The organism is Shinella yambaruensis (assembly GCF_022899355.1).
Classification (GTDB): Bacteria; Pseudomonadota; Alphaproteobacteria; order Rhizobiales; family Rhizobiaceae; genus Shinella; species Shinella yambaruensis.
This window is the reverse complement of sequence record NZ_JALJCK010000004.1, coordinates 111,153-535,171: the sequence shown is the minus strand read 5'-3', so window position 1 is coordinate 535,171 and position 424,019 is coordinate 111,153. Positions and strand designations below refer to the sequence as shown.

At 65.2% G+C, this 424,019-nt stretch carries 396 protein-coding genes, 7 tRNA genes, 1 other RNA gene, 3 pseudogenes and 1 riboswitch (1 of these 408 only partly in view); of the genes and pseudogenes, 159 read left to right on the top strand and 248 right to left on the bottom strand.

Features of this window, described 5'->3' with window-relative positions; translation table 11 throughout:
* Positions 1 to 545: 545 nt before the first annotated feature.
* The 4 genes from MUU56_RS12525 to MUU56_RS12510 all read right to left on the bottom strand — a co-directional run bounded on the left by MUU56_RS12525 (position 546) and on the right by MUU56_RS12510 (position 2,205).
* A complete protein-coding gene (locus tag MUU56_RS12525; protein ID WP_244767611.1) occupies positions 546 to 1,046 on the bottom strand; it encodes a TIGR00645 family protein in 501 nt (166 codons plus the stop codon).
* A 130-nt stretch (positions 1,047 to 1,176) separates the two neighbouring features.
* The gene (locus MUU56_RS12520; protein WP_023514833.1) at positions 1,177 to 1,341 is read right to left on the bottom strand and encodes a DUF1328 domain-containing protein; all 165 of its coding nucleotides are present in this window, start codon (positions 1,339 to 1,341) and stop codon (positions 1,177 to 1,179) included.
* A gap of 249 nt (positions 1,342 to 1,590) precedes the next feature.
* On the bottom strand, positions 1,591 to 1,788 hold the full coding sequence (locus MUU56_RS12515; protein ID WP_064332396.1) for a CsbD family protein: 198 nt from the start codon (positions 1,786 to 1,788) through the stop codon (positions 1,591 to 1,593).
* 81 nt (positions 1,789 to 1,869) lie between these two features.
* A complete protein-coding gene (locus MUU56_RS12510) occupies positions 1,870 to 2,205 on the bottom strand; it encodes a hypothetical protein (RefSeq protein WP_244767610.1) in 336 nt (111 codons plus the stop codon).
* 177 nt (positions 2,206 to 2,382) lie between these two features.
* Here MUU56_RS12510 and MUU56_RS12505 point away from each other — a divergent pair, with 177 nt between their 5' ends.
* Together MUU56_RS12505 and MUU56_RS12500 are read left to right on the top strand one after the other, a co-directional pair.
* Positions 2,383 to 2,538 (top strand): DUF3309 family protein, encoded by a 156-nt coding sequence (locus MUU56_RS12505; protein WP_023514830.1) that lies wholly within the window; start codon positions 2,383 to 2,385, stop codon positions 2,536 to 2,538.
* A gap of 28 nt (positions 2,539 to 2,566) precedes the next feature.
* Positions 2,567 to 2,827: a YMGG-like glycine zipper-containing protein gene (locus MUU56_RS12500; RefSeq protein WP_023514829.1), complete on the top strand. Its 261-nt coding sequence runs from the start codon at positions 2,567 to 2,569 to the stop codon at positions 2,825 to 2,827.
* Between the two features lie 79 nt (positions 2,828 to 2,906).
* Here the strand turns inward: MUU56_RS12500 and MUU56_RS12495 are convergent, their stop codons facing one another.
* Positions 2,907 to 3,104 (bottom strand): NepR family anti-sigma factor, encoded by a 198-nt coding sequence (locus MUU56_RS12495; protein WP_244767609.1) that lies wholly within the window; start codon positions 3,102 to 3,104, stop codon positions 2,907 to 2,909.
* 149 nt (positions 3,105 to 3,253) lie between these two features.
* On the opposite strand from MUU56_RS12495, the gene MUU56_RS12490 reads away from it, so the two are divergent.
* Positions 3,254 to 4,054 (top strand): response regulator, encoded by an 801-nt coding sequence (locus MUU56_RS12490; protein WP_244767608.1) that lies wholly within the window; start codon positions 3,254 to 3,256, stop codon positions 4,052 to 4,054.
* Between the two features lie 230 nt (positions 4,055 to 4,284).
* Here MUU56_RS12490 and MUU56_RS12485 read toward each other — a convergent pair whose 3' ends face one another.
* The 7 genes from MUU56_RS12485 to MUU56_RS12455 form a co-directional block, all read right to left on the bottom strand.
* Complete coding sequence (locus MUU56_RS12485) at positions 4,285 to 4,629, bottom strand: RidA family protein (protein ID WP_134649753.1); 345 nt, start codon at positions 4,627 to 4,629, stop codon at positions 4,285 to 4,287.
* 131 nt (positions 4,630 to 4,760) lie between these two features.
* Complete coding sequence (locus MUU56_RS12480) at positions 4,761 to 5,249, bottom strand: gluconokinase (protein ID WP_244767635.1); 489 nt, start codon at positions 5,247 to 5,249, stop codon at positions 4,761 to 4,763.
* Positions 5,250 to 5,289: 40 nt separating this feature from the next.
* Complete coding sequence (locus MUU56_RS12475; RefSeq protein ID WP_244767607.1) at positions 5,290 to 6,120, bottom strand: dipeptide ABC transporter ATP-binding protein; 831 nt, start codon at positions 6,118 to 6,120, stop codon at positions 5,290 to 5,292.
* Positions 6,117 to 6,971, bottom strand: coding sequence for an ABC transporter ATP-binding protein (locus MUU56_RS12470; RefSeq protein ID WP_133035997.1), 855 nt, complete (start codon positions 6,969 to 6,971; stop codon positions 6,117 to 6,119). The genes MUU56_RS12475 and MUU56_RS12470 overlap by 4 nt, the downstream gene beginning before the upstream one ends.
* Positions 6,971 to 7,879: an ABC transporter permease subunit gene (locus MUU56_RS12465; protein WP_064328948.1), complete on the bottom strand. Its 909-nt coding sequence runs from the start codon at positions 7,877 to 7,879 to the stop codon at positions 6,971 to 6,973. Before MUU56_RS12465 ends, MUU56_RS12470 begins: the two co-directional genes overlap by 1 nt.
* A 10-nt stretch (positions 7,880 to 7,889) precedes the next feature.
* The gene (locus tag MUU56_RS12460; RefSeq protein WP_244767606.1) at positions 7,890 to 8,894 is read right to left on the bottom strand and encodes an ABC transporter permease subunit; all 1,005 of its coding nucleotides are present in this window, start codon (positions 8,892 to 8,894) and stop codon (positions 7,890 to 7,892) included.
* 102 nt (positions 8,895 to 8,996) lie between these two features.
* Positions 8,997 to 10,592 carry an ABC transporter substrate-binding protein gene (locus tag MUU56_RS12455; protein ID WP_244767605.1) on the bottom strand — a complete coding sequence of 532 codons (1,596 nt, stop codon included), beginning with the start codon at positions 10,590 to 10,592 and terminating at the stop codon, positions 8,997 to 8,999.
* Positions 10,593 to 11,080: 488 nt separating this feature from the next.
* Here MUU56_RS12455 and MUU56_RS12450 point away from each other — a divergent pair, with 488 nt between their 5' ends.
* Entirely contained in the window at positions 11,081 to 11,800 is a 720-nt protein-coding gene (locus MUU56_RS12450; protein ID WP_244767604.1) for a helix-turn-helix transcriptional regulator, read from the top strand.
* Positions 11,801 to 11,925: 125 nt separating this feature from the next.
* Positions 11,926 to 12,333 (top strand): response regulator, encoded by a 408-nt coding sequence (locus MUU56_RS12445; RefSeq protein WP_244767603.1) that lies wholly within the window; start codon positions 11,926 to 11,928, stop codon positions 12,331 to 12,333.
* 18 nt (positions 12,334 to 12,351) lie between these two features.
* Here MUU56_RS12445 and rirA read toward each other — a convergent pair whose 3' ends face one another.
* Entirely contained in the window at positions 12,352 to 12,813 is a 462-nt protein-coding gene (gene rirA / locus MUU56_RS12440; protein WP_244767602.1) for an iron-responsive transcriptional regulator RirA, read from the bottom strand.
* Between the two features lie 179 nt (positions 12,814 to 12,992).
* On the opposite strand from rirA, the gene MUU56_RS12435 reads away from it, so the two are divergent.
* Positions 12,993 to 14,036, top strand: coding sequence for a Fe(3+) ABC transporter substrate-binding protein (locus MUU56_RS12435; RefSeq protein ID WP_244767601.1), 1,044 nt, complete (start codon positions 12,993 to 12,995; stop codon positions 14,034 to 14,036).
* A gap of 57 nt (positions 14,037 to 14,093) precedes the next feature.
* Here MUU56_RS12435 and MUU56_RS12430 read toward each other — a convergent pair whose 3' ends face one another.
* The 3 genes from MUU56_RS12430 to MUU56_RS12420 form a co-directional block, all read right to left on the bottom strand.
* Entirely contained in the window at positions 14,094 to 15,170 is a 1,077-nt protein-coding gene (locus MUU56_RS12430; RefSeq protein ID WP_244767600.1) for a M48 family metallopeptidase, read from the bottom strand.
* Positions 15,160 to 16,251: a YjgN family protein gene (locus tag MUU56_RS12425; protein ID WP_244767599.1), complete on the bottom strand. Its 1,092-nt coding sequence runs from the start codon at positions 16,249 to 16,251 to the stop codon at positions 15,160 to 15,162. Before MUU56_RS12425 ends, MUU56_RS12430 begins: the two co-directional genes overlap by 11 nt.
* Positions 16,252 to 16,394: 143 nt before the next feature.
* Positions 16,395 to 17,891, bottom strand: coding sequence for a CoA-acylating methylmalonate-semialdehyde dehydrogenase (locus MUU56_RS12420; protein ID WP_244767598.1), 1,497 nt, complete (start codon positions 17,889 to 17,891; stop codon positions 16,395 to 16,397).
* Between the two features lie 105 nt (positions 17,892 to 17,996).
* Here MUU56_RS12420 and MUU56_RS12415 point away from each other — a divergent pair, with 105 nt between their 5' ends.
* On the top strand, positions 17,997 to 18,878 hold the full coding sequence (locus MUU56_RS12415) for a LysR family transcriptional regulator (protein WP_244767597.1): 882 nt from the start codon (positions 17,997 to 17,999) through the stop codon (positions 18,876 to 18,878).
* A gap of 3 nt (positions 18,879 to 18,881) precedes the next feature.
* Here MUU56_RS12415 and bcsN read toward each other — a convergent pair whose 3' ends face one another.
* From bcsN to MUU56_RS12375, 8 genes are all read right to left on the bottom strand, one after another.
* Positions 18,882 to 19,832, bottom strand: coding sequence for a cellulose biosynthesis protein BcsN (gene bcsN, locus MUU56_RS12410; RefSeq protein WP_244767596.1), 951 nt, complete (start codon positions 19,830 to 19,832; stop codon positions 18,882 to 18,884).
* Between the two features lie 7 nt (positions 19,833 to 19,839).
* Positions 19,840 to 21,792, bottom strand: coding sequence for a hypothetical protein (locus MUU56_RS12405; protein ID WP_244767595.1), 1,953 nt, complete (start codon positions 21,790 to 21,792; stop codon positions 19,840 to 19,842).
* Entirely contained in the window at positions 21,789 to 24,134 is a 2,346-nt protein-coding gene (locus MUU56_RS12400; RefSeq protein ID WP_244767594.1) for a cellulose biosynthesis cyclic di-GMP-binding regulatory protein BcsB, read from the bottom strand. The genes MUU56_RS12405 and MUU56_RS12400 overlap by 4 nt, the downstream gene beginning before the upstream one ends.
* Complete coding sequence (gene bcsA, locus MUU56_RS12395; protein WP_244767593.1) at positions 24,127 to 26,388, bottom strand: UDP-forming cellulose synthase catalytic subunit; 2,262 nt, start codon at positions 26,386 to 26,388, stop codon at positions 24,127 to 24,129. The genes MUU56_RS12400 and bcsA overlap by 8 nt, the downstream gene beginning before the upstream one ends.
* Positions 26,389 to 26,544: 156 nt before the next feature.
* Positions 26,545 to 27,474: a DMT family transporter gene (locus MUU56_RS12390; RefSeq protein WP_244767592.1), complete on the bottom strand. Its 930-nt coding sequence runs from the start codon at positions 27,472 to 27,474 to the stop codon at positions 26,545 to 26,547.
* A complete protein-coding gene (locus tag MUU56_RS12385) occupies positions 27,471 to 28,046 on the bottom strand; it encodes a TetR/AcrR family transcriptional regulator (protein WP_244767591.1) in 576 nt (191 codons plus the stop codon). Before MUU56_RS12385 ends, MUU56_RS12390 begins: the two co-directional genes overlap by 4 nt.
* Before the next feature lie 133 nt (positions 28,047 to 28,179).
* Positions 28,180 to 28,256: transfer RNA gene (locus MUU56_RS12380), tRNA-His, on the bottom strand.
* Between the two features lie 144 nt (positions 28,257 to 28,400).
* Positions 28,401 to 28,850 carry a phasin gene (locus tag MUU56_RS12375; protein WP_244767590.1) on the bottom strand — a complete coding sequence of 150 codons (450 nt, stop codon included), beginning with the start codon at positions 28,848 to 28,850 and terminating at the stop codon, positions 28,401 to 28,403.
* Positions 28,851 to 29,091: 241 nt separating this feature from the next.
* On the opposite strand from MUU56_RS12375, the gene MUU56_RS12370 reads away from it, so the two are divergent.
* Together MUU56_RS12370 and MUU56_RS12365 are read left to right on the top strand one after the other, a co-directional pair.
* Positions 29,092 to 32,772, top strand: a complete 3,681-nt coding sequence (locus MUU56_RS12370) for an ATP-binding protein (RefSeq protein WP_244767589.1) — start codon at positions 29,092 to 29,094, stop codon at positions 32,770 to 32,772.
* A 190-nt stretch (positions 32,773 to 32,962) separates the two neighbouring features.
* The gene (locus MUU56_RS12365) at positions 32,963 to 34,618 is read left to right on the top strand and encodes an ABC transporter permease (protein ID WP_244767634.1); all 1,656 of its coding nucleotides are present in this window, start codon (positions 32,963 to 32,965) and stop codon (positions 34,616 to 34,618) included.
* A gap of 261 nt (positions 34,619 to 34,879) precedes the next feature.
* Here MUU56_RS12365 and MUU56_RS12360 read toward each other — a convergent pair whose 3' ends face one another.
* Complete coding sequence (locus tag MUU56_RS12360; RefSeq protein ID WP_244767588.1) at positions 34,880 to 36,832, bottom strand: acetoacetate--CoA ligase; 1,953 nt, start codon at positions 36,830 to 36,832, stop codon at positions 34,880 to 34,882.
* Between the two features lie 181 nt (positions 36,833 to 37,013).
* Here MUU56_RS12360 and MUU56_RS12355 point away from each other — a divergent pair, with 181 nt between their 5' ends.
* Positions 37,014 to 38,852 carry an AsmA family protein gene (locus MUU56_RS12355; RefSeq protein ID WP_244767587.1) on the top strand — a complete coding sequence of 613 codons (1,839 nt, stop codon included), beginning with the start codon at positions 37,014 to 37,016 and terminating at the stop codon, positions 38,850 to 38,852.
* A gap of 15 nt (positions 38,853 to 38,867) precedes the next feature.
* Here MUU56_RS12355 and MUU56_RS12350 read toward each other — a convergent pair whose 3' ends face one another.
* The 5 genes from MUU56_RS12350 to MUU56_RS12330 form a co-directional block, all read right to left on the bottom strand.
* Positions 38,868 to 39,686, bottom strand: coding sequence for an ABC transporter permease subunit (locus MUU56_RS12350; RefSeq protein ID WP_244767586.1), 819 nt, complete (start codon positions 39,684 to 39,686; stop codon positions 38,868 to 38,870).
* A 4-nt stretch (positions 39,687 to 39,690) separates the two neighbouring features.
* A complete protein-coding gene (locus MUU56_RS12345; protein ID WP_244767585.1) occupies positions 39,691 to 40,602 on the bottom strand; it encodes an ABC transporter permease subunit in 912 nt (303 codons plus the stop codon).
* 4 nt (positions 40,603 to 40,606) lie between these two features.
* Positions 40,607 to 41,749: an ABC transporter ATP-binding protein gene (locus tag MUU56_RS12340; RefSeq protein WP_244767584.1), complete on the bottom strand. Its 1,143-nt coding sequence runs from the start codon at positions 41,747 to 41,749 to the stop codon at positions 40,607 to 40,609.
* Between the two features lie 79 nt (positions 41,750 to 41,828).
* Complete coding sequence (locus MUU56_RS12335) at positions 41,829 to 42,923, bottom strand: polyamine ABC transporter substrate-binding protein (protein WP_244767583.1); 1,095 nt, start codon at positions 42,921 to 42,923, stop codon at positions 41,829 to 41,831.
* 184 nt (positions 42,924 to 43,107) lie between these two features.
* Positions 43,108 to 44,523 carry a helix-turn-helix domain-containing protein gene (locus MUU56_RS12330; protein ID WP_244767582.1) on the bottom strand — a complete coding sequence of 472 codons (1,416 nt, stop codon included), beginning with the start codon at positions 44,521 to 44,523 and terminating at the stop codon, positions 43,108 to 43,110.
* Between the two features lie 219 nt (positions 44,524 to 44,742).
* Here MUU56_RS12330 and aceA point away from each other — a divergent pair, with 219 nt between their 5' ends.
* Positions 44,743 to 46,032: an isocitrate lyase gene (gene aceA / locus MUU56_RS12325; RefSeq protein WP_244767581.1), complete on the top strand. Its 1,290-nt coding sequence runs from the start codon at positions 44,743 to 44,745 to the stop codon at positions 46,030 to 46,032.
* A gap of 102 nt (positions 46,033 to 46,134) precedes the next feature.
* Complete coding sequence (locus MUU56_RS12320; protein WP_023516665.1) at positions 46,135 to 46,374, top strand: SMc00767 family acetate metabolism repressor; 240 nt, start codon at positions 46,135 to 46,137, stop codon at positions 46,372 to 46,374.
* Positions 46,375 to 46,447: 73 nt separating this feature from the next.
* Here MUU56_RS12320 and MUU56_RS12315 read toward each other — a convergent pair whose 3' ends face one another.
* The 5 genes from MUU56_RS12315 to MUU56_RS12295 all read right to left on the bottom strand — a co-directional run bounded on the left by MUU56_RS12315 (position 46,448) and on the right by MUU56_RS12295 (position 51,795).
* Positions 46,448 to 46,834: a VOC family protein gene (locus MUU56_RS12315; protein WP_244767580.1), complete on the bottom strand. Its 387-nt coding sequence runs from the start codon at positions 46,832 to 46,834 to the stop codon at positions 46,448 to 46,450.
* A 24-nt stretch (positions 46,835 to 46,858) separates the two neighbouring features.
* Positions 46,859 to 47,464, bottom strand: coding sequence for an RNA polymerase sigma factor (locus MUU56_RS12310; RefSeq protein ID WP_244767579.1), 606 nt, complete (start codon positions 47,462 to 47,464; stop codon positions 46,859 to 46,861).
* 91 nt (positions 47,465 to 47,555) lie between these two features.
* Positions 47,556 to 50,078 (bottom strand): methyl-accepting chemotaxis protein, encoded by a 2,523-nt coding sequence (locus tag MUU56_RS12305; RefSeq protein WP_244767578.1) that lies wholly within the window; start codon positions 50,076 to 50,078, stop codon positions 47,556 to 47,558.
* A 237-nt stretch (positions 50,079 to 50,315) separates the two neighbouring features.
* Complete coding sequence (locus MUU56_RS12300; protein WP_244767577.1) at positions 50,316 to 50,453, bottom strand: hypothetical protein; 138 nt, start codon at positions 50,451 to 50,453, stop codon at positions 50,316 to 50,318.
* 160 nt (positions 50,454 to 50,613) lie between these two features.
* Positions 50,614 to 51,795, bottom strand: coding sequence for a BaiN/RdsA family NAD(P)/FAD-dependent oxidoreductase (locus MUU56_RS12295; RefSeq protein WP_244767576.1), 1,182 nt, complete (start codon positions 51,793 to 51,795; stop codon positions 50,614 to 50,616).
* Between the two features lie 169 nt (positions 51,796 to 51,964).
* Between MUU56_RS12295 and MUU56_RS12290 the strand changes: the two genes are divergently transcribed.
* The 5 genes from MUU56_RS12290 (at position 51,965) to edd (ending at position 59,006) form a co-directional block, all read left to right on the top strand.
* Positions 51,965 to 53,404, top strand: a complete 1,440-nt coding sequence (locus MUU56_RS12290) for a glutamine synthetase family protein (protein ID WP_244767575.1) — start codon at positions 51,965 to 51,967, stop codon at positions 53,402 to 53,404.
* Positions 53,405 to 53,501: 97 nt separating this feature from the next.
* Positions 53,502 to 54,785: an NAD(P)/FAD-dependent oxidoreductase gene (locus MUU56_RS12285; protein ID WP_244767574.1), complete on the top strand. Its 1,284-nt coding sequence runs from the start codon at positions 53,502 to 53,504 to the stop codon at positions 54,783 to 54,785.
* Between the two features lie 96 nt (positions 54,786 to 54,881).
* Positions 54,882 to 56,354 (top strand): glucose-6-phosphate dehydrogenase, encoded by a 1,473-nt coding sequence (gene zwf, locus MUU56_RS12280; protein ID WP_244767573.1) that lies wholly within the window; start codon positions 54,882 to 54,884, stop codon positions 56,352 to 56,354.
* Positions 56,355 to 56,363: 9 nt separating this feature from the next.
* Complete coding sequence (gene pgl / locus MUU56_RS12275; RefSeq protein ID WP_244767572.1) at positions 56,364 to 57,062, top strand: 6-phosphogluconolactonase; 699 nt, start codon at positions 56,364 to 56,366, stop codon at positions 57,060 to 57,062.
* 123 nt (positions 57,063 to 57,185) lie between these two features.
* Positions 57,186 to 59,006 (top strand): phosphogluconate dehydratase, encoded by a 1,821-nt coding sequence (gene edd, locus MUU56_RS12270; RefSeq protein WP_244767571.1) that lies wholly within the window; start codon positions 57,186 to 57,188, stop codon positions 59,004 to 59,006.
* A gap of 191 nt (positions 59,007 to 59,197) precedes the next feature.
* On the opposite strand, the gene MUU56_RS12265 is transcribed toward edd, so the two are convergent.
* The 7 genes from MUU56_RS12265 to MUU56_RS12235 form a co-directional block, all read right to left on the bottom strand.
* Complete coding sequence (locus tag MUU56_RS12265; RefSeq protein WP_244767570.1) at positions 59,198 to 59,611, bottom strand: hypothetical protein; 414 nt, start codon at positions 59,609 to 59,611, stop codon at positions 59,198 to 59,200.
* 106 nt (positions 59,612 to 59,717) lie between these two features.
* Positions 59,718 to 60,809, bottom strand: coding sequence for an ABC transporter ATP-binding protein (locus MUU56_RS12260; protein ID WP_244767569.1), 1,092 nt, complete (start codon positions 60,807 to 60,809; stop codon positions 59,718 to 59,720).
* Positions 60,810 to 60,830: 21 nt separating this feature from the next.
* Positions 60,831 to 62,483: a beta-galactosidase BglA gene (gene bglA / locus MUU56_RS12255; RefSeq protein WP_244767568.1), complete on the bottom strand. Its 1,653-nt coding sequence runs from the start codon at positions 62,481 to 62,483 to the stop codon at positions 60,831 to 60,833.
* A 26-nt stretch (positions 62,484 to 62,509) separates the two neighbouring features.
* Complete coding sequence (locus MUU56_RS12250) at positions 62,510 to 63,655, bottom strand: carbohydrate ABC transporter permease (protein WP_244767567.1); 1,146 nt, start codon at positions 63,653 to 63,655, stop codon at positions 62,510 to 62,512.
* 1 nt (position 63,656) lies between these two features.
* Entirely contained in the window at positions 63,657 to 64,667 is a 1,011-nt protein-coding gene (locus MUU56_RS12245; protein ID WP_244767566.1) for a carbohydrate ABC transporter permease, read from the bottom strand.
* 187 nt (positions 64,668 to 64,854) lie between these two features.
* Positions 64,855 to 66,195 (bottom strand): ABC transporter substrate-binding protein, encoded by a 1,341-nt coding sequence (locus MUU56_RS12240; protein WP_280531040.1) that lies wholly within the window; start codon positions 66,193 to 66,195, stop codon positions 64,855 to 64,857.
* 106 nt (positions 66,196 to 66,301) lie between these two features.
* Entirely contained in the window at positions 66,302 to 66,523 is a 222-nt protein-coding gene (locus MUU56_RS12235) for a hypothetical protein (protein ID WP_244767564.1), read from the bottom strand.
* Here MUU56_RS12235 and MUU56_RS12230 point away from each other — a divergent pair, their 5' ends adjacent.
* A complete protein-coding gene (locus MUU56_RS12230) occupies positions 66,524 to 67,552 on the top strand; it encodes a substrate-binding domain-containing protein (RefSeq protein WP_244767563.1) in 1,029 nt (342 codons plus the stop codon). It begins immediately after the preceding gene.
* Positions 67,553 to 67,765: 213 nt separating this feature from the next.
* Here MUU56_RS12230 and folD read toward each other — a convergent pair whose 3' ends face one another.
* A complete protein-coding gene (gene folD, locus MUU56_RS12225) occupies positions 67,766 to 68,665 on the bottom strand; it encodes a bifunctional methylenetetrahydrofolate dehydrogenase/methenyltetrahydrofolate cyclohydrolase FolD (RefSeq protein ID WP_244767562.1) in 900 nt (299 codons plus the stop codon).
* A 526-nt stretch (positions 68,666 to 69,191) separates the two neighbouring features.
* Between folD and MUU56_RS12220 the strand changes: the two genes are divergently transcribed.
* Positions 69,192 to 69,995, top strand: coding sequence for a WecB/TagA/CpsF family glycosyltransferase (locus MUU56_RS12220; protein ID WP_244767561.1), 804 nt, complete (start codon positions 69,192 to 69,194; stop codon positions 69,993 to 69,995).
* Between the two features lie 133 nt (positions 69,996 to 70,128).
* Here the strand turns inward: MUU56_RS12220 and MUU56_RS12215 are convergent, their stop codons facing one another.
* From MUU56_RS12215 to MUU56_RS12120, 20 genes are all read right to left on the bottom strand, one after another.
* The gene (locus tag MUU56_RS12215; protein ID WP_244767560.1) at positions 70,129 to 70,659 is read right to left on the bottom strand and encodes a hypothetical protein; all 531 of its coding nucleotides are present in this window, start codon (positions 70,657 to 70,659) and stop codon (positions 70,129 to 70,131) included.
* On the bottom strand, positions 70,656 to 71,024 hold the full coding sequence (locus MUU56_RS12210; RefSeq protein WP_244767559.1) for a hypothetical protein: 369 nt from the start codon (positions 71,022 to 71,024) through the stop codon (positions 70,656 to 70,658). Before MUU56_RS12210 ends, MUU56_RS12215 begins: the two co-directional genes overlap by 4 nt.
* Positions 71,025 to 71,039: 15 nt before the next feature.
* On the bottom strand, positions 71,040 to 71,597 hold the full coding sequence (locus MUU56_RS12205; protein ID WP_244767558.1) for a rod-binding protein: 558 nt from the start codon (positions 71,595 to 71,597) through the stop codon (positions 71,040 to 71,042).
* Positions 71,598 to 71,876: 279 nt separating this feature from the next.
* Positions 71,877 to 72,275, bottom strand: coding sequence for a hypothetical protein (locus tag MUU56_RS12200; protein WP_244767557.1), 399 nt, complete (start codon positions 72,273 to 72,275; stop codon positions 71,877 to 71,879).
* Between the two features lie 2 nt (positions 72,276 to 72,277).
* Positions 72,278 to 73,030, bottom strand: coding sequence for a flagellar biosynthetic protein FliR (gene fliR / locus MUU56_RS12195; RefSeq protein ID WP_244767556.1), 753 nt, complete (start codon positions 73,028 to 73,030; stop codon positions 72,278 to 72,280).
* Positions 73,027 to 75,114, bottom strand: a complete 2,088-nt coding sequence (flhA, locus tag MUU56_RS12190; protein ID WP_244767555.1) for a flagellar biosynthesis protein FlhA — start codon at positions 75,112 to 75,114, stop codon at positions 73,027 to 73,029. The genes fliR and flhA overlap by 4 nt, the downstream gene beginning before the upstream one ends.
* A 285-nt stretch (positions 75,115 to 75,399) precedes the next feature.
* Complete coding sequence (gene fliQ, locus MUU56_RS12185; RefSeq protein WP_244767554.1) at positions 75,400 to 75,666, bottom strand: flagellar biosynthesis protein FliQ; 267 nt, start codon at positions 75,664 to 75,666, stop codon at positions 75,400 to 75,402.
* A complete protein-coding gene (gene flgD, locus MUU56_RS12180) occupies positions 75,663 to 76,109 on the bottom strand; it encodes a flagellar hook assembly protein FlgD (protein WP_244767553.1) in 447 nt (148 codons plus the stop codon). Before flgD ends, fliQ begins: the two co-directional genes overlap by 4 nt.
* Positions 76,103 to 76,549, bottom strand: a complete 447-nt coding sequence (gene flbT / locus MUU56_RS12175) for a flagellar biosynthesis repressor FlbT (RefSeq protein WP_244767552.1) — start codon at positions 76,547 to 76,549, stop codon at positions 76,103 to 76,105. The genes flgD and flbT overlap by 7 nt, the downstream gene beginning before the upstream one ends.
* Positions 76,546 to 76,899, bottom strand: a complete 354-nt coding sequence (flaF, locus tag MUU56_RS12170; protein ID WP_244767551.1) for a flagellar biosynthesis regulator FlaF — start codon at positions 76,897 to 76,899, stop codon at positions 76,546 to 76,548. The genes flbT and flaF overlap by 4 nt, the downstream gene beginning before the upstream one ends.
* 38 nt (positions 76,900 to 76,937) lie before the next feature.
* The gene (locus MUU56_RS12165; RefSeq protein WP_244767550.1) at positions 76,938 to 78,005 is read right to left on the bottom strand and encodes a flagellar hook-associated family protein; all 1,068 of its coding nucleotides are present in this window, start codon (positions 78,003 to 78,005) and stop codon (positions 76,938 to 76,940) included.
* A gap of 3 nt (positions 78,006 to 78,008) precedes the next feature.
* Complete coding sequence (gene flgK / locus MUU56_RS12160) at positions 78,009 to 79,421, bottom strand: flagellar hook-associated protein FlgK (protein WP_244767549.1); 1,413 nt, start codon at positions 79,419 to 79,421, stop codon at positions 78,009 to 78,011.
* Positions 79,422 to 79,465: 44 nt separating this feature from the next.
* Complete coding sequence (locus MUU56_RS12155) at positions 79,466 to 80,665, bottom strand: flagellar hook protein FlgE (RefSeq protein ID WP_244767548.1); 1,200 nt, start codon at positions 80,663 to 80,665, stop codon at positions 79,466 to 79,468.
* A 111-nt stretch (positions 80,666 to 80,776) separates the two neighbouring features.
* Positions 80,777 to 81,451 carry a transcriptional activator Rem gene (rem, locus tag MUU56_RS12150; RefSeq protein ID WP_244767547.1) on the bottom strand — a complete coding sequence of 225 codons (675 nt, stop codon included), beginning with the start codon at positions 81,449 to 81,451 and terminating at the stop codon, positions 80,777 to 80,779.
* Between the two features lie 281 nt (positions 81,452 to 81,732).
* Positions 81,733 to 82,311 (bottom strand): transglycosylase SLT domain-containing protein, encoded by a 579-nt coding sequence (locus tag MUU56_RS12145; RefSeq protein WP_244767546.1) that lies wholly within the window; start codon positions 82,309 to 82,311, stop codon positions 81,733 to 81,735.
* The gene (fliK, locus tag MUU56_RS12140; RefSeq protein ID WP_244767545.1) at positions 82,235 to 83,656 is read right to left on the bottom strand and encodes a flagellar hook-length control protein FliK; all 1,422 of its coding nucleotides are present in this window, start codon (positions 83,654 to 83,656) and stop codon (positions 82,235 to 82,237) included. The genes MUU56_RS12145 and fliK overlap by 77 nt, the downstream gene beginning before the upstream one ends.
* The gene (gene motC / locus MUU56_RS12135; protein WP_244767544.1) at positions 83,653 to 84,966 is read right to left on the bottom strand and encodes a chemotaxis protein MotC; all 1,314 of its coding nucleotides are present in this window, start codon (positions 84,964 to 84,966) and stop codon (positions 83,653 to 83,655) included. Before motC ends, fliK begins: the two co-directional genes overlap by 4 nt.
* A gap of 4 nt (positions 84,967 to 84,970) precedes the next feature.
* The gene (locus tag MUU56_RS12130; RefSeq protein WP_244767543.1) at positions 84,971 to 86,194 is read right to left on the bottom strand and encodes a MotB family protein; all 1,224 of its coding nucleotides are present in this window, start codon (positions 86,192 to 86,194) and stop codon (positions 84,971 to 84,973) included.
* Positions 86,191 to 86,844, bottom strand: a complete 654-nt coding sequence (locus MUU56_RS12125; RefSeq protein ID WP_244767542.1) for a hypothetical protein — start codon at positions 86,842 to 86,844, stop codon at positions 86,191 to 86,193. The genes MUU56_RS12130 and MUU56_RS12125 overlap by 4 nt, the downstream gene beginning before the upstream one ends.
* Before the next feature lie 312 nt (positions 86,845 to 87,156).
* Complete coding sequence (locus MUU56_RS12120) at positions 87,157 to 88,341, bottom strand: flagellin N-terminal helical domain-containing protein (RefSeq protein ID WP_244767541.1); 1,185 nt, start codon at positions 88,339 to 88,341, stop codon at positions 87,157 to 87,159.
* Positions 88,342 to 89,113: 772 nt separating this feature from the next.
* On the opposite strand from MUU56_RS12120, the gene MUU56_RS12115 reads away from it, so the two are divergent.
* From MUU56_RS12115 to glf, 4 genes are all read left to right on the top strand, one after another.
* Positions 89,114 to 93,193 carry a beta strand repeat-containing protein gene (locus MUU56_RS12115; RefSeq protein ID WP_244767540.1) on the top strand — a complete coding sequence of 1,360 codons (4,080 nt, stop codon included), beginning with the start codon at positions 89,114 to 89,116 and terminating at the stop codon, positions 93,191 to 93,193.
* Between the two features lie 199 nt (positions 93,194 to 93,392).
* Positions 93,393 to 95,441, top strand: coding sequence for an O-linked N-acetylglucosamine transferase, SPINDLY family protein (locus MUU56_RS12110; protein WP_244767539.1), 2,049 nt, complete (start codon positions 93,393 to 93,395; stop codon positions 95,439 to 95,441).
* Positions 95,442 to 95,488: 47 nt separating this feature from the next.
* On the top strand, positions 95,489 to 96,781 hold the full coding sequence (locus tag MUU56_RS12105) for a DUF6250 domain-containing protein (protein WP_244767538.1): 1,293 nt from the start codon (positions 95,489 to 95,491) through the stop codon (positions 96,779 to 96,781).
* Between the two features lie 12 nt (positions 96,782 to 96,793).
* Entirely contained in the window at positions 96,794 to 97,951 is a 1,158-nt protein-coding gene (glf, locus tag MUU56_RS12100; RefSeq protein WP_244767537.1) for a UDP-galactopyranose mutase, read from the top strand.
* 78 nt (positions 97,952 to 98,029) lie between these two features.
* On the opposite strand, the gene MUU56_RS12095 is transcribed toward glf, so the two are convergent.
* The 16 genes from MUU56_RS12095 to MUU56_RS12020 all read right to left on the bottom strand — a co-directional run bounded on the left by MUU56_RS12095 (position 98,030) and on the right by MUU56_RS12020 (position 111,036).
* Positions 98,030 to 99,226: a flagellin N-terminal helical domain-containing protein gene (locus MUU56_RS12095; RefSeq protein WP_244767536.1), complete on the bottom strand. Its 1,197-nt coding sequence runs from the start codon at positions 99,224 to 99,226 to the stop codon at positions 98,030 to 98,032.
* 329 nt (positions 99,227 to 99,555) lie between these two features.
* Entirely contained in the window at positions 99,556 to 100,743 is a 1,188-nt protein-coding gene (locus MUU56_RS12090) for a flagellin N-terminal helical domain-containing protein (RefSeq protein WP_244767535.1), read from the bottom strand.
* A 392-nt stretch (positions 100,744 to 101,135) separates the two neighbouring features.
* Positions 101,136 to 101,882 carry a flagellar type III secretion system pore protein FliP gene (gene fliP / locus MUU56_RS12085; RefSeq protein WP_244767534.1) on the bottom strand — a complete coding sequence of 249 codons (747 nt, stop codon included), beginning with the start codon at positions 101,880 to 101,882 and terminating at the stop codon, positions 101,136 to 101,138.
* Positions 101,879 to 102,382 carry a flagellar basal body-associated FliL family protein gene (locus MUU56_RS12080; protein ID WP_244767533.1) on the bottom strand — a complete coding sequence of 168 codons (504 nt, stop codon included), beginning with the start codon at positions 102,380 to 102,382 and terminating at the stop codon, positions 101,879 to 101,881. The genes fliP and MUU56_RS12080 overlap by 4 nt, the downstream gene beginning before the upstream one ends.
* Positions 102,383 to 102,411: 29 nt before the next feature.
* Positions 102,412 to 103,122 (bottom strand): flagellar basal body L-ring protein FlgH, encoded by a 711-nt coding sequence (gene flgH, locus MUU56_RS12075; RefSeq protein ID WP_244767532.1) that lies wholly within the window; start codon positions 103,120 to 103,122, stop codon positions 102,412 to 102,414.
* The gene (locus MUU56_RS12070) at positions 103,119 to 103,667 is read right to left on the bottom strand and encodes a MotE family protein (protein ID WP_244767531.1); all 549 of its coding nucleotides are present in this window, start codon (positions 103,665 to 103,667) and stop codon (positions 103,119 to 103,121) included. Before MUU56_RS12070 ends, flgH begins: the two co-directional genes overlap by 4 nt.
* On the bottom strand, positions 103,664 to 104,776 hold the full coding sequence (locus tag MUU56_RS12065; RefSeq protein WP_244767633.1) for a flagellar basal body P-ring protein FlgI: 1,113 nt from the start codon (positions 104,774 to 104,776) through the stop codon (positions 103,664 to 103,666). Before MUU56_RS12065 ends, MUU56_RS12070 begins: the two co-directional genes overlap by 4 nt.
* Entirely contained in the window at positions 104,776 to 105,285 is a 510-nt protein-coding gene (gene flgA, locus MUU56_RS12060) for a flagellar basal body P-ring formation chaperone FlgA (protein ID WP_244767530.1), read from the bottom strand. Before flgA ends, MUU56_RS12065 begins: the two co-directional genes overlap by 1 nt.
* 19 nt (positions 105,286 to 105,304) lie before the next feature.
* Positions 105,305 to 106,087 (bottom strand): flagellar basal-body rod protein FlgG, encoded by a 783-nt coding sequence (gene flgG / locus MUU56_RS12055; RefSeq protein ID WP_244767529.1) that lies wholly within the window; start codon positions 106,085 to 106,087, stop codon positions 105,305 to 105,307.
* 9 nt (positions 106,088 to 106,096) lie between these two features.
* A complete protein-coding gene (gene fliE / locus MUU56_RS12050) occupies positions 106,097 to 106,435 on the bottom strand; it encodes a flagellar hook-basal body complex protein FliE (RefSeq protein WP_244767528.1) in 339 nt (112 codons plus the stop codon).
* Entirely contained in the window at positions 106,432 to 106,851 is a 420-nt protein-coding gene (flgC, locus tag MUU56_RS12045; RefSeq protein ID WP_244767527.1) for a flagellar basal body rod protein FlgC, read from the bottom strand. Before flgC ends, fliE begins: the two co-directional genes overlap by 4 nt.
* Positions 106,852 to 106,854: 3 nt before the next feature.
* The gene (flgB, locus tag MUU56_RS12040; RefSeq protein ID WP_244767526.1) at positions 106,855 to 107,238 is read right to left on the bottom strand and encodes a flagellar basal body rod protein FlgB; all 384 of its coding nucleotides are present in this window, start codon (positions 107,236 to 107,238) and stop codon (positions 106,855 to 106,857) included.
* A gap of 315 nt (positions 107,239 to 107,553) precedes the next feature.
* Positions 107,554 to 108,120: a flagellar protein gene (locus tag MUU56_RS12035; RefSeq protein WP_244767525.1), complete on the bottom strand. Its 567-nt coding sequence runs from the start codon at positions 108,118 to 108,120 to the stop codon at positions 107,554 to 107,556.
* Positions 108,117 to 109,460, bottom strand: a complete 1,344-nt coding sequence (gene fliI, locus MUU56_RS12030; RefSeq protein ID WP_398430410.1) for a flagellar protein export ATPase FliI — start codon at positions 109,458 to 109,460, stop codon at positions 108,117 to 108,119. Before fliI ends, MUU56_RS12035 begins: the two co-directional genes overlap by 4 nt.
* 69 nt (positions 109,461 to 109,529) lie before the next feature.
* Entirely contained in the window at positions 109,530 to 110,255 is a 726-nt protein-coding gene (gene flgF / locus MUU56_RS12025; protein ID WP_244767523.1) for a flagellar basal-body rod protein FlgF, read from the bottom strand.
* Between the two features lies 1 nt (position 110,256).
* Positions 110,257 to 111,036, bottom strand: a complete 780-nt coding sequence (locus tag MUU56_RS12020; RefSeq protein WP_244767522.1) for a DUF1217 domain-containing protein — start codon at positions 111,034 to 111,036, stop codon at positions 110,257 to 110,259.
* A gap of 172 nt (positions 111,037 to 111,208) precedes the next feature.
* Here MUU56_RS12020 and motA point away from each other — a divergent pair, with 172 nt between their 5' ends.
* The 6 genes from motA to MUU56_RS11990 all read left to right on the top strand — a co-directional run bounded on the left by motA (position 111,209) and on the right by MUU56_RS11990 (position 116,383).
* Complete coding sequence (gene motA, locus MUU56_RS12015) at positions 111,209 to 112,081, top strand: flagellar motor stator protein MotA (RefSeq protein ID WP_244767521.1); 873 nt, start codon at positions 111,209 to 111,211, stop codon at positions 112,079 to 112,081.
* A 3-nt stretch (positions 112,082 to 112,084) separates the two neighbouring features.
* Positions 112,085 to 113,032 carry a FliM/FliN family flagellar motor switch protein gene (locus tag MUU56_RS12010; RefSeq protein ID WP_398430150.1) on the top strand — a complete coding sequence of 316 codons (948 nt, stop codon included), beginning with the start codon at positions 112,085 to 112,087 and terminating at the stop codon, positions 113,030 to 113,032.
* Between the two features lie 62 nt (positions 113,033 to 113,094).
* Positions 113,095 to 113,673 carry a flagellar motor switch protein FliN gene (gene fliN / locus MUU56_RS12005; protein WP_244767520.1) on the top strand — a complete coding sequence of 193 codons (579 nt, stop codon included), beginning with the start codon at positions 113,095 to 113,097 and terminating at the stop codon, positions 113,671 to 113,673.
* A gap of 29 nt (positions 113,674 to 113,702) precedes the next feature.
* Positions 113,703 to 114,743, top strand: a complete 1,041-nt coding sequence (fliG, locus tag MUU56_RS12000) for a flagellar motor switch protein FliG (RefSeq protein WP_244767519.1) — start codon at positions 113,703 to 113,705, stop codon at positions 114,741 to 114,743.
* A gap of 57 nt (positions 114,744 to 114,800) precedes the next feature.
* Positions 114,801 to 115,934: a flagellar biosynthesis protein FlhB gene (gene flhB / locus MUU56_RS11995; protein WP_244767518.1), complete on the top strand. Its 1,134-nt coding sequence runs from the start codon at positions 114,801 to 114,803 to the stop codon at positions 115,932 to 115,934.
* Between the two features lie 5 nt (positions 115,935 to 115,939).
* Positions 115,940 to 116,383, top strand: a complete 444-nt coding sequence (locus tag MUU56_RS11990; RefSeq protein WP_244767517.1) for a hypothetical protein — start codon at positions 115,940 to 115,942, stop codon at positions 116,381 to 116,383.
* 149 nt (positions 116,384 to 116,532) lie between these two features.
* On the opposite strand, the gene visR is transcribed toward MUU56_RS11990, so the two are convergent.
* A complete protein-coding gene (gene visR / locus MUU56_RS11985) occupies positions 116,533 to 117,276 on the bottom strand; it encodes a transcriptional regulator VisR (RefSeq protein WP_244767516.1) in 744 nt (247 codons plus the stop codon).
* On the opposite strand from visR, the gene MUU56_RS11980 reads away from it, so the two are divergent.
* Complete coding sequence (locus MUU56_RS11980) at positions 117,275 to 117,466, top strand: hypothetical protein (protein ID WP_244767515.1); 192 nt, start codon at positions 117,275 to 117,277, stop codon at positions 117,464 to 117,466. The two genes, visR and MUU56_RS11980, sit on opposite strands and share 2 nt — an antisense overlap.
* On the opposite strand, the gene visN is transcribed toward MUU56_RS11980, so the two are convergent.
* The 20 genes from visN to MUU56_RS11880 form a co-directional block, all read right to left on the bottom strand.
* Complete coding sequence (gene visN / locus MUU56_RS11975; protein ID WP_244767514.1) at positions 117,463 to 118,206, bottom strand: transcriptional regulator VisN; 744 nt, start codon at positions 118,204 to 118,206, stop codon at positions 117,463 to 117,465. The genes MUU56_RS11980 and visN overlap by 4 nt on opposite strands.
* 307 nt (positions 118,207 to 118,513) lie before the next feature.
* Positions 118,514 to 118,699 (bottom strand): hypothetical protein, encoded by a 186-nt coding sequence (locus MUU56_RS11970; RefSeq protein ID WP_244767513.1) that lies wholly within the window; start codon positions 118,697 to 118,699, stop codon positions 118,514 to 118,516.
* A gap of 73 nt (positions 118,700 to 118,772) precedes the next feature.
* Positions 118,773 to 120,467, bottom strand: a complete 1,695-nt coding sequence (gene fliF / locus MUU56_RS11965; protein WP_244767512.1) for a flagellar basal-body MS-ring/collar protein FliF — start codon at positions 120,465 to 120,467, stop codon at positions 118,773 to 118,775.
* Positions 120,468 to 120,731: 264 nt separating this feature from the next.
* A complete protein-coding gene (gene cheT / locus MUU56_RS11960) occupies positions 120,732 to 121,121 on the bottom strand; it encodes a chemotaxis protein CheT (protein ID WP_244767511.1) in 390 nt (129 codons plus the stop codon).
* A gap of 98 nt (positions 121,122 to 121,219) precedes the next feature.
* Positions 121,220 to 121,774 carry a chemoreceptor glutamine deamidase CheD gene (cheD, locus tag MUU56_RS11955; RefSeq protein ID WP_244767510.1) on the bottom strand — a complete coding sequence of 185 codons (555 nt, stop codon included), beginning with the start codon at positions 121,772 to 121,774 and terminating at the stop codon, positions 121,220 to 121,222.
* On the bottom strand, positions 121,771 to 122,160 hold the full coding sequence (locus MUU56_RS11950) for a response regulator (RefSeq protein ID WP_023514236.1): 390 nt from the start codon (positions 122,158 to 122,160) through the stop codon (positions 121,771 to 121,773). The genes cheD and MUU56_RS11950 overlap by 4 nt, the downstream gene beginning before the upstream one ends.
* Entirely contained in the window at positions 122,160 to 123,218 is a 1,059-nt protein-coding gene (gene cheB / locus MUU56_RS11945; RefSeq protein WP_244767509.1) for a protein-glutamate O-methylesterase CheB, read from the bottom strand. Before cheB ends, MUU56_RS11950 begins: the two co-directional genes overlap by 1 nt.
* Complete coding sequence (cheR, locus tag MUU56_RS11940) at positions 123,215 to 124,120, bottom strand: protein-glutamate O-methyltransferase (RefSeq protein WP_244767508.1); 906 nt, start codon at positions 124,118 to 124,120, stop codon at positions 123,215 to 123,217. Before cheR ends, cheB begins: the two co-directional genes overlap by 4 nt.
* A complete protein-coding gene (locus MUU56_RS11935) occupies positions 124,117 to 124,584 on the bottom strand; it encodes a chemotaxis protein CheW (protein ID WP_244767507.1) in 468 nt (155 codons plus the stop codon). The genes cheR and MUU56_RS11935 overlap by 4 nt, the downstream gene beginning before the upstream one ends.
* 6 nt (positions 124,585 to 124,590) lie before the next feature.
* Entirely contained in the window at positions 124,591 to 126,861 is a 2,271-nt protein-coding gene (locus MUU56_RS11930; protein WP_244767506.1) for a chemotaxis protein CheA, read from the bottom strand.
* A gap of 25 nt (positions 126,862 to 126,886) precedes the next feature.
* On the bottom strand, positions 126,887 to 127,252 hold the full coding sequence (gene cheY1, locus MUU56_RS11925) for a chemotaxis response regulator CheY1 (RefSeq protein ID WP_024270516.1): 366 nt from the start codon (positions 127,250 to 127,252) through the stop codon (positions 126,887 to 126,889).
* Complete coding sequence (locus MUU56_RS11920; protein WP_244767505.1) at positions 127,249 to 127,548, bottom strand: STAS domain-containing protein; 300 nt, start codon at positions 127,546 to 127,548, stop codon at positions 127,249 to 127,251. The genes cheY1 and MUU56_RS11920 overlap by 4 nt, the downstream gene beginning before the upstream one ends.
* 141 nt (positions 127,549 to 127,689) lie before the next feature.
* Complete coding sequence (locus MUU56_RS11915; RefSeq protein ID WP_244767504.1) at positions 127,690 to 129,291, bottom strand: globin-coupled sensor protein; 1,602 nt, start codon at positions 129,289 to 129,291, stop codon at positions 127,690 to 127,692.
* A gap of 514 nt (positions 129,292 to 129,805) precedes the next feature.
* Complete coding sequence (locus tag MUU56_RS11910) at positions 129,806 to 131,167, bottom strand: FGGY-family carbohydrate kinase (RefSeq protein ID WP_244767503.1); 1,362 nt, start codon at positions 131,165 to 131,167, stop codon at positions 129,806 to 129,808.
* Between the two features lie 4 nt (positions 131,168 to 131,171).
* Positions 131,172 to 131,486 carry an L-rhamnose mutarotase gene (rhaM, locus tag MUU56_RS11905; protein ID WP_244767502.1) on the bottom strand — a complete coding sequence of 105 codons (315 nt, stop codon included), beginning with the start codon at positions 131,484 to 131,486 and terminating at the stop codon, positions 131,172 to 131,174.
* Positions 131,487 to 131,489: 3 nt separating this feature from the next.
* Positions 131,490 to 132,488: an ABC transporter permease gene (locus MUU56_RS11900; protein WP_244767501.1), complete on the bottom strand. Its 999-nt coding sequence runs from the start codon at positions 132,486 to 132,488 to the stop codon at positions 131,490 to 131,492.
* The gene (locus MUU56_RS11895) at positions 132,481 to 133,467 is read right to left on the bottom strand and encodes an ABC transporter permease (RefSeq protein WP_244767631.1); all 987 of its coding nucleotides are present in this window, start codon (positions 133,465 to 133,467) and stop codon (positions 132,481 to 132,483) included. The genes MUU56_RS11900 and MUU56_RS11895 overlap by 8 nt, the downstream gene beginning before the upstream one ends.
* Complete coding sequence (locus MUU56_RS11890) at positions 133,464 to 134,960, bottom strand: sugar ABC transporter ATP-binding protein (protein WP_244767630.1); 1,497 nt, start codon at positions 134,958 to 134,960, stop codon at positions 133,464 to 133,466. The genes MUU56_RS11895 and MUU56_RS11890 overlap by 4 nt, the downstream gene beginning before the upstream one ends.
* A gap of 219 nt (positions 134,961 to 135,179) precedes the next feature.
* Positions 135,180 to 136,169, bottom strand: a complete 990-nt coding sequence (gene rhaS, locus MUU56_RS11885) for a rhamnose ABC transporter substrate-binding protein (protein ID WP_244767500.1) — start codon at positions 136,167 to 136,169, stop codon at positions 135,180 to 135,182.
* A gap of 30 nt (positions 136,170 to 136,199) precedes the next feature.
* Positions 136,200 to 137,012: a DeoR/GlpR family DNA-binding transcription regulator gene (locus MUU56_RS11880; protein WP_244767499.1), complete on the bottom strand. Its 813-nt coding sequence runs from the start codon at positions 137,010 to 137,012 to the stop codon at positions 136,200 to 136,202.
* A 200-nt stretch (positions 137,013 to 137,212) separates the two neighbouring features.
* Between MUU56_RS11880 and MUU56_RS11875 the strand changes: the two genes are divergently transcribed.
* The 3 genes from MUU56_RS11875 to MUU56_RS11865 all read left to right on the top strand — a co-directional run bounded on the left by MUU56_RS11875 (position 137,213) and on the right by MUU56_RS11865 (position 140,956).
* Positions 137,213 to 139,306: a bifunctional rhamnulose-1-phosphate aldolase/short-chain dehydrogenase gene (locus MUU56_RS11875; RefSeq protein WP_244767498.1), complete on the top strand. Its 2,094-nt coding sequence runs from the start codon at positions 137,213 to 137,215 to the stop codon at positions 139,304 to 139,306.
* Positions 139,307 to 139,316: 10 nt separating this feature from the next.
* Positions 139,317 to 140,606, top strand: coding sequence for an L-rhamnose catabolism isomerase (rhaI, locus tag MUU56_RS11870; RefSeq protein ID WP_244767497.1), 1,290 nt, complete (start codon positions 139,317 to 139,319; stop codon positions 140,604 to 140,606).
* Positions 140,607 to 140,701: 95 nt separating this feature from the next.
* Positions 140,702 to 140,956, top strand: coding sequence for a GlsB/YeaQ/YmgE family stress response membrane protein (locus MUU56_RS11865; protein ID WP_064328845.1), 255 nt, complete (start codon positions 140,702 to 140,704; stop codon positions 140,954 to 140,956).
* Between the two features lie 55 nt (positions 140,957 to 141,011).
* Here the strand turns inward: MUU56_RS11865 and MUU56_RS11860 are convergent, their stop codons facing one another.
* Positions 141,012 to 142,043, bottom strand: coding sequence for a hydroxyacid dehydrogenase (locus tag MUU56_RS11860; RefSeq protein ID WP_244767496.1), 1,032 nt, complete (start codon positions 142,041 to 142,043; stop codon positions 141,012 to 141,014).
* Between the two features lie 53 nt (positions 142,044 to 142,096).
* Positions 142,097 to 142,375 (bottom strand): hypothetical protein, encoded by a 279-nt coding sequence (locus MUU56_RS11855; RefSeq protein ID WP_244767495.1) that lies wholly within the window; start codon positions 142,373 to 142,375, stop codon positions 142,097 to 142,099.
* A 110-nt stretch (positions 142,376 to 142,485) separates the two neighbouring features.
* Between MUU56_RS11855 and MUU56_RS11850 the strand changes: the two genes are divergently transcribed.
* The 3 genes and pseudogenes from MUU56_RS11850 (at position 142,486) to MUU56_RS11840 (ending at position 145,294) form a co-directional block, all read left to right on the top strand.
* Positions 142,486 to 143,112: a ribonuclease D gene (locus MUU56_RS11850; RefSeq protein ID WP_244767494.1), complete on the top strand. Its 627-nt coding sequence runs from the start codon at positions 142,486 to 142,488 to the stop codon at positions 143,110 to 143,112.
* Positions 143,024 to 143,992 (top strand): annotated as a pseudogene (locus MUU56_RS11845) (DUF817 domain-containing protein). Before MUU56_RS11850 ends, MUU56_RS11845 begins: the two are co-directional and overlap by 89 nt.
* Positions 143,993 to 144,043: 51 nt before the next feature.
* Complete coding sequence (locus MUU56_RS11840; RefSeq protein WP_244767493.1) at positions 144,044 to 145,294, top strand: hypothetical protein; 1,251 nt, start codon at positions 144,044 to 144,046, stop codon at positions 145,292 to 145,294.
* A 2-nt stretch (positions 145,295 to 145,296) separates the two neighbouring features.
* Here MUU56_RS11840 and MUU56_RS11835 read toward each other — a convergent pair whose 3' ends face one another.
* Together MUU56_RS11835 and MUU56_RS11830 are read right to left on the bottom strand one after the other, a co-directional pair.
* The gene (locus tag MUU56_RS11835) at positions 145,297 to 145,632 is read right to left on the bottom strand and encodes a DUF6665 family protein (RefSeq protein ID WP_244767492.1); all 336 of its coding nucleotides are present in this window, start codon (positions 145,630 to 145,632) and stop codon (positions 145,297 to 145,299) included.
* Positions 145,633 to 145,690: 58 nt separating this feature from the next.
* Complete coding sequence (locus tag MUU56_RS11830) at positions 145,691 to 147,073, bottom strand: nicotinate phosphoribosyltransferase (protein WP_244767491.1); 1,383 nt, start codon at positions 147,071 to 147,073, stop codon at positions 145,691 to 145,693.
* Between the two features lie 407 nt (positions 147,074 to 147,480).
* Between MUU56_RS11830 and MUU56_RS11825 the strand changes: the two genes are divergently transcribed.
* Positions 147,481 to 149,037, top strand: a complete 1,557-nt coding sequence (locus tag MUU56_RS11825) for a hypothetical protein (protein WP_244767490.1) — start codon at positions 147,481 to 147,483, stop codon at positions 149,035 to 149,037.
* A gap of 68 nt (positions 149,038 to 149,105) precedes the next feature.
* Here MUU56_RS11825 and rpsA read toward each other — a convergent pair whose 3' ends face one another.
* The 4 genes from rpsA to aroA form a co-directional block, all read right to left on the bottom strand.
* Complete coding sequence (rpsA, locus tag MUU56_RS11820; protein WP_244767489.1) at positions 149,106 to 150,812, bottom strand: 30S ribosomal protein S1; 1,707 nt, start codon at positions 150,810 to 150,812, stop codon at positions 149,106 to 149,108.
* A 141-nt stretch (positions 150,813 to 150,953) separates the two neighbouring features.
* On the bottom strand, positions 150,954 to 151,586 hold the full coding sequence (gene cmk, locus MUU56_RS11815) for a (d)CMP kinase (RefSeq protein WP_244767488.1): 633 nt from the start codon (positions 151,584 to 151,586) through the stop codon (positions 150,954 to 150,956).
* Positions 151,583 to 152,377 (bottom strand): hypothetical protein, encoded by a 795-nt coding sequence (locus MUU56_RS11810; protein WP_244767487.1) that lies wholly within the window; start codon positions 152,375 to 152,377, stop codon positions 151,583 to 151,585. Before MUU56_RS11810 ends, cmk begins: the two co-directional genes overlap by 4 nt.
* A gap of 37 nt (positions 152,378 to 152,414) precedes the next feature.
* Positions 152,415 to 153,761: a 3-phosphoshikimate 1-carboxyvinyltransferase gene (gene aroA / locus MUU56_RS11805; RefSeq protein WP_244767629.1), complete on the bottom strand. Its 1,347-nt coding sequence runs from the start codon at positions 153,759 to 153,761 to the stop codon at positions 152,415 to 152,417.
* Positions 153,762 to 154,022: 261 nt separating this feature from the next.
* Here aroA and MUU56_RS11800 point away from each other — a divergent pair, with 261 nt between their 5' ends.
* Together MUU56_RS11800 and MUU56_RS11795 are read left to right on the top strand one after the other, a co-directional pair.
* Complete coding sequence (locus MUU56_RS11800; RefSeq protein ID WP_244767486.1) at positions 154,023 to 154,412, top strand: TIGR02300 family protein; 390 nt, start codon at positions 154,023 to 154,025, stop codon at positions 154,410 to 154,412.
* A 146-nt stretch (positions 154,413 to 154,558) separates the two neighbouring features.
* Positions 154,559 to 154,634, top strand: a tRNA-Ala gene (locus tag MUU56_RS11795).
* A 66-nt stretch (positions 154,635 to 154,700) separates the two neighbouring features.
* Here MUU56_RS11795 and MUU56_RS11790 read toward each other — a convergent pair.
* Positions 154,701 to 155,303 carry a TetR/AcrR family transcriptional regulator gene (locus MUU56_RS11790; protein ID WP_244767485.1) on the bottom strand — a complete coding sequence of 201 codons (603 nt, stop codon included), beginning with the start codon at positions 155,301 to 155,303 and terminating at the stop codon, positions 154,701 to 154,703.
* 152 nt (positions 155,304 to 155,455) lie between these two features.
* On the opposite strand from MUU56_RS11790, the gene MUU56_RS11785 reads away from it, so the two are divergent.
* The 4 genes from MUU56_RS11785 to MUU56_RS11770 are packed head-to-tail and all read left to right on the top strand — an operon-like array spanning position 155,456 to position 160,493.
* On the top strand, positions 155,456 to 156,397 hold the full coding sequence (locus tag MUU56_RS11785; RefSeq protein WP_244767484.1) for an ABC transporter substrate-binding protein: 942 nt from the start codon (positions 155,456 to 155,458) through the stop codon (positions 156,395 to 156,397).
* Between the two features lie 25 nt (positions 156,398 to 156,422).
* On the top strand, positions 156,423 to 157,490 hold the full coding sequence (locus MUU56_RS11780; protein WP_244767483.1) for a quaternary amine ABC transporter ATP-binding protein: 1,068 nt from the start codon (positions 156,423 to 156,425) through the stop codon (positions 157,488 to 157,490).
* Positions 157,487 to 159,559: an ABC transporter permease subunit gene (locus MUU56_RS11775; RefSeq protein WP_244767482.1), complete on the top strand. Its 2,073-nt coding sequence runs from the start codon at positions 157,487 to 157,489 to the stop codon at positions 159,557 to 159,559. Before MUU56_RS11780 ends, MUU56_RS11775 begins: the two co-directional genes overlap by 4 nt.
* 16 nt (positions 159,560 to 159,575) lie before the next feature.
* A complete protein-coding gene (locus tag MUU56_RS11770) occupies positions 159,576 to 160,493 on the top strand; it encodes a nucleoside hydrolase (protein WP_244767481.1) in 918 nt (305 codons plus the stop codon).
* 140 nt (positions 160,494 to 160,633) lie between these two features.
* On the opposite strand, the gene MUU56_RS11765 is transcribed toward MUU56_RS11770, so the two are convergent.
* Positions 160,634 to 161,836, bottom strand: a complete 1,203-nt coding sequence (locus tag MUU56_RS11765) for an NAD(P)/FAD-dependent oxidoreductase (RefSeq protein ID WP_244767480.1) — start codon at positions 161,834 to 161,836, stop codon at positions 160,634 to 160,636.
* Between the two features lie 61 nt (positions 161,837 to 161,897).
* Entirely contained in the window at positions 161,898 to 162,860 is a 963-nt protein-coding gene (locus tag MUU56_RS11760; protein ID WP_244767479.1) for a 2-hydroxyacid dehydrogenase, read from the bottom strand.
* A 217-nt stretch (positions 162,861 to 163,077) separates the two neighbouring features.
* Between MUU56_RS11760 and MUU56_RS11755 the strand changes: the two genes are divergently transcribed.
* The 9 genes from MUU56_RS11755 (at position 163,078) to MUU56_RS11715 (ending at position 170,578) form a co-directional block, all read left to right on the top strand.
* Positions 163,078 to 163,878: a creatininase family protein gene (locus MUU56_RS11755; RefSeq protein ID WP_244767478.1), complete on the top strand. Its 801-nt coding sequence runs from the start codon at positions 163,078 to 163,080 to the stop codon at positions 163,876 to 163,878.
* Position 163,879: 1 nt separating this feature from the next.
* Positions 163,880 to 164,704 carry an ABC transporter ATP-binding protein gene (locus tag MUU56_RS11750; RefSeq protein WP_244767477.1) on the top strand — a complete coding sequence of 275 codons (825 nt, stop codon included), beginning with the start codon at positions 163,880 to 163,882 and terminating at the stop codon, positions 164,702 to 164,704.
* Positions 164,685 to 165,539, top strand: a complete 855-nt coding sequence (locus MUU56_RS11745; RefSeq protein ID WP_244767476.1) for an ABC transporter permease — start codon at positions 164,685 to 164,687, stop codon at positions 165,537 to 165,539. Before MUU56_RS11750 ends, MUU56_RS11745 begins: the two co-directional genes overlap by 20 nt.
* Positions 165,540 to 165,544: 5 nt before the next feature.
* Positions 165,545 to 166,759 (top strand): amidohydrolase family protein, encoded by a 1,215-nt coding sequence (locus tag MUU56_RS11740; protein ID WP_244767475.1) that lies wholly within the window; start codon positions 165,545 to 165,547, stop codon positions 166,757 to 166,759.
* The gene (locus MUU56_RS11735) at positions 166,756 to 168,123 is read left to right on the top strand and encodes an FAD-binding oxidoreductase (protein ID WP_244767474.1); all 1,368 of its coding nucleotides are present in this window, start codon (positions 166,756 to 166,758) and stop codon (positions 168,121 to 168,123) included. Before MUU56_RS11740 ends, MUU56_RS11735 begins: the two co-directional genes overlap by 4 nt.
* Positions 168,124 to 168,145: 22 nt before the next feature.
* Complete coding sequence (locus MUU56_RS11730) at positions 168,146 to 169,156, top strand: ABC transporter substrate-binding protein (RefSeq protein ID WP_244767473.1); 1,011 nt, start codon at positions 168,146 to 168,148, stop codon at positions 169,154 to 169,156.
* A gap of 69 nt (positions 169,157 to 169,225) precedes the next feature.
* A complete protein-coding gene (locus tag MUU56_RS11725) occupies positions 169,226 to 169,858 on the top strand; it encodes a TetR family transcriptional regulator C-terminal domain-containing protein (RefSeq protein WP_244767472.1) in 633 nt (210 codons plus the stop codon).
* Positions 169,855 to 170,235, top strand: coding sequence for a RidA family protein (locus MUU56_RS11720; protein ID WP_244767471.1), 381 nt, complete (start codon positions 169,855 to 169,857; stop codon positions 170,233 to 170,235). The genes MUU56_RS11725 and MUU56_RS11720 overlap by 4 nt, the downstream gene beginning before the upstream one ends.
* A gap of 19 nt (positions 170,236 to 170,254) precedes the next feature.
* A complete protein-coding gene (locus MUU56_RS11715) occupies positions 170,255 to 170,578 on the top strand; it encodes a 2Fe-2S iron-sulfur cluster-binding protein (protein WP_244767470.1) in 324 nt (107 codons plus the stop codon).
* Positions 170,579 to 170,590: 12 nt separating this feature from the next.
* Here MUU56_RS11715 and MUU56_RS11710 read toward each other — a convergent pair whose 3' ends face one another.
* Positions 170,591 to 171,004, bottom strand: a complete 414-nt coding sequence (locus MUU56_RS11710; RefSeq protein ID WP_398430170.1) for a DUF2934 domain-containing protein — start codon at positions 171,002 to 171,004, stop codon at positions 170,591 to 170,593.
* Positions 171,005 to 171,030: 26 nt separating this feature from the next.
* Between MUU56_RS11710 and MUU56_RS11705 the strand changes: the two genes are divergently transcribed.
* Positions 171,031 to 172,200, top strand: coding sequence for a TMEM43 family protein (locus MUU56_RS11705; protein ID WP_244767468.1), 1,170 nt, complete (start codon positions 171,031 to 171,033; stop codon positions 172,198 to 172,200).
* 37 nt (positions 172,201 to 172,237) lie between these two features.
* On the top strand, positions 172,238 to 173,029 hold the full coding sequence (locus tag MUU56_RS11700; protein WP_244767467.1) for a YdcF family protein: 792 nt from the start codon (positions 172,238 to 172,240) through the stop codon (positions 173,027 to 173,029).
* Between the two features lie 3 nt (positions 173,030 to 173,032).
* Here MUU56_RS11700 and MUU56_RS11695 read toward each other — a convergent pair whose 3' ends face one another.
* Positions 173,033 to 173,506 carry a hypothetical protein gene (locus MUU56_RS11695; RefSeq protein WP_244767466.1) on the bottom strand — a complete coding sequence of 158 codons (474 nt, stop codon included), beginning with the start codon at positions 173,504 to 173,506 and terminating at the stop codon, positions 173,033 to 173,035.
* A gap of 138 nt (positions 173,507 to 173,644) precedes the next feature.
* Here MUU56_RS11695 and MUU56_RS11690 point away from each other — a divergent pair, with 138 nt between their 5' ends.
* On the top strand, positions 173,645 to 174,280 hold the full coding sequence (locus MUU56_RS11690) for a trimeric intracellular cation channel family protein (RefSeq protein WP_244767465.1): 636 nt from the start codon (positions 173,645 to 173,647) through the stop codon (positions 174,278 to 174,280).
* 14 nt (positions 174,281 to 174,294) lie between these two features.
* Here MUU56_RS11690 and irrA read toward each other — a convergent pair whose 3' ends face one another.
* Positions 174,295 to 174,714, bottom strand: a complete 420-nt coding sequence (irrA, locus tag MUU56_RS11685; protein WP_244767464.1) for an iron response transcriptional regulator IrrA — start codon at positions 174,712 to 174,714, stop codon at positions 174,295 to 174,297.
* Between the two features lie 314 nt (positions 174,715 to 175,028).
* On the opposite strand from irrA, the gene fabA reads away from it, so the two are divergent.
* From fabA to fabI, 3 genes are all read left to right on the top strand, one after another.
* Complete coding sequence (gene fabA, locus MUU56_RS11680) at positions 175,029 to 175,544, top strand: 3-hydroxyacyl-[acyl-carrier-protein] dehydratase FabA (RefSeq protein WP_064328827.1); 516 nt, start codon at positions 175,029 to 175,031, stop codon at positions 175,542 to 175,544.
* A 78-nt stretch (positions 175,545 to 175,622) separates the two neighbouring features.
* Positions 175,623 to 176,846: a beta-ketoacyl-ACP synthase I gene (gene fabB, locus MUU56_RS11675; protein ID WP_244767463.1), complete on the top strand. Its 1,224-nt coding sequence runs from the start codon at positions 175,623 to 175,625 to the stop codon at positions 176,844 to 176,846.
* Positions 176,847 to 176,851: 5 nt separating this feature from the next.
* The gene (gene fabI / locus MUU56_RS11670) at positions 176,852 to 177,658 is read left to right on the top strand and encodes an enoyl-ACP reductase FabI (RefSeq protein ID WP_244767462.1); all 807 of its coding nucleotides are present in this window, start codon (positions 176,852 to 176,854) and stop codon (positions 177,656 to 177,658) included.
* A gap of 155 nt (positions 177,659 to 177,813) precedes the next feature.
* Here the strand turns inward: fabI and MUU56_RS11665 are convergent, their stop codons facing one another.
* The gene (locus MUU56_RS11665) at positions 177,814 to 178,041 is read right to left on the bottom strand and encodes a hypothetical protein (protein ID WP_244767461.1); all 228 of its coding nucleotides are present in this window, start codon (positions 178,039 to 178,041) and stop codon (positions 177,814 to 177,816) included.
* Positions 178,042 to 178,128: 87 nt separating this feature from the next.
* Complete coding sequence (locus MUU56_RS11660) at positions 178,129 to 178,731, bottom strand: LysE family translocator (RefSeq protein WP_244767460.1); 603 nt, start codon at positions 178,729 to 178,731, stop codon at positions 178,129 to 178,131.
* 124 nt (positions 178,732 to 178,855) lie between these two features.
* Between MUU56_RS11660 and MUU56_RS11655 the strand changes: the two genes are divergently transcribed.
* A complete protein-coding gene (locus MUU56_RS11655; RefSeq protein ID WP_244767628.1) occupies positions 178,856 to 179,320 on the top strand; it encodes an Lrp/AsnC family transcriptional regulator in 465 nt (154 codons plus the stop codon).
* Positions 179,321 to 179,323: 3 nt separating this feature from the next.
* Here the strand turns inward: MUU56_RS11655 and MUU56_RS11650 are convergent, their stop codons facing one another.
* The 11 genes from MUU56_RS11650 to rimP form a co-directional block, all read right to left on the bottom strand.
* The gene (locus MUU56_RS11650) at positions 179,324 to 180,340 is read right to left on the bottom strand and encodes a class I SAM-dependent methyltransferase (protein WP_244767459.1); all 1,017 of its coding nucleotides are present in this window, start codon (positions 180,338 to 180,340) and stop codon (positions 179,324 to 179,326) included.
* Between the two features lie 85 nt (positions 180,341 to 180,425).
* Positions 180,426 to 182,570: a polyribonucleotide nucleotidyltransferase gene (gene pnp, locus MUU56_RS11645; RefSeq protein ID WP_244767458.1), complete on the bottom strand. Its 2,145-nt coding sequence runs from the start codon at positions 182,568 to 182,570 to the stop codon at positions 180,426 to 180,428.
* A gap of 409 nt (positions 182,571 to 182,979) precedes the next feature.
* Positions 182,980 to 183,249, bottom strand: coding sequence for a 30S ribosomal protein S15 (gene rpsO, locus MUU56_RS11640; RefSeq protein ID WP_064328820.1), 270 nt, complete (start codon positions 183,247 to 183,249; stop codon positions 182,980 to 182,982).
* Positions 183,250 to 183,391: 142 nt separating this feature from the next.
* A complete protein-coding gene (locus MUU56_RS11635) occupies positions 183,392 to 183,721 on the bottom strand; it encodes an SH3 domain-containing protein (RefSeq protein WP_244767457.1) in 330 nt (109 codons plus the stop codon).
* 43 nt (positions 183,722 to 183,764) lie between these two features.
* The gene (locus MUU56_RS11630; RefSeq protein WP_244767456.1) at positions 183,765 to 185,417 is read right to left on the bottom strand and encodes a sensor histidine kinase; all 1,653 of its coding nucleotides are present in this window, start codon (positions 185,415 to 185,417) and stop codon (positions 183,765 to 183,767) included.
* A 225-nt stretch (positions 185,418 to 185,642) separates the two neighbouring features.
* A complete protein-coding gene (gene truB / locus MUU56_RS11625) occupies positions 185,643 to 186,578 on the bottom strand; it encodes a tRNA pseudouridine(55) synthase TruB (protein WP_244767455.1) in 936 nt (311 codons plus the stop codon).
* A 12-nt stretch (positions 186,579 to 186,590) separates the two neighbouring features.
* Complete coding sequence (gene rbfA, locus MUU56_RS11620; protein WP_244767454.1) at positions 186,591 to 187,001, bottom strand: 30S ribosome-binding factor RbfA; 411 nt, start codon at positions 186,999 to 187,001, stop codon at positions 186,591 to 186,593.
* Positions 187,002 to 187,073: 72 nt separating this feature from the next.
* Positions 187,074 to 189,722 carry a translation initiation factor IF-2 gene (infB, locus tag MUU56_RS11615; RefSeq protein WP_244767453.1) on the bottom strand — a complete coding sequence of 883 codons (2,649 nt, stop codon included), beginning with the start codon at positions 189,720 to 189,722 and terminating at the stop codon, positions 187,074 to 187,076.
* Between the two features lie 101 nt (positions 189,723 to 189,823).
* Positions 189,824 to 190,477 (bottom strand): RNA-binding protein, encoded by a 654-nt coding sequence (locus tag MUU56_RS11610; RefSeq protein WP_244767452.1) that lies wholly within the window; start codon positions 190,475 to 190,477, stop codon positions 189,824 to 189,826.
* 29 nt (positions 190,478 to 190,506) lie between these two features.
* Positions 190,507 to 192,105, bottom strand: coding sequence for a transcription termination factor NusA (nusA, locus tag MUU56_RS11605; protein ID WP_064328814.1), 1,599 nt, complete (start codon positions 192,103 to 192,105; stop codon positions 190,507 to 190,509).
* A 132-nt stretch (positions 192,106 to 192,237) separates the two neighbouring features.
* Entirely contained in the window at positions 192,238 to 192,849 is a 612-nt protein-coding gene (gene rimP / locus MUU56_RS11600; RefSeq protein ID WP_244767451.1) for a ribosome maturation factor RimP, read from the bottom strand.
* 257 nt (positions 192,850 to 193,106) lie between these two features.
* On the opposite strand from rimP, the gene MUU56_RS11595 reads away from it, so the two are divergent.
* Positions 193,107 to 194,735, top strand: a complete 1,629-nt coding sequence (locus tag MUU56_RS11595; RefSeq protein WP_244767450.1) for an MFS transporter — start codon at positions 193,107 to 193,109, stop codon at positions 194,733 to 194,735.
* Positions 194,736 to 194,782: 47 nt separating this feature from the next.
* Here MUU56_RS11595 and MUU56_RS11590 read toward each other — a convergent pair whose 3' ends face one another.
* Positions 194,783 to 196,048, bottom strand: a complete 1,266-nt coding sequence (locus MUU56_RS11590; protein WP_398430184.1) for a lytic murein transglycosylase — start codon at positions 196,046 to 196,048, stop codon at positions 194,783 to 194,785.
* A gap of 169 nt (positions 196,049 to 196,217) precedes the next feature.
* The gene (gene recR, locus MUU56_RS11585; protein WP_244767449.1) at positions 196,218 to 196,823 is read right to left on the bottom strand and encodes a recombination mediator RecR; all 606 of its coding nucleotides are present in this window, start codon (positions 196,821 to 196,823) and stop codon (positions 196,218 to 196,220) included.
* A 60-nt stretch (positions 196,824 to 196,883) separates the two neighbouring features.
* Between recR and MUU56_RS11580 the strand changes: the two genes are divergently transcribed.
* Entirely contained in the window at positions 196,884 to 197,495 is a 612-nt protein-coding gene (locus MUU56_RS11580) for an MOSC domain-containing protein (protein WP_244767626.1), read from the top strand.
* On the opposite strand, the gene MUU56_RS11575 is transcribed toward MUU56_RS11580, so the two are convergent.
* The 4 genes from MUU56_RS11575 to ffs form a co-directional block, all read right to left on the bottom strand.
* Positions 197,496 to 198,107 carry a LysE family translocator gene (locus MUU56_RS11575; RefSeq protein ID WP_244767448.1) on the bottom strand — a complete coding sequence of 204 codons (612 nt, stop codon included), beginning with the start codon at positions 198,105 to 198,107 and terminating at the stop codon, positions 197,496 to 197,498.
* Positions 198,108 to 198,142: 35 nt separating this feature from the next.
* Positions 198,143 to 198,466: a YbaB/EbfC family nucleoid-associated protein gene (locus MUU56_RS11570; RefSeq protein ID WP_064328809.1), complete on the bottom strand. Its 324-nt coding sequence runs from the start codon at positions 198,464 to 198,466 to the stop codon at positions 198,143 to 198,145.
* Between the two features lie 76 nt (positions 198,467 to 198,542).
* Positions 198,543 to 200,426, bottom strand: coding sequence for a DNA polymerase III subunit gamma/tau (locus tag MUU56_RS11565; RefSeq protein ID WP_244767447.1), 1,884 nt, complete (start codon positions 200,424 to 200,426; stop codon positions 198,543 to 198,545).
* 60 nt (positions 200,427 to 200,486) lie between these two features.
* An RNA gene (gene ffs / locus MUU56_RS11560) (signal recognition particle sRNA small type) lies at positions 200,487 to 200,584 on the bottom strand.
* 71 nt (positions 200,585 to 200,655) lie between these two features.
* Here ffs and MUU56_RS11555 point away from each other — a divergent pair.
* The gene (locus tag MUU56_RS11555; RefSeq protein WP_398430187.1) at positions 200,656 to 201,111 is read left to right on the top strand and encodes an HIT domain-containing protein; all 456 of its coding nucleotides are present in this window, start codon (positions 200,656 to 200,658) and stop codon (positions 201,109 to 201,111) included.
* Entirely contained in the window at positions 201,108 to 202,082 is a 975-nt protein-coding gene (gene nudC / locus MUU56_RS11550; RefSeq protein WP_244767445.1) for an NAD(+) diphosphatase, read from the top strand. Before MUU56_RS11555 ends, nudC begins: the two co-directional genes overlap by 4 nt.
* A 5-nt stretch (positions 202,083 to 202,087) precedes the next feature.
* On the opposite strand, the gene MUU56_RS11545 is transcribed toward nudC, so the two are convergent.
* The 3 genes from MUU56_RS11545 to MUU56_RS11535 form a co-directional block, all read right to left on the bottom strand.
* Positions 202,088 to 202,324 carry a hypothetical protein gene (locus MUU56_RS11545; RefSeq protein WP_244767444.1) on the bottom strand — a complete coding sequence of 79 codons (237 nt, stop codon included), beginning with the start codon at positions 202,322 to 202,324 and terminating at the stop codon, positions 202,088 to 202,090.
* 101 nt (positions 202,325 to 202,425) lie between these two features.
* Entirely contained in the window at positions 202,426 to 203,277 is an 852-nt protein-coding gene (locus MUU56_RS11540; protein ID WP_244767443.1) for a prephenate dehydratase, read from the bottom strand.
* A gap of 13 nt (positions 203,278 to 203,290) precedes the next feature.
* Positions 203,291 to 204,046: a 3-deoxy-manno-octulosonate cytidylyltransferase gene (locus MUU56_RS11535; protein WP_244767442.1), complete on the bottom strand. Its 756-nt coding sequence runs from the start codon at positions 204,044 to 204,046 to the stop codon at positions 203,291 to 203,293.
* A gap of 151 nt (positions 204,047 to 204,197) precedes the next feature.
* Here MUU56_RS11535 and MUU56_RS11530 point away from each other — a divergent pair, with 151 nt between their 5' ends.
* A complete protein-coding gene (locus tag MUU56_RS11530; protein ID WP_244767441.1) occupies positions 204,198 to 204,989 on the top strand; it encodes a c-type cytochrome in 792 nt (263 codons plus the stop codon).
* Positions 204,990 to 205,062: 73 nt separating this feature from the next.
* Here MUU56_RS11530 and MUU56_RS11525 read toward each other — a convergent pair whose 3' ends face one another.
* Positions 205,063 to 206,007, bottom strand: a complete 945-nt coding sequence (locus tag MUU56_RS11525) for an AEC family transporter (RefSeq protein WP_244767440.1) — start codon at positions 206,005 to 206,007, stop codon at positions 205,063 to 205,065.
* A 509-nt stretch (positions 206,008 to 206,516) separates the two neighbouring features.
* Here MUU56_RS11525 and MUU56_RS11520 point away from each other — a divergent pair.
* On the top strand, positions 206,517 to 211,967 hold the full coding sequence (locus MUU56_RS11520; protein ID WP_244767625.1) for an alpha-2-macroglobulin family protein: 5,451 nt from the start codon (positions 206,517 to 206,519) through the stop codon (positions 211,965 to 211,967).
* A gap of 12 nt (positions 211,968 to 211,979) precedes the next feature.
* Complete coding sequence (gene pbpC, locus MUU56_RS11515; protein ID WP_244767439.1) at positions 211,980 to 214,064, top strand: penicillin-binding protein 1C; 2,085 nt, start codon at positions 211,980 to 211,982, stop codon at positions 214,062 to 214,064.
* Between the two features lie 174 nt (positions 214,065 to 214,238).
* Here pbpC and MUU56_RS11510 read toward each other — a convergent pair whose 3' ends face one another.
* From MUU56_RS11510 to MUU56_RS11465, 10 genes are all read right to left on the bottom strand, one after another.
* Positions 214,239 to 215,039: a crotonase/enoyl-CoA hydratase family protein gene (locus MUU56_RS11510; protein ID WP_244767438.1), complete on the bottom strand. Its 801-nt coding sequence runs from the start codon at positions 215,037 to 215,039 to the stop codon at positions 214,239 to 214,241.
* A 111-nt stretch (positions 215,040 to 215,150) separates the two neighbouring features.
* Positions 215,151 to 216,026, bottom strand: coding sequence for a hydroxymethylglutaryl-CoA lyase (locus MUU56_RS11505; RefSeq protein ID WP_244767437.1), 876 nt, complete (start codon positions 216,024 to 216,026; stop codon positions 215,151 to 215,153).
* Positions 216,023 to 218,008: an acetyl-CoA carboxylase biotin carboxylase subunit gene (locus MUU56_RS11500; RefSeq protein WP_244767436.1), complete on the bottom strand. Its 1,986-nt coding sequence runs from the start codon at positions 218,006 to 218,008 to the stop codon at positions 216,023 to 216,025. Before MUU56_RS11500 ends, MUU56_RS11505 begins: the two co-directional genes overlap by 4 nt.
* 48 nt (positions 218,009 to 218,056) lie before the next feature.
* Positions 218,057 to 218,440, bottom strand: a complete 384-nt coding sequence (locus tag MUU56_RS11495) for a RidA family protein (protein WP_244767435.1) — start codon at positions 218,438 to 218,440, stop codon at positions 218,057 to 218,059.
* Between the two features lie 13 nt (positions 218,441 to 218,453).
* Positions 218,454 to 220,061 carry a carboxyl transferase domain-containing protein gene (locus MUU56_RS11490; RefSeq protein WP_244767434.1) on the bottom strand — a complete coding sequence of 536 codons (1,608 nt, stop codon included), beginning with the start codon at positions 220,059 to 220,061 and terminating at the stop codon, positions 218,454 to 218,456.
* Positions 220,061 to 221,209: an isovaleryl-CoA dehydrogenase gene (locus tag MUU56_RS11485; RefSeq protein ID WP_280531031.1), complete on the bottom strand. Its 1,149-nt coding sequence runs from the start codon at positions 221,207 to 221,209 to the stop codon at positions 220,061 to 220,063. Before MUU56_RS11485 ends, MUU56_RS11490 begins: the two co-directional genes overlap by 1 nt.
* 95 nt (positions 221,210 to 221,304) lie before the next feature.
* On the bottom strand, positions 221,305 to 224,766 hold the full coding sequence (locus MUU56_RS11480) for an indolepyruvate ferredoxin oxidoreductase family protein (protein WP_244767432.1): 3,462 nt from the start codon (positions 224,764 to 224,766) through the stop codon (positions 221,305 to 221,307).
* 164 nt (positions 224,767 to 224,930) lie between these two features.
* Positions 224,931 to 225,383 carry an Lrp/AsnC family transcriptional regulator gene (locus tag MUU56_RS11475; protein WP_024270192.1) on the bottom strand — a complete coding sequence of 151 codons (453 nt, stop codon included), beginning with the start codon at positions 225,381 to 225,383 and terminating at the stop codon, positions 224,931 to 224,933.
* A gap of 15 nt (positions 225,384 to 225,398) precedes the next feature.
* Positions 225,399 to 226,550, bottom strand: coding sequence for a fumarylacetoacetate hydrolase family protein (locus MUU56_RS11470; RefSeq protein WP_244767624.1), 1,152 nt, complete (start codon positions 226,548 to 226,550; stop codon positions 225,399 to 225,401).
* 134 nt (positions 226,551 to 226,684) lie between these two features.
* Positions 226,685 to 227,875: an MFS transporter gene (locus tag MUU56_RS11465; protein ID WP_244767431.1), complete on the bottom strand. Its 1,191-nt coding sequence runs from the start codon at positions 227,873 to 227,875 to the stop codon at positions 226,685 to 226,687.
* Between the two features lie 79 nt (positions 227,876 to 227,954).
* On the opposite strand from MUU56_RS11465, the gene MUU56_RS11460 reads away from it, so the two are divergent.
* Positions 227,955 to 228,974: an AraC family transcriptional regulator gene (locus tag MUU56_RS11460; RefSeq protein WP_263193561.1), complete on the top strand. Its 1,020-nt coding sequence runs from the start codon at positions 227,955 to 227,957 to the stop codon at positions 228,972 to 228,974.
* On the opposite strand, the gene MUU56_RS11455 is transcribed toward MUU56_RS11460, so the two are convergent.
* Positions 228,953 to 229,027 (bottom strand) — tRNA-Thr (locus tag MUU56_RS11455). The genes MUU56_RS11460 and MUU56_RS11455 overlap by 22 nt on opposite strands.
* Positions 229,028 to 229,176: 149 nt before the next feature.
* On the opposite strand from MUU56_RS11455, the gene MUU56_RS11450 reads away from it, so the two are divergent.
* The 10 genes from MUU56_RS11450 to MUU56_RS11405 all read left to right on the top strand — a co-directional run bounded on the left by MUU56_RS11450 (position 229,177) and on the right by MUU56_RS11405 (position 235,251).
* Positions 229,177 to 229,377 (top strand): hypothetical protein, encoded by a 201-nt coding sequence (locus MUU56_RS11450; RefSeq protein ID WP_244767429.1) that lies wholly within the window; start codon positions 229,177 to 229,179, stop codon positions 229,375 to 229,377.
* 168 nt (positions 229,378 to 229,545) lie between these two features.
* On the top strand, positions 229,546 to 230,838 hold the full coding sequence (gene murA / locus MUU56_RS11445) for a UDP-N-acetylglucosamine 1-carboxyvinyltransferase (protein WP_244767428.1): 1,293 nt from the start codon (positions 229,546 to 229,548) through the stop codon (positions 230,836 to 230,838).
* 159 nt (positions 230,839 to 230,997) lie between these two features.
* Positions 230,998 to 231,435 carry a DUF2948 family protein gene (locus MUU56_RS11440; RefSeq protein WP_244767427.1) on the top strand — a complete coding sequence of 146 codons (438 nt, stop codon included), beginning with the start codon at positions 230,998 to 231,000 and terminating at the stop codon, positions 231,433 to 231,435.
* A gap of 44 nt (positions 231,436 to 231,479) precedes the next feature.
* Positions 231,480 to 232,778 carry a histidinol dehydrogenase gene (gene hisD, locus MUU56_RS11435; protein ID WP_244767426.1) on the top strand — a complete coding sequence of 433 codons (1,299 nt, stop codon included), beginning with the start codon at positions 231,480 to 231,482 and terminating at the stop codon, positions 232,776 to 232,778.
* Between the two features lie 3 nt (positions 232,779 to 232,781).
* Positions 232,782 to 233,258 (top strand): UPF0262 family protein, encoded by a 477-nt coding sequence (locus tag MUU56_RS11430; protein WP_133036693.1) that lies wholly within the window; start codon positions 232,782 to 232,784, stop codon positions 233,256 to 233,258.
* Positions 233,259 to 233,262: 4 nt separating this feature from the next.
* A complete protein-coding gene (locus MUU56_RS11425; protein WP_037405840.1) occupies positions 233,263 to 233,724 on the top strand; it encodes an arsenate-mycothiol transferase ArsC in 462 nt (153 codons plus the stop codon).
* Positions 233,725 to 233,869: 145 nt separating this feature from the next.
* Positions 233,870 to 234,088 (top strand): translation initiation factor IF-1, encoded by a 219-nt coding sequence (gene infA / locus MUU56_RS11420; protein ID WP_004435948.1) that lies wholly within the window; start codon positions 233,870 to 233,872, stop codon positions 234,086 to 234,088.
* 81 nt (positions 234,089 to 234,169) lie between these two features.
* Positions 234,170 to 234,790 (top strand): Maf-like protein, encoded by a 621-nt coding sequence (locus tag MUU56_RS11415; RefSeq protein ID WP_244767425.1) that lies wholly within the window; start codon positions 234,170 to 234,172, stop codon positions 234,788 to 234,790.
* Between the two features lies 1 nt (position 234,791).
* Positions 234,792 to 235,001 carry a DNA gyrase inhibitor YacG gene (gene yacG, locus MUU56_RS11410; RefSeq protein WP_244767424.1) on the top strand — a complete coding sequence of 70 codons (210 nt, stop codon included), beginning with the start codon at positions 234,792 to 234,794 and terminating at the stop codon, positions 234,999 to 235,001.
* Between the two features lie 174 nt (positions 235,002 to 235,175).
* Positions 235,176 to 235,251 (top strand) — tRNA-Phe (locus MUU56_RS11405).
* 66 nt (positions 235,252 to 235,317) lie between these two features.
* On the opposite strand, the gene MUU56_RS11400 is transcribed toward MUU56_RS11405, so the two are convergent.
* Positions 235,318 to 235,881 carry a dual specificity protein phosphatase family protein gene (locus tag MUU56_RS11400; RefSeq protein WP_244767423.1) on the bottom strand — a complete coding sequence of 188 codons (564 nt, stop codon included), beginning with the start codon at positions 235,879 to 235,881 and terminating at the stop codon, positions 235,318 to 235,320.
* Between the two features lie 209 nt (positions 235,882 to 236,090).
* Here MUU56_RS11400 and MUU56_RS11395 point away from each other — a divergent pair, with 209 nt between their 5' ends.
* Positions 236,091 to 237,257 carry a pyridoxal phosphate-dependent aminotransferase gene (locus MUU56_RS11395; RefSeq protein WP_244767422.1) on the top strand — a complete coding sequence of 389 codons (1,167 nt, stop codon included), beginning with the start codon at positions 236,091 to 236,093 and terminating at the stop codon, positions 237,255 to 237,257.
* Positions 237,258 to 237,263: 6 nt separating this feature from the next.
* Here the strand turns inward: MUU56_RS11395 and MUU56_RS11390 are convergent, their stop codons facing one another.
* Positions 237,264 to 237,791 carry an AAA family ATPase gene (locus MUU56_RS11390; RefSeq protein WP_244767421.1) on the bottom strand — a complete coding sequence of 176 codons (528 nt, stop codon included), beginning with the start codon at positions 237,789 to 237,791 and terminating at the stop codon, positions 237,264 to 237,266.
* Positions 237,792 to 237,904: 113 nt separating this feature from the next.
* On the opposite strand from MUU56_RS11390, the gene galE reads away from it, so the two are divergent.
* Positions 237,905 to 238,897 carry a UDP-glucose 4-epimerase GalE gene (galE, locus tag MUU56_RS11385; RefSeq protein ID WP_244767420.1) on the top strand — a complete coding sequence of 331 codons (993 nt, stop codon included), beginning with the start codon at positions 237,905 to 237,907 and terminating at the stop codon, positions 238,895 to 238,897.
* 3 nt (positions 238,898 to 238,900) lie between these two features.
* On the opposite strand, the gene MUU56_RS11380 is transcribed toward galE, so the two are convergent.
* From MUU56_RS11380 to MUU56_RS11360, 5 genes are all read right to left on the bottom strand, one after another.
* A complete protein-coding gene (locus MUU56_RS11380; protein WP_244767419.1) occupies positions 238,901 to 239,200 on the bottom strand; it encodes a chorismate mutase family protein in 300 nt (99 codons plus the stop codon).
* A 344-nt stretch (positions 239,201 to 239,544) separates the two neighbouring features.
* Positions 239,545 to 240,549 (bottom strand): cytochrome d ubiquinol oxidase subunit II, encoded by a 1,005-nt coding sequence (cydB, locus tag MUU56_RS11375; RefSeq protein ID WP_244767418.1) that lies wholly within the window; start codon positions 240,547 to 240,549, stop codon positions 239,545 to 239,547.
* Positions 240,539 to 241,951, bottom strand: coding sequence for a cytochrome ubiquinol oxidase subunit I (locus MUU56_RS11370; protein ID WP_244767417.1), 1,413 nt, complete (start codon positions 241,949 to 241,951; stop codon positions 240,539 to 240,541). Before MUU56_RS11370 ends, cydB begins: the two co-directional genes overlap by 11 nt.
* 229 nt (positions 241,952 to 242,180) lie before the next feature.
* Entirely contained in the window at positions 242,181 to 242,444 is a 264-nt protein-coding gene (locus tag MUU56_RS11365) for a hypothetical protein (protein WP_244767416.1), read from the bottom strand.
* Positions 242,445 to 242,494: 50 nt separating this feature from the next.
* On the bottom strand, positions 242,495 to 242,749 hold the full coding sequence (locus MUU56_RS11360) for a hypothetical protein (RefSeq protein WP_244767415.1): 255 nt from the start codon (positions 242,747 to 242,749) through the stop codon (positions 242,495 to 242,497).
* A 759-nt stretch (positions 242,750 to 243,508) separates the two neighbouring features.
* Between MUU56_RS11360 and MUU56_RS11355 the strand changes: the two genes are divergently transcribed.
* Together MUU56_RS11355 and MUU56_RS11350 are read left to right on the top strand one after the other, a co-directional pair.
* Entirely contained in the window at positions 243,509 to 243,931 is a 423-nt protein-coding gene (locus tag MUU56_RS11355; RefSeq protein WP_244767414.1) for a TadE/TadG family type IV pilus assembly protein, read from the top strand.
* Positions 243,932 to 243,933: 2 nt separating this feature from the next.
* Positions 243,934 to 245,655: a pilus assembly protein TadG-related protein gene (locus tag MUU56_RS11350; protein WP_244767413.1), complete on the top strand. Its 1,722-nt coding sequence runs from the start codon at positions 243,934 to 243,936 to the stop codon at positions 245,653 to 245,655.
* Between the two features lie 14 nt (positions 245,656 to 245,669).
* Here MUU56_RS11350 and MUU56_RS11345 read toward each other — a convergent pair whose 3' ends face one another.
* From MUU56_RS11345 to MUU56_RS11335, 3 genes are all read right to left on the bottom strand, one after another.
* On the bottom strand, positions 245,670 to 246,065 hold the full coding sequence (locus MUU56_RS11345; protein ID WP_244767412.1) for a GFA family protein: 396 nt from the start codon (positions 246,063 to 246,065) through the stop codon (positions 245,670 to 245,672).
* Positions 246,066 to 246,187: 122 nt separating this feature from the next.
* Positions 246,188 to 247,561, bottom strand: a complete 1,374-nt coding sequence (locus tag MUU56_RS11340) for a class II 3-deoxy-7-phosphoheptulonate synthase (RefSeq protein ID WP_244767411.1) — start codon at positions 247,559 to 247,561, stop codon at positions 246,188 to 246,190.
* Positions 247,562 to 247,744: 183 nt separating this feature from the next.
* Positions 247,745 to 247,975, bottom strand: coding sequence for a hypothetical protein (locus MUU56_RS11335; RefSeq protein WP_244767410.1), 231 nt, complete (start codon positions 247,973 to 247,975; stop codon positions 247,745 to 247,747).
* Between the two features lie 146 nt (positions 247,976 to 248,121).
* On the opposite strand from MUU56_RS11335, the gene MUU56_RS11330 reads away from it, so the two are divergent.
* Positions 248,122 to 249,024, top strand: coding sequence for a LysR family transcriptional regulator (locus MUU56_RS11330; protein ID WP_244767409.1), 903 nt, complete (start codon positions 248,122 to 248,124; stop codon positions 249,022 to 249,024).
* Here MUU56_RS11330 and gor read toward each other — a convergent pair.
* From gor to rpiA, 3 genes are all read right to left on the bottom strand, one after another.
* Positions 249,002 to 250,390, bottom strand: a complete 1,389-nt coding sequence (gene gor / locus MUU56_RS11325; protein ID WP_244767408.1) for a glutathione-disulfide reductase — start codon at positions 250,388 to 250,390, stop codon at positions 249,002 to 249,004. The genes MUU56_RS11330 and gor overlap by 23 nt on opposite strands.
* Before the next feature lie 201 nt (positions 250,391 to 250,591).
* Positions 250,592 to 251,131: a DUF2059 domain-containing protein gene (locus tag MUU56_RS11320; RefSeq protein ID WP_244767407.1), complete on the bottom strand. Its 540-nt coding sequence runs from the start codon at positions 251,129 to 251,131 to the stop codon at positions 250,592 to 250,594.
* 18 nt (positions 251,132 to 251,149) lie between these two features.
* Positions 251,150 to 251,848, bottom strand: coding sequence for a ribose-5-phosphate isomerase RpiA (gene rpiA, locus MUU56_RS11315; RefSeq protein ID WP_244767406.1), 699 nt, complete (start codon positions 251,846 to 251,848; stop codon positions 251,150 to 251,152).
* A gap of 213 nt (positions 251,849 to 252,061) precedes the next feature.
* On the opposite strand from rpiA, the gene MUU56_RS11310 reads away from it, so the two are divergent.
* Entirely contained in the window at positions 252,062 to 252,736 is a 675-nt protein-coding gene (locus tag MUU56_RS11310; protein ID WP_244767405.1) for an HAD family hydrolase, read from the top strand.
* 73 nt (positions 252,737 to 252,809) lie between these two features.
* Here MUU56_RS11310 and MUU56_RS11305 read toward each other — a convergent pair whose 3' ends face one another.
* The 5 genes from MUU56_RS11305 to MUU56_RS11285 form a co-directional block, all read right to left on the bottom strand.
* Complete coding sequence (locus MUU56_RS11305; protein ID WP_244767404.1) at positions 252,810 to 253,979, bottom strand: M20 aminoacylase family protein; 1,170 nt, start codon at positions 253,977 to 253,979, stop codon at positions 252,810 to 252,812.
* A gap of 13 nt (positions 253,980 to 253,992) precedes the next feature.
* Positions 253,993 to 254,811: an ABC transporter permease gene (locus tag MUU56_RS11300; RefSeq protein ID WP_244767403.1), complete on the bottom strand. Its 819-nt coding sequence runs from the start codon at positions 254,809 to 254,811 to the stop codon at positions 253,993 to 253,995.
* A complete protein-coding gene (locus MUU56_RS11295) occupies positions 254,811 to 255,539 on the bottom strand; it encodes an ABC transporter permease (RefSeq protein WP_244767402.1) in 729 nt (242 codons plus the stop codon). The genes MUU56_RS11300 and MUU56_RS11295 overlap by 1 nt, the downstream gene beginning before the upstream one ends.
* A 69-nt stretch (positions 255,540 to 255,608) precedes the next feature.
* Positions 255,609 to 256,391 carry a transporter substrate-binding domain-containing protein gene (locus MUU56_RS11290; protein ID WP_244767401.1) on the bottom strand — a complete coding sequence of 261 codons (783 nt, stop codon included), beginning with the start codon at positions 256,389 to 256,391 and terminating at the stop codon, positions 255,609 to 255,611.
* Between the two features lie 27 nt (positions 256,392 to 256,418).
* Entirely contained in the window at positions 256,419 to 257,192 is a 774-nt protein-coding gene (locus MUU56_RS11285; protein ID WP_244767400.1) for an ABC transporter ATP-binding protein, read from the bottom strand.
* Positions 257,193 to 257,404: 212 nt separating this feature from the next.
* Between MUU56_RS11285 and MUU56_RS11280 the strand changes: the two genes are divergently transcribed.
* The 5 genes from MUU56_RS11280 to MUU56_RS11260 all read left to right on the top strand — a co-directional run bounded on the left by MUU56_RS11280 (position 257,405) and on the right by MUU56_RS11260 (position 262,907).
* Positions 257,405 to 258,283: a dimethylarginine dimethylaminohydrolase family protein gene (locus tag MUU56_RS11280; RefSeq protein ID WP_244767399.1), complete on the top strand. Its 879-nt coding sequence runs from the start codon at positions 257,405 to 257,407 to the stop codon at positions 258,281 to 258,283.
* A gap of 62 nt (positions 258,284 to 258,345) precedes the next feature.
* Positions 258,346 to 258,984: a TetR family transcriptional regulator C-terminal domain-containing protein gene (locus MUU56_RS11275; protein WP_244767398.1), complete on the top strand. Its 639-nt coding sequence runs from the start codon at positions 258,346 to 258,348 to the stop codon at positions 258,982 to 258,984.
* Positions 258,985 to 259,015: 31 nt separating this feature from the next.
* Complete coding sequence (locus MUU56_RS11270; protein ID WP_244767397.1) at positions 259,016 to 260,206, top strand: pyridoxal phosphate-dependent aminotransferase; 1,191 nt, start codon at positions 259,016 to 259,018, stop codon at positions 260,204 to 260,206.
* A complete protein-coding gene (locus tag MUU56_RS11265; protein ID WP_244767396.1) occupies positions 260,203 to 261,810 on the top strand; it encodes a 5-guanidino-2-oxopentanoate decarboxylase in 1,608 nt (535 codons plus the stop codon). Before MUU56_RS11270 ends, MUU56_RS11265 begins: the two co-directional genes overlap by 4 nt.
* A 275-nt stretch (positions 261,811 to 262,085) precedes the next feature.
* Positions 262,086 to 262,907 carry a hypothetical protein gene (locus MUU56_RS11260; RefSeq protein WP_244767395.1) on the top strand — a complete coding sequence of 274 codons (822 nt, stop codon included), beginning with the start codon at positions 262,086 to 262,088 and terminating at the stop codon, positions 262,905 to 262,907.
* A 48-nt stretch (positions 262,908 to 262,955) separates the two neighbouring features.
* On the opposite strand, the gene mscL is transcribed toward MUU56_RS11260, so the two are convergent.
* Positions 262,956 to 263,396 carry a large conductance mechanosensitive channel protein MscL gene (gene mscL / locus MUU56_RS11255; RefSeq protein ID WP_064332380.1) on the bottom strand — a complete coding sequence of 147 codons (441 nt, stop codon included), beginning with the start codon at positions 263,394 to 263,396 and terminating at the stop codon, positions 262,956 to 262,958.
* A 185-nt stretch (positions 263,397 to 263,581) separates the two neighbouring features.
* On the opposite strand from mscL, the gene MUU56_RS11250 reads away from it, so the two are divergent.
* Complete coding sequence (locus MUU56_RS11250; protein ID WP_244767394.1) at positions 263,582 to 267,082, top strand: PAS domain-containing hybrid sensor histidine kinase/response regulator; 3,501 nt, start codon at positions 263,582 to 263,584, stop codon at positions 267,080 to 267,082.
* Positions 267,083 to 267,085: 3 nt separating this feature from the next.
* Here the strand turns inward: MUU56_RS11250 and MUU56_RS11245 are convergent, their stop codons facing one another.
* Positions 267,086 to 267,739 carry a response regulator gene (locus tag MUU56_RS11245; protein WP_244767393.1) on the bottom strand — a complete coding sequence of 218 codons (654 nt, stop codon included), beginning with the start codon at positions 267,737 to 267,739 and terminating at the stop codon, positions 267,086 to 267,088.
* A 69-nt stretch (positions 267,740 to 267,808) separates the two neighbouring features.
* Positions 267,809 to 268,237: a hypothetical protein gene (locus tag MUU56_RS11240; RefSeq protein ID WP_244767392.1), complete on the bottom strand. Its 429-nt coding sequence runs from the start codon at positions 268,235 to 268,237 to the stop codon at positions 267,809 to 267,811.
* A gap of 109 nt (positions 268,238 to 268,346) precedes the next feature.
* Between MUU56_RS11240 and MUU56_RS11235 the strand changes: the two genes are divergently transcribed.
* From MUU56_RS11235 to MUU56_RS11225, 3 genes are all read left to right on the top strand, one after another.
* On the top strand, positions 268,347 to 268,694 hold the full coding sequence (locus MUU56_RS11235; protein WP_244767391.1) for a DUF952 domain-containing protein: 348 nt from the start codon (positions 268,347 to 268,349) through the stop codon (positions 268,692 to 268,694).
* A complete protein-coding gene (locus tag MUU56_RS11230; protein ID WP_398430418.1) occupies positions 268,691 to 269,779 on the top strand; it encodes a quinone-dependent dihydroorotate dehydrogenase in 1,089 nt (362 codons plus the stop codon). Before MUU56_RS11235 ends, MUU56_RS11230 begins: the two co-directional genes overlap by 4 nt.
* A gap of 138 nt (positions 269,780 to 269,917) precedes the next feature.
* Positions 269,918 to 270,277 carry a DUF2934 domain-containing protein gene (locus MUU56_RS11225; protein ID WP_244767389.1) on the top strand — a complete coding sequence of 120 codons (360 nt, stop codon included), beginning with the start codon at positions 269,918 to 269,920 and terminating at the stop codon, positions 270,275 to 270,277.
* A 99-nt stretch (positions 270,278 to 270,376) separates the two neighbouring features.
* Here the strand turns inward: MUU56_RS11225 and MUU56_RS11220 are convergent, their stop codons facing one another.
* A complete protein-coding gene (locus tag MUU56_RS11220) occupies positions 270,377 to 270,865 on the bottom strand; it encodes a CAP domain-containing protein (protein WP_284218428.1) in 489 nt (162 codons plus the stop codon).
* Positions 270,866 to 270,867: 2 nt separating this feature from the next.
* Positions 270,868 to 271,134 (bottom strand): DUF6460 domain-containing protein, encoded by a 267-nt coding sequence (locus tag MUU56_RS11215; RefSeq protein WP_023512405.1) that lies wholly within the window; start codon positions 271,132 to 271,134, stop codon positions 270,868 to 270,870.
* A 143-nt stretch (positions 271,135 to 271,277) separates the two neighbouring features.
* Between MUU56_RS11215 and MUU56_RS11210 the strand changes: the two genes are divergently transcribed.
* The 4 genes from MUU56_RS11210 to pdeM all read left to right on the top strand — a co-directional run bounded on the left by MUU56_RS11210 (position 271,278) and on the right by pdeM (position 276,245).
* Complete coding sequence (locus tag MUU56_RS11210; protein ID WP_244767387.1) at positions 271,278 to 272,219, top strand: class I SAM-dependent methyltransferase; 942 nt, start codon at positions 271,278 to 271,280, stop codon at positions 272,217 to 272,219.
* Positions 272,220 to 272,284: 65 nt separating this feature from the next.
* Positions 272,285 to 272,920 (top strand): YitT family protein, encoded by a 636-nt coding sequence (locus tag MUU56_RS11205; protein WP_244767386.1) that lies wholly within the window; start codon positions 272,285 to 272,287, stop codon positions 272,918 to 272,920.
* Between the two features lie 55 nt (positions 272,921 to 272,975).
* A complete protein-coding gene (locus tag MUU56_RS11200; protein ID WP_244767385.1) occupies positions 272,976 to 275,501 on the top strand; it encodes a ligase-associated DNA damage response DEXH box helicase in 2,526 nt (841 codons plus the stop codon).
* A gap of 18 nt (positions 275,502 to 275,519) precedes the next feature.
* Positions 275,520 to 276,245: a ligase-associated DNA damage response endonuclease PdeM gene (pdeM, locus tag MUU56_RS11195; RefSeq protein ID WP_244767384.1), complete on the top strand. Its 726-nt coding sequence runs from the start codon at positions 275,520 to 275,522 to the stop codon at positions 276,243 to 276,245.
* Here pdeM and MUU56_RS11190 read toward each other — a convergent pair.
* The gene (locus MUU56_RS11190; RefSeq protein ID WP_317633291.1) at positions 276,235 to 276,636 is read right to left on the bottom strand and encodes a dihydrofolate reductase family protein; all 402 of its coding nucleotides are present in this window, start codon (positions 276,634 to 276,636) and stop codon (positions 276,235 to 276,237) included. The two genes, pdeM and MUU56_RS11190, sit on opposite strands and share 11 nt — an antisense overlap.
* A gap of 269 nt (positions 276,637 to 276,905) precedes the next feature.
* On the opposite strand from MUU56_RS11190, the gene MUU56_RS11185 reads away from it, so the two are divergent.
* Both MUU56_RS11185 and MUU56_RS11180 read left to right on the top strand, forming a co-directional pair.
* Entirely contained in the window at positions 276,906 to 277,412 is a 507-nt protein-coding gene (locus MUU56_RS11185; protein ID WP_244767383.1) for a winged helix-turn-helix transcriptional regulator, read from the top strand.
* A 76-nt stretch (positions 277,413 to 277,488) separates the two neighbouring features.
* Positions 277,489 to 277,929, top strand: a complete 441-nt coding sequence (locus MUU56_RS11180; protein ID WP_244767382.1) for a universal stress protein — start codon at positions 277,489 to 277,491, stop codon at positions 277,927 to 277,929.
* Positions 277,930 to 277,932: 3 nt separating this feature from the next.
* Here MUU56_RS11180 and MUU56_RS11175 read toward each other — a convergent pair whose 3' ends face one another.
* From MUU56_RS11175 to MUU56_RS11165, 3 genes are all read right to left on the bottom strand, one after another.
* Positions 277,933 to 278,727, bottom strand: a complete 795-nt coding sequence (locus tag MUU56_RS11175) for a TIGR02186 family protein (RefSeq protein WP_244767381.1) — start codon at positions 278,725 to 278,727, stop codon at positions 277,933 to 277,935.
* Positions 278,724 to 279,650, bottom strand: coding sequence for a sulfite exporter TauE/SafE family protein (locus MUU56_RS11170; protein ID WP_244767380.1), 927 nt, complete (start codon positions 279,648 to 279,650; stop codon positions 278,724 to 278,726). The genes MUU56_RS11175 and MUU56_RS11170 overlap by 4 nt, the downstream gene beginning before the upstream one ends.
* 512 nt (positions 279,651 to 280,162) lie before the next feature.
* Complete coding sequence (locus tag MUU56_RS11165; protein WP_244767379.1) at positions 280,163 to 284,071, bottom strand: peptidoglycan-binding protein; 3,909 nt, start codon at positions 284,069 to 284,071, stop codon at positions 280,163 to 280,165.
* 495 nt (positions 284,072 to 284,566) lie between these two features.
* Here MUU56_RS11165 and MUU56_RS11160 point away from each other — a divergent pair, with 495 nt between their 5' ends.
* The 9 genes from MUU56_RS11160 to MUU56_RS11120 all read left to right on the top strand — a co-directional run bounded on the left by MUU56_RS11160 (position 284,567) and on the right by MUU56_RS11120 (position 292,268).
* Positions 284,567 to 286,363 carry an acyl-CoA dehydrogenase C-terminal domain-containing protein gene (locus MUU56_RS11160; protein WP_244767378.1) on the top strand — a complete coding sequence of 599 codons (1,797 nt, stop codon included), beginning with the start codon at positions 284,567 to 284,569 and terminating at the stop codon, positions 286,361 to 286,363.
* A 33-nt stretch (positions 286,364 to 286,396) separates the two neighbouring features.
* Positions 286,397 to 286,636 (top strand): hypothetical protein, encoded by a 240-nt coding sequence (locus tag MUU56_RS11155; protein WP_244767377.1) that lies wholly within the window; start codon positions 286,397 to 286,399, stop codon positions 286,634 to 286,636.
* A 56-nt stretch (positions 286,637 to 286,692) separates the two neighbouring features.
* Positions 286,693 to 287,901, top strand: coding sequence for an acetyl-CoA C-acetyltransferase (locus MUU56_RS11150; protein WP_244767376.1), 1,209 nt, complete (start codon positions 286,693 to 286,695; stop codon positions 287,899 to 287,901).
* Between the two features lie 190 nt (positions 287,902 to 288,091).
* Positions 288,092 to 290,302, top strand: coding sequence for an FAD-dependent oxidoreductase (locus MUU56_RS11145; RefSeq protein WP_244767623.1), 2,211 nt, complete (start codon positions 288,092 to 288,094; stop codon positions 290,300 to 290,302).
* Positions 290,303 to 290,644: 342 nt separating this feature from the next.
* Complete coding sequence (locus MUU56_RS11140) at positions 290,645 to 290,854, top strand: cold-shock protein (protein ID WP_244767375.1); 210 nt, start codon at positions 290,645 to 290,647, stop codon at positions 290,852 to 290,854.
* Positions 290,855 to 290,969: 115 nt separating this feature from the next.
* Positions 290,970 to 291,257: a cold-shock protein gene (locus MUU56_RS11135; protein ID WP_244767374.1), complete on the top strand. Its 288-nt coding sequence runs from the start codon at positions 290,970 to 290,972 to the stop codon at positions 291,255 to 291,257.
* Positions 291,258 to 291,406: 149 nt separating this feature from the next.
* A complete protein-coding gene (gene rpsU / locus MUU56_RS11130) occupies positions 291,407 to 291,646 on the top strand; it encodes a 30S ribosomal protein S21 (protein ID WP_244767373.1) in 240 nt (79 codons plus the stop codon).
* A gap of 82 nt (positions 291,647 to 291,728) precedes the next feature.
* Positions 291,729 to 291,953: a hypothetical protein gene (locus MUU56_RS11125; protein WP_244767372.1), complete on the top strand. Its 225-nt coding sequence runs from the start codon at positions 291,729 to 291,731 to the stop codon at positions 291,951 to 291,953.
* Positions 291,954 to 292,091: 138 nt separating this feature from the next.
* Positions 292,092 to 292,268: a hypothetical protein gene (locus MUU56_RS11120; RefSeq protein WP_244767371.1), complete on the top strand. Its 177-nt coding sequence runs from the start codon at positions 292,092 to 292,094 to the stop codon at positions 292,266 to 292,268.
* Positions 292,269 to 292,343: 75 nt separating this feature from the next.
* On the opposite strand, the gene MUU56_RS11115 is transcribed toward MUU56_RS11120, so the two are convergent.
* The 4 genes from MUU56_RS11115 to MUU56_RS11100 all read right to left on the bottom strand — a co-directional run bounded on the left by MUU56_RS11115 (position 292,344) and on the right by MUU56_RS11100 (position 296,337).
* A complete protein-coding gene (locus tag MUU56_RS11115; RefSeq protein ID WP_244767370.1) occupies positions 292,344 to 293,399 on the bottom strand; it encodes a sensor histidine kinase in 1,056 nt (351 codons plus the stop codon).
* Positions 293,400 to 293,846: a response regulator gene (locus MUU56_RS11110; RefSeq protein WP_272804299.1), complete on the bottom strand. Its 447-nt coding sequence runs from the start codon at positions 293,844 to 293,846 to the stop codon at positions 293,400 to 293,402.
* Positions 293,843 to 295,339: a sensor histidine kinase gene (locus MUU56_RS11105; RefSeq protein ID WP_244767369.1), complete on the bottom strand. Its 1,497-nt coding sequence runs from the start codon at positions 295,337 to 295,339 to the stop codon at positions 293,843 to 293,845. The genes MUU56_RS11110 and MUU56_RS11105 overlap by 4 nt, the downstream gene beginning before the upstream one ends.
* A 116-nt stretch (positions 295,340 to 295,455) precedes the next feature.
* Complete coding sequence (locus tag MUU56_RS11100; protein WP_244767368.1) at positions 295,456 to 296,337, bottom strand: DMT family transporter; 882 nt, start codon at positions 296,335 to 296,337, stop codon at positions 295,456 to 295,458.
* Positions 296,338 to 296,525: 188 nt separating this feature from the next.
* Here MUU56_RS11100 and MUU56_RS11095 point away from each other — a divergent pair, with 188 nt between their 5' ends.
* Both MUU56_RS11095 and MUU56_RS11090 read left to right on the top strand, forming a co-directional pair.
* The gene (locus MUU56_RS11095; protein WP_244767367.1) at positions 296,526 to 297,431 is read left to right on the top strand and encodes a DMT family transporter; all 906 of its coding nucleotides are present in this window, start codon (positions 296,526 to 296,528) and stop codon (positions 297,429 to 297,431) included.
* Positions 297,432 to 297,525: 94 nt separating this feature from the next.
* A complete protein-coding gene (locus MUU56_RS11090) occupies positions 297,526 to 298,188 on the top strand; it encodes a S24 family peptidase (RefSeq protein WP_244767366.1) in 663 nt (220 codons plus the stop codon).
* 6 nt (positions 298,189 to 298,194) lie between these two features.
* Here the strand turns inward: MUU56_RS11090 and MUU56_RS11085 are convergent, their stop codons facing one another.
* On the bottom strand, positions 298,195 to 299,076 hold the full coding sequence (locus MUU56_RS11085; protein WP_398430234.1) for a transporter substrate-binding domain-containing protein: 882 nt from the start codon (positions 299,074 to 299,076) through the stop codon (positions 298,195 to 298,197).
* A 57-nt stretch (positions 299,077 to 299,133) separates the two neighbouring features.
* On the opposite strand from MUU56_RS11085, the gene MUU56_RS11080 reads away from it, so the two are divergent.
* A complete protein-coding gene (locus tag MUU56_RS11080) occupies positions 299,134 to 301,068 on the top strand; it encodes a glycosyltransferase family 2 protein (RefSeq protein ID WP_244767364.1) in 1,935 nt (644 codons plus the stop codon).
* Between the two features lie 164 nt (positions 301,069 to 301,232).
* On the opposite strand, the gene MUU56_RS11075 is transcribed toward MUU56_RS11080, so the two are convergent.
* From MUU56_RS11075 to MUU56_RS11025, 11 genes are all read right to left on the bottom strand, one after another.
* Positions 301,233 to 303,254, bottom strand: a complete 2,022-nt coding sequence (locus MUU56_RS11075; protein ID WP_244767363.1) for a beta-galactosidase — start codon at positions 303,252 to 303,254, stop codon at positions 301,233 to 301,235.
* Positions 303,255 to 303,361: 107 nt separating this feature from the next.
* Complete coding sequence (locus MUU56_RS11070; protein WP_317633293.1) at positions 303,362 to 304,009, bottom strand: SDR family oxidoreductase; 648 nt, start codon at positions 304,007 to 304,009, stop codon at positions 303,362 to 303,364.
* A gap of 10 nt (positions 304,010 to 304,019) precedes the next feature.
* Positions 304,020 to 305,675 carry an amino acid ABC transporter permease gene (locus MUU56_RS11065; protein ID WP_244767361.1) on the bottom strand — a complete coding sequence of 552 codons (1,656 nt, stop codon included), beginning with the start codon at positions 305,673 to 305,675 and terminating at the stop codon, positions 304,020 to 304,022.
* Positions 305,676 to 305,735: 60 nt separating this feature from the next.
* Positions 305,736 to 306,482: a transporter substrate-binding domain-containing protein gene (locus tag MUU56_RS11060; RefSeq protein WP_244767360.1), complete on the bottom strand. Its 747-nt coding sequence runs from the start codon at positions 306,480 to 306,482 to the stop codon at positions 305,736 to 305,738.
* Between the two features lie 214 nt (positions 306,483 to 306,696).
* Positions 306,697 to 307,329, bottom strand: a complete 633-nt coding sequence (locus tag MUU56_RS11055) for an RraA family protein (protein ID WP_244767359.1) — start codon at positions 307,327 to 307,329, stop codon at positions 306,697 to 306,699.
* The gene (locus MUU56_RS11050) at positions 307,326 to 307,943 is read right to left on the bottom strand and encodes a glutathione S-transferase N-terminal domain-containing protein (RefSeq protein ID WP_244767358.1); all 618 of its coding nucleotides are present in this window, start codon (positions 307,941 to 307,943) and stop codon (positions 307,326 to 307,328) included. Before MUU56_RS11050 ends, MUU56_RS11055 begins: the two co-directional genes overlap by 4 nt.
* 13 nt (positions 307,944 to 307,956) lie before the next feature.
* Positions 307,957 to 308,832: an SMP-30/gluconolactonase/LRE family protein gene (locus MUU56_RS11045; RefSeq protein ID WP_244767357.1), complete on the bottom strand. Its 876-nt coding sequence runs from the start codon at positions 308,830 to 308,832 to the stop codon at positions 307,957 to 307,959.
* 163 nt (positions 308,833 to 308,995) lie between these two features.
* Positions 308,996 to 310,501, bottom strand: coding sequence for a tripartite tricarboxylate transporter permease (locus MUU56_RS11040; protein WP_244767356.1), 1,506 nt, complete (start codon positions 310,499 to 310,501; stop codon positions 308,996 to 308,998).
* 3 nt (positions 310,502 to 310,504) lie between these two features.
* The gene (locus MUU56_RS11035; protein ID WP_244767355.1) at positions 310,505 to 310,954 is read right to left on the bottom strand and encodes a tripartite tricarboxylate transporter TctB family protein; all 450 of its coding nucleotides are present in this window, start codon (positions 310,952 to 310,954) and stop codon (positions 310,505 to 310,507) included.
* A 45-nt stretch (positions 310,955 to 310,999) separates the two neighbouring features.
* Positions 311,000 to 312,418: an MmgE/PrpD family protein gene (locus MUU56_RS11030; protein WP_244767354.1), complete on the bottom strand. Its 1,419-nt coding sequence runs from the start codon at positions 312,416 to 312,418 to the stop codon at positions 311,000 to 311,002.
* 106 nt (positions 312,419 to 312,524) lie between these two features.
* Positions 312,525 to 313,526: a Bug family tripartite tricarboxylate transporter substrate binding protein gene (locus MUU56_RS11025; RefSeq protein ID WP_244767353.1), complete on the bottom strand. Its 1,002-nt coding sequence runs from the start codon at positions 313,524 to 313,526 to the stop codon at positions 312,525 to 312,527.
* Positions 313,527 to 313,675: 149 nt separating this feature from the next.
* On the opposite strand from MUU56_RS11025, the gene MUU56_RS11020 reads away from it, so the two are divergent.
* Positions 313,676 to 314,524 (top strand): IclR family transcriptional regulator, encoded by an 849-nt coding sequence (locus MUU56_RS11020; protein WP_244767352.1) that lies wholly within the window; start codon positions 313,676 to 313,678, stop codon positions 314,522 to 314,524.
* A 113-nt stretch (positions 314,525 to 314,637) separates the two neighbouring features.
* Here the strand turns inward: MUU56_RS11020 and MUU56_RS11015 are convergent, their stop codons facing one another.
* Positions 314,638 to 315,945 carry an NtaA/DmoA family FMN-dependent monooxygenase gene (locus MUU56_RS11015; protein ID WP_244767351.1) on the bottom strand — a complete coding sequence of 436 codons (1,308 nt, stop codon included), beginning with the start codon at positions 315,943 to 315,945 and terminating at the stop codon, positions 314,638 to 314,640.
* A gap of 107 nt (positions 315,946 to 316,052) precedes the next feature.
* Here MUU56_RS11015 and MUU56_RS11010 point away from each other — a divergent pair, with 107 nt between their 5' ends.
* Genes MUU56_RS11010 through MUU56_RS10995 form a run of 4 tightly spaced genes read left to right on the top strand, consistent with a single transcriptional unit; the run spans position 316,053 to position 319,882 of the window.
* Positions 316,053 to 316,847, top strand: coding sequence for an ABC transporter ATP-binding protein (locus MUU56_RS11010; RefSeq protein WP_244767350.1), 795 nt, complete (start codon positions 316,053 to 316,055; stop codon positions 316,845 to 316,847).
* The gene (locus MUU56_RS11005) at positions 316,844 to 317,857 is read left to right on the top strand and encodes a FecCD family ABC transporter permease (protein WP_244767349.1); all 1,014 of its coding nucleotides are present in this window, start codon (positions 316,844 to 316,846) and stop codon (positions 317,855 to 317,857) included. The genes MUU56_RS11010 and MUU56_RS11005 overlap by 4 nt, the downstream gene beginning before the upstream one ends.
* Positions 317,854 to 318,918: a FecCD family ABC transporter permease gene (locus MUU56_RS11000; protein WP_244767348.1), complete on the top strand. Its 1,065-nt coding sequence runs from the start codon at positions 317,854 to 317,856 to the stop codon at positions 318,916 to 318,918. The genes MUU56_RS11005 and MUU56_RS11000 overlap by 4 nt, the downstream gene beginning before the upstream one ends.
* 10 nt (positions 318,919 to 318,928) lie before the next feature.
* Positions 318,929 to 319,882, top strand: a complete 954-nt coding sequence (locus MUU56_RS10995; RefSeq protein ID WP_244767347.1) for an ABC transporter substrate-binding protein — start codon at positions 318,929 to 318,931, stop codon at positions 319,880 to 319,882.
* Positions 319,883 to 319,942: 60 nt separating this feature from the next.
* Here the strand turns inward: MUU56_RS10995 and MUU56_RS10990 are convergent, their stop codons facing one another.
* Positions 319,943 to 322,027 (bottom strand): TonB-dependent receptor, encoded by a 2,085-nt coding sequence (locus tag MUU56_RS10990; RefSeq protein ID WP_244767346.1) that lies wholly within the window; start codon positions 322,025 to 322,027, stop codon positions 319,943 to 319,945.
* A gap of 251 nt (positions 322,028 to 322,278) precedes the next feature.
* Between MUU56_RS10990 and MUU56_RS10985 the strand changes: the two genes are divergently transcribed.
* A complete protein-coding gene (locus MUU56_RS10985; protein ID WP_244767345.1) occupies positions 322,279 to 323,061 on the top strand; it encodes an IclR family transcriptional regulator in 783 nt (260 codons plus the stop codon).
* A 211-nt stretch (positions 323,062 to 323,272) separates the two neighbouring features.
* On the opposite strand, the gene MUU56_RS10980 is transcribed toward MUU56_RS10985, so the two are convergent.
* The 8 genes from MUU56_RS10980 to MUU56_RS10945 all read right to left on the bottom strand — a co-directional run bounded on the left by MUU56_RS10980 (position 323,273) and on the right by MUU56_RS10945 (position 331,832).
* Positions 323,273 to 323,346, bottom strand: a tRNA-Gly gene (locus tag MUU56_RS10980).
* 204 nt (positions 323,347 to 323,550) lie between these two features.
* The gene (locus tag MUU56_RS10975; RefSeq protein WP_244767344.1) at positions 323,551 to 324,582 is read right to left on the bottom strand and encodes a LacI family DNA-binding transcriptional regulator; all 1,032 of its coding nucleotides are present in this window, start codon (positions 324,580 to 324,582) and stop codon (positions 323,551 to 323,553) included.
* 14 nt (positions 324,583 to 324,596) lie between these two features.
* Positions 324,597 to 326,297 (bottom strand): amylo-alpha-1,6-glucosidase, encoded by a 1,701-nt coding sequence (locus MUU56_RS10970; RefSeq protein ID WP_244767343.1) that lies wholly within the window; start codon positions 326,295 to 326,297, stop codon positions 324,597 to 324,599.
* Between the two features lie 2 nt (positions 326,298 to 326,299).
* The gene (locus tag MUU56_RS10965; RefSeq protein WP_244767342.1) at positions 326,300 to 327,112 is read right to left on the bottom strand and encodes a carbohydrate ABC transporter permease; all 813 of its coding nucleotides are present in this window, start codon (positions 327,110 to 327,112) and stop codon (positions 326,300 to 326,302) included.
* The gene (locus MUU56_RS10960; RefSeq protein WP_244767341.1) at positions 327,105 to 328,049 is read right to left on the bottom strand and encodes a carbohydrate ABC transporter permease; all 945 of its coding nucleotides are present in this window, start codon (positions 328,047 to 328,049) and stop codon (positions 327,105 to 327,107) included. Before MUU56_RS10960 ends, MUU56_RS10965 begins: the two co-directional genes overlap by 8 nt.
* A gap of 89 nt (positions 328,050 to 328,138) precedes the next feature.
* Positions 328,139 to 329,371 (bottom strand): ABC transporter substrate-binding protein, encoded by a 1,233-nt coding sequence (locus tag MUU56_RS10955; protein WP_244767340.1) that lies wholly within the window; start codon positions 329,369 to 329,371, stop codon positions 328,139 to 328,141.
* Between the two features lie 22 nt (positions 329,372 to 329,393).
* Positions 329,394 to 330,536, bottom strand: coding sequence for an ABC transporter ATP-binding protein (locus MUU56_RS10950; protein WP_244767339.1), 1,143 nt, complete (start codon positions 330,534 to 330,536; stop codon positions 329,394 to 329,396).
* Positions 330,537 to 330,722: 186 nt separating this feature from the next.
* Complete coding sequence (locus MUU56_RS10945; protein WP_244767338.1) at positions 330,723 to 331,832, bottom strand: 2'-deoxycytidine 5'-triphosphate deaminase; 1,110 nt, start codon at positions 331,830 to 331,832, stop codon at positions 330,723 to 330,725.
* Between the two features lie 162 nt (positions 331,833 to 331,994).
* Positions 331,995 to 332,073: riboswitch (SAM riboswitch) on the top strand.
* Between the two features lie 43 nt (positions 332,074 to 332,116).
* On the opposite strand from MUU56_RS10945, the gene MUU56_RS10940 reads away from it, so the two are divergent.
* Together MUU56_RS10940 and apaG are read left to right on the top strand one after the other, a co-directional pair.
* The gene (locus MUU56_RS10940; protein WP_244767337.1) at positions 332,117 to 333,301 is read left to right on the top strand and encodes an O-succinylhomoserine sulfhydrylase; all 1,185 of its coding nucleotides are present in this window, start codon (positions 332,117 to 332,119) and stop codon (positions 333,299 to 333,301) included.
* Positions 333,302 to 333,427: 126 nt separating this feature from the next.
* A complete protein-coding gene (gene apaG / locus MUU56_RS10935) occupies positions 333,428 to 333,820 on the top strand; it encodes a Co2+/Mg2+ efflux protein ApaG (protein ID WP_244767336.1) in 393 nt (130 codons plus the stop codon).
* A gap of 184 nt (positions 333,821 to 334,004) precedes the next feature.
* On the opposite strand, the gene MUU56_RS10930 is transcribed toward apaG, so the two are convergent.
* The 3 genes from MUU56_RS10930 to MUU56_RS10920 form a co-directional block, all read right to left on the bottom strand.
* On the bottom strand, positions 334,005 to 334,997 hold the full coding sequence (locus MUU56_RS10930; RefSeq protein ID WP_244767621.1) for an Hsp33 family molecular chaperone: 993 nt from the start codon (positions 334,995 to 334,997) through the stop codon (positions 334,005 to 334,007).
* Positions 334,998 to 335,357: 360 nt separating this feature from the next.
* On the bottom strand, positions 335,358 to 336,269 hold the full coding sequence (gene argF / locus MUU56_RS10925) for an ornithine carbamoyltransferase (protein ID WP_244767335.1): 912 nt from the start codon (positions 336,267 to 336,269) through the stop codon (positions 335,358 to 335,360).
* Between the two features lie 27 nt (positions 336,270 to 336,296).
* Positions 336,297 to 337,487: an aspartate aminotransferase family protein gene (locus MUU56_RS10920; protein WP_244767334.1), complete on the bottom strand. Its 1,191-nt coding sequence runs from the start codon at positions 337,485 to 337,487 to the stop codon at positions 336,297 to 336,299.
* 423 nt (positions 337,488 to 337,910) lie between these two features.
* Here MUU56_RS10920 and MUU56_RS10915 point away from each other — a divergent pair, with 423 nt between their 5' ends.
* Positions 337,911 to 338,441: a GcrA family cell cycle regulator gene (locus tag MUU56_RS10915; RefSeq protein ID WP_244767333.1), complete on the top strand. Its 531-nt coding sequence runs from the start codon at positions 337,911 to 337,913 to the stop codon at positions 338,439 to 338,441.
* 146 nt (positions 338,442 to 338,587) lie between these two features.
* Here MUU56_RS10915 and phoB read toward each other — a convergent pair whose 3' ends face one another.
* The 7 genes from phoB to phoR form a co-directional block, all read right to left on the bottom strand.
* Positions 338,588 to 339,271 carry a phosphate regulon transcriptional regulator PhoB gene (phoB, locus tag MUU56_RS10910; RefSeq protein ID WP_244767332.1) on the bottom strand — a complete coding sequence of 228 codons (684 nt, stop codon included), beginning with the start codon at positions 339,269 to 339,271 and terminating at the stop codon, positions 338,588 to 338,590.
* 19 nt (positions 339,272 to 339,290) lie between these two features.
* The gene (gene phoU, locus MUU56_RS10905; protein ID WP_244767331.1) at positions 339,291 to 340,019 is read right to left on the bottom strand and encodes a phosphate signaling complex protein PhoU; all 729 of its coding nucleotides are present in this window, start codon (positions 340,017 to 340,019) and stop codon (positions 339,291 to 339,293) included.
* 47 nt (positions 340,020 to 340,066) lie between these two features.
* Positions 340,067 to 340,882 carry a phosphate ABC transporter ATP-binding protein PstB gene (pstB, locus tag MUU56_RS10900; RefSeq protein WP_244767330.1) on the bottom strand — a complete coding sequence of 272 codons (816 nt, stop codon included), beginning with the start codon at positions 340,880 to 340,882 and terminating at the stop codon, positions 340,067 to 340,069.
* A 13-nt stretch (positions 340,883 to 340,895) separates the two neighbouring features.
* Positions 340,896 to 342,224: a phosphate ABC transporter permease PstA gene (gene pstA, locus MUU56_RS10895; protein ID WP_244767329.1), complete on the bottom strand. Its 1,329-nt coding sequence runs from the start codon at positions 342,222 to 342,224 to the stop codon at positions 340,896 to 340,898.
* Positions 342,221 to 343,705 carry a phosphate ABC transporter permease subunit PstC gene (gene pstC / locus MUU56_RS10890; RefSeq protein ID WP_244767328.1) on the bottom strand — a complete coding sequence of 495 codons (1,485 nt, stop codon included), beginning with the start codon at positions 343,703 to 343,705 and terminating at the stop codon, positions 342,221 to 342,223. Before pstC ends, pstA begins: the two co-directional genes overlap by 4 nt.
* Positions 343,706 to 343,873: 168 nt before the next feature.
* A complete protein-coding gene (locus MUU56_RS10885; RefSeq protein WP_244767327.1) occupies positions 343,874 to 344,908 on the bottom strand; it encodes a substrate-binding domain-containing protein in 1,035 nt (344 codons plus the stop codon).
* A gap of 186 nt (positions 344,909 to 345,094) precedes the next feature.
* The gene (phoR, locus tag MUU56_RS10880; protein WP_244767326.1) at positions 345,095 to 346,390 is read right to left on the bottom strand and encodes a phosphate regulon sensor histidine kinase PhoR; all 1,296 of its coding nucleotides are present in this window, start codon (positions 346,388 to 346,390) and stop codon (positions 345,095 to 345,097) included.
* A 146-nt stretch (positions 346,391 to 346,536) separates the two neighbouring features.
* On the opposite strand from phoR, the gene ppk2 reads away from it, so the two are divergent.
* The gene (ppk2, locus tag MUU56_RS10875; RefSeq protein WP_244767325.1) at positions 346,537 to 347,418 is read left to right on the top strand and encodes a polyphosphate kinase 2; all 882 of its coding nucleotides are present in this window, start codon (positions 346,537 to 346,539) and stop codon (positions 347,416 to 347,418) included.
* Between the two features lie 12 nt (positions 347,419 to 347,430).
* On the opposite strand, the gene MUU56_RS10870 is transcribed toward ppk2, so the two are convergent.
* Positions 347,431 to 348,555: a biotin transporter BioY gene (locus MUU56_RS10870; protein WP_244767324.1), complete on the bottom strand. Its 1,125-nt coding sequence runs from the start codon at positions 348,553 to 348,555 to the stop codon at positions 347,431 to 347,433.
* A 671-nt stretch (positions 348,556 to 349,226) separates the two neighbouring features.
* On the opposite strand from MUU56_RS10870, the gene MUU56_RS10865 reads away from it, so the two are divergent.
* The 4 genes from MUU56_RS10865 to socB all read left to right on the top strand — a co-directional run bounded on the left by MUU56_RS10865 (position 349,227) and on the right by socB (position 351,810).
* Complete coding sequence (locus tag MUU56_RS10865) at positions 349,227 to 350,189, top strand: NAD(P)H-dependent flavin oxidoreductase (RefSeq protein WP_244767323.1); 963 nt, start codon at positions 349,227 to 349,229, stop codon at positions 350,187 to 350,189.
* Between the two features lie 262 nt (positions 350,190 to 350,451).
* Positions 350,452 to 350,527 (top strand) — tRNA-Thr (locus tag MUU56_RS10860).
* A 31-nt stretch (positions 350,528 to 350,558) separates the two neighbouring features.
* Entirely contained in the window at positions 350,559 to 351,110 is a 552-nt protein-coding gene (gene socA / locus MUU56_RS10855) for a type VI toxin-antitoxin system SocA family antitoxin (protein ID WP_046108562.1), read from the top strand.
* Positions 351,088 to 351,810 (top strand): type VI toxin-antitoxin system SocB family DNA replication inhibitor toxin, encoded by a 723-nt coding sequence (gene socB / locus MUU56_RS10850; RefSeq protein ID WP_244767322.1) that lies wholly within the window; start codon positions 351,088 to 351,090, stop codon positions 351,808 to 351,810. Before socA ends, socB begins: the two co-directional genes overlap by 23 nt.
* Positions 351,811 to 351,816: 6 nt before the next feature.
* Here the strand turns inward: socB and MUU56_RS10845 are convergent, their stop codons facing one another.
* Positions 351,817 to 352,146, bottom strand: coding sequence for a hypothetical protein (locus MUU56_RS10845; RefSeq protein ID WP_244767321.1), 330 nt, complete (start codon positions 352,144 to 352,146; stop codon positions 351,817 to 351,819).
* A gap of 99 nt (positions 352,147 to 352,245) precedes the next feature.
* On the opposite strand from MUU56_RS10845, the pseudogene MUU56_RS10840 reads away from it, so the two are divergent.
* Positions 352,246 to 352,371 (top strand): annotated as a pseudogene (locus tag MUU56_RS10840) (helix-turn-helix domain-containing protein); the annotation flags it as partial.
* 479 nt (positions 352,372 to 352,850) lie between these two features.
* On the opposite strand, the gene MUU56_RS32825 reads toward MUU56_RS10840, so the two are convergent.
* The 5 genes and pseudogenes from MUU56_RS32825 to MUU56_RS10820 all read right to left on the bottom strand — a co-directional run bounded on the left by MUU56_RS32825 (position 352,851) and on the right by MUU56_RS10820 (position 357,288).
* On the bottom strand, positions 352,851 to 353,081 hold the full coding sequence (locus MUU56_RS32825; RefSeq protein ID WP_317633294.1) for a hypothetical protein: 231 nt from the start codon (positions 353,079 to 353,081) through the stop codon (positions 352,851 to 352,853).
* 117 nt (positions 353,082 to 353,198) lie between these two features.
* Positions 353,199 to 354,017 (bottom strand): annotated as a pseudogene (locus tag MUU56_RS32820) (virulence-associated E family protein); the annotation flags it as partial.
* 1,117 nt (positions 354,018 to 355,134) lie between these two features.
* Entirely contained in the window at positions 355,135 to 355,416 is a 282-nt protein-coding gene (locus MUU56_RS10830; RefSeq protein WP_244767319.1) for a helix-turn-helix transcriptional regulator, read from the bottom strand.
* Positions 355,417 to 355,709: 293 nt separating this feature from the next.
* On the bottom strand, positions 355,710 to 356,216 hold the full coding sequence (locus tag MUU56_RS10825; protein WP_244767318.1) for a hypothetical protein: 507 nt from the start codon (positions 356,214 to 356,216) through the stop codon (positions 355,710 to 355,712).
* Positions 356,203 to 357,288: a tyrosine-type recombinase/integrase gene (locus MUU56_RS10820; protein WP_342346180.1), complete on the bottom strand. Its 1,086-nt coding sequence runs from the start codon at positions 357,286 to 357,288 to the stop codon at positions 356,203 to 356,205. Before MUU56_RS10820 ends, MUU56_RS10825 begins: the two co-directional genes overlap by 14 nt.
* Before the next feature lie 423 nt (positions 357,289 to 357,711).
* Between MUU56_RS10820 and MUU56_RS10815 the strand changes: the two genes are divergently transcribed.
* The 6 genes from MUU56_RS10815 to MUU56_RS10790 all read left to right on the top strand — a co-directional run bounded on the left by MUU56_RS10815 (position 357,712) and on the right by MUU56_RS10790 (position 366,606).
* Complete coding sequence (locus MUU56_RS10815; RefSeq protein WP_244767316.1) at positions 357,712 to 359,898, top strand: type I restriction-modification system subunit M; 2,187 nt, start codon at positions 357,712 to 357,714, stop codon at positions 359,896 to 359,898.
* Entirely contained in the window at positions 359,895 to 361,172 is a 1,278-nt protein-coding gene (locus MUU56_RS10810) for a restriction endonuclease subunit S (protein ID WP_244767315.1), read from the top strand. The genes MUU56_RS10815 and MUU56_RS10810 overlap by 4 nt, the downstream gene beginning before the upstream one ends.
* Entirely contained in the window at positions 361,169 to 361,756 is a 588-nt protein-coding gene (locus MUU56_RS10805; protein ID WP_244767314.1) for a hypothetical protein, read from the top strand. Before MUU56_RS10810 ends, MUU56_RS10805 begins: the two co-directional genes overlap by 4 nt.
* Before the next feature lie 72 nt (positions 361,757 to 361,828).
* On the top strand, positions 361,829 to 362,554 hold the full coding sequence (locus tag MUU56_RS10800) for a TIR domain-containing protein (RefSeq protein WP_244767313.1): 726 nt from the start codon (positions 361,829 to 361,831) through the stop codon (positions 362,552 to 362,554).
* A 6-nt stretch (positions 362,555 to 362,560) separates the two neighbouring features.
* Entirely contained in the window at positions 362,561 to 365,632 is a 3,072-nt protein-coding gene (locus MUU56_RS10795; RefSeq protein ID WP_244767312.1) for a type I restriction endonuclease subunit R, read from the top strand.
* A gap of 44 nt (positions 365,633 to 365,676) precedes the next feature.
* The gene (locus tag MUU56_RS10790) at positions 365,677 to 366,606 is read left to right on the top strand and encodes a DUF5655 domain-containing protein (RefSeq protein WP_244767311.1); all 930 of its coding nucleotides are present in this window, start codon (positions 365,677 to 365,679) and stop codon (positions 366,604 to 366,606) included.
* 19 nt (positions 366,607 to 366,625) lie between these two features.
* Here MUU56_RS10790 and MUU56_RS10785 read toward each other — a convergent pair whose 3' ends face one another.
* Positions 366,626 to 367,204 carry an ImmA/IrrE family metallo-endopeptidase gene (locus tag MUU56_RS10785; protein WP_244767310.1) on the bottom strand — a complete coding sequence of 193 codons (579 nt, stop codon included), beginning with the start codon at positions 367,202 to 367,204 and terminating at the stop codon, positions 366,626 to 366,628.
* Entirely contained in the window at positions 367,205 to 367,522 is a 318-nt protein-coding gene (locus tag MUU56_RS10780) for a helix-turn-helix domain-containing protein (RefSeq protein ID WP_244767309.1), read from the bottom strand. It abuts the gene before it with no gap.
* A gap of 165 nt (positions 367,523 to 367,687) precedes the next feature.
* On the opposite strand from MUU56_RS10780, the gene MUU56_RS10775 reads away from it, so the two are divergent.
* The 3 genes from MUU56_RS10775 (at position 367,688) to MUU56_RS10765 (ending at position 368,723) form a co-directional block, all read left to right on the top strand.
* Positions 367,688 to 367,933 carry a hypothetical protein gene (locus MUU56_RS10775; protein WP_244767308.1) on the top strand — a complete coding sequence of 82 codons (246 nt, stop codon included), beginning with the start codon at positions 367,688 to 367,690 and terminating at the stop codon, positions 367,931 to 367,933.
* A 242-nt stretch (positions 367,934 to 368,175) separates the two neighbouring features.
* On the top strand, positions 368,176 to 368,454 hold the full coding sequence (locus tag MUU56_RS10770) for a hypothetical protein (RefSeq protein ID WP_244767307.1): 279 nt from the start codon (positions 368,176 to 368,178) through the stop codon (positions 368,452 to 368,454).
* 11 nt (positions 368,455 to 368,465) lie between these two features.
* Complete coding sequence (locus MUU56_RS10765; RefSeq protein ID WP_244767306.1) at positions 368,466 to 368,723, top strand: hypothetical protein; 258 nt, start codon at positions 368,466 to 368,468, stop codon at positions 368,721 to 368,723.
* A gap of 634 nt (positions 368,724 to 369,357) precedes the next feature.
* Here MUU56_RS10765 and MUU56_RS10760 read toward each other — a convergent pair.
* A complete protein-coding gene (locus tag MUU56_RS10760; RefSeq protein ID WP_244767305.1) occupies positions 369,358 to 370,527 on the bottom strand; it encodes a DUF3095 domain-containing protein in 1,170 nt (389 codons plus the stop codon).
* 228 nt (positions 370,528 to 370,755) lie between these two features.
* Positions 370,756 to 371,874: an AI-2E family transporter gene (locus MUU56_RS10755; RefSeq protein ID WP_244767620.1), complete on the bottom strand. Its 1,119-nt coding sequence runs from the start codon at positions 371,872 to 371,874 to the stop codon at positions 370,756 to 370,758.
* A 367-nt stretch (positions 371,875 to 372,241) separates the two neighbouring features.
* On the opposite strand from MUU56_RS10755, the gene MUU56_RS10750 reads away from it, so the two are divergent.
* Together MUU56_RS10750 and pgi are read left to right on the top strand one after the other, a co-directional pair.
* Complete coding sequence (locus tag MUU56_RS10750) at positions 372,242 to 373,942, top strand: long-chain fatty acid--CoA ligase (RefSeq protein ID WP_244767304.1); 1,701 nt, start codon at positions 372,242 to 372,244, stop codon at positions 373,940 to 373,942.
* Between the two features lie 115 nt (positions 373,943 to 374,057).
* Positions 374,058 to 375,683 carry a glucose-6-phosphate isomerase gene (gene pgi, locus MUU56_RS10745; RefSeq protein ID WP_244767303.1) on the top strand — a complete coding sequence of 542 codons (1,626 nt, stop codon included), beginning with the start codon at positions 374,058 to 374,060 and terminating at the stop codon, positions 375,681 to 375,683.
* A gap of 2 nt (positions 375,684 to 375,685) precedes the next feature.
* Here the strand turns inward: pgi and MUU56_RS10740 are convergent, their stop codons facing one another.
* The 4 genes from MUU56_RS10740 to MUU56_RS10725 form a co-directional block, all read right to left on the bottom strand.
* The gene (locus tag MUU56_RS10740) at positions 375,686 to 376,771 is read right to left on the bottom strand and encodes a glycosyltransferase family 4 protein (RefSeq protein ID WP_244767302.1); all 1,086 of its coding nucleotides are present in this window, start codon (positions 376,769 to 376,771) and stop codon (positions 375,686 to 375,688) included.
* An 84-nt stretch (positions 376,772 to 376,855) separates the two neighbouring features.
* Positions 376,856 to 377,785 (bottom strand): carbohydrate kinase family protein, encoded by a 930-nt coding sequence (locus tag MUU56_RS10735; RefSeq protein ID WP_244767301.1) that lies wholly within the window; start codon positions 377,783 to 377,785, stop codon positions 376,856 to 376,858.
* A gap of 79 nt (positions 377,786 to 377,864) precedes the next feature.
* Positions 377,865 to 378,563: an orotate phosphoribosyltransferase gene (locus tag MUU56_RS10730; RefSeq protein WP_244767300.1), complete on the bottom strand. Its 699-nt coding sequence runs from the start codon at positions 378,561 to 378,563 to the stop codon at positions 377,865 to 377,867.
* Positions 378,564 to 378,712: 149 nt separating this feature from the next.
* A complete protein-coding gene (locus tag MUU56_RS10725; protein ID WP_263193576.1) occupies positions 378,713 to 379,183 on the bottom strand; it encodes a DoxX family protein in 471 nt (156 codons plus the stop codon).
* Positions 379,184 to 379,337: 154 nt separating this feature from the next.
* Between MUU56_RS10725 and MUU56_RS10720 the strand changes: the two genes are divergently transcribed.
* From MUU56_RS10720 to MUU56_RS10710, 3 genes are all read left to right on the top strand, one after another.
* On the top strand, positions 379,338 to 379,526 hold the full coding sequence (locus MUU56_RS10720) for a hypothetical protein (protein WP_244767298.1): 189 nt from the start codon (positions 379,338 to 379,340) through the stop codon (positions 379,524 to 379,526).
* A 120-nt stretch (positions 379,527 to 379,646) separates the two neighbouring features.
* Positions 379,647 to 380,351, top strand: coding sequence for a Crp/Fnr family transcriptional regulator (locus tag MUU56_RS10715; RefSeq protein ID WP_244767297.1), 705 nt, complete (start codon positions 379,647 to 379,649; stop codon positions 380,349 to 380,351).
* Positions 380,352 to 380,432: 81 nt separating this feature from the next.
* A complete protein-coding gene (locus MUU56_RS10710) occupies positions 380,433 to 382,274 on the top strand; it encodes a CHASE2 domain-containing protein (RefSeq protein WP_398430425.1) in 1,842 nt (613 codons plus the stop codon).
* 53 nt (positions 382,275 to 382,327) lie between these two features.
* Here MUU56_RS10710 and MUU56_RS10705 read toward each other — a convergent pair whose 3' ends face one another.
* Positions 382,328 to 382,966, bottom strand: a complete 639-nt coding sequence (locus MUU56_RS10705) for a FecR family protein (RefSeq protein ID WP_244767295.1) — start codon at positions 382,964 to 382,966, stop codon at positions 382,328 to 382,330.
* A 188-nt stretch (positions 382,967 to 383,154) separates the two neighbouring features.
* On the opposite strand from MUU56_RS10705, the gene MUU56_RS10700 reads away from it, so the two are divergent.
* Entirely contained in the window at positions 383,155 to 384,189 is a 1,035-nt protein-coding gene (locus tag MUU56_RS10700; RefSeq protein ID WP_244767294.1) for a tetratricopeptide repeat protein, read from the top strand.
* A gap of 19 nt (positions 384,190 to 384,208) precedes the next feature.
* Here the strand turns inward: MUU56_RS10700 and MUU56_RS10695 are convergent, their stop codons facing one another.
* The gene (locus MUU56_RS10695; protein WP_244767293.1) at positions 384,209 to 385,243 is read right to left on the bottom strand and encodes a proline racemase family protein; all 1,035 of its coding nucleotides are present in this window, start codon (positions 385,241 to 385,243) and stop codon (positions 384,209 to 384,211) included.
* Between the two features lie 198 nt (positions 385,244 to 385,441).
* Between MUU56_RS10695 and spdA the strand changes: the two genes are divergently transcribed.
* Positions 385,442 to 386,248, top strand: coding sequence for a 2', 3'cyclic nucleotide phosphodiesterase SpdA (gene spdA, locus MUU56_RS10690; protein ID WP_244767292.1), 807 nt, complete (start codon positions 385,442 to 385,444; stop codon positions 386,246 to 386,248).
* Positions 386,249 to 386,371: 123 nt separating this feature from the next.
* Positions 386,372 to 387,007 carry a DUF1236 domain-containing protein gene (locus tag MUU56_RS10685; protein ID WP_244767291.1) on the top strand — a complete coding sequence of 212 codons (636 nt, stop codon included), beginning with the start codon at positions 386,372 to 386,374 and terminating at the stop codon, positions 387,005 to 387,007.
* A 47-nt stretch (positions 387,008 to 387,054) separates the two neighbouring features.
* On the opposite strand, the gene MUU56_RS10680 is transcribed toward MUU56_RS10685, so the two are convergent.
* The 4 genes from MUU56_RS10680 to MUU56_RS10665 form a co-directional block, all read right to left on the bottom strand.
* Entirely contained in the window at positions 387,055 to 388,302 is a 1,248-nt protein-coding gene (locus MUU56_RS10680; protein ID WP_244767290.1) for an alpha/beta hydrolase, read from the bottom strand.
* Between the two features lie 226 nt (positions 388,303 to 388,528).
* Positions 388,529 to 388,605 (bottom strand) — tRNA-Arg (locus tag MUU56_RS10675).
* A gap of 136 nt (positions 388,606 to 388,741) precedes the next feature.
* Positions 388,742 to 390,214: a sensor histidine kinase gene (locus MUU56_RS10670; RefSeq protein WP_244767289.1), complete on the bottom strand. Its 1,473-nt coding sequence runs from the start codon at positions 390,212 to 390,214 to the stop codon at positions 388,742 to 388,744.
* A 204-nt stretch (positions 390,215 to 390,418) separates the two neighbouring features.
* On the bottom strand, positions 390,419 to 392,425 hold the full coding sequence (locus MUU56_RS10665; protein WP_244767288.1) for a methyl-accepting chemotaxis protein: 2,007 nt from the start codon (positions 392,423 to 392,425) through the stop codon (positions 390,419 to 390,421).
* Between the two features lie 417 nt (positions 392,426 to 392,842).
* On the opposite strand from MUU56_RS10665, the gene rpmH reads away from it, so the two are divergent.
* The 5 genes from rpmH (at position 392,843) to yihA (ending at position 397,038) form a co-directional block, all read left to right on the top strand.
* Positions 392,843 to 392,980 (top strand): 50S ribosomal protein L34, encoded by a 138-nt coding sequence (gene rpmH / locus MUU56_RS10660; RefSeq protein ID WP_037405882.1) that lies wholly within the window; start codon positions 392,843 to 392,845, stop codon positions 392,978 to 392,980.
* A 33-nt stretch (positions 392,981 to 393,013) separates the two neighbouring features.
* The gene (gene rnpA, locus MUU56_RS10655) at positions 393,014 to 393,406 is read left to right on the top strand and encodes a ribonuclease P protein component (RefSeq protein WP_244767287.1); all 393 of its coding nucleotides are present in this window, start codon (positions 393,014 to 393,016) and stop codon (positions 393,404 to 393,406) included.
* Positions 393,406 to 395,202: a membrane protein insertase YidC gene (gene yidC, locus MUU56_RS10650; RefSeq protein ID WP_244767286.1), complete on the top strand. Its 1,797-nt coding sequence runs from the start codon at positions 393,406 to 393,408 to the stop codon at positions 395,200 to 395,202. Before rnpA ends, yidC begins: the two co-directional genes overlap by 1 nt.
* A 218-nt stretch (positions 395,203 to 395,420) precedes the next feature.
* Positions 395,421 to 396,332, top strand: a complete 912-nt coding sequence (locus tag MUU56_RS10645) for a DMT family transporter (RefSeq protein ID WP_244767285.1) — start codon at positions 395,421 to 395,423, stop codon at positions 396,330 to 396,332.
* Between the two features lie 52 nt (positions 396,333 to 396,384).
* Positions 396,385 to 397,038, top strand: a complete 654-nt coding sequence (gene yihA, locus MUU56_RS10640) for a ribosome biogenesis GTP-binding protein YihA/YsxC (protein ID WP_244767284.1) — start codon at positions 396,385 to 396,387, stop codon at positions 397,036 to 397,038.
* A gap of 3 nt (positions 397,039 to 397,041) precedes the next feature.
* Here the strand turns inward: yihA and MUU56_RS10635 are convergent, their stop codons facing one another.
* Positions 397,042 to 397,752, bottom strand: a complete 711-nt coding sequence (locus tag MUU56_RS10635) for an anti-sigma factor (RefSeq protein ID WP_317633292.1) — start codon at positions 397,750 to 397,752, stop codon at positions 397,042 to 397,044.
* A gap of 287 nt (positions 397,753 to 398,039) precedes the next feature.
* Here MUU56_RS10635 and argB point away from each other — a divergent pair, with 287 nt between their 5' ends.
* Positions 398,040 to 398,927, top strand: coding sequence for an acetylglutamate kinase (gene argB / locus MUU56_RS10630; protein ID WP_244767282.1), 888 nt, complete (start codon positions 398,040 to 398,042; stop codon positions 398,925 to 398,927).
* A gap of 33 nt (positions 398,928 to 398,960) precedes the next feature.
* On the opposite strand, the gene MUU56_RS10625 is transcribed toward argB, so the two are convergent.
* On the bottom strand, positions 398,961 to 399,863 hold the full coding sequence (locus tag MUU56_RS10625) for a DMT family transporter (RefSeq protein WP_244767281.1): 903 nt from the start codon (positions 399,861 to 399,863) through the stop codon (positions 398,961 to 398,963).
* 103 nt (positions 399,864 to 399,966) lie between these two features.
* Here MUU56_RS10625 and MUU56_RS10620 point away from each other — a divergent pair, with 103 nt between their 5' ends.
* Positions 399,967 to 400,662: a pyrimidine 5'-nucleotidase gene (locus MUU56_RS10620; protein ID WP_244767280.1), complete on the top strand. Its 696-nt coding sequence runs from the start codon at positions 399,967 to 399,969 to the stop codon at positions 400,660 to 400,662.
* A 131-nt stretch (positions 400,663 to 400,793) separates the two neighbouring features.
* Positions 400,794 to 401,750, top strand: coding sequence for an EF-hand domain-containing protein (locus tag MUU56_RS10615; protein ID WP_244767279.1), 957 nt, complete (start codon positions 400,794 to 400,796; stop codon positions 401,748 to 401,750).
* Positions 401,751 to 401,846: 96 nt separating this feature from the next.
* On the opposite strand, the gene MUU56_RS10610 is transcribed toward MUU56_RS10615, so the two are convergent.
* Positions 401,847 to 402,740: an LOG family protein gene (locus tag MUU56_RS10610; RefSeq protein ID WP_244767278.1), complete on the bottom strand. Its 894-nt coding sequence runs from the start codon at positions 402,738 to 402,740 to the stop codon at positions 401,847 to 401,849.
* Positions 402,741 to 402,927: 187 nt separating this feature from the next.
* On the opposite strand from MUU56_RS10610, the gene dapD reads away from it, so the two are divergent.
* From dapD to MUU56_RS10590, 4 genes are all read left to right on the top strand, one after another.
* Positions 402,928 to 403,785 (top strand): 2,3,4,5-tetrahydropyridine-2,6-dicarboxylate N-succinyltransferase, encoded by an 858-nt coding sequence (dapD, locus tag MUU56_RS10605; RefSeq protein WP_244767277.1) that lies wholly within the window; start codon positions 402,928 to 402,930, stop codon positions 403,783 to 403,785.
* A 3-nt stretch (positions 403,786 to 403,788) separates the two neighbouring features.
* Positions 403,789 to 404,175 (top strand): DUF805 domain-containing protein, encoded by a 387-nt coding sequence (locus MUU56_RS10600; RefSeq protein ID WP_244767276.1) that lies wholly within the window; start codon positions 403,789 to 403,791, stop codon positions 404,173 to 404,175.
* Positions 404,176 to 404,265: 90 nt separating this feature from the next.
* Complete coding sequence (gene dapE / locus MUU56_RS10595) at positions 404,266 to 405,459, top strand: succinyl-diaminopimelate desuccinylase (protein ID WP_244767619.1); 1,194 nt, start codon at positions 404,266 to 404,268, stop codon at positions 405,457 to 405,459.
* A complete protein-coding gene (locus MUU56_RS10590; protein ID WP_244767275.1) occupies positions 405,446 to 406,042 on the top strand; it encodes a hypothetical protein in 597 nt (198 codons plus the stop codon). Before dapE ends, MUU56_RS10590 begins: the two co-directional genes overlap by 14 nt.
* A 24-nt stretch (positions 406,043 to 406,066) precedes the next feature.
* Here MUU56_RS10590 and truA read toward each other — a convergent pair whose 3' ends face one another.
* The 3 genes from truA to def form a co-directional block, all read right to left on the bottom strand.
* Positions 406,067 to 406,810 carry a tRNA pseudouridine(38-40) synthase TruA gene (truA, locus tag MUU56_RS10585; RefSeq protein ID WP_244767274.1) on the bottom strand — a complete coding sequence of 248 codons (744 nt, stop codon included), beginning with the start codon at positions 406,808 to 406,810 and terminating at the stop codon, positions 406,067 to 406,069.
* On the bottom strand, positions 406,810 to 407,754 hold the full coding sequence (gene fmt / locus MUU56_RS10580) for a methionyl-tRNA formyltransferase (RefSeq protein ID WP_244767273.1): 945 nt from the start codon (positions 407,752 to 407,754) through the stop codon (positions 406,810 to 406,812). Before fmt ends, truA begins: the two co-directional genes overlap by 1 nt.
* Before the next feature lie 101 nt (positions 407,755 to 407,855).
* Positions 407,856 to 408,380, bottom strand: coding sequence for a peptide deformylase (def, locus tag MUU56_RS10575; protein ID WP_244767272.1), 525 nt, complete (start codon positions 408,378 to 408,380; stop codon positions 407,856 to 407,858).
* A gap of 146 nt (positions 408,381 to 408,526) precedes the next feature.
* Between def and MUU56_RS10570 the strand changes: the two genes are divergently transcribed.
* The 3 genes from MUU56_RS10570 to MUU56_RS10560 all read left to right on the top strand — a co-directional run bounded on the left by MUU56_RS10570 (position 408,527) and on the right by MUU56_RS10560 (position 413,261).
* Positions 408,527 to 409,699, top strand: a complete 1,173-nt coding sequence (locus tag MUU56_RS10570; RefSeq protein WP_244767618.1) for a DNA recombination protein RmuC — start codon at positions 408,527 to 408,529, stop codon at positions 409,697 to 409,699.
* Positions 409,700 to 409,743: 44 nt separating this feature from the next.
* A complete protein-coding gene (locus MUU56_RS10565; protein ID WP_244767271.1) occupies positions 409,744 to 410,643 on the top strand; it encodes a ribokinase in 900 nt (299 codons plus the stop codon).
* A 281-nt stretch (positions 410,644 to 410,924) separates the two neighbouring features.
* Positions 410,925 to 413,261, top strand: a complete 2,337-nt coding sequence (locus MUU56_RS10560) for a methyl-accepting chemotaxis protein (RefSeq protein WP_244767270.1) — start codon at positions 410,925 to 410,927, stop codon at positions 413,259 to 413,261.
* Positions 413,262 to 413,364: 103 nt separating this feature from the next.
* Here MUU56_RS10560 and MUU56_RS10555 read toward each other — a convergent pair whose 3' ends face one another.
* Both MUU56_RS10555 and MUU56_RS10550 read right to left on the bottom strand, forming a co-directional pair.
* Positions 413,365 to 413,724: a hypothetical protein gene (locus MUU56_RS10555; protein ID WP_244767269.1), complete on the bottom strand. Its 360-nt coding sequence runs from the start codon at positions 413,722 to 413,724 to the stop codon at positions 413,365 to 413,367.
* Positions 413,724 to 414,665: a nucleoside hydrolase gene (locus MUU56_RS10550; protein ID WP_244767268.1), complete on the bottom strand. Its 942-nt coding sequence runs from the start codon at positions 414,663 to 414,665 to the stop codon at positions 413,724 to 413,726. The genes MUU56_RS10555 and MUU56_RS10550 overlap by 1 nt, the downstream gene beginning before the upstream one ends.
* Positions 414,666 to 414,849: 184 nt before the next feature.
* On the opposite strand from MUU56_RS10550, the gene MUU56_RS10545 reads away from it, so the two are divergent.
* Both MUU56_RS10545 and MUU56_RS10540 read left to right on the top strand, forming a co-directional pair.
* Positions 414,850 to 415,281, top strand: coding sequence for an Hsp20 family protein (locus MUU56_RS10545; RefSeq protein ID WP_244767267.1), 432 nt, complete (start codon positions 414,850 to 414,852; stop codon positions 415,279 to 415,281).
* Between the two features lie 132 nt (positions 415,282 to 415,413).
* The gene (locus MUU56_RS10540; RefSeq protein ID WP_064332367.1) at positions 415,414 to 415,671 is read left to right on the top strand and encodes a BQ00720 family protein; all 258 of its coding nucleotides are present in this window, start codon (positions 415,414 to 415,416) and stop codon (positions 415,669 to 415,671) included.
* 18 nt (positions 415,672 to 415,689) lie between these two features.
* On the opposite strand, the gene trmB is transcribed toward MUU56_RS10540, so the two are convergent.
* The 8 genes from trmB to miaB form a co-directional block, all read right to left on the bottom strand.
* Entirely contained in the window at positions 415,690 to 416,391 is a 702-nt protein-coding gene (gene trmB / locus MUU56_RS10535) for a tRNA (guanosine(46)-N7)-methyltransferase TrmB (protein WP_244767266.1), read from the bottom strand.
* A gap of 7 nt (positions 416,392 to 416,398) precedes the next feature.
* Complete coding sequence (metK, locus tag MUU56_RS10530) at positions 416,399 to 417,637, bottom strand: methionine adenosyltransferase (protein ID WP_244767265.1); 1,239 nt, start codon at positions 417,635 to 417,637, stop codon at positions 416,399 to 416,401.
* Between the two features lie 202 nt (positions 417,638 to 417,839).
* Positions 417,840 to 418,259, bottom strand: coding sequence for a helix-turn-helix domain-containing protein (locus MUU56_RS10525; protein WP_064328645.1), 420 nt, complete (start codon positions 418,257 to 418,259; stop codon positions 417,840 to 417,842).
* A gap of 148 nt (positions 418,260 to 418,407) precedes the next feature.
* Positions 418,408 to 419,991: an apolipoprotein N-acyltransferase gene (gene lnt / locus MUU56_RS10520; RefSeq protein WP_244767264.1), complete on the bottom strand. Its 1,584-nt coding sequence runs from the start codon at positions 419,989 to 419,991 to the stop codon at positions 418,408 to 418,410.
* Between the two features lie 112 nt (positions 419,992 to 420,103).
* Complete coding sequence (locus MUU56_RS10515) at positions 420,104 to 421,255, bottom strand: hemolysin family protein (RefSeq protein WP_244767263.1); 1,152 nt, start codon at positions 421,253 to 421,255, stop codon at positions 420,104 to 420,106.
* Between the two features lie 9 nt (positions 421,256 to 421,264).
* A complete protein-coding gene (gene ybeY, locus MUU56_RS10510; protein ID WP_244767262.1) occupies positions 421,265 to 421,774 on the bottom strand; it encodes an rRNA maturation RNase YbeY in 510 nt (169 codons plus the stop codon).
* 17 nt (positions 421,775 to 421,791) lie between these two features.
* Positions 421,792 to 422,844 carry a PhoH family protein gene (locus MUU56_RS10505; protein ID WP_244767261.1) on the bottom strand — a complete coding sequence of 351 codons (1,053 nt, stop codon included), beginning with the start codon at positions 422,842 to 422,844 and terminating at the stop codon, positions 421,792 to 421,794.
* A gap of 27 nt (positions 422,845 to 422,871) precedes the next feature.
* A protein-coding gene (gene miaB, locus MUU56_RS10500) for a tRNA (N6-isopentenyl adenosine(37)-C2)-methylthiotransferase MiaB (RefSeq protein ID WP_244767260.1) crosses the window boundary here: on the bottom strand, positions 422,872 to 424,019 show its 3' portion. It continues 253 nt past the right edge of the window; only the last 1,148 of its 1,401 coding nucleotides appear in the window; the start codon falls outside the window, past its right edge; the stop codon is at positions 422,872 to 422,874.

Genomic DNA, 424,019 nt, shown 5'->3' with positions numbered 1-424,019 from the left:
CAAGCCCAAAGGCTCGTCCGCGACCCCGCCGACCACGTTTCTCTTTCTTCAATATTCAATTGTCAAATAACCGACGGTCAATACCGTCCCAGTCTCGTCAGAACCGCAAAAATCACCCGAACCAAATCAGGCCCAATTCTCACCAGCTCCGTCAGGAAACCCTAGAGCGAGTTCGTCGGCCGCCAGAAGCGCCGCCGCTCTCGTTCGATGGCCGGGTTATAGGCCCACTCATCCCATAACGTCAACACTCAATCGAAAGAAAAATACAGAAATCGACAACTAACTGTTATCATTGAGGTTTGTCGGCGGACAGAGCCCCGAAAGGTAGAAACACCCCTCCAGAACCACGGATCGCCTGCCAAAATCTTGTCCAAATGATCAAAAACCAGAATTCCCCCTGCCATCTGCTCGACGGCAGCACAAATCGACCGGTGCATAGGTGGAATGTCGGGGAAAGGCCGGAATTTTCGCTTGACTTTCCAACAAAGAAAAAAGGCGCCGGCGAATGTCCGCGGCGCCCCTCCCCTGCCGGTTCCGGCAAGACATCAGCCCTTCAGCTTGCCCATGATCTGCTCGAGGAAGCCGAGCAGCACGGCAGAGACGACGAAGGCGAGGTGCATGAGTGTCAGCCACATCAGCTTGGCATCGGTATATTGCTGCACGTTGAGAAAGACCTGCAGCAGGTGGATCGAGGAGATCGCGACGATCGAGGAGGCGACCTTGATCTTCAGGCTGCCGGAATCGAGCTTCCCGAGGAAAGAGACATCGGCCTCGGCATCGTCGAAGCGGCTGACGAAATTCTCGTAGCCGGCGATCATGACCATCAGGATGAGGCTGGCGACCAGCGCGGCGTCGATCAGGCCGAGCATGGCGAGGATCATCTCCGCATCGTCGAAGACGAAGACGTTCATCGCCACCTTGCCGAACTTGTAGAGGAACGACACCGCATAGACGGCAAGCGCCGCGACGAGGCCGAGATAGAAGACCACCAGGATCCAGCGGCTCGACAGGATGATGCGTTCGACCAGGAGTTCGAGGGATTTCATCGATCAGGCTCCAAGGGATTCGGCAAATTCACCCGTTGTTAACCAATGGCTCGAAGCCCCGCAAGGGTCGTTCGCAGATGCAAAAAGGGCGGCGTCCGCGAACGCCGCCCTTTTCCGGTACGCTTCATCCTTATGCCCTTCGAAACAGGCCCGCAATCAGCGAAAGGACCAGAAGGGCCAGGAAGACGAAGAACAGGATCTGTGCGATGCCGGCCGAAGCACCGGCAATGCCGCCAAAACCGAGCAGGCCGGCGACAAGAGCAATCACGAGAAAGACCACAGCATAATAGAGCATTTTCGAACTCCTTCCTTGTATCGTTGTAGAAACGATGACGTTTGAAAAAGGTTCCCGGTACCCGAACTGAATAGAATGACGTTTTCTTCTTCCAAAAAGCGATGCCGCCGCGGCCCCTCGGCTGCGACGGCATGGCGGTCGTCTATGTGATCGGCACTGTCCCCGGGGAAATTCCGGCAAACCGGACGTGCCCGGGGTTTTCACCGCATTGTCCGGCGCCGGAGCGAAGCCGCTTCGGCTGGACATGTGTTAGTGACGGCGCGTCCAGTCGTCGATCTGCCGCTCCGCCTCTTCCTTGGCGAGGCCGTACCGCTGCTGGATCTTGCCCGAGAGCTCGACACGGCGGCCGTTGATGACATCGAGATCGTCGTCGGTGAGCTTGCCCCACTGGGCCTGGGCCTTGCCCTTATACTCGTTCCATTTGCCTTCGATGATGTCCCAGTTCATGTCGCTGTCCTTTCTGTTCCGTTGAACGCATGGCGTTGACCGGAGGGAAACCGGTGGGCGCCGGAAAGGTTCCCCGGCAGGTCAGTGCATCCGCGCCGCACCGCCCGGATAGGCGCTGTCGGCGACGATGACGTCCTTTGCCGGCGGATCGACCTGCCGGACATGGACTTCGAGGCCGTTCTGCCGGCTGAGGCGCCAACTGATCTCGACATCCTCCTCGACCCACGCTGGATCGACCGCTGCGCAGCGGCCGTGCACGATGCGCTTGCCGGCGCCCGCTCCGCCGAGCGCCGCCGGCAGGGCGCCGACGCACTCTTCCATGGTCTCGAACGCCACCTGGGGCGCTTGCAGTTCTTCACAGGTGAGGCCGCCATGGCTGCAGCCGACCAGAAGCATGATTGCGGCTATGTGTTCCATTTCACTCTCCATCACCCGCGGGTCACCACCCATCGGTCGGGACGGGAAACGGAGCGGCGCGATGAAAGTTCCGGGCGTGGCCAATGACGGCGTTGTCACATTTTCGGGAACAAAATCCGTCGCGGCCCGTTGTCGGCCCATCGCTCGAAAGCGAACCGGACGCGAAAGGAAGCACCGATGCTCAGCACCATTCTCCTCGTCATCCTCATCCTGCTTCTGATCGGCGCGCTGCCGAACTGGGGATACAGCCGAAGCTGGGGTTACGGCCCCTCCGGCGGCCTCGGGCTGATCGTGCTCATCCTTCTCATCCTCGTCCTCATGGGACGTATCTGATCCCCAAACCAAGCCAGGAGCCGGAACCATGAAGAACACCATCATCGCGCTTGCCCTTGTCGCCTCCACGGTGACGCTCACCGCCTGCACCCAGACCGAGCGCGGCACCGCGATCGGCGCGGGCACGGGCGCCATTATCGGCGGCGTCGTCACCGGCCGCGCCGGCGGCGCGCTTGCGGGGGCGGCGATCGGCGGCGCGGCGGGCTATCTCATCGCCCGCTCCGACCGCAGCGGCTACTGCATCTACCGCGACCGCTACGGCCGCCGCTACGAAGCACGCTGCCGCTGACACGGCGCCGGATCACCAAAAAGGAAACGGGCCCTCGGGCCCGTTTCTTGATGTCTGGAACTGGAAGGAATGGATGTTTTCAGGAACCGCTCTTGGCCCGGCGCTCGGCCTCGTCGAGCTTTTCCAGAAGATCGAGAAGGCGATCAGGCACGGGTTCCGTCTCGATCACATCGTAGAAGGATTTGAGCTTGCGGCCGACCGGGCCGTTCGGGTCGAACGCAGCCTTGACGGGTGCCTCCCGCCGCGCGCGCTTCTTCTCTTTACCTGGCTCGATCATGGCCTTGTTTCCATCCGATGCCACCCGCTATCTTCCTTTTGCCCAAGATTCCCAATAGCAAGTCAGACTTAGAATGCTAGTAATAGGTTTCCGCATGGTGAATTCTAGCGGAAACGGTTCCGATGCGGAACATATTCAGGGAGAACTAAATGTCACTTTCCACCCGTATCGCACCGCATCTCGCCTATCTCAGGCGGTTTTCCCGTGCCGTGACGGGCTCCCAGACCTCGGGCGACGCCTATGTCGCGGCCATGCTCGAAGCGCTCGTTGCCGATATCACGCTCTATCCGGAGGGGCGAAGCGACCGGATTGCGCTCTACCGGCTCTATTGCACGCTCTTCGAAAATCTCGACGTGACGCTGCCGGACAACACATCCCCCTTCGGCTGGGAGCGCCAGGCGGCCGCCAACCTTGCCAACCTGCCGCCGGCGGAACGCAAGGCCTTCCTGCTGGTCGCCGTCGAGGGCTTCGACCTTGCCGAAGGCGCGGACATCCTCGACATATCGGAAGAACGCTTCGCCGCCCTGCTCGACGAGGCCTCGCGCGACATCTCGCGGCAGGTGGCGACCGACATCATGATCATCGAGGACGAGCCGCTGATCGCCATGGACATCGAGGACATGGTGAAAGGCCTCGGCCACAATGTGACGGGTATCGCGCGCACCCATTCGGAGGCGGTGGAGCTCTACCACCGCACCTCGCCGCGCATGGTGCTGGCCGATATCCAGCTGGCCGACGGCAGCTCGGGTATCGATGCGGTGAACGACATCCTGAAGAACAGCACGATCCCGGTAATCTTCATCACCGCCTTCCCGGAAAGGCTGCTCACCGGCGAGAAGCCCGAGCCGGCCTTCCTCGTCACCAAGCCGTTCAATCCGGACATGGTGAAGGCGCTGATCAGCCAGGCCCTGTTCTTCGACGAGCAGGCGCGGCTGGCGAAATCGGCCTGAAGGCGAAGTCCAGAATGAGAAAAGCCCGCGCAAGCGGGCCTTCAGTTTGATGACAAACATCGCTCCAAGCACTTCGTCATCCTCGGGCTTGACCCGAGGATCCATTTTTTCAACGGGTTGTGGATGGTCGGGTCAAGCCCGACCATGACGCAGGAAAGGTGCGCGGACTGTGTAAAAAGCCTGAAGGCCCGCGCAAGCGGGCCTTTTCCGTTTCAGCCGAAACGCGGGATTTAAAGCGCGGCGACGACGATGACTTCGACGAGGTAGTCCGGCGTTGCCAGCTTGGATTCGCCGGTGGCGCGGGCCGGGGTGTGGCCCTGCGGCGCCCAGGCGTCCCAGACGGCGTTCATCTTGGAAAAGTCGGCCATGTCGGCGAGCCAGATCTGGGCGGAGAGGATGCGGGTCTTGTCCGTGCCGGCGAGCGCCAGCAGGCGATCGACTTCGGCAAGCGCCTGCTTCGTCTGCTCGGTGACGTCCGAACCCGCCTCGCCGACCTGGCCGGCCAGATAGACGGTGCCGTTGTGCACGACGGCCTGGCTCATGCGCGGGCCGGTTTCAAAGCGTTTGATATCCATGTCTCGTTCCTGTCAGGTCTTGAAATTCTTGGCGGGAGGCCGCCGGCACGCAAAGGCCTGCGGCCAGCCGTCTATACGAGGCCGCGCGCGCGGGCGCCAGTGGCGGAGCGGGAAATTCCCCGCACCGCAGGTCAGCCCAATGCCTTCAACCCATCGAGCGCCGCAGCGACGATCGCTGCGACGGAGGCGTCGATCCCGACGGTCACGACACCCGGTTCGCCGGACGGATCCTCCAGCGTGGCAAGCTGGCTGTCGAGCAGGCTCGCGGGCATGAAATGACCGTGCCGTGCCGCCATGCGGGTCATGAGCAGATCGCGGCTGCCCTTGAGGAAGACGAAGGCGAGCGGCCCGCCGGCAGCCCGGCGCAGGCGGTCGCGATAGGCCCCTTTCAGGGCCGAGCAGGAGACGACGACGGTTTTTCCGGCGCCAAGGCTTTCGGCAAGCGCCCGGCCGATCGTGTCGAGCCAGGGCCAGCGGTCCTCGTCCGTCAACGGGATGCCGCGGGACATCTTCTCGACATTGCCGGCGGGGTGCAGGCTGTCGCCTTCGATGAAGGCGACACCGAGGGCGGCGGCAAGGCCCTGGGCGACGGAGGTCTTGCCGGAGCCGGAAACGCCCATGACGACGATCGCGCTGGCCGCCGTCACGGGCTGTCCGTCCTTACGCCACGCGCTTGCGGCGTTCGATGCGGGCGCGGATGGCGTCCACATCGACGCGGGGCGTCGCGGCGAAGAGGGTCTTCGTGTAGCTGTGCTGCGGGTTTCCGAACACCTGGTCGCGGCTGCCATATTCCACCGCCTCGCCAAAGTACATCACCATCACGTCGTCCGCGATGTGGCGCACGACCGAAAGGTCGTGGCTGATGAAGACATAGGTGAGCTTGAACTCGTCCTGCAGGTCGGCGAGCAGGTTCAGCACCTGGGCCTGGACCGAAAGGTCGAGCGCCGAGACCGGCTCGTCGAGCACGAGCAGGCGCGGATTGAGCATCAGCGCGCGGGCGATCGCCACGCGCTGGCGCTGGCCGCCGGAGAACATGTGCGGGTAGCGCCCGTAATGCTTCTCCTCCAGGCCCACCTTCTTCAGCATGGCCATAGCGCGGTCGCGTCGCTCGCCCGCCGGCACCTTGGTGTTGATGACCAGCGGCTCCGTCAGGATGTCGCCGATCTTCTTGCGCGGGTTGAGCGAACCATAGGGGTTCTGGAAGACGATCTGCACCTTGCTGCGCATTTCGGCCGTCAGCGGCTCATGTGCGATATCGACCTTGCGGCCGTCGATCAGCATGTCGCCCTCGGTGATCGGGTCGATCATCGTGACCATGCGGGCAAGGGTGGACTTGCCGCAGCCGCTTTCGCCGACGATGGCAAGCGTCTTGCCCTGCTCGACCGTAAAGCTCACGCCCTTGACGGCGTGAACGGTCTTGGCCGGTTTGAACAGGCTTCCCGGGATATGATAGTCGCGCTTCAGGTTCCTTGCTTCGAGAACAGGGGTCATCGGACTGCTCCTGCGAAAATCTCGGCGTCGGTCAGCTTTTCCGTGATCGTTGGCAGGCGCTCGCCGGTGGCATTTTCCGGCAGGGCCGAAAGCAGCGCCTTGGTATAGACGCTCTTCGGGGCCGAGAAGAGCGACAGCACGTCGGCCTCCTCGATCTGGCGGCCCTTGTACTGCACGATGACGCGGTCGGCGGTTTCGGCGACGACGCCCATGTCATGGGTGATGATGATGAGGCCCATGCCGTGTTCGGCCTGCAGCTTCATCAGGAGGTCGAGGATCTGCTTCTGGATCGTCACGTCGAGCGCGGTGGTCGGCTCGTCGGCGATGAGCAGCTTCGGATTGCAGGCAAGGGCGGTCGCGATCATCACGCGCTGGCACTGGCCGCCCGACATCTGGTGCGGGAAGTGGCCGAGGCGTTCTTCCGGGTTCGGAATACCGACCGACTGGAAGAGTTCGATCGCCCGGTCGCGGCGCGCCTTGCGAGAAAGATCCGTGTGGATGCGCAGCACTTCCTCGATCTGGTAGCCGACCGTAAAGCACGGGTTGAGGCTGGCGATCGGCTCCTGGAAGATCATGGCGATGTCCTTGCCGATGATCTTGCGCCGGTCGCTGTCCGACATGGCCTGCATGTCGCGGCCGTTGAAGGTGAGGACATCGGCGGTCACCTTCGCCGTCCACGGGAGAAGCCCCATGGCGGCGAGCATGGAGACCGACTTGCCCGAGCCGGACTCGCCGACGATGGCGAGCACTTCGCCCTCGTCGACCTTGAGCGAGACGCCGTCCACGGCGCGGAAGGGACCGGAAGCCGTCTGGAATTCGACGGTGAGGTTTTTGACTTCGAGAAGCGACATCACGACCTCTTCAGCTTGGGATCGAGGGCGTCGCGCAGGCCGTCACCCATGAGGTTGATGGCAAGCACGGTGATGAGGATGGCAAGGCCGGGGAAGGTGACGACCCACCAGGCGCGCTGGATGAATTCGCGCGCCTCGGCGAGCATCGTGCCCCATTCCGGCGTCGGCGGCTGGGCACCCATGCCGAGGAAGCCGAGGGCGGCCGCATCGAGGATCGCCGCCGAGAAGGCGAGCGTCGCCTGGACGATGAGCGGCGCAAGGCAGTTCGGCAGGATCGTCAGGAACATCAAACGCAAGGTGCCGGCGCCGGCCACCTTCGAGCCGACGACGTAATCCTTCGACTTCTCCGTCATGACAGCCGCACGCGTCAGGCGCACGAAATGCGGCTGGTTGACGAGCGAGATGGCGATCATGGCGTTGAGCAGACCGGGGCCGAGAACCGCCACCAGCACGAGGGCGAGCAGCAGCGAGGGGAACGCCAGGATGATGTCCATGATGCGCATGATGAACGTATCGACCTTGCCGCGGAAATAGCCGGCGACGAGACCGATCAGCACGCCCGAGACCACCGACAGCGTCACGACGACGAGACCGATGAAGAGCGAGAAGCGTGCGCCGTAGATGAGGCGCGAGAGGATATCGCGGCCGACGGCGTCGGTGCCGAGAATGTGCCCCCACATGCCGCCCTGCTGGAAGACCGGCGGCAGGAGAAGCAGCTCGCGGTTCTGGCTGCTCGGGCTGTGCGGCGCGACGAAGGGCGCGAAGACCGCCACGAACAGGATGACCAGGAAGACGAAGAGGCCGATGACGGCGCCCTTGTTGCGCGAGAAATAGAACCAGAATTCGGAAAGGCCCGAGGGCGGCGTGCCACCCGTCTTGGTGTCGGCCGTGTTTTGAACCGTGCTCATGGATCGCCTCCTAGTGCCGGATACGCGGGTTGACCCAGCCGTAAAGCAGGTCGACCACGAGGTTGACGATCATGATGACGGCGGCGATCAGCATCAGGCCACCCTGCACCACGGCATAGTCGCGCTTGAAGACGCTGTCGACCATCCACTTGCCGATGCCCGGCCAGGAGAAGATCGTCTCGGTGAGGATGGCGCCCGCGAGCAGCACGCCGACCTGAAGGCCGATCGTGGTGATCACGGGGATCATCGCATTGCGCAGCGCATGCACGCCGATGACCCGGAAGGGCGACAGGCCCTTGGCGCGGGCGGTGCGGACATAGTCCTCGCCGAGCACTTCGAGCATGGCCGAGCGGGTCTGGCGCGCGATGACGGCGAGCGGGATCGTCGCAAGCACGATCGTCGGCAGGATCAGGTAGGTGACCGCCGACTTGAACGCCCCCGCCTGGCCCGAGATCAGGCTGTCGATCAGCATGAAGCCGGTGACCTGCGGGAAGAAGTACATCAGCGAGATGCGTCCCGAGACCGGCGTCCAGCCGAGATAGCCGGAGAAGAAGATGATGAGCAGCAGGCCCCACCAGAAGATCGGCATCGAATAGCCGACGAGCGCGACGCCCATGATCGACTGGTCGAGCCAGGTCCCCCGCTTCACCGCGGCCAGCACGCCGGCCGGAATGCCGAGCACGACGGCGAGGATGATCGCGCAGAGCGAGAGCTCGATCGTCGCCGGGAAGAGCTGAAGGAAGTCATCGAGAACCGGGCGCTTGGTGACGATGGACGAACCGAAGTCGCCCGTCAGCAGGCCTGCGAGATAATCGAAGTACTGGATGTACATGGGCCGGTCGAGGCCGAGCTGGTGCATAAGCTCGGCGTGTCGTTCCGGCGACATCACGCGTTCGCCCGACATCAGCATGACCGGGTCGCCCGGCAGAAGGCGGATGAAGGAGAACGCGATGAGCGATACCCCGAGGAACGTGGGTATCAGGACGGCGAGCCGTCCGAAGATAAAGCGAAACATGGGAGCCAATCCCTTCTTATTTTGAAAAACCGGCGGCCCGAATCTCTTCGAGCCGCCGGCCACTGCACGCTCTTTGCGGCGTGCCCTTTCTCGTAGCCGATCTTACTCGGCGATGTCCACGCCTTCGAAGACGAAGTCGCCGAGCGGGGACTGGACGAAGCCCGAAACCTTCTTGCTCATCGGAACGACGGCAAGCGAATGGTCGATGGTGTTCCACGGCGCTTCGCGCTTGAAGATCACCTGGGCTTCCTCATAGAGCTTCGTGCGCTCTGCGACGTCGGCGGTTTCCTTCGCCTTCGTCATCAGGTCGTCGAATTCCTTGTCGCACCACTGCGCGCGGTTATTGCCGCCGACGGCATCGCAGCCGAGCAGGGTGTCGAGGAAGTTGTCCGGGTCGCCGTTGTCGCCCGTCCAGCCGAGCATGACCGCACCGTCGCGGTCCTTGTCGGAGGAGAGCTTCAGGTATTCGGCCCACTCATAGGAGACGATCTCGACCTCGACGCCGATCTTGGCAAGGTCGGCCTGCATCAGTTCCGCCGCGCGGCGGGCGTTCAGCATGTAGGGACGGGCGACCGGCATGGCCCAGATCTTCATCTTGAGGCCGGAGACACCGGCATCCTCGAGCATCTTCTTGGCGGCTTCCGGATCGTACTTGTCGTCTTCGACGGCATCGTTGTACGACCACATGGTCGGCGGGATCGGGTTCTTGGCGACGGTCGCGGCGCCCTGGAAGACGGCGTCGACGATGGCCTGCTTGTTGACCGCCATGTTGAGGGCCTTGCGGACCTCGACCTTGTCGAACGGCGCGACGAGCGTGTTATAGGCGAGGTAGGCGACGTTGAGGCCGGCCTGCTCGGAGATGTTGAGGTTCGGATCGGCCTTCAGCTCGGCGACGTCGGCAGCGTTCGGATAGGACATCAGGTGGCATTCGCCGGCCTTCAGCTTCTGCGCGCGAACGGCGGCATCCGTGGTGATCGCGAAGACGAGGTCGTCGATCGCCTGCTTGCCGCCCCAGTAATCCGGGTTGGCCTTGTAGCGGATGGCAGCATCCGGCTGATAGGCGACGAAGGTGAACGGACCGGTGCCGAGCGGCTGCTGGTTCATCAGCTCCATCTTGCCGTCAGCCTGCAGCTTGTCGGCATATTCCTTCGAGACGATCGAGATGAAGGGCATGCCGAGGTTGGCGAGCAGCGGCGCTTCCGGGCGCTTCAGCGTGATCTTGACGGTCAGGTCGTCGATCTTCTCGATCTTGTCGATGACATCGGGCAGGCCCATGCCGGAGAAGTATTCCCAGGACGCACCCGGCACATACTTGTTCCAGGCGTTGTCTTCCTTGTACTGGCGCTCGAAGGAGAAGATCACGTCGTCTGCGTTCAGCTCACGCGACGGGGTGAAGTATTCGGTCGTCTGGAATTTCACGCCCTTGCGGAGCTTGAAGGTATATTCCTTGCCGTCAGCCGAAATATCCCAGCTCTCGGCCAGCGCAGGCTCGATTTCCGTCGTGCCGCGCTTGAATTCCACCAAGCGGTTGTAAACCGTGTGCGCGGCCGCGTCGAAGGTCTGGCCGCCCGTGTAGAGACCGGGGTCGAAGCCTTCCGGCGAGGCTTCCGAGCAGTAGACGAAGGTCTTCGACCAGGCGGCCGTACCCATCAACGAGGCAAGCGCCGTCGCTGCGAGGAGAGTAGTCAGCTTTTTCATAGTGAGCTTCCCAGGTTTGCTTTTTTGTTCTCTTGTGCGGGCTCGGGTGCGGTTCCAGCCCCGGCCTTGCGCGGATGGAACGACATTTGCCGCAGGATTGCAATAAGTCCGCGAACAAATTTGTCCAAACGGAAAAATCCTCGGAACATTATTCTCCACAGCATTAGAAACGGCTTCAAAAGCAACGCGAATCACCCGCCGCTTTCCTGTCAATCCCGACCTGAACGGATGGCGCCGTCGCGCCCGCCGCGTCATAACGGGACAACGAGGCAAGAGGGGCGGCCCTTCGCGGCCCGGCGCTGTGGCGGCAGGGCGGGGCAAAAAAGCGAAGGGCCACCCCTCTTACATTTTCTCTTTTCTTTTCAATATCTTGCCAGAAGCGCGGGAAAAAAGTGCCCTGCGCGCGTGAAATTGTCCCGTAAAACCCTTTGCCGCCAGAGATTGCGGCGTTAGATTTGGACGCGTGGAATCCCAGGGATAGAGACCACGTGCCCGTCTTGAACAAACACTACCGGCGCTACGATTTCGAAAGCGATCTTGAGAAGGCTCTCAATCGCGTCGATTTCTTTCGCATCTTCCATACCCTGGCGCTGCGTTACGGCTTCGAACACTTCGGGATACTCCAGCTGGCCAACGAGCACGAGACCAGCCACCTTGCCGGCCGCCTCGTGCTGCACGACCTGCCGGCCGGCCTTGCCGAAACCTATGACAAACGCCACCGCCTCAACGATTCCGCCATCTTCAAGAGCTTCTACAAGTCGACGATCCCGACCGTCTGGCGAAGCGACGACCCGCCCGAAAACGGCACGGTCGGCAGCAGCGACTTCCTCGACCAGATCGGTTTCGACATGGCGCTCGCCATTCCGGTCCATTCGATCGCCGGCACGCGCTATGTGGTGCTTTTCCTCGGCGACGGCGAGGATATCGGTCGCAGCGCCCATTACGAGATCTGCTACGAGGCGAACTGCGCCTTCGACTATTTCTACCGCAAGGTGCTCGCCAACAAGGCCGGCATGGGCCTGACGCCGCGCGAGACGGAAATCCTGCGCTGGATCTCCTACGGCAAGACGGCGAGCGAGATCGCCCTCATCGTCTCGGTCTCCGAACACACGGTGAATTCGCACACGGCGACGATCCTGAAAAAACTCGACGTGGTGAACCGCACGCAAATGGTTGCGAAGGCGATCCGCGAGCAGATCATCCAGTAGCGTCACAAAACAGAACCGTGACGCCGGAGATAGCAGAGTTAGGGACTTGTTAATGGTCGCGGCCTGGATGAGAGTAGCCGCGGCCTCCGGCCAACCATTCGATGCAATCAGGTTCACCCACCGCCATGACCGCACCCGTGCAAATCCTGCTTGTCGATGACGACCCTGCGGAAAACGTCATCCTCAGCGCGCTGATGCGCAAGGTCTCGAGCTATGCGATCACGCTCAACTATGTGGAGACGGTGGAGGCGGCGCTCGATTTCATCCGCGCGTCCGGCGTGCAGCTGGACATGATCCTGATGGACAACCGGCTCCAGCCCCAGGCGGATTTTCGCGAGACGGTGCCGGAGCTCAGGCGCAACGGCTATATCGGCCCGGTCGGCGTCATCTCGTCGTCGATCAGCGATGCCTATTTCCAGAAGATAGACGACTACGGGGTCGACTTCCGCATCGACAAGGCCGAACTCGATCCGACGGCCATCGAATTCATCCTGCAGGAATATGTGAAGCGCGACGTCGGCGCCGGGGAATAACCGCCGGCACCAGGCGCGTCAGGCGGCCGGCTGGCGCGCGGCCGCGGTGTCCAGGCCGAGCAGCATGCCGATCTGCGGGCGGGCCTTGACGAGATCGTCGATCGTGTATTGCTGCAGCACTTCGAAGAAGGCGTTCAGCGCCTTGCGCAGCGCCGAATTGAGACCGCAGCTGTCGACCAGCGGGCATTCGATCTCGCCGGCCTCGAAGCATTCGGCCATGGCGAAGGAATCCTCCGTCACGCGCACGACGTCGAACAACGTGATCTCCGTCGCGGGCTTCGGCAGGCGCACGCCGCCGTTGCGGCCACGCACCGTCTCGATGATGCCCGCGCGCGTCAGCGGCTGGAGAATCTTGAACAGAAACAGCTCGGAGACGCCATAAGCCCTGGCGATTTCCGGGATGCGGCTGAGTTTGTCACCATTCGCCGCGCAGTACATCAACATGCGCACCGCATAGTTGGTTTGTTTCGTCAGACGCATCGGGAACTCCGGATCCGGTTTTCAAGTCCGAACACATATAGGACACTTCACTGTTTAGAACAATTCCAAAAAGCGGAAAATCACATTCATGTTATGGCAGGGATCGCACGGTTGACTGCAAGGGGCAAGCCGTTAAACACGACTTTAGCAGTTAAGAATAAATGCACCAGGAGGACCAGATGCAACTGCTTAAGACGTCCCTCGCCGCCCTTGCCCTCTCGACAGCCGGTCTGGCGCTTGCCGCACCTGCCCTCGCGGATGGTGAAGTCAACATCTACTCCTACCGCCAGCCGGACCTGATCAAGCCGCTGCTCGACGAATTCACCAAGGAAACCGGCATCACCACCAACGTGCTCTTCCTCGACAAGGGCCTGGTGGAGCGCATCCAGGCGGAAGGCGCGAACTCGCCGGCCGACGTCATCCTGACGGTCGACATCGCGCGCCTGACGGAAGCCAAGGAAGGCGGCGTCACGCAGCCTGTCCAGAACGACATCATCAACAAGGACATCCCCGCGCAGTATCGGGATCCGGATGGCGACTGGTTCGGCCTGACCACGCGCTCGCGCGTCGTCTACGCCTCCAAGGATCGCGTCGCGCAGAACGAGATCACCTACGAGGAGCTTGCCGACCCGAAGTGGAAGGGCAAGATTTGCACCCGCGACGGCCAGCACTCCTACAATATCGGCCTGCTCGCCTCGATGATCGCCCACCACGGCGAGGCCGAAGCCGAAAAGTGGCTGACGGGCCTGAAGAACAACCTCGCCAAGAAGCCTGACGGCGGCGACCGCGACCAGGCCAAGGCGATCCTCGCCGGCGAATGCGACATCGCGCTTGGCAACTCCTACTATGTCGGTCTGATGATGACCAACGAGAAGGAGCCGGAGCAGAAGGACTGGGCAGCCGCCATCAAGGTGCTGTTCCCGAATGCGGGCGACCGCGGTTCGCATGTCAACGTCTCCGGCATGGCACTCGCCAAGAACGCCCCGAACAAGGACAACGCGCTGAAGCTGATGGAATTCCTGTCGGCCGGCACCGCGCAACAGATCTATGCCGAGCAGGTCTACGAATACCCGGTCCTGCCGGGCGCGGAGCCCTCCGACGTCGTCAAGTCCTTCGGCACGCTGAAGCCGGACGCCCTGCCGCTCGTCGATATCGCGGCAAACCGCAAGAAGGCATCGGAGCTGGTGGACAAGGTCGGCTACAACGACGGTCCGTCGCAGTAACGGGATGCCTCCCAAGGCCAAACCAGGAAACGGCGGCTCTCGGGCCGCCGTTTTCGTTCATTGCAGGTCCGGATCCGACTGGCCGGTGATGATCCGGCTGTAGTCGATAATGTCCTTCTTGCGCTGCGGCGTGCCCGGATGAGTGGAGAGGATGTTGGTGTCCCCCCTGTCGCCGAGCTTTTCCTCCAGCAGGCCGAAGAAGCGGGCGATCGCGGCGGGATCGAACCCGGCCTTCGCCATCAGCTCGACCGAGCGCCGGTCGGCTTCGGCCTCCGCGCTGCGCGAATAGGAGAGCGCCAGCAGGCCGCCGCCCTGCACCAGCACGTCCTCGACCGCCGAGCCGACGTCGCCGGCGATCAGCATGATGAGGCCGGTCATGCCGGCGGCGCGGTAGAACTGGCGCAGGCTGTGCTCCAGCTCGACATGGCCGATCTCGTGCGCAAGCACGCCCACGATCATTTCCGTATCGCTGCCCGCCAGCTCGACGAGCTGGTCGGTGACGACGAGCGTGCCGTCCGGTAGCGCGAAGGCGTTCGGCCCGATCAGGCCGCCGTCGCGAAAGTTGAGATTGTAGGCCCCTGCCCCGCGCGGCGACTGGGCGGCGATGCGGGCAAAACCGTCGGCGATCTCCTTGCGGCGGCCGTCCGGCAGTTTCGTCGGCGAGAAGGTCGTCTGGTCGAGCGCCTCCAGCGTGCCCTGCGCCATCAGCTGCGGCACGATCGGCGGCGTGGTGAGGATGGCGAGCTCGACGAGCGCCGGTACGCCCCAGCGATAGACTGCGCCGCCGAGCACGAAGGCGGCGAGCACGATGACGATGAGGCGGAGCCGGAACTGTTCCAGCCAGTGCACGAGGCCGGCACCGCCCTTGCCGCGCGCCGCAAGATAACGGTCGATGCCGTCATTGTCCCAGGTCTCGAAGACCGAGCCGTCCGGGAAGGTCACCCGGCGCGGGATGGCCCCGACGCGGCCGGAAATCTCGACCCAGGAGAGGCCCGCGCCGGCAAGCGGCTTCTCGCCGCCGACCGGCACCGCCGCGATTTCCCCGGCCCGCTCGACGAGGCGGGCCTCGACCGAGCGGCTGGAGCCGGCGGGATGCCAATCCCCGCCGGCAATGGTGGCATTGTCAGAAGCCAAAGTCGAAACCTTCAAAATCCATGAATTCGGAGCCGACGGCCGAGCCTTGCGCCTCGATGCGGCTGAACAGCTCGCCGATGTCGCCGGCAAAGGTAACGCCGGTATGCTCCCACGTATAGCGCGCCATGCGCACCGCCGCCCAGGGTCGCATCAGGCCGAGGGTCAGCAGCGTGACGATGACGTTGGAAATGGCGATCCAGGTGTAGCGGGTGCGCGAGACGTCGCTCAGCAAGCGGTGCTGGCCGTCGAAGGTGGTTGCCGACCAGGCAATGTTGCGCACGCCCGCGCGATAGAAGAGGCCCGCAATGCCGAAGGTGGCGAAGAGCACGATGTAGCCGATGACCGCGCTGATGACGAGCGGGATCTGCTGTTCCGGTGTCAGCGCGCCGGGCGTCTCGATCATCGGCAGGATCAGCGAGAGGTTCATGAAGACGATGAGCGCGATGACGCCGAGGCCGACCAGCGCGATGAGGAACGACAGGAGCCAGGACTTGTAGAGCGGACCGAGCTTCGGATCCGTATCGAAGGCCTTGCCGCCGTAGCGCAGGTTCGAGCCGACATAGCGCGAGACCCAGCGGCTGGCGAGCGGTGTCAGGATGCCGACGGTGATGACGGCGAGCAGGCTGCCGAGGATGAAGGCCTTGAAGGCCCCGCCCGCCCCGCCGACGAAATCGAAGCGCACATTGCGATAGCTCGTGACCCGCGCGGAGAAGCGCAGGCCCTTGGCGACGAGCCAGGGCAGCGCGATCAGCACGACCAGCGTCGGCAGCAGCACGAGGATCGGTACCAGCGTCGCGATGACGTTGAGCGCGACGAAGGCGCCGAGAACGATGAGGCGGCCGATGAGGATCTGCAGCCCCTTGGCGTGGTATTCGAACGACCGGCCAAGCAGCACGGTGTTGCCATAGAAGTAACGGTTACGCCGAACCTTCGCCCAGGCCGAATAGATGCCGAGCGTCAGGATCGTCAGCAGCACATTGACGATCCAGATGCCGAAATACTCCGACGCCTTGCCGGTAAACGTGATGCGGTGGAAACCGCCCGCCTGTCCCGCGGGCGCAGCGGATGCTGCAAATGCCATATCGTTTGCCCCTTCCAAATGCATAGAACACGAGGGCTTAACGGCCCGGGCGGTATGGCTATTCTTCGCAGAGCACAAAAAACCCGTAACGCAAAAGGGGCCCCCATCCGGGAGCCCCCTTCAATCCTATCCGGTCGAACGGATCACTTCATCGTCGGAATGGAGAATTCCGCGCCGCCCTTGATGCCGGACGGCCAGCGGCTCGTCACGGTCTTGGTGCGGGTCCAGAACTTGATCGAGTCCGTGCCGTGCTGGTTGAGGTCGCCGAAGGCCGAGGACTTCCAGCCGCCGAAGGAATGGTAGGCGAGCGGAACCGGGATCGGAACGTTGACGCCGACCATGCCGATGTTGATGCGGCTGGCGAAGTCGCGGGCGGCGTCGCCGTCGCGGGTGTAGATCGCGACGCCGTTGCCGTATTCGTGCTTCATCGGCAGGTCGAGGGCTTCCTCGTAGTTCTTGGCGCGGACGACGGAGAGAACCGGGCCGAAGATCTCGGTCTTGTAGATCTCCATGTCCGGCGTGACGTTGTCGAACAGGCAGCCGCCGACGAAGTAGCCGTCCTCATAACCCTGCAGCTTGAAGCCGCGGCCGTCGACGACGAGGTTTGCACCTTCTTCCACGCCCTTGTCGATGAGGCCGAGGATACGCGCCTGGGCCTCCTTGGTGACGACCGGGCCCATGTCGGCCTTCTCGTCGGTATAGGGGCCGATGCGCAGGCTCTCGATCATCGGCGTCAGCTTTTCGATGAGGCGGTTGGCGGTTTCCTCGCCGACCGGCACGGCGACCGAGATCGCCATGCAGCGCTCGCCGGCCGAGCCGTAGCCGGCGCCCATCAGGGCGTTGGCGGCCTGGTCGAGGTCGGCGTCGGGCATGATGATCATGTGGTTCTTCGCGCCGCCGAAGCACTGGGCGCGCTTGCCGTTGGCGGCGGCCGTGCCGTAGACGTAGCGGGCGATCGGCGTGGAGCCGACGAAGGAGACGGCGGCGATGTCCGGATGCGCCAGGACGCCGTCGACCGCGCTCTTGTCGCCGTTGACGACGTTGAGGATGCCTGCCGGCAGGCCGGCTTCGATCATCAGTTCGGCAAGGCGGATCGGCAGCGACGGATCGCGCTCGGACGGCTTGAGGATGAAGGCGTTGCCGCAGGCGATGGCCGGGGCGAACATCCACATCGGGATCATGCCCGGGAAGTTGAACGGCGTGATGCCCGCGCCGATACCGACCGGCTGGCGGATCGAGTACATGTCGATGTTCGGGCCGGCGCCTTCGGTGAACTCGCTCTTGGACAGGTGTGGAATGCCGATGACGAATTCGCAGACTTCGAGGCCGCGGATGACGTCACCCTTCGAATCCTCGATGGTCTTGCCGTGTTCGCGCGAGATCAGCACGGCGAGCTCATCCATGTTCTGGTTGAGAAGCTCGACGAACTTCATGAAGACGCGCGCGCGGCGCTGCGGATTGGTGGCGGCCCATTTCGGCTGCGCGGCCTTGGCGCTGTCGATGGCGGCCTGGAGATCCGCGTCGTTGGCGAGCGCGACCGTCGCCTGAACCTCGCCCGTCGCCGGGTTGTAGACGTTTGCGGTGCGACCGCTGGTGCCGGCGACCTTCTCGCCGTTGATGAAATGGCCGATCTCGTACATGGGGAGTCCTCCGTTTGTTGTGAAAGGATCATCGCACTTCAATTTGCACAACTCAATCACCTTAGATAAGGAACCGTTGTGCAGAAATTAAAGTCGGAGGCAAAGATGAACTGGGATGACGCCCGCATGTTCCTGGCGGTGGCCCGCACCGGGCAGATCCTCGCCGCCTCCCGCCGCCTCGGCGTGAACCATGCCACGCTCAGCCGCCGCGTCAGCGCGCTGGAGGAGGCGTTGAAGACGCGGCTCCTCATCCGCCGGACCAATGGCTGCGAGCTCACCGCCGAGGGCGAGGCCTTCTTGCGCGCAGCCGAGCGGATGGAGACGGAGATGCTGGCGGTGCAGGCGAGCATCGGCCGCATCGATACCGCCGTCGCCGGCACGGTGCGCGTCGGCGCGCCGGACGGGTTCGGCGTCTCCTTCCTCGCGCCGCGCCTCGGCCGGCTGACGGCGCGCCATCCGGAGTTGAAGATCCAGCTCGTGCCGGTGCCGCGCTCCTTCTCGCTCTCCCAGCGCGAGGCCGACATCGCCATCACGCTGGAACGGCCGGAGCAGGGGCGCCTCGTCTCCGCCAAGCTGACGGACTATACGCTCGGCCTCTATGCCTCCCGCGCCTATCTTACAGAAAACGGCACGCCGCAAACCGTCGAGGACCTCAAGGCCCATCGGCGGGTCGGCTATGTGGAGGACCTGATCTTCACCGCCTCGCTCAATTTCACCGGCGAGATCATGCGCAGCTGGGATGCGGGCTTCGAGATTTCCAGCGCCACCGGCCAGACGGAGGCCGTGCGTTCCGGCGCCGGCATCGGCATCCTGCACGATTACATCGCCCGGCAACATGACGAGCTCGTCCGCCTGCTGCCCGGCACCGCCATCCGCCGTGCCTACTGGACGACCTGGCACGAAAGCGCGCGGGACCTGACGCGCGTGCGCACCGTCACCGAATTCCTGCAGGAACTCGTGCAGAAGGAGCACCACATCTTCCTGTGAGCGTCAGTCGCCCGCGGGCAGCGCGGCCGTTTCGGGCATCGGCACCAGCACGCTTTTGGCCCGCGGCGTCCGCTTCTCCCCGGCCTCCTCTGCCGGCTTTTCGGCAACAGTGACCGTCACCTTGTGCTGGCCGGCCTCGTCAGGCAGCGGCACGCGAACCGCATTGCGGATGACGGCCGGCTCTTCCGCCCGCGCCTCCTCCACGATCCGGCGTTTTGGCGTGCGGCGCGGCTCTGCGCCCTCGTCGATCACCGCCACGGGCTCGGCGCGCACCGATACGGGCTGGCTGCGCAGGCCGCCGCTGCCGCCGGCATAACGCAGCATGTCGAAGGTCTGGCTCGTCACCGGCTTCAGCCGCATGCCGCCCATCAGCGCGGCGATGCGCTCTTCCGGCATGGAGGGATGGCAGAAGCGCAGGCGCACCTGCGCGGAATAGTTGCCGTCCCCGATGCGGCCCATCGCCGTTTCGCTGAGCGGCGCCGTTCGTTTGGCGAACTGCCAGGCATAAAGGCAGCTCCCGGAGGTGCCGAGCGGCCCCGTCGCATAGCCGTAGACGCCGTGCGTGTTCTGGCCGGCAGCCGCGTTGATCCTCATGGCGACGCCCGGCAAGGCCTGCCGCATCTCGGCAAGGATCGCCCGCCGCGTCGGCGCGCGCAGGAAGGCGGTGCCTTCGGCGGGCGTGCCGACCCGCACCGTCAGCACGTTCTCGCCGGCGGAGGCCGTCGCGTTGGAATAGACGATCGCCTGCTCGAAGAAATCGCCGCGCACCGTCTGGCGCACGCTTTCGATGCGCCCGGAGATCGACGGCAGGTAGGCGGCGGCGAATTCCGGCGAAACCTCCGTCGAGATCGGCGGCGCATCCGGCCGGATGGAACCGGTTTCGAGGAACGGATCGTGCACGGCGGTGCAGCCCGTGGCAAGGAGCGGAAGTGCAGCGAGAAGCAGCCAGCGCATGAAGAACCTATCGGATGGGGGCCGTGGAGACGGCAAGGCCGCGGGCGGCCGCCGGGTCGTAGAGATGCATGTTGAGCCGCGCGAAGACCGCCTGCGCCTGGCCGCGATTGCCGAGATGGTAGTAGGCCCAGCCGCGCAGCTGGCTGAGATCGGCCGGCTCGGCGACGAGGCTGGCGCGCGCGTTCAGCGCATCGAGCACGCGCTGGTACTGCTTGTGGTCGAAGGCCGAGCGGGCACGCTGCCAGTAGATCTCGGCCCGCACCTCGCGGTCGCGCCTTTCCGCAAGCGGATAGAGGCTGACCATCGCCTCGGCATCGTCCGTCAGCCGGCCGCGCAGCAGGGTGAGCGCCGCGCCATAGGCGGCATCCGCCTGCGTGCGGCTGTTGCCGAGCGCCGCCTGGAAGGCGTTGCGGGCTTCGGCCAGCCGGTTCAGTTCGAGGTGGCACCAGCCCTTGATCAGCATGGCATCGGCGGAGATCGCGCCGCGCGCTTCCAGCGCGGAAATGTCCTTGATGCAGGCACTGAAGCGCTTCGCCTTGAAATGCGCGAGATAACCGCTGCCACCGCCCGTGGCGGAAGCGACGGGCATTTCCACGGAGACGCTGCGGCGGCCCTTGGGCGGGGTGGCGACCTTTATCTCGGCCCAGATCTCCGGGTAGATGTCGCGGTATTCCTGCTCCAGCGCCGCATAGTCCTTCTTCTGGCCGAGGCGCAGCAGGCTGAGTGCGAGCCCCTTGACGCGCACCGGCGCGCTTTCCCAGTCGAGCGACTTTGCGAACCAGGCCCTTGAGGCCTCATACTGGCGCGAATTATAGGCATACCAGGCGAGGATTTCCGCATGGTCGGCGTTGGACGTCACGAGGATCGCGTTGCTGTAGGCGGTGACGGTCTTCCCGTCCGCGTCCGGCTGGTCTGGCTTGGAGAAGCGCAGCGACAGCGCATTCATCAGGAAGGCCGGGTCTGCGGAAAGGTCCTCGATATAGGCTTGCGCGACCGCATAGGCCTCTTCCTGCCTGTTCCCTGCCGCCAGCGACAGGTAGAGACCCTTGGCGTTCTCCGCGTCCCGGCGCTTGGCAAGCGCCGCCTTGAACCAGCGCGCGGCACTTTCCGGCGCCTTGAGCTTCAGGTCGTACCAGCCGAGCAGCGACAGGTCCTCGAGACGTTCGCCTTTTTCCGCGGCGGCGCGAAGCTTGCCGACCTCGCCCTCCGCAATCGGCGTCTGGCGCTTTTCGTCCGCATTGAAATCCGCGATGTCCTTGCGCGTCAGATCGAGTTCGACCGGCGCCAGGCCAGCCTGCAGCAGCGGCGATGTCGCCAGCAGGCCCATCGCCTTGCGCACGTCCTCCGACGGGAAATCCCGCGTCGATTTCTGCAAGGTCGTGAGAATCTGCTGGTCCGGCAGACGCTTGTCGCCCTCGCGGAAGAGCAGGCCGCGATACACCGAAGTCAGCGCGTCCTTCGCGCCGGTTCCCGCATAGGCATCGAGCAGCATCCAGGCGAGGTCGACCTCCGTTTCCGTCGACGGATCGAGACCCTTCGCCGCCTCGATGACGCCCATCCAGTCCTTGCGGGCGGTGGCGGCCATCATCTCGACGCGCTGCCTGCGCCGGGAGAGCTTGCCGGAAAAATCCTCGCTCGGCATCCATTCGGGATTTTCCGAACGGCGCCTGCCGATCTCGGCCTCTATGCCGGTGAAGTCGTTCTTCTCGTAGAGCGCCCAGAGCGCGCTCTCGTCCACTTGCCGCGCAGCAGGCGAATAGACATCCGCCGGCACCACGAAATCCGGATATTTCAGCCGCAGGCGGTTCGTTTCGGCCTCCAGCCGGGCGGCCTGCTTCTGCTCGGCGTAATAATAGAGGGCAGCCATCTCGACCGCGTCGGGACCGGCCTCGCCCGCCAGCGCGATCGGCGACAAAGCCGTGCAACCGGCAAGAAGGGCGGACAGGAAAAGCGCTCTCATCGATCGGACCTCACGCCCCTCTTCGGCACCGTCACACCGAGCCAGACGGCGAAGGTGCCGAGGCAGGCGAGAACGAGCAGCACGTAGATCTGGAAATTGTCGGAGAACCAGGCGGCCGCGACCCGGCGCAGATTGCCCGGGCTGCGATCGGCGAAGTCGGCGATGTAGCGCTCCGCCGCCGGCAGGCTGGAAAGCGCAAGGCTTGCCATCTCGATGGTTGCCGTGCCGCCCTGGAGATCACGCCAGACGGCAGGTGCCACGAGCCGCTGCACGCCGGCATCCACATCGCGCGGCGAACCGGCCTTGACCACCGTCCAGGTGGAAAGGCCGTCGGGCGAGCGCATCTGTGAAAGCGTCACCAGCGCACCTTCGCCATGGGGGGCCCGCCCGGCATCCTCGCCTTCATAGCTCAGCCAGCGCCCGAAACCGTTCGATGCGGCGGTGAGCCAGAGCTGCGCCCGCGCGCCGAAGGAAAGGTCTTCCTGCTGCGCGGCCGTCGAATTGTGGAAGGCCTGCAGGAGGTCGGCGGTCTCGTCGCCGGTGCCGGCGGAAACCGAGGCGGTGAGCACCGGGTCGGGCTTCAGCAGGTCGGCGACGGAAGCGCCGATATCGGCTTCGGCGGGGAAAGCCGATTTGCCCGCGGCGCCGAGCTCGGCAAAGTCGTTCTGCGAGGAGATCACCAGCGCGTCGCGGCCGGTGCCCTGCGCGGGCAGGCCGATGGCGATCCTGGCATTCAGCGGCGCACGGGCGGAGCGCGCCAGGCGGGACAGAAGCGTGAGGCCGGCACCGACCGACTGGCTGTCCGCCCGGTCGATGACGAGGTCGAAGGCCTTGCCGCCGCCATAGGGATAGGCCTTGCCGGCCAGCGCCGAAAGATCGGGCAGCCGGCCGACGCGGGCGAGCGCCGGAACCTCGATGGCGGTCGTGTCGAGCAGGATGAAGCGCGGCTTGCGGTCATCGCGCTCTTCCGGGCGGCAGGCGGCGTCCGCCGCCATCGGCAGCTCCGCCAGCAGTTCGATCCGGTTGACGCCCGGCCGAAAGGCGCGCAGCGGCAGCTCGATCCGCTTGCCGTCGAACTGCTCGCCGGTGCGGTTGCGGAAGGGATAGCTCTTCACCACCCGGTCGTTGACGCGCACGAGAAGCTGCGCCGTCTGGTCGAGGCCCGGCGAGGTGGCGGCGGAAAGGCGAAGGTCGAGCGTCGCATATTCCGCCGGATAAAAGTCCGCCGGCATCTCGACCGAAAAATCGGTGCGCGACAGGCGACCGGAGAAGACGCGGGTCTCGTAGCCGGCATCCTTCAGCGTGCGACGATCGCCGGCATCGACGGCGAGCACGTCCCTGCCCGTTCCGAAGATGCCGGTCTTCAGGCCATCGGCCATCGATCCCTTCACGGCAGCGAGCACGGCCGCGCGGATATCGCCGGCATTGGCGGCGCGCATGACGACACGCGCCCGCTCGGCCGAGGCGCCGGCCTGCACGGAAAGCCCGCGCGGGGCGCCGGCGAGGCCGAGTTTCGCAAGCGTGGCCGAACTGTTTCGGTCCATGGCCATGACGAGATCGATGCCCGGCCCCGTGCCCGGCCTGTCGGCGACCGAGACCGTCACGTCATCCCGGTTCAGGAACAGGACGAGCGCCTGAAGGACGGGCGCGGCCTCGTTCAGCGCCTCGGCATCGGGCAAGGCGGGAAGGACGACACGGATATCCGTGCGCTGCTCCGCCGTACGGCGAACGGCGAGCAGGCTGTCGAAATCGGCAAAGTCGGTGGAAACGGGAGAAGCGAAGCCGCTTGCCGCTGGATCGAGCTTCGTCCAGAGCTCATAGGTGGCGTCGAGCGAGCAATCGACACGATGGTGCTGCCGGGCGCGCAGGCGCACGACATTGCGGCCGGCCCGCAGGAATTCGGAGACGACCGCGACCTTCTCCGTCTTGACACCATTCGGCGAGGCGATGGGAAAGCCGCCGAGGTCGCGGCCGTTGACCTCGATATCCACCTTCGCCGTGTCGGGCAGCACCGAGACCGCGTTGACATAGGCAAGGTTCAGCGTGCCGCCGGCGGCAACCTGCGGACCGTTAAGCTGGAAGGTGAAGGTCGCGACGTCGTCCTCGCCGGAAAGCGTGTAGGCCTCCGCCGACTGCTCGAAGGGTACGAGGTTTTCGGCCGCGGCGCCTTCGGACGCGATCTTCTTCGTCTCGACGGAGTGCGGCAGGAGGCCGCTGGTCAGCACCGTGCCATCGAGGAGCGGCTTGACGGCATCGGCCACCAGCCCCTCGGCCCGGCCGGCGCTGGCCGAGGCAACGAGGAAGACGAGCGCCAGGGTCTTGAGAAGCGTGGGGTTAGCCATAGGCCTGGGCTCCTGTCAGGACCGGCGGCAGCTCGGTGGCGCGGCCGGAGATCTGGGCATTGTTGTCCTTCACGACGATCGGCGCGTCGGCAAAGGATTTGACGTTGCTTTCGCGGATGAGGCCGGCGGAGTAGCGGAGCGCGCGGAGCGTCTCGCGGATGCTCCAGAGGGCGAAGCGCGAGGTGCCCCAGAAGAAGCTGCGGCGCACCTGGCGGCGGGTGATGCGCTCCTGCAGGACGGCCTGGTCGGAATACATCAGTTCGGCAATCGCCAGGAAGGTTTCCGGCGTGCGCTCCTTGTAGGCAAAGCCGTGCACCGCGCCCGCACCGGCATCGCGGCTGGAACGATAGACGACGTCGAAGGTGATGACCTGGCCGGCGCGGCGGAGCTGGATGGACGCTTCGAGCGGGTTTTCAAGGTCGATCTCCGGTGCCGTCTCGACGAATTCCACCGAGACGCCGCCGAAGGAGGCATCCTGGATGATAATGTTGGAGAGCTTGCCCTCGGCCTTCATCAGCGCATGGCGCTTGACGGGCAGGCGCTGGTTGCGGCGCAGCTCCCGCCGCTCGGCGACGACGCCGAGCGCAGCCCCAGCAAGGCCGAGATTGATGAGGTTCCAGCCGGCGACGATGGTCAGGAGTTCGGTCGCGACCGGCTCGGTCAGGAAGCGGTAGCCGGAATAGAGCGCGGCCGCGAGCAGCACGAAGAAGATGAGGAAGTAGGGCCGGGCGAGCGGCGACAGCATGCTGCGGTCGAGCGTCTGGCCCTTTGCCGTGACGTTGAAGGTCGGCTTCCTCGGGCTGCGGATGACGCTGACGATCGAGCCGAAGAGCAGCACCGACTGCACATATTCATAGAGCTCGGAGACCCAGGGCCAGCGCACGCGGCCATAGAGATAGCTCTGCATGGCGAAGGAGCCGATGAGGTAGGTCACCGCGTAGGAGGCGAATTCCAGGATGTTCGCCTGGTAGATCTCCAACGAGAAGAAGATGTAGAGCAGCGGCGAGAAGACGAAGGCGAGCCGCGACAGCGGGAACAGCCAGAACAGGTTGATGCCGGCATAGCAGATGCGCTGGGCGAGCGTCAGGCCCTTGGCGAGGAACGGCCGGTTGAGGATGAGGATCTGCAGCATGCCCTGGCACCAGCGGGCGCGCTGGCCGATGAAGGACACGAAGGTTTCCGGCTGGAGGCCGGCGATCAGCGGCTTGTCGACATAGAGGCTGTGCCAGCCCTTGGAATGCAGCGCCAGCGCCGTCTCGCAGTCCTCGGTGATCGACTGGCCGGAAAAGCCGTTCGCCGCGACAAGCGCCGCGCGGCGCAGCACCGCCGCCGAGCCGCAGAAGAAGGAGGCGTTCCACTTGTCCAGCCCGCGCTGCAGGATCGAATAGAACATCTCGTTTTCCGAGGGCATGCGCGCGAAGGTCTGGAGGTTCTTTTCCAGCGGATCCGGATTGAGGAAATAGTGCGGCGTCTGGACGAGGAAGAGCTTCTTGTCCTTCCGGAAGAAACCGACCGTCTCGCGCAGGAACTCGCGCACCGGCGCATGGTCGGCGTCGAAGACGACGACGAGCTCGCCCTTCGAGACCTTCAGGCCCTCGTTGAGATTGCCGGCCTTGGCGTGGTCGTTCTGCTTGCGGGCATGATAATGCACGCCGAGCGAGGCGCAGAGCGCCTTCAGCTGCTCGTGGCGGCGGATCGCCGCGATCGAGATGCGCGGGTCCTTATGGTTGCGCTTTGCCTCCGTGCCGCCGTCGTCGAGCAGATAGACGTTCAGCTTGTCCTTCGGATAGAGCATCGACTTCGCCGCGGCGAGCGTGCCGGCAAGCAGCTCCGGCTCCTCGTTGTAGGACGGGATGAAGACGTCGACGGTCGGCAGGCTCGCCGCATCGCCCATCTCCGGGCTTTCGCGCTTTACCGGATCGGCCAGCATGAAGAAGCTGATCGCCAGCATGGCAAGGCAGTACATTTCCGCGAGATAGAGGACCAGGCCGGGAATGAAGTTCAGCGGTTCATAGATGCTCGGCAGCGTCTCGGTGGTACGCCAGAAGGCGTAGCGCATGGCGAGGATGCCGGCAAAAACGAAGGTGACGAGCCGGAATGTGGCGCTCTTCGGGCGGGTCATCGCCAGGAACATCACGCCGAGCACGGCAAAACTCAAGATAAGCTGGGCCTGAAGGCTGATCGGCAGCCAGAGAAGGAACAGCCCGAACATGCCGGCGGGAACCGCCAGCCATTTGACGCACGTCATGTGCATTTGAAGAACCCCATTTGCATCGCGGCAGCGCGTCATGCGGACCGGTCCCACACAGGAACGGGAGGACATTAGGGATTCATTGGTCAACGGTTTCCTAATGGAGTGCCAAAACGGGAATGGCGTCAAAAGCGTGGTAAAGGAAGGGTTTACGCCGCGTCAGCGGTGGGCGGGCGCCTGCGATTTCGCCACGATGAGGATACCGGCGAGGGACACGGCGAGCCCCCCGGCCATGGCCCAGGACAGGGGCTCGCCGAACATCAGCCAGGCCCACACCATGGTCACCGGCGGGCTGAGATAGAGGACGGCGGTCACCCGGGCGGGCGAGGATTTGCGCAGCGCGAGATAGTAGAGGCTCCAGGCACCGAAGGTCGCGACGAAGACGAGCCAGAGGATGCCGCCGATGAAGCCCCGATCGAGAACCGGAAGCACGCCGCCCTCGTGCCAGGCCGGCACGGCGAAGATCGCGGCTGCCGACAGGCACTGGATGCAGAGGCTCTGATAGACCGGCATGGCATTGACCGGGCTGCGCTTCTGCAAGAGCGTCGCCAGCGCCAGGGACAGGGTGCCGAGAACGGGAAGGCCATAGGCCCAGAGCGGCACGTGGCCGATCTCCAGCGACCAGCCGGAGGCGATGAGCACGCCGGCAAGGCCGATGAACGAACCGATCCATTGGCGCCCCGTCAGCGCCTGACCGAGAATGGGCCAGGACAGGAAGGCGACGGCAAGCGGCAGCATGTCGGTGATGAGCGCGACGAGACCGGTGGGCACGCCGAGACCGATCGCCAGCGCGAAGCCGGAGAGATAACCGGCCATGGCCAGCGCGCCGAGCAGCATCTGGAAGGCGACGTCCCTGCCGCGCATCCTCGGTCCCAGGGCAAGCGCGAAGGGCAACAGCACCAGCCCGGACACGAGGCTTCGCCAGAAGAGGATGAGGAAGATCGGCGCATGGTCGCTGGCAAAGCGCACGCCGATGAAGCCGGCGCTCCAGCACACGACCAATGCCGCCTCGAGAAGGACGAGGACGCCGAGCGACCAGAGCCGGTTCGCACGGACGGAAGGCAGTGCCGCAAGATCGCTGGCGCTCATAGCTGGTCCATGATCGAGACGGCGATCCTGCGGGCCGCCTTCAGCCGACCGTCATGCCCGTCGAGGCCGGCGCGGGCCATGGCGCCCTCCAGCACGAAGGACAGGTGTTCCGCCATCGCGTCGATCGCAGCGCCGCCATCGGGCTTTATTTCGCGCAGGCAGGCCCTGAAGAGCTGCTCGACCTCTTCCTTCTGCAGGGCCACCGTCGCCCGGCCGACATCGCCGACGGGAAGCTCGGCGGCGGCATTGAGCAGGCCGCAGCCGCGAAATCCCCAGCCATAGGCGCGTTCGGCATGGTCGACATAGGAATCGAAGACCGCCAGCAGCCGCTCGCGCGGCGTCGCGGCCTTGGCCAGCCGCTCGCCGTAGAGCGCATGCCATTCCGCAAGGCGCGCCTCCAGGTAGGCGTTCACGAGATCGGACTTGGAGGAGAAGTTGTTGTAGAGGCTCATCTTGGCGACGCCCGCATGCGCGGTGATCGTATCGATCCCCGTCGCCCCGACCCCATCCCGGTAAAACAGCTCGGCCGCCGCCTTCAGCAGGCGCTCCCGCGCAGGCACCCGTTCACCCATTGCGCCCTCCAATAAATATGTAGACCGATCTACCTATTTTCTACGCAAGTCAAGAGGGCATAGGCAAGGCATCGCCAAAACGGCGCCGTCCCGCGGGAAAGCTACAACCATCCGGATTTCAGGGGAGAAGAAGTGGTACGGTTGAGTGGAGTTGAACCACTGACCTCAGGTGCCACAAACCTGCGCTCTAACCAACTGAGCTACAACCGCACACGGCGCGTCCTGCGCGCTTGGTGCGTCACATAAGGGGAGCCGCACCATTTTTCAAGCGTTTTTTGCAAGCGCTCAAATGAAAATGGCCGAGCGATTACCCGGCCATTTTATCATGGGGTCCAGCCCCGCACCAGACGGTGCTCAGACGGTCTTGAAGGACTTCATGGCCTTCTCGGCGGCCGACTTGCCGGGAGCGGCGACCTTCTCGGCAACCTTCTTGGAGGTTTCCTGCAGGGTCTTGGCCTGCTCGACGGCGACTTCGGCCTGCTTGCGCAGGAAGGCGGCCTGCAGTTCGAAGAGTTCGGAAACGGACTTCACGCCGAGCAGGGCTTCCATATGTGAAAGCGAGTTCTCGGCATTGGTGCGGAGCGCTTCGATGGCCTTGAGGCCGAGTTCGACGGAGCCGGCCTGCGCGCTTTCAAGCGTCGCTTCGACGGTCTTGGTGGCGTCTTCGGCAGCTTCCTTCATCTTGGCATAGGCCTCCTTGGTCTGCGCGGCGCCCTTTTCGGCGAATTCGCGGAAGCTCTCGGAGAACTTGCTCGGGTCGATGGATGCGATGGAGAATACGTCGTCGGTCTTCTTGGTAGCCATTGTCTGCGCTCCTTGGTTTGGCCCTCTCTAGAGGCGCCGTGTTCTTGGATGGCCTCTATATAGGCGATCTTATTTCGCATTGCAACAAAATTGTGCATCGCACAATAAATCATGAGGCCGTTAACCCTTCTGCCCGAAAGCCCGGGGCTTTGCGGGCCGGGCGCTGGACCCTCCGCCGGTGCGCCGCTATTAATAAAGTGTTAATGGAAAGCCGGGACGCCGGATTGAGACAGGCCTGAACATGTCCGCAAAGCAGTATCCCTTTATCGACGTCGCCGTCCATGAACGGGTGCGCCTGCCCTTCGCCAGGGGCGAGGCGGTCGTGCTGTTTTCGAGGGACATGGCGCGCGTGCTCTGGTCGAACGGCCGCGGCGCGGCCCTCTTCGGCCATGACAATATCTACGATTTCCTCGATGCCGGGCCGGACCGCGCCGACGTCGCCTTCCGCCAGCTGGCGGCAACCGCCCGCCAGGTGCAGGCGCCGGGCGATCGCCGCACCTTTCTCATGCGCGTCGGCAGCGGCTTTCGCAGCGTACCGGTGACGGCCGCCGTCGAGGACGTCACCATCCGCCCCGGCGACGAGGCGATCCTGTTCAGCGCGCCGGTCGGCGCCGGCCGGCAGAGCCCGCAGGAGGCCGCCGCTGCCATGCTGACCGGCTTCGACGATCCGGACACGCACATGGCCGTGCTCGACGGCGCCGGCACGATCATCGCCGCCTCGGACGGTTTCGAAGGCCTTTCCATCAGCCCGGAGACGCGCCGCGCCCTCGTCGAGGCCGCCGGGCGCAGCACCGAGCGCCTCGTCAAGCGTCCGATCGCCACCGGCCGCGGCCATCTGCCCGCCGCCATCGGCCGCATCGCCGCCGACCCGCCGCTCCACCTGCTCTTCGCCGTCGAAACGATCCTGGGCCATCTCGACCCGGATGAAACCGCGGCGGAACCCGTTGCCGAGACGCTGGCTGAAACCGTCCTGGACGCCGAGCGCCCCGCGCCGGCGGTGGAGGAGACGCAGGAGCAGGCTGAACGGATCGCCGGCGTGGTGGAACCGGTCTGCGAGCCCGTTGCCCTCAAGGCGGAGCCCACGGTCGATGACGGCGCCGCACCGGAGGACGGCATGGAGGCCGCGGTTTCCGCCGAAGAGATCGTCGAGACGGCTTCCGACATCCTGCCGGCAGCGGACGAACCGGCCGCGAACCTGCCGGATGCCGCCACGGAGGAGACCGTCGGAACCGAAGCCGAAAGGGCCGAGGCCGTTCTGGTCGCGGCCGAAAATGACGGGGCGGATCGCAACACGGACGGCTTTACCTTCAATCCGCAGGGCCGGCCGATCCGGTTCGTCTGGAAGATCGATGCGGAGGGCCGGTTCAGCGAGATTTCGGAGGAGTTCGCCGCCGCCGTCGGCCCGCATGCCGCCGCGATTGCCGGCGAGCGCTTCTCCGACGTCGCCACCCGCTTCGACCTCGACCCCGAGGGCAAGATCGGCGACCTCCTGCGCCGCCGCGACACCTGGTCCGGCAAGACGATCCTGTGGCCGGCCGAGGGCACCAACCTCGTCGTGCCCGTCGACCTCGCGGCCCTGCCGACCTATTCGCGCAACCGGGAATTCGACGGCTTCCGCGGCTTCGGCATCGTGCGCATCGCCGATGCAGCCCCGGATCCGCACGCCCGCGGCCTGATGCTTGCCAGCGCCGCGGATGACCAGGCGGCCGAGATGGAGGAAGTCTTCGCCGAGGAAGCCGGCACGCTCCTGGAGAGCGCGGCCGGGGAGCTGGACGACACCACCGAAGCGACGACGCAACCTGTCGCGGACGCCACGGACACGGCAGACGACGTCTCCGTCATGCCGGACGAGGCCGATCATATAGAGGGGGGGAACCCGGTAGCGCAGGACGCCGTCGAAACGGAGGCGGCAGCGGAAGCCCCTGCGGAAGATGGCGAGGACATGCAGGCCACGCCCGCCGAGGACGAAGAGGATGCCTTCCGCGGCGAGCGCCCGGCGCTGCGCCTCGTCGAGACCCCGGCCCGCCGGCAATCCGACAAGATCGTGCAGCTCGAGACCCGGCGCAATCGCGGCGGTCTCTTCGACGGCCTTTCGACCGGCGAGCAGGCCGCCTTCCGCGAGATCGCCCGCCAGCTTGGCGAGACCTTCGGCAAGCGCAAGCCGGAGGACCGTCCGTCGGCCGAGCCCGTGGAAACGGCGGCCGGCGGCGAACAAACGGACGAGACGACCGGTGACGCCCGCCCGGAAATTCCGGAGAGCGCCGAGGCAACCGCCATGGCGCCTGCCGCCGATGAAACCGACGCGGAAGTGCCCGGCCTCGAAATCGGCCCGCATGCCGACGACCTCCTGAACGAGGCGCATGCCGAAGCGCGCACGGCCATCGCGCCGCCGCGCCGGCAGATGGACTATGGCCTTACCGCCGCCGTGGTCGACGTTCTGCCCGTCGCGCTGCTCGTTCATGTCGGCGACCGGCTCATCCATGCCAATCCGGAATTCTTTCGCCTGACGGGCTATGGCGGCCTTGAGGACCTCGAAGCCTCGGGCGGGCTCGACATCCTCCTGGCCGGCCCCGACGAGGACGCGGAAGACGGCGACGGCACCATGACCCTGCGCCATGCCGACGGCGAGAGCACGAGCGCCGTGCACGCCCGCCTCCAGTCGATCCGCTGGGAGGACGGCACGGCGCTGATGCTGGCGCTGACGCCGCTGCACGCGAAGCCCGCGCTTTCGCTGGTCGAGACTGCGCCGGCTCCAGTGGCGGAAGCCGAGGATCGCAATGCCGACCAGGCCGCGGCCGCGGCACTGCGCATCGAGGTCAGCGAATTGCGCTCGATCCTCGAAACGGCGACCGACGGCGTCGTGGTCGTCGGGCAGGACGGCGACATCCGCTCGATGAACCGCTCGGCCAGCGCCCTCTTCAACTATGACGAGGACGAGACGCGCGGCCGGCCCTTCGCCATGCTCTTTGCCCATGAAAGCCAGAAGGCGGTGCTCGACTATCTCGCCGGGCTTGCCGGCCACGGCGTCGCCAGCGTGCTCAACGACGGGCGCGAGGTCATCGGCCGCGAGGCGGCCGGCGGGTTCATCCCACTCTTCATGACCATGGGCCGCCTCTCCTCCTCCGCCGGCTATTGCGCGGTCATCCGCGACATCACTCAGTGGAAGCGCACGGAAGAGGAGCTGCGCAACGCCAAGCGGGCCGCCGAGACGGCGAATGCCCACAAGAGCGACTTCCTCGCCCGCGTCAGCCACGAGATCCGCACGCCGCTCAATGCCATCATCGGCTTTTCCGACATGATGGCGACGGAGCGCTTCGGGCCGATCGGCCATCCGCGCTATATCGAATATGCCAACGACATCGGCCGCTCCGGCCGCCATGTGCTCGACATCGTCAACGACCTGCTCGACATTTCGAAGATCGAGGCGGGCGAGATGGAGCTGGAATTCACCGCCGTCGGCCTCAACGAGACGCTCGCCGAGGCGGTCTCGCTGGTGCAGCCGCAGGCGAACGCCCAGCGCGTCATCATCCGCACCTCGCTTTCGGCCAACGTGCCGCAGATCGTCGCCGACCTGCGATCGATCAAGCAGATCGCGCTCAACATCCTGTCGAACGCCATCCGCTTCACCCCGTCGGGCGGGCAGATCGTCGTGTCGACGGCCTATGAGGCGAACGGCAGCGTCGTGCTGCGCATCCGCGACACCGGCGTCGGCATGACGCGCAGCGAACTGGAACAGGCGATGAAACCCTTCCGGCAGGTGACGACAGGCGCGCGCAAGCGCGGCGACGGCACCGGCCTCGGCCTGCCGCTGACCAAGGCGATGGTCGATGCCAACCGGGCGAACTTCGCCATCAGTTCCACGCCGAACGAGGGCACGCTGGTCGAAGTGATCTTTCCCTCGCCGCGCGTGTTGGCAGATTGAGCCGATTGGATTAGAGCGGAGGGACGAGGGCAAGGCGCATCGACGGCCCCTCATCCGGCTCCCGCACCTCCCCGGCGAGGTTCCCGCGTGAAGCGGGATGAGGGAAACCGCTCGGGCGCCTGCCTGCCGAAGGACCCCCTTTCCCGAGGTGAACGCCTTGCAGGTATCTTCCGAAAGTCTACCGGCACAGATGCTCGGCCGCAGGACGGGCATGCGGCGCCATCCGCTCCTGTCGGCCTCCGCCGTGCTCGCGGCCGTCATCGTGCTGATACCGGCCATCGCCATCGTCGTCATCGCCGTGACGGGCGGCACCGACAATTGGCCGCATCTCATTAGCAACGTCATTCCGCGCGCGACGCTGCGCACGCTGATCCTGCTTGCCGGCGTCGGCGCGATCACGGCGATCGTCGGCGTCGTCACCGCCTGGCTGGTGGCGAGCTGCGAGTTCCCCGGGCGCCGCCTGCTCTCCGGCCTGCTGGTGCTGCCGCTCGCCATTCCCGCCTATCTCGGCGCCTATGCCTTTGCGGAGTTCTTCTCCTTCACCGGCCCGGTGCAGACCGCCTATCGCGCGCTCTTCGGCTTTCAGACGAGCCGCGACTACTGGTTTCCGGAAGTGCGCACCACGGGCGGGGCGATGCTGGTCCTGTCCAGCGTGCTCTATCCCTACATCTACCTCTCCGCCCGCTCGATGTTCCTGATGCAGGGCCGGGCGGCGGCCGACGTGGCGCGCACGCTCGGCGCGGGCCCGCTCAAGGTCTTCGCCAAGATCCAGATCCCCATGGCGCGGCCGGCGATCATGGTGGGGCTGACGCTGGTCGCCATGGAGACGCTGAACGATATCGGCGCGGTGGAATATCTCGGCGTGCAGACCCTCACCTTCTCGATCTTCGACACCTGGCTCAACCGCGGCAGCCTTGCCGGCGCGGCGCAGATCGCCTGCATCATGCTGGTCTTCGTCATCTGCCTGATGATGGTGGAGCGCGCCGCACGCCGCCGGCAGCGGTTTTCCAGCCAGAAGACGACGGCGGCCGTGCACGATTCCGTGCGCCTCAAGCTTTCAGGCTGGAAGAAATGGGCCGCAACGCTTGCCTGCCTTCTGCCGCCGGTCATCGGTTTTGCCATTCCCGTCGTCGTGCTCGGCGGTTATGCCGCGCGCCGGCTGGAGCAGTTCGCCTCCACGCGCCTTCTCTCCGCGCTCTGGAACAGTGTCCTCGTCTCGGGCTCGACCGCGCTCGTCGCGGTGCTACTCGCCTTCCTGCTCGCCTATGCCGCGCGCACCACGCGCTCGCGGCTGAATGCCGCCGCGGGCCGCCTCGCGTCCTTCGGCTATGGCGTGCCGGGCACTGTGCTGGCCATGGGCGTGCTCATCCCGCTCGCCAATTTCGACAATGCGGTCGATGCCTTCCTGCGGGCGCAGTTCGGCATCTCGACCGGGCTGCTGCTCTCCGGCACCGGCTTTGCCATCATCTATGCCTGCACGGTGCGCTTCCTCACCATGGCGGAAGGCACGATCGATGCCGGCTTCCACAAGCTCTCGCCCCATCTCGACATGGCCGCGCGCACGCTCGGGCGCACCAGCAGCCAGACGCTCTGGAGCGTGCTCCTGCCCATGATGCGGCCGGCGACGCTGACGGCGGCGCTGCTGGTCTTCATCGAAAGCATGAAGGAACTGTCGGCGACGATCATGCTGCGCCCGTTCAACTTCAACACGCTGGCGACACTGGTCTACGAGGACGCCTCGCGGGCGAAGGTGGAGGATGCCGGCGTGCCGGCCGTCATCATCGTCGCCGTCGGGCTCATTCCCGTCTTCCTCGTCTCGCGGTCGCTGGACCGCAAGGACGGCTAAACCGCGTTCGGGGCAAAAAAGGGGGCGGCATAAGCCGCCCCGATAGTTGAATGCTGTCCAACAAAAGCGTGGTGAACGGCCTCATGCCATCGGGTCGGGTGCGACCGGAACGCCCATCATCGGGCGCGCTCAAGTTGGCACGACCTTGCGTCATTCCGGCTTAACAAAACCTTACCTGACCGGTTCCGGCACAAACCTTTCGTTCACAACTTCGAAAACTTGGTTAATGCGGCAGTCGGAAATCATTAACGTCGAAGGCGCTCACGATTTCAGCGCCTCCAGGCCCGCGAAGAGCTCCAGTGCCTCCGGATTGGCGAGCGCTTCCTTGTTCTTGACCGGCCGGCCGTGAACGACCTCGCGCACGGCAAGCTCGACGATCTTGCCCGACTTGGTGCGCGGGATATCGGCGACCTCGATGATCTTCGCCGGCACATGGCGCGGCGAGGCGCCGGTGCGGATCTTCGTGCGGATCGTCTTTTCCAGTGCCTCGCCCAGCACCTTGCCGGGAGCAAGGCGCACGAACAGCACGACGCGCACGTCGTCATCCCAGTCCTGGCCGATGCAGAGGGCTTCGACGACCTCCTCCAGCTGCTCGACCTGATTGTAGATCTCCGCCGTGCCGATGCGCACGCCGCCGGGGTTCAGCGTCGCATCCGAGCGGCCGTGGATGATGATGCCGTCATGGCTGGTCCATTCGGCAAAGTCGCCATGGCACCAGATGTTGTCGAACCGCTCGAAATAGGCCGCGCGATATTTCGCACCGTCCGGGTCGTTCCAGAACATGACCGGCATGGAAGGGAAGGCCCTGGTGCAGACCAGCTCGCCCTTCTCGCCGCGCACCGGATGGCCGTCCTCGTCCCAGACGTCCATGGCAAGGCCGAGGCCCGGGCCCTGGATCTCGCCGCGCCAGACGGCGCGCAGCGGAATGCCGAGCACGAAGCAGGAGACGATATCCGTGCCGCCGGAAATGGAGGCGAGCTGCACGTCGGGCTTGATGCCCTCGTAGACGAACGAGAAACCTTCCGGCGAAAGCGGCGAGCCGGTGGAGGTCAGCAGGCGAAGGCTGGAAAGGTCATGCGTCGTCAGCGGCGTGAAGCCACCCTTTCGCACGGCATCGATATATTTGGCGGAGGTGCCGAACACGGCGAACTTTTCGTCTCGCGCATAGTCGAACAGCACATTGCCGTCGGGATGGAAGGGCGAGCCGTCGAACAGGCAGAGCGTGGCGCCGACGGCAAGGCCGGAGACCAGCCAGTTCCACATCATCCAGCCGCAGGTGGTGAAGTAGAACAGCCGTTCGCCCGCAACGAGGCCGCAATGCAGGCGGTGTTCCTTGAGATGCTGCAGCAGCGTGCCGCCGGCCGAATGCACGATGCATTTCGGCACGCCCGTCGTGCCCGACGAGAAGAGGATATAGAGCGGATGGCGGAACGGCAGCGGCACGAAGGTGAGCGGCTCGGCCTCATGGGGCGCCATCAGCGCATCGAGCGTGCGGCCATCCGGCAGCGCGCCGGCAAGCGCCTCGGCATCGCCGGCATAATGCACCACCACGACGGGGACACCCAGCTTGCCGGCAACGGCCTTCACCTTGGCGGAGACGTCCTGCAGCTTGCCGGCATACCAGTAGGCATCGCAGGCGATGAAGAGTTTCGGCTCGATCTGGCCGAAGCGGTCGAGCACGCCCTGCTCGCCGAAATCGGGCGAACAGGAGGACCAGATGGCGCCAAGCGAGGCGGCGGCGAGCATGCAGGCGATGGTTTCCGGCATGTTCGGCATCATGGCGGCGACGCGGTCTCCCTCGCGTATGCCCATCGCCGCGAAGGCCTGCTGGAGTTTCGAGACCCGGTCGCGAAGCGCGTCCCAAGACCAGCGGCAGGATACCTTGTCCTCGCCGCGGAAGACGATGGCATCGTCCGGGCCGGTCGTCTTCAGGAGGTTTTCCGCAAAGTTCAGCCGGCCCTCGGGGAAGAAGCGGGCCTCCAGCATGCGCTCGCCGTTTTCGAGCGCCACGCCGCCCTTTTCGCCGATGACCTCGCCGTCATCCCAGACCGCGGTCCAGAACGCCGCGCGGTCCTCCACCGACCAGGCGTGCAGGTCGTCGTAGGATTTCAGGTCGCGTCCGGCGATGCGGCTGCCGGCCTTCATGAACAGGGCCATCGGGCTCCTTGCCAGGATGTCCGCCGAAGGTTTCCACAAGGGCATTTCTGACGTCATGCTTTCCTCCACTCCATGGCCTTCGTATAGCATGTTGCGCCGCAGTATAAAGTGGCGAACGCCGGTTCGCGCCGCTGCCGAACGCAATTCCGCCATGGCCCATTTGATTTCTTCTGCCCAAGCGCCTATCCCCGTTCGCTTGAAGTGATGTGAACGCTGCCGGTAGAGGACCCGCACCCGAATGACCCTTTCCCGTTTCATCCAGTCACGGCATCTCGTGCGGGGAACTCTTGTCGTTCTGGTGCTCTTCGCCGCCGTGCGCATCGGTTTTCCCTTCCTCATCCAGACCGACACGGTCGGCAAGGAGATCGAAAGGACGCTCGAAGCCTGGACGGGCGCCGACGTCGAGATCGGCCAGGAGGCGGCGTTCTCCTTCTGGCCCTATCCGCGGGTGACGCTCGGCAATGTGCGGATGGTCGACGCGGCCGACAGGAGCGAGCTTGCGCATGTCGACGCCATATCGGCGAGCTTCGACCTCTTCGGTGCGGTGCGCGGCAAGCCGGTGTTCAGCGATTTCGACCTCATGCGGCCGACGATCCGCGTGGGCTGGGATGCCGATGGCGTCTTCAACTGGCGCCACAGCGGCTGGCTGATGCAGGCGATCGACGCGACCAAATCGGCGCCCGAGGGCCAGGCGATACCGGAACTTCCAGATGAGCGCATCGGCACGATCAACGTGCTCGACGGGGTCATCGAGGTCACGCAGGGCGACGGGACCGCGCCCTACCGCATTTCCGACATCAACGGAAATATCGGCTGGCCGGCCCTGCGGCGGCCGCTCGATCTCGCGCTTTCGGGCGTCGTCAACGGCGAAATGACGCGCTGGACCTTCGACAGCGACCATCCGCTTGCCCTGCTCGCCGGGCACAACGCCAATGTGCGCACCAATCTTTCCGCCGATCCGACGACGATGAACTTCGAGGGGATTGCCAATCTTTCGTCAAACGCCTTCATCGCCGGCAACATGACGCTGTCGACCCCGTCGCTCGGCCACCTGCTCGCCTGGCAGGGCAAGGACATCCCCTCCGTCGGCAATCTCGGCCATATCACCGCCGAGGCGAAGGTGACGACGGCGGGCTACACGGCCAAGCTGGAAGACCTGAAGCTGACCCTCGACAATGCGCGGGCGACCGGCGTGCTCGACGTCAACATGCCGCCGGACGGCCTGCCGCAGGTGGGCGGCACGCTGGCCTTCGACCGGATCGACCTTCACGCCTTCCTGACCGCCTTCTCGCCGCTTCCCGGCGCCGACCAGGCGACCACCGGCATCGACACCGCCTTCATCCATCAATTCGGCATGGACCTGCGGCTTTCCGCCAAGAGCGCGGATTTCTCGCCCTTCTCCCTGCAGGACCTTGCCGCCGGCATGCGCATCGAGAACGGCCGCGCCTCGTTCGACATCGGCGACAGCCAGTTCATGGACGGCCGCTTGACCGGGCGCATCGCGCTGACCGAGCAGGGGTTCCGCGGCGGCGGGCGCCTGCAGATGTCGCTGAGCAATGTCGATATCGGCGCGATCGTCAACACGCTCGCCCTGCCCGGACCGCTGCCGGCAGGGCGCGGCTCGGCCGATTTCGAGCTGTCGACGGACCGGCCGCTCTGGGCGACGACGGCGTCCGACATGTCCGGCCACTTCCGGCTGGCCATGGGACCCGGCACGCTCACCCATTTCAACCGCCAGGCCTTCGAGGAGCGGGCGGCGAAGAACGCCTTCTTCAACTTCTCCGAGGCGTCGAACGGATCCTTCGATTTCGTCCGGGCCGACGTGGAGGCCCGGCTCGACCGGGGCCTGGCGGAGCTGACCAAGGCGCAGATCGAAGGCAACGAGAAGCTGCTGACGCTCTCCGGCATGATCCCCTATCGCAGCGGCAGCGTCGCGCTGGCCGGCACGCTCGCCGACCGGCAGCAGGCGGAAACTCCCGTCGTCACGCCGGCGATCAGCTTCTTCGTCGGCGGTTCCTGGCCGGAGCCGGTGATCTCGCCGATCTCCATCCTGACGGGGCAGCAGCCCCGCCAGTAGGGCTCCCGTCCAGGCTTAACGGCCGGCGAAGGCCGCCTGCTCGTCGCGCTGGCGCTGGACCTCGCGGCGCTTCGTCATGAGCGAGGCGATGAGGACGCCGATGGCGACGAGGCCGATAAGCAGCGTGCAGGCCGCGTTGATCTCCGGCGTCACGCCGAGACGCACCTGGCTGTAGATCTTCATCGGCAGGGTCGTGGCGCCGGGTCCCGAGGTGAAGCTCGCGATGACGAGGTCGTCGAGCGAGAGCGTGAGGGCCAGCATCCAGCCGGACAGCACGGCCGGCGCGATGACCGGCAGCGTTACCTCGAAGAAGGTCTTCACCGGCGTCGCCCCGAGATCCATTGCGGCCTCCTCGATCGAGCGGTCGAAGGAGAGCAGGCGCGACTGCACCACGACCGTGACGAAGCACATCGAGAAGGTGATGTGCGCCAGCATGACCGTCACGAAGCCGCGGTCGAAACCGATGGCGACGAAGAGCAGGAGCAGCGAAAGGCCGGTGATGACCTCCGGCATGACGAGCGGCGCGTAGACCATGCCGGAAAACAGCAGCCGGCCGCGGAAACGCGTGTAGCGCGTCAGCGCCAGCGCCGCCATGGTGCCGAGGACGGTGGCGACGGTGGCCGACAGCAGCGCCACGCGGATCGTCACCCAGGCGGCATCCATCAGGCCCTGGTTGTTGAAGAGCGAGACGTACCACCGGGTCGAGAACCCGGCCCAGACCGTGACCAGCTTCGACTCGTTGAAGGAGAAGATGACCAGCAGAACGATCGGCAGGTAGAGGAAGGCGAAGCCGAGAACGACCGAGACGATGTTGAAACGCGACCAGGTGTTCATGGGCTTACCTCCCCTGCTCTTCGGCTTTCGCCTGCGCGTTCTGGAAGAACACGATGGGCACGACCAGGATGAGGAGCAGGATGGTGGCGACGGCGGCCGAGACGGGCCAGTCGCGGTTCGCGTTGAACTCGTTCCACAGCGTCTTGCCGATCATCAGCGTCTGCGACCCGCCGAGCAGGTCCGGAATGACGAATTCGCCGACGGCCGGGATGAAGACGAGCATGCAGCCCGCGACGATGCCGGGGATGGAGAGCGGGAAGGTCACCTTCCAGAAGGCGGAGATCTGCGGGCAGCCGAGATCCTGCGCCGCCTCGATCAGCGTGTTGTCCATCTTCTCCAGCGCCGAATAGAGCGGCAGCACCATGAAGGGCAGGTACGAATAGACGATGCCGATATAGATCGCCCAGTTGGTGTTCATGATGATCAGCGGCGTATCGATGATGCCGATGCCGATGAGGAACTGGTTGAGCAGGCCCTCCGGCTTAAGGATGGCGATCCAGGCATAGACGCGGATCAGGAAGCTCGTCCAGAACGGCAGGATGACGAGCATCAGCAGCGTCGGGCGCAGCGTGCGCGGCGCCTGCGCCATGCCGTAGGCGATCGGATAGCCGATCAGGAGCGTGATCAGGGTCGAGACGCCGGCGATCCAGAGGCTCGACAGATAGGCGTTCAGATAGAGCGCGTCCTCGGTGAGCCAGACGTAATTGTCGAAGCTGAACTGGCCGATCTTCGCCAAGAGGCCGGAAAGGCCGTCCGCCAGCGCGAAGACAGGCTCGTAGGGCGGCTGGGCGATCGCGGTCGTCGAGAGCGATATGCGGAAGACGATGAAGAAGGGAATGAGAAAGAAGAACAGCAGCCAGGCATAGGGAATGATGATGACGAGGCGGCTGAAGATGGCGGAGCCGAGCTTTGTCATCGGGTCAATCCTTCAGCACGACGCCGGCCGTCTCGCCGAAGGAGACCCAGACCTTCTCGTCATAGGCGATCGGATCCTCCACCTCGCGCTGGGCATTCAGCATCGATGCCTTCACGACCTTGCCGCTGCCGAGCTTGACGTAGAAGACCGTCATGTCGCCGAGATAGCCGATATCCCAGATCTCGCCCTCGGCCGCGTTGACGGAGGCATCCACGGGCGCGGCGCGCGTCACCTTCAGCTTTTCCGGGCGGATGGCAAAGCCGGCTGCACTGCCCGCCGCGGGCGCATGGCCAGCCGCGGTGCGGACCGTGAAGCCGTCGCTGGTGGCAAGCTCGATCTTGCCGTTGCCGCTCGCCGAGACCTTGCCGTCGAGGATGTTCACATCGCCGATGAAGTCGGCGACGAAGCGGGAATTCGGCGCTTCGTAGATTTCCGCCGGGGTGGCGACCTGGATGACCTTGCCATGGCTCATGACGGCGATGCGGTCGGCCATGGTCATCGCCTCTTCCTGGTCGTGCGTGACGACAACGAAGGTGAGGCCGAGTTCCTGCTGCAGGTCCATCAGCTCGAACTGGGTTTCCTCGCGCAGCTTCTTGTCGAGCGCGCCGAGCGGTTCGTCGAGCAGCAGCACCTTCGGGCGCTTGGCGAGCGAGCGGGCGAGCGCCACGCGCTGGCGCTGGCCGCCGGAGAGCTGGTGCGGCTTGCGTTTCGCGAATTTCTCGAGCTTCACCAGCTTCAGCATCTGGGCGACGCGCTCGGCGATCTGGTTCTTCGGCATGCCGTCCTGCCTGAGGCCGAAGCCGATATTGCTCTCCACCGTCATGTGCGGGAAAAGCGCGTAGGACTGGAACATCATGTTGACCGGCCGCTTGTAGGGCGGGATGCCGGCGATGTCCTGGCCGTCGAGGATGATTTCGCCCGAGGTCGGCCGCTCGAAGCCGGCGAGCATGCGCAGGAGCGTGGACTTGCCGCAGCCGGACGCTCCGAGCAGAGCGAAGAATTCGCGGTGGTAGATGTTGAGGGTGAGATCATCGACGGCAGTGAAATCGCCGAACCTCTTCGTGACATTGCGGAACGTGATGAATGGCTTTGCGTCCGGATCCGTCCACGGTGCGAAGGAACGACGGATATTGCCGAGAGATTTCATTGCCTGTCCCCATCTCTTTTCTTGGCAGCACAAATGAAATTGCCCGGAAGAGGCTTCCGGGCAATTCGTTGCGGACCGGTTATTGACCGGTCACGATCTTGGTCCAGGTCCGTGTGAACAGGCGCTGCGTCTTCGCATCCAGCGTCGTGTTGGTGAAGAGCTTCGCCAGCGTCGCCTCATCCGGATAGATCGTGGTGTCTTCCAGGATCTCCTTCGGCATGACGGCCTGTGCCGCCTTGTTGCCGTTGGCATAGTGGATGTAGGTCGAGGCTTTCGCGATCACTTCCGGGCGCATGATATAGTCGAGGAAGGCGTGGGCCTCTTCGACATGCGGCGCATCGGCGGGGATCGCCATCTGGTCGAACCACATCTGCGTGCCTTCCTTCGGGATCACGTAGCCGACCTCGACGCCGTTGCCGGCCTCTTCCGCGCGGTCGCGGCCCTGGAAGATATCGCCCGACCAGCCGATCGCGATGCAGATGTCACCGTTGGCAAGGCCGTTGATGAACTCGGAGGAGTGGAACTTGCGCACGAAGGGGCGCACCTTCATGAGGGCTTCCTCGGCCTTCGCAATGTCGGCCGGATCATGGCTGTCGGGATTGAGGCCGAGATAGGCGAGCACGACCGGAATGATATCGGTCGGGGAATCCAGCATGTTGATGCCGCAATCCTTCAGTTTCTCGGCATTGGCCGGGTCGAGGATCGCGCTCCAGCTGTCGATCGCGTCCGTGCCGAGCGCTTCCATGATCTTGGCCTTGTTGTAGCCGATGCCGATCGTGCCCCACATGTAGTTGATCGAATATTCGTTGCCCGGATCGAAGGGCTCCATGCGGGCAGCGACCATGTCCCACATGTTCTTGAGGTTCGGCAGCTTCGACTTGTCGAGCTTCTGGTAGACGCCCGCCGAAATCTGGCGCTGCAGGAAGGTGTTGGTGGGCACAACCACGTCATAGCCCGTGCCGCCGGCCAGGAGCTTGGTTTCCAGGATCTCGTTCGAATCGTAGACGTCGTAGACGACCTTGATGCCGGTTTCCTTGGTGAAATCGTCGATGATCGAGCTATCGATATAGTCGGACCAGTTGTAGACGTTAACGACTTTTTCCTGCGCGAGCGCGCCGCCGGCACCAAACAGCGCAAGCGTGGCAGCGGTCGCCAAAAGAGTACGCCTTATCATTGATTTATCTCCCAGTTTTTCTTTCGGGCCTATGAGTTCGTATGAAGAACAGTCGCCGATTATGGATGTTTTTCAAGAGGCGACAAGCGGCATTCTACGCAAACACAGGGCGAATTTTGATATCACATTTTTCTCATTCCTATCAGATTTGAAGCCCTAACAGCGGCGGAAATCAAGCAAAAAGTCACTGGAAGTCGAAAAGGCTCAAGCCGGCCACCATTTCGTCGAGCCCGAGGGGGCGCGTTACCGGCGGCTCGGCGCGGGCAAGACAGCCCTGCCGCTCGCAGAGCCGACAGGCCGCGCCGACCGCAACCGCCCCGTCCCGCCGCACCGCCTCGCCGTAAACCGTCTCCTCCGCATGGGCCGCGTCGCAGCCGACAAGCAATGCCGTGCGGCGCACCCGCTCGGCAAAGACGCCCTGCGGCCCCTCCAGCGTGCGCGAGATCGCCAGGAACGCGGCACCGTCCGGCATTTCCACGCGGTCGACGAGGATCTGCCCCGGCTGCGAGAAGGCCGAATGCACGCCGAGCTTCGGACAGCCGCCGCCGAAGCGCGCCTGCGGAAAGCCCTGCGCGCCCGCCCGGCGGAAGCGATTGCCGGCATTGTCGATCTCCAGCATGAAGAAGGGCACGCCCGCCCTGCCCGGCCGCTGCAGCATGGTCAGCCGGTTCGCCGCCTGCTCGTAGGAGACGCCGAAGCGGGAGCGCAGCACGTCGATATCGTAGCGCACGCGCTGGGCCGTCGAATGGAAGGCCTCATAGGGCATCATCAGCGCGTGCGCGGCATAGCGCGCCAGCTCGAAACGGGCGATGCGCTTTGCCTCCGCCGTCGAGAAGGCGAGCTGGTCGAGCTCGGCGAAGATCTCGTCCTGGAGGGCAAGCTGCACCGTCTCCATGGCGATCTCGCGCAATTGATCGAAGGGCGACAGGCGCTCCGACAGGAAGAGCCGCATCGAGTGTCGGTCGAAGCGGCGGCGCAGGTTCGGCATGGTGTGGACGGGCAGCAGGCGCACGACGACGCCATGCTCCTTGCGCAGCCAGCCCTTCAGCGCGGCGGCAAGCTCGTCGCCCGGCGCCAGCGCCGCGTGAAACCGCTCCGCCGCCTCGTCGATGGCGCCGAAATAGTTGGGGCGCCCCTCCAGCCTGTCGCGCACCTCGTCCATCGGCAGCAGCGTGCCCGACAGCGTCGTCGCATGGCCCTCGCGGGCGAGAAGGTCGGCCAGGTCGGTGAGCCGCGCGGCCTGCTCGCGATAGGCGCGGTAGAGCTTCAGGATGCCGCTCGCCACGTTCGGCGCGGCGTCGGCGATTTCCACCAGTTCGTGATCGCCGGGCAACTCTCCCGAAAGCAGCGGATCGGCGAAGACCTCGCGCAGCTGGCGCGCATTGCCGGCGCTTTCGCCCTGCAGCTCGTCGAGGTCCACCTTGTAGACGGAGGCGAGGCGCAGGAGGAGCTGCACCGTCAGCGGCCGCTGGTTGCGCTCGATGAGGTTGAGATAGGAGGGCGAGATCGACAGGCCCTCGGCCATCGCCGTCTGGGTGAGGCCGAGCGTGTTGCGGATGCGCCGGACCTTCGGGCCGGCAAAGATCTTGTTCTCCGCCATATGTCAAATCCTTTACACGCGCGACGCAATAGAAAGATTTACAAGGTTTACTTTTTTACAGAGCGCGCCTGTCAAAGACAAGACATCATTACCCGATTATCCTGCTGATTTTCCGGTTTTCTCTCGCCCTATTGTGCGCTGCGATGTAAATAATGTCACATGAAATCGGGCAATGAAGAAAGCCAAGCCCGATCCCGAGACATCGCACCGGAGGATATTATGACCGATTTTTACAACCTTGTCCCGAGCGCGCCGGAGGGCCGGTTCGACGGCATCGAGCGCCCCTATACGGCCGAGACGGTCGAGAAGCTGCGCGGCTCGGTCCAGATCCGCCACACGCTCGCCGAAAACGGTGCGAACCGGCTGTGGAAGCTCATCCACGAGGAGGACTTCGTCAACGCGCTCGGCGCGCTCTCGGGCAACCAGGCCATGCAGATGGTCCGCGCCGGCCTGAAGGCGATCTATCTCTCGGGCTGGCAGGTCGCCGCCGACGCCAACACGGCGTCCGCCATGTATCCCGACCAGTCGCTCTATCCGGCAAACGCCGCGCCGGAACTGGCAAAACGCATCAACCGCACGCTGCAGCGCGCCGACCAGATCGAGACGGCGGAAGGCAACGGCCTCTCGGTCGACACCTGGTTCGCCCCGATCGTCGCCGATGCGGAAGCCGGCTTCGGCGGCCCGCTCAACGCCTTCGAGATCATGAAGGCCTTCATCGAGGCAGGCGCGGCCGGCGTTCACTTCGAGGACCAGCTGGCGTCTGAAAAGAAGTGCGGCCATCTCGGCGGCAAGGTCCTGATCCCGACCGCCGCCCATATCCGCAACCTCGACGCCGCGCGCCTTGCCGCCGACGTCATGGGCGTGCCGACGCTGATCGTCGCCCGCACCGACGCCGAGGCGGCCAAGCTGCTGACCTCCGACATCGACGAGCGCGACCAGCCCTTCGTCGACAAGGACAAGGGCCGCACGGTTGAAGGTTTCTATCAGGTCAAGAACGGCATCGAGCCGTGCATCGCCCGCGCGATCTCCTATGCGCCGCATTGCGACCTGATCTGGATGGAAACCGGCAAGCCGGACCTTGAACAGGCCCGCAAGTTTGCCGAAGCCGTGCACAAGGCACATCCGGGCAAGCTGCTCGCCTACAATTGCTCGCCCTCGTTCAACTGGAAGAAGAACCTGGACGACGCGACGATCGCCAAGTTCCAGCGCGAGTTGGGTGCGATGGGCTACAAGTTCCAGTTCATCACGCTCGCCGGTTTCCACCAGCTGAACTACGGCATGTTCGAGCTCGCCCGCGGCTACAAGGAGCGCCAGATGGCCGCCTATTCCGAGCTGCAGGAAGCGGAATTCGCCGCCGAGGTCAACGGCTACACCGCCACCAAGCACCAGCGCGAAGTCGGCACCGGCTACTTCGACGCCGTGTCCATGGCCATCACCGGCGGCCAGTCCTCCACGACCGCCATGCATGAATCGACCGAGCACGAGCAGTTCCGCCCGGCCGCCGAATAACCCGACCCGTCAACCTTTCAAGAACCCCCAACAGAGCCGCATTTCCTGCGACGGCAGGCCTACCGCCTGCCTGCAAAATGCTCAAATAAGAGGAGAAATGCCATGACAGTCCAGACCCGAGTCAAGGAACGCGCGGAAGAACAGGCTTCCGCCATGACCCCCGACCAGCAGGCCATGATCCGCATGGTCGCCAACGACCTGCACCGCCTCAACCAGTCCGTCATGAAGGCGGTCGAGGCCGGGGTCTCGGTGGAGCTCGTCCGCTCCGCCCGCCACCACGGAGGAGAGGGCAACTGGGGCGACCTCCTGATCCCCGTGATCGTCACGCAGGGTCGCGGCTGACAGGCAAATCCAGTCGAAGCAAGGCTCCCCGGCGCTCCCTGCGCGCCGGGGATTTTCGTTCGGCGGCGGCGGCCTAGGTCAGGGCGCGCGGCACCTCCGCCGACTGGTAGAACGACACGATCTGGCCGTCCGGATCGCGAAAGTCGGCGAACCAGCCGTCCGGCGCATGCGAGACCGGCGTGACGATCTCGACGCCGGCCGCCGCCAGCCGCGCGATCACCGTGTCGATGCCGCCATCGGCAAGGCCGAAGACCACATTGGGCGTGTTGCCGGGTTTCGGATCGCCCTTGAAGACCATGAGATCGACCTCCTTGCCGATCTTCGTCATCAGGAAGGCGCCGGCATCCTCGTCCTCGTAGCGTTCGAACTCGATGCCGAGAAATTCGCCGTAGAATTTTCGCGTGCGCTCGATGTCGGCGACGTTGAAGATAATGGTGACGCCGTTGAAGTTCATCGTCATGCAAGCCTCCTGTTGTTGCGCCGGTCAGTTGCCGCCGCCGGGCGAAACGTGATCGCGCCGCGAAAAGAAAAGCGGAATGCCATCGGGATCACGAATGGCGAAGGCGCGCGCGGCATGCGGCTTGAGGCTCTGTCTCAGGGAACGCCGTGCAGGACCATCGGCCGAAGACGGAACGAACCCGTCGAAGGAGGCAGCCTCGCCGCCGAATGCGGAAAAGGCCTTGCGCAACCCGGCAAGTCGCTGACGGAACGCCATGTCGCTCACCCCGAGCAGGTGCGTGATTTCCGCGCGGCCGAGGCCAAGGTTCACGAGGAGCGCCACGACGCGCTGGGCGGGCGGCAGCGACGAGGTGAAGGCCGCAGAGAAACGGGGCGACGCATCAGGCATATCCCTCGGCATCTCCCAGGCGGCCTCGCGCACCCGCCGCCGCACCGCCGTCCGTGCGGTGAAGCGGGCGTGATTGCGGATCGCGCCTTTCGCCCAGGCCACGAATCCCGGATCGGTGATCCGGCGTCCGCCCGCGAGTGCCGACAACAGGACGTCCTGCATCAGGTCGTCCGCCTCGTGATCGACGCGGCTGTGCCGCCTCGCACATTGCCGCAGCGTGGCCAGTATCGTGCTCTGGGTCATGCCGGCCATCGGATCACAGGGAACGCGGCTCGGCAACTCCGCCGCGATCCAGCCGGGCGCGAGCGGCGCGCGCGACCGCGACGCGCCGGCCTCAGGCGGCGCGATACGTCCCCTGCTCGTCCGCCTCAAGGCGGAACTGCTCGACGAGCATCATCAGCGTATCGGCCTCGTTGGCCAGCTTGCGGCTCGCCGCCGTCGTGAGGTCCACCATCGAGGCGTTCTGCTGAGTCATCTGGTCCATCTGGTTGACGGAGCCGTTGACCTCCTGGAGCGCTGCCGCCTGGTCGCGGCTCGCCGTCGCCATCATGTCCACATGCTGGCTGACGGTGACGATCTGCTGGCTGATCGCGGCGAGCACCGCACCCGTTTCCTGCACGAGGTGGGCGCCGGCGCTGACCTCGCTCGTCGATTTCTCGATGAGGCCCTTGATCTCGCGGGCGGCGCTGGCCGAGCGCTGGGCAAGCTCGCGCACTTCCTGCGCGACGACGGCAAAGCCCTTGCCGGCCTCGCCCGCACGGGCGGCTTCGATGCCGGCATTGAGGGCGAGCAGGTTGGTCTGGAAGGCGATGTCGTCGATCACCTCGATGATCTGCTCGATCTGGCGCGAGGCGCCCTCGATGCGCCCCATGGCGGCGATCGCATTGCTGACGACGGCGGCGGAGCTGTCGGCGCTGCGCTTGGTCGTGCCGACGACGATGTTCGCCTCGTGCGCCCGCTCGGCGGAGGAGCGCACGGTCGCCGTGATCTGTTCGACGGCGGCGGCCGTCTCCTCCAGCGAGGAGGCCTGGGATTCGGTGCGCTTGGCCAGCGCGTCGCCCGACTGCAGCATCTCCGCGCCGCTGCGCTGGATGGACAGCGCATTGTTGCGGATCTGGCCGAGCGTATCCTGGAGGCGCGTCAGCGAGACGTTGAAGTCCTGGCGAAGCTGTTCCAGGCGGCCGGAGAACGGCGTGTCGATCTGGCGCGACAGGTCGCCCTGCGCCAGACGTTCGAGACCGGCGGCCAGCGCGTTGACGGCAAAGTCGATCTCGCGGTCGAAGGCCTGCTTTTCCGCATCGTTGCGGGCGCGTTCGGCTTCCGCCGCGTTGCGCTGCTCTTCGCTTTCGGCCTCCACGCGGATCTTCGACAGGGCGTTCTCCTTGAAGACGCCGAGCGCGCGGGCCATGTCGCCAATCTCGTCGGCGCGGCCTTCTCCGGTAATGCCGGTGTCGAGGAAACCATCCGCCAGGCGCCGCATGGCGCCGGTGATCTGGCTGATCGGCCCCTTCAGCGTCAGCACCAGCGCGATGCCGGCAAGGATGGCGATCGCAGCGCCCGCGACGGTCGCGAGGATCGAGACCTGGTTGGCCTTTTCACGCTCGGTGCCGGCGCTGGTCTTCTGTTCTTCGGCGAACTGGCTGAGAAGATTCCAGATCGTGTCGATGGACTGGCCGGCGGCCTCGAAATCGGCCGCCCGTTCGGTGCTGATCTTCACCAGCGCGGCGCTGTCCGCGTCGATCCGATCGAGCACCGGCCGCAGCGCGTCGTCGACCGCGTCGAAGAAGGCGAGACCGCTGGCGCTGCCGCCGAGCGCCTTCATGTCGATGCGCAGGATGGACAGGTTGCCGAGCAGCTTGACGCGATTCTGCTCCGACGTCTGGCCGAGGAACCGGGCGGCGGCGATCTCGATGTCGTCGATCGAGGACACCAGCTTGCGCGTGGCGGAAAGCACCGCCTCGGACTTGATGATCGGCTCGTCGAGCTCGCTGAAGATGCGGGTCGCCTCGCGCATCTTTTCCGCCGCTGCGCCCTGCAGCTGGATGGTGACCTGGCGGAAACGGTTCACCCGGCGGGCGATTTCCGGCACCGTGACGCTCGCCGGCTCCGAGGAGGAGAGGAAGCCGCCGAGTTCGTCGATCGTGTTGCGGATGGTGACCGAGACGACCTTCTGGTTCTTCGGCAGGATCATAGCGATCGAGCGCTCGGTCTTGGAAATGAACGGATAGCGCTCCTTGACGAGCTTCAGCTGATCCTCCGGCGTTGCCCCGCGGCTGAACTCGGAGAGGAGGTCGCCGAAGAACTTGCTGGCATTGGTCAGGCGCTCGGCCTCGCGCAGCATGCTCTTCGCGGCGTTCTCGTTCTGCCGCACCGTGCGCTGGAGCTTCGTCGCCTCGTCGAGGATCTTCACCTGCTCGCTGGAGAGATAGTTGAGGTTCTTCCCCATCGTCTCGTGCAGGCCGGTCTCGCTGACATAGAGCGACCAGAGCCCGTCCATGCGGGCCTCGATGTCCTTGGTCTGCGCCTGCGCATCCACCAGCTTGGATTTGTCCGCGTCCGGCGCAAGGCCGTCGATCGTCGCCTGGAGCACGGCATCCTGCGCCTTCAGGCGCTCGTGCACGGCATCGCGGTTCTCCTCGCTGGTGTTCTGCAGGAACCGGTTCATGCCGGCATAGACATCCTTGAAGCCGCTCAGCGACTGGAGGACGCTGTTGGAAATCTCCATGCGGCCCTGCAGCAGGCCGGACGCGTAGAGCCCGGTGAAGCCCACGGCGCAGATGCTGAGCACGAAGGGCAGGATGAAGACGAGGACCTTGGTCTGGATCTTGAAACGGGCGAGGATCTTGTCAATGAACATGGCGGAACATCCGTTGTCGGCGTGCTCCACCCCTGCCCTTTCGGGACCTCCCCAGGATTCGGACGCCGGATTACCGACTTCATGCGGCAGCAATGCCGCGCATCCGGGGGAGCAGTCATTGCCAGCCGTGTCGACATCCGTCATGGGGACGCGGCATCCGGAACCCTATGCGGCGGATGATCGGCGGCAATCTTTAAAATTCCATCACTATCTAAACCGATTTATGACAGTCGATCGTCAGAGCGCGGCGGCAGCGAGGGCGACGACGAGACCTGCGGCAAGCGAACAATGGATGCCGATGACAAAGAGGCGGCGGCGGCTTTCCAGAGCGGCGGCGATGGCGATGGCACGGGCGGGGCGGCGTCTTGAAGGCATGCGGCGATACTCCGTTACGCGGAAACAGACACCCGGATGATCCGGCCAGCCGGCCCACATCATGTTGCCTCCACCCCCCTCGGCGGGAGGCCGGAAACGCCGACATTGCGAGAGCATCCGCCCCGAGGTCTTAAAAGACGGTAAAGACCGCCGCGCGATCTCAGGCGTACCCGCCCGCGGCATGGCCCGACGCCCAGGCCCATTGGAAATTGTAGCCGCCGAGCCAGCCCGTGACGTCCACCGCCTCGCCGATGAAATAAAGCCCCGGCACCGCCTTGGCCGCCATGCTGCGGGAATCGAGCGCGGCGGTGTCGACACCGCCGAGCGTGACCTCCGCGGTCCGGTAGCCCTCGGAGCCCGGCGGGCGCAGGCGCCAATCCCTGAGGCGCTGGAGAAGCGCGTCGATGCGGCGGCCCGGCTGTTCGGCGAGCGGCCCGTCGATGCCGAGCTCGGCGACGAGAAGCTGGGCGAGCTTCTTCGGCATGTGCTCGGCAAGGACCGTCTGCATCGCCTGCCGGCCGTTTTCCCGTCGCGCCGCCGCGACGACGGCGGCGAAGTCCACGTCGGGACAGAGGGTGAGCGCGATCTCCTCCCCCTCCCGCCAGTAGGAGGAGATCTGCAGGATGGCCGGGCCGCTGAGACCCCGGTGGGTGAAGAGCGCCGCCTCCCGGAACTCCGTCTTGCCATGGCGGGCGATGACATCGACTGCCACGCCCGGCAGGCCCTCATGGGCGGCGAGCGTCGCGGGATCGAGCGTCAGGGGCACGAGGCCGGCGCGGGTTTCGGTGACGGCAAGGCCGAATTGCTCGGCGATGCGATAGGCAAAGGCGGTCGCCCCCATCTTCGGAATCGACTTGCCGCCCGTGGCGATGACCAGCGAGGAGGCCTCGACCGTGCCGGCGTCCGTCACCACGCGGAAGGCCCGGCCGTCGTGCTCGATGGCACCGATCGGCGTGGACAGCCTGAGCTCCGCGTCCGCCGCATTCATCTCGGCGAGCAGCATGGCGATGATGTCCTTCGCCGAGTTGTCGCAGAAAAGCTGGCCCAGCGTCTTCTCATGCCAGGGGATGCGGTGACGCTCGACGAGATCGAGGAAATCGCGCGGCGTGTAGCGGGCGAGCGCCGACTTGCAGAAATGCGGATTGGCCGAGAGGAAATTCTTCGGCCCGGCATGGATATTGGTGAAGTTGCAGCGCCCGCCGCCGGAGATGCGGATCTTCTCGCCGGGTGCGCGCGCATGGTCGACGACGAGCACGCGGCGCCCGCGCCGGCCCGCCTCGATGGCGCACATCATGCCCGCCGCACCTGCCCCGATGATGACGACGTCCCGCCGCTCTGCCACGTATGCAATCCTCGTTTGCCCCTCCTTTCCGCCAACGCGGCCGAAAGTCAATCGGGACGGGAAAAACAGATCTTCTTGAAAAATTCGCGTTTTCTACCCCCCGGGGGGAGCTAGCCAAGGAATAAACTCCGTCTATGATGGCTTCATCGTCAACCAAACCCGGTGTCTCATGCCGTCCAAAAAGAAAGTCGTTACCCCCACAATCGAAAAAGCCGCACGCTCTACCAAAATCCCTCCCGCCATCAGCGTGCCGCGCGGGGTAAAGACCTGGAAGGACGCCGCAGACTGGCTTCGCGCCCGCGGCATCGAAGACATCGAATGCATCACGCCGGACCTCGCGGGGGTTCCGCGCGGGAAAATGATGCCGTCGTCGAAGTTTACCTCCAACACGTCGCTCGCATTGCCCTCCGCCCTCTATCGCCACACGATTTCCGGCGATTATCCGGAGGAGACCGGCAATTTCCGCTATGAGCCGCGCGACAGCGACCTGAAGCTGCTGCCCGACCTTTCGACGCTGTCCGTCGTGCCGTGGGAGACAGACCCGACCGCGCAGGTCATCTGCGACATCGTCGGCTCGACCGGCGAGAACGTGCCCTATACGCCGCGCAACGTCCTGAAGAACGTGGTGCAGATGTATCGCGACCGCGGCTGGAAACCGGTCGTGGCGCCCGAGATCGAGTTCTATCTCGTCGCCGTCAACGACGACCCGGACTATCCGCTGCACCCGCCGAAAGGGCGGTCCGGCCGTTCCATCCAGGGCGGCCAGGGCTATTCCATCGCGGGCATCAACGAGTTCGACGAGCTGATCGACGACATCTACCACTTCTCCGAAAAGCAGGGGCTGGAGATCGATACCCTGATCCACGAGGAGGGGCCGGCGCAGCTTGAGATCAACCTGCGCCACGGCGATCCGATCGAGTTGGCGGACCAGGTTTTCCTGTTCAAGCGCACGATCCGCGAGGCGGCGCTGAAGCACGGCATCTATGCCACCTTCATGGCAAAGCCGATGCAGGGCCAGGCGGGGTCCGCGATGCACATCCACCAGTCGGTGGTGGAGATCGAGACGGGGAAGAACGTCTTCTCCAATCCGGACGGTTCGGCCTCGAAGGAGTTCTTCCACTTCATCGGCGGCATGCAGGCCTATGTGCCGAAGACGCTGGTCATGATGGCGCCCTATGTGAACTCCTACCGGCGCCTCACACCCGAAATGTCGGCGCCGGTCAACAATGCCTGGGGCTATGACAACCGCACGACGGCCTTCCGGGTGCCGGTGTCGGACGCCAACGCCCGGCGCATCGAAAACCGCCTGCCCGGCTCGGACGCCAATCCCTATCTCGCGCTGGCCGCCTCGCTCGGCTGCGGCCTGCTCGGCATCATGAACGAGGTGGAGCCGAGCGAGCCGACGGAAGACACCGCCAACGAGGGGTCGATCGACCTGCCGCGCGGGCTGCTCGAAGCCGTGTCGCTGCTCGAATCCGATCCCGCATTGGCCGAGGTGCTGAGCGCCGAGTTCATCGGTCTCTATGCCGGCGTCAAGCGCGGTGAGTTCGAGACCTTCATGCAGGTGATCAGCCCCTGGGAACGCGAGTTCCTGCTGCTCAACGTCTGAGCGGCCCGGCGGTCCGGGCCGCCTGAAGAGATCATCTCCCGAGAGCGGCCGGCGCCCCGGCGCGCCGCCGCACCCTCTTGATTCACGAGTGTGTTGAATGCCCTGGCAAAGCCCGATTTCCCCCGGCATCTCCTGGTATGAAGCGACCGTCGGAGAGCGCCCCGAATATGCCCCCCTCGACGGCTCCGTCGAGGCCGACGTCGCCATTGTCGGCGGCGGTTTCACCGGCCTGCAGGCTGCCTACAACCTTGCGAAGAAAGGCGTCAATGTCGTGCTCATCGAGGCGCACCGCTTCGGCGACGGCGCGTCGGGCCGCAATGGCGGCCAGCTCGGCACCGGCCAGCGCGCCGAGGCGGAAAGCCTGGAAGCCGAGCTCGGCTTCGAGCGCGCCAAGGCGCTGTTCGACCTTGCGGAGAACGCCAAGCGCTACATCCACGATTTCGCCGAAAGCCAGGCCCTCGACATCGATTATGTTTCGGGCCAGCTCAATGTCAGCCACAAGGCAAGCTACGAGAAGGAATTCCGCGACCATATCGAGATCGCCGCGACCCGCTTCGGCTACAAGCACCTGAGCTACATGGACCGGGCGGAGACCGAGGAGCGCGTCGGCTCGAAGCGTTTCTTCTTCGGCATGCGCGATACCGGCACCGGCCATATCCACCCGCTGAAACTCCTCGTCGGCGTCACCCGCGCAGCCAGGGCCGCCGGCGCCGGCCTGCACGAGAAGACCCCTGCCCTGAAGATCGAACGGACGGGCGGCAAGGCCGTCATCACCACCGCGAAGGGCACGATCCGCGCCGACAGGGCGCTGATCTGCTGCAACGCCCACATCGGCAACCTGGAGCCGAAGACGGCCGCGCATGTCATGCCGATCCGCTCCTTCATCGGCGCGACCGTGCCGCTCGACAAGTTCCCGTCTATCATTCCCGGCGGCGAGGCGATCGCCGACACGCGCTTCGTCGTGCGCTATTTCCGCAAGACCCGCGACGGCCGCCTGCTTTTCGGCGGCCGGGAGGCCTATTCGGAAAATCTCGACGACATGACGCCGCCCATCCGCCGGCAGATCGAGGAGGTCTATCCGGAGCTGAAGGGCATCGAGCTCACCCATGCCTGGGGCGGCTCCGTCGGCATCACCATGCCGCGCAAGCCCTATGTGCGCGAGGTCATGCCCGGCATCACCTCGATCGGCGGCTATTCCGGCCACGGCGTCATGCTGTCGAACTATTGCGGCAAGCTCTATGCGGAGGAGGCAATCGGCGGCAGCGCGGAACTCGACCAGCTGAAGGCCCTGAAAATCCCGGCCTTTCCCGGCGGAGCCCGGTTCCGCTCGCCGCTTCTGTTCCTCGCCATGACGTGGTACGCGCTACGCGACAAGCTCTGATCGAGTCGGAAGCACCGATTTTGTTGCGTTGCACTCTGGTGTTTTTAAATCGATTAGATTATAACACCCGGCAACAGAACGAGATCGAGACATCCGATGAGCAGCCAGATCATTCCCGTTGAACCCTTCGACTATGTCGTCTTCGGCGGAACCGGCGACCTTGCGGAACGCAAGCTCCTTCCGGCCCTCTACCACCGGCAGCTCGCCGGCCAGCTTTCCGACCCGACACGCATCATCGGCGCGTCGCGCACCGCCTATACGGACGCCGAATACCGCAAGTTCGCCATCGATGCGCTGAAGGAGCACCTGAAGCCCGGCGAATTCGACGACGAGCAGGTTAAAACCTTCTGCGACCGGCTGTTCTACGTCGCCGTCGACGCCAAGTCCGACCAGGGCTGGGACAAGCTGAAGGAACTTCTCGACGAGGGCAAGGAGCGCGTGCGCGCCTTCTACCTCGCCGTCGCGCCCGCCATCTTCGGCGACATCTCGGAAAAGATCCGCGACCACAAGCTCATCACCAAGCAGACCCGCATCGTCGTCGAAAAGCCCATCGGCCGCGACCTTGCCTCCGCCAACGAATTGAACAACACGATCGGCAAGGTGTTCCGCGAAGAGCAGATTTTCCGCATCGACCACTATCTCGGCAAGGAGACGGTGCAGAACCTGATGGCGCTGCGCTTCGCCAACGCGCTCTACGAGCCGCTGTGGAACTCCGCCCATATCGACCATGTGCAGATCACGGTGGCCGAATCGGTCGGCCTCGAAAGCCGCGCGGGCTATTACGACAAGGCCGGCGCGCTGCGCGACATGGTGCAGAACCACATTCTGCAGCTGCTCTGCCTTGTCGCCATGGAGGTGCCCTCCTCCATGGACGCGGAGGCCGTGCGCGACGAGAAGCTGAAGGTGCTGCGCGCCCTGAAGCCGATCGACCAGTACAATGTCGAGCGCCTCACCGTGCGCGGCCAGTACCGCGCGGGCGCCTCGGCCGGCGGCCCGGTCAAGGGCTATCTCGAGGAGCTGGAAGGCGGCGTCTCCAACACGGAGACCTTCGTCGGCATCAAGGCCGAGATCGGCAATTGGCGCTGGGCGGGCGTGCCCTTCTACATCCGCACGGGCAAGCGCCTTGCCGCGCGCATGTCGGAGATCGTCATCACCTTCAAGCCGATCCCGCATTCGATCTTCGACCCCTCGGCCGGCCGCATCGAGGCGAACCAGCTGATCATCCGCCTGCAGCCGGACGAAGGCGTCAAGCAGTCGCTGATGATCAAGGACCCCGGTCCGGGCGGCATGCGCCTGCGCAACGTCTCGCTCGACATGAGCTTTGCCGAGGCCTTCGACGCCCGCAATGCGGACGCCTACGAGCGCCTGCTGCTCGACGTCATCCGGAACAACCAGACGCTCTTCATGCGCCGCGACGAAGTGGAAGCCGCATGGCGCTGGATCGACCCGATCCTGAAGGCGTGGGAAGCGACCGGCCAGCAGGCGCAGGGCTACACCGCCGGCACCTGGGGTCCCAGCCAGGCCATCGCCCTCATCGAGCGCGACGGCCGCACCTGGCATGAAACGTAAGGAAGCCCGATGAGCGCGAGACTGCATGAATTCAAGGACGGCGCAGCCTTGGCCGAAGGGCTGGCGGAGCGGGTTTCCGGCGCGCTGGCCGACGCCGTTGCCAGCCGGGGCCGCGCCAGCATCGCGGTCTCCGGCGGCTCGACGCCGAAAGCCTTCTTCAAGGCGCTGTCGCGCCGCGACATCGACTGGGGCAAGGTGACGATCACCCTCGTAGACGAGCGGTTCGTGCCGGCAGACAATCCGCGCTCGAACCACCTGCTCGTCGCCGACAACCTGCTGCAGGACAGGGCGAAGGCCGCGAACATCCTGCCGCTCTATCGCGACGCCGGCAGCGCGGAAGAGGCAGCGAAGATCGTTTCGGCGGACGCCGAAGCGCTCGGCCATCCCTTCGACGTCGTGATCCTCGGCATGGGAACGGACGGCCATACGGCCTCGTTCTTCCCCGGCGGCAGCCGGCTGGCCGAGGCGATTTCGGCGGAAACGCCGCGCGGCGTGATCACCATGGAGGCGGAAGGTGCGGGCGAGCCCCGCCTCACCTTCACCTTCGCCAGCCTCCAGGATGCGCGCCTCCTGGTGCTGCATATCGAAGGCCAGGGCAAGAAGGACGTGCTGGCCGCAGCCGAAGCGGACGGGCCGGAAACCGACATGCCGATCCGCGCCATTCTGCGCCGCGCGGCGACGCCGGTCGATATCTACTGGGCGCCCTGAAGCACCCTGCCGGGTAGCACCGGATTCACCCGGCGCACGACGCCGACGACTGAAGCGGACAGCGCAGCTTTCCCGCGCGCCGTTTCCTGCGAAAATGCCATCGAGAGAGGTAAGGATACTCCCATGTCCGCCGACAAACGCATCGAAGCCATTACAGCCCGCATCGTCGAGCGCTCGAAGCCGCATCGCCTGCCCTATCTCGAGCGCGTGCGCGCCGCCATCTCCAAGGGCGTGCATCGTTCGGTGCTCTCCTGCGGCAACCTCGCGCACGGCTTTTCCGTCTGTTCCCCCGCCGAGAAGGACGCGCTCGCCGGCGACCGTGTCGCGAACCTCGGCATCATCACCTCCTATAACGACATGCTCTCCGCCCATCAGCCATTCGAGACCTACCCGGCGCTGATCCGCGAGGCCGCGCGGGAGGCGGGCGGCGTGGCGCAGGTCGCCGGCGGCGTGCCCGCCATGTGCGACGGCGTCACCCAGGGCCAGCCGGGCATGGAGCTGTCGCTCTTCTCGCGCGACCTCATCGCCATGGCCGCCGGCATCGGCCTGTCGCACAACATGTTCGATTCGGTCGTCTATCTCGGCGTCTGCGACAAGATCGTGCCGGGCCTGACCATCGCGGCACTGACCTTCGGCCACCTGCCCGCCGTCTTCATTCCCGCAGGTCCCATGACCTCGGGCCTGCCGAACGACGAGAAGGCCCACGTGCGCCAGCTCTATGCGGAAGGCAAGGCCGGCCGGGCGGAGCTGCTGGAGGCCGAATCCAAGTCCTATCATGGCCCCGGCACCTGTACCTTCTACGGCACCGCCAATTCCAACCAGATGCTGATGGAGATCATGGGCTTCCACATGCCCGGCGCCTCCTTCATCAATCCCGGCACGCCGCTGCGCGACGCTCTCACCAAGGAGGCGGCGAAGCGCGCGCTCGCCATCACCGCGCAGGGCAACGAGTTCACCCCGGCCGGCGAGATGATCGACGAACGCTCGATCGTCAACGGTGTCGTCGGCCTGCACGCCACGGGCGGCTCGACCAACCACACGCTGCATCTCATCGCCATGGCGCGCGCCGCCGGCATCGTCCTGACATGGAAGGATATTTCGGACCTCTCCGACGTCGTGCCGCTGCTCGCCCGCGTCTATCCGAACGGCCTTGCCGACGTGAACCATTTCCACGCCGCCGGCGGCATGGGCTTCCTCATCCAGGAACTGCTGAAGACCGGCATGCTGCACGATGACGTGCGCACCGTCTACGGCCAAGGCCTGCAGGCCTATACGATCGATCCGAAGCTCGGCGCGGATGGCGCGGTGGTGCGGGACAAGGCCCCGAAAGTCAGCCACGACCCGAAGGTGCTCGCCAGCATCGAGACGCCCTTCCAGCCGACCGGCGGCCTGAAAATGCTGACCGGCAATATCGGCAGCGCCGTGATCAAAATCTCGGCGGTGAAGCCCGAGCGCCATGTCATCGAGGCGCCGGCAAAAGTGTTCCACGACCAGCTCGAGCTCAACGCCGCCTTCAAGGCCGGCGAGCTCACGGGCGATTTCATCGCCGTCGTGCGCTTCCAGGGCCCGAAGGCGAACGGCATGCCGGAGCTGCACAAGCTGACCACCGTGCTCGGCATCCTGCAGGACCGCGGCCAGCGCGTGGCGCTTCTCACGGACGGGCGCATGTCCGGCGCGTCGGGCAAGGTGCCGGCCGCCATCCATGTCACGCCCGAGGCAGTCGACAACGGCCCGATCGGCCGCATCCGCAACGGCGACATCATCCGCCTCGACGCCACCCACGGTACGATCGAGGTTCTGGTGAACGCCGCCGAGTTCGCCGCGCGCCCGCAGGCGACGGCCGATCTCTCCGGCAACGAATTCGGCATGGGCCGAGAGCTCTTCGCGCCCTTCCGGGCCATCGCGGGGCCGGCCGATCATGGGGCGAGCGTCTTGTTTGCTTGAGGTGGCGGGGGCTGCCGCCCCTCATCCGGCCTGCCGGCCACCTTCTCCCCGCAAGCGGGGAGAAGGAAACAAGAGGCCAAGCCTCGCTATTTCTCCCGGCTCACTGTTTGGGAAAAGCAGCGCCACCCTCCCCTTCTCCCCGTTTACGGGGAGAAGGTCGCGGCAGCGGGATGAGGGGCAGCCCTAACCCGTCAGCTATAGATATCCAGCGTCCGGCCCTGGTGGTTGCGGTGCGTCGAATAGACGAAGATGCGCTGCAGGTCCTTGTCGGACAGCAGGCGCAGGAAGCGGGCTTCGACGACGTCGTTGGTATAGACGCGCTGTGTCAGGCAGCCGATCATCGGCAGGCGGGCGCTGACGATGTCGAGGTAGAAGTTGCGCGGCAGCTGGAACTTCGTCGTCATCGTGATGATGGCGCCGCTGCGCGAGAGCTTGGTGATCAGGCATCGCCGGGAGACGAGGTTGACGAGGCCGCCATTCTCGGTGAACTCGATGCGGGCCTCGTTGCACGTGTCCTCCATCGGGAAGCTCTTCTCCCGATCGTACATGAAGGACTCTTCCTTGTTCAGGTAGTTGTTACGCGGTACGGATCCCTGAATACCCATCGGCCTGTTGCCCCCCGGCACTGTCTGCTTTCGGCAGAAGCCTAGGGGAACAACGCTTAACATCAGGTTGAGCGGCAGGGCGAAATCCTGCCGCCACCCCTTTCGCTCAGGGCGCGCGATAGCTCTTGCCGGCGGCATCGAAGAGATGCAGCTTCGCCTTGTCCGCGGTGAACCGCACACGGTCGCCGCGCTTGACGTCGAGGATGCCGGGGATTTTGGCGATGATCGGCTCGCCCTGCACGAGGCCGTCGATATAGAGTAGCGTCACCTCGCCCAGCGCCTCGACGATCGACACCGTGCCCTCGAAGAGGAAATCATCGCCCGTCGTGATCTGGAGGTCCTCCGGCCGTACACCGAAGCTCGCCGTCTTGCCGACCTCGGAGGCCGCCGTCGGGATATCGACACTGGAACTGCGTCCGCCCGTCAGTTCCAGCGCCGTCGAGGCGCCGGCCGAGGTGATCTTCGCGGGGATGATGTTCATGGCCGGCGAGCCGATGAAGCGGGCGACGAAGAGGTTCGCCGGGCGCTCATAGAGCTCCAGCGGCGGGCCGACCTGCTCGATATGGCCCGCCGAGAGCACGACGATGCGGTCGGCGAGCGTCATCGCCTCCACCTGGTCGTGCGTCACGTAGATCATCGTCGTGTCGGCCATCTGCTCGTTGAGCTTGGCGATCTCGATGCGGGTGGCGACGCGCAGCGCCGCATCGAGGTTGGACAGCGGCTCGTCGAACAGGAAGACCTTCGGGTTGCGGCAGATGGCGCGGCCGATGGCGACGCGCTGGCGCTGGCCGCCGGAGAGCGCCTTGGGCAGGCGGTCGAGATATTTGGTGAGCTGGAGGATATCGGCAGCCGAACGCACGCGCCGGTCGATCTCCTCCTTGCTTTCGCCGGCGATGCGCATGCCGAAGGCCATGTTGTCGAAGACGGTCATGTGGGGATAGAGCGCATAGGACTGGAACACCATGGCGATGCCGCGCTTGGAAGGCGGCACGTCGTTGACGCGCTCGCCGTCGATGGTCATGTCGCCGCCGGTGATCTCCTCGAGCCCGGCGATCATGCGCAGCAGGGTCGACTTGCCGCAGCCGGACGGGCCGACGAAGACGATGAACTCGCCCTGCTTGATATCGAGATCGATGCCGTGGATCACGTCCACCGCGCCGTAGGACTTGCGGATATCCTTGAGTACCAGCCCTGTCATGTCTCTCTCCCCTCTAATTCTTCAGACGAAACGGGCGAAGAACCCGCTCCATGCCGGAAGTTCGATATTTTCCGCGTGCATCATGCTTTCAAACCCGTGGCCCTCCAGCGCCTCCAGCGTGCCGGCCGGCAGGTCCGCAAGACGCGCGATCGGGCTCATGTTGAAGGCGCAGAAGACCTTTTCGTTGCCGTGCGTGCGCACGAAGGACAGGATCGCCCCCTCGGCCGACTGAAACGCGATCTCGCCCTTCACCAATGCCACGTGCTGCTTGCGGAAGGCAAGGAAGCGCCGGTAATGCGCAAGCACCGAGGCCGCGTCGCCCTCCTGCACGTCGACGGCGCGCTCCAGATGGGCGGGCGAGACCGGAAGCCAGGGCCGTCCTTCACTGAAGCCGCCCGACGGCAGGCCGCTGTCCCAGACCATCGGCGTGCGGCAACCGTCGCGACCCTTGAAATCCGGCCAGAACTGGATGCCGTAGGGGTCCTGCAAGTCCTCATAGGCAAGCTCGGCCTCCGGCAGCGCCAGTTCCTCGCCCTGGTAGATGCAGACCGAGCCGCGCAGCGACATGAGGAGGCTCGCCAGCAGCTTGGCATGGGCCTCGTGGTCGGTGACGGCGCCGCCCCAGCGGCTGATATGGCGCATGACGTCATGGTTGGAGAAGGCCCAGCAGACCCAGCCCTCGGGTGCCGCCTTCTCCAGCGCAAGCTGGGTCTCCGCGACGAAGGCCGGCGTCAGCGGATCGGGCGCCAGGAACTCGAAGGCGTAGCACATGTGCATCTTGTCGCCGCCGGACGTGTATTCGCCGGCGATTTCGAGGCCGCGCTGGCTGTCGCCCACCTCGCCGACGGCGGCAATCGCCGGGAACTCCTCCATCAGCGCGCGGAAGCGCTTCAGGAATTCCAGGTTCTCCGGCTGGTTCTTGTCGTAGAGATGTTCCTGGTAGTTGTAGGGGTTCACGGCCGGCGCTGTCTGGGCGTTGCGGCGCTCGGGGGCGAGCGACGGGTTGTCGCGCAATTCCTTGTCATGGAAGTAGAAGTTGATCGTGTCGAGGCGGAAGCCATCGACGCCGCGCTCCAGCCAGAAGCGGGCGACCGAGAGCAGCGCGTCCTGCACTTCCGGATTGTGCAGGTTGAGGTCCGGCTGCGACGTCAGGAAGTTGTGCATGTAATATTGCAGGCGGGTCGGGTCCCATTGCCAGGCCGAGCCGCCGAAGATCGACAGCCAGTTGTTGGGCGGCGTGCCGTCCGGCTTGGAATCGGCCCAGACATACCAGTCGGCCCGCGGATTGGTGCGCCGGGAGCGGCTTTCGACGAACCAGGGGTGCTTGTCGGACGTATGCGACAGCACGAGATCGATCATCACGCGGATGTTGAGGCGATGGGCCTCGGCGATCAGCGCGTCGAAATCGGCGAGCACGCCGAAGATCGGGTCGACGTCCTGGTAGTCCGAGACATCGTAGCCGAAGTCTTTCATCGGCGAGGTGAAGAAGGGCGAGATCCAGATCGCATCCACGCCGAGGGAGGCGACATGGGCAAGGCGCTCGGTGATGCCCCGCAAATCGCCGATCCCGTCGCCGTTGGTGTCCTGGTAGGAGCGCGGATAGATCTGGTAGATCACCGCCCCGCGCCACCAGTCCTTGTCCGGTACGAGGAGGGTGGAATCCGACATCGTCATGCTGTTTGTCCTGTTTTCGAAAGCCGTCACCCGCCCTTGACCGAGCCCGCCAGCAGGCCGCGCACGAGATAGCGTTGCAGGCTGAAGAAGACAATGAGGGGAACGACGATGGTGATGAAGGCGGAGGCCGTGAGGATTTCCCAGTTGCCGCCGCGCGAACCCAGGAGGTTCACGAGGCGCCCGGTCAGCACCAGTTCCTCGTTGCCCGCACCGAGGAAGACCATGGCGACGAGCAGGTCGTTCCAGGTCCACAGGAACTGGAAGATGGCGAAGGAGGCGAGCGCCGGGAAGGACAGCGGCAGGATGATCTTGACGAAGATATCGAAATCGGATGCACCGTCGACACGGGCCGATTCCATGATCTCGCGTGGCAGGCCGGCCATGTAGTTGCGCAGGAGATAGACCGCGAGCGGCAGGCCGAAGCCCATATGGGCGAGCCAGATTCCGACATAGGTTTTCGCCGGCACGCCGAAGAAGGCGCCGACGCCGTTGTAGAGCCGCAGCAGCGGGATCAGCGACATCTGCAAGGGCACGACGAGCAGGCCGACGATGACGGCGATCAGGATCGCCCGGCCCGGAAAGGGCATCCAGGCCAGCGCATAGGCGCAGAAGGCGGCGACGAGGATCGGGATGATGGTGGCGGGGATCGCCACCGTCAGCGAATTGATGAAGGAGGCGCCGATGCCCTCGGCATTCAGCACTTCTCGATAATTGTCGAGCGTGAAGCGCGGCGGCACGGAGGCGGTGTAGAAGATGCGCTGGCCGCGGGTGCCTTCCATCTTCGTCGGCGAGACGATCTCGTAGCTGCCGTCCTCCCTGACGGTCAGCGTCTGGCCCTCGCCGAGATCGGCGACGGCGCCCGCCTCGAAGGCGGCCGGCTGCAAGGGGCGGAAGCCGAAGGCGGAGACCTTCGCATCACCCCCTTCGATCAACTTTCCGGAAATGACGAACTTGCCGTCGCGCTCGATCTGTGCCTCCGGCGCGGCGGCGCGGCCGGTGAGGTTCTGCGAGGAGGTGGAAAGCGCGGTCCACCAGCCGGAGACGGCGAGCTGGTCCTTGTCGCGCAGCGAGGAGATGAGGAGGCCGGCCGTCGGCAGCGTCCAGAGCGCGACGAGCAGGAGGACGGAAAGGTGGACGACGACGAGAAGCGGCGAACGGGACGTGGCGATCATCTCAGTGGCCCTCCATTTCCTTGGTGGCGTTGCGGATGTTCCAGATCATGATCGGGATGACGAGGATCATGATGACGACCGCGATGGACGCGCCGCGCCCGAAATCGCCGCCGCCGCGGAACATCCAGTCGAACATCAGGTTCGCCAGGACCTGCGTCTGCCATTGCCCGTTCGTCATCGCGAGCACGATGTCGAAGACCTTCAGCACCAGGATGGTGATCGTCGTCCAGACGACGGCGATCGTGCCCCAGATCTGCGGCACCATGATCTTGAAGAAGATCTGGAGGCCGTTGGCGCCGTCGATGACGGCCGCCTCGATCGTCTCCTCCGGAATGCCGCGCAGCGCGGCCGAGAGGATGACCATGGCAAAACCCGTCTGGATCCAGATCAGGATGACCATCAGGAAAAAGTTGTTCCAGAAGGGAATGGTCATCCAGGCCTCGGGCGTGCCGCCGAAGGCGACGACGACGGCATTGAGGATGCCGATCTGCTCGGACCCTTCGGCGCGGTAGTCGTAGACGAACTTCCAGATGACGGAGGCGCCGACGAAGGAGATGGCCATCGGCATGAAGATCAGCGTCTTTGCGATATTGCCCCACCAGATGCGGTCGGTGAGTGCGGCGACGATCAGCCCGAAGAAGGTGGAGAGCGCCGGCACCACCAGCAGCCAGAGGAAATTGTTGAAGATCGACTGGCGGAACTCGCCGTCATTGATCATCCAAGCGAAGTTGCTGAAGCCGATGAACTGCTGGCCGGAACGGTCATGGAAGGCGAGCCGGACGGATTCGAAGACGGGATAGACGAGATAGACCGTCAGCGCGAAGAGCGCGGGCGCCATGAACAGCCAAGGCCGGATGGCATTGGTGATGCGCAGGTTCTTCGAGGCCTGCGCGCCCGTCAGCCCCTTGGAGGGGAACATTTTGTCGAGCAGGAAATTCGTTCCGAAGAAATAGGCAACGCAGGCGAGAACGCCCCCGACCATCGTGAAGATAGCGAATAACAATTGCTGCATGGCAGTCCCTCCCCCTGGGAAACATCCCCTACGGCTTTTCTCGCGCAGCACTGCGGCTTCAGTCGCTTGCCTGACGTCCTCTGACGCGGCGTCGACCGCTCACGCGGCTTGGCCACCGCATGGTCCGGCTGCACTTTCGCATGCTCGGGAAAACCGGCCGGCGGCTGCCGGCCGGTTCGCCAGGATGTTACTTGATGGCGTCCCAGGCCTTCTGGACGCCGCCGGCGACATCGGCCGCGGACTTGCCGCCGACGAAATCGACCATGCCGGTCCAGAACGCGCCCGCGCCGATCTTGCCCGGCATCAGGTCAGAGCCGTCGAAGCGGAAGGTCGTCGAATCGAGCAGGATCTCGCCCTGCTTCTTCATCGGCGCATTGGCATAGGCTTCCTTGTTGGCGCTCTTATAGGGCGTCAGGAAGCTGGTCTGCGCCATCCAGACCTCATGGGCGATCGGCGTCTTCAGGAACTCGATGAAGGCGCGCGCGGCCGGCGTGTCCCGGGTGATCATGGCAAGCGTGCCGGCACCGAGAACGGGATTGCCGAGCTCCGGCTTGCTGGCATAGGGCGGCATGTAGAAGAAGTCCGCATCCTCGCCGACCACCGTGCCTTCCGGGAAGAAGGACGGGATGAACGAGGCCTGGTGATGCAGGTAGCACTTCGGCGGCGAGGCGAAGAGGCCCTTGGGGCTGTCGCGGAAGTCGGTGGAGGCGACCGCCGCCGCGCCGCCGTCGACGAACTTGTCGTTCTTGGCGAACCAGCCGAATTCATCGAGCGCGCCGACCACCGAGGCATCGGTGAAGGGAATCTCGTTCGTCACCCACTTGTCGTAGGTTTCGGGCGAAGCCGTGCGCAGCATCAGGTCTTCCACCCAGTCGGTCGCCGGCCAGCCGGTGGCGCCGCCAGAGCCGAGGCCGATGCACCAGGGCGTGCCGCCGTCGGCGACGATCTGCTCGGTCAGCGCCTTCAGGTCCTCCATGGTCTTCGGCACTTCGTAGCCGGCATCCTCGAAGTTCTCCGGCACGTACCAGACGAGGGACTTCACGTCGATCTTGTAGGGGAAGGCGAAAAGCGCGGCATTGCCGTCCTTGTCCTTGTAGGTCGAAAGGTCGACCCAGGACTGGCCGGCGGCATAGTTGTCGAGCAGCCACTGCTTGGTCTCGTCGCCGAGCGGGGTCAGGTAACCCTTGGAGGCAAGGTCGGCGATCAGGCCCGGCTGCGGCAGGATGGCGACGTCAGGCGGGCTGCCGGCCTGGGTGTCGATGACGATCTGCTGCTCGTAGTTCTCGGAGGAGGAATATTTGATCTCGACGCCCGTCGCCTCGGTGAAATAGGCATAGACGACCTTGAACAGCGCCTCGTCCTCACCGCGCCAGGGACCGAAGATGGTCAGCGTCTGGCCCTTGAGGTCGTGGCCCTTCTTGAAATCCTCGAAGCTCTGCCAGTTGAACTTGGAATCCTCGCCCGGCTTGAATTTCAAGTCGGCCGCAGCAGCGCCGCCCGCCATCAAAAGAGCGAGCGCGGCCGTCATCAGCAATGTCTTTTTCACGAGATTTGCCTCCCATAGCAAACCCGCCCTCTCCCGGGGCAGGCATCCTCTAAAATACCCCAAAATTCAAAGCGCTTTGGATTTCCTTTCATCCCATTTCCCCCCGAGCCTCGTCAAGTACCCTCCTGGGCTTGCCGACAAAATCGCTGCGTTTAACGCAGTGCAGCGTAGTTTTGCGGCGCAAAAAGGCCAAATCCGCTTTTCCTAAATGATTTGCTGATGTTAGATGCCAAAACGCTTTGGGACGGATCCGGGGAACGAAGAGAAAGGACATCCAAAGCGCTTCGAATGTTTCAAGAAAGCCAAGCATGTGAATCTCAAGCAATTATCGCAGTTGCTGGGCCTCTCCCAGACAACCGTGAGCAGAGCGCTGAACGGCTATCCGGAGGTCAATGCCGAGACGCGCCAGCGCGTGCTCGATGCCGTCCGGGAGACCGGATACCGGCCGAACCGGGCGGCGCAGCGGCTGGCGACTGGCCGGGCGGGCTCGATCGGCCTTGTCATGCCGACGGCCGACGGCATCGAATCCGACGTGCATTTCGGCGAATTCCTCGCCGGCCTCGGCGACGAGGCGGTCAAGCACGACTTTCATTTCGTCATCAATCCGAGCCATCCGGAAGAGGAGGTCGCGACCTGCCGGCGGCTGGTGGCGAGCGGCAATGTGGATGCGCTGTTCCTCGCCTATATGCGCGAGAAGGACCCGCGCATCGCCATGCTGAAGACGCTGAAGACGCCCTTCGTCGTGCACGGCCGGTCGATCGGCGTGCCGACGGACTATCCCTATCTCGACATCGACAATACCGGCGCCTTCTACGATGCCGCGCGGCTGCTCGCGCAGCTCGGCCACCGGCATTTCGCGCTGATCAACGGGCCGGACTACCTCGCCTTCTCGATCCGCCGCAAGAAGGGCACGGTGCGGGCACTGGCAGAACACGGCCTCACGCTGCGCGAGGAGTGCGTGCAGCATTCCCAGATGACGGACGAACACGGGTTTCGCGCCATGGAGCGCTTCCTCCAGCTCGAAACGCCGCCGACCGCGGTCCTGTGCTCCAGCACGGTCCTGGCGCTCGGCGCCGTCCGGGCAATCAACCAGGCGGGGCTGAAACTCGGCACGGACATCTCGCTCATCGCCCATGACGACGTGCTGCCCATGCTGAAGCCGGAGAATTTCATGGTGCCGCTGACGACGACCCGCTCGTCGCTGCGCGCCGCCGGCCAGCGCATCGCCCGCCGCCTCATCGCCGACATCCTGACGCTCGAGACCCTGCCGCAGCAGGAGCTCTGGAAGACGGACCTCATCGTGCGCGCCTCGACCGGGCCGGCGCCGGCGGGGAAATGAGAACACCCTGAGCCCATCTTACCGCGACGAGCCGTCTCGGTGGACGGGGACCATTCGCTCCAATCTCCGTCATCCTCGGGCTCGACCCGAGGATCCATGCGCCGGGTGGAGCGTGGATGGTCGGGTCAAGCCCGACCATGACCGAGGAGAGGTGAGCGGATTTGATGTCGGACGTCGCGGGTTACGGTGCAGCCGCGAAACGCCGCTGGACGTTCAGAACTTCGGCGGGGTCCTGCCGGCCTTGCGATAGGCGGCGATGACGGTGTTGGCCATCAGCATGGCGATGGTCATCGGGCCGACGCCGCCGGGAACCGGGGTGATGACGCCGGCTACCTTGGCCGCCTCGTCGAAGGCGACGTCGCCGACGAGGCGGGACTTGCCCTCGCCCTTTTCCGGCGCGGCGATGCGGTTGATGCCGACGTCGATGACGGTCGCGCCCGGCTTCACCCAGTCGGCCTTCACCATTTCCGGGCGGCCGACGGCGGCGACGAGGATATCGGCATTGCGGCACACGCCGGCGAGGTCCTTGGTACGCGAATGGGCGGTCGTCACCGTCGCGTTCGCGGCCAGCAGCAGGGCGGACATCGGCTTGCCGAAGAGGTTCGAGCGGCCGATCACCACCGCGTTGAGGCCGGACAGGTCATCACCATGCGTGCGGCGCACGAAGACCATGGCGCCGGCCGGCGTGCAGGAGACGAGGCCGCCGTCGAGGTCGCCCGTCGCCACCTTGCCGGCATTGACGACGTGCAGGCCGTCGACGTCCTTTTCCGGCTTGATCGACTGGATGATCGGCTCGGACTTCAGGTGCTTGGGGAGCGGAAGCTGGACGAGGATGCCATGGATGGTCTCGTCGGCATTCAGCGTCTCGACGAGGCGGGCCAGTTCCTCCTGCGTGGTTTCCTCCGGCAGCGTGTGCTGGATCGAGGTGAAGCCGCATTCCTTGGCCATGCGGCTCTTGGAAGAGACATAGGCGTGGCTCGCCGGATCGTCGCCGACGATGATGACAGCCAGGCCGGGCCTTACGCCGGCATCCTTCTCCAGGGCGGCAGTGGCGGACTTCACGGTGTCAATCACGGAAGCGGCAACCTGCTTCCCATCGATAATGGTGGTCACATTTCTCTCCCTGAATGAAGTGCGCCCACTCTAGTGGGACGCTCGCGCGGCGGGATGGCCTCTTAACGCCCTATGCTGTCCAAAACGCATAATTTCAAGCGCATCCTGTGGGAAAGCGCAGGTCCAGCCCGGGAATATGCCTTTTCCTGTCAGCGGTGAAAGACACGATGGCGGCATGACGGCGTCGCTCATCACCCGGCAAGAAGTCCTTTTTTGACGCAGGCTGCGGGATTGCCCTGACCCGGGAGGCTCGGAAAATTGACAGCAAGCTATTGTTTTTCAAAATTTTTCCCGAAAGGACGACGCCATGGTTAGCGAGCTGTAAACAGGGTCCGCCGCCTTTTCGGGAAATCCTTAAACGGCCTTTCAGGGGAACTTGCTAAACCGGCAGGCAGCAATAGCAGCCTTGCGGGAGCAGCATGACGCCCTTTCCCCCGGATCCTGTCGAACACGCCACCCGAAAGGCCATGAGGGCCTTTAGGGCCGGCCATTGCCCGCTTTCGGGCGCTTCGAAAGGACCCCTGCCATGAACCTCGTGTCCGGCAACATCACCGCTTCGCAGCGGGACATACTGGGCCTGCCGGTCTGCGATCTCGGCTGGGCGGACGCCTTTGCCTTCGCCGAGGAGGTGGCGACCATGCCGTTCGGCCAGAGCGTCATCGCCTTCATCAATGCCGGCAATGCCAACCTGATGATGCGCGATCCCGAATACCGCGCCGTGCTGGAACGCCAGGTCGTTCTGCCGGATGGCGACGGCGTCGATCTCGCCTCTATGGTGTTCCACGGCCGCAGGTTTCCCGCGAACCTCACGAGCATCGCCTTCGTTCCGGCCCTCCTGACCTATATCGCAAAGCCGATGCGCGTCGCGCTGATCGGCGCCCGGACGGCGACGCTGATGCGGGCCGCCGACACGCTTCGCCGGCATACGCCCTGGCACGCGTTCCTGCCGATTTCCGACGGCCATTTCGACCAGGACCAGTCGGACGCGATCATGGAGCGGGTGCACGCGGCGGATGCCGACATCCTGCTCGTTTCGATGGGCAGCCCGGCCCAGGAGAAATGGATCGACAGGCATGTCGGGCCCGGCCATGCCCGGCTGGTGCTCAGCCTCGGCCCGCTGTTCGACACACTCGCCGGCAACACGCCGCCGATGCCCGAGGCCGTTCGCCGGCTCCGGCTCGGCTGGCTCTACCGGCTGATGGCGGAGCCGTCACGGCTGCCCCAGCGCAAGGCCCAGATCGCCTTCGCCTACCATGTGCTGCGCTACAAGCTATCCGGCCCGATGATGCCGCGGGGCAGCGGCAACACGGCAAAAGCCGGCTCGCTCTGAGCCGGCCAACCCGTTGCCACCGGGCATTTTCACGGGACAAGCCTAGAGCATTTCCAGCCGAAGCAAGATCGCTTCGGCGTCGGACAATGCGGTAAAAGCGAGACTCCAGCGCATTTCCGGCTCCGGAAATGCTCTAGTGACCGCCGCTCTTCTCCGCCGGCTTCACGGCCGGAACCTCACCCTTGACGAGGGTCTGGCCGCGCTTGGGCGCGGGGTCCTGTACCGATGCGGTGGTGATGTAGTCGATCTGCTCGACATAGACCTCGGCGATGACCTCTGCCCCGAAGCGGCGGTTCAGCCCTTCCTTGACGATGCCGCGGAAGGCATCGACATCGAAACTGCCCACCGTCGCCACGTCGATCATCTTCTTGCCGACCAGCAGCGTATAGAGCTCGTCGGTGATCATCTGCGGCAGGGGAACGATCTGTTTGGCCGCCAGATCCTTGTTCGCCTTGTAGGCGAGCCTGGTGAGCAGGTAGCCGTTGACGCCGCCCTCCCCGATGACGGGCACCGTCGTCGTGTATCCGCTGACGAATTCCAGCGCCGCCTCGCGCTCGGCGGCGGCGGTATCGACCTCGGGCGCCGAGGCCATCGTCAGCGAGACATAGACCGAGGCAAGCGTGATGGCGAGGATCCAGACGCCGGTGCCGATGAGCTTGATCATGTGCCGTAACCCAGCCGGAACTGCTCCTGCGAATAGGTGCCATCGGCCTCGAGGTCCTGGACGGCATTCTTCAGGATGGTGACGACTTCACGCACGGCCTCCAGATGGGCGGAGACGCGCTGGGCGTTGGTGGCGAGCTTCTCGCGCACGCGGCCGAGCTGGCTGGAGAAGGTCTGCGGCATCTCGTCCGGGCGTACGTCGCGCGTCAGCATCGCCAGTTCATAGAGGCAGCGGCTCTTGTGGGCGTTCGAGGTCGGCAGGTCGAAATCGGGGTCATTGCCGATATTGTCGTTCTCGTTGTCGATGATCGTTTCGAGCCGGCCGAGGACGGTGCGGATCCGCAATTCGTTGGTCGCCTGTTCCATTTTGTTGTTCTCCGCTTAGATCTTCGTCTCGTGTTCCTTGATGCCCGGCGTCAGGTCGGCAAAGGCTTGCCGCTGCAGGGCGTGCACCATGCCGGTTGCGACACGGTCGGTGTTCTTGTCCTTCTCCGGCGAGGCCGCGCCGATGCCGCTGCTCTTGGCGAGGCTCTCGGCAAGGCCGATGCCGCCGCCTTTGGCGAGCGCTTCGCCGAGCTGGTCGGCCATCATGCCGCGCCACATCTCGCCGGCCGTGCCCTTGCCGTAGATCTCTTCGCTCTCGGTCGGCATCATCGACTTCACGAAGTTCTGCAGCACCATCGATTCGAACTTGCGCAGATGTTCCGGCACGGCCTTGCCGCCGGCGGCGGAAACGCCCTGCGCCGCTTGGGCGCCGGCCGAATCGCGGTTGAGAATGCTGCCGACGGTGGCCTGGAAGCCGGCGCCGGCCTCGGCAAGGCTCGTCGCCTCGAAGGCGGCCCTGTTCGATTTCAGCCTGGCCTGCGCTTCCTGAACCTGGGCTGGGTCGGCAGCGCGCACGACATCGAGCACCAGGTCGCTGGGGGGAGAAATTGCCACGTCCTTGAGCCTTTCAGGTGATCCTCGTGGCCGAACCCGTCTTCATGGCGGTTCGCCGGCCTCTGACCTTTCAGGACATCGGATCCATCCGCGCCGCGCTTGCGGCTGCTTCGACAAACCTCGTCATCGTCCTGACGCGACTATCGCTGCTCAACCTTACGGGAGGCTGGTGGCGGATGACGAGGGCGCGAGGCGGGCACATAGGCACTCCACTTTGACGCAAGCTTGATAAGGCCGCGGTAAATCGCCTTTCGTTACAGCGGCTTATTCCATCAGCGCCTATTCTTCAGTACCCCTGTAGGCAATGTGCTGGTCGATCAGGTCGTAGATCGAATTGTCGGCCGCCTCGCGCTCCTCGGCACTGCGGGCTTCCTTGCGGTGCTCCTCCATGCGGTCGCCCTTGGTGCGCTCGCGCACCACGCGCATCTCGTGCATCTGCTGCACGTTGGCCAGCATCTGGTCCTGCTGCTGCAACTTGCTGTACTGGCCGGAATAGTGCCGCGAAAAACTGCGATGGATCGGATCGAGCGAGTTGATCGCGCCGGCGACGACCTCCATCGTCTCGGCGATCTCCTCCCGCTGGCGCGTGGTGTTGGCAAGGTCGAGCTCCGCCATCTTCTCCAGATGGCGCTGCACGCTGACGAGGCGCTTCAGCTTGTCGGAACGGTTTTGCGCCATCGCTACTCCCCCCGGAAGACCGGAGTGAAGCCGGCCGCAAAGATCTCAAGCAGCGAGGAGACGCCGAAATAGAGCAGGAGCAGCCCGCCCATGATGATGAAAGGCAGCGAAACGAAGTAGATGGGGATCTGCGGCGCCAGCTTGTTGATAAGGCCGACGGAGACGTTGAAGACCAGGCCGTAGAGGATGAAGGGGCTCGCGAGCCTCAGCATGATCATGAAGGTCTGGCTCAGCGTGTCGGTGAGCGTGATCAGCGCACCCTGCGGGTTGAAGCCCGCGCCGATCGGCATGACATTGTAGGATTCGACCAGCGCCCGCATCACGACATGGTGGAAATCCAGCATGAAGAGCACCAGCAGGCCGGCGAAGGAGAGAAGGTTCGTCAGCTGGTTTTCCGCCGTGTCTTCCAGCACGTCGGGCGTCGGCGGCGCGTTGAAGCCCATCATCATCGTCAGCACCGTGCCGGCGAATTGCAGGCCGAGCACGTAGTAGCGGGCGATGAGGCCGATGACGGCGCCGGTCAGCGTCTCGAAGACGATGAGCGTGAGATAGCTGTCGAGCGTGCCGGAGGTGCGCGGGTAGATCGTATCCCACAGGATCGGCAGCACCGCCATGGAGATCGCCACCGCCAGGAACAGACGGATCTGGATCGTCAGGCGCGCGGACGAAAAGCCCGGCAGCAGCATGAAGCACCCGCCGACACGGCAGAAGGCGGCGAACAGCGCCAGCACCGTGCCCTGCGGGTCCGCGATCATGAAATGGAGCCAAGGATCTTGATCTCGATGCCCTTGGCGAGCTCGACATGCGAGAGAACCGGCAATGTGGCGAAGAGGCGCTCGATGATCATGCGCACATAAGAGCGGGATTCGGGCGAGGTGACCAGCACAAAGGGCGTGCCGCGATCGAGAAACTCGCGGATAACCCGGGTCGCCTGTTCGGAAAACTCCTCGAGCTGGCGCGGATCGATGTCGAATTCGACGATTTCGCCCTTGCTGTCGCGCTTGAGAGCCTGATGGAAGACCATGTCCCACTTGTTGCCGAGGCGCAGCACGGGCAGCACGCCGTTCTCCGCCAAGTCGCCGCAGATCTGCTGCGACATGCGGATGCGCACATGCTCGACGATCTGCTCGGTCTTGCGCACATGCGGGGCGAGTTCGGCGACCGCTTCGAGGATGAGGTGCAGGTTGCGGATGGAGACGCGCTCGGCAAGCAGCAGCTTCAGCACGGCCTGGAGGCCGGAATAGGACATGTGCGAGGAGCAGATCTCGTCGGCCAGCTTGCGGTATTCCGGATCAAGCCGCTCGATGAGCGCCTTCACGTCCTTGTAGGACAGAAGCTGCGGCAGGTTGTTGCGGATGACCTCGGACAGGTGCGTGAGAACCACCGAGACGTTGTCGATGGGGTGGAAGCCCTCGCGGCGCAGGTCGTCCGCGAAGGTTTCGAGGATCGAGACCGCCGGCATGCCGAAGGCCGGTTCGCGGATGTCGTCGCCCGGCACGCTCGGCTTGCGCCCGCCGCCGGTGACGACCAGAACCTCGCCGACACGCACGATGTTGGAGGCGATCGTCGTGCCGTGGATGCGGATCTGGTAGGACTTGTCCGGAATGGAGATGTCGTCCGAAACCTTGATTTCCGGCACGACGAAACCGTATTGCCCGGCGAACTTCTTGCGCATCTTGCCGACACGGAAGGCAAGCTCCTGATGCGCGCCGAGAAGGCGGGTGGAAACCTGCTTGCCGAGGAGAAGTTCGATCTCGGCGGTCTTGAGCACCGACTTGACCGAATCCTTCTCCTGGTCGCGGCTCTGCTGGACCTGCTGGGCCTCCTGCTCGCGCTTGACGCGGTTTTCCTCCGCGATGCGCCGCGGGATGATCCAGGCGCTGAAGGCCATGACGCTGCCGAGCACCATGAACGGAAGGAAAGGCAGGCCCGGCATGATGGCGAGCAGGATCATCAGGCCGGCGGCGACGAAGAGCGCACGCGGATAGCCGGAGAGCTGGTTGATGACCGCTTGGTCGGTGGAACCGGCTGTTCCGCCGCGCGAGACGATGAGGCCGGCGGCGAGCGAGACGATGAGGGCCGGGATCTGCGAGACGAGACCGTCGCCGACCGACAGTTTCACGAAGACGTCGGCAGCTTCGCCCAGTTCCATGCCGTGACGGAAGTAGCCGATGATGATGCCGCCGAAGACATTGATGGCGGTGATGATGAGACCCGCAATGGCGTCGCCGCGCACGAACTTCGAGGCACCGTCCATCGAACCGAAGAACGAGCTCTCCTCCTCCAGCTCGCGGCGGCGCAGCTGCGCCTGCTTCTCGTCGATGAGGCCGGCGGAAAGGTCGGCGTCGATCGACATCTGCTTGCCGGGAATGGCGTCGAGGGTGAAGCGCGCGCCGACTTCGGCGATACGCGTCGCACCCTTGGTGATGACGATGAAGTTCACCACGATGAGGATCATGAAGACGATGATACCGATGACGAAGTCGCCGGACATGACGAGGCTGGCAAAGCCGGCGATCACGCCGCCCGCCGCGTCGTGCCCCTCATTGCCGTGCGAGAGGATGACGCGCGTCGTCGCGATGTTGAGCGCGAGGCGCACCATGGTCGCGATGAGGAGGACCGTCGGGAAGGACGAGAAGTCGAGCGGGCGCTGGATCCACAGCGCCACCATCAGGATCAGCACCGAGAAGGCGATAGAGAACGCCAGCCCGATGTCGATCATGAAGGCCGGGATCGGCAGGAAGAGGATCGACAGGATCGTCAGGATGCCCACGGCGAATGCGATATCGCGGCCGCTGGGGCTGACCTTCGGAAGGTTTATTGCCGGTACTTGCGCCATCTGGATGCGTCCCGTCTCGTCATGAGAGGCGGCGGCGCGTCACACGCGTCGCCCATTTCACCCCATGACCTACCCGGCGAAGCTTGCGCGAGGGTGGCAGCGGGCTCCGGCGGCTTCGGGCGCTTGGGAACTGTGGATCCTCGGGACGAGCCCGAGGATGACGGGGAGGAGAGGCTCGGCACCACGAAATGGTGCGGCATGCGGGACGGTGCCGACGACCGAACCACATCCCTTCTGTCGTCATCCTCGGGCTCGACCCGAGGAACCACGCCCCAGGCGCCGGCCTTAGAAGCCGCTCTCTATCCGGGAGAAGACGATATTGGTGAAGATGGAGATCTGCGCGCCGATGAAGGGGGCCGATATGGCGATCGTCACGAAGATCGCGAGGATTTTCGGCACGAAGGTGAGGGTCATTTCCTGCACCTGGGTCAGCGCCTGCACGAAGGCAATGGCGACGCCGACGATCATTGCGGCAAGCACGGCCGGGCCGGAGGCCACCACCACTGTCCAGATGGCGGCCTGCGCGATGTCGAGGGCGTCTGCCTCATTCACGTTTCGGTTTCACTCGCCTTGGTTTCGCTGACCTTCACGCCGGGGCCGATGACGAGCGTCTTGCCCGAATCAAGCGTCGCGACGATACCGTCATTATATAGCGTGACGTCCGTGACGACGCCAGAAATCTTGCCGTCCTCACTGGTGACGGTGCGGCCGATGACGGAGTTGGCCTCCTGCAGCGAGGTGCGCTGCAACAGGCTTTCCAGGTTCTTGTTCGTCTTGATGGTCTGCTCGACCTGGGAGAAGGTCGCAAGCTGCGCCATCTGCTGGGTCGCGTCCATCGGCTCGGTCGGATCCTGGTTCTTCATCTGCGCCACGAGCAGCTTCAGGAAGCTCTCGTAGTTGATCGTCGCCGACTTCTCGTCGGTGGTGGATTCGGCGCCGGTGACGGTCGGCACATAGGACTGGGAGGCGCCCGCGGCGCCGACGGGCGTTACCATGGGGCGATCTCCCTGCGGATCTGTTCGACCGTGGCCGGTGCCATTTCCTGGTTGTTGAGGATGCGATCCTCGATCGGATAGAGCGCGCGGATCGCCTTCAGCGCTTCGAAGGCACGGCCCTGGGTGACGAGGGCGTCGACGCGCTTCAGCTCGGCGAGCACCTCCTCGTTCTTGAAGCAGGAGAGCAGCATGATGACCGACTTGCGGAACATGGCGATCGACTGCTCGGCGCCCTCCGGATTGATCAGCGACATCTGCGCGATGAAATAGAGCTGGCGAAGCGGCGTCGTGGCCTGTTCGGGCTGCAGGACGTGGTTTTCCAGAAGGAACGTGACATCGTTCAGGAACTCGATCGCAACCTTGCGGTCGACCCTCAGGACTGCGCCGTTGACGAAGATGCGCTCACCGGACTTCAGCGATATACGCAGTGTACTTTTCATTTGATGCCATCCTTGATGATGGTGGTGATGTCGATGATACCCTGGAAATTCGAGGATTCGCGTTTGCGGATCTTCTCGATTTCCTTGAGAATCCAAATGGCGATCGAGATGAGGTTGGCCCGAAGCTCGGCCTCGAGCTGGTTTTCCGGATCTCCGAGATCTTCGATGAAGCGGATCCAGACGCGGCGAGTGAAGTAGATCGCCTCCACCGCCTCCCGGCTCTGGTTGCCGCCGTCGCTGGCCATTGCCGCTTTCAGGAGCGCAATCGACCGATCGAGGACCTGCCGTTCCCGATCCTTCGAGACGGCGACGCCTTCCTCCATGATCTCGGCATATGAAAACTGGTACATTCAGACATCCTTCATGTGTGTCCGTACCCTCTGGTTCATCAGAGGTAGTTCAATAGGCTCAGGTTCTGGATCCTCGACGTGAGCGTGTAAGCGAGCGAAAGCTGCGATTCGAGGGTGGTGACGCGGGTCGCCGCCTCGTAGGTATCGATGCTTTCCATGTCCTTGATGCTGGTGCTGAGGATGGCGACCTGGGCATTGAGCGAGGTGTTCGCCTGGCTGACGCGGGCCTCGGAAATGCCGAGCTTCGAACGCTCGCCGTCGATGCCGGAGATCGCCCGGCCCATATAGTCGATCGCTGCGTCGCTGACCGTCTTGCGGGTCTGCTCGCTGATGCCGAGAGCCATCAGCTCCTGCCCCAGGACGAGACCAAGCGCCATGTAGCGCATGCCGTCCACATTGGTGTTGGTCGAGCTCTGGACGGTCTCCGCGGCGCTGATGCGGCTCTGCATGTTCTCGTCCGACGCATTCGACCAGTTCGTCTGCCAGCTCGAGGTCGGGCCGACAAATTCAGCTTCGAGCTTCTCGACGAAGGCCTGCATGTCCGACGCCGTGATGTCGGAGACCGCGGCGTCCGTCTTCTGAAAACCGAAATGCGCGAAGAACGTATCGTCGAACACGTCCTTCGGATTCTGTTCAGGCGGCGGCAGGTCCTGGGAATATTCCTTGAGCGGCATCACATCCGTGTTGATGCCGGCAAAGAGGTATTCGCCGCTGAACGAGGTGTTGGCGGCCGAGGTGAAGGCCGAGAACGCGTTGCCGAGATTTTCCTTCGCGAGGTCCAGCTGGTCCTGCGAGGTGATGCCGGAAAGCGCGATCAGCACGCCCATCGCATCGTTCGCCGCCGTCGACATCTGGCCGAGCGCCTCCTGCGAGGCGGCGAGGCGCTGCGTCGTCAGCGCGTTGGTGCTCTTCAGCGATTCCATGCGCTGGAGATCGCGGTGCAGGTTCAGCGTGCGCGCCGTCTTGGCGCCGAGCACGGCGCCGACATCCGCATGGCGGCCGGTGACCGTTTCCTCCTGAAGCTGCAACATCTCCTTCTGCGCGCTGGCCACGGTGAGCCGCATCGCATTTTGAAGGGACATGTTGGAAACGAAAGAAGTCTTCATAACTTACCCCGCCGCCTGAAGGAGGGCCGCGATCATTTCATCGACCGCCGCCACGAGCTTGGCCGACGCCTTGTAGGACTGCTCGAGGTCGAGCAGCAGGGCGAGTTCCTCGTCGAGGCTGACGGCCGTCACGTTGAGAAGGGCCTCCTGGGTACGCCCGAGCAGCGCGGCCTTGTCGTCGCCCGCCGTCGTCGCGGCCCTGCGGATCTCCTCCAGCCAGCCGACCGAGCTGGTCGAGAAGGAAAGGAGCGTCGTCGTCGTTTCGATGGATGCGTCCGGGTCGAAGGACATCGGCGCCTCGAAGGCGGACGTATAGCCGTTCAGAAGATCCGAGAAGCTGGCATTGTTGCCCGTGTTGTAGACGGCGTTGATCCCGTCCCGCAGCTTCGTCGGGCTGCCGCCTTCGCTCGATATGACGTCGGGGTTAACCCTGATGACCGCGGCAAGGCCCGGATCCGTGACGGCGGGCAGGCCGTTGCTGATAAAGAGGCCTTCGACCCCGCCTTCGGAGAACACCTCGATGACGCCGCGGGCGACCTCGTCGAGCTGCTTCTGGAAGGTCGGCGCGACGTAGTCGCGGATCTGCAGGAGGGCCGCGATCGTGCCTTGCGCGCTGGTGTTGCCGCCGGCCCCTGCCTGGACGGGCACGCCGTCGATGAGCACTTGGTTGCCGTCGACGGCAGCGGTGAAGGTGGTCGTGGGCTGGAAGCTGACGGTGCGCGGCACGGTCTCGAACAGCACCGTGCCGTCGCTGGTGTAAAGCGCCAGGTCGTTGTGCGTGCGGTTGACCGCGGTGACGCCGACGATCCCCGAAATCTCGGTCAGCAGCTTGTCGCGCTGGTCGAGCGCGTCGTTGACGTCGGTTCCGGCGGCCGTGCCCAGGCGGACCTTGTCGTTGTAGGTCTTGAATTCGCTGAGCAGGCGGTTGAGTTCCGTCACCGCCGTGTCGATGTCGGCGTCCGCCTCGGCCCTCAGCTTCTGCAGGGCATTCGACGTGCTGTTCAGCGAATTGGCGACGTCGATCGCGTCCGACACCACCGTTTCGGCGAGCGAGATCTCGCTCGGCTTGTCGGCGAAGGTCTGGAGATTGTCGCGCAGCTTCGCCAGATAGGTGGAGGGGGCGATCTCATAGTCCTCGCCGCCCATCATCATCTTCATCTGCGTCAGGCCGGCCAGGAGCGTGTCCTGGCCGCTCGACTTGGAGATCGAGAGCAGGTTCTGCTTCAGCAGGGCCTCGTTCTGGGCACGCTGCGTTTCCACCACCGTGGCACCGGAGGTAGCCGTCGCGAGGATCGCGGCGCGGCGCGCGTAGTTCGGGTTGCTTGCATTGGCAATGTTCTTCGACGTGACGGCCGATTGAAGGCCGACGTTGGAGAAACTGGACTGAGCAGTCTTCATTGCTGCTGAAAGCGACATCGGATCTACCTAATTCTCGAATGCACGCGCGGCGTCATGCCGGCTTATCTCTTCAGATTGACGAGGACTTCCATCAGCTCGGAACCGGTCTGAAAGACCTTCGAGTTGGCCGTGTAGTTGCGCTGCGACTCGATCATGCTCGTCAGTTCTTCCGCGATGTCGACGTTGGAGTCCTCCAGCGCGCCGGAAACGATCGCTCCATAACCGTTGGTGCCGGCGTAGCCCATGACGACGACGCCCGAGTCGTTGCTCTGCGCATAGATGTTGCCCGGCAGCGGCTTCAGGTTGTCCGGGCTCTGCACGGATGCCATCGCGATCCGGAATTTCGGCGTCAGCTGCCCGTTGTCATATTTCAGCGAAACGACACCATCCTCGCTGATCTCGTAGCCGGTGACCTTGCTGGCGCCATTGCCGTTGATCTTGCCGTTGGACACGTCAAACGGGGAGGCGAGCTGGCTGGAACCGCCGATGCTGATCTCAAGCGCGCTGAGTTCGGCGCCGTTGATGGTCTGGGGCGCCGTGGTAATGCTTGCCGGCGAGGGCGTGAGCAGCTTGCCTTCCGCATCGAATGTCATGGGCTCTGGGCCGGCGATCGTGGTGCCTTCGTAGGTCGCCTCGACCGTCCAGGCATTGTCGCCCGTCTTCACGTAATTGAATTCGATCAGCCGGGTGTTGCCCTGGCTGTCATAGGCGACGAGAGAGGTCGACTTCGAATAGCCCGCCACTTCGTTGGACGGCAGGTTGACGTCGAGCGCACCTGCCGTCGAGCCGGTCGCATTGAGCGCGCCGGAGGCAAGGTTGATCTCCTGGAGACCATCGAAGCCGTTGACGACGATGGTCGGGTCCTCGGTGGAGGAATATTCGTATCCCATCAGCTTGAAGCCGGAGGAATTCTGCAGCGAGCCGTCGTCCATGACGGTGAAGGCGCCGGCGCGGGTCATGTATTCCTGGCCGTCCGTGCCCGAGACGATGAAGAAACCCTTGCCGTTGATGGCAAGGTCCGTCGCCGATGTCGTGTAGGTGAAGGTGCCCTGCGCGGAGATGGAATAGCGCACATCCGTGTTCACGCCGCCGGAATTGTAGGAACCGCCGGTGGTGGGCAGGATCAGCGAGGAGAACTGGGTGGAGGCCTTCTTGTAGCCCGTCGTGTTCGCGTTGGCGATGTTGTCGGCAACGGTGCTCAGGCGATTCGCCTGCGCATTCATGCCGGAAACACCCGTTCTCATCGTACCGTAGAGGCTCATGTCATTTCCCCGTTCGTCTCATACTCAGGACCCTATGGGACGGGCCTTGCGTGAAGCTGGCTGCCGAGCCGCCTGGCAGGGTCCGCCTCCCCGCCAGCCGGCACCATCGGCTCAGCCCTGCCAGTCGATGCAGTAGCCAAGGAAGCGCTTGGAATCGATCGGGTCGAAACCGAGCTTCTTGCGCAGCTTCTTGCGCAGCTTGCTGATGTGGCTTTCGACGACGTTCTCCTCGACGTCCTCGTCGAAGATGCCGTAGATCGCGTTGAAGATCTGGGTCTTGGAAAGCCGGCGGCCGCGGTTGGCGACCAAATATTCGAGAATGCGGCGCTCGCGGCGCGGCAGGGGGAAGACGTCACCGGCGATTTCCGGGTCGCGACCATCGGAGAAGACACGGATCGGGCCGATATCGGTGTAGTTGGACAGCGCCTTCAGGCGGCGCCGGATGGCCGCCGCACGGGCCAGGATCTCACGGGGATGCACCGGCTTGCGCACGACGTCGTCGACGCCGCTGTCGAAGAGGGCAAGGGTGGTTTCCAGGGAGGGCGTGTCGCTGACCGCGATCACCGGGGCCTGCGAGCGATCACGGATCGCCCGTGGCAGCTCCATGGAGAGCTGGCCCTGGCCGATCAGGAAAGCCTCGACCGCATCGATGTCCGAATCGGCCGCGGTGTTCACCCACTCGCCGAATTCACGGGGATCGAACCCCGTCGAGGGCACGCCCTCGCGACCAAAAAGAGAAGTATAGCCGTCTTTAACGAGCTCGCGCTCATCAACCACTACGATCATTCGTCCGCCTCCGAATCAGTGTGGTGCCTCGTTCAGGCAGTGGTACGAATCGGGCGAATCACCGGCAACTAGAGAAAGTGACTGGGTGGAATTAACAGTTGATTAAGAATTGCGTGCCGATTTGATCTACATATAGTGTCTTTCGACGGATTTCGCCACAATTTTACGGTGGAAAAGTTAACAAAGGTTAACGTCATGCCTTGCCGTCCCAAAACTGGGCGCATTCCTGCCACATTGCGGCACAGGCCGCCATCGGGTCGATATTTAAACTTTTAGTTGAATTACCGGCAGAATTGCTTCGCGTTCGCCGTCCAGCTTCCATAGCCCGTCGCGACCAGGTTCGCGATCACCCGGCATACGTAGCGCTTCTGCGCCGGGTCATTGTTGGGGCCGGCGTGATAGCGTGCGACGGCCATCGTCCAGGTCTCGTGCCGGGCGTGCAGGCGCGCCAGGAAGGACGCCGCATATTCGACATTCTTGCGCGGGTCGAACATTTCCGCGGGCGAGGCGAACTGGTCGCCATGGAAGTGATGATTGATCTGCATGCAGCCGAGGTCGATCAGCTTGACGCCCTGTGCCCTCGCGGTCTCGAATGCCCGCAGGGCATCCTTCCTGTCACGGCCGAAGAAGGCCTTGCCCTCGATGTTCATGGCATAGGGCTGGAGCGATCCCTTCCGGCCGGTCTCGGTGAGACCGACGGAATAGAGGATGCCCGCCGGGATGTCGTATTTCGCAGCGGCGGCGAGGATTTCCCGCTCGCAGGCGCCAACGGAGGCTCCGGCGTCAGAGATAGACGCCGCCAGAGCGCTGAGGCTGGCCGCCAGCAGAGCCAGGAACGGTGTCCGACGTGTTGCCCTCATGAGAGGCTCCCTCGCGTATAAAATTGCCCGTGCCCTCTCCGCCGCCCTGACGGCCATTGCCGCCCTCGCGGGCCTGCGGCTGGTTCGAGAACTGCTGCTGTTGCTGCTGGCTCTGGCTGTCGCCCTGCTGCGCATTCGCGCTCCTGTCGGCCGGCGCGAGCTGGACGCTGACCTGGTCGACGGCAAAGCCCTGACCGCGCAGCGCGCGCACGATCGCGTCCTGATCATCGGTGAGCTGGCGATAGGCCTCTCCCGTCTCCACCTGCAGCGAGACGACGAGGTCGTCGCCGTGCAGGCGCAGCGTCGCCGTCACGAGGCCGAGCTCGATCGGGTGCATCTGGATCTTCAGCGTGTTGACGACCTTGCCGGTGGCCGCGGCTTCCGAATGGCTGAGCCCGCCGGTGGCGCTGAGCGAGGCCGCCCATTGCGGATCCTGCGTGATCGCCGTCGTCATGGCCCCCGCATTGCCGGCCTGCGCAAGGCCGATGTAGCGGCGCGCATCGACCACGGTCACCGTCTCGCCCTTCGGCCCGGTCGGGTTGGCATCGCGGAACGTCGCCCGCTCGCCCTTGTCCGAAAGGCTCATGTCGAGATCCCGCCCCTTGCCGTCGGCGCGGATCAGCCGGAAGAGCTGGTCGGCATCCGACTGGGGCACGTCGCCGGCATCCGCGGTGTCGGCCATATGGGTTCCATCGGCCCTGGCTGCAGCATCGGCGCGCACATCGACCTTGGCCGATGCCTTGGCTCCGACCTGCGGCTTTGCGTCCGGCACCGCCTCGGGCACGCCGACCTTCGCAGCCGCATCGAGCGGCACGGCATTCGGCGTCGCCAGCATCTCAAGGAGATTGCCGACATCCGTTCCCGCTTTCGGCGCGGCTTCCTGCGTTCCGTCCGCCGCCGTGGCGCCGTCGTCCGCGGCCGCCTCGTCGGCATCACGCGCGACGGTCCTGCCCTCGTGCGTCTCGCCCTGCGCCTTGCGGCCTTGGCGGCCTGCGGCCTCCAGCAGGCCCGCCGCCTTTTCGTCAAAGGGACGGTTGTCCCCTTCGGGCGTAGCGACGCCGGCCTTGCCGGCGGCACCGGCCAGCGCCGCGGCCTCGCGGCGCGCAAGCTTCACCCGCCCCTCGTCAGCCTCGCCGCCTTCCCGCTGGCCGCGACCGGCCGCGCCGGAGACGGACAGCCGTCCGCCCTTGCGCCCGCCATCGCCCTCCCGTCCGGAAAGGCTGGCAATCGCATTGGCAAAACCGCCCTCTTCCGAAGCGCCTGCGGCATGGCCGTGGCCGGCCTTGCCCTTGCCCGGCGCCTGCCCCTGCACGATGCCCAAAACCCCGCTACCGATGGTGCTCAACTGCCTTCTCCCTTCAACAGCGCGTCGATTTCGTCGAGCTTGGACCTGCCGCTCGAAACGAATGTATCGAAGGCCGGATCGATGTCCGCCTTTTCTGGCTGCTCTTTCTTTTCCTGTTCCGGCTCGATTGCGGCGACCGGCGTCTCCTCGCCGCCCGCCCGCAGATCCATCGCCCGGTCGGCCAGCTCGGCTTCGCTCAATCCTTCGCGGGCAGCGTCCTCGGCCTCTATGGGCGTGGCGACGTCCGCCTCCGCCTTCGCCGCCGGTTCGCGCAGCACCTCCTCGGCCACGGCGCGGGCCGCAGCCTTCAGCGCGCGATCCTTCGCCGAGAGCTTGTCATCGGGGATGGCGATGATCGATTCCATTGCCGCCGCCACATCGCCGGAGGGAACGGAGGCGAGGCCCGAATAAAGGTCCGCCAATACCTTCGGCACGCTCTCCCCGTCGCCGGACAGCACCTGGGCGCGCTCGGCGGCGAGCGAGGCGAGCTTGTTCTTGCCAGAGATCGCGGCCAGGCGCGCCATGCGCAGATAGACCTCGCGCCGGCGCGGCACATCCATGAAGGAGAGGAGTTCAAGGATATCGTCTTCCTTGATGGCCCCGTAGTGGTCGACCGCCAGCTTGACGAAGAGATCGGCGAACTGGCTGGCATAGGGCGAGCGCAGGTAGCGGCGCGCATAGCGGTTGGCATAGACCATGCTCTTGTCGATCCAGCCCGCCTCGCTGGCGATGTAGATCGAGCGGCGCAGCGCGGCCTCCTCGACGATCGTGCCGGGAGCGACGAGCCGCGCCCAGTCGAAATAGGTGAGCGCCAGCGCCGGGTCCTTGCGCATGACCGAGTTGGCCGAGACGAGGGCCAGATAGGGGCCGACGCGCGAGTGCTTGTATTCCGGGAAGATCTCCGCGAGCGACTTGACGCTCTGCGTGCCGCGACCGCTGAGGTAACTGCGCAGGGCGTCGGTCAGGCGGGAATCGAAATGCCCGTCGACATCCTTCCTGATGAGCACTTCCAGCGTCTCGGGATTGCCGCCGCTCATCGCATAGACGAGCGCGGCATCCACATTGCGCGGGTCGTCGAAGAGCGCGGATTCTCCCGTGCGCAGCCGCTCGTCGATGGTGCTCAGCAGGAAGCGCTGCATCTCCATCGCCGAATGGTCGCCGAGCGCCACCGTGTCCTGCACATATTGCAGCGAGCGGATCATCTTGTAGGGCGCAAGGTCGTCGAGGTTCTCGGCACGCGCGGGCGCCACGGCGGAAAGCGCCGTGCACAAGACCGTGCCTGTCAGGAAAACGCGCCGCAAGAAGCCCATGGCGTCAGCTGCCCTCGGCCTGGATGAGGATTTCGATGCGGCGGTTGGCATCGGCCATCGGATCGGCCGGGACCTTCAGGCGGCGATCGGCAAAGCCGGTCACCTGGCTCACGCGCTTCTCCTCCAGGCCGCCGCGCACCAGCATGTAATAGGCGCTCTGCGCGCGGTCCATGGAAAGGCGCCAGTTGTCGTTCTTGCCGCCGGCGAAAGGACGGGCGTCGGTATGGCCGCGGATGGCGATGGCGCCCGGGCGGCCTTCCAACACCTTGCCGATCTTCTCCATCGCCAGAACCATCTCGCGCTTGGGCACCGCCGAGCCGATGTTGAACATCGGCGTGTCAAGCTGGTCGGTGAGGCTGACGAGCAGCCCCCCCTCGGCGGGCGTCACGCTGAGACCCTCGGCCAGCTTGCCGAGCTTGCCGATCTCGGCGGTCAGCTGCTTCTTCAATTCGTCCGCCTTCTTCTCCTCGGCGGATTTCTTCTCGTCTTCCCTGGCCTCGGCGGCCTCCGCAGCGGCCTTTTCCGCCTCGGCCTTCGCGGCCGCGGCCTTCTCCGCCTCTTCCTTGGCGAGCGCCTGCTTCACGGTGTCGTCGCTGGCAGCCGCCATCTGCTGGCCCGGCGTGCCCTCGCTGCCGGCATCCGTCGCCTCGGAGATCTGCACCTGCTGCGTCCAGAAATCAGGATCGAACGGGTCACGGTAGGCTTCGCCGCCATTGGCGCCGGTCGCCGGCCCCGAAGTGGCGGCACCGCCCTCGCCCTTGGCGCTGACATTCGCCTGCTGGCCGACTTCCTGCGCGATCTCCGAGAGCACGGAATAGGGATTCTCGAAGAAATTGGCCTCGGAATACTGCACTTCCTCGCCGGCCGTCGTCTTCTCGTCCTTGCCGCTTTCCGCGCCGTTGCCGCTCGCCTGCTGCTGGCCCTGTTCCTTGGACTTGTCCTGCGTCGCCTCGCCTTCGGCGCTGTTGGCCGGCTTCTTCACCGATCTGTCGGCCGGCTTGTCGTCGGTCAGCTTGATCGGATTGAAATAGGAAGCGACCGAGGCCTGGGTCTTCTCGTTGGCGGCATTGACCAGCCACATCACGAGGAAGAAGGCCATCATCGCGGTCATGAAGTCGGCATAGGCGATCTTCCAGGCAGCCGAATGATGGTCGCCCTCGTGATCGCCATGACGCTTGACGATGATGATCTCGTTCTTGCCGTGGTGGTGATTTTCGCCTTCGCTCATGCAAGCACCTTGCGTACGGTGTCAGCCCAGGCCGCCATCCGCGTTACGAGGACGGTGTCGCCGAACTCCACCGTCAAATCGACATCCTGCATCTCGACATGCCGGAAGACCGGCGCGGGTTCGTCGAAATGCGATTCCAGTTGCTGGAAGAGGTTTGCCGGCCCCTTCACCGTTATCGCCATGCCTTCATCACCCTGCAGGCCCTCGGCGATCATGCGGGCAAGGTCGGCGATCGCGCCCCTCGCCAGCACGTCGTCCATCACCGGCGCCAGGACCTCGGCGGTATCGGCGGCGACGCGCTCGGCCACCTCGCCCGTGAGCGTCGAAAACCGCTCGGCGAGGTCGCGGGCGTAGTCCTTCTCGTAGCGCGCCTTCAGGTTGTCGAGCTCGGCCTGGTGCGCCTCCTTCAGGGCCGCGATCTCGGCCTCGTGCCTGGCACGAAGCTCCGTCTCGGCTTCCGCCCTGCCATCCGCGAAGGCCTCGGCGCGCTCGGCGGCAAGATCCACCGGCGGCTCGGCCGATGGCATGACGAAGGCCTGGGCCGCAGCGCCACCCCCGTCATCGCCGAAGGACGGCGGCTGGAAGGCGGGAGCCCTGGGGCGCGGCGGAGCGCCGAAATCCTTGAGGTAACGGGCAAGCTGCACGCTCATCGCACGCCCTCCTGCCCCGCCGCGTGCCGGACGAACGCGAGAAAGGCCCGACGGGAACCCCGCGGACCGCTTCGACGCTCGCTCTCGAAAACACTGGAACCTGACACCACCGCTGACCTGTCTCCTTAGACACCGCGCCTTCCGCGAGGCGAAAGGCACACAATCTTCCTGATCGTGCCATCGAGCCTAGGGTTTCAAACTTGTGCGAGGATGAAGATAAAAGGTGTTGGGCCGCGCCAGGGCAAATAACGCGGCCCAACCGCCCGCCTCGGCCGATGACCAACGGCCGGGGCGGAAGAGAACCTGCCGCCCTTACTGGCGGAAGAGCTGCAGGATGTTCTCGGCGCTCGAATTGGCGATCGACAGCGACTGGATGCCGAGCTGCTGCTGGGTCTGAAGCGCCTTCAGGCGGGTCGATTCCTCGTTCATGTCCGCATCGACCAGGCGGCCGATGCCCTTGTCGATCACGTCGTTGAGGCTGGCCACGAAACTCTCCTGCATCTCGATGCGGGTCGAAATCGCCCCGAGGTCGGCCGCAGCGCTGGTCATCGCCTCCAGGGCCGTATCCACCATCTTCAGCAGGCCATCGATCTGGCCGGTCGTGGTCGAATTGTCGATGACCATCGTGTCGACCGAGGATGTCGTCGCGGCCACGACATTCGCCGTGTCGACGGCCCAGAGGCGGCCGAGCGAGTCCTGGTAGGCAGCCTCCTGGTTGGGGACGGTGGTCTGGTTCACGGCGATCACCCAGGTGTCGTCGGCGACCTTCACGTAATTGTTCACGCCGTCGGTGGCATAGCGGCCGTCGAAGGTGGAGGAACCGGCGCCGGCGGCAATGACCTCGTCCGTGGTAAATGCCTCGACGGTATGTTGGGTAACTGTGCCGCCCACATTGATATTGAGCGCAACGGCTGGTCCTTCGATCACGGCCGCCTTGTCGAGAATGCCGAGATTGCCGCCTTCGTCGAAGAGGACGGTTCTGTCATCGAGCATGTAATCGACCGTCTTGACGGAGACGGCGCCCGTCGCATTGCGGACGAAGGAGGCGACGACGCTCTTTTTCACGGAACCGCCGGCCGTCGTCAGGTCGGCCTGCAGCCAGTTCTCGCCGGAGAAGGAAGCGCCTTCCGCGATGCTGACGAGCTGTGCCTGGAGCTGGGTGATCTCTTCCTGGATCTTCGCCTTGTCGACACCCTCTTCCGTCGCGGCGACAAGCTTCGCGCGGATTTCCGTCACGACCTCGATGGCCGATTCCAGACCGGCATAGGCCGTATCGACCTTGGCGGCGCCGAGGCCGAGGGCATCCTGGACCGTGGCGAGGGCGCGGTTGTCGGAGCGCATGGTGGTCGCGATCGACCAGTAGGCCGCATTGTCGGCGGCGGTTTCGACGCGCATGCCGGAGGAGACGCGGCTCTGCGCGGTTTCAAGCCCGTTGTCGATGGAACGAAGGGTCTGCAGCGCCGCCATGGCGGCGGAGTTGGTCAATATGCTGGTCATTGGCATTTGCCCTGGGAAAGGAATTGTCGGGGAGCATGCCGGAGTGAGGCGGGACCGGTAACGACGAAGGGGCTTCATGCATCCGGCGCCGCTCGTTTGCCCTGGGCGCCGGTTCATCGCTCTTAAGAAAGGGTTAACAGCGAGTGGTTAACAAATGGTTAACGGCCTGGCGCACGATCAAAGAAAGATGAAGATTGCGTTTATCGTCCGGAGCCAGATTTCACGGTTCGCGGCAAAGGCGACGAAAGGCGACATCTGCTTCATGGGCGCCGCCGGCGCCGCCCGGCATTCTGGCCTGTCCTGGCACAACCTGCGCACCTCTGCGGCGAGGCCGCGCTTGCCGGGAGACAGAGCGGGACAGGATACAACCGGAGCTGCGCGCCTGTTAACCCAAAATTAAACGCTACCGATTTAGAACTTAGCATGGTCGAAAAGGGCCGCTGGGGCAATTTTGCTGCCTTGTTCAGTCGGCCCCGGAACAGCATAGCCAATGCACGGCGTTTGCGACCAAATGGCGTAGGGATCGGAGCTGGTGTCAGTTCCGCGCATGATGCCCTTCCGATGCGCTGGCTCGTTCGAGCCATGTTTCAAGTGACATTGTTTTCGTCCAACCGGACGTCCGGACCGTTAGCGCCGTGGATGGCGCTCGACCGAGCGGTACACGGCGGGTGCCTTGCGCGCCTGGGACCCGAGGAGAAGATCGAATCTCTTCCCGCACGGTCGGTGGAACGAAAACGACGTTTGTCATCCGCTAACACAAGGGCGCGCGTCCATGACTTCAATCATTACCAATCTGACTCCCAGCCAGATCCGGAACCTTTCCACGAGTGCGATCCAGCTTCTCAACAGCGCGGACGTCGCGGCACTGACCTCGGAAAAGGTCGCGGCGCTCAGCGCCGCCCAGCTCAACGCCTTCACGTCGAGCAGCCTGCTCTCCTTCACCTCGGAGCAGATCGGCTCGATCGCCGTCAAGTCCATCGCCGGCCTCAGCGCCAGCCAGATCTCGTCGCTCACCTCCGGCCACATCGCGGGCCTCAAGGCCACCCAGGCAGCGGCCCTGACCAGCGCCCAGGTCGCCACCTTCACCACGGATGAAATCGCCGTGCTGAACTCCGCGCAGATCGCGGCCCTCGGCTACCAGGTCCTCACCACCATCGATTCCGCCGAACTGGCGCTGTTCACCACCGACGAGCTCGGCGCCATCAACACCAAGGCCATCGCCGGCATCAGCACGGCAGCCCTCGCCGGCATCGCAACCGCCAGCATCGCCGCCCTCGGCACTGGCCAGATCGCAGCCCTCTCCAGCGCCCAGCTCAACGCGCTTTCCACCGGCCAGCTCGGCGCCCTCGGCACCGGCCAGCTCGCCGGTCTGACGGCAAAGCAGGTCGGCACGCTCAACTCCACGCAGGTCGCCGCCCTCAGCACGGCCCAGATCGCGTCGCTGTCCAGCGCGCAGATCGGCGCACTCACCAGCGGCCAGGCTGCAGCCCTGTCCACGGACCAGATCGCGGCCCTCACCTCCACGCAGGTTGCCGGCCTCAGCGCTGCCGCCCTCAAGACGATCGATTCGGCGGAACTTGCCCTGTTCACCACGGGCGAACTGGCCGCCATCAACGCCAAGGCCTTCGCCAGCCTCGATGCGGCCGCCCTCGCCGGCATCGCATCAGCCAGCATCGCCAGCCTCAACAGCGCCCATATCGCGGCCCTGACCAGCGGCCAGGCCGCTGCCCTGTCGACGGATCAGATCGCGGCGCTCACCAGCTCGCAGGTCGCAGCCCTCAGCGCCGCGGCCCTCAAGACCATCGATTCGGCGGAACTCGCCCTCTTCAGCACCGACGAACTGGCCGCCATCAACGCCAAGGCCATCGCCGGCCTCAGCACCGGAGCCCTTGCCGGCATCACGACGGCGGCCATCGGCGCCCTCGGCACCGGCCAGATCGCTGCTCTCTCCAGCACCCAGCTCAATGCCCTGTCCACCGGCCAGGTCGCAGCGCTCGGCACCGGCCAGCTTGCCGGCCTGAGCGCCAAGCAGGTTGCAACGCTCAGCTCGACCCAGGTCGCCGCTCTCGGCACCGGCCAGATCGCCGGCCTGTCGAGCGCCCAGATCGGTGCCCTGACCAGCGGCCAGGCGGCCGCCCTGTCGACGGCGCAGGTCGCCGCCCTGACGAGCTCGCAGGTCGCAGCGCTCAGCGCTGCCGCCCTGAAGACCATCGATTCGGCGGAACTGGCCCTGTTCAGCACCGACGAACTGGCTGCCATCAACGCCAAGGCCCTCGCCGGTCTCAGCACCGGGGCTCTTGCCGGCATCACGACGGCGGCCATCGGCGCCCTCGGCACCGGCCAGATCGCCGCGCTCTCCAGCGGCCAGCTCAACGCCCTGTCGACCGACCAGCTCGCAGCCCTCACGACCGGCCAGATCGCCGGCCTGAGCGCCAAGCAGGTCGCCACGATCAGCTCGACCCAGATCGCCGCTCTCAGCACCGGCCAGATCGCCTCGCTGGGCAGCGCCCAGATCGGTGCCCTGACCAGCGGCCAGGCAGCGGCCCTGTCGACGGCACAGATTGCCGCGCTCACCAGCTCGCAGGCCGCAGCGCTCAGCGCCGCCGCCCTGAAGACCATCGATTCGGCGGAACTCGCCCTCTTCAGCACGGATGAGCTCGCGGCCATCAACGTCAAGGCCCTCGCCGGCCTCGACGCCGCGGCACTCGCCGGCATCACGACGGCAGCCATCGGCGCCCTCGACAGCAAGCAGATCGGTGCCCTCACCAGCGCCCAGTTCAATGCCCTATCCACCGGCCAGCTCGCGGCCCTCAGCACCGGTCAGCTTGCCGGCCTGAGCGCCAAGCAGGTCGCAACGATCAGCTCGACCCAGATCGCAGCCCTCAGCACCGGCCAGATCGCCTCGCTGGGCAGCGCCCAGATCGGCGCCCTGACCAGCGGCCAGGCAGCAGCCCTGTCGACGGCACAGGTCGCAGCCCTGACGAGCTCGCAGGTCGCGGCCCTCAGCGCCGCCGCCCTCAAGACGGTCGACTCGGCGGAACTGGCCCTCTTCAGCACGGATGAACTGGCGGCCATCAACGTCAAGGCCCTCGCCGGCCTCGAGGCCTCGGCGCTTGCCGGCATCACGACGGCGGCCATCGCCGCCCTCGGCAGCAAGCAGGTCGGTGCCCTCACCAGCACCCAGCTGAATGCCCTGTCGACCGACCAGCTCGCGGCCCTCACGACCGGTCAGATCGCCGGCCTGAGTGCAAAGCAGGTCGCCACGATCGGCTCGACGCAGATCGCAGCCCTCAGCACCGGCCAGATCGCCGGCCTGTCGAGCGCCCAGGTCGGCGCCCTGACCAGCAGTCAGGCGGCAGCCCTGTCGACGGCGCAGGTCGCCGCCCTGACGAGCTCGCAGGTCGCTGCCCTCAGCGCGGCAACGCTCAAGACCATCGATGCCGCGGAGCTCGGCCTGTTCAGCACGGATGAGCTGGCGGCCATCAACGTCAAGGCCCTTGCCGGTCTCGAAGCCTCGGCACTCGCCGGCATCACGACGGCGGCCATCGGCGCCCTTGGCAGCAAGCAGGTCGGTGCCCTCACCAGCACCCAGCTGAATGCCCTGTCCACCGACCAGCTCGCGGCCCTCGCGACCGGCCAGATCGCCGGCCTGAGCGCCAAGCAGATCGCTTCGATCAACAGCACGCAGATCGCAGCCCTCAGCACCGGCCAGATTGCCGGCCTGTCGAGCGCCCAGGTCGGTGCCCTGACCAGCGGCCAGGCAGCAGCCCTGTCGACGGCGCAGGTCGCCGCCCTGACGAGCTCGCAGGTCGCAGCCCTCAGCGCCGCCGCCCTGAAGACCATCGACTCGGCGGAACTGGCTCTCTTCAGCACGGATGAACTGGCGGCCATCAACGTCAAGGCGCTGGCCGGCCTCGAAACCGCGGCGCTCGCCGGCATCACGACGGCAGCCATCGCAGCCCTCGACAGCAAGCAGATCGGTGCCCTCTCCAGCGCCCAGTTCAATGCCCTGTCCACCGGCCAGCTCGCGGCCCTCACGACCGGCCAGCTCGCCGGCCTGAGCGCCAAGCAGATCGCTTCGGTCAGCAGCACACAGATCGCGGCCCTCAGCACCGGCCAGATCACAGCTCTCGACTCCAAGCAGATCGCGGCCCTGACGAGCAGCCAGGCCGCAGCGCTTTCGACGGCACAGGTCGCCGCCCTGACGAGCTCGCAGGTCGCAGCCCTCAGCGCCGCCGCCCTGAAGACCATCGACTCGGCGGAACTGGCCCTGTTCAGCACGGATGAGCTCGCGGCCATCAACGTCAAGGCGCTGGCCGGCCTCGAAACCGCGGCGCTCGCCGGCATCACGACGGCAGCCATCGCGGCCCTCGACAGCAAGCAGGTCGGTGCCCTCACCAGCACCCAGCTGAATGCCCTGTCCACCGGCCAGCTTGCAGCCCTCAGCACCGGCCAGATCGCCGGCCTGAGCGCCAAGCAGATCGCTTCGGTCAACAGCACGCAGATCGCGGCCCTCAGCACCGGCCAGATCGCAGCTCTCGACACCAAGCAGATCGCAGCCCTGACCAGCGGCCAGATCGAGGCCCTGTCGACGACGCAGGTTGCCGCCCTCACCAGCACGCAGATCGCCGGCCTCAGCGCCGCCGCCCTGCAGGCGATGAGCTCGGACGACATCAAGACGTTCACGACCGAAGAGATCGCTGCCATCGGCCTGAAGGCCCTGCAGGGTCTGGCCACCGAGGACATAGCAGCCCTCGACTCCGCCCAGATCATGGCCCTCAAGGCCGAGCAGATCGCCGCCATGAACTCGGCGCAGGTCGAAGCCGTGATCCAGGCTTACGCCGCGATCTAATATTGACATCCGGCGGCGCGGCCGAAACCGCGCCGCCGCCATCTTCCGCCCGCCCGGCGCTGCAATCCGCGGGACATGGCGGCCTTCCCTTCGCGCAAAACGACCAGCCCGACGCAAGTCAACTCCGATAGCAAGGCAGACGAGCTCCTTCCGAGCCGTTCAACAGCCCGGCCAGCAGGCCCCCTTGCCGCAGGATGTCATGACCGTCAGCACCCCCATTCTTGCCGATCCCGCCACGGCGTTCCTCAATCTGCTCGGGCGGGCCCGCAACCAGCAGCTCTCGCTGGCCGACCTGTTCCAGACGACGGAAAGCCTGACGGCGGCCGGAGCGACGGCACAGGCAGGCGAACTCTACAAGATCTGGATCGCCTTCAACGACAATAACCCGCTGCTGCATCTTGCCTATTTCAACTATGCGGTCTCGCTGTCGAAGGCCGGCGATGCTGCCGGCGCGCTGCACGCCCTTCGCGCCGCCGTGCGCATCAACCCGCAGTTCGGCCAGGCCCATATCAATCTCGGCAGGTCGCTGGAGGATTGCGGCCTGACGGGCCAGGCCGTCCAGCAATGGCGCGTCTATGCCGATGCGACCGCCGACGTCACGCCGGACAGGATCAGCAACCGCCTGCTCAGCCTCCAGCATATCGGCCGCGTGCTGGAAGGCACCGGGCACCTGGAGGAGGCCGAAGCCGCCCTCTGGCAGGCCATGGAGCTGCAGCCGTCGCGCACCGAGGCGGCGCAGCACTGGATCTCGCTGCGCATGCGCCAGTGCAAATGGCCGGTCTTCACACCCTCCCTTCACGTCACGCCGCGCCATTTCATGGACGCGACCTCGTCCATGACGATCGCCTGCTATGCGGACGATCCCCTGTTCCACCTGGCCAAGGCCCATCGCTACTGCCGCACGAATGTCGGCCGACCGGCCGATCTTCAGGACTTCACGCGCAGTCCGGTGCGGCAGAAATCGGGGACCGGGCAGCGGCTGCGCGTCGGTTACGTCTCCTCGGACCTGCGCCAGCACGCCGTGGGCTTCGCGCTCAGCGAAGTGCTCGAACTGCATGACAAGACGAGCGTCGAGATCTTCGCCTATTATTGCGGCGATCCGGCACCGCTCGACCAGACTCAGGCCCGCATCAAGCTGGCGGTCGACCATTGGCGCGACATCGCCGCGCTCAGCGACATCGACGCCGCCCGCCAGATCGCCGCCGACGAGATCGACGTGCTCGTCGACGTCAACGGCTACACCAAGCATGCCCGCACCAAGATCTTCGCCTACCGGCCGGCGCCCGTAATCGTGAACTTCTGCGGCTATCCGGGCACCATGGCAAGCCCTTACCACCAGTACATGATCGCCGACGAACACATCGTGCCGCCGGAAAACGAGATCTACTACACCGAGAAGGTCCTGCGCATCGCCTGCAACCAGCCGGTGGACCGCAAGCGCGCGGTCTCGCCGCGCCCGACGCGCGCCAGCGTCGGCCTGCCGGAAAACGCCTTCGTCTTCGCAAGCTTCAACGGCATGCAGAAGATCACCGCCGCCTGCTTTGGCCGCTGGATGGCGATCCTGCTGGCAACGCCCGGCAGCGTGCTGTGGCTGCTCGCCGGCGACGACAGCGTCAACGAGCGCCTGAAGCAGATCGCGGGGCAGAACGGCGTTGCGCCGGAGCGCATCGTCTTCGCCGGCAAGACGCAGAACCCCGACCATCTCGCCCGCATCGGCCTTGCCGATCTCTTCCTCGACACCTTCCCCTACGGCGCCCATTCCACCGCGGCCGATGCCATCACGCAGGGCCTGCCGGTATTGACCATCGCGGGCAAGAGCTTCGCCTCGCGCTTCTGCGCCAGCATCGTCGCGGCGGCCGGCATTCCCGAGATGATCTGCTCGGGCCCGGACGACTACGTGCAGAAGGCCGTCGCCTTCGCCCGGAACCCGGCGAGCCTCGCGGCGGTGAAGCTCTCGCTCCAGCGCCAGCGCGAGACCTGTGCACTGCGCGACATGCCCGGCCTCGCCCGCCGCCTTGAGGAGCTCTACTGGCAGATGCAGGGCGATGCCGAACGCGGCGAAACGCCCGTGCCCGACCTGCGCAACCTCGACGTCTATTACGAGGTCGGCGCCGAGCTTGCCGCTGCCGGCATCGAATTCGAGGAGGACGAGGCCTACCGGCAGCGCTATCGCGCGGCGCTTGCCAGCCTCGACGAACACGCCCCGCTCTCGCCCGACGCCCGCCTCTGGCCGGCGCCGGCCGCCTGACCGCCCGGCTCCACCCGCAACCCGAAGTTCTGAATGACGAGGACAGCATGACCCCCGTAATCCTGGTGACCTTTGCCGGACGGCAGAAGCGGATGGAAATCCTCACCCAATATGTCCGCCGGGCGATGGACCTCGGGATCATCGACGAGTGGCACATCTGGGACTTCACCCGCTCGGCCGAGGACCACGCCTGGGTGAGCCGGGAGTTTGGCCCGGTGCGCTACATGGGTGCGAAGGTGCCCTACCAGCCGGTCGGCAGCGTCTCGCGCCAGGCCTCGTTCCGCACCAGCGCGCGCATAAGGCACGACCTGCACATCACCCTCACCCCGCACGACCGCCCGAACGAGCACTATGAATTCGTGGTCGGCGGCTGGAAGAACACCCATTCGGCGATGCGCAAGATCCCGCGCGAAAAGCTGCACAACCCCGAGCGCGGCGACGACACCAACCTGTGGAGCGCACCGACGCCCGGCGTGCTCTCGCCCGGCCGAGCGAACGATGTCGTGCTATCGCTCGACGCGGCCGGCACGCCGACGCTGCACGTCAACAACGTCACCATCGGCAGTTGGCCGGAACTCGCCTTTTCCGCCGGCGCAAGCGTGCAGATGCGCGGCGGCTGGGGCGCGGACCTCGAGCTTTGCGACGCCGGTGCGGCCACGCGGCGCTATATCGGCAATCCGAACGAGCAGATGCCCTACTGGCAGGCCTACGACTACTACGCCACGCAGCTCGCGGCCTTTTCCGACGCGGTGTTCCTGAAATGCGACGACGACATCGTCTATCTCGACATCGACGAGCTGGACGGCTTCATCCAGTTCCGCCGGAACAATCCGCATTACTTCGTCGTCTCGGCCAATGTGGTGAACAACGGCGTCTGTGCCTATTTCCAGCAGGCGGCCGGCTCCATTCCGCCGGGCGTCGGCCATTTCGAGCTGCCGCCGGGCGGCTTCGGCGGCAGCCTCTGGGAGAGCGCCGAGCGGGCCGTGAAGCTGCACGACTTCTTCCTCGGCCAGGGCGGCAGGACCCTCGCCCTTCCCGCCAGGGTCGTCGACTGGACGGAGCGGCAGTCGATCAACTTCATCGCCTGGCTCGGCCGCGACCTCGTGCACATGGCCCTGCCCCAGGGCGACGACGAACACGCGCTGACCATCGGCGTTCCGACGCTCCTGCAACGGCCGACGGCGATCTATTCGGACTTCACCGTCAGCCACCTGAGCTTCGGCCCGCAGGAGCGCGGCTGGGATCCGAGCCCGCTTGTCGCCGCCTATGAGGCGCTCATGCGCGAGCGTCTCTTCCCGGCCGACGAGAAGCCACAGCTCGCCCTGCGCGCAGCAGGCTGAGGACCGGTCTTCATGCGGGCAAAGGAAAAAATCCTCATCGTCGGCGCCGGCCTTTCCGGCGCTGTCATCGGCCGTGCGCTTGCCGAGGCGGGCCATGCGATCGAGATCGTCGACACGCGGAACCATATCGGCGGCAACTGCCACACGGAGCGGGACGAGGCGACCGGCGTGATGGTGCATGTCTACGGGCCGCATATCTTCCACACCGACGACAAGGAAGTGTGGGACTATGTGAACGGCTTCATGACCTTCATGCCCTACAAGAACCGCGTGAAGGCGACCAGCGGCGGGCAGGTCTATTCGCTGCCGATCAACCTGCACACGATCAACCAGTTCTTCGGCAAGAGCTTTCGCCCGGACGAGGCGCGCGCCTTCCTGGACGCGCAGGCGGACAAGACGATCACCGATCCGCAGACCTTCGAGGAACAGGCGCTGCGCTTCGTCGGTCGCGACCTCTACGAGGCCTTCTTCAAGGGCTATACGCAGAAGCAATGGGGTTGCTCGCCGACCGAGCTGCCGGCCTCGATCCTGAAACGTCTGCCGGTGCGCTTCAACTACGAGGACAATTACTTCTTCCACAAATACCAGGGCATGCCGGAGACCGGCTATACCGAGATGATCGCGCGCATCCTCGATCATCCGAACATCACGGTCCGACTGGAAACCAGCTTCCGGCGCGGCGAGAAGGCAGGCTACAGCCATATCTTCTATTCCGGCCCGCTCGACGGCTATTTCGATTACGAACTCGGCCGGCTCGGCTACCGCACGCTCGATTTCGAGCGCTTCACCTATGAGGGCGACTATCAGGGCTGCGCGGTGATGAACTACGGCGACGTCGCCGTCCCCTATACCCGCATCACCGAGCACAAGCATTTTTCGCCCTGGGAGGAGCCCGCGGGCTCGGTCTGCTATCGCGAATTCTCGCGCGCCTGCGGGCCGGACGACATCCCCTACTACCCGATCCGCCTCGTGGAGGAAAAGGCGCAACTCGCCGACTATGTCGCCCGCGCGGAGCAGGAAGCCGGCGTCACCTTCGTCGGCCGGCTCGGCACCTACCGCTACCTCGACATGGACGTGACGATCCGCGAGGCGCTCGACACCGCCCGGCTCTACCTTTCCCGCAAGGCCGAGAATGCGGCGATGGCCACCTTCCTGCACCCGCCGCTCTGAGGCGCCCGGACGAAACGAAAGAAGGCCCCGGTAAACCGGGGCCTTCCGAGAACCTTGAAAGATCCGGCCGTCTTCCGATCAACGGAAGAGCGTGAGGATGCTTTCCGAAGCCGAGTTGGCGATCGACAGCGACTGGATGGCGAGCTGCTGCTGGGTCTGCAATGCCTTCAGGCGGGTCGATTCTTCGTTCATGTCGGCATCGACCAGGCGGCCGACGCCCTTGTCGATGGATTCCGTCAGCTTCTTGACGAAATCTCCCTGCAGGTCGATGCGCATGGTAATCGAACCAAGGTCGGCAGCCGCGCTGGTCATCATCGTCAAGGCATCGTCGACCATCTGGATGAGATTGCCGAGCTGTTCGGCCGTCGTGATTGCCGTGATATCGAGATTGTCGACAGACTGTTCGACCGCAGTCGCCGCCAGAGCGGCCTGACCGCCGGGGATGTCGACCGCCCACAGGCCGGCGCTCGAGTCCGTGTAGACAACTTCCTGATCGGGGACCGTCGACTGGTCGACCGCCAGAACCCAGGTATTGTCCGCAACCTTGACGTAGTTGTCCGTACCGTCGTTGGCATAGCTGCCATCGAAGGTGGATGCGCCGAGACCCGACGCGATGATGTCATCCGTCGTGAACGACTTGACGGTTACCGGAGAGGTGACACCGCCGACATTGATGTTCAAGGTGGCGGAAGGACCGCTGATGTCCCTGACCTGATCGAGGATGCCCGTATCGCCGCCGGTGTCGAACAGAACCGTGGAGGTGCTGAGCTCGTAGTCGACCTTCTTGACCGAAACGTTGCCCGCTTCGTCGCGCACGAAGGAACCCACGATGCTCTTCATTTCGGAACCGGAAGCGGCCGTCAGGTCTGTCTGAAGCCAGTTTTCGCCCGAGAAGGAAGCCGCCTGGGAAATGCTGACAAGCTGGTCCTGGAGCTGGTCGATTTCTTCCTGGATCTTCGCCTTGTCGACGCCGTCTTCAGTCGCGGCAACGAGCTTGGCCTTGATTTCCTTGACGACTTCGATGGCGGACTCCATGCCGGCATAGGCGGTGTCGACCTTGGCGGCGCCGAGGCCGAGGGCGTCCTGAACGGCGGAAAGCGCCATGTTGTCGGAACGCATCGTGGTGGCGATCGACCAGTAGGCAGCGTTGTCAGAGGCAGTGCCGACGCGCATGCCGGAGGAGACGCGTCCCTGCGTTTCTTCCATATTGGAGCCGATGGAGCGCAGGGTCTGGAGCGCGGACATGGCCGCGACGTTGGTGAGAATGCTCGTCATTAATTGGGTGCCCCTTGATTGGCTGAAAGAGAAGGGACATTCCGGTCACACCGGGGAAACAACGGTCGGCGTCATGCCTGCCAAGCTCCATCTTCCCCAGGAAGTCAGCCCGCCGCTTCGATGGCTTTAGCTAACGTGATCATGGTTAACGAACTGCTAAGCGGCGGAAAAATCGCTGCACCGGCCGTGCAATATCACAACCCTCGCGCGTGCGCGCGTAACGCAGCAAGGTTAAGAAAAAACTAAAGCCGCGCCCCTTTCGGAAACGCGGCTCAGTTGGGTCAGGCGTGCGGTCAGCCACCGCCCGCCCTTGTTCCCGGGATCCCGTATTAACGGAACAGCGACAGGACGTTCTGCGAAGCCGAGTTGGCGATCGACAGCGACTGGATGGCGAGCTGCTGCTGGGTCTGCAGTGCCTTCAGGCGGGTCGATTCCTCGTTCATGTCCGCATCGACCAGGCGACCGACGCCCTTGTCGATTGATTCGGTGAGCTTGGAGACGAACTCGGACTGCAGGTCGATGCGCGAAGAGATCGAACCGAGCGAGGCGGCAGCACTGGTCATGGTCGTCAGTGCATCGTCGACCATCTGGATGAGATTGCTGAGCTGTGCATCCGTCGTGATCGTCGTGATGTCGAGATTGTCGACCGACTGCTGGACCGCAGTGGCCGCCAGAGCGGCAGCGCCGCCAGCGATATCGACCGCCCACAGGGCGCTGCTCGAGTCCGTGTAGGCAACTTCCTGATCGGGAACCGTCGACTGGTCGACCGCCAGAACCCAGGTGTTGTCCGCGACCTTGACGTAGCTCGCTGCACCGTCGTTGGCATAGTTGCCATCGAAGGCGGAGGCGCCAGCACCCGACGCGATGATGTCATCCGTCGTGAACGCCTTTACGGTTTCCGCAGTGGTGACGCCGCCGACGTTGATGTTCAGCGTGACGGAGGGGCCGCTGATGTCCCGGGTCTGATCGAGGATGCCCGTGTCGCCGCCGGTGTCGAACAGAACCGTGTTGGTGTCGAGGGTGTAGTCGATCTTCTTGACAGAGACATTGCCGCTGTCGTCGCGCACGAAGGAGCCGACGACGTTCTTGACCTGGGCGGTGGTGATGTCGGCCTTCAGCCAGTTTTCACCCGAGAAGGAGGCCGCGTCGCCGATCCCTCTCAGCTGATCCTGAAGCTGCTTGATTTCTTCCTGGACCTTCGCCTTGTCGACGCCGTCTTCGGTTGCGGTGACCAGCTTGGCCTTGATCTCCTTGACGACTTCGATGGCGGAGTCCATGCCGGAATAGGCCGTGTCGACCTTGGCGGCGCCGAGGCCGAGAGCGTCCTGGACGGCGGAGAGCGCCATGTTGTCGGAACGCATCGTGGTCGCAATCGACCAGTAGGCGGCGTTGTCAGACGCGTTGCCGACGCGCAGACCCGAGGAAACGCGCGCCTGCGTATCTTCCATGCCGTTGTTGATGGAGCGCAGCGTCTGGAGAGCAGACATGGCGGCTGCGTTGGTGAGAATGCTCGTCATTATCGTTGTCCCTTTGAACATAATACTGGTGGGGGACATACCGGACTGGGAACTTACCGGTTACGGCGGTTCGGCATCATGCCAACTCGGTTTCTCCAGGGATCTGAAGGGATACCAAACCCGTCGTGTCTGAGCAAAACTCGCAGCCAATCCTTGCCAACTCCTTAAATGGGCAAAGTGCCTTCGAGCGATCGCGAAGTATGGTTAACCGCCGGTAAAATTTCACGGTTGAGAAAATCCGGAGCTCTTGAGCAATGCCGGAATGGCCGCGTCGCGCTGCTGCCGCAATACCTGGAGCGTTTCCGCTTTTCTTCAATCGCGAAAACGCTCCAGGTATTTGTTTTTACGCAATTCCGGACGCAAGACCGCTGCGCACTTTTGCTGGAATTGCTCTAGCTGAAGGAGCGCACCAGGCTGCCGACGAGCAGGTTCCAGCCGTCGATGAGCACGAAGAACAGGATCTTGAAGGGCAGCGAGATCGAGGTCGGCGGCAGCATCATCATGCCCATGGCCATGGTGATGGTGGCGACGATCATGTCGATGACGAGGAAGGGAAGGACGACGAGGAAGCCGATCTCGAAGCCGCGGCGGATTTCCGAGATCATGAAGGCCGGGATGACGACGCGCAGGTCCGCGACGTTGTTCTGCACGACCGTCTGGCCGCGCTCTTCCGCCAGCGAGATGAAGAGTTCGAGGTCCTTGTCCCGGGTATTGGCCACCATGAACTCGCGGAACGGCTCGGCGATGCGTCTGGCCGCTTCCGTCTCGTCGATCTGGTTGGCGATCAGCGGCTCGACGCCGTTCTGCCAGGCCCGGTCGAAGGTGGGCGCCATGACGTAGAAGGTCATGAAGAGGGCGAGCGAGACGAGGATCATGTTCGACGGCGTCGTGGCGAGGCCCATGCCGGAACGAAGGATCGAGAAGGCGATGACGAAGCGCGGAAAGCTCGTCACCATGATGAGGATGCCGGGCGCCACCGACAGCACGGTGAGCAGCCCGAAGGTGCGGATGATCCAGGAGGCGACCGACCCGTCGACCTGGGCATTGAGCAAATCCCCCGGCAGCTGCAACTGCTGCTGGGCATAGGCCATGCCGGTCATCGCCATCATGGCGATGAAGGTCAGAAAGGCTCGAATCATTCGATCACAAAGGTCCGGAACATGACGTTGGTTACGCGCCCTTCGGACCTGAGGTCAACCCGCTCCTGCAGGTCTTCCCGGAGATATTGGAACCCGCGCGGGCCCTGCACCTGCTGGAGCGAGACCGTGCGCATATAGGCGAGGATGTCCTGGTGGATCTCCTCGGCGAGCTTGACGTCCGGCACGCCTTTGAACATCAGCGCGACTTCGAGACGGACACGGTTGTCCGAAGGATAGGCAAGGTTGCTGGTGATCGGATCGAGCAGCACGACGCCATTCGCCTCGGTGGAGATATGCGGCACGACCTCGGCCGCCTCGCCTTCCGTGCCGCCCTCCGCCTTCACCACCTCTTCCGCCGGCTTTTCGGCGGGCGGCGGGGCGAGCATGTTGCCCAGGAACCAGCCGCCGCCGGCCGCCAGCAGCGTCAGCCCGGCAATGGCCGCGATGGTGATGACCAGCGTGGGCTTCTTCTTCTCGACGACCTCTTCTTCGTCCGCCATGTTCGTCTTCCTGTATTGTCAGGGCTGCGTCAGATCGGCGAGAGCAGGTCCACCGCCTGCTGGCCCCATGGCGGCTGCTGCACCTCGGTCAGGCGGCCGCGGCCGCCATAGGAGATGCGCGCCTCCGCGATGCGCTCATAGGCGATCTGGTTGTCGGCGTCGACATCCTGCGGGCGCACGATGCCGGCGACGTTGAGGATGCGAAGCTCGTGGTTGACGCGCACTTCCTGCGAACCGCTGATCAGGAGGTTGCCGTTCTCGATGACGCCCGTCACCACGGCGGCGACGAGCAGGTTCAGCCGCTCGGAACGCTCCGTCGAGCCGTCGCCCTTGGTGCTGGTCGAGGAGCCGTAGTTGAGGTCGGCTTCCGTATCGACCTTGAAATTGTTGCCCGAGCCGCCGAAGCCGAAATTCATGCCGCTCTTGTTGGTGCGCGAGCGGTCGGTCTTGTTGTCGAAGCTCGCCCGGTCGTTGACGCGGATGTTGACCGTCAGGATATCGCCGACCTTGAAGGCGCGCGAATCCTTGAAGAGCGCCGACTGCTGGTCGCTCCAGATCGAATAGCCGGCAACCGCCGTGCGCGGCTGCTTGGGATACATCGCCATCTGCGGCGTTTCCGCATAGTTGAGGCCGCTGCCGATCGGGCTCATCGCAGGCGCGCGGCCGATCTCGTTGATGGCCTGGCTCGTGCAGCCCGAAAGCGCCAGCGCGACGGCGAGTGCGGAGGCGGTCTTCTTCATGACGGGTCCTTTGACTTTGACGTATTCGGATCGCCCACGATGGCGATGAGCCGCGTGAGCAGCGCGGCCTTGTCGGCCGGCATTTCCGCCAGGATCGTGCTCGACTGGCGCGGCGGCAGCTTCATGACGATCGCCGAGGCGATCTCCGGGTTGATCTCGGCAAGCTGCGCGGCCGCCGCATCGGGCTTCATCTTGCGATAGATCTCGACGAGCCCCGCCTCGGCCGTCTTGAGGAAGTTGTTGCGGCGGTTGAGCCAGTCCTCGTATTCGGCGCGGCGGGTCTCCAGCGTCTTGATGCGTGCGTCGATATCCTTCTGGAGGCTTTCCAGTTCCTGTTTCTGGAGGAGATAGCGCTGGTCGCGCGCCGCGTCCGCGATATTGGTGCAGAATTCGCGGATCTCGTCGGCGGTCGCCTTGGTCGTCATGATGACCGGGCGTTCCTCGGCGAAGGCGCCGGGAATGGCCATCAGCACGAAGCCGGCGATCGGCAGCGCGAGCTTGCGCGCCAGCGTCCTGACGGCGATGAGGGTCGTGACTGTCGTCATTGCAGCACCAGTTCTGCCTGGAGGGCGCCTGCGGTCTTGATGCTCTGCAGGATGGAGATGATGCCATCCGGCTTGACGCCGATGCTGTTGAGACCGGTGACCAGCGAGCGCAGGCTCGATCCGTCGAGCAGGGCGACCGTGCCGCCATCTTGCTGGACGAGGATGTCCGTGTTCGGCTCGACCGCCGTCACGCCCTTGGAGAACGGTTCGGGCTGTATGACCTTGGGCATTTCGTTGATCTGCACGGTCAGCGTTCCGTAGCTGACGGCGACGGGCGAGATGCGCACGTCCTGACCGATGACGATCGTCCCCGTGCGCTCGTTGACGACGACGCGCGCGGGCGCATCGGTCTCGATGACGAGGTTCTCGATATCGGCCATCAGGCGGGCGAGGTCGGCCGTTTTCGGCTTGGCGATGTAGACCGACTGCGAATCGCGCGATTCGGCGATCGCCCCGCCGTACTGCGCGGACGCGTAGCGGTTGATCGCGTCCGCCATGCCGACGGAGGTGGAAAAGTCGGGATTGCGCAGTTGCAGCACCAGGTCGGAGGAATCCTTGAAGCGCGAGGGCAATTCCCGCTCGATGATGGCGCCGTTCGGCACGCGGCCGGCGGTGGTGATGCCCTGCTGCACGGTCGCCGCCTCGCCGCCGGCGCTGACGCCGGTGACGACGATCGAGCCCTGCGCGACCGCGTAGATCTGGCCGTCGGCGCCCGAGAGCGAGGTCATGACGAGCGTGCCGCCGCGTAGCGACGAGGCATCGCCGAGCGAACCGACGGTCACGTCGATGCGACTGCCGGGACTGGCGAAGGGCGGCAGGTTGGCGGTGACGAGCACGGCCGCGATGTTCTTGGCGCGCGTCTGCGTGCCCACCATGGAGATGCCGAGATTCTGCAGCATCGCCCGCATGGACTGCTCGGTGAAGGGCGAGGAACGCATGCTGTCGCCCGTGCCCTGGAGGCCGACGACGAGGCCGTATCCGATCAGCTGGTTGTCGCGGCCGGCCTGCAGCGAGGCGACGTCCTTGATGCGGGCCGCCGGCAGCGCCGGTCCGGCCGCCAGCACGAGGCAGGCGAGAACGGCAAGGGCGCGGGAGAGGAAGTCACGCATCATTTCGCCACCACATGCACGGTTCCGTCGGCCATGACCGTGCCGGAGACGATCACGCCCGTGTCCTTGTTGCGGATCCGGATGAGTTCGCCGACGGCGGCATCCTGCAGAGGCGTGCCGCTGGCGCGGATGACGAGCGAACCGTTGTCGAAGACCATCTGCACGGTGGAACCACGGTTCACGAGGAAGGGCTCGCGCAGGGCCGAGACGAGGATGACGCGGCCGGGCAGCAGGGTGCGCTTGGTGACGAGCCCGCTGACGTCGGAAATGCTTTCGGCAAATCCCTTGACGATGTTCGGGTTGGTCACCTCGACCACTTCGAGCTGCCCCGCCTGGATCTCCTCGCCGGGATAGATGATGCGCTTGGGCACGACGGCGGTGCGCATATCGGCCAGAGCCGCGTCGGCCACGAGAAGACCGGCAAGCGCGGCAGGCGCGACGAGGGCCGCGCGCCACCGGGCTGACAGGGTCTTTCCATTCCGAAGTGCTGCTTTCAGGCGAAACATCATGTTCCCCGCATGTTGGTTTCTATCTCAGGTTCTTGCTGACCACGGCCGCCATTTCGTCCGCCGCCTGGATGATCTTGGAGTTCATCTCATAGGCGCGCTGGGCGGAGATCAGGTCGGTGATTTCCTTGACCGGATCGACGTTCGACGCTTCGAGGTAGTTCTGCTGGATATAGGCGAAGCCCGCCTCGTCCGGCGCGCCGACATTGGCCGGGCCCGAGGCCGCGGTCTCGCGGAAGAGGTTTTCGCCGAGCGGCTCGAGGCCCGCCTCGTTGACGAAGTTCGCCAGCGTGATCTGGCCGAGTTCCTGCTGCTGGCCGCCGACGGTCGCATAGACCTGGCCGGACTTGCTGACCGTGATCTCCGTCGCATCCTGCGGCACGTTGATGCCCGGCACGACAGTGTAGCCGTCGAGCGTCACGAGCTGGCCTTCGGCATTCGTGTTGAAGGCGCCGGCTCGGGTGTAGAGCGTGGAGCCATCCGCCGCCTCGATCTGGAACCAGCCGCGGCCGATGAGCGCGAGGTCGAAGGAGTTGCCGGTGCTCGTCAGGCCGCCCTGGAGATGCAGGTTGCGGATGGCGGCCGTCTTCACGCCGAGGCCGATGATGGCCCCCTCCGGCACGACGGCCTGGTTGGCGCGGTTCGGCACGCCGGCGGCGCGCTCGGTCTGGTAGAGCAGGTCCGAGAATTCGGCGCGGGCGCGCTTGAAGCCGGTCGTGTTGATGTTCGCGATGTTGTTCGCGATGACTTCAAGGTTGGTCTGCTGCGCGTTCATGCCGGTGGCGGCGATGGCAAGGGCTTTCATGTCCGGTCCTCAGATCTGCATTCTTGCGACTTCGAGATAGGCGGTGACGATCTTGTCGCGGATGGCGATGGCGGTCTGCAGCGTCTGCTCGGCGCTCATGACGGCGTCGACCACTTCGCGGGTCGTCGCCTTGCCCTGGATGGCTTCGAAGGACTTGGTCTCGCTGAGCTTCAGCCTGTCCACCATGTCCGTCGCCACGTCGCCCATCACCTGGGCGAAGCTCATCTGGGTTCCCGTGCCCTGCACGGCCGCAGCGGAGGCGGACACCGAATTGGACGTCTCGGTGGTGACGCCCGAGAGGGCGTTGGTGGAGAAGAGCGAATTGACGCCCTTTACGCTTTCGATCATTGCGAGGCCCTCAGGAGATCGATGGTCGCGCTGATCAGGTCGCGCGACTGCTTGATGCTCTGCAGGTTGGCTTCATAGGAGCGGTTGGCTTCCCGCATGTCGGCCATTTCCACCAGCATGTTGACATTCGGCATCTTGACGATGCCGTCGGCATTCGCCGCCGGGTTGCCGGGGTCGTATTCCGTCGCGAACTCGCCTTCGTCGAAGCCGAGGCGCTCGACCTCGACGAGCGACGCGCCGCTCACCCGGTCAAGCTCAGCCGCGAAGGTCACGGTCTTGCGGCGGAAAGGATCGGCGCCGGGGGTGTCGCCTGTCGAGCGGGCGTTCGCCAGGTTTTCCGAAACGATGCGGATACGGGTGGACTGTGCTTCCAGACCCGAGGCCGCGACTTTCATTGAAGCAATGAGCGGATCCATTTCTTACCTTCTGACTGTCATCAGCATCATGCGATGAAAGGCCTTGACGAGGCCGGCATTCAACTCGAACTCACGCTTGACCTGGCCCTCCTTCATGAGTTCCTCGGCAAGGCCGACCGTGTTGCCGGACTCCTGCACGCCGATCCCGTCGGTGGGTTTGGTCTCGACGACGCGGCTCGCCATTTCGCCGCCATCGGTGAGATGGCCCGGCTGCGTCGCCGCCATGCGGATGCCCGTCGTTTCGAGCACCGCCTGAAAGGGGGTGACGTCCTTCGCCCTGAATCCGGGGGTGTTCGCGTTGGCGATGTTGCCTGCAACCACACTCTGGCGGACGGATAGCCATTCGGCTTGTTTCGAGGCCAGTTCAAACAGTTGTATCGGTTGCATGACAAGCTCCATCCTTGTTCACGGCGAACCTACGGAGCCAATCTTGCGTCAGACTTGCTGCGCGGCGGTTTGTTTGCAACCGGCTGAATTCGTGAAGGAATAAGTATCGGCGGCTTTGGCAGGGCACGGGGACTGGCCCCTTATCCGGCCTGTCGGCCACCTTCTCCCCGCAAGCGGGGAGAAGGGATATGCCGCGCCGGCTGCCCCGGCCAATACGGTTTCGTGAGGCAGGTCCCCTCTCCCCGCCTGCGGGGAGAGGGTTAGGGTGAGGGGCACGCCACAAGCGAGCGCCATGCCTTTGGGGTCTTGCCCCGATCAGTTACGCTTGATGATGTCGCCGTTCGAGGTGACGATGACCCAGGCGCCGTCGCGCTGCTCGAGGGTCGCAAGGCGGCTGTTGTCCGGCAGGATCGAGCCGACACGCACGATATACATGCCGGTGGCATCCTCGATCAGCGCCCGGCCGTTGGCCACATGCATCAGCCGGAAGCCGGACGAGGCCGGCAGCGGCTGGTCGAGGCCGGTTTCGACGGGCGCGCCGAGCGACTTCTCCTTCTCGCCGACGCTGGGCGCGGTGGCGGTCGAAACGGGGTCGAGGCTTTCGAGCCCCGGATCGTTGTCGTCGTCCACCATGGCGGCGGGCGAAACGCTCATCACGTCCTTGGCCGCCGTTTCCGGCAGGTCGCGGGTCGTGCCTTCCCACAGCGCCGGCACGGAGAACTTTTCCGGGTTCAGGAAGACATACCACGGGAAGAAGGCGGCCATGGCGGCGAGCAGCACGCCCGTGCCCACCAGCAGCTTGTCGCCCGTCGAATAACGCCCGCTGTTCGAGCGCTTCATCGGCTGAATGGCCTGGTCCGCATCGAAATCCGTCACTGTCATCCCCTTCTCGTTGCCGGCGCACCGCCCTGCCCGGCCGCGTTCTTCAGCGCCATGGCAAGATCGGAGAATGCATCGCCGGCGGGCGGTTCGCCCGGCGTCTGTTTCAGAACCTCATAGATGATCGGCACCTGCTTGATCGCCATGTCGAGGTCGGGATCGGCACCCGGGCGATAGCCGCCGATGAGGCGCAGGTCCCGTGTTTCCTCGAAGCGGTGGATGAGGGCCTTCAGCCGCGCCACCAGCCGCTCCTGATCCGGCGTCCAGGCCTTGCGGGCAAGGCGCGAGATGGAGGCAAGCGGGTTGATCGGCGGATACCGCCCCTCTTCGGCGAGGCTGCGCTCCAGCACGATATGACCGTCGAGGATGCCGCGCGTCGAGTCGGCGATCGGGTCGTTGTGGTTGTCGCCGTCGACGAGGATCGAGATGATCGCCGTGATCGTGCCTGCCCCTTCGGCGCCCGGCCCCGCGCGCTCCAGGAGACGCGGCAGCTCGGTGAAGACGGAGGCCGGATAGCCGCGGGCGATCGGCGGCTCGCCGGAGGCGGTCGCCACCTCGCGGATGGCATGGGCAAAACGCGTCACGCTGTCGATGATCAGCAGCACGTTGTCGCCCTGGTCGCGGTAGTGCTCGGCGATCGTCACGGCGGTCAGCGGCGCCATCTTGCGCAGCATCGGGCTTTCGTCGCTGGTCGCGACGACGGCGACCGACTTTGCGAGGTTGTCGCCGAGCGTATCCTCGATGAATTCACGCACTTCACGGCCGCGCTCGCCGACGAGCGCGATCACCACCTTGTCGAACGCATCGGCCCGCGCCAGCATGGAGAGCAGCGTCGACTTGCCGACGCCCGAACCGGCGAAGATGCCGAGGCGCTGGCCAAGGCAGAGCGGCGCGAAGATATCGACCGCGCGCACGCCGGTGGAAAAGCCCGTCTCGACACGCTTGCGCGTCATCGAGGGCGGGGCGGAATTGGAGATCGAGCGGCGCACGCCGCCCTGCACGAGCGGGCCGCGCCCGTCGATCGGTTCACCGAGCGCGTTGATCGTGCGGCCGCACCAGGCCGATGTCGGCGCCACGCGGAAGGCGCCCTTGCGGATGACCACGTCGTGGATGCCGATCGGCTCGCCCGGCTCGATCGGGCAGACGACGACGGTGTCCGGCTCGACGCGGACGACCTCGCCGAGGTGGATGCCGGTCGGGCTGCGGTGCGCGACGAACTCGCCGAGCCGCACATGGCGCGACAGGCCGCTCACCGTATAGTTCCCGGCCGCGATGGTCTGGACATGGCCGCCATGCGCCACGGAGAACTCCGGCGAGGAATAGCGTTTGACGAGGCCTGCCATCGCGCGCAGCTTGCCGCCGGCCCTGCCCGTTTCGTTGCCCATGCCGCCCTGTGCCGAGGTCATGGGCGCTTACCGGTTTCCGCCGAAGGTGCGGATGGCTTCCTTCAGCGACTCCTCGCTGTCGCGCATCAGCGAAGCGACGCTCTCGAAGGCGCGCGTGACCTGGATCAGCTGCGTCATCTCGCTGATGGCGTTGACGTTGGATTCCTCGATGTAGCCCTGCACCACGCCCGCATCGACGCGGTCGACGACCGGCTCCGGCGGGACATTGGTGATGATGCCGCTGTTGCCGGCGCGCATGAAGCCGCCGGACAGATCGGCCTGGAACAGGCCGAGCGCGGCGACGGGCTGGCCGTTCTGGTTGAGCTGTCCGTCGGCGCTGAGCAGGATCGGCCCGTTGGCGAGATCGAGCTGGATCGGCCCGCCGCCGGCATCGAGCACGGGGTAGCCGTTGAGGGAGACCAGCTCGCCGGCATCGGTCACCGTGAAGCGGCCGTCACGCGTCAGCGTCGGGCCGGACGGCGTCTCCACCTGGAACCAGGCGTCGCCCTTGATGGCGAAATCGAGCGTGCCGCCGGTCTCGGTCATGCCGCCGCTGCGGGTGGACAGGAACTCGTTGCCCGGCGACACGAAGGCGACGTCGGCGACCTTCTGGTCGCTGACCACCTGGTTGAATTTCACCTCCGCGGCGCGGAAGCCGACGGTCGTCGAATTCGCGACGTTGTCGGCCAGCGTCGTCAGGCGGCGGTCGAGCGCAAGCTGGGACGAAAGCGATACATAAAGCCCGGTCTGCATGTCAGCGACCTCCGAGTTTCAGATTGTTGATGGAAATGAGCAGGTCCGTCGAAATGCCGGTGAGGCTCGACGGCTGGAAGACGGTCATCGGATCGTAGCTGCCGGACGGGTTCTCCAGCTCCCACATGGAGGTGAAGCGCTCGAGGAACTTGCCGACCTTCGAGGTATCCTTGAAGTCGTCGAGGTTGAGCACGTCCGCGTAGAATTCCGCCTGCCGGTCGATATCGGTGGCGGCAAACTCCGCGGGAAGCTGCAGCGCGGTGCGCACGACCTGCGCCAGCGCGTCGTCGGCGATGATCGAATAGCCCGAGGTGATGGAGGGCGCCATGCGCTCGAAATAGAGCGCGAGGCGCACGCCGGTATTGTCCTCGCCGGCACTGACCTCCAGCGTCTGGCGGGTATATTTGTCGACGACGCCCTTCTGGGCGCGCTCGAAGGTGGTGGCGACCTCGCCGTGCCTGGCGAAGTTCAGCGATTCCGCCAGTTCCTTGTAGCGCGTATCGGAAAGCTGGTTGGCGAAGGCCGCCTTGTCGTCCACGCCCTCGGTCAGCACCTTGCGCATGAAGGCCTTGGCATAGGCCATGTCCTCCAGGCCGTGCGCCTTCATCGCGTAGTTGTAGAGCCTGCTGTCGGCGAAGAAGTCGTCGATCGATTTCACGCTGCCGATCCTGGCGAGGTAGTATTCCGTCTCGCGCTTGACGTCCGGCTGTTCCGAAACGCGCTTCAGCGACGTCTGGAGGTCCGCGGTAATCAGCTTGTAGCTCGTATAGGTGGTCGTCACGATGGGCCGCCGATCAAGGTTCGGGAGGGCATGAATGCCCGTTTTGAACCATGATCCTCGCGGCTTTTGCTTGCGCGAACCTGATCGATGAACCTGCCGTTAGGTACAGCTTCACGCAAGGCTGGAACCGTATTCCCGGAGCGGTCAGAATTGTGTCGGGACACCTGCGCTCATGAACATCGTTATCGGTCTAATCGTTACCTTCGGCTGCGTCCTTGGCGGCTACATGGCCATGGGCGGGCATCTGGAGGTGCTGAACCAGCCCTTCGAGCTGCTGATCATCGGCGGCGCCGGCATCGGCGGCTTCATTGTCGCCAACACGATGAAGGTAATCAAGGAGACCGGCAAGGCGCTGGGCGAGGCCTTCAAGCACAAGGTTCCGAAGGAGCGCCACTATCTCGATACGCTGGGCGTGCTCTACAGCCTGATGCGGGATCTGCGCACGAAATCGCGCAACGAGATCGAGGCGCATATCGACAACCCGGCCGAATCCGCGATCTTCCAGTCCGCCCCGACGGTGCTCGCCAACAAGGAGCTGACCGCCTTCATCTGCGACTATGTCCGTCTCATCATCATCGGCAATGCCCGCAGCCACGAGATCGAGGCGCTGATGGACGAGGAGATCCAGACGATCACGCGCGACAAGATGAAGCCCTACAACGCGCTCAACACGATGGGCGACGCCTTCCCGGCCATCGGCATCGTCGCGGCCGTTCTCGGGGTCATCAAGGCCATGGGCGCGATCAACGAGAGCCCGGAAATCCTCGGCGGCAAGATCGCCGCCGCCCTCGTCGGCACGCTCCTCGGCGTGTTCCTGTCCTATTCGATCGTCACGCCCATCACCACCAACATCAAGGTCGTGCGCGAGAAGCAGAACCGTCTCTACATCATCGTCAAGCAGACGCTGCTCGCCTACATGAACGGCTCCGTGCCGCAGGTGGCGCTGGAATACGGCCGCAAGACCATCTCCTCCTACGAACGCCCCTCCATCGACGCGGTGGAGCAGGAGATGATGAATCCCGGCGGCGGTTCGAAGGCGGCCTAAGAGATGAAGGAAGCCCGCGTGACCGAAGCCCCTTCCGCCATGGACCCGATCGTGCTCGCCCGCCTCACCGGCCGGCTCGGCGACCAGGCGACGATCTCCAGGCTCTGCGCCAGCCTTGGCGACGTCTTCGCCGAATTCCTGCCGGACATGCTGGAAAGCGAACTCGGCTTCGAGGTCGCGGTCTCCTATGCAGGCTTCTCGACCGGCAGATACGGCCCGCTGGTCGAAGGCCTCGGCGGCGCCATGGCCTGCTGCGATGCGTCGCTGCGCGACTGGTGCGACCGCTTCACGCTGATCTGCGACAGCCCGATGATCATCACGCTCGTCGAGAACATGCTCGGCGCCGTCAGCGATGCGATCGACGATCCGGAGCCGCGCCCGCTCTCCAAGATCGAGCTCGACCTTGCCGCCATGATGTTCGACCGGATCTCCGGCGTGCTGAAGACCGCCGTCATGGGCGCCAACGGCTTCGAGCCGCTGCTTGGCCCGGCGCACAATGCGGAAACCCGCAAGGCGACCGAGGACGGCTCGGACGAGACCTTCGTCGCCATGGTCAACATGGCCGTCGGCATAGGCCCGGTGCTCTCCACCTTCCACGTCATCGTGCCGCAGGCCGTTCTCCTGAAGTCGACCATCACCACGCCGAAACCCGCCAACGCGCCGAAGACCCGCGTCGAGTGGAGCGAGCAGCTCGGCGAGCAGGTCCGCCGCTCCAAGGTGTCCCTCGAGGCGCGCATCCGCCTGGAGGCGCAGACGCTCGACACGATCAGCCGCCTGCAGGCCGGCGACATCATTCCCTTCAACGAAGCGGGGGACGTGCGCGTGGAGGTGAACGCGAACGGCCGCAACCTCTATGTCTGCGAGTTCGGCCGCTCGGGTGCCCGCTACACGGTTCGCGTCAAGGATACGTACGGTTCGGAGGAGGACATCCTCCAGCACCTCATAGGATAGTTTAGGCATGATGCCTGCCTGGCGGCACGCCTCGGGCAAGTTTCGAATGGAATAGTGGTCTTATGGCACCGAAGAAAACACCCATCGCTGACGACATGACGTCTTCCCTCAATGCGGGCGACCAGGAACTGGAGCAGGCGATCGATGACCTGCGCGGCGTTCTTCAGAAGGATTCCTCCGGCAGCTTCGGCGCCGACCTGCCGGCGACCGTCGACAATGACCCGCTTGCCGCCTTCGGCGGCTCGGATTTCGGCGGCGGCGCGGCCACGACGGATTTCGGCGCCGGCGCCGGCTTCGGCGGGTCCGATTTCGGCGGCGGCGACTTCAGCGGCGGCAGCGACTTCAGCGCCGAACTCGGCGAAGCCCCGCGGCCCGGCAGCGCGCTCCAGTCCAACCTCGACCTCATCATGGACATCCCGATCGATCTGCAGATCGTCCTGGGCTCCTCGCAGATGCAGGTCTCCAGCCTCATGAACCTTTCCGAGGGCGCAACGATCGCGCTCGACCGCCGCATCGGCGAGCCCGTCGAGGTCATGGTCAACGGCCGCGTCATCGGCCGCGGCGAAATCACCGTCCTTGAAAACGACGACACCCGCTTCGGGGTCAAGCTCATCGAAGTGAAGAGTACACGCAAAGTCTGATACCGGTTGAGGTCTCAGGGGGATGATCCATGATGGATTTCGAAAATTTCGGTACCTCCACGGCGGTCGGCGCGCCGCTGACGCAGGTCGAGAAGGCGGCAGCCGTGCTCCTTGCCATGGGCAAGGGCGTTGCCGGCAAGCTCTTGAAGTATTTCACCCAGAGCGAGCTCCAGGCGATCATCGCCGCCGCGCAGAACCTGCGCGCCATCCCGCCGCATGAACTGATCGAGCTCGTCAACGAGTTCGAGGACCTCTTCACCGAGGGCGCGGGCCTGATGGACAACGCCAAGATGATGGAAGGCATTCTCGAAGAGGGCCTGACGCCGGACGAGGTGGACGGCCTGCTCGGCCGCCGCGCCGCCTTCCAGGCCTACGAGACGACGATCTGGGACCGTCTGCAGGACGCCGACCCGGTCTTCGTGGCAAGGTTCCTGCTCAACGAGCACCCGCAGACCATCGCCTATATCCTCTCCATGATGCCGTCGGCCTTCGGCGCCAAGGTGCTGCTGGAGATCCCGGACGACCACCGCGCCGACATCATCAACCGTACCGTCAACCTGAAGGATGCGAGCCCGAAGGCGACCGCGATCGTCGAGGCACGCGTCATCGAGATGATCAACGCGCTGGATGCCGAGCGCAATTCGATCGGCTCCAACAAGGTCGCCGACCTCATGAACGAACTGGAGAAGTCGCAGGTCGACGAGATGCTCGCCTCGCTCGAAACGGTCTCCACCGAATCGGCCAAGAAGGTCCGCCCGAAGATCTTCCTCTTCGAGGACGTGCTCTACATGCCGCAGAGAAGCCGCGTGTCGCTGTTCAACGATGTCTCGGGCGACATCATCACGGCGGCGCTGCGCGGCGCCTCGATGGAGCTGCGCGAATCGGTTCTCTCGTCGATCGGCGCACGCCAGCGCCGCATGATCGAATCCGACCTTGCGGCCGGCGACCAGGGCGTCAATCCGCGCGAAGTGGCGATCGCCCGCCGCTCGATCACGCAGGAGGCCATCCGCCTGGCCGCGGCCGGGCAAATCCAGTTGAAGGAGAAGGCCGAGGAACGCGCGGCGGCCTGATCCAGCTTGACACGGTAACGCCACAGGCGGAGCGTATCTGCGGCCCGAATCTCCGGAATGGGGGTTCGGGCCGTTTGTTTTTGGCTGGCGCTGGCCGCCGGGGAGCGCGACGTGTCGGACGACGACAAGGACAGCAAGACAGAACTTCCGACCGAGAAGAAGATCCACGATGCGATGGAGAAGGGCAACACCCCCTTCTCGCGCGAAATCACCATCTTCGCCTCGACGCTCGCGATCTATCTCTTCCTCGTCTTCTTCATGCCGGGGGGCGTTTCCCGCATGAACGAGACGCTGCGCGATTTCTTCGAGCAGCCGGAGGCCTGGAACCTCAAGTCCGGCACCGACGTCATCGCCATCTTCCGCCATCTCGGCTGGGAGGCCGGCGCGCTGCTCCTGCCGATCCTCGCCATGATGATGCTCTTCGGCGTCGCCTCCTCGGTCCTGCAGAACCTGCCGAGCCCGGTGATGGAGCGGGTGCGCCCGCAGATCTCCCGCCTCAACCCGATTAAGGGCCTCGGGCGCCTCTTCGGCAAGCAGGGCCTCGTCGAGTTCGGCAAGTCGCTTATCAAGATCCTCATCGTGTCGCTGGTCGTGGCATTCGCTATGCGCGGCGACTACTTCGCCTCGCTCGACACGATGTTCTCCGAGCCGGCGGCGCTCATCTACATGATGAGCTCGGACGTCAACAAGGTCCTCCTGATCATCCTCTTCGCCACGGCGCTGATCGCCGGCATCGACTTTGCCTGGACGCGCCATCACTGGTTCTCCGAGCTGATGATGACGAAGCAGGAGGTGAAGGAGGAGATGAAGCAGGCGCAGGGCGACCCGATCGTGAAGGCCCGCATGCGCTCGATCCAGCGCGACCGCGCCCGCCGCCGCATGATGACGGCCGTTCCGCGCGCAACGCTGGTCATCGCCAATCCGACCCACTTCGCCGTCGCGCTGCGCTATGTGCGCGAGGAGGGCGATGCGCCGGTCGTCGTCGCCAAGGGGCAGGACCTCGTCGCGCTGAAAATCCGCGAGATCGCCGAGGACAATGGCATACCCGTTTTCGAGGACCCGCCGCTCGCCCGCTCAATGTTTGCGCAAGTCTCGGTGGATAGTGTCATCCCGCCGGTGTTCTACAAAGCCGTGGCGGAGCTGATTCACCGGGTTTACGCAGCCTCGCCCCAGACCAGACGGGTAAACTAGATCCGATGAGAAAATGCACCTACTCCGCCGAGCGCGAGAAGATTGTTGCAGAAGCAATCTGCCCGGTCGCCACTGAGCTTCGTCTGCTCGATGCCGCCGATCTCGTCTCGTTGTTGCGTTTCGAGTGCTACGGCAACCTCGCCGACCTGGTCTCCTCGGCGGCCGAACTCTACTTCCTGCCCGGCACGGTCAATTTCGGCGCCGGCGGCGACTACCGTCTCGACTGGGACACGGAACCGGAAGTGACGCTCGACATGGAGTTGCGTCCGCAGGGCGTGACGGTCTATGCGAAGCTCCTGCTACAGAAGGACAAGGCGGGTGTCGAAGTCACGCACGTCGCCTTCAACAATCCGTCCGCCGATCCCGACGACAACACGGATTTCCTGCGCAGGAGCCTTGCGGAAGCGAAGTATGTGAAGTCCGGACCGGAATCGCAGCACGCGCATTGAGCGTTCAGAATATTTCCGCTTTTCCTCGAATTGCGAAAACGCCCTCCCCCACCCTCTGCGTCATCCTCGGCCTTGAGCGAGGATGACGCAGAGGGTGGGGGGAGTGGAAATTTCATTGGCGGCTCCGGCCGCCTCATCTTACGCCCTTGTCAGGTAATGTACCCGAGCCGGATGGCCTTGGCGATCGCCTGGATGCGGTTGACCGCGTCGAGCTTCGTCGTGGCCGTGCCGAGATAGGCGTTCACGGTGTGGACGGAAAGCCCCATCTGCTCGGCGATCACCTCGGAGATGCAACCGTCGCCGGCCATCTGGAGGCAGGCGATCTCACGCTCGCTGAGCGCTTCGGAGGGCGCCAGCTTGCGTTCCTCGCCGGCCAGCATGTCGATGAGCACCTGGCAGCCCTTCATGTGCATGTCGACGATGAGATCGCTGGACGGGGCGATGAAGCTGCCGGTGAAGACGACATACCCATTGCCGTGCGCGCCGAGGCGGATGGGAAAGGCGATGCCCGACCAGGGCAGCAGCCGCGCGGGAAGGCGCATCGTGAAGGGTTCGGCCCCCGATTCGGCGAACTGGTTGTCGCCCGCCCCCTCCCAGATCAGCGGCAGCATGGACGCCTCGAGGTGGGTCAGCATGGCGGCGCCGTAGGCTTCGAGCAAGGCGCGGGCATTGCCGTCGACGTCCTGCGCCCAGTTGTGCAGCGAAAGCGTCAGCTTGCGGGCTGCCGGCAGGCCGTGCCCGCTGAGGCGCAGCACCGCGAAGTGCTCGGCGCCGATGACCGTCTGCATCACCTGCAGGCGGGACACGAAATCGGACGCCCGTGCTGCTTTCGGCGGCCGCGCGAGCCGGATTTCCGTCTCCAGGGCGGCAGGGGCTGAGAGCTGGATGTCCATGGCAGTTCTCCTGTCTGTTCGTCTTGCGCCGTTCCGGACGCTCGACCGCTCAAGCACTTTGCTGCAATTGCTCCGGCATGGTGTTTCTGCCGCATTGTCCGATGCCGAAGCAGCGCCGCTTCGACGGGCAATGCTCTATCTGTTTGTTTTTACGCAAAACCGCTACGCGCTTTTACTGGAATTGCTCTAGACGAGGCTGTTGCGCACGGCCCAGGCGATCGCCTCCGACCGCGTCTTCGTCGCGGTCTTGCGCATCACGCTGGTGATGTAGTTGTTGATCGTGTTGCGCGAGATGCCGAGGATGACGGCGATTTCGTCGCTCGTCTTTCCTTCGGCGATCCAGTAGAGGCACTCGATCTCGCGCTCTGTCAGGTCCATTTCCCGGTCCTGCCGCAGGATCGCGCCCTGGCAGCAGACGCTGGCGAAATAACCGGTCATGACGCCCACGTCCCGCAACTTGCTCTGCGAGAGGATGAAGTGCTCCGGGAAGAGCAGCAGCAGCGACATGCGCACCCGGCCGACATGGAAGGCAATGACGCAATATTCGCGGCTGACGCCCTTCGGCATGGGGATGCCGTCGTCGAGATGATTGAAGCAGGGCTTCAGCAGGCCAAGGCACTTGTCGATCTCGCTCATCCGGGACTGGCTGGCAACGACGGCGCCGGCGATGCTGCGCACCATGTCGAAGGGCCAATCCGAGGCGACGACGGTTTCCATCCCCGCTTCGGGCGAGACGTCGTGGCGGACGAGGAGATAATGGGAGGCGCTGACATAATCGGTCAGCGCCCTCAGGCCGCTGGAGAGGCCGGCGCGATCCGCACAGCGTCCCAGGTGTTGAACCAGAAGTTCACGCGCACTCTTACGCTCACCCGCCTCGGCGGAGAATCCATAGGATTCCCAGGCCGCGACATCCGACCGGATCGTTTCCATGATAGCCCCCTGTTCCGATTCCGAACGGCGGTCCATGCCTCCTTCCCGCCAAGCGTTCGGAACCGTCCGAACCCTTCCCGGTCAGGCCGCATCGGCAAGAATCACCAAGCGAATCAGTAGCTAAAGTGTACATCGGCTATCGCTAAAAACCACCGCCATCTTCTCGGGATTTACTTTTGCCGGCTTCTGTGAGTCGGCCTGTGCACGGTGATTTGCTTGTCGCCCGCCGGCGCGAAACAACAGGTTAAGCCATTGTTAACCATGAATTATTGCCGACTTGAGGTCGGTACGGCCGCAAAAGACGCCGCTAATTCGTGGAAAAATTGTGGACCTTGGCGGCTTCACTCAACCGCAGCGGCGATAAAATTTTTTCACCGATCACGGGCCCGTGAACGCGCACACCGGCAGCCGGGATGCGAATACGACGAAATTGCTGCAAACCGGCCGAACGAGCGTTGCCGAAAAGCGACAGGCAGAAGTCAAAAACGGACATCGCATTTTTTCCGCGCAAACGAAAACGCGGCCGGTTCCGGCCGCGTCGCTGACTTTCTCCGGGTGTTGCGCGGTCAGGCGGCTTCCTTTTCGGCCGACCATTTGCGCAGGATCTTCGCAGCGCGTTCCTCGCTGATCTCGACCATGCGGCCAAGGCGACGTTCCGGGCCTTCCTTGACGCGGCGGTTGAAGCCACCCTCGCCATCGTCGCCCGCATTGAGCAGGTCGTCCGTGCTGTCGAAGCCGAAATCCGCGCCGAAGCCGTCCATGAGGGTGGCACCGGGGCCGCCGACGCCGGCTGCAGGCGAGAAGTCGGGCAGTTCGAGGCCTGCCATGTCGCTTTCGAGCGCATTGGCAGAGGCGCCGCCGCCGGTGACCGAGCGAACCGCCGGGCGAAGGCCGAACCAGACCACCACGAAGGCGACGCCGAGGAAGGCGAGGGCATTGATGATGCCGCCGAGATTGCGCGTCAGCACCTCCATCACGCCCGGCCCTGCCACCGCCTCGTCGAGAAGCTGGTGATCGAGGAATTCCATCGCGGTGATGGTGGCGACGTCGCCGCGCTCGCTGTTGAGGCCGGCGGCGGACGAGACGATCTTCTGCATCTCGGCGATATAGGCGTCGACCTTTGCCTGGTCCGCCGGCTCGCCGACCATGGCCGCCACGCGGGCGCGGTTGACCACGACGGCGACCGACAGCTTCTCCACCGTGTAGCTGTTGCGCATGGTGGCGACGGTCTTGCTGTTGATCTCGTAGTTGGTCTGCTCTTCCTTCTTGTCGGCCTCGTCGCTCGACTGCGGCCCGTTGGCCTGGCCTTCCGGGCCGCCCTGCGGGATGTTCTGCTCGACGGTCGCCGCCTTGTTGTCGGCCTGCTGCTGCGACTTCTGGCTTTCGCGCGTCACGCGGATCGAGCGCTCGACGCGCGACTCCGGATCGTAGACAGTCTCCTGGATCTGCTGGGTATCCATGTTGAGCGCGGCGGTGACGCTGGCGCGGAAATTCTCCATGCCGAGGAAGGGTGCGAGCGCCTTTTCGATATTGCGCTCCACTTCGCCCTGGACGGTCTGCACGGCCGTCAGCGAGCGGTTGATCGCGCCGTTCTCGGCATCATCGCCGGAAGCAAGCAGCTGGCCGGCGGAATCGAGGATCGTGACGCCATCGACCTCGAGGCCGGGAACGGAGGCGGCGACGAGGTGGCGGATCGCGGCGGCCGATTCACGGCCGGCCTGCGCGCTCGCGCGAATCATGACGGAAGCGGTCGGCACCTGTTCGGCTTTGCGGAAATTGCCACGTTCCGGCATGACGATATGCACGCGGGCGGCAGCGATGCCGCTGATCTGCTGGATGGTGCGGGCGATCTCGCCCTCGAGCGCCCGGACGCGCGTCACCTCCTGCATGAAGGAGGTAAGGCCGAGCGAACCGACCTTGTCGAAAAGTTCGTAGCCCGAATTCGCACTGCTCGGCAGGCCGCGCTCGGCGAGATAGAGCCGCGCCTTGCCGGTCTGGCCGACCGGGACCTCGATGCTCGATCCGTCCGTGCCGGTGTTGAAATCGATGCTGGCCTCGGCGAGCGCCAGGCTGATCTGGTTCACGTCGGTCTTCTCCAGACCGACATAGAGCGTCTCGTAAGCGGGTTTGTTGACCATGATCCCTGCGGCAAGCACGAGACCGATCGAAACGACGGCGGCGCCGGCCAGCATCGCGAGTTTCGCCTGCCCCAGCGAAGCCAGGTTCTTGTAGACTTTCGTCAACTGTTCCAACAGATTCATTCTGTTCCCGTACGGACTAGTCGCCTGGACTCCGGCCTACCATGCCGGCGCGATCAGACGCATTTTCAATCTCGTGGAACGGGACCGGCACATTTCCGCACGCGCCGACCTGCCCCATGGAATACGCGGATCTGACTGATCCGGGCTGGAGACTAGACCGTGAAACTTGCGCGAGCATTTCGTTGCCGCGCGCGCGGCAAATGCAGCAACGAAAGACGGCGCCGGGAAGGCGCCGCCGAACAGGTTGATTACACTTGGAATTTCCTAAAAGGCCTCGAAATCGCCCGCTGCCTTGCCGAGCGGCTGGGAGTGGCCATGGCGCATCCCGTTGCCCAGCGCCTTCTGCATGTCCGCGAGTTTCACCAGATTGAGCGCCGTCGTGACATCGACGATCCAGTTGTCGGGAATGCTTGCGGTGATGGTGTCGATGAACTCGGCGAGCCCTCGCGTCTTCTGCACGGCAAGATCGATGCCCTGGAGCACCATCATGCGCTCGGCGGCATCCAGCACGGCATCGCCGTGAACGCCGGCAAGCTGCGGTTCGATCCGCTCGATCAGATAGGCGACATCGTGCAGTTCGGACACGATCCGCATCAGGACATCCGGAAGGGCTTCCTCCATGGCAGTGGCTGCACTCAGATACTCGGCTTGCATGGGTTACCCTCTTCCCCGTACGGGGCCGGCGGACCCGATGTCGCAACCGGCAACGTACATACGCTTTTACTTCTGCTTCCTTGCGGCGCAACGCCCGCTCAGAAGAATTCGATCGAGCTTTCGACGGGCTTGGCGGCGGGCGCGGGCCGCTGTTCCAGCGCCACCGTCTTCTGCGTCTCGACGCCCGTCAGCGCATATTGCCGGGCCCGGCCGCTCGACGGCCAGTATTCCAGCTTGCGGCCATGCTCGCCGCCGGTGCTCTCGCCGACGACCTTGATGCCTTCGTCCATCAGGAACTGCCGCGCGAAGCGCGCGTTCTGCTCGCCGACATTGGAGAAGCGCGCGATCGTCCTGGCACCGCCGAAGATCTTCGCCTCCAGCCGGTCGCGCCGCGCGCCCTGCTTCAGGAGGCCGTTGATCAGAAGCTCCATCAGATGCACGCCGTAGCGCGTGGCGTCGCCGCCCGATGCCATGGCCTCGGCCGAGCCCGGCAGCAGGAAGTGGTTCATGCCGCCGACGCCAATGACCGGGTCGCGCATGCAGGCGGCCACGCACGAGCCGAGAATGGTGGTGAGCACCACGCTCGGATCGTTGAAGACCTTGTATTCGCCCTGAATGACATGGACGCGGCGCGCCCCGGCGTCTGAGATCATTTCAATGCCCCGAACACGGCTTCGATGGCCGCCTTCATCTTCTCGATGGTGAACGGCTTGGCGAGAACGTTGTTCGCGCCCAGCGCCGCCGCCTTCTGCACCAGCGCGCGGTCGCCCTGCGCCGTCAGGATGATGAAGGCCGCCTTCTTGGTGGTGGGGTTGGACCGCACCGCCTGGAGGAACTCGATGCCGTCCATCTTCGGCATGTTGAAGTCGGAGATGACGAGGTGGTGCGGCTGCTGGGACATGATGGCCATGCCCTGCGCGCCGTCGCCGGCCGCCGTGATCTGCTTGAAGCCAAGCTGCTGCAGGGCATCGCCCAGCAAGAGGCGGCTCGTCACCTGATCGTCGACGATGAGGACTTTGATTTTTTCAGCGATAGACATTATTCGCTCCCTTCTCTACGGGCCGCAGTGATTTTCAAGATTTCCTCCCCGATGGAGGAGAGCGGAAACTGGTGTTCTACGGCGCCAAGCTCGAAAGCCACTCTCGGCATTCCATATACGACGCAGGTTTTCTCGTTCTGACCGATGGTCCGCGCCCCTGCGTGACGCATTTTCAACAGGCCGCTCGCCCCGTCCCGCCCCATGCCGGTGAGGATGACGCCGACGGCGTTCCGGCCGGCAAGCTCGGCCACCGAATCGAACAGCACGTCCACCGACGGGCGATGACCGTTGACCGGATCCCGCTCGACCAGCCGGCAGCAGGGTGCATGCGGGTTGGATATCTGAAGATGGCGTTCGCCGCCGGGGGCCAGGTAGATCTTGCCGATCTCGAGCCGCGCGCCGTCCGTCGCCTCCTGCACCACAGGGGCGCAGAGCCGGTTCAGCCGGTCGGCGAAGCTCTTGGTGAAGGTCGGCGGCATGTGCTGCGTGATGACCGTCGGCGGGCAGTTGACCGGGAATTTCTGCAGGACCGCGATCAGCGCCTCCACGCCCCCCGTCGAGGCGCCGATGGCGATCACCCGGCGGCCGGGCCTGTAGGTGGCGGCCGGATTGACGTTGGCCGCGGTCGGCGCCAGCGGCGGCACGTCCGTGCGGACCTGGCGGCGCTGCGATCTGGCGGCGGCCTTCACTTTCTCCGCGAGGTCGCCAAACGGGCGGGCATCGCCCGGCTGCGGTTTTCCCACGCAATCGAAGGCGCCGATCTCCAGCGCCATCAGCGAGGCTTCCGCGCCGCGGTGCGTCAGCGTCGAGACCATGATGACCGGCATCGGCCTCAGCTTCATGATCTTGTCGAGGAATTCGAGCCCGTTCATGTTCGGCATCTCGATATCCAGCGTCACGACGTCGGGATTGAGCTGCTTGATCGCGTTGCGGGCTTCCATGGCGTCGCCGGCCTGCCCGATGACATTGACGTCCGGGTCGGCGTTGAGCACGGCCGTGATCAGGCCGCGCATGGTCGGCGAATCATCGACGACGAGTACGCGCGCGGGTGCCATCATGCGCTCCTCCTGTGCTTACCGGTGTAGCGGTAGGTTGTGATGCCGATATTGTCGAACTGGTTCTTCGCCTCGCCCGAGACGCGCTCGGAATGGCCGATATAGAGGTGGCCGTTGTCGCCCAGCATGCCGGCGAAGCGCGACCAGATCTTCATCTGCGTCGGCTCGTCGAAATAGATGACGACGTTGCGGCAGAAGATGACGTCGAACGGCCCCTTGAACGGCCATTGCGCCATCAGGTTCAGTTCGTTGAAGGTGATGAGCCGTTTCACCCGGTCGTCGATCTGCCATTTCTGCCGCCCGCCCGCATCCGTCTCCCGGAAGAACTGCTTGCGCATGGCGGGGCTGACGGTTTCGAGCGCATTGGCGTCGTAGGCGCCGGCCCGGGCGACGGCGAGGATCTTCGGGTCGATGTCGGTCGCGAGAATCCGGAAGTCGTAGTCGGCGACGTTCGGCATCAGCGAGAGCACGGTAAGCGCGATCGAATAGGGCTCCTGGCCATCCGAACAGGCGGCCGACCAGATGCGCACGCGGCCGCCGTTGCGGGCGCGGGCGAGAAGCTCCGGCAGGACCTCGTTCTTCAGGTGCTCGAAATGATGGTTCTCGCGGAAGAAACGCGTGAAGTTCGTCGTCAGGTGCGACAGCATTTCCTTGCGCGCCGATGCGCCGGCCGGCGAGGAAACCAGCGCGCAATACTCCTTGAAGCCCTTCAGGCCGAGCTGGCGAATGTGCTTCGACAGGCGCGAATAGACCAGCGATGCCTTGGTCTCGTTGAGGTAGATGCCGGCATCCGCATAGATCATCGCCGCAATCTCGGAGAGATCCTTGCGCGTCAGCGGATATTCGCCGCTCGCCAGGCACTCGTCGGGCGGCTGCCGCGTGTCGATGGCCGAAGAATAGGTCATGCGGCTTCGCTTTCGGTATGCGGGAACAGGGAATCGAGCTCGATGAGGCAGATCATGCGCCCCTCGATGGCGAGGATGCCGCGGGCATAGGCTTTCTCCGTCTCGTTGGCGATGTCCGGGGTCGGCTGGATGTTCTCATTCGTCACGGTCAGGATGTCGGAGACCGCATCCACCAGCAGGCCCACCACCTTCGGCCCGACCTGGGCGACGATGATGACATGGCGCACGGTCGGTTCGGCCGGCTTCATGCCGAGGCGCAGCGACAGGTCGACGATCGGCAGCACGGCGCCGCGCAGGTTGATGACGCCAAGCACATAGGGCGGCGCGTGCGGCATCGACGTCGCCGGGGTCCATCCACGGATCTCCCGGACCGACATGATGTTCACACAGAACTCCTGCTCGCCGATCCTGAAGGCGATCAGTTCGCGTCCGTGCGTGAGATTCTTTACCGCATACGTCGTCATGGCTTCTCAACCGGTGGCAGCAAGCGAGATGTCTTGTTTCAAGGACTGGCCGCGCGAAGCGGCGACCACCGCATCGACGTCCAGGATGAGGGCGACGCGGCCGTCGCCAAGAATGGTCGCGGCGGCGATGCCGGGGACGTGGGTATAGTTCGCCTCCAGGCTCTTGATGACGACCTGGCGCTGGCCCTGGATGGCATCGACCATGAGGGCGCGCTGGCCGCCGCCTTCCGATTCGACGAGCAGCGCGACGCCCTCGATCGGATTGGCCTGGGTGGCGCGGAAATTGAGGATCCGGCCGACATCCACCAGCGGGCAGAAGGAGTTGCGGATCGAGATGAGCCGCTGCGAGGCGCCGAAGGAATGGATGGCCGGGGCTTCCGGCTGCAGCGTCTCGACGATGGCCGTCAGCGGCACGACGAGCGTCTGGCCGGCGACAGTGACCACCATGCCGTCGAGCACGGCAAGGGTGAGCGGCAGGCTCATGGTGAAGACGGAGCCCTGCCCCGGCTTCGAGGAGATCGAGATGCGGCCGCCGAGCGCCTGGATGGAGCGCTTGACGACGTCCATGCCGACCCCACGGCCGGACAGGTCCGACACCTTGTCGGCGGTGGAGAAGCCGGCGTGGAAGATCAGGTTGTCGATTTCCTCGTCGGACAGGTTCGCATCCGCCGCGATCAGGTCGTTGTCGATCGCCTTCTGGCGCACCTTCTCGCGGTTGATGCCGGCGCCGTCGTCGGCTAGCTCGATGACGATGCGGCCCGAGCGGTGCTTCGCCGTGAGGCGGACCGTGCCTTCCGGGTTCTTGCCGAGGGCTTCGCGCTTCTCCGGCATTTCGAGGCCGTGGTCGACCGCATTGCGGATCATGTGCGTCAGCGGCTCGGCGAGCTTGTCGATGACGGTCTTGTCGACTTCGGTGTTCTCGCCTTCCGTGATGAGGCGGACCGACTTGCCGGTGATGTCGGCGATTTCGCGGACGGTGCGGGCCATGCGCTGGAACACCGGCTTCACCGGCTGCGCGCGGATCGCCATCACCGAATCCTGGATCTCGCGGGTGAGCTGCTGCAGCTCCTCCAGGCCCATATTGATGGAGGACGTGCCGTTCGTATCGTTCTCGACGACGCTCTGCGAGAGCATCGCCTGGTTGATCACGAGCTCGCCGACAAGGTTGATCAGGCGATCGACGCGGTCGAGATCGACCCGGATCGTCTGGCCGGCGGCGGTCTGGCTGGCCTGGGCGGCGCTGGCGGCCGAAGCGGCGGCCTTGGCATTCTCGGCGGCGCGGCCGGCGGCCTGGGAAACCTTGGTGGCGGTTTCGGCGGCAGCGACGGCAGCGGCGGCATCGCTTTCAACGACCGCCGGCTCGTCTTCCCCGCCGGCGGCGGAACCGCTTTCGTCGAGCATCGACAGGTCGAACGGCACGGGCTGCATCGGCAGTTCCTCGTCGTCCGTCACTTCGCCGACGACGTCCTCCTCGATGGTGCGGATATCGAGATCGCAATCCCACTCGGCGAATTCGAAGACGGAGCGCACGCCGTCCTCGCCCCTGTCGGTGGTGACCGAGATCTTCCAGGAGAAATAGGCTTCCTCCGGGTCCATCTTGTCGAGCGGCGGCAGGCTGTCCATGTCGCAATAGACGCTCATCTCGCCGAGACGCGAGACGTCGCGCAGGAGGAGCACCGCCTCGTTGCCCTTGGCGTAGAGATCCTTCTTCGGCTTGAAGTCGACCTGGACGGTCGGCACGTAGTGAGCGGCCGGCTCCTCGTCGAAATCGCCGAAGGAGAAGGGGATCGGCTGGAAGCCTTCATCGTTGACCGGCGGCTTTTCGATCACCGGCGCCGGCGCGGCCGCCTTGGGAGCGGGCTTTGGCGCGGGCGCCTCGGCGGCGGTTGGCACCTCGCCGTGGGCGAGTGCTTCCAGCTCGCGGATGAGGGTGCGGCTGCGGGCCTCGTCGACGCTGCCGCCGTCGCGCGCCGCATTGGTCAGGTCCGCCAGAACGTCAGCGGATTTCAGCATGACCTTGAGGACGTCCTGGGTGGGCTCCAGCTTGTTGGATCGAACGCAATCCAGTGTCGTCTCGAACACATGGGCGAAGGAGACGAGATCGTCGAGGCCGAAGGCACCGGCACCGCCCTTGATCGAGTGCACGGCGCGGAACACGGCATTGACCGTTTCCGGGTCGCGATCACCGTCGTTCAGCTTCAAGAGACCGGATTCCAGTTCGGCGAGCTGCTCCTCGCACTCCTGGAAGAAGATCTCCTTGATTTCGTTCATATCCATCGGGAGTAATCCTGGACTAGTGATTTTAGGCGGTTACGCGCTCGATTGCATCGATCAGCTTGGTCGGATCGAAAGGCTTGACGATCCAGCCCGTCGCGCCGGCCTGGCGGGCGCGGTTCTTCTTCTCCGCGTCGCTTTCGGTCGTCAGCACGAGGATCGGGATCGCCCGGTACTTCTCGTTGCGGCGCACGCCCTCGATGAAGCCGAAACCGTCGAGGCGCGGCATGTTGATGTCGGTGACGATGACGTCCGGGTTGGCGTTTTCCAGGACTTCCAGCCCTTCCACGCCGTCTTCGGCCTGGATGGTCTCGAAGCCCGCATTGTTGAGCGTGACCAGAAGCATGTTCCGGATGGTCCGGGAATCATCCACGGTCAGGACCTTTTTCTTCATTGCCTAGCCTCCTGTGCCAGCAAGTGATCAATATTCACACCGATAAGTTGCATTGTCTTCATGAAAGGATCGGAAACCTTGCCGAAGGTGAAGGGCTGCTTGTCCTCTTCCCAGCTCCTGGCGCCGGCCATCAGCACCTGGGCGCAGAGCGCGCCGGCCCGTTCGACCGCCGAGGCGTCGATGACGAGCGGGTTGCCCTTGAGACCCATGAGCTGCTTGTGCAGGACCGTCGCCTCGTTGAGATCGAGAACGGGGGCAAGGCTTAAATTTTTCTGAGCGGCTTTCTTGCTCGCCATTACCGTGTTCCTTGTTTGAAACCGTGTCTGCGTCTGTCCAAAATCGCCGTCCCGCCCGTCGAAGCGGCAGGCGGGTGGCTTTCTTCCGAAAGCCGGCTGCGGGCCGTCGAAAACCAGTGCCGTGGCCGTCTTGCCGCCATCTCAGCCTCCAAGGCCGACGGTGCGGGCCGTCAGGAAATCGAGGGGAGAAGCCTGGGGTTCGGTGCGTTCGGGGGCCGCGCGTGCTTCCGCCGGCGCGGGCCGTGCCGGGCGGCGCAGGTCGCGCTGCGCGGAAACATGGAATTCCCGGATCGTGCGGCCGAGTTCGAGGATGACGGTATGGAGGTCGCTGCCCGCCTCGCCGACACGAGCGGCATCCGCCGCGTCCGCTTCGAGCGCACGGCCGGTGCGGCCGATATCGGCCGTCACGCCGTCGAGCCCTTCCGCGTCGACCGCGCTCTCATGCGCGATGCCCGTGATCGCCTCGTTGATGCCCTCGACCTGGCGCACGATGTTGCCGATCGCGTCCTGGGTGCGGTGGACGTGCTCGACACCGGCCTCGACCTGCGCCTTGGTGCTCGTCACGAGCTGCTTGATCTCGCGTGCCGCATCCGCCGAACGCTGGGCGAGCGCGCGCACTTCCTGCGCGACGACCGCAAAGCCGCGGCCGCTGTCACCGGCGCGGGCGGCCTCGATGCCGGCGTTGAGGGCCAGCAGATTGGTCTGGAAGGCGATCTCGTCGATCACGCCGATGATCTGGCCGATCTTTTCCGCCGAAGCCTCGATATCCGCCATGGCCGACATCGCTTCGCCGACGATGTTGCCCGAGAGCGCGACCGAGGCCTGCGTGGAGGCGGCCGCGGACTGCGCCTTGCGCGTCTCGCCGAGCGTCTGGCGTACGCGCTCGACGATCGCGCCGAGCGCATTGGCCGTTTCTATCAGGTTCGCCGACTGCTCGGCCGAGCGGATCGACAGCGCGCCGGCGCCGGAGGCGAGCGTGCCGACGAGACGATCGCCTTCGCTCGCGCGGTCCGCGGCCGCGGCGAGGCGGGACTGGATCTCGTCGAGCGCGCTGTTCAGCGTCTCGGCCATGTCACGCCAGGCCTCCGGCATCTCGCCGGAAACGCGGGCGGAGAAATCGAGCTGTGCCAGGCTGCGGATCGTCTCGCCGAAGACGCGGTCGAGTTCGGCGCGGTCTTCCCGCCGCTGCTCGCCGAGCGCCCGGTGGTGGGCGTGGCGCAATTCGTTGAAGCGCAGCGAAACACCGATCTCGGCGTCCACCATCGCCGTGCGCAGGAAGGCAGAGATGAGGTCGGTCAGTTCCTGCCGGCGAGCCTTGCCCGCGCCGGGCAGGATGGATTTCGGCCAATATTCCTCGATGAGGCCGCTGACGACCGTCTCGACGATGACCGAATGGCCGGCGATGCGCCAGCGCGGGTCGAGGCCCATCTGGCTTTCGCTGTCGGCGAGCACCTTCACCCGCTCCGCATAGAGGCCGTCGAACCGCGCGTCGGTCAGGACGCTCCAATGGGAGCTCTGGAGGTCGTGCAGGCGGTCGATCTGGCGCTCGCTCTGGAAATGGCGGGCGGCATCCGGAAAGGTCTGGAAACGCTGGAAGAGATCGCGCAGCGCCGTCTCGACATGCCGTTCGAGCGTCTGGCGGTGGCGGCGGAGCACCTCGCCCTGGGCAGCGTCCACGCCGGCAAAGCGCAAACGGTCGCGCAGGCTGGCCGCCTGTCCCGTTCGAGCCTGTTCTGCCGGCATTTCCTGCACCCGTATGCTCCCAAACCATGATGCCCGGCCGCCTTTCGGGCGGCCGCCGAATTCTCGCATGGAGAGAAGCTGGCGGCCCAAGCCGCGCTCGCGAGGCGGCGCGCGGCGCCACCCGTCGATCCATGATCAAATTCTGTGAAACTCGAATACCGGCTCGGATCCGGTACGGCGGTTCGGCATCATGCCTGGGTGAGAAACGGCGAATTTCCCATTCCGACGTGTAGTCCAATGTTTATGGTTAATTCCTTGCCTGAAGGTTAATGGTTCACGGCTTGCTTGTGGTATCGCTAAAATTAAAACGATCCGACGTAGCGTCAGCCTCGCGCAAGCTCGCGCGCGCAGGATGCGACCGTTGACTGACAATGATGTCAGGAGGAACGGGCAATGATTGTTCTGGCACTGGGCGCGACGATGATCGCAGCAGCGACGCTCGCCGCCATCTACCTACTTCTCGACATCGATGCGGAGCGCACCCCGGCCAAGGCCCGGGTGTTCTGAGCGACCTTCAGCCCTCGGCCGCAAGCCTTCGCCAGCGCGCCGCGTAATCCGCCGCGCCCTCGGGCAGATCGCCGTCCACCGAAACCAGCGCCGGCTCCGGTGCCCTTCCGGCAGCAAGGCAGGCGGCGCCGATGCTCGTGCCGGTCGCGCTGCCGCCGGCGAGCACCGCACGCCCCGTCGCGACCTTCAGCATCATCAGGAAGGCTCGGTTGGCGGCGAACGGCCCCTCGACGATGACGGGTCCGTCCGCGCCGATCAGGTCGAGGCAGGTCGCCGTCATCAGGGCGAGGTGGAAGGCGATGACGGCCTGCGCCGCCTCTTCGCTCAGTTCCTCGCGCGGCACGGTCCACGTCGCCCTGCGGCCGGGGAACGGACCGGACTCCTGCGGCAGCGACGGCAACAGCATGGCGCCACGCCGAAACACTTCCCCGACGGCAGAGGCCGGCAGGTCGCCGGACCGGCCGCCGAGCGTGGAAAAGGCACGGCCGCCCATGAAGCGTGCAGACGGCACCGGCTCGCCGAGCGCGCTGACGTTGACCAGCGTGTCCCGTGCCTCGTCCAGCAGGACGGGCCGTGCGCCCATCGCCATCACCACGACCCAGGTGCCGGTAGACACGACGGCATAGGGCGCGGCGCGCGTCAGCACATAGGGGAGCAGCGAGGCGTTGGAATCGTGAATGCCGCAATGGACCGGCACATCCGGCCGCAGGCCCGTCGCCGCCGCGATGTCCGGCGGGACCGGGCCGAGCACGTCGCCGGCCTTGCGCACCGGAGGCATCAGCCTCATCCAACCCTCTTTTTCGACCAGGCTGGAGAAGCGGCCGTTGCGCGGTTCCCAGAGATCGGCATGGCAGCCGAGCGACGTCACCTCGCTGGCGGCGACGCCGGTGAGGCGGAAGGACCAGTATTGCGCGTACATCAGCAGCCAGCGAACCTTGCCGAACGCGTCCGGAAACGTCTTCGACTGCCAGTAGACTTGCAGGCCCGCATTGAGCCCGACGGGCAGGACGGGCGTGCCGCTGTCTTCGAAACGCGGCCGGATGGTCCCGTACGCCTCCGCCAGCGCCTGCGGGCCGTCATGCTCATAGTCGAGCACCGGCAAGACGAGATCGCCGTCTTCGCCGACCAGGGCAGCCGTGGCCCCGTGCGTGGTGACGGAGATGGCGTCGACCGGGCGCTCCCGGCTGAGCGCGGCGAGGCTTTCCAGAATGAAGGTCCAGAGTTTCTCCGTGTCGAAATGCGGATAGGGCGCGGCGTTCACCACGCCGTTCGGCATGGTGCGGGCGGCGACCTCGCGAAAATCCCCGCCATCGACGAGCACGACCTTGGCGTTCGTCTTGCCGATATCGATGACGGCGATGGTTTTCATCGGCTCATTCCATATGGAAGACGGTGAGGAGCGGCACGGCGACGGGCTCGTTATCCGGCTTCGTCTCCATGATATCGGCCATATGGGCCCACCAGCGCTGCATGACGGGATGGTTCGGCAGGTCCGCCATCGTGTGGTCCTCCCGCCGCCGAAGCACGCCGAAAAGCAGGTTCGTCTCCTCGTCGAGGTGGATGGAATAGTCGGAAACGCCGGCCTCCCGCAGAAGCGCCGAGAGTTCCGGCCAGATCGCATCGTGCCGCGCCTTGTATTCGGCCGCCATGCCGGGGTTCAGCCGCATGCGAAAGGCGTATTTCTCCATGGCTCAACGGCTCCCGCGGAAGCGCCGGTAGAGGATCGGCAGGGCGATGACGGAAATCAAGAGCAGGCCGATGAAGATCGACATGACGATGCCGGGCACATTCAGGAGGCCGAAGCCGAAGGTGACCATGCCCATGATCAGCGCCGCCAGCACCACGCCGGGGATGGTGCCCGAGCCGCCGAGGATGTTGACGCCGCCGAGCACGACCATCGTCACCACTTCCAGCTCCCAGCCGAGCGCGATGGAGGGGCGTGTCGAGCCGAGGCGTGCGGTGAGGCAGATCGAGGCGACCGCCGCCATCAGGCCGGTCAGCAGGAAGAGCACGAACTTCACCCGGCCGACGCGGACGCCGGAGAAGAGCGCGGCGGTCTGGTTGTTGCCGATGGCATAGACGGCGCGGCCGAAATTCGTCTTGTGGAGGACGACGCCGTAGAGGATGGCCAACGCCAGGAACAGGCAGAATTCAAAGGAGAACACCCACCAGACATAGCCCTGCCCGAACCAGGAAAAGCTGGCCGGATAGCCGGTAAACGCCTGGTCGCCGAGGATGACGAAGGAGAGGCCGCGGAAAAGGCTCATCGTGCCGATGGTGACGACGATGGACGGCAGGCCGAGGCCGGTGACGAGCAGGCCATTGAAGGCGCCGCAGAGGAGGCCGGTGGCAAGGCCGATCAGAACCAATGCGGGTGTATCGAAGCCGAGTTGCACCGCATAGCCCATCACCGTGGAAGTGAGCGCGATGACCGAGGCGACGGAAAGGTCGATCTCGCCGGAGATGATGACCAGCGCCATGGCGAAGGCGATCATCGCCTTTTCGGTAAAATTGAAGGTGGCGTCGGACAGGTTCCACGGATCGAGGAAATAGGGCGAGGCGAAGGAATTGACGAGGAAGATCGCCAGCGCCACGGCGACGAGCAGCGTCTCCCAGCTCTTCACCAAGCGCGCGCCGCGCCCTTCCAGCCGGTCGGGGATATGGCGCGCAACCATCTGGGTCTCAGCCATGGGCCGCCTCCGCTTTCCTGAGGATGACCCGCCCCTTGCGCTTTTCGGCACGCGCGTTCACGGCGACGGCGATGATGATGACCGTGCCGGAAATCGCCATCTGGGCGAAGGGCGAGATGTTCACGACCGGCAGCGCATTCTTGATGACGCCGAGGAACAGCGCGCCGAGCACTGCCCCGCCAACCGAGCCGATGCCGCCGGCGATCGACACGCCGCCGATGACGCAGGCCGCGATGATATCGAGTTCGAAGCCGGCCGCGATATCGACATAGGCGACCGCATAGCGCGAGACCCAGAGATAGCCGGAAAGGCCGGCGAGCGTGCCCGACAGGCAATAGGCGAGGAAACGGGTGCGGCCGACATCGATGCCGGTATAGACAGCGGCATGCGGATTGCCGCCGACGGCGAAGAAGGCGCGGCCGGGCGGCGTCAGGCGCATCACCACCACCATCAGCGCGATGATGACCAGCGACAGCCAGGAGAGCAGCGGGAAGCCGAGAAATGCGGTGCGCGGCAGCGCCTTGAAGGCGTCGCTCATCTGGTGCGCGTTGATCCAAGCGCCGCCGGAGAGAAGGAAGATCAGGCCGCGATAGATGGTGAGCGTGCCAAGCGTGACGACGATGGGCGGGATATCGAGCTTCCAGACGAGGAGGCCGTTGATCGCGCCGAGCACGGCTCCGAGCGCCATCGCGACGAGGATGATCAGCGGGATCGGCAGGCCGGGCATGGCGGCGTTCAGCATGGCCGCGACCATGCCGGAAAGCGCGAGGTTCGCCGCCATGGACAGGTCGATGCAGCGCGTCAGGATGACGGCCATCTGGCCGAGCGCCAGGATGATCAGGATCGACGTGTCATTATAGACATTGGCGAGGTTGCGCGGCGTCACGAAGGGCGGGAAGCGCAGGGCGATCAGCGCCACCAACAGGGCGATCGCCACGACCAGCAGCATTTCGCGGTTCTTCAGCAGGACCTTCATCAGGCAGCCTCCTCGATGCCGGCGGCGGCGCGCACCAGCTTTTCCGCCGTCAGCTCCGCCCGCTCGAAACGGCCGGCGATGCGGCCTTCGCGCATGACGATGACCCGATCGGCCATGCCCATGATCTCGGGGATTTCCGAAGACACCATGATGACGCTGAGGCCCGAGGCGGCAAGCTCGCTCATGAAGGCGTGCACCGCGGCCTTGGAGCCGATGTCGATGCCCTTGGTCGGCTCGTCGAGGATGATGACCTTCGGCCTTGTGGCGAGCCACTTGGCGATCACCACCTTCTGCTGGTTGCCGCCCGAAAGCGTGCCGACATCCTGGTCGAGCGAGGCGGCGCGCAGATCGAGGCGCGACGTATAGTCCCGCGCAAGCGCGAATTCCTCCGCCATGCGCAGGAAACCGGCGCGCGAGGTGCGCGAGAGCGAGGGCAGCGTGACGTTCTGGAAGATCGGCAGGCCGATGATCGCGCCCTGCCGGCCGCGCTCCTCCGGCACATAGACGATGCCGGCCGCAATCGCCTCGGCCGGCGAGCGGATGACCTTGATCTCGCCATGCAGCTTTATCGCGCCGGCCGATGGTTTCGTGATGCCGATCAGCGATTGCATGAATTCCGAGCGCCCCGCGCCGACGAGGCCGTAGAAGCCAAGGATCTCGCCGCGGCGCAGCTCGAAATGGATGTCCTCGAATTCCGTCGGATGGCGATAGCCGGAGACGGTGAGAACCGGCTCGCCGATGGCGACGTCCTGCTTCGGGAAAACCTGGCCGACATCGCGGCCGACCATGAGGCGCACGAGATCGTCCTGCGTCGTCTCAGAAATCAGCCCCTCGCCCACCATGCGCCCGTCGCGGAAGACGGTGTAGCGGTCGGCGATGCGAAAGATCTCGTCGAACTTGTGGGAGATGAAGAGGATCGCCTTGCCGTCCGCCTTCAGCCGGTCGACCAGCTCGTAAAGCTCGTGGATTTCCTTGTGCGACAAAGCCGCCGTCGGCTCGTCCATAATGACGACGCGGGCGTCGATGGAAAGGGCGCGGGCGATGGCGACGAGGTGCTTGCTGGCGATGCCGAGGTCGCGCAGGCGGATCGACGGGTCGAGATCGGCCCCGACGCGGGCGAGCAGCGCGCGGGCGTCGGCGTTCATTCGTCGCCAGTCGATGAGGCCGAGACGAGTGCGCGGGGCGTGGCCGAGAAAGATGTTCTCGGCAACGGACAGTTCGTCGAAGAGCACGGTTTCCTGATGGATCGCGGTGACGCCGGCTTTCGCCGCCGCATTGGCGGTGGGGAAATGGGTCTCCGCGCCGTCGACGCGGATGCTGCCCTCGTCCGGCTGGTAGATGCCGGTGAGGATCTTCACCAGCGTCGACTTGCCGGCCCCGTTCTCGCCGACCAGCGCCGTCACCGAGCCCGGATAGAGCGCGAGCGAAACCTCGCTGAGCGCGCGCACGCCGGGGAAGGTTTTCGAGATCCCTTCGAGCGCGATGGCGGGCTTCATCCGCGATGTGGTCGTGTCCTGCAGCAAGTCGTCGTCCACCGGTTGGGTTTCATGCTCGATAGCGGGCAATGCGGGCTCGGCCGCCCCTCACCCTGGCCCTCTCCCCGCAAGCGGGGCGAGGGAACGGAGGCGTTGCGGCACGTCTCCTTCTCCCCGCTTGCGGGGAGAAGGTGGCCGGCAGGCCGGATGAGGGGCGTCGTTCCGCTCAGCAACGCCAGATCAGAAGATCTTGGCGAATTCCTCGACGTTCGAGGCATCGTAGACGAACGGGTCGGCCATCGCGCCCTCATTGTTGTCGTCGAGCTTGACCGTGCCCATGCGGCCCATCTTCAGCTCCGCGCCGGGCTTGGCTTCCGCACCGCCGATCAGGTCATAGGCGATCATCGTCGCCGAATAGCCGAGGTCGATCGGGTTCCAGATCGCGAAGGATTTGGACGCGCCCGACTTCACATGGCCGGCCATCTCCGAGGGAAGGCCGAGGCCCGTCACATTGATCTGGCCGATCTTGCCGGCATCGGTGACGGCCTGCGCGGCGGCGACGATGCCGACGGAGGTCGGCGCGATGATCGCCTTCAGGTTCGGATGCGACTGGATGAGGCCCTGCGTCTCGCGATAGGACTTGTCGGCAAGGTCGTCGCCATAGACGGTGGCGACCACGTTGATGCCCTTGTAGTTGGGCAGCACCTTGTTCATCTCCGCGATCCAGGTGTTCTGGTTCGTCGAGGTGGCGGTCGCCGAGAGCACGGCGACGTCCCCGCCCTCGGGCAGGTTATCGGCGGCGAGCTTGATGATCATGTTGCCGATCAGCGGGTTCGACGACGGGTTGAGATGCATCGAACGGCCCTCGGGCGCGACGCCCGAATCCCACGAGATCACCTTGATGCCGCGGTCCATCGCCTTCTTCAGGGCCGGCACCAGTGCATTGGTATCGTTCGCCGAGACGGCGATGGCATCGACCTTCTGGGCGATCAGCGAGTTGATCACCTCGATCTGGCCTTCGGCGGTCGTCGTCGTCGGGCCGGTATAGATGACCTCGACGTCGCCAAGTTCCTTGGCGGCCTCCTGCGCGCCCTTGTTGGCGGCCTCGAAGAAGCCGATGCCGAGCGCCTTGACGACGAGGGCGATCTTCTTGGTTTCCGCCTGCGCGGTGTTGGCGATCAGCGCGACCGAAACGGCCGCCGTCACAAGCAATGTCTTCAGGATTTTCACGACGTCTCCTCCCAGTGAAATCCATCGGCCTCACGCCGATGAGGGTGCATTCCCAGTCTTGGCGTCGGCCTGAACGTTCGCGACGATCAGGTTGACGCCGGCCTCCTCCAGCATCGCGGCATCCCTGTCCTCGATGCCCGAATCCGTGATGATGGTGGCGATGCGCTTCAGCCCGCACAGGATGAGGCTGGAGCGCTTCTTGAATTTCGTGGAATCGACCAGCACGACGAGTTCGTCCGCCTGGTCGATCAGCTTCTGTTCGGCCTGGATCAGCAGCGGATCGGCCTCCATCAGGCCGAGCGGCCCGAGGCCCTGCGCGCCCATGAACATGCGGCGCGCATAGAAATTGCGCGTCACGTCATTGTCGAAGGGGCTGAGCACGATGTTCTGCTCGCGGTAGATCGTGCCGCCGGAGAGCATGATCGTGTTCTTCGAGTGCTTCAGCAGGTGCTCGGCGATGTTGAACGAGTTGGTGAAGACCTGCATGCGGCGGTTGGTCAGGAAATGCACCATCTGGAACGTGGTGGTGCCGCCGTTGATGATGATCGGGTCGCCATCCTCGCAGAGCGCGACCGCCTCCTTGGCGATCGCCTGCTTCTGGCGGGTGTTGAGGGTTTCGTTGACGGTGAAGGGCCGGCCGGCGAGGCCGACGAATTGCGGCGGATGCAATGCCTCCGCCCCGCCGCGCACCCGGCGCAGCTTCTTCTGCACATGCAGCGCCGCGATGTCGCGCCGGATCGTCGCTTCCGAACTGTCGGTCAGGTCCACCAGCTCGGGCACGGTGACGACCGGCTTTTCCTGAACCGCGGACAGAATGATCCGATGTCTTTCCTTCTCGTGCATGGCTCCTCCAGTGCTGGCAATGCTTCCATCAGGAACGCGCAATGTCAATCATGATCAATCATATTTTTTCATTGTGCAGCGCAATATGATTGTTCTTGATCGTTTATGATTGACATCGGCGATGCTCTCATGTGATCTGAAAGCATGCCTTCAAGCGCGGCGATAGCCATGCGCATGAGAAACACCGGGAGGAAATGCCGATGCTGGAGACGAACCGGGGCGCACGCCTTGCCAACCTGTGGGACGACGCCAAGGCGTCGGCCATGCGCGAATCCGAGCGGCTGCTCTATCGCTCCAACCTGCTCGGCTCCGACAAGCGCATCACCAATTACGGCGGCGGCAACACGTCCGCGAAGGTGATGGAGACGGACCCGCTCGGCGCGGGCGAGGTCGAGGTGCTCTGGGTCAAGGGGTCGGGCGGCGATGTCGGCACCATCAGGATGGATGGATTCGCCACGCTCTACATGGACAAGCTCAATGCGTTGAAGGGGCTTTACCGCGGCATCGCGCATGAGGACGAGATGGTAGGCTACCTGCCGCACTGCACCTTCAACCTCAACCCGCGCGCCGCCTCCATCGATACGCCGCTGCACGCCTATGTGCCGAAGAAGCATGTCGACCACATGCACCCCGACGCGATCATCGCCATCGCCGCGGCGAAGAACTCCCGGGAGCTGACGCAGAGGATTTTCGGCGACGACATCGGCTGGCTGCCCTGGAAGCGGCCGGGCTATGAACTTGGCCTGTGGCTGGAAAAGTTCTGCCTGGAAAATCCCGGCGCGCGCGGCGTGGTGCTGGAAAGCCATGGCCTCTTCACCTGGGGCGATACGGCCAGGGAATGCTACGAGACGACGATCGAGATCATCAACAAGGCGATTGCCTGGTTCGAAGAGAACAATACCGCACCTGCCTTCGGCGGCGCGGTGAAGCCGGTGCTTTCCGCCAATGAACGCCGGGCCATCGCGGAAAAGCTGATGCCGGTCATCCGCGGCATGATCGGCCGGGATGAGAAGAAGGTCGGCCATTTCGACGACGGGGAAGCGGTGCTCGATTTCGTGACCTCGAAGAACCTTGCGCCGCTTGCCGCGCTCGGCACGAGTTGCCCGGACCATTTCCTGCGCACGAAGATCCGGCCGCTGGTCGTCGATTTCGATCCGGCCGCGCCGGACATCGAAAAAACGCTGGCCGGCCTTTCCGACACCATCGCCGCCTACCGCGCCGACTACGCGGCCTATTACGAGCGCTGCAGGCGGGACAACAGCCCGGCCATGCGCGATCCGAACGCGGTCGTCTATCTCGTGCCCGGCGTCGGCATGATCACCTTCGCCAAGGACAAGGCGACGGCGCGGATTTCGGGCGAGTTCTATGTCAACGCGATCAATGTGATGCGCGGCGCCTCCGGCGTCTCCGACTATGTCGGCCTGCCGGAGCAGGAAGCCTTCGACATCGAATACTGGCTGCTGGAGGAGGCGAAGCTCCAGCGCATGCCGAAGCCCAAGAGCCTTGCCGGCCGCATCGCGCTCGTCACGGGCGGGGCCGGCGGTATCGGCAAGGCGACGGCGGACCGGCTGATGGCGGAGGGCGCCTGCGTGGTGCTCGCCGATATCGACGAGGCGGCGCTCGCCGCGGCGGAAAACGAGCTCGCCGGCCGCTACGGCAGGGATGTCGTGCGCTCCGTCTCCATGAACGTCACCGACGAGGCGCTGGTGGCGAGGAGTTTCGCCGATACGCTGGTGGAATTCGGCGGCCTCGACATCCTCGTCTCCAATGCCGGCCTCGCCTCCTCGGCTGTGATCGAGGAGACGACGCTGGACCTGTGGAACAAGAATATCGGCATTCTCGCGACCGGCTATTTCCTCGTCTCGCGCGAAGCCTTCCGCATCTTCCGCCGGCAGAAGGCGGGCGGCAACGTGGTCTTCGTCGCCTCCAAGAACGGCCTTGCCGCCTCCCCCGGCGCTTCAGCCTACTGCACGGCGAAGGCCGCCGAAATCCATCTCGCCCGGTGCCTGGCGCTGGAGGGCGCCTCCGAACAGATCCGCGTCAACGTGGTGAACCCGGACGCCGTGCTGCGCGGCTCGAAGATCTGGACCGGCGAATGGAAGGAGCAGCGCGCCGCGACCTACAAGACGGACGATCTGGAGGCGCATTACCGCGAGCGCTCCATGCTGAAGCTGTCCGTCTTCCCGGAGGATATCGCGGAAGCCATCTATTTCCTCGCCTCCGACATGTCGGCGAAATCGACCGGCAACATCATCAATGTCGACGCGGGCAATGCCCAGTCCTTCACGCGCTGAGGAGATCCCGATGACGATGATTTCCGAAGACGTGATCGCGCACGAGAACCAGAAACGTCTCGCCGACCTCAAAAGCGACTACGACCATCTCGGCGCGCGGCTTTCCCGCCGCGGCGTCGATATCGATGCGGTGAAGCGGAAGGTCGCAGCCTATGCGGTGGCCGTGCCCTCCTGGGGCGTCGGCACCGGCGGCACGCGCTTTGCGCGCTTTCCCGGCGAGGGCGAGCCGCGCAACATCTTCGACAAGCTGGAGGACTGCGCGGTCATCCAGGAGCTGACGCGCGCCACGCCGACGGTTTCCCTACATATTCCCTGGGACAAGGTGACGGACCTGAAGGAACTGAAGGAAAGGGGCAACGCGCTCGGCCTCGGCTTCGACGCGATGAACTCCAACACCTTCTCCGATGCCCCGCAGCAGGAACATTCCTATAAACACGGCTCGCTCTCCCATGCGAATGCCGCAACGCGCCAGCAGGCTGTCGAGCACAATCTCGAATGCATCGCCATCGGCAATGCGCTCGGCTCCAAGGCGCTGACGGTGTGGATCGGCGACGGCACGAATTTTCCGGGGCAGGCGAATTTCACCAAGAGCTTCGAGCGGTATCTCGATGCGATGAAGGCCATCTACAAGGCGTTGCCCGAGGACTGGCGGCTCTTCACCGAGCACAAGATGTACGAACCGGCCTTCTATTCCACCGTCGTGCAGGACTGGGGCACCAACTACCTGATCGCGCAGGAACTCGGCCCGAAAGCCTGGTGCCTCGTCGATCTCGGCCACCATGCGCCGAACGTCAATATCGAGATGATCGTCGCCCGGCTCATCCAGTTCAGGAAACTCGGCGGCTTCCATTTCAACGATTCGAAATATGGCGACGACGACCTCGATACCGGCTCGATCGATCCCTACCGGCTCTTCCTCGTCTTCAACGAACTGGTGGATGCGGAGATGCGCAAGGCCGAAGGTTTTGCGCCGGCGCATATGCTCGACCAGAGCCACAATGTCACCGACCCGATCGAAAGCCTGATGCGCAGCGCCATGGAGGTCTGCCGGGCCTATGCGCAGGGGCTGATCGTCGACCGCGCGGCGCTTGCCGGCTACCAGGAGGCGAACGACGCGCTGATGGCGTCCGAGACCTTGAAGGCCGGCTTCCGCACCGATGTGGAGCCGATCCTCGCCATGGCGCGGCTGGAGACGGGCGGGGCGATCGATCCGGTCGCGACCTACCGCGCGGCGGGCTACCGGGCGAAGGTGGCGGGGGAACGGCCCGCCGTGGCGAGCGGAGGCGGCGGCATCGTCTGACGCCGCCGAAGAGAAGTTCTCAGACCCTCTTGCTTTCCGGGAAACGGCTGCCAGATTGGACAGGGACAGAACAAGACTGTCTAAGGGAGCATCGTATGGGCATTGAAAGCATTCTCGTTTTCCTCATCGTCGGCGCCATTGCGGGCTGGCTGGCCGGCCTGATCGTTTCGGGCTTCGGCTTCGGCCTGATCGGCAATATCGTCGTCGGCATCGTCGGCGCCTTCATCGCCGGTTTCCTCTTTCCGGCCATCGGCATCAGCCTCGGCAGCGGCATCATCGCCGCGATCATCCATTCCACGATCGGCGCGGTGATCCTGCTCGTGCTCATCAAGGTCATCAAGCGCGCCTGAACGCGCTTTCCGAAAACCGAAAGGCCGTGGCGATCCCTCGCCACGGCCTTTCGTTTCAGTTGACGCTCACCGGTTTCGAGCGCATGCGCGAGACCGTTTCGCGCTCGGCCCGCTTGCAGCGCATCGGCGGCAGGCCGCGATCCATCAGCGCCATGTCCTCCAGCACCATGTCGCCCATCTTCTTGAAGGCGCTGTCCAGCGCGCCGGCACGGTGGGCCGAGCGGATGAAGCCCTTCAGCCCGCGCACCGGATGGTCCGCCGGCAATGGCTCTTCCGGATAGACATCGCTCGCCGCGACGATATGGCCGGAAGCGACCGCAGCCATCAGCGCCGGGAAATCGACGACGTCCGCCCGGCTGAGCAGGATGAAGGCCGCGCCCTTGCGCATGGAGGCGAAGGCCTCGGCCCCGAGGAAGCCCCTGTTCTCGCTCGTCACCGAGGCGACGACGAAGACGAAGTCGCTCATGGCCAGCACCTCGGAGAGCGAGGCCGGCTCGACACCTGCTTCACGCAGCATCGACGGCGGCAGCCAGGGGTCGAAGACGCGGATTTTCGCGTGGAAGCCCGAGAGGACGCGGTTCAGTGCCCGGCCGAGATCGCCGAAGCCGACGATGCCGACCTCGGAACCGGAGAGGAGGCGCGCGGACCGGTTGCCCTCCCCGCCCCACAATTCCGTGCCTTCGCGGAAGGCGACATCGGCATCGATCACGCCGCGGGCAAGGTTCAGCGCCATGGCGAGGCCGAGTTCGGCCACCGGCTCGGCAAAGACCTGGCCGGTCGTCACGACATGGATGCCGCGTTCGAACAGGACCTCATAGGGCATGTTGTTGAGGAGGTTGCTCTCGACATTGAGGATCGCCCGCAGGTTCGGCATGCGCGCCAGCGTTTCGGCAGAGAGCGGCGGCTGGCCGATGATGTAGCGCGCCTTTGCAAGCACCGCGTCGCCGAGCCCGGCAATGTCTTCCGGATCGGCCTCGACGATGCGATAGGTCCGGCGCAGCTCGGCTTCCGCCGCAGTGGTGAAGATGAGGTCCAGCGTGCGCGGTTCGGGCGCGCTGATCACCAGCGGCAGGCTTTCGTCGGTCATGGCTCCTCCGGATGAATGGCTCCGGCCGGAACGGCCGGGAATGAAAGGACGCGCTACCAGTCGTAGCCGCGCAGGCTCCGCTCGCGCGACAGCGGCAGGTAGCTGCCGCTCGACGTGACGCCGCCGCGCGTACAATTATAGACGGTGCGGCCCCAGTGGCGCTTCGTGCTGTTTTCCGGCGCGGGAATGTATTGCGGCTCGCAGAAGACCTGGTCTTCGGCTTCGTGCGCCTCGGTCGTCACGACGCCGGGAAGGTCATGAAACACCTGTGCGCCGGCAACGGGGGCGAAGAGCAGCGCGGTGAGGGCGGCAAGGATCAATCGTTTCGTCATATCGTCTTTCGGCCGCAGGCCGGTCCTTCGCAATCCATAAAGAAGTACCGCAGGCCGGAAACATGCGCTATAGGCCTGCGGACACAGAGACAGCTTAGATGGGGTTTTTCATGGCAAGTGCAATCCGGTATCACGAAGGTGACATCTCGGCGGCGGATGCCGCCCGCTATACCGGCGCGATCGCCATCGACACCGAAACGCTGGGCCTCATCCCGCGCCGCGATCGGCTGTGCGTCGTGCAGCTTTCGCCCGGCGACGGCACGGCGGACGTGATCCGCATCGCCGCCGGCCAGAAGGAAGCGCCGAACCTCACCGCCATGCTGGAAGATCCGGCCCGCCAGAAGATCTTCCATTACGGCCGCTTCGACATCGCCGTCCTGTTCCACACCTTCGGCGTCACCACGGCGCCGGTCTTCTGCACCAAGATCGCCTCGCGCCTGACGCGCACCTATACGGACCGGCACGGCCTGAAGGACAATCTGAAGGAAATGCTCGAAGTCGACATTTCCAAGCAGCAGCAGTCCTCCGACTGGGCGGCCGAGACGCTGTCGCCCGCGCAGCTCGAATATGCCGCCTCCGACGTGCTGCATCTCCATGCCCTGCGCGACAAATTGATGGCGCGCCTCGTGCGCGACGGCCGGCTGGCGCATGCGGAAGCCTGCTTCGCCTTCCTGCCGACCCGCGCCAAGCTCGACCTCCTCGGCTGGGAAGAGACCGACATCTTCGCCCACAGCTGAGCTGCCCGTGCAGAACGGATGGCAGCACCAGACCGGACCGACGCTGGAGCCGCTGCGCCGGCTGATCCGCGGCCGGCTCGAAACGCTCCCGCCCGGCCTTGCCGAGTTCATCCTGTTCGGGCTGAAGCAGGCCTGGGCCTGCCTCTTCGGCGGGCTCATGCTGGGGCTGATCATCGCCACGAAACTCGTCTGGCAGCCGGGCTGGCCGATCCACCGGTATGACGCGCTGTTCCTGATGGCGCTCGCCATCCAGGTGACGTTCCTCAAGCTGAAGATGGAGACCTTCGAGGAAGCGAAGGTCATCCTCATCTATCACCTCGTCGGCACGGCCATGGAGATCTTCAAGGTCCATATGGGCTCTTGGGTCTATCCGGAGGAGGCCGTGATCCGCATCGGCGGCGTGCCGCTGTTTTCCGGCTTCATGTATGCCTCGGTCGGCAGCTACATGGCGCGCGCCATCCGCATCTTCGACATGCGCTTCACCCATTATCCGCCCTTCTGGACGACGGCGGTGCTGGCAATCGCCATCTACGCCAACTTCTACCTGCACCACTTTTTCGTCGATATCCGCCTGGTGCTCTTCGCCGCGACGGTGCTCCTCTTTTGGCGCGTGCGCATCTATTACACGGTGGAGGAGAAGCCGCGCTGAATGCCGCTCGTCGTCGCCGCCTTCCTCACCTCCATCTTCCTCTGGATCGCCGAGAACATCGGCACGGCGACGGGCGTTTGGCTCTATCCGGGCCAGACGACCTGGCACATGGTGCCCCTCACCAAGCTCGGCTCGTGGTATCTCCTGCTCTATGTCAGCTTCGTGCTGGTGACGATCGTCTGCCGGCCGCAGCCGCCCGATACCCCTGAAAACCCGCGGGCGCAGGCTTAACGCGCGGTTAATCCCCTCCGACCTATTCTTCCGGCGAGACCGGAGGTTGCCATGTTGACACCCCTGCAGAGCGCGCAGTCCACCGCCGCCGTCTCGGCGATGCAGTCGATCGTCGAAACGCTCGAGGAGCGCCGCCGCGAGGAGGCCGAGAAGGCCAGCGGACGGCCGAAGGACGACGCGCAGAAACAGGCGCCCCCGCGCTCCGACGACACGGCGCGGCAGGCCAATGCCCGCATCAACGAACATTTCTTCGGCAGCAATGCCCGCGGCGGGGAAACGCTCGCCAAGCTGATATCCCGCTTCAGCGACACGCTCGGTATCACCCAGCAGGATGGCGAGGGCGCCCGTGCCTTTGCCCAGCGCCTTGCCGACCGGCTGGCGCTCGTCGACCAGGTCTCGCTTCCCGCCAAGGGCAGCACGCTCGACGTCACGCTCCGCGGCCTCGGCACCACGCTCACCGCCGTCAGGCAGGCCATGGCGGGCCCGTCGGACGATGCAGCGGCCAATCTCGTCGCCCGCCTTGCGCTGGCCGCCGGCGTGACGCAGGGCGAGGGCGAGGCGGATGCCGATTTCGAGCAGCGCCTTTCCGGCATGCTGACGCGCCTCCGCGGCGAACTGCCGGAAGACGTGGCAACGCTCGAGAAAAAATCCGGCCTCACCGATCTCGGCCTCAAGGCGAGCGATCTCATCGCGGCGATCCGCAATCCCTATGGCACGGAAGCCGGGCGGGTGAAGGATGCGCTTGCGCAGAAGGCCGAGGACGAGAAGGCGCTGACGCCCGAAATGCGCAAGGTGCTCGCCCGTCTGGAGGACGCGGCGAACCCGAAGACCATCGAGGAGCTGAAGCTCGACCGGACCCGGCGCGACCCGACCCGTATCGAGGATGCGCAAACGCGCAAGGAACGCGAGGAGACGATCCGCTCGCTGGAAGCCGGCGAGAAGCTGGAGGACGTGCAGGACCTTCAGGACGCGGTCGGCCGCGCCCATGCCGATGTGGCCAAGGGCGTGCGGGAGGACAAGCGGCGGGACGATCCGGCCGCCGCCGCGCTCGACACGATCCAGCTGCTCGCCGCCGGTGCCGAGACGACCCAGCTTGCCGACAAGGTCCCCGCCAAGACGGAAAAAGCCGGCGACAGCGAGGATATCCCGGCGGAAACGACGGGCGAGGCCGTTCGCAAGCTCGACGCAGCCGGCGTGCAGGAACAGGAAGAGCGCGAAGCGGCGCGCAAGGAAATCTTCGCGCTGCGCGTTGACGACAACGGCATCTACGATCTCATCACGCGCCAGATCGTCGCCCTGTAGTTTCAGGCCTTGCGCCGCACGATGCCGAGCCGGGCGATGACCTCCGGCGGAATGGCGTAGCGGCGGATCGCGTCCTTCTGGCTGCGCAGGCCGCATATTTCCCGCTGGATGAAGAAGGCCCAGACCTTGTCGGCCGCGTCGTTGAGGAGGTCTTCCCGCTCCGCCTCGCCGCAACCCGCGGCAAGGCGCCCGGCCAGCAGTTCCAGCGCCTTCTCCACCTTCAGCCCGTGCCGGCCGAGCGCGTCCGCCCGCTCCGACATCAGTTCGTATTCGAGGATACTCAGCCCCGTGTCCTTGCTGAAGGAGGGGGCGAGCGCCTGCGGCGGGCGAACCGTCATCTTTCGTCTCCAGTCATCGGAGTCAAAGATGGCGCCCCGGGAGCCCTGCCGCAAGGCCTCAGGCGGCGCGGGCGCGCACGGCGTCGAAGGTCCAGTCGACGAGGAGCCTGCCGTCGCGCCAGACGGGCTGCAGAAGGTTCTCGCGGCCGGCGAGCTGGTCGATGCGCGCGGCCTCAAGCCCGCCGATGCCCGCCACCACGGCCTGGCGCCCGGCCTTGGAGGCCTTGAGGTTCATCGTCACCGGACGCTTGTAAACGTCGTGCCAGGCGCCGTCGGTGTCCTGCCTGGCATTGGCCTTCATGGCGAAGGAATAGGTGTCGCGGTTGACCTTCTGCAGGAGCCCTGCCCCCATGCCGAAGGCGATGTTTTCCGCCGAGAAGCCGAAGGCTTCCAGCCGGCCGAGGATGAGGCCGATATCGGCGGGCGAGATGCCGTCGCCCTGGATGACGCGCACGCTGTTGTCCAGCACCTTGTAGCCCTTGGCGTTGAGATGCGTGCCGAAGGCATAGGCGAGCTGGCGCACGACCTGAACCGGCGTTTCCACCGGATCGCCGCTGTCCGGCCGCACGACGAGCGTGCCGCCGGCGGCCTTCACCCGGTCCTTCAACTGCTTGCCCCAGATCTCCGTGACGGCATTGTTGATGTCGTAGCTGTCGGACACGACCGCATAGAGGCCCTTCTCGCCGAACCGGTCGATCATGTTGCCATAAGCCTCCGCCTCGCGCTCCTGCCCCCAGGACGTCATGGTCGAATGCTCGGAGGCGGGGATGGAGAAGCCGGCCATCTCGGCACCGTAATAACGGCGCGCGAACAGCACGCCGCTTACCGTATCGGTACCCATGAAATTGACGAGATGCGCCGCCCCGCCGATGCCAGCCTGCTCGAAACTCGTCGTGCCGCGCGCGCCGAAATCGTGCAGGCGGAAGGGGAGCACGGCGGCCGGGTCCTCGCAGGTCTTTTCCAGGATCGGCCGGATGATCTCTCTCACCTTGCGCGAATTGGAGGCGACGGTGCTCGGATACCAGATGGCGCGCAGCAGCGCCGTCTCGACATAGGAGGTCAGCCAGTAGCATTCGGGATCGGTGTTCACCACCTGCGCGACCGGCACGCCGCGGCGCACCAGTGTGCCCTCCGGCAGCGCCTCGATGAGCAGCGGCAGGAAACCGCCGTGTTTCGCGACGATATGCGTCCAGCCCGCGCGGTTGAACGGCAGGCCATGCGCCGTGACGATCCCCTCGGCCTCGTCCACGTCCGCCATCGTCACCGGTTTCGACAGGTATTCCTTGAGGAACATCTGGAGGCCGAAGAACAGCACTTCCGCCTGCTCGGAATGGCCGCGCGCCTCGACATAGGAGGAGATGGCGCGGGTTTCCGGAGGGTATTGCAGGTAGTGGCTGAACTTGTAGCTGTCGGTGTTGAGGATGAGGTTGGTGAGGTTCATCGAGGGTCTCCGCCGCATCCGCGGCCGGCGAACGAGCGGCGGCGCAACAGTGCCGCGAAGATTTACGCGAGCCGAGCATAAGGGGCAAGAGCCGCCGCGCGGGACAATTCGAGGCGGCAATGCTGCATATGCGAAGCGCCGGCCGCCGCATTAGCAATTCGTTAACCATAAAATGTCAATTGTAACCTATGGAAAGTTGTTCGGAGTTCCGGGTTCGCCCGTCCGGCACAATCGAGTGGCTCCGTGCCTGCCGGGTTGCCCGCCGCCTCCCTCGTACCTGCCCGGTTCGCCCGGGCTGAAAGCTCACCAGCTCGCAGCGTCGCGCATGATGCGCCATCCGACGACCGATGGACCATTGGCAGGCCTTGTGATGCGGACGGCATCGGCAGGGAGAACAGGAGGCAGGCATGCTGCCGCGTTTGGCAATGACGACCGATACCATGCAGCCCTCCCTCGCCGTTCCGGCGGGCGCATCGGTCGAGGCCGCCGCCAGGCCGCAGCTTTCCCCCGCCGCCCTTGCAAACCTGAGGGCCGAGGTACTGCTGCGCCTCATCGAGACCATGCTCAGGCACATGCCGCGCGTCGGGGAGACCAATCCGGGCCGCGACCTGATGGAAACGTTGCTCGCCGTGCTGAAGACCCTGCCCGGCCGCGAGGGGGGCGGCGGCCGCAAGCTCGCCGACCTTCTTGCCAGGCTGCCGCCGGAGCTTCGCCCGAGTGTCGAAAAGCTGATCGGCACGGTCCTCTCCTCCATGCCGACGCGCGGCCTCGTCGAGGTGGTGCGTCATCCGAACGGGCCCGAGGCGCGCAAACTCGCCGCTTTTCTTTCCGCAAGCCTCAAGGCCGATACGCCCGCCACCCTGCGCGCGGAAGATAAGCCACGGCCGCTCGGGCTGAATGCCCAGCAGCTTGCCGCCGTCGGCCGCCACAATCCGCAGCAGGCAGGCCAGCCAGCGCAGCTTCTCGGCGATATCCGTACCCTACAGACGATGCTGAAGCGCATCTTCGATTTCGACGGCTGCGGCAAATCGCGCCCGGCAACCACGCGGACGCTGGAAACGACCGCCAACCGGCCGGAGCTTGCCGCACCCAACCGGCTGCCGGCCGGGGAAAACGCCGCGCAGCGCAGCGGGCAGCCCGTATCGACGCCCACGACCAGGGCCGACAATCCACTGCCGGTCGAGATCGCGGAACCGGCGATCCGCCACGATGGCGGCGGCGAGAAGACCGAAACCACAACGCCGGTCGTGAGGCGGGACGACATGCCGGCCAGGACCCAGGTCGCCAATGCGGCAGGACAGGCACTTGCCCGCAGCGTGCTGCAGGCCGTCACCCGTGACATGGCGCCGGCCCTGCTGATGCCGGCCGTCGCCCAGCTTCTGGAAAACCTGTCGCTGGAAGAGGCGAATTTCATCCGCTCCCTGCTGGAGCGCCCGATCGAGCCGATGAGCAAGGCAGAACTCGCCCTCTTCGCGACCGAGGGCAGCGAACAGGCCGAGATGGCACCGGAGAGCGGCAAGGTCCGCACCGTGACGGCACAGGCGACGCCCGCCCTGCAGGAGCGCGCCGAGGCGGACGAGCCGCTGCCGCTGCCGACACCGACGCTGCAAGCCCGCGAGGCGCTCCAGGCGGCCCTTGCGGATGCGACGCCGGAAAGGCTGCTTGCGGCAGCCATCCTGCGCGAGGGCATACCGCTCGCCTTCGTGCCCTATCTGCCGGCCGAAGAAGACCTCGACTGGTCCGAGGGCCGCGAAAGCGGCGAGGAAGACGAGACCGCGAACGAGGAGCATGGCGACGACGCGGAAGCCGGCAACGAGGCGAGCGAGGACACCGCCTTCGAAGCCTCCGGCGAGGAGCCTGAGGCGGACGACATGGCAAAACGCCGCGAAAAGATTGCCGACATGGTCGGCGTCATCGAACCCGGCCTGGTCTTCTACCAGAAGCTCGGCGACTACTGGACCTGACCGGACCCCAAAGAAAAACCCGCGGAGATCGCTCTCCGCGGGTCCTTCATGTCGAGATAAGCGAACGCTTATTCAGCGTTGTTGCGGTTCTTCAGAGCCGCGCCGAGGATGTCGCCGAGCGAAGCGCCCGAGTCGGACGAACCGAACTGTGCGACGGCTTCCTTCTCTTCGGCGATTTCCAGCGCCTTGATCGAAAGCTGGATCTTGCGATCCTTCTTCGAGAAGTTCAGGACGCGGGCGTCGACGGTCTGGCCGACCGAGAAACGCTCCGGACGCTGTTCGTCGCGGTCGCGCGACAGGTCGCCGCGGCGGATGAACGACGTGATGTCCTCGTGGTTGACGAGGCGCACTTCGATGCCGCCATCGTTGATCGCGATGACTTCAGCCGAAACGACGGCGTTCTTGCGCAGGTCGCCGGAAGCCGCAGCTTCGCCGACCGAATCACGGCCGAGCTGCTTGATGCCGAGCGAGATGCGCTCCTTGTCGACGTCCACATCGAGAACGACAGCCTTGACGACGTCGCCCTTGTTGTATTCCTCGATGACCTGCTCGCCCGGACGGTTCCAGTCGAGGTCGGACAGGTGCACCATGCCGTCCACGTCGCCGTCGAGGCCGATGAACAGGCCGAATTCGGTCTTGTTCTTGACTTCGCCTTCGACTTCCGTGCCGGCCGGGTGGCTGTGCGCGAAGGCCTGCCACGGGTTCTCGAGGGTCTGCTTGAGACCCAGCGAGATGCGGCGCTTCGTCGGGTCGACTTCGAGGACGACCACGTCGACTTCCTGGCTGGTGGACAGGATCTTGCCGGGGTGAACGTTCTTCTTCGTCCAGGACATTTCGGAGATGTGGATCAGGCCCTCGATGCCCGGCTCCAGCTCGACGAACGCACCGTAGTCGGTGATGTTCGTGACCGTACCGGAGATCTTCTTGCCGGTCGGGTACTTGGTGCCGATGCCATCCCACGGATCGGACTCGAGCTGCTTCATGCCGAGCGAGATGCGGTGGGTTTCCTGGTTGATGCGGATGATCTGGACCTTGACCTGCTGGCCGATGGACAGGATCTCCGACGGATGGTTGACGCGGCGCCAGGCCATGTCGGTGACGTGCAGCAGGCCGTCGATGCCGCCGAGGTCGACGAACGCACCGTAATCGGTGATGTTCTTGACGACGCCGTCGACAACCTGGCCTTCTTCGAGGTTCTGGACGATTTCAGACCGCTGCTCGGCGCGCGACTCTTCGAGGACCGTGCGGCGCGAGACGACGATGTTGCCGCGACGCTTGTCCATCTTGAGGATTTCGAAGGGCTGCGGGTTGTGCATGAGCGGGGTGACGTCGCGGATCGGACGGATGTCGACCTGCGAACGCGGCAGGAAGGCGACGGCGCCGTCGAGATCGACGGTGAAACCACCCTTGACCTGGTTGAAGATGACGCCTTCGACGCGCTCGCCGGCTTCGAACTTGACTTCGAGCTTGGCCCAGCTCTCTTCGCGGCGAGCCTTTTCGCGCGAAAGGACAGCTTCGCCGAGCGCGTTCTCGATACGCTCGACATAGACTTCGACTTCGTCGCCGACCTTCAGCGTGCCGTCCTTCGACTTCGCGCCGAATTCCTTCAGCGGGACGCGGCCTTCAACCTTGAGGCCGACGTCGACGATGGCGACGTCCTTTTCGATCGCGGTAACGATGCCCTTGGCGACATAGCCTTCGGCGAGATCGTTAGCGGCGAAGGATTCCTGCAGAAGGGCTGCGAAATCTTCGCGCGTGGGGTTTGCTTGAGACATTGAAACTCCTGGTGTGCCAAAAGGCACGGGCGCCGGGGGTTAGCGTTGATGAGGAACGAGGCTGTGTCCGCTGCTCTTGGGCAGCAAATCCGGCGCGGGGACAGGCCTTGTTCTATGCTGGCGCAATTCCGGATGGAAAAGCTAGTGCTTCAATGCGGCGTCGATGATCGACTTGGCCGCCGAAAACGCCGCCTCTATACCCATTTCCGAGGTATCAAGCAAGTGCGCATCGTCGGCCGGTTTCAGCGGGCTGTCCGCCCGGCCCATGTCGCGCTCGTCGCGCCGGCGAATGTCGTCGAGGACCGTCTCGAAATCGGCCACGCCGCCATTGCCGACGATTTCGTCGTAACGCCGCCTGGCGCGCACCTCCGGCGAGGCCGTCACATAGAGCTTTACCGCCGCATCCGGGCAGACGACCGTGCCGATATCGCGCCCGTCGAGCACCGTGCCCGGCTCGCGCGCCGCAAAGCCGCGCTGCGCCTCGACCAGCGCCCGGCGCACGGACGGCATGACGGCGATCTTCGAGGCCGCCTCGCCGATCTCATGGGCGGACAGCACCGCGCGGTCGAGCCCGCCAAGATCGAGCGTGCGCGCCACCTCGGCCGCGACGGCCTCGTCATCGAGCGGCAGGCCACGGTCAATGAGCGCCTTCGCCGTCGCCCGGTAGGTCAGGCCCGTATCGAGATGATGAAAGCCATAATCCTCCGCAATGCGGCGCGACAGCGTTCCCTTGCCCGCGGCAGCGGGGCCATCGATGGCGATTGTGAAAGTCATTCCGTCACCTGAAAATGGATGTGATCGTCATGGCGTGCAGCCCGGCATCCCTGGAACCGCACGTTCGGATGGACAACACCGAGGCGCTGGGCCAGATGCGGCTCAATGAAAATCCGTTCCACACCGAATTCCGGTCCCTCCAAGGCAAGCCAGCGCAAGGCTGCACCCGTTCTCGCTTCGTCCAGCATCCACGCAGGAAAAAACCCTTGCAGAAACCCCATGTTCCACCGAAGTGTCAAGAGATCGTCACGTTCGGCGCAGGGCAACTGCGTGCCGGGCGCAGGCTCTTCGAAAGCGAAGTAGCCGATTGGTGAGCGTACGGCCCTGTTCAGCGGCGTCCCCTTCTCGTCGCGATAATAAAACGCGATGTCGAGCTTCCGTCCGTCGTCGTGTGATAGATGGGGCAGAAGCGGGAAGCCGTCCAGGAACGGAAAATTGGCATCGAGAACAAGCGTGATAGTCCCGGGGAATTCCAGGTCTATGGCCACCGAGAGCGCTTCTGCAGCGCGTTTGGCTTCCGTGGTGACGAAGTTCCGATTCAGGGCGCAATAAAGCGGAGACTGAATCTGCAAACTGCCGTCGCCAAAACAGGACAACGGCACACGCCCGAAAAACGGTGCGGTAAACGACGCCGCGATCGTAGCCGAAGCATACAACAGCAGGAAAACCGCAAGACGGGTCGAGCGCCGGGTGATCTCGCCCCGATGGGCCAGCCAGCGCCCGGCAAGGTATGACACTCCGCCAATCTGCGTGAGCGCGGTCAAAAGAGAAAAGACAAGCGCGATGCGCAATGCCCTTGCGCCTGTTCTTCTCAAACCCGAAGCCCCTTTATTCGATATGCGCACCCAATCCGGTCATGAGGTTCATGAACTCCGGAAAGCTCGTGGCGATCATCGTCGCGTCATCCACCGTGACCGGGTTTTCCGAGACGAGGCCCATGACGAGGAAGCTCATGGCGATGCGGTGGTCGAGATGGGTGGCGACGGCGGCGCCAGAGGCATTGCCGAGGCCCTTGCCGTCCGGGCGGCCGCGCACGACGAGCGATGTTTCGCCCTCGTCGCAATCGACGCCGTTGAGCTTCAGGCCGACCGCGACGGCCGAGAGGCGGTCGCTTTCCTTGACGCGCAGCTCTTCCAGGCCGTTCATGACGGTCGTGCCCTCCGCGAAGGCCGCCGCGACGGCGAGAACCGGATATTCGTCGATCATCGACGGCGCACGGTCTTCCGGCACCGTGACGCCCTTCAGCACCGAGGAGCGCACGCGAAGATCCGCCACGTCCTCACCGCCGGCAAGGCGCGGGTTCAGCACCTCGATATTGGCGCCCATTTCCTGCAGCGTCAGGATGAGGCCCGTGCGGGTCGGGTTCATCAGCACGTTGAGGATCGTCACATCCGAATCCGGCACGAGCAGCGCCGCGACCAGCGGGAAGGCCGTCGAGGACGGGTCGCCCGGCACGTCGATCACCTGGCCGGTGAGCTTTCCCTGGCCTTCGAGGCGGATCGTGCGCACGCCGTCCGCATCCGTCTCGACGGTAAGGTTGGCGCCGAAACCCTGCAGCATCTTTTCGGTATGGTCACGTGTCATGACCGGCTCTATGACGGTGGTGACGCCGGGCGTGTTGAGGCCGGCGAGCAGCACGGCGGACTTCACCTGTGCGGAGGCCATCGGCACGCGATAGGTGATCGGCGTCGGCGTCTTCGGCCCGCGCAGCGTGACCGGCAGGCGGTCGCCATCGGCGGACGTCACCTGCACGCCCATTTCGCGCAGCGGATTGAGGACGCGGCCCATCGGACGCTTGGTGAGCGAGGCGTCGCCGATGAACGTCGAATCGAAATCATAGACGCCGACGAGGCCCATGGTGAGGCGGCAGCCGGTGCCGGCATTGCCGAAATCGAGCGGCGCTTCGGGCGCGAGCAGCGCGCCGTTGCCGAGGCCGTTGATGATCCAGGTGTCGCCGTCCTTGCGGATCTTCGCGCCCATGGCCTGCATGGCCTTGCCCGTATTGATCACGTCCTCGCCTTCGAGCAGGCCCGTGATGCGCGTCTCGCCGCTGGCAAGGCCGCCGAACATGAAGGAGCGGTGGGAAATCGACTTGTCGCCGGGGATGCGGACGGTCCCGGACAGGCCGGAGGATTTGCGGGCGGTTGCGGGCCGTGCACTGGCGCCATGCGACATGGTCGTCTTCCTTATATACATCCACGGCTCCCCGGAGGGGATCACCCGGGGAGAACGCGGGCTTGCTACCACAAACGATTTAAAGCGTCATCATCCCGTCTGAGAAACTATCATCATGAGGTCTGCACGGCGCCTGCCCCAAGTTAGGCTTTGACAGGATTGCCCAAGACGATTATGGGGACCGGCTAATCATTTTACCGTTCAACGCGCCGGCCTCCCCCGGCCCCGCCGGAAACATACGGCACAGAGAAGGCTTTGACTGTGGCAAAAGCGGAACTCGGAACCAAACGCATCGATCCGGAAACCGGCAGGAAATTCTACGACCTGAACCGCGATCCGATCGTTTCCCCCTACACGGGCAAGTCCTATCCGCTCTCCTTCTTCGAGGAAACGTCGGCGGCGGCTGTCCTCGAAAAGGATGAGGACGAGGACGTCAACGAAGTCGATACGGAGAACACGGAAGTCGAGCTCGTTTCGCTCGAGGACGCCGACGAGGATGCAGCAGGCGGCGACGACCTGCCCGATCTCGGCGACGACGACGTTGAGATCGACGGCGACGAGGACGACACGTTCCTCGAGCAGGACGAAGACGACGACGATGAGGACATGACCGGTCTCATCGGCGTGACCGGCGACGAAGACGAAGCTTAAGATTTTGATTTTCCGGCCGGTTTCAAAAAAATCGGCCGGATTTCATTTTTCGGCTTGCCATCTCCGGAGACCGGAAGTAATAAGCCGCCACACCGAACGGCAACGCCGCTTCGGTTCCCGGAAACCGGCTCCGCCGGACCCGTTATGGGGCTATAGCTCAGCTGGGAGAGCGCTTGCATGGCATGCAAGAGGTCAGCGGTTCGATCCCGCTTAGCTCCACCAAACACCACCGGTAATTTTTTATATCATTCCGAGCGGCGCCCACCTTCTTGAAGCGCGGGCGAATGCCTATTCCGCAGAACCGGTACCGTGGCGGGTCATGTCCATGAGCCGGCGCAGGAACGTCTTCCGGTCTTCCGGCGCGAACTGGGGCAGGCCGATGGCCTCGTTGAAATAGAGGCCGTCCACGGCAAGGCGGATCACCTCGGCATAAAAGTAGTCGAGGCCATCATCCTTCAGGCGGTCGGCCCACTTCGTGTTCTCCACGGCATAGTCGGCCAGGAGGTCGCGATCGGTCGCGATCCCGGCGATCATGGCGGCAGCGATATCGTCGGCGCCCTCGGCGGGAAAGCTCGTCGTGATATAGGCCCGCAGATAGGAGCCCGGCGCGGGATCGGCCGCCACCATCGCCATGGTCTTCTCCTCGAAGGAATCGAGGCCGGCGGTGATCATGGCGCGGATCAGCGCATCCTTCGAAGAAAAATAATGCAGCAGGCCGCCCTTGCTGATCCCGGCCGCGGTGGCGACGTCGGCCAGCGTCATGCGGGTGACGCCCCGTTCCATCACGATGCGGGTCGCGGCGTTGACGATCGCGGCCCTGATCTCGTCCCCGGTCTTGCGGGTCTTTCGTGCCGGTTTTCCGTCCTTCATCGCCTGCTCACGCTCCATCATCCGCACCCTCTACACGAGACATAACAAAAAGCCCGGGCAGGAAAAGCCCATAAGGGAAAAATTCCGACCGGCTGGACGGATTTTTTTATAGACCGGCTGGACGGTTTGAAATATGGTCCGCCCCGGAGTGAGACATCAAAGGGAGAAATGACGTGCTCGAAGCTCGATCCATCCTGCTGGCGGCGGCCGCGGGTTTTGCATCTCTTGTCCTGGGTCCTGCGGCCGGCACGGCTGCCCCGCTCGGCGATGCCGAGGCCCCGATCCGCATCGCGCTCAACGAGTGGACGGGCCAGAACATCACCGCGCATGTCGCCGGCCAACTGCTGGAGAAGCTCGGCTACAAGGTGCAATACGTCACCGCCGGCAGCTTTCCGCAATGGATCGGCATGCAGGACGGCTCGATCGACATGACACCCGAGCTGTGGACCAACAATCTCGGCGACATCTATCCGAAAATGCTGGAGGCCAAGCAGGTCGAGCCCGTCGGTGACCTCGGCCTCAATGCCCGCGACGGCTGGGCCTATACGGATGCGACGCTTGCGATCTGCCCCGGCTTGCCGGACTGGAAGGCCCTGCTGGAGCCGTCCTGCGCGGCGGGGCTCGCCACCGCCGAGACGCTGCCGAACGGGCGCCTCGTCGACTATCCGGCCGACTGGGGCACGGCCTCGGCAAACGAAATCGAGGATTTCAAGCTGCCGCTGACCGCCGTGCCCGCCGGCTCGGAAGGCGCGCTCGTCGCCGAGTTGCAGGCGGCGGCCGCAGCCGACAAGCCGTTGCTGATGCGGTTCTGGGCACCGCACTGGCTGCTGACGCAGGTCAAGCTGAACTGGCTCGACATGCCGCCCTGCGATCCCAATGACGGCGCGCGCTGCATCCTTCCCTCGCCCGTCATCAAGGTTGTGCGCGCCGGCTTCGGCGAAAAATGGCCAGCCGCCTACGCTTTCATGAAACAGTATCAGCTCGGCGCGGAAGACCAGCAGCAGATGATGTTGGAGATCGACCAGAACAAGAAGGAGATCGGCGCGGTCGTCGGTGCCTGGGTCGAAGCCAATTCCGCCCGCTGGTCGCCCTGGATCGACGAAGCCAAGAAGTAAGCGCCAGCATCCGCGGAGAACGGCCATGACATCCCTGTCCCTGCCTCCGGGCGAGAGGCGCATCAAACTCGCCTGCCGGGATCTCTGGAAAATCTACGGCGTGCCGCCACGGGAGGCGGCACAGATCGCCCGCACGGGCGACAGGGCGGCCCTTCAGCGCGAAAGGTACGGGCGAAAGCCGCTCGCCGCCGTTGCCGGCGCGAGCTTCGACATCCACGAGGCGGAAATCTTCGTGCTGATGGGGCTTTCCGGCTCGGGCAAGTCCACCTTGCTGCGGTGCCTTACCCGGCTCATCGAGCCCTCCGGCGGCAGCGTCACCCTGGACGGCGAGAACCTGCTGGCGGCGGACCGCCGGCGCATGACCGAGCTGCGCCGCAAGGCGATGGGCATGGTGTTCCAGAATTTCGGCCTGCTGCCTCACCTGACCGTCCTCGACAACGTCGCCTTTCCGTTGCGCGTGCAGGGCATCGACCGGCCCACCCGCGAGGCGCGGGCGCGCGACATGACCGGGCTCGTCGGCCTCCGGGGGCGCGAGGACCAGTTCCCCGCCCAGCTCTCCGGCGGCCAGCAGCAGCGCGTCGGCATTGCCCGCTCGCTTGCCGCAGAACCAGAGATCTGGTTCCTCGACGAACCGTTTTCCGCTCTGGACCCGCTGATCCGGCGGCAGATGCAGGATGAATTCATCCGCCTGCAAAAAATGCTGCGCAAGACCATCGTCTTCGTGACCCATGACGTGCAGGAGGCTTTTCGACTGGCCGACCGCATTGCCATCATGCGCGACGGCGCGGTCGTGCAGATCGGCACGCCCGCCGAGATCGCCCTGGTTCCGGCCAACGACTATATCGCCGAATTCCTGCGTGACGTGCCGCTGCTGCGGGTGATCCGCGCGGCGGACGTGATGCGCCCGGCAACGGACGGGAAGCCGGCCCTGCCGCAGTTTTCCACCGAAGACGTCCTGGAAGACATCCTGCCTGTCCTTCTTGGCGGCGCGGCCGCCGTCGGCATCTGCGACGCCGCCGGAACGCTTGTCGGCGAGATCGCCGCGGCGGACATATCCGGCCTTTTCGGCACCCAGCGGGCGATGCCAGCATGAAGCCTGCAAGCCTGTCCTTCTCGGCGTCCGCCATCCTGGGAATGGTGGCGATGCCCGCCCTCATGCTGGCGTGCCTTGCCGCCGCCAGGGCCGTGCCCGCCATCGCCGCCTTTCCCGCCGGCTGGGTCATCCCGGTGCCGGCGGCGATCAACACGGTCCTTGGCTGGCTCGTGCCGGCTTTGCAGCCCGTAACGGGTCTTGCCAGCAAGGTTTTTGGCACACTCCTGGACGCGCTCATCGTCACACTGCAGTTCCTGCCCTGGCCAGCGGTTGTCCTTGCGGTCGCGCTTGTCGGTTTCAAGGCGGGCGGCGCCAGGCTCGCCGCCCTCGTCCTTGCCGCGGGCGCCTATATCGTGCTCGCCGGCTTCTGGCGGCAGAGCATGGTGACCCTCTCGCTGGTCCTCCTGTCCGTTCCGCTTTCGGCCCTGCTTGGTTTCCTGCTCGGGCTCGGCGCGTTTTTCCTGCCGCGCCTGCGCCGCGGGCTGGAGCTGGTCTTCGATTTCATGCAGACCTTCCCGGCCTTCGCCTATCTGCTGCCGCTCCTCCTGCTTTTCGGCTTCGGTCCGATCGCCGGGCTCGTGGCCACCGCGATCTACGCGATACCGCCCATGGCGCGCTGCACGCTCAGCGGCCTCGTCGAGGTCCCGCGCGAACGCATCGAGGTTGCCGAAATGAGCGGATGCTCGACCTGGCAGCGGCTGGTCTGGGTCGAGCTTCCCTCCGCCCGCCCGATGCTGGCGCTCGGCCTCAACCAGACGACGATGGCCGCTCTCAGCATGGTCATCACCGCCTCGATCGTCGGCGGCGTCGACGATATTGGCTGGGCGGTCCTCAGCGGCCTGCGCCAGGCGGATCTCGGCAAGAGCCTGCTGGCCGGGCTCGTCATCGTGCTCGTCTCCGTCGTGATCGACCGCATCACCGCCGGCCTCTTCCGGCCCCGCTCCGCGGTCGGCTCGGGAAAAAACAGGCCCCGCTGGCAACCGATCCTCCTTGCGGCGGCGGCCGTGATCTCGCTCGGGCTCGCCGCGCGCCTTGCCGCTCCCGACCTCCTGCAGGGCTGGAACGAGACGCGCGGCATCGTCGATCTCGGCATGCTCAACAAGGCGCTGCTCGGTTTCGTGGCGCGCTACAGCGACCTGCTGGATGCGATCAAGAATGCGGTTCTCTTCTATCTCGTGCTGCCGCTGCGCGTCGGCCTTGCCGGAGCGGTGCTGCCGATGACCTGGGGGTTCTCCATGACGCCGGCCGTTACCGCCGTCTATGCCGCATTGGCCCTGCTTCTCGCGCTTCGGCAGATGGCGAAGGGCCGGCCGTCGGGCGCCGCGGCAATCCTCTGCCTCGCCGCGCTCCTTCATACCGGGTTCGTCGCCTTTCCCTGGCCGGCGGCGCTCGCGCTTGCCGTCTGGGCGGCATGGCGGGCCGCCGGGCCACGGCTTGCGCTCTTCACCGGCCTCAGCCTTGCCTTCGTTCTGATCACGGGCCTGTGGATACCCTTCGTGAAGTCGCTCTATCTGGTGATCGTCGCCGTGGCGCTCTGCGCGCTGCTCGGCGGATTCTTCGGGGTGCTGGCCGCGCGCAGCGATCGCTTCTCGGCTCTGCTGCGCCCGATCAACGACGCCCTGCAGACCATGCCGCAATTTGTCTTCCTCATTCCCGCCCTGATGTTCTTCAAGGTCGGCGAGTTCGCCGGGCTGATCGCCATCGCGCTCTATGCCGTCGTGCCGGCGATCCGTTATACCGAAACGGGCTTGCGCAATGTGCCGCCGTCGCTGCTGGAGACGGCCCGGCAACTGGGCTGCACCCCTGTCCAGAGCACGCTTCTGGTTCAGGTGCCGACGGCCCGCCCGGCCCTGCTTCTCGGCCTCAACCAGGTGGTGATGGCGGCCATCACCATGCTTCCGATCGCCGCCACCGTCGGCACGTCCGAGCTCGGCCAGCAGATCTACATCGCGCTCGGCAAGGCCGATGCGGGCCTCGGCATCACCGCCGGCCTCGTCTTTTGCCTCCTCGCCATCAATCTCGATCGCATCCTGCGCGGCGTCGCCGGACGCCTGCACAGCGCGCAGTAACACAAAGGAAATCCCGATGCCCCTGTCCGAAAGCCATCGACTGGCTATGCTTGCACCGACCGCCGGCAAGCGCCGCATCGTCATCGATACGGACACCTTCAACGAGATCGACGACCAGTTCGCCATCGTCCATGCGCTGCTGTCGCCCGAGAGCGTCACCGTGGAGGCGATCTATGCCGCCCCCTTCATCAACGAGACGACGGGCGATCCGGGCGATGGCATGGAGCTCAGCTACCAGGAGATCCTGGCGCTGCTCGAGCGCCTCTCCATTCCCCATGAGGGCCTCGTGCATCGCGGCGTCACCCGTTATGTCGGCCCGCAGAAGAAACCCGTGGACGCGCCCGCCGTCGACGACCTGATCGCCCGCGCAAGACGCTCGTCGCCCGACGACCCGCTGCACGTCGTGGCGATCGGCGCGATCAGCAATGTCGCGTCCGCCCTGCTTGCGGCGCCCGACATCATCGACCGGATCGTCGTCGTCTGGCTGGGCGGCCATGCCATCGACTGGCAGCACCAGGCCGAGTTCAATCTCGAGCAGGATGTCGGCGGCGTGCAGGTCCTGTTCGATTCCGGCGTGCCGCTCGTCCTCGTCCCCTGCGAGGGCGTGACGTCGATCCTGCACAGCACCGTGCCGGAAATCGAGCGCTATGTCGAACCGCAAGGGGAGATCGGCCGCTTCCTCGCCATGCGCTTCAAGAGCTACAGCGACGATCATGTCGGATGGGCCAAGGAAATCTGGGATATGGGCGCGACCGCCTGGGCGCTCGATCCCGCCTGGGCTCCAAGCGTCCTCATGCCCACCCCGGTGCTGACCGACGACATGCACTATGCCCTCGATCGCTCCCGCCATCTGATGCGCTACGTCTATACCGTGAACCGCAACCCGATCATGCAGGACTTCATCGGAAAACTCGCCGCGTCCACGGCGGGATAAGGCGGATCGATGCAACCAGCCGAATAGTCGGGGACCTGACCCACCGATGCCCGGCACCACCCCTGGCACGCCGCGCCCTTAGGGCCGGAGCCTGCCGGTGAGGTGCGCCCCGGATCGATGACGCACCCCTGCACCCGCCGTCAGATCAGGCATTTCAGGTCGAAGCCGGCATCCGCCACCTGCTCGGGCAGCGGCGAGCGGCCAGCCTCGATCAGGCGCTTGCCGACCATATAGCTGCGCGGCTCGCTCATGGCATCGACGGCAAGCAGCGCACCTTCCCGGAAATACCAGTGGGAACGTGTCTTCTCGCTGGCTCCCGGACGGACAACGACCCGGTCGAACTCACTGTTCAGCCCCGCGATCTGCAGCTTGATATCGTACTGGTCGGACCAGAACCACGGCTTCGGCACATAGTCCGCCTCCGCGCCCAGCATGTTGGCGGCGACGGCCTCTGCCTGGTCGATGGCATTCTGCACGCTTTCGAGCCGGATCATCTGGCCGCGGTACGGCAGGCGCGCGCAATCGCCGGCCGCCCATATCGCCGGATCGCTGGTCCTTCCCCGCGCATCGACGAGGATACCCCCGTCGCAGGCAAGGCCCGCCGCCGCTGCCAGCCCGTCATTGGCCGTCACGCCGATGCCGACGATGACGAAATCCACCTCCCGGCGCGATCCATCCGACAGCGCCACCGAGATCGCCTCCTCGCGCTCCAGCCCGGCAAGGCCCGCCCCTTCGAGGATTTCGACGCCGTTGCCGGCATGGAGGTTGCGGAAATAATCCGAGGTCGCCGACGCGGCGACGCGCTGGAGGATCCGCTCGGCGGCCTCGATCAGCGTCACCTTGAGGCCGAGCTTGGCCGCGACCGCCGCCGCCTCCAGCCCGATATAGCCGCCGCCGACGACCAGCACCCGCCGCCCCTCGCGGAATTCCGGGGCCATGCGGTCGACATCGGCAAGGTTGCGCACGACATAGACGCCGGGCAGGCCACCGCCGAGCGCCGCCGGCAGCGGACGCGGCGTCGCACCCGTCGTCAGCGCCAGCTGGTCGTAGGAAAGCACGTCCTCGCCGCAGCGGATCTGCCGTGCGGCGCGGTCGATGGCATCGACCTTCCGGCCGAGATGCAGGGCAATGTCGTTGTCGGCATAGAAACGTTCGGGCCGAAGGTGCAACTGCTCCAGCGTCATTTCCTTCATCAGGTATTTCTTGGAAAGGGGCGGGCGCTGGTAGGGGAGCGTGTTCTCCTCGCCGATGAGCGTGATCCGACCGCCAAAGCCGAGGCTCCGCAGCTTGGCCGCCAGCGACGAGCCGGCCTGCCCGGCTCCCAGGATCGCAACATGGTTCATGCTTTCTCCCTCCCGTTGGAACGTTTGCGCAAAACCGCTTCGCACTTTTGCTGAAATTGCTCTAGGCGACCCTGTCCTGCGGAACCTCACCGCGGAAAAAGGCCTCCAGATTGTCGAGCGCCGTCATGCCCATCGCCTCGCGGGCCGCGCGCGTCGCCGAGCCGAGATGCGGCAGCAGCACGACGTCGTCGCGCTCACGCAGCGCCGCCGGCACGGCGGGTTCGAATTCATAGACATCGAGCGCCGCCCCGGCGATCCGCCGGTCGCCGAGCGCCCGGACCAGCGCGGCCTCGTCCACCACCTCGCCGCGCGAGACATTGATAAGATGCGTTTCAGGCCGCATCAGCGCGAAGGCGCGCTCGTCGATCAGATGGCGCGTTTCGCTCCCGCCCGGCACCGTCAGCACCACGAAATCCGCGCGTTTCAACAATTCGTCGAGCGGCACCTGCGTCGCCTCCACGCCCGGCACCGTCTTCGGCGAGCGATTGTGGAACAGTACACGCATGCCGAAGCCGGCAGCAGCCCGGCGGGCCACCTCCTGCCCGATGCGGCCCATGCCGACGATGCCGATCGTGCTGCCGGACACGTCGTGGCCGAGAAGCTGCACGGGATACCAGCCCTGCCAATCCCCCGAGCGCACCAGCCGCTCGCCCTCGCCCGCGCGGCGGGCGCTCATGAGCAGCAGCAGCATGGCGAGATCGGCGGTCGGCCCCGTAACGGCGCCTGGCGTATTGGTGACGGCGATGCCGGCGCTCGCGGCAGCCGCAAGGTCGATATGGCTGATCCCTGCCCCGAAATTGGCAAGGATGCGGCAGCGCGGTTCGGCAGCGGCCGCAAAGACCTCCCGCGAGAACGCATCGCCCAGCGACGGCAGGATCGCATCATATTCCGCAAGCGCGGCGGAAAGGTCCGCACCCTGCGTCGCGCCGGCATCCTTGCGGATCGTCAGGTCGAAGAGCACGCCTGCCCGCTCATGCACGCGGGCCGGCAGCGGCCGGGTGATCAGCAAGCGCGGTCGTTTCATGAGCTCCTCCAAAACCCGCTCAGGCCGCCCTCCCGGCAGCTTCGGCATAGCGAATAAACATGATTAAAATCAAAAGTTTACCGCAACCATCGAAAAGAACATACCAAATAGTTTGACCATTTGCTATGAGTTTGTTTATCTAAACCCGGAGGAAGAGGAGGAGCAAGATGGCGTTTCTGTCACCAACGGGCATCCCTGACGGCATGGAGGCTTTTCGATGAAGCGCTTCTGGGCCGACTATTCCAGCCGCGATTTCGCCGCGCTCGACCGTGGGCGCCTCATCGCCGTCCTGCCCATCGGCGCCATCGAGCAGCACGGGCCGCACCTGCCCATGTCCGTCGACAGCTGTACCGTCGACGGGGTGGCACGCCGCCTCGCAAGAGCCTTGCCGGAGGACAGCCCGGTGCTGTTCCTGCCTACCCAGGCCGTCTGCAAGAGCGACGAGCACATCGACTATCCCGGCACGCTCACCCTTTCGGCCGAAACGCTGATCCGCGTACTCACCGAGATCGGCGCCAGCGTGGCGCGCTCGGGCGTGCGCAAGTTCGTCCTCCTCAACGGCCATGGCGGCAACATCCCGGTCATGGACGTCGTGACCCGCCAGCTGCGCATCGCGCACGACATGCTGGCCTTCTCGGTCAACTGGTTCGGCTTCGGCATGCCGGAGGGCATCTATTCCGATGTCGAGCGCACCCACGGCATCCATGCCGGCGACATGGAGACCTCGGTCATGCTGGCGCTCGCCCCCGAGAACGTGGACATGGCAGCCGCCCGCGACTTCCGCTCGCGCGGCCAGGACCTCTTCGAGAATTTCCGCCATCTCGGCCTCGGCCGCGGCGCGAAGCCGGGCTGGAAGACGCAGGATTTCAGCACCGCCGGGGCCTGCGGCGAGGCCCACCTCGCCACCGCCGCAAAGGGCGAGGCGACCCTCGACCACGCCGTCGCGCGCCTCGTCGAGGCGATGGCGGACATCGACAGCCTGCCGGCCGACTGGCTGGACAGAAAACCGGAGTGGTAGGATGAACGCGGCAAGCCCCCTCTCCAACGCCGCCGGCCTGACCGACGCCCCCGTCCTCATCGACATGAAGGACGTCTCCAAGCGCTTCGCCAACGGCACCGTGGCGCTGCGCGGCATGTCGCTACAGATCCGCAACGGCGAGTTCGTCTCGTTCCTCGGCCCCTCCGGCTGCGGCAAGAGCACGGCGCTGAAGATGATCTCGGGCCTCCTGTCCTTCTCGTCGGGCTCGATCACCGTCAACGGCCATCCGGCCGGCGAAAGCCCCCATGGCAGCGATATCGGCTATGTCTTCCAGGAAGCGACGCTGATGCCCTGGGCGAGCGTCTTCGACAACGTCTTCCTTCCGCTGAAATTGCAGGGGCTCGGCAAGGGCGAGGCGAAGGCCCGCGTGGAAGAGGCCCTTTCCATGGTGGGCCTCGCCAATTTCGCCCGTTCCTATCCGCGCGAGCTCTCGGGCGGCATGAAGATGCGCGTCTCCATCGCCCGCGCCATGGTGACGAAGCCGAAGCTGCTTTTGATGGACGAGCCCTTCGCGGCGCTCGACGAGATGACGCGCTCCAAGCTCAACGACGAGGTGCTGGGCCTCTGGCGCTCGCACGGGCTGACGGTGATCTTCGTCACGCACTCGGTCTTCGAGTCCGTCTATCTCTCCAGCCGCGTCGTGGTCATGGCCGCGCGTCCCGGCCGCGTGGTGCACGACATCGCGCTGCCCGGCGCCGATACGCGCACGAGCGCCTACCGCATGACACCCGAATATACCGAGAACTGCCGTCTGGTCAGCAACGCGCTCGAAGGGACCATGGACCATGTCGATCTCAACCATTGATCCGGCCGTTGCCGAAGGCGAAATCGTCGATCCGCGCATCCTCCTGGAGCAGCGGGAACGGCGCCTGCGCGTCATCATGCCCATCGTCTCGATCCTCGCGGTGCTGGGCCTGTGGGAATTCCTCGTCCGGTACAACGAGGTGCCGCATTACCTGATCCCCGCGCCGAGCCTGATCGCGAAAACGCTGGTGCAGGACTGGTCGTCGCTGATGCAGAGCGCGGCGTTCACGGTCAAGCTGACGCTGCTCTCGCTCAGCCTCGCCATCGTCGGCGGCGTGCTGCTCGGCATGCTCTTCGCCCTGTCGCGCACGGTGGAGATGTGTCTCTTCCCCTTCGCCGTCATATTGCAGGTGACGCCGATCATCGCCATTGCGCCGCTGATCCTCATCTATGTCAGCAACACTTTCTTCGCGCTGCTCATCTGCGCCTGGATCGTCGCCTTCTTCCCGATCCTGTCGAACACGGCGATCGGCCTGCGCAGCGCCGACCATAACCTGCGCGACATGTTCCGGCTCTACCAGGCGACGCCCTGGCAGCGCCTGCGCCACCTCCTGATCCCTTCGGCGCTGCCCTATTTCATGGCGGCGCTGAAGATCGCCGGCGGCCTGTCGCTGATCGGCGCCGTCGTCGCCGAGTTCGTCGCGGGCACGGCGGGGCAGAACACCGGCCTTGCCTCGCGCATCCTCGAATCGAGCTTCCGCAACGAGATCCCGCGCATGTTCGCCGCGCTGTTCCTCGTCTCGGTGCTGGGCGTCGGGATCTTCCTCGTCACGTCCTGGCTGTCGAACCTCGTGCTCGGCCATTGGCACGAAAGCGAAATCAAGCGCGAGACGTGAACCCCATGCGGACCATCGAGACCACCAGCCCCGCCGATGCCGGCGCCGGCGGCCAGCGCCTTGCGGGCGTCACCCTCGCCGGCCGGGAGGGGCACTGGGACATCGCCGTCAGCGGCGGCCGCATCGCGGCCCTCGCCCCCTCGGCCGGCCGGGGCGGCGGCCTCGTCCTGCCGCTGATGGCCGACATCCACACCCATCTCGATAAGACCTTCACCGCGCCCCGCATGCCGGCGCGCGCCACCTCGCTGTTCCACGCCATCGAGATGATGCAGGCCGACGCCGCGCTCTGGGATCATGCCGATCTCCGGCAGCGGGCGAGCCGAGCCCTCGACCGTGCCTATCGCCACGGCACGGCGCTGATGCGCAGCCATGTCGACTGGTACGGCGCGATGCCGCCACCGGCATGGTCCGTGCTTCGTGAGCTTGCCGGCGAATGGCAGGGCCGCATCCACCTGGAGCTTGCCTCGCTGACCCCGCTCGACCTCTTTGCCGAGATTGGCGAGGCCATCGCCCGCGAGGTCAAGGCGGCCGGCGGGGTGCTCGGGGCCTTCATCTATCGCAACGACGATCTCGATGCCCGGCTTGCGCAGGTCTTCGACCTCGCTGAAAAGCACGGTCTTCTCCTCGATTTCCATGTGGACGAAGGGCTGGAGGTCGAGGCGCGCGGCATCGACGCCATCGTGGCGGAGACCGAACGGCGCGGCCTTGCCGGCCGGGTGCTGTGCGGGCATGGCTGCGCGCTTTCGGTGCGCGATCCCGCCGAGGTCGCGGACGTTCTCGCCCGCGCCGGCGCGGCGGGCGTCGGGCTGACGGTGCTGCCCGGCTGCAACGCCTACCTGCAGGATGCGAAGGCCGGCCGCACGCCGCGCCTGCGCGGCCTTGCGCCCGTGCACGAGGCGCGCGCCGCGGGCCTGAAGGTGATGATCGGCTCCGACAATGTGCGCGACGCCTTCTTCCCCTTCGGCGACTACGATCTCTTCGACGCCTTCCGCGGCGCGGCCCTGCTCGGTCACCTCCAGCCCGAGGACTGGCTGGACACGGTGAGCGAGACGCCTGCCCGCTGGATGGGCCGGAGCCTTGCGCTTGCCGAGGGCGGCCCCGCCGATTTCATCCGGCTCGACGCCGAGGACCTTATCGATGCCCTGAGCCGTCCGCGTGCCGACCGCACGGTCTGGCGCAATGGCCGCATCCTGACCGACCACCAAGGAGAACAGACATGACCGGACACCGCGACTGGACGTCGATCAAGGCGGCGCTGAATGGGATCCGTGCCCATGACGACGAGAACTACATCGCCGCACGCTCGCGCGACTATTTCTGGTACAGCCCGATCCTCAACGAGCAGCTGAAAGACAAGCTCGGCGAGCTGGTCGTCGTGCCGCAGACCGTCGAGGAGGTCATGCATGTCGCCTCCGTCGTCGCCCGCCACAAGGTTCCCCTCACGCTGCGCGGCGGCGGCACCGGCAATTACGGCCAGTGCGTGCCGCTGGACGGCGGCATCGTCATGGACCTCACCCGCCTCGACAAGGTAATCGAGATCACCGACGGCCATGTGCGCGTGGAGGCGGGCGCACGCATCTCGCGGCTCGACGACGCCGCGCACGAGACCGGGCAGGAACTGATGATGTATCCCTCGACGCGCCAGATGGCGACCATCGGCGGCTTCGTCGCCGGCGGCTCGGGCGGCATCGGCTCGCTGCGCCACGGCATGCTGCGCGACCCCGGCAACCTTACCTATGCCAAGGTCGTCACCGTCGAGCCGGAGCCGCAGGTCATCGAGCTTTTCGGCGAGGACGTGCAGAAGGTGCAGCACGCCTACGGCACCAACGGCATCGTGGTGGAGCTCGGCGTCGGCCTCACCCGCGCGACGGACTGGATCCACACCGCAGCCCTCTTCGACGGCTACGACGCGGCGCTGCGCTTCGCCTCGAGCGCGCAGGAAAAGGGCCTCGACTGCTACCTGCTGACCACCGTCGAGCGCCGCTTCGCCCCCTTCTACAACAAGCTCGGCGATCTCTTTCCGGCCGACCGCGACGCCGTCTTCGCCATGGTTGCGCCGGATGAAATGGCCCGCTTCACCGCCGAGGCCGAGGCGCATGGCGGGCGCATTTCCTTTGCCATGAGCAAGCCGGAGATCCGCGCCGCCGGCCTGCAGCCGGCCTATGAATGCGGCTGGAACCACACCACGCTTCAGGCCCTCAAGGTGGACAAGAGCTGGACCTACCTGCAGGTCGCCTATCCGCGGCCCTTCGATCCCGAACTGGTCCTCAGCCAGATGGCCCGTTACGGCGAGGAGATCTACTGGCACCACGAGATGGCGCGCATGCACGGCGAGATCCAGATCTTCGCCCTGCCGCTTGTGCGCTACCGCGGCGAGGAGGCCATGTACCGGCTCATCGCCGAGCTGGAGGAAAAGGACGGCTGCACGATCTTCGACCCCCATGTCGTGACCATCGAGGACGGCGGCATGAAGGAAATCGACGGAGCGCAGATCGAATTCAAGAAACGCGCCGACCCGTACGGCCTGATGAACCCCGGCAAGACCCGGGGCTGGACCGACGGCATGGCCCGCACCGACACCTGAGACAACCAAAGGGGAAACGCGCATGAAACGCATGACAAGTCTTTTCGCCGCCGTGGGGCTGCTGCTCGCCGCCGGCTCCTCCTGGGCGGCCGACAAGGTCGTCTTTGGCACCAACTGGCTGGCGCAGGGCGGCCATGGCGGCTTCTACCAGGCCGTGGTGGACGGCACCTATGCCAAATACGGCCTCGACGTCGAGATCAAGATGGGCGGCCCGCAGGTCAACACAAGGCCGATGCTGCCGGCCGGCCGGCTCGACTTCCTGATGGGCGGCAACCTGCTGCTCGCCTTCGACAACGTGCGCAACGGCATTCCCACCACCGTCGTCGCGGCGATCTTCCAGAAGGACCCGCAGGCCTTCATGGCGCACAAGGGCCAATATGCCGATTTCGCGGCGCTCACCAAGGCGCCCTCCGTCCTCGTTTCCAAGGACGGCCAGTTCAGCTTCTGGCAGTGGATGGTCACCCGCCTCGGCTTCAAGGACGAGCAGCTGCGTCCCTATGGCTTCAACCTCGCGCAGTTCCTGAGCGACAAGACGATGGTGCAGCAGGCCTATGGCACCGCCGAGCCGCTTTACGCGGCGAAGGAAGGCGCCGAGGTCGACGTGTTCCTGCTCGCCGACCAGGGCTGGAGCACCTACGGTTCGATCATCGAGACGCGCAGCGAGCTGGTCGAGAACAACCCCGACCTCGTGCAGCGCTTCCTCGACGCCTCGATCGAGGGTTGGAACAACTACCTCTACGGCGACCGCACAGCCGCCTATGCGGCGATCATCGCCGCCAACCCGGAAATGACGGTCGAAAAGCTCGACGCCGAGATGGCGCAGTTCGACAAGCTTGAGATCATCGATTCCGGCGAGGCGGTGGAAAAGGGCATCGGCGCGATGAGCCCCGAGCGCATCGAGGCCTTCCATGACCTTGCCGTCGAAAGCAAGATCATCGAGGCTGGCGCCGTCGATCTCTCGAAGGTCGCCGACACACGCTTCGTCAACAAGGGCAAGGGTCTCGACATCAAGGCCAAGCTGACGGGCAAGTAAGACCGAGCCGCAGGCCGGCGCTCCGGCGCCGGCCCGCTTCCACCGTATCGCCACCCGCATGGAACGCCCATGAGCACTCTTCAGAAAAAGCGGAAGGAAATCCACGCCGCGATCCGCAGCGCCGCCATCCAGGAATTCGCGCGCAACGGTTTGTCGGGGACCTCCACCCAGGCGATCGCGCAGACGGCCGGCATCACCAAGGCCCAGCTGCACTATTACATCTCCTCCAAGGAGGAACTGTACCAGCAGGTGCTCAGCGATATCGTCGGAGAGTACAAGGACATCTTCTTCCTCTCCGCCTCGCGCGACGACCCGGCGCTGGCGATCACCCAGTATATCGAGCGCAAGGTGCGCCATACGCTGGAATTCCCCGACCTCTCGCGTTTCTTCGCGAACGAGATCGCCCGCGGGGCACCGGAAATGGCGCCGCACTGGGCCGCGCTCAAGGCCGCGGTCGAGGAGGCGAACGCCGTCATCCGGCAATGGGTCGACAGCGGCAAGATCGCCCCGGTCGATCCGCTGCTCTTCCAGATGAACATCTGGGCCGTGACCCAGCACTATGCCGAATACGAGGCGCAGGCCCGCGTGCTGATGGACAAGCCCGAGAACGAGCCACTCGACGCCGAGCGCATCATCGCCGAAGCGACCCGGCTCTTCCTGTATCGCTGCGGGCTTTCCGGCAAGAAGGTCGAAACACCATGAAGGCGCTTCAACCTGCCGTCCTGCCCGCGCCCTTCGGCCGCTATTCCCACGGCATCGCCTCAGGCAGGCTCGTCGTGACCTCCGGCCAGCTCGGCCTTGCCGCCGACGGCACGGTCCCGGAGGGCGTCACCGCGCAGGCGGAACTGTGCTTTGCCAATATCCGCGCGATCCTTGCCGAGGCCGGGGCGGACTTTTCCCATGTCCTGCGCTTCAACGCGTTCGTGACGGCGCGCGCGCACATGGCCGAATACATGGCCGTGCGCGACCGCCTCGTCGCCGACCTTCCGGTCAAGCCCGCCTCGACCCTGATGATCGTCTCCGGCTTCACCCGGCCGGAATTCCTGGTCGAGGTCGAGGCGACGGCCCTCCTGCCATAGACGACAAGGAAAGACGGCGATGGTTCAGATCACCTTCGTGCAGCACGACGGAAGCCGGCATGTCGTGGAAGCCTCCGCCGGCATGACGCTGATGGAGGCCGCGCGCGACGATGACGTGCGCGGTATCCTCGCCGAATGCGGCGGGGCCTGTTCCTGTTCCACCTGCCATGTCTATGTCGCGCCCGAATGGGTGGACCGGCTGCCGCCGATCTCGGCGCTGGAACAGGACATGCTCGACTTTGCCCACGATCCCGACCCGGCACGCTCGCGCCTCTCCTGCCAGATCAAGGTGACCGACGCCCTCGACGGGCTGCTCGTAGATCTGCCGGAGCGGCAGGGTTAATTAGCGGCGGCCCTACGGCTGCTCGCGCATGCCGGGCGTCGCCTCGCGCTGGTCGGCATCCTCCAGGTCGGTCTTCACCAGGAAGGCGTCCGTGTGCTCGCGGACGGCCTCGCGGATCGCGGCGAGGTTCGGCTCGTCGTCACCCTCGATTTCTCCGTCGCCCTGGTCGATTTCCCGTTCGGCCTGGTACCAGTGGTCATCCGGCTTGCCGTCCGGCCGGCCTTCCTGCTGCCAGAGCTCGTGGGCGCGCTTGCGGATTTTCTCTTCGCGATCGTCGGTCATGGACAGGCTCCCTTCCGTTTCTGCGATAACGGCAGAGGGGAGGAGATGTTCCGGCATCCCGCCCCCGCCTTTCGAGCCATTATGTCCCTGCTTGCGCAGTTCAGGAAGCGCGAATAAGCATGTCCTGCCGCGCGTCTCAGGCATGACGCACGCCGTGTCGGGGGACGATCATGAGCTTTACGGAAACGACGACCACGTCCTGGTTCGCCAGGCTGAAGGGGGCGCTGATCAAGATCGTGGTCGGCTTCATCCTTCTCATCGCCTGCATCTGGCTGCTGTTCTGGAACGAAGGCCGGTCGGTGAAGACCTACCGGGCGCTCGTCGAGGGCGCGGGCCTCGTCGTTTCCGTCGACAACGGCAGCGTGGATCCGGCAAACGACGGCAAGCTGGTGCACATTTCAGGGCCGGTGAAGCCGGTCGGCGTGCCGCAGGACGACGTGCTCGGCATTTCGGCCGAAGGGGCGGCCGGGCTCGAACGCATCGTCGAGATGTACCAGTGGGTCGAGACCGCGAAGTCGGAGACGCGCAAGCAGCTCGGCGGCAGCGAGGAGACCGTCACCACCTATTCCTACAACAAGCAATGGAAGCGCGACGAGGTCAATTCCGGCAGCTTCCGCCAGCCGGGCCACGACAACCCGCAAAAGCCGATCGACGACGCGAGCTTCCCGGTGAAGTCCGCGACGATCGGCGCGTTCAGCGTCGATGGCCGCGCGGTCGCGCGCCTCGGCGACGAACGGCCGGTGCCGCTCACGGCCATCGAGGCCAATCGCATGGCGGAAATGGTGACGCTCGGCAAACCGGCCTCGGTCATTGCCGGCCAGGTGATCTTCTCCTTCAACCCGGAAGATCCGCAGGTCGGCGACATCCGCATCCGTTTCGAGCGCTCCGACATTGCCGAGGCGAGCTTCGTCGGCGCCCAGCGCGGCAGCGGCCTGACGCCCTACAAGACGACGAACGGGCGCGACCTCTTCCTCAGCGATGCCGGCCTCGTCGACGCGGCCGCCATGTTCGATGCGGCGCAGAGCGAGAACACGATCATCACCTGGCTCGTGCGGGTCGGCGGGCTGATCGGCGCCTTCGTCGGCTTCGCCTTCATCCTGTCGATCCTCGGCGTCATCGCCGATGTCGTGCCCTTCGTCGGCTCCATCGTGCGCTTCGGCACGACGGCCATCGCGCTCATCCTCACCCTGCTGATCGGGCCGGCCGTCATCGCCATCGCCTGGGTCGCCTATCGCCCGCTGATCGCCATCGCGGTTCTCGCGGCAGGTGTTGCGCTGGCCGCGGGCATCCTCTATCTGCGGCGCGGCAAGGCGGCGGCACCGGCTTTCGGACGGGCCTGAGACCGACGCGGAAACGAACACGAACAGCGGGTAACGCGTGACCTACTACGCCTCGAAGATCTTCTGGCTGGCCGCCCAGCCCCTGTCGCTCGCGCTGCTGCTGCTCGTTCTCGGCCTCCTGGCCGGGCTCTTGAAATGGAACCGCCTGCGGACGGCGGCGAGCGGGCTTGCCGCCGCCGTGCTCTTCGTGACGCTGTTCACCACGACGGGCTCCGTCCTCCTGCAGGCGCTGGAGGACCGCATCGCGCGGGCGGAGCTGCCCGCCGGCGGCCCCGGCTGCATCATCATGCTCGGCGGCGGCGTGGAGGCGGAGGTGATCGCGGCGCGCGGCGGCTTCGAGATGAACCAGGCAGGCGACCGCTTCACCGAGACGCTGCGGCTGGCGCGAGAGTTCCCCGCCGCGCGCATCCTCGTCTCGGGCGGCGACGGCTCGTTCAGCGGCAGCTACGAGGGCGATGCGGCCGTCGCGGCGCGCTTCTTCGAGGCCTTCGGCGTGTCCGCCGACCGGCTGATCCGCGAGACGGAATCACGCACCACCTTCGAGAATGTCGAAAACACCAAGACGCTTCTTGCCGAAAACGGCCTGGAGCGCTGCCTCTTGGTGACCTCGGCCTTCCACATGCCGCGCTCGGTCGGCCTCTTCCGCAAGCTCGGCCTCGACGTCCTGCCCTGGCCGACGGATTTCCGCACGACGGGCCGCGCCGGCCTCGCGCTCGATTTCACCCAGCCCTCGACCAACAGCCAGCTGACGACGACGGCGCTCAGGGAATGGACGGGGCTGCTGCTCTACTATGTCGCCGGCCGCACCCACGCGCTCTTTCCGCAATAGGTCCTATTTCTTCGAGATCGTATCGAACTGGGCGCCGCGCACGCGAATGGTCATGATGCAATAGTCCGGATCGTCACGCCCGCAGCTTGCGGCATTGGCCTTCAGTTCCAGCACCATGTTGCCGTAGCGCTTCTTCATCTCGTAGCCGTAGAGATCGGCATTGGCGGCCAGGAAATACCCGCCCTCGACGACCTGGATGTAGAATTCATGCGGGCAGCCGACATTGCCGCACAGGCCGCCCGGCGTGCCATCGCAATTGACGGCACCGAGATTGAAGATCGCATCGACGATGCCGTCATTGTTGAAATCGACATTGTCGGCAAAATCCTCGCCATAGATCGGCGCCTTGCAGCGCTTGGCGACCTCGGCCTCGACGGCCGCACGCGCATCCGGCACGATCTCCGCCGCGCGGACCGGCAGGGCGGTCGAAACGAGCGCGGCGGCGGCGAGTGCGAGGGTTCTGATGCGGGTGGCCATCTCTCAAACCTTTCCATGGCGGGCATTTCGGTCAATATGCGGACGGGCTGGCGTCTTGCCTGATTCTGCCCGGGCGTACGGGCGCGCACTCTAGCGCGGGAAAGCTGTCGCGAGGCTTGGGCGGCGAAGGAGGAATGCGTGTCGATCCTGGAACTGCTCGACTATACGGGCGTCGCCGTCTTTGCCGCCACCGGCGCGCTCTCGGCCTCGCGCAAGCAGCTCGACATCATCGGTTTCCTCTTCCTCGCCGCCGCGACGGGCATCGGCGGCGGCACGTTCCGCGACGTCATCCTTGGCGCGACGCCCGTCTTCTGGGTGGTGAACCCGACCTATCTCATCGTCTGCGTCGCGGTTGCGCTTATCGTCTTCGTGCTCGCCCACCGGATCGAGTCGCGCTATCGCCTGCTGCTCTGGCTCGATGCGATGGGCGTCTCGGCCTATTGCGTAATGGGCGCGGCAAAGGGGCTTGCCGCCACCGGCTCGCCGACAGTGGCGATCACGACCGGCGTCCTCACCGCAAGCTTCGGCGGCATCCTGCGCGATCTCCTGGCGGGAGAGCCCTCCGTGCTGCTGCGGCCGGAAATCTACATCACCGCGGCGCTCATCGGCGCGGCCGGCTTCACCGCGGCCAGCGTGGCGGACGCGCCGCTCTGGCTCGCCTCCGCCATCGGCATCGGCGCAGCCTTCATCGTGCGCGGCGGGGCGTTGCGATTCGGCTGGTGCTTTCCGGTCTACAAGCCGCGGCCGGGACGGCATCCGGACGACGTGATGTGAAAGCGATCCCGCGATCAACCCTTCTTCGGGCGCAGGCGGATGATCACATCAACGTGAGCGATCTCCATGCCCTCGGGCGGCTCCGGCAGGTTGCCGATGGCGATGTTGCTCACGGGAATGTCGAGCACGTGGTTCTCGCCCTCGACGAAGAAATGGTGGTGGTCCGATACATTGGTGTCGAAATAAGTCTTCGAGCTCTCCACCGCCAGGACCCGGATGAGGCCGGCCTCGGTGAACTGGTGCAGCGTGTTGTAGACGGTCGCCAGCGAGACCGGGACGCCGGCGGCGACGGCTTCCTCGTGCAGTTCCTCCACCGTCAGATGGCGGTCGCCCTTGGCGAAGAGCAGGTCCCCGAGTGCCACGCGCTGGCGCGTCGGACGCAGGCCACAATGGCGCAGGCGCTCTTCGATGGGCATCTCGTGTGCATGCGTCATGGGCGACGGATCCGCTTGTCTGGCCTTGAACAACAATCTTGAACTTTCGATATAACTTTACGAGCGCCGGGATTCAATAGGATTGCGGCGGATGAAAGACGCGCAACATGCGGAAAACCGGGGCCTTTGCCCACACCGTGCCACTTTGCACTGGCTGTCACTGCAAGCATCATGTATGCGGACAGCTGAATGAACGTCTCGCCCGGAGCGGGCGGGGCGACAAGGAGGGAACGGTCCGGGTGCTTCAATTCGCACCCACCTTCTCTAAATCTAACGCAAAGCAAGCGTTGTTCAGACCGGGGATGAGACATTCGATGACGACCAGGCAATCCAGCTACAACTATGAGGAAATCCTGCGCTGCGGCCGCGGCGAGCTGTTCGGCCCCGGCAATGCCCAGCTTCCTCTGCCGCCCATGCTGATGGTCCACCGCATCACCGACATCTCCGAGACCGGCGGCGCCTTCGACAAGGGCTACATCCGCGCCGAATACGACGTGAAGCCGGACGACTGGTATTTCCCTTGTCACTTCCAGGGCAATCCGATCATGCCGGGTTGCCTCGGCCTCGACGGCATGTGGCAGCTCACGGGCTTCTTCCTCGGCTGGCTCGGCGAGCCCGGCCGCGGCATGGCGCTTTCGACCGGCGAAGTGAAGTTCAAGGGCATGGTCCGCCCGCACACGAAGCTCCTCGAATACGGCATCGACTTCAAGCGCGTCATGCGCGGCCGCCTCGTGCTCGGCACGGCGGACGGCTGGCTGAAGGCCGACGGCGAGACCATCTACCAGGCGACCGACCTGCGCGTCGGCCTGTCGAAGGACAAGGAAGCTTAAAGGCCGCGGAGCCACCGGAAGCCTGAAGGCGGCGCCGAGCCGCCTTCACAACGAGACGTTCTAGAAAAGGTCAGGAATATGAGACGGGTAGTTGTCACGGGTCTGGGGATCGTATCCTCCATCGGGAACAACGCGGACGAAGTGACGGCGTCGCTGCGCGATGCGCGCTCGGGCATCAGCTTCTCGCAGGATTTCGCCGACCACGGCTTCAAATGCCAGGTCTGGGGCGCGCCGAACATCGATACGAGCGAACTCGTCGATCGCCGCGCCGCCCGCTTCCTCTCGCAGGGCGGCTCCTGGAACCACGTCGCCATGAAACAGGCGATCGCCGATGCCGGCCTGGAAGAGACAGACTACGCCGCTAACGAGCGCGTCGGCATCATCATGGGCTCGGGCGGCCCCTCCACCCGCACGCTGATCGAGGCCGCCGAGATCACGCTCAAGAACAATTCGCCCAAGCGCATCGGCCCGTTCGCCGTGCCGAAGGCCATGTCTTCGACGGCATCCGCGACGCTCGCCACCTGGTTCAAGATCCACGGCGTCAACTACTCGATCTCGTCTGCCTGCTCGACCTCGGCGCACTGCATCGGCAATGCCGCCGAAATGATCCAGTGGGGCAAGCAGGACCTCATGTTCGCCGGTGGCCACGAAGATCTTGACTGGACCATGTCGAACCTCTTCGACGCCATGGGCGCGATGTCCTCCAAGTACAACGACACACCCGCGACGGCCTCGCGCGCCTATGACGTCAGCCGCGACGGCTTCGTCATCGCCGGCGGCGCCGGCGTGCTGGTTCTGGAAGAGCTGGAGCGCGCCAAGGCCCGCGGCGCGAAGATCTACGCGGAGATTGTCGGCTACGGCGCGACCTCGGACGGCTATGACATGGTGGCCCCGTCGGGCGAAGGCGCGGTGCGCTGCATGCGCCAGGCGCTCTCCACCGTGAAGGGCGACGTCGACTACATCAATACGCACGGCACCTCGACGCCCGTCGGGGATTCCAAGGAGATCGGCGCGATCCGCGAAGTCTTCGGCGACAAGATCCCGCACATCCAGTCGACCAAGTCGCTGACCGGCCACTCGCTCGGCGCTGCCGGCGTGCAGGAATCGATCTACAGCCTGCTGATGATGCAGGCCGGCTTCATCGGCGAAAGTGCGCATATCACCGAGCTCGACCCGGAATTCGACGGTGTTCCGATCGTACGCAAGCGCATCGACGGTGCGAAGATCGATATCGCCCTTTCCAACTCCTTCGGCTTCGGCGGCACGAACGCCACGCTGGTCTTCCAGCGCCACAACGGATGACAATCATGACGGGGATCATGAACGGCAAGCGCGGCCTCATCATGGGGGTCGCGAACAACCATTCCATCGCGTGGGGGATCGCGCAGAAGCTGGCCGGCCAGGGCGCGGAACTCGCCTTCACCTACCAGGGCGAGGCGCTCGGCAAGCGCGTCAAGCCGCTCGCCGCCGAACTCGGCTCGGACTTCGTCATTCCCTGCGACGTCGAGGACATCGCCTCGGTCGATGCGGCGATCGCGGCGATCAAGGACAAGTGGGGCACGCTCGACTTCGTCGTGCACGCCATCGGCTTCTCCGACAAGAACGAGCTGAAGGGCCTCTACGCCGACACCTCGCGCGAGAACTTCTCGCGCACCATGGTGATCTCCTGCTTCTCCTTCACGGAGATCGCCAAGCGGGCCGCCGAGCTGATGAGCGAGGGCGGTTCCATGCTGACGCTGACCTATGGCGGCTCGATGCGCATCATGCCGAACTACAACGTCATGGGCGTCGCCAAGGCCGCGCTGGAGGCCTCTGTGCGTTACCTCGCCGGCGACTACGGCCCGCGCGGCATCCGCGTCAACGCGATCTCGGCCGGACCGATCCGGACCCTCGCCGGCGCCGGTATTTCCGATGCCCGTGCCATGCTTTCCTGGCAGCAGAAGAACGCGCCGCTCCGTCGCACCGTCACCATTGAGGACGTCGGCAACTCGGCGCTGTACCTGCTTTCTGATCTGTCGAGCGGCGTCACCGGCGAAATCCACTATGTGGACGCCGGCTACAACATCACCTCCATGCCGACGCTGGAGCGCCTGGCGAAGGCCGACAGCGAATAAGCAACGCGCCTCTCCCCCTGCCGGGACGTTCTCCGAACGGGGGAGAGAGGCGTATCATGCTGGTTCTCCTTACCGCCGATTGTACGCGGGGGAACGGCTCCTCGCCCCGTTTGCGAGGAAGGAAAGCCGTCAGGCTGGCGAAAGCCCGGCCCATCTCAAAGCAGCGCCAGCAGGAGCAGCAGCAAAGCCACGGCCGCAGCAACGGCGATGAAGAGCGTGCGCACGCGGCTGTTCATTTCCAGCGGCTTGCCGTCCGCGCCGCGCCGCAGAAAGGCGAGCGGCACCTCGGAGGTCGGCGTATGCCCCTCCCCTTCCTTCACATCCTTGGCGATGACTTCCGCCACATCTTCCATCATGGGCGGCCTTGCAGGTCCAAAAGCCATTGCGGGTCTCCTGAACGAAAGCGATCCGGGAATGGTGGACCTCTTTCGGCAAAATGGCAATCGGCCTGAACGGACTGCTGACTGGTCCTACTCCAGCACGACAGGCACGAGCGAAAGCACGAGCAGCAGCGCCATCGCCCGGTTGAAGACCCTGAGGCTGCGTTCGCGCGCGAGAAAGCGGGCCGCGCCGACGCCGATCCCCGTCCAGGCCACCGTGCTGACCAGCGTCGCGCCGCCGAAGATGACGGCGAAGACCGCGGGCACGGTCAGGTCTCCCGCCGCGCCCTTGCCATAGGTGACGACCGCGCCGGCCACCATCACCCAGAGCTTCGGGTTGACGAGTTGCAGCAGGGCGCCTTCGAAGAAACCGAACGGACGCTGCGCGCTGCCATCCGGCACCGCTCCCGCGGGCACGGCATTGGCGATGCGCCAGGCGAGCCAGAGCAGATAGGCAATGCCCAGCCATTTCAGCGCCAGGTGCACGCGCGGCTCTGCGATGACCGATCCGCCCACAGCCGCGACGATGAAGATGATGACGGCGACGCCGGCCCCCATGCCGATCGCCACCGGCAGCGTCCGGCGAAAGCCGTAGTTCGCTCCTGAAGCCGTCACCATCGTGTTGTTCGGCCCCGGCGTGCCCGCCATGGCGAATGCGAAGCCCGAAGCTGCCAGAAACCAGGCCCAGTCCATCTTGCTCTCCTCATCGAAACGACGGTAGCCTAGCGGTCCTCGAGCGCAATCGAGTTGCCAAGATGCCAGACTTGAGGGAGATTTTGGCATTGCCTGCCGCAAACCGGCTTGAACGTTCGTGAGGATCCCAGTGCCGCTCGATGAAACGGACCGCCGCATTCTTCGCGTGCTGCAGCAGGACGGGCGGCTGCAGAATGTCGAACTCGCCAGGCGCGTCGGCCTCTCGCCCTCGCCCTGCCTTCGCCGGGTCAGGTTGCTGGAGGAAGCGGGCATCATCAGCCGCTACGTGGCTGTCGTCGATCAGGCGAAGGTGGGGCTGCAGCTTTCCATGTTCGCGCGCGTCTCGCTGACGGCGCAGGATGCGGAGACGATCGACCATTTCATCGCGGCGATGAAGCGGCTGCCGGAGGTGGTGGAATGCTACATCATGCTCGGCGAAAGCGACGCGCTGCTGCGCGTCGTCGTCTCGGATCTTGCCGACTACCGTCGCTTCCAGTCGACGCACCTCACCCGCAAGAACGGCATCCAGACCGTCAAGACGGACGTGCCGAGCGAGACGATCAAGCAGACCTTCGCACTGCCCCTGTAGGGCTCAGCGCCTGCCCCAGAGCACCTTGAAACGGGCGTTGCGGCAGAGTTCGCCGCTTTCCTTGAACGCTTCCTTCAGCGCCGGCTCGTAGGGCAGGCCGCGGTTGGCGACCATCAGCAGGCGGCCGCCGGCCTTCAGCGATTTCGCCGCCATGCGGATCATTCCCGCGCCGAGCGAATGGTCGGCGGCATGTCCCTCGTGGAAGGGCGGGTTCATGACGATCAGGTCGTAGTGATCGCGCGGCGCCTCGGCCGTCAGGTCGAACCAGAAATAGCGGGCGGGAATGTTCGGGCAGTTCTCCGCCATGTTCTCCTTGGCCGCTTCCAGCGCCTCGTAATGCGCCTCGAAAAGGTCGATGCCCTTTGCCTGCGGCGCGCGGCCGCCGAGCATGACGGAGAGATAGCCCCAGCCCGCGCCGAAATCGGCGGCGTGGCCGTGGAAGTCTTCCGGGATGCGGGTTGCAAGCAGCTCGGAGCCCTCGTCGATGCGGTCATGCGAGAACATGCCCGGCGCGGCCGTGAAGCGGCCGGCGATGCGCACCGGCTTCGCCGCCAGCTTGGAGACGGCCTCGGACGGGTCTTCGGGGCGGGCGAACCAGATGGCGAGGCCGTGATATTTCGGCATGGAATCGCCCGTGAGGCCAAGCTGGTCGAGGCGCTTGCGCATGGACTGCACGCCGTCTTCCTTGCCTCCGGCGACGACGATGAGGCCGCCGGTGCGCACGCGGCGCAGCGCCTCGGCGATACGGTTCTCGTTCTCGCCCTTGTGCTTGGTCATCAGGATGAGCGCGCCATCGAAATCCTCGCCCTCGACGACCGGCTTCACCGGCGCGCGCACCGCTTCCAGCCCGCGATAAAGCGAGCGCAGCGGCTGCACGGCTTCCAGCGCCGCGTCAAAACCTTCCGGCGGGCGCTGGCCGGCTTCCGCGCCGAGGAAGAGGTAGCGTTCGCCCTCTCCAGGCAGGCCGAGCGTGCCGGAGGCGAAGGGGTGGAACAGGGTCTTGAGGGCGTCGCGGGTCATGGTGGGCTTTCGGCGGAGATACGGGTCTATAAAAAAGGGGCGCGGAACGTGCCGCTCCGCGCCCCCTCGATCGATAAAAATCCGATTACTCGGCGGCGGCTTCGCCGTCGCCCTTCTTGTCGGCGGTAATTTCCTTGCCGGTCGCCTGGTCGACGACCTTCATGGAGAGGCGAACCTTGCCGCGCTCGTCGAAACCCATCAGCTTGACCCAGACCTTGTCGCCTTCCTTGACGACGTCGGAGGTCTTGGCGACGCGTTCCTGCGCCAGCTGCGAGATATGTACGAGGCCGTCACGCGGGCCGAAGAAGTTGACGAAGGCACCGAAATCGGCGGTCTTGACGACCGTGCCCTCGTAGATCTGGCCGACTTCCGGTTCCGCGACGATGGAGTGGATCCACTTGCGGGCCGCTTCGATCTCCTTCGCGGACGAGGAGGCGATCTTGATCGTGCCGTCGTCCTCGATGTTGATCTTGGCGCCGGTCTTCTCGACGATCTCGCGGATGACCTTGCCGCCCGTGCCGATGACTTCACGGATCTTGTCGACCGGGATGTTCATGACTTCGATGCGCGGGGCGAACTCGCCGAGCTGGCTGCGGCCTTCGGAAATGGCGTTGGCCATCTCGCCGAGGATATGCTTGCGGCCGCCCTGCGCCTGGCTGAGCGCGACCTTCATGATCTCTTCGGTGATACCGGCGATCTTGATGTCCATCTGCAGCGAGGTGATGCCGTCGGCAGTGCCGGCGACCTTGAAGTCCATGTCGCCGAGGTGGTCTTCGTCACCGAGGATATCGGAGAGGACCGCAAAACGGTCGCCTTCGAGGATCAGGCCCATGGCGATGCCGGCAACCGGCTTTGCCAGCGGAACGCCGGCGTCCATGAGGGCGAGCGAGGTACCGCAGACCGTTGCCATCGAAGACGAGCCGTTCGACTCGGTGATCTCGGAAACGACGCGCAGCGTGTAGGGGAACTGTTCCGCCGTCGGCAGCATCGGGCGGATGGCGCGCCAGGCGAGCTTGCCGTGACCGATTTCGCGGCGGCCCGGGGAGCCCATGCGGCCCGTTTCACCGACCGAATAGGGCGGGAAGTTGTAGTGCAGCAGGAAGCGTTCCTTGTACATGCCGGTCAGGCTGTCGACATACTGCTCGTCTTCGCCGGTGCCGAGGGTCGCAACGACGACCGCCTGGGTTTCGCCGCGGGTGAAGAGAGCCGAGCCGTGCGTGCGCGGCAGGATGCCGACTTCCGAGACGATGGTGCGAACGGTTTCAAGATCGCGGCCGTCGATGCGGCTCTTGGTGTCGAGTATGTTCCAGCGGACAATCTTGGCCTGGAGGTGCTTGAAGACGGCGCCGATGACTTCCGCGCTGTACTTCGGCTCGACGCCTTCGGGCAGGAAGTGCGCCTTCACCTTCGCCTTGACGGCGTCGACGGCGGCGTAGCGATCAGCCTTCTGGGTGATCTTGTAGGCGTCGCGAAGTTCGGCTTCGGCAAGGCCGAGCATTTCTGCTTCGAGCGCGGAATGATCTTCCGGGACGAAATCGCGCGGCTCCTTGGCAGCGACTTCCGCGAGCTTGATGATCGCATCGATGACCGGCTGGAAGCCCTTGTGGCCGAACATGACGGCGCCGAGCATGACGTCTTCGGCAAGTTCCTTGGCTTCGGACTCGACCATGAGGACGGCGTCCTGCGTGCCGGCGACGACGAGGTCGAGAACGGACTCGTCCATCTCGTCGAGATGCGGGTTCAGGACATACTCGCCATTGATGTAGCCGACACGGGCGGCGCCGACCGGGCCCATGAAGGGGACGCCGGAAATCGTCAGCGCCGCGGAAGCGGCAACCATCGACAGGACGTCCGGATCGTTTTCGAGGTCATGCTGGACGACCGTGACGACGACCTGGGTGTCGTTCTTGTAGCCTTCCGGGAACAGCGGGCGGATCGGACGGTCGATCAGGCGGGAAACCAGCGTTTCCTTTTCCGACGGGCGGCCTTCGCGCTTGAAGTAGCCGCCGGGGATCTTGCCCGCTGCGTAGGTCTTTTCCTGGTAGTTGACGGTGAGCGGGAAGAAATCCTGGCCGGGCTTCGGCGCCTTGGCGGAAACGACGGTGGCGAGAACGACGGTTTCGCCGTAGGTCGCGAGAACCGCGCCGTCAGCCTGGCGGGCGATCTTGCCGGTTTCCAGCTTGAGCGGACGGCCCGCCCATTCGATTTCAACCGTATGGGTATCGAACATGTCTTGTCCTTCTTGACGGATACGCGCACCGCCGCCCAAAGGCGCAGGTGGTCTATCCGCGTTCGTGACGCATCATGGGCAAGACAACGGGAGGCTTCCGGAACATGGCCCGCGAACTCTGCGCCTGAAGGCTTTTCAGCCTGGCCGACGACAGGCGCGCGCCTGAAGCATCCTGCAATCCTGCCCCATGACAGGTCATCGGTTGGTTCCGCAGGACCGGCCCATCCGGCCTGCTGGAAAATCCCCTTTCGCGAGGCGGCCTCAACCGGCACAGGCGAAACGGTCTTGTCTGTCTTGCGCAATCCCAAACGCAAAGGCGCGGCGCGCCTCTGCCGGAACTGCTCTAGCGAAACGTCCGTTCCGCAAAAGAAAGCGGCGGGCGCTCGCAAGGAACGCCCGCCGAAATTGCTTAGCGGCGAATACCGAGGGCAGCAATCAGCTTGCTGTAACGGGATTCGTCCTTCTTCTTGAGGTAGTCAAGAAGCGAGCGGCGGCTGGAAACCAGCGTCAGAAGGCCACGACGGGAGTGGTTGTCCTTCTTGTGGTCCTTGAAGTGGCCGGTCAGGTTGTTGATACGCTCGGTCAGGATCGCGACCTGAACTTCCGGAGAACCGGTGTCGCCTTCCTTGGTGGCGTATTCCTTGATCAGCGCAGCCTTGCGCTCAGCAGTGATCGACATCGTATGTCCTTTCATGAATGGAGAACCAGGGTCGCCAAAAGCCGGGATGTCGTCCAGCGATGGCCGTGAAGGCAAGCGGGGAAAGCCCCGCATTGCTGGCGGTGCCTATAAACCATTCCCTCATGAAAGAAAAGAGCCGTCGTCAACGCCGGTCGGCCGGCTGGCTGGGCGCGGCTTCGCGCGCATCGCCGGGCTGCTTGCACACGACATAGGCGCCGAACACCCAGCCGAGCCGCACGCCCTGCCGCGCGACGAAAAGCCAGTGTTTCGTGCCGACCTTCCTCTCCTCGACGATCTCGACCTGCGTCCCGTTCGCAAGGGTCGTCAGGATCGTGCCGTTCGGCGCCGCGCGCACATTGAGCGGCGTGCCGGTCGGATCGTCGACCGAGCACTGGCCATAGGCGGCAAGGGCTTGGGACGCTGAAAGGACAAGGCACGCCAAGACGGCGGCCCCACGCAGGAATGACGTCATGAAACACACCCATGGCCGATGCATCGGAAAAGGAGCGGTTTCCTCATTGCGCCGCTCCCTGCTCGTGGCCGTCCTCGTCGCGCAACCGGGCGAGCGGGATCGTCACGCGCCATTCGATGCCGTCGTCGTGAACGATGAAGTCCAGCTTGGCATCAAGCGCCATGCCGAGCATGCGCTCCAGCACGACGCTGCCGAAGCCCTTGCGGCTGGCGGCGATGGCCTGCCTGTCGATCGTCGCCCGGCTCTCGCGCCAGATGAGGTTCAGATTCGCGCCGGACGTCACCCAGCTGAGGGAGATGACGCCGGTCTCGTTGGCGAGCGCACCGTATTTCGTGGCGTTCGTCGACAGTTCGTGCAGCGCCATGCCGAGCGTCTGCGACGCCTGCGGATCGAGGAGAACGGATGGGCCGGCGATGCGCACGCGCCCCGCATCGTCAGGCGTGAACGGCTTGAGCTGGTTCTTGGCAAGCTCCATGAGGTTCACGCCTTGGGTGGCATTGGCGATCATCAGGTCCGTCGACCGGGCAAGGCCGGCGACGCGCCTGCGAAACGTCTCGGCGAAGTCGCTGGCATTTTCCGCCGCCGCGGCCGACTGGTTCAGCATGGCCTGGATGACGGTGAGCTGATTCTTCGAGCGGTGCGCCACCTCGCGCATCAGGAAACGCACCTCGTTTTCCGATTTGACGCGGGCATCGGCGGCTTCGGCGAGCGCGCGCGACACCGTTTCCAGCTCGGAAATGGCGTAGGGGCGCGGCGACACCCGTTCGCCAAGGCCAAGACGGCGCGCATCGTGCGCCAGCAGCCGGACATCACGGGAAAGGACACGGGCGATGCCGACGGCGCTGATGGCGGCGAGTGCGGCAAAGACCGCGCCGCCGATCGTCAGCCACAGGAAGGAGGAAACCGCCGGCGCCTGCACGTCCGACGCCTTCGCCCAGGCGATCATGCGCCAGCCGGCAAGCGAGGAGAATTCCGTGACGACCTGATAGTCGACGCCATCCCGCCGCATGGCGCTGACGCCGAGCCGCAACGACGGCACGACGCGCAGGAAGAAAGGCTGGCCGGTTTTCTGCTTCTCGTCGGTCGAGGCGATGACCGTGCCGGCGGAATCGAGCACGGCCGCGTTCCAGCCGGGCGAGAGGATGTCCGGATTGACCGCGCGCCGCAGCGCCTCGGCATTCTTCGTCAATGTCAGAAGGACGGGTTCGCCATTGGCAAGCCGCACCGGCATGTAGACATTGAACACCCAATGCTGGGCCGTGCGGCCGAAGAAGAGGTCGGAGACCATGCGTTCGCCGCGCGACAGTGCCAGACGCGCCGAAACCTGCTCGGACGCCGTGTTGAGCGGCGTGCCGAAGGGGACGCGCGTGTTGAGGCGTTGCCTCATCGCCTGATCGATGACGAGAAAATAGGTGTCCGTGCCCTGGAGCGTCTTCGTCGCCTGGGCATGCAGGGTCGCGTAGTCGCCCCTCGGCAGGCTTTCCGACGTCGACAGGAAGTTGAGCGTCGAGAACATGGCCGTGATTTCGCGCTCGACCGCGCGATTGACGGCGCTGGTCGAGGTGCGCAGCAGCGATTCGAAGATGCGCTCCTGCGCCTCGTTGGTGCGCTTCAGCACGACGATGGAGAACAGGAAGGCGGGAATGACGACGACGAGGATGAGGCAGACGAGGTAGAAGGCAACGGGATGATGCATGCGCCGGCGGTTTTCGACAGGGCCAGCACCCTCCTCCGCATCTTCGGCGGATACCGTTCTGTCAGTCGGCGCAATCGTCAACGGCCAGCCCTTTCACCCCTCGCCCGCCGGCGGCCGCGACGGCAATGCGCCGCCCGGCCCGCCCTCGAACGAACCTCGCCGGCCCATAAAGCCCATAGCTTGTGGTGAAATCAAGTCGGCAGCGATTGGTTCCTCAGCCCTTCGTCAACCGCCGAAGACGCGCTTCGGCCGGAACTCGCCGCCGGCGATCTCGCCGATCGCGACCAGCTTGCCACGGGCCGTCGCATAGGCTTCGTCCGCGGAAACCGGGGCATCCCGGCCACGCAGGATGATCGGATTGCCCATGCGCAGGCGGTGCGCCTGGTCATCGTTGATGACGATCTGCGGCAGGCTGGAAAGGGCTTCGCCGGTATCGATCAGGAAGGCGTCGAGGGCGGCCAGCCGCTCGGCCTCGTCGGCGATCTCCTCGAGCGCCGTCAGATCGGCGAGCGGCACCATGTCGTCCTCGCCGAAGGGAGCGACAAAGGTGCGGCGCAGTGCCGAGATATGGCCGAAACAGCCGAGCTGGCGGCCGAAATCGCGGGCGAGCGCACGCACATAGGTGCCCTTGCCGCATTCAACCTCGAATGCCGCGGTGTTCTCGTCCGGACAGCCGATCAGGGTCAGGCGATGGATTTCCACCTCGCGCGAGGGGATCTCGACGGCTTCGCCTTCACGGGCGAGGTCATAGGCGCGTTCGCCGGCGATCTTGATGGCGGAGAACTGCGGCGGGATCTGCTGGATGACGCCGGTATAGTCGCCGAGGATCGCCTGGATGGCATCCGCGGCGGGCCGCTTTTCCGAACTCCGCGTCACCTCGCCCTCGAGGTCGTCCGTCGTGCGTTCCTCGCCCCAAGTCACCGTGAATTCGTAGATCTTGCGGCCATCCATGACGTAGGGCACGGTCTTGGTGGCATCGCCGAGCGCGATCGGCAACATGCCGGAGGCGAGCGGATCGAGCGTGCCGGCATGGCCGGCCTTCTGCGCCTTGAACAGCCACTTGATCTTGGCGACGGCTTCGGTGGAGCCGAAATCGAACGGCTTGTCGAGGATCAGCCAGCCGGAAACCGGCCGGCCCTTGGGTTTGCGGGGTCTGGACATCTTATTCCTGGATTACCTGTCGTCGTCGCCGTCTTCGGCGGAAAGATCGCGGGCGACTTCCGGTGAACGCAGGAGATCGTCGATCTTCTTGTAGTTGTCGAAGCTGGTATCGTCGCGGAAGCGCACGTCTGGCATGTACTTCATCTGGCGCAACTGCGGGCCGAGGCGGCCGCGGATGAACTTCGAATTGCGGTTCAGCGCCTCGATCACCGCGTCATGATCCTTCACGCCGAGCGGGGTGACATAGGCCGTCGCGTGCTTGAGATCGGGCGACATGCGCACTTCCGAGATGGAAATCACGGTCTTCTCGAGAAGAGGGTCGCGCACTTCGCCGCGCTGGAGAACCTGGGTAATCGCCGCGCGCACCTGCTCGCCCACGCGCAGCATGCGTTGCGACGGCGCCGAGGATGTTGCTCTGGTCATGGTCGTCACTTTCAAAAAAATGCGAGCGCCGAAAAGGTCCGGCGCTCGCACGATGGTCTATCCGCCGGACGCTTACAGCGTACGGGTGATATGCTCCACGCGGAAGCACTCGATCTGGTCGCCGGCGCGGATGTCTTCGTAGTTCTCGAAGGCCATGCCGCATTCCTGGCCGACATTGACTTCCGAGACCTCGTCCTTGAAGCGCTTGAGCGTCTTGAGCTTGCCTTCGTGGATGACGACGTTGTCGCGAACCAGGCGCACGCCCACGCCGCGCTCGACCTTGCCTTCGGTGACGCGGCAACCCGCGACCTTGCCGACCTTCGTGATGTTGAACACCTCGAGGATCTCGGCGTAACCGAGGAAGGTCTCGCGGCGCTCCGGCGAGAGCAGGCCGGACATGGCCGCCTTCACGTCGTCCACCAGGTCGTAGATGATGTTGTAGTAGCGGATCTCGATGCCCTGACGCTCGGCGAGCGAGCGGGCCTGTGCGTTCGCACGGACGTTGAAGCCGATGATCGCGGCGTTGGACGCTTCGGCGAGCGAAATGTCCGATTCCGTGATGGCGCCGGCACCGGAATGCACGATGCGCACCCGCACTTCGTCCGTCCCGAGCTTTTCCAGCGCGCCGGCAATGGCTTCGATCGAGCCCTGCACGTCGCCCTTGATGAGCAGCGGGAATTCCTTGAGGCCGGAGCTCTGCAGCTGGCTCATCATCTGCTCGAGCGAGCCGCGCGAACCGGACTGGCGGGCAACGGCCTTCTCGCGGGCGAGACGCTGGCGGTATTCCGAGATCTCGCGGGCACGGCTTTCGTTCTCGACCACGGCGAACTTGTCGCCGGCGGCCGGCGTGCCCGAGAGGCCGAGCACTTCGACCGGCATCGAGGGGCCGGCCTCCTTGACGTGCTCGCCCTTGTCGTTGACGAGGGCGCGCACGCGGCCCCACTGGTCGCCCGCGACGACGATCTGGCCGGGCCGCAGCGTACCCGTCTGCACGAGAACGGTGGCGACGGCGCCGCGACCGCGATCGAGCTGGGCTTCGACGACGACACCTTCCGCGGTGCGGTTCGGGTTGGCCTTGAGGTCGAGGATTTCGGCCTGCAGCAGGATCGCTTCCAGGAGCTTGTCGAGATTCGTGCCGTTCTTGGCCGAGACTTCCACGTCGAGCGTTTCACCGCCCATGGATTCGACGAAGACCTCGTGCTGGAGCAGCTGCGTGCGGACACGCTGGACGTCTGCGGTCGGCTTGTCGATCTTGTTGATTGCCACGATGATCGGGACGCCCGCCGCCTTGGCGTGGTTGATGGACTCGATCGTCTGCGGCATCACGCTGTCGTCGGCCGCGACCACCAGGATCGCGATATCCGTCGCCTGTGCGCCGCGGGCACGCATCGCGGTGAACGCTGCGTGGCCGGGGGTGTCGATGAAGGTGATCTTGTGGCCGTTCTGCTCGACCTGGTAGGCGCCGATATGCTGCGTGATGCCGCCGGCTTCGCCAGCGACCACGTTGGCATGCCGGATGGCGTCGAGCAGCGAGGTCTTGCCGTGGTCGACGTGGCCCATGATGGTCACGATCGGCGGACGCGATTCCAGATCGCCCTCGTCGTCGGCAACGTTGAAGATACCTTCCTCGACGTCGGATTCGGAGACGCGCTTGACGGTATGGCCGAATTCGCCGGCGATGAGTTCGGCCAGGTCGGCGTCGATCAGATCGCCGGGCTTCATCATCTGGCCTTCCTTCATCAGGTACTTGATGACGTCGACGGCGCGTTCGGACATGCGCTGCGACAGTTCCTGAATGGTGATGGTCTCCGGCAGCACGACCTCGCGCGAAATCTTCTCGCGCGTTTCCTGCATCATGGAGCGCTTGAACTTCTCCTGACGGCGGCGCATGGCCGAGAGCGAGCGGCCGCGCTGTGCGCCGTCCTCGTCGGTCGCGGCGGTCGTCAGCGTCAGCTTGCCCTGGCGGCGGCCGTCGTCGGTCTTCGGACGGGCGGGCACCTTGGCGGGCTCCGGACGGGTGACCTTGCCGCGGTTGACGGGCGCACCGCCGCGCGGACGCTTGTCGCCGTCGTCATCGGCTTCGTGGCGGCCACGGCCGGCAACCGGCGCTACCGCCGGCGTACGGGTCGGCTGCGGGCGGGTTTCGGCAGCGGGAGCGGCAACGGCCGGCTTTGCCACCGGCTGCGCGACGGCCTCTTCCACGGCGGGAGCGGGCGCGGCGGCCTCGGCGGCACGGCGCTCGGCCTCTTCCTTCTCGCGGACGAGGCGTGCCTCTTCCTCGGCCTTGCGGCGGGCTTCCTCTTCCACCTTGCGGCGGGCCTCGTCCTCGGCGCGCTGGCGCGCTTCGGCGGCGTCGCGGATCTGCGCTTCGGCAAGCGCGCGGCGACGGGCCTCGACCTCATCGGGGGAAAGCTGGTTCAGCACCACGCCGACACGCGGGCGGCTCTGCTCATGCTGCTGTGGCGCCGGGCGCGAGTGTTGCTGCACGGGGCGCGTCTGCTGCGGTTCGGGCTGGCGCTGCTGCACGGGCGTGACGGGCGTCACCGGCCGCTCGTCTTCCGGGCGGTTGATGCGGCGCTTGCGGGTCTCGACCACGACGGCCTTCGTCCGGCCACGACCCATGTCCTGGCGCACGGTTCCCTGCTGAACCCCCGAGGGCTTCAGGCTCAGGGTCTTCTTGCCAGCCACGCTGATCGTCTTGTCGTCTTTGTTGTCGGTCATTCCGTTCCGTTCCTAAGATCAGGGCCGGATGCGTATCACCAGACCCCGTCGTTCAATTGTGTTCCAATGCGATTTCGGCCGGCGGAATGCCGGTGACCGCGTCATTGGTTTGTCTGGCCAGCGCCACCTTTTGCCATCATTTGGCTGTCGCCCCGGTATTTCTCGAGCATGATTGCGCGCTTCACTACACCCTCACCCGCCTGCCCTGCAAGCGCCGCGGCATGGATAAAAGCATTCTGGCCCAAAAGGCCCTCCAATTCGCCCTCCGAAAAGAGCCTGAAGGAGGGTATTTCCGTTTCGTCTTCGGTGAGGAAGCTTGCCGCCCGCCTCGCCTGGTCGATCTTTCTCACGCCGTCCTCGGCCGCGTCCGTCGCGTGGAACACGGCAAGAGCGGCCAAAGACCGCACCGCCTGGTCCACCTTGGTGGAGCCGGTGATGAACTGGCCGGCCTTGCGCGCCATGTTCATCATGCCCCCGAGCTGGGCCGCCAGAAGCCGGTCCACCTCGGCCCCGAGCTCCGGGCCGGCCTTCGCCTCCGCCTTCAGCGCCCGCGGGAAGAGCTTCCTGGCGATCGCCTTGTCGACGATCGCCCGTTCGGCCTTCACCCAGCATCCACGTCCGGGAAGCTGACGCTTCAGGTCCGGCACGACGCTGCCGTCCGGACCGGCGACGAAGCGGATCAGATCGTCCGCCTCGCCTCTTTCGCGCGTCACGATACACATGCGGTCGTTCACGCCGTCGTCCTTCTTACCCATACCACGGCGTCTCCAGCCGCGGGACGCCGTCAGGCGTCCTGCTCGGCCCCGTCGACAGCCGGCTCTTCAGCCGCGATGTCCTCTTCCGTGATCCAGCCGGCCGCAAGGCGCGCCTGGACGATCATGGCTTCGGCTTCGGCGCGCGAGACCTCGAACTTCGAGAACAGGCCCTCGAACTTCTTCGTCTCGCCGTCCTTGCGCTCCGACCAGCCGACGAGGTCGTCGGCGGCGCAGCCGGCGAAGTCTTCCATCGTCTTGATGCCGTCCTCGCCGAGCGCGACGAGCATCTGGCCCGTCATGCCGTCGATCTGGCGCAGGTCGTCGGAAACCCCGAGCTCCTTGCGCTTGGCATCCATCTCGGCCTCGATGCGGTCGAGATATTCGCGGGCGCGGGTCTGGATCTCCTGGGCCGTGTCCTCGTCGAAGCCGTCGATCGAGGCGATTTCGTCGAGATCGACATAGGCCAGCTCCTCGACGGCGGCGAAGCCTTCGGAAGCAAGCACCTGGCCGACCATCTCGTCGACGTCGAGCGAATCCATGAACAGGTTGGTGCGCTCGTTGAATTCCTTCTGGCGGCGCTCGGACTCCTCGGCTTCCGTCAGGATGTCGATGTCCCAGCCGGTCAGCTGCGAGGCGAGGCGCACGTTCTGGCCGCGGCGGCCGATGGCGAGCGAGAGCTGCTCGTCCGGAACGACCACTTCGATGCGCTCGGCATCCTCATCAAGAACCACCTTGGCGACTTCCGCCGGCTGCAGGGCGTTGACGATGAAGGAGGCCGGATCCTGCGACCACGGAATGATGTCGATCTTCTCGCCCTGCAGTTCGCCGACGACGGCCTGGACGCGGGAGCCGCGCATACCGACGCACGCGCCGACCGGATCGATCGACGAATCGTTCGAGATGACGGCGATCTTGGCGCGCGAGCCGGGATCGCGGGCGACCGACTTGATCTGGATGACGCCGTCGTAGATTTCCGGCACTTCCATGGTGAACAGCTTCACCATGAACTGCGGATGGGTGCGCGACAGGAAGATCTGCGGGCCACGCTGCTCGCGGCGCACGTCGTAGACGAAGGCGCGGACGCGGTCGCCGTAGCGCATGTTCTCGCGCGGGATCATCTCGTCGCGGCGGATGATGCCTTCGCCGCGGCCGAGATCGACGATGACGTTGCCGTATTCGACGCGCTTGACCGTGCCGTTGACGATCTCGCCGATACGATCCTTGTATTCGTCGTACTGGCGGTCACGCTCGGCCTCGCGCACCTTCTGCACGATGACCTGCTTGGCCGACTGGGCGGCGATGCGGCCGAAATCCATCGGCGGCAGCGGATCGGCGATGAAATCGCCGAGCTTGGCGTCCGGGTTGCGGTCGCGCGCCAGTTCCAGCGGGATCTGGGTCGAATAGTCCTCGGCGTGCTCGACGACTTCCAGCAGGCGCTGGAGGCGGATTTCGCCGGTCTTGGAATTGATGTCGGCGCGGATGTTCGATTCCGTGCCGTAACGCGAGCGGGCCGCCTTCTGGATGGCGTCGGCCATCGCGGCAAGCACGATCTCGCGGTCGATGACCTTTTCACGGGCCACGGCATCCGCGATCTGCAGAAGCTCAAGCCGGTTCGCACTGACTGCCATTGTCTCAGGTCTCCATGGTCAGGCCGGGGCCTTGGCCTCCGGCATCGGGGAGCGGCGCACCGCTCCGGTTCCGTCCTCTCCGTCCCGCCCGCAAAGAGGGCAACGCCCCCGGGACGGAACGCACTCACAAACTTATTCGTCGCCGTCTTCGTCGTTCTGGTTCGCGGCCTGCGCGGCCTTGGCCTTCTTGTCGGCGGCGAGCGCATCGCGGATCAGGTCGTCGGTCAGGATCAGCCGGCCTTCGGCAAGCGCCGTGAAGGGGATGACAACCGTCGGCTCATCGCCGGGGGCGGGCTGGTCCCGCTCCAGGGTGAAGCCGTTTTCGTCCGCCGCCGTGATCGTGCCGCGGAAGCGCTTGCGCCCGTCGACGAGGATCGACGTCTCGCATTTCAAGAGGTGGCCGAGCCAGCGCGAAAAGTCCGACTTGCGGACCATCGGCCGGTCGATGCCGGGCGACGAGACCTCGAGATGATACGCCTTGTCGATCGGATCCTCAACGTCGAGCACCGGCGAGACGGCCATCGAGACCTTCTCGCAGTCCTCGACCGTCATCGTGCCGTCCGGCCGCTCGCACATGATCTGCAGCGTCGCGCCGTTCTGCGCCGAGAGGCGCACGCGCACCAGCTGGTAACCGATCTGCTCGATGGTCGGCTCGATGATGTCGGCGACGCGCCGGTCGAGGCCGGTCTCGACGATCAGCCGTGGCTCGATCGCCGCATTTCCTGTCTCACTCGTGTCGGACATGACATGCCCTCCCGGGATAGTCGTTATCATGCACTCGATCGGGCCAATAAAAAAGAGCGGGTCCTCGCGGGCCCACTCTTCATCTGACGATCAAGAATTTGCGGCTGATATAGACCGTGTCTGTCACAATTGCAAGGTCGGTCCTCTTGCTCACCTGTGGGCGGCGGGATCGCACAGCTTTTGCCGCCACCGGCTTGCCCCTTTCGTCCTATGGACTAGATTGTCGACAACGCTGCGTCGAGAATGAGTGCCTGCCTGTGCCAGACCGGACATCCCCCCTCGCCCCTTTCAGGAACGAAACCTTTCGGGTGATCTGGGCGGCGAGCCTGATCTCCAATTTCGGCGGGCTCATCCAGTCCGTCGGCGCGGCCTGGATGATGGCCTCGATCACCTCCTCGGCCAACATGGTGGCGCTGGTGCAAGCCTCGACCTCGCTGCCGATCATGCTGTTCTCCGTTGCCGCCGGCGCGCTCGCCGACAATTTCGACCGGCGCAAGCTGATGCTGACGGCGCAGTGTTTCATGCTGGCCGTCGCGATCGGCCTGACGCTCTGTACGTGGTACGGCGTCATCACGCCCTGGCTGCTTTTGACCTTCACCTTCCTGCTCGGCTGCGGCACGGCGCTCAACAACCCGGCCTGGCAGGCCTCCGTCGGCGACATGGTGCCGCGCGAGGACCTTCCCGCCGCCGTCTCGCTCAACAGCATGGGCTTCAACCTCACCCGCAGCGTCGGCCCGGCCATCGGCGGCGCGATCGTCGCCGCGGCGGGGGCGGCCGCCGCCTTCGCCGCCAATGCGCTCAGCTATTTCGCCCTCCTCTATGCGCTTTTCCGCTGGAAGCCGAACATCTCGCCGAGCGGCCTGCCGCGCGAGGATTTCGGCCGTGCCATATCGGCTGGCCTGCGTTACGTCTCTATGTCGCCAAACCTCGGCAAGGTGCTCCTGCGCGGCTTCGCCTTCGGCCTTGCGACGAGCTCCATCCTCTCGCTCCTGCCGCTGATCGCCCGCGACCTCGTTTCGGGCGGGCCGCTGACCTACGGCATCCTGCTCGGCTGTTTCGGGCTCGGGGCGATCGGCGGCGCGCTGATGAATGCGCGGGTCCGCGAGCGCTTCGCGACAGAGACCATTGCCCGTCTCGCCTTCACCGGCTTTGCCGTCAGCGCCGGGGTTTCGGCGGTCAGCGCCTCGGCGCTGCTGACCGGGGCCGTGCTGCTGATCGCCGGCGCCTCCTGGGTCATGGCGCTCTCGCTGTTCAACACGACGGTGCAGCTTTCGACGCCGCGCTGGGTCGTCGCCCGCGCACTCTCGCTCTACCAGACGACCACCTTCGGCGGCATTGCCGCGGGCAGCTGGCTCTGGGGCACCACGGCCGACACGCACGGCGCCGAGGCCGCGCTCCTTGCCTCGGCCGTCGTGATGATCGCCGGCGCGGCGCTCGGCCTGCGCTTCAAGCTTCCCGAGCTGCAGAGCCTCAATGTCGATCCGCTCAACCGCTTCAGCGAGCCGGACCTGCCGCTCGACCTGAAGCCGCGCAGCGGCCCGATCGTCGTTCTGATCGACTACGAGATCGCCGAAGGCGACATACCGGAATTCCTGGAGGCGATGACCGAGCGGCGGCGCATCCGCATCCGCGACGGCGCCGGCCAGTGGGCGCTGATGCGCGACCTCGAGAACCCGACGGTCTGGACCGAGACCTACCATGTGCCGACCTGGGTGGAATATGTGCGCCACAACCAGCGCCGCACCCATGCCGATGCCGCCAACGGCGAGAAGCTGCGCCTGCTGCACAGCGGCGCCGAGCCGCCTCGGGTCCACCGCATGATCGAGCGGCAGACGATCGTGCCGCACGAATACGAGCGCTTCAAGCGGCAGATCGACATCCATTGAGGGCGCCGAAGCCCGTCCCGCTCCTGCCAGCCGGATGGGCGGGAACTCTACCGAAGCTTCGCCTTGAGCGAGGCATCCGGATAGCAGGTCGGCGTCAGGCCGCTCTTGGCCTGCCAGTCGCCGAGCGAGCGGCGGGTCTTGTAGCCCGGCAGGCCGTCGACCTTGCCGACATCGTAGCCCTTGGCGACGAGCGCCTTCTGCATGGCAAGCACATCCGAGCGCAGCATCTTGCCGACATCGCCCCATGCGCCGCGGAACGGGCCGCTGCCGTAGGCGATGCGATCGGCAAGGTTGCCGATGAAGAGGGCATAGAGGTCGGAATTGTTGTATTCCTTGAGCACGTAGAAATTCGGCGTGACGATGAATTCCGGCCCGTGCGTGCCGGCCGGGACAAGCATCATGCCGGACGCCTTCGCCTCGCCGGAGGGAAAACCCTTGCCGGAAATGCGCGTGATGCCGCTCGACGCCCATGCGGAGATGGGCTTTGCCAGATCCGGCCCCTCCTGCGCGCAGGAGACGCCCGTCGGGATCGATACCTCGTAGCCCCAGCCGCGGCCCGCCTGCCAGCCCTTTTTGGCGAGGTAGTTGGCGATCGAGGCGAGGCTGTCCGGCACCGAACCCCAGATGTCGCGCACGCCGTCACCGTCGAAATCGACGGCATATTGCAGGAAGCTGGTCGGCATGAACTGCGGCTGGCCGAGTGCGCCGGCCCACGAACCCTTCAACTCAGCCACCGTCCGGTCGCCGCCGTCGACGATATGCAGCGCCGCGATCAGCTCCTTGCGGAACATGTCCTTGCGCGTCGACATGAAGGCCTTGGTGGCGAGCACCTCCACAGCCGAATAAGGGATCTTCGCGCTGCCGAAGCCGGATTCCCGGCCCCAGACGGCGACGACGACCTCGCCCGGCACGCCGAAGCGCTGCTCGATCCTGCGCAAGGTCGCAGCGTGGGTCTTGGCGAGCCGGCTTCCCGTTCCCGCCAGTCCCTGCAGGCGCTTTTCGGAGAAATAGGCATCGGGCGAGGAGAACTCCGCCTGGCTCTGCGCCTGCTCCGTCTTCGGCCTTGAGCCGGGCGGCACGAGGTCGGGCAGGTCCCAGTTGAGCGCCACGCCCTGCATCGCCGCGCGAAACGTCTTTTCGCTGACGCCGGTCTTCTGCGCGGCCGGCCAGAGGTCGCTGTCGATCCAGACGCGGAACATCTTCTCGACCTCGGCCTTGGAGGCGGCTTGGGCGGGAAGGGCCATCGCGATGACGGCAAGCGCGAGGAGCGATGCGAGGCGGGTGGCGATACCCCCCTCTGCCCTGCCGGGCATCTCCCCCTCAAGGGGGGAGATCGGCAAGGAATTCGCCCTTTCAGCAATCTGAAGAGTCAACGATTGGCGAGAGGCTGCCGCGGGTCGATCTCCCCCCTTGAGGGGGAGATGCCCGGCAGGGCAGAGGGGGGTGAGCCGTAAAAGCCAGCCTAGCATGAACAAACCTCCCTCAAATCGCCGTGCGGGCGCGCAAGGCGGCCGTCAAGGTTCCTTCGTCGAGATAATCCAGCTCCCCGCCGACCGGCACGCCATGGGCGAGCCGGGTGATCTTCACCTCGAGGCCGGAGAGCTGGTCGGTGATGTAGTGCGCCGTCGTCTGCCCCTCGACGGTGGCGTTGACGGCGATGATCAGTTCGCGCACGCCGCCCTTGACCACGCGGTCGACGAGGCCGCGGATGTTGAGATCGTCGGGTCCCACGCCGTCGAGCGGCGAGAGCGTGCCGCCGAGCACATGGTAGGCCGCGTTCATCGCGCCGGCGCGCTCCAGCGCCCAGAGGTCTGACACGTCCTCGACGACGATGATGACCGCATGGTCGCGCCGCACGTCCGTGCAGACGGTGCAGGGATCGCTCGTATCGACATTGCCGCAGCACGAGCAGATGCGCACCTTGCGATGCGCCTCGCCCATCGCATCGGCGAGCGGGCCGAGCAGCTGGTCCTTCTTCTTGACGAGATGCAGCGCGGCGCGGCGCGCCGAGCGCGGGCCGAGGCCCGGCACCTTCGCCAGGAGCTGGATGAGTTTTTCGATTTCGGGGCCGGTGACTCGTTTTGCCATTGCCGGTATCTAGCCCATATCCAAGGGAAACGGAATCCATCTTGCTGGAGGCAGCGCTTGATCAGAATTCTCGCCGTTTGCACGGGCCTTGCCCGTCCGCTTCCCGGCAAAAGCTACAAGACGGGCATTTTCAAGACGCCGACCGATGCGGCCGTGGTCGTCGACCGCGAGGGCCTGCTGGGCGACGCGATCTGCAACCGGAAACACCATGGCGGCCCGGAACAGGCCGTCTACGGTCTGGGCTCCATCGACCTTGCCTGGTGGTCGAAGGAACTCGGCCGCACGCTGGAGCCGGGAACCTTCGGCGAGAACCTCGTCATCGAGGGCCTCGACAGCCGCAGCGTCTCGGTCGGCGACCGGATCGAGACGGAGAGCGTGCTGCTCGAAGTGACCTCGACGCGCATTCCCTGCAACACGCTGACCGCCCGCATGGGCGACCCGGCCTTTGCGAAACGCTTCATGCAGGCGGGGCGGCCGGGTTTTTACTGCCGCGTGCTGCGGGACGGGGTGATCCAGGCCGGTGACCCGGCAACCTATACGCCCTTCGACGGCGCGCCGGTGACCATGCCGGAGCTGCTGCGCACCTATGGCAAGAACGTTTCGGAGGAAGACCGTCTGCGCTATCTCGCCGCCCCGATCAACGACAAGCTGCGCGCGGCCCTCACCGGCTGATCAGCGGGTGGCGATGGCCGCCGCGGCACCGGCCATGGTGCCGGCGCTGAGGCGGTTGGCGATGCGCACGGCGCGCGGGCTTTTCAGGAACAGCCGGGCGCGCGAGGCGAGGAAGACCCAGGCAAGGTCGATCGCGACCAGCACGACGAACATGGTCGCGACCAGTTCGGCCCAGCCGACGAGGGTAACGGCGCCAAGATCGATGATCGCCGGCAGGAGCGCGACGTAGAACATCATGATCTTCGGATTGCCGAGCGTCACCGTCAGGCCGGCGAAGAACAGCTTTGCGCCCGAGCGCGCCTCCGGCAGGGCGCCGTCGCCGGTCTCCACCGGCGCGAACCACATCTTCCACGCGAGATAGAGAAGGTAGGCGACGCCCAGCCACTTGATGGCGACGAAGGCGGCATGGAAGCTCTCGGCGATGGCCGCAAGGCCGAGCACGGCGCAGGTGAGCCAGATGCCCTCGCCGATCCACATGGCGGCGAGGAAGGGCAGCACGTCCCTTGCCCCGCGCGACAGCACGCGGGCGACAAGCGCCGCGATGCTCGGGCCGGGCGAGCCGGCCGCCATCATCAGCGCGCCGGCAAAGACAATGAGGGTCATCAGGCTCATCGAAGGTCCTCCTCGGAAAGCGTGACCCTACAGGATCAGAACGGCAGTTTGAAGCCGGGCGGGATCGGCAGGCCGGCGGTCAGCGCCTTGGTCTTTTCGGCAGCCTCGGCCTCGGCCTTGTCCTTGGCGTCCTTGTGGGCCGCGACGATCAGGTCCTCGAGGATTTCCACGTCGTCTTCCTTGAAAAGCGAGGGGTCGATCTTCAGGCCCTTGAGATTGCCCTTACCGTCGAGCGTGACCGAGACGAGGCCGCCGCCGGAGGTGCCGTTCACCTGGAGGGCGGCGATCTCCTCCTGCATCTTCTCCATCTTGGCCTGCATTTCCTTGACCTTGCCCATCATGCCCATGATGTCGCGCATCGGCCTCTCCTCTTTCTGACTGGATGTTAGAGCATTTGTTTTCGTGCAATTCCGCCATGCACCTCGGCTGGAACTGCTAGTGTTCGATATCGTCGCCGGGCAGGATATCGCCCTCGGCGGATTCCGCGACGGCCGCGACCTCGACGGTCTCGGGCTCGTCTTCCGTTTCCTGGACCTTGATGCGCACGTCCATGATCTTGGCACCCGGGAAGCGCTGCAGGATGGCGGCCACGTCGGGGTCCTGGCGCGCATCGGCGACGCGCGCTTCCTGCGCCATCGTCTCGGCCTCGGACAGCGTCGGCCCGCCCGGTTCGCGCGACAGGATCACCATCCAGCGTATGCCGGTCCATTCCTGCAGCCGGTTCGACAGGTCGTTGACGAGCGACTTCGGCGCATCGTTGGCAAGGCTGATCTCGAGGCGCCCGGCCTCCACGCTGACCGGCCGCACGAAGGCGCGCACGAGGGCGCGCAGGCGGATGTCGCGGTTCTTCGTGCAAAGGTCGGCAATGTCGGCGACCGACTTAACCGGTACCTTCGGCTCGGCGGCCGGCTGCTCGGCCGGGGCGGTCTCGATGCGGCCGACCGGCTGGGATGCGGGCTCGGCCTGCGGCACGGGACGCAGCATGGTCACCGCCGCGCCGCCCGACTGGGCGCGCTGGGCCGGTACCTCCGGCGAACGGGAAACGGCGGCGAGCGAGGCCTGCGCCGTCGGCTGGCCGCCATAGCCGCCGGATTGCGGGGCACGCGCGCCATTGCCGCCGCCCTCGCCGCTCGAGAGCTCGGCGAGGCGGCGGGCCGCCTCTTCCGGCGACGGCAGGTTGGCGGCGTGCGCAAGGCGGATGATGACCATCTCGGCGGCGCCCGCCGGGCGGCTGGAAGCCTCCGTCTCCGGAATGCCCTTCAGCAGCATCTGCCACATGCGCGACAGCGCGGTGACGGCGATGGAATTGGCGAACTCGACGCCGCGCACGCGCTCGATCTCGCTCAGAGACTGGTCGCCGCTCGCATCGGGCACATATTTCATGCGCGTGACGAGATGGGTGAAGTCGGCAAGGTCCGTCAGCACGACGGGCGGGCTGGCGCCGGCCTCGTATTGCGCGGAAAACTCGGCGAGCGCGGCGGCGGCATCGCCCTTCACGACATGTTCGAAGAGATCGACGATGCGCGCGCGGTCGGCAAGGCCGAGCATGCCGCGCACGGCGTTCACCTCGACGCGGCCGCCGCCATGGGCGATCGCCTGGTCGAGCAGCGACAGGCCGTCGCGGGCCGAGCCCTCGGCGGCGCGGGCGATCATGGCGAGCGCATCCGGCTCGAACTCCACGCCTTCCTTGCCCAAGATGGTGGTGAAGAGGCCGACAAGGTCGGAGGCGCCGATGCGCCGCAGGTCGAAGCGCTGGCAGCGCGACAGGACGGTGATCGGGACCTTGCGGATCTCGGTCGTCGCGAAGATGAACTTGACGTGTTCCGGCGGCTCCTCGAGCGTCTTCAGGAGGCCGTTGAAGGCCTGCGTCGAGAGCATGTGCACTTCGTCGATGATATAGACCTTGTAGCGCGCCGAGACCGGACGGTAGCGCACCTGCTCGATGATCTCGCGGATGTCGTCGATGCCGGTATGGGAGGCGGCGTCCATCTCGATGACGTCGACATGCCGGCCTTCCATGATGGCCTGGCAATGCTCGCCGGGCACGCGAAGGTCGATCGTCGGGCGGTCGATCTCGGATGTCTTGTAGTTCAGCGCGCGGGCGAGGATGCGGGCGGTCGTCGTCTTGCCGACGCCGCGAACGCCGGTCAGCATGTAGGCCTGCGCGATGCGCCCGGTCTCGAACGCATTGGTCAGCGTGCGGACCATCGGCTCCTGACCAACCATCAGGTCGGAGAAATCCTTGGGGCGGTATTTTCGCGCGAGAACCCGGTAGGCGGCGGGTTTTTCGCTGGACGGATTGGGGGTTACGTCGCTCATAGACCCTGCCGCTAATCGAACTTTCAGTCCCGACAGGACGGCCAGGATCAGGACGGTAAGGTGGGAGGCTGGCACGATGACCCGTGCCGGGGCTCGTTAGGGCTGCTTCCTTCCGGACCTGACCCGGTTGGCGAGTGGCTCGTCCACCACCAACCTCCCGTCCCCCATATCGGCAATATTCCATCCGAATGCAAGCGCGGCCGATAAAAAACTGTTGGAGCGAATTTGGATGCCGTGGCATGACTCTAGAAAACAGGCATGCCGGGAGACCCCCTTGAGCGACTTTCACCTTGACGAACGGATCGTGCGCGACAGCGACCTTCTGACGAAGATCGGCCTTTGCGAGCTGCGCCTGATGAAGGACGGCCGCTGGCCCTGGCTGATGCTGGTGCCGCAGCGGCCGGATGTCAGCGAGATCGTCGACCTGACACCGCTCGACCAGACCATGCTGACCTTCGAGACGACCCTGGTCGCCGAAGCGCTGAAGAAGGTGACCGGGGCGGAGAAGATCAACGTCGCCGCGCTCGGCAACATCGTCCGCCAGCTGCACGTCCATGTCATCGCGCGCAGCAAAGGCGACCCGAACTGGCCCGGCCCCGTCTGGGGTTTCGGCACCGCCGAGCCGCGCTCGGCCGACGAAACCAAGGCCCTCGCGGCCAAGATCCTGGACGCGCTCACGCCATGAAGCCATCGCTCTTCGACCTCTACCGCCCGCACCCCGAACCCAGCACCATGGTGGCCTTCGCGGAGAACAGCCTCGACCGCCAGTCGGAGCACCGCGCGCCGGACTGCCTGGAACAGGCCTTCAAGGCCGAGACCGTGCATGCCTTCGCGATCGCCGGAGGAAAGCTCGTCGTCAAGCATGACGAGAAGATCATCGACCCGCTGTTTGCGCCCTATGAGCTGGCCGAGCTCGGCCCGGTGCCGGAGGAGGCCATCCTGCTCGGCTACCTGAAGAACGGCGAGCCGCGGCTGGCGATCCCCGTCAAGGCCGATCCCGAGACCCTGCAGGAGCCGCTGAGGGCGGCGGACGGGCGCACGCTCTACCGCCAGCAGATGCTCGACGACGACCTGCTCGGCCAGTTCGCCCAGGCCTCCAGCCTGATGACCTGGAACGGCAACAACCGCTTCTGCGGCAAGTGCGGCGCGCCGACCCGCTCGGAGATCGGCGGCTACCGCCGCGTCTGCGAGGCGTGCAGCCACACGATCTTCCCGCGCACCGATCCAGTCGCCATCATGCTGATCATCGACATCGAGCGGGACCTCTGCCTGCTCGGCCGCTCGCCGCATTTCCCCGAGGGCATGTATTCCTGCCTCGCCGGCTTCCTGGAGCCGGGCGAGACGATCGAGCATACGGTGCGCCGCGAGACGCTGGAGGAATCCGGCATCAAGGTAGGCCGCGTGCGCTACCATGCCTCGCAGCCCTGGCCGATGCCGCATTCGCTGATGATCGGCTGCTACGGCGAGGCGATCTCCTTCGACATCCGCCGTGACGAGCAGGAGCTGGAGGATTGCCGCTGGTTCACCCGCGAGGAGACGGCGGCGATGATCGCGCGCAGCGCCATGTCCGGCGTTGCGCCCGGCGCCACGACCCCGCCGCCGAAGGGCGCCATCGCGCATCGCCTGATGCGCGACTGGCTGGACTGGGCGGTCTGAGCCGCTCAGCGCCAGCCGAGATGCGGCCGGTCGCCCGGATGCTCGCGCAGCCGGAGGCGCGGCGCCAGAAGCCGGGCGATGACGGGGCTTATGAGGAAGGTGACGACGATCCAGGCCGGCAGCAGGTATTTGGCCTGCGCGTTGAGCGCCGGCACGGCGAGGATGGCGATGGTGCCGACGCCGAAGACGACGGCGTTGACCATCAGCGAGACGAGGATCGTTATGTGGGTGATCGTGCGCATGGGCATCTCCTTTCCCGGAAAGGGCCGCCGTCTGCGGCCCGCTTCCTTTGGAAATGCCCCTGCGGCGGGCCGGTTCCGGCCCGCCTGACGATCGTCAAGTTTCAGAAGGCGCTACGCATCGGATGGGCGCGATAGGTGCCGAGGATGCGGACCTTTTCGGAGAAGAAGCGCAGCTCCTCCAGCGCGCGGCGCACCGGCAGGTCATCCGGATGGCCCTCGATATCGGCATAGAACTGCGTGGCGTAGAACTTGCCGCCGATCTGGTAGCTTTCCAGCTTCGTCATGTTGATGCCGTTCGTCGCAAAGCCGCCGAGCGCCTTGTAGAGAGCCGCCGGAATGTTGCGCACGTTGAAGACGAAGGTGGTGACGATGATCTCGTCCCCGTCGCGTTCCGCCGGCGCCGCATCGCGCGACAGCACGACGAAGCGGGTGACGTTGCTTTCCGTGTCCTCGACATTCTCCGCGACGATGGAGAGGCCGTAGAGATCGGCCGCAAGCCGCGGGGCGAGCGCCGCCATGGTGCGGTCGCCGGTCTCCGCGACGAGCTTGGCCGCCCCTGCCGTATCGCCCGCGATCACCGGCTTCCAGCCGTTGAGGCGTACGATCTTGCGGCACTGGCCGAGCGCGTGGATATGGCTGTGCACGGTGCGGATCTCGTCCTTCGCCACGCCCGGCAGCACCATGAGCTGGAAGCGGATCGGCATGAAATATTCGCCGACGATATGCAGCCGCGATTCCGGCAGCAGATGATGGATGTCGGCGACGCGGCCGGCGATCGTGTTCTCGATCGGGATCATGCCGAGGTCGGCATCACCATTCTCGACGGCCAGGAACGCATCCTCGAAGGTCTGGCAGGGCAGCGGCTCCATGCTCGGGAACATGTCGCGGCTGGCCATGTCGGAATTGGCGCCAAACTCGCCCTGGAAGGCGATCCTGTTGGTCTTCATGATCATGGCAGGGTCCGTGTCAGATGGGGTTGGCCGCGAGCATCGCGCGGGCCTTTTCGAGGTCGGCCGGAGTATCGACACCCAGCGGAACGGTGTCAACGATCTCCGCATCGATGCGCATGCCCGCCTCGAGGGCGCGCAGCTGCTCCAGCGATTCCCGCTTTTCGAGCGTCGAGGGCTTCAGCGCGACGAAGGCTTCCAGCGCCTTTCGGCGATAGGCATAGAGGCCGATATGATGATAGAGCGGCCCCTTGCCGTGCGGCGCCGTCGCACGCGTGAAATAAAGGGCGCGCAGGCGGTTCTCGCCAAGCGGCGAGCCGACGACCTTCACGACGTTCGGGTTGGTCTTCTCCTCCTCGTCGCGGATCTCGGTGGTCAGCGTGGCGATGTCGGTCGCGGCGTTCTCCAGCGGGCGAAGGGCGGCGCGGATCGTTTCCGGGTCGATCGTCGGCAGGTCGCCCTGCACGTTGATGATGATCTCGGCCCGGCCCCCGGGGTCGCTCCTGGTCAGCGCCTCATGGATGCGGTCGGAACCGGACTGGTGGTCGACGCGGGTCATCACCGCCTCGAAGCCGGCGGCCACCACCGCGTCGAAGATATCCTGGTGATCGACGGCGACGACGATCCGCCCGACATCGGCCTCGGCCGCGCGGCGCGCAACCTGCACGATCATCGGCAGGCCCGCAATATCGGCGAGCGGCTTGCCCGGAAGCCGGGTCGAGGCCATGCGCGCGGGAATGAGGACGAGGGTCCTGTCAAAATTGGCGGAATTCATCTGCAGCCCTTCAAAACCCCCGGGAAAAGTGTCAAAAAGTCTCAGTGCGGGGGCTACAATCACTGTTGCAACGAAGCAGCAAAAGACATAGGTTCCGCGCGATTTCAAGACTGGCCGGCGTGTGTCCGCCGGTTCCTAGGGGAGCGTTTGGATGAACTCTTATGTGAACATGGGCGTGGGTGCCCTGCTCGGCACCGTTTTCGTACTTATGTCCGTGTCGATCGCTTCTGAAGGCATTTTCCATTCGGGCGCCCCCGAGAAGGAAGGCTTCGCGATCGTGGCCGAGGAAACCGGCGGCGAGGCAGCCGGCGGCGGCGAAGCCGCTGCAACCGTTCCGATCGCCACGCTGCTCGCCACCGCCGATGCGGCCGCCGGCGAAACGGCCTTCAAGAAATGTGCGAGCTGTCACACCTCGGAGAAGGGCGGACCGAACAAGGTCGGACCCGGTCTCTGGGACATCGTGAACCGCCCGGTCGCCTCGCATGAGGGCTTCAGCTATTCCGCCGGCATGACCACCTTCTCCGAAGGCCACAAGGTCCTCTGGGACTACGATCACCTCAGCTACTTCCTGGAAGCGCCGAAGAAGCACGTTCCCGGCACCGCCATGGGCTTCGCCGGCCTGAAGAAGAACGACGAGCGCGCCAACCTGATCGCCTATCTGCGCACGCTTTCCGACAATCCGGCGCCGCTGCCGACCGTCTCCAACGAAGGCGCGGATGCAGGCTCCGCCGCGCCGGCCGACGGCGCGACCGCCACCGAGGGCGCGGCTCCCGCTGACGGCGCCGCCACGACGACGGAAGGTGCTGCGCCCGCCGATGGCGCCGCAACGACGACGCAAGATGCCGCACCCGCAGAAGGCAGCGCAACGACGACCGAGGGCGCGGCCCCGGCCGAAGGCGGCACCGCCACCGAGGGCACCACGACGGAACAGCCGGCTCAGTAAGACGCCAGCGCTTTAGAGACGAAAAACCCGGCCATCGCGCCGGGTTTTTTATTGCCGCAGCGAAGAAACAGCTTCACCCCAGAAGCCAGGCCCAGAAAGAGACGGTGAAGACGCCGAGCGCCGTCGTCATGGTGATCGTCGAGGAGGCGAGCGCATGGCCGACGCCGAAATGGTTGGCGAGCAGCCAGGCATTGATGCCCGTCGGCACCGACGAGCACAGCACCATGGCGGCCGTCCATTCCGGGCTGAGGCCGAGCAGCCGGCAGGCGACGTAGACGGAGCCCGGCAGCAGCACGAGCTTGAGGCTGGTCATCGCAAGCGCGATGCCGGCATTGCCGCCGACCTTGTACTTGTTGAGCGCCATACCGATCGAGATGAGCGCCGCCGGCGCTGCCGCCCCTGCGAGTTGGTCGACCACCACCTTCACGGGGCCAGCGAGCGGCACGCCACCCGTATGGAACAGCGCCCCGGCGACGAGGCCGATCACCAGCGGATTGCGCACCAGGCTCCTGCCGATGCCGAGGAGGAGCGTGCCGATACGCTGCGGCTCGCGCGTGCCGTCCTTGCGTTCCGCCCGCTCCATCAGGATCGTGCCGGCGATCATCATGACGGGCAGGTGTACGGAGAGCAGCACCGAGATCGCCACCAGCCCTTCCTCGCCGACGATGCGCGAGACCAGCGGCAGGCCGATGAAGACGGTGTTGGCGAAGGCGGAGGAGACGCCGGCGAGCACGCCGATCCGCCGGTCGCGCCTGAAGCCGAGCGTGGCGACGAGGTGCGCCACCGTCCAGGTGAAGGCGACGCCGGCGAAATAGCCGACCCAGATGCGTAGCGGCGATTCCCCGGCGAAATCCGCCTCCGCGATGGTGCGGAACAGCAGGACGGGAACGGCCACCCGGAAGACGAACTCCCCGAGCCCCTCGCCCAGCGCCTCCCGCAGGTAACCGGTGCGCACGAGCAGCCAGCCGATGAAGATCAGCGCGAAGATGGGCAACACATTGAGGGCGACGTCGGACATGAAACCGTCCCGGAAAGCAGGGAGAAACCGGCAGGACGGCCGTCCTGCGGGCTTCATGGGTAGGGCAATCCTTCTGGAGGGTCCAGCGCGAAAGGGCGGCGCGCAAATGAAAAAAGCGAGGGTTATCCCCCCGCTTCCTCATCCCGGCCTGGCCGGGGAAGTGTTCCGCCCGGGTGCCAGTACATCCGTGGTCACCGCGCTTGCGAAACACGACTTTCGTGTCTGACGAAGTTTCTACCGGCCCGCTGTTACAGCGATATGACAGAGAACGTTCGCCCGTGATCCGAAGTCTGCGCCGATATGGTTAACAAAAGGTTAACGCGACGCCGCGCCAAAAATTTTGCGGTCCCGGCGATTGAACGGCAAACCTGAAACGTCTTCCCCCTGGTTCCATGCGCCACCCCTTCCGGCCCTCCCGACGCGCTCCGTCTTTCGATTGACAAGCCGCATCCGGGTCTGGACAGTGGCGGCGGCAACGAGATGGGCAGCGTTAGGAGGACTTCATGTCTATGCGCGCATTCTTCGGTTTCTCGGCACTTCTTCTGGCTGCCGTCGCCTCCCCTCCCCTTCCCGCAGGCGCACAGGAAACGCGCACCGTGGTCACCTCTGAAAACAGCGACTATTTCGGTTTCGACCTGCGCACGGTGCAGGACGTGACGCTCGACCAGTGCAAGACCGACTGCATCGACGACCTGTCCTGCCGCGCCTTCACCTATAATCCCAAGGTGAAGTGGTGCTTCCTGAAGAGCGACTTCAACCAGCTCAACCATTTCCAGGGCGCCGTTGCCGGCAAGATCGTGCGCGCGGATGCCGCCGCCGATATCGGCGCGCCGCCGGCCTTGGCCTTCATCAGCGACTACATGATGAACGATGCCCGCTCCTTCCGCGATAACCTGTCGCTTGCCACCCAGCACACCGGCCAGGGCGCCGAAAGCCTCGCCTCGCTCGGCCGCATCGAGACGGCCTCCAGCCGCTTCGACCAGGCGCTGATCGCCTTCAGGGGCGCGCTCAAGCTCGCACCGGACGACTACTATCTCTGGATAGAGACCGCCGAATCCATGGGCCGCGCCGTCAACAACAGCTATCTCGCCAGCCAGGGTGCGCTTGCGGCGATCAACGCCTACCAGCTTTCGCGCACGACGGAGACCCGCGCCCGCGCACTCGCCGTGCTCGCCGACACGCTCGACAAATCGAGCAACTACCGCGCCGGCATCAACGCCTACAAGGCGAGCCTCGCGCTGAAGGAGGACGTCGCTGTGCGCTCGGCCTATCTCGGCCTTCGCGCCCGGCAGGGCTTCCGCGTCGTCAATCACACGATCGATTCCGACAGCGCGAGCCCACGCGCCTGCGTCGAGTTCTCCGAACCGCTCGTCAAGTCCGGCGCGGACTATGCTTCCTTCGTCACGCTCGACGGCGCCGCGCCGAAGGCCGTGGAGGCGAAGGACCGGCAGATCTGCGTCGAAGGCCTCACCCACGGCCAGCGCTACAAGATCGCGTTCCGCCCCGGCCTGCCCTCCGCCGTGGACGAGCCGCTGGCTTCCGCCGTCGACCTCGACGTCTATGTGCAGGACCGCGCCGCCATGGTGCGCTTCACGGGCGACGGCTTCGTGCTGCCGGGAAGCGTGCGCCGCGGCATCCCGATCGTTTCCGTCAACACCGACAGCGCCGACCTGAAGCTCTACCGCGTCGGTGACCGCGCGATCACCTCGCTGCTTTCCGAAAGCCGCTTCCTCACCCAGCTCGACGGCTATTCCGCCAGCCGCATCGAAAACGAGAACGGCGAACTGGTCTGGGAAGGCAAGATCGACATCTCGCCCGAGCTCAACAAGGACGTCGTCACCAGCTTCCCGGTCGACGAGGCGCTGCCGGAACGCAAGCCCGGCGTCTACGTCCTGACCGCCGCCGCCTCGAACGGCCGCTCGAACGAATGGGATGCCAAGGCGACGCAATGGTTCGTCGTCTCGGATGTCGGCCTCACCACCTATGCCGGCACGGACGGCCTCAACGTCTTCGCCCGCTCGCTCGACAGCGCCGGACCGCTCGACGGCGTCGAGCTCCAGCTGATCGCCAAGAACAACGAGGTGCTCGGCACCGCGACGACCGATGCGGATGGCCGGGCGACCTTCACCGCCGGCCTGATGCGCGGCACCGCCGCCAACACGCCCGCCGTGATCCTCGCGAAGAAGGGCACGTCGGACTTCGTCTTCCTCGACATGACGCGCGCCGGCTTCGACCTTTCCGACCGCGGCGTCACCGGCCGCCCGGCACCGGGCGCCATCGACGTGCTCGCCTGGACCGAGCGCGGCATCTACCGCGCCGGCGAGACGGTGCACGCGACGGCGCTCGCCCGCGACATCGAAGCCAATGCCGTGGAAAAACTGCCGCTCACCTTCGTCTTCAACCGCCCGGACGGCGTGGAGGACCGCCGCATCGTCAGCGATGGGGCCGCGCTCGGCGGCCATGCCGTCGACCTGCCGCTGCAGGAAAACAGCATGCGCGGCACCTGGACCATGCAGATCTTCACCGATCCCAAGGGCACGGCGATCGGCGAAAAACAGTTCCTCGTCGATGATTTCGTGCCCGACCGCATCGAATTCGACATGACGAGCGAGGCGAAGGCCATCGAGGCCGGCGTTCCCGCCGAAGTCTCCGTCGAGGGTCGCTATCTCTACGGCGCACCGGGCGCCGGCCTTGAAATCGAAGGCGACGTCGCGCTGAAGCCGACGCGCCAGGACGCCGCCTTCCCCGGCTATGTCTTCGGCCTTGCCGACGAGGAGGCGCTCGAGGAGAGCACCACCTCGCTCGAAGACCTCGACGTGCTCGACGACGACGGCAGGGCGACCTTCGAGGTGAACGTCGCCGACCTTCCCTCGACCACCCAGCGCCTCGAGGCGCTGGTCACGCTGCGCATGATGGAGGAAGGCGGCCGCGCCGTCGAACGCAACCTCACCCTGCCGGTCAGGGCACCCGGCACGATGATCGGCGTGAAGCCGGAATTTACCGGCGAGCTTCCGGAGAACAGCGTCGCCAACTTCCATGTCGTCGCCGTGGCGCCGGATGGCTCCAGGCAGGCGATGCAGGGCATGCCCTGGAAGCTGCTCGCCGTCGAGCGGAACTACCAATGGTATCGCGAGGGCAGCTCGTGGCGCTACGAGCCGGTCCTTGCGACCAGGCAGATCGCCAATGGCACGGTCGATGCCGGCGCGGATGGCGGGCGCATCTCGGTGCCGGTCACCTGGGGCCGCTATCGCCTCGAAGTGGAAAGCGCCGAGCCGGACGGCCCGGCGACCAGCATCGAGTTCGACGCCGGCTGGTACGTCGCCGCGACCTCGACGGAAACGCCGGACGCACTGGAAATCTCGCTCGACAAGGAAAACTATGCGGTCGGCGACACGGCCAGGCTGAAGATCTCGCCGCGCCATGCCGGCCAGGTGCTGATCACCGTCGGCGCCGAAAGCCTGATCGCCACGAAGACCGCCGCCATCGGCGCCGAGGGCGGCGAGGTGGAAATCCCGGTCACCAGGGAATGGGGGCCTGGCTCCTATGTCACCGCGACGCTCTTCCGTCCGGGCACCGACCAGGAAAGCCGCATGCCGATGCGCGCCATCGGCATCACCTGGCTGAAGGTCGATCCCGCCGACCGCAAGCTGAACGTCGCGCTCGACGTGCCGGAAAAGACGCTGCCGCGCCAGCCGCTCGACATCGCGCTTGCGATCAACGGTGCGGGCGCGAACGAGGAGGCCTATGTCACGGTCGCCGCCGTCGATGTCGGCATCCTCAACCTCACCCGCTACGAAGCGCCCGATCCGGCCGGCTGGTACTTCGGCCAGCGCCGGCTCGGCATGGAGATCCGCGACCTCTACGGCCGGTTGATCGACGGTTCGCTCGGCACCACGGGGCGGCTGCGCACCGGCGGTGATGGCGGCGAAGGGGCGCTGTCGGGCAATCCGCCGACCGAAAAGCTCGTCGCCTTCTTCGCCGGTCCCGTGAAGCTCGATGCCGAAGGCAAGGCCAGGGTCAGCTTCGACATCCCGCAGTTCAACGGCACGGCCCGCATCATGACCGTCGCCTGGACGAAGACCGGCGTCGGCAGCACATCGAAGGACGTCGTCATCCGCGATCCCGTCGTCGTGACCGCGAGCCTGCCGAAATTCCTCGCCCCCGGGGACCGCGCCGACCTGAGGCTCGACATCGCCAATACCGATGCCCCGGCCGGCGACTACACGGTCGAGGTCACCCACAACGCCTCCGTGATGGTCGAGCAGACCGGTGCCGGCCGGACGCTGCGGCTCGAGCCCGGCGGCAAGTCGGCGCTCACCCTGCCGCTGATCGGCGGCGAGGCCGGCGACGGCGTCGTGACGGTCAAGCTCTCGAACGGCGCCGGCCTGTCGCTGGAACAGGCGCTCAACGTGCCGGTGCGCCCGGCCGCCATGCCGATCACCACGCGCCGGCCGATCGAGATCGCCGCCAATGGCAGCCTGACGATCGACGACCAGCTTCTGGCCGACAGCCAGCTTGCCGGCGCCTCCGTCAGCCTCAGCGTTTCGCGCGCCGCGGCCTTCGACATCCCGGCGCTCCTGATGGCGCTCGACCGCTATCCCTATGGCTGCACGGAGCAGACGACCAGCCGCGCGCTGCCGCTGCTCTATCTCAGCGAGCTTTCCAAGCAGTCCGGCCTTGTCGAGGACACGGAAACGCAAAAGCGCGTGCAGGATGCGATCTACCGGGTGCTCGCCAACCAGTCCTCCTCCGGCAGCTTCGGCCTCTGGGGGCCGAGCTACGGCGACCTGTGGCTCGATGCCTTCGTCACGGACTTCCTGACGCGGGCCCGCGAGCAGAAGTTCGACGTGCCGGAACAGGCCATGCTGCAGGCGCTTTCCAACCTGCAGAACGCGCTCTCCTACGACGTCAACGTCTCCAGCCAGGGCAACGAGATCGCCTATGCGCTCTATGTGCTCGCCCGCAACCGCAAGGCGGCCATCAGCGACCTGCGCTACTATGCCGACACGAAGCTCTCGGAGTTCTCCTCGCCGCTCTCCCGCGCGCATCTTGCCGCTGCGCTCGGGCTCTACGGCGATGCCCAGCGCTCGATGACGATCTTCTCCAATGCGCTCGGCCTGTCGCGCGACAGCGTGATGAACGCCAGCCTCTCGCGCACCGACTACGGTTCGTCGCTGCGCGACGGCGCCGCCATCCTGGCGCTGGCCGCCGAGGCGCGTCCGGTTCCGACCATCATCCCGGACCTGACGAAGCTGGTCGCCAAGCAGTGGGAGGACAAGCGCTGGACCAGCACGCAGGAACAGACCTGGATGCTGCTCGCCGCCCGTTCCGTGAAGGATGCCGACAAGGGCCTGGCACTCGAGATCAACGGCACCGCGCATTCGGGCGGCTATGCCGCGCAGATGACGGGCAAGGCGCTGATGGACAACCCGCTGACGGTTGCCAACCGCTCCGGCGAGCCCGTCTCGGCCATGCTGACGACGGTCGCGGCGCCGGCCGATCCGCTGCCGGCCGGCGGCGACGGCTTTGCCATCGAGCGCAGCTACTACACGCTCGACGGCGAGGAGGCGAACGTCTCCGAGGCGACGCAGAACGAGCGCTACGTCGTGGTGCTGAAGGTGACGGAGCACAATGACTGGCCGTCGCGCATCATCATCACCGATCTCCTGCCCGCCGGTTTCGAGATCGACAATCCGAGCCTCGTCGACAGCGCGAAGCTGGCGAATTTCGACTGGATCGGCGAGATCGAGCCGGCCCATACGGAGTTCCGCTACGACCGTTTCGTCGCGGCCTTCAACCGCAGCGCGGGCGACAACCGCGAGGTGACGCTCGCCTATGTCGTGCGCGCCGTGACCCCGGGCACCTACGACCACCCGGCCGCGCAGGTGGAGGACATGTACCGTCCGCAATATTCCGCCCGCACGGCGACCGGCCGCATGCAGGTCGTCAAGGCCGAGTAGGGAGCCCGGCCGATGGCGCTCTGGCGCAAGCTCCTGATCGGCTCCCTCGGCGGGGCGGCGTTCATCGTCGCCCTCGCCGCCGGGCTCGACCATGCCGATCGCGCCTATCCGCCGCCGGTCGACGTGGCGGATATCGTCTCGAAGGAAGTGCTCGACCGGGACGGCCGCCTGCTGCGCGCCTTCGCGACGCCGGACGGGCTCTGGCGGCTGAAGACCACGGCCGCCGATGTCGATCCGCAGTTCCTGCGCATGCTCGTCGCCTATGAGGACCGGCGGTTCCACGAGCATGCGGGCGTCGATCCGCTGGCGCTGCTGCGCGCGGCCGGGCAGTTCGTCACGAATGGCCGCATCGTCTCCGGCGCCTCCACGCTCTCCATGCAGGTCGCCCGGCTGATCGAGCCGCGCGAGAACCGCTCGATGCTGGCCAAGCTGCGCCAGATGGCCCGCGCCATCCAGCTCGAACGGCGCCTCTCCAAGGCCGAGATCCTCGATCTCTACCTGACGCTCGCCCCCTATGGCGGCAACTTGGAGGGCGTGCGCGCCGCGAGCCTCGCCTGGTTCGGCAAGGAGCCGAAGCGTCTTTCCGTCGCCGAAGCCGCCCTTCTCGTCGCCCTGCCGCAGCTTCCCGAAAAGCGCCGGCCGGACCGGCACCGTGCGAGTGCGGAAAAGGCGCGCGAGCGCGTGCTGACCCGCATGGCCGTTTCCGAGGTCATCGGCGAAGGCGAGGCGGAGCGCGCGAGCGCCGAGGCGGTGCCCGACCGCCGCCGCCAGCTTCCCGCCTATGCCGCCCACCTTTCGGAGCTTGCGCTGCGCAAGGATGCCAGGGCAACCGAACACAGGACGACGCTCGACCGCACCGTGCAGGACGGGCTGGAGACGGTGGCGCGCGAGGCGGCCGAGCGGCTCGGCCCGAAGGTCTCGATCGCCATGGTGATGGCCGATGCCCGCACCGGCGACATCCTCGGCGAGGTCGGCTCGGCGGACTATTTCGACGGCGGCCGTGCCGGCTGGATCGACATGACGCGCATCCGCCGCTCGCCCGGTTCGGCGCTGAAGCCCTTCATCTATGGCCTCGCCTTCGAGGAAGGCCTCGTCGCGCAGGAGACCATCGTCGAGGACCGGCCGGCCGATTTTTCCGGCTACCGGCCGCGCAATTTCGACATGACCTACCAGGGCGACGTCAGCGTGCGCAAGGCGCTGCAGCTGTCGCTGAACGTGCCTGCCGTGCGCCTCCTGGAGGCGGTCGGCCCGACGCGGCTGATGGTGCGCTTCCGCCGCGCCGAGGTGCATCCCGAACTGCCGCCGGGCGAAACGCCCGGCCTTGCCATCGGCCTTGGCGGCGTCGGCATCACGCTGCGCGATCTCACCCAGCTCTATGCCGCGCTTGCCAATCGCGGCATGCCGGTGCGCCTCGGCGACGGCATCGTGCGCGATGCGGCGGTGATAACGGGCGACCCGCTGCTCGATCCCGTCGCCGTCTGGCATGTCTCGGATGCGCTCTCCGGTGTCACGCCGCCGGCCGGCAGCCGCCGCCTCGGCATCGCCTACAAGACCGGCACGAGCTACGGCTACCGCGATGCCTGGTCCGTCGGCTATGACGGCCGCCATGTGCTGGGCGTCTGGGTCGGCCGGGCCGACAACGGCGCCGTGCCGGGCCTGACCGGCTATGGCGCCGCCGCGCCCATCCTGTTCGAAGCCTTCGCCCGGTCCGGCCTCGCCATCACGGCGCTGCCGCAGGCACCGGCCGGCGCGGTGCGCATTGCGCAATCCGAGCTACCGGCGAGCCTCCGCCGCTTCTCGACCACGGCAAGCGGCCTCGTTGCCACGACGGCGCGCGAACCGGCGCCGGAGATCGTCTATCCGCCGGAAGGCGCCCATGTGGAGCTCGGTGCGACGACGGGCGCGGCCATCTCCCCGCTCGTGCTCAAGCTCCAGGGCGGCCGCGCGCCCTTCCGCTGGCTTGCCAACGGCAAGGTCCTGCCCGATGCCTCGCGCCGGCGCACGACGCAGTGGATGCCGGAGGGCGCCGGTTTCTCGACGCTGACCGTCATCGACGCCGCCGGGCGGGCGGCGAGCGTCAGGGTGTTCATCGAGTAGCAGGGGTTGCCCCTCATCCGCCTGCCGGCACCTTCTCCCCGCAAGCGGGGCGAAGGGGATATGCCGCGCCGGTTTCCTCAAACAATAACTGCTCGTGGGGCACGTCCCCTCTCCCGCTTGCGGGGAGAGGGTTAGGGTGAGGGGCCAAGCCAGAGCCTCAATGTCACCGGAACATTACCTCGCCGTATCCGCCAGCACCCACCCCGCCTTGCGCTTCTCCAGAAACGCCGCGATCCCTTCCGCCGCTTCCGGCGTTTCCCAGGTATCGGCCAGCCGCGTCAGCGTCATCTCGATGACCTTCTCGTCGATCGGCGAAGCGAGCGCATGCGCAAGGGCCTTCGTCGCGGCAACCGCCTCGGGAGACGCCGCGAAATAGGGGGCGATCTCCGCCTCGACCGCCTCGTCCAGCGAGTCGGGCGCCACGATGCCGCTCAAGAGCCCGATGCCCCGCGCCGCCGCCGCATCGAACAGGCGGGCGGACGTCGCAAGGCGAAGGAAGGCGGCGGGGCCGATGCGGGCGGCGACATAGGGGCTGATCGTCGCCGGGATGAGGCCGAGGCGGGTTTCCGTCAGGCCGAAGCGCGCGCCCTCCACGGCGATCGCCGCATCGCAGACGCTGACGAGGCCGACGCCGCCGCCATAGGCCTGGCCGTTGACCCGGGCGACGAGCGGCTTCGGCAGGTCGCACAACGCCTTCAGCATCAGGGCGAGCCGGCGCGCCTCGACGATCCGCTCTTCGCGCGTGGCGGCGATCTGCTCCTTCATCCAGTTGAGATCGCCGCCGGCGCAGAAGCTTTCGCCCTCTCCCGTCAGCACGACGAGGCGCACCGCGCGGTCCTCGCCGAGAAGACCCGCGACGACCGTCAGTTCGCGGATCATCAGGCCGGACAGCGCATTGTGCTGCGCATGGCGGCGCAGCGTCAGCGCGGCCACGCCGCGCCGGTCGACGGATACGGAAATCGTCTCGAAATTCATGACGGCACTCCTCCTGGCTGAACACTGAACATCCGGACTGGAACGGCTCCAGATTCTTGTTTCCACCGCATTTACCAGCGCCGAAGCGGTGCCGCTTCGGCCGGAAATCCTCTAGACTCGCGCGCCCGGCGTCTCCTTGCCGGCGATGCGGCGGGCGAAGGCGGCGGCGGCGAGGAGCCGCGTGCGATCCAGCCCCGTCTCATAGCCTTGCCCCGCCAGCATGTCGGCGACGGCCAGCGTATCCACATTTCCGCGCGCGCCCGGTGCATAGGGGCAACCGCCAAGCCCGCCGACCGAGGCATCGAAGACGGCGAGCCCATGATCGAGCGCGACGCGGATATTGTCGAGCGCCATCCCGCCCGTATCGTGGAAATGGCCGGCGAGCCTCTCCGGCGCGGCGGCGGCAGTTACGACGGCCAGCATGGCCGCGACCTCTTCCGGGCGGGCGCGGCCAATCGTGTCGCCGAGGCTCACCTCGTGGCAGCCGAGGTCCAGCAATTGCCCGGTCACCCGCGCCACGGCGGAGGGCTCCACCGGCCCGTCATAGGGGCACTGCACGACGCAGCTGACATAGCCGCGCAGCGGAATGCCGTCCACCCTCGCCGCGTCGGCGACGGGCCGGGCACGCTCGATGCTCTCGGCGATCGAGCAGTTGAGGTTGGCCCGCGAAAAGCCTTCGGAAGCGGAGAGGAAGACGGCGACCTCGTCGACACCGGCGGCCTTTGCCGCCTCGTAGCCCTTCATGTTGGGCACCAGCGCCGCATAGGAAACACCGGGCCGACGCGCGATGCCGGCCATCACCTCGGCACCGTCCGCAAGCTGCGGCACCCATTTCGGGCTGACGAAGCTCGTCGCCTCGATGCGCCGGAAGCCGCAATCCGACAGGCGATCGATCAGCGCGATCTTGTCGGCGGCGGGGATGATCGCCTTCTCGTTCTGCAGGCCGTCGCGGGCGGCCATCTCGACAATCTCGACGCGCCGGCTCATGCGGCCTCCTCCGGCTCCAGCGCCAAAAGCAGGGCGCCTTCCGCCACCTGGTCGCCCGCGGCGACGGGTACCGCCGCCACGACGCCATCGCGCGGGGCAGCCAGCACCAGCTCCATCTTCATCGCCTCCATGGTCACCAGCGCATCGCCGCGCGCGACGCGCGCGCCCGGCGCGACGGAGACGATGCGCACCAGCCCCGGCATGGGGGCCAGGAGCCGGTCGCCGCCTGCCGCCGCCTCGCCCTGATGTCCGGCCTCCTGCGTGACCGCGAAGGCATGGCCGTGGCCGGCGAAGAAGACGGCGATATCGGCGCCTTCCCGGTGGATCGTCGCGGGCAGGAGATGCCCGTCGAACTCCGCCTGGACGGCGCGACCATCCGCCGATTGCACGCGGATATCCGTTGCCATGCCGTCATGGTCGATGCGGAAGCGATCCTTGCCAAGCGCGGTGACACGCAAGGCATGTTCCGCGCCGCCATGATCGAGAAAGACGGTCTGGGCCGCATTCCCCCACAGGCGGAAACCGCGGACATGACCCCACGGATCCGGATCGGCCGGCGCATCGAGAAAACCGAGCGCCGAGAGGGCGGCGAGCGTAAAGACCTCCTCGGAGGCATCCGGATCGGCCAGCAGTCCCTCGCCGGCCCGGCCGATGAGGCCCGTATCGACATCGCCCGCGGCGAAGGCCGGCAGGCGGCAGAGACGGGCGAGAAAACCGGCATTGGTCGTCAGTCCGCCGACGCGGCAGGCGGCGAGTGCCGCTTCGAGCCGCGCCAGCGCCTCCTTGCGGTCGCGGCCATGGGTGATCACCTTGGCGATCATCGGGTCGTAATAGGGGGTGATGATGTCGCCCGCGCGTACACCCGAATCGATGCGGGCTTCGCCCGGCAGGTCGAAGACGGTGAGGCGGCCGGTCGCCGGCAGAAAGTCGCGAGCCGGGTTTTCCGCATAGAGCCGGGCCTCGAAGGCCCAGCCGTCGATGACAAGGTCCTCCTGCCGCTTCGGCAAGGGCTCGCCGGCGGCGACGCGCAGCTGCCATTCCACGAGGTCGAGGCCGGTAATGGCCTCCGTCACCGGATGTTCGACCTGCAGGCGCGTGTTCATCTCCATGAAGTAGAAGCGGTCCTGCCGCAGGCCTTTGGAGACGTCGGCGATGAATTCGACGGTGCCGGCGCCGCTGTAGCCGATGGCCGCCGCCGCGCGCACCGCGGCCGCACCCATCACGGCCCGCATCTCCGTCGTCATGCCGGGCGCGGGCGCTTCCTCGATAACCTTCTGGTGCCGGCGCTGGAGCGAGCAGTCACGCTCGAAGAGATGCACGACATTACCGTGCCCGTCGCCGAAGACCTGCACCTCGATATGGCGGGGTTTTGCCATGTATTTCTCGACCAGCACGCGGCCGTCGCCGAAGGCGCTTTCCGCCTCGCGCCGGGCGCTTTCGAGCGCGGCGGTAAAATCGGCAGGCCGCTCCACCCGCCGCATGCCCTTGCCGCCGCCGCCGGCGCGGGCCTTGATCAGCACCGGATAGCCGATCGCCGCCGCCTCGCCGGCGAGGAAATCGGCCTCCTGCCGTTCGCCGTGATAGCCCGGCACGACCGGCACGCCGGCCTTTTCCATCAGCGCCTTGGCGGCGTCCTTCAGCCCCATGGCCCGGATGGCGTTTGCCGAGGGGCCGATGAAGACGAGGCCGGCCGCCTCCACCGCCTCGACGAAATCGGGATTCTCCGAGAGGAAGCCGTAGCCGGGATGCACCGCCTCCGCGCCGCTCGCCTTGGCAGCCGCGATGATGGCGGGGATGTCCAGATAGCTTTTCGCCGCCTCCGCCGGGCCGATGCGGATCGCCTCGTCGGCCATGGCGACATGCAGGGCTTGCCGGTCGGCGTCGGAATAGACGGCGACCGTCGCAACGCCCATGCGGCGGGCGGTGCGGATGACGCGGCAGGCGATTTCGCCGCGGTTGGCGATGAGGATCTTTCTGAACATCCTGCCTCCGGCAAAACGGATAGGGAAACGCGGGACGGGTCCCACGCGTTATTGTGCCGCGATGGCCTCGACCTCGAGCATCCACTTCTCATCGAAGATCGCGCAGATGACGACGCTCATCGCCGGGGCGATGGCGCCGAGATATTCGCTGCGGATCTCGCGGTTGGCGGTCGCGTGGTGCCGGTCGGAGAGAAACGTCGTCACCTTGACGAGATCGGCCTTGGACATGCCCGCCGCCTTCAGCTGCGCATCGATGTTGCGCCAGACGAGCCGCGCCTGTTCCTCGAACGTTTCCGGCACCTTGTCGTCGTCCGACACGGGAATCTGGCCGCTGATGAACAGCAGCTTCTTGAAATCCTCGATCTTGACGGCCTGCGAATAACCGCCGCGCGGGGTGGGTGCGTTCTTGGCATTGATGGTTTCGCGGTTCATGGCATTCCCTCCTCTACATCCTGAAGACGCCGAAACGGGTGGGCTCGACCGGCGCATTGAGCGCCGCCGAGAGTGAAAGCGCCAGCACGTCGCGCGTCTTGCGCGGATCGACGATGCCGTCGTCCCAGAGCCGTGCCGAGGCATAGAGCGGGTGGCTCTGCCGGGCGAACATGTCGATGGTCGGCTGCTTGAAGGCGGCCTCCTCCTCGGCGCTCCAGCTGCCGCCAGCGCGCTCGATGCCCTCGCGCCGGACGGTGGCGAGCACCCCCGCCGCCTGCTCGCCGCCCATGACGGCGATGCGGCTGTTCGGCCAGGTCCAGAGGAAGCGCGGCGAATAGGCCCGGCCGCACATGCCGTAATTGCCGGCGCCGTAGGAGCCGCCGATCAGGACGGTGATCTTCGGCACCTTCGCCGTCGCGACGGCGGTGACGAGCTTCGCGCCATGCTTGGCGATGCCCTCGGCCTCGTATTTGCGGCCGACCATGAAACCGGTGATGTTCTGCAGGAAGAGAAGCGGGATACCGCGCTGGGTGCAGAGCTCGATGAAATGCGCGCCCTTGAGGGCGGCCTCGGAGAAGAGCACGCCATTGTTGGCGATGATGCCGACGGGAAGACCGTGCAGCGCGGCAAAGCCGCAGACGAGCGTGGTGCCGAAGCGCGCCTTGAACTCGTCGAAGCGCGAGCCATCCACCACGCGGGCGATCACCTCGCGCACGTCGTAGGGCGTGCGGGTATCGGCCGGCACGATGCCGAGCAAATCTTCCGGGTCGTAAAGCGGTGCATCGCCGTCGCCGACCTTCGTAAACTTCGGCTTATGCGTATTGAGATTGGCCGCGATCTGGCGGGCAATCGCGAGCGCATGGCGGTCGTCGCGCGCGAGATGGTCCGCGACGCCGGAAAGGCGGGTATGCACGTCGCCGCCGCCGAGATCCTCGGCCGTCACCACCTCGCCCGTCGCCGCCTTCACCAGGGGCGGGCCGGCAAGGAAGATCGTGCCCTGGCTCTCGACGATGACGGTCTCGTCGCTCATGGCCGGCACATAGGCACCGCCGGCCGTGCAACTGCCCATGACGACGGCGACCTGCGGAATGCCGGCGGCGGACATCTGCGCCTGGTTGTAGAAGATGCGGCCGAAATGATCGCGGTCGGGGAAGACCTCGTCCTGGTTCGGCAGGTTGGCGCCGCCGGAATCGACGAGATAGATGCAGGGCAGCCGGTTCTCCGCGGCGATCTCCTGCGCGCGAAGATGCTTCTTCACGGTGATGGGATAATAGGTGCCGCCCTTCACCGTCGCATCGTTGCAGACGATCATGCATTCGCGGCCGGAGACGCGGCCGATGCCGGCGATCATGCCGCCGGAGGGCGAGGCGCCGTCATAGAGGCCGTGGCCGGCGGTGAGGCCGATTTCGAGGAAGGCGGAGCCGGGATCGAGCAATTGCGCGACGCGGTCGCGCGGCAGGAGCTTGCCGCGGGAAACGTGGCGCTCGCGCGCCTTCGCCCCGCCGCCATCCATGGCAAGGCCCGCCGCCTCCTCCACCAGAGCGAGTGTCTCCAGCATGGCCTTGCGGTTCGCCGCAAAGGTCTCGCTGCGGATGTTCACGGCCGAGGGGATGACCGGCATCACAGCGTCTCCTGGAAGATTTCGCGGCCGATGAGCATGCGGCGGATCTCCGAGGTGCCGGCGCCGATCTCGTAGAGTTTCGCATCGCGCAGCAGGCGGCCCGTCGGATAGTCGTTGATATAGCCGTTGCCGCCGAGGGCCTGGATGGCCTCGAGGGCTAGCTTCGTTGCGCTTTCGGCGGAGAGCAGGATGCAGCCGGCGGCGTCCTTGCGCGTGGTCTCGCCCCTGTCGCAGGCGGCGGCCACGGCATAGACATAGGCGCGCGCGGCGTTGAGGGCGACATACATGTCGGCCACCTTGCCCTGCATCAGCTGGAACTCGCCGATCGGCCGGTCGAACTGCTTGCGCTCGTGCAGATAGGGGATGACCACGTCGAGGCAGGCGGCCATGATGCCGAGCGGGCCGCCCGAGAGCACGACGCGCTCATAATCGAGGCCGGACATCAGCACGTTGACGCCGCGCCCGACGGTGCCCATCACGTTTTCCTCCGGCACCTCGCAATCGGCGAAGACGAGTTCGCAGGTATTGGAGCCGCGCATGCCGAGCTTGTCCAGCTTCTGCGCCGTCGAGAACCCCTTGAACCCCTTTTCGATGAGGAAGGCGGTGATGCCGCGCGGGCCGGCGTCCGGATCCGTCTTGGCATAGACGACAAGCACATCCGCATCCGGCCCGTTGGTGATCCACATCTTGTTGCCGTTCAGCACATAGCGGTCGCCTCGCTTTTCGGCGCGCAGCTTCATCGAGACGACGTCGGAGCCCGCGCCCGGCTCCGACATGGCGAGCGCGCCGACATGCTCGCCGGAGATCAGCTTCGGCAGGTACTTTTCCCGCTGCGCGGCGCTGGCATTGCGCACGATCTGGTTGACGCAGAGGTTGGAGTGGGCGCCGTAGCTGAGGCCCACCGAGGCGGAGGCGCGGCTGATCTCCTCCATGGCCACGCAATGGGCGAGGTAGCCCATGCCGGATCCGCCATGGCTTTCCGGCGCGGTGATGCCGAGCAGGCCGAGATCGCCCAGCTCACGCCAGAGCGGCATGGGAAAGGTGTTGCTGCGGTCGATTTCCGCCGCCTGCGGGGCGATGCGGTCGCTCGCAAAACGCCGGACGCTCTCCCTGAGCGCGTCGATTTCCTCACCAAGCCCGAAGCTCATCGCAGCATCGTACATGTCCGTCCTCCCCGGTCGGATGCCCGGCATCCGCCTGCTTTCTCAATTTGCGGAGCCGGATGACCGGCGCCATCGCGGCCTCAGGCGGCCGCCCTGTGTTGTCCTGCCGTATCGAAGGCCAGGCGCATTTCCGCCTCGCGTGCCCTCACCCGCTTCACCGCCGCCTCCTTTACCGGGCCGTAACCACGAATTTCGCCGTAAAGCGACAGCAGCGCAACGGCGGCGTCGAGGTTCTCGCGACAGAGGTTTTCGAGCACATGCTCGGTGAGCGCCACGTAGTCGGCGATGAGCTGGCGCTCCATGCGGCGCTCCGCCGTGCGGCCGAACGGGTCGAAGGCGGTGCCGCGCAGGCCCTTCAGGCGGGCGAGCAGGCCGAAGGCCGGCAGCATCCAGCGGCCGAAGCGGCGTTTCCGCGGGCGGCCGTTCGCATCCTCGCCCTTCAGGAAGGGCGGCGCGAGGTTGAAGGCGATGCTGTACTTGCCCTCGAACTGCTCGGCCAGCCCCTGCTTGAAGGCCGGGTCGGTGAAGAGCCGCGCCACCTCGTATTCGTCCTTGTAGGCGAGGAGCTGGGCATAGACATGCGCGACGGCGCGGATCAGCCGGTCGTCCGGCCCGAGCGCCCGTTCCGCCTGGCGCACGCGCTCGACCAGCGCCTTGTAGCGATCGGCCAGGGCGGCGTTCTGATAGGCCGTCAGGTGTTTCATGCGATGGGCGACCAGCGCGTCCGGCGCCATGGTCTCCAGCATCGCGATGGGCTTTCCGGGGGCGAGCAGGCGTTCGGCGCGGGCCGGGTCGGCGGCGATCAGGCGGCCCCAGCCGAAGGCGGAGAGCGTGGCGTCGACGGCGACGCCGTTCAGCACGATCGCCTGTTCGATCGACTGGCGCGTCAGCGGGATCAGCCCCTTCTGCCAGGCAAAACCCGTCATCAGGATGTTCGTCGCCATGGCATTGCCGGCCACCTTCTCAGCGATCGTCGTGAAATCGAGAAGATGGGAGGGGTCGCGCAGCGCCGCCCGCACCGTGCCCTCGACATCGCGGCGGCGGAAATCGAAGTCCCGCTTGCGCACGAAATCGGCGACCGGCGTCAGCTTCGTGTTGACGACGCCCGTCGTACGGTGGTGGTCGCAGAGCGTCACGGCATCCTTCGAGGCGGCGACCACGTCGTCGGCGGCCAGGAGGAGATCCGCACCGCCCGTGACGATGCGCGGCGAGGAGACATCCTCATCGCAAAGGCCGATGCGCAGGTGGCTCATGACGGCGCCGCCCTTCTGGGCAAGGCCCGCCATGTCGAGGATCATCGGCGCCTTGCCGTCGAGATGGGCGGCCATGCCGAGGATGGCGCTGATCGTCAGGATACCGGTGCCGCCGATGCCGGCAATGGCGATGTTGTAGGCGCGGTCGCCGATCCGCACGATGTCGGGCTCAGCAATACCGGTCATGTCCGGGTTGGAGCGCGCGGCCTTGCGCAGCCGGCCGCCCTCGACCGTCACGAAGGACGGGCAGAAACCCTTGAGGCAGGAATAGTCCTTGTTGCAGGTCGACTGGTTGATCTTGCGCTTGCGGCCGAATTCCGTGTCGAGCGGTTCGACGGAGACGCAGTTCGACTGGGTGGAACAGTCGCCGCAGCCTTCGCAGACAGCGGGGTTGATCATCAGGCGGACCGGCGGGTCCGCCATCAGGCCGCGCGAGCGGCGGCGGCGCTTTTCCGCCGCGCAGGTCTGCACGTAGACGATGGCCGAACAGCCGGGCGCCTCGCGGATATCGCGCATCACCCGGTCCATCTCGTCGCGATGGCGCACGATGACGCCGGGCGCGAGCATCGCCGGCGAGTATGCGTCCGGATGGTCGGAAACGAGGTAGATCGGCGCCACGCCCTCGTCATGCAGCTGCCGCGTCATCACCTCGGGACTGAGCGGGCCATCGACAGGCTGGCCGCCGGTCATGGCGACCGCGTCGTTGTAGAGCAGCTTGTAAGTGATGTTGACGCCGGCGGCGACGGACTGGCGGATCGCCAGGATGCCGGAATGATAATAGGTGCCGTCGCCGAGATTGACGAAGATGTGCTTCTCGTCGCTGAAGGGCGCGATGCCCGACCACGGCACGCCCTCGGCGCCCATATGGGTGAAGGTCGTGGTGTCACGGTCCATCCACTGCACCATGTAGTGGCAGCCGATGCCGGCCGTGGCGCGGCTTCCCTCGGGCACCTTCGTCGAGGTGTTGTGCGGGCAGCCGGAGCAGAAATAGGGCACGCGCTCGACCGGCGCCGTGTGCGCCTTGCGGATCTTCTCGCGTTCCAGGAGATAGGCAAGCTCGTCGGAAATGACCGTCTTCAGGCCGGCATCGAAATCGAACTGCAGGAGACGGGCGGCGATCGCCCGCGCCACCATGCCGACGGACAAAGCCTCCGACAGCGGCAGGAACGGCTTGTCCTGATGGTCGAACTTGCCGACGATGCGCGGCCGCTCGCCGTGATGCCAGTTGAAGAGCTGCTGCTTGATCTGGTTCTCGATGATCTCGCGGCGTTCCTCGACGACCAGCACCTCCTCCAGTCCCTGCGAGAAGTCACGAACCCCTTCCGGCTCCAGCGGCCAGGGCATGCGGACCTTGTAGATGCGCATGCCGATCTCGGCCATCTCGGCCGGGCCGAGGGAAAGCTCCTTCAGCGCCTGCAGCACATCCTCATAGGCCTTGCCCGAGGCGATGATGCCGAAGCGGGCGCGCGGCACGTCGTGCGTCACCTCGTCCACCCGGTTGGCGCGGGCAAAGGCGATGGCCGCATAGCCCTTGTAGGTCTGGAGGCGTTCGTCCTGCGGCAACGGCGGGTCGGGCCAGCGCAGGCTGAGGCCGTCCCGCGGCAGCTCGAAATCCTGCGGGATGACGAACTGCCGGCGCTCGCCCGCAAGATCGACGGAGGCCGTCGTCTCGACCGTGTCGGCGATGAACTTCATGCCGACCCAGCAGCCGGAAAAGCGCGACATGGCCGTGCCGAGCAGGCCGTATTCGACGAATTCGTGGATCGAGGAGGGATAAAGCACCGGGATCAGCGCCGACATGAAGGCATGGTCGGACTGGTGCGGAATGGAGGACGACTTTGCCGAATGGTCGTCGCCGGCGAAACAGAGCACGCCGCCATGTTTCGCGGTGCCGGCAGCGTTGGCGTGCTTCAGCACGTCGCCGCAACGGTCGACGCCCGGCCCCTTGCCGTACCAGTAGCCGGCAACGCCGTCATAGCGCGCGCCCGGCGAGAGGTGGAGCTGCTGCGTGCCCCAGACGGCGGTGGCCGCCAGGTCCTCGTTGACGCCCGGCCGGAACACGATGTCGTGCGCCGCCAGATGCTTCTTCGCCTTTGCAAGCTGCTGGTCGTAGCCGCCGAGCGGCGATCCGCGATAACCCGAGATGAAAGCGGCGGTGTTCAGCCCCGCGGCCCGGTCGCGCCGCATCTGGACGATGGGCAGGCGCACGAGTGCCTGGGTGCCGGAAAGGAAGATCCTCCCCTCCTCGGCCATATACTTGTCCTCGAGAGAAAAGCTCTGCTTGAGCATGACCTCCTCCTCGATGGCCCTCCTCCGTGAAAGCCATCCTCCATATGTAGGAGCTTACCCATGGAATGGGAGGAGCGGGTCCCTATTTTCGCGACGGCGAATCACAGTTTCGGGATGGCATCCGCAAAAGCGGCCACTGGGCGCAAAGCCATCCTCATTTCGCGTCAGATCGGAACGCGGTGCGTGTTCTTCAGCTCGTCGAGCGCGAAGCTGGAATTGACGAAGCCGACGCCCGGCAGGCGCAGCAGCGCCTTCTTCAGGATCTCTTCGTACTGGCGCACGCTGCTTGTCAGAACGCGCAGCACATAGTCATGGTCGCCGGTCATGGAATAGCACTGCACGACCTCCGGCATGTGCTTCACCGCCTTCTCGAATTCCAGCAGCGTCGCCTCGTCGTGCTGCTTCAGCCGCACGAAGCAGAAGACCGACACCTCGAAGCCAACGCGCTTCGGATCGACGGCGACGATGCGGCCGCGGATGATGCCCTGCCGCTCCATCTCCTTGATGCGCCGCCAGCAGGGCGTATGGCTGAGGCCGACGCGCTCGCCGATCTCGGCGACCGTCAGCTCCGGTTCGCTCTGCAGCAGCCGCAGGATCTTGCGGCTCGTCTCGTCCATGCCGCCTTCACCCATCTAGAGGAGCCCGCGGGAGGAGAGGTTGCGCATCAGCGCGGTGATGCCGAAGGTCCAGGGCGGGCATTCGGTGGAAAGGCGCACGGTGTTTGTGAGGGCGCCCAGCTCGGCATTGGAGATCGTCACCCGGTCGCCGGTCTTGTGGGTAAAGCCCTGGCCGGGGGTGTCGCGGTCCTCGACGGGCGCGAAGAGCGTGCCCATGAACAGCAGGAAGCCGTCAGGATATTGATGGTGCTTGCCGATCGTCTGGGCGACGAGGTCGAGCGGATCGCGGCTGATCTCGCGCATCGTGCTGCGGCCCTTCAGGACGAAACCGTCCTCGCCCTCGATCAGGAGGTCGAGATCGGCCTTGCGCACGTCGTCGATCGCATAGGTCTCGTCGAAGAGGCGGATGAAGGGCCCGATGGCCGCCGAGGCATTGTTGTCCTTGGCCTTGCCGAGCAGCAGCGCCGAGCGGCCCTCGACATCGCGCAGGTTCACGTCGTTGCCGAGCGTCGCGCCCTTGACGCGGCCCTGGCTGTCGACCGCCAGCACGATTTCCGGCTCCGGATTGTTCCACCTGGAGATCGGATGCAGCCCCACCGAGGCGCCCCAGCCGACGGCGGCCAGCACCGGCGCCTTGGTGAAGACCTCGGCATCCGGCCCGATGCCGACTTCCAGATACTGCGACCAGACGCCTTCCTCGATCAGCGCCGCCTTGACCTTGGCCGCCGCTTCCGAGCCCGCCTTCAGGTCGCGCAGGCTGTCGCCGATGATGGCGGTGACGCGGCCGCGCACCTTCTCCGCCAGCGCCGGATTGCCCGCCGCCTTCTCCTCGATCACGCGCTCGATCATCGAGCGGGCGAAGGTGACGCCGCAGGCCTTGACGGCCTGGAGGTCGCACGGCGCGAGCAGGTGCAGCCGGGAGAAATTGCCGGCGCCCTCGACGGAGGCCTCCAGCACGGCATCGAGCGTGCCGAGCGGATCGCAGGGCGCCGCGCGGGCGACAGCCGCCGGATCGTCCGTCTCCAGGAGGTCCCGCATCGTCGGGATGGCCCGGGACGTGATGTCGCACAGCTTGCCGTCGCGCAGCATCACCACTGCCGGCCCCTGCACATCCGGCCGCCAGACGCGCCCGACAAAAGTTCCCCGCGAAAAATCGCCTGCCGTCATCGTCACACGCCGCTCCTCCAAGAATCCTCGACTGGAGTTCTAGACCGAAAAGCATGACGGGGAACAGGGTGAAGACAGGCACACGCAAACGAAAATAGGGAGATGGCGGACGGGAACGCCGCCATCCCGTGCGATCAGGCCGGCCGGGTGCGCACCGCCGAGACGATGGTGAGTGCGGCCAGCAGCAGCACGGCGCCGCTGGCGACGAAGACGCTCGTCACGCCGGTTGTATCGAACAGGGCCCCGCCTGCGGCGGCACCGGTCGCGATGGCGAAATTGATGGCGGCGACGAAGAGGCCGCCGGCGCTTTCGGCCTCGTCCGGCACGGCGCGGGTGATCCAGGTCGACCAGGCGACCGGCACCGCGCCGAAGGCGAGACCCCAGAGCGCGACCATGGCCGCATCGCCGGCAAGGCTGCCGCCGAAGAGGGCGAGCGAGAGGGCGAGCGCGCCCATCACCACCGGCATGATCGTCAGCGTGAAGCGCATGGAACGTTCCAGCAGCACGGCGCCGAGATAATTGCCGAAGAAGGTGGCGATGCCGAAGCCGAGCAAGACGGCCGAGAAGCCCTCGACGCCGAGACCCGTCACCGTTTCAAGGAACGGCCGTATATAGGTGAAGAAGGCGAAATGGCCGGTGAAGACGAGCAGGATCGCGAACATCGCGAAACCGACGCCGGGCCGCATCAGCACCTCGAAGAGCGTGCCGAAGCGCGAATGGCCGCGCGGCGGAAGCGAGGGCAGCGTCGCAAGCTGCACGACGAGCGCCAGCGCGCCAAGCACGGCGGCGCCTAGAAAGACGTTCCGCCAGCCGACGATATCGCCGACATAGCTGCCGACGGGCGCGGCGAAGACCGTGGCCGCCGACACGCCGAGGAACATGACCGACAGGGCCTTCGGCACATAGGCCTCCGGCACCAGCCGCATCATGGTCGCTGCCGAGAGCGTCCAGAAGCCGCCGAGCGCCATGCCGAGCAGCACCCGCCCGGCCAGAAGCATGGCGAGGTTCGACGCCATCGCCACGAGGAGGTTCGAAAAGATCAAAAGGACCGAAAGGCCGAGCAGCACGAGCCGCCGGTCGATCCTGCGCGTCACCACCGTGACCAGCAGGCTCGTCGCCAGCGCGACCGCCGCCGTCGCCGTCACCGCCTGGCCGGCCATGCCCTCGGATATCCGAAGATCGGCCGCCATCGGCGTCAGCAGGCTTGCGGGGAGGAATTCCGCGCCCACCAGCCCGAACACGCCGAACGTCATCGATATCACGGCCCCCCAGGCCGGCCGCGCATCCGCTTCGCTCTGCGGCGCCGCGATTGTTGCATCCGTCATCTGCCATCCCTTTCCTGTTGCAGTGCGTGCTCCAAGAGGTGGGTTGAAATGCAAGACGCACAATGTCATTTTATCCGCAATGTTTGATCGATCGTCCGACTCCGCAAAAAACCTGCACGACCCCGTCAGCGAACTGCTGATGGGCATGCGCCTGCGCGGCGCGAGCTACGGCCGGCTCCAGCTCAGCCCGCCCTTCGGCATCCGCTTTCCGGCGGGGCCGGAAGCCCGCTTCCATTTCGTCGCCCGCGGCAAGGTCCTGCTGCGCGCGCCGGGCGAGGCCGGGCGCGAACTTTGCTGCGGCGATGCCGTGCTGCTGCCACGCGGCGAGGTGCACGAGATCGTCACCGGACCGCATGTCCAGATCCGTGACTACGAGAGCTATACGCGAAAGCCGCTCTGCGCCGATGTGGCGGCGGTGGAGGCCTGCATCAAGACGGCGGACCCGGAAAACGACACGCTGATCTTCACCGGTCGCATGGAGTTCGAGCTCGACACGCTGCATCCGCTCGTCGGCCTCATGCCGCAGATCATGTCGGTCGGCGCGCTGATCGGACGCCAGCCCGAGCTGATGCCGCTGCTCGACGCGATGGAGCGGGAGATGGGGGAGGAGCGCGTCGGCTCGGCCGGCATCCTCGCACGCCTTGCCGACGTGGTCGCCGCCTCCATCGTGCGCGGCTGGGTGGAATGCGGTTGCGGCGATGCGACCGGCTGGATCGAGGCGCTGCGCGACCCGCGCCTCGGCCGCGTCATCGCCGCCCTCCACCGCGAGCCCGGCCGCAACTGGACGCTCGCCGACATGGCTGAGGAAATGGGCAGCTCCCGCTCGGTCTTCGCAAAACGCTTCGTCGAGGTGACGGGCGTGACGCCGCAGCGCTACGTGCTTGCCCTGCGCATGCGTCTTGCCGAACAATGGTTCCGCCGCGACAAGCTGTCGATCGACACCGCCGCCCGCCGCCTCGGCTTCGGCTCCCAGGCCGCCTTCGCCCGCGCCTTCAAACGCGTCGTCGGCGAACCGCCCGGCCAGACGCGCAGGAAGGCGGCAACGGGTGCGGAAAATGGAAAGAAAACGAGGAAGAATGGTGCTGCTAGAGAGATTTGAACTCTCGGCCTCTCCCTTACCAAGGGAGTGCTCTACCCCTGAGCTATAGCAGCATCCGGCGAAACGAAGGTCTGTTCCGCGTGAGCGAGGGCCTATTGCCATAGGTCATCCGGCAGTGCAAGCGGCGATTTTGCGATTGTTGCAACAAATCTGGTGATGGCAGTGCTTTTTTGCCGGGATGGATTTCGATAAGAGGACGGGCATGAGCGGCAAGGACGAGACGAAGAGCGGGAAGATCAGGACCGAAGCGGAGATTCGCGCGGAGCGGCTGGCCAAGACGCTGCGCGACAATCTCCAGCGGCGAAAGCAGCAGGCGCGCGCCCGCCGGGCCGGCGCGGCGGATGAAACGACCGGACTTCCGGGGGGACGTCCTGCCGCAAAAAAAGACGAATCGGACGGTTAGTCGGGCATGTCTTCACCCGAAGACGACGGGGATGGTTTTCCAACCGGCGCGCGCAAAAGGGCGGGCGGCCGGCACGGTCTTCATTTTTCGATCGCGATGCTCTAAAGAGGCCGCCATCTCCGAAAGCCGAAATTCTTTGAGAAAGGCGGGCCCGGCCCGTAATCGCACATGGATCGTATCCGAATTGTAGGCGGCAACGAACTTAAGGGCACCATCCCGATTTCCGGCGCCAAGAATGCCGCGCTGCCGCTGATGATTGCCTCGCTCCTCACCGACGACACGCTGACGCTGGAAAACGTGCCGCACCTCGCCGATGTCGAGCAGCTCATCCGCATCCTCGGCAACCACGGCGCCGACATTTCCGTCAACGGCCGCCGCGAGCGCCAGGGCGAAGGCTATTCCCGCACGATCCATTTCACCTCGCGCAACATCGTCGACACGACGGCGCCCTACGAGCTCGTCTCGAAGATGCGCGCCTCCTTCTGGGTCATCGGCCCGCTGCTCGCCCGCGAAGGCAAGGCCCGCGTCTCGCTGCCGGGCGGCTGCGCCATCGGCACGCGCCCGGTCGACCTCTTCATCGAGGCGCTCGCCGCGCTCGGCGCGAAGATCGAGATCGACGGCGGCTATATCGAGGCGACGGCGCCGGACGGCGGCCTCGTCGGCGCGCGCTACACCTTCCCGAAGGTCTCCGTCGGCGCAACGCACGTCCTGATGATGGCGGCGACGCTCGCCAGGGGCACGACGGTCATCGGCAATGCCGCCCGCGAGCCGGAGGTGCAGGACCTCGCCAAGTGCCTCAACGCCATGGGTGCGAAGATCTCCGGTGCCGGCACCGCGACGATCACCGTCGAGGGCGTCACCCAGCTTTCCGGCGCGCGCCACCGCGTGCTGCCCGACCGCATCGAGACCGGCACCTATGCCATGGCCGTCGCCATGACGGGCGGCGACGTGACGCTTGAAGGCACCGATGCCGCATTGCTCGACACCGCGCTCGAAGCGATCCGCCGGTCCGGCGCCGAGATCACCTCGACGGAAAGCGGCATCCGCATCGTGCGCAATGGCGGCGGCATCAAGCCGGTCGACGTCGTCACCGACCCCTTCCCGGGCTTCCCGACCGACCTGCAGGCGCAGTTCATGGGCCTGATGACCAAGTCGAGCGGCATTTCGCACATCACCGAGACGATCTTCGAGAACCGCTTCATGCATGTGCAGGAGCTGGCCCGCCTCGGCGCGAAGATCTCGCTCTCCGGCCAGACGGCCAAGATCGAAGGCGTTGAGCGGCTGCGCGGCGCCCCGGTCATGGCGACGGACCTGCGCGCCTCGGTCTCGCTCGTCATCGCCGGCCTTGCCGCCGAAGGCGAGACCATGGTCTCGCGCGTCTACCACCTCGACCGCGGCTTCGAGCGGCTCGAGGAGAAGCTCACCCGCTGCGGCGCCGTCGTCGAACGCGTCAGCGACTGATCTTCCCTGCGCGGCGGGCGTTGCAGTCTGCCGCGCGCCGTCCTATCTCGTGGAAAAGACCGGATGCCGCAAACCGCGGTGTCCCCAAGCATTTTCCCGCAATGCCGCTTGCGAAGGCGCTTCCCGCTCCCTTGCCGGCTTGCCCCCGAAGGACGCACCATGGACAGCCTGAAACTGCTCGCCCTCGACACGGAAGACCTCTCCGTCGTTTCCGCCCACCTGCAGGACGCCGTCTTCAAGACCGACGGCCTTTCCTATGACCCCCGCCACGGTGTCTTTTCCGTCATCGTCAACCGCTTCGTCTGGGAAAAGGCGGTCGGCCGCGGCAAGGCCTTCGAGCGCCGCCGCGCCGTCGTCGCCTTCAAGCGCGTCAATACCGTCCGCTCGCTCGGCATCGACCGCAAGGACCAGGACGCCGTCTTCTCCCTGCTCGCCGTGAATTTCTCCCGGAAGGGCGAAGGCCCGGACGGCACGCTGGAACTCGTGCTCTCCGGCAGCGCCTCCATCGCGCTCGATGTGGAATGCGTCGAAGTTCAGCTTGCAGATACCGGCGGGGCATGGGAAACCAGCTTGAAGCCCCGCCATCCGGCGGTTTGAAGGATTTGCCGGCGCTTTGGCCGGAAGACGACAGGACGGACGACTTGGCGATCAGACTTGACTACCAGAGCAGTGATTTCGAAAGCCGGTTCGCTGCCTTCCTGACCACCAAGCGCGAGGTCTCCGAAGACGTCAATGCCGTCGTGCGCGCGATCATCGACGATGTGCGCGCCCGCGGCGACGCGGCGCTGGCCGACTATTCGAGGAAATTCGACGGCCTCGACTTTGCCGTCACCTCCATGCGCGTCTCGCTGGAGGAGATCGAGGCAGCCTATGACGCGGTCGATCCGAAGATCATCGCCGCACTGGAACTGGCCGCCCAGCGCATCGAAAAGCACCATGCCCGCCAGCGGCCGAAGGACGACATCTACGAGGACGACATCGGCGTCGGCCTCGGCTCGCGCTGGACGGCGATCGACGCCGTCGGCCTCTACGTGCCGGGCGGCACCGCGAGCTATCCGAGCTCCGTGCTGATGAACGCCGTGCCGGCCAAGGTCGCCGGCGTGCCGCGCCTCGTCATGGTCGTGCCGGCAAAGGACGGCGAGATCAACCCGGCCGTGCTTGCCGCCGCGCGCATCGCCGGCGTCGACGAGATCTACCGCATCGGCGGCGCGCAGGCCGTCGCGGCCCTCGCCTACGGCACGCAGACGATCGCGCCCGTGGCCAAGATCACCGGCCCCGGCAATGCCTTCGTCGCCGCCGCCAAGCGCCAGGTCTTCGGCACGGTCGGCATCGACATGATCGCCGGTCCCTCCGAAGTGCTCGTCATCGCCGACGCCGACAACGACCCGGACTGGCTCGCCGCCGACCTTCTCGCCCAGGCCGAGCACGATGTCGGCGCCCAGTCGATCCTCGTCACCGACAGCTTGGTGCTCGCCGATGCCGTCGAGGCCGCCGTCGAACGGCAGCTGAAGACGCTGGAGCGCGCGGAGACCGCCGCCGCCAGCTGGCGCGATTTCGGTGCCGTCATCCTCGTGCCCGACCTTGCGAAGGCCGTGCCGCTCGCCAACCGCATCGCCGCCGAGCATCTGGAGATCGCCACCGCTGACCCCGACGCGCTGATGCCGAAGATCCGCAATGCCGGCGCCATCTTCGTCGGCCGCCACACGCCCGAGGTCATCGGCGACTATGTCGGCGGCTCGAACCATGTGCTGCCGACCGCGCGCTCCGCCCGCTTCTCCTCCGGCCTGTCCGTGCTCGACTACATGAAGCGCACCTCGATCCTCCGTCTCGATGCCGGCCAGCTCCGCGCCCTCGGCCCCGCGGCCATCACGCTTGCCGAGGCCGAAGGGCTCGGCGCGCATGCCCGTTCCGTCGCCATCCGGCTCAACCTGGAGACATAGGGCATGGGCAAGAAGGGCAGCTTCCGCCTCTGCGACGTGGTGCTGGACGACACGATCGGCCGCGCCACGCCGGATGTGGAGCACGAGCGTGCCGTTGCCATCTTCGACCTCATCGAGGAGAACTCGTTCGAGCCGATCGGCCATGCCGGCGGCCCCTACCGCCTCAACCTCTCGCTGCTCGATAGCAAACTCGTCTTCGCCATCCGCACCGAGGCGGGCGAGGAGGTGGCCACCCATATCCTCTCGCTGACGCCCTTCCGGCGCATCGTGAAGGACTATTTCATGATCTGCGAGAGCTACTACCAGGCGATCCGCTCGGCAACGCCCAGCCAGATCGAGGCGATCGACATGGGCCGGCGCGGCATCCACAACGAGGGCTCGCAGACGCTGATGGACCGGCTCTCGGGGAAGATCCGCTTCGACTTCGACACGGCCCGCCGGCTTTTCACGCTCGTCTGCGTTCTCTACTGGCGCGGGTGAGCGGATGGAGGGCGTCTTCCCGGCACCACAGGAAGCCCGGTCGCGAACGCCTCGTTCGATTCTCTTCATGTGCCGCATGAATGCGGTGCGCTCGCCGATGGCCGAGACGATCGCCCGCAGCGTGCTGCCCGGCACCTATGTCGCCTCCGCCGGCGTGCGCCCCGGCGAGCGCGACCCCTTCGTCGATGCCGTGCTCGGCGAGGTGGGCCTGTCGCTCGGCCGCCATGCGCCCCATTCGCTCGACGAGCTGGAGGACGATTACTTCGACCTCATCGTGACGCTCGCTCCGGAAGCGCATCATGCCGCGCTCGAGCTCACCCGTTCGATGGCCGTCGACGTCATGTACTGGCCGACGCCCGATCCGACGGTGGCGACCGGCACGCGCGAGCAGATTCTCAGCTCCTACCGCGAGGTTCGCGAATTCCTGAAGATGCTGATAGAGAAGCGTTTGAAGGCCCCCGGCTAGGCGCAGGACAGCCCTGTTTCCGGCAAATGCAGAAAGCCGGCGCTTCGGTGTTCACAAAGCACCGGGGATTGTGTAGTTTCCGGCAACTTTTTCGAGGCGGGCATCCGGCCTCCCCGAATCCACCCTACAGGAATATCGCTCAAAGATGGCAAAAGAAGAAGTCCTCGAATTTCCCGGCGTCGTGACGGAACTGCTCCCGAACGCCACCTTCCGCGTCAAGCTCGAAAACGAGCACGAGATCATCGCGCACACCGCGGGCCGCATGCGCAAGAACCGCATCCGCGTTCTCGCCGGCGACAAGGTGCTGGTCGAGATGACGCCCTACGACCTCACCAAGGGTCGCATCACCTACCGTTTCAAGTAAGCTCCTCCCAGCGGGACCTGCGGCCGCGGCCTTGTCCGGCCCACGGCCCGAGAGCTGAAACCGGCGCACCCCGGAGACCCCATGGCGCAGACCGATACGCTCATCCTGGCATCCGGCTCGCCGCGCCGCGTCGAACTGCTCGCGCAGGCGGGCATTACGCCCGCGCGCCTGATGCCCATGGATATCGACGAGACGCCGAAGCGTTCCGAGCATCCCCGCTCGCTGGCGCGCCGGCTCTCCACGGGCAAGGCACAGGCGGCGCTCGCCGCCATCAAGGGGGACCCGGCCTTTGCCGGAAGCTATATCCTGGCCGCCGACACGGTCGTCTCGGTCGGCCGGCGCATCCTGCCGAAGACGGAGATGATCGACGAGGCCTCCAGCGCCCTACACCTGCTCTCCGGCCGCAGCCACCGCGTCTTCACCGGCGTCTGCCTCATCACGCCGGACCGCACGGTGCGCCAGAAGGTCATCGACACGAAGGTCCGCTTCAAGCGGCTCTCGACCACCGACATCGAAGCCTATCTCTCCTCCGGCCAGTGGCGCGGCAAGGCGGGCGGCTATGCCATCCAGGGCATTGCCGGCAGCTTCGTCGTCAAGCTGGTCGGCTCCTACACCAATGTGGTCGGCCTGCCGCTCTATGAAACCCTCGCCCTGCTTTCCGGCGAAGGCTTCGACGTGCATGCCGGCTGGACGGATGCCTGACATGACGAACGAAAGCGAAAAGCCGGCGGCCACCGTCGCCCCGCTGCGCAAGGCCGTGCCCTGCCCGATCTGCAAGCGCCCTTCGGCGCGCGAGCACTATCCCTTCTGCTCGAACCGCTGCCGCGACGTCGATCTCAACCGCTGGCTCTCCGGCTCCTATGCCATCCCCGTCGCCGACGACGAGGCGAAAGCCGACGAGGACGATATGTGACGCCCCTGTCACGTGGCGAAAACACAATCTTTTCCACCACTTGCAAAGCCAGCCAATTTTCCCGCAAAAAACGCCCGGGAGGGCTGGACACATTTTCGCAAGATGCTATAACCCCGCTCGCTTCCGGGGCGAAACCAAGCGCCCCACGGATTTCCAGGCGAAATCCAACCGGATGCCCGGATAGCTCAGTTGGTAGAGCAGCGGATTGAAAATCCGCGTGTCGGTGGTTCAAATCCGCCTCCGGGCACCATTAATCTCCTGAAATGATTAGGGTATCGAGAAGAGTACGCGGTTTCCGTGTGCTTAGACACACGCTTTATCCAGCTGAGCGCGCCGCTTCTTCCAGCTCCTCCCAGCTTTCATCCATGGCATAGGTCGGGGAGAGGAAGGGGACGCCGATGTGGCCGTAGCGGATGGAGAGCTGGCGTTCGGCGGTTTCCTCGTCGACGCGCGCGATGCGGGCGAGGTAGATGACGGAGGCGAGGCCCGTGCGGTCGGCGCCGGACCGGCAGTGGATGAGGATCGGGCGGGGCGCGTCCCTGAGGAGGGCGGCGAGCTCGTCCGCCGCCTTGGGGTCGAGCCGCTGGTCGGCCTGCATGGGGAAATCGATGAGGGTGAGGCCGAGGCTCCTGGCCGCGGCGACCTCGTTCCTGTACCAGGCCGCCCGCTCGTTCCGCCCCCTCAGGTTGACGATGGTGCGGATCCGGTAGCGCGCGGCATAGGTTGCGATCTCGCCCGGCGTGGGCTGGTTCGAGCGGTAGACCTCGCCGGGTACCACGGCGGCGAAGTTGCCGGTCAGCTGGATCGCCACAAGATAGATGCCGAGCGCCGTGCCCGCCGCGCCACAGGCGAGCGCAACCCATTTCAAGAACCGCTTCATGCTTGCCTTCCCTGCCAGTCGTGGCGGCAGGATCGGGCGTGCGCCTGACAGGAGCCTGAACGCCAGCGGCAAGGACAACGTCCCGCGCTTCCATCACCGATTTCGATGGGTCTGTCAGCGAAACTGGCGTGAATGACGGGACGAAACCGGTTAGGTCTTGGGCCGCGTCATCATCGATGCGCGGTCCGATCCTGCGGGAGTGATGTTCCATGTCCTTCATCGAAAGCCTCAGCCCGCGCTCGCTCCGCGCCCCGGAAAGCGGGATCGTCGAAGTGGTCAACTATGCGCGCGGGCGCGAAGGGCTGATCCCGCTCTGGGTCGGCGAAGGGGACCTGCCGACGCCGGATTTCATTGCCCGGCCCGCGGCCGACGCGCTGCTGCGCGGCGAGACCTTCTATACCTGGCAGCGCGGCATTCCCGAGTTGCGCGCCGCCCTTTCGCGCTACTATGCTCGCCGTTTCGGCGCGGCGCTTCCCGACGAGCATTTCTATGTCGTCGGCTCCGGCATGCAGGCGATCAAGCTGGCGATCGAGGCGCTCGTCTCGCCGGGCGACGACATGGTCTATCTGACGCCGGCCTGGCCGAACTTCGCGGCGGCAGCGGGGCTTTCGGGCGCCAACCCCGTCGCCGTGCCGCTCGTCTTTGCCGGCGGGCGCTGGCAGGTCGACCTTGACCGCGTGGAAGCGGCGATCACGCCGAAGACCCGCGTGCTCTTCGTCAACACGCCCTCCAACCCGACGGGCTGGACGGCGACGCGCGAGGACCTTGCCAACCTGCTCGCCATCGCACGGCGCCATGGCCTCTGGATCATGGCCGACGAGATCTATGCGCTCTACCACTATGCGGGCGGGCGGGCGCCCTCGTTCCTCGACGTGATGGAGGAAGGCGACAAGGTCGTCTTCGTCAATTCCTTCTCGAAGAACTGGTCGATGACCGGCTGGCGCGTCGGCTGGATCGTCGCGCCGCCGGAAATCGGCCAGGTGCTGGAGAACCTGATCCAGTATTCCACCTCGGGCGTGCCGCAGTTCCTGCAGCAGGGCGCCATCGTGGCGCTCGACGAGGGCGATGCCTTCGTGCAGGCGAATATCGACAAGGCCACGACGAACCGTGATGTCTTCTGCGACGCGCTGATCGCCACCAACCGCGTCGAGACGCTGAAGCCGGACGGAGCGCTTTACGCCTTCCTGAAGATCGACGGCGTGACGGATTCGCGCCTCGCCGCGCTCGACATCGTCGACCGCACCAATGTCGGCCTTGCGCCGGGCACGGCCTTCGGGCCGGGCGGCGAGCTCTTCATGCGCGCCTGTTTCCTGCGCGACCCCGGGCAGGTCGCAGAGGCGGCCGACCGGCTTGCCCGCTACATCGCGGCGCGCTGAGGGCGATCAAAGGCGGCCGAGCACGAAATCGGCACGCGCGGCCACCGGCATTTTCGGCACGACCACCACTTCGTAACCGAGCGCGGGATAGGTCTCCTCCAGCCGCTCATATTCGGCGAGCGCGGCCGCAAGATCATGCCGGCGTTCCGGATCTGCGGCATAGATCTCCGGCCAGGGCGGCGTGAGGAAGACCCGCCTGTTGTAGCGGTGCGCCTCGGCCAACGCAGGCAGCACCGGCTCCCCGCCCTCGGCATCGAGGGCGGAAGCGGCGTCGATCAGGCCGCGGTCGAAGAAGACGAGGCCGGGATGCTGCTGCATCGCCGCCCGGTCGGCGAGCGCCATCGCAATGGCGCGCCGGGCGAAGGCGGCAAGGTCCAGCCAGGGCAAGGCGGTGCCGCCGCTCGCCAGCTCCGCCTGCACGATACGCCGGCCGGGCTCCTCGACAACGGCGTGGCCGCGCCGCCGGAGCTCTTCCAGCAGGGTGGATTTTCCGCCGCCGGAGCAGCCGGAGAGCACGATGAAACGGTCGGACATGACGGTCTTCCTTCTGTTCGGCGGGAGGGGCCCGCAAATGCGCCGCAATTGCGGTTGCGTGTTGCCGGCCGGCAGGGTGATATGCCGGCAATTCAGTCGATTCGGGGAATGACATGGCGGTTCTGGTTACGGGCGGCGCGGGTTACATCGGCAGCCACATGGTCTGGGCGCTCATCGATGCGGGCGAGGAGGTCGTGGTGCTCGACCGGCTCTCGACCGGCTTCCGCTGGGCCGTGGCGCCCGAGGCGCGCTTCTACGAGGGCGACCTTGCCGATGCGGCGCTGCTGGCGCAGATCTTCACCGAAAACAGCATCGACGCGATCATCCATTTCGCCGGGTCGATCATCGTGCCGGAATCGGTCGCCGATCCCCTCTCCTATTACGACAACAACACGGTCAAGTCACGGGCGCTGATCGCCGCGGCCGTCGCGGCGAAGATTCCGCATTTCGTCTTCTCCTCGACCGCCGCCGTCTACGGCACGCCCGACGGCACGGAACCGGTGCTGGAAAGCGCAGCGCTGCGGCCGGAATCGCCCTACGGCTCCTCCAAGCTGATGACCGAGATCATGCTGCGCGACACCGCCGCCGCGCACGACTTCACCTATACGGCGCTGCGCTACTTCAACGTCGCCGGCGCCGATCCGCGCGGGCGCACCGGCCAGTCGACGGCAGGCGCCACGCATCTCATCAAGGTGGCGAGCGAGGCGGCGCTCGGCAAGCGCGCCGGCATGGATGTCTTCGGCACCGACTATCCGACGCCGGACGGCACCTGCGTGCGCGACTATATCCACGTCACCGACCTTGCCAATGCGCATCTGAAGGCGCTGCAGCGCATGCGGGCAGGCGGCGGCTCGATCGTCGCCAATTGCGGCTATGGCCGCGGCTTCTCCGTGCTGGAGGTGCTGGATGAGGTGAGGGCCGTCTCCGGCAAGGACTTCCCCGTGCGCTTTGCCGGGCGCCGGCCGGGCGATGCGGTGCTGATCGTCGCCAACCCCTCCGTCGCGATGCGGGAACTCGACTGGAAGCCGCAGCATGACGACCTCGGCTTCATCGTGCGTACGGCGCTCGACTGGGAGGAGCACCTCGGCAAGCGCAACCAGATCTGACGCCTATTCTTCGCCGAGCAGCGCCTTTTCGTGGGCGATGGCACAGTCGATGAGTTCTGCCCAGATTCCCTCGTAGAAGGCACCGTCGAGGCCGAGGGCCTCGGCATTGCGGTGCGCATTGTCGCGCACTTCCCGGACGCGCTCCGGCACGTCGGCGGGAATGCCAAGGCCCGCCTTGATCTCGGCCGCGCGGCCGATGAAGCTCCAGCGCTCGGCGAAGAGCGCCATCAGCGCCCGGTCGACCCGGTCGATGTTTTCCCGGATTTCCGCCATCGTCGTGCAGTCTGCGGCCGTCTTCGCCATTGCGGTCTCCCTTGTCGGGACCCCGATAGCAGAGGAATGTTTTGGGGGAAAGCCGCGAACGTCTCCTGAGACGCAAGGCCACATGCAGGCCCGGGGGTTAAGCGGAAGGAGGGTGCGGTCCTGTCTTCTGCTTGCGGGCCTGCATGCTGGCCGAGGCGGAACCTAGGCAAGCAAGCTGGCGCGAGGCTGGATGCTTTTACGTTACGTGAGCCCCTTGTTTCCGGCACCCGGCTAGGCCCCGATGGCGAGCTTGATGGCGAAGCCGACGATCGTCACCGCCAGCACGCCGCCCGCCCACAGGCCCACGAACCAGAGCAGCCTGCGGCCGGTCGAACCCTCCGTCATCAGTGATACCCCTCCTCGGGATCGACCTTGCCGCGGAAGACCCAATAGGCATAGGCCGTGTAGCCGAGGATCATCGGCACCAGAACCAGCGCGCCGGCCAGCAGAAAGGCAAGGCTCTCCTCGGGCGCGGCCGCCTGCCAGATCGTCAGCGAGGCCGGCACGATATAGGGGTAGAAGCTGATGCCGATGCCGGCAAAGCCCAGCACGAAAAGGCCGAGCGCGGCGATGAAGGGCCGTGAATCGTGCCGGGTGCGCAGGCCCTGGACCAGCAGGGCGAAGCAGCCGAGCACGAGAAGCGGCACGAGCAGACTGAAGAGCAGCGTCGGCCAGCCGAACCAGCGGTCGAAGTAGAGCGGCTCCAGGAAGGGCGTCCACAGGCTGAAGACGCCCATGGCAAAGAGCGTGCCGAGGCCGGCCTTCAGCGCATAGCCGCGGGCGCGTTCGGCAAGGTCGCCGCTCGTCTTCATCACCAGCCAGGTGGCGCCGAGCAGCGCATAGCCGACGATCAGCGCCAGGCCGGTCGCGATGGAGAAGGGCGTCAGCCAGTCCCACCAGCCGCCGGCATAGGCGCGCCCTTCCACCGGAATGCCCTGCACCAGCGCACCGAGCGCCACCCCCTGCGTGCAGGCCGCGACCATGGAACCGCCGGAAAAGGCAATGTCCCAGAGGAACTCGCCGCGCCGGGTGCGCCAGCGATATTCGAAGGCGACGCCGCGGAAGATGAGGCCCAGCAGCATCAGCACCAGGGGCATGTAGAGCGCCGGCAGGATCGTCGCATAGGCGAGCGGGAAGACGGCCATCAGCCCGCCGCCGCCCAGCACCAGCCAGGTCTCGTTTCCATCCCAGACAGGCGCGACGGAGTTCATCATCACGTCGCGATCGTGTTTCTCCTTGAAGAAGGGAAAGAGGATGCCGACGCCAAGATCGAAGCCGTCGAGGATGACATAGGCAAGCACCGCGAAGGCGATGATGGCTGCCCAGATGAAGGGAAGATCAATGGCCATGGTGGCGGCTCCCGGACGGGGTGGCGGCGGCGGGCATGATGCCGGCCGAACGGAGAGGACCTTCCGCCAGATCCGGCATGGGATCGCGCGGCAGGCGGCCCATCAGGCGCAGGATGTAGAAGGTGCCGGCGCCGAAGACGAGGAAATAGACCACGATGAAGGCGATCAGCGAGGTGGCGACGGCGGGCGCATCGATGGGCGCCACGGAATTGGCGGTGAGCAGATGGCCGTAGACCGTATAGGGCTGGCGACCGACCTCCGTCGTTACCCAGCCGGCCAGCACGGCGAGGAAGCCGGCAGGCCCCATCAGCGCGGCAGCACGGTGCAGCCAGCGGTTCTCGCCGAGCGTCCCGCGCCACCGACACCACAGCGACCAGAACCCGATGCCCAGCATGGCAAAGCCGATGGCGACCATGATGCGGAAGGACCAGAAGACGATGCCGACCGGCGGATGCAGTTCCTTCGGCACCGTATCGAGCCCGGCGAGCGGGGCATCGAGGTCATGCTTGAGGATGAGGCTCGACAGTTTCGGGATCTCGATGGCGTAGTCGACGCGCTGTTCGGACGAATTCGGAATGCCGAAGAGGATGAGCGGCGCGCCGTCGGGATGGCTCTGGTAGTGCCCTTCCATCGCCATGACCTTGGCCGGCTGGTGCTCCAGCGTGTTGAGCCCGTGCATGTCGCCGGCGAGGATCTGGATCGGCGCGACGACGGCCGCCATCCACATCGCCATGGAAAACATCGTCTTCGCGCGCTTCGGCGCATCGCCGCGCAGAAGGTGATAGGCCCCGACGGCGCCGACGACGAAGGCGGTTGTCAGGTAGGCGGCCAGCACCATGTGCACGAGGCGATAGGGGAAGGACGGATTGAAGATCACCGCCCACCAGTCGACCGGCACGAACTGGCCGGCTTCGTTGACGGTGAAGCCGGCGGGCGTCTGCATCCAGGAATTGGCGGCAAGGATCCAGGTCGCCGAGATCAGCGTGCCGACGGCGACCATCAGCGTGGCGAAGAAATGCAGCTTCGGGCCGACGCGGTTGAGGCCGAACAGCATGACACCGAGGAATCCGGCCTCCAGGAAGAAGGCCGTCAGCACCTCGTAGCCCATCAGCGGGCCGATGACCGGCCCCGCCTTGTCGGAGAAGACGCTCCAGTTCGTACCGAACTGGTAGGACATGACGATGCCGGAAACGACGCCCATGCCGAAGGCGAGCGCGAAGATCGTCTTCCAGAAATTGAACAGCGCGAAATAGACCTCGTCCTTCGTCCAGAGCCACAACCCTTCCAGCACGGCGAGATAGCTCGCAAGGCCGATCGAGAAGGCGGGAAAGACGATGTGGAACGATACGGTGAAGGCGAACTGGAAGCGGGCGAGCAGCGTTGCGTCCAACGATTCGAACATTGGCCACGTCCTTTCATAAGGCTGGCGCGGGCCTCGGCAGGCCGCGCTCGCAGGAAAGAATGCGGTCCGGAACAGGCAAAGGTCAATTCCGTGCACGCGCCCACGTTGCCGCACCGCGACAATCGCCCGCGTGCGGCATTTCGGCCAGCATCGGCCCCCGCCGCCTCGAACGAACGAAGCTCCCGGCGGGGAACCGGGAGCTTCGGATGGCAGGCAAAGGGATCGTCGCTTACCGGTCGGCAGTCGCCGTGCGGTCGAGGCCCGGATAATAGTCGCCATTGGCCGGGCCGATCCGCCGGGACGTGGTTTCCGCCCGGGAATAGACATGGCCGTTTGCTATGCGGGCCTGGCGCTTCGCCTCGATCATCTGATCCTGCTCGGAAGTGGGCGAGACGCCCCTGTAATAGTCGCCGCCAGCGAAGGCGGCGGAACCACCGAAGAGCGATGCGGCGAGAAGCGTCGCCGCGAAGGCTGCGTTGAGGGACTTGCTCATTGTTTCATTCCTTGGTCAGTCTTGGGAGTTGGCCTTGCAGATGTGGCCGCTCAGCGGTCGTTCCTGTCGAGGCCCCTGTAGTAGTCGCCCCTGGCAGGGCCGGCAGCCGCCACGATCACCGTGGACTTTGCGTCGCTCCTGTCGATGCTCTGCGTGGTGACACGGTCGATGGTCTGGCTCTGGGCCTGGTCGCGGTCGATACCGCGATAATAATCGCCGTCACCACCGGCGAGGGCTGCGGAGCCGCCGAAAACGGAGGCGGCGAGAAGGGCGGTCGCAAAGGTCGTGCTCAAGGTCTTGGTCATTGTCTTGTTCCTTTCATATATGCATCTTGAAACGGCAGTTCGGGATCCATCGTGGCCGCGGACATCGCGTTCCGCCGATGGCGACAGGGACGATCCGGCTGACTTTCAGGCGATGGCCGCATGGCGGCAGCCGCACGTCTCTCGTCTTCGTCATGGCCCGGCATCATCGTTCCTATCGGTCTTCCAGGAGCGGTTGGCCGCTCTTGCGAAATAAAGATGGTCCCTCAATTTGCGGGATGGAAGGGTCTCAAACTGGAAACAGCCGTCAACGTTTTTTGAACAATGAAAAGCGCGGCTCCGGCACACAACCAAGTCGGCGAAAACCGGCAAAACCGTCCATATAGACGGTTTTTCATGAGGAAAGCCTCATGATTCAAACCATTGATTTATCGCAATGATATTCATCCTTCCCGCCGCGGAAGGGAAAGGGCGCACGCGGAAGCTGCAGCGGGAGAAGGCCGTCTTTACAATTGTGGCGTTGAAAGCTGCAACGCCGATTTCAAGAGTTTCACGAATGTGTGAGGGGGGAAAAACACAGCTGAAATCGCTTTCGGCGTGCCCTGAATTGTGTCCGCATTGTGTCAGAAAGGCCGGCACCGGCCACCGCCGGGGACAACACGCAGGCGCAAATCATCAGTTGCACATTTTCACAATAATCAATCTATAGGAGAATTTAAGACTCTGGGCGCACGATAAAGGTGCATTCCTTTTGAAAGATGCAACCGCCTTGTCGCCGGACAATCCAAAGGAGGAGATGTCATGCACGCCCTGTCCCGCCTGTCGAAGGATCGCGCCGGCACCTCGGCGCTGGAATTCGCGATCATCGCCCCCCTCTTCTTCCTCATCCTCTTCACGCTGATCGCCTACGGCATCTATCTCAGCGTCACCCATGCGGTGCAGCAGGTGGCGGCGGATGCCGCCCGCACGGCGGTCGCCGGCCTCAACCCGACCGAGCGCGTCACGCTGGTCAACCGCTACCTCGACGCCTCGCATTTCGACTATGTCTTCCTCAACCGTGCGAAGATGCAGGTCGTCGTCACCGACGACCCGGCCAATCCGGAACAGTTCACCGTCACGATCACCTATGATTCCGGCGACCTGCCGATCTGGAACCTCTTCACCTTCGCGCTGCCGAGCCAGAGGATCGAGCGTTATTCTACCGTGCGCGTGGGAGGGCTGTAACCATGAAGACCCCGCGCACCCTTTTTTGCGAACGCGACGGCAATATCGGCACGCTTGCCGCCATCAGCCTGCCGCTCATCATCTTCTCGCTCGCCCTCGGCGTCGACTATGGCTACCTCACCGTGCAGCAGCGCCAGTTGCAGGCCGCCGCCGACCTGGCCGCCATCGCCGCCGCCGCCAATGTCGCCGAGGCCGAAAAATCCGCGGCCACCTATTTCGCCCTCAACAACCTTCCCGTCTCCGTGACCGGCAAGGACGGCACCACCATCCCCGCCGTGATCACGGCGCTCAACTCCAGGGCGACGCCCGCCACCGCCCTCGTCGAGCGCGGACGCTACACCGCCGATCCGGACATCGCGCCGGAAGAGCGTTTCAAGCCGGCCAGCGCCGATGCGGATGCCGCGCGGGTGACGCTCACCCGCCCCTCGGACCTCTTCGTCGCCGCGGTCTTCACACCCACATCGCCGATGCTCTCGGCGACCGGCTCGGCCGCCCGCTCCAAGACCGCCGCCTTTTCCATCGGTACGCGTCTTGCCAGCCTCAATGACGGCATCCTGAACGCGCTGCTCGGCAAGCTGCTCGGCACGAACCTCTCCCTCAACGTGATGGACTACCGCGCGCTGGTCGATGCCGACATCGCCATCCACCCCTTCCTGAAGGCGGTCGCGACGACCCTCAACCTCACTGCGGGGACCTATGAGGAGGTGCTGAATGCCGGCATCACCATGCCGCAGCTGCTCGCCTCCATGCGCGCCGTCGAGGGTCTTTCCGGCCCCGTACGCTCGGCGCTCCGGCTCGTCGAGCAGGCGACGGCCGGCAGCAAGGTCAAGCTGCCGCTCTCGCGCATCCTCAACCTCGATCCGAAGAAGGGGCTTGCCGTTGCCACCGGCGGCGACTGGAAGATGTCGATCAACGCCCTGCAGATGATCACCGCCGCGGCAGCGCTCGCCAACGGCAAGAACCAAGTGGCGCTCGATGTCGGCGCGGTCGTGCCGGGCCTTGCCGCGGTAAAGGTGAACCTTGCGATCGGCGAGCCGCCCGTCGAAACGCCCTCGCACCGGCTCGGCGCGCCGGGCAGCGCCGTGCGCAGCGCGCAGACGCGGCTGTCGGTCGAGGTGGGCATAGACGGGCTTGCCGCGCTCGCGGGCCTGCGCATCAAGCTGCCGCTCTATGTCGAGGTTGCCGCCGCGGAGGCGAAGCTGACCGATATCCGCTGCTACGGCGGCTCGCTCAGCAATGCCAATGTCGCGATCGACGCGGTGCCGGGCGTCGCGGAGATCGCCATCGGCAAGGTCGATCCCTCCGTGCTCTCCGATTTTTCCGACGATGCGCGGGTGACAAAAGCCCGCATCGTCGATTCGGCCCTCCTGAGCATCGATGCGATCGCGCATGTCGAGGCGAAGAATCTTGCGAAGACCCGCCTCACCTACACGCCGGCGGAGATCGCCGCCGGAACAATGAAATCCGTCTCCACGCGGAACACACTGACCTCCGCCGTCCGGTCGCTGTTCGGCAATCTCGATGCCGAGATCAACATCAAGCTGCTCGGCCTGCCGATCGGCATTCCGGGCATCGCGTCCGCGCTCGGCAACACGCTCGGCGCCGTCACGCCCGCCATCGACGAACTGCTCTACAACCTGCTGCTTCTTGCCGGCGTGCGGATCGGCGAGGCGGATATCCGCGTCACGGGCGTCAGCTGCCAGCGCCCCGCGCTGGTGCAATAGCGGGATCGGCCGCCTCAATAGCCCTGCGCATATTGCGGCAAGCCGTCCTCGATCTCGTAATAGTCACCCTTGTCGGCGCAGAAGATGTGCTTGCCGATGGCAAGCCCGGTCGGCAGGTCGAAGGTACCGGCCATGATCGAGGTATAATTCGTCCCGTCGCCCTTCCAGAACAGGGCCGAGCCGCAGGTGCGGCAAAAGCCCCGTCCCGCCATGTCGCTCGCCCGATACCAGGTGACATTCTCCCCGCCCTCGACCGTCAGTGCGTGATCGGGCACGTTGGTCGCCGCGTAGAAATGCCCGGTCTGGCGCCGGCACTGGCTGCAATGGCAGGCGATCACCTCGCGCAGCGGCCCCCTGGTGCGAAAGCGCACCGCCCCGCAAAGACAATGGCCGGTATGTTCCTCGCTCATGCATTCCCCCCAAACGAAACCGGGCCAGCTTCGCGAGCCGGCCCGGTCCTGTCAATTTCACATTCCTGAATGCTTGCATCAGTTCCGCTAATCTACGGGACCGAAGCATGAACGGATGGAGATCAACCGTTCACGACCATGCGCTTTTCATCGCGGCCGCCCTTCATGCGCTCGGCAAGAAGGAAGGCGAGCTCCAGCGCCTGGTCGGCATTGAGGCGCGGATCGCAGTGCGTATGGTAGCGGTCGGCGAGGTCATCGCCCGACAGCGCCCGCGCACCGCCGGTGCATTCCGTCACGTCGTTGCCGGTCATCTCGACATGGATGCCGCCCGGATGCGTGCCTTCCGCGCGGTGGATCTGGAAGAAGCTTTCCACTTCCGACAGGATCCGCTCGAACGGACGGGTCTTGTAGTTGTTGAGCGTGATCGTGTTTCCGTGCATCGGATCGCAGGACCACACCACCTTCTTGCCTTCCCGCTCGACGGCGCGGATCAGCTTCGGCAGGTTGTCGGCAACCTTGTCATGGCCGAAGCGGCAGATCAGCGTCAGGCGGCCGGCCTCGTTCGCCGAGTTCAGGAGGTCGATCAGCTCCAGGAGGCCGTCGCTGGTCAGCGACGGGCCGCACTTGAGGCCGAGCGGATTCTTGATGCCGCGGCAATATTCGATATGCGCATGGTCGGGCTGGCGCGTGCGGTCGCCGATCCAGATCATGTGGCCGGACGTCGCATACCAGTCGCCCGAGGTCGAATCGACGCGGGTCAGCGCCTGCTCGTAGCCGAGCAGCAGCGCCTCATGGCTGGTGAAGAAATCGGTCTCGCGCAGGCCCGGATGGTTTTCCGCGCTGATGCCGATCGCCTTCATGAAGTCCATCGTCTCGGAAATCCGGTCGGCGAGCTTGCGGTAGCGCTCGGCCTGCGGCGAGTCCTTGACGAAGCCGAGCATCCACTGGTGCACGTTCTCCAGATTGGCATAACCGCCCATCGCGAAGGCGCGCAGGAGATTCAGCGTCGCGGCAGACTGGCGGTAGGCCATGATCTGGCGTTCCGGGCTCGGCACGCGGGCCTCTTCGGTGAACTCGATGCCGTTGATGATGTCGCCGCGGTAGGACGGCAGCGTCACGTCACCCTGCTTCTCGATGCCCGAGGAGCGGGGCTTGGCGAACTGGCCGGCAATGCGGCCAACCTTCACGACGGGCTGCTGGGCGCCGAAGGTCAGCACCACGGCCATCTGGAGGAAGGCGCGGAAGAAGTCACGGATCGTGTCGGCGCCGTGTTCGACGAAGCTCTCGGCACAATCGCCGCCCTGAAGGAGGAAGCCGTTGCCCTCCGCCACGCTCGCAAGCGAGGCCTTCAGGCGCCGTGCTTCGCCGGCGAAGACGAGCGGCGGAAACTTCGAAAGGCGCTCTTCGGTCGCCGCCAATGCGGCGAGATCGGGATAGTCCGGAACCTGCTGGATGGGCTTCAGCCGCCAGCTACTCGGGGTCCAATTCTCTGCCATGATGTTCACCTGTCCTGATGCGCCCGCGATAACCGGGGGGCGCCACGTCCGTTGAAGATGCGGGCTTATAAACCGTTAGATGGGTCTTGCATAGCCGCAGATCCAGCGGCAGCGGCGCATTTGCAACGGTTCCGCCCTCCGCTCCGGGACAGGCTGTAGAGCACGGAGGGCGACAGGTCTGGCCTAGAAGCGACGCGGGCTTGCACGCAAGGCAACTGCCCTGTCCGGCAGGGCCTGTCGCGTGCCCCTCGGCTCCGGCCGGCCGCGCCCGTTGAGGAGGCGCGCAAGAAGCGCGCTCACCGCTTCCAACCCGCGCCAGGCTTCCGCTTCCAGCGGATCGGACAAAGGGTCTATCCGGCGCTGCTTCATCGTCTTTTCCGCCCTGTCGAGGGCGATCATCCATTCCGGGCTCATGACGGCCTCCTGTTTCCGGTCTCCTTCCCGAGATAGCGATCGGCCCCCGGCAAGCGTAGACGCGGAAATGAAACGCCCATTTCACCGATGAGCGATGCCTGCCGGCGGCTTTTGCGCTAGAAGGAAGCGTTCAACAGGAGCGGTGCATGTCGGAAGTCGACTGGAGCGATCTGCAGCTTTTCTTCCACGTCGCGGCGGAGGGCGGGCTTGCCGGCGCCGCGGCGATCACGGGCGCCAGCGCGCCGACGATCGGCCGCCGCATGCTGGCGCTGGAACGGGCCATGGGCCGCACGCTCTTCATCCGCAGCCAGCAGGGCTACCGACTCGCCCCGGACGGCATGGTGCTGTTCGAGCATGTCCAGACGATCCGCCGCACGACCGCCGACATCACCCGCTGGCACGGCGACGCCTTCGCGCTGCCCATCGTCGCCATTGCCGGCGATATCTGGCTGATGGGCTTCGTTGCGGAGAACACGAGCGAGCTGCGCGGTCCCGCCGACAGCTTCCGCCTCTGCTGCAAGCAATTGCCGGCGGGTGGGGACCTGACCTATCGCCACGGCATGATCGGCCTCTTCCACAGCGCGCCGAAGACCGGCAATGTCGCCGTGCGCAAGTCGGTGACCGTCGCCTATGCGGTCTATCGCGCCGCGAACCTCGCCCTCGAGGCGGGCCTGCCCTGGGTCTCGATCGGCACGGAAGTTGCCGTTTCCGATGCGGAGAAATGGGTTTTCCGCAACCACGAGCCGCAAATCCACACCTGGACGAACGCGCCTGCCGTGCTGGCCCGGTTGATCGCGGGCGGCGCGGGACGCGGCGTGCTGCCGGCTTTCGTGGGCGATGCCATGCCGACGCTCTTGCGCGAGGGCGAGCCGATCGAGGCACTCAGCCATCCGCTCTGGCTCGCCGTCAACGACGACGACCGCCACCGGCCGGAAATGCGGCTCGCCCTCGATCGCCTCGCAAACCTCTTCAAGCACCACGAAGACCGCTTCGCCGGCCGGCTGGCCGGCGAGACGCGGCCGTCCGTCAGACCCGCTGTCCGTTCCTGATGCGGTAGCTCGGCTGGTACATGGTCACCAGCTCCTCGCTCGCCGTCGGGTGCACCGCCATGGTGCGGTCGAAGTCGTCCTTGGTGACGCCGGCCTTCAGCGAGATGCCGAGAAGCTGCGCCATCTCGCCGGCCTCGTGGCCAAGAATATGCGCGCCGACGACCTTGCGATCGGCCGCATTGACGATGAGCTTCATGATCGTCTTCTCCTGCCGGCCGGAGAGCGTCGCCTTCATCGGGCGGAATTCGGCGCGGTAGACCTCCAGTTCGTCGAAGGCTTTTGCCGCCGCCTCCTCGCTGAGGCCGACGGTACCGATCTCCGGCTGGGAGAAGACCGCGGTGGCGATGAGGTCGTGGTCCGGCGAAACCGGGTTGCCGCGGAACTCCGTCTCGATGAAGCACATCGCCTCATGGATCGCGACGGGGGTGAGCTGCACACGGTCCGTGACGTCGCCGAGCGCGAAGATGCCCGGAACGTTGGTACGGGAATAGGCATCGACGAGGATCGCCCCCCGCTCGTCCATCCCCACGCCCGCCGCCTCCAGGCCGAGGCTGCCGGTGTTCGGCACCCGGCCGAGCGCCAGCATCACCTGGTCGACGGCAAGCGTCTCGCCCGCCTTGGTGGTGACGGTGCGCCCGCCGCCCTCGGCCTCGCTCACGCTGGTGATGATGTCCTCGCAAAGGATGCGAATGCCCTTGGCGACCATCGCCGCCTGCACGCCCTGGCGCATGTCCTGGTCGAACCGCGACAGGATCTGCTTGCCGCGGTAGATCAGCATGGTGTCGACGCCGAGGCCATGGAAGATGTTGGCGAACTCGACGGCGATATAGCCGCCGCCGGCGATCAGGATGGATTTCGGCAGTTCCGGCAGGTCGAACGCCTCGTTTGAACTGATGCAAAGCTCATGGCCGGGAAGGTCGGCATGCGGCGTCGGATGGCCGCCGACCGCGATCAGGATGCGCTCGGCGGTCACAAGCTCGTCCGTCGCCGTCAGGCGCACCGTGTTCGGCCCGACGAGCACGGCGCGGGTCGCAAGGATCGTCGCCCCGGCATTGTCGAGGCCCTTGCGGTAAAGGCCCTCCAGGCGGGTGATCTCCTTCTCCTTGGCGGCAACGAGGGCCGGCCAGTCGAAGCGCGTCTCGCTGACCTGCCAGCCGAAGCCGGCGGCATCCTCGAAATGCTCGGGGAACTGCGAGGCATAGACATAGAGCTTCTTCGGCACGCAGCCGCGGATGACGCAGGTGCCGCCGAAGCGGAATTCCTCGGCGATACCCACCTTCTTGCCCATGCTGGCGGCAAGGCGCGCGCTGCGCACGCCGCCGGAGCCTCCGCCGATGACGAAGAGGTCGTAGTCGAATGTCGGCATGGTGATCTCCTGCGGGCAAGGCTGGCCGGACGGCCGTCAAAGTCCACCAAACCTCTCTTCCGTCATGGTCGGGCTTGACCCGACCATCCACAGCCGCGGGTGCCGCTTGGATCCTCGGGTCAAGCCCGAGGATGACGGTAGTGGGCGGGCGATGTCCGTCATAAAACAGAGGGCGGCTTGCGCCGCCCTTTCGTCATTCGATCACTGCTGCGGCTGCTGTGCCTCGCCGCCTTCGGCGGCAGCGCCGAGGATCGGGTTGAGCTTCTTGGCGCTTTCGGCGCGCAGGTCGCGGTCGACGCCGACAGCCCAGATCTCGGCGGCCTTCATGACTTCGCGCGTGGCGATCGGGCCGTCCGACAGCAGCTTCTTGCCGACAGGCGAGTTGTAGAAGTCGGCGATCGCCTTCAGCTCTTCCTGGGTGAAGGTCTTGGCGTAGATCGTCGCGGCTTCCCGCTCCAGGTCGGCGCGGCGCGGCGCGAGCGCCAGGGCCTGCTCGTCGACGGTGGCGTTGATTTCCGACTCGTGGTTCGGCGAGGCCTGGACGAGCGTCGCCTTGATGCGAACGGCAAGGCCCGGCAGGATATTGTCGAAACCGTTCGTCGCGCCGATCGCGTCGATGGCGGCGCGGGCGGCCTTGACCTGCTCGTCGGTGACGTCCTGCGCCTTGGCGGCGCCGGCAAGCGCTGCCGAAACGATGAGGGTCGCCGCGAGGGTCCGGCCGAAACCAGCAAATTTGATCATGTCGGTCTGTGCTCCTGTCTAGTCTTTCGCCGTCAGCGTGCGCGCACCCGCGGGTCCCGCGATGATGGCCAGCGACGCCATGTTGATGAAGAGGCCGTGTTCGACGACACCGGGTATGTCATTGAGGCTGCTTGCGAGCGCATCTGCATCAGGAATGCGGCCAAAAGATGCGTCGAGAATGTAGTGTCCGCCATCCGTCATGAAGGTGCCGTCGCCCGAGGCGCGCAGCGCGATTGCCCCGGAAAGTCCGAGGCGGGCCGCCGTCTTCTCGATGGCGATGCGGGTGGCGGTGAGGCCGAAGGGATTGACCTCGATCGGCAGCTTGAAGGCGCCGAGCGTCTCGACCACCTTGCTCTCGTCGGCAATCACGATCATGCGCGTCGAGGCGCTGGCGACGATCTTCTCGCGCAGCAGCGCGCCGCCGCCGCCCTTGATGAGGCGCAGCCTGCCGTCGACCTCGTCGGCGCCGTCGATGGTGAGGTCGAGTTCCGGCAGCTCGTCGAGCGACTTCAGCGGCACGCCGAGCTCGACGCAGAGCCGCGCCGTGCGCTCGGAGGTGGGCACGCCCTCGACCTTCAGGCCACCGGCGACCTTTTCGGCCAGGAGCCGCACGAATTCCTCCGCGGTCGATCCGGTGCCGATGCCGAGGCGCATGCCGTCCTCGACATGGGTGAGCGCGACCTCCGCGGCCTTGATTTTCATTTCCCGGGCGTCCATGGCCCAAAACTCCCTGAATGGTCGTAGCCGGCGCCGAAGCGACCGGAATTCCGGTGAGACACTTACACGCCCCTGCCGGCAAACGAAAGCCAAAATCGCCGCATGTTCCGATGCCGGCCCCGCGCCCGCCGGGGTGGAGAAGGCGATTGCAAATGCCGCTGCCATCGCATACCGGAGGGGCCTGCCTGCCTCCTCCCCATACAAGGTTTTCCCATGTCCGCTTCTCTCGTAGTCTTCGATCTCGACGGTACGCTCATCGATACGGCGCACGACCTCGTGGCGAGCCTCAACCACACGATCGGCCTCGAGGGCCTCGATCCCGTCGGCTATGGCGACCTCACCTATCTCGTCGGCCATGGCGGCCAGGTGATGATCAAGCGCGCCTTCGCGCTGCGCGGGCGGGAGATCTCGGACGCGGAACTGCAGCGCATGCTCGCCGCCTTCGTCGAGCACTATTCCGGCGCCATGCCGGGTGTCTCCGTGCCCTATCCGGGCCTCCTTGCCGCCATGGACCGCCTCGCCGGCGCCGGCTATCGCCTCGCCGTCTGCACCAACAAGCTGGAAGGCCTTGCCCGGCGCCTGCTCGATGGCCTCGCCCTCACTCCGCGCTTTGCCGCGATCACCGGCGGCGACACCTTTGCGGTGCGCAAGCCCGATGCCGAGCACCTGCTCGGCACCGTCCGCCTCGCCGAGGCCGACCCCAGCCGCACTGTGATGATCGGCGACAGCCTCAACGACATGCTCGTCGCCCGCAATGCCGGCGTGCCCTCCATCGGCGTGCCCTTCGGCTATTCGGACGTGCCCGTCGCCGAGCTCGAGCCGAGCCATGTCATCGCCCATTTCGACGAGCTGACACCGGACCTGGTCGGGCGTCTCATCGCCCGCTGACATGTTTGGCGAGCGGCCAGGCACCACCGGGTGAGAACGGACGCTTGAAACGCTGACCGCCGGCGCGGCGGCCCTAGCTCGCGCGCAGGTAGTGCTCGGCCAGTTCCGTCCAGAAGGCGGCGCCGACCGGCAGGAGGTCGTCGTTGAAATTGTAGCCGGGATGGTGGAGCGACTTGTCGTTTTCGCCACCCTTGCCGCCAAGGAAGAAATAGGTGCCCGGCCGCTCCTTCAGCATATAGGCGAAATCCTCGCTGCCCATGAAGGGGCGGTCAAGGTCGACGACCTTGTCTGCACCGGCAAAGCGGATGGCGAGGTCGCGCACGAGATCCGTCTCGGCCTTGTGGTTGACCGTCGCATCGTAGAAACGCTGGTAGTCCACCGTGGCGCTCATGCCGTAGCTTTCCGCCTGGCGCTCGGCGATGAGGCAGATGCGGCGCTCCAGCTCGTCGCGAACGGCGGGATCGAAGGAGCGGATGCCGACGACGATCTCGGCCCGGCTCGGGATGATGTTGCTCGCCGAGCCCGCATGGAACGATCCGACCGTCACCACGGTCGGATCGAGCGGGTGGATGTTGCGCGAGACGATGGTCTGCAGCGCCATGACGATCGAGGCGCCGCAGACGATCGGGTCGAGCGTCTCCTGCGGCTCCGCGCCATGGCCGCCGATGCCGTTCACCGTGATGCGCGCCTCGTCGACCGCCGCCATGATCGGGCCGTCACGCAGCGCGAACTGGCCGAAGGGCAGGCCCGGCTCGTTGTGCAAGGCGAAGACGGCATCGCAGGGGAATTTGTCGAACAGCCCCTCCTCCACCATGATCTTCGCGCCGCCGAAATTCTCCTCCGCCGGCTGGAAGATCAAGTGAACGGTGCCGTCGAAATTGCGCCGCTCGGCAATCGCCCTCGCCGCGCCGAGCAGCATGGCCGTGTGCCCGTCATGGCCGCAGGCATGCATTTTTCCCGGCGTCTTGCTGGCATAGGCAAGGCCGGTCTCCTCGTGGATCGGCAGCGCATCGATATCGGCGCGGATGCCGATCGACTTGCGGCCGGTGCCGTTCACGAGCGTCGCGACGAGGCCGGTTTTCGCAAGGCCGCGCGTGACCTTGTAGCCGTAGCTTTCAAGATGGCGCGCGATGACATCCGACGTGCGCACCTCCTCCAGCCCCAGCTCCGGGTGCTCGTGCAGGTCGCGGCGGATCGCCACCATTTCCGGCATGGAGTTCTGGAGGGTCGTATGGATCGTCATGTCATCGTCCTTTTCAGGCACCACGCGTCGGGATCCTGCGTTCGAAATAGCGGAAGGCGACCACCAGGATGGCGGTCAGGCAGAGATAGATGAGCGCGAGCAGCAGCAGCGGCTCATAGGTGATGTAGGTCTCCTGCCGCACCTTGGAGATGACGGCGTAGACATCGATCACGGTGATCGTCGCGACGAGCGGCGTCGCCTTCAATTGCAGCACGGTCTCGCCGTTCAGCGTTGGCAGCGCCCGGTGCACGGCACGTGGCAGCCAGATGCGGCGGAACATCGTGAACCGGCTCATGCCATAGGCGCGCGCGGCCTCCAGTTCCCCTGCCGGCACGCCGGCAAAGGCGCCGCGCATCACCTCTCCCTCATAGGCCGCAAAGGAGATGGTCAGCGCCGCCACCCCATAGGGCCACGCCTCGCGCAGATAGGGCCAGAGGAAGGAATTGCGGATTTCCGGGAATTGCGGGAAGAGCGAGCCCAGCCCGTAATAGAGCAGCCACAGCTGGAGCAGCAGCGGCGTGCCGCGGATGATCGTGCAGAAGCCGCGCGCCAGCAATTTCAGCGGCCATGGCCCGGTCACCTGCACGAGGCCGATCGGCACGGCGAGCAGGAAGCCGAGGATCGAGGTGGTGAACAGTATCAGCAGCGTGACGCCGACGCCATAAACGAGGCGACCGGAATATTTCGGCACCCAATCCCAGCGCATGAACCAGACGATGCAGAAGACCAGCACGGCGGCGATGGCCATCAGCACGATGCGGTGCGGCTTGAGGAGCGCACGCTTCGAGGGCAGTTCTGTGAGGGCCAGGGCGGAAACGGTCTCCTCGCTCATCACGCATGCCTCGTCAGGCCGCGCCGATAGTGGCGTTCGATGATGCCGATCAGGACGTTGGAGAGCAGCGTGAGCAGCAGATAGAGCATGCCGGCCGCGCAGAAGAAGAGAAGATAGGCCTTGGTGCTGCCGGCCGCCTGGCGTGTCACCAGCGTCAGCTCGCTGAAGCCGACGACCGCGAGAAGCGCCGTGTCCTTGGTGGCGATCAGCCAGAGGTTCGAAAGTCCGGGAATGGCATGCGGCAGCATGGCCGGCAGCGTGATGCGGCGCATGACCTGAAGGGGCGACATGCCATAGGCGCGCGCCGCCTCCATCTGCCCCGCCGGCACCGCCTTGATCGCGCCGCGCAGGACCTCGGTGGAATAGGCGCCCTGCACGACGCCGATGACGAAGATGCCGGCGGCAAGGCCGCTGATATCGACCGACCCGAAGCCGAGCGCGGCGGACATCTTGTTGAGCACGTCCGTGCCGGCATAATAAAGGATCAGGATCAGCACCAGTTCGGGGACGGCCCGAACGACGGTCGTATAGACCTCGAGGAGGTCCTTCGTCACCGGGCCGCCATAGAGCTTGCCCATGGCACCGCCCGTGCCGAGCAGCAGGCCGAGCGCATAGCCACCGACGGCGATCTGGACCGACTGCCACAACCCTGCCAGAAGCACCCCGCCCCAGCCGGGCGGTTCGAGCGCGAGAAGGCTCCAGTTGATCAGCGATCCGGCATCGGCCATGAGGTTTTTCGTCCTTGCAAGGAACATGGCCGGCGGCGGGAGCCGCCGGCGTCAAGCACAGACCGGCGATCAGCCGCCATAGACGTCGAAGTCGAAATACTTCTTCGAGAACTCGTCATAGGTGCCGTTCTCGCGGATCGCCTTGATCGCGGCGTTGATCTTTTCCTTCAGTTCGGTCTCGCCCTTGCGCAGGCCGACGCCGACACCAGCACCGAGGATTTCCGGATCGTCCTTCACATTGCCCTTCAGGTCGCAGCAGGCCGCGCCCTGCTCGGTCTTCAGGAAATCGCTGAGGGCGATCGAGTCGGCCTGCACCGCATCGATTCGGCCGGCGGCGAGGTCGTTGTTCGCCTCGTCCTGGGTCTGGTACTCCTTCACGGTCGCGCCATTCTCGCCGAAATACTTGTTGGCGTAGACTTGGTGAATGGTGGCGACTTGCACGCCGATCGTCTTGCCGGAGAGGCCTTCCGGCGTCGGCTCGAAATCCTGGCCCTTCGGACCGATCACGGCGGTGGGCGTGTTATAGTATTTGTCGGAGAAGTCGATCGTCTGGAGACGCTCGGCCGTGATCGACATGGAACCGATGATCATGTCGATCTTGTTGGAGGTCAGTGCGGGGATGATGCCGTCCCAGGCGACCGGCGTGATGACGCAGTCGAGCTTGGCCTCGGCGCAGATCGCCTTCATGAAGTCGACTTCCCAGCCTTCCCAGTTGCCGGAGGCATCCGGCGAGGTGAAGGGCGGATAGGGCTCGGCGGCAAAGCCGACGCGGACCTGCTGGGCCGCGGCGCCGGACAGGGCGGCAAGGCCGATCGCGGCGGCAAGGGCGATTGTCTTTACGGCATTCTTCATGATCTTCCCTCTGTTGGTTTTTGCTTCTCAGTGGATGGAGCTGATGAACTTCTTCAGCCGCTCCGATTTCGGCGACCCGAACAGTTCGTCCGGCGGGCCCTGCTCCTCGATGACCCCGTTCGCCAGGAAGACGACGTGGCTCGCGACATTGCGCGCGAATTTCATCTCGTGCGTCACGAGGATCATCGTGCGCTTTTCCTTGGCAAGATCGCCGATGACGGAGAGCACCTCGCCGACCAGCTCCGGATCGAGCGCGGAGGTGGGCTCGTCGAAGAGCATGACATGGGGCTGGATGGCGAGCGCCCGGGCGATGGCCGCGCGCTGCTGCTGGCCGCCGGAGAGGAAGGCCGGATAGGCATCGCGCTTTTCGTGGAGCCCGACACGGCGCAGCAACGTCTCGGCCCGCTCGATCGCCTCGTCCTTCCTCACGCCGAGCACATGGACGGGTGCCTCGATGACGTTTTCCAGGATGGTCATGTGCTGCCAGAGATTGAAGCTCTGGAACACCATGCCGAGACGCGAGCGCAGGCGCTGCACCTGCTTGCGATCGGCCGGCATCATGCCGCCGTGGCCGTCGTTCTTCATGGCGATCGTCTCGCCGTGGATGGTCACCGAACCGGCACTCGGCATTTCCAGCATGTTGATGCAGCGAAGGAAGGTGGACTTGCCCGAACCCGAACCGCCGATGATGGCGATCACGTCGCCCTCATGCGCGGTCAGCGAAACACCCTTGAGAACGTCAAGCGGCCCGAAGCGCTTGTGCAGGTCCCTGACCGCGATTGCCTCGGCGCGTTCCGTCATCGCGGAGCCGTCTCCAGCGCGCGGAAAATCGATGCATGACCCATGCCAAATTCCCCTGTTTTTCAGCGTTCCCGCGGGCATCTTCGGCCCGTCGTGTCGTCTTATGGAATGCATCGTGGCACTTGTTAAGAAATTATTCAAGCGTATAATAGGCGCATCGCTGACTTTTCCGGCAGCGCCCGTCCAAGATGATTTTCCCTTAGGAGCAGTGAATGACCGCCTACGGTTCGCAGGAAATGTCGGCCCCCCTGATGCGTGTTCTGATGCGCCGCCCCGGCGAGAGCCTGAGGGGCGCCGATGCCGCCAAGTGGCATTACGGCCCGACCTTCGACGGCGCCCGCGCGGTCCACCAGTACAAGGCCTTCGCCGAGCTCGTGGAAAAATCCGGCACCGAGATCATCTGGCTGGAGGACGAGGGCGACGGGCTTGCCGACGCCATGTTCACCCATGATCCCTCGCTGATGTCCGATCACGGCGCGATCCTCCTGCGCATGGGCAAGCCGTTGCGCGTCGCCGAAACCGCGCTGCACGAAAAGGCCTATGCCGAACGCCAGATCCCGATCCTCGGCCGCATCGAGGGCGACGGCACCGTGGAGGGCGGCGACTGCATCTGGCTCGATGCGAAGACGCTCGTCATCGGCCGCGGCGTGCGCACCAACCAGGAAGGCATCGACCAGATCACGAAGATCCTTGGCCCGCACGGCGTCACGGTTCTCGCCTACGACCTGCCGCTCTGGCAGGGCGAGGAAGCCTGCCTCCACCTGATGAGCGTGATGAGCCCGCTGGCGGACGACCTTGCCCTCGTCTTCGCCCCGCTGCTGCCGGCCGCCTTCTACCAGCTGCTCAAGAAGCGCGGCATCCGCCTGATCGAGGCGCCGGCCGACGAATTCCACGCCAGCAACGGCCTGTCGCTCAACGTGCTGCCGACCCGGCCCTACGAGGTCATCATGGTCGAAGGCTTCCCGGCCACCAAGGCGGCGATGGAAGCGGCCGGCTGCACGGTGGAAACCTTCGAGGCCGACGCGCTGTGCATCGCCTGCGAGGGCGGGCCGACTTGCCTGACGCGGCCGGTGCTGCGCCGCGCGGCCTGAAACAGCTCCAGCGGAAGGGGGCAGCCTTGCGTTCGGAATTGCGCAGAGACTAGAGAGGAACCATGGCCCGCCGGACCTTCCATCGCGCCCCCGAGGCCGAACGCCGCCACGACCTGATCGAGGCGACGCTCGACTGCATCGCGGAATACGGCCTGGAGGGCGCGACGGTCCGGCAGATCGCCATCAAGGCGGGCGTGACGGCGGGACTCATCCGGCATTACTTCCAGTCCAAGGAGCACATCCTGCAGGAGGCCTATCGGGTCGTCATCGCCCGGCTCACCGAAAAGGCCGAGCGGGTGACGGGCGATCCGGAAACGCGGCTGCGGGACTTCATCGTCATCAACCTGACGGAACCGGTCGCCAACAGCCGAAGCCTCTCGCTCTGGGCCTCGTTCATCAGCCGCGTCAGCGTCGATCCGGAACTCGCCGCCATCCACCGCGAGGGCTATCTGAGCTTCCGCAACGCGCTGGAGGGCCTGCTCGGCGACTTTCTTGCCGCGCGCGGCGCGGACGCCTCGCCGGAGCGCTGCCGCAGGCTCGCCATCGCGATCAACGGCCTGCTCGACGGACTCTGGCTGGAAGGCTGCCTGGCCGGCGAGCTTTTCGGGGAAAGCGAGCTCGTCGAGATCGCGCTGACCTCGATCGAAACCCTGCTCGGGCTGCGCCTGAGACCGGTCGATGCCGCAGGCACCGACCGATAAACGACACCCAATGGAAATGCGGAGGACGGCCATGCGCTATGCATCCATCACAGATCGGCTTGCCAATCTCGGCTCTGAAAAATGGGCCATCCACGCCGAGGCGCGACGCATGAAGGCCGAAGGCGCGGCGGTCATCGAGCTGACCATCGGCGAGCCGGACGTGTCGCCGGACCCGGCGCTGCTGGCCGAGGCCGCGCGCACCATGCATGCCGGCCGCTACCGCTATTCCAATGGCCGCGGCGAACCCTCCGTGGTCGACGCGCTGGTGCGCAAGTACCAGAAGCGCCGCTGCGACGTGGCCTCCGCCAACGTGCTCTGCTTCCCCGGCACCCAGACCGCCCTCTTCGCCGTCATGCTCGGCCTCGTGGAAGCGGGCGATGCGGTGCTCGTCGGCGATCCGCTCTATGCCACCTACGAGGGCGTCATCCGCGCCACCGGCGCCGAGCGCATCGCCGTGCCGCTGCGCCCGGAAAACGGCTTCCACATGAAGGCGGCCGACCTCGAAGCCGCCATCACGCCGGCCTGCCGGGTACTGCTGCTCAACACGCCACACAACCCGACGGGCGCGGTGCTGAGCGCCACCGAGATCGCCGAGATCGGCGCCGTCTGCCGCAGGCACGACCTGTGGATCGTCTGCGACGAGGTCTATGAAGAGCTCGTCTTCGGCGCGGCCTTCGCCTCCCCCTTCGACAATCCCGACCTTGCCGAGCGCACCATCGTCGTCTCCTCCATCTCGAAATCCCACGCCGCGCCGGGCTTCCGCAGCGGCTGGGCGATCGGCCCGGCGGAATTCTGCACGCGGCTGCTCTCGGTTTCCGAGACGATGCTGTTCGGCGGCCAGCCCTTCATCGCCGACATGACGGCCTATGCGCTCGACAACCCGATCTCGACCGCCGCGACGATGCGCCAGAGCTACAAGGCGCGTGCCGCCCGCTTCGCCGAAGCCCTGTCGCGCGCACCCGGCCTCGTGCCGTTGCCGCCGGAGGCCGGCATGTTCATCGTCGTCGACGTTTCCGAAACGGGCATGAGCGGCGAGGATTTCGCCTGGGCACTCCTGCGCGAGGAACGTGTCGCGGTCATGCCGGGTTCCTCCTTCGGCGAGGAGGCGGAAGGCTTCATCCGCCTCAGCCTGACCGTGCCCGATGCCCATATCGACGAGGCCTGCCGGCGCATCACCGCGCTCGCAACCCGTTCCACCATGCCGAAGGAGCGCCGCGCATGAGCACGAAAACCGTCGGGGAAGTTCTCGTCGACCTCCTGGAGGCGAACGGCGTCGAGGTCGTGTTCGGCATTCCGGGCGTGCATACGGTCGAGCTCTATCGGGGCCTTGCCGCCGCGAAGATCCGCCATATCACGCCGCGCCACGAACAGGGCGCCGGCTTCATGGCGGACGGGTATGCGCGCGTTTCCGGCAAGCCGGGCGTCGCGCTGGTCATCACCGGCCCCGGCCTTACCAACACCATCACGGCGATGGCGCAGGCGCGGCAGGATTCCGTGCCCATGCTGGTCATATCCGGCGTCAACCGGCGCGATTCGCTCGGCCACGGCCGCGGCCTGCTGCACGAATTGCCGGACCAGCAGGGCATGATGAAGACGCTCGCCCTCTATTCGCACACGCTGCTCAATCCCGCCGACCTGCCGCTCGTCATGGAACGCGCCTTTGCCGTGCTGCTGTCCGGCCGCCCCGGCCCGGTGCATATCGAAATTCCGACCGACGTGATGGCGAAACCCATCGAGACCGGCAGCTTCCCCGCCGCGGTCGCCACGCGCCCGCGCGCCGATGCGGAAACCCTGCAGCGCGCCGCCATCCTGTGCACCAATGCCTCGCGCCCCGTCATCCTCGCCGGCGGCGGCGCGGTGACGGCGGAAGAGGAGATCCGCGCCCTTGCGGAGCGCATCGGCGCGCCCGTCGTCACCACCGTCAATGCTCGCGGGATGCTTGCCGGAAGTGCCCTGCGCGTGCCGGCCAGCCCCAGCCTCAAGGCCGTGCGCCGGCTGCTTGCCGATGCCGACCTCGTCGTCGCCTTCGGCACGGAATTCGGCCCGACGGACTATGACATCAATGTCGACAACGGCTTTCCGCGGCTGAAATCGCTGATCCGCATCGATATCGACGCCGCCCAGCTTGCCCGCACGCCGCAATCGGGGCTTTCGATCTTCTCCAGCGCCAAGACGGCGGCGGCCGGCATGCTCGGCTTCCTCGAGGGCCACAAGGCGACAGGCAATGGCGCTGCACGCGCCGAAACGGCCCGCAAGGGGGCCTGGGGCGAGCTGACGGCGAAGATGCAGGCGGAAATCGGCGTCATCGATGCCATCTGGCGCACGCTGCCGAAGGCGATCATCGTGGGCGACTCCACCCAGGCCGTCTATGCCGGCAACTACTATTGCGACGCGACGCGCCCGCGCAGCTGGTTCAACGCCGCGACCGGCTACGGCGCGCTCGGCTTTGCCCCGCCCGCCGCCATTGGCGCGGCCCTTGCCGAGCCGGATGCGCCGATCATCTGCCTTGTCGGCGATGGCGGCCTGCAGTTCTCCCTGTCGGAGATCGGCTCGGCGGCGGATGCCGGCGCGCGCGTCGTCTTCCTCGTCTGGAACAATGACGGCTACCAGGAGATCGAGAACTTCATGGTCGAGGCCGGCATCACGCCGGAAGGGGTGAAACCCTCCGCGCCCGACTTCATCGCCATCGGCACCGCCTATGGCGTGCCCGCAGAACGCCTCGCCGACGTGCGCGACCTGCCGGCCGCGCTGGAGCAGGCAGGCGGCCGCAAGGGCCCGAGCCTCATCGAGATCCACCAGACGAAGACGGCCGGCGCTACGGCCTGATTCGCGGCGGCAAGGCATCGGGCACGCCACCCCGCACGTTCCCGAACGGACCGGCCGACGACGCAAAGCCCGGATATGCCCGGGTTTTCCGGGCGCCGGCGGCGCTGACCGATTCCACGCCTTTGCAAGCCGTCGTTTATTTGTCATGGATGGCGCTGCCGTCTGCCAGCCCTTGCGCCGACGGCCACGGGAACGGACTCGAATACAGGTTGGCGGACCAGCAGGCTTTTCCAGGACCAGTCTATCAAAGGGTGCCGCCCGGTGCGCGGCCTCCCGTGCCCTCGCTCATCCAGAAGGCGCTCGACTGGGTGCCGATGCGCGACTTCGCGGCGGCCCATGTCGGCTTTACCGGCCGGTTCAACCGCGCGACCCGGCGGCTCGACCGCGAGGGCGGCCCGGCCATCCTCGCCGCCCAGGCCCACTTCCATTTCGGCGAACAGCTGGTGATCCCAGTCGCCACCAAACGCCTGACGACCCGGCTGCGCGACAACATCTCCGATCGTGGCCAGCTTCGCTGGATCGGCACACATTTCCTCGACGGCAGCAACTGGAGCCGCGTCGTCGAACCGCTCGACAAATCTTCTTCCCATGCGGAGATCGTCGAACTCGTCGAAACGCGGCAGGATTTTCGCGCGGGGGCACGCTACCAGGCCTATGCCGAGCGCATCAGGGGCGGCGCGACGGTCAAGCGCAACCGCATCGCCCTCGACACGATCGACAAGCTCGACAATTTCTTCGAATACTATCTGGCGCTCATCGCCGACATCGAGAAGAACGGTATCGTGCCGCATTCCGATCTCGGCCTGCGCGGCCAGACCGGCCGGCGCCACCGCTGGACACGCACGTTCTGGCAGGACCTTGCCGAGCGGGACATCGGCGTGGCGATCGGCGCCGACGGGACCCTCATCCGCCATACCAACGGCAAGCACCGCATGGCGGCCGCGCTCACGCTCGGCATCGAGCATATTCCCGTCGAAATCCGGCTCGTGCATGCCGGCTGGCTCATGCGCCGGAGCGAGCGTCTCGGCCTCTCACCGGCCGATGCCCTCGTCGCCACGCTTGAGCAGGCCCGCGCGACGGGCTGGCCCGCACCATAAAAGGCCCGGCAAGCCGAGCCTTTCTTTTGCAAGACAGCTTTGGATGCCTCAGGCGACCGGACGGCTCTTCAGGAGGTCGCGGATCTCGGTGAGAAGCAGCACGTCTTCCGGCGGCGGCGCGGGCTCGGCGGCACCGGCAGCCTTTTCCTTCTCCAGCGACGCGCGCATGCGGTTCACGCCCTTGATCATCAGGAAGATGATCCAGGCGAGGATGAGGAAGTTGATGAATACGGTGATGAAGCTGCCATAGGCGAAAACGGCGCCTTGCTCGCGGGCGGCGGCGAGCGACGAGGCCGTCACATTGCTCGACAGGGGCAGGAAGTAGTTGGAAAAGTCGAAACCGCCCCCGGTCAAGGCACCGACGATCGGCATGACGAGGTCATTGACGACGGATTCGACGATCTTGTTGAAGGCTGCACCGATGATGACACCCACGGCGAGGTCCATGACATTGCCGCGGGCGATAAACGCCTTGAACTCATTGAGCATGAGGGTCTCCTGTTGCTGCAAAGCCCGAGCAACCTAGATTAGTTTTCATGGAGATGGAACTGCGTTCCATCAATATCGACGGGGTTACACACCGCTCCCTTTCATCCTCGACCTTCGACGCAATTTCCTTCCCGTCCGCTTTGGCCTATTCTCGTTTGAAAGGCCGAAGGACTGCGGGAGGAAGCATGCCGGGCTCGCTGATATTCGCCTTGGCGCTCGCCTATCTGCTCCTGCTCTTCGCAGTCGCAAGTTACGGTGACCGGAAGGCAAAACGCACGGGCCGCACATCGAAGGGCCGGCCGCTCGTCTATGCGCTGAGCCTTGCGATCTATTGCACCTCCTGGACCTATTTCGGCGGCGTGGGCCTCGCCACGACCAACGGCCTCGAATTTGCCGGCATCTATATCGGCCCGATCCTGATGTTCACGCTCGGCATGCCGCTCCTGCGCCGCATCGTGACGCTGGCCAAATCCGAGCGCCTCACCTCGATCGCCGACTTCGTCGCCGCGCGCTACGGCAAGAATCCCGGCGTTGCCGCCGTCGTCGCCCTCATCTCGCTGATCGGCTACATTCCCTATATCGCGCTCCAGCTGAAGGCGGTCTCGAGCTCCGTCTCGGCCATGGTCGATACCACCGGCTTCGGCATCGCCGCTTCCGGCGGCCTCATCGACCTGCCGCTGGTCGTCACGCTGTTCCTTGCCTGCTTTGCCATCGTCTTCGGCACGCGCCACACGGACGCCACCGAGCACCAGGACGGCCTCATCCTCGCCATCTCGATGGAATCGCTGGTCAAGCTCGTCGCCATCGCGTCCGTCGGCATCTACGTCATCTACTTCATGTTCGACGGGCTCGGCGACCTCTGGCAGCGCGCGGCGGAAAACGAACGCGTCATGCAGGCGCTGACCTACGAGACGCCGGTCGCGCGCTGGATCCTGCTCATCGTGCTCTCCGCCTTCGCCATCGTCATGCTGCCGCGCCAGTTCCACGTCACGGTCGTGGAGAACCGCACGGCCGGCGAGCTGCGCATGGCGGGCGTCCTCTTCCCGCTCTACCTCGTCGCCATCAATCTATTCGTGCTGCCCGTCGCCATCGGCGGCGTGCTCACCTTCAACGGCCAGGGCGATGCCGACCTCTACGTGCTGACCCTGCCCTTCGCGCTCGACCAGCCCGTCCTGACGCTCATCGCCTTCATCGGCGGGTTCTCCGCCGCCACCGCCATGGTCATCGTCGCCTCGGTGGCGCTCTCCATCATGGTGTCGAACGACATCGTCATCCCGGTCGTGCTGCGGCGCAATCTCATCGGCGGCGTCGAGCAGCAGGACGACCTGTCACGCATGCTGCTGCGCATCCGGCGGCTCGCGATCTTCTTCGTGCTGCTGCTCGGCTATGCCTATTACCGCGCCGCGACCGCCAATGCCGGCCTCGCCTCGATGGGCCTGCTCGCCTTCGCCGCGGCGGCGCAGGTCGCCCCGACGCTGCTCGGCGGCCTCTTCTGGCGCAATGCCAATGCCCGCGGCGCCATGGCCGGCATGATCTCCGGCCTCGTCGTCTGGGCCTACCTGCTCTTCCTGCCGAGTATCGGCGTCGCCGACAATGCCTATATTGCCGAAACCGTGCTCGGCTTCCTGTTCCCCGGTGCGACCATCTTCACCGGCGAGAACGCGGACCCGCTGGTCAACGCCACGCTGCTCGCCATGATGGTGAACATCGGCGCCTATGTCATCGGCTCGCTCACCCGCAACCCGACCTCGCTGGAACGGCTCCAGGCCGGCACCTTCATCCGTCCCAAGCCGCGTCTCGAACGGGCCTTCCGCGGCCGGCGCACCAAGGTGACGGTCAAGGATCTCAAGACCACCATCGCAAAGTATCTCGGCGAGGAGCGCATGCAGCGTTCCTTCCATACCTATGAGCGGCAGGTCGGTCGCTGGCTGGAGGACAATTCGCCGGCCGATGCCGCCATCGTGCACTTTTCCGAACAGCTGCTCGGCAGCGCCATCGGCTCCTCCTCCGCCCGCCTCGTCCTGTCGCTCGTGCTCCAGCGCATCGATGACACGCCGACGGATACGGACTGGCTGCTCGACCAGGCCAGCGAGGCCCTGCAATACAACCAGGACATGCTGCAGACCGCGCTCGGCCAGATGGACCAGGGCATCGCCGTCTTCGACAGCGCCGGCAACCTCACCGTCTGGAACCGCCGTTTCCGCCAGTTGCTCGACCTGCCGGAATATGTCGGCCAGGTCGGCTTTCCGCTTTCCGACATCGTGGAAATCCTCGTCGAGCGCGGCGATATCGCGGAGGAGGACCGCGAGGCCGCGGTGACGCGCACCATGACCTTCGACGAACCCTTTGCGCTGGTGCTTTCCGGCGGCGAGCGCATCATCGAGGTGCGCACCAATGCCATGCCGGAAAAGGGCTTCGTCTCCACCTATACCGACATCACCGACCGCGTGGCGGCCGACCGGGCCCTCAAGCAGGTCAACGAGACGCTGGAACAGCGCGTCGCCCAGCGCACCGCCGAGCTCACGCGCGTCAACACGGAACTCGCCGAAGCGCGCGCGGCCGCCGAGGAGGCGAATATCAGCAAGACGCGCTTCTTCGCGGCCGCCGGCCACGACATCCTCCAGCCGCTGAACGCCGCCCGCCTTTACTCCTCCTCCCTCGTCGAACGGCTCGGGGAGACGGAGAACCGCCAGATGATCCACAACATCGATTCCTCGCTGGAATCGGTGGAAGCCATTCTCGGCGCCGTGCTCGACATTTCCCGCCTCGACACCGGCGCGATGAAGCCGCGCGTGCAGACGGTGCCGCTGAAGGACCTCCTGAAGCGCATCGAGACCGATTTTGCGCCCATGGCGCGGGCGAAGAGCCTGAAATTCACCGTGCTCCCCTCCTCGCTCGCCATCCGCACCGACCCGAACCTCCTGCGCCGCGTCGTGCAGAACCTCGTCTCGAACGCCATCAAGTACACCAATTCGGGAAAGGTCCTCGTCGGCGTCCGGCGCAAGGGCGGGCACGCCTATATCCAGGTGCTGGATTCCGGCATCGGCATTCCCGCCTCGAAATTCCGCACCGTGTTCAAGGAGTTCGCCCGCCTCGACGAGGGTGCGCGCACGGCACCGGGCCTCGGGCTCGGGCTTTCCATCGTCGATCGCATCTCGCGCGTGCTGTCGCATCCGGTCGAGCTGCAATCGACGCAGGGGCGCGGCACCAGCTTCAAGGTGCGCGTGCCGATCGATGCCGTCGCAAGCCGCCACGTCGCCGACAAGCCCGCCGCGCTGCCGGCAAGCGACGAACCGCTCAAGGGGCTGCGCGTCCTCTGCGTCGACAACGAGCCGAAGATCCTCGACGGCATGCGGCTGCTGCTCTCCGGCTGGGGCTGCGCGGTGACGCTCGCCGAATCGGTGGCCGCGGTCGAGGCGCTGGCCGCAGCCGGCACCCCCGCCTTCGATGCGGTCATCGCCGACTACCATCTCGACGACGGCACCGGCATTGCCGCGATCGGAAAGCTCCGGGCGGCGCTCGGCCGGCAAGTCCCGGCCCTGCTCGTCACCGCAGACCGCACGCCGGACGTGCGCGCCGAGGCCGAGCGCGACACTATCCTCGTGCAGAACAAGCCCGTCCGCCCCGCCTCCATGCGGGCCTGGCTGACGCAGCTTTCGACGACGCAGCGGGAAGCGGCGGAGTAGGTCTCAGGCGGCGGCCTGGGCGCTGCCGATCTTGCCGAGCTGGATGACCGCCTGGGTACGGCTGTCGACGTTGAGCTTCAGAAGGATGGCAGAGACATGCGCCTTGATGGTCGCCTCGGAGACGCCGAGCTCATAGGCGATCTGCTTGTTGAGCAGGCCTTCGGCGAGCATGGCGAGCACGCGCGACTGCTGAGGCGTCAGCGTACGCAGGCGCGCGATCAGGTCCGCCACCTCGCTGTCCTGCTCCGGCCCGCGCACATAGCCGCCGGGCGTGTAGATATTGCCCTCCAGCACCGAGCCTATGCCCTCGCGGATATCCTCGATGGAGGCGGATTTGGAGATGAAGCCGGATGCGCCGAGATCGAGGGCCCGACGGATGGTAACCGGGTCGTCGCTCGCCGAGACGATGACGACGGGAAGGCTCTGGAATTCCGCTCTCAGCGAGATCAGGCCGGACAGGCCGCTGACGCCGGGCATGGCGAGGTCGAGCAGCATGAGGTCGGCGTTCGGATGGTCGGCGGCCGCCTTGCGCGCCGCCTCGAAATCGCCGGCCTCGACGATATCAGGATTGCCCGCCATTCCGGTCAGCGCCTGTTTCAAAGCGCCGCGGAACAGCGGATGGTCGTCCGCGATGATGATCGTGAGTGCCGATGCCATGCGCTCCCTCCCCGGAGTAGACGGACCCGCGACGGACACAGCACGGCCTTGGCCGGCGAAGAATGTCCGTCAGGTCTTCTGCGGGATCGCGTCCTTCCCGGGGGCGGTTTCCTCCTCACCCTCCTCCAGGTTTTTCACGATGCCCATGAACCTTTGCATCATCTTTTCCATGATGGTCATGGTCCGGTCAATCTCTTCATCCGTGGGTAGCGACGGTTTTGCGGCCGTCTCGCCCGTCACGCCGCCTTTTTCCAGCGCCTCGACGCGCTTGGTGAGGAGGTCGAGCTCCTGTTCGAAGGCCGCGCGCTCATCCGCCGCCATGCGGCAGACGATCTGGCCCTCCTGCTCCCGGCACAGCGAAACCTCGCCCGTCGCGGTGTCGAGGCGGACAAAACCGCCGTCCGTCTTCTCCATGCGGTAGCGTCCCTCGCCCTCGGCCTGGGCGGAGCCCGCCACGAGGGCGGCGACGAAGATGAAAGGCAGAGCGTGAATTCGCATGCAAAATCCTCCAAGAGCCGGTTTGCGGGCCTGTCGCCGGTGGACATTCGCCGTTCTTTGCGGCAAGCGCTACCGTTGAAAAACAGCAGCCATTGGAGGAACGGACGAGATGGCCAAAACAATCTACAAGATCGTTCCGGCAAGTCTGTGGCAGAAGGCGAAGGCGGCCGGGATTTTCGAGGGCGCCGCCATCGACCTCTCGGACGGTTTCATCCATTTCTCCACCGCCGTGCAGGCGAAGGAGACGGCCGCCCGCCATTTCGCCGGCCAGACCGACCTCCTCCTCGTCGCCGTCGATGGCGAGGCGCTCGGCGAAAGGCTGGTCTACGAACCCTCGCGCGGCGGCGACCTCTTCCCCCATCTCTACGCCGCCCTTCCGCTCTCCGCCGTGCTCTGGGAAAAGCCCCTGTCGCTCGGCCCGGACGGCGCCCACCAGTTTCCGGAGATGCCGCTCTGATGTCGCTCTTTTCCACCCTCGGCCGCAAGGGCCTCTTCCTCTTCGATCCCGAAACCGCGCATGGCCTGTCGATCGCCGCGCTGAAGGCCGGTCTCGTGCCCGCCTGCCCGGCCAAGGCCGATCCGCGCCTCGCGCAGACCGTCGCCGGCCTTGCCTTCCCCAACCCGCTCGGCATGGCCGCGGGCTACGACAAGAACGCCGAAGTGCCGGAGGCCCTCCTGCGCCTCGGCTTCGGCTTCACCGAGATCGGCACCGTCACCCCGCGCCCGCAGGAGGGCAATCCGAAGCCGCGCATCTTCCGCCTCGTGCAGGACGATGCCGTCATCAACCGCCTCGGCTTCAACAATGCCGGCCATGCGGCGGCGCTGGACCGCTTGAAGGCCTGCCGGCGCGATGCGTTGATCGGCGTGAACATCGGCGCCAACAAGGACAGCGCCGACCGCATCGCCGACTATGTCGCCGGCATCCGCACCTTCTACGACGTGGCACACTATTTCACCGCCAACATCTCCTCCCCCAACACGCCGGGCCTGCGCGACCTGCAGGCCAAGGAAAGCCTGCATGCCCTGCTGTCCGCCGTGCTCGCCGCGCGCGCCGAGGAGGCGGCGAGACTCGGCCGCCATGTGCCGGTCTTCCTGAAGATCGCGCCGGACCTCACCGAGGAGGGCCTCGACGACATCGCCGAAGTGGCGCTCGCCCATCCGCTCGACGGCCTCATCGTGTCCAACACCACGCTGTCGCGCGAAGGCCTCGGCGACACGCGCCAGGCCGGCGAGGCGGGCGGGCTTTCCGGCAAGCCGCTCTTCGAGAAATCAACCGTGGTGCTCGCCAAGATGCGCCGGCGCGCCGGCGAAAGCCTGCCGATCATCGGCGTCGGCGGCGTCTCCAGCGCCGAGACGGCAGCGGAGAAGATCCGCGCCGGCGCGAACCTCGTGCAGCTCTATTCCTGTATGGTCTATGCCGGTCCGACCCTGCCCGGCGGAATCGTGAAAGGCCTCTCGCGCATTTGTGATCGCGAGCAGATCGCCTCGATCTCCGCGCTTCGCGGCACGCGCACCGCCCATTGGGCCGATCGCGCCCTCTGACCGCCACACGGGAACCATAGTCCTCCTGAAGGGTTTCGTTCCTGCGGGTGGAGTGTTCGGCAAAAGCCGATTCGCATCGACGGTAGCCTGCACCGATCCCGCCCATAACGGCCAAAAAGGCCAGGAAGGGACGATATCATGGATGATCACAACGAACGGATCCGGCAAAGGGCCCATGAAATATGGGAAGAAGAAGGCCGCCCGGAAGGCCGCGAATATTCCCACTGGCTGCGCGCCAGGGCGGATGTGCGCGAGGAGGAAGGCGAAGTGTCGATCTTCGCAAGGAGCGGGCTCATTCTGCGCCCGGACATGCATCCAAGCGAGGAATTGGAACGAACCAGCAAATCTGACATCGCTCGAAACACGCTTCCGCCCGGCACCGTGCCCGAGAATCCGACAGCGGAAAATCCCGACCGCATTGCGCGCCTGAAGCCGGCACGGCCCCGAAAGCCGCTTGATGCGCGCGACATCGACACGCAGCTCGACCAGCCCTTTTGAGGGGCCGAGCGCTCGGGTCGGGGATAATCCCCGGCCCGGTCCAAAAAACTACGGGCCGGCTGACTTCCGCAGGCGATCATCTCGAAGGGATCAGCCCGCTCAGCTTGACAGGACCATCGCCCAATAGGGCCGGTTGCCGGACGCGGGATTGGAGACGACAGCGACGCCCAGGCCGCGATAGCCCGTTCCGAGCATGTTTTCCAGGTGCTTCGGCGAGCGATACCAGGCATCGAAGGCTTCCGCCGCGCTGTCCTGCCCGGCCGCGATGTTTTCCGCTGCCGGCAGCGGCACCTCCATGCCCTTCATGCGCTTCAGGAAATTCGCGCCGAAGCCGATATTGTGCTCCATCCTGCCCGCGCTCGCCATGCGGCTTGCCTGGTCCATGGCCGCGCGCTGCGCCGCCTTGTCTAGGGAAAGCGGCGAGAGGCCGCGTTCGGTCCTGATCTTGTTGACGAAGGCGAGCGAGGCCGGCGTCTGGTCGCTGCCGGTGCCGGCCGACGGGGTCAGAACGCCGGTGGTGGAACAGCCCGCGGCGAGCACGGCGACGGACGCCGCGGAGGCGGCAAGAAAGGCACGACGGGACATCATGGTCAGCGACGGTAGCTCAGGACGCGGATGAGGATGAAGACGGGCACGACGATGACGGCGCCGAGCAGCAGGTAGTCGCCCAGACGGCCCAGCGTCTTGAAGCCGGTGTTCCACAGATCGACGATGAAATCGCGCACGGCAAAGAGGATGTCGTCCGGATAGAGCCCGAAGATCGACATCAGGAAGCCCACGGCCACCGACAGGATCAAAAGCTTGATGATCACGCGGATCGGTGTGTCGCCGAGGAACCCGTTCACGCCATTCGACATCGATTGATTCTCCAAAAACTCGTGTCCATCCAGATAAGCCGTCACCGGTTCCGCGGCAAGCAAGGGGCTCCCGCGAGAATTCGCTTGCCTTTTGCCGCGGCCCTGCCATGTAGCGCCGTCCGTTTTTCCGTTTTCGAGCCCCCATGACGAGCCCGCACTTCTCCTCCGGCGATCTCATCGCCGACCGCCGCGCCGATTATGCCCGCATGTTCGCGGAATCGGGCGAATTCGCGGAGGCTGCGGAACTCATGGAACAGGCGCTCGAACAGGTGCCCTCCTGGGCCGCCGGCTGGTTCCGGCTCGCCGAATATGCGGAGAAATCGGGCCGGAAGGAGGCAGCGACGGCCGCCCTTCAGAAGGTCGTCGCCCTCGACCCGGCCGATATCTTCGGCGCCGGCCTGAAACTGGCCGTGCTGGGCGCTGCCGAAACGCCCGCCGCGCCCTCCACCGCCTATGTCGAGCGGCTCTTCGACGACTATGCCGACCGCTTCGACACCGCCCTCGTGCAACGGCTCGACTATACCGTGCCGCAGACGCTCGCCCGGCTGGTGCGCCGGCATGCGGGCGAGGATGCATATTTCGGCCTCGTCGCGGATATCGGCTGCGGCACCGGCCTCCTCGGTGTGGAACTGCGCGCCAGCGCCGGGCGGCTCGAGGGTTTCGACCTTTCCGCCGGCATGCTGGCCAAGGCGGAGGAGAAAGGGGTCTACGACCATCTCGCGCAGGCCGACCTGTCGCTGCCGGCCGCAGAGAGCGGGCTTTTCGCCGCTGCGCCGGAGGAACGGGCCGACCTCGTCGGCGCTGCCGACGTGCTGATGTATCTCGGCGACCTCGCCGAGGTCTTTCCGAGCGCCGCGCGCCTCTTGAAGGCCGGCGGCGTCTTCGCCTTTTCCGTCGAGGACGGCGGGACGGGCGATGCACCGTTGCTGCGCCCGTCACTGCGCTATGCCCATCCGGAACGCTTCATCCGCCAAAGGGCCGAAGAAAGTGGCCTTGCCATCCTCGCCGTCGAGAAAAGCGTGATTCGGCAGGATGCCGGCCAGCCGGTGCACGGGCTGCTCTTCCTCGCACGGCGCGAAGCCTAGCCGAAGGCAGCGCTTGCGCCGGCCATTGCGCCCTATACAACAAAAGAAACCCTCGGAGATCTGGCATGGACGGCGACAAGCGGCGCTTCGGCTTCTGGAATCCCACTCCCACCCGCCATACGCCGCTGGAAGACGCACAGGGCCTGTTCGCCAGCAGCATGATCGCCGCGCTCGGTCTTGCCCTGATGGGCAGCGCCGGACTGGTAGCCAGCGGCACCGCCGGTGTCGCCTTCGTGCTGCACTACCTGACCGGCGTGAGCTTCGGCGTCTACTATACCGTCGTGAACATCCCCTTCTATATCCTGGCGCTGAAGCGCCTCGGCTGGGCGTTCACGATCAAGACCGTGCTCGCCGTGACGATGACCTCGCTGATCACCGAGCTGCAGCCGCATTTCGTGACGATCGAGAGCATCGATCCGATGTGGACGGCGGTGCTGGCCGGCATCCTGCTCGGCTTCGGCCTGCTCGGCCTCTACCGCCACCGCGCCAGCCTTGGCGGCATCGGCGTGCTCGCGGTCTACATGCAGGAGCGTTTCGGCATCCGCGCCGGCCTCGTGCAGCTCGCCTTCGACGTCGTCGTGCTCATCGCGGCCTTCTCGGTGGCTGCGCCCTTCATCGTGCTCTGCTCGGTGGTCGGCGCGCTCGTGCTCAACCTCTTCCTGACGGTCAACCACCGCGCCGACCGCTACATCGCCATGTGAGGCTATTTTTCGGCGGGCCGCTTCACATTCGTCCGGCGCTCACTAGCTTAGGCCGGTGAGCACCGTCGATTCCACCACCGGCCCCAGCCTCCTGCCCGCTGCCTTCACCGCCTGGTTCTCGGCCAGGGGATGGCAGCCGCGTGCGCACCAGATGGAGCTCCTTGCGCGGGCGACGGCGGGCGAAAGCCTGCTGCTCATCGCGCCCACCGGCGCCGGCAAGACGCTCGCCGGCTTCCTGCCGGCCCTCACCGACCTGACGCGCCGCGGCAGGATCCCGCCCGGCAGCGCCTTCACCGGCATCCACACGCTCTACATCTCGCCGCTGAAGGCGCTGGCCGTCGATATCGAGCGCAACCTTATGAAGCCCGTCGAGGAGATGGGTCTACCCATCACCATCGAGACGCGCACCGGCGACACGCCGCAGGCCAAGCGCCAGCGCCAGCGCCTCAATCCGCCCGACATCCTGCTGACGACGCCCGAGCAGGTCGCCCTGCTCATCGCCAACGGCGAGGCGCCGCGCTTCTTCAAGGACCTGAAATACGTGATCTTCGACGAGCTGCATTCGCTCGTCACCTCCAAGCGCGGCCATCTCCTGTCGCTGGGGCTCGCGCGGTTGCGCCGTCTTGCCCCCGGCCTTCGCACCATCGGCCTTTCGGCCACCGTCGCCGAGCCGATGGACCTGCGCCGCTGGCTGGTCGCCCAAGAGCCCGGCGAGACGCGGCATGCCGGCCTCGTCACGGCGCCGGGCGGGGCGCGGCCGATCATCACCATCCTGAAGAGCAAGGAGCGCGTGCCCTGGTCCGGCCATTCGGCGAAATATGCCATGCCGGAGGTCTACGAGGCGATCCGCGACCACAAGACGGCGCTGCTCTTCGTCAACACGCGCAGCCAGGCGGAAATCCTCTTCCAGGAGCTCTGGAACATCAACGAGGACACGCTGCCGATCGCGCTGCACCATGGCTCGCTCGATGTCGGCCAGCGCCGCAAGGTGGAAGCCGCCATGGCGGAAAACCGCCTGCGCGCCGTCGTCGCCACCTCGACGCTCGATCTCGGCATCGACTGGGGCGACGTCGATCTCGTCATCCATGTCGGCGCGCCGAAGGGCGCCTCGCGGCTTGCCCAGCGCATCGGCCGCGCCAACCACCGCATGGACGAGCCGAGCCAGGCGATCCTGGTGCCCGCCAACCGCTTCGAGGTGATGGAGTGCCAGGCGGCGCTGGACGCCAACTATCTCGGCGCGCAGGATACGCCGCCGGTGGGCGACGGCGCGCTCGACGTGCTCGCCCAGCATGTCCTCGGCATGGCCTGCGCCGCGCCCTTTAACGAGGATGCGCTGTTTGCCGAGATCACCGCCGCCGCGCCCTATACCGGTCTGCCACGGGAAAAATTCGGCCGTATCGTCGCGTTCGTCGCGACCGGCGGCTACGCACTGAAGACCTATGAACGCTATGCCCGCATCCGCAAAACGCAGGACGGGCTGTGGCGTGTTTCCAATCCGCAGGTCGCCCAGCAATACCGCCTCAACCTCGGCACGATCGTCGAGATGCCGATGCTGAACGTGCGCATGGTCAAGCGCGGCGCCAAGGGCGCGATCGGCCGCAGCGGCGCCTCGCTCGGCAAGGTGGAGGAATATTTCCTCGAAATGCTGGCGCCCGGCGATACCTTCCTCTTCTCCGGCAAGGTGCTGCGCTTCGAAGGCATCCGCGAGAACGAATGTCTCGTCTCCCAGGCCTTCTCGCTTGATCCGAAAGTGCCGGCCTATGCCGGCGGCAAGTTCCCGCTCTCGACCTATCTCGCCGACCAGGTGCGCAGTATGCTGGACGATCCCCACCGCTGGGGCGGGCTGCCCGAGCAGGTGCGCGACTGGCTGGCCCTGCAACGGGACGTCTCCGCCCTGCCGAAGCGCGACGAATTGCTCATCGAGACCTTTCCGCGCGGCAGCCGGCACTACATGGTCGCCTATCCGTTCGAGGGGCGGCTGGCGCACCAGACGCTCGGCATGCTGCTGACGCGCCGGCTGGAGCGCGCCGGCCGCCGGCCGCTCGGCTTCGTCGCCACGGACTATTCCCTTGCCGTCTGGGCGCTCGACGATCTCGGCTACAGTTTTGCGGTGGAGCGCCCGTCGCTCGCAAACCTCTTCGACGAGGACATGTTGGGCGACGACCTGGAAGCCTGGCTCGACGAAAGCTTCATGCTGAAGCGCACCTTCCGCAATTGCGCCGTGATTGCCGGGCTTATCGAGCAGCGCCATCCGGGCAAGGAAAAGACCGGGCGGCAGGTCACCGTTTCCGCCGACCTCATCTACGACGTGCTGCGAAGCCACGAGCCGGACCACATCCTGCTGGAAGCCACGCGCAACGATGCGGCGGCGGGGCTTTTGGATATTCAGCGATTGGGCGATATGCTGGCGCGAATCAAGGGCCACATCACCCACCGGCGGCTGACCCGCATATCGCCGCTCGCCGTGCCGATCATGCTGGAAATCGGCAAGGAGCCGGTAGCGGGCGAGGCACAGGATTCTCTGCTGGCGGAAGCGGCGGAGGACCTGATCGCCGAGGCGATGGGCGAGGCGGCCATCTGAAGGGATTGAACAACAGGTATGCAGAGGCTTGCGCTGGCATCGGCGAAGATCGAGGATTTCGGCGCCGTTTCGGCCCGCACCGTGGTGGCGGGCGTGGAAGTGGTGTGCGATCCGCTCGGCGCGCTCTACCTGCCGGAAACCCGCCTTCTCGTCGTCTCGGACCTGCATCTGGAAAAGGGCGCGGCCTTCGCGCGACGCGGCATGATGCTGCCGCCCTACGACACGCTCGCCACGCTCAAGGTGCTCGAAGCCGTCATCGCCCGGCACGATCCGGCGATCGTCGTCAGCCTCGGCGACAATTTCCACGACCGCGTCGGCTCGGCCCACCTGCCGGACATTTTTCGCGTGAAGATCACGGAGCTGGCGCGCGGGCGCGACTGGATTTGGATCAACGGCAACCACGATCCTGATGGGACGGTGGACCTGCCGGGCCAGTCGGCGGACGAGCTGCACTATGCGGGCCTCGCCTTCCGGCACGAGCCGTCGCTGATTTCCCCGGCCGGCGAGATCGCCGGGCACCTGCACCCGGCCGCCACCGTCATCCGCCGGGAGAAGGCCGTGCGCCGACCGTGTTTCGCGACCGACGGGCGGCGCCTCCTGATGCCCGCCTTCGGCCTGATGACGGGCGGCCTGGATCTGCGCCACAGGGCGATGACCGGCCTTTTCGAGCGGCCGAACCTCGTCGCGCACATGCTCGGCCGCGACCGCATCTATTCGGTGCGCTTCGCCAACCTTATCGGCTGACGGCCTGCGGCGCATAACGCACCAGCACCGTGCCGTTTTCGAGCGGCCTCGCCTCGAGCAGCGTGAAATCGCGCCGTGTTCCCTCCTTGAAGAAGGGCGTGCCCTTGCCGAGCTGCACCGGGACGACTGCCAGCATCACCTCGTCGACAAGCCCGGCCTCCAGCAGCGAATCCGTGAGGTCGGCGCTGCCGAAGACGTAGATCGTCTTGTCGAGCGTCGCCTTGCGGGCCGAAAGCGCCGCGACGATGTCGGCGGTCACCTCGGTGTTGTTCCAGTCGGCGGCGGTGATGGTGCGCGAGGCGACGAGCTTCGGCAGGGCGTTCATGAAGGCCTTCACGGCCCCCTCGTCCTCGGTCGTCGTCCAGTAGGCCTTCATGCCCTCATAGGTCACGCGGCCGAAGACCAGAAGACTCGCCGACGTACCGAAATCGGTGCTGAGCTTCTCCAGCTCCGGACCCCCGGCTGTGGAAGTCGAGGTCCCATTTCTTCTCGCCCTCGAAGAAGCCGTCGAGCGTCACGAGATTCCAGATGATTACCCTTGCCATCGTCCTTCCCTCCCTTGCGGGCCGTCTGCCGCGCGCCTTTAAACCAGTTGCGAACTGCAACTGGTTGATGGATAGCGAAACCGATTGTAATGTGCAAGCAGTTTTGGAGAATCCGATGAAAGACACCCGCCGCTCCGGCTGCCCGATCAACCTGACGCTCGAAATCCTCGGCGACCGATGGAGCCTGATCGTGCTGCGCGACATGATGTTCGGCAATCGCCGCCATTTCCGCGAACTCCTGACGAAATCGGAGGAAGGCATCGCCTCCAACATCCTGGCGGACCGGCTGCGCCGCCTCGTCGACGAGGGTGTTGTCAGCAAGGCGGACGATCCGAGCCACAAGCAGAAGGCGCTCTACAGCCTCACCGAAATGGGCATTGCACTGGTGCCGGTCTTCGCCATGATGGGGGCCTGGGGGCGGCGCTTCCTGCCGGTGACGGAGGACCTGTCGATCCGTGCGGAGCTGCTGGAAGAGGGCGGCCCGCCGTTGTGGGCGGCTTTCATGGACGAATTGCGGGCCATCCATCTCGGCGCGCCGCGCCCTGTCCGCTCGGTCTTCAATGAGCTGCAGGCCGCCTATCAGGCGGTCGTCGCCCGCCGCGCCGCCGCAGCCGATGCTTGACGAAAGCGTCGCGGTTGATTTCCATCAAGGCAGCACCGGACGCCGGTTCTAGTCTGGGCAAAAAGGAGGCTGCACCATGTACAAGCATATCCTCATCCCCACGGACGGGTCGGACCTTTCCAACGCCGCCATCGACCAGACGCTGCAGCTCGCCAGGACGCTCGGCGCGAGGGTGACGGCGCTGACGGTGGCCGAACCGCTGCATTTCCTGCCCGTGACCCCCGGCGCGACCGCCAGCCTCAGGACGGATTACGAAGCGCATGTGAAGGAGGACGGCATCCGCATCCTCGGCGCCGTCGAGGCGAAGGCGAACGCCGCAGGCGTGCCGGTCGAGACGCTGCAGGTGACGGCCGGCGACGCCTGGCAGGCGATCGTCGACACCGCCAAGGCAAAGGGCTGCGATTTGATCGCCATGGCCTCGCACGGCCGGCGCGGCGTCAGCGCCTTCCTGATGGGCAGCGTCACGACGAAGGTGCTCAGCCACGCCAAGGTGCCCGTCCTCGTCTACCGCTCCTGACGCTCAGTCCTTGCGGAAGACGATGCTGGCCAGCCATCCGGTGAGGACGGCGAGGAGGACGGAGAAAGCGCCGTAGGCGAGCGCGTTGTTGTAGGCGGCATTGGAGATCATCTGCTCGATGCCGGTCTTCATCACGCGCAACGGCAGCGCCTTCTCGGCAATGAAGACACCATCGCGGAAGAGGTGCGCGCGCACGACATGGGTGCCGTTCGGCACGCTCGCCGGCAGTTTCACCGTCGCCTTGAACAGGCTCGCGCTGATGAACTGCACGCCGCCCGGATCACGCTGGTAGAAGCCGCCGCTCTCCTTGAGGCGCCGGAAGGCCTCGCGGAACTCCGTGATGGTGCTGCCGTCGCCGACATAACCGATCGGCGAAAGGCGGATATGCTGGATGCCGACGCCGACGCCGTTGAGCACCGGCGGTTCGGCGATCGTTTCGACATCCCGCGTGCTCGACAGCGAATAGGATTCCGGCACGAGCTCGAAGGTCATCGAGCGGCGGTTGATCCAGATGCCGAAGACGCGCTCCTTCACGCGCACCGTGTTGTTGTCCTTCGGCCCCTCCAGCGCCACGACGATATCGTATTTGCGCTGGGCGAGCAGGGACGGATCATAGCCTTCGATGGCGCCGAAGATCGTCAGGTCCGCGCCGCGGAAATCCGAGGAGATCGCGATCTCGTCCGTCGAGATGCCGATCTCGAGCTTTTCCGGGAACTCGACCGGCTTGTCCTCCAGCACCTGCGCGGCAGCGGGAAAAACAAGACCCAGGGCAAGAAGGAGCGCGGCGACGGCTCTCATCGATAGACCCCCTCGCTGACGACGGAATAGACATCGGCCGGCGTGACGACGAGATCGACGGCAAGGCGGGCACCGACGGCAAGGACGAGCAGCGCCAGCAGCGCACGCAACTGTTCGCCGCGCAGCTTCTGGCCGACGCGCACGCCGTACTGCGCGCCGATGACGCCCGCCACCATCAGGATAAAGGCGAGCACGATATCGACCGAATAGTTGGTCGTCGCCTGCATCATCGTCGTATAGGCGGTGACGAAGATGATCTGGAACAGCGAGGTGCCGACGACGACATTGGTCGGGATGCGCAGGAGATAGATCATGGCCGGCACCATGATGAAGCCGCCGCCGACGCCCATGATGGAGGTGAGAATGCCGATGCCGAAACCGAGGCCAATGACCGGGATGACGGAGAGGTAGATCTTCGACTTCTTGAAACGCATCTTCAGCGGCAGGCGATGCACCCAGCTGTGCTGGCCGGGCCGGCGCAGCGAGACGGGCTGGTTGTTCGCCGCGCGGCGCAGCGCCCGGATGCTCTCGAGCAGCATCAAGATGCCGACGGTGCCGAGCAGCACGACATAGAGCAGCGAGATGACGAGATCGAGCTGGCCGACGCTGCGCAGGAGCGAGAAGATCCAGATACCGACGGTGGCGCCCGCAAGGCCGCCGAAGAGCAGCACCGTGCCGAGCTTCACATCCAGCGTTCCACGCCGGAAATGCGAAAGCGCGCCCGATATCGAGGAGGCGACGACCTGGTTGGCACCCGTCGCGACGGCGACGATCGGCGGGATGTTGTAGAAGATGAGGAGCGGTGTGATGAGGAAGCCGCCGCCGACCCCGAACATGCCGGAAAGGAAGCCGACGGCCGCGCCCATGCCGAGAATGATGAAGATGTTCACCGAGAGCTCTGCAATGGGCAGATAGACAGTCACAACAATACCCCGATCGGCAAATTTCCGCTTGCGCGGGCTCAAGACATCCGGCGGCCGCTGACCGTTCCGCCTGCCGTCGCGGCTCTCCTTCGGCAGGCTGCGAATGCACGGAAGCGCCCCGCCGCGGGAAGGTGAGGCCCCTCCGGCAGCCGGTTGCGCCTTGCATCACGCAAGGATCGGGCACGGGCGCAGCCTTCCGGCGCGCGCCGCTCTTTTTCGCAGTTCCGGACGCAAGGCGCATTCTGCACGCTTGCGGGAGCCGCTCTGCCGCCCTTTCAGGATGATAACGTTTCTCGAACGCTTATCATCTTGGAGCGACATGAAAATTTCTACCGCATCATTCCTGAAATCGGGGCCGATTTAAGGATGAAATCGTACGGCGAATACACAATGCCACAGCGTCCGTTGCACATCGTGAACGGTGTGCCGCACTGTGGTGAGCGTCATGCCCGCAGGGTGGGGACAAGTCAACCGGAGAAGCCGCTTTCAGGACCTCTCCGGCGGTCCGCCGATCAGCTCGGCTGCTTGTTGCGCTTCAGGAGCTCCGTCACCAGCGCATCGTCGATCTCGCCGGTTTCCTTCTGGCCGACGGACTTCTGGAAGGCCTTGATGGCGGCGACCGTCTTCTTGCCCATCGCGCCGTCCGGCGTGCCGGCATTGAAACCGTTGTTGTTGAGGATCGCCTGGATGTTGCGGATCGCCTTCTTCATGTCGACGCTGGCGGTCTTCGTCGGCTTGCCGACCCATTCATCGGGCAGGTCCGCCGAATTGGTCTTCTCGTCGAGCGGCTGCGGCTTCCACAGGTCCGCCTTCGCCTTGGCGCTGGAAAGCTGCTCCGGGCGCATGGCGTTGGCCACCTCGTCGCGCTTCTGCGCCGCATCGCCGTCGCCATCGCGGGCGGCGATGGCGAACCACTTGTAGGATTCCTCCAGGTCCTGCTTCACGCCGTTGCCGCGCGCATAGAGGATGGCGAGGTTGAACTGGCTGTCGCGCACGCCGAACTCGGAAGCCTTCTGGAACCACTTGGCCGCGCCGTCGAAATCCGGTTGCTCGGTGCCGACGCCCGTGGCGAGGAGAACGGCGAGATTGTGCATGGCGCTCGCATTGCCCTTGTTCGCCGCGACCTCGTAGAGCTCGCGGGCGCGCGGCAGGTCGCGCTCGACGCCCTGGCCCTTCTCGTAGAGGTTGGCGAGACGGTATTCGGCGGGCGCGAAGCCGCGGGCGGCGGAAAGCTCGTACCAGCGGGCGGCCTCCGCGAGGTCCATCGCAACGCCGCGGCCTTCCGTATAGCGTGCGCCGATCTCGAACAGCGCCAGCGGATCGCCGTCGGTCGCCGCCTTCGAGAGCGAGGCCGGGGTGATCGCTTCCGGAACGACGATCGCCGCCGTCTGCGTCTGGTCGACCGGCAGCGCTTCCTCGACGGCAGCGGTTTCCGGCGTCGTCACCGGCTCGAAGCCGGCCGTCGCTGCGCCGTCTGTCGTCTCGGCCGGCGCCGTCAGCGCCGCGCTGCCGGTGGCGGCGGTCTGGGTCGGCGTCGGCTCGGCGCCGGCATTCGTCTGCGTGTCGGCAAGGCCGCGCGTCGCCCCGCTCCCGGCATCATCACCGTCGCCGGCGACCGGATCCGTCAAGGTTTCCTCGCCGGCGGCGGGCATGGCGGCGGTGCTGGCGGTCGCGGTGTCGCCCGCGCCCGCCGTGGTCTCGACCGGTGCGGTCTCGTTCGTCGTGATGGCGGTCTGCTCGACCACGGCCGGCGCCTCGTCGCCCGCCACCAGCGTGTTGACCAGCGGATAGGACATGATCGCCAGCAGCACGGCGCCGACGGCAAGCAGGATCGGCCGGCGATGGCGCGACAGCGCCGATGCCGGCTTCTCGCCCTTCGCCAGCTTTTCCGTCTTCCTGGCGGGAGCGACGCGGGAGATCGTATCGGTCTCCTCGGCGGCAAGCTTGGCGGCGCGGCGGGCGGCAGCGATGAAATCCGCCTTCTCGCCTTCGCTGCCGGCCGCCGGGCGGCTTCCCGAAGCCTGGCCGGCCCGCACGCGCTCGAGGATGCGGCGGACGTCCGGCACGCCGGAGCCCGGCTCCAGCAGCTGGTTCGCCTCTTCCGGCGCCAGCTCGTCCGTGGGGTCGAGCGAGGGCGTCGGGTCGATCTGCTGGCGTTCGGCCTGCGGTGCGGCCTCCTTGCGGCCGGGGGCGAAGCGGCGCTTCAGGCCGGCGAGCAGGCCACCCTTGGCCTGGACCTCCGCCTGCTGGCCGGCAGCGAGCACGGCGGGCTCGTCCGCAAGCGTCTCTTCCGGGGCGGGACGCTCGGGAACGGGAATGTTCTCGACCTCGATCTCGGCAAAGCGGCTTTCCTCCTGCGGCGCCTCGGCTTCGGCCTTGCGGGTCTCGCGGGCCCCGAAGCCGTCATCGTCAAAAGGGTAGTCGTTGCCGTAGATGCTGGAGACGGGAGCAGCGTGGCGCTCCACGTCCATGGCCGGCATCTCGGCGCGCGGCATGACAGCCTCGCGACGGCCGAAGGTCTCGTGCGGGGCGTCGAGCTGCTCGAGGCGGCCGGCGATCTGCACCAGCGTGTCGTGCAACGCATCGAAGGTGCGCGCGGTGCGCTCCTCGCTCGAGCGGCTCAGCTCCTCCAGAACGCGCAGGTCGTCGGCAAGGCCGGCGATCGCCTCCATGTCGGTGCTGGCAGCCGTGGCCGGACCGGCATGGCGGTAGGCTTCCATCACGGCTTCCGCCGCCTGGCGGGCGGCCTCGACGATATATTCGTCATTGGTCGCCATGTAGTCCTCGATCGTCGCAAGACGGTTCTCGAACTCGGCGGGCACGGGCGCCGCGGCGGACGGCGTACTGATCAGCGTGGAGAGATGCGCGATCTGCGCCTCGAGGCCCCGCAGGGCCTCATGGTCGCCCGCCGGGGCGACGCGGGTCGCATCGAGCCGGTCGGCAATCGCCGAAAGGCGGCCCTCGATATGGGCGAAACGGTCTTCCTGGAAGGGGCTGCCGGTCGGCACGTCGAGGCTGTCGATGCGGCGGGCAAGCGCGTCCAGCCGCTCGGCGAGCTGGTCGTTGACGCTGCCCTGGTCGAGCGCGTCGATCTTGCGGGAAATGTCGGAGAGATAGTAGGCGAGCTCGTCGCTGCCCTGGGCGGGCGCGGCCTGCTGGCTTTGCTCCAGCATCTGCGAGAGCTGCTCGATCCGCTCCTCGAGGCGCAGCGCCGTGCGCTCGTTCGACAGGTCCTCGATGCGGTTCGCCAGCGCCTCGATGCGCAAGGCAAGGCCCTGGTCCGGCACGGGCTCCGGACGGTGGGCGATGAGATCGAGCTGGCCGGCGAGATCGGCGATGCGGCCTTCGAGGCGCTGCATCATGCCGTTGTCGGCCATGGACGACTGCTGCATGCGGCCGGCCGCGGCGATCGCCCGGCTGATTTCGTCGAGACGGGCATCCAGCCCCTCGAACTGCGAGGTGACGGCGGAAACGAACCGGCCGTCATCCGGCTGCGCCTGGCGGGCCAGCATGTCGATGGCGCGGGCGATGGTCTCGATCTTGCCTTCGAGCGCGTGGATGGCCGGCGTGGCGCTTATGGCGCCGATCTGGCTCTTCAGCTCGTCCAGCCGATAGGCAAGCGCCACCAGCTCGTCGTCGCGCGTCTGGTCGAAGATCGAGAGTTTCTTCTCGACGCCGCTCCAGCGATCCTCCATGCGGCGCACGGAATCCTCGCGGGCGAGCCCGTCGAGCACCGAACGCAGTTCGTCGAATTCGACGCGCAGGCCTTCCGTCTGGCCGACCGCCTGACCCGACTGGCGGCCGAGCTGGTTGATGCCGGTGGAAAGCCGCAGCAGCTCCTCGCGCAGGTCGTCATTGTTGTCGCGGCCCTCGGCCATCTGGCGGATGCCGCGGATCTCCGAGCGCAGCGACTGCATCTCGCGCTCCAGCCCGTCGGCGATGTCCTTCTTCAGGTCCTGGCGCAGCGAAACGAGCGCCTTGGCGATATCCTCGACGGAATTGTCCGCACGGGCGGGCGCGGCCTGCTGATGGCCATAGGCCGGATGCGCCTGCTGGCCGCCATAAGCGGCACTTGTCTGCTGGCCGCCATAGGCAGCATGGGCCTGCTGGGCGGCGGCATGGTGATCGGCCGAAAGCGGGCGGCGCTCCAGACGCTGGGCGACGCGTTCGCGGCCCCCGTCGATCGCGCGCTGGCGCTGCACGATTTCGGAAACCGGGTCGTCGCGCAACGGGATCGCGCGCGCCGAATCGTAACGGGGCTGCTCGCCGCGGGGTGCATAGCGCTCCTCGCCGCGGCCGCGCGCCTCCCGGCCACCCGCCATCAGGCCCTCGATGCGGGCTTCCAGCCCCTCGATGGTGCGATTGAGCGCGTCGAGCGAGGATCTTTCGCCGTGACGTTGCGGGTTTCGCGATCCGTTCATCTTTCGCCTCGCTTTGGCGGCCATCCGGCCTGCCGGGAGATACTTTTGAAAGCACTGCCGCCCGGCTGCGCCTTTTCTTCCATATCGGCGGATCCCCGCCGTCAAACACTGCATGCGCAATGGGAAACAGTATCGCCCCTGTCCGGCTCCGGACCGCCTGTCCGGTCGTCACAAAGGGAAGCCGAAATGATTCCCGATCCCATGCCCTCAGGCGTCACAATTCATGAAACATGGTAAACAAGGGGTTAATCGCCCCGGAAATTTTTTAACGATTTGCTCATAGAATGGTCCTTGCGGGGAAAGACGACCGTTTGCGGCACAGCCATGGGCGCGGGGGATTCCATCCGCCACCCCGCCGGCAACGCTCCCCCCTCCCCGCCCGAGGAAAATTTCGCCGCCCCGCTACGTTTTGACGTTTACGCAAACGTCAAAGTTTTATAGTATCCCTTGCCAAGGAGCGGACGCATGTCCGCAGGACAGGTGAGGAATCCGAGCATGCCGACCTACAAGGCCCCCGTGAATGACACGCTTTTCATCCTGAACGACGTTCTGGCGCTGGAGCGGTACAACAACCTGCCCGGCTTCGCCGACGCGACGGGCGACATGCTGGAAGCGATTGCCAGCGAGGCGGCGAAGGTGGCGGAAGAAGTGCTGTTCCCGGTCAACCTTTCCGGCGACCAGGAAGGCTGCAAGCGCCATGACGATGCGACGGTCACGGTGCCGAAGGGCTTCAAGCAGGCCTATGATCTCTATCGCCAGGGCGGCTGGATCGGCCTTGCGGTGCCCGAGGAATTCGGTGGCCAGGGCCTTCCCTACGTGCTGCACACCGCCGTCGGCGAGTACATGTCCTCGGCCAACATGGCGCTCACCATGTATCCGGGCCTGACGCAGGGCGCGATCGCCGCGATCCTCGTGCACGGCTCCGAGGAGCAGAAGGCCGCGTATCTTCCGAAGATGGTGGAAGGCGTCTGGACCGGCACCATGAACCTGACGGAGCCCCATTGCGGCACCGATCTCGGGCTTCTGCGCACCAAGGCCGTACCGCAGGCCGACGGCTCCTACAGGATTTCCGGCCAGAAGATCTTCATCTCCGCCGGCGAGCACGACATGTCGGAGAACATCGTGCACCTGGTGCTCGCCCGCATCGAGGGCGCGCCGGAAGGCACCAAGGGCATCTCGCTCTTCATCGTGCCGAAATTCCTGCTCGAGGAAGACGGCACGCCGGGCGCGCGCAACACGGTTTCCTGCGGCGCCATCGAGCACAAGATGGGTATCCACGGCAACGCCACCTGCGTCATGAACTATGACGAGGCGACCGGCTACCTCATCGGGGCGGAGAACAAGGGCCTCAACGCCATGTTCGTGATGATGAACGAGGCCCGTCTCGGCGTCGGCCTCCAGGGCCTGTCGATCGCCGAAATCGCCTACCAGAACGCCGCCGACTATGCCCGCGAGCGCCTGCAGGGCCGCTCGCTCTCCGGCGCGAAGAACCCCGCCGGCAAGGCCGATCCGCTGATCGTCCACCCCGACATCCGCCGCGCCCTGATGACCATCAAGGCCTGGACCGAGGGCGGCCGCGCCTTCACGCTCTGGACGGCGCTGAAATCCGACATCGCCCACCGCGCTGCCGACGAGAAGGAACGCCAGGCCGCCGACGACATCCTCGGCCTGATGACGCCGATCCTCAAGGGCGTGCTGACCGACAAGGGTTTCGACCACGCCGTCATGGCCCAGCAGGTCTTCGGCGGCCACGGCTATATCGAAGAGCACGGCATGAGCCAGTATGTGCGCGATGCGCGCATCGCCATGATCTACGAGGGCGCCAACGGCATCCAGGCGCTCGACCTCGTCGGCCGCAAGCTCGGGCTGAACGGCGGGCGCGCCGTCATGGCCCTCTTCAAGGAGATCGGCGATTTCTGCGAGGAGAACCGGGGGGACGAGAAGCTCGCCTATTTCACCAAGCACCTGAAGAAGGGCTTGAACGACCTCCAGGCGTCCACCATGTGGTTCATGCAGAACGCCATGGCCAAGCCCGACAATGCCGGCGCCGGCTCGACCGATTACATGCACCTCTTCGGCCTCGTCGTCATCGGCTACATGTGGGCGAAGATCGCCAAGGCCGCCGAGGACGGCCTTGCGGCGGGCGCGGGCAAGCGCGAGGACTTCTTGAAGAACAAGCTGGTCACCGCGAAATTCTTCATGGAGCGCCTGATGCCGGAAACCGCGCTGCGCAAGGCCCGCATCGAGGCCGGCGCCGACACGATGATGGAGCTTCCGGCCGAGGCGTTTTGAAGCCATAAGTAAGTCACGTCTTCGGGGGGAGAAATGGCAACGAAAGCTGATTTGACTGGCTGGGTGGTTGAAGCTCTGAAGGCCAACAATGGCACGGCTTCGATACTCTTCGTCGCCCAACACATTTGGTCGCACCATGAAAAAGAACTTCGCGAAAGCGACCTATTCTACTCGTGGCAATATGACATGCGTTGGGCCGCGACAGAGTTAAGAAAGAAGGGTCGGCTTGTCTCTGCCGAAGACGACCGACGAGGCAAGTGGACCCTGAAATAGTTTCGGGTGCATCTGCACCGATAGCGACCACATGGCCGCAGTGAGGAGAAATTAAAATGACCGACGTCTTCATCTACGATCATGTGCGCACCCCGCGCGGGCGCGGCAAGAAGGACGGCTCGCTGCACGAAGTGCCGTCCGTGCGCCTTGCCGCCAAGGTGCTGGAGGCAGTGCGCGACCGCAACGGGCTCGACACCGCCAAGGTCGACGACATCGTCATGGGCTGCGTCGATCCGGTCATGGATGCCGGCTCGGTGATCCCGAAGGCCGCCGCCTTCGAGGCGGGCTATTCGACCCGCGCGCCGGGCATGCAGATCTCGCGCTTCTGCGCCTCCGGCCTCGACGCCGTGAATTTCGGCGCGGCGAAGATCGCGCAAGGGGCGGACGACATCGTCATCGCCGGCGGCGTCGAGAGCATGTCGCGCGTCGGCCTCGGCATGTCGGGCGGCTCCTGGTTCATGGATCCCTCCGTCAACTTCCCGGCCTATTTCATGCCGCAAGGCGTCTCGGCAGACCTCATCGCCACCAAGTACGGCTTTTCCCGCGACGACGTCGACGCCTATGCCGTCGAGAGCCAGAAGCGCGCGGCGCACGCCTGGCAGAACGGCTATTTCAAGAATTCCGTCGTGCCGGTGAAGGATATCAACGGTCTCACCATCCTCGCCCATGACGAGCACATGCGCCCCGGCACGGACATGCAGGCGCTCGCGCAGCTCCAGCCGTCCTTCCAGATGCCCGGCGAGATGGGCGGCTTCGAAGCCGTCGCCATCCAGGCCCATCCGGAAATCGAGGGCATCAACTACGTCCACCATGCCGGCAACTCCTCCGGCATCGTCGACGGCGCCGCCGCCGTCCTGCTCGGCTCGAAGGAAGGCGGTGCGATCCTCGGCAGGAAGGCGCGCGGGCGCATAAAGGCCTTCGCCAATATCGGCTCCGATCCGGCGCTTATGCTGACCGGCCCCGTCGACGTCACGGAGAAGCTGCTCGCCCGCACCGGCATGCAGCTTTCCGACATCGATCTCTTCGAGCTGAACGAAGCCTTCGCCGCCGTGGTGCTGCGTTATATGCAGGCCTTCGACATCCCGCACGACAAGATCAACGTCAACGGCGGGGCCATCGCCATGGGCCATCCGCTCGGCGCCACCGGCGCGATGATTCTCGGCACGGTGCTCGACGAGCTGGAGCGCCGCGACCTCAACACCGCCCTCGTCACGCTCTGCATCGGCGCCGGCATGGGCACGGCGACGATCATCGAACGGGTCTAGAGGGCGTGCGCATGAAAGCCCTTCACCCCGCCTCCGCTGCGCTCGGCGCGCCCTCTCCCCGCAAGCGAGGCGAAGGGGACCGGCGACGACGCGGCAAGTCCCTTCTTCCCGTTCACGGGGAGAAGGTGCCGGCAGGCGGATGAGGGGCAACAGCCGCCTCGCCAGAGAGATTTCAGGGAAGAGGAATCCCATCATGAGCTACAAGAATTTCACCATCGAGACCGACGCCGACGGCATTGCGCTGGTCACCTGGGACATGCCGGAAAAGTCGATGAACGTCTTCACCATCGAAGTGATGGACGAGCTCGACAGGATCATCGATCAGGTCGTGGCGGATGGCGCGGTCAAGGGCGTCGTCATCACCTCGGGCAAATCCTCCTTCTCCGGCGGCGCCGATCTTTCGATGATCCAGGCGAGCTTCGACCTCCTGAAGGAGGCTCAGGCGAAGGACCCGGCCACCGCCGTCGAAAAGCTGTTCGAAGCCACCGGGCGCATGACCTGGCTGTTCCGCAAGCTGGAAACCTCGGGCAAGCCCTGGGTCGCCGCCATCAACGGCACCTGCATGGGCGGGGCCTTCGAAATGTCGCTCGCCTGCCACGGCCGCGTCGCCTCCAATGCCAAGTCGGTCAAGATCGCGCTGCCCGAGGTGAAGGTCGGTATCTTCCCGGGCGCCGGCGGCACCCAGCGCGTGCCGCGCCTCGCCAATGCGCAGGACGCGCTGCAGATGATGACCACCGGCTCCTCGCTGACCGCGGCGCGCGCGAAGGCGATGAACCTCGTGCATCAGGTCGTGGAGCCCGACCAGCTCATCCCCGCCGCCAGGCAGATGATCAAGGACGGCCTGAAGCCCGTCCAGCCCTGGGATGAAAAAGGCTTCAAGGCCCCCGGCGGCGGCATCTGGACGCCGGCCGCGGCGCAGCTCTGGCCCGCCGCGCCCGCCATCCTGCGCCGCGAGACCGCCGGCAACTATCCGGGTGCGCTCGCCATCCTCAAATGCGTCTATGAAGGCCTGCAGGTGCCCTTCGAGACGGGGCTGAGGATCGAGCAGCGCTATTTCACCCACATCCTCCAGACGACCGAAGCCTTCTCCATGATCCGGTCGCTGTTCATCTCCATGCAGGAGCTCGGCAAGGGCGCCCGCCGCCCGGCCGGCCAGCCGAAGGCGGAATTGAAGAAGGTCGCCGTCGTCGGTGCCGGCTTCATGGGCGCCTCCATCGCCTATGTGACGGCCGCCGCCGGCATTCCGGTCGTGCTGATCGACCGCGACCAGGAGGCCGCCGACAAGGGCAAGGCTGTCTCGCAGGGGCTCGTCACCGGCGCGATCGGCAAGGGCCGCATGACGAAGGAGGACGGCGAGACGCTGCTCTCCCTCATCACGCCGACACCCGACTATGCCAGCCTCGCCGATGCGGACCTCGTGATCGAGGCCGTCTTCGAGGACCGCAATGTCAAGAAGGACGTGACCGAGAAGATCGAGGCGGTGCTGCGCGAGGACGCGATCTTCGCCTCCAACACCTCGACCCTGCCGATCACCGGGCTTGCGAAGAATTCCCGGCGCCCGGAGCAGTTCATCGGCATCCACTTCTTCTCCCCGGTCGACAAGATGATGCTGGTGGAGGTCATCCTCGGCAAGGAGATGGGCGACCGGGCGCTTGCCACCGCGCTCGATTACGTCGCGGCCATCAAGAAGACGCCGATCGTCGTCAACGACACGCGCGGCTTCTACGTCAACCGCTGCGTCTTCCGCTACATGGCCGAGGCCTATGACATGCTGATCGAAGGCGTGCCGGCGGCGATGATCGAGAATGCCGCCAAGATGGCCGGCATGCCGGTCGGGCCGCTGTCGCTCAACGACGAGGTCGCCGTCGATCTCTCCTACAAGATCTTCAAGGCCTCCATTGCCGATCTCGGGCCGCAATCGGTCGATCCACGCCATATGGACCTGGTGACCAAGCTGGTGGAAGGCGAAGGCCGCCTCGGCCGCAAGGCCGGCAAGGGTTTCTACGACTATCCGCCGAAGCCGGCCAAGAAGAAGCTTTGGCCCGGGCTGAAGGACCTCTACCCGCAGCAGAAGCCCGAGGATGTCGATGTGACGGTGCTGAAGGAGCGCCTGCTCGTCACCATCGCGCTGGAGGCCGCGCGCACCATGGAGGAGGGCATCGTCACCGATCCGCGCGAGGCCGATGTCGGCTCCATCCTCGGCTTCGGCTTTGCGCCCTATACCGGCGGCACGCTGTCCTATATCGACAGGATGGGCGTGAAGGCCTTCGTGGCGCTGTGCGAAAAACTCGCCGCCAAATATGGCAGCCATTTCCAGCCGACGCCGCTGCTGAAGGACATGGCCGCCAAGGGCGAAACCTTCTACAGCCGCTTCGCACCGGAGGCCAAGAAGGCGGCCTGAGCGAGCCTCACGGACAAGAAAGGGTGGCTTGGCGCCGCCCTTTTTTCGTTTGGCACCGTCAATTCCATCTCCGGATCCACGAAAAATAAAACGGCTCGACCCGTAAATTAATTTCGAGAAAAATCAGGAAATCATTGCGCTTTTTGGCCTTTTCTCCGATGTGATTCCAGAAAAATTCCCACCGACCATTGCACTTTCCGAAATAAACTTTATATAGAACATATCGAAAACTGCTTGCGACCTTTGTCTTCGAGCTAACCAGCTCTGTCAGATTTCCTTTCAAGATCGATCAAAACGGACAATGTATCGTCCGGTTACACTAGCGATGGAAAGGATATCGTTATGAATTCAGGTACCGTAAAGTGGTTCAACAGCACCAAGGGCTTCGGCTTCATTCAGCCTGACGACGGCGCGACGGATGTGTTCGTCCACATCTCGGCTGTCGAGCGTTCGGGCCTCGGCTCGCTCGCCGAGGGCCAGAAGGTCAGCTACGAAATTGTCCGCGACCGCAAGTCCGGCAAGAATTCGGCCGACAACCTTCGCGCCGCATAAGATTGTCATTCTGCCCGCCGACCACGGATGTACTGGCGGCGGAGCGTTCGAATGACGGGAAGAGGTCGGGGTCACGCCCGGCCTTTTTGTTTCCATAGCCCCGAAGGAGAAGGTCATGAGCCGGAAAACCCATACCGTCGGCGACCATGTCGTTCTGAAGGCCGGCCTGTCCCGCACGGCAACGGGCGCGAGGACGTGCCGGATCGTCGGCGTCCTGCCGGCCGACCATGGCGAAGCCCAGTATCGCGTACGGCTCGACAACGAGAATTTCGAGCGGCGCATCGTCCATAGCGACATCGATGCCGACGAGACCGCCGCTCCCGCGGCGCGCAAGGCGGGGACGACGGCGGCCGGCAAGGGCGGCCCCTGGCTGAAGCCGTCGAGCATCCGCATCGGAAAATGACGCCGCGGAGCCTGCGGCCGCTTTGCGACCACGGGCCAAATGCGTTGCGCGGGCGCGGTGCCTTAAAACCATCCCGCGCAGGTCGATGACGCTGTGGCGACATCGTCCACACCCCAGTGCGGCGCAAGCCGCGAGAGAAAGGACATATCGTGCAGGTTCTCGTCAGAGACAACAATGTCGACCAGGCGCTCCGCGTACTGAAGAAGAAGATGCAGCGCGAAGGTCTCTTTCGCGAAATGAAAGCGCGTAGCGCCTACGAGAAGCCGTCCGAGAAGCGGGTCCGCGAGAAGGCAGAAGCCGTGCGCCGCCAGCGCAAGCTCGCCCGCAAGAAATTGCAGCGCGAAGGTCTGCTGCCCGCGCCCAAGCGCGCGGTGCGTCCGGCCCGCTAGAGCAGTTGCTTCTACGCAATCGCGAACGCAAACCGCTTCGCCCTTTGCCGGAACTGCCCTGACGATCCAGAAAGGAGAGGTCATGACCGCAACCAAGGAAAAATTCTTCAATCCCGTCAAGCTTTCCGCGCAGGACAAGGCGGCGGCGACCGACCAGACGGCGCGCACCATCATCGCCGCCGAAGCGACCGCGCGGGACAAGAAGACCGCCCGGCTGCGCGCCCTGCGCCTGCAACAGGAACCGGTCGAGGCGGAGCCCAAGCCGCCCCGCAAATCCCGCAAGCGTACAGCGCCCGCAGCCACCTGAACCGGATGCGCGCATCGGCTCCGGGGATGGGACATTTTTTCGTGTTTCCCGCGGAACAGCGCGGGGCGGGGGGATGTGAGACCTTCTGATCACCGGATGAGAGAGGCTCATCCCTAACCAGAGATCAGGAGAGACCCCATGCGCAAGATCATCGTTTCCGCCACCGTCGCCCTCGTTGCCGCCGTTTCCTTCGCCGCCCCTTCGCAGGCCGGCTACTACAGCTACGGCTACAAGCCGCACTGCTTCATCAAGAAGGTCAAGGCCTACGACTACTACGGCAATGTCGTCATCAAGAAGATCAAGGTCTGCAAGTAAGCGTCCCCGGCACAGACCTTTGAGCGAAAGGCCCGGAGCCCAGCCTCCGGGCCTTTTGCCGTCCGGTGTTCCGCGCTACGCCTGCCGTGCGGCATCGGCCATGCGCACCAGCAGTTCGGCACGCGTGCCGACGGTGCGGCTGGCATAGGCGATTTTCGCGCCGAGGCTCGACGCCATGGCGCCGATGATCTTGGAGCCGAGGCCGGTGCCACGCACCGGACCCTCGCCGCGCCAGCCGATGCCGTCGTCCTCGACGAAGAGCAGCGCGGTTTCAGGGTCAAGCCGGGTGAAGCCGACACGCACCTCGCCGCCGGTCTCGCCATAGGCGTATTTGAAGGCATTGGTGACGAGCTCCGTGACGATGACGCCGAGCGAGACGGCCCGGTCGGTCGGCACATGCAGCGGCTCCAGCATGCGGTTGAGCCGCACATTGCGGCCCTGCCCCTTCATCGACGTGTCGAGCTCGGACAGCAGCGTCGAGAGATAGGCGCCCATGTCGACATGGCGCACATCCTCCGACGTATAGAGCCGGCGATGGATGCCGGCGATGGCCGTGATGCGGGCCTGTGTCTCGGAGAGCGCTTCCTTCACCGCCTCGTCGGACGCGCTCGACATCTGGAGGCGAATGAGGGCGGCGGCGAGCGCCAGCGAATTGCCGACCCGGTGGTTCACCTCGGCCAGCAGCACCTCCGCCCGTTCCTTGGCGGCCCGGATCTCCTGCTCGGCCCTGAGCTTCGCACGCTTCAGCTCGGCATTTTCCAGCGCCTGGCCGAGCGCATTGGCCAAAAGCGGCATGAAATCCTCGCCGACCGACTTGATGACATAGTCGGCCGCGCCCGCCTTCAGCGCCTCGACGGCGACCTGGGCGTCGTTGGACCCCGTCACATAGACGACCGGCACCGCACCCGGCGCATCGACCAGCTCCCTCAGGAAGGAAAGGCCGGTGCCGGATTGCAGGAAATGGTCGAGCACGACGGCATCGAAACCACCTTCGGCGAAAAGCGCGCGGCCGTGCTCCACGTCCTCGGCATGCAGCACCTCGTAGCCGAGACGGCCGAGCGCGCGCTCGGCGAGCCGAGCCAGGATCGGATCGTCGTCGATATAGAGGATGCGGGCGGCGCCTTCCTTCATTTACTGCGTCTCGGGAATCTGGATCACGGAGAAGAACAGGCCGAGCTGGCGGATCGCATGGGCGAAGCTCTCGTATTCCACCGGCTTGGTGATGTAGACGTTGGCGCCAAGATCGTAGCAGCGCTGGATCTCCCGCTCGTCGTCCGTCGTCGTCAGGATGACGACCGGCAGGCGCTTGGTGTGGACATTGGTCTTGATGCGCTGGAGGATATCGATGCCGGACATGTCCGGCAGGTTGAGATCGAGCAGGATCAGCAGGAACTTGCCGGCGCTGGCAAGGCCCGACCGGTCCTTGCCGAGCACGAAATCGAGCGCCTCCGTGCCATTGGTGAAGGGCACGACCTCGTTGTGCACGCCGGCGCGGCGGATGTTCTTCTCGATGAGGCGCGCATGGCCCTCGTCGTCCTCGATCATGACGATGGTGACTTCCTTGCCCAGACCGTTCATGCCTGCATACTCCTGACTACTTTGCTGAGGTCGGGCGGCAGACGAAGCACGAATGTCGTCCCCTGCCCGAGTTCGGATCGGACGACGATATCACCGCCAAGATTGCGCATCAGTGAACGCACATGCGCAAGGCCGATGCCTTCGCCGGGCTTGTCCTGGGTGCCCGAGCGGCGGAACAGTTCGAAGACTCGTTCGTGATCTTCGGGCGCGATGCCGCGGCCATTGTCGGTGAACTCGATGACGAAACCGGCGCGCCCGCCATTCTTCGCGGTGACGGAGATGCGCAGCGGCCGGTCCGGCGAGCGGTACTTGATGGCGTTGTCGAAGAGGTTGCCGAAGACCTGCTCCAGCGACAGCCGGTCGGAAATGACGGTCGGCAGCTTGTCGTCGATGGTGACCTCGCCGTCGGATTCGCCGACCTGATGCCCCACGGCCGCCGCGCCCGCCTCGACCAGCGCCTTGACGTCCACGCGCTCGATCCTGAGCTCCCGCCGCCCGTCGCGCGAAATCTTCAGGATGGCATTGATGAGGCCGTCCATCTTCTTGGTGGAGGAGCGGATGAAGCCGATCGCCTCGGGCAGGTCCTCCGAAGCCGCGCGGCGCGCCTCGAGGATGTCGCCTTCGCTCGGCGCCTTGCCGTCGGCCAGCACATAGCTCTGGATGGCGGCGAGCGAGGCCTGCAGTTCGCTGGTGAAGCCCATGATGTTGACGAGCGGCGCGCGCAGGTCGTGCGTCACGATATAGGCGAAGCGCTGCACCTCCTGGTTGGCGCGGATCAGCTCCTCGGTGCGCTCGTCCACCCGCCTTTCCAGCGTGGCGTTCAGCGTCTCGACCTCGCGGCGGGCGACGATGATGTCGCGGGTATATTGCATGATGACGGCGGCCGCGCCGCCGAGCACGCCGATGATGGCGATGGCGCCGATCACCGTCGTCCATTGCAGCGCGCTGGCGGACCGGAGCGTATCGACGACGCTTTCCTCCAGACTCCGGTCCGCATCGTCCATGATGGAGCCGATTTCGACGCGAAGCTCATCCATGAGGACGCGGCCGCGATCGGTCTTGACCTCCTCGATCGCTTCCGCCTGGCGGCCCTGCTCCATGAGACTGACGGTTCCGGCAAGCTCCGCCAGCTTCTGCTCGACGAGGCTGCCGACCCGCGTCGCCCGCTCGGCATATGCGGGAAGGCGCATCGCCTTCTCGAGGAAGACCTTTTCCTGTTCGGCAACGCCCCGCAGCGCATCATCATAAGGAGCCCGGAATGCGGTGTCGCCTGTTATGATGAAACCGCGCTGGCCCGTTTCCGCATCCTTCAGGATGGACAGGAGATCGGCGGCGGCGCTGCGCGCCTCGCGCACCTCGATGAAGCCGGTGAAATAGCCCTGCACCTTGCTGACGAGCCAGAGCGACGTGCCGACGATGCCAAGCAAGGCAAGCATGCCTGCAATCAGCAGGATAACTGTCGAGCGCACGAAGGCGGCGTTCGAAATCGGCATCTACTCCCCCGGTTCAAGCCGTCCACAGGACGGCGACAATATCGTTGTCATGACCGCTTGCAACCAACCAGTGTGATGAAAACGGAATTCTTTTGGTTGTTTCGTTACTTAAGAGGTCAAATCCGGGCCCGGAAGCGCCCGGCGAACCGTTCGCTGGCGATGATGACCATGCCGGCGGAAAAGATCAGCGTGGCGCCGACGAAGACATTCGAGCCGGGCACGTCGCTCCAGATGAGATAGCCGAGCACGAAAGCCCAGACGAGCGAGGAATATTCGAAGGGTGCGAGCACGGAGACCGGCGCCCGGCGCATGCCCTCGAACATCGCGAACTGCCCCAGGCCGGCAATCACCCCAGTTCCCGCCATCAGCGCCAGGTCGAGCAGCGCGACCGGCTGCCAGACGAAGGGCAGCGCGACGGCGGTGAAGAGGAGGAAGAAGCCGCTCGATATGGTCACCTGCACCTGGGTGCGCTCGTGCAGCGCCGTCTTGCGCAAGAGCACCGTCGCGATCGCCCAGAAGATGGCGGCCTGCAGGGCGAGATAGACGGGCAGCGAAAGCCGCAGGCCCTCGGCCGCCACCCCGCAGGCGACGACCACGCCGACGAAACCGATCACCACCGCGAACCACCGGTATCCCGGCACCTTCTCGCCGAGGATCGGCACGGAGAGGATCGTCATGACGACCGGCGAGGCATAGTAGAGCGTCGTCAGTTCGGCAAGGCCGAGATCGCGCGCGGCGGTGTAGTAGGACAGCCAGGCGGCAAGCAGCAGCAGGTTGCGCAGGAAGAGCGGCTTCAGCACCGGCGAGCGACGCGCGCTTTGCAGAAGCGGGCGCCCGCCGAAGGCAAGACAGAGTGCGAAGATCGTCAAGCTGCGCACGAACAGGATCTGCCAGACCGGCAGGGCCGCGACGAGCCATTTGACGGTCGCATCCTGCAAGGAGAACATGAAATAGGCGAAGGACGTCAGCAGAATGCCGGAAGAGACGGTCTTTTGCACGGAATGGGCCTCGAAGGCGCGGAAGCGCCGCGCTCCGCCTTGATAGCGCGCCGCTCGATGCAGCGAAAGAGGCAGAAAATCACGGGGGGAGGAAATTTTTCCCACCGCCGTGAATCCTGCCGCGAAAAGTCCGCTGCGCCGGCAAGTTTCGGCGTGCAAGCGGGGCCGCACAGGTATATGCGCGAGCCATGGACTCCAAACGCACCGGCTACCTCTTCACCCTGCTTGCCATCCTGATCTTCAGCCTGCAGGACGCGATCTCGAAACATCTCGGCAGCCTCTATCCGCCGGTTTTCATCGCCATGCTGCGCTTCTGGGCCTTCGGCGCCTTCGCGATGGCGCTGGGCGCGCGCAGCCCGGGCGGACTGAGGGTGGCGGCGGCGACGAAACGGCCGGCGCTGCAGATCCTGCGCGGCGTGCTCCTCGCCTGCCAGATCGTCGTCACCATCACCGCCTTCACCACGGTCGGGCTTGCCCATTCGCAGGCGATCCTGGCGTCGGGGCCGATCTTCGTCGCGCTCCTGTCCATGCCCCTGCTCGGCGAAAGGGTCGGCTGGCGGCGCTGGACGGCGATCGGCGTCGGGCTCTGCGGCGTCCTGATCATTCTCAACCCGGGCGGCGGCGGCTTCGACACGGGCGTCCTGCTGCCGCTGGTTTCCGCGCTCATGTTCGCGGTCTATGTCATCGCGACCCGCCTCGTCAGCCGGGACGACACCGCCTCGACGAGCTTCTTCTACATCGGCGTGGCCGGCGCGGCGGCGATTTCCCTCGTCGGCCCCTTCTTCTGGACGAACCTTACCCCGGGCGACTGGCTGTGGATGGGCCTGCTCTGCATCACCGGCATGTCGAGCCACTATTTCCTGATCCGCGCCTACGATCTGCTCGATGCCGCCGCCGTGCAGCCGCTCACCTATCTCCAGGTCGTGCTGGCGGCGATCATCGGCGTTGGCATCTTCGGCGAAACGCTGAACCTCAACATGGTGCTCGGCTCGGCCATCGTCGTCGGGGCCGGCATCTTCACCGTGTGGCGCGAGAGCGTGGTGGCACGCCGCCGGGCGGCGGAAAACCTGCCTGGAAAGCACACAGGAAAATAATCCTTTTTTCTTTACTCGGAAACCGTCCTTGGATATGCTTCCGGCCAGTCGGACCGGCACTGGCCGGCCCGTTGCCTTGGCAGGGTTTTTCAGCATGTTCTCCCACGACCGGATCTGGGCAGCGATCGACGCCCTTGCCGAGCGCAACCGGCTCTCGCCGTCCGGCCTTGCCCGCCGCGCCGGGCTCGACCCGACGTCCTTCAACAAATCGAAGCGGCAGGGCGCGGACGGCCGCCAGCGCTGGCCATCGACGGAATCGATCGCCAAGGTGCTCGACGCGACCGGCGCCTCGATCGACGAATTCTTCATGCTGGCCGACCCGGCGCGCGACGCCGCCCTGCCGCAGGGCGCCTTTCCGCCGCAGACCGGCGCCATTCCCCTGCTCGGCTTCGCCCAGGCCGGTGCCGGTGGCTTCTTCGACGACGGCGGCTTTCCCGCCGGGCAGGGCTGGGACGTGGTGGAGTTTCCCGCCTCGCCGGACCGCAAGCCCGGCGTCTATGCGCTGGAGGTGCAGGGCGACAGCATGCTGCCGCTCTACCGCGACGGCGACGTGCTGATTGTCGAGCCGGGGGCGCAGGTGCGCCGCGGCGACCGGGTAGTGGTCAAGACCCGCGAGGGCGAGGTCATGGCCAAGGTGCTGCATCGCCAGACGCCGCGCAAGATCGAGCTCGTCTCGCTCAATCCCGAGCATCCGAACCGCAATTTCGACATCGACGACGTCGACTGGATCGCCCGCATCATCTGGGCCAGCCAGTAGGGCGCATCAGCCGCCGTAGAGATTGACCGGGAAATAGCGCAGATAGATCTCCTGCAGGCGGCCGCTGCGCGAGAGCGCCAGCAGCGCATGGTCGATCGCGCCGGTTATCGTCGCGTCCTCCTTGCGGAACATGATGGTCAGCCCCTCGCCGAGGAACCGCTCCGACAGGTAGGGGCCGTCGAACAGGCGGCAGCAGCCGGCCGATTCCGAACCGCTCGTCCAGAAGGCGAGCTGCATGCCATCCCCGAAGACCGCCTCCACCTTGCCGTCCTTGAGGCTCGCCAGCAGGGCGGCACGATCGGGAAAGGCCTCCGCCTGCACGCGCGGGAAAAAGGCCTTCAGCATCGCCTCATGCGCGCTCGCCGCGACGACGCCGACCCGCTTGCCATCGAGCGCCGCCGCGGTCTCGCCGGCGGGCGGCGCCTTCTTCGTCACCGCAAAGCGGGCCGGCAGGCGCATGAAGGGGCGCGAGAAGAGGAAGCGCTTGCGCAGCTCCGCGGTGACGGCGACGCCCGCGGCGACCGCCTCGCCATTGCCGTCGACCAGTGCCTTTTCCAGCTCCGGGAAGGTCACAGCCTGGATCTGGCATTTTTCGGTGAGTGCCAGCTCCCGGCAGATCTCCCGCACCAGGTCGACATGGAAGCCGGCGAGCTTGCCGGTCTGGTCGATGAAGTTGAACGGCGGAAAATCCACCGTGGTCAGGAAGCGCAGCCGCACGATGCCCGACAGATCGGGCCGCCCGATGCGCTCGCGCGTGTCGAACAGGATCGGCAGGTCGACCGGCGCGCGCTCCTGTGCCGCGACGCCCAGGGGCTTGGCCGACGCCATCAACAGGCAAAGCGCAAAAAGCCCATAAATTTTAAGAGGTGAATTTCCGGTGTGCCGCATTACAATCAACTTGGGGTTTAAAAGGGGTGCAGCCGCCTGCGCGGCTGCGGTGGCTGCATGCGACTGGCAGAATATCCCGACGACATCGGTTTCGCTACCGCAATCGGCATCCTGCCGGCACAGCTGCCGCCACCCCGCGACGACACCGTGCCGTCCCGCCTGATGACGGAAGCCCGGCTCTTCCGGCGCCTCGGCCTGCCCAAACCCCTCATCTCGACCATGCTGGTGCGTGCCAACCAGCACGGCACGTCGCTGGAAACGGAGCTTTTGGCGAGCGGTTCGATCTCGGAAGACATCTATTACGAGGCGCTGGCCGAACTCTTGGACATCCCCTTCCTCGACCGTCTGGATCCGGCCGAGGTCGAGGATCTTCCCGATGCCGATACACAGCTTGTCGACCCGACCGTGGTGCGGCTGCGCCATCTTTCCCGTCCGCCGACGACGGCGATCGTGCCGAGTGCCGAGCGGCTCGGCTATCTGGGCGAGCGGCTGGCACAGTCGCCTGGCCTGCGCACCATGATGGCGGCGACCACGCCCTCGGCCCTGAGGGCCGCGCTCTGGCAGGCCGGCCGGCACCGGCGGCTGCGCGACACGGTGGACGACCTCCACGCGACCATGCCGGAGGCGAGCGCCCGCATCACGCTGCGCGGGCGGCAGGGCTTTTATACCGGCGTCGCCGTGACGCTCCTCCTCGTGCTGGCCGTCGCCGCCCCCGTGCTGGCCGCGCTGGCATTGCACATCGTGCTGAGCCTGCTGTTCCTGGGCAGCTTCCTGATCCGCCTGATCGCCCTCATCGCCAAATGGCGACGGGAGCGCCGGGCGCTGGTGCCGTCCCCGCCGCCCCGGCCGCGCCCGACCTATTCCATCTTCGTCGCGCTCTACCGGGAAGCGGCCGTCGTGCCGCAACTCATCGACACCCTGAACCGGATCGAATGGCCGGCGGCCCGGCTCGATATCAAGCTGATCTGCGAGGCGGACGACCAGGAAACGCTCGATGCGCTCGCCCTCACCCGCCTCGGCCGGCAGTACGAGATCGTCGAAGTGCCGCCCGGCCGGCCGCGCACCAAGCCGAAGGCGCTCACCTATGCGCTCGGCGCCGCGCGCGGCGACTACCTGGTGATCTACGACGCGGAAGACCGGGTCGATCCCATGCAGCTGGAAGAGGCCTGGCGGACCTTCGAGGCCGGCCCGCCGGATATCGCCTGCCTCCAGGCGCCGCTCGTCGTCACCAATGCACGGGAAGGCTGGCTCAGCGCGCTCTTCGCGCTCGAATATGCCGGCCTTTTCCGCGTGCTGCTGCCGCACCTTGCCGCCGCGCGCCTGCCCATGCCGCTCGGCGGCACGTCCAACCATTTTCGCACGCGCGTGCTCCAGCAGGCCGGCGGATGGGACCCCTACAATGTCACGGAGGATGCCGATCTCGGGCTCCGGCTCTACAGGCTCGGCTATCGCTGCGGCACGCTCACCCGGCCGACCTACGAGGAAGCGCCCGTGGGGCGTGACGCCTGGCTCGGCCAGCGCACGCGCTGGTTCAAGGGTTGGCTGCAGACCTGGCTGGTGCTGATGCGCCATCCCTCCCGCCTCGTTTCGGAGATGGGCCTCTGGCCGAGCGTCGTCTTCCAGGTGCTGATCGGCGGGCTCATCCTCTCCTCGCTCGCCCATCCGCTGATCCTCGCCTATCTCGGCCTCATCACCTGGTCGCTGTTCTCCCAATCCGCCTTCATGGTGGGACCGCTCGAATTCACCCTCTTTGCCATCGACATCGTCAACATCTTCGGCAGCTACGCGGTTTTCATCGCGCTCGGGCGAGGCGGCATGACGGACAGGGAGCAGGCCGCGGTAGGAAGGCACTGGATGATGACGCCCGTCTACTGGCTGCTGCTGTCGGTCGCCGCCTGGCGCGCCGTGGGGGAGCTGCGCCACAATCCCTTCTTCTGGAACAAGACGACACACCGGCCGGTGCAGCCCCAGGCGGAAACGGAAGCCGGATAATTTTTCCGCTCTTACCAGCAAACGCAACAAAGCAACCCTTCATCCAGTCCTTCTCCCCAGGGAGGGACGGAGGGACCGGACGAAGGGGACGCCCCGACGCGGCGGCCGGGAGCGTTTCGGCGCAATTGCGGACGCGGGACCGCTTCGCACTTGCCGGGATTGCCCTAGCGGCCGCTTTCCGTCCAGATCGCCACATCGACGGGCGCAAGCTGCCGGTCGCCGACGAGGAAGGTCGCCTCCGCGCCGGCCGGCACGGCGGCGGGGGTGCTGCCATAGTTGAAGGCGAAGCGCAGCCGGCCACGGCGGGCGAGCCTGACGTCGCCGAGATCGGGCAGGCTCCCAACGCCGGCCCAGCCGAGCGTGTCGCCCATCAGCTTCGCCAGGAATTCGCCGCGCGGCAGCGTGCCGACATAGCGCGCGCGATCATTGCCGATGACCGCCGGGGAGCCGGGACGATGCTCGCCCTCGAAGGTGGCCAGCACCGTCTCGTTCGTGCGGATGAGCTCCCGCCAGCCGGTCACCGGGTGGCTCGCATTGCCGTAGAGCACGGGCTCGCTGTGGTAGTCCGGCAGGGACTCGACGCGCGTCACGCGGAAATCGAGGAGATCGGCGAGCGGGCCGGGCGGCAGGTCGGCGGGGATGTGCATGTCGCGCGTCTTGCTGCCGCTGCGCGGGCCGAACAGGGCCTTGGCCTTCGACGCCTTCAGCCGGGCAAGGAAGGCGGCATCCGGGATGACGAGGTCGGGCGCCAGCACGAGGCCGTAGCCGGAGAGATCGGAATGCTGGCCGATGAAATCGACATCCACGCCAAGGCGTGCGACGGCGGAATACCAGTCGAGCGCGATGGCCGAGGCGGCGTAGCCGCGCCCCTGCGGCAGGGCGCTGGTGGCAAAACGCGATTCGTAATCGAGCAGGATCGCGACGGCGGCCTTTTCCCGCACCTCGCCCTTCGGCAGCCGCGCCATCTCCTCGGCAACCTGCGCCACCTCGAGATAGCCCTGGTCCACCTCGCTGTTCGGCAGCAGCAGACCGGCATGGAACTGCTCCTGCGCGAAGGGCGCCTGGCGCCAGCGGAAATAGGAAACCATGTCGACGCCATGCGCATAGGCGAGCCAGGTCCACAGCCGCACCATGCCGTCTGCCGGCGACTGGTTGTGCGCCGCCCAGTTGACCGGCCCCGGCTGCTGTTCCATCACCCAGACCCGGCCGCGGCCGACGGCGCGGTAGAGGTCGTGGTTGAAGGCAGGCTGGTCGGGATCGCCGACGCGCAGATATCGCGCCTTCTCCTCCGCGCCGAGGCGGCCGTTGATCAGCCCGCCCATCGGATAGACATCCCAGGAGGCGATATCGATATCCTCGCCGACCTTGTAATGGTCGAAGTCGGTGTTCTGCGACATGAAATTGTGCGTGACCGGACGGCCCGGCGAATGCTGCCGGATGAGGTCCACCTGTGCCTTGTTGAAAGTCTTCACCTGGTCGGAAGAGAAGCGGAAATAATCGACGAGATGGGTTGGCGTCGGCTCTTCCACGAGGTTGTTCGGCAGGTCCACCTCGTCGAACGTGTTGTAGTGCATGCTCCAGAAGGTCGTGCCCCAAGCGCGGTTCATCGCCTCGACCGTGCCGTAGCGCGCGGCGAGCCATTGCCGGAAGGCCAGCTTCGCCTCGTCGGAATAGCTGTGGATCGTGTCATGGTCGCCGTATTCGTTGTCCGTCTGCCAGGCATGCACGAAGGGGTTTTCGCCATAGCGGCGCACCATGGCCTCGGTGATGCGGGCCGCCTCCAGCCGGTAGCGGCGGCTGGAGAAACAATAGTGCCGGCGTGCGCCGAACTTGCGCACCACGCCGCGCGCATCGACCGGCAGGATATCCGGATAACGGTCGACCAGCCATTTCGGCGGGGCGGCCGTCGGCGTGCCGAGGATGACCTTGAGGCCGGCGCAGCCGAGCACCTCGATCGCCTCGTCCAGCCATTCCCAATGGAAGACACCGGCCTGCGGCTCGATCTGCGACCAGGAGAACTCGCCGATGCGCACCCAGGCAAGGCCCAGCTCCACCATGCGGCGGGCGTCCTCGTCCCATTTCTCCCGCGGCCACTGCTCCGGATAGTAGCAGACGCCAAGCTCCAGCATGCCGGCGTCCGGCCGGGCAGCGTCGAAGCGGTTCTGTTTGGTGAGCGGCTTGTGCACCAGTATCGTCCTTCATTCTCCGCGGCGCCGGCCGGGCCGGTCCGCTTTCGTCACGATTGCAATATAAACGTTTATATCACTGTTCAAAATTCCGCCGGGCCGGGCGGCTACCAGAGCACCGTCCGGCCGTCATAGGCCCTGAAGCTTCCGGTCTCTGCCATCGTCGCGCCGTCGATAAGCCGCTTCAGCCCGAGGGCGCTTTCCACTACCTCGACCGCCGCCTCCGTGCCGCCCATATCCGTCTTCACCCAGCCGGGATGCAGCGAGAGGACGACGATGCCGTCGGACCGGAAATCCTGCGCCAGCTTGACCGTAGCCATGTTCAGCGCCGCCTTGGAGCAGCGATAGGCATAGTCGCCGTCCTCGTCATCGATCGTACCTTCCGCAAGCGAGCCGGCACGGCTGCCGATATTGGCGATCACCCGGCGCCTGCCGGCGAGGAGATTGGGCCTGAGCGCCCGGGCGACGAGCAGCGGGGCGAGCGCGTTGATGCGCATGACCTCCAGAAAACCATGCGTTTCCAGCGAGGCGAGGCCGCCGGTATCGCCGCGGATCGCGGCATTGTTGATGACGATATCGATCGGCACGCCCGCCAGATGGTCCCCGAGCGCGGCGATCGAGACCGCGTCCGACACATCGAGCGGCGGGGCATCGCCTGTCCCCTGCCGCGTGCAGGCGATGACGCGCCAGCCGGCTGCCGCATAGAGATCGGCCAGCGCCCGGCCGAGGCCCCGCCCGGCACCGGTGACAAGCACGGTTCCTGTGTCAGCGGTGCTTGGTGTCATATTTCTTCTCGATGAGGCTGATGAGGCTTGCCGCCGCCAGCGTCAGCAGGATGTAGAGGATCGCCGCCGAGTTATAGGGCGCGAACGGCAGGAAGCTCGCCGACTGGAACTCCCGCATGCGCTGGGTGATGTCGCGGATCGACAGGATCGACAGCAGCGAAGTGTCCTTCAGGATGGCGATCAGCTCGTTGCCGAGCGGCGGGATGACGATGCGGAAGGCCTGCGGCAGGATGACGAGCCGCGCCGTCTGCCATCGGTTGAGGCCGAGGCTGCCCGCCGCCTCGATCTGCCCGGCCGGGATGGCGTTGATGCCCGAGCGGAAGATCTCCGCAAGATAGGCGGAATAGGCGATGGCCATGGCGACGATGCCGCGGATCAGGTTCGGCGGATCGAAGACGCCGGCCGTCGCATCCTTCAAGGCGCCGGAAAGCGGCAGGCCGACATAGAGCACGATGACGAGCATCGGAATGCCGCGGATCGTATCGACGATGAATTCCGAGCCGATGGACAGCGGATGGCGGCGGTGCAGGAAACCGCCGAAGGTCAAGAGGCCCGCCACAATGGCGATGACGGCGAAGGTGATGCCGGCGGCGCGGTCGCGATCGTTCAGCGCCTCGACCTGCCAGAGGCGCGGCCAGTCGGCGGGCGCGGCCGCGGCAGGCAACAACGCGCCGCTGACATCCTCTTTTCTACCGATCGCCTCGATCGCCTGCTCGGGCGTGACGAAGGTCCGCACCGGCGTCTCGGTGGTCGGGCCGCCCTCGTACTGGCCGAAGCGCACGGCGCCGATGAGGCCCGACGGGGTGCCGGTGATGATGCCCACCTTGCCCTCCAGCGTGCCGGCCAGCACGTAGTTGTCGCGTGGCTGCATCAGGAACCAGGCGGAGAGCGCGGCAAAGGCGAGTGTCATCGCCGCAAAGAAATAGAGGCTCCGGCGCGTATAGCGCAGCTTCAGGAGCCCCACCCAGACGAGACCGAGCATGGCCGCGAGGATATAGGCGGCGATGGCCGCGCGGATGGTCGTGGCAAGGCCCGAGGCGAAGGCGAGGTGGGCGAAGAGGAAGACGAAGACAAGGCCGGCGCCATTGACGAGGCCAAGCAGCCACGCGCCTGCCCGGCGCAGGCGGCTTTCCGCCGGAACCGGCGCGCGGCTGCCGGCGAAGGTGAGGCCGAGGCCCGCGACGAGCAGCACGGCATAGGCCGGCCAGAGCCAGGCCTCCACGCCGCGCACCATGAGATCGGCCGCATCCGTCAACTGGCGGGGCGTCGCACCCTTGACGACGAGATCGGACTTGAAGGGATCGACACCGTTCGCGACGACCGAGGCGATGAAGGGATGGACGAGATCACCCGCGAGAATGGCGGCTGTCGCCAGAAGCCCCGCAAGGCCCACCGCCATCGTGAGGCGCGGCCACGCCAGCGTGCCGCGCGACAGGACGAGCACCGCAAAACCGGCGGAAAAGGCGACCGCGAGCAGCAGGAACCCCGGCACGAAGGCGCCCGACCCCAGCTCCACGCCCAGGATGGCGCGCAGGGAACGCTGGTAGTCCGCCGACGCGGCGAACAGGTAGACGATGAAGGGCAACGCGGCGAGGATCACCAGATTGCTGGGCCTCACGCTTCTGACGAACGACATTTCGGCCTCCGGCATCACGACATGCCGGAAGCGCCCGCACGGTGCTTCCGGCAGAACCTCTTACTTGAGGCCCCAATACTTGGCGATGAGTTGGTCGAGCGTGCCGTCGTCCTTGATCGCCTGCAGGCCCTCGTTGAAGGCCGCGACATTCTCGTCGCCCTTGCGGAAGACGAGGCCGAGCGGATCGGATTCGAGATCCTTGATGGAGGCGACGAGTTCGCCGGCAAATTCCCGTTCATAGGCGGCGGCATTGGCGCCGTTGATCACGACGCCATCGACGTCCTTGTTCTTCAGCGCGATGATGGCGGCGCTGAAGCTGTCATAGGCGATGACGTTCTCCTTGCCGACGACGCCTTCGGCGACCTGGGCGTCCGTCGTATTGGCCTGGGCGGAGAGCTTCCGGCCTTCGGCCTTGAATGTCTCCAGCGTGATGCCCTGGTCCTCGGCGCGCGTCAGCACCGCCTGGCTGTTGACGATATAGGGATCGGAGAAATCCATCGCCTTCTTGCGCTCGTCGGTGATCGAGACGCCCGAGGCCACGAGGTCGAAACTGCCCTGGTCGAGCGCGGCGAAGATGCCGTCCCAGCCGGTCGTCACGAATTCGGCCTGGCAGTTGATCTTGGCGCAGATGGCATTGACCACGTCGACATCGAAGCCGACGATCTGGCCGCTCGCCGGGTCCACGCTTTCCATCGGCGGCGACGTGGTGTCGGAGCCGACCTTCAGAAGCTTGCCGCCGAGATCGGCCGCATGCACGGCCCCTGTCGCGAAGACGGCAAGTGCAAGTGTTGCAACGAATTTTTTCATCTCTTCCTCCTCAACCGTCGGTGCCCGCCCATGCGGAAGGCCCTCGACAAATCCCCTCACCGGCAACGGCTCCATCCCCGGCATCTTCCTGCCGCAGGCGGACCTCCTCCAGCCTTGGTGAAAGTGGTAACAAGGAATATAAACGTTTTCAAGACACAATATAAACGTTTTTATTCTCCGAGCTCCAGATGAAGCCGCTCCCGGTATTTACGGGTCAGCGGCGTGCCGAGGGACGCTGCTGGCGCAAAATCGCGTCGCGTTCCTCTTCGAGGCCCTGGATGGCCTCGGCCTTGGCGAGGACCCGGTCGGCAAACTCCCTGGGAATACACACGAGACCATCAAGACTGACGGCAACCAGATCCCCGGGGGCTATGCGAACTCCCGCCACCGTTACGGGCGCGCCGACCGACACCGAATGAAACCGGCCCTTGCTTCGCAGCGGGGATGTGCCGCGGCACAGCACGGGAAGGGAGCCTGCCGCCAGGGCTTCGGCATCACGCGTCACGCCGTGTAGCACGATCCCGTTCAATCCGTTGGCCTGCGCGCGCAACGAATGCCCCTCACCCCAGGTCGCGATATCCGTATTCCCGTCGGCGTCGATGACGAGGATGTCGCCGGGGCTGGCAAGGGAAAGCGCCGCCTCCCCCTGCCGCACCACGCCTGGCTGGCCGGGTTCTGCCAGGCCTTGCTTCACTGTGAAGGCCCGTCCGAAGACGGTGCCTCCGGCGCCACCGAGCAGGCGGTAGCCGCCGCCGGCGTTCTGCGGCAGGCCGAGCTCGTCCATGGCATCGCTGATCTGCCCGACGCCGACGCCAGCGGCGATCGCCCGCTCGATGGCCGCCTTCATGCCGGCACCCTGGGTGCGGTCGCGGCGACGGACGCCTTCCCCGACACCGTCTCGAACCAGGCGGCAAGGGCCGGCCGGCCCTCGCGCCAGCCGGCCGCATCCGGCAGGCGGACATCGAACCAGCCGAGCGCGCAGACAAGCGCCACTTCGCCGATCGTCAGCGTCTCGGTGGCGAGATCCACCGCCTCCTTCTCCGCCGCGTCCAGTCCGTTCATGACCTTCAGAAGCTGCACCTTCTTCCATTCGTCCCACCGCTTGTCCCCGGGGCGCAGCCCCTCGATGCGGACAAGCTGGCCGGCCTCCAGGATACCGTCTCCAAGGGCGTTGCGGCGCAGCGCCGCCCATTTCGCCGCGCCGCTCGGGAAGAAGCAGGGGGCGCCGTCCAGGGCGTCGAGATATTCGGCGACGACCGTCGAGCCGTAGAGGACGGTGCCGTCGTCGAGCGTCAGCGCCGGGATCTTCCCCAGCGGATTGACCGCGATGGCAAGGTCGGGCGGCTGGAGCGGATTTACCGGCGCGGGCACGCGTTCGAGCCTGTCGGCCAACCCCTTCTCGTGCGCCACGATCATGACCTTGCGGACGAAGGGCGAAAGCCCGCCATAGAGAAGTTTCATCGCTTTTCTCCTGTCAACCCTGGAACCGCGGCTCGGGCAGGCCCTTGACGCCGACATCGAGACGGAAGAGCCCGCCGGCATCCGGCTCGGCCACGCGCTGCTCTTCGCTGAGGCCCTGCCAGGCGGTGGTGACGTAGAGGACGTCGCGGCCGGGGCCGGCAAAGCCCGCGCAGGTGATGTTGGTGACGGGCATCTCGACGACGCGGTCGACCGTACCGTCCGGCGCGTAGCGAACGATGCGCTTGCCGGCGAACTCGCAGTTCCAGATGAAGCCCTCCGCGTCCACCGTCGAGCCGTCGGGGCGGCCGGGATTGGTCGTCAGGTCGGCGAAAACGCGGCGGTTCGAGATGACGCCGTCGTCAATGTCGAAATCGAAGGCCCACATCATGCGCTTCGGCGTATCGGCAAAATACATCGTCTTGTCGTCGGGGCTGAAGCAGACACCGTTCGGGATGTTGATCCCGTCGAAGAATCTCTTGGCGGAGAAGTCCGTTCCGATGCGCCAGAAGTTGCCGTCGTCCTGGCGGACCTTGTCGTTCATGCTGCCGAGCCAGAAGCGGCCTCGGCGGTCGCACCGACCGTCGTTCAGGCGGTTGTCCGGCAGATCTTCCTCGGGATGAAAGATCTTTTCGCGCTCGCCGCCACCGGGGTCGAAGGCATAGAGGCCGTCGTCCTGCGCCAGGATCATGCCGCCGCTTTCCCGCAGCGCATAGCTGCCGAGCGCGCGGCCGCCGGTGAGGTAGACCTTGTGTTCGCCCGTCGCCGGGTCGAAGGACTGGACCCGCGGACGGCGGACGTCCATCCACCAGAGGAGATTGGTGCGGTCGCACCAGACCGGCACTTCGCCGACCTGGTCCCCGGATTTCACGACACATTCGATTTGCGTCATCGTTCTCTGCTGCTCCTTTGCATGTCGTTTCAAGGGGCGTCCGCTCGGACGCGGGAATCCGTGCGCCGGAAGGAAATCTCCGGTCGCCGTCCGCAGCGCGGACAAAGGCATTTTCGGGGGTGGCCGCGACGCGCCGGCGGGCGGCGCATCGCCATCCGGCCGCTCAGGCTTCTTCTGTGAAGACCTCCTCGCGCTTCTTTCGGAACTGGGGAAGGATGACGGTTGCCAACAGCAGCGCGGCGACCAGAAGCAGCACTACGGAGACCGGCCGCGTCACGAAGGTCGTCGCATCACCCTTGGCGAGAAGCAAAGCGCGCTTCAGGTTCGATTCCAGCATGGGCCCGAGAATGAAGCCGAGCAGAAGCGGCGCCGGCTCGCATTTCATGCGCATGAAAAGGTAACCGACGAAACCGAAGACCGCCGCGGTCATGATCTCGAACGTCTGGTTCTGGATGCTGTAGAGCCCGATGACGCAGAAGACGAGGATGGCCGGATAGAGGTAGCGGTAGGGCACCGAGATCAGCTTCACCCAGATGCCGACGAGCGGCAGGTTGAGCAGCACCAGCATGACATTGCCGACGAACATCGACGTGATGAGGCCCCAGAAGAGCACCGGCTGCTGGGTGATGACCTGCGGGCCGGGCGCGATGTTGTGGATCATCATGGCGCCCATCATCAGGGCCATGGTGCCGTTCGAGGGGATACCGAGCGTCAGCATGGGGATGAAGGAGGTCTGCGCCGCTGCATTGTTGGCGGCCTCCGGACCGGCGACGCCTTCGACCGCGCCATTGCCGAAACGCTCGGGATGCCGGGAAACCTTCTTTTCCAGAGTATAGGCGGAGAAGGAGGCGAGCGCCGCGCCGCCACCCGGCAGAATGCCGAGGACGGAGCCGAGCAGCGTGCCGCGCGCCGCCGCCGGCGTCGCATCGCGAAAATCCTCCCGCGACGGCCACAGCCGCGTGATCCGGTGAAGGACCGGCGTGTTGCTGGTCTTCTCGCCGACATGGGCGATGATGTCGGCGAAGGCGAAGAGGCCCATGGCGACCGAGACGAACTCGATGCCGGTCGAAAGCTCCAGCGAGCCGAAGGTGAAGCGATAGGCGCCGCTGTTATTGTCGATGCCGACGCTGCCCAGAACGAGGCCGACGAGCACCATGCCAACCGCCTTCAGCAGCGAGCCGTGCGCCAGGATGACCGCCGCCACGAGACCGACGACCATCAGCGAGAAATATTCCGCGGGACCGAAGGACAGGGCGACATTCGCGAGGACAGGCGAAAAGCCCGCGACGAAGAAGGTCGAGACGGTGCCGGCGAAGACGGAGGCGAGCGCGGCGATGGCGAGCGCGGCGCCGGCGCGGCCGGCATTGGCCATCTTGTGCCCGTCGATGGCGGTGACGACCGAGGAAGCCTCGCCCGGCAGGTTGACGAGGATCGCCGTCGTCGAGCCGCCATATTGCGCGCCGTAGTAGATACCGGCCAGCATGATGAGCGCGGACACGGGATCCAGCGCATAGGTGAGCGGCAGGAGCATGGAGATCGTCGCCAGCGGGCCGAGGCCCGGCAGGACGCCGATCGCCGTGCCGACGATGACGCCGACCAGGCAATAGAGAAGGTTCGCCGGCTGGAGGGATGTCGCAAAACCCGCCAGGAGATTGGTGAAAAGGTCCATCGTTCACATCCAGAAAGTAGGGATCCGCAGATCCAGCCCGACGATGAACAGGAGCCAGGCCATGACGGTCAGCGCGGCGGCGGAGACGAGCACGGCCGGAAGGCGGCTGTTGCGCGCCGCGAGCGCCGAGATCAGCACCAGCGCGGGAATGGCGACGAAAAGGCCGGCCGTCAGCAGCAGCGCTCCCGCCACGAGAATGGCCGCCGTGACCACGATGGCGGACCGCCATTCGAAGGGCGGCGCGGCCGGATGCCCGGCCCGCATCGCCTTGGCCGTCACGAGCAGCCCGACGACGACAAGAAGCACGCCCAGCGCCAGGGGAAACATGCCAGGCCCCATCTGGGCGCCGCGCCCGAGGGGATATCGCAGCGACTGCCAGGCGACGAACAAGCCGAACAGCGCAAAGAATAATCCTGCCTGGCCATCGGCCGTGGCGTAAAATCTGGTCCTCATGGGTTCTCCTCCCGGACGCCGGCCTGGACCAGCGTCCTGATCGTCCTATTGCGCGGCGTCCGCGCGTCGTTTCGCCGAGGGCACGAGCGGACGCAGGAGCGCTGCCACGTCCGCGGACTTTTCGAGGTCCTTCAACGCCTCGAAGGCTGCTTGCGCGACGCCGGCGTCCACGCCGCAGCTTTTGGCGCAATCGAGGAATTTGGTGTTGAGGTCCGCCCAGCTCAGCGGGCGCCTGGGATGGCCGGGCGCGGTGTCGACCCGGCGCATGATGGTACGACCGTCGGTGAGCCGCGCCTCGACGACGACAAAACCGCGCGTTCCGGCGCTCTTCCTGTTGTAGTCCGGGTCCTCCGCGCCGCAGGCCTCGTCCTCGACGACCTCGATCCGGTCGTAGAGCGACCAGATCTCCGGCCGCAGCACGGCGGCGTCCTCGAAGGAGGCGATGGTCAGGTGACGGTCGAGCATGGCGACGGCGAGGCCATAGGGCATGCTGAACTTGCCTTCGAGACCGGTCCTCGGCCGATTGAACCGCAAAGGCAGAAGTGCTCCGGGAACGACGCGGCAGGTCAGCTTTTCAAGCTGGCCGAGCAGCGGCCCGACCTCGCGCTCGATTTCCGCCACACCATCGATGGCGCGGTGCGTCGCATAGCAGGTCGGGAACTTCTTCAGCGCGATGCCGGGCGAGACGATCGTCCACGGGTTGCCGAGAAGCGGCAGGACCTTGCCGGCGTCGCTCTCCTCCGTGCCATAGGCCGAGAGATAACCGCCCTTGTCCTCCAGCGCCGAGAGCGAGGCGGTGAAGCCTGCGCGGACGAGGTCAACGGCGATGACCGCCGATTGCGCCGCCCAGCCGGAATGCAGCGGCTTGGTCATCGTGCCGAAATTGGCCTGGATGCCGGAGGCCGTCGAGGCGGCAAGACTCATCGCCATGCGCGTTTCGTCCACGGTGAGATCGAAGCGACGGGCGAGCGCCGCCACCGCGCAGAACAGCGCGATCGTGCCGGTCGTGTGATAGCCGCGCTGATAGTGACGGATGCCGACGCCCTGCGAGAGCTTGGAGCCGACTTCGAGGCCGACGATATAGGCATCGACGAAGTCGCGGCCGGAGATCGGCGCATCGTAGCACTGGGCAATCAGCGCCGGCATGATGACGGCGGCGGGATGTCCCGGCATCATCGACAGGACATCGTCGAAATCGAGCGCCGCGCCGAACGTGCCGCCGACCAGCGCTGCTGCCGGTGCGCTGGCGGACGCATCCGTTCCGATCAGCGGCACGGCGCCCTGCCCCATGCGGGAAACATAGTCGAGCATGGGTCCGGCGACCTCGCTGCCGGCGCCCGACAGGATCACCGCGACCGTGTCGACGATGACGCGCTTGGCAAGTTCGACGGCATCCTCGCCGGCATCGGCGATATCCGCATTCTTCACAAACTCGGCAAGGCCGAGCGAAAGACTGGCACTCACGGGCATATCCTCTTGCTTGGAGCGTTTCCAACTCCTTGTCTCGGCACAATTGCGGACGCAAAGCCGCTCCGTACCCCTGCTGGAACCGCTCCAGTCCGCTCGTCGCCTATTGGGCGACGATGTTGGCATCCTTGATGACCTTGCCCCATTTCTCGGCGTCGGCATTGACGAGAGCCTTGAAGTCGGCCGGGGTGCTGCCGACGATCGTCGTCGCCGATTCAGCCCATTTGTCGATCAGCACCTTGTCCTTCAGCGCAACGTTGATCTCCGCGGACAGCTTGTCGACCACGTCGGAGGGCGTTCCCGCCGGCGTGAAAATCCCCCACCAGAGGCGCACGTCGATGCCGGGATAGGCTTCGGCAAGCGTCGGCACATCCGGCAGGATGGCAGCGCGGGTCGTGTCGGTCACGGCCAGAGCGTTGCTCTTGCCGTCCTTCACATAGGGCAACATGTTGACGACATTCGAGAAGCCGAGATCGACCTGGCCGGAAATCAGGTCGAGGCTCGCCTGGGCGATTCCGTCATAGGGCACGTGCACCAGCCTGATGCCCGCCGCAGCCTGGAAAAGCTCGGCCGCCAGATGCGCCGCGCTGCCCTGCCCGACCGAGGCATAGGTGATGGATTCCGGCTCGGCCTTCGCCTTCTCGACGAGCTGCACAATCGTCGTGATGCCGGTCGAAGGATGGGCGGTTATGAGCATCGGGGTGAACCCGAGCTGGGTGACGGGCTCGAACGCCGTCAGCGTGTCGAAGGGCAGATCCGGTCGCAGGGCGCGGTTCATGGCGTGCGTGGCGACGCTGCCGACGAGGATCGTGTAGCCGTCCGCCTGCGCATTGGCGACGAACTGCGTCGCGACCACCCCATTGGCCCCGGGCTTGTTTTCGACCAGCACCGGCTGGCCCCAGGCCTTCGAAAGGTGTTCGCCGATGGCGCGGGCCAGGAGATCCGGCGGGCCGGCCGGCGGGAAGGGCACGACAATCGTCACCGGACGATCGGGAAAGCCTGCAGCCGCAGCCACAACGGGCGCAGCACCGGCAAGCGCGCCACTGGCCAATACGGCAAGGCCGAGGCGGGCAAAAGTGCGAATCAAGGTTCTGCGGGTGGTCATGTTTTCCTCCGTTCAGCGATCGGCTCCCATTTCCGATTTGGAGTTTGTGCCATTATTTGGGAAAAACATCAAGTTCTGAATGTTGCGATATTTTCTATTTTCTGTATGGTGCCTTCAAACAGCGGAAGGCATTGCAGACGATGGAAAAGGTGGCAGGGGAAAAAACCAGCATCGACCGGGCGTTCGAGATCCTCGATCTCCTGGACGAAAGCAGTCCGACGGTCTCGCCCGAGCAGATCGCAGAGACGCTCGACCTGTCGCGGTCCACGACCTATCGCTATCTGCGCGTGCTTTGTAATGCTGGCCTTCTCGTTCAGCTGAGCCGCGGCAACTATTCGCTCGGGCCGCGCATCGTCGAACTCGAACGCAAGATCCAGATCAGCGACCCGATGACCTCCGTCGGCAACCGGATCATGCCGGAACGCGCCCGCGCCGTGCCGGACAGCGTCATGATCCTGTGTGGCTTGTGGGGCGACCGGGTGCTCTGCCTGCGCCAGGAAAACAGCGACCCGTCCGGCGAGGCGCCGCTCCGGCTCCTCAGAGCACGCGGCCTGCCTTTCTCCCTGTACAAGGGTGCCGCCTCGCTTGCGATTCTCGCCAATCTTCCATCGGCGCGGATGAAGTCTCTCTTCCTGCGCAGCAGTTCGGACATTGCCGAAGCCGGCCTCGGCGACAATTGGACGGATTTCCGCCGGCGGATGACCGCCATCCGGAAGGCCGGCCATTGCATCACGGTCGGCACCTTCGAATCCGGCCTCGCCGCCATCGCGGCGCCGATCTTCAATGACGAAGGCGTCGTCATCGGCAGCCTGGCGCGCATCCTGAAGCGGTCCCATCCCGAATCCGACGACGACCTCGCCGCCGACGTCCGCGACGCCGCCCGGCAGTTTTCCGAGGAGCTTCAGGCGGGCATGGGCGCATCCTCCGCGCGCGACGCTGGAACCCTAGCCATCGAGGACGATGCCGCGATCCTCGGCAGTCTGGTGGAACACGTCTAGACTCTTGCTTTTGCCGCATTATCCGACGCCGAAGCGATTTCGCATCGGCTGGAAATGCTCCAGGCCCCGGATCGGATTGCGCCGCCCGGAGTCACAGGCGATGGAACTGGCAGCTACCTTTCCTTCAGGTGCCCAATGAACGTGCCGGCTTCGTAGCGCTGCCTGAACAGACCCTCTCCGGCCAGTGCCGGCACAAGCTTTTCCAGGACCATCCGCATCGACGTGACGGAACCGCCCGGCACGGCGATGAACCCGTCTATCGCCCCATCGGCCGTCCAGTCCCGGATTTCGGCGACCGCGTCCTCGACCGTGCCGACGATCTGCCAATGGGCGGACGCCACGACCTCCGGCAGGCGCAAAAGCTCGCCGACCGTAGGCTCGCCCTGAATGATCGCACGGCGCAAAAGCTCGCTGCGGGTGCGGCTGCGTGGCGCCTCCGGCGGGAGCGGCAGGTCCTTTGCCGCGATCCTCCTGTCGTCGGGCCAGTCGGTGAGATCGAGGCCGATCATCGCGCGGATGGAGGCAAGTGTTCGTGCGCGGTCGGCGCGGGCATGCGTCGCGGCGAACAGGTCGCGCGCCTCCGCGCGGCTATCGGCGAGATAAAGACTGAGGCCAGGCATGAGCAGGATATCGTCGGCCTTGCGGCCATGGCCCGCCGCCCTGCCGCGGAGGTCGCGGCGCAGGTCGATCGCCGCCTGCTTGTCCGGCGTCGAAGCGAAGACGGCGTCGGCGACCGATGCGGCGAAATTCCGCCCTGCCGCCGATGCGCCGGCCTGGATGAGCGGGATGCGCGCCTTGCCGAAATCCGGCAATGTCAGGGGGCCCCTGACGCTCAGGTGCTTGCCGACATGCTCGATCGGCCTGACCCGTCCGGCATCGGCATAGACCCCGCTCGCGCGATCGGCCTTTATCGCGTCCGCCGGATAGCTCTGCCAGAGACGGCGCACCAACTCGGTGAATTCCGCCGCGCGTTCGTAGCGCTCCTCGGCGGAGGGCATTTCCGCAAGGCCGAAGTTCTCGTTCCCATCAAGCGCCGTGACGATGTTCCAGCCCGCCCGGCCCTTGCTCAGCCAATGCAGCGACTGGATCTGCCGGGCCACGACATAGGGCGGAAGGAAGGTCGTGGAGACGGTCGAGAGCAGGCCGACATGCGTCGTCTCCCGCGCCAGCGCGGCAAGCAGGACCGTCGGGTCGAGGCTTGTGAAGCCCGGGCCGCTTTCCAGCATGTGCGGTGGCAGGAACAGCGTGTCGGGGCGGAAGACGAAATCGAGATGCGCGGCCTCCGAACGGCGCGCGACATCGACATAATAATCGCTTGAGAGGATGCCTTCGACGTCACTGTCGGCACGGCGCCAGGCGTCCCCGCTGAGCCAGGTCGGGGCCAGCGACATGCCGATGTGAATTTTCCTGCAGGCGTCCATGATCCACCATCCCGAGCCATCCCGCATTGCGGAAGCTATTCCAATTCTGTAATTGCTTCCTCTATTACTCCAGTTTAGCGTCGCGACAAGCGCTTCGGAACGGTTTCATGTCATCGCTCACATTGTCCAATCTCACGGCGTCCTATGGGCAAACGCCTGTCCTGATGCGGGTTTCCGCGGAATTCTCGCCCGGCCGGCTGACGGTGCTCGCGGGACCGAACGGTTGCGGCAAATCGACCCTTCTCAAGGCGATCATGGGCTTCCTGCCGAAAATGCATGGAGACATCATCCTGGACGGACAGCCTATCGGGCAAATCGGCCGGCGCAGGCTGGCAAGACGCATCGCCTATCTGCCGCAGGAGAGCTTCTGCCCGGACTACATGACGCTGGGAGAGCTCGTCGAGCTTGCCGGCTATTCCCGCTACGCGCTCGTCGGCGGCCCGTCCGATCGCGACCGGCAGCTTTTCCGCAAGGCCCTGGAGACGGTCGGCCTGGCGGACAAGGCCCATCTTCAGGTGAACACGCTTTCGGGCGGGCAGCGCCAGCGCGCCTGGATCGCCATGGTGCTCGCGCAGGACACCGACATCATCCTGATGGACGAACCGGTCAATCATCTCGACGTGAAGTATCAGTACGCCGTTCTCGGCCTGGTGCGTGCACTGGTGCGGCAACACGGCAAGACGGTGATCATGGTGCTGCACGATCTCAACCTCGCCGCGACCTTCGCCGACGATATCGTTCTGATGAACGCCGGTCATATCCTGGCAACCGGACCGGTCAGCGCGACCATTACGAGCGAGAACATCGCCCGGGTTTTCGACCTCGACGCAGACATCTTCCCGCACGACGGCCGGCTTGTCTGCCTGCCCCGTCTTGCCCCTTCCGCATCGGCCTCGGCATGAGACGCCGCGCCCTTCTCCCGGCTGTGCTGTCGCTGCTGCTCCTGGCTGCGCTGGGCTTACACCTCTTCCTCGGCCGTGACGCGCCTCCCGTCACCGAGGCGCTGACGGCGCTGTCGCGCGGAGAGGCCGGGAGCTACGACCAGTCGGTCGTCCTCTTCCAACGTCTGCCGCGCGCGCTGATCGCGATCTATGCCGGCGCGATGACGGCAGCTGCCGGCTGCGTTCTCCAGGGGCTGGTGCGCAATCCGCTTGCCTCTCCATCAACCCTCGGCATCAATTCCGGTGCGACGCTCGCCGTCATCGCCGGGGTCTTCCTGCTCGATCTCGGTCTTGAGGCGCAGGGATTCGCCGCCCTCGTCGGTGCCGTCGGCGGTTTCCTTGCAAGCCTTGCCGTCACGCGGCTGGCGGGCAGGAACAACGACCCGCGTGGCCTGTCCCTCATCCTGTCGGGCGCGCTCGTGTCGATGCTCCTGGTCGGCACGACCAATGCGCTCATGCTGTCCGATCCCATGCGGCGCGCCGATTTCCTCAGCTGGGTCAGCGGCAACGTCAATCATGTCTACATCGACCGGCTATACGCCTTCTGGTGGATCGGCGTCCTTTGCCTGCTCATCCTCGGCGCGCTTTCCCGCGCCCTGACGCTCATCCTGCTCGGCTCGGAAAAGGCCGCATCCGCCGGGGTCAATGTCAGGCCGGTCTCGACGCTTGCCCTTGCCGCCGCCGTCGTCGGCGCGGGTTCGGCGGTCGCGATCTGCGGCCCTATCGGCTTCATCGGCCTCGTCGTGCCACATCTTGTCCGGCCGTTCGCCGGCGCGAATGTCGCCCTCGCCCTTCCCTGCTGCCTGCTGTTAGGGGCGGGTATCTCCCTTCTTGCCGATTTCGGCGCACGAGAGGCTTTCCATCCCTATGTGCTGCACACGGGACTGGTCATGGACCTTCTTGGCGGGCTCGCCTTTGCGATGATCGTCAAGCGCTTCTATCTGTCGCCTGCCGTGAGAGACCAGGCATGAGATCCGCGCGGGCCATCGACGGCAGGCGGGTGCTGCGCTTTTCCTGCGGGCTGGAAATCCGTGTCGGCAATCTCGCCGCCGCCGCGGCCCTGCTTACCGGGGCGATCCTTCTGGCGCTCGTTTCGCTGGGCTCCGGCATAACGGAGACGGGCTTCCGCGAGTTTCTGCGCTTCCTGGCGGGAGAGCCGGCTTCTGCCGATCAGGCCTATGCGCTCTGGACGGTTCGGCTGCCCCGCATCGTCATGGGTTTCATGGCGGGATGGGCCGTGGCACTCGCCGGCGCCATGCTGCAGTCCATCACCCGCAATCCGCTTGCCGATCCGGGTCTCCTCGGCCTCAGCCAGGGCTCGATGACGACCATCATGCTGCTGCTGGTCTTCGTTCCGGCCGCACCGAAGGTTGCCGTCGCGCTGGCCGCCCTTGCAGGCGGGCTTGCCGTCGCGCTCTTGCTTCTTTGGCTGGTGGGTGGCGAACGGGCGAGCGGGCTCGCCATCCTGCTGATGGGCATCGCCGTCGAGACCGTTCTTTCCTCGGTCGGGTCCCTCCTCCTGCTCTATACCCCGCCGGAGACCTCGCTTGCCCTTGCCGACTGGATGGCGGGATCGCTTTTCCAGGCGAACTGGAACGCAATAGCGACCTTTGCCCCGCTGTTCTGCGCCAGCTTGCTCGGCCTCTTCCTGCTTGGGCGCGCCACAAGCGCCTACGACCTCGGAAACGAGTTCGCGATGGCCCTCGGCGAACCGGTGCGCCGGTCGCGTCCGCTTCTCCTGATCTTTGCCGTCCTTCTGTCTGCGTCAGCGGTGACGGCCGTCGGGCCGCTCACCTTCCTTGGCGTGCTCGCGCCGCAGCTCGCGGGTTTCCTGTCCCCTGCGACCGGGCGCGCCCGGCTCTTCCTCGCGGCGCTCACCGGGGGGATCCTGGTGGTTGCGGCCGACACGCTCGCTCGCTCGGTTGTTCGAGACCTGCCTCTTCCGATCGGCCTCGGCCTCACGCTGATCGGCGTTCCGCTTTTCTTCTTCGCGCTGCGCCTTCAGGCGCTTCGCCGATTGCAGCTCCACTGAAAGGTTCGCCATGCGCTTTCCCACCCTCCTCGCCGCAATCCTCGCAGCAAGCTCGGCCCTGGCCGCGGACCGGACGGTCACGGACGACACGGGACGTTCGGTTGCGATTCCCGAGCAGCCTGCCCGCGTGGTCGTCATGCACGAGCCGCTGCTCGGCCTTCCGCTGATGGAACTCGGCGTCGACGTCGTCGGCAGCTACGGCCGCAAGGACGACGGCAGCTTCATCACCCCGGTGGATTTCGTGGACACGGTCTTCGGACCTGGCCGCGTAAAGCCGCGCGGCATCGGGCCCGTCGGGCAGATCGACCTAGAAAAGCTCCGGGCACTCGCGCCCGACCTCATCGTCGGCATGGAACTCGATGTCGAGAAGGTCGAGCAGCTTTCCACCGTGGCTCCGGTCTATCTGCAGAATGTCAGCACCGGCAAGGCGCACGGTTTCAGCGTGGAGGAAGAACTCGCGAACGTCGTCGGACGAAAGGAAGCGTTCGCCGCGCGCCGATCCGCCTATGCCGCCCGGCTGGCGGCCGTTCGCAAGGCCCTGCCGGACGATGGAAAGAAGAAGACCTATCTAGCCGTGTTCCTGACCGACCAGCTCAATGCCCTCGGGGACATGTCCGGCGCGGTGCAGGCCCTCGAGGACCTCGGCTACACCCGCCTGTCGCTGGCTGCGGAAAATGCGCCGGCCGGCCAGGGCGGCTCCATGCTGCTCGTGCCACTCGGCGCGGAGGCGTTCGGGCGCCTCAATCCCGATCTCCTGGTCCTGATGAATACCTATATGGGCGACGCGCGCGACGCACAGGGGACAAAGGCCGCGCTGGAGCGCATCGTTCCGGGGTGGGAACGGTTCCTGGCTCCGGCGAAGGAAGGACGTGTGCTCTATCTCGATTCCGCCAAGGTGGCGATGCCGACCATCGCGAGCGCCGAACACACGCTCGATGCAGTGGAAGCCTGGATCAAGCGGTAGACGGAAAGATCGACAGGAGAACGGGCGGGCCGGCTCCGGCTCGCCCGTTCCTGTTTCCAATCAGAACTTCACCCTGAGCCCGACGCCGTATTCACGCGGCTCCAGCATGGAGGCGACGATGCCGCCGGCCGTGCGATCGTCGTACTTCCAGGTCGGCGCGCGCTCGTCGAATATGTTGTCGACATAGGCGTAGAGCTGCCAGTTCTCCTGCGGCTTGTAGGTCAGGCGGGCGTTGGCGACCGTGTAGGAATCCACCCAGTAGGCGGGATAGTTCTCATCCGTTGAATAATAACCATCCGTATGCCGGACATCGGCGCTCAAGGTGACGTTTTCCGTGACGTCCCAGTCCACGCCGAGGCTCAACGTATAGCTCGGCGCCTTGCCGAACTCGTTGCCCTCGAAGGCGGTGCCAGCCGGATTCGTGAAGCGGCTGAGTTCCGTGTGCAGCAAACCGACCCCGGCGCGAATGCGCAGATTGTCGAGCGCCTCGTAGTCCGCGCTGACTTCCAGACCATAGGATTCCGCCTTGTCCGCATTGAGGACGATGCTGCCGAAGAGAACGCCGTTGAGATAGTCGGGCACGACGCGCTGCGAATTCTTGTGCCGCGTGTAGAAGGCGTTCGCATTCACCGTCAGACGGTCATCCAGCGTGCGGATGCGGGTAAACAGCTCGTAGTTCCAGAGCGTCTCGGGCTTGAAGGAATAATACTGCCCCGTCACGAAGCTGAGCCCCGCGCCACCGGGATTGTAGCCCCGGTTGACAAGGGCGCCGACCGTGACATCCGGCGTGATGTCGTAGGCGAGCGAGATCTTCGGCAGCAAGGCATCGAAACTTTCGTCGAAATCGAGGGCCTGGGTGCTGAAGCTGGAGGTGCCGGATCGCTGGACCCGGTCGTACTGGTAGCGCAGGCCGCCGGTCAGGGACCACTGTTCCGCAAAGCGCCATGTCGCCTCGGAGAAGAGGCCGAGGCTGTCCTTGGTGTCGTCGAAATGGGATACGCCGCGCGTATAAAGCAGGTCTTCCGACGTGACGTGATTGTAGTAGATGCCGGCGACGCCACTGATGACGTCGTCTTCGCTGCCGAAGTTGATCCGCGTTTCGTTCGAGACGTCCTTGTAGTCCATCGTCGCCCCGCCGTTGGCGAAGGGCTCGGCGACGCGCTTGGTATGGCCGTCCGAATACTGGAACTGATTGCTCAGCTTGATGCCGTTCCCGAAATCATAGCTGAGGTCATGGATGCCGGTCCATGTGCGCGCCTCATAGGTCGGCATCGACAGGGTCGCACTGTTCAGGTCGTCATAGGGAAAGGACGCGGCCTCCGATGTCGGCCGGTTCGACCGCATGTGCGCTATCGTCAGCTTGGATTCCAGCCCCGGGATTTCTGCAGGCTGCCAGAGCAGCTTGAAGCGCCCGCTGAAGGCCTCGAAATCCGTATCGGTGTCGCCCTTGTTGTAGAGGGCATTGATATAGTCGATGAAGGTATCCCGGCCGCTGTAATCCAGCGAAAGTCGAGCCGCCAGCTCGTCCTCGATGATCGGACCCGACACGGCCACGGACGCCCGCTTGTTGTTGCCGCTGCCGTATTCAAGCTGCGCGGCGGCTTCTGGTGTGAAGGTCGGATCCTTCGTATTCACGATGATCGCGCCGGCGATGCTGTTTGCACCCTGCGTCGTCGTCTGCGGGCCGCGGAAGACCTCGATATTCTCGACATCCCAGACGCTCGTCGTTCCAAACACGGTTTCCCAGAAACCGAGATTGTGACCATCGAGATTGATCCTCGCACGCGGCACCGTACCACCGAAGAACGCACCCGAACCGAAGTTGGACCCCTGTCCGTCCATCCCGCGGATGACCGGCGCACTGACCGTGTCATGATAAAGGACGTTCGGCGTGTCGCGCAGGAAATCGTCCACATGCGCGGCCTGGACTTTTTCTTCTATGTCTTCCGCCGTGATCACCACGACGGAGCTTGCCGTGCGCTGAATGCTGCGCGCGACCTTTTCACCCGTCACGACGATCGCCTGCAGTTCCGTCGCGCCGGAACTTTCCGCGGCATCCTGCGCCAGGGCCTGCGTTTCCACAAACGCGCAAAGCGCAGCCGCGCTCACGCCATTCATCAGCCTGCAATATGTGCTCAGTTTCATCCCCGAACCCCAAACTTGACTCCATAAGTCAAGTTCCACATTACAGAATGAATTCCACAATTCAACAGCCGGGCACCGACAATATCCACGCCGCGCAAAACCGGCCCACCCTGTTGCCCGCGCGCAACGGCATGCCGTGGCTTCGCTGTCGTGGTTGATGAAACGGGGAACGGCCTCTATCGTGCGGCCGCACGGAGAGCCGCAGCCTGCGGCTGCTAGACTGGCGCAGCTATCGCGCCGAAAGGAACGACTTGCCCCAAAGCTCCTCTTCCGGCACTGCCGACGGGACACCAGCGGGAAAACGATCGGGAACCATTCAGTCCATCTCCATCGCTGCGCGCTTTCTCAATGCGCTCGCCAGCGCCGCCGGCCCCCTTTCGCTGAGCCTGCTTGCCCGAGAGACCGGCACCGGATTGTCGACTGCCCACCGCTACATGCAAAGCCTCATCAAGGAAGGACTTGCCGCGCAGGATCCGGCGACCGGACTTTATGATCTCGGTTCGACGGCGCTCAACATGGGCGTCAGCGCCCTGAAGCGGATCGAGCCGGTTGAGATCGCCGCGCGCCATATGAAGGAGCTGGCGCGCAAGCACGCGGTCAGCGGCGGGGTCGCGATCTGGACCGATCGCGGCCCGGTGCTGGTCCGCTGGTATCGCAGCGCGGATTTCTCGATCAGCTCGCTCGGGCTGGGCGATGTCCTTCCCATCGACAACACCGCCTGCGGGCTGATGTTTCAGGCGTTCCTTCCTCAGGAAATGATCAGGAAGGCCCGGCACCTGCAGCCTTCGCATTTCAGGGGCGCGGCGGCGAAAAAGGAACAGCTGGCCGCCATTCGCGCCGCCAATTGGGCCGAACTGACCAGCCACCTGCTTTCCGGCGTGACGGGGCAGGCCGCACCGGTCTTCGACGCGCAGAACGAGCTCGTATGCGTCATGACGACCGTCACGGACCTCGGCCAGATGCGCGCGCCGGAAGACCGCGACGCTCTCCTGCACGCCGCACAAGCCGCCAACAAGGAGACGAACGGCGGATAGCGGCGCGGGCTCGGATCGACCGTGTTCCCCAAGCGCCGGGCTTGGTGTGCGCGCGTCTGAACAGGCCACCGGGCTTTGCCAAGGCTCGCTCTGGCGACGGCAGCGCAGCGTCTGCCAGCAACCGCCTTCAGGAGAAGGCACCGGAATGGGAAAAACGGCACAGCCGTTGGATTCCAGCTGCAAATCCCGGTGAAACTCAGCGAGCAGGAACTGGAGCGGGTAGCGGGAATCGAACCCGCGCGTTCAGCTTGGGAAGCTGACAGGCTACCATTACATCATACCCGCAAGGCAGCGCGACGGCGCAGTCATTCAACAGTTCGCCGGGCGTGTCAAGCGAGGGCGCGGAGAAGCGCCGTCAATCCGTCCGATTTCCTTCTGGACGGCGATGCATCCTGGGCCGACCCGCCCGGGTGTGGCCGGCCGCGATTCCGCCGTGGCGGGACAGGGCGCTATGACCGCCCTCGGCGTCACGAAGGGCGACCTTTTTCTTCAGTCCTTTGCCAGCCGGTCGTCCGAGCGTTCGATCAGCTTGGGCATGATGAGGGTCTGCAGCGCCTCGGGTGCTTCGCCCTCCATGCGGCGCAGGATGTAGCTGCCGAGCAACTCGCTCGGCTCGTGGATAGGCAGGAAATAGGTGGTGATCGGCGGGGCGAAGTACTGGCTGACATTGAGGTCGTCGGTCGCGTTGATGACCGCATCTCGCCCGTGCACGAGGCCGCGGGCATGGAAGCCCGAGAAGGCGCCGAGCGCCGAGGCTTCGTTGGCGCAGATATAGGCGGTCGGCGGGTCCGGCAGGTCCGACATGAGGAGCACGTTCTCGCGGCCGAAGGCCGGGGTCAGGTGGCCATGCGCGACGAGGGCGGGGTCGAAGGCAAGCCCGGCCGTTTCGAGGGCGCGGCGGTAGGCGTCGAGACGCGTGATGGCATAGCTGAGCTGGGCCATCGGATTGATGAGCGCGATGCGGCGGTGGCCGCGCTCGGCAAGGCGCGCCACCGAGTGGCGGATCATCTGCTCGTTGTCGGCATCGACATAGGCATGGGGCGCATTGTGGATCGTCGTGCCATAGGTGACGAAGGGAAAATCCGCATCCTGCATGATGCGCACGCGCGGATCGTCCGCCCGCGTGCCCGAGACGATGATGCCGTCGGCCTTCTTCAGCGAGACGATCTGCCGGATGGTCGCAAGGCTTTCCTCGAAATTGCGCACGGCATAGAGCGAGACGCGGTAGGGGCTTTCCTCCAGCGCCCAGGAGATGCCGCTGAGAAGCTGGGCGTATTCCACGCCTTCCCATTCGTTCTGCTTGGGGCCGGGCGCGGTCATGATGGCGGCGACCTGGTAGGTCTTTCCGGTGCGCAGCTGCACGCCATGCATGTTGAGCTGGTAGCCGACGCGCTCGGCGGCGGCGACGACGATGGCGCGGGTTTCCGGGCGCACCTGCGGGCTGTCGTTCAGCGCCTTCGATACGGTGGCGATCGAAAGCCCGGTTTCCTGCGCGATGGTCTTGATCGTCGGTCTGTGCATCGCGTCTCGGCTCGCTACGGCTGGTCCTGGCTGAGGGAGGCGGCGAGGAGCATATAGGCGGCGGATGTCCAGGCGAAAGCCCGGTCCCGCAAGCCCCTCCCCGACCGGGCATCGAAGTTCTCGGCCATACCGTTTTTGGCGGCAAGAGAACAGAACTTTTCCGCAATCGTCCTGGCAAGCTCCATTTCCCCCTGCCGGCGAAGGCCATCCCAGAGGAGCAGTGTCGTCGGCGCCCAGATCGGCCCGCGCCAATACCCGTCATCCTCGTAGAACGGGCTTTGCGGGCTTTCCGTCGCGGGACCCCATTCGGTGATGAAGCCGCCGTCCGTTAGCCGGGCAACGAGTTTTTGCACCATGGCGCGCGGCAGGCGGTCGCCCAGAAGGAGCGGCATGAACTGGATGAGGTTCCGGTCGGGCAATATGCGCGCCGGATCATCGGCAAGCCGGGCACAAAACGTTTCGCCCGTCCACAGGAGTTCGACCAGCAGGTTTTGCAGGTCCTCCGCCTTTGCCCGCCATTCGGCGGCATGGACAGGATCGTCCTCCAGAAGGGTGGCGAGCGTGTCGCAGGCGAGGATCAGGAAGGTCGGAAGGTCGGGCGAGACGACGGGGCCGCCCTCGGCGAAGAAGGTGGCGTTGTCCCAGCCGCTGTCGTTGCCGTGGAAATAGCCCGGCAATGTTTTATCATCGGCGCGGGCGTGGGTGAGCCAGTAGTCGACCTGCCTGCCGATTTTTTCGCAGAGATAGGTCTTGCGGTCGGGTGTCAGGAATCCGGGATGATCGGCCTCGATCAGCGAGACGGCCCAGCCGTGCACCGGCGGCTTGGTGAAGGCGAAGAGCACGTCGCGGTCGTTGATATAATCCGGCAAGAGGCCGGAGGCGTCCTGGTGATCGAAGATGACGGCGAGCTGGTCGAAGGCGAGGTCCGCATCGACGCAGGCGACGCCGAGGGCGGAAAAGGCATTGTCCCAGCTCCAGATGTTGATCATGTGGTTCTTGGACATGTAGATCGCCGGGCGCGTCAGCGCGCCGCCGGCCGGAACCCCATTCGCCCAGAGCAGATAGCTGGCAAGGCGCTGCGCCTCCTCCTGCCCGGCAAGAGCCTTTGGCATGTGCGCGTGCCAGGCGGAAAAATCCGCCGATACGCCCGCCAGCGCATCGGCGTAGTGGCCCGGATGCACCGCGGACGGCACCGTGCGGAAGAAATCGACGCTGGCCTCGAAGGTCTTACCGGAAAAGGCGAAGCTGACCTTTTCCGAATGGTCCCGCTGCCATGCACCGGTGACGTCAAGCGTGCCGGCAACGGTGCGCGGGATGAACTTGACGTTTTCGACGGCTGCGACGAGGCACTGTTCGCCCTGCGGCGTGCGGTAGACGTAGTCGTAGCGCGAGCCTTCCAGGTGGAAGCGCACACCGGCCTCCCGGCCGCGCAGATGGAGGCACTCGCTCTCGCCGATGGCAAAGGCGATTTCGCCCCTGCCGATGCGGGCGATGAGCTGTTCCGGCGCAAGCTCGAAGGTAGGCGTCGCCCGGTTGCCGGCTTCGTCGAGAAATTCCACGCGGCAGAGCCGGCCGAGCGAGGGACGCTCGTCGCCGCCGGCGACGAAGCGGAGATAGAGGGCGCGTATCCCCTCCCCGCCCGGCACCGTCATCATCGACAGGGTGAGGAAGCGGCCCCGCCTGCTGAACGGGATATGGTCGATGTCGAACAGCATCGTCATCCCTTGACCGAGGAGCCGACGGCACCGTCCATGATGTAGCGCTGCGCCAGGAAGAACAGCGCCAGCGGCGGCAGGCAGAGCACGACGGTGATCGCGGCGATCGACGTCACGTCCACCTCATGCAGGCCCTTGAACATGGAGAGGCCGAGGGTGAGCGTGTACATGGACTGGTCGTTGAGGAAGATCAGCGGGCCGAGATAGTCGTTCCAGGCATTCATGAAATGGAAGGTGCCGACCAGCACCAGCGCCGGCATCATCAGCGGCAGGTGGATGCGCCAGTAGATGTCGAAGGCGTTCGCTCCGTCCATGCGCGCGGCCTCGTCGATCTCGACCGGCACCGTCATGATGTACTGGCGCAACAGGAAGACGAAGAAGGCATCGGCGAAATAGGCAGGCACGATGAGCGGCTTCAGCGTGTTGATCCAGCCGAGCAGGTTGAACTCCATGTAGAGCGGAATCATCTTCACGTCCCACGGGATCATCATGGTGGCGAGCAGCAGGATGAACAGCGGATCGCGGCCAGGGAAGCGGAACCGGGCGAAGCCGTAGGCGACGAGAGACGAGGAGACGAGCTGGCCGATGGTCGAGAAGACCACGACGATCAGCGAATTTGTCAGGTAGGTGCCGAAGGGCTGCTTGTTCCAGGCGATGGCGAAGTTTTCGAAGTGCCATTCGGAGGGCCAGAAGACCGGCGGGAACTGGTAGAGGTCGGCCTGGCTTTTGATGGCCGTCATGAAGGTCCAGTAGAAGGGCGCGATGAAGAGCGCCGAGAGCAGGACGAGGGCGGAATAGAGCAGCGTCTTACGCATTGCGGTCGCCTCCCTTCACCTCGCCCTCGTAATAGACCCAGGCGGAGGACCAGCGCATGACGAGCAGGCTCAGCACCAGCACGATGAGGAACATCACCCAGGAGCCGGCGGCGGCATAGCCCATGTCAAAATACTTGAAGGCGTTGTCGTAGATGTACATGGCGAAGAAATAGGTGGAGCCGAGCGGGCCGCCCTTGGTCATCAGGAGGGCGATCGTCAGTTGCTGGAAGGCGGCGATGATCGAGGTGATGAAGGTGAAGAGCAGCATGGGGCCGAGCATCGGCAGGGTGATGAACAGCATCTGCGCCCAGCCCGGCACGCCGGAGACGGTCGCCGCCTCGTAGAGTTCCTTCGGGATGGCCTTGAGGCCCGTCAGCAGGATCAGCATGGTTCCGCCGAAGCCCCAGAGGCTGGCGATGATGATGGCGACGATGGCAAGGCCGGGATCGCCGAGCCAGTTCGGCCCGTCCACGCCGACGAGCGACAGCATGAAGTTCAGGAGGCCATATTCGCGGCTGTAGATCCAGCTCCAGATCGTCACCAGCGCGACGCCGGAAATGACGCTCGGCAGATAGAAGGCCGTGCGGAAGAAGCCGCTGGCAAAGGTCGCGTGATGCAGCATCAGCGCGATGAGGAAGGACATGACGATGTTGAAGGGCACGTAGATCGCGGCGAATTTCACCGTGATCCAGAGGCTTTCCCAGAACTGCGGATCTTCGAGCAGCATCGTGCGGTAATTGTCGAAGCCGACGAAGGTGCGCTCGCCGACGACCGGCCAGTCGTGAAAGCTCATGGTGAGTGAGAAGAGCAGCGGGCCGAGGGTGAAGAACAGGAAACCCAGGATCCACGGGGAGATGAAGAGATAGGCCGTCAGGTGGCGCGAAAAGGCGGATCGCCGTTTCTGCACGACCGCGGGCGCGGTGGCTGCGATGGTCACGTTTCACTCCCCCAAGACTTCGCCTGGAACGAAAAGGGTGGCTTGCCCCTCCTCCCCGGCGGGGAGAAGGGGGACAGCGGCAAGGCCGCCTATTTCAGGAAGCGTTGCGAGCGCTTCACGGCATCGTCGAGATGCGCCTTGGCATTGCCCTGGTCGATCATCGTCGCCTCGATGGCGCGGGCGAGATTGTCCTGCACCTTGCCCCAGTTCCGGTTCTTCAGGAACGCATGGGTCTCGATATCGGAGGTCGCGAGGATGTCGAAGAATGGCTTGTAGACCGGGTCGCTGGTCATGCCCTTCTCCTCCGCAACGCTGGTGCGGACCGGAAGGTCGTTGGTGCGCATGGCGACCGCCTCCGGCGAGGAGAAGAACTTGACGAATTCCCAGGCAAGGTCCGGCTGCTTGGCATCCTTGGCGATCGACATGGCCGAAACGCCGAGCGCCGAATGGGCCGGCTTGTCGCCGAATTTCGGCAGCGGCGCGACGCCGTAGCCAAAGCCCGCGGCATCGATGCCCGCCTTCGACCACATGGCGCTCTGGAACATGGCGATCTTGCCGCCCTTGAAGAGCGTATCGCCGGACGTGTCATCGCCGAGATGCAGCGTGGCGGCCTCTTCCTTCCTGGCCATGTCGCCGAACATGTCGAGGACCTCCGCGGCCGCATCGCTGTTCATGTAGCCGTCGATCGTCTTGCCGTCGTCGGAGATGTATTTCGTGCCGTTCGACCAGAGGAACTGCTCGAAATCATAGGGGTCCGGCTTGGCATCGACCGCAAAGCCGTAGACCTTGTTGTCCTTGTCGCGGAATTTCGCGGCCTTGGCGCGCAGGTCGTCCCAGGTCCAGCCCTCCTTCGGCTCCTCGACACCCGCGGCCTTGAACATGTCCTTGTTGTAGAACACGACCTGGGTGGTGAAGCCCGACGGCATGCCGTAGGTCTTGCCCTCGACGCGCGTCGTGTTCATCAGGCCTTGCGGAATGTCGTCCGGCTTGATCTCGGCGGCGTCCCTGGCGATCAGGTCGTCGAGCGGCATCAGCGACGTGTAGTATTGCGGGAAGTTCCACATATACATGACGTCGGGCGGGCTGCCCGCACCGAAGGCGGCGACGAGCTTCTGGTCGTAGCCGTCGGCATAGGGCTCGACCTGCACCTTCACGCCCGGATGCTTCTCCTCGAATTTCTTCGCGATCGCCTGCTGGATGGCGAGGCTCTCGTCGGAATCCCAGGTGGCGAAGCGCAGCACCTCTTCGGCACGCGCCGAGACGCTGCCCGCCAGCAGGAAGGCGGCCAGCGAGCCGGCGATGACTGTCGTGTTCTTCCTCATTCCCATTTCCTCCTTTGACGGGTCAGGCGACCCGCTTGCCCTTCTCGTTGACGATGAGCGCCTCGGTCTCCGCATCGAGGCGGCGGCGCACCGCCCGGCCTTCCGCGTCGAACAGGTAGCAATGCGGCGCGGGCAGCCTCAGATGGACCGTCTCGCCATTCGCGACCGGATGCGTGCCGCGCACCACCGCCGTCATGTCGCGGCCATCCTCGAGGCTGAGATGGACATGGCTTTCCGTACCGAGCCGTTCGACGAGGCGGACGATGCCTGTCAGTTCCCCTTCGCCGGGCGGGACGATCTCGATCCTGTCCGGCCGGATGCCGAGTGTGACCTTGCCGTCAATCATGGGCGCAGCTTCCGCCTCGAAGACGACCGGCCGTTTCAGGCCACCGCCCGACAGCGTGATGTGCACGCCCTCCTGCGCCGCGACCTCCGCCTCCACGAAATTCATGCGCGGCGAACCGATGAAGCCGGCGACGAAGAGGTTGGCGGGCTGATAGAACAGCTCCAGCGGCGTGCCGAACTGGCTGACCTCGCCCTTGTCGAGCACGACCACGCGGTCGGAGAGCGTCATCGCTTCGACCTGGTCGTGCGTCACGTAGATCATGGTCGCGCCGAGGCGGGCATGCAGGGCGGCAAGCTCGACGCGCATGGTGACGCGCAGGCCCGCGTCAAGGTTCGACAGCGGCTCGTCGAGCAGGAAGAGTTTCGGCTCGCGCACGATGGCGCGGCCGATGGCGACGCGCTGGCGCTGGCCGCCCGAGAGCTGGCGCGGCTTGCGGGCAAGCAATTCCTTGATGCGCAGGATGTCCGCGGCGCTTTCGACACGGCGGTCGATCTCGTCGCGCTTCATGCCGTTCAGCGCCAGGCCGAAGGAGAGGTTCTTGCGCACGTTCATGTGCGGGTAGAGCGCATAGTTCTGGAAGACCATGGCGATGTCGCGCCTGGCGGAAGGCACATGGGTGATATCGCGGTCGCCGAGGCGGATGGCGCCGCCGTCCAGTTCCTCCAGGCCGGCGATGGAGCGCAGCAGCGTGCTCTTGCCGCAGCCGGAGGGGCCGAGGAAGCAGACGAATTCACCATCGGCGATATCGAGGTCGATGCCCTTCAGCACCTCCAGAGCGCCAAAACCCTTGCGGAGATTCTCGATGCGGATCGATGCCAACGACGTCCTCCCTGTCGGCGAAACGTCCGGGCTCCCAGCCCTTGTTAAACGTTTATATCATAATAAAAACGTTTAACTTCATTTGTAAAGCGGAAAATGAAACGAACGAAACTCCCCGCCGGAGCCTATCGCCACGACAGGGAACCGGCCGCGATGCAGCCGGCACACGCCCTTGCGGGAGCAGTGTCATCCGGCGCGGAAATGTTTCGACAGCTTCAGGCCCTGTGCCTGATAGTTGGAGCCAAGGCCGGAGCCGTAGAGGCCTTCGGGTGCGGCGAGCATGTGCTCGTAGACGAGGCGGCCGACGATCTGGCCGTGCTCGAGGATGAAGGGCACCTCGTGGCTGCGCACCTCCAGGACGGCGCGGCTGCCGGAGCCGCCGGCCGGGGCATGGCCGAAGCCGGGATCGAAGAAGCCGGCATAGTGCACGCGGAACTCGCCGACGAGCGGGTCGAAGGGCGTCATCTCGGCGGCATAGAGCGGCGGGACGTGCACGGCCTCGCGGGAGACGAGGATATAGAACTCGTCGGGATCGAGGATCAGTTCGTTGCGGCCGCGGCTGAACAGCGGCTCCCAGAAATCGAAGATGTCGTGCTGGTTCTTGCGGTCGACATCGACGACGGAGGTGTGGTGCTTGCCGCGATAGCCGATCAGCCCGTCCGGGCCGGTGCCCTTGAGGTCGATGGAAAGCGCGATGCCGCCGCCGGAGACGTTCGGCGTCTCGCTGGCGACGAGCGTATCCGTGCCGTGGAGGGCGAGCAGTTCGCCTTCGCCGAGCAGGGCATTGCCCTTGCGGAAACGGATTTGCGACAGGCGCGAGCCGCGGCGCACGACGATCGGGAAGGTGCGTGGCGAGATTTCGAGATAGAGCGGGCCGGAATAGCCGGCGGGGATCTTGTCGAACTCCTGCGCGCGATCGGTGATGACGCGGGTGAAGATATCCAGGCGGCCGGTGGAGCTCTTCGGGTTGGCCGACGCCGCCAGCTCCGCCGGCAGGTCCAGGCTCTCCATCAGCGGCACGATGTAGACGCAGCCCGTCTCCAGCACCGCGCCCTGCGTGAGGTCGATGACGTGCAGCTGCAGGCGGTCGAGCTTGTCGGCAACGAGGTGGGACGGCCCCGGAAGGAAGCTTGCCCGCACACGGAAGGCTTTCGCACCCAGCCGCAGGTCGAGGCTCGCCGGCTGGATCTGGTCGTCATCCAGCACCGTCTCGCTCGCCAGCCTGCCGCTGTCGAACAGGCCGCGAATGGCGTTGTCCGCCAGAATGCCCGTACTGCGTGTCGCAGAACCACCCATCGTCATACCGTCCCGTCAGAGCAGCGGGCCGGATGGTCCGGCCGTCTGCTTTTCGTATCGCTTCTTCCGAAAACCGATGCCCACGTTTCGGAACAATACCCGGAAGGCCCGCACAAAACCAAAAGCCGCCAATTGACGCAAGCGCGGGGGCGCAGTATTAGCAGATTATCCCGTGGTGATTTGGCCGGCCGGCTTGCAGCCACGTAAAACAAGTAGCTAAAAAGGCCGGGTTCGAAACCGGCCTGCTTTTGCGGCCGGTTTTTTTGTTTGAAGGCGACGATCATATGAGCAAGTCCTGGCGCCCCGCCACCCAACTCGTTCACGGCGGAACCACCCGCTCCCAGCACGGTGAAACCGCAGAGGCAATCTTCCTGACGCAAGGCTTCGTCTACGACACCTCCGCGGCGGCCGAAGCCCGCTTCAAGGGCGAGACGGATGGCTTCATCTATGCCCGCTACGGCAGCCCGACCAACGACATGTTCGAAAAGCGCATGTGCATGCTGGAAGGCGCCGAGGATGCGCGCGCCACCGCATCCGGCATGGCCGCCGTCTCCGCCGCGATCCTCTGCCAGCTCAAGGCCGGCGACCATATCGTCGCCGCCCGCGCGCTCTTCGGCTCCTGCCGCTGGGTGGTCGAGACGCTCGCGCCGAAATACGGCATCGAATGCACGCTGATCGACGGCCGCGACCTTTCCAACTGGGAAAAGGCGATCCGGAAGAACACCAAGGTCTTCTTCCTCGAAAGCCCGACAAACCCGACGCTGGAAGTGATCGACATCGCCGGCGTCGCACGCCTCGCCAACCAGATCGGCGCCAAGGTCGTCGTCGACAACGTCTTCGCGACGCCGCTCTTCCAGAAGCCGCTGGAGCTCGGCGCGCATGTCGTCGTCTATTCGGCGACGAAGCATATCGACGGCCAGGGCCGCTGCCTCGGCGGCGTGGTGCTGTCGGACAAGACGTGGATCGACGAGAACCTGCACGACTATTTCCGCCACACGGGCCCGGCCATGTCGCCGTTCAACGCCTGGACGCTGCTGAAGGGCATCGAGACGCTGCCGCTGCGCGTCAAGCAGCAGACGGAGAATGCCAGCCGCATCGCGGACTTCCTCGCCGACCGGACGGAGGTCGCCCGCGTGATCTATCCGGGTCGCAAGGACCATCCGCAGGCCGATATCATCGCCAAGCAGATGTCGGGCGGCTCGACGCTCGTCTGCTTCGAGCTGAAGGGCGGCAAGGACGCGGCTTTTGCACTGCAGGACGCGCTTGAGGTGGTGAAGATCTCCAACAATCTCGGCGATGCCAAGAGCCTCATCACCCATCCGGCAACGACGACGCACAAGAACCTGACGGACGAGGCACGCGCCGAGCTCGGCATTTCGGCCGGCACCGTACGCTTTTCGGCCGGCATCGAGGACAGCAAAGACCTCATCGAGGATTTTGCCCGCGCGCTCTCCAGGATCAGGGCCTGAGCCCTTCGCCCCATCGCTGGACAAATGCGGAAGCACCGGCCGAGGAGGCCGGTGCTTTCTTTGCTTATCCTTGACGAAACCACATTCGTGTAGAATAGCAGAAGCTAATCAGTTCAAGGCTTGCCCATGTATCGTGCGCTGACCCGCGACATCGAAGTGACCGTAGAGCCGTACTATCTGGCCGACCAGTCCGATCCCGACGACAGCCGCTATGTGTGGGGATACCGGGTGGTCATCGCGAACCATTCCGACGTCGCCGTGCGGCTGATGACACGCTACTGGCACATCACCGACCAGAACGGCCAGGTCGACGAGGTGAACGGCCATGGCGTGATCGGCGAACAGCCGGTGCTGCGCCCCGGCGACACCTACGAATATTCCTCCGGCTGCCCGCTCGAAACGCCCTCGGGCATCATGTTCGGCCGCTATCGCATGGAAGCGGAGAACGGCGAAGCGTTCGATGTGGCAATACCGGCCTTTTCGCTGGATACGCCGGGGCAGGCGCGCACGCTGAACTAGGCGCGGAGAAGATCGCCCCTCATCCGGCCTGCCGGCCACCTTCTCCCCGCAGGCGGGGAGAAGGGACCAAGCCGCCTTGTTTTCCTGAAATCACGACTGTGAATAAAGGATGAAACTTCGCATCCTTCCCTTCTCCCCGCCTGCGGGGAGAAGGTGGCGGCAGCCGGATGAGGGGCGAGCGTCCCTACTGCGGCAGGACTTCCGCCGCCTCGAAGCGGTAGGTCGTCGAGCAGAACTCGCAGGTGACCGCAATCTCGCCCTTGTCGTCCGCCGTGTGCGCGATCTCCTCCGCGCTGAGACCGGAAAGAACGCCCTTCAGCTTCTCGCGCGAACAGGAGCAGCGGTCGAAGACCTGCTGCGGCTGGTAGACGCGCACGCCCCGCTCGTGGAAGAGGCGGAACAGGAGCCGTTCGGTGCCGACATTGGGATCCGTCAGCTCGTCGGCGTCGATCGTCTCGACCATGGCTTTGGCTTCGGCCCAGTTGTCATCATCGGCGATCTTGTGGCCGGCTTCCTCGCCGTCGCCGCCCGGAAGGTCCGCCTGACGCATGCGTTCCGGCGCCTGCGGCAGGAACTGCGCGACCATGCCGCCCGCACGCCAGCGATGGCGCGCCTTGCCGGCGGCATCGCGGTCGTAGAGTTCGGCGACACCGAGGCGCACCTTGGTCGGGATCTGCTCCGACTGGCGGAAATAGACGCCGGCGATCTCTTCCAGCGTATGGCCGTCGAGCGGCACGATGCCCTGGTAGCGCTGGGTATGGGCGCCCTGGTCGATGGTGAAGGCGAGGATGCCCTTGCCCAGAAGCTCGTGCGGCTCCGTCGCGCCGGCCGCAATCGCGGCGTCGAGCGCGGCCTGGTCGAAGCGGGCATAGGCGCGCACGTTCTCCGGCGCGGCGAAATCGGCCACCAGCAGGTCGACGGGGCCGTCGCCCTTGGTCTGGACGATCAGCTTGCCCTCGAACTTCAGCGAGGTGCCGAGCAGCACGGTCAGCGTGATCGCCTCGGCGAGCAGCCGGGCAACGGGCGCGGGATAGTCGTGCCGGCCGAGAATGCCGTCGAGCATCGGGCCGAGCTGCACGGCGCGGCCGCGCACGTCGAGACCCTCCACCTGGAACGGCAGGACATGATCATCGCCGGCAAAGCCGGGTTCGCCGAGTTTCAGGGCATTTTCCGCCATCATCATCATTCTGCTCCTTGCACGCTTCGGCGCCGCCGAGGCCATGGGCCCGGCCTGCTTCCGACAGGCGTTCTACCGTGATACCGCGCTCGCTCCTACCCGATCATTCCATACCGGACGGGCATGCGCCAGAGAAAGCGCCTTGCGGCGCCCGGACTGCTGATAACGTCCGCAAACCTCTCCTCCGTCACGGTCGGGTCTGACCCGACCATCCACGGCCGCGGGTGCCGTGTGGATCCCCGGGTCAAGCCCGAGGATGACGACAGAGAGTGGGCGATGCTTATCAGCAAACCAGGCGCCTCGCGGCGCTCCGTGATGGCCCCTAGATCGTGTTGCCGGGGGCGCTTTTCAAGATCGGCGTCAGACGACCCCGAAGCACCAGGCGAGGATCGACTTCTGCGCGTGGAGACGGTTCTCCGCCTCGTCGAAGACCACGGATTGCGGGCCGTCGATCACCTCGTCGGTCACTTCCTCGCCGCGGTGGGCGGGCAGGCAGTGCATGAAGAGCGCATCCTTGTTAGCGCGCGCCATCAGCTGCTTGTTGACCTGGTAGGGCTGGAAGATGTTGTGGCCGCGGGCGCGGTGCTCCTGGTTCATCGAGACCCAGCAGTCCGTGACGATGAGATCGACACCATCGACGATCGCCTCCGGATCATGCCCGAGCAGGATGTCGCCACCGTTGTCGCGCGCCCAGTTCAGGATCTTGTCGTCGGGCTCCGAGCCCATCGGCACGGCCATCTTCATCTTGTAGCCGAAGCGGGCGGACCCCTCGACGAAGGAATGCAGCACATTGTTGCCGTCGCCCGTCCAGGCGAAGGTCTTGCCCCTGGTGGAGCCGCGATGCTCCTCGAAGGTCATGATGTCGGCCATGATCTGGCAGGGATGCGTCAGGTCGGTCAGGGCGTTGATGACGGGCACGGTGGCGTGCTCGGCAAGCTCCAGCAGGCGGGCATGGTCCGTCGTGCGGATCATGATGGCATCGACATAGCGCGAGAGGACCTTGGCCGTGTCGCCGATCGTCTCGGCGCGGCCGAGCTGCATTTCCGTGCCCGACAGGAACAGCGTCTCGCCGCCGAGCTGGCGCATGCCGACGTCGAAGGAGACGCGCGTGCGAGTGGAGGGCTTCTCGAAGATCATCGCGAGCATCTTGCCGGCGAGCGGCTTGGCTTCGGTGCCGGCCTTGCTGGCGGCCTTGCGCGTGTGCGCATCGTCCATGATGACGCGGAGATCGCTTTCCGAAACGGCGGAAAGGTCGAGAAAATGCTTGGCCATGATATGTCCTGTCTGTCCGTTCGCTGCTTACGCGGCCTTGGCGGCCGTCAGCTTTTCCGCCGCCCGCTCGATGCGGGCAAGCCCCTCGCGCGCCTCTTCGGCGGTCACGGTCAATGGCGGCAGCAGCCGCAGCACGTTGTCGCCCGCCGGCACGGCCAGCAGGTTTTCCGCCCGCACGCCCTTCAGCAGGTCGGCGACCGGGATCTTCGCCTTGATGCCGAGCATCAGGCCCTCGCCGCGAATGTCCTCGATGACGTCGGGGAAACGGTCCTTCAGCGCGGCCAGCCCCTGGCGGAAGACGAGCGCGACGTCGCGCACATGCTCGAGGAAACCGTCTTCCAGCACCACGTCGAGCACGGCATTGCCGACGGCCATGGCGAGCGGGTTGCCGCCATAGGTGGAGCCGTGCGTGCCGGCGACCATGCCGGCCGCCGCCTCGTTCGTGGCAAGGCACGCGCCGAGCGGGAAGCCGCCGCCGATGCCCTTGGCGATCGCCATGATGTCGGGCGTGACCCCTGCCCATTCATGGGCGAAGAGGCGCCCCGTGCGGCCGACACCGGTCTGCACCTCATCCAGGATGAGCAGCAGGCCGTATTCGTCGCAGAGCTGACGCAGCTCCTGCATGAACTCCTTCGACACCGGGCGCAGCCCGCCCTCGCCCTGCACCGGCTCGATCAGGATGCCCGCCGTTTCCTCGGTGATCGCATCCTTGACGGCCGCGATATCGCCGAAGGGGACCTTGAGGAAACCCGGCGCCTTGGGGCCGAAGCCCTCGATATACTTCTCCTGACCGCCGGCGGCGATCGTCGCGATCGTGCGGCCGTGGAAGGCGCCTTCGAAGGTGATGATGTGGTACTTGCCGGCATGACCCTTGGCGAAATGGTAGCGCCGCGCCGTCTTGATCGCGCATTCCAGCGCCTCGGCGCCCGAATTGGTGAAGAACACCTTGTCGGCGAAGGTTGCCTCCGTCAGCCGGCGGCCAAGGCTTTCCTGGCCCGGAACCTCATAGAGGTTCGACAGGTGCCAGACCTTGTCGGCTTGGTCCTTCAGCGCGGCGACGAGATGGGGATGTGCATGGCCCAGCGAATTGACGGCGACGCCAGCGGCAAAATCGAGATATCGCTCGCCATCCTCGGTGATCAGCCACACGCCCTCCCCGCGCGTGAACCTGAGCGGCGCACGCATATAGGTTTCATAGAGCGGCGCGACATCGGCCATGCACGGATCCTCCGAAAAGAGATGCGGAAAAACAGGAATGCGGCTTGACTTTTCCGGGCTTCAGAAAAACCAAAAGCCGCCTTTCGGCGGCATGCGGCACTATCGGCATTTCCCATTGGGATGTCAACAAAATCGCGCCCGAAATGGCGCTGAACATCCCGCAAGGTGAGGATTCGCGGCACGCACGGAAGGTGTCTCTATCGAGTCACACCCGACCAGCAAGTTGGGGAAAACTCCGAAATCGATTCGCCCGGATTCCGGCGACTCTTGTCACAGAGTCCACCGGTCTCTAGGTTAAAGACCAATTACTAGACTGCATGCGGCGGAACTAGTCACCAAAAGAGTTAGGGCGTTCAGGTTCCGGACCCGTCCGGAACACGACGAGGGATTCCCGCATCCTGGGCGCCGAGCGGAGACGAAAACATGAACTGGACAGACGAGCGCGTCGAGAAACTCAAAAAACTCTGGAGCGAGGGCTTGAGCGCGAGCCAGATCGCGGCGCAGCTCGGCGGCGTCAGCCGCAACGCAGTCATCGGCAAGGTGCACCGGCTGAACCTGCCCGGCCGCGCCAAGGCCGGCGGCACGCAGGCCGCGGCACGCCCGAAGCGCCCGGCCCCGGCGACGCCGCGCCCGTCGAACTTCGCGGCCCGTCCGGTCACCACGCGTGCCGTCGCCCGCCCGGCCGGCAACACCATCCCCAAGGAAGAGATCGATTTCGAGACGCAGGCCGAGCAGCTCCCGGTTCCGGCCAACGGCAACAACGTGGTCGTGCCGATGTCGCGCCGGCTGGAGCTGACCCAGCTCACCGAACGCACCTGCAAATGGCCGATCGGCGACCCGCTCAACGACGACTTCCACTTCTGCGGCAACGAGTCCCCGGACAACTCGCCCTACTGCACCTACCACCAGCGCCTCGCCTACCAGCCCTCGGCCGAGCGCCGGCGGATGCGGTAACGTTTCCCACGGCAGGACATGCGATGCGGGCCCGAAAGGGTCCGTTTTCGTTTGCGGCGCAGGATAGCCCCTCATCCGCCGGCCCCGCACAAACGCAAACAGGCCCCTGAGGGCCCATTTCCGTCCTTGGGAGGAATCCCGTTCGCTCAGGCCTCCAGCGAATAGCCCGCGCCGCGCACGGTGCGGATGACGTCCTGCATGTTGGCGAAGTTGAGCGCCTTGCGCAGGCGCCCCACATGCACGTCGACGGTGCGTTCGTCGACATAGATGTCGTGGCCCCAGACGCCATCGAGAAGCTGCGAGCGCGAGAAGACGCGGCCGGGCGAGGTCATCAGGAATTCCAGGAGACGGAACTCCGTCGGGCCGAGGCGGACCTCGCGGGTGCGGCGGTGGACGCGGTGCGTCTCGCGGTCGAGCTCGATGTCGCCGCAACGCAGCACCGTCGAGACGACCTCGGGCTTAGCCCGGCGCAGCATCGCCCGCACGCGGGCGACGAGTTCCGGCGTCGAGAAGGGCTTGACCACATAGTCGTCCGCGCCGGTGGCAAGGCCGCGCACGCGCTCGCTCTCCTCGCCGCGCGCCGTCAGCATGATGATCGGCAGGCGCTCGGTTTCCGGACGCTGGCGCAGGCGCCGGCACAGTTCGATGCCGGAGACGCCGGGCAGCATCCAGTCGAGGATGAGGAGGTCCGGCATGCGCTCCTGCAGGCGCATCTCGGCCTCGTCACCGGAGAGGATCGTATCGACCTCGAAACCTTCCGCTTCCAGATTGTAACGCAGGAGGACGCTGAGAGCCTCCTCGTCTTCCACGACGGCAATTCTGGGCACCATGAAGCGAATCCTGCTCTCTTTACTCGGACGCGTCGGCGACGCCGGCCGCGACGACGGAGGTCGAGGTATCGTCCTTCGGACGCTCGCCCTCCGGCTGCGAGCCGGTCGCCATGTAGTAGATGGTTTCGGCGATGTTGGTCGCATGGTCGCCGATGCGCTCGATGTTCTTGGCGCAGAACAGGAGATGCGTGCAGGGCGTGATGTTGCGCGGGTCTTCCATCATGTAGGTGAGGAGCTCGCGGAACAACGAGGTATAGATCGCATCGATCTCGTCGTCGCGCTCGCGGATGGCCTTGGCCTTCTCGATCGAGCGGGTGGCGTAGACGTCGAGCACTTCCTTGAGCTGCATCAGCGCGAGCTCGGCGAGGTGCTCGAGGCCGCGGGCCAGCTTGCGCGGCATGCCGGAGCTCTGGACGGCGATGACGCGCTTGGCGGTGTTCTTGCCGAGGTCGCCGACGCGCTCCAGCTCGGCGGCGATGCGGATCGCCCCCATGATCTCGCGCAGGTCCGCCGCCATCGGCTGGCGCTTGGCGATGGTGACGATCGCCTTGTCGTTGATCTGGCGTTCGGCGGTGTCGAGGATGACGTCCTCGGAGATGACCTTCTGGGCCAGCGCGGCATCCGTCGTGACGAGCGCTCGGACGGAATCGGCCACCATCTGCTCGGCCGTGCCGCCCATTTCGGAGATGCGGCGGGAAAGGTATTTCAGTTCTTCGTCGTAGATGGAGACGATATGACTCGATGACATGGCTTTGTCCTTAATGCACTCGGGGTTCAGGGGTTCAGCGTCAGCCGTCAGCCGAAGCGGCCCATGATGTAGTCCTGCGTGCGCTGGTCATCCGGATTGGTGAACATCTTGTCGGTGTCGTTCTCCTCGACGAGGTTGCCGAGGTGGAACATGGCGGTGCGCTGCGAGACGCGGGCCGCCTGCTGCATCGAGTGCGTCACGATGACGATGGTGAAGTTGGCGCGCAGCTCGTGGATCAGCTCCTCGACCTTGGCGGTCGCGATCGGATCGAGCGCCGAGCAGGGCTCGTCCATCAGGATGACTTCGGGGCTGACGGCGACGGCTCTGGCGATGCACAGGCGCTGCTGCTGGCCGCCGGAGAGGCCGGTGCCGCCCTCTTGCAGGCGGTCCTTCACCTCGTTCCACAGGCCAGCCTTCTGCAGGCTCCGCTCGACGATGGCGTCGAGGTCTGCCTTCGACTTGGCAAGGCCATGGATGCGCGGCCCGTAGGCCACGTTCTCGTAGATCGACTTCGGGAAGGGATTCGGCTTCTGGAAGACCATGCCGACGCGGGCGCGCAGTTCCACGACGTCGATCGCCGGATCGTAGATATCGTCCGTGTCGAGCGTGATGCGGCCGGTGACGCGGCAGCCGTCGATCGTGTCGTTCATGCGGTTCAGCGTGCGCAGGAAGGTCGACTTGCCGCAGCCCGACGGGCCGATGAGGGCGGTCACGGTGTTCTCGCGGACGTTCAGGTTGACGTCGTAGAGGGCGCGCTTGTCGCCGTAATAGACCGAGACGTCCTTGCCGATCATCTTGTAGGAAATGTCGTTCATTTTCTTGTCCAGCGCTTTCTCGACTGCTGCTTCTGACATCATGTTCATAAGACCGGTCCTTCTACCAGCGCCGTTCGAAACGGCGGCGCAACAGGATAGCGCCAACATTCATGAGGATGAGGAAGATGAGGAGCACGATGATGGCCCCGGACGTGCGCTCCACGAAGGCGCGCTCCGCCTCGTTCGCCCACATGTAGATCTGCACCGGAAGGGCCGTCGCCGGATCCATCGGCGTTGCCGGCACATCGGCGACGAAGGCGACCATGCCGATGAGCAGCAGCGGTGCGGTTTCGCCGAGCGCATGGGCAAGGCCGATGATCGTGCCCGTCAGGATGCCCGGCATGGCGAGCGGCAGCACATGGTGGAACACGGTCTGCATCTTCGAGGCGCCGAGGCCGAGGGCCGCCGAGCGGATCGACGGCGGTACGGCCTTCAGCGCGGCGCGGGTCGCGATGATGATCGTCGGCAGCGTCATGAGGGTCAGCACCAGGCCGCCGACGAGGGCCGCCGAGCGCGGGAAGCCCGCGAAGTTGACGAAGACGGCAAGGCCGAGAAGACCGTAGACGATGGAGGGCACGGCGGCGAGGTTGTTGATGTTCACCTCGATAAGGTCGGTGAAGCGGTTCTTCGGGGCGAACTCTTCGAGATAGATCGAGGCGGCGACGCCGATCGGCAGCGAGAGCACGAGCACGATCAGCATCATGTAGAGCGAGCCGATGGCCGCGACGCCGACGCCGGCGGCTTCAGGACGGCTGGATGCGCCATTGGTGAAGAGGCCGGTGTTGAAGTGCTTGGCGAGCGCGCCGCTTTCGGCGAGCGTGTTCATCCAGCCGACCTGCTTGTCGGAGACCTTGCGGTTGTTTTCCGGCACGGCGAGGTCGATCTGGCCCTTGAAGGCGGAATCGAGGTCGCCGTGCGCGAGGAAGGTCACGGTCCGGGTCGTGCCGATGATCGACGGATCGGTGGTGACGAGATTACGGAACTGCACGCGGACGCTGTCCGAGATCATGCCGTTGACCGCCCTCAGGCCGGCACGGTCGTCTTCGCCGACGCCCAGCACCTTGGCGAGCGCATTGCGCGCAACGACCGGATAGTTGGCCGAAACCAGCTTCTGTGGGTTGGTGGCGCGCTCGTTGTCCTTGTCGATGATCTCGGCGGAGAACTCGACCGGGATGGTGATCATCGTCTGCTGGAACGCGGTGTAGCCCTTGGAGACGACCGAGAAGAGCAGGAGGAACAGGAAGAGGAGACCGAAGGCGATCGCTGCCATGCCGTAGAGGCGGAAGCGGCGCTCTGCGGCGTAACGGCGACCGAGGCCGATATCGCGGCGCTCGGGTTTTGCGGTGACGCCGAGGGCGGTCATCGAGGGGCTCGTGGAGACCTGGCTCATTCGTACTGCTCCCGGTATTTGCGCACGATGTAGAGGGCGTAGATGTTGAGGCAAAGCGTGATGACGAAGAGCGTGATGCCGAGCGCGAAGGCCACCAGCGTCTGCGGCGAGGTGAATTCGAGGTCGCCCGTCAGCTGGTTGACGATCTTGACCGTCACGGTCGTCATCGGCTCGAAGGGGTTGAGCTGCATGCGGGCGGCAACGCCGGCGGCCAGCACCACGATCATGGTTTCGCCGACGGCGCGGGACGCGGTCATCAGAAGCGCGCCGACGATGCCCGGAAGAGCGGCCGGCAGGATGACGCGCTTGATCGTTTCCGAGCGGGTGGCGCCGAGGCCGAGCGAACCGTCACGCAGCGCCCGCGGCACGGCGGTGATGATGTCGTCGGACAGCGAGGAGACGTAGGGGATCAGCATGATGCCCATGACGAAACCGGCCGTTAGAACGCTCTGCGCCTGGATGAAGCTGGCATAGTTGCCGGTGACGAGGCCGCTCAGCTGGGCGGAGATGTCGCGCAGGAACGGGCCGACGGTCACCAGGGCGAAGAAGCCGTAGACGATGGTCGGGATGCCGGCGAGCACTTCGAGCAGCGGCTTGGCCACCGAGCGGACGTGGCGCGAGGCATATTCCGACATGTAGATGGCGGCGAAGAGGCCGACCGGCACGGCGACGAGCATGGCGACGAAGCCGATATAGAGGGTGCCGGCGAGCAGCGGGATCAGGCCGAACTGGCCGGAGGAATCCGTGGCGCCGGCGGCGGCGAAGCGCGGGTCCCAGGTCGTGCCGAAGAAGAACTCCCAGGCCGGGACCATGTTGAAGAAGCTGATCGCTTCCGTCGCCATCGACGCGACGATGCCGACGGTCGTCAGGATCGCGATGGACGAGGCGACGATGAGGCCGACCAGCATGACGCCCTCGACGCGGTTGCGGGCGCGGAATTTCGGCGCGATCGCGCGGTAGGCGAAGGCGCCGCCGGCAAGCGCGGCGATCACGACGAGGATCGACAGGAACGTGCTGCTTGCCGTCGTCATACGGTTGAGGTCGTCGGCGGCCGTCAGCATGTAGGGCGCCGGGTCGGCCGCGAGCGGCACGCCCTTGCTGCCCAACACCTCGCGGGCGGCGGTGCCGTCCTTGAACAGCGCATCGCGCTCTTCCGCCGAGAGCAGCTTGAAGCCGCGGGCAATGGCGCCGATCATGTTGTAGTTGAGGTTCTGCGTCGCCTGCGGCTCGGCCTTCACCTCGTCGGGGAAGCCGCCGCGCACCGCCGAACCGATATAGATCGGGCTCGCGATGATCCAGACCAGCAGGATGGCGATGGCCGGCAGCATGGACCAGATGGCGACGAAGGAGCCATAGTAGCCCGGCCGGGAATGCAGACTGGAAAGCTTGCCGCCGGCAAGCGCGTTGGCGCGCCAGCTGCCGATAAGATAGCCCACCACGCCGATGACGGCGACGATAAGCAGTAGAAGGGAAATACTCATTGAGAAAATTCTCCCGGCGAGATCATCCGCCCTGAGCGTGCCGAGTGCCCGCCCCGACCGTTCGACAAGGCGCCCCATTCCCGGTCGAAGAACATGACGTGGGCGAAACCGCCCAAAGGGAGTGGCCGGCACGGCATTCTTGCGAAATACCGTGCCGGCCGACGTTCATTACATGATCTTGCCGTCGGCGAAGGTCTTGCGGATCTCTTCGCGCTCGGCATCCGGAGCAGCGACGAGGCCGTATTCAGCCAGCGGGGAGTCAGGGCCGATCATGTCGTCGCTCGTGAAGAACTCGACATATTCCTTCAGGCCCGGGATGACGCCGAGATGTGCCTTCTTGACATAGAAGAACAGCGGGCGGGAAACCGGGTATTCGCCCGAAGCGATCGTCTCGGTCGACGGAACGATGCCGTTGACGGTGGCGACCTTCAGCTTGTCGGCGTTGTTCTCGTAGAAGGAGAGGCCGAACACGCCGATGCCGGACTTGTTGGCAGCGATGCGGGCGAGCGTCTCGGTGTAGTCGCCGTCGATGTCAACGGCCAGGCCATCCTTGCGGACGGCTACGCACTTGGAGAGCTGTTCCTTCTCGTCAGCGACGGCCGCCTTGATGACGTCCTGGGCGCCCGAGTCCTTGCAGCCGTGAGCGAGGATCTTCTCTTCGAAGACTTCGCGCGTGCCGTGCTTTTCGCCAGGGATATAGGCGGCGATCTCGACGTCCGGCAGGTCCTTGTTGACTTCCGACCACTTCTTGTAGGGGTTGGCGACAAGCTTGCCGTCGACGACGACTTCGGCGGCGAGCGCCTGGTAGAGATCCTTCGGCTCGAGCTTCAGGTCGGCATTGCCGGCGTCGGTGGCGAACACGATGCCGTCATAGCCGATCTTGACTTCCTGGATCTCGGTCACGCCGGCTGCCTTGCAGGCCTCCACTTCGCTGTCCTTGATCGGGCGCGAGGAGTTGGCGATGTCGATGGTGTTCGGGCCGACGCCCTTGCAGAATTCCTTCAGGCCGCCGGAAGAACCGCCGGACTCGACGATCGGCGTCTTGAAGTCGGGGAAGGTCTCGCCGAACGTCTCGGCGACGATCTTGGCGTAGGGAAGAACGGTGGACGAGCCGGCGATCTGGACCTGGTCGCGCGCAACGGCAACGCCTGCGAATGCGGCGGAGGCAACGAGCGCCGCAACAGTGAGCTTAAGAGATTTCATCTGGGTTCTCCCGAAGAGGACGTGTGTGGTGCGCTGTTCTGCGCTCTCTGCCGTTGACCGGCGGCCCTTCTCTAAACCCCGATCGCCCTCCCTTTTATGTCAGTTTGACGAAACATTTGTGACACAACAAATATCTGAAATTGCTGCGCTATTTTCATCAGGACGACAGGAGCGCCATCCTTTGTGTCAGAATTTGACGGTGAAGACCGTGCCCTTGCCCACCTCGGACTTCACCACGAGGCGCGCCCGGTGGCGGGTGAGGATGTGCTTGACGATGGCAAGGCCGAGGCCTGTGCCCTTCTTGGACCGGCTCGCTTCCACGTTAACCCGGTAGAAACGTTCGGTGATGCGCGGCACATGCTCCGGGGGAATGCCGGGGCCGTAATCGGTGACGGAGAATTCGACGGGAACGTCGCCGCCACCGGAAAGCACGACATCCACCCGCTTGCCCTCCTGGCCGTACTTGCAGGCGTTTTCGATGAGGTTCTCGAAGACCTCGACCAGTTCGTCGCGGTCGCCGGGAACGGTGACCGGGTGCTTCGGCAGGTCGAGCGCAACCTCCACCCCGAGATCGGAGGCGAGCGGCTGCAGACTGTCGCGCACATGGCCGAGCAGCGGCACGAGATCAACGGTCTGGTCCAGCGTCAGGTTCGAACGCAGCTCAAGGCGGGAGAGCGAGAGCAGGTCGTCGACGAGGCGGCTCATGCGCGTCGCCTGCTCGTGCATGATGCCGAGGAAGCGTTCGTGCGCCTTCGCATCGTTCTTCGCCGGGCCCTGCAGCGTCTCGATGAAGCCGCGCAGGGAAGCGAGCGGGGTGCGCAGCTCGTGGCTGGCATTGGCGACGAAATCGGACCGCATGCGATCGATACGGCGGGCCTGCGAGACGTCGCGGAAGGTCAGCAGCCATAAGGGCTCGCCCGCCCGCTCGGCGAGCGGCGCGATGCGCACGACATAGACCGTTTCCGACGGCAGGCGCTCGGCATGCTCGGTCTCGCGCGTCTGGCCGCTGGCGATCGCGTCGCGCACCATGTCGAGGATACCCGGCGCGCGGATGCGGCCGGCCAGATCGCTGCCGCGCGGGATCACGCCGAAGATCGCCTCGGCCGCGCGGTTCTGCAATTTGACCGTCTCGCGGCCCGAGAGCAGCAGGGCCGGCGCATCGAGCGCGCCGAGAACCGCGGCAATGGCGGAAAGGTCATCGGCAGGCGGGACGGCGGCCTGAACCTCCGGCACCGGAATGGCGGAGGCCGCCATGGTCCTGCCGCCGGCCTCGACCAGGCGCCGTTCCGTGCGCAAGAGGCCGGCAATGACGAGCAGGAGAACGGCGAAGGACACCCAGCCGAGATGCAGGCCCGCGAGCCACATCATGAAGCCGACGAAAACGGCCGAGGCAATGAGCACCCGCTCGCCCCACAGTTGCGCCGCCAGCCAGCCGAGACCCGTCCGCTGATCCGTCACCGCCACCCATTCCCTCGCAAGCATCCCGTCCTCCGCGGCCTCCATCGATTCTCCATGGATAGCGCGGCTTCATGACATGTTTTTCACGGCGCGCTTGAATTCGCAATCCGGTTGTGGCCACCTGCGGCGATGCGGCATCGGCCGCGCCCTGTGATTTCAAGGAGTGGACGATGGCGGAAAAGGTCGAAAACCGGGCCGTTGAACTGGACATCGGCGGCAAGAAGCGGGTGTTCGATATCGACGATCCGAAGCTGCCCGACTGGATCGAGGAAAAGGCCTTCGGCTCCGACGACTATCCCTACGACAAGAAACTCGACAACAAGGACTACGAAAGGACCCTGAAGCTTCTGCAGATCGAGCTGGTCAAGGTGCAGTTCTGGCAGCAGAAGACCGGCAAGCGCGTGATGGCGGTGTTCGAGGGGCGGGACGCGGCCGGCAAGGGCGGCGCGATCCACGCCACCATGTCCTACATGAACCCGCGCTCCGCGCGCATCGTGGCGCTGACGAAGCCGACCGAGACCGAGCGCGGCCAATGGTATTTCCAGCGCTATGTCGCGACCTTTCCGACATCGGGCGAATTCGTGCTGTTCGACCGCTCCTGGTACAACCGCGCCGGCGTCGAGCCGGTGATGGGCTTCTGCACGCCGGAGCAATACGAAAAATTCCTGAAGGAGACGCCGCGCTTCGAAAAGATGATCGTCGCGGAAGACATCCAGCTCTTCAAGTTCTGGCTCAACATCGGCCGGGAAATGCAGCTGAAGCGCTTCCACGACCGCCGGCACGATCCGCTCAAGGTCTGGAAGCTCTCGCCGATGGACATCGCCGCGCTCAACAAGTGGGGCGACTACACGGACAAGCGCGATCGCATGCTGAAGGAAACCCATACGGACCACGCCCCCTGGACCGTGATCCGCGCCAATGACAAGCGCCGCGCCCGCATCAACCTGATCCGCCACATCCTCGGGACGCTCGACTACGAGGGCAAGGACGAGAAGGCGATTGGCGAGATCGACAAAAAGATCGTCGGCGCGGGGCCGGGCTTCCTCAAGTAGGCGGCTGGCGGCTCATTCGCCCGGCAGGATGCGGACGGCGTAGAGGTTCACGCTCGCATCCCCGCCGGTGATGTCGCTGTTCAGCACGAGATGGCCCGGCTCGCTCGGCGAGAGCGAGCGGTCGAATTCCACCTGGAACAGGATGTCGGTCCGCTCCGACACGGTGAAGCGATGGCGGCCGCAGCCGCCCATGGTGGAGAAATCGCATTCGACCGCGACCTGCACCGGCTTGCCGTTGACCGACTGCACGGTCATGGCGATCGTCGAGGTCTTGCCGCCCATCTCGCCGAGGATTTCGGGCGAAACCTCGATCAGCACCGCGCCCTCGCGCTCCGGATTGGTGGAGGTTACGCGCACGGCAGGCCCCTCATTGGTGCTCACCGCCTCGAAACGGCCCGACGTGCCGGCGGACAGCCGTGCCGCATCGCCCGGCGAGAACACGGCCCGCCAGTCGGAAGAGAAGCGGCTCTGCGTGTCGAGCGCCTTCTTGATGGGATCCTCGCCGGAAAAGTCCTCGCCGGAAACGGTGGCCGGCGGTGTCGAGCCGTCCGCGCCGCTGCGCAGTTCCTGGAGCAGGCCGCTCGTCTGCACCCACCAGGCAAGCGCACCGCCGGCAGCAATCAGCGTCGCCACGACGAGCAGGAAGGAGAACAGCCGGCCGCGCCGCTTGCGCGCCTTGGCGACCCGCTCGGGGCGAAAATCCGATGCCTCGCTGGCGGCAGCGGCAGCGGAGGCCGTATTCGGCGTGCTCTTGGCAAAGCCGTCCTCGCGTTCGGGGCGGAGGGCACCGATATCGCTTGCCGCCGACGGCCGATCCGCCTCCAGGCGCGGCTCGGGGCGATCCTCCCGCTCGGCGCGCAGCACCGGTTCCGGCCGTGCCTCGACCGCCGGCTCGACGCGAACCTCGCGGGCCGGCGCCGCCGAAAGCTGCGCGCGCTCTTCCGCCTCGATCTGGTGAATGGTGGCTTCCAGCCGGTGGCGCTGGCCGGCGATCGTCTCGGGGTCGTTGATCTCCTGCTTGCGCAGGCCCGCCTCCAGCGCGTTGCGCGCCGACTGGTAGATCCGCGCCCGAACTTCGGCATTGGCGCGTTCCGAGCGCGCCAGCGCGTTTCTGATTGCCGTCTCCAGTCCGCTCACATCCGACCCTTCTGCGGGAGCCGCGCGAGACCGCGGCCATGATACACTGTGGAACGAGCTCCACTTTCCGGCTTTCGTTAGCATTTGCGTAACGTTTGCCGGGAATTTGCGCAAGCCTTCCAGCCGAAACTGCCCCTGCTTGGCCGGGGATAAGCGCCGCGACGGGGCGATGGATCGCGTGCGGCGGGCCCGCTGGCGCAGTCACGGCAATCCTCGCCCCCTGCGCAGATGCCCGCCATCCTCGTCGCGGACAGACACGTCATCCATGCACCCGCACTCGCCTCCGCTCCGCCGTCGGGGGAGGCAGGCCTGGTGCGTTCCTGGTGCGGACAATGCAGCGGGGCGTGTCCCTCCTTGCAGAAGGCAATCCCATGGAGTTCCACGTTACCGTTCTCCCCCTTCCGCTCCGCGGGGAGAAGGGAGAGGCGCCTCAGCCCCATATGCGATCGCCCTGCTCCTTGCAGGAAGAGATTGCGGCTCCGATGCGATGCGCGGTATCGCGAGGGATAGGTTTCCCTGGGATTGCGGGCGCAAGCCCGTTTCGCGCTTCTGGCGCACATGCTCTCGAAGCCCCGCCGCAACCACCGTCCCACCGCCCCTTTTCAGCGGGAGTGCTCGCTGCTATGGTTTTGACGTTTACGAAAACGTCAAAACCATACAGGACATCCCTCATGGCCCTGCCCGCGATCCTCAAGGACAAGCTGCGCCTGCCCGTCATCGGCGCGCCGCTCTTCATCGTCTCGCATCCCGCGCTGACCCTTGCACAATGCAAGGCCGGTGTCATCGGCGCCTTCCCGGCGCTGAATGCGCGCCCGGAATCCCAGCTCGACGAATGGCTGGCGGAGATCACCGAGGGCCTTGCGGCACACGATGCGAAGAACCCCGGCCGCCCCGCCGCCCCCTTCGCCGTCAACCAGATCGTCCACCGCTCCAACAAGCGGCTGGAGCACGACCTCATGATGTGCGTGAAATACAAGGTGCCGGTGGTCATCTCCTCGCTCGGCGCGGTGCCGGAGGTGAATGCGGCGATCCACTCCTATGGCGGCATCGTGCTGCACGACGTCATCAACAACCGCCACGCCAATTCGGCGATCCGCAAGGGGGCCGACGGCCTGATCGCGGTGGCCGCGGGCGCTGGCGGACATGCCGGCACCCTCTCGCCCTTCGCGCTGGTCCAGGAGATCCGCGAATGGTTCGACGGCCCCCTCCTCCTTTCCGGCGCGATCGCGACCGGCGGCGCCATTCTCGCGGCGGAGGCGATGGGCGCCGACATGGCCTATATCGGCTCGCCCTTCATCGCGACGAACGAGGCGCGCGCAAGCGAGGCCTACAAGCAGACGATCGTCGACAGCGCGAGCGCCGACATCGTCTATTCCAACTATTTCACCGGCATCCACGGCAACTACCTGAAACCTTCCATCGCCGCCGCCGGCCTGGATCCCGACCATCTGCCGGAAGCCGACCCTTCCAAGATGGACTTCGACAAGGCCACCACCGGGGCGAAGGCCTGGAAGGACATCTGGGGCTGCGGCCAGGGCATCGGCGCGATCAAGGCCGTCGCCCCCGTCGAGGACCTCGTCGCCCGACTGGACCGCGAATATCACGCGGCCAAGGGCCGTCTCTGCGCCGCATGACCCGCCTCGATCCGCTGCACCGCACAGGAAAAATGCGGAAGTTGAAACTCCCCGCTTGAAATCTCCTCCCATTGCGGTTATCAGCGCACCCATTCCGGTTCCGACACGCTTCGGGACCCGGCAAGGGCCGCTTTAGCTCAGTCGGTAGAGCACATCATTCGTAATTAGCGGGTCCGCTAGAGAATGAGGTGTGAGGCCAGTGAGTTAGGGCTGGTGAGTGTAAGTTAGTAGGGCCATAGTATGGCCGTGTGTGAAGGGTTAAGCCGCTTTAGCTCAGTCGGTAGAGCACATCATTCGTAATGATGGGGTCGCGTGTTCGAGTCACGCAAGCGGCACCACTTCCCAGCCTGAGGAAGTCAAAGTGCGCAGATGACCGGTGGTCCATACGATCCGAGAGCCGTCGCCAACCTCATGCTGGACGAGGCTGACCGGTCGGGGATCAAGGTCACCAATCTTGCACTGCAAAAACTCCTCTACTTCGCCCACTCCATTTTCCTGATCGAAGCCAAGCGACCTTTGGTCAGCGGCTATTTTGAGGCATGGCAATACGGGCCGGTGCATCCTGCCGCCTACTCGGCTTTCAAGACGGCTGGCAGTTCTCCTATCGACTTCCGCGCCACCGGGCAGAACGTGATGACCGGCGAGCGCCATGCGCTGGACCTTCCCGAGGACCCGGCCATTCGGCGTCATCTGGCGCGTATCATGTCGTCCTACGGGCAGCTATCGCCGGGGCGGCTGGTGGACATCTCCCACGCCAAGGGAGCGCCTTGGGATTACATTGCGGACAAAGGAAGAACATCGGTTGCGCTGGGGTTGCGAATCCCCGATGATGTCATCGTTAACCGATTCAAGTTCCACAAGGTTTCCGTTGGCGCGGCTCCGGTCGCGGGAGAACCGGATGAAGATACGCCGCTTACCTGAGATCGATCTTGCCCGTGTCGCAACGCTGCCGACGGATCAGAAGCGGCGCGCCCTTGAGCAATTCAAGCTCGGGCATCCGACGATTACCTACAAGCCAGTACGCGCCCGGTTCGCCGATATCTTCAATGTCCAGCCCGATATGTTCGCGGCTGCCGATCCGACCGCATGGCCGGTTCTGGAACGGCTGATCCGGGCGAAGGCAACCTCCGACGACGAATGCAACGCCAACCTGCTCGTCGCCAAGGGTCTGCACGACTTCGCGCGCGCAAATGCCTTGCGAAGCCGCTCTCAAGCCTTCTTCCCACTTCCCCTGAGCGTTGGCGAGAAGGTGGAATACTGGTTGCCGATGGTGACGGCGCTGGAGAATGTCCCGCTGGTGATCTTCATCGATCCTCGGCGCGGCAAGTGCCTGACGGCAGAAGCGAGACGGTTTGTCTTCTCGATGATGCATGAGCGTATCCGGGTGGCGAATCCAGACTTCGCCGGTGCGCGGCTCGGGATCGTTCAGTTCCGCGATGCGGCTGATGACCAGCGCCCGGTGACGCTGAGCACCGACGAAGGCGTTGAACTCTTTGGCTTCGACCAGCTCGACCAGATGGTGCGCGAGACCTACGACATCTGGCGCGAGGTCAGCGAGGCGCGCGAGGACGAGGTTCGCCGCAGGGCCGCTGGTGGCGGTTACGGGCCGCTGTTCGACTGACGGGCCTCAGCGCCCTTCCAGCCGCCGCCTGACGGCCTTCCGCACCCGATACCAATAGGTCTGCTCCGCGCCGTCGCTGTCGTACCACGCACGCTCGTGGCGGGCGAACGCTTCAAGCTCCGGATCGGGATAGCTGGCAATAATGTCGTCAGCCACGCGGGCGATATCATCAACTGGGATCAGCCTCGGCTTTATCGCGTCGGTCCAGATGGTCCATAGGACGAGGCCAACAAAGGCAAATGCCTGACCGCCGAAGAAGATCAACAAGAGCCAATGTAAAATAGCAAGGAGCAGATCGACCATCGTCATTTGCAGAACCACAACATCCGACTTCATTGAATGAGATGTTATAGTTCTCAAAATGAGAGAATGCAAAGTTCTCATTTCTCGATTTGAGCAGCCCTTTGCCGCCTTTGTTCTGAATGAGGTGCGCATATGGAGCTTCAACGACTTTTCGGCGCGAATGTCCGCCATCATCGGAAGGCTAAAGGCTGGACCCTTGAGCAGCTTTCCGGTCAGACTGGCATTTCGCGCGAGACAATCGGTAAGATCGAGCGGGGTGTCGCCGCTCCACTGTTTGAGACGGCAGAAAAGATTGCGTCCGCACTCGACATTCCCGCGCCCGTTCTTTTCGGCGCCGACGCCATGCCGGGCACCGGAGAACGGGCAAGGCTTCTAACCGATATTCACCGCACCCTCTCCCGGTTGAACAACGATCAGCTTGACCGTGCCGCGAAGATGCTAAAGGCGTTTGCGGGGTAGCGGCGTCGGAGGCCATCTGAGGGCCGCCGGATGTGGCGGCGGCCCTTTGCCCCAAGTACACTCAAACCCGCGCCAGCGGCGCTCTGAGGGCCGTCTGAAGGCCTCGGAGGCATGCGCTTGGTACCCCGTCGCCACACGGCTGCAATGCCGTTACTTGCGGCTGTAACTTAAGGCTCAAAACACACAAAGGAGGCAGGGGGAGTATTTCCACTCCCCCTGCCCAACCGGCCAATGGTTTGCGGCTTGTTAGGTTACACAATGCAGGTAACGCATTGCGGTCAAAACGGGCCACTTTCGTCGGTATGTTCGCTTACGGCCTGAAGAATGGGGATGCCTCCTTCGACGCGCTTCGCGACCCATTCGGTCCTCTGCTCGTCGGCATTGCCGCGCACAAAGCCCTTGCGGGCGCTTCGCCCCGTGCGACCGAGATCGTGCAGCCTGTGGGTTCCATATCCCCATCCCAGCGCCGTCATTGCGCCTGTGATGCGTTGGAATTCGCTGGCCGACATGCGCCCGGCCTCGTAACCGAGAAGCAGCTTGACGCTCTCCATAGATACCCGCCCCGTGCGCTCGCCGAACGCGCCTTCCAGCACGATACCTATGGGGTCCTCGATCATGCGGCTGGCCTGAAGCTCGTCGGCAACCTGCCATAGATGCCGAGGCAGGGTTATCGGTTCGCCGGCTTGCTCCCGCACCACCGCCTCGGCCCATAGCTGATGCACGTCGCGGCCGAAAGCTTCAATGTCGATGCTGCCGACCCTGACCGGCCAATATCGTCGGTTTCCCGTCGCATCGCGCAGATAGGCATCCTCGTTCGTCGTGCCGATGATCACGCAATGCCGGGGGAAAGAACCAGCAGTGTGGGCATAGGCAGGCCGATAGGTGTCTATAGGGGTGGCGAGGAATGCCTTTATCGCATCTAAGGTCGCCTTGCGAGCGCCGTCGAGTTCCTGGCATTCAACAATCCACGCGCGGGACACAAGCTCGGCCTTGGTCTTGGCGTCTGCATTTAGGTTCAGGTTGCCGCAGAACCATTCGTCGCGAACTGCAAGTCGTGCCGCCAGACGCGATTTGCCGACCCCCTGACGGCCTTCCAGAACCAGCATGGTATCGAACTTGACGCCGGGCTGTTTGATTCGTCTCACGCCGCCAATCAGGAACCTCACGCCGAATTCCCGATTGAGCTCGGTGTCATCCGCTTCGCAGTAGTCCCTGAGCCATGTGTCAAGACGCGGAACACCGTCCCATACCAGACCGTCCAGATAGTCGATGACTGGATGGTAAGCACGCTCATAGGCGACCGTGATCAGTTCGCGTCGGATGACGGTTACACTGGCGCGGAAATCCAGCTTGCGATCAAAGATGCTGCACAGGATTTCGCAGATATCCGATATGTCCCGCCCTTCAAGGCCCAGCCCATTCACCTCGTCGGCGTGGGTGAACATATTGCGCCGCGCATCGACATCGAGCATGGCGAGAGCGAACCGTACGTTCTCGGGCGCATTTGCCGCCGGACGCCCATACTGGTCGACCTTCGGCCATCCTCGTCCTCGAAGGTCGATGGTTTCCATCGCCCGAGCCACCTGCCGCCGCGCATAGCGCAGCGGGTTAGGGTTTTCCCGCACATGGGCGCTGATGCCGAGATCGGGGCTGGTCAGGATCGAGACAATATAGCCGGGCGCGACATTTTTGCCGAGCAGCCAGAGAGTTGCGGCAAAGACCAGTTCCGACCGAGACTGGTAGCTCTTGTCGGGCGGGTTCTTGCCCGTGACGATAACCTCTGACCAAACCGGATCGAGAGGTATCACCTCGCCTCGATCATCTGGCAGAGGCAGTACTTCGATGTCGTCTAGGTTGGTAATGGCCTTACTATCGGTTTTGGACGAACTGGATTTGTCGAGACGCAACCTAAAATCGGCAAGCGTGTAATCCCTCGGGTCGGCGCCGAACGAAATCGGTTCCATCAGAAACGTCTTGGCCGGGTCGCGACCGGCTGTACGCTTCTTGTCGCTCAGCCAATTCACGGTTCCGGGTAATCTGAGAAGTCGGCTGACGTCGATTGGCCCGGCCCCACCCTGAAACGCGACGAGCAAGGCACGATTGTGCGCCTCAGCATCCTCTGCCGGAACAGGCTCTGTCATGCGCCAGATCGCCTGATAACCACCGCCGGTGAACCAGAATGCAGTTGGTTTCGGAACACCTGCCGGGCGCAACTTGTCATCGCTCAGCAGACCTAGGATTTTGTCGCGCTGTTGCTCCTCGTTGCCGGGATAATCCTTGCAGTCAAGGTCAACCCAGAGGAAACGCGAGGCCGATATGTTAGCCTTGGCACGCCCGCCTGACATCAGTTCGGCGTTGGGCAGAAAATAGACGTTGCGTCGATACTCCTCGCCGTTGTTGACAGCGACAAAGCGTTGCGCGGCATCAGCGGCATACGGCTGATAGTCCTTCGGCTTCGGGCGCGTACCGCCCGCGCTTTCGTGTGTTTCCAGATAGAGCGGCGCTTGTGGGTTCAGCCACAGCATGAAAGCAATCGCCTGATGTGCATCGGGTTGGAGAAGGTCAGCCATGACGGACCTCCTCCGGGTTGCATTGCCGCTCTTCCAGCCAACGCATAACAGCGCTGAGGCGATAGCGGATCGCGCCGCTCTTGGAGCCGGGGCGCAGCTGAATGAAGGGCGGTCCGTATCCGTAAATGCGACCCTTTTCTAAGTAAGATTCACTCACACACGCGAGCGTTGCTACCTGCCCGGTCGTCAGGAACCGCTCCATCTGCTGTTGCGGTTGCTGGTCCAAAGAAAAGATCACGCCCTTCCGGGCGCGATAATGAATGATCGATTGCATGTCAGTAGCTTTCTGATGGCGCGACTGAGCGCGCACGGGTGAAATCGATGCCGGAGTAGGCAATCGGTCCCGTTCTCAGTTCTCAGCTATTTGACATGGCCGGGAGGCATCTCCCGCGAGAGTATGGTCCGTCAGGCCTCAGCGACGTCCGCTAATCCTGGGGTTACTCGCCACCAGATTTCTCCGGGCGGTGGATGTCAATTCATCCGCATGCAATTCATCGCATAAGGTTGGTCAGCATTCAATGGCAGCAATCGGTAATGAAACAAAAACTCATCAGGCCATTGAAATTACTATTCTCGGGTGGCGATACCCCATTCCGCCAGTTCGTCGCAGATGTGCTGCACCGCTTCAGATTGGAGAGCTTCGCGGACCTCATCGTAGTCCCGAGCATGTAATCCAAATCGGTCCTGATACATTGCACAGAGCGCATGGACGGCAGGCACCTTCTCTGCTGGCGCTGCGCAGCCTAAAATCTCTACTGCAGCAAGCCTAGCAAGTGTGGGCACGGAGCGTGTCTCTACACGCGAGGCTCTTTTCCCCGAGCACATCGCATGCATCTCCGCATCGCATACGTCCCTCTGTCTTTCGCGCAAGATGAATAGTAGCGCCTTTTCCAGGTTCCGTTCTTTAGCAGTCGTTGGCCCGACAAGTGCAGACATCGCGGCGTTCAGCCGTTCCCATTGACGCCCCTCGGTATCGGCGTCCGTGTGGGCATTGATGATGGCGACCAAAACACGTTCCAGCACGCTTGTTCCATCGCCGAAGGTCGCCCGGTATGTGGAGTCACTGCCTGACATTGGCCAACTCCAATATCCGGGCCGCGACCAGTTCCACCGGAGCGCGCAGTCGCTCGGCATTGACGACGATGTAACCGCCCGTGACGTCGCCATTGGCGCGGTGGTTCAGCAGGCGCTTGAGCGCGTAGTAGGGAACGTCGAGGCTTTCGGCGATGGTGATAAAGGTGCGCCGCAGATCGTGCAGCGTGAAGTTCACGCCGGAGCCGGTGCTGACGCGCAGCAGGAATTTCTTGGTCTCCACCAAATGGCCGTTCTTGCCGGGGCCGGGAAACACCCAAGGCGACCCATCCGCCTGCTCCTTGCGTTTGGTCAGCAGGTTCGCAAGGAACGCCGACAGCGGCAGGTTCAGCGGGTCGCCATTCTTGGTGGTGGGCAGATGCAGCGTGCGGGCTGCGAGGTCCACATTTTCCCAGCGCAGCTTCATCAGCTCGCCCCGGCGCATTCCGGTGAATAATGCGGTCAGCAGAAAATCGCGGGAATAATCCGGTTCAGCCATGACGGCTTTCCACCACATGGGCAGGTCCAGCGCCGTGACCAAAGTCTGCCGCCGCCGCTCGCGATACCATGCCCGCGCCTGCGAGAGGATCAGCACCGGGTTCGGCGGGAAGTCGTCCTGCGTGGCGGCAATGAAATTGTAGACCGACCGCAGGTGCCGCATCGCATTGTTGGCGGTCATCTCGCCATGCACCTTGGCAATCTCCTGATGCTTGGCGAGCACCATCTGCCGGGTGATCTGGTTCATGGGCTTCTTGCGCCACGCCTTAAGATAGAGCTTGGCGGTGCGTCCGTAATTGCTGACCGTGTGCGGCGACAGCTTGTTGCGCGCTTCGAAGAAGCGCTCGAAGGCCACGGCCAATGTGACGCGCTCCACCGTTTCCTTGCGCTTTTCTTCGTTGGGGTTGCGGCCCTCGGCCATTTCACCCAGCAAGGCGAGGGCCTTCTTGCGCGCCACCTCCGGCGCAAATAGGTCCGCCCGCCCTATGGTGACGCGGCGGGTCTCTCGGTTCACCTGCCCTTCGGCGAAGTAGACCTTGGAGCGGCTGCCGACCCGAAGGCCGAAGCCGGAAAGCAGCGTATCTCGGTAAAGGATCTGGCCGCTGGCAGCGAACGGAATGTCGTCAATGGTGCGGCGGGTAAGACGTAGGTTAGGCATTTGAGACCTCCTGTTGGCCTCAACTCAAACTAACTAAACTGTCTTGAAAATACAATCAATATCAGATACTTATCTAACATTTGCCAGTTTGATCCAGCACGAGGAAACGCCGTCCAACGTCTGCGCACGCACGATCAGACGCACATGAGCAACGGCAGGTTCAGTTTAGCCCAGTGACACGGCTAAGCACCCCTGCGACGTCACTCATCGCAAAAATGACGTGCGATCATCCCGCGACCGGCCATTCTCGCTTGACCAAACCAGATTGAAGGATTCTATCTGCCATACAAACCACTTAAGTCCTACCGCCAGATTGCAAAAACGTGAGAAGTATAGTCGTCAATGAATATTCAGGCCCATGACCAGTTGAAGTCTCATATCTGGGAAATTGCGAACCGTCTGCGTGGGCCATACCGCCCCCCGCAGTATCGCTTGGTCATGTTGCCGATGGTCGTTCTACGCCGCCTCGACTGCGTTCTTGAGCCGAGCAAGGATGCGGTTCTGAAACAATACGAAAAGCTCACTGCGCAAAACATGCCGGAAAGCGCGATGGAGCGCCTGCTTGGCCGCGCCGCCGATCCTGACCGCAAGCATCCGCTCTACAATACCAGCCCATATACGTTCGAGCGGCTGCTGGGCGATCCTGAAAACATCGCGCCGAACCTCGTCTCCTATATCAACGGGTTTTCGGCTACCGCCCGGACCATCTTCGAGAAGTTCAAGTTCACCGACCAGATCGAAAAGCTCGACGCCAGTAACCGGCTTTTCACCATCGTCAAGGCGATGGCCGATGTGGACCTGCACCCGGATCGCATCGACAACCTGCAGATGGGCTATCTGTTCGAGCATCTGGTGATGCGCTTCAACGAACAGGCGAACGAGGAAGCGGGCGACCACTTCACTCCGCGCGAGGTCATCCGCCTGATGGCGAACCTCGTTTATACGGGCGAGCAGGACGTCTACACGCCGGGAATTTTCCGCACCATTTACGATCCGGCCTGCGGCACGGGTGGGATGCTGTCGGAGTCCGAAAAGTTCATCCTCGGTCAGAACAGCCAAGCCAACCTTGCCTTGCATGGGCAGGAGTACAACGACGAGTCCTGGGCAATCTGCTGCTCAGACATGCTCATTAAGGACGAAGACACAAAGAACATCGTGCTTGGCGACACGCTGGGCGATGGCAAGACCCGTGACGGCTTCGAGGGGAGCAGCTTCCACTACATGCTCGCCAACCCACCATTCGGCGTGGAGTGGAAAGACCAGAAGGCAGTCGTTGAACGCGAGCACAAGGAAATGGGCTTTTCCGGTCGCTTCGGCGCTGGCCTGCCCGCTATCAATGACGGTTCGCTGCTCTTCTTGCAGCACATGATTGAGAAAATGCACCCCTATGAGCAGGGCGACGAGAACGCGACCGGCTCTAAGATCGCCATCGTCTTCAACGGTTCGCCGCTGTTTTCGGGCGATGCCGGATCCGGCCCATCGAACATTCGTCGCTGGATCATCGAGAACGATTGGCTCGACGCCGTCGTCGCGCTGCCGGATCAGCTTTTCTACAATACGGGCATTTTCACCTATGTCTGGCTTGTCACCAACCGCAAGGCCGCCGAAAGGCGCGGCAAGGTGCAGTTGATCGATGGCACGCGGTTCTTCGAGAAGATGAAGAAGAGCCTCAACAACAAGCGCAATGAGATCACTGACGATCAGATCAATGCCCTGACGAAAATCTATGGTCGCTTCAAAGATGGCGAGCAGGCACAAGTCATCACCGATCACAAAACCGGCGAGAAAGAAACTCGTGTAGTCTCTCGGATCTTCGAGAACCGTGAATTCGGGTTCTTGAAAGTGACGGTCGAGCGCCCCTTGCGCATGAATTTCGAGGCGACACCACTGCGCATTGCGCGGCTGGACGAACAATCAGCGTTCGCCGCTCTCGCCATCTCCAAGAAGCACAAGGATGCAAAGGCCGTCGAGGCCGAGGAAGCCGCTGGCCGGGACGAACAGGGTGCCATTCGCGCCTTGCTGTCAACTCTGGAAGCCAAGGGCCGCTACATGGATCGCGAGGTGTTTGATGCCGACCTGACCCGGGCGGCCAAACGCGCTGGGCTGAAACTGGCGACTCCCATCAAGAAGGCGATCTTTGCTGCAGTGGGCGAGCGCGACCCGGATGCCGAGATTTGCCGCGACAGTAAGGACAGGCCGGAGCCCGACAGCGAGTTGCGCGACACCGAGAATATCCCGCTGCCCGAGGGCACCACACTGCCGCTGCCCATGCAGTTCGGGCCGGATAAGCCCAATGACAGATTGGTCGAGGCATTCCGCGACGTGATCGACGCCTACATGGCCCGCGAAGTGCTGCCGCATGCGGGCGATGCGTGGATCGATTATGACAAGACCAAGGTTGGTTACGAAATCCCGATCAACCGGCATTTCTACGTTTACAAGCCGCCGCGTCCGCTGGACGAGATTGAAGCGGATATCTCCGCACTGGAAGGCGAGATTGCCGGGCTTCTGAAAGGGCTGGTCGCATGAGTTACTTCGCTCACAGCGACGAGCTGCCCGATTGGGCGGCGAAGGTTCCAGATGGCTGGGGAATGGATTGGCTGAAATGGTCGGTCGAATTGTCGACCAAGCGCCCAACTGAATCGGAGCAAGAGTCCCTTCCTTACATCTCGAACGAGGATATTGCGTCGTGGACGGGACAGCTTCTTATTGAGGAGCCTAGACCGGCTGAGGCGGATAGCCGGGTCTTTCAGAAAGACGATGTTCTTTTCAACAAGCTTCGCCCCTATCTCGCAAAGGTCTATCACGCAACATTCGATGGCGCGAGTTCAGGTGAGTTGCTGTGTCTTCGACCGTCTAAAGTTGTTGAGCCACGTTTCCTCTTTTATGTGCTTGTATCCAAAGGATTCATCGACGCCATCAACTCCGAAACCTTCGGATCAAAGATGCCCCGCGCGGACTGGGAAATTGTCGGGCATCAACCGTTACCCTTGCCCCCCCTCGAAACCCAGCAGCGGATTGCACGGTTTCTGGATGAGAAGACGGCGCGGATTGACGGGCTGATCGAGAAGAAGCGCGCGCTTCTCGACCGACTGGCCGAACAGCGGCAGGCCCTCATCACCCGTGCCGTCACCAAGGGCCTGAACCCCGACGCGCCCATGAAGTCCTCCGGCATCGATTGGCTCGGCGACATACCGGCGCATTGGGAGGTGCTACCCTTAAGACGGGTGTTGCGTAGCTCAACTTACGGCATATCTGCATCACTGGAGCCTGCGGGAGGTGTTGCTGTACTCCGCATGGGCAACCTTACCGAAGGGGAGATCGATTTTGGCGATCTGAGGTTCCTCGATGACGTTGACCAGAATCTTATGCTTGAGGTTGGTGACGTTGTATTCAATCGCACCAATAGTCTGGACTTGGTGGGCAAGGCCGCGATCTTTCGAGGCGGCGCTGACTTCCCAGTATCGCTTGCGTCCTATCTCGTGCGTTTCCGTTTCACCGAACGGTACCTCCCGGAATACTCCAACTTCGTAATGGGCACAGACGGGTTGCTGCGCTTGGCCCGCACGCTTGCGTTACCTAGTATCGGACAGGCAAACCTTAACCCATCAAGATATGCTCAGATTGAATTCCCAATTCCGCCTGTTCCTGAGCAAGCTGGAATTGTCAGCTATCTGGCGGAACAGATCGAAAAATTGCGCCGTGTCTCGGAGAGGATCAGCCAGTCGCTGCGCCAACTCACAGAGTATCGCGCTGCTCTAATAACGGCAGCGGTCACGGGTCAGGTGGCTGACCTGGCATGACACTCGACGCGTCCAGCTACTTCGATCATATCAAAGCGTACATCAGCGACGAGTACATCGTTCATCGTGGCGAAGGGGGCGAAATCGTTCTTCGCGAGAAGTACTTCCGCGAAGGCGAGACCAAAAAGACAACGCGCGAGGTGAAGCTGCCCTACAAGGGCAAGGCATTCGCCATCAAGCTCGACGGACGCAATAATCCGCTCTTCCATTTCCTTGATGACAACGGCAAGGAATGGTCCAAACGCTGCGACTTCGTCGTCTTCCAATGCTTCAACCGGAAGCTGACGGCATACCTCTTCGAGTTCAAGACAAAGAGCCTCGATGCGGGCTCGATCATCGACCAGCTAAAGTCGGGAGCGCATTGGTGCGCCTGTTTGCGAAAGGTCGTCGCTCAATATACCGGCGACAACAGACCCTTGAAGGTCAAGAAGTTCGTCCTGACCGAAAATAACAATCCTGACGCATATCTCGATGCCGATAAGAAATATCTCGCACGGGACCCGTCCGTTCGTCACTATCACTACGATGACATTGAAACACTCGGGCTCGATGAGCTTGAAAATGACTCCGTAAATACGGTCTGAGTACAATGCTTTTGAACGCGATTTTCAAGGATATCGGCCACCATCGCGGTCGAATGAAGGCTGGGGGATGCAATGGCAATTGAGTTTCACGATGGGCCAGACGCTCTGATGGAGTTGGTAGCCTCGCATGAGGTCAAAGGCGAATGGTCTGATGACGGAAACGGGCGGCTATCGTTCAGGTCACAGCGGGGTGGTGTGCTGAACTACTGGCCCCGAAAGGGAACCGTGCAGTGTCAGGGTAAGGCCGAGCCAAAAGCCGAACTGGAAGCCATTTTCTCGTCCACTGGAGCTGCCGTTCCCGCTGCCCCACGGGCAAAGCCAAAAGACGGCAAAACGAAAATCTTCGTCGTTCATGGGCACGATATGACGGCTCTGGAACAGCTTGAGCTTGTTTTGAGGAGGCTCAATCTCGATCCTTATATTCTGCAAAACAATGATGGTGGCTCAAACACGATTATCGAGGCGCTTGAACAGCAGATCTACGATGAAGCCGCATTTGGCATTGTCCTCATGACGCCCGACGATTTCGGCTATGCGAAAGCAAAGGGTGAAGACGCCAGCCAACCTCGCGCTCGTCAGAACGTCATACTTGAACTTGGGATGGTCCTTGCCTCGTTGGGGCGAAACAGGATGGTGATCCTCAAAAAGGGTGCCTTGGAGACGCCCAGCGATGTTGATGGCGTACTGCGGTTGGAGTTCAACGACCACGTCAAAGAGATCGCAGTCAAGCTAGCTCGTAGAATGAAGTCGGCTGGCATTGAGATAGACGACGGTTTGATCGCGGGATGCGGAGCCTAATCGGGGATGGCGGGGCATACTGAAAGCGATTTTGAGACAGCCATTGAAGCCGGACTAGTTGGCGCGGGTGGCTATGCCACTCGCTCACAGGCGGCTTACAACGAGTCATTGGCGTTGTTTCCCGGGGATGTAACAGGCTTTCTCAGGGACAGTCAGGCGGCAAGGTGGGCACAGCTTGAAGCCCTTCTCGGGGCGAAGACCGAAGCGACGGTGCTAGACAGTCTCGCCAAGGAACTCGACATCAAGGGCACGCTCCACGTCCTGCGGCATGGCTTCAAATGCTACGGCAAGACATTCCGGCTGGCCTATTTCCGGCCCAATTCAGGGATGAATCCCGAAGCTGCCGCGTCCCATGCCGCCAACCGGCTGACCATCACAAGGCAGGTCGCTTTCACCTCGGCAATGAAAGGCGCCGATGGCAAGAACCGGCGCTGCATCATCGACGTGACGCTGAGCCTGAACGGCCTGCCTGTGGCAACTGCGGAACTGAAAAACCCGCTCACCGGCCAGCGCGCGGCGGATGCAGTTCGCCAGTATTGCGATGCGCGCGACGAGCGCGATTTGCTGTTCGCCTTCAAGAAACGGGCGCTGGTGCATTTCGCGGTGGACCCGGACGAGGTGTGGATGACCACGCGCCTCAAGGGCAAGGAGACGGTTTTTCTCCCGTTCAACAGGGGCAACAATCATGGCGCGGGCAATCCGCCGGTCGAGGAAAACTGGAAAACTCATTACCTCTGGGACGAGGTGCTACAGGCCGATAGCCTGATCGATATCCTGCAACGCTTCATGCACCTGGAGGTGAAGGAACGGCAGGTCAAGACCGACAAGGGCGTGCGTACCATCCGCAAGGAAACGATGGTGTTCCCGCGCTATCACCAGCTCGACGCGGTGCGCAAACTCGTTACCCATGCGCGCGAGAACGGCGCAGGGCGAAACTATCTTATTCAGCACTCGGCAGGATCGGGGAAATCCAACTCTATTGCGTGGCTGGCGCACCGGCTAGCGAGTCTGCACGACGCCAACGACGAGAAGGTGTTTCATTCGGTCGTGGTCGTCACCGACCGCCGCGTGCTCGACCAGCAATTACAGAACACCATCTATCAATTCGAGCACAAGACCGGGGTGGTCGAGAAGATCGACGAAGACACCCAGCAACTCGTTCACGCCCTGTCGCAGGGCACGCCGATTGTCATCACGACGATTCAGAAATTCCCCTTCATTTCGCAGGCGCTCTCCACTCTTGAAGGCAAGGGAACAGGCGTGAAGATCGACACGGCAGGCAAGCGCTTTGCGGTCATCGTGGACGAGGCACATTCCTCTCAAAGCGGTGAGACTGCCACCGCGCTCAAGGGCATGCTGAACAAAGACGGTATTGAGGCCGCAATCGCGGCACAGATGTCGGACGAGGAAGACGACGACCTTTCCGACGAGGCCAAGGCGGCGATGCTGCGGGATGCCTTAAAGCGCGCTCGTCAGCCAAACCTCTCGTTCTTCGCATTCACCGCAACCCCGAAATTCAGAACCAAGGTGCTGTTTGACGAGCCGGGACCATCGGGCACATCGCCGTTCCACGAGTACACCATGCGGCAAGCCATCGAAGAAGGCTTCATCATGGATGTCCTCCTAAACTACACGACCTATAAGCGCTTCTTCGGCCTCATCAAGCAGGTGGAGAACGACCCCGAAGTGCCGCGCAAGAAGGCGGCGAAGGCGCTGACCCGGTATCTGGAGCTGCACCCGGTCAATATCGAGCAGGTCGTGTCTGTCATCGTGGAGCATTTCAGGCTCTACGTCATGCACGAGCTTGGCGGGCGCGCCAAGGCGATGGTTGTCACCGGCTCACGGCTCGCCGCCGTCAAATACAAGTTGGCCTTTGACCGCTATATCAGGAACAACGGCTATACGGGCATTCGGTCACTGGTGGCCTTTTCGGGCACGGTCGAGGACCCGGAAGACCCCGGCGCGTCCTACACCGAAGTTTCCATGAACGAGGGCTTAGCCGAAAGCGAACTGCCCGAAACCTTCGAGCGCGACGATTACCGCGTGCTCCTGGTCGCCGAGAAGTATCAAACGGGCTTCGACCAACCCTTGTTGCAAACCATGTACGTGGTCAAGCGGTTGGCGGGGGTGCAGGCCGTGCAGACGCTCTCCCGGCTAAACCGGATGGCTCCCGGGAAGGCGCGCACCTTCGTGCTCGATTTCGCCAATGAGGAAGACGACATCTACAAGGCGTTCAAGCCCTATTACGAGGCGACGCCGATTGGCGAGAATGCCGATCCTCATCGGCTTTCGGAATTGCAGCACAAGCTATTGGAATGGACGATTTTCGCGCCGGAGGACGTCAATGCCTTTGCCGAGGTATGGTATCGTGGCAAGCGTGATCACTCAGCCACCGACCACCGCTTGATGAATGCGGTGCTCGACGCGGTCGTGCAGAGGTTTGGCGAGAGGGAAGAGCAGCAACAGGATGAGTTTCGTGGCCAACTGACCGCCTTCCGCAACCTCTACGCCTTCCTCTCGCAGATCATCCCTTATCAGGACAGCGAACTTGAAAAGTTGTACGCCTTCGTCCGCAACCTGATCGCCAAGCTACCGCCGCCTGGCGACGGCCAAGCTTTCGCCTTGGACGACGAAGTCGCGCTCCGCTTCTTCCGCCTCCAACAGATGACCGAAGGGTCAATCGACCTCGGCTATGGCGAAGCCACGCCGCTTAAAGGACCGACCGATGTTGGTACAGGCGGCTTCAGCGAGGAAGCAGTTGCACTGTCCACGCTGGTGTCGAAGCTGAATGAGCGGTTCGGCACGAATTTCACCGAAGCCGACCAGTTCTTTTTCGATCAGATACGTGCGAGCGCAGAGGAAGACGACAAGATCGTCGAAGCCGCCAAGGCGAACAACCTCGCCAACTTCTCTTCCTATCTGGAGCGGATGCTGGACGAATTGTTCATCGACCGCATGGAAGGCAACGAGGAAATCTTCTCGCGCGTGATGACCGACAAGGAATTTCGCTCGGCTGCGCACGAGCATCTTGCGCTCGAAATCTTTAGGCGCGTCCGGGAAGGAAAATCAGCCGAGTGATGGATTTTGGCGTAAGCCAGTAGCAGAAATTGCCGGGGGGCAACATGAGCGATATCAAACTTTTCCGCACGGACAGCACTTCGGTCACAGAGCTTCGCGGCAGCGCGGTTGCGCTGGAGAAGTCGCTACAGACGCTCATTGAACGCAACATGGAAGCCTTTCTCGGGGTGAGGTTTCTAGCCTCCGAGTTTCCGACGACGAACGGTGGGCGCATGGACTCACTCGGCATCGACGAGAACGGTTCGCCGGTGATCGTCGAGTACAAGCGGGCCAGCAATGAGAACGTCATCAACCAAGGCTTATTCTACCTCGACTGGCTAATGGACCATCGCCGCGATTTCGAATGGCTTGTTCTGGAGCGCTTCGGCGCCGAACAGGCAAAGGCGGTCGATTGGGGCACCCCGCGCCTGATCTGCATTGCCGGCGACTTCACCAAGTACGACGCCCATGCGGTCAACCAGATGAACCGGAACATTGCGCTTGTTCGCTATCGCCGATTTGGCGACGAGCTATTGCTGTTCGAACTGCTTACCTCGGCATCGGAACGACCCGCGCGCGAAATCCCTGCCAGCATCGACACTCAAGGCGAGCCTGCGGCAGCGCGACCACGATCTCGCCAGAAGACGGTTACGCAGTACCTCGCGGACGCAGATCAGGACCTTGTCGACCTCTACGAGGCGACGAAGGCGTACCTGCTAGCGCTGGGTGATGATGTCGAGTTGAAGACCCTGGACAACTACGTCGCCTTCCGCCGCCTAAAGAACTTTGCGTGCGTCGAGGTCAAGCCCCAGATCAGGCACCTCAAGGTGTTCGTGAAGGTCGATCCGGACACTATTGAACTTGAGCCCGGCTTCACCCGAGACGTGCGCAACATCGGCCATTTCGGCACGGGCGACCTTGAAATCATCATCACTGATGTCACCACGCTGGACAAAGCCAAGGCTCTGATGGACCGCAGCTATGACGGGGCATGAAACACTGGGGCCGTATTCGCTAGACGGCCGCTTTTCTGCGCCCATACCCAAGCTGGTAGTCGACGCCGGTCATCCGAAAGCGCCACTTCAGCATTTCCTCGCTGGCCAAGAATTTGTTCATGGCGGCAGTGTCGGTTAGGCCGGCTCGCCGGATGCGTAGCAGTGCGGGCCGAGGCAACAAGAGTGTGCCACCCAGCCAATCCGCTTCGTCTTCCTGATCCTGACTGTAATTCGAAGGGACCAAATGACCGTCCTCCGAAAGGCTGGCGGAATGGAGTTCATGGCCAAGAGCTATGTGAGCCAGCTCATGCATGATGACGCTATTAATTCGAGGTGCAGACTGCGATGAGTTGTACAGAACCAAGTGGCGATTGCCAATTCGCAGCGTGAAAGCCGACCAACTTTGACCATCCACGACAGTCAACTGGCGTAGATCTAGCGCGGGCAGTCCGGTGACGTCGCGCTCGTTCCAGACAGTAGCGCCGAACTGCTCTGCTAGATCGACGCCATGAAGCGGCTCATCATGAGCAAGGCCAAGAGATTTCCTAATCTCGACCGATCTACGCTCGCATTGAGACTTGAACCCCCGACGCAGCAACTAATGTCCTTCCGCTTCGATTTTCTCGACAAACTGCTTGCTGGCCAGTTCGATTAAAACGGCCAGTGATTTTGCGGTATCGGGAGATATTGCCTGATTCTTCTTAAAGGCGATCTGCAAACCGCCTATTCCTGTGAACTTGGCCATATCTTCTTCAAGCCACGCACAAACCTTCTCAAGAGTACCCATGTCGGGAACGTGACCGCGCTCAATTCTGGACAGCGTAGTAGGGCTGATTCCGATCTCGGCGGCGGTGGCGCGGACACCCATGCTTCCCTTCTTCTTCTGCACGAGACCTGCAAGGTCTTCGATCTTCATACCTCTCCCCTTGTGTGCCTTAGAATAGAATTTGTGTGCCACAGACTGGACAGATGAAGCGCAAATCACTAGCGTCCGTACCAGTCAGTGGGACACTTAGTGAATCACTCCTGATTCGGCGGGTCAAGGCCAAATGACCGACTGCGACCATTTGGAGATCGGACAATGGTGAAGGTGGAATTCAAGCTGAACGGGCGGTCAGTGCGGCCCAACAACATCGCCAATCAGTTGGAGAGAGCGATGCTGAAGCAGGTGCAGGACGGGATTACTAAGAAGCTGCGGAGCGTCCGCGATCCCGAAACAGGTGCGGCACCGACGGTCAAGGTCATCGGGCGGTCTCTGAATAACCTCTCGTTCGAGGTCGCCGGCTCTCCCACGCTGATCGAGGAAGTAAAGCGCCGCCTGCGGTAGGCGTACAACCAAAACTCCAAGGAAAGGAGGTGATTTATATGGCGAACAAGGAAGTTACCAGCGCAAAGGCAGCGTCGGCCGCTGCAAAGGTGCTCAGCAACCCCAACTCGAGCAAGGCTGCCAAGACTGCGGCAGCGTCGGCTCTCACACAGCGTCCCAACAAGAAGTAGGGCGGGTATCATGGCGGGCCGGAGGTATTCGGCCTGCCACTCTCACGCGTTATCGGCTCAAGGAGGCCCACCGTGATTTACGCGATCAACTACGACCTGAAGCGTCCGGGTCAGAATTACGACGCGCTCCACGAAGCCATAAAGAGCTGTGGTGACTGGTGGCATTTCTTGGGCTCGACGTGGCTTGTTGATACCGCGCTGAGTGCGCAGGGCATCTGGAACAAGCTGGAACCTCATGTCGATAAGAATGACTTCTTCCTCGTGATTGGCGTTACCCGCGATTATCAAGGCTGGCTGCCTCAAGAGGCGTGGGACTGGATCAATACCCGCAGCCTTAAGATGGCAGCATAAGGAGAAACGAAATGCGCATTCAAGGTGCTGTCATCAGCGAACAAGGTCAGACCTTCGCAGTCGTAGTGGTTAAGCCCCATGTTGTTCAAAACAGATTAGAGGCCGCGAACGCGATTGGCAGCTTCATGCGGGTTTTTGGGATTCCGGTTGTCCTGATGGCTCAGGACAGCCGAGGTCGGCCCACGTACTATGGTCGGCCCGATATCGCGAAGTTCATGTCATCGGTTTCAATTCATCGCATTCCGTGGCGTGAGTACACGATCAACTGACGTAGAACGCAATATTCGCATTGATGTTCAAGAAATCGGGTGAACCGCCGCCTCCGTCCACTCATGGATTCCGCGACCTCACCCCAACTGCGAGCACCGCTGGGATGCCCCACGCCAATCAGTTGTTGCACATCGTGCAACAACTGGCTCCAACGGCAAATCCACGTGCGGCAACTTGTAAGGATTGCTTTCAAGTTCGAACGTGGAGCTACGAAAAATCCGGCGTCCCGTTCGGACACGCAATTCGCGGCTAGGACAGGCCGTCATTGTGCGATCAAGAAGCTGAGGAAACCGGGACATCCCGACGCCCACGGACTCCCTCCCCGCCCCAAACTGTGAGCGCCGTTGATAGGGGGAGGTCCGGCTGGTGCCGTGCCGATTAGTAGCGCCAACCGCGAACTGTAGGCTGCTAGTAGTGTCGCGGGATCAAAGGGGTGGCAACCGGGTGATACCCTGTGCTACCTCTCAACTCCTGAAAGTGGATTCCGGCCAATGGCTTGTCCAGTAGGGTCCAACGATTTCGTACAGTGTCTAAATCTCTGATATTGTTACGAAAAACAATTCGTAATGATGGGGTCACGTGTTCGAGTCACGTAAGCGGCACCACTCACTTCCAAACCCGTAAAATGCCTGTTCACGACGCGGTCGGCGCGTCGGATATCTGTTTTTTCAGGCGGGTGGCGGCCATGGCGTAGCCGCCGGCGGCGCCGTCGATGAAATGCATGTGGTCGCGCCGGAGCGCCGTCGGCACGATACAGGTCATCAGCGCCGAATCCTGCCGGTGCAGGCCGAAATGGCAGATGCCGGCGCCTGCGGCCTGCTCCAGCCGGGCCTCGATCTGCCGAAACCGTGCCGGGTCGATATCGATGGTCATCTTCAAGCCATCGTCGAACTTGCGGAAATCCGCATTCCGGGCCACATCCCGGCGGTACGCCTTGGGGTCGAAGCGGCCGAGCGTCAGGCCGAGGCGGTAAAGGCCAGCGGTCAGGAGATGCTGCCCGAGGATGACGAACCAGTGCCGGATGCGCCCTCCCTTCGGGGCCGCCTTCGTTTCCACCGACAAACCGGCGCCGGACAGGCCGATCTGCGGGCCCTCCGGCGCGATCGGATGGCCCTCCCGCTCCTCGCCGCCGGCCAATGCGACGATCTCCAGGACCAGGGCTTCGAAGGCCTGCGCGTTGCCCTGTCCAGCGGGAAGCGCGATGATCGAGACGATGTCGCCGTGGCGGGAGCGGATCGGGTTCCATCGACAGGAGAGGCCGGTAAGGTCCGGATGGGCCTCCGGCGGTGCCGGCGGCACGGCAAAGCGCCCCTCCTTCATGCGCGCTTCGGCCCAGCTCGACCCGCCGCCGGCAAACATCGCGTAGGAAACGTCCGGGGTGACCTGGAACCGTGCGACGCGCACTTCGCGCCCGGCGGCGATGATCTCGGCGACGGGAACGAGCGCGACGCGCAGCGTCAGCCCGAGTTCCTTGCCGACCCAGTTCTGCACCGCCGAAAGGGCACTGCACGCCCTTTCGGCACCGGAAGGCGGCACGGCGACAATGGCGCCATCACCGCCGAAGACGAAGGGAAGATCGTTGTTGCCGAGCGCATTCAAGACCGCCGAGATGACGCTGGCGCCGGCCATGTTGACCGCCTTGTAGCGGCCGGCCTCGATCGCGCCGGAGGAATCGACGATATCCGCCGTCGCCAGCGCCCAGCCGGCGGGCAGCGCATGATAGTTGTGGCTGTCCGCAACGCCGGCGAAATCGACGAAGACGGGAAGCGCGCTGAAGAATGTTTCGCTGGAAAGCTCGTTCATGCCGCAAGGCTACCATATCGGCGCGGGCCAGACGACGGTGGTTCGGCGGCCAGGAGCGGAGAACCGCCTGTCGCCGGCAACGTGCCTGGAGCACAGGCGTCTGGGCGAAGCACACCGGCCTTCGACCGCGCGAGGCAGGAAGGCCCGCCGAGACCGGCGGGCTTGCGGCGTGCAGGCGGATTCTTTCGTCACGCGGCTGACGCATGCGCTGAGGGCTTCCAGCCTCGGTCAGCCGACCTTGTGTTCCGGATCGAGCCGCGAGCCGGTGTCGGACGGCGGCTCGAGGATGATCGGCGACGGCGGTTCGGTGGCATCCACCTCACGGATCCATTCGCGCCAGATGGCGACGAGGAGGGCCATGAGGACGGGACCGATGAAGAGGCCAAGGAACCCCATGGTCTTCACGCCGCCGATGAGGCCGAAGAAGGTGGGCAGGAACGGCAGCTTGATCGGACCGCCGACGAGGCGGGGCCGCAGCGTCTTGTCAACGATGAAGAGCTCGACCGATCCCCAGACGAAGAGGGCGAGGCCCGCGACGGGCGAACCGCTGGAGACGAGATAGATGGAGACGAGCGTGAAGGAGAGCGGCGCGCCGCCGGGGAAGAGCGCCATGATGCCGGTCAGGACGCCGAGCGTGACGGCCGAGGGCACGCCGGCGATCCAGTAGGCAATGCCGAGCACGATGCCTTCGCCGATGGCGATCAGCGTCATGCCCGTGACGGTGGAGCTGATCGTCGCCGGCACGATGCGCGAGATGCGCTCCCAGCGCATCGGCAGGATGCGCTCGCCCAGCCGATCCACCTGGCCGGCGAAGGACTGGCCGTCGCGGTAGATGAAGAAGAGGGCGATCAGCATGAACAGCATGGCGAGCAGCAGGCCGAAGGCCTTGCCGCCGGCCGCCAGCGCAACCCGGTAGATATTGCCGATATTCGCGCCGCTGACGATCTGCGTCAGCTCGCCGATGGCCCCCGGGTGATCGAGGAAGCGCGTCCATTGCATGTCGAGCCAGCCGCCGATCACCGGCAACGCGCCGATCCAGTCCGGCGTCGGCGCGCCGGTGCGGTTCGTCTCGACGGCCCAGCCGATCCAGTCGCGGATCTCGTGGAAGGCATAGGTCGAGGCGATCATGATCGGCCCGACGATGAAGGCGAGGATCAGAAGGATGGCGATGGAGGCGGCGAGCGTGCGATTGCCGTTCACCTGGGCGAGCAGGCGCGAATAGAGCGGCCAGCTGGCAAAGGCGATGACAAGCGCGGCAAGCACCGGCACGACGAAGCCGTGGAAGAAGTAGATGCCGGCGAACACGATGAGGACGAGGAGCCAGCGCGCCGCCGAGATGGGCGATATGAGCGCGACGCTGCTCGGGCGCGCCGCGCCGAGAAACCGGGGCTCACTTCTGCGATGTTCCGAATGCAGCAAACTCGTCCACTCCCTTGGGGCCGGGCTCCGGCCGACTGTCTAGATAAGGTGTATCCCAAGAATGTTAAACATATACGTGGTTTTTTTGGCGGGGCGCGCCGAGAGGTCGCAGACAGGCGCGGTCGCCCGTTCACGAAAGATGGAACGGCGGGCCGCAGGTGGATTGTTGACGTTTACGTCAATGTAAGTTACCGATGGCCCTTGATGACGCTTGTCAAAAGCTTCATCCTGTGTGCATCGGATGGTTGGAGGACCCTTCGGTGCCGGCGGGACCGCGCGCAAGAGGAGGAACATCATGTCGGCCACGATCCAGGACACTTCCCAGCAACCGACCGGCCGTTTCTGGCTTGCCTCCTACCCGGAAGGCATGGCGGAGGCGATCGCCCCGCTCGAACATGCCTCGATCGGCGCCCTCGTCGAGAGCTGCTGCGCGCGCTATGCCGATCGCCCGGCCTTCACCAGCATGGGCAAGACGCTGACATTCCGCGATTTCGAGGCGGCCTCGGCCCGGATCGGCGCCTGGCTGCAGGCAAAGGGCCTCGAAAAGGGCGACCGTGTCGCCGTCATGATGCCGAACATCCTGCAGAACCCGGTGATCATCTTCGGCATCCTGCGCGCCGGGTTCGTCGTGGTGAACGTCAACCCGCTCTACACGCCGCGCGAGCTCGAACACCAGCTGAAGGATGCCGGCGCCAAGGCACTGTTCGTGCTGGAGAATTTCGCGAGCACCGTGGCGCAGGTCGTCTCACGCACGGCCGTCAGGCATGTCGTCGTCGCCACGATGGGCGACATGCTCGGGCTCAAGGGCCTCATCGTCAACCTCGTCGTGCGCAAGGTGAAGAAGCTCGTGCCGGCCTGGTCGCTGCCGGGCCATGTGCCGTTCACCCAGGTGACGGCGGAAGGCGCGCGCGGCACGCTGAAACCCGTCGACATCGCGCCGGACGACACCGCCTTCCTGCAATATACCGGCGGCACGACAGGCGTTTCGAAGGGCGCGACGCTGACCCATGCCAACCTGCTCTCCAACATGGAGCAGATCAAGCTGTGGATCGAGCCGACCTTCCATATCAAGAAGCGGCCGGACCAGCTCGTCTTCATCTGCGCGCTGCCGCTCTACCATATCTTCGCCTTGACGGTGAACGGGTTGATGGGCATCGCGCTCGGCGGTCACAATGTGCTGATCGCCAATCCGCGCGACATCCCGGCCTTCGTCAAGGAGCTGGCGAAATACCGGGTGCATATCTTCCCCGGGCTCAACACGCTGTTCAACGCGCTGATGAACAATCCGGACTTCGCCAAGCTGGACCTTTCCGGCCTCGTGCTGACGCTCGGCGGCGGCATGGCGGTGCAGCGGCCGGTCGCCGAGCGCTGGCAGAAGATGACGGGCTGCGCCATCACCGAGGGCTACGGCCTTTCGGAAACCTCGCCGGTGGCGACCGCCAACCGCTTCGACAAGCCGGAATTCACCGGCACGATCGGCCTGCCGCTGCCCTCGACGGACATCGAGATCCGCGATGACGACGGCAGGACGCTGGCGCTCGGCGAGGTGGGCGAGATCTGCATCCGCGGCCCGCAGGTCATGGCCGGCTACTGGCAGCGGCCGGACGAGACGGCCAAGGCGATGACCCCGGACGGCTTCTTCCGCTCCGGCGACATCGGCTTCATGACGCCGGAGGGCCTTATCAAGATCGTCGACCGCAAGAAGGACATGATCCTCGTCTCCGGCTTCAACGTCTTCCCGAACGAGATCGAGGAAGTGGCGATGTCGCATCCCGGCATTCTCGAATGCGCGGCGATCGGCGTGCCGGACGAGCATTCCGGCGAGGCGGTGAAACTCTTCGTGGTGCGCAAGGACCCCGCGCTGACCGAAGCGGACGTGAAGGCCCATTGCGCGGCGAACCTGACCAACTACAAGCGGCCGAAATTCGTCGAGTTCCGCAACGAGCTGCCGAAATCCAATGTCGGCAAGATATTGCGCAAGGATCTCCGGGGCTGACGTGCGCCCCGGTTAAACCGATTTAATTTTTTCGCCAAGTGGCATTTGCGGTCTTGATTTGCTCCTGCCAAAGCGACTAGCTAGCCGGCATCGTCCCAAGCCAAGGAAGACGCCGATGAACGCGCTTGTCGAAAAGCTGAAATCCATCGTTCGCGATACCAACGCCACAGACATAAGGGCTGCCTTCGCGGCCGATCCGCAGCGGTTCTCCCGCTACAACGCCACGCTCGGCGACCTCCTCTTCGATTATTCCAAGTGTGCGGTCAACGATGCGGTGCTCGACGGGCTGGAAGCACTCGCCCGGCACGCGGACGTCGAGGGCAAGCGCGACGCGATGTTCTCCGGCGCCATCATCAACATCACGGAGGAGCGCGCGGTGCTCCACACGGCGCTGCGCAACCGCGCCAACACGCCGGTGCTCGTCGAGGGCAAGGACGTCATGCCGGACGTCAACGCCGTGCTCGACGCCATGGGCGCCTTTGCCGACGGCATCCGCTCCGGCGCGCTGAAAGGCGCGACGGGCAAGAAGATAACCGACGTCGTCAACATCGGCATCGGCGGCTCGGATCTCGGCCCCGTCATGGCGACGCTGGCGCTCGCCCCCTATCATGACGGTCCCCGCCTGCATTTCGTCTCGAACATCGACGGCGCGCATATCGCCGACACGCTGAAACTTCTTTCGGCCGAAACCACGCTCTTCATCGTCGCGTCGAAAACCTTCACGACGATCGAGACGATGACGAATGCCGCGACGGCGCGCAGGTTCATCGCCGATGCACTCGGCGAGGCGGCGGTCGGCAGCCATTTCTGTGCGGTCTCCACGGCGCTCGACAAGGTCTCCGCCTTCGGCATCGAGGGAAACCGCGTCTTCGGCTTCTGGGACTGGGTCGGCGGGCGCTACTCGATCTGGTCGGCTATCGGCCTGCCGCTGATGATCGCCATCGGCAAGGAGGACTTTGCCGCATTCCTCGCCGGCGGCCACGCGATCGACACGCATTTCCGCGAAGCGCCGATCCGGGAAAACATCCCGATGCTGCTCGGCCTCATCGGCTATTATCACCGCAACGTGCTGGGTTATCCCTCGCGCGCCATCCTGCCCTACGATCAGCGCCTGTCGCGCTTCCCGGCCTATCTCCAGCAGCTCGACATGGAATCGAACGGCAAGTCCGTGACGATGGATTCGACGCCGGTCGAGGGCCAGACCGGCCCGGTCGTCTGGGGCGAGCCCGGCACCAACGGCCAGCACGCCTTCTACCAGCTCATCCACCAGGGCACGGCGATCATCCCGGCGGAATTCATGATCGCGGCGAACGGTCACGAGAAGGACCTGCGCCACCAGCATCAGCTCCTGATCGCCAATTGCCTGGCGCAGTCCGAAGCGCTGATGAAGGGCCGCACGCTGGCCGAGGCCAAGGCGCAGCTCACCTCGAAGGGCATGGACGAGGCGAAGGCGGACAGGATCGCGCCGCACCGCGTCTTCTCCGGCAACCGCCCGTCGATCACCATGGTCTATGACAGCCTGACGCCCTTCGCGCTCGGCCGATTGATCGCCCTTTACGAACATCGTGTCTTCGTCGAGGGCGCGCTCTTCAACATCAACTCCTTCGACCAATGGGGCGTGGAGCTCGGCAAGGAACTGGCGACGGGCCTGCTGCCGGTCGTGGAGGGCAAGGAAAGCGCCGCGGGGCACGATTCCTCGACAGCCGGCCTCGTGGCCGCGCTGCTGAAGGCGGCGACGTAGTCTCAGCGCAGGCTGAGGCGGCGTGCCGCGAATGCATCGCGCGGCACGCGGGCGAGGTTGCCCAGGAACTCGCGGGCGCAGGCGCGCCAGCTATAGGCCATGGCACGGCCGCGCGCGGCCTCCTTGGGGATGTCGAGCGCGGCAAGGGCCGCTTCCCGCAGATCCTCCGACAAGGCGCCGCCCTCGCCCAGAACGTCCCGCGGGGCCGTGACCGGAAAGGCGGCGACCGGAACGCCGCTTGCCAGCGCTTCCAGCATGACATTGCCGAACGTGTCCGTGCGGCTCGGGAAGACGAAGACATCGGCCGCGGCATAGATCGCGGCAAGCTCCTCGCCGGTCTTGCGGCCGAGGAAATGCACGTCCGGATACCGCTGGCGCAGCGCGGCAAGATCCGGCCCGTCGCCGACGACGACCTTGCTGCCCGGCAAATCGAGGCCGAGAAAGGCGGGCAGGTTCTTTTCCACCGCCACGCGCCCGACATTCAGGAAAACGGGCCGCGGCAGGCCGAGATCGCGGCGCCGCGCCGGATCGAACAGTTTCGTATCGACGCCCCGCGACCAGCGCTTGATGCGCACGAAGCCCCGCGCCGCCATTTCCGCCCCGAGCGACTTGGTCGCCACCATCATGCCGTTGCCGGCATTGTGGAAGCGGCGCAGCCACCAGTAGCTGAGGCTTTCCGGGACGGGCAGGCGCGCGCTGATGAATTCGGGAAAGCGCGTATGATAGGCCGTCGTGAACGGCAGGCGGCGCTCCAGGCAGGCGCGCCGTGCCGCCATGCCGAGCGGGCCTTCGGTGGCGATGTGGATATAGTCCGGCGCGATCTTCTCGATCTCGGCCAGGACACGGCGCTTCGAGGCTATGGCGAGCCGGATCTCCGGATAGGACGGCAGCGGCACCGTAGTGAAACCCTGCGGCGTCAGGAAGGCGACCTCGATACCCTCCTCCGCCATCGAGCGGGCCAGCTCCTCCAGCGTATGGACCACGCCGTTCAGCTGCGGGTGCCAGGCATCCGTGACGACGAGGACGGTGGGCGCCGGGCCGTTCGGGCGGGCGGCATCGGGCGAATCTGGAGCGGTGTGATCGAGCATGCCCCCTTTGACCACGCTGCGATGACAGGCGGATGAAGGCGCACTTTGGGCCTGGCACGCCCTTTTCGGGGTGCGCCCGTCGGCTTAAGCCAGCCCGATTTCCTTGGCCCAGGGCGGGTTGGCGCCGGCGCGCGAGACGGTGACGGCGGCGGCCTTGGCACCGAGCGCCAGCACCTTTGCGATCTGGTCTTCATCGAGCCGGGCGACCTGGTACTTGGTGAGGAGGTTCTGCATCTTCAGCGAGGCGAGCACGCCTGCATCGAACGTATCGCCGGCACCGACCGTGTCGACCACGCTCACGCGCTCGCTCGGCACGATGACCTTGTGGTTCGCGCTGTAGCCGACGGCGCCTTGCGCGCCGCGCGTGACGACGACGAGCTTGGCGCCATGATGCAGCCAGTGGCGGGCAAGCGCCTCCTCGTCCCCCTCGAGGCCGAACCAGGCGAGGTCCTCGTCGGAAAACTTGACGATGTCCGCCATGGCCGCCATGCGACGGATGCGGCCGAGATGGGCGTCCTTGTCCTTGATGAAGCCGGGCCGGATGTTGGGATCGAGCGAGATGACGCGCTTTTCGTGCTCGCGCCGCAGCAACGCCTCGTAGGTGGAGCCGCAGGGCTCGGGAATGAGGCTGATCGCGCCGAAATGCAGCGCCTCGCAGTCATCGCCGAGAAGCGGCAGCTCCGCCTCGGTGATCATGCGGCCGGCGGTACCCTCGTCATAGAAGGCATAGCTGGCGTGGCCGTCGACGAGCTTGACGAAGGCGACCGTCGTCGGGCGCGAAAGCGTTGCGCAATAGCTGTAGTCGACGCCGCTTTCGCCGAGCGTCCTGCGCAGGATGTCGCCCATCATGTCGTCGGAAAGGCCGGTGAAGAAGCCCGTCGGCACGCCGAGGCGGCCGAGCGCGATCGCCGTGTTGAAGATCGCCCCGCCGGCATAGGGTGCATAGGCATCCTCGCCGAGCGTCGTCGTCCGCGGCAGCATGTCGATCAGCGCTTCACCACAACACAGGATCATTCCCGTTCCTCCCTAGGCAATTCCGGCAGAGCCGATTTCAATCGATTTAAACGATCTCGATGGAAAGCGCCAGAGGCTTTTACGAGGTCGGCAGTTCCGCAACGCCGCCATGGGCGGCCGACCAGACGAGCGGCGCATCGAAAAAGGCGGCGACGGAGGCGAGCGTCACGTCGTCGAACAGCTTCTCCTGCCGCGCCACGGCCAGCACGTCGCGCCAGGTGGCGATGTGATGCAGCCTGACGCCGCCATTGGCATAACGCGCCTCGGCCTCCTTGAAGATGCCGTAGTAGAACAGCGACATGCCGTGGTCGACCACGCCGCCGGCGGCGCGGATCGCGTCGATGAAGGTGAACATGGAGCCGCCGACGGTGACCAGGTCCTCGATGACGAGCACGCGCGCGCCCTCCGGCATCACGCCTTCGATCTGTGCGTTGCGGCCGTGGCCCTTCGGCTTCTTGCGGACATAAATCATCGGCAGGGCGAGGCGATCGGCGAGGAGGGCGGCGAAGGGAATGCCGGCCGTCTCGCCGCCGGCGATCACGTCGAAACGTTCGAAGCCGGCTTCACGCACGAGGGTCGCGGCGGCGAAATCCATGATCGCCGAGCGGATGCGCGGATAGGAGAGCAGCTTGCGGCAGTCCATGTAGACCGGGGAGGCCATGCCGGAGGCGAGCTTGTAGGGCTCCTCGGGGCGGAAATGCACCGCCTTGATCTCCCAAAGCATGCGGGCCATCAGCTCCGCCATCACGGCCCGGTCCGGAAAGGAATTGGAAAACATCGGCATCTCCCGCATGACTGTCTGCCCGTGCGCATAGCAGCAAGAGCCTCGGCTTTCCAGCGGCAGCGGCCTTTTCCAAAGGCCTGACGGCGAAAAACCCTCCCCGGAGGCCGGGAAGGGTTTCTGGAGGATCAGGGTCCGGCGCCTGTTCAGGCGGCCGAGCGGCGGGCGTCGATCGAGAAGGCGCCGGGGCCGAAGGCGGCGAGCACGAGGAAGCCGCCGGCGATCGTGATGTTCTTCCACATCATCAGGCCGTTGAAGACGGTGAGCAGGCCGTTGGCGCCATCCGGGAAGCCTTCGATGGCGATCGTGCCGCTGTGGAACACGAGGGCCGTGAACACGCTGAAGGCGGCGAGAAGGTAGGCGGCGATGCGTGTCTGGAAGCCGACGAGGACGAAAATGCCGGCGACGAGTTCGAAGATGCCGGCGAGATAGGCAAGCGCGGTCGCAGCCGGGAGGCCCGCACCGGCGATCATGCCGGCCGTGCCCGAGGGATCGATGAGCTTCGGATAACCGGCGGTGATGAACATGAGGGCGAGAAGAATGCGTCCGACGAGGACGACGGCGTTCTGTTGCATGGAAAGCTCCTGAGGCTTCGGCGTTTGCGTTGACGAAGAGATATCAGCTTTCTTTCGTCAAACTAGACGGCCGATCGAAAGACAGATCGTTCTCTTTTTGTGAACGATATCGCCTGTTCCCGGCGGAACAGAAGAGGCGTCGCCGCCGTGCGACAACGAGATCACGACACCCCGCCTCCCTCCTGCCGGAACCTCCATGCGTCATTCTCTCCTCGCCCTTGCCCTTGCCGCCGTCTCCTTCACCTTCATCGCGGCCGGCCATGCCGGTACGCCCTATGCGCAGGGCTACTACGGGCATTACCAGCAGACCTGCATCACCAAGCGCATCCGCACGGAAGACCCACATGGCAAGACCATCACCAAACGCGTCCGCATCTGCCAGTAGGAGACGAGGCCGTCCCGGAAAGCTCCGTTCTTTTCTGTTGCAAGCGCCCGGCGGCTGGGCGAAGATTTCAACCGAGCGGCGTATGTTTGTTTCGTCCGCGGCGGTCGGGGGAAACCGGATATGAACGAGATCAACAAGAGTGCCGCGTTCTGGCGTTCTTTTCCGATTTTCGAGGGGTTTGGCAAGGACACGATCGGCGAGATCGCCGGCATCGCCACCTTTCGCAAATGGCCGGCCGGCACGGTGATCTTCCAGCGCGGCGACGAGGGCACCTATCTCATCGTGCTCGTTTCCGGCCGCATCAAGCTCTCGCTCATCACGCCGCAGGGCAAGGAACTGTCGCTGCGCCAGCTCGAGGCGGGCTCCATCCTCGGCGAAATGGCGATCCTCGACGGCCAGCCGCGCTCTGCCGATGCCACCGCCGTCGTCGCGACGGAAGGCTATGTCATCGCAAAGCGCGACTTCCTGGAGATCCTGACCCGCAACCCGACGGCCGCGCAGGCGATCATCCACTATCTCTGCACCAAGCTGCGCGAGACGACGGAACAGCTCGAGACCATCGCGCTCTACGATCTCGATGCGCGCGTGGCGCGCTTCTTCCTCGCCACCTTGCGCAACATCCATGGCGAGGAGCTGCCGGAGAGCGCCAATCTCCAGATCTCGCTGAGCCAGACCGAGATCGCCAGCATCGTCGGCGCGAGCCGGCCGAAGATCAACCGGTCGATCCTCGCGCTGCAGGAAGCCGGCGCCATCCGCCGCAACGACGGCATCATCCATTGCCATATCGGCCGGTTGCGGACCATCGCCGAGCCGGACGATGACTAGAGTGTTCCGATGCAATCCAAAACGCGGCGCCGCAACGAATCCATGCCGGAATTGCCGTAGCCCGCGGATCCCAGGGTCATGATCGCCAAGAGATACAGACCGCTTGCCGCCGGCCTCGTGGCGAGCCTTGCCGGCGCGCTGGCGCTGTTCTCCCTTGGCGAGACGGCGCTGGAGCGGCAGCGCGAATTCTATTTCGATGCCCTGACCCAGGCGGTTCCGGCGGTCCAGAGCGACCGGATCGTCGTCGTCGACATCGACCGCAAGGCCTTCCAGAGCGCGCCAGAGCGAGACTGGACACGCACGCAGACGGCGGTGCTGATCGAACACCTGGCCGCCGCGAAACCGGCCGCGATCGCCTTCGACTTCGTCTTCAGCACCAATTGCGCCGCGGACGACCCCGCCAATGCAGCGCTGGCAAGCGCCATCGGCAAGACGACGACCATCTTGGGCTTCCTCATCGGCGAAACGTTCGACGGAGCGCCGCATCCCGTGCCCGCGCTGGCCCTGCAACAACCGGTCGACGTGCCGGAACTCTGGTTCATCGACGGCACGGAAAGCTCGTGCTCCTTCCTGCAGGACAAGGCCAAGGCGGCGGCCGCCGCCTTCCTCGTCGGCGACGAGGACGCGGTGGTCCGCCGGGTGCAGGCCTATGCGATCGTCGGCAATGCCGCCTATCCGGCGCTCGGCGTCGAGGCGGCGCGCCTCGCGGCCGGTGCGCGCACGCCGGTGCTCGGCGGCCGTCCGGCCTGGCTACGCCATGATTCCCGCATTCTTCGGCTCGACGAGGACGGCAGCCTGCGCTTCGTGGCGAGCAGCGCCGGCACGATCGGCGCGCGGACCCTTTCGGCGGCGGATGTCATCGCGGGTACGGTGCCGGCGGACCGGATCGCCGGCAAGGTCGTGCTGATCGGCAGCAGCCTGCCCAATCTCGGCGGGCTGCGCACCAGCGCCTCCATGCCGCTCGAACCGTCGGTGCAAATCCATGCCGACGTGGCGAATGCCATCCTGACCGATCATATCCCGACGCGCGACCTCGGCCTCCTGCCCGTCGAAGCGGGCTTCGCCTTCCTCGCCGGGGCGGCGGCGGCGCTGGCGGCGGCGCGGCTTCGCCCGCTCTTTGCCGCGCTCGCCGGCATCGGGCTCGTCGGCCTCGTCTTCGGCGCGTCGGTCCTGCTCTATGCACGCACCGCGCTGCTCTCCGATGCGGTCGGCGTTTCGCTGATCGTCGCCACCGCGGCGCTCGTCACCGGCCTCCTGCAATTTGCCCATGTGCGCCGGGCCGAAGCGACGGCCCGCCAGCGCTTTGCGCAATACCTGCCGCAATCCGTCGTCGCCCGCTACATCGACAACCCGGATCTCGGCCGCGTCGCCGGCGAGGAACGGCAGGTGACGGCCCTGTTCACGGACATAGAGGGCTTTTCCACGCTTGCCCAGAAGATCGGACCGCATGATCTCGTCAAGCTGCTCGACATCTACTTTTCCGAGGTCAATGCCCTCGTGGCGCGGCATGGCGGCATGGTGGACAAGGTGGTGGGCGACGCCGTGCACGCGCTCTTCAACGCGCCCGACGATCTGGAGCGCCATGTCGACAAGGCGCTTGCCTGCGCTGACGAGATCCGTGCGCTGACGGAAGAGATGCGCCGCCGCCCCGCCTTCCTCGAAAAGGCGTTCGGGCGCACGCGCATCGGCGTCGAGACGGGCATGGCGGTGCTCGGGGAGGTGGGGACCGGCGGCAAGCTGGACTATACCGCCCATGGCGACGCCGTGAACCTTGCCGCCCGGCTGCAGGATGCCAACAAGTTCCTGGGGACCCAGATCTGCGTGGGGCCGCACGCGGCCGGCGAAACCAGCCGCCCGCTGCGCGCCATCGGCAACCACGAAATCCGCGGCTTCGGCACGATGGAGCTGTTCACGCTCGATTGACGCCCAGGCCGGCGCGGGCGCATACCCGCCCTTCCCCCAATTTTACGGGCGCGTCAGCGGATTCCGACGCTCGCATAGGCTTCGCGGATGCGGGCCTCGCCCCATCGGGTGATCTCGCCCGGCGCGGCGCCCGCCGACGCGATCTCGACGCCCTCGCCGCGGCCGACCGGACGCGTGACGCCGCCGCCCGAGACCTCGACGAGGCCGTGCTCGACGAAGACGGCGAAGACGCCGCGGCTCGGACCGGCGAAGAACTTGGTGCCGCGCACGCCGATCATGCCGAAGGCGGTGCGCATGGTGAGGTCGATCTTCGCAAGGCCTTCGGGCCGGTCGAAGACCATTTGCCCCGTGCCGAGCTCGATGACGCCGCCCTGGCCGGCGATGAAGGTGTCGATCAAGAGTTCCGTCTCGCTACCGAGCAGCAGGCTGGTATCGTCGCCGAGCTCCAGCGAGGCGAAGCTTTCCTTGCCGGTCTTGAGGAAATCATGGTCCATCAGGCTCGCGCCGGCCTTCAGGCCCTCGAGATGGTTCGCCTGCTTGCGGGTGACGTCGCCGGTGATCTCGACGGCCTTGCCGATCACGGCATTGGCCTGGGTGGCGCGGATGCCGATGCCCGTCAGGGCCAGCGCGCCGCCCGCGATGAAGAGCCTGCGGCTGAAGGAGACCGGACTGAAAGCGTTGAGCGTTCGCATGACATGCCTTTCGCGCGAGAACAAACCCGACGGAATGGAATTGAACCGATGCAGACCGTGCCGTCAACCGCGCACCGCCTGCCCTGCACTCCTTATGCGCCGCCCTGCCCGCTCCTTCTGTTCCCGCGGAAACAGCCGTCTTTCGCCCGTCCTCTAAGGTGCGGTCATCCAACGAAGGGAGACGGATCATGATCAAGCGATCCACAGGAATGAAGACGGCTGGCCGCGCCCTTTTCTTCGCGGTCCTTCTTGCAGGCGCCGCAGGCAGCGCCAGGGCCGATACGCTTTCCATCGAAAACCGGTGCGACGCCAGCGCCGGCAGCCGCTACGACATGACGCGCGACACAGCCTTCGCGCCGGTCGCGCTCGACGACATCAAGATCGGCCCGGCGCTGTCGGCCTGCCGCGAGGCCTACAATGCCGGCGGCGGGGCGCGCATGGCCTTCCAGCTTGCCCGGGCGCTGGAGCGCGCCGGCCAGGACCTCGAGGCGATGAAGCTCTATGCGGAGGCAGCCGCGCTCGGGCATACGGTGGCGATGGTGAACTACGGCGCCATGCTCGGCAAGCGCGGCGATGCCGCCGCGGAATTCAGCCATTACAAGAAGGCTGCCGAACTGGGCGACCTGCTCGGCGCCTACAATCTCGCCGTCGCCTATCGTGACGGTATCGGCACGAAGATCGACGGCGCGGCGGCAGCCCGCTGGTTCGACAAGGCAGCCGCCGCCGGCGACGAGACCGCCGCCTTCAATCTCGGCGTGCTGCTCGACGACGGCAGCCTGATCGAGGAGGACAATGCACGGGCGGCGGCCTTCTACCGCCTCGCCGCCGAGGGCGGCAGCGTCGATGCGATGATCAATCTCGGCCTCATGCTGGAAGCCGGGGAAGGCATCTCGCAGGACCTTGCCGCGGCCGCCGGCTACTTCAAGCAGGCCGCCGACCGCGGCGACAGCTACGGCAAGCTGAAATTCGGCCTGATGCAGCAGAGCGGCACCGGCATCGTGAAGAATGTCGAGCAGGCGGTGACCAGCCTCGTCGCGGCCTTCGAGATGCGCGATGTCGATCTCGAGGTCATTCTGCGCGACACGCCGGAAAAGCTCAGCGCCGACGCCCGCCTTGCCATCAAGCAGGTGCTTGCCGGACGCAAGCTGATTGCCGGTGCCGAGAATGCGGAGATCGACCCGATCACCCTCGGCGCCATCGAGAAGCACTACGCCGGAAACTAAGCCTTTCCTTGGGGCGGGATCAGCGGATCTCGCCCGCCTGAGGCCCCCAGGTATCCGTCATCGCAAAGCCGTTCGCCAGCGGATCGGTCGGGTCGAGCGCGACTTGGTGCAGGCCGAACGTCCAGCCGCGGCCGGTGATGGTCGGGATGATGGCCTTGCGGCCGGCAACGACCGTTTCAGCCTCGAGCCCCACCTCGAATTCGGACCCGATGATCGAGCGCGAGCGGAACGTGTCGCCCACCTTGGCAAGGCCGCGGGCGTGCAGCGTGGCGAGGTTGGCCGAGTTGCCGGTGCCGCAGGGCGAGCGGTCGACGCGGCCGGGCCACATGGTGGTGGCGGTCCGCACCAGGCCATCCGGGTCGCGATCACGGAACATGACATAGGCAACGCCACTGATCTCCGGGATTTCCGGATGCACCACCTTCATCGACGTGTTGATCAGGTCCTTCAGCGCCATGCCGGCGTCGACAAGCGCACGGGCATTGGCCTTCTCGATCTTCGTGCCGATCTGATCGACATCGACGAGCGCATAGAAAATGCCGCCATAGGAGATGTCGAAGCGCACGCGGCCCCAGTGCGGCGTGTCGATTTCCACGTCGAGCTCCTGCACGAAGGACGGCACCATGGTGAGCCTGACTTTCTCGCAGCGCCCGTCGCGGCAGGTCGCCGTCGCCTTGACGAGGCCGGCGGCCGTGTCGAGCACCACCACCGTTTCCGGCTCCTTCATCTCGACGATGCCGGATTCCAAGAGCGCCGTGGTGACGCAGATCGAATTGGAACCGGAGGAGGCGTGCGCCTGGTCGGCCTGCAGGATGATGAAGCCGGCATCGGCTTCCGGCCGCTTGGCGGGAACCAGAAGGTTCACCGAACCGGTCGCGGCCGCGCGCGGCTCCAGGCACAGGAAGCGGCGCAGGCTGTCATCCACCGTGTTGATGTGGTGGAGCTGCTCGGCGATCGTGTTGCCGGGGATCTTCGGCACGCCGCCGATCGCCACCTTGCCGATCTCGCCTTCGCAATGAACGTCCAGCAGCTGGATCGTACGCTTCCATCTCATGTCGATATGCTCCGTCTGTGCCGGTCCGGCGGCGGTTTCCATCCCCGGGGCCATGGCGGGGACAGTTGCTTCACCCTCCTGATATATCAGATTGCCGCTCGTTCCAACTGCTTTTCATGCGACGGGTTTGCACGCTACGAAAAGCACCCGGGAGGAGGTTGCCCATCCCGGACAATCCGTTCGCCACGAGGCCCTTTCATGACCAAGCTCATTGTCTTCACCGATCTGCACATGGTGCCCGAGGGCACGAAGATCATCGGCCTCGATCCCTATCAGCGCCTGCTTGCCGGCATCGAGCATGTCAACCGTCACCATGCCGACGCCGACCGGGTCATCTTCACCGGCGACCTGACGCACCGTGCCGACACGATGTCCTACGAGCGCCTGCGCGACCTGCTGTCGCTGCTCGTGCCGCCCGCCGCCATCACCATCGGCAACCACGACTATCGCGAGCGTTTCCTTGAGACCTTCGCCCATGTGGCGCCCGACGAGGACGGCTTCGTGCAGCAGGTGATCGACTTCGACGACTGCCGCGTGGTGCTGCTCGACACGCTCTTCGCTCCACCCTACGACTATCCGCGCAGCCATGCCGGCTACCTGTGCGAACGACGCCTCGCCTGGCTCGACCGGATGCTGGCGGGCGCGAACGGCCTTCCGGTCCTCCTCTTCATGCACCACCCGCCGCACAAGACGGGTTTTACCGGCATGGATGCGATCAGGCTCGGCAACGAGGACGCCTTCTACGATCTCGTGCTGAAACACGACAATGTGCGCCACATCTTCGCCGGCCATGTGCACCGCACGATCGGCGGCTCGCATCGCGGCATTCCCTTCTCCATCTTCAAGAGCCCCGTCCATCAGCAGCCGATGCCCTTCGACACGCCGAACGCCTCGCTCTCGGTGGACGAGCCTGCCGCCTACGGCATCGTCGTGGTGACGGGCGAGGGCCTGCAGGTACACCACGAGGACTATGAAATCGCACGGCGCGATTCCGAGATCGCCTGAAGAGGCCGGTTAACACGCGTTACACATCGTGATGCCCGATCCGCGTTCTGCGGGAACCGGGCAGGGCATCTTACGTTGTCTCCGCCGAAGGGGTGGGAAACCCAACTTTCGAAGGAGAAAGACATGCGCAAGATTCTCATGGCCGGTGCCGCGCTGGCACTCATCGGCGCCACGGTCGCCCATGCGGACGATGGCGACAAGGAAGTTCTCGGCGGCGCTGCGGGCGGTGCCGCCGGTGCTGCTGCGGGCGCCGTGGTCGGCGGCCCGGTCGGCGCCATCGTCGGGGGCGTCGTCGGCGTGGCGATCGGTGCGGAAGCCGCCGTTCCGGACGATGCCCGCGTCTATGTTATGGAAAACCCGACGCCGCCGGTCGTCCTGGACGGACAGCTGACTGCCGACACGCGCTTCGACGACACCGTCACGCTGACGCCGATCCCCGATCATCCGGACCTCGCCTATGTCTATATCGACAACCGCCCGGTGATCGTGCGCACGGACAGCCGCCAGGTCGTCTATGCGCCCGAGATCGAGACGACCGCCAGCATCTCGCCTGACATCCCGGAGACGACCATCACCTATGTCGAGCGCCACCCGCTGGAGCCCGTCGTGCTGGAAGGCCCGGTCGAGGCCGGCGTCGTGGTTCCGGACACCGTCCAGATCGTCGAAGTGCCGGAAAGCCCGACCTATGGTTACATCTATGTCGACGAACGACCCGTTCTCGTCGACCGCAGCACCCGCGAGGTGATCTGGGTCCGCTGACCCCGCGGGATCATCGAGGAAGGGCGGCCCCTGCGGGGGCCGCCTTTTTACTGTCCGGTCGCCGTCACCGCGGTATCCTCGACCGAGCGGCCGAACCGCAGCCACTGGTCGTCGTAGTTCTTGCGCGTCACCGGATCGAAGACGGCGATGGGCGTGGAGACCGCGATGCTGGCGACGCTGCCCACCGTCTGCGCCGTGCCGAGCGCCACCGCACCGAGCCGGTCGCCGAGGCCCACCTCGGAATCGGTGACGGTCTGGCCGGCGATCAGCCGGTTGCCGATGAGCCGGACGACCTCCGGACTTTCAGCGAACTTCCCGTGGTTCAGGCTGTCGCCGGATTTCAGCGCCGTCAGGTCCAGCACGATGATGCCCTGCTTTTCCAGCATGCTGCGATAGGGTTCCTGGGACGGGTCGATCTGGCCGAGCCGGTCGACATTGCCGGAAATGCGCCGCGAGAGCGTCAGCGCCCGGTCGTCACGCGAAACGAAGAGCGTGAATTGCGGGCGCTCCGCGCCGATGGCGCGCAGCTGCTGGCCGAAGACGTCCACGTCGAGGTCGGGCGAGGCGAGGATGACCTGCTGGATCTTCTTCGGCACGCGCCCGTCGCGGATCGCCATCTGGCGCAGCGTCTCCACCGCAAGCCAGGTACCCATGGAATGGGCCATGATGGTGATCTCGCCGACCTCCGGCGTGTCGACCGCCGCCCGCAGCAGCTCCTCCAGCGCATCGCGCGAATAGTTCGTGCTTTCCTTGTCGTAGGAATAGTCGAAGATGCTGGCGCGCGAGGGCCAGGTGAAGATGACGGGCGCGGCGTCGGTCTTCGAATCGTGCACGATCTGCGCGAAGCGGTAGACGGCATCCTCATAGCGGTTGTTGAAGCCGTGCACGAAGACGAGCACGCGACGGCTCTTCGGCAGGTGCCCGTCGAGCCAGGCGCGGCCGGCCTTCGCGCTGTCGATCGGCGTCACGCTGACGGTGGAGAAATCCTTCATCGGATCGGCCGGCAGCTTTTCCGGCCATTGCACCTGCCCCACCTTGCGCTTGCCGTCCGGCGGAATGGAGACGGTGATGTCGCGCATGACGAGCTCGGAGCCGCGCTCGCCGGAAAACAGCACGCCCGGTTGTTGCGAGGGCGCGCGGGTGGTGGCGACCAGGAGGTCCACCGTGGAGACGCCCGCCGGCGTTTCGCCGCTCGGCACGAGCACGCCCTCCGGCCGGCCGGCGCAACCTGCAAGGGCAAGCAGTCCGGCGAAGATCACGCGACGCAATACGCGCGGCATTTCGCGGTTCATCATGCCCCGCTTCCTTCCGCTTTCAAGGTTTCGCCGGTGCATACCTCGCACCGTTCATCCCTGCTTAGCCGAGCGGCGGGCGGTTTTGAAGAGAGCCCGAAGGCAAGGACTGCCACGGAGCGCCCCGCGTGGCATATCGGTCACGCGAACGGCAATGCCGGGAGAGAGCCGAGGACGGCCAGGTTCGACCGCGGAGCGGCCGGCAGATCATCTTTTGGATTGGGAAGAATGGCGCACCCGAAGAGATTCGAACTCCTGACCCCCAGATTCGTAGTCTGGTGCTCTATCCAGCTGAGCTACGGGTGCGCTGGCAGTGGCGGGCGTGTTGCCCGGCTGCGAGGCGGTTCTCTAAAGGGTCCTCCGGTCTATTGCAAGCGTCTTTCGCAGAAATAATGTACTTTTTTCATCGGGCCGTCACACGGGGGAGCAGCAGAGGCCCGGATTACGAGGCGCGGTGGCGGAAGGCGTCGAGGGGGACGGGGCGGTCCGGCAGTTCGATGCGGAACAGCGTGCCGGGCGTCGGCTTTTCCACCAGCGCGATGGTGCCGCCATGGGCGAGCACGAGCTCGCGGGCGATCGCAAGGCCAAGGCCCGTGCCGCCCGAGCGCACGGAGCCGCGGAAGGCGGCAAAGAGGTTTTCGCGCGCCTTGGCGGGCATGCCGGGGCCGTTGTCGTCGATGGCGATGGAGACGACGCTGCCGGTGCGAAGCCCCGTGACGAGCACGGTGCGGCGCTCCGCGCCGCTGTCCTGCGACAGCGCCTCGACGGCGTTGCGGCACAGATTGTGGATGACGCGGAAGAGCTGCTCGCTGTCGGCATCGACCTGGAGGCCCGGCTCGACCTGCGCGACGAAATCGATGTCGCTGCGCGAATCGAGCGCCAGCACCTCGGAAACCTCCTGAACCAGCGGGCGCAGCGCGACGAAGCGGCGGCGCGGCTCCGGCTCGCGCATCCGGCCGTAGGAGAGCACCTCGTTGGTATAGCCCACCGCCCGGTCGATGCTGCGCAGGAGCTTCGGCGCGACACGCTTGACCACGGGGTCGTCGACGTCGGACAGGCGGTCGGACATCAGCTGGGCCGAGGAGAGGATGTTGCGCATGTCGTGGTTGATCTTCGACACGGCAAGTCCGAGATCGGCGAGGTTCTTCTGCTCCTTCAGCGTGCGTTGCAACGTCTGCTGCATGGCGGCGAGATGGATGCCGGCGACGGCGATCTCGTCGCGCCCGCCGGACGGCTCCAGCACGCGCGCCGGGTTCGACGGGTCGGCGGCGAATTCCTGGATGTTCGCGGTCATGCGGCGGATCGGGCGGATCAGCAGGCGGTTGAGCGCGAAGAAGATGGGGCTCGCCGTGACCACGGAGATGATCATGGACAGGATGAAGACGTTGCGCGCATAGCCCAGCATGGCGCGGCGCAGTGCCCGCTCGTCGAGCAGCAGCTCGATGCGCGTGCTCGATTCGCCGACCGGGCCGAAGACGCGGATGACGCGGTCGCCGCCGAAGAGCAGCGTGTCGAAGGCGTCGTAGACGGCGGTCAGCGTCGAGACGTCGGAAAGATCGTATTGCGCGTCGATGCTCGGCGGCATGTCGACGGCGGCGACCATGCGGGAGGCGTCCTCCCGCTTCAGGATGATCGCCTTGGTGCCGGTCGCCATCAGCGTCTCTTCCTGTACGGCGCGCGGCAGCTCGTGGTCCGGCAGGCCCTCGATGACGACGCTGGCGGCGGCCGCCGTGTTCAGGCGGTCGCGCAGCCATTGCAGGCGCATGTTGGCGACCGACGGCACGAAGATCAGCACTTCGGCGATCAGGACGAAGATGGCCGTGACCAGGAGGAGCCGCCCCGACAGGCCGGACAGGAAGCCGACCGCCGGCACCGGCTTCTCGGTCAAGGACGGCACCCCGTCTCTGTCCACCATCTTTCAACTCCTCGGCAGGCCGCGTCGCGACCGGGGATCGGCGACGTATTCCTGCCAATCATAGGAGATTGCGGCAAATTTTCCAACGGCGCCGCGGAAACGGCAAAAACGCGGCGATCCCGCGACCGCCGCGCCGAAGGCCGGAATCCGGCTACGAAATGCCGCAGCGCCCCGTGCGCGCCTCTCAGGGCGCGGGGGCGGCGATCAGAATTCCTCCCAGTTCTCCTGGGCGGCAGCCGCCGTGGCAGCGCCGCGATTGCCGCCGAAGGCGCGGGCGACATTGCCGATCATGCGGCGGGCGGGCGATTCGACCGGCCGGGTCTCGGCACGCACGGCCGCCACGCGCTGCACGGCATCGCCCGTACGGAAGCGGGCGACGAGATCGGCCAGGCTGTCGGCCTCGCCCTTCAGCTTGTGCGTGGCGGCCGAGGTCTCCTCGACCATCGCGGCATTGTGCTGGGTGACCTGGTCCATCTGGTTGATGGCCGTGCTGACCTCCTGGAGGCCCGTCGCCTGTTCGCGGGCCGCGGTGGCGATCGCATGGATGCGGTCGTTGATCGTGACGACGCGGTTTTCGATGTCGGAGAGGGCCGCGCCCGTCTCCTGCACATATTTGACGCCGACGGAGACTTCGTCACCCGACTTGGTGATGAGGCCCTTGATGTCCTTGGCGGCGCTGGCGGCGCGCTGGGCGAGCTCGCGCACTTCCTGCGCGACGACGGCAAAACCCTTGCCCGCCTCGCCGGCACGCGCGGCCTCGACACCGGCATTGAGCGCGAGAAGGTTGGTCTGGAAGGCGATCTCGTCGATGACGGAGATGATCTGGCTGATCTCGTTCGAGGCCTGCTCGATGCGGCTCATCGCGCCGATCGCATTGCGCACGATGTCGCCGGACTGTTTGGCGCTCTGCGTCGCCTCGCCGACCATGGTCGTCGCCTCGTTCGCCCGCTCCGTCGAGTTCTTGACGGCGGCGGTGATCTCCTCGAGGGCGGCGGAGGTCTCCTCCAGCGCGGCGGCCTGCTGCTCGGTGCGCTTGGAAAGGTCGTCGGAGGCGGTGCGCAGCTCGCCGGAATTGGCGTTGATCGCATCCGTCGAGGCGCGCACCTCGCGCATGGTGCGCTGGAGGGTGGCGAGCGTCGCGTTGACGTTCTGCTGCAATTCGGCGAAGGCGCCGCGGAAGGTGCCGTCCATGGTCTGCGTCAGGTCGCCCTCGGCGAGCGCGCCGATGACGCGGCGGGTTTCGGCAATGCCCTCCTCCACGCCGGCGACCAGTTCGTTGACGCTGCGGGCGAAGCGGTTGAGGTCCTCGTTGTGGTAGTCCTTGTCGATGCGCGAGGAGAAGTCGCCCGCCGCCGCGGCATGCACCACGGTGGCGATCGAGGACTGCAGGTCGGCGCTCTTCTCGCGCAGGATCTCCTCCTGGGCGTTGAGATCGCGCACGGTGATGGCATTCTGGCGGAAGATGGCGACGGCGGCGGCCATCTCGCCGATCTCGTCCTTGCGGCCGGTATAGGGCACTTCCGTGTCGAGATCGCCGCCGGCAAGACGGTTCATCGTCTCGGTCACGTTCTGGATCGGACGGCTGAGCTCGTTGGTCGCGATATAGAAGGCAACGCCGCCGCCGAGCGCGAGGCCGACGCCGACCGTGCCGAGCACGAGCATCAGCATGAGGGTTTCGAAGGCGGCGACATCGGCCTTGATCGCGGTGAGGTTCTCGTTGTCCGTCTGGACAACGGCGTCGATCTCCTGTTGGAAGGCCTTGCGGTTGGCGCGGTTGCCCTCGTTGTTGCCCTGCTCGTTGGCCGCGGCGATGGAGACGCTCGTGCCGAGGCGGGCCGTTTCCATGCGGAAGGTGCGGAATTCTGCGGCGCGCGCCACCACGGCGTCGAACGCGGCCTTCTGTGCCTCCGGCACGATGGGGCGCCATTCGCTCAGCGTCTTGTCGATGCCGTCGAGTTCCTTGGCGATGCCCTCGGCAAATTTCGCGGCGCCCTCCATGTCCTTGGAGGCATAGATGCCGCGGGATTCCATGACGACGGCGGTGACCTGACGGTTCAGGTGTTCGCCAAGGAAGGCGCGGTCGGCGGCGTTCTCATACTGGCGGAGCTTGTCGCTGTATTCCGACACCACATGGACGGCGATCCCGCCGATGAGGACGGAGATGAGGCCCATCAAGCCCACGATGAGATAGATTTTGCCGCGTATCTTCACGTCACACTCCAAGAAGGATGGATGGCAAGAGGGCCCCACCCGCTTCGCCTTGGGAAGGAAGGTAAACGCTAAAAGTTAATTAGACTTTGATACAACCGCCCAAACATTGGGCGCATTTGCAATCGCTAATGCACCGGGGCGGGAAGGAAGCCTGGAAATCCGGGAAACCCGCCTCACGTAACGTGACCAAAGCATGACAAAGCACAATTCAGGTGCAACTTCTAGGCGTTACCCCGTTAACCATTGTGACAGTCGCGCACGGCGCCGCGTCCGCAATTGACTTTCGACCGTTTTTGCCCTTATAAGCCGCGCACGTCCGGAAAGCTTGGCTTCCTGCGAGGGCAAGTCTATGCCGGACTTCAACGCTCCTTGCGTAACGCAAACCCAAGAAGGGCCGCACACCGCGGTATTAAATAAATGTCGAAGCGTACCTACCAACCCTCCAAGCTTGTTCGCAAGCGTCGTCACGGTTTCCGCGCCCGCATGGCAACGAAGGGCGGCCGCAAGGTCCTGTCCGCACGTCGCGCCCGCGGCCGCGCACGTCTCTCGGCCTAAGGCCGTGCCTGCCCGAACAGAGGCGACGGGCACATGACGAAAACTGTTGAGAAACCTGCTGTCGGACGGCTGAAAAGCCGTCCGCAGTTTCTTTTTGTGCGCGAGGGCGAGAAACGCAAGGGACCGCTGTTCCTTCTCGAAGTGCGCGACCGGCAGATGCCGGACGAAGCGCCCCGCGTCGGCTTCACCGTTACCAAGAAGCACGGCAACGCCGTGGAACGCAATCGCATGCGCCGGCGCCTGAAAGAGGCGGTGCGGCTATCGGCCGGGTTTGCAATGGAGCCCGGACACGACTATGTGGTTGTCGCCAGACGGGACGTGTTGAGCGCCCCCTTCAAAACCCTTGAAGCCCGTCTCAACGACAGGATCGCGACGGTCAAGAAACAGAAGCAGCAGCAGCGCCCTGCTGCTCCCGGGAAAGAGTGATGGAAAAAAACCGCAATTATTTCGTGGCGATCGCGCTGTCCGTGCTGATCCTCGTGGCCTGGCAGTTCCTTTATGTGAACCCCAAGCTGGAAAAGGACCGCGCCGCGCTCGAAGCGCAGCAGGCCGCCCAGAGCCAGCAGACCACCACCTCCGGCGGCACGACGACGACCGCGACCGGCACGAGCGGCACGCTGCCGGGCAGCACGGCGGCAACCACCACGACCGAGACGCGCGAGACGGCGCTTGCCAAGTCCGCCCGCATCGAGATCGACACGCCGTCGCTTTCCGGCTCCATCAGCCTGACGGGCGCCCGCTTCGACGACCTGAAGCTGAAGGAATTCCACGAGACCGTCGACAAGACGAGCCCGATCATTACGCTGCTCAGCCCCGCCGAGACCGAACACGGCTATTTTGCCGAAATCGGCTATGTCGGCAGCGAGGCGACCGGCCAGGTCCCCGGCCCGCAGACCGTGTGGACGCAGGACGGCACCGGCAAGCTGACGCAGACCACCCCGGTCAAGCTGACCTATACCAACGACAAGAACGTCACCTTCACGCGCACGATCGCGGTCGACGAACACTACATGTTCACGATCACCGACAGCATCGAGAACCGCACGGATGCGGCGATCGCGCTTTCGCCCTATGGCCGCTCGACGCGCTTCTTCAAGCCGACGGATCCGTCCGTCTACGTGCTGCACGAAGGCTTCATCGGCGTGCTCGGCGATCTCGGCCTACACGAGGTGAAGTATAGCGAGACCGAGGAAGACACGACGGTCGCGCCCGGCAAGGCGACCGGCGGCTGGCTCGGCATCACCGACAAGTACTGGGCGACGGCCCTCGTGCCGCCGCAGGCGACGCCCTACGAGACGCGCTTCTCCTACTTCCAGGACGGCCGTCCGCGCTACCAGGCGGACTACCGCCAGGACGACGTCACCATCGCGCCCGGCCAGTCGATTGAGGTCAAGAACCTCTTCTTCGGGGGCGCCAAGGAAGTGCCGATCATCGACCAGTACGAGGCGTCCTACTCCATCCCGCGCTTCGACCTGATGATCGACTGGGGCTGGTTCTGGTTCTTCACAAAGCCGATGTTCCAGATGATGGACTTCTTCTTCCGCTATTTCGGCAATTTCGGCATCGCGATCCTGATCACCACGATCGTCGTCAAGGGCCTGTTCTTCCCGCTTGCCAACAAGCAGTACGCCTCCATGGCGAACATGAAGAAGATGCAGCCGAAGATGGAGGAGCTGAAGGCCAAGCACGGCGACGACCGCATGGCGCTGCAGCAGGCCATGATGCAGCTCTACAAGGAGGAGAAGATCAATCCGCTCGCGGGCTGCTGGCCGATCCTCCTGCAGATCCCGGTCTTCTTCGCGCTCTACAAGGTGATCTACGTCACCATCGAGATGCGCCATGCGCCGTTCTTCGGCTGGATCCAGGACCTCTCGGCGCCCGATCCGACGTCGCTGTTCAACCTGTTCGGCCTGCTGCCCTACGACGTGCCGCACTTCCTTCTGATCGGCGTCTGGCCCATCATCATGGGCATCACCATGTTCCTGCAGATGCGCATGAACCCGACGCCGCCGGACCCGACCCAGGCGATGATCTTCACCTGGATGCCGCTGATCTTCACCTTCATGCTGGCGACCTTCCCGGCCGGCCTCGTCATCTACTGGGCCTGGAACAACCTGCTTTCGATCATCCAGCAGGGCATCATCATGAAGCGCCACGGCGTGAAGATCGAGCTTTTCGACAATCTGAAGGGATTGTTCGGAAAGAAAGCCGGATCATCCTGACGACCGCCTCGACGAACTCCAAGGAAACCCCGGCCTCGCGCCGGGGTTTCTTTTTGCCGATTTTTCCGCAAGGCCCGCTTGCGACATCGCCCCGTCGCTGGCATGGAAGCGGCGCGGGCGCATCCCTGTCATGCTCCCGGCGACCCTTTGTCTTCATGCAAGCCCGAACGCAAGACCGCTTCTCGCTCTTTTGCCGGACTTGCCCTTGCGAGCGCACCATGTCCGCTTCCACGCTTCCGCTCACCCCCACGCTTCCGGAGAGACGGGGGCAGGGCTATGGCGCCGCCCTCGTGCTGGGCTCGGCCGTCGTCTGGAGCTTCGGCGGCACGCTGGCGCGCTTTCTGGCCATCGAGGACGGCTGGACCGTCGTCTTCTGGCGCTCGCTCTTTGCCGCCCTTTTCCTGCTCGGCTTCATGCTGCTGCGTGACGGCCCGCGCGGCACCGTGCAGCTGTTCAGGGGCATGGGACTTGCCGGCATCGCGGTGGGGCTGTGCTTTGCCACCGCCTCCACATCCTTCATCCTCGCGCTTGCCTATACGACCGTCGCCAATGTCGTGCTGATCCAGGCCGGCGTGCCGCTGATCGCCGCGCTGATGGCATGGCTGCTCTTCCGCGAGAGGATCGCCCTCCACACCTGGGTCGCCATCGCGGCGGTGATCGGCGGCGTTGCCATCATGGTCTCGGAATCGCTCGGCGGCAGCGTCTCGATGATGGGCGATGCGCTCGCCCTGCTGATCGCCTTCGCCTTCGCCACCGCGACGATCATCACCCGGCGCTTCGCCCATGTGCGCATGACGCCCGCTGTCTTCTTCGGCACGCTCGTCGCCTGCGCGGTGGCGGCAAGCCAGGCCTCCGGCTTTGCCGTGAGCGGCCAGGAACTCGGCATTCTCATCGTCTTCGGCGCGCTCAATTTCGGCCTCGGCCTCGCCCTCTTCGTCACCGGCGCCCGCCTCGTCCCCTCGGCGCTCGCCGCCCTGCTCGGCACGGCGGAGACGGTTCTGGCGCCGCTCTGGGTGGCGGTCATCCATGGCGAAGTGCCGGGCGCTCGCACCGTCATCGGCGGCGTCATCGTACTGGCGGCGCTCCTGTGCTATCTCGGCGTCGAGCTCTGGCGGCAGCGGCGCGCTTGACTTTCGCGACCAAAACCGGGAAGCCGGGGGCCGGACAACAAGGGCGCGATTTATGACCGAGACGACCTCGCCGGACGACAAGCCGCTGTTCGGCAGGCCGTGGATCTTCATCCGCGGCGTGCCGGCGATGAAATTCCTGCCGCCGGAAGGCCCGCCGGAGATCGCCTTCGCCGGGCGCTCGAATGTCGGCAAGTCCTCGCTGATCAATGCGCTGGTCGGCCACAAGGGCCTGGCACGCACATCCAACACGCCCGGCCGCACGCAGGAGCTCAACTATTTCGTCCCGGACGGCTTTTCCGGCGCCGAGGACGACCTGCCGCCGATGGCGCTCGTCGACATGCCCGGCTACGGTTATGCCCAGGCGCCGAAGGAACAGGTCGACGCCTGGACCAAGCTCGTCTTCGACTACCTGCGCGGCCGCTCGACGCTGAAGCGCGTCTATGTGCTGGTCGACAGCCGCCACGGCATCAAGAAGAACGACGAGGAGGTTTTCGCCCTGCTCGACAAGGCGGCCGTCTCCTACCAGATCGTGCTGACCAAGACCGACAAGATCAAGGATGCCGGCGTGCCGCGCCTCGTCGGCGAAACCCTTGAGAAGATCGCCAAGCGCCCGGCCGCCTATCCGGAAGTGCTGGCCACATCCTCGGAGAAGGGCCGCGGGCTCGACGACCTGCGCAACGCCATCATCGCGGCCATCGCCCGATAGGGCTCAATCGAACCGGACGGCACCGGACGCAAGGACGGGGCCGGTCGCCTTGCCGCCGGTCGAACCGCCGAAGGGCTCCGCGCTGACGGAGAGCGTCGCACCCTGGACGAGCCGGCCACGCAGTTCCCCCGGCACGGTGAGCGTGCCCTCGCCGGTCTGCGGCAGCACGCCGAGCGAGACGGGCGCCCTGCCCTCCTGCGTCAGCCACAGTTCGAGCGACTTGTCCTTGCTACCGCCGGCGACCGGCGTCACCTTGAGCGAGCCGCTCGCCTCGTCATAGCGCGCGACGAGATCGATCGCGGCGCCCTCTCCCGCCAGGTCCGCGACGAGGCGCCCGCCGCTCACCGGGCGTGGAGCGATGAGCGCGCTGATCAACAGGGCAAGGCCCGCCGCAACGGCGAAGGAGGCAAGGGCAAGCGCCCGCCAGAAGGCGAGCGAACCCCAGCAGCCGCCCGCGACCTTGCCGGAGAAGGCGGCATCCCGTGGTGTCGCGCCGAGCAGGCGCTGCTCCATGGGGGAGCGGGCACGCGGCGGCAGATGCAGCGCCTCGTAGTCGTCCTCGAAGGTGGCGAGGTTCTCTTCCCAGCGATTGACGATGGCGGCGAACTGACGGTCCTTGACGAGCCGCGCCTCGACCTTGCGGCGGTCCTCGGCGGAAAGCACCCCGAGCACATATTCGCCGGCGATCACCTCGTCGCGGCGGGGGTCTCTCATCTCTCGGTCGGGCGCCGTCATCGGCTCATGCACTCCCTCTGGTTTCGGCAGCGTCGGGGCGAGGAACGGGCCTCCGGCCCTATATAGGCATTCCCGCGCGCTTTTGCTCATGCAAATGCGCAAGCGCGCCATCATATTCCCCATCGCCCTTTCCCGCCACCGATCTTGCGCCCCCGGCAGGCCTTGCCCGTCTTTTTCCAGGCCCCGGCAGCAATATGGCGGGCGGATCATTCCATCGTCACGAAACATGCGTTAAACAGGCGCCCACCCATTCCCAAGAGGCCGCCATGTCCCTATCCGAAAGCGAAACCCAAGCCCGCCTTCTCGCGCAAGCCCTGCCCTTCATGCAGCGCTACGAGAACAAGACCATCGTGGTGAAATATGGCGGCCACGCCATGGGCAATGCGGAACTGGGCAAGGCTTTCGCGAGCGACATCGCGCTGCTCAAGCAGTCGGGCGTCAACCCGATCGTGGTGCATGGCGGCGGCCCGCAGATCGGCGCGATGCTGACCAAGATGGGCATCGAATCGAAATTCGAGGGGGGCCTGCGCGTCACCGACCAGAAGACGGTCGAGATCGTCGAGATGGTGCTCGCCGGCTCGATCAACAAGGAGATCGTCGCGCTCATCAACCAGACGGGCGAATGGGCGATCGGCCTGTGCGGCAAGGACGGCAACATGGTCTTCGCCGAAAAGGCCAAGAAGACGGTCGTCGATCCGGACAGCAATATCGAGCGCATCCTCGATCTCGGCTTCGTCGGCGAGGTGGTGGAGGTCGACCGCACGCTGATCGACCTGCTCGCCAAATCCGAGATGATCCCGGTCATCGCCCCGGTCGCCCCCGGCCGCGACGGCCACACCTACAACATCAACGCCGACACCTTCGCCGGTGCCATCGCCGGCGCGCTCAACGCGACGCGCCTGCTCTTCCTCACCGACGTGCCGGGCGTGCTCGACAAGAACGGCCAGCTCATCAAGGAACTCTCGGCCGCCGAGGCCCGCGCCCTCATCAAGGATGGCACGATCTCCGGCGGCATGATCCCGAAGGTCGAGACCTGCATCGACGCCATCAAGGCCGGCGTGCAGGGCGTCGTTATCCTCAACGGCAAGACCGCCCATTCGGTGCTGCTGGAGATCTTCACCGAGCACGGCGCCGGCACGCTGATCGTGCCCTGATGCTTCTGCCGGCGGCTTCGCGCCGCCGGTCCCTCACCAGAAGAGCAGGCCCAGAATGCCGCAGACGATGAGCAGGCAGCCGACGACTTCCGTGCGGTTGACCCGCTCGTGGAAGAGGAAATACGAGGCCATGAAGGTGAAGACCAGCTCGATCTGGCCGAGCGCGCGCACATAGGCGACCTGCTGGAGGCTCATCGCCGTGAACCAGCAGGCCGAACCCAGCACCCCGGCAATGCCGACCAGCGCGGACGAGCGCCAGCTTCTCAAGACCTCGACGATTTCCCGCTTGTCCTTCCAGGCCATCCAGACCAGCATGAAAGCGGTCTGGAAAGTGGTGACGCAGGCGAGCGTCACCGCAGCGTTCATGATCGGCCCCGGCCCGTCGAGCGAGAGGGACGCGCTGCGATAGGCGACGGCCGAGACGCCGAAGACCGCGCCGGAGGCGATGCCGATCAGGGCGGTGCGGCTCGTCAGGGCAGCGACGGTGTTGCGCCAGGAGAGCGGCGCGCGGGCGACGGAAATCAGCATCACGCCGATGACGCCGACGACGATGGCGATGACCGCGCCCAAGGTGATGCGCTCGCCGAGCAGCACGAAACCGAAGATCGCCGCCTGCACCGGCTCCGTCTTGGAATAGGCCGTGCCGACCGCAAAATTCCGCAGAGAGAACAGATAGACGAGCAGCATGGTGGCGAAGATCTGGGCCAGCCCCCCGATGACGGCCCAGAAGGCAAAGGTCCAGTTCAGCGAGGGGAAGGCGAGGCCGACGATGCGATTCAGCACCAGCACGTAGAGGATCGCCAGCGGAAAGCCGTAGCCGAAGCGCACGAAGCTCGCGCCGCGCGTGCCGAGCTTGCCCTGAAGATGCTTCTGCAGGGCCGAGCGCAGGTTCTGCAGGAAGGCGGCGGCGATGGTGATGGGGATCCAGAGTTCCATGCCCTGCCGCTAGCACGCGGGCCGGGCCAAATCCATCGCCGGCGCCAGCCTCCCATGGAAAATTCCGTTTCCCTCCACGCGGGCGCATGCCATAAGACGCTGCATGACCGATCTTCCGAACAAAGCCGATTTCAGCCATGTGCGTGACTGGGTCTTCGACCTCGACAACACGCTCTATCCGCACCATGTCGATCTCTTCGCCCAGATCGACAAGAACATGACGGCTTACGTCTCGGCCCTGCTCGGCCTGTCGCGCGAGGAAGCGCGCGCCCTGCAGAAGCAGTATTATTTCGACCACGGAACGACGCTCAAGGGCCTGATGATCCATCACGCCATCGACCCCGTGGACTTCCTCGAAAAAGCGCATGCGATCAACTATGACGTGCTGTCGCCCGACCTGCCGCTCGGCGAGGCGATCCAGGCGCTGCCGGGCCGCAAGTTCATCTTCACCAACGGCAGCGTCAAGCATGCTGAGATGGCGGCGAGGGCCCTCGGCATCTTCCACCATTTCGACGACGTCTTCGATATCGTGGCGGCCGAATACGTGCCGAAGCCGGCCGGCGCGACCTATGACAAGTTCATGGCGCTGCACAGGGTCGACACGAAGCAGGCCGTGATGTTCGAGGACCTGCCGCGCAACCTCATCGTGCCGAAGACGCTCGGCATGAAGACCGTGCTGCTCACCCCGCGCGACGAGGGCCACGAATTCACCGATGCCTGGGAGAAACGCACGGAGGACGACAAGCATATCGATTATGCGACCTCGAACCTGACGGCCTTCCTCAACGCGCTGCTCTAGGCAAGAGCCGACACATTCCCGACACGGAAAAAACCCTTTTCCGTCAAAAGCTTGAATTACCAATTTGTAACTGGTGCCGGCCGGCATTCCCCCTATCCTGCCTCCCCAAGGGACGATGATGGATGAAAGGAATGACCATGGCCAAAAAGGAACTTCTTCTCGGCGCCGTCGCCGCCGGCCTTCTGCTTTCGGGCGCCGCCGCCCCTGCCTTCGCCGCGAAGGGCGAGGGCCGGCACGGACCGCGCCATGCCGCGATGATCGAGCGCCTCGACGCGAACAAGGACGGCAAGGTCTCGCTCGACGAGTTCAAGACCAACATCTCCGCCGCCTTCAAGACCTTCGATGCCGACGGCGACGGCCAGGTGACGAAGGACGAGATCAAGGCCCGCCACGACGCGTTCCGCGATGCCCGCAAGGCCGTGCGTGACGCCGCCGATGCAGACAAGGACAAGGCACGCGAGGCGTTGCGGGCCGCCGGCCCCTTCATGCTGCCGGGCGCCGGACGCATGTTCGACCGTGCCGACACCGACAGGAACGGCACGCTTTCCGAAGCGGAAGTGCTTGCCTCGGCGGAAAAGATCTTCGAACGGCGCGACAGCAACAAGGACGGCGCGATCGACACGGCCGATGCCCGCCCCCATAAGGGCAAGGGTCACCACGGCAAGGGTGGCGAGGAACGGGCCGAGCGCATGCTGAAGCGCCTCGATGCCAACAGCGACGGCAAGGTCTCGCAGGAGGAGCTGCTGCAGCGCGCCTCGGAAACCTTCCAGCGCTTCGACGCCGACAAGAACGGCGAGGTGACGAAGGCCGAAGTCGACGCCAGGCGCGAGGCCTTCCGAGACGCCCGCAAGGCCTTCCGCGAAGTGAAGGCGACGGATGGCGAGGCGAAGGCGGCCGCCCGCGAGGCGCTGCGCGAAGCCCGGATCGACCGCATGGGCGGCCGCATGTTCGAGCGGGCCGATGCCGACAAGAACGGCACGCTGACCAAGGCGGAAATGGAAACCGCCGCCGCCGCGATGTTCAAGCAGCGCGACCGGAACGGCGACGGCTTCATCACCGCCGACGAGATGGGCAGGCGCCACAAGTAAGCGCCGCGTCGAATGCGGAACGCCCCGGTCGATGCCGGGGCGTTTTTATTGAGGAACGGCACCGGAAGGCCCCGGCCACGATTCCGGCCAGGCCTCTCAAGCGAGCGCGGCTGCCGCCTGCTCGGCCTCCAGCTTCTCGTAAAACTTCACGATGATGTCCCAAGCCTCATCGGCCGTCTCGACGAACTGCATCAGCTCGACATCGCCGGGCGCGATCGTCCCGAAGGCGGCGAGCGCGTCGAAATCGATGATCCTGCGCCAGAATTCCTTGCCGAACAGGATGAGCGGCACCAGCGCCATGCGGCCCGTCTGCATCAGCGTCACCGTCTCGAACAGTTCGTCCAGCGTGCCGAAGCCGCCCGGAAACACCGTCACGGCCTTGGCGCGCAGCAGGAAATGCATCTTGCGGATGGCGAAATAGTGGAAGTTGAAGCTGAGCTCCGGCGTCACATAGGGGTTCGGTGCCTGCTCGTGCGGCAGCACGATGTTGAGGCCGATCGACGGCGCGCCGACATCAGCCGCCCCGCGGTTGCCCGCCTCCATGACGCCCGGCCCGCCGCCGGTGACGACGACATATTCCTTGAAGCCGAGTTCCGCCGACTTCTCCGAGCACTTGCGCGCGAATTTGCGGGCTTCGTCGTAATAGACCGAGGCGGCTTCGAGATTGAGGCGCTGCGTCTCGTTGCGCGCCGCCCAGGCCTCCTGGCCGGGGGCGGGAATGCGCGCGCCGCCGAACATCACGACGGTCGACTTGATGCCGCGCTCGGCGAGCATCATCTCGACCTTCAGAAGCTCCAGCTGCAGGCGCACCGGACGCAGCTCCTCGCGGCAGAGGAAATCGTCGTCGACATAGGCAAGCCGGTAGGCCGGATGGGCCGATTGCGGCGTCTGCGGCACGACGGCAGCGCGGTGCTTGTCCTGCGCGCTGTCGGCCAACGGATCCCACACGCCGTCCTTGCGGCGCAGATTCTTCTTCTTCAGTCTTGCCATGTCATTTTCCTGCTTGCTGGCCCGCTTTCCGGCCCCACGGGATTACCATTGCGCCCGTGCGACAGTATCTGCCGGAAAGGGGCTTCATCTTTTCCGGCACTTGCTCTAGAGCATTTTGCAGATTGATGAAATCAACCTTCCGGCATCCCGACAATCGAAAATAAGCCTCGAAGTTTAAGGAATTCCGATGAGCCTGTCTGACCTCGCCACCCTTTCCGCCACCATCGAGCGCGCCTTCGAGGAACGGGACGGCATCAACACCGGAACGCGCGGCGAAGTGCGCGATGCGGTGGAGACGTCCCTCAACCTGCTCGACAGCGGAAAAGTGCGCGTCGCCCAGCGCGGCGAGGACGGCACCTGGACGGTGAACCAGTGGCTGAAGAAGGCGGTTCTCCTGTCCTTCCGCCTCAACCCGATGGAGATCGTCAAGGGCGGCCCGGGCGACTCGTCCTGGTGGGACAAGGTGCCCTCCAAGTTCGACGGCTGGAGCGTCAACGAATTCGAGAAGGCCGGCTTCCGCGCCGTGCCGAACTGCGTGGTGCGCCGCTCGGCCTATATCGCGCCGAACGCCATCCTGATGCCCTCCTTCGTCAATCTCGGCGCCTATGTCGGCGAGGGCACGATGGTCGACACCTGGGCGACGGTGGGCTCCTGCGCGCAGATCGGCAAGCATGTGCATCTTTCCGGCGGCGTCGGCATCGGCGGCGTGCTGGAGCCGATGCAGGCCGGCCCGACGATCATCGAGGACAATTGCTTCATCGGCGCCCGCTCGGAGGTCGTCGAAGGCTGCATCGTGCGCGAGGGCTCCGTGCTCGGCATGGGCGTCTTCATCGGCAAGTCGACCAAGATCGTCGACCGCGCGACGGGCGAGGTGACCTATGGCGAAGTGCCGCCCTATTCCGTCGTCGTCGCCGGCTCCATGCCGTCGGACAAGACCATGCCGAACGGCCTGCCGGCGCCGGGGCTCTACTGCGCCGTCATCGTCAAGCGTGTCGACGCGCAGACCCGCTCGAAGACCGGCATCAACGAACTGCTCCGGGATTGAGCCATGGCGGTCGTGGAAGAGCAGAGGCCGAGCCTCGCCTGGCTCTTCTTCGGCTGGTCCGGCCGGGTCAGCCGAGTGCCCTTCGCGCTCGGCTGGGCCTTCTGGCTGATGCTGCTTTCGGCAGCGCTCGCCCGCATCATCATCGTGCCGGAGGAGGATCCCTCCTTCCTCTTCTGGTCCTTCGTCTTCGTCGGCGTGGCGCTCGTCTCCACGGTGTCCTCCGTCCTCCTGACGGTCAAGCGGCTGCACGACATGAACCTGCCGCTGCCGCTGATCATCTGCCTGTTCATCCCGGCCATCTCCTTCTTCGCGCTCTTCGCCTTCATGGTCTGGCCGGGCACGAACGGGCCGAACGACTACGGCCGCCTGCCCAACCGCCCGAAAGACTGAGAGGCGCGCTTCGGGCGCGCGTGACAGCGCACGGCCGATCGGCTAAATCTCGATTCTCCTTCCTCCCTTTCGTGCCGTGACCGCATGTCCATGACCTCCGCCGATCCGATCGCCAATCTTGCAATGCTCATCCGCTGCCCCTCCGTCACCCCTGCCGAGGGCGGGGCGCTGACGGCGCTCGCCGCCATGCTGGCGCCGCTCGGCTTCACAGTGGAGCGCATGACGGCGCGCGAGCCCGGCATGCCCGACATCGAGAACCTCTATGCCCGCATCGGCACCGGGGGGCCGCACCTGATGTTCGCCGGCCACACGGATGTCGTGCCCGTCGGCAACGAGGCGGCCTGGACGCATGCGCCCTTCGGCGCCGAGGTCGCCGGCGGCGAGATGTTCGGCCGCGGCGCGGTCGACATGAAGGGCGGCATCGCCTGCTTCGTCGCGGCCGTCGCGCGCCAGATCGCGAAGAACGGTCCGCCGAAGGGTTCGCTCTCCTTCCTCATCACCGGCGACGAGGAAGGCCCGGCCGTCAACGGCACGATCAAGCTGCTGCAATGGGCCGCAGAGCGCGGCGAACGCTGGGATGCCTGCCTCGTCGGCGAGCCGACGAACCCGGACCAGCTCGGCGACATGATCAAGATCGGCCGGCGCGGCTCCGTCTCCGGCACGATCACGGTACATGGCGTGCAGGGCCATGCCGCCTATCCGCACCTCGCCGACAATGCCGTGCGCGGCGTGATCGCGCTTACCGATGCCCTGATGCATCCGCCCTTCGACGCCGGCACGGAGAATTTCCAGCCATCGAATCTGGAGGTAACGACGATCGATGTCGGCAACCCCGCGACGAATGTCGTGCCGGCACAGGCGATCGCCCGCTTCAACATCCGCTTCAACGACAGCTGGACGGCCGAGACCGTGATGGCCGAGATCGTGCGCCGGCTCGATGCCGCCGCGCGCGACGAAAGGCTGCGGCCGGGCCGCCCGCCGCTTCGCTACGACATCGCCTGGGCCGAGCGGCCGAGCCACGTCTTCCTCACCCGCAACGACCGGCTGATCGCCTCGCTGTCAGGCGCCGTCGAAGCCGTAACCGGACGCGCGCCAAAGCTGTCGACGACCGGGGGCACCTCCGATGCCCGCTTCATCAAGGATTATTGCCCGGTCGTGGAGTTCGGCCTCGTCGGGCAGACCATGCACATGGTCGACGAGCGGGTGGCGATCGCCGATCTCGAGACGCTGACCGTGATCTACGAGACCTTCCTCCAGCGCTGGTTCGGCGATGCCCGGGCTTGACGAGGTCCTGCACTATCTCACCGGCGTCTTCCTGCTCGTGCGGCAGAAGCAGGAGGGGTTCGGCTGGCTGGACCTGACGATGCGCGGGCTTGTCCGCTCCTTCTGGGCCTTCGCCTGGTGCCTTCCCGCCTTTGCCGTCATCTGGGCATCCTGGCGGCTGTATTTTCTCGGCAGCATGCCGGCGGGAACGCCGGCCGGCCTCTCCTTCTTCGTCAAGCTCCTGGTGATCGACGTGGCGGGCTGGCTGCTGCCGCTCGTGCTTCTGGCGGCGCTCGCACGTCCGCTCGGCTACGGCAAGCATGTTGCGACCGTGGTGACGGCGAGCAACTGGATCGCCGTGCCCTTCGCCTATGCCGCGGCAATCCCCTTCGCGCTGACGCTGGTCCTGCCCACGAGCGCGCCCTTTGCCGGCCTGCTGCTCTATGCGGTCTTCGGCGCCAGTGTCGTGCTGCAGTTCCGCCTCGTGTGGATGTGCGTCGGCAGACAGACGCTGCTCGCCTCGGCCATGACGGCGATCTACGTGCTGCCGCCGATGATCGTCGGGCAGCAATTGCAGCAGCTCCTCGGCACGTTGCCGGGCTGATGCGCCTTTCGCCCTCCGGGCCGCCTAGTAGTCGACAGCCATGAAATAGAGCCCGTCCGGCGGCGCCACGGGGCCGCAGGCCTTGCGGTCGCGCGCCTCCAGCGCCGCGCGCACGTCCTCCCGTGTCCACTTGCCCTCGCCGGCCAGCTTCAGCGTGCCGGCGAAGGAACGGATCTGGTTGTGCAGGAAGCTCTGCGCCGAGACGCGCATCTCGATCAGGTCGCCGCTGCGCGTCACATCCAGTCGGTCGATGGTGCGTACGGGGCTGTTCGCCTGGCACTGGGCGGCACGGAAGGTCGTGAAGTCGTGCCTGCCGACGAGCATCTGCCCGGCGGCATGCATCACCTCGTGGTCGAGCGCCCTGGCGACGAACCAGGCCCGGTTCGCCTCCAGCGCCAGCGGCGCGGGGCGCGAGATGATGCGGTAGAGATAGTGCCGCTTCACCGCCGAGAAGCGGGCGTCGAAATCGTCGGGCACCGCCGCCGCATCGAGGATCGCGATCCGCTCGCCGGCCATGCCGAGATGGGCGTTGAGCGCGTTGCGCAGCGTGTGCTCCTTCCACACTCGGGAAAGGTCCGCATGGGCCACCTGCCCCATGGCATGCACGCCCGAATCCGTGCGCCCCGCGCCGCGGATCGAGACGGTCTCGCCCGTCAGCGACAGGATGGCCGCCTCGATGGCGCCTTGCACGGAGTGCCCGTTGTCCTGCCGCTGCCAGCCGACATAGGGCGTGCCGTCATATTCGATGCGGAGGCGGTAGCGCGGCATCAGCCGATGACCTGGCCGGCCGCGACGGGCGTGCCGCGCAGGAAATCGGCCGCGTCGAGCGGCTTGCCGCCCGCCTTCTGCAGGCGCACGAGCCGGACCGCCCCGCCGTCACCGCAGGCGACCGTGAGCCGGTCGTCGAGAACCGTGCCGGCGGCTTTCGCCGTGGTTGCACCGGACGGCGCGCTCGCCAGAACCTTCACCCGCTCCGGCTTGCCGCCGACCGGCAGCTCGAACCAGGCGCCGGGGAAGGGCGAGAGGCCGCGGATATGGTTGTGCACGTCCCCGGCGGGGCGGGAAAAATCGACGCGGGTCTCGGCCTTGTCGATCTTGGCCGCGTAGAGCACGCCCTCCTCCGCCTGCGGGGTCAGCGGCAGGTCGCCGGCTTCGAGCTTCGCCATGGCTTCCACCATCAGGGCGCCGCCCGCCTGCATCAGCGTATCGTGCAGCTCACCGGCCGTCATGGTGTCGCCGATCGCCACGCGATGGGTCAGCGCGACCGGGCCGGTGTCGAGGCCCTTCTCCATCTGCATGACCATCATGCCGGTTTCCGCGTCCCCCGCCATGATCGCCCGCTGGATGGGCGCTGCACCGCGCCAGCGCGGCAGCAGCGAGGCATGGCCGTTGTAGCAGCCGAGCCGGGTGCCGGTAAGGATCGCCTCCGGCAGCAGGAGGCCGTAGGCGACGACGACGGCGACATCCGCCTTCAGCGCGCGAAAGGCCGCGCGGTCGGCCTCCTCGCGGAAATTGAGCGGGGTGAAGACGGGAAGCCCGAGCCTTTCCGCCGCCTGGTGCACCGGCGACTTCACCAGTTCGAGGCCGCGGCGGCCGGCCGGGCGCGGCGGCTGCGAATAGACGGCGACGATCTCGTGGCCGGCCTCCGCCAGCGCCTCAAGCGTCGGAACGGAGAAATCCGGCGTGCCCATGAAGATGATGCGAAGGGCCATCGGTCAGCCTCCAGGAAAGCAGGTCCAGCAAAAGCGCGAAGCGGTTCTGCGGCCGGAATTGCATGAAACAAAGCCCGGGCGGCAAGCGCCTGGTTGTCGCCTCAGAGCGCCTTGCTGCCGCGCAGCTTCGCCGCCTTGGTGAACTTGCGGATCACCATTTCGCGCTTCAGCTTGGAAATATGGTCGATGAACAGCACGCCGTTCAGGTGATCGATCTCGTGCTGCAGGCAGGTCGCCAGCAGGCCGTCGGCCTCCGTCAGCTGCTCCTTGCCGTCGCGGTCGAGATGCTTGACGGTGATGGCGGCGGGGCGCTCGACCTCGGCATAATAGTCCGGGATCGACAGGCAGCCCTCCTCATAGACCGAGCGGGCATCCGAGGCGGAGACGACTTCCGGATTGATGAAGACGAGCGGCTTCTTGTCCTCGCCCTCCTTCGAGACGTCGAGCACCAGCATGCGGCGCGCGACGCCGATCTGGATCGCGGCAAGGCCGATGCCCGGCGCATCGTACATGGTTTCCAGCATGTCGTCGGCGAGTGCCTTCACCTCGCTGTCGACGGTCTCGATGGGCTTCGAAACCTGGCGGAGGATCGGATCGGGAAGGATAATCAGCGGCTTGATGGTCATCTCGCCTCCTTAGCGCGGTTTTTTGACGCTTTCAATCGGCTTCGACCGCCGCCAGCGTAGCATGTCCTGCGCATCTGTTCACGTTATGATCTGGTTTCCGCCGCAATCCGTGTTATGGTCGCGGCATGATCGATCCGACCTTTGACATGCTGCTCGCCTCCCTCCTTGCTCGGCTCGGCGGCCCCGGCCCGGCGCTCGTGCTGCTCGCCGCCGTGCTGATCGCCGTCTTCGGCCTGCTTTCGGCCCGACGCAGCCAGGCGCGCCAGCGCGAGGCGGCGGCGATGGCGGAGCTGCGCTTTGCCGAACTCCTGAAGGCACAGACGGAAATGCAGGGACGGGTCGCCGCCATGGCCGACGTCTTCGGCTCGAAGCAATCGGAGACGAACCAGGCGATCAATGCCCGGCTCGACGGCCTGACGCAGCGGATCGGCCAGTCGATCTCCGAGCAGACCCGCACCACGCACGAGAACCTCCGCCGCCTTCAGGAGCGGCTTGCCGTGATCGACAATGCGCAGAGCAACATCCAGTCGCTGGCGAAGGACGTGGTCGGCCTCCAGGCGATCCTCTCCAACAAGCAGACGCGCGGCGCCTTCGGCCAGTCGCGCATGGAGACGATCATCACCGACGCCATGCCGCCCGGCGCCTACCAGTTCCAGGCGCAGCTTTCCAACGGCGTCAGGCCCGACTGCACGATCCGCATGCCGAACGGCCAGCCGCCTCTCGTCGTCGATGCGAAATTCCCGCTGGAGGCGTGGAATGCGCTGTCGGACGGGCGCTCCCCCGAGGCTGCCAAGCTCGCGGCACAGCAGTTCCGCCGCGACATGGAGACCCATATCCGCGATATCGCCGAAAAATATCTCCTCGCCGGCGAGACGCAGGACACCGCCTTCCTCTTCGTTCCCTCCGAATCGATCTTCGCCAGCATCCACGAGAATTTCGAGGCCATCGTGCAGCGGGCGCACAGGGCGCGCATCGTCATCGTTTCGCCGTCGCTGCTCATGCTCTCCGTGCAGGTGCTGCAGGCGCTTCTGAAGGACCAGCGCATGCGCGAGCAGGCCCATGTCATCCAGGGCGAGGTTGCCCGGCTGATGGACGATCTGACGCGGCTCGACGATCGGGTGCGCAAGCTTTCCGGCCATTTCACCGCCGCGCAGAAGGATGTCGACCTCATCCTGACCTCGACGGAGAAGCTCACCCGGCGTGGCGCGCGCATCGGAGACATGGAATTCGAAGCGGCATCAGCGCTTTCCGCGCCTGCGGAGGCGGCCGTCGAGGCTCGGACGGGGCAGCTTCGGCTGAGGGTGGTTGACGAGGACTGACCGCCTCGGGCAGTGTCCGGCGGAAACGACAAGGGGCACCTCTCATGATCACCGTCTTCGGCTCCATCAACATGGACCTCATCGCCACGCCAGAACGCCTGCCGAAGCCGGGCGAGACGGTGATGGGCAGCAGCTTCACCACCGCCGCCGGCGGCAAGGGCGCCAACCAGGCGCTCGCCGCTCGCCGCGCCGGCGCGATCGTGCGCATGGCCGGCGCCGTCGGCGACGACCGGCTGGGCAGCCAGGCGCTGGCGCTGCTCGCCGACGCCGCCGTCGATCTCAACGGCGTGCGCTCCGCCGCCGAGGCGACCGGCACGGCCCATATCCTGGTGGACGACGAAGGCGAGAACGTCATCGTCGTCGTGCCGGGCGCCAACGGCACCGTCAGCGAGGAGGATGCGAAGCGCACCGTCGGCGGCATGACGCGCGGCGACTACCTGATGCTGCAGTTCGAAATCCCCAATGCCGCTATCGAGGCCGCGCTCGTCAGCGCCAAGCAGAAGGGCGTCATCTCGATCGTCAACATCGCGCCCTTCAGCGCCGATGCCCGTCGCCTCGGCGCGATGGCCGATATCCTCGTCGCCAACGAAACGGAATTCGACCTCTTCGTCGGCAAGGGCGAACTCTCTGACGAGGCACGCGAGACGACCATGCGCACGCTGCATGCCGGCAGCGGCCAGACGATCATCGTCACGCTCGGCGCCGACGGCGTCGTTGCGATCCGCAGGAACGAGATTTTCCGCGCCGCCGGCCTCAAGATCGAGCCCGTCGACACGGTGGGTGCGGGCGACACGTTCTGCGGTTACCTCGCCGCCTCGCTCGATGCCGGGCTCGGCTTCAAGGAGGCGCTGCGCCGCGCCGCCGTCGCCGGATCGCTCGCCTGCCTGAAGCCCGGCGCCCAGCCCTCCATCCCCTTCGCCCCCGCCGTCGACGCCGAAATCTAAACGGTGGTGCGGCCGCGCCGCCCGCCGGATTTCGCAATTGACACATCGGGCGTCGCATTGGCTGCGACGCCCGAGAAATCAGCCGGTTGCGCCAAGAAGTGGCGGCGACGCTTGGCTATTTATTAATATTTTATGGGTTACTGAAATCTTCAGATTCCGGCCCTTGAGACCGGCCATCTCTGGCGCTGGTTGCGCGCCGTGCCCTCCATGATGGAGCCCCCCGCAAACGACTGTGCTCCTCCGCGGTGCCCGCCGCGGACGTCTCTCATCGTGAGGTTTTTATGTTCAAGTTCCAGGCCAAGTCGCTTGCGACGAAGCTCATCGCGGTCACCGGCGGCACCATCGCCCTGGTGATGCTCGCCTCCAACACCGTACTCATCGGCCAGACGCAGAGCCGCGTCGCCGCCCTCGTCTATTCCGAAGCCGATACCGAGGCGAAGGCGATCGCCGCCGACATCGCGACCGATATCGGCCAGCTCGCCAGCGCCGCACGCTCCATGGCGGGCGTGATCGAGCAGGGTCATGCGGGCGGGCACTTCGACCGCAAGGAAGTCGTGGATATCATCAAGGCGAACGCGGAAAAGAACAGCTTCGCGCTCGGCAGCTGGTTTGCCGAGGCGCCGAACGCCTTCGACGGCAAGTCGCGCGAGACGGCCGAACAGCTGGAAACCGGCACGTTCAAGGACGGCTCGTTCAACCCGTACTGGACGAAGCGCAAGGATGGCTCCATCGCGCTCTCCACCTTCGAATCCGACTACAAGGCCGAATGGTATTCGCTGGCCGCCGGCAGCGGCAAGGGCGCCATGAGCCAGCCCTACAAGGAAAGCTCGACCGGCGAAGGCTTCACCATGGCCTCCATCGCCTTTCCGGTCGCCCCGGGCGGCAGGCTGATCGGCGTCACCGGCGTCGACGTTTCCCTGAAGACGCTGAACGAGAAGCTCAGCCAGCTGAAGCCCTTCGGCGAAGGCCGCGTCATGCTGCTGTCGCAAACCGGCAAGTGGATCGTTGCGCCGAACGCAGATCTCCTGATGACGGACTATGACGGCGGCGGCGCCGACATCATCAAGGAGGCGCTTGCGACGGGCAAGACCGGCCGTATCGAAAACCTCTCCTTCGACGAGCTCGCCGCCTTCGATCGCGTCGTCTATCCCTTCGCGCTGCCGGACATCAACACGACCTGGGTCGTGCTGGTCGACGTGCCGCGCGCCGCGATCAACGCTCCGGTCGACGACCAGACCCGCATGATGATCCTCGGCGGCCTGATCGTTCTCGGCGCCGTTCTCGCCGGCCTCTACTTCGCCGTGCGCTTCTTCGTGCAAAAGCCGCTCGCCGGCCTCGTTTCCGGCGTCGCGACGCTCAGCAGCGGCGTCTATACCCAGCCGATCGCCGGCCAGGAGCGCTCTGACGAGACCGGCTCGGTCGCCAAGGCACTGGAAGGGTTCCGCCACCAGCTCGCCGACACCAAGCGCCTCGAAACCGAGGCCGACAACCAGCGCCAGCTGACCGAGGCCGAGCGCAACCGCTCGGAAGCCGAGCGCGCGGAATCGAGCGCCCTCCAGCGCGACATCGTCGCCCGCCTCGGCGACGGCCTTGCCCAGCTTTCCTCGGGCAACCTGACCTTCCGTCTCTCCGGCGATTTCCCGGGCGAATACGGCAAGCTCAAGAACGACTTCAACTCGGCGATCGCCAGCCTCGAGGAGACGATCCAGACGGTCAATGCCTCGGTCGGCAATATCGGCGGCGGCACGGGCGAGATCTCCAAGGGCGCGGCCGATCTCTCGCACCGCACCGAACAGCAGGCGGCAAGCCTGGAAGAGACGGCGGCCGCCCTCGACCAGCTCACCTCGCAGGTCAATTCCAGCGCGGAAAACGCCCGCGTCGCCGCCAAGTCGGTGGAAACGGCCAGCGACGACGCCAGCAAGTCCGGCGAGGTCGTGCAGAAGGCGATCGGCGCCATGCACGGCATCGAGCACTCCTCGCGGGAAATCTCCAACATCATCGGCGTGATCGACGACATCGCCTTCCAGACGAACCTGCTGGCATTGAATGCCGGTGTCGAGGCCGCCCGTGCAGGTGAAGCCGGCAAGGGTTTTGCCGTCGTCGCCCAGGAGGTGCGCGAGCTTGCCCAGCGTTCGGCCAATGCCGCCAAGGAGATCAAGACGCTGATCAACACCTCCGAGGTGCAGGTCCGCGAGGGCGTCGATCTCGTCGGCAAGGCCGGCAGCGCGCTGGAGAACATCGCCGAGCAGGTCATCCAGATCAACGGCCTCATCCGCCAGATCTCCTCATCCGCCTCCGAACAGGCCGTCGGCCTCAAGGAGATCAACGCGGCCGTCAACCAGATGGACCAGGTGACGCAGCAGAACGCCGCGATGGTGGAGGAGACCACCGCCGCCTCCATGGCGCTGAACGACGAGGCCCAGACGCTGAAGTCGCTCGTCGCCCGCTTCCGCGCCGGAAACGCCGCCGTGGCCGCTGCCCAGCCCGTGCAGCAGGCGACCCGCCGCGACGTCCAGCCGCAGCGCGCCGCCTACCAGGCGCCGCGCGCCACGGCACGCGCCATGCCGCAGGTCGCCGGCAACACGGCGCTGGCGCAGGACGACTGGGAAGAGTTCTGAGACGGACCGAATGACGAAAAAGGCCGGCGTCTCCGCCGGCCTTTTTTTGTTTTGAGAGGAACGGATTGCAGACGGATGAGGGAGACAGCCGTGCCGGCAAGGGCTATGTCCGCTCCGTCGGCTTTGCCTGGAGCCGGCCGCGGGAGCGCGAACGGCTGGCGCTGGCGAGGCGCTGCGAAGCCTCCTTCAGTTCCAGGTCGGCAAACAGGCCCCGGTATTCGGACCGCAGCATCAGCGCCTCCATGGAAAGCTCGGGCTTGCCCGCGTCGAGCAGCCGTTCCAGCCCGGTCGTGCCGGGCTTGAAGACGAGTTCCTTCGCCGCCGCCACGCCGCCGTTGAGCAGCACGAAGCGGCGCAGGAGCACCGGGCGGAAGCCGAGCGCCGCGAAGCGGTCGTAAAGGCCCATCATCTCCGTGTGGAAACGACCTTCGACACCCGGCCCGGCACTGCGGGGGCCGCGCATCAGAGACGGCCGACGCGCTCGGCGAGGAGAGCGAAGAAGCCGTCGGCATCGACGTCCTTCATCACCCGCGCATTGTGCTTGCGGCCGGTGACCTGCCACCAGTCGACCACCGTCATGCCGACGGTAAGCGGCGAGGTGGTCTCGATCTCCACATTGCAGTCGCGGCCGGAGAACAGCTCCGGCTTCAGGAGATAGGCGATGACCGTCGGATCGTGCAGCGGGCCGCCGTCGGAGCCGTATTTCTCCACGTCGAAGCGCTCGAAGAAGTCGAGCATCTCGACGAGGGCCTTGGCGGGCCGGCTGCCGATCTCGCGCAGACTGGCGACACGGCTCTTCAGCGTCAGCACCTTGTGGGTGACGTCGAGCGGCATCATGACGATCGGGATGCCGGACTTGAAGACGGCGGCAGCCGCTTCCGGATCGACATAGATGTTGAATTCTGCAGCCGGCGTGATGTTGCCGCCCTCGAAGAAGCCGCCGCCCATCATGACCAATTCGCGCACGCGGCCGGCGATGTCCGGTGCCTTCTCCAGCGCCGTCGCGATGTTCGTCAGCGGGCCGAGCGTGCAGAGCGTCACCGTGCCGGCCGGTTCGCGCCGGAGCGTCTCGATGATGAAGTCCACGGCATGCCGGGCCTCCAGCGGCATCTGCGGCTCGTGCAGTTCCGGGCCGTCGAGGCCGGTCTTGCCATGGACATGCTCGGCGGTGACCAGCGGGCGGGCGATCGGCCTGTCGGCGCCGGCATAGACCTTCACGTCGGTCCGCGAACAGAATTCCAGGATGATGCGGGCATTGCAGGAGGTGCGCGCCAGCGGCACGTTGCCGGCGACGGTGGTGATGCCGAGGATATCGAGTTCGGGGCTGCCGAGCGCCAGCATGATCGCGGCGGCATCGTCCTGGCCGGGATCCGTGTCGATGATGATTTTCCGTGGCTCAGACATGCCGTCTCCGTTTTCTCGCTGGTTCTGTTCTTGGCCCGCGTCGCGCAGGCGAAGCGGCGACTATATTTGCGAAATCGCCATTCGCAAGCGTCTTGCGCCCTGCGCCGGCAATCCCCATATTGCAGCCATCGGGATGCCGAGGTCGGGTCCCGCCGAAGTCGCTTGAAAGCCAAGGACTAGATGCATGTCACGCATGACCCCTTTCACGAGCCCGCTGCTCCTGGGCTTCGACGCCATGGAAAAGACCCTTGAGCGCATCGCCAAGGGCAATGATGGCTATCCCCCGTACAATATCGAGCGGCTGCGGCCGAACGGCGAGACAGGCGCACCGGAACGGCTGCGCATCACCCTTGCCGTCGCGGGTTTTTCCGAAGACGAGCTCGATGTGACGACGGAGGAAAACCAGCTCGTCATCCGCGGCCGCCAGGTCGACAACGGCGAGCGGGACTATCTCTACCGCGGCATTGCGGCCCGCCAGTTCCAGCGCACCTTCGTGCTTGCCGACGGCATGCGCGTTTTGGGAGCGGAGCTGAAGAACGGCCTGCTCGCGGTCGACCTCGTGCGGCCCGAGCCTGTGCGAATGGTAAAGAAAATTAACATTTCCGTATCAGACTAGATCATGAGCCGTTCCTGCGGGAACACCCGCCGGAACGTTTCAAGCGTAACCTGATCGCCTGACGTACCGATGGGCCATGGTGGCCATGGACGTCCGGTGGCCGGCCCTGCCGGCATTGCCATGGAGGCAAAGATGGGACTGAAGACTGTAACCCCCACCGTTTCGAAGGCGGATCTTGCACATCTCGGCGCCGGCGAAGTCGGCTACATCCGGAAGATGAAGGCCGACGAAGTCTCGCGCGTCTTCCCGGAAGCGCCGGAAATCGACCCGAGCCTGGATCTGTGGGCCCTGTTCGGCGCCGACGGCACGCCGATCCTCCTGACGGACAACCGTTCGAGCACCTTCTACAAGGCGGCCGAGGACGACCTGCGCACCGTCAGCCTGCACTGATGCCGGAAAATCCTTCCGTCAGAGACGGCGGAAGGTAAGATAGGCCGACTTGCGGCCCTCGCGCTTGGCCTTGGCCTCGTAGCGCGTGCCCGGCCAGCCGGCAAACGGCGTCAGCCAGTCGACCGCGTTTTCGGCGGTCCACACAAAAGCGGGATGAGACCCGCAGTGCATCAGCGTCCAGTTGACATAGGTGTCGATGTCGGACGCGAAGCAGAAGAGCCCGCCGGGCTTCAGCACCCGGGCAAAGCGGTCGAGATTGACCTTCGAGACGAACCGCCTCTTCCAGTGCTTCTTCTTCGGCCACGGATCCGGATAAAGCAGGTCGATCTGATCGATCGAGGCTGCCGGAAGCCAATCCAGCAGCGCCGTCGCATCGTCGTCATAGAGCCGGATATTCTTCGCGCCCGTTTCCTCCACGCTGCCGATCAGCTTCGCCATCGAATTGACGAAGGGTTCGACGCCGATGAAGGCGGTATCGGGCGCTTCCTGCGCGCGACGGATGAGGTGCTCCCCGCCGCCGAAGCCGATTTCGAGGCGTGTCCGGGCCGGCGAGAAATCATAGAGCGCCGCAATGTCCGCCGGCGCCGGGGCCGAAAGATCGACCTTCAGCACCGGCAGCACGGTCTGAAGATGCTGCGCCTGCCGCTCCCTGAGCGGTTTTCCCTTGCGGCGACCGAAGAAGGCCTCGCTCGCGCGGCTGCGGCGCTCTGCATCCGTCATGTCGGCCTCAGTTCTTCAACGCTTCCTTGAGGGCCTTGACGAGGTCGAGGCGCTCCCAGGAGAACGAGCCGTCGCGGCCGGCCTTGCGGCCGAAATGACCGTAGGCGGCGGTCTTGGCGTAGATCGGCTTGTTGAGGTCGAGGTGGCGGCGGATGCCCGACGGCGACAGGTCCATGACCTTGCGGACCGCGGCCTCGACGGCGTCTTCGCTCACCTTGCCCGTGCCGTGCAGGTCGACATAGACCGAGAGCGGCTGGGCGACGCCGATGGCGTAGGAAAGCTGGATCGTGCAGCGGTCCGCAAGGCCGGCGGCGACGACGTTCTTGGCGAGGTAGCGCGCGGCATAGGCGGCCGACCGGTCTACCTTAGTCGTGTCCTTGCCGGAGAAGGCGCCGCCGCCATGCGGGGCCGCGCCGCCATAGGTGTCGACGATGATCTTGCGGCCGGTGAGGCCGGCATCGCCGTCCGGGCCGCCGATGACGAACTTGCCGGTCGGGTTGATGTACCAGGAGCAATCGTCGGCAATCTTCAGGCCGTTCAGCGCCTCGCGGATATAGGGTTCCACGACCTCGCGGACCTTCTTGGAATCCCAGCTGTCATCGAGATGCTGCGTGGACAGCACGATGGAGGCGACATCGGCCGGCTTGCCGTCGACATAGCGCACGGTCACCTGGCTCTTGGCGTCCGGACCGAGCTTGCCGGCATCGCCCTCGCCCTTCTTGCGAGCTTCGGCGAGAAGCTGGAGGATGCGGTGCGAATAGTAGAGCGGCGCCGGCATCAGCTCGGTGGTTTCGCGGCAGGCGTAGCCGAACATGATGCCCTGGTCGCCGGCGCCCTCGTCGCCCTGCTTGTCGGCGGCGTTGTCGACGCCCTGGGCGATGTCGGCGGACTGGGAATGCAGCAGCACGTCGATCTTCGCCGTCTTCCAGTTGAAGCCGTCCTGCTCGTAGCCGATGTCGCGGATCGCCTTGCGGGCGGCCGACTTGAACTTGGAGGGGTTGATGACGTCGTTGCCGTCCTTGTCCTTCTTCAGCAGGCTCGGCGGCAGGCGCACTTCACCGGCGATCACCACGCGGTTGGTCGTCGCAAGCGTCTCGCAGGCAATACGGACCGACCACGGATCGACCTTCGACTTCAAGGCTTCGCGGTAGACCAGATCGACGATTTCGTCGGAGATGCGGTCGCACACCTTGTCCGGATGACCCTCGGCGACGGACTCGCTGGTGAAGAGATAGCTGCTGCGCATGCGGGAATTCCCCTCAAAGAAATGGACTTCGACGTTGTTATTCAGTTCGCGGAGGAAAAACAAGCGCAGAAGGACATAAGAATATGTTTATGTCCCGGCTTTCCGGGTGTTTTGCCGCAGTCGTCGCGGGCGCGACACAAGCGCGCGCAAATGAAAAGCGGCCCCGTAGGACCGCCTTTTTCTTCCAGATCTCACGCGGAGATCACTCGAGTTCGGCCTCGGCGGCAAGCGCCTTGACGAGGTCCACGAGCTTGCGGCGGACCTTGGGATCGCCGATCTTGACGAAGGCCCGGTTGAGTTGGAGCCCTTCGGAGGAGGACAGGAAGTCGACCACGTAGTTGGAGCTCGACGCTTCGGCAAAGCCCGCCTGGGCGTCCGCCTGTTCACCCGGCGCATCCTCGAAGAAGAAGGAGACGGGCACGTTGAGAATGCTCGAAATGTTCTGCAGGCGGCTGGCGCCGACGCGGTTCGTGCCCTTCTCGTATTTCTGGATCTGCTGGAAGGTGATGCCGAGACTTTCGCCCAGCTTCTCCTGACTCATGCCGAGCATGGTCCTGCGAAGCCGGATCCGGCTACCGACGTGAATATCAATCGGATTCGGCTTCTTCTTGTTTTCCATCATCAATGTGTCCTAACGCGCAGAAATGGCCCCACCCTGCCGGCAGCCTTAACGAAAACTTAACGCCACGTTGTATGCGCAAACCCTGAAGGTCACCACAATACAGGAGAACCGCCGGCGGCGTGCACTATGCTATTTTAGGGGTTTTTGGTCAATTCGTCCTGTTTCTAAAACCAATGCTAGAAATGCCCGCCATTGCGAAGAGAACGCCGAGAACAATCAGAAACGACCAATTCTGCTGCTTTGCCCGGTCTGCAGCCGCAAATCTTCCCGGGAGAGTTGCATCGACAAAACCCGGGACATCATGGGCAAGGCCTTCCACCACCCTGCCCTTCGCATCGACCACGGCGGAAATACCGTTATTGGCGGCGCGAATCAGTGGCAGGCCGCGTTCGACGGCGCGCAGCCTTGCCTGCTGGAAATGCTGGTAGGGGCCGGGCGTCCTGCCGAACCAGGCATCGTTGGTGACATTCAGCAGAGCGGCGGCCGTTTCCGCCGATCCGTTGATCTCGGAGGGGAAGATCGCCTCGTAGCAAACCAGCGGATAGAGACCCCTGCCTAGGGCATTCAGGAGCTGGTGCTCACGGGCAGCGGAAAAGCCGCCCGGCATGGCGACGGCATCCACGCCGAGGCTCTCGAAAATCTCGGCAAAGGGCATGTACTCGCCAAAGGGAACGAGATGCACCTTGTCGGCCGCGCCGGTGATCTGACCGCGGCCGTCGATGGCGTAGATGGAGTTGTAGTAGCGCGGCGCCTTGCCGGAACCGGCGCTTTCGGTTCGCACGGCGCCGGCAATCAGCGCCTGGTCGTCCTCCAGCACGGCCGCGATGCGCACCAGCGCATCCGGATTGTCGGTGAGGATGAAGGGAATGGAGGTCTCCGGCCACACGATGATGTCGGGCCTCCTGCCGCCCGCCGCCGGACTTGCGGCGCTCAGCGCCAGATGCTGCTCGAAGATCTCGGCGCGGGCGCCGTCGTCGAGCTTTAGCGCCTGGTCGATCACCGGCTGGACGAGGCGGATGACGGTCGCCTCGTCTTCCGGCGCCGGCACGATGTTCAGGGCATAGTAGCCGTAACCGAGCTGGGCCGCGAAGAGCAGGACGGCGAGCGAAAGGCCAGGCCCCCGGCCGCGCCGCGTGCCGATCAATGCCGGCGCGGCGAAGACGAAGACGGCAAGCGCATTCATGCCGGCAATGCCGACGACGCCGGCCGCTTGCATGAGCAGCGGCACGGGCATCGCGCCGTAGCCGACGGCGTTCCAGGGAAAGCCGGTGAAGAGCGTGCCGCGCAGCCATTCGCCAATGCCGAAGGCGAAGGCGAGCGCGGCGATGCGGCCCATGCCGTCCGACCAGAGGAGGCGGGCGAGCGCGGCCGCAAGACCGTAGTAGAAAGCAAGGAAGGCAGGCAGGCCGAAGACGGCAAGCGGCAGCGCCCAGGCAAAGGCATCCGCCTCGACGAGCAGCGCATTGCCGAGCCACCACAGCCCGCCGACGAAGTAGCCGAAGCCGAAGAACCAGCCGATGCGGAAGGCAGGCGCCAGACGCCGCAGGAAACCGGCCTCCGGCGCGGCGCTGGCGCCGTCGAGCAACCAGACGAGCAAGGTAAAGGAGACGAACAGCGCTGCGAAGAAACCGAAGGGCGGCAGCGCCAGCACCCCGATCAGGCCCGCAAGAAATGCCAAAAGCGCCCGTCTCGTCCCAGACAGGAGCATGACCCTGCCCGCAAGCCGCTCCATGCCGTCCCCTTCATGTCCCCGAATCAGCCGCGCCAGTCTTCCAAAAAACCAGCGCCTTGTCCCGCGTCACGGCGGCACAAGGCGCAGATCATTTTTCAAGGGGGCCGTCCGCCTATTCGGCGTTCGCCCCGTCGTTCTGCTGTTCCGGCAGTTTCGGCCGGTCGCCGGCAAGGGGCAGGCCCTCGCCCTCCGGCTTGCGCTCGCGGCGGCGAACGGAGCCGGCGCGCTTGCGCGTGACCCGTACCCGCTTGACGCGGCGCGGATCGGCGTCGAGAACGTGGAACTCGAAGCCCGGCACCGCCTGCACCACCTCGCCCCGCACCGGGATGCGGCCGAGCGAGGCGAAGATCAGGCCGCCGAGCGTATCGGCGTCTTCGAGCTGCTCGCGAATGTCGAAATCCGGGCCGATGGCTTCCGCCAACTCCTCCAGCTCGACGCGGGCGTCGGCGATGAAGACATCGTCGCTGACGCGCTGGATCATGGCCTCCTCGTCGTCGTGCTCGTCCTCGATGTCGCCGACGACCATCTCGACGATGTCCTCCAGCGAGGCAAGACCGTCCGTACCGCCATATTCGTCGATGACGAGGGCCATCTGCGTGCGGTCGGCTTGCATGCGCGCCATCAGGTCGGCGGCGAGCATGGAGGGCGGCACGAAGAGAACCTGGCGGATGATGCCGGCTTCGGCGACGGTCTTCGACAGATCGACACGGCCGAGGTCAAATTCGGCCTTCGGCGTGCGGGTCGGCTTCTCGCCATTGGCGGGAGCCGGTTTTGCACTGGTGCGGCGCTTGTTGCGGGCCTGCTTGGTGACATAGGCGAGCAGGTCGCGGATATGGACCATGCCGCGCGGATCATCGAGGCTCTCATTGTAGACCGGCATGCGCGAGCGGCCGGAATCCTCGAAGATCACCATCAGCTCGGCGATCGTGATGTCCTGGTCGACGGCCTCGATATCGGCGCGCGGCACCATGACGTCCTCGACCCGCACCTCGCGGAAGCGAAGAATGTTGTGCAGCATCGCCCGCTCTTCGGGCAGGAAGGTCGGCTCGCCGCCGCTCTCTTCCGTCATCAGGGCGTCGGCGAGGTCCTTGCGCAGGCTGGAGGCACCCGTCATGCGCCAAAGCCGTGCGGCGCGGGACCAGAAGGATGTCCGGCCCCCGCTTTCCTGCTTCGGCGCGCTGCTACTACTGCCCGCCTCGTCCTGACTTGAGGCGTCCGCCTCACTCTTTTCCGTTTCTACGGACTGGTTTCTAAAGTCGCTCATTGGTCCAAACTATTCATCGGGGTCATCCCCGTACGGGTCAGATAGGCCAAGCTCGGCAAGAATGCGAGTCTCCAGCCCCTCCATTTTTTCCGCTTCCTCGTCGTCCATGTGATCATAGCCGAAGAGATGCAGAAATCCATGCACCAGCAGGTGCGTGAGATGATCGTCGAAAGACTTGCCGAGATCCGCCGCCTCGCGGGCCAGCGTTTCCTCGGCAAAAATGATATCGCCGAGCATCGGCCCCGGCATTTTTCCGGGCGTCAGCGGAAAGGCCGGGAAGGACAGGACATTGGTCGGCTTGTCCTGGCTGCGCCATTGCGCGTTGATGCCGCGGATCTCCCCGTCGCTGGTGAAGACGAGGGAGACCTCCGGGGCGCCCGTCTTCGGGAAGGGCTGCCTTTCCTCCCGCCGGAGGAAACCTGCGGCCGCGCCGAGCGCACGTTCGCTGATCTCGCGCAGGCGCTCTTCCGAGGGCCATGCGCCGTCTTCGACGGAAATCTGGATATCGAGTTCGCTCATCAGAATTTTGAGCCGCCTCAGCGGTCCATCTGCTCGCTTTCGTCCTGCACCGCTGTCTGGGCTTCATAGGCCCGGACGATGCGGGCGACCATCGGGTGGCGCACGACATCGGCGTCCTTGAAGCGGACGACGGAAACGCCCTCGACGCCCTTGAGGATCTGCAGCGCTTCGACAAGGCCCGACTTGACGCCACGCGGCAGGTCGACCTGGCTCGGATCGCCCGTGACGATCATACGGCCGTTCTCACCCAGACGCGTCAGGAACATCTTCATCTGCATGGAGGTCGTGTTCTGCGCCTCGTCGAGGATGACCGCGGCGTTGGCGAGCGTGCGGCCGCGCATGAAGGCGAGCGGCGCGATCTCGATGACGCCGGCGGTGATGGCGCGTTCGACCTTGTCGCCCGGCATCATGTCGTAGAGCGCGTCGTAGAGCGGACGCAGATACGGATCGACCTTCTCCTTCATGTCGCCGGGCAGGAAGCCGAGACGCTCGCCGGCCTCGACGGCCGGACGCGACAGGATGATGCGGTCGACCGCGCCGCGCTCCAGGAGCTGGGCGGCATGGGCGACGGCGAGATAGGTCTTGCCCGTGCCGGCCGGGCCGACGCCGAAGACGAGCTCGGACCGCTCCAGCGCGCGGATATAGGTATCCTGCATCGGGGTGCGGGCAACGATGGTCTTCTTGCGGGTGGAGATCTGCGACATGGTGAGCTTGGCCTTGCGCTCCATCGTCGGCAGGGAAAGCTGGTCGTCCGCGGCGATCGCCATGCGGATCGCGCCCTCCACGTCGGAAAGCTCGATCGAGCCTCCCTTCTGAAGCCGGTCGTAAAGGTAATCGAGGGCGTGGCGGGCCTGGTTGGTCGCCACCACGTCGCCGGAAATGGAGATGGAATTGCCCCGCGCGCGCGCATCGATGCCGAGGCGCTGCTCCAGCAGCTTCAGGTTCTGGTCGAACTGGCCGAACAGCTCGCTTGCGTATCGATTGTTCTCGAAGGTCAGCACGAAGTGATTGGCGTCGGTCTCTTTTTTCGACTGGCGCGGCGATGACGTCGTCAATTCGTGTCCGTTCAAGCGGTCAGGCTCCTTGCGATCCGCCCGTCAACCGATCGCTTGCGCGAAAAGGCTGTTGGGCCCGGTATCGGTGATTCGTACCCGGATAATGTCACCGATTTCAGACGCTTTTGCATCAACATTCACAGGCTGCAGCCAGGGCGAGCGGCCGACGAGCTGGCCGGGCATGCGGCCGGGCTTCTCCAGGAGCAGGTCGATTTCCTTGCCGACGCAGCCGCGCGCGAATTCGCGCTGCTGTCGAAACAGCAAAGCCTGCAATCTTTCAAGGCGTTCCGACTTCACGTCTTCCGCGACATGGCCGTCCATCTCCGCGCCGGGCGTGCCCGGCCGTATGGAATACTTGAAGGAAAATGCCTGTGCATAACCGACCGTCTCGATGAGGCGCATCGTGTCCTCGAAGTCCCGGTCGCTCTCGCCGGGGAAGCCGACGATGAAATCGCCCGAGATCGCCAGCGCCGGCTGGACGGTGCGGATGCGCTCGATGAGGGCGATATACTCGGCCGCCGTATGGCGCCGGTTCATCGCTTTCAGGATACGGTCGGAGCCCGACTGGACCGGCAGGTGCAGATAGGGCATCAGCGCCGGCAGGTCGCGATGGGCTTCGATCAGGCGGTCGTCCATGTCGCGCGGGTGGCTGGTCGTATAACGCAGGCGCGCGAGGCCCTTGATGCCGGCGAGCCGGTAGAGGAGGTCGCCAAGGCCCCATTCGCGGCCGTCCGGACCGAGGCCGTGCCAGGCGTTGACGTTCTGGCCGAGCAGGGTGATCTCGCGCACGCCGCCCTCGACAAGGCGCTCGGCCTCCGAGACGATCTGCGAAACCGGGCGCGAGACTTCCGAACCGCGCGTATAGGGCACCACGCAGAAGGTGCAGAACTTGTCGCAGCCTTCCTGCACCGTCAGGAAGGCGGTGACGCCGCGGGCGCGGGTCTTCGCCTTTTCCGGCGCGGGAAGATGCTCGAACTTGTCCTCAATGGCATAGTCCGTCTCGACGACGCGCTCGCCGCCCTTGGCGCGGCGCAGCGCGTCCGGCAGGCGGTGATAGGTCTGCGGGCCGACCACCAGGTCGACCGCCGGCGCGCGGCGCAGGATTTCCCTGCCCTCGGCCTGGGCGACGCAGCCGGTGACGCCGATCACCATTTCGCGGCCGTCCTTGGCGCGCGCCTTCTTCATCTCGC

What these genes read in the sequence shown, in the direction of transcription:
- MUU56_RS12525 (WP_244767611.1), bottom strand. Translation starts at nt 1,046, where the DNA reads ATGAAATCCCTCGAACTCCTGGTCGAACGCATCATCCTGTCGAGCCGC.
- MUU56_RS12520 (WP_023514833.1), bottom strand. Translation starts at nt 1,341, where the DNA reads ATGCTCTATTATGCTGTGGTCTTTCTCGTGATTGCTCTTGTCGCCGGC.
- MUU56_RS12515 (WP_064332396.1), bottom strand. Translation starts at nt 1,788, where the DNA reads ATGAACTGGGACATCATCGAAGGCAAATGGAACGAGTATAAGGGCAAG.
- MUU56_RS12510 (WP_244767610.1), bottom strand. Translation starts at nt 2,205, where the DNA reads ATGGAACACATAGCCGCAATCATGCTTCTGGTCGGCTGCAGCCATGGC.
- MUU56_RS12505 (WP_023514830.1), top strand. Translation starts at nt 2,383, where the DNA reads ATGCTCAGCACCATTCTCCTCGTCATCCTCATCCTGCTTCTGATCGGC.
- MUU56_RS12500 (WP_023514829.1), top strand. Translation starts at nt 2,567, where the DNA reads ATGAAGAACACCATCATCGCGCTTGCCCTTGTCGCCTCCACGGTGACG.
- MUU56_RS12495 (WP_244767609.1), bottom strand. Translation starts at nt 3,104, where the DNA reads ATGATCGAGCCAGGTAAAGAGAAGAAGCGCGCGCGGCGGGAGGCACCC.
- MUU56_RS12490 (WP_244767608.1), top strand. Translation starts at nt 3,254, where the DNA reads ATGTCACTTTCCACCCGTATCGCACCGCATCTCGCCTATCTCAGGCGG.
- MUU56_RS12485 (WP_134649753.1), bottom strand. Translation starts at nt 4,629, where the DNA reads ATGGATATCAAACGCTTTGAAACCGGCCCGCGCATGAGCCAGGCCGTC.
- MUU56_RS12480 (WP_244767635.1), bottom strand. Translation starts at nt 5,249, where the DNA reads ATGGGCGTTTCCGGCTCCGGCAAGACCTCCGTCGCCCAGGGCCTTGCC.
- MUU56_RS12475 (WP_244767607.1), bottom strand. Translation starts at nt 6,120, where the DNA reads ATGACCCCTGTTCTCGAAGCAAGGAACCTGAAGCGCGACTATCATATC.
- MUU56_RS12470 (WP_133035997.1), bottom strand. Translation starts at nt 6,971, where the DNA reads ATGTCGCTTCTCGAAGTCAAAAACCTCACCGTCGAATTCCAGACGGCT.
- MUU56_RS12465 (WP_064328948.1), bottom strand. Translation starts at nt 7,879, where the DNA reads ATGAGCACGGTTCAAAACACGGCCGACACCAAGACGGGTGGCACGCCG.
- MUU56_RS12460 (WP_244767606.1), bottom strand. Translation starts at nt 8,894, where the DNA reads ATGTTTCGCTTTATCTTCGGACGGCTCGCCGTCCTGATACCCACGTTC.
- MUU56_RS12455 (WP_244767605.1), bottom strand. Translation starts at nt 10,592, where the DNA reads ATGAAAAAGCTGACTACTCTCCTCGCAGCGACGGCGCTTGCCTCGTTG.
- MUU56_RS12445 (WP_244767603.1), top strand. Translation starts at nt 11,926, where the DNA reads ATGACCGCACCCGTGCAAATCCTGCTTGTCGATGACGACCCTGCGGAA.
- rirA (WP_244767602.1), bottom strand. Translation starts at nt 12,813, where the DNA reads ATGCGTCTGACGAAACAAACCAACTATGCGGTGCGCATGTTGATGTAC.
- MUU56_RS12435 (WP_244767601.1), top strand. Translation starts at nt 12,993, where the DNA reads ATGCAACTGCTTAAGACGTCCCTCGCCGCCCTTGCCCTCTCGACAGCC.
- MUU56_RS12425 (WP_244767599.1), bottom strand. Translation starts at nt 16,251, where the DNA reads ATGGCATTTGCAGCATCCGCTGCGCCCGCGGGACAGGCGGGCGGTTTC.
- MUU56_RS12420 (WP_244767598.1), bottom strand. Translation starts at nt 17,891, where the DNA reads ATGTACGAGATCGGCCATTTCATCAACGGCGAGAAGGTCGCCGGCACC.
- MUU56_RS12415 (WP_244767597.1), top strand. Translation starts at nt 17,997, where the DNA reads ATGAACTGGGATGACGCCCGCATGTTCCTGGCGGTGGCCCGCACCGGG.
- bcsN (WP_244767596.1), bottom strand. Translation starts at nt 19,832, where the DNA reads ATGCGCTGGCTGCTTCTCGCTGCACTTCCGCTCCTTGCCACGGGCTGC.
- MUU56_RS12405 (WP_244767595.1), bottom strand. Translation starts at nt 21,792, where the DNA reads ATGAGAGCGCTTTTCCTGTCCGCCCTTCTTGCCGGTTGCACGGCTTTG.
- MUU56_RS12400 (WP_244767594.1), bottom strand. Translation starts at nt 24,134, where the DNA reads ATGGCTAACCCCACGCTTCTCAAGACCCTGGCGCTCGTCTTCCTCGTT.
- bcsA (WP_244767593.1), bottom strand. Translation starts at nt 26,388, where the DNA reads ATGCACATGACGTGCGTCAAATGGCTGGCGGTTCCCGCCGGCATGTTC.
- MUU56_RS12390 (WP_244767592.1), bottom strand. Translation starts at nt 27,474, where the DNA reads ATGAGCGCCAGCGATCTTGCGGCACTGCCTTCCGTCCGTGCGAACCGG.
- MUU56_RS12385 (WP_244767591.1), bottom strand. Translation starts at nt 28,046, where the DNA reads ATGGGTGAACGGGTGCCTGCGCGGGAGCGCCTGCTGAAGGCGGCGGCC.
- MUU56_RS12375 (WP_244767590.1), bottom strand. Translation starts at nt 28,850, where the DNA reads ATGGCTACCAAGAAGACCGACGACGTATTCTCCATCGCATCCATCGAC.
- MUU56_RS12370 (WP_244767589.1), top strand. Translation starts at nt 29,092, where the DNA reads ATGTCCGCAAAGCAGTATCCCTTTATCGACGTCGCCGTCCATGAACGG.
- MUU56_RS12365 (WP_244767634.1), top strand. Translation starts at nt 32,963, where the DNA reads ATGCTCGGCCGCAGGACGGGCATGCGGCGCCATCCGCTCCTGTCGGCC.
- MUU56_RS12360 (WP_244767588.1), bottom strand. Translation starts at nt 36,832, where the DNA reads ATGACGTCAGAAATGCCCTTGTGGAAACCTTCGGCGGACATCCTGGCA.
- MUU56_RS12355 (WP_244767587.1), top strand. Translation starts at nt 37,014, where the DNA reads ATGACCCTTTCCCGTTTCATCCAGTCACGGCATCTCGTGCGGGGAACT.
- MUU56_RS12350 (WP_244767586.1), bottom strand. Translation starts at nt 39,686, where the DNA reads ATGAACACCTGGTCGCGTTTCAACATCGTCTCGGTCGTTCTCGGCTTC.
- MUU56_RS12345 (WP_244767585.1), bottom strand. Translation starts at nt 40,602, where the DNA reads ATGACAAAGCTCGGCTCCGCCATCTTCAGCCGCCTCGTCATCATCATT.
- MUU56_RS12340 (WP_244767584.1), bottom strand. Translation starts at nt 41,749, where the DNA reads ATGAAATCTCTCGGCAATATCCGTCGTTCCTTCGCACCGTGGACGGAT.
- MUU56_RS12335 (WP_244767583.1), bottom strand. Translation starts at nt 42,923, where the DNA reads ATGATAAGGCGTACTCTTTTGGCGACCGCTGCCACGCTTGCGCTGTTT.
- MUU56_RS12330 (WP_244767582.1), bottom strand. Translation starts at nt 44,523, where the DNA reads ATGGCGGAGAACAAGATCTTTGCCGGCCCGAAGGTCCGGCGCATCCGC.
- aceA (WP_244767581.1), top strand. Translation starts at nt 44,743, where the DNA reads ATGACCGATTTTTACAACCTTGTCCCGAGCGCGCCGGAGGGCCGGTTC.
- MUU56_RS12320 (WP_023516665.1), top strand. Translation starts at nt 46,135, where the DNA reads ATGACAGTCCAGACCCGAGTCAAGGAACGCGCGGAAGAACAGGCTTCC.
- MUU56_RS12315 (WP_244767580.1), bottom strand. Translation starts at nt 46,834, where the DNA reads ATGACGATGAACTTCAACGGCGTCACCATTATCTTCAACGTCGCCGAC.
- MUU56_RS12310 (WP_244767579.1), bottom strand. Translation starts at nt 47,464, where the DNA reads ATGACCCAGAGCACGATACTGGCCACGCTGCGGCAATGTGCGAGGCGG.
- MUU56_RS12305 (WP_244767578.1), bottom strand. Translation starts at nt 50,078, where the DNA reads ATGTTCATTGACAAGATCCTCGCCCGTTTCAAGATCCAGACCAAGGTC.
- MUU56_RS12300 (WP_244767577.1), bottom strand. Translation starts at nt 50,453, where the DNA reads ATGCCTTCAAGACGCCGCCCCGCCCGTGCCATCGCCATCGCCGCCGCT.
- MUU56_RS12290 (WP_244767575.1), top strand. Translation starts at nt 51,965, where the DNA reads ATGCCGTCCAAAAAGAAAGTCGTTACCCCCACAATCGAAAAAGCCGCA.
- MUU56_RS12285 (WP_244767574.1), top strand. Translation starts at nt 53,502, where the DNA reads ATGCCCTGGCAAAGCCCGATTTCCCCCGGCATCTCCTGGTATGAAGCG.
- zwf (WP_244767573.1), top strand. Translation starts at nt 54,882, where the DNA reads ATGAGCAGCCAGATCATTCCCGTTGAACCCTTCGACTATGTCGTCTTC.
- pgl (WP_244767572.1), top strand. Translation starts at nt 56,364, where the DNA reads ATGAGCGCGAGACTGCATGAATTCAAGGACGGCGCAGCCTTGGCCGAA.
- edd (WP_244767571.1), top strand. Translation starts at nt 57,186, where the DNA reads ATGTCCGCCGACAAACGCATCGAAGCCATTACAGCCCGCATCGTCGAG.
- MUU56_RS12265 (WP_244767570.1), bottom strand. Translation starts at nt 59,611, where the DNA reads ATGGGTATTCAGGGATCCGTACCGCGTAACAACTACCTGAACAAGGAA.
- MUU56_RS12260 (WP_244767569.1), bottom strand. Translation starts at nt 60,809, where the DNA reads ATGACAGGGCTGGTACTCAAGGATATCCGCAAGTCCTACGGCGCGGTG.
- bglA (WP_244767568.1), bottom strand. Translation starts at nt 62,483, where the DNA reads ATGACGATGTCGGATTCCACCCTCCTCGTACCGGACAAGGACTGGTGG.
- MUU56_RS12250 (WP_244767567.1), bottom strand. Translation starts at nt 63,655, where the DNA reads ATGATCGCCACGTCCCGTTCGCCGCTTCTCGTCGTCGTCCACCTTTCC.
- MUU56_RS12245 (WP_244767566.1), bottom strand. Translation starts at nt 64,667, where the DNA reads ATGCAGCAATTGTTATTCGCTATCTTCACGATGGTCGGGGGCGTTCTC.
- MUU56_RS12240 (WP_280531040.1), bottom strand. Translation starts at nt 66,195, where the DNA reads ATGACGGCCGCGCTCGCTCTTTTGATGGCGGGCGGCGCTGCTGCGGCC.
- MUU56_RS12235 (WP_244767564.1), bottom strand. Translation starts at nt 66,523, where the DNA reads ATGCTTGGCTTTCTTGAAACATTCGAAGCGCTTTGGATGTCCTTTCTC.
- MUU56_RS12220 (WP_244767561.1), top strand. Translation starts at nt 69,192, where the DNA reads ATGAACCTCGTGTCCGGCAACATCACCGCTTCGCAGCGGGACATACTG.
- MUU56_RS12215 (WP_244767560.1), bottom strand. Translation starts at nt 70,659, where the DNA reads ATGATCAAGCTCATCGGCACCGGCGTCTGGATCCTCGCCATCACGCTT.
- MUU56_RS12210 (WP_244767559.1), bottom strand. Translation starts at nt 71,024, where the DNA reads ATGGAACAGGCGACCAACGAATTGCGGATCCGCACCGTCCTCGGCCGG.
- MUU56_RS12200 (WP_244767557.1), bottom strand. Translation starts at nt 72,275, where the DNA reads ATGGCGCAAAACCGTTCCGACAAGCTGAAGCGCCTCGTCAGCGTGCAG.
- fliR (WP_244767556.1), bottom strand. Translation starts at nt 73,030, where the DNA reads ATGATCGCGGACCCGCAGGGCACGGTGCTGGCGCTGTTCGCCGCCTTC.
- flhA (WP_244767555.1), bottom strand. Translation starts at nt 75,114, where the DNA reads ATGGCGCAAGTACCGGCAATAAACCTTCCGAAGGTCAGCCCCAGCGGC.
- flgD (WP_244767553.1), bottom strand. Translation starts at nt 76,109, where the DNA reads ATGGTAACGCCCGTCGGCGCCGCGGGCGCCTCCCAGTCCTATGTGCCG.
- flbT (WP_244767552.1), bottom strand. Translation starts at nt 76,549, where the DNA reads ATGAAAAGTACACTGCGTATATCGCTGAAGTCCGGTGAGCGCATCTTC.
- flaF (WP_244767551.1), bottom strand. Translation starts at nt 76,899, where the DNA reads ATGTACCAGTTTTCATATGCCGAGATCATGGAGGAAGGCGTCGCCGTC.
- MUU56_RS12165 (WP_244767550.1), bottom strand. Translation starts at nt 78,005, where the DNA reads ATGAAGACTTCTTTCGTTTCCAACATGTCCCTTCAAAATGCGATGCGG.
- flgK (WP_244767549.1), bottom strand. Translation starts at nt 79,421, where the DNA reads ATGTCGCTTTCAGCAGCAATGAAGACTGCTCAGTCCAGTTTCTCCAAC.
- MUU56_RS12155 (WP_244767548.1), bottom strand. Translation starts at nt 80,665, where the DNA reads ATGAGCCTCTACGGTACGATGAGAACGGGTGTTTCCGGCATGAATGCG.
- rem (WP_244767547.1), bottom strand. Translation starts at nt 81,451, where the DNA reads ATGATCGTAGTGGTTGATGAGCGCGAGCTCGTTAAAGACGGCTATACT.
- MUU56_RS12145 (WP_244767546.1), bottom strand. Translation starts at nt 82,311, where the DNA reads ATGAGGGCAACACGTCGGACACCGTTCCTGGCTCTGCTGGCGGCCAGC.
- motC (WP_244767544.1), bottom strand. Translation starts at nt 84,966, where the DNA reads ATGGGCTTCTTGCGGCGCGTTTTCCTGACAGGCACGGTCTTGTGCACG.
- MUU56_RS12130 (WP_244767543.1), bottom strand. Translation starts at nt 86,194, where the DNA reads ATGAGCGAAGGCGAAAATCACCACCACGGCAAGAACGAGATCATCATC.
- MUU56_RS12125 (WP_244767542.1), bottom strand. Translation starts at nt 86,844, where the DNA reads ATGAGCGTGCAGCTTGCCCGTTACCTCAAGGATTTCGGCGCTCCGCCG.
- MUU56_RS12120 (WP_244767541.1), bottom strand. Translation starts at nt 88,341, where the DNA reads ATGACCAGCATATTGACCAACTCCGCCGCCATGGCGGCGCTGCAGACC.
- MUU56_RS12115 (WP_244767540.1), top strand. Translation starts at nt 89,114, where the DNA reads ATGACTTCAATCATTACCAATCTGACTCCCAGCCAGATCCGGAACCTT.
- MUU56_RS12110 (WP_244767539.1), top strand. Translation starts at nt 93,393, where the DNA reads ATGACCGTCAGCACCCCCATTCTTGCCGATCCCGCCACGGCGTTCCTC.
- MUU56_RS12105 (WP_244767538.1), top strand. Translation starts at nt 95,489, where the DNA reads ATGACCCCCGTAATCCTGGTGACCTTTGCCGGACGGCAGAAGCGGATG.
- glf (WP_244767537.1), top strand. Translation starts at nt 96,794, where the DNA reads ATGCGGGCAAAGGAAAAAATCCTCATCGTCGGCGCCGGCCTTTCCGGC.
- MUU56_RS12095 (WP_244767536.1), bottom strand. Translation starts at nt 99,226, where the DNA reads ATGACGAGCATTCTCACCAACGTCGCGGCCATGTCCGCGCTCCAGACC.
- MUU56_RS12090 (WP_244767535.1), bottom strand. Translation starts at nt 100,743, where the DNA reads ATGACGAGCATTCTCACCAACGCAGCCGCCATGTCTGCTCTCCAGACG.
- fliP (WP_244767534.1), bottom strand. Translation starts at nt 101,882, where the DNA reads ATGATTCGAGCCTTTCTGACCTTCATCGCCATGATGGCGATGACCGGC.
- MUU56_RS12080 (WP_244767533.1), bottom strand. Translation starts at nt 102,382, where the DNA reads ATGGCGGACGAAGAAGAGGTCGTCGAGAAGAAGAAGCCCACGCTGGTC.
- flgH (WP_244767532.1), bottom strand. Translation starts at nt 103,122, where the DNA reads ATGAAGAAGACCGCCTCCGCACTCGCCGTCGCGCTGGCGCTTTCGGGC.
- MUU56_RS12070 (WP_244767531.1), bottom strand. Translation starts at nt 103,667, where the DNA reads ATGACGACAGTCACGACCCTCATCGCCGTCAGGACGCTGGCGCGCAAG.
- MUU56_RS12065 (WP_244767633.1), bottom strand. Translation starts at nt 104,776, where the DNA reads ATGCGTGACTTCCTCTCCCGCGCCCTTGCCGTTCTCGCCTGCCTCGTG.
- flgA (WP_244767530.1), bottom strand. Translation starts at nt 105,285, where the DNA reads ATGATGTTTCGCCTGAAAGCAGCACTTCGGAATGGAAAGACCCTGTCA.
- flgG (WP_244767529.1), bottom strand. Translation starts at nt 106,087, where the DNA reads ATGAAAGCCCTTGCCATCGCCGCCACCGGCATGAACGCGCAGCAGACC.
- fliE (WP_244767528.1), bottom strand. Translation starts at nt 106,435, where the DNA reads ATGATCGAAAGCGTAAAGGGCGTCAATTCGCTCTTCTCCACCAACGCC.
- flgC (WP_244767527.1), bottom strand. Translation starts at nt 106,851, where the DNA reads ATGGATCCGCTCATTGCTTCAATGAAAGTCGCGGCCTCGGGTCTGGAA.
- flgB (WP_244767526.1), bottom strand. Translation starts at nt 107,238, where the DNA reads ATGCAACCGATACAACTGTTTGAACTGGCCTCGAAACAAGCCGAATGG.
- MUU56_RS12035 (WP_244767525.1), bottom strand. Translation starts at nt 108,120, where the DNA reads ATGACAGTGACGGATTTCGATGCGGACCAGGCCATTCAGCCGATGAAG.
- fliI (WP_398430410.1), bottom strand. Translation starts at nt 109,460, where the DNA reads ATGGCAGGCCTCGTCAAACGCTATTCCTCGCCGGAGTTCTCCGTGGCG.
- flgF (WP_244767523.1), bottom strand. Translation starts at nt 110,255, where the DNA reads ATGCAGACCGGGCTTTATGTATCGCTTTCGTCCCAGCTTGCGCTCGAC.
- motA (WP_244767521.1), top strand. Translation starts at nt 111,209, where the DNA reads ATGAACATCGTTATCGGTCTAATCGTTACCTTCGGCTGCGTCCTTGGC.
- MUU56_RS12010 (WP_398430150.1), top strand. Translation starts at nt 112,085, where the DNA reads ATGAAGGAAGCCCGCGTGACCGAAGCCCCTTCCGCCATGGACCCGATC.
- fliN (WP_244767520.1), top strand. Translation starts at nt 113,095, where the DNA reads ATGGCACCGAAGAAAACACCCATCGCTGACGACATGACGTCTTCCCTC.
- fliG (WP_244767519.1), top strand. Translation starts at nt 113,703, where the DNA reads ATGATGGATTTCGAAAATTTCGGTACCTCCACGGCGGTCGGCGCGCCG.
- flhB (WP_244767518.1), top strand. Translation starts at nt 114,801, where the DNA reads ATGGGGGTTCGGGCCGTTTGTTTTTGGCTGGCGCTGGCCGCCGGGGAG.
- MUU56_RS11990 (WP_244767517.1), top strand. Translation starts at nt 115,940, where the DNA reads ATGAGAAAATGCACCTACTCCGCCGAGCGCGAGAAGATTGTTGCAGAA.
- MUU56_RS11980 (WP_244767515.1), top strand. Translation starts at nt 117,275, where the DNA reads ATGGCAGTTCTCCTGTCTGTTCGTCTTGCGCCGTTCCGGACGCTCGAC.
- visR (WP_244767516.1), bottom strand. Translation starts at nt 117,276, where the DNA reads ATGGACATCCAGCTCTCAGCCCCTGCCGCCCTGGAGACGGAAATCCGG.
- visN (WP_244767514.1), bottom strand. Translation starts at nt 118,206, where the DNA reads ATGGAAACGATCCGGTCGGATGTCGCGGCCTGGGAATCCTATGGATTC.
- MUU56_RS11970 (WP_244767513.1), bottom strand. Translation starts at nt 118,699, where the DNA reads ATGTCCGTTTTTGACTTCTGCCTGTCGCTTTTCGGCAACGCTCGTTCG.
- fliF (WP_244767512.1), bottom strand. Translation starts at nt 120,467, where the DNA reads ATGAATCTGTTGGAACAGTTGACGAAAGTCTACAAGAACCTGGCTTCG.
- cheT (WP_244767511.1), bottom strand. Translation starts at nt 121,121, where the DNA reads ATGCAAGCCGAGTATCTGAGTGCAGCCACTGCCATGGAGGAAGCCCTT.
- cheD (WP_244767510.1), bottom strand. Translation starts at nt 121,774, where the DNA reads ATGATCTCAGACGCCGGGGCGCGCCGCGTCCATGTCATTCAGGGCGAA.
- MUU56_RS11950 (WP_023514236.1), bottom strand. Translation starts at nt 122,160, where the DNA reads ATGTCTATCGCTGAAAAAATCAAAGTCCTCATCGTCGACGATCAGGTG.
- cheB (WP_244767509.1), bottom strand. Translation starts at nt 123,218, where the DNA reads ATGATGGCACCCGCGCGCGTACTCGTCGTCGATGATTCGCCGACCATG.
- cheR (WP_244767508.1), bottom strand. Translation starts at nt 124,120, where the DNA reads ATGACCTATTCTTCGGCCATCGACACGCGGCAGCCGCCCGACGAGTGC.
- MUU56_RS11935 (WP_244767507.1), bottom strand. Translation starts at nt 124,584, where the DNA reads ATGACGACGTATGCGGTAAAGAATCTCACGCACGGACGCGAACTGATC.
- MUU56_RS11930 (WP_244767506.1), bottom strand. Translation starts at nt 126,861, where the DNA reads ATGGATATGAACGAAATCAAGGAGATCTTCTTCCAGGAGTGCGAGGAG.
- cheY1 (WP_024270516.1), bottom strand. Translation starts at nt 127,252, where the DNA reads ATGAAGAAAAAGGTCCTGACCGTGGATGATTCCCGGACCATCCGGAAC.
- MUU56_RS11920 (WP_244767505.1), bottom strand. Translation starts at nt 127,548, where the DNA reads ATGGCGAGCAAGAAAGCCGCTCAGAAAAATTTAAGCCTTGCCCCCGTT.
- MUU56_RS11915 (WP_244767504.1), bottom strand. Translation starts at nt 129,291, where the DNA reads ATGCCGGCAGAACAGGCTCGAACGGGACAGGCGGCCAGCCTGCGCGAC.
- MUU56_RS11910 (WP_244767503.1), bottom strand. Translation starts at nt 131,167, where the DNA reads ATGAAAACCATCGCCGTCATCGATATCGGCAAGACGAACGCCAAGGTC.
- rhaM (WP_244767502.1), bottom strand. Translation starts at nt 131,486, where the DNA reads ATGGAGAAATACGCCTTTCGCATGCGGCTGAACCCCGGCATGGCGGCC.
- MUU56_RS11900 (WP_244767501.1), bottom strand. Translation starts at nt 132,488, where the DNA reads ATGGCTGAGACCCAGATGGTTGCGCGCCATATCCCCGACCGGCTGGAA.
- MUU56_RS11890 (WP_244767630.1), bottom strand. Translation starts at nt 134,960, where the DNA reads ATGAAGCCCGCCATCGCGCTCGAAGGGATCTCGAAAACCTTCCCCGGC.
- MUU56_RS11880 (WP_244767499.1), bottom strand. Translation starts at nt 137,012, where the DNA reads ATGCACGAGAAGGAAAGACATCGGATCATTCTGTCCGCGGTTCAGGAA.
- MUU56_RS11875 (WP_244767498.1), top strand. Translation starts at nt 137,213, where the DNA reads ATGCTGGAGACGAACCGGGGCGCACGCCTTGCCAACCTGTGGGACGAC.
- rhaI (WP_244767497.1), top strand. Translation starts at nt 139,317, where the DNA reads ATGACGATGATTTCCGAAGACGTGATCGCGCACGAGAACCAGAAACGT.
- MUU56_RS11865 (WP_064328845.1), top strand. Translation starts at nt 140,702, where the DNA reads ATGGGCATTGAAAGCATTCTCGTTTTCCTCATCGTCGGCGCCATTGCG.
- MUU56_RS11860 (WP_244767496.1), bottom strand. Translation starts at nt 142,043, where the DNA reads ATGACCGACGAAAGCCTGCCGCTGGTGATCAGCGCGCCCGAACCGCGC.
- MUU56_RS11855 (WP_244767495.1), bottom strand. Translation starts at nt 142,375, where the DNA reads ATGACGAAACGATTGATCCTTGCCGCCCTCACCGCGCTGCTCTTCGCC.
- MUU56_RS11850 (WP_244767494.1), top strand. Translation starts at nt 142,486, where the DNA reads ATGGCAAGTGCAATCCGGTATCACGAAGGTGACATCTCGGCGGCGGAT.
- MUU56_RS11840 (WP_244767493.1), top strand. Translation starts at nt 144,044, where the DNA reads ATGTTGACACCCCTGCAGAGCGCGCAGTCCACCGCCGCCGTCTCGGCG.
- MUU56_RS11835 (WP_244767492.1), bottom strand. Translation starts at nt 145,632, where the DNA reads ATGACGGTTCGCCCGCCGCAGGCGCTCGCCCCCTCCTTCAGCAAGGAC.
- MUU56_RS11830 (WP_244767491.1), bottom strand. Translation starts at nt 147,073, where the DNA reads ATGAACCTCACCAACCTCATCCTCAACACCGACAGCTACAAGTTCAGC.
- MUU56_RS11825 (WP_244767490.1), top strand. Translation starts at nt 147,481, where the DNA reads ATGCTGCCGCGTTTGGCAATGACGACCGATACCATGCAGCCCTCCCTC.
- rpsA (WP_244767489.1), bottom strand. Translation starts at nt 150,812, where the DNA reads ATGTCTCAAGCAAACCCCACGCGCGAAGATTTCGCAGCCCTTCTGCAG.
- cmk (WP_244767488.1), bottom strand. Translation starts at nt 151,586, where the DNA reads ATGACTTTCACAATCGCCATCGATGGCCCCGCTGCCGCGGGCAAGGGA.
- aroA (WP_244767629.1), bottom strand. Translation starts at nt 153,761, where the DNA reads ATGTCGCATGGCGCCAGTGCACGGCCCGCAACCGCCCGCAAATCCTCC.
- MUU56_RS11790 (WP_244767485.1), bottom strand. Translation starts at nt 155,303, where the DNA reads ATGATGGAGCGTGAGCAGGCGATGAAGGACGGAAAACCGGCACGAAAG.
- MUU56_RS11780 (WP_244767483.1), top strand. Translation starts at nt 156,423, where the DNA reads ATGACATCCCTGTCCCTGCCTCCGGGCGAGAGGCGCATCAAACTCGCC.
- MUU56_RS11775 (WP_244767482.1), top strand. Translation starts at nt 157,487, where the DNA reads ATGAAGCCTGCAAGCCTGTCCTTCTCGGCGTCCGCCATCCTGGGAATG.
- MUU56_RS11770 (WP_244767481.1), top strand. Translation starts at nt 159,576, where the DNA reads ATGCCCCTGTCCGAAAGCCATCGACTGGCTATGCTTGCACCGACCGCC.
- MUU56_RS11765 (WP_244767480.1), bottom strand. Translation starts at nt 161,836, where the DNA reads ATGAACCATGTTGCGATCCTGGGAGCCGGGCAGGCCGGCTCGTCGCTG.
- MUU56_RS11760 (WP_244767479.1), bottom strand. Translation starts at nt 162,860, where the DNA reads ATGAAACGACCGCGCTTGCTGATCACCCGGCCGCTGCCGGCCCGCGTG.
- MUU56_RS11755 (WP_244767478.1), top strand. Translation starts at nt 163,078, where the DNA reads ATGAAGCGCTTCTGGGCCGACTATTCCAGCCGCGATTTCGCCGCGCTC.
- MUU56_RS11750 (WP_244767477.1), top strand. Translation starts at nt 163,880, where the DNA reads ATGAACGCGGCAAGCCCCCTCTCCAACGCCGCCGGCCTGACCGACGCC.
- MUU56_RS11745 (WP_244767476.1), top strand. Translation starts at nt 164,685, where the DNA reads ATGTCGATCTCAACCATTGATCCGGCCGTTGCCGAAGGCGAAATCGTC.
- MUU56_RS11740 (WP_244767475.1), top strand. Translation starts at nt 165,545, where the DNA reads ATGCGGACCATCGAGACCACCAGCCCCGCCGATGCCGGCGCCGGCGGC.
- MUU56_RS11735 (WP_244767474.1), top strand. Translation starts at nt 166,756, where the DNA reads ATGACCGGACACCGCGACTGGACGTCGATCAAGGCGGCGCTGAATGGG.
- MUU56_RS11730 (WP_244767473.1), top strand. Translation starts at nt 168,146, where the DNA reads ATGAAACGCATGACAAGTCTTTTCGCCGCCGTGGGGCTGCTGCTCGCC.
- MUU56_RS11725 (WP_244767472.1), top strand. Translation starts at nt 169,226, where the DNA reads ATGAGCACTCTTCAGAAAAAGCGGAAGGAAATCCACGCCGCGATCCGC.
- MUU56_RS11720 (WP_244767471.1), top strand. Translation starts at nt 169,855, where the DNA reads ATGAAGGCGCTTCAACCTGCCGTCCTGCCCGCGCCCTTCGGCCGCTAT.
- MUU56_RS11715 (WP_244767470.1), top strand. Translation starts at nt 170,255, where the DNA reads ATGGTTCAGATCACCTTCGTGCAGCACGACGGAAGCCGGCATGTCGTG.
- MUU56_RS11710 (WP_398430170.1), bottom strand. Translation starts at nt 171,004, where the DNA reads ATGCCTGAGACGCGCGGCAGGACATGCTTATTCGCGCTTCCTGAACTG.
- MUU56_RS11705 (WP_244767468.1), top strand. Translation starts at nt 171,031, where the DNA reads ATGAGCTTTACGGAAACGACGACCACGTCCTGGTTCGCCAGGCTGAAG.
- MUU56_RS11695 (WP_244767466.1), bottom strand. Translation starts at nt 173,506, where the DNA reads ATGGCCACCCGCATCAGAACCCTCGCACTCGCCGCCGCCGCGCTCGTT.
- irrA (WP_244767464.1), bottom strand. Translation starts at nt 174,714, where the DNA reads ATGACGCATGCACACGAGATGCCCATCGAAGAGCGCCTGCGCCATTGT.
- fabA (WP_064328827.1), top strand. Translation starts at nt 175,029, where the DNA reads ATGACGACCAGGCAATCCAGCTACAACTATGAGGAAATCCTGCGCTGC.
- fabB (WP_244767463.1), top strand. Translation starts at nt 175,623, where the DNA reads ATGAGACGGGTAGTTGTCACGGGTCTGGGGATCGTATCCTCCATCGGG.
- fabI (WP_244767462.1), top strand. Translation starts at nt 176,852, where the DNA reads ATGACGGGGATCATGAACGGCAAGCGCGGCCTCATCATGGGGGTCGCG.
- MUU56_RS11665 (WP_244767461.1), bottom strand. Translation starts at nt 178,041, where the DNA reads ATGGCTTTTGGACCTGCAAGGCCGCCCATGATGGAAGATGTGGCGGAA.
- MUU56_RS11660 (WP_244767460.1), bottom strand. Translation starts at nt 178,731, where the DNA reads ATGGACTGGGCCTGGTTTCTGGCAGCTTCGGGCTTCGCATTCGCCATG.
- MUU56_RS11650 (WP_244767459.1), bottom strand. Translation starts at nt 180,340, where the DNA reads ATGACCCGCGACGCCCTCAAGACCCTGTTCCACCCCTTCGCCTCCGGC.
- pnp (WP_244767458.1), bottom strand. Translation starts at nt 182,570, where the DNA reads ATGTTCGATACCCATACGGTTGAAATCGAATGGGCGGGCCGTCCGCTC.
- rpsO (WP_064328820.1), bottom strand. Translation starts at nt 183,249, where the DNA reads ATGTCGATCACTGCTGAGCGCAAGGCTGCGCTGATCAAGGAATACGCC.
- MUU56_RS11635 (WP_244767457.1), bottom strand. Translation starts at nt 183,721, where the DNA reads ATGACGTCATTCCTGCGTGGGGCCGCCGTCTTGGCGTGCCTTGTCCTT.
- MUU56_RS11630 (WP_244767456.1), bottom strand. Translation starts at nt 185,417, where the DNA reads ATGCATCATCCCGTTGCCTTCTACCTCGTCTGCCTCATCCTCGTCGTC.
- truB (WP_244767455.1), bottom strand. Translation starts at nt 186,578, where the DNA reads ATGTCCAGACCCCGCAAACCCAAGGGCCGGCCGGTTTCCGGCTGGCTG.
- rbfA (WP_244767454.1), bottom strand. Translation starts at nt 187,001, where the DNA reads ATGACCAGAGCAACATCCTCGGCGCCGTCGCAACGCATGCTGCGCGTG.
- infB (WP_244767453.1), bottom strand. Translation starts at nt 189,722, where the DNA reads ATGACCGACAACAAAGACGACAAGACGATCAGCGTGGCTGGCAAGAAG.
- MUU56_RS11610 (WP_244767452.1), bottom strand. Translation starts at nt 190,477, where the DNA reads ATGGGTAAGAAGGACGACGGCGTGAACGACCGCATGTGTATCGTGACG.
- nusA (WP_064328814.1), bottom strand. Translation starts at nt 192,105, where the DNA reads ATGGCAGTCAGTGCGAACCGGCTTGAGCTTCTGCAGATCGCGGATGCC.
- rimP (WP_244767451.1), bottom strand. Translation starts at nt 192,849, where the DNA reads ATGTCCGACACGAGTGAGACAGGAAATGCGGCGATCGAGCCACGGCTG.
- MUU56_RS11590 (WP_398430184.1), bottom strand. Translation starts at nt 196,048, where the DNA reads ATGCCCGGCAGGGCAGAGGGGGGTATCGCCACCCGCCTCGCATCGCTC.
- recR (WP_244767449.1), bottom strand. Translation starts at nt 196,823, where the DNA reads ATGGCAAAACGAGTCACCGGCCCCGAAATCGAAAAACTCATCCAGCTC.
- MUU56_RS11575 (WP_244767448.1), bottom strand. Translation starts at nt 198,107, where the DNA reads ATGAGCCTGATGACCCTCATTGTCTTTGCCGGCGCGCTGATGATGGCG.
- MUU56_RS11570 (WP_064328809.1), bottom strand. Translation starts at nt 198,466, where the DNA reads ATGCGCGACATCATGGGCATGATGGGCAAGGTCAAGGAAATGCAGGCC.
- MUU56_RS11565 (WP_244767447.1), bottom strand. Translation starts at nt 200,426, where the DNA reads ATGAGCGACGTAACCCCCAATCCGTCCAGCGAAAAACCCGCCGCCTAC.
- MUU56_RS11555 (WP_398430187.1), top strand. Translation starts at nt 200,656, where the DNA reads ATGCCGTGGCATGACTCTAGAAAACAGGCATGCCGGGAGACCCCCTTG.
- nudC (WP_244767445.1), top strand. Translation starts at nt 201,108, where the DNA reads ATGAAGCCATCGCTCTTCGACCTCTACCGCCCGCACCCCGAACCCAGC.
- MUU56_RS11545 (WP_244767444.1), bottom strand. Translation starts at nt 202,324, where the DNA reads ATGCGCACGATCACCCACATAACGATCCTCGTCTCGCTGATGGTCAAC.
- MUU56_RS11540 (WP_244767443.1), bottom strand. Translation starts at nt 203,277, where the DNA reads ATGATCATGAAGACCAACAGGATCGCCTTCCAGGGCGAGTTTGGCGCC.
- MUU56_RS11535 (WP_244767442.1), bottom strand. Translation starts at nt 204,046, where the DNA reads ATGAATTCCGCCAATTTTGACAGGACCCTCGTCCTCATTCCCGCGCGC.
- MUU56_RS11530 (WP_244767441.1), top strand. Translation starts at nt 204,198, where the DNA reads ATGAACTCTTATGTGAACATGGGCGTGGGTGCCCTGCTCGGCACCGTT.
- MUU56_RS11525 (WP_244767440.1), bottom strand. Translation starts at nt 206,007, where the DNA reads ATGTCCGACGTCGCCCTCAATGTGTTGCCCATCTTCGCGCTGATCTTC.
- MUU56_RS11520 (WP_244767625.1), top strand. Translation starts at nt 206,517, where the DNA reads ATGCGCGCATTCTTCGGTTTCTCGGCACTTCTTCTGGCTGCCGTCGCC.
- pbpC (WP_244767439.1), top strand. Translation starts at nt 211,980, where the DNA reads ATGGCGCTCTGGCGCAAGCTCCTGATCGGCTCCCTCGGCGGGGCGGCG.
- MUU56_RS11510 (WP_244767438.1), bottom strand. Translation starts at nt 215,039, where the DNA reads ATGAATTTCGAGACGATTTCCGTATCCGTCGACCGGCGCGGCGTGGCC.
- MUU56_RS11505 (WP_244767437.1), bottom strand. Translation starts at nt 216,026, where the DNA reads ATGAGCCGGCGCGTCGAGATTGTCGAGATGGCCGCCCGCGACGGCCTG.
- MUU56_RS11500 (WP_244767436.1), bottom strand. Translation starts at nt 218,008, where the DNA reads ATGTTCAGAAAGATCCTCATCGCCAACCGCGGCGAAATCGCCTGCCGC.
- MUU56_RS11495 (WP_244767435.1), bottom strand. Translation starts at nt 218,440, where the DNA reads ATGAACCGCGAAACCATCAATGCCAAGAACGCACCCACCCCGCGCGGC.
- MUU56_RS11490 (WP_244767434.1), bottom strand. Translation starts at nt 220,061, where the DNA reads ATGCCGGTCATCCCCTCGGCCGTGAACATCCGCAGCGAGACCTTTGCG.
- MUU56_RS11485 (WP_280531031.1), bottom strand. Translation starts at nt 221,209, where the DNA reads ATGAGCTTCGGGCTTGGTGAGGAAATCGACGCGCTCAGGGAGAGCGTC.
- MUU56_RS11480 (WP_244767432.1), bottom strand. Translation starts at nt 224,766, where the DNA reads ATGCTCAAGCAGAGCTTTTCTCTCGAGGACAAGTATATGGCCGAGGAG.
- MUU56_RS11475 (WP_024270192.1), bottom strand. Translation starts at nt 225,383, where the DNA reads ATGGACGAGACGAGCCGCAAGATCCTGCGGCTGCTGCAGAGCGAACCG.
- MUU56_RS11470 (WP_244767624.1), bottom strand. Translation starts at nt 226,550, where the DNA reads ATGACGGCAGGCGATTTTTCGCGGGGAACTTTTGTCGGGCGCGTCTGG.
- MUU56_RS11465 (WP_244767431.1), bottom strand. Translation starts at nt 227,875, where the DNA reads ATGACGGATGCAACAATCGCGGCGCCGCAGAGCGAAGCGGATGCGCGG.
- MUU56_RS11460 (WP_263193561.1), top strand. Translation starts at nt 227,955, where the DNA reads ATGTTTGATCGATCGTCCGACTCCGCAAAAAACCTGCACGACCCCGTC.
- MUU56_RS11450 (WP_244767429.1), top strand. Translation starts at nt 229,177, where the DNA reads ATGAGCGGCAAGGACGAGACGAAGAGCGGGAAGATCAGGACCGAAGCG.
- murA (WP_244767428.1), top strand. Translation starts at nt 229,546, where the DNA reads ATGGATCGTATCCGAATTGTAGGCGGCAACGAACTTAAGGGCACCATC.
- MUU56_RS11440 (WP_244767427.1), top strand. Translation starts at nt 230,998, where the DNA reads ATGGACAGCCTGAAACTGCTCGCCCTCGACACGGAAGACCTCTCCGTC.
- MUU56_RS11430 (WP_133036693.1), top strand. Translation starts at nt 232,782, where the DNA reads ATGGGCAAGAAGGGCAGCTTCCGCCTCTGCGACGTGGTGCTGGACGAC.
- MUU56_RS11425 (WP_037405840.1), top strand. Translation starts at nt 233,263, where the DNA reads ATGGAGGGCGTCTTCCCGGCACCACAGGAAGCCCGGTCGCGAACGCCT.
- infA (WP_004435948.1), top strand. Translation starts at nt 233,870, where the DNA reads ATGGCAAAAGAAGAAGTCCTCGAATTTCCCGGCGTCGTGACGGAACTG.
- MUU56_RS11415 (WP_244767425.1), top strand. Translation starts at nt 234,170, where the DNA reads ATGGCGCAGACCGATACGCTCATCCTGGCATCCGGCTCGCCGCGCCGC.
- yacG (WP_244767424.1), top strand. Translation starts at nt 234,792, where the DNA reads ATGACGAACGAAAGCGAAAAGCCGGCGGCCACCGTCGCCCCGCTGCGC.
- MUU56_RS11400 (WP_244767423.1), bottom strand. Translation starts at nt 235,881, where the DNA reads ATGAAGCGGTTCTTGAAATGGGTTGCGCTCGCCTGTGGCGCGGCGGGC.
- MUU56_RS11395 (WP_244767422.1), top strand. Translation starts at nt 236,091, where the DNA reads ATGTCCTTCATCGAAAGCCTCAGCCCGCGCTCGCTCCGCGCCCCGGAA.
- MUU56_RS11390 (WP_244767421.1), bottom strand. Translation starts at nt 237,791, where the DNA reads ATGTCCGACCGTTTCATCGTGCTCTCCGGCTGCTCCGGCGGCGGAAAA.
- galE (WP_244767420.1), top strand. Translation starts at nt 237,905, where the DNA reads ATGGCGGTTCTGGTTACGGGCGGCGCGGGTTACATCGGCAGCCACATG.
- MUU56_RS11380 (WP_244767419.1), bottom strand. Translation starts at nt 239,200, where the DNA reads ATGGCGAAGACGGCCGCAGACTGCACGACGATGGCGGAAATCCGGGAA.
- cydB (WP_244767418.1), bottom strand. Translation starts at nt 240,549, where the DNA reads ATGGCCATTGATCTTCCCTTCATCTGGGCAGCCATCATCGCCTTCGCG.
- MUU56_RS11370 (WP_244767417.1), bottom strand. Translation starts at nt 241,951, where the DNA reads ATGTTCGAATCGTTGGACGCAACGCTGCTCGCCCGCTTCCAGTTCGCC.
- MUU56_RS11365 (WP_244767416.1), bottom strand. Translation starts at nt 242,444, where the DNA reads ATGAGCAAGTCCCTCAACGCAGCCTTCGCGGCGACGCTTCTCGCCGCA.
- MUU56_RS11360 (WP_244767415.1), bottom strand. Translation starts at nt 242,749, where the DNA reads ATGACCAAGACCTTGAGCACGACCTTTGCGACCGCCCTTCTCGCCGCC.
- MUU56_RS11355 (WP_244767414.1), top strand. Translation starts at nt 243,509, where the DNA reads ATGCACGCCCTGTCCCGCCTGTCGAAGGATCGCGCCGGCACCTCGGCG.
- MUU56_RS11350 (WP_244767413.1), top strand. Translation starts at nt 243,934, where the DNA reads ATGAAGACCCCGCGCACCCTTTTTTGCGAACGCGACGGCAATATCGGC.
- MUU56_RS11345 (WP_244767412.1), bottom strand. Translation starts at nt 246,065, where the DNA reads ATGAGCGAGGAACATACCGGCCATTGTCTTTGCGGGGCGGTGCGCTTT.
- MUU56_RS11340 (WP_244767411.1), bottom strand. Translation starts at nt 247,561, where the DNA reads ATGGCAGAGAATTGGACCCCGAGTAGCTGGCGGCTGAAGCCCATCCAG.
- MUU56_RS11335 (WP_244767410.1), bottom strand. Translation starts at nt 247,975, where the DNA reads ATGAGCCCGGAATGGATGATCGCCCTCGACAGGGCGGAAAAGACGATG.
- MUU56_RS11330 (WP_244767409.1), top strand. Translation starts at nt 248,122, where the DNA reads ATGTCGGAAGTCGACTGGAGCGATCTGCAGCTTTTCTTCCACGTCGCG.
- gor (WP_244767408.1), bottom strand. Translation starts at nt 250,390, where the DNA reads ATGCCGACATTCGACTACGACCTCTTCGTCATCGGCGGAGGCTCCGGC.
- MUU56_RS11320 (WP_244767407.1), bottom strand. Translation starts at nt 251,131, where the DNA reads ATGATCAAATTTGCTGGTTTCGGCCGGACCCTCGCGGCGACCCTCATC.
- rpiA (WP_244767406.1), bottom strand. Translation starts at nt 251,848, where the DNA reads ATGGACGCCCGGGAAATGAAAATCAAGGCCGCGGAGGTCGCGCTCACC.
- MUU56_RS11310 (WP_244767405.1), top strand. Translation starts at nt 252,062, where the DNA reads ATGTCCGCTTCTCTCGTAGTCTTCGATCTCGACGGTACGCTCATCGAT.
- MUU56_RS11305 (WP_244767404.1), bottom strand. Translation starts at nt 253,979, where the DNA reads ATGACGATCCATACGACCCTCCAGAACTCCATGCCGGAAATGGTGGCG.
- MUU56_RS11300 (WP_244767403.1), bottom strand. Translation starts at nt 254,811, where the DNA reads ATGAGCGAGGAGACCGTTTCCGCCCTGGCCCTCACAGAACTGCCCTCG.
- MUU56_RS11295 (WP_244767402.1), bottom strand. Translation starts at nt 255,539, where the DNA reads ATGGCCGATGCCGGATCGCTGATCAACTGGAGCCTTCTCGCGCTCGAA.
- MUU56_RS11290 (WP_244767401.1), bottom strand. Translation starts at nt 256,391, where the DNA reads ATGAAGAATGCCGTAAAGACAATCGCCCTTGCCGCCGCGATCGGCCTT.
- MUU56_RS11285 (WP_244767400.1), bottom strand. Translation starts at nt 257,192, where the DNA reads ATGACGGAACGCGCCGAGGCAATCGCGGTCAGGGACCTGCACAAGCGC.
- MUU56_RS11280 (WP_244767399.1), top strand. Translation starts at nt 257,405, where the DNA reads ATGACCGCCTACGGTTCGCAGGAAATGTCGGCCCCCCTGATGCGTGTT.
- MUU56_RS11275 (WP_244767398.1), top strand. Translation starts at nt 258,346, where the DNA reads ATGGCCCGCCGGACCTTCCATCGCGCCCCCGAGGCCGAACGCCGCCAC.
- MUU56_RS11270 (WP_244767397.1), top strand. Translation starts at nt 259,016, where the DNA reads ATGCGCTATGCATCCATCACAGATCGGCTTGCCAATCTCGGCTCTGAA.
- MUU56_RS11265 (WP_244767396.1), top strand. Translation starts at nt 260,203, where the DNA reads ATGAGCACGAAAACCGTCGGGGAAGTTCTCGTCGACCTCCTGGAGGCG.
- mscL (WP_064332380.1), bottom strand. Translation starts at nt 263,396, where the DNA reads ATGCTCAATGAGTTCAAGGCGTTTATCGCCCGCGGCAATGTCATGGAC.
- MUU56_RS11250 (WP_244767394.1), top strand. Translation starts at nt 263,582, where the DNA reads ATGCCGGGCTCGCTGATATTCGCCTTGGCGCTCGCCTATCTGCTCCTG.
- MUU56_RS11245 (WP_244767393.1), bottom strand. Translation starts at nt 267,739, where the DNA reads ATGGCATCGGCACTCACGATCATCATCGCGGACGACCATCCGCTGTTC.
- MUU56_RS11240 (WP_244767392.1), bottom strand. Translation starts at nt 268,237, where the DNA reads ATGCGAATTCACGCTCTGCCTTTCATCTTCGTCGCCGCCCTCGTGGCG.
- MUU56_RS11235 (WP_244767391.1), top strand. Translation starts at nt 268,347, where the DNA reads ATGGCCAAAACAATCTACAAGATCGTTCCGGCAAGTCTGTGGCAGAAG.
- MUU56_RS11225 (WP_244767389.1), top strand. Translation starts at nt 269,918, where the DNA reads ATGGATGATCACAACGAACGGATCCGGCAAAGGGCCCATGAAATATGG.
- MUU56_RS11220 (WP_284218428.1), bottom strand. Translation starts at nt 270,865, where the DNA reads ATGATGTCCCGTCGTGCCTTTCTTGCCGCCTCCGCGGCGTCCGTCGCC.
- MUU56_RS11215 (WP_023512405.1), bottom strand. Translation starts at nt 271,134, where the DNA reads ATGTCGAATGGCGTGAACGGGTTCCTCGGCGACACACCGATCCGCGTG.
- MUU56_RS11210 (WP_244767387.1), top strand. Translation starts at nt 271,278, where the DNA reads ATGACGAGCCCGCACTTCTCCTCCGGCGATCTCATCGCCGACCGCCGC.
- MUU56_RS11205 (WP_244767386.1), top strand. Translation starts at nt 272,285, where the DNA reads ATGGACGGCGACAAGCGGCGCTTCGGCTTCTGGAATCCCACTCCCACC.
- pdeM (WP_244767384.1), top strand. Translation starts at nt 275,520, where the DNA reads ATGCAGAGGCTTGCGCTGGCATCGGCGAAGATCGAGGATTTCGGCGCC.
- MUU56_RS11185 (WP_244767383.1), top strand. Translation starts at nt 276,906, where the DNA reads ATGAAAGACACCCGCCGCTCCGGCTGCCCGATCAACCTGACGCTCGAA.
- MUU56_RS11180 (WP_244767382.1), top strand. Translation starts at nt 277,489, where the DNA reads ATGTACAAGCATATCCTCATCCCCACGGACGGGTCGGACCTTTCCAAC.
- MUU56_RS11175 (WP_244767381.1), bottom strand. Translation starts at nt 278,727, where the DNA reads ATGAGAGCCGTCGCCGCGCTCCTTCTTGCCCTGGGTCTTGTTTTTCCC.
- MUU56_RS11165 (WP_244767379.1), bottom strand. Translation starts at nt 284,071, where the DNA reads ATGAACGGATCGCGAAACCCGCAACGTCACGGCGAAAGATCCTCGCTC.
- MUU56_RS11160 (WP_244767378.1), top strand. Translation starts at nt 284,567, where the DNA reads ATGCCGACCTACAAGGCCCCCGTGAATGACACGCTTTTCATCCTGAAC.
- MUU56_RS11155 (WP_244767377.1), top strand. Translation starts at nt 286,397, where the DNA reads ATGGCAACGAAAGCTGATTTGACTGGCTGGGTGGTTGAAGCTCTGAAG.
- MUU56_RS11150 (WP_244767376.1), top strand. Translation starts at nt 286,693, where the DNA reads ATGACCGACGTCTTCATCTACGATCATGTGCGCACCCCGCGCGGGCGC.
- MUU56_RS11140 (WP_244767375.1), top strand. Translation starts at nt 290,645, where the DNA reads ATGAATTCAGGTACCGTAAAGTGGTTCAACAGCACCAAGGGCTTCGGC.
- MUU56_RS11135 (WP_244767374.1), top strand. Translation starts at nt 290,970, where the DNA reads ATGAGCCGGAAAACCCATACCGTCGGCGACCATGTCGTTCTGAAGGCC.
- MUU56_RS11125 (WP_244767372.1), top strand. Translation starts at nt 291,729, where the DNA reads ATGACCGCAACCAAGGAAAAATTCTTCAATCCCGTCAAGCTTTCCGCG.
- MUU56_RS11120 (WP_244767371.1), top strand. Translation starts at nt 292,092, where the DNA reads ATGCGCAAGATCATCGTTTCCGCCACCGTCGCCCTCGTTGCCGCCGTT.
- MUU56_RS11115 (WP_244767370.1), bottom strand. Translation starts at nt 293,399, where the DNA reads ATGAAGGAAGGCGCCGCCCGCATCCTCTATATCGACGACGATCCGATC.
- MUU56_RS11110 (WP_272804299.1), bottom strand. Translation starts at nt 293,846, where the DNA reads ATGAACGGTCTGGGCAAGGAAGTCACCATCGTCATGATCGAGGACGAC.
- MUU56_RS11105 (WP_244767369.1), bottom strand. Translation starts at nt 295,339, where the DNA reads ATGCCGATTTCGAACGCCGCCTTCGTGCGCTCGACAGTTATCCTGCTG.
- MUU56_RS11095 (WP_244767367.1), top strand. Translation starts at nt 296,526, where the DNA reads ATGGACTCCAAACGCACCGGCTACCTCTTCACCCTGCTTGCCATCCTG.
- MUU56_RS11090 (WP_244767366.1), top strand. Translation starts at nt 297,526, where the DNA reads ATGTTCTCCCACGACCGGATCTGGGCAGCGATCGACGCCCTTGCCGAG.
- MUU56_RS11085 (WP_398430234.1), bottom strand. Translation starts at nt 299,076, where the DNA reads ATGCGGCACACCGGAAATTCACCTCTTAAAATTTATGGGCTTTTTGCG.
- MUU56_RS11080 (WP_244767364.1), top strand. Translation starts at nt 299,134, where the DNA reads ATGCGACTGGCAGAATATCCCGACGACATCGGTTTCGCTACCGCAATC.
- MUU56_RS11065 (WP_244767361.1), bottom strand. Translation starts at nt 305,675, where the DNA reads ATGTCGTTCGTCAGAAGCGTGAGGCCCAGCAATCTGGTGATCCTCGCC.
- MUU56_RS11060 (WP_244767360.1), bottom strand. Translation starts at nt 306,482, where the DNA reads ATGAAAAAATTCGTTGCAACACTTGCACTTGCCGTCTTCGCGACAGGG.
- MUU56_RS11055 (WP_244767359.1), bottom strand. Translation starts at nt 307,329, where the DNA reads ATGAAGGCGGCCATCGAGCGGGCGATCGCCGCTGGCGTCGGCGTCGGG.
- MUU56_RS11050 (WP_244767358.1), bottom strand. Translation starts at nt 307,943, where the DNA reads ATGAAACTTCTCTATGGCGGGCTTTCGCCCTTCGTCCGCAAGGTCATG.
- MUU56_RS11045 (WP_244767357.1), bottom strand. Translation starts at nt 308,832, where the DNA reads ATGACGCAAATCGAATGTGTCGTGAAATCCGGGGACCAGGTCGGCGAA.
- MUU56_RS11040 (WP_244767356.1), bottom strand. Translation starts at nt 310,501, where the DNA reads ATGGACCTTTTCACCAATCTCCTGGCGGGTTTTGCGACATCCCTCCAG.
- MUU56_RS11035 (WP_244767355.1), bottom strand. Translation starts at nt 310,954, where the DNA reads ATGAGGACCAGATTTTACGCCACGGCCGATGGCCAGGCAGGATTATTC.
- MUU56_RS11025 (WP_244767353.1), bottom strand. Translation starts at nt 313,526, where the DNA reads ATGACCACCCGCAGAACCTTGATTCGCACTTTTGCCCGCCTCGGCCTT.
- MUU56_RS11015 (WP_244767351.1), bottom strand. Translation starts at nt 315,945, where the DNA reads ATGGACGCCTGCAGGAAAATTCACATCGGCATGTCGCTGGCCCCGACC.
- MUU56_RS11010 (WP_244767350.1), top strand. Translation starts at nt 316,053, where the DNA reads ATGTCATCGCTCACATTGTCCAATCTCACGGCGTCCTATGGGCAAACG.
- MUU56_RS11005 (WP_244767349.1), top strand. Translation starts at nt 316,844, where the DNA reads ATGAGACGCCGCGCCCTTCTCCCGGCTGTGCTGTCGCTGCTGCTCCTG.
- MUU56_RS11000 (WP_244767348.1), top strand. Translation starts at nt 317,854, where the DNA reads ATGAGATCCGCGCGGGCCATCGACGGCAGGCGGGTGCTGCGCTTTTCC.
- MUU56_RS10995 (WP_244767347.1), top strand. Translation starts at nt 318,929, where the DNA reads ATGCGCTTTCCCACCCTCCTCGCCGCAATCCTCGCAGCAAGCTCGGCC.
- MUU56_RS10990 (WP_244767346.1), bottom strand. Translation starts at nt 322,027, where the DNA reads ATGAAACTGAGCACATATTGCAGGCTGATGAATGGCGTGAGCGCGGCT.
- MUU56_RS10975 (WP_244767344.1), bottom strand. Translation starts at nt 324,582, where the DNA reads ATGCACAGACCGACGATCAAGACCATCGCGCAGGAAACCGGGCTTTCG.
- MUU56_RS10970 (WP_244767343.1), bottom strand. Translation starts at nt 326,297, where the DNA reads ATGCTGTTCGACATCGACCATATCCCGTTCAGCAGGCGGGGCCGCTTC.
- MUU56_RS10965 (WP_244767342.1), bottom strand. Translation starts at nt 327,112, where the DNA reads ATGCGTAAGACGCTGCTCTATTCCGCCCTCGTCCTGCTCTCGGCGCTC.
- MUU56_RS10955 (WP_244767340.1), bottom strand. Translation starts at nt 329,371, where the DNA reads ATGAGGAAGAACACGACAGTCATCGCCGGCTCGCTGGCCGCCTTCCTG.
- MUU56_RS10945 (WP_244767338.1), bottom strand. Translation starts at nt 331,832, where the DNA reads ATGGGTGGTTCTGCGACACGCAGTACGGGCATTCTGGCGGACAACGCC.
- MUU56_RS10940 (WP_244767337.1), top strand. Translation starts at nt 332,117, where the DNA reads ATGAGCAAGTCCTGGCGCCCCGCCACCCAACTCGTTCACGGCGGAACC.
- apaG (WP_244767336.1), top strand. Translation starts at nt 333,428, where the DNA reads ATGTATCGTGCGCTGACCCGCGACATCGAAGTGACCGTAGAGCCGTAC.
- MUU56_RS10930 (WP_244767621.1), bottom strand. Translation starts at nt 334,997, where the DNA reads ATGGCGGAAAATGCCCTGAAACTCGGCGAACCCGGCTTTGCCGGCGAT.
- argF (WP_244767335.1), bottom strand. Translation starts at nt 336,269, where the DNA reads ATGGCCAAGCATTTTCTCGACCTTTCCGCCGTTTCGGAAAGCGATCTC.
- MUU56_RS10920 (WP_244767334.1), bottom strand. Translation starts at nt 337,487, where the DNA reads ATGGCCGATGTCGCGCCGCTCTATGAAACCTATATGCGTGCGCCGCTC.
- MUU56_RS10915 (WP_244767333.1), top strand. Translation starts at nt 337,911, where the DNA reads ATGAACTGGACAGACGAGCGCGTCGAGAAACTCAAAAAACTCTGGAGC.
- phoB (WP_244767332.1), bottom strand. Translation starts at nt 339,271, where the DNA reads ATGGTGCCCAGAATTGCCGTCGTGGAAGACGAGGAGGCTCTCAGCGTC.
- phoU (WP_244767331.1), bottom strand. Translation starts at nt 340,019, where the DNA reads ATGTCATCGAGTCATATCGTCTCCATCTACGACGAAGAACTGAAATAC.
- pstB (WP_244767330.1), bottom strand. Translation starts at nt 340,882, where the DNA reads ATGAACATGATGTCAGAAGCAGCAGTCGAGAAAGCGCTGGACAAGAAA.
- pstA (WP_244767329.1), bottom strand. Translation starts at nt 342,224, where the DNA reads ATGAGCCAGGTCTCCACGAGCCCCTCGATGACCGCCCTCGGCGTCACC.
- pstC (WP_244767328.1), bottom strand. Translation starts at nt 343,705, where the DNA reads ATGAGTATTTCCCTTCTACTGCTTATCGTCGCCGTCATCGGCGTGGTG.
- MUU56_RS10885 (WP_244767327.1), bottom strand. Translation starts at nt 344,908, where the DNA reads ATGAAATCTCTTAAGCTCACTGTTGCGGCGCTCGTTGCCTCCGCCGCA.
- phoR (WP_244767326.1), bottom strand. Translation starts at nt 346,390, where the DNA reads ATGCTTGCGAGGGAATGGGTGGCGGTGACGGATCAGCGGACGGGTCTC.
- ppk2 (WP_244767325.1), top strand. Translation starts at nt 346,537, where the DNA reads ATGGCGGAAAAGGTCGAAAACCGGGCCGTTGAACTGGACATCGGCGGC.
- MUU56_RS10865 (WP_244767323.1), top strand. Translation starts at nt 349,227, where the DNA reads ATGGCCCTGCCCGCGATCCTCAAGGACAAGCTGCGCCTGCCCGTCATC.
- socA (WP_046108562.1), top strand. Translation starts at nt 350,559, where the DNA reads ATGACCGGTGGTCCATACGATCCGAGAGCCGTCGCCAACCTCATGCTG.
- socB (WP_244767322.1), top strand. Translation starts at nt 351,088, where the DNA reads ATGAAGATACGCCGCTTACCTGAGATCGATCTTGCCCGTGTCGCAACG.
- MUU56_RS10845 (WP_244767321.1), bottom strand. Translation starts at nt 352,146, where the DNA reads ATGAAGTCGGATGTTGTGGTTCTGCAAATGACGATGGTCGATCTGCTC.
- MUU56_RS32825 (WP_317633294.1), bottom strand. Translation starts at nt 353,081, where the DNA reads ATGTCGGCCAGCGAATTCCAACGCATCACAGGCGCAATGACGGCGCTG.
- MUU56_RS10830 (WP_244767319.1), bottom strand. Translation starts at nt 355,416, where the DNA reads ATGCAATCGATCATTCATTATCGCGCCCGGAAGGGCGTGATCTTTTCT.
- MUU56_RS10825 (WP_244767318.1), bottom strand. Translation starts at nt 356,216, where the DNA reads ATGTCAGGCAGTGACTCCACATACCGGGCGACCTTCGGCGATGGAACA.
- MUU56_RS10815 (WP_244767316.1), top strand. Translation starts at nt 357,712, where the DNA reads ATGAATATTCAGGCCCATGACCAGTTGAAGTCTCATATCTGGGAAATT.
- MUU56_RS10810 (WP_244767315.1), top strand. Translation starts at nt 359,895, where the DNA reads ATGAGTTACTTCGCTCACAGCGACGAGCTGCCCGATTGGGCGGCGAAG.
- MUU56_RS10805 (WP_244767314.1), top strand. Translation starts at nt 361,169, where the DNA reads ATGACACTCGACGCGTCCAGCTACTTCGATCATATCAAAGCGTACATC.
- MUU56_RS10800 (WP_244767313.1), top strand. Translation starts at nt 361,829, where the DNA reads ATGGCAATTGAGTTTCACGATGGGCCAGACGCTCTGATGGAGTTGGTA.
- MUU56_RS10795 (WP_244767312.1), top strand. Translation starts at nt 362,561, where the DNA reads ATGGCGGGGCATACTGAAAGCGATTTTGAGACAGCCATTGAAGCCGGA.
- MUU56_RS10790 (WP_244767311.1), top strand. Translation starts at nt 365,677, where the DNA reads ATGAGCGATATCAAACTTTTCCGCACGGACAGCACTTCGGTCACAGAG.
- MUU56_RS10780 (WP_244767309.1), bottom strand. Translation starts at nt 367,522, where the DNA reads ATGAAGATCGAAGACCTTGCAGGTCTCGTGCAGAAGAAGAAGGGAAGC.
- MUU56_RS10775 (WP_244767308.1), top strand. Translation starts at nt 367,688, where the DNA reads ATGGTGAAGGTGGAATTCAAGCTGAACGGGCGGTCAGTGCGGCCCAAC.
- MUU56_RS10765 (WP_244767306.1), top strand. Translation starts at nt 368,466, where the DNA reads ATGCGCATTCAAGGTGCTGTCATCAGCGAACAAGGTCAGACCTTCGCA.
- MUU56_RS10760 (WP_244767305.1), bottom strand. Translation starts at nt 370,527, where the DNA reads ATGAACGAGCTTTCCAGCGAAACATTCTTCAGCGCGCTTCCCGTCTTC.
- MUU56_RS10750 (WP_244767304.1), top strand. Translation starts at nt 372,242, where the DNA reads ATGTCGGCCACGATCCAGGACACTTCCCAGCAACCGACCGGCCGTTTC.
- pgi (WP_244767303.1), top strand. Translation starts at nt 374,058, where the DNA reads ATGAACGCGCTTGTCGAAAAGCTGAAATCCATCGTTCGCGATACCAAC.
- MUU56_RS10740 (WP_244767302.1), bottom strand. Translation starts at nt 376,771, where the DNA reads ATGCTCGATCACACCGCTCCAGATTCGCCCGATGCCGCCCGCCCGAAC.
- MUU56_RS10735 (WP_244767301.1), bottom strand. Translation starts at nt 377,785, where the DNA reads ATGATCCTGTGTTGTGGTGAAGCGCTGATCGACATGCTGCCGCGGACG.
- MUU56_RS10730 (WP_244767300.1), bottom strand. Translation starts at nt 378,563, where the DNA reads ATGTTTTCCAATTCCTTTCCGGACCGGGCCGTGATGGCGGAGCTGATG.
- MUU56_RS10720 (WP_244767298.1), top strand. Translation starts at nt 379,338, where the DNA reads ATGCGTCATTCTCTCCTCGCCCTTGCCCTTGCCGCCGTCTCCTTCACC.
- MUU56_RS10715 (WP_244767297.1), top strand. Translation starts at nt 379,647, where the DNA reads ATGAACGAGATCAACAAGAGTGCCGCGTTCTGGCGTTCTTTTCCGATT.
- MUU56_RS10705 (WP_244767295.1), bottom strand. Translation starts at nt 382,966, where the DNA reads ATGCGAACGCTCAACGCTTTCAGTCCGGTCTCCTTCAGCCGCAGGCTC.
- MUU56_RS10700 (WP_244767294.1), top strand. Translation starts at nt 383,155, where the DNA reads ATGATCAAGCGATCCACAGGAATGAAGACGGCTGGCCGCGCCCTTTTC.
- MUU56_RS10695 (WP_244767293.1), bottom strand. Translation starts at nt 385,243, where the DNA reads ATGAGATGGAAGCGTACGATCCAGCTGCTGGACGTTCATTGCGAAGGC.
- spdA (WP_244767292.1), top strand. Translation starts at nt 385,442, where the DNA reads ATGACCAAGCTCATTGTCTTCACCGATCTGCACATGGTGCCCGAGGGC.
- MUU56_RS10685 (WP_244767291.1), top strand. Translation starts at nt 386,372, where the DNA reads ATGCGCAAGATTCTCATGGCCGGTGCCGCGCTGGCACTCATCGGCGCC.
- MUU56_RS10680 (WP_244767290.1), bottom strand. Translation starts at nt 388,302, where the DNA reads ATGATGAACCGCGAAATGCCGCGCGTATTGCGTCGCGTGATCTTCGCC.
- MUU56_RS10670 (WP_244767289.1), bottom strand. Translation starts at nt 390,214, where the DNA reads ATGGTGGACAGAGACGGGGTGCCGTCCTTGACCGAGAAGCCGGTGCCG.
- rpmH (WP_037405882.1), top strand. Translation starts at nt 392,843, where the DNA reads ATGTCGAAGCGTACCTACCAACCCTCCAAGCTTGTTCGCAAGCGTCGT.
- rnpA (WP_244767287.1), top strand. Translation starts at nt 393,014, where the DNA reads ATGACGAAAACTGTTGAGAAACCTGCTGTCGGACGGCTGAAAAGCCGT.
- yidC (WP_244767286.1), top strand. Translation starts at nt 393,406, where the DNA reads ATGGAAAAAAACCGCAATTATTTCGTGGCGATCGCGCTGTCCGTGCTG.
- MUU56_RS10645 (WP_244767285.1), top strand. Translation starts at nt 395,421, where the DNA reads ATGTCCGCTTCCACGCTTCCGCTCACCCCCACGCTTCCGGAGAGACGG.
- yihA (WP_244767284.1), top strand. Translation starts at nt 396,385, where the DNA reads ATGACCGAGACGACCTCGCCGGACGACAAGCCGCTGTTCGGCAGGCCG.
- MUU56_RS10635 (WP_317633292.1), bottom strand. Translation starts at nt 397,752, where the DNA reads ATGAGAGACCCCCGCCGCGACGAGGTGATCGCCGGCGAATATGTGCTC.
- argB (WP_244767282.1), top strand. Translation starts at nt 398,040, where the DNA reads ATGTCCCTATCCGAAAGCGAAACCCAAGCCCGCCTTCTCGCGCAAGCC.
- MUU56_RS10625 (WP_244767281.1), bottom strand. Translation starts at nt 399,863, where the DNA reads ATGGAACTCTGGATCCCCATCACCATCGCCGCCGCCTTCCTGCAGAAC.
- MUU56_RS10620 (WP_244767280.1), top strand. Translation starts at nt 399,967, where the DNA reads ATGACCGATCTTCCGAACAAAGCCGATTTCAGCCATGTGCGTGACTGG.
- MUU56_RS10615 (WP_244767279.1), top strand. Translation starts at nt 400,794, where the DNA reads ATGACCATGGCCAAAAAGGAACTTCTTCTCGGCGCCGTCGCCGCCGGC.
- MUU56_RS10610 (WP_244767278.1), bottom strand. Translation starts at nt 402,740, where the DNA reads ATGGCAAGACTGAAGAAGAAGAATCTGCGCCGCAAGGACGGCGTGTGG.
- dapD (WP_244767277.1), top strand. Translation starts at nt 402,928, where the DNA reads ATGAGCCTGTCTGACCTCGCCACCCTTTCCGCCACCATCGAGCGCGCC.
- MUU56_RS10600 (WP_244767276.1), top strand. Translation starts at nt 403,789, where the DNA reads ATGGCGGTCGTGGAAGAGCAGAGGCCGAGCCTCGCCTGGCTCTTCTTC.
- dapE (WP_244767619.1), top strand. Translation starts at nt 404,266, where the DNA reads ATGACCTCCGCCGATCCGATCGCCAATCTTGCAATGCTCATCCGCTGC.
- MUU56_RS10590 (WP_244767275.1), top strand. Translation starts at nt 405,446, where the DNA reads ATGCCCGGGCTTGACGAGGTCCTGCACTATCTCACCGGCGTCTTCCTG.
- truA (WP_244767274.1), bottom strand. Translation starts at nt 406,810, where the DNA reads ATGCCGCGCTACCGCCTCCGCATCGAATATGACGGCACGCCCTATGTC.
- fmt (WP_244767273.1), bottom strand. Translation starts at nt 407,754, where the DNA reads ATGGCCCTTCGCATCATCTTCATGGGCACGCCGGATTTCTCCGTTCCG.
- def (WP_244767272.1), bottom strand. Translation starts at nt 408,380, where the DNA reads ATGACCATCAAGCCGCTGATTATCCTTCCCGATCCGATCCTCCGCCAG.
- MUU56_RS10570 (WP_244767618.1), top strand. Translation starts at nt 408,527, where the DNA reads ATGCTGCTCGCCTCCCTCCTTGCTCGGCTCGGCGGCCCCGGCCCGGCG.
- MUU56_RS10565 (WP_244767271.1), top strand. Translation starts at nt 409,744, where the DNA reads ATGATCACCGTCTTCGGCTCCATCAACATGGACCTCATCGCCACGCCA.
- MUU56_RS10560 (WP_244767270.1), top strand. Translation starts at nt 410,925, where the DNA reads ATGTTCAAGTTCCAGGCCAAGTCGCTTGCGACGAAGCTCATCGCGGTC.
- MUU56_RS10555 (WP_244767269.1), bottom strand. Translation starts at nt 413,724, where the DNA reads ATGCGCGGCCCCCGCAGTGCCGGGCCGGGTGTCGAAGGTCGTTTCCAC.
- MUU56_RS10550 (WP_244767268.1), bottom strand. Translation starts at nt 414,665, where the DNA reads ATGTCTGAGCCACGGAAAATCATCATCGACACGGATCCCGGCCAGGAC.
- MUU56_RS10545 (WP_244767267.1), top strand. Translation starts at nt 414,850, where the DNA reads ATGTCACGCATGACCCCTTTCACGAGCCCGCTGCTCCTGGGCTTCGAC.
- MUU56_RS10540 (WP_064332367.1), top strand. Translation starts at nt 415,414, where the DNA reads ATGGGACTGAAGACTGTAACCCCCACCGTTTCGAAGGCGGATCTTGCA.
- trmB (WP_244767266.1), bottom strand. Translation starts at nt 416,391, where the DNA reads ATGACGGATGCAGAGCGCCGCAGCCGCGCGAGCGAGGCCTTCTTCGGT.
- metK (WP_244767265.1), bottom strand. Translation starts at nt 417,637, where the DNA reads ATGCGCAGCAGCTATCTCTTCACCAGCGAGTCCGTCGCCGAGGGTCAT.
- MUU56_RS10525 (WP_064328645.1), bottom strand. Translation starts at nt 418,259, where the DNA reads ATGATGGAAAACAAGAAGAAGCCGAATCCGATTGATATTCACGTCGGT.
- lnt (WP_244767264.1), bottom strand. Translation starts at nt 419,991, where the DNA reads ATGGAGCGGCTTGCGGGCAGGGTCATGCTCCTGTCTGGGACGAGACGG.
- MUU56_RS10515 (WP_244767263.1), bottom strand. Translation starts at nt 421,255, where the DNA reads ATGAGCGACTTTAGAAACCAGTCCGTAGAAACGGAAAAGAGTGAGGCG.
- ybeY (WP_244767262.1), bottom strand. Translation starts at nt 421,774, where the DNA reads ATGAGCGAACTCGATATCCAGATTTCCGTCGAAGACGGCGCATGGCCC.